Here is a 374,505-nt window from a genome sequence, read left to right on the forward strand (position 1 = left end):
AGGGACCGGATATATCGCCTCGCTCATTCCTCTTTCTCCTCTCCGTCAGGTCTAACGGGCAAACACGCCATCACGCCAGACTTTATCGCACGCCTTAAGCCGGGATCGTGCGCTCGGGCCACACTGCTTTGCGTTCCATCATGCACTACAGTCTGGTATTGTCCCGCAATCGAGACGCTGGACGGTGCCTTGCTGCCGAATTTTTCCCGGCAATCATGCACCACGCCAAAATGGCGAGACAAGGTCTGATCTCGATCAAGGCGCAAGATCCACTATCAATCTAGGGAGCAGCCACCCCCTCACCGGAGTTCCTCTGCCATGTCTCTTTCCGACACCTTCACGCTTGCCACGCGTTCCGGAATCGAACTCGAAGTCCGCCCTGCCACAGAGGCAGACGAGTCCGCATTGGCGGCATTCTTCGACCGCGTGTCGGATGAGGACCGGCGCTTCCGCTTTCTGGCGGCGGCGGAGCACGTCACGCACGAACAGCTCGCACCGCTGGTCCACACCGATCATTTCCGCACCGATTCGTGGCTGGCCTTCAACAAGGCGAGCGGCCAGGTCGTGGCTTCCGGACTGCTGGCCTGTGACGGTCCGCTCGATACATGCGAAGTGGCGATCTCGGTCTGCGGCAACCATCGCGGCAAGGGCGTGGGCTGGAGCATGCTCGATTTCCTGGCCAGGCAGGCCGAAGCGCGTGGCTGCCGCCGCGTGATCTCCATCGAAAGCCGGGCCAATCATGCCGCGATCGAACTGGAACGGGAAAAGGGATTCGTCCCCGAGCCGTTCGAGGGCGACCCGACACTCGTCGTCTTGTCCAAGACTTTCCGCTAAAGGCATTTTCCCCAAGCGCACCAGAAACAGGCCAGGTCGGATGTATCCTCTGGCCGTTGGGGGGACGGCGCCTGCGGATCGTCGACGCTATGGTAACAAGGCCGGCGGCGAATTTGCCATACCGCTCCACGCAGCCATGTTCGAACATATCGCCGGTCACGCCAGCAAGGACTGACCTGCACAAGAAAGGGCGCGCCATTCGGCACGCCCTTTCCTGAAATTCGCGACGCAGCTGGCGTCAGATGTGGATCGCGCGTCCGTAAGCCGCGAGCGTGGCTTCGTGCATCGTTTCCGAGATGGTCGGATGCGGGAACACCGTGTTCATCAATTCGGCTTCGGTCGTCTCGAGCGTCTTGCCGACAACGTAGCCCTGGATCATCTCGGTCACTTCCGCGCCGATCATGTGGGCGCCGAGCAGTTCTCCGGTCTTCGCGTCGAACACCGTCTTCACGAAGCCCTCGGGCTCGCCCAGCGCGATCGCCTTGCCGTTGCCGATGAAGGGGAACATGCCGACCTTCAGTTCGTAACCGGCTTCCTTGGCCTTGGCCTCGGTCAGGCCGACCGACGCGATCTGCGGGTGGCAATAGGTGCAGCCCGGAATGTTGCCGCGGTTGAGCGGGTGCGGGTGCACATCCTTGTTACCCAGTTCCTGCGCGATCGCTTCGGCCGTCGTGACGCCCTCATGGCTCGCCTTGTGCGCCAGCCATGGGCCTTCGACACAGTCCCCGATCGCCCAGACGCCCGGCACGTTGGTACGGCCGTAGCCGTCGACCTTGATGTGAAAGCGCTTGTCGGGCTCGATGTTCAGGTCCTCAAGGCCGATGTTCTCGACGTTCGGGACGATGCCGATGGCGACGATCACGTGGCTGAATTCGACTTCTTCCTCGGAACCACCCTTGGGCGTTATCTTGACCTTCACTCCGTCTTTGCCGGCCTGAATGTCGCCCGTCTTGGCGCCGGTCATGATCTTCATGCCCTGCTTCTTCAGCGCCTTTTCAAGGAAGGCAGAGACATCGGCGTCCTCGACCGGGACAACGCGGTCCATCATCTCGACGACCGTCACGTCGACGCCCATGTCGTTGTAGAAGGTCGCGAACTCGATGCCGATCGCACCCGAGCCGATCACCAGCAGCTTGCTGGGCATTTCCTTGGGCGTCATGGCGTGGCGGTAGGTCCAGATGCGCTCGCCGTCAGCCTTGGCCTTGGGCAGATCGCGAGCGCGGGCACCGACCGCGATGATGATGTGCTTGGCCTCGAGCGTCTCGGTGCCCTTCTCGCCAGTCACTTCGAGCTTGCCCGGCGCAGTGAGCTTGCCGGTGCCCATGTGCACGGTGATCTTGTTCTTCTTCATCAACCCGGTCACGCCGCGGTTGAGCTGATCGGCAACCCCGCGCGAACGCTTCACCACCGCATCAAGATCGGCGGTGATGTTCTCGGCCGCCAGCCCATAGTCCTTGGCGTGTTTCATCTGGTGCATCACCTCGCCCGAGCGCAGCAGCGCCTTGGTCGGGATGCAGCCCCAGTTGAGGCAGATGCCGCCGAGCCGCTCACGCTCGACAATCGCGGTCTTGAGGCCGAGCTGCGCGCAGCGGATCGCCGAAACGTAGCCGCCGGGGCCGGAACCGAGAACGATGACGTCGTAGGAATCTGCCACTGCTTCAAATCTCCTGATCGGTGGTGCCCTGCTCTATGGCTCTGGGCTTGCCACTATCGTCCACCGCAACAAAGGTGAACTGGGCTTGTGTAACTTTGACTGCTTCTTCCTCGTGGCGATGCCGCCGCCAGGCTTCGATGGCGATAGTCATCGAGCTGCGCCCCATGCGGAGCAGTTCGCCATAGACCGAAACCTCATCGCCGACCTTGACCGGCAGATGAAACTGCACACCGTCCATCGCAACCGTCACGGCACGCCCATGCGAGCGCCTTGCGGCGATAAGTCCCGCGCCCATGTCCATCAGGCTCATCAGCCAGCCACCGAAGATATCGCCATAGGCATTGGCGTCGGCGGGCATGGCCGTGATCCGGATGACGGGTTCGCGGACGGCGCCCGTCATGCCACGTTCGTTCCCATGGCATCGGCAATGGCGCAAGGACGATCATTACCGTCCAGCACCACGAATGTGAAATGCCCGCTGGCCACGTCGGTGTGCGCCTCGCTGGCGCGGGCCCGGCCGACACCGCGCGTTGCGATCGTCATCGACGTGCGGCCCGTGCGTTCGATCCGCGCATAGACGTTAAGCTCGTCACCCACCTGCATCGCGCCGGGGAACGCAAAGTCCGTCGCCCCGACGACCACTGCCTTCAGCCCGGTGCGCCGGGTGACGAACGAGGCAGCGCCGAGCGCGAGCTGGCACATCAGCCAGCCCCCGAACACGCCGCCATAGGGATTGAGATCGGTCGGCATGGCCGTCACGCGGATGACCAGTTCGCCGTCCTCTTCCTGCATGATCAGGCAACCATCCCGAGCGGGCTTTCGACGTATTCCTTGAACGCGGCCATCAGGCGCGCGCCGTCGGCGCCATCCACGGCACGGTGATCGAAGCTTCCGGTTGCGGTCATGACAGTGGCTACTCCCAGAGAACCGTCTGGCATAACCCACGGGCGCTTTTCACCTGCCCCAATGGCGAGGATACAAGCCTGCGGCGGATTGATCACGGCGGTGAAGTGCTTGATGCCCATCATGCCCATGTTCGAGATCGAGGCGGTGCCGCCCTGGTATTCGGCGGGCTGCAGCTTGCCTTCCTTGGCTCGCTTGCCCAGGTCCTTGGTGGCCCTGGCGATCTCGGAGAAGGACTTGCCGTTGGCGTCCTGCACGATCGGCGTGATCAGACCGCCCGGGATCGACACCGCAACCGAGACGTCGGCACGTTCGTAGCGGATCAGCTCGGCGCCAGCAAAGGTCACGTTGCACTCGGGCACGTCGATCAGCGCCTTGCCGAGCGCCTTGACCAGCATGTCGTTGACCGAGACCTTGACGCCCTGCTTCTCGAGCGCGGCGTTGAGTTCGCCGCGCATCGCCATCAGCTTGTCGAGGCGGATATCGACCGTCAGATAAATATGCGGCGCTTCCTGCATCGACTGGGTCAGGCGGCGTGCGATCGTCTTGCGCATGCCCGAAAGCTTCTCGACCGTGTGCGGGATGCGGTCGTCGAGCAGTGCGCGGGTTTCGGCAGCCATTTCCACCGAGGCGGGCTTGGCGGCCGCAACGGGTGCCGGAGTGGCATCGTTGGCGGGCGCAGCGGCCTTGGGCTTGGCCGTGCCGGGCTGTGCGCCCTCGACGTCGGCCTTGATGATCCGGCCATGGGGACCCGAGCCGGTCAGGCTGTCGAGATCAACGCCCTTGGCGGCGGCGAGACGCTTGGCAAGCGGAGATGCGATCACGCGATCATCCTTCGAACTGGAGGTTTTCGGAGCAGCCGGGGCGGCAGGCGCCGGCGCAGGTTCGGGGGCCTTGGCTTCGGTCCTTGCAGGCTCGGCCTTCGGCGCCTCGGCTATGGGTGTTTCGACGGCAGCAGGTGCGGCGGGCGAGGCATCCTCGTCCTCGCTGTCCAGGAGTGCGATCACGGTACCGACCTTCACGCCTTCGGAACCTTCGGCCACCATGATCTTGCCGATCGTACCTTCATCGACGGCTTCGAATTCCATGGTTGCCTTGTCCGTCTCGATCTCGGCCATGATGTCGCCCGAGCTGACGGTGTCGCCTTCTTTGACCAGCCATTTTGCCAGTTTCCCTTCTTCCATAGTCGGGGAAAGAGCGGGCATCTTTATTTCGATAGGCATGGAAGCGGTATCGTCCCTTGTGATCCTGGGGAGGGTTCGGCTCGTTTTCTCCTTGGACAAGTTGCGCGCGACGCACAAGCGCCTAGCCACTCCTTTTTCGCATTCGTGATGGCTTGCACCGCAACCTGAATGGCCTGATAAGCCCGCCCCGAGAGGAACATCGATGCGCGTCTATCTGGTGATTGTCGACGAAACCGAGGAAGCAATGGTCGCGCTGCAGTTCGCAACGCGGCGTGCCGCAAAGACCGACGGTATTCTGCACCTGCTGGCACTTGTGCCTCCGCAGGAGTTCAACGCATTCGCAGGCGTTCAGGCCACGATCGAGGAAGAGGCACGCGCGCGGGCCGAAACCATGGTTACAGCGGCCGCCGGAAACCTGCTCTCGCAAGGTGCGAAGATGCCGCTGATCTCGGTGCGGGTGGGCGAGGACATCAAGGTCGTGCGCCAGTACCTGAAGGAACATCCCGAGGTTTCGGCACTTGTGCTTGGCGCGGCCAAGGAAGGCGGGCCCGGGCCGCTGGTCGCGCACTTCACGGGCGCGGGCATGGCGCACATGACCTGCCCGGTATTCGTGGTGCCCGGCGGGCTGGATGCTGCGGCGATCGAAAAGCTGAGCTGAAAACGGAAGCAGCGCGCGCCTTACCCCACCCTTCGACAGGCTCAGGGTGAGCGGTTTTTGTTTTTCCGCCGGTCACACAAAACCCGCTCATGCTGAGCTTGTCGAAGCATGAACAGAAAAGCGCGTCCTACCGCTTCTTGCCGCGCCCCTGATGCCGGATATTGGAAGGCCGTCCGCGCTTGCCGACCAGATGGTTGCCGCGCTTCTTGAGTGCCACGGGCTTTCCTCGCGGCTCTATGCGGCCACCGCCCGCTTCCAGTTCGAATTTCAATGCACCCGTCAGCGGATTGGCTTCCGCCAGACGCAGGCGCAGGATTTGACCGACCGCATAGCTCGTCCCGCTCCGTTCGCCAGAAAGGACCTTCGCCTTTTCATCGTAGCCGAAGCGTTCGTCGCCGAGCGTAGAGATTGGCACCAGACCGTCACCGCCAAGGCCGATGATCGTCGCGAAGAAGCCGAACTTCTGCACGCCCGTGATACGGGTATCGAAAACCTCGCCCACGCGTGATGAGAGCCACGCAGCGACATAGCGGTCGATCGTCTCCCGTTCGGCCTCCATGGCGCGGCGTTCGGCCTGGCTGATGGCCTCGCTGACCTTGCCGAGGTCCTCGCGGTCGCGCTCGGACAGGCCGGATGTGGCAGGGATGTCGCCCTGTGGTTTCGGCTGTTCGAGATGATAGGCATCGACCAGCGCGCGGTGCACGAGCAAGTCGGCATAACGGCGGATCGGTGAAGTGAAGTGGGCGTAGGAACCCAGCGCAAGGCCGAAGTGCCCTTCGTTGCGCGGGCCATAGTAGGCCTGCGTCTGGCTGCGCAGCACCGCTTCCATGATCAGGACCTTCTCGCTCTCGTCGGCGATATCCTTGATCATGCGGTTGAACAGGCCGGGGGTAATGACCTGCCCCATCGCCAGCTTCTTGCCAAAGGTTGCCAGATAGTCCTTGAGCGCCACCAGCTTTTCGCGGCTCGGCGTCTCGTGGACGCGGTAGACGACCGGCGCCACCTTGGCTTCCAGCGCCTTGGCGGCTGCCACGTTGGCAGCGATCATGAAATCCTCGACCACACGGTGCGCGTCGAGCCGTTCACGGATAGCGATTTCAGCGATGCGGCCCTTGTCATCGAGCTTCACCCGTCGCTCGGGCAGTTCCAGTTCCAGCGGATCGCGCTGATGACGTGCGTGCGCGAGGGCTTTCCAGCAAGCCCAGAGGTCCTGCAGGAACGGCTCCGCCTTGCCCTGATCGATGCGAGCCTGCGCGTCCTCGTAGGCGATCACTTCGTGAATGCGCACGATGGCACGGGTAAAGCGCCACTCCTTGACCCTGCCCTCGGCATCGATCCGCAAGTGACAGGCCATGGCAGCCCGGTCCTCGCCCGAACGTAGCGAGCAGACATCCGCCGAAAGCACTTCGGGCAGCATCGGCACGACGCGGTCGGGGAAATAGACCGAGTTACCCCGCCGCCGCGCCTCGCGGTCGATATCACCGCCCGGCCGCACGTAGAACGAGACGTCGGCAATCGCGACGAGGGCTCGGAAGCCCCCTTCCCCGTCCGGCTCGGCCCAGATCGCGTCGTCATGGTCGCGCGCGTCGCTGGGATCGATTGCGACGATCGGCAGGTGCCTCAGGTCCTCGCGCTTGTCCGGGCTGAGCGGCATCTTCGAAACGCGCTGCGCCTCGTCCAGTGTCTCTTCGGTGAAGACATTGGGAATGCCGTGCTTGTGGATAGCGATCAGGCTGAAAGCCTTCGGCGCCAAGGGCTCTCCCAGTACCTCTGTGACTTTCACCGCAGCGCGCGCAGACCGGCCAACGGGCTCGGCCAGCACCAGTTCGCCAGCTTCGGCGCCGCCCAGATCGGAAATCGGCGAGGAATTGCGGATGCGTTTGTCGACTGGCGCCAGCCAGGGCTTGCCCCCGCCGTCGATCTCGACAACGCCGAGCACCTGTTCGGAGCTCAGCGCCAGCTTCTTCATCGGGAACGCGCGCCAGCCCGTCCCGGTCTCCTCAGTGCGCGACAGCACCCGGTCGCCTTTCTTGAGCGCCGAGCCCTTGCCCTTTTCCACCAGACGAATGCGCGGCGGCGGCGTTGCGTCTTCGGGCTGCCAGGTATCGGGCACGGCAATGGCCTCACCCTCGTCGATATCGATCACCCGCAGCACGGTAACCTTGGGCAGCCCGCCCATCTTGTGGAAAGCCGTGCGCTTGCCGTCGATCAGCCCTTCCTCGGCCATATCCTTCAGCAGGGCCTTGAGCTGGATATTCTCCTGCCCTTTCAGCCCGAATTCGCGCGCGATCTCGCGCTTGCCGGCGGGCACCGGCGAGTTCTGGATGAAGTCGAGGACCTGCTTGCGCGTCGGCAAGCCGGGCGCGGGCCGTTTACTGGGAGCCATCCCGCTGCAATGGGGCTTCATGCGCCCGATTGCAATGGCGCCCGCTCAGCGGCGCACAGTCATGGCAGCGCAGCCAGCGGCTCGAAGGCCCCGCCGGGGACGGCTGCGGCCACCGGGCTCTCGCTGCCATCCGCCGCGATGGCGCTGACGCCGAGGATCCAGTCATCACCGCGCAGGCCGTCAAGCTTCGCTCCGGTCTCACTCGTGTGCGCAACAACAGGTTCGGCTTCCCATTCCGTGGCATCGGTCGCACGGCGCCAGACATTGTATGCCACTGCGCCCGGCACCGGCTTCCACGTCACGTCGGTCCAGGTCTTCACCGCTGCGTCGGCCAGTGGCGCAGGCGGCATCGGCGCGCTGGCCAGAGCGGCCAGCGCTGCGACGTTGAGGCGCGTAACCTTGGCGAGATAGGGAAAATCCATCTCGCTCACCGTGTCGCCGTACGTCACACCATCCTGCGTGCGAAGATCCTGATGCTGGTGGTCGTAGTCTTCCACTGCGACGGTAAAGCGCACCGCCGGATAACCCAGTTCAAGAAACGGCAACTGATCCCCGCCGCGCCCCATGCGGTCGGCCCGCCAGATCTGGCGCACCGACAGATCGTCCTGCACGCCGCCTGCCAGTCCCGCGACATAGCGCGAAATGTTGCGCCCGGGGCTGTCGTTCTCACCACCAAAGCGCCGGGCAGCGGCGCGGGTCTTCTCCGTGGCATCGGCCCGCGGTCCTTCGGAGAACACGCGCACATGGGTATCGTCGCAATAGCCATCCGATCCGCACGAGCCACCGACGATATCGTTGTTGAGCACGGCCTTGACCGTCCAGCCCTGCTGCTTCGCATAGTCCGCCAGCAGCTTGCCGCCGAACAGCCCCTGCTCCTCGCCCGAAAGCACAGCATAGACGATGGTGGTGGGGAACTTGCGTTGCGACAGGACGCGTGCAGCTTCGAGCACCAGCGCCGTACCGGAGCCGTCATCGTTGGCACCGGGCGCATCGCTCGTGGCATCCATCACGTCCGTCACCCTGCTGTCGATATGGCCCTGCACAATGACGACTTCGTTAGGCCTCTCGGTACCGCGCTGGATCGCGACGACATCGACGAGCCGCACCGGCTCGGGAATGCGCGCGCCGCTGGTCATGGTCTCGGGGGTGACGACCTCCAGGCAATTTCCGCAGGCCTTCGAACTGGCCCGGAACTGTGCTTCGGCCCAACGCCGGGCAGCGCCGATGCCGCGCTTGGGATCGGTCTGTGAAGACAGTGTGTGGCGGGTGCCGAAACCCACCAGCGTCTCCACATCGGCCTTGAGCCGGGCTTGCGATACCTCACTCTGTTTCTGCGTGTCTGCTGCGGCGGGGGCAGCGGCAACAAGCGAAGCACTTAGGCTCAAAACGATCAGGCTGGTCGGTCTGGACATATCCCGCCTTGTCCAACCAAGACTGCCGGTTGGCAAGGCCCGCGTTGCGCCCTCAGAGATGATCCGGTTCGGGGCCGTAACGGTTATCCCCATCACTCGATGGCCAGACACCGAAGATGATCACGATCAGCAACGGCACCCAGCCCAGCAGTCCCTGCAGCGCATACTTGCTGCGTTGCATCTGTGCCGCCGCCTGCATGGCGGACGGGTCATTCAGCTTCATCGAAGTGATGAAAGACACCATTTCGCCGATCATGCCGATGGTCAGAACGATCGAGAGCAATTGCAGCACGACGGCAAGCGCCGCGATCCATCCGCTGTTGCCCGAGTCATGCAGCCTCCGCGCAAACGCGGCCGCGAGCAGCAGTGTCATCACAATCGACAGAACGACAGACATCCACATTGTCAGCTGTATCAGGCCTGCCATGCGCTCGATCATCTGTTGCTGTATGGCAGCCTGATCGGCGCCGCCGCGGGCCGATTGAAAGACGTCCACCGCCATCGCTCCGCCCGCCACGATCGAGACACCGAATGTGGTCACCAGCTGTATGATCGCAAGGAACAGGACGTAGAACCAGAAGGTCGAACGCGAATCCCGGCCGGAAAAATTCGTCAGGCTGGACAAATTGTGCCGGATTGCCTCGATCATCGCGTTCCCCTTGCTGTGCTGGTATCAGTAAGCCCTTGCGATATATATCCTTTCGACGGCGGGCCGTCCCGTGAAAATACATTCACCGGCGACGGGCTCGGCATCCAGCGGCGTATTGCGGATGGTCAGCTTCAGTGCCTTGAGCTTCTGGACGACGCTTTCCAGCTCATTCCCCGTCGGGCGGACCCATTCGGCTTCGACCCAGCCCGGATAGCGCTTGTCCTCTGCGAAGAAAGCCTCGACTTCGGCGAAGCTGGACACTCGGGTGAGCTGCGCATCGCGCTTGGCCTTTGCTTCCACGAACAGCGCGGACTGGATGTTCTCCAGCTCGGCGCCGGCCATGGCGACGAATTCGTCCTTCGGCATGCCGATGAAATTCGCCTTTGCGGCGTCGTTCCACAGCTTGTCGCGGCGCAGCATGGACACCTGGCCACCGGCCGCATCGCGCCCGCCGATCTCGAGGATCAGCGGCACGCCCTTCTTGACCCACGCCCAGCGCTTTTGCGTGGCCTTGCCCGGACGCTTGTCGAGCAGGACGCGCACGCGCTCACCCAGCGCCGACCGCCCCGCCAGTTCCTTGCGCAGATCCTCGCAGTAGGCGAGCAGTTCCTCGTCCTCCGGCTTTTCGCGCAGCATCGGCAGGATCACGATCTGGTGCGGCGCCACGGCAGGCGGCACGCGGAGACCGTCATCATCGCCATGCGTCATGATCATGCCGCCGACCATGCGGGTCGACGTACCCCACGAAGTCGTGTGGCAATACTGCTGGGTGCCTTCGGCGTCCTGATACTGGATGCCGGCAGCATGCGCGAAGCCAGTGCCGAGGTAGTGCGAGGTACCCGCCTGCAGCGCCTTGCCATCCTGCATCATCGCTTCGATCGAATATGTCGCGACGGCGCCGGGGAAGCGTTCGTTCTCGGGCTTCTCGCCGGTGATGACTGGCATGGCGAGCTCGGTCTCGACGAAATCGCGGTACATCTCGAGCGCGCGCAGCGTTTCCTCTAGCGCATCCTCGCGGTTGGCGTGGGCAGTGTGGCCCTCCTGCCAGAGGAACTCGCTGGTGCGCAGGAACATGCGTGTGCGCATTTCCCAGCGCACGACGTTGGCCCACTGGTTGGTGAGCAGCGGCAGATCACGCCAGGACTGGACCCAGCGCGCCATGGCGGCGCCGATCACGGTTTCCGAGGTCGGGCGCACGATCAGCGGCTCTTCCAGCCGGGCTTCGGGATCGGGGACAAGCCCGCCCTGCCCGTCGCCGATCAGGCGGTGGTGGGTGACGACCGCCATTTCCTTGGCGAAACCCTCGACGTGCTCGGCTTCCTTGGCGAAGTAGGAGAGCGGAATGAATAGCGGGAAGTAGCAGTTCTGGACGCCCGCAGCCTTGATCCGGTCATCCATCAGGCGCTGGATGCGTTCCCAGATGCCGTAGCCCCACGGCTTGATGACCATGCACCCGCGCACGCCGGATTCCTCGGCCATTTCGGCCTCGGAAATGACTTCCTGATACCACTGGGCGAAGTCGTCCTCGCGCTTGATCGTGAGGGCGTGACGGATGGCAGACACGGGTGCTTCTTCCTGACTTGGTGTTGCGTCCGGGAGATCATCCCCCGGCGCGCACCCGCTGGCCTTTATTTGCCCAGCGCGTCAAGCTTCTTCTGCATGGCCGCCATCTGTTCCTTGAGCGAAGCAAGATCACCTGCGTCTTCCGGCGCGGCGGGTTTCGCTTCGGGCTTTTCCGCGCCGGGCATGAACGCGGCCGACGCCGCGCGGAACATGGCCATGTTCTGCTCGGCCAGCTTGGCGAGCGGATTATTGCCAAGGCTGTCCTCGAATGCCTTGGCCAGCTTGCTCTGGTTGGCGCGGAAGTTTTCCATCGAGGCTTCGAGATAGTGCGGAATCAGCGACTGCATCGAATTGCCATACATGCCGATCAGTTCGCGCAGGAAATTCACCGGCAGCATCTGCTCGCCGTTGGTCTCCTCTTCCATGATGATCTGGGTCAGGATGGTGTGCGTGATGTCGGCACCGGACTTGGCATCGAGAACCTTGTAGTCGACGCCTTCGCGGGTCATCTTCGCAAGGTGATCGAGCGTGATGTAGCTCGACGACCGCGTGTTGTAGAGCCGCCGGTTCGCGTACTTCTTGATGATAACAGTGTTGTCGTCGCTCGACGCCGCTTCAGCCATTGCCAATCCCCGTTTTCATTGTGCGGCCACGTTACCATTCAGGGATATCGCGATGCAACAAAAATTGCTGCGCAGCAAAAGACCGAAATGTGCCGTTTCAGCGCGCGAAACGATGTCCCAGCACGGTCAGCAATTCATATTGGGACAACCCGGTCTCGGCTGAGGCTTCCGGCAAGGCGTAATCGGCCGTCACCCAGTCGCCCTCACGCAGTGAGGGAGCCCCGGAAAGGTCAATTACCGTCATGTCCATGCTCACGCGGCCCAGCACCGGCAGCACCTGCCCGTTCGCGTGAAAACGTCCCCTGCCGGACCAGCAACGCAGGTATCCGTCGGCATAGCCGAGTGCGATCGTGCCGACGCGCATAGGTTCGGTCGCGGTAAAAGTGGCATTATAGCCGATGGTCTCGCCGGCCGTGACATCTCGCACTTGCAGAATGGCCGCCTGCGGCTGGACCACCTGCCGGATCACGCCGGCCAACTCCGTGCGCGGCACACCCCCGTAAATTGCAATACCCGGGCGGGTCAGGTCGCCATGATAGTCGCTGCCCAGCGCGATGCCCGCGCTGTTGGCAAGGCTGCCCCGCTGATGCCGAACCGCTGCGCGAGCCTGCCCCCAGCGGTCGCGCTGGACACCATTGGACGCAACGTCCTCTTCTGCCGAAACGAGGTGCGAAAGCAGCACATCCACCTCGAGCGCGGCAACGCTCTCGTCGCCGAGTTCCGTTAGCGGCAGGCCGAGGCGGTTCATTCCGGTATCGACCATGAGATGGCACCGGCCACCCCCGCCCGCGACCCAGCGCCGGGCCTGTTCGAGCGAGTTGATGACCGGCGTTGCTCCACTCGCCACGGCGAAGGCCACGTCGGCATCGGTCAGCGGACCATGCAGGACCGAGATCGAGCCGGGTGCCGCAACATCCAGCAGAGCCTGTGCCTCCGACCAGTGTGCCACGAAGAAGTCGTGGCAGCCGGCCGCGTGCAGGATCGGCACGACCGCGCGGGCGCCAAGGCCATACCCGTCCGCCTTGACTGCCGCCCCTGCCCGCGCATTGCCGGACATCCGGTCCAGCGCCTGCCAGTTCGATCGCAAGGCATCGGGGTCAAGGCCGAGCCTCAGGGCCGGCGCAGGTACGTCAGGAAGCATCTTCACCATAATCACGAGGAGGACCGCCGTGCAGTCCCCAGATCGCCACGATCAGCCCGAATGCCACCACCACCCAGGTGTACCACAGGCCGGCATAGGCATCGCCGGTCCGGGCATTGATATAGCTTGCGATCAGCGGAAGGAAGCCGCCCAGATAACCGGCCCCGATGTGGTAGGGAATGGACATTGAGCTGTAGCGGATCGGTGCCGGGAACATTTCGCACAGCTGGGCCGCGACACCGCCGTAAGTCAGCGCCGAGAGTGCACCCAGCACCAGCAGGATACCCGCGATGCCCAACAGCGCAGGCAGACCCGGCGTCTGCACACTGAAATCGAAACCGTGCGCAGTGAGCGCTGCTTCGATTCCAGCCTTGCGTGCCTTGTCCGCATCCTTCTTGTGCGCAGCATCGTCGGCCAGCCATGCAGGTGCGATGTCCACGGCCCTGCCACCAACGGTCAGCGACAACTGGTCCGCGGCCTGAACGGTGTAGGGCACGCCGCTGGCAGTAAGCGTTTCAAGCAGTTTGCCGCAATCGCTCAACTTGTTGCCGGAGAGGTCCGCGAACGGATCGGTGGCGCAGGCCTGACCGGACACCACGACCGGTGCCGCCCTGGCACTGGCCTGAAGCCCTGGGTTGGCCAGCGTCCCCATGCCCCAGAACAGCGGAAAGATCAGCACCAGCGTCGCTGCCGCACCAATCACCAGTGGCAACTTGCGTCCGATCTTGTCCGACCAGCCACCAACGATCACGTAGAAGCTCATCGAAATCAGCGCGGTGAGGCCGATGACCACTTCGACAACGGTGGCATCGACCCGCATTGGCCCCTTGAGAAACGACAGCGCGGAGAAGAACGCGGTATACCAGATCGTCGTCAGGATGCCGGTCACTCCGAACAACGCGATGAAGATGCGCTTCTTGTTGCCGGGATAGGTGAAGCTCTCGACGAACGGATTGCCGGAAATCTCCCCCTCCTCTCGCATGGCAATGAAGACGGGGCTTTCGGAGAGCTTGAGTCGCATCCACAGCGAGATCGCCAGCAAGGCGAGAGACAGAAGGAACGGCACGCGCCAGCCCCACGCGGCAAGGACGTCATCGCTGAAGGCAGCCTGATTGAGCAGGACCACGATGATCGACAGCACGAAACCGCCGACAACGCTGCCCTGGATGTAGCCGGTGAAATACCCGCGCCGGCTGGGCGGCGAATGCTCGGACACATAGATCGCCGCGCCCCCGTATTCACCGCCAAGCGCGAGGCCCTGCAGGATACGCAGCACGATGACGATGAGCGGCGCCCACAACCCGATCGTGTCCGCCGAAGGAATGAGGCCCACGCCCGCCGTGGAAATGCCCATCAGCGTGACGGTCACGAGGAACGTGTACTTGCGCCCGAGCTTGTCGCCAAAATAGCCGAACAGAATGGCGCCAAGCGGCCTGAATCCGAAACCGACGGCAAAACCGGCCCAGACCAGCAGGATCTGCAATGTCGGACCGACCGAAGGGAAAAAGGCCTTGCCGATGAAAGCGGCCATCGTGCCGTAAATGAAGAAGTCGTACCACTCGAAGATCGTGCCGGCTGAGGATGCGGCAATCACCAGCTTGATGTCGGATGCGCTGGGCTCGGGCCCGTGCGGATGCTGGTGCTGGTCTGCCATGCGTTCTCCCCCGTATCCTACCCCGGAGCTATCGCCTCTATACGTCCGTTTCGCCGCTGGGAAGCACCTGCATTGCCGCGTTCCACGGCAGCATCACCGCACCATGCCGGGCGGGGTAGTCCCGTGCGGCGGCGATAATGGACAGGCCGGGCCAGGCCGGCATGTCCGCTTCGCCCGCCAGCCAGGCAGCGATGGCCCGCCCGGCCGCATGGATGGCCGGCCCGTTTCGTCCCGCAGCCCCCTGCATGAAGATGGCCGCTGCTGCTTGCCCGATAGCGCACGCCTGACTGCGCACGCCCATGCGCGCGATCGTGCCGTCCGCCGCAGTCTCCAGACCGAGTACTACGGTGCTGCCGCAACTCTTGGAACGCGCCTCGGCCCTCAGGGGCAAATCGTCGATCAGGGGAAACCGCGCCAGATCGACAGCCAGCCCCAGCACGTCAGGGGTGTAGAGAACAGCAGTCGACATGCTTCAGTTCCCGCTTTCCGCCGCCATGGCTTCACGGCGGCGCTGGGCGATAAGCTGCACCAGCGCTTCGCTGCTGGCATTGATGAACGGATAGGTCCGCGACTGGGTGATCCAGTCCGGCCGCCCGCCGTGGTCCCACACGGTATCGTAGCCCAGCACCAGAACCGAAAAGCCCAGCACCACGATCACCACCCCCTTCACGGCACCGAATCCGAAACCGAGTACGCGGTCTATCGGTCCCAAAGCCGATGCACGGCTCGCCTTGCCTGCCCATCGCGCGATAACCTTCACGGCTGCGAAGGGGACGAGCAGCAACAGGGCAAAGGCGAGTACACCGGCGCCGGATTCAGTGCCGATGCGCGGGATCAACCAGTAGGTAACCGGGGTATGCAGCATACGGATCGCGAAGATCGCAAAAACCCAGGCGCCCAGCGCCAGGATTTCCTGCACGAAACCGCGAATGAAGCCGGTGATGGCGCCCAGCCCGACGAAGAGCAGAACGGCAATGTCGAAGCCAGTCATAGGCATGCGAAATTATGCGTCCGAAAGAATGCGGTCAACGAGGTTAGGCAACATCGCCAGGCCAGTGAATTTCATGCCTTTCTCCGGGGCCGCGCCCCCCGCAGGGCCGAATCCCCGCGCGAACCCCAGCTTTGCCGATTCGCGCTGTCGGATCGATGAATGGGCGACCGGTCGGATTTCACCGGCCAGCGACACTTCGCCAAACCAGACGGCATCGTTGCCGAGCGGCTTGTCACCAAGTGCGGAGACCAGCGCCGCGGCAACCGCAAGGTCCGCCGCAGGATCGGCCAGCCGGTAACCGCCCGCCACGTTGAGATAAACTTCCGCGCTGGAGAAGTTGAGCCCGCAACGCGCTTCCAGAACGGCGAGGAGCATGGCCATGCGCCCGTTGTCCCAGCCCACGACGGCGCGCCGCGGTGTCGCACCGCTCTGCAGACGAACGATGAGCGCCTGGATCTCGACCAGCACCGGCCGCGTGCCTTCCATCGCCGGGAACACCGCGCTGCCCGCCATCGGCTCCTCGCGCCCCGACAGGAACAGCATCGAGGGATTGCCCACTTCGGCAAGGCCATCGCCTTCCATCGCGAAGACGCCGATCTCGTCCACAGGACCAAAGCGATTCTTGAGGCTGCGCAGGATGCGGTACTGATGGCTGCGCTCCCCCTCGAAGCTCATCACCACATCGACCATGTGCTCCAGCACGCGCGGGCCGGCGATCGTGCCGTCCTTGGTGACGTGGCCCACGAGGATCAGCGTGACGCCGCTCTCCTTGGCGTAGCGGATCAGTTCGAACGCGCAGCCGCGCACCTGGCTCACCGTGCCCGGCGCGCCCTCGATCTGGTCCGAATGCATCGTCTGGATCGAATCGATCACTAGCAGCGTCGGCGGCTCCATCGTGCCGAGCGTCGTCAGAATATCGCGTACGGATGTGGCGGCGGCGAGCTGGATAGGCGCCTTGGACAGCCCGAGCCGTTCGGCACGCAGGCGCACCTGTCCGGCCGCTTCCTCACCACTGACGTAGACGGCCCGCCCGCCATTCGTTGCGATATGGGCAGAGACCTGCAGCAAAAGCGTCGACTTGCCGATTCCCGGATCGCCACCCATCAGGATAGCCGAACCGGGGACGAGTCCTCCGCCCAGTGCCCGGTCGAACTCGGCAAGGCCAGTCGCCCGCCGTTTGGGCATTTCGCCGGGCTGATCGAGCGGCGTGAACTGAATCGGCCTGCCGCCGGACGACAGATCGTGCTTGGCGGAAAACACCGTCTGCGGCGCATCCTCCACCAGCGTGTTCCACTCGCCGCAGTCGGCGCATTGCCCCTGCCAGCGCGTCGCCACGCTCCCGCAGGCCTGGCAGACATATCGGCGTTTCGGTTTGGCCATGAGAGCGGACTAACCAGAACGGAATGAGAACGCAATTGCTTTAATCGGCGCCCTGCTCCAAGCTTGCCGAATGCGGCAGAAAGAACTGCGGATCGCGCTGGTATGTTACGGAGGTGTCAGCCTCGCCGTCTACATGCATGGCGTGACGAAGGAATTGTGGAAAGCGATGCAGGCAAGCCGGGCGCTGTGGTCCGGCGAACCCGATCCGCTGGGAATTGCCGGGGTCTATCTGCGGTTGCTGCGGCGGCTCGAACAGGGCAGCAACCTGCGGCTGCGGGTGATGACCGATATCGTTGCAGGGGCGTCCGCGGGCGGGATCAACTCGGTCTTTCTGGCGCAGGCGATTCATTCAGGACGTTCGCTCGAACCGCTTACCGAGCTCTGGCTGGAAACGGCCGACGTGGATGTACTGCTCGATCCCGAGGCGCGGCCATGGTCCCGCATGGCCAAGTTCTGGGCAAGCCCGATCGTTTCCTATCTCCTCCACCGGCCAGGCAATGCCGTCAGTGCCAGCGTGGCGCCCGAAACGCGCGCCGAAGTGCGGGAAAAGCTGTCACGCCTTATCCGCTCGCGATGGTTCGAACCGCCCTTCAGCGGCATCGGTTTTTCCCGTCTGCTGTGCCGCGCGATGATGGCAATGGAAGACACGCCCGCAGGCCGTCCGCTGCTGCCGGAAAACCATCCGCTCGATCTTTTCGTGACGGCCACGGACTTCAAGGGGCATCTCGAAACACTGCATCTGCATTCGCCCGAACAAGTGCTGGAGAGTGAGCACCGCCTGACAATTGGCTTTCACGCAAAGGCGCCGGGCGAAGGCGGGCACACGCTGGCAGCCATTCCCGAACTCGTGCTGGCCGCACGTTCCACCGCCAGTTTTCCCGGCGCGTTCCCGCCGCTGCAACTGGCGGAAATCGACCAGCTCATGCGCGAAAAGCACGGAGCCTGGCCCGAACGGGAGGCGTTTCTCCATCGTATCATGCCCGCCCACATGCGGCGTGGCGACATCGATTCCGTCTCGCTCATCGACGGGTCAGTGCTCGTCAATGCCCCGTTTGCCGATGCGATGTCCGTTCTGCGCGACCGGCCCGCCGCGAGGGAAGTGGATCGCCGTTTCGTCTATATCGACCCAACCCCCGATCCGGTGGGCGCAGCCGCCCGCAGCGACAAGCGCGCTCCGGGGTTCTTTCCGGTGATTTTCGGGTCGCTGTCATCCATTCCCCGCGAACAGCCGATTCGCGACAACCTCGAGGCGCTTGAACGCGATTCGCGCGAAAAAAGCGCGCTGCGTGATGTGGTCCAGGCGCTTCGTCCTGAAATCGAGGAAGCGGTCGAGAAGCTCTTTGGCTACACCCTGTTTCTCAACCGGCCCACGCCCAAGCGCCTTGCTGCCTGGCGCACCAGGGCGCAGCAGGCCGCGTTCGATCAGGCAGGCTTTGCCTATCACGGCTACGCCCAGATCAAGTACAGCGGCATTGTCGTCACGCTCGGACGTCTCATCTTCGAAGCCGCCCCGGAACTGGGGCTGCCAAATGCGGCCCCGATCCGCGAGCGACTGTTCGCGCATCTGGAAGCCAGCGGCATCGATCGCATGAAGACGCTGCGCGACACCAAGTCGCCCACGATGATTTCCTTCTTTCGCACCCACGACCTTGCCTTCCGGATCCGGCGGCTGCGCCTGCTGGCGCGGCGCGTCACGCAGGAATGGGAAAGCGAGATCGAGGTGACCGAGCAGGATCGCGACGATGCCCGCACCGCGATCTACAAGGCGCTGGCACTCTATATCGACCGCGAGCCCGCGGATGCTCTGGGCGAGGAATTCCCGGCACTGGCCCGCGCCGTCTTCGAGGATCCGCAGCCCGTGCTCGATCATATCGCCAGGCGGCATAACCTGATGGAAACGGACAATCAGGTTGACGAATTGCTGGCAGAAGCGCTGGCGGCGATGCCGCATGCGCTGCGGCGGCGGATGCTGCTCGCCTATCTCGGGTTCCCGTTCTACGACACCGTAACGCTGCCGCTGCTGCGCGGCGAAGGGTTGACGGAATTCGATCCGGTGCAGGTCGACCGAATCTCGCCTGACGACTGCAACGCCATCCGCCATGGCGGCGCGCGAGAGACGCTTCGGGGAACCGAGTTCTACAACTTCGGCGCGTTCTTCAGCCGCGCCTACCGCGAGAACGACTACCTGTGGGGACGGCTGCATGGTGCGGAAAGGCTGATCGACCTGATCGCATCTACGCTCGGCGCGGAACACGCCTTGCCGCAGCGCGACATGCACCAGTTCCGCCGCGAGGCCTTCCTGGCGATCCTCGACGAGGAAAAGGGCCGGCTACAGGCCGACCCCGGCCTGATCGACGGGATCAGGCGCGAGGTCATGGCGCTGTAACGCGCCCCTTTCGCTATTCGGTCAGATCGTTCCAGGCATCCTTGATGCGGTCAAAGAAACCCTTTGACTGCGGGCACTCCTCGCCGGTTTCGGTCTCCTGCAACTCACGCAGCAGTTCCTTCTGGCGCGCGGTGAGCTTGGTCGGCGTTTCCACCGTGATCTCGATGACGAGATCGCCGCGGCCCCTGCCCTGCAGCACCGGCATGCCGGACCCACGCTTGCGAAGCTGCTTGCCCGACTGAATGCCCGCCGGAATGTCGATCGCAATCATCTCGCCATCAATGCCGGGGATCTCGATCGAACCGCCCAGAGCCGCCGTGGTGAACGTGATCGGCACGCGCGTGATCAGTGTCGTGCCGTCGCGCTCGAACACCTTGTGCCGCTTGACGTGCAGGAAGATGTAGAGGTCGCCCGGAGGTGCTCCGAACGGCCCCGCTTCGCCCTTGCCGGACAGACGGATGCGGGTGCCGGAATCGACGCCCGGCGGAACGTCCACCTGCAGCGTCTGCGGCATGTCGACACGGCCTTCGCCGCCGCACGAGCGGCACGGCTTTTCGATCACCTCGCCCCGGCCATGGCAGGTCGGGCAGGTGCGTTCGACCACGAAGAAGCCCTGCTGGGCGCGGACCTTGCCGTGGCCAGCGCACATCTGGCAGGTGCGCTTGCTGGTGCCCGGCTCGGCGCCGGAGCCCGAGCAGGGTTCGCAGGTCTGCGAAACCTCGATAGTGATCTCGGTCTGCTTGCCACGGAACGCCTCTTCGAGGCTGACCTCCATGTCATAGCGCAGGTCGGCGCCTCGACGCTGCTGCTGGCGGCCGCCGCCAGCGCCGCCAAAGGCGCTGCCGAAGATGGATTCGAAAATATCGCCGATGTCGCCGAACTCGGCGCCCATCCCGCCCGCACCGCCACCGCCCATGCCCTGCTGGAACGCGGCATGGCCGTACTGGTCGTAGGCGGCCCGCTTTTGCGGGTCCTTGAGGACGTCATACGCCTCGTTGATCTGCTTGAAGCGCGCCTCGGAATCCGAGCACCCGGGATTCTTGTCCGGGTGGTAGCGCATGGCGAGCTTGCGGTAGGCCGACTTCAGGACCTTGTCGTCGGCGTCGCGCGAAACTTCGAGCAGTTCGTAGTAGTCAATTTCAGTAGCTGACACGGTGTATCCCCCGCAGATAACCTAACCGCCACCGGCGCGGATTGCACCGGTGGCGGTCATGGTTTTCATCAGGACGCTCAGCCCTTGTTTTCGTCGACTTCCGAGAACTCGGCGTCGACCACGTCTTCGTCGCCAGCCGGAGCCTCGGCGCCCGGAGAAGCCGCAGATGCCTGCTCCTTCTCGTAGATCGCCTGGCCCATCTTCATGGCCACCTGGGTCAGTTCCTGTGCCTTGGCATTGATGTCCTCGGCATCGCCGCCTTCGAGCGCGGTCTTGGTCGCAGCAAGTGCGGCCTCGACTTCACCCTTGAGCGAAGCGTCGATCTTGTCGCCGTTCTCGGCCAGCTGCTGCTCGGTCGCGTGGACGAGGCTGTCGGCATTGTTGCGGGCCTCGGCGGCTTCGCGGCGCTTCTTGTCCTCTTCGGCGAACTTCTCTGCATCCTTGACCATCTGGTCGATGTCGGAGTCCGAAAGACCACCCGACGCCTGGATGCGGATCTGCTGTTCCTTGCCGGTGCCCTTGTCCTTGGCGGACACATTGACGATGCCGTTGGCGTCGATGTCGAAGGTGACTTCGATCTGCGGCACGCCGCGGCGCGCCGGCGGGATGCCGACGAGGTCGAACTGGCCGAGGAGCTTGTTGTCCTGTGCCATCTCGCGCTCGCCCTGGAACACGCGGATCGTCACCGCCTGCTGGTTGTCCTCGGCGGTCGAGTAAACCTGGCTCTTCTTGGTCGGGATCGTCGTGTTGCGGTCGATCATCTTGGTCATGATGCCGCCCAGCGTCTCGATGCCCAGCGACAGCGGGGTCACGTCGAGCAGCAGCACGTCCTTGACGTCGCCCTGCAGCACGCCGGCCTGGATCGCAGCACCCATGGCCACGACTTCGTCCGGGTTCACACCGGTGTGCGGTTCCTTGCCGAAGAATTCCTTCACGACTTCGCGAACCTTGGGCATGCGGGTCATGCCGCCGACGAGAACGACTTCGTCGATTTCCGAAGCGGTCACGCCGGCATCGGCCAGCGCCTTCTTGCAAGGGTCGATCGTGCGCTTGATGAGGTCGGCAACCATCTTCTCGAGGTCCGAACGGGTGACCGTCTCGACCAGGTGAAGCGGGGTCGTCGCGCCGCCTTCCATGCGCGCGGTGATGAAGGGCAGGTTGATCTCGGTCGAAGCCGTGCTCGACAGCTCGATCTTCGCCTTCTCGGCCGCTTCCTTCAGGCGCTGCAGAGCGAGCTTGTCAGTCCGCAGGTCCATGTTCTCCTTGGCCTTGAACTTGTCGGCCAGCCATTCGACCAGCTTGGTGTCGAAGTCCTCACCGCCCAGGAAGGTGTCGCCGTTGGTCGACTTCACTTCGAACACGCCGTCGCCGATCTCGAGGATCGAGACGTCGAAGGTGCCGCCGCCAAGGTCGTAGACGGCGATGGTCTTGCCGTCCTGCTTCTCGAGGCCATAGGCCAGCGCGGCCGCCGTCGGCTCGTTGATGATGCGCAGCACTTCAAGACCCGCGATCTGGCCGGCGTCCTTGGTCGCCTGGCGCTGTGCGTCGTTGAAGTAGGCAGGCACGGTGATGACGGCCTGCGTCACGGTCTCGCCAAGATAGCTCTCGGCGGTTTCCTTCATCTTCTGCAGGGTGAAGGCGGAAATCTGCGAGGGGCTGTACTCTTCACCGCCCGCGCTGACCCATGCGTCGCCGTTCTTGCCCTTCACGATGTGATAGGGAACGAGCTCGGTGTCCTTCTTGGTCACCGGGTCGTCGAAGCGGCGGCCGATGAGGCGCTTCACTGCGAAGATAGTATTGTCACCGTTGGTCACGGCCTGGCGCTTCGCGGGCTGGCCGATCAGGCGCTCACCATCCTTGGTGAAAGCGACGATCGACGGCGTCGTGCGCGCGCCTTCCGAATTCTCGATGACCTTGGGCTTGCCGCCGTCCATCACGGACACGCAGCTGTTGGTGGTACCAAGGTCGATGCCGATTACTTTTGCCATTTAACCCCATTCCTCACGTCAGTGGTTGACACCGCGCGGATCACCTCCCCCGAAAGGCAAGGCACTTTGCGCAGCTCGATGACGTTCCAAGTCGTCGGAGGGCGATATAGGAGCGGTTTTTGTTGGAACAAGAGCGGCGGGGTGGCATTAGGTACGCGAATTTTCTCAAGGCTTGAAACCGGGGTATCCTGTCCGTGAAACCGTTCAGCAAGTTCGCTTTTCTTTGCACAGCTGCAGCACTCGCGGCGCTTGCAGGCTGCCAGCAGGCTCCTTCGCCCGCACCAGAAGGAACAACTTCGGAAGTCCCGGGCCCCGATGCCCGCCTCGGCATTGCCGTAAGCGACGGACGCCTGGTCCTGCCAATCGTGGCGGGCCGCCCCGCCGCAGCCTACTTTTCCGTTCGCAATGACGGCGCTGCCAACGCGACGCTCGCCGGTGTCCATGTCGCGGGTGCCGCCAAGGCAGAGATGCACAAGACCGAAGGTGGCACCATGAGCCCTGTCGACTCCGTCGAGATCGCACCGGGAACGACGATCGAATTCGCACCGGGCGGTTACCACGTCATGGCCTTCGAACTGTCGGACAGCCTGAAGCCGGGCAGCACTACGGAACTCACCTTTACGTTCTCCGATGGCGACAAGGTCTCCATGCCCGTGCGTATCGAAAGGATGGGTGACGGCATGCATGATCATGGCGGTTCCGGGATGGAAGGAATGGGTCACTGACGGCACTGCCCGGCGAGCACTCATGCCGGCCGGGCGCCGAACGGCCGCTAACAGCCGGTGAAATGCAGCTTGTCCGGTCGGTATTCGGCAAGGCCATTGACTGCAGCCCGGTCCGCATACGCCGGCGGCGATGGTTTCCCTTTCAGCCTGCAGGCACTGTCATGGCGCCCTGCGGCCATCTGCACTTTCATCCCCGCTCGGAAGGCTATTGCGACGATTTCTCGCAAGGCACAATCGCGATGCAGGGCCTGTTCATTCATGAAATGACGCATGTCTGGCAAACCCAGACCCGGGGGCGCTGGTACCTTCCCCTGATGCGCCATCCCTTCAGCCGCTACAGCTACGCGCTGCAGCCGGGCTGGACGCTGGAACGCTACGGCATCGAACAGCAGGCCGAAATCGTGCGGCATGTCTTTCTGCTGTCGCACGGCATTGCCGTGCCGGGCGCGGAGCCGTTGACGCGATACAAAGGCGTATTGCCGTTTGCCCCCGGCTGACCGAGGCCACTGCCACACTGCATTCCACTCGTCCGGGATTGCCGGGCGTGCAGCGCAACCTTCGCGTCACCCGATTACGTACATCACACATTACCCGGAGGGCGTCGATTTAAGGAACAAACGTTATCATCGCTGCGAAATCCCCCCGTAAGAGGCCTTTGATGGTTATTCGAAAGAAGATTGGCGTCATCACGATACTCGCAGCCGTGGGCCTGCTGGCCACCGTGGCCGTGGGCTTGTGGACCCTGGGCAGATCAATGCAGGATGACGTCGCAAAGGCCACGCGGCAGAATGTCGAATCCGTCTACGGTATCCTCGAGCATTTCCATTCTCTGGAAACAAGCGGAACTCTCTCACGCGATGAAGCCCAAAAGGCGGCTCTCGCGACGATTTCAGCGCTGCGTTACGATGGAGAGAACTATTTCTGGGTCAATGACATGGCCCCGAACATGCTGATGCATCCGCTGAAACCGGCCCTGGACGGCACCGACATCTCGGGACTTACCGACGCCTCCGGTGAACCCATGTTCGTCAAGATGGTCGATGTGGTCAAGAAGGACGGACAAGGCTTCGTCGACTACAATTGGGACAAGCCCTCCGGCGAAAAGGCCGTACCCAAGATCAGCTACGTGAAGGGTTTCGCGCCCTGGGGCTGGATTGTCGGAACAGGCGTCTACGTCGACGATATCCGTTCCGCCATCATTTCCCACGCTGTCACGCTGGCGATTGGCGTATTTCTCCTGCTGTCGGTGGTTGTCTACGTCAGCCACCGCCTGGGCAATTCTATCACCGTACCGGTCGAAACGCTTACCGAGCGCATGCGCGCGCTGGCGGAGGGCGATGTCGACAGCGAAATCCCCGGCCTCGATCGAGCCGACGAGATCGGCAAGATGTCACAGGCACTCGCGGTATTCCGCGACGCAGCCATTGCCAAGGCCGTGGCCGAAGCGAACCAGCAACAGGCCGTCGACAAGGTCGGAGAACATCTCGAACGGCTTTCACGCGGCGACTTGTCGGACCGTCTCGATTCCATGCCTGCCGGCTACGAAGCGCTCCGCACCAATTTCAATGCGGCCCTGGAGGGGCTCGAAACGGCGATGCTGACCGTGCGGGAAAATACGATCAACGTCAGCGACGCCTCGAACGAGATCCGCAACGCCTCGGATGACCTTGCCCGGCGCAGCGAACGTCAGGCGGCATCGCTCGAAGCCATTGCCCGCGCCCTGGTCGAGGTTACAGAAGCCATTCGATCGACCGCGCTTGATGCCCGCGAAGCGAACAATGTCGTGACCGAAGCATCGACCCAGGCCCAGCGTTCGGGCGAGATTGTCCACCGCGCCGTCAGGTCGATGGATGAGATCCGTACCGCCTCGACGAGTGTCCACGACGTGATCGCGGTGATCGACAGCATCTCGTTCCAGACGAACCTGCTGGCTCTCAACGCAGGCGTCGAAGCGGCACGTGCGGGTCCGGCGGGCAAGGGCTTTGCTGTCGTCGCAGAGGAAGTGCGCGCGCTGTCTCTGCGCTCGTCTGAAGCGGCGAAGGAAGTCAACGAGCAGGTGAACGCCCTGGTCGGCCAGGTCACAACCGGGGTCGAGGCCGTGAGCGAAGCCGGTCAGCTGCTCGAACGGATTTCTGCCATGATCTACGAAATCAGCACGATCGTGACAAACATTGCCGGATCTGCCGAACGTCAGGCCACCAGCGTAACCGAAGTCAGCTCGCGCGCAACCGGGCTCGAGGAAATGACGCAACAGAACGCGGCCATGGCCGAAGAAGCCACCGCAGCCTGTTCGAACCTTGCGTCGAATGCTTCGGTTCTGATGTCGGAAGTCAGCCGTTTTCAGGTCAGCGAAAAGCGTCCAGGCCCGGCAGCGCGGAAACTGGCCCGCGTCGCCTGACGCCGCGGGCCTGACATTCCGGAAATGCTTCAGTCCGGCTTTTTCGCGACCGCGACCATGGCGGGGCGAAGGAGCCGGTCCTTGATCATGTAACCGGCCTGCAGTTCCTGCACGACCGTCCCCGGTTCGGCATCGGCCGAGGGCACTTCGAGCATCGCCTGATGCTGGTTCGGATCGAGCGGCAGGCCTGTCGCGGCAATGCGGCTGATCCCGTGCGACGCAAAAACCTTGTCGATTTCACGCGAAGTCGCCTCGATACCGGCAACAAGGCCTTTCAGCTTTTCATCGTCGCGCAGATCTGCGGGAATGGCGGTCAAGGCGCGCGCCAGATTGTCGGCTACCGACAGGATGTCGCGCGCAAAGCCCGTTGCCGCGTAAGCGCGTGTGTCGGCAATGTCCTTTTCCAGGCGGCGCCGCACATTCTGCGTTTCCGCCTTGGCGTAGAGCACATCCTGCTTCGCGACTTCGAGGTCCTCGCGCAGCCTGACGAGCTCTTCGTTTTCGCCCTGCTTGTCCAGCATTTCCTCCGGCACACCCTTGAGTTCATCGGCCGCCGCCGTGTCTTCTGGCGACTGGGTCTTGTCTTCGTTCATTATCTTAAGGTTCCAGCTATCCGATAAGCTTGCCCAGGCTCTGGGCGGTGAAATCCACCATGGGGACGACCCGCGCATAATTCAACCGAGTCGGGCCGATAACCCCCACCACGCCAACCACGCGCCCCTCCCGGTCCCGGTACGGCGATGCGATCACCGAAGAACCGGAAAGTGCGAAAAGGTGGTTTTCAGACCCGATGAAAATGCGCGTCGATTGCGCTTCGCGCGCCATGTCGAGAAGATCGGCAACCGATTGCTTGTTCTCGAGATCGTCGAGCAACGAGCGCACGCGCTCAAGATCGGAAACCGCATTGTCGTCCAGCAGGTTGGCCTGGCCGCGCACGATCAAGACCGGACGCTGCATGGCATCCTCACTCCACACAGCAAGGCCGCGTTCGACCAGATCACGGCTTGCGGAATCAAGGGCCGATTGTCCCGATGCAATCTCGGCCCGCATCAGCCGGGCCGCATCCGACAGCGTCCGGCCGGCGAGCCTCGCGGAAATATAATTGGATGCTTCCTCCAGCGCGCTGGAGGACAGCCCGACCGGCATTTCCAGCACCCGGTTTTCGACCCCACCATCTTCCCCAACCAGCACCGCCAGCGCGCGATCAGGGGTCAACGCCACAAGTTGCAACTGCATCAGTCGCGGCTCCCGCCTCGGCACCATGACGACGCCCGCTCCCGACGACAAATTCGAAAGGAGCGCGCTGGTCGCCTCCAGTGCGGCTTCGATCGGGCCCGGCGCGGCAATGCGACTTTCGATCGCAGCGCGCTCTTCGGCAGTGGGCTCTGCAACCTGCATTATGCCATCAACGAACAGCCGCAATCCGGCGTCGGTCGGCAGGCGCCCGGCGCTGGTGTGCGGTGCGGCGAGCAGGCCAAGTCCCTCCAGATCGGCCAGCACCGAACGGATCGAGGCGGACGACAGGTTTACACTGCCCTGTCCGGCCAGCGCCTTCGAGCCGACCGGCGTTCCGGTGGCGAGATACCCTTCTACCACGAGACGGAAAATCTCGCGGGCCCGGGTGGTCAGTTCGTTGATCGGCTGCGTCGGCATTTCACCTGCAATTTAGGCAATGGGCTTGCAGCCTCAAGCCTTATGCGCAAAGGGGCGGCGCGTAATCCACGATAAGGACATGCCCAATGCGCCCTTCCGGCCGTGCCCCTGATGAAATGCGTCCCATCGAAATCCTCACCGGCTACACCAAGCATGCCGAAGGTTCGGTGCTGATCTCCTTTGGCGATACCCGCGTGCTGGTGACTGCCAGTGTCGAGGAAAAGGTCCCCTCGTTCCTGCGCGGCAAGGGTGAAGGCTGGGTGACGGCGGAATATTCGATGCTGCCCCGCGCCACGCACACCCGCGGATCGCGTGAAGCGGCCAAGGGCAAGCAGTCGGGCCGCACGCAGGAAATCCAGCGCCTCATCGGCCGCTCGCTGCGCGCTGTCGTCGACATGAAGAAGCTCGGCGAACGCCAGATCGTGCTCGATTGCGACGTCATCCAGGCCGACGGCGGCACCCGCACGGCCTCGATCTCGGGCGCATGGGTCGCACTGCGTCTCGCAGTCGACAAGCTGATGGCCGAGGGCAAAATCAAGGAAGACCCGATCGAAGCGCGCGTCGCTGCAATCTCCTGTGGCATCTGCGAAGGCACGCCGGTGCTCGACCTCGACTATATCGAGGACAGTTCGGCCGATGCCGATGCCAACTTCGTGCTGATCGAAGGCGGCAAGATCGCCGAGGCACAGGCCACCGCCGAAGGCGCGACCTATGACGAGGAAGGCCTGCTGCGCCTGCTCCGCCTTGCCCGCATCGGCTGCGACCGCATCTATGCAGCACAGGCCGAAGCCGTCGCCAGCACGCCACGGTAACAAAACGTTACTGCCATTCTCCGGGACGGAAGTGGCAGTAACTTTAATTCACCAAGACGTTCCGGCAGGCTGGCAAGGCCACCATTCGACCCCGTGCAGGACTGTGAGATGACCCGCAAACTCGACAACAAGCGTCTTGTCATTGCCACGCACAACGCGGGCAAGCTCAGGGAAATCTCCGCCCTGCTCGCGCCGTACGGAATCGAATGCCTCTCCGCCGGTCAGCTAGGACTGCCCGAGCCGGAAGAGACCGGCACGACCTTCGTCGAAAACGCACTGATCAAGGCCCATGCCGCCGCGAAGGCCGCGCAGCTTCCCGCGCTAGCCGACGACAGCGGCCTTTCGGTTACGGCTCTGGGCGGCAAGCCCGGCGTCTACACCGCCGACTGGGCCGAACGGCAATGGTTTGAAGGCGATCCCGGCCGCGACTGGTACATGGCGATGGGCAAAGTCGAAGGTCTGCTGTGCGAACAAGGGCCGGATGTCGACCGCTCCTGCTGGTTCTCCTGCGTCCTCGCGATCGCCTGGCCCGAAGGCGACGAGGCGGTCTATGATGGCCGCGTCAACGGCAACTTTTCGTGGCCACCACGCGGGACCATGGGCTTCGGCTACGATCCCGTCTTCGTGCCTGAAGGCCGTGAGGTGACCTTCGCCCAGCTCGATCCCGAGGAAAAGCACCGGATCAGCCACCGCGCCGATGCTTTCGCCAAGCTGGTCGCGGAGCAGTTCGGCGGCTAGACTCACGGCTTATGGCGCGAGCGCTCTACATCCACTGGCCGTTCTGCCTCGCAAAGTGCCCCTATTGCGACTTCAACAGCCATGTCCGCGAGACAGTGGACCATGCCCGCTGGGAACAGGCCCTGCTAGCAGACATGCGGCACGAACGGGCGATGGTACAAGACGAGCCGCTTGAAAGCATTTTCTTCGGCGGCGGCACACCTTCATTGATGCCCCCTGCTCTCGTCGAACGCCTGCTGCGCGAGGCCGAGGACCTCTGGGGCTTTACGCAGGGCATCGAGATCACGCTGGAGGGCAATCCCTCTTCGGTGGAAGCAGCGAACTATGCCGCATTGGCTGCGGCAGGTGTAAACCGCGTTTCGCTCGGCGTGCAGGCGCTCGACGATGAAACGCTGCAGTTCCTTGGCCGCCTCCACAATGCTGCCGAAGCATTGACTGCACTGGACGTTGCACAACAGCATTTCGGCCGCGTCAGCTTCGATCTGATCTATGCCCGCCCGGACCAATCACTGGCCAAATGGCAAGCCGAACTGGCGCGCGCACTGTCATTCGGCACGGGACATTTGTCGCTCTACCAGCTCACGATCGAGCCGGGCACGCGGTTCGAGACGATGGTTCGCAAGGCCGAGTTCGCGCCGCTCGATGAAGACGCCTGCGCCGACATGTTCGCCCTGACTCGCGACATGACAGCTGAGGCCGGGCTTGCCGCCTACGAAGTGAGCAACCATGCCCGCCCCGGAGAGGAGAGCCGCCACAACCTCACCTACTGGCGCTATCAGGATTATTGCGGCATCGGCCCCGGCGCGCATGGGCGGCGTGCAGGACAGGCGACCGTTCGGCATCGCAAGCCGGAGAACTGGCTGCAGGCCATTAGCCAGTCCGGTAACGGAATTAGCGAAACCCGCCCTCTCGGTACGCGCGAACAGGCGAGCGAAGCCATGCTGATGGGCCTGCGTCTGCGCGAAGGTGTCGATCTCGAAGCCACGACCGCGCGTTTCAGCCTTGCATCCACAGAGGTGCTCGATGAAGCGAAAGCCCGGTTCTACGAAAAGCAAGGCCTCGTCTGGCAGACGGGCTCGCGCCTCGGTGTCACCGACGAAGGAATGCCGCTGCTGGACGGCCTGCTCGCGGAACTCGTTCCCGCCTCGCTTGTGGAACCATGACCAAGGCGGACATCCTCGAAGCCTGGGGCAAGCATCTGGCACAGGAGAGCCGCCGCAGCCCGCATACGGTGCGCGCCTATGTCGCAACTGCTGCCCGCCTGCTCGACACTCTGGACGAAACTGATTGGGCCGGACTGGCTCGACTCGAGGCAGCAGACCTGCGGCGCCAGCTTGCGGCGCGGCGGCAGGACGGGATCGGCAATGTCTCCGCCGCGCGCGAGCTGTCAGCGCTCAAGGGGTTCCTTGCCTTTGCCCGCGAACAGGTAGGGATGGCCGATGCCAGACCGCCACGCCTGCGCGGTCCCCGCATCAAGAAGGGCCTGCCGCGCCCGGTCACGCCGGACGAGGCGGTGAACCTTGCTGTTGCCGTGGAAGAGGATGCGGCGGAACCGTGGATCGGTTCGCGTGATCGCGCAGTGCTGCTGCTGCTCTACGGCGCCGGGCTGCGCATTGCCGAAGCGCTTTCGCTGACCGGCGCGTGCGTTCCGCTTGGCGAGACGCTCATGGTCACCGGCAAGGGAGGCAAGCAGCGCGTCGTGCCACTGCTACCCATCATTCGCGATGGCGTGGCGGACTATCTTGCCAAGTGCCCATGGCCCTTCGAACGCGATGCGGCGCTGTTCCGGGGCGCCAAGGGCGGACCGCTTTCGCAAGGCATGGTGCAAAAGGCCATGGCGCGGGCGCGCATTGCGCTGGGCCTGCCGGCCACCGCGACACCGCATGCCATGCGCCACAGCTTCGCCACGCATCTGCTCGGCGCAGGCGCCGATTTGCGCTCGCTGCAGGAACTGCTGGGCCACGCCTCGCTCGGCTCAACCCAGATCTACACCAAGGTGGATGCCGCGACGCTTCTCGACGTCTATCGCAACGCGCATCCACGCGAACGCGAGTGATCCGGGTCAGCCCTCGCTCTCGTCAGATGCAAGCAGGAACTTCCAGATCACGCCGCCCAGTGCGCCGCCAACCAGCGGCGCTATCCAGAACAGCCAGAGCTGGCTGAGAGCGGCGGTTTCCGCAAAGAAGGCAACCCCCGTCGAGCGTGCCGGATTGACTGAAGTATTGGTCACCGGGATCGAGATGAGGTGAATGAGCGTCAACGCCAGACCGATCGCGATCGGCGCAAAACCGGCAGGAACCAGCTTCGACGTCGATCCTAGAATGACGATGAGGAAGCCCGCGGTCAGGATCACTTCGATCAGCAGCGCAGCCTGCATGGAATAACCGCCGGGCGACAAGGCGTCGTACCCGTTCGAAGCGAAACCGCCCGGCGCAAAACCGTCCTTGCCCGAAGCAATGGCATAGAGCGCGACGCCTGCCACCAGCGCGCCAATAACTTGTGCGATCCAGTAGGGCACGAGGTCCTTCCACGAAAACCGGCCGCCAACAGCCAGCCCCAGCGAAACAGCAGGGTTGAAATGGCCGCCCGAAATGCCCCCGACGGCATAGGCCATGGTCAAGACGGTCAGGCCGAAAGCGAGAGCTACACCCGCAAAGCCAATGCCGAGGTCCGGAAACGCAGCGGCAAGCACCGCCGATCCGCAGCCACCGAACACAAGCCAGAACGTGCCGAACAGTTCTGCTGCCAATTTCTTACCCACAGTGCCACTCCCTTCCCGTTGCCATGACACAGCGCTATGCGCCGACAAGCAGCCCCCAAATCGGGACAGTTACCCGTGTACCGCCAATATTTCCCCGCAATGGCGGGAGGAATTACCAGCGGTTCAGACACAATCGGGGTGTATGGTTAACGATGAATTCTTGCACTGTCGACGTCGCAAGTACGGCTAGGCGCGTGGCTTCCACCTCAGCATGCGCCAGATGTAGAACAGGATCGTCAAGATCCCCAAGCCAATGACGGTCCAGCCGATCCAGGCCTCCGCGCGGGCGAAAGTGTGCCCCAGCCATTGGCCGCCGAGAATAAGGCCCGCATTCCAGATGGCCGCTCCCATGGCCGTAAACAGCAGGAAGCGCACGTGCCCCATGTGGGCCAGCCCTGCCGGGATCGAAATCACCGTGCGGAACATCGGGGCAAAGCGCAGGAGAAATACCACCCAGTGGCCATGCCGCTGCAGGAAGCGCCCGGCGATCTGCACATCGTGCCATTCGAGCGTGAGCCAGCGTCCCCACCGATCTACAACAGGGCGCAACCTCTCGTAACCGAGCCGGTCAGCCGCGAGGAACAGGACGTAGTTGCCCAGCGTCGAACCAACCGTTCCCCAAAGGAGGACAGGCCAGAAGCTCATGTGCCCGCGCGCGACGGCGATCCCGGCGACGCCCATGATCACTTCGGAGGGGATCGGCGGGATGATGTTCTCCAGCGCCATCAGGAACACGATGCCCGGATAGCCGCCTTGCGCGATGACTTCGTAGATCCAGTTACCCACCGGACAGTCCCCGGCAGATTACATGGCGGCGTGCCGCGCCTCGATCGCTTCCCAGATCTTCGCACCGGTGTCGGTGCCGTTGAACCGGTCGATCGCCACGATCCCTGTGGGTGAAGTCACGTTGATTTCGGTCAGCCATTTTCCGCCAATCACGTCGATACCGACGAAAACCAGCCCCCGCGCCTTCAGTTCCGGGCCGAGCGCCGCGCAGATCTCTTCTTCGGCTGAAGTGAGCCCGCAAGCCTCCGCCGATCCGCCAACCGCGAGGTTGGAGCGGAACTCGCCCTCGCCCGGCTTGCGATTGATGGCCCCGGCAAACTCGCCGTCCACCAGCACTATGCGCTTGTCGCCCTCGGACACGTCGGGAAGGAAGGGCTGCACCATGAACGGTTCGACCCAGGCGTTCTGGAACATCTCGACCAGCGCGCCGAGATTGCTGCCGTCTGCGGGCACGCGGAACACCGCCTTGCCGCCATTGCCGTGAAGCGGCTTGACCACGAGATCACCCGCCAGCCCCTGCGCCACCATGCGCTGCTGGAACAGCTTCACGTCCTCGATCCGCCGCGCGATGAACGTGGGAGGCATGAACCGGGCATAGTCCAGCACAAAGACCTTCTCGGGCGCATTGCGGACCGAAGCCGGATCGTTGACCACCAGCGTCTGCCCGGCGAGACGCTCGAGCAAATGCGTCGCGGTGATGTAGCCGAGATCAAACGGGGGATCCTGCCGCATCAGGACCACGTCGATATCGGCGACAAGGTCGATAAGCCGGTACTCGCCGCGCGTGAAGTGTGCGCCTTCCACGCGCTGCACCGTTACCGGCGCGCCCCAGCAGGTCAGCTTTCCGCCTGCACCCTCTGAGGTGTCGTAGGCGAGCGTCCGCACGTCATAATGAAAAAGGGTGTGTCCGCGTGCCTGCGCCGCCAGCATCAGCGCGAAGGAAGAGTCCCCCGCGATCTTGATGGTTTCGAGCGGATCCATCTGGACGGCGATGCGTAGGGACATGAAGGGAATTCCTGTTTGGGTGCCAGCGGAGCGCGGCCTAGCCCCTATTGGGGGGCAGCGCGACCCCTTTCAAGCGCCCGGTTGCCAGACATTCACCAGACGGCGAGGCCAGCGTCCCGGCGAGACGAAGATCACATCGATCCGCTGCGTGTCAGCTGGCCTGGCAAAGCGGGGAGCGATGGCCTCGGCCGCTGCTGCCACCCGGCGAAGGCTGGCCGGGCTGACAGCGCGATCCAGTTCTGTTCCTGACGCGCGCCACTTCACCTCAACAAAGCAGACGGTCCTGCCGCGCCGCGCGACAATATCGATCTCACCCCGGGCAGAGCGCACGCGGCGCGCCAGCACGCGCCACCCGCTCAGCCAAAGATAAAATGCTGCCCAGGCCTCCCCTCGCCGCCCGGCCTTTTCTGCACGGGCGCGGTTTCTGTTCACTTCAGTTCCATGGCCCGGGCGTAAAGGTCCTTGCGATCAAGACCGGTGGCTTTGGCAACTTTGGCAGCCGCTTGCGAGGGCTTCGCTTCGGATAGTTCCCGCAGCAGCAGGGCATCCACGTCGATGTCCGCCACGGGCTCATCCGAAGGCGGCGCCACGAGGAGGACGATTTCGCCCTTCGGCGGGTGCGCGGTGTAGTGCGCTGCGAGTTCCTCAGGCGTGCCGCTGCGGCATTCCTCGAACTTCTTGGTGAGTTCACGGGCCACAGCGACTTCCCTTCCGGGCAGAACCGTATCAATCGCCTGCAGTGCCGCATCGAGGCGCGGCGCCGTTTCATAAAACACCAAAGTCGCTGGCACGCCGGCCAGTTCCGAAAGCATGTCTTCCCGGGCCTTGGACTTGTTGGGCAGGAATCCGGCGAACAGGAACCGGTCGTTGGGCAAGCCCGAAAGCGTCATGGCGACCACTGCCGCGTTCGGCCCGGGCACGCTGGTCACGACAATACCGCGTTCCCGTGCTGTCCGAACCAGACGGTATCCCGGATCGGAAATCAGCGGCGTTCCGGCATCGCTGACCAGCGCCACCGGCTGGCTTTCCATCAGTGCTAGCAAGCGTTCGCGGTCGCCCTCCCCGGCATGATCGTCATACCGGATCAGCTTCTTCTTGAGCCCCAGATGGTGCAGCAACTTTCCGGTGACGCGGGTGTCCTCGCAGGCCACGGCATCGACCCCGCGCAACACTTCCACCGCTCGAAACGTTATATCGCCCAGGTTGCCAATCGGGGTGGCGACTATATACAGCCCCGGCGAAAGAGATTGTTCCATCGCGGGACTCATGGCCAAGTACCTTGGGAGCGGCAAGAGATGAATGACAAGAGCCTGAATTCCCGTGTTATTTCTCTGATAAATCGGCGGAATTTTCTCACCGCAAGCGCCATGGCGCTGCTGGCCGGCTGTGCTGTCGTGCCCAAGGCTCCGCCGCCTTCGGGCCCGGCACCGGAACCCACGCCCACGGAAAGCGTGATCCCCACGGACACCGAACACCATCGCATTGCCCTGCTGGTTCCGGTGACCGGCAAGAACGCCGCTGTCGGCCAGTCGATCGCCAACGCCGCGAACATGGCGCTGCTCGACACCGGGGCCAAGAACCTGCGCGTGACGACCTACGATACGGCGGCCAACCCTGCCGACGCTGCCCGGCGCGCGCTGGCTGACGGCAACCACCTGATCCTGGGCCCGCTGCTCGCCGACAACATTCCAGCAGTGGCGGCCGTTGCTCGCCCGGCGAAAGTACCGCTGATTTCCTTCTCGAACGACGAAGCGGCAGCAGGCAAGGACGTCTTCATCATGGGCAATCTGCCGGGCCAGTCGATCGCCCGAACTGTGGACTATGCCCGTTCGCAGGGCATTTCCGCCTTCGCCGCGCTGATCCCTCGTGGCGAATACGGCGACCGGGCGAGCGCCGCCCTGCTCTCCTCCGTGCGTGCCAGCGGCGGCGCGGTGATTGCCATGGAACCCTATGACCGGACCGCAGCCTCGATCAACGCAGCGGCAACCCGGATCAAGGCCAAGAGCGGATACGGCGCGCTGCTCGTTGCCGATGCCGGTGGCCTGTCGGCCCATGCGGCCACCACTTTCCGCGCCGGCGGCGGCAATGCCAATGTCCGCCTTCTCGGAACCGAGCTGTGGGGTGGCGAACGCGAACTGGCCACGTCCGCGGCCTTGAACGGCGCCTGGTTCTCGACCGTTTCAGACCAGCGTTTCGCGCAATTCTCAAAGAGCTACCGTTCGCGGTTCGGCGCACCGCCGTTCCGGATCGCGACACTGGGTTACGATGCGGTTCTGCTAACCTTGCGCGTCTCGCGTGACTGGAAAGTCGGCAAGGGATTCCCGACCGCCGAAATGATGGAAAGCGGAGGTTTCCTTGGGCTGGACGGCCCCTTCCGCTTCACCCGCGACGGGATCGTCGAACGCGCGCTGGAAGTGCGCGAAGTGCAAGGCGGAACGGTCAAGGTGGTCAGCCCGGCACCGGGCAAGTTTGCCAACTGACTACAAGCCGTTCGTTTCGGCGCGCTTGCGGCTGCGGATAAGCACAAGAGCGCGCTTGATCGCGGATTCGCGCGCTGCGTATAGTCGTGCCCATGTCTGACGACCTCTTCGACAAGCTCCCCGCTTCGGGCGGGGATTCCTACGATGGTTCCGCGATCGAAGTGCTGGAGGGGCTGGAGCCCGTCCGGCGGCGTCCCGGCATGTACATCGGCGGCACCGACGAGCGCGCACTGCACCACCTCGCTGCCGAAGTGCTCGACAATGCGATGGACGAAGCGGTCGCTGGCCACGCCAACCGCATCGAGGTGACGCTGGAAGAAGAGCCGGGAACGGCTGGCCGGATCACGATCACAGACAACGGCCGGGGCATTCCTGTCGACGAGCACCCCAAGTATCCCGGCAAGTCGGCACTCGAAGTGATCCTCTCCACGCTGCACTCGGGCGGCAAGTTCTCGGGCAAGGCCTATGCGACCTCGGGCGGTCTGCACGGCGTCGGCATCTCGGTGGTGAACGCGCTGTCGGTGAAGACGCGGGTCGAAGTGGCGCGCAACAAGGAACTCTACGCACAGGAATTTTCGCGTGGGCAAACGCTGGGGCCGATCCAGAAGGTGGGCGCGGCCCCCAACCGGCGCGGCACGGCGGTGACGTTCACGCCCGACACCGAAATCTTTGGCGACCAGAAATTCAAGCCCGCCCGGCTGTTCAAGCTGGTGCGCTCGAAGGCTTACCTGTTCGCCGGCGTCGAGATCCGCTGGAAATGCTCGCCCGCGCTGGCGAGCGAGGATGTGCCGGCCGAAGCGACCTTCCAGTTCCCCGGCGGTCTTGCCGACCACCTTGCCGAACAGATCGGCACCCGCGAATGCGTGACCAGCCAGTTCTTCTCGGGCTCGCAGGACTTTCCGGCCGGCGAGGATGGTTCGGAACAGGGCCGCGTCGAATGGGCGATTGCCTGGCCGCTCTATTCGGACGGTTCGTATTCGTGGTACTGCAACACGATCCCGACCCCCGATGGCGGCACCCACGAACAGGGCCTGCGCGCCGCACTGACCAAGGGCATCCGCGCCTTCGCCGATCTCGTCGGCCAGAAGAAGGCCAAGGACATCACACCTGACGACGTCATCACCGGCTCGGAAGTGATGTTGTCGGTCTTCATCCGCGACCCGCAGTTCCAGAGCCAGACCAAGGACCGGCTCACCAGCCCCGAAGCCGCGCGTCTGGTCGAGAACGCCATTCGTGACCACTTCGACCACTTCCTCACTGACAACCTCGAACGCGGCAAGGCGCTGCTCGGCTCGATCATGGAGCGCATGGACGAGCGCCTGCGCCGCAAGGCCGAACGCGATGTCAAACGCAAGACCGCGACCAATGCAAAGAAGCTGCGCCTGCCCGGCAAGCTCACCGACTGTTCGGGCGAAGGTGACGGCGAGACCGAACTGTTCATCGTCGAAGGCGACAGCGCGGGCGGCTCGGCCAAGCAGGCACGGGATCGCAAGACGCAGGCCATCCTCCCGATCCGCGGCAAGATCCTGAACGTCGCCAGCGCCACGGCTGACAAGATCCGCGCCAACGCCGAAATCGCCGACCTCGGTCTCGCGCTGGGGTGCGGCACGCGCAAGGACTGCAATGCGGACGCGCTGCGCTACGATCGCGTGATCATCATGACCGATGCCGATGTCGACGGCGCACACATCGCGACGCTGCTGATGACGTTCTTCTTTCAGGAAATGCCGGACATCGTGCGGCGCGGCCATCTCTACCTCGCACAGCCGCCGCTCTACCGGCTGACGGCCGGGTCGACCTCGGCCTATGCCCGCGACGATGCCCACCGTGCCGAACTGGAAGCGACCCAGTTCAAGGGCAAGAAAGTCGAAGTCGGCCGCTTCAAGGGGCTCGGCGAGATGAACCCGCAGCAATTGCGCGAGACCACGATGGCGCCAGCATCGCGCTCGCTGATCCGCATCACCTTGCCGCCCGAATACGAAGACCGCGCGGCGGTGAAGGATCTCGTCGACCGGCTGATGGGCCGCAACCCTGAGCACCGTTTCGAGTTCATCCAGAACCGCGCCGGAGAAATCGACCGCGACTTGATTGACGCGTAAAGGCCTCCCAATTCCCGCTCATGTTGAAAGCCCCCCGAACATGACCGATCATCGTCATCAGCAAGTCGATCGCATTCTCGCGATCATGGCACGCCTGCGCGACCCGCAGCATGGCTGCGAATGGGACCGCGCCCAGAATTTCGCAACGATCGCGCCCTACACGATCGAAGAGGCCTACGAAGTGGCAGACGCGATCGAGCGCGAGGACATGGAGTCCCTGCGCGATGAGCTCGGCGACCTGTTGCTGCAGGTGGTGTTCCATTCTCGCATGGCCGAGGAAGCCGGACATTTTGCCTTCGCCGATGTAGCAGCATCGATCTCGGACAAGCTGGAGGCCCGGCATCCGCACATTTTCGGTGACGATTCCTCAGGCGATGCCCAGACCGAACGCTGGGAAAAACTGAAGGCCAGCGAACGGGCTGCCAAGGGCGCCAAGAGCGCAATCGACGGTGTCGCCCAGTCGCTGCCCGCGCTGATGCGCGCGGAAAAACTGCAGAAGCGCGCGGCTCGAGTCGGGTTCGATTGGCCCGATCCCTCAGGCGCTGCCGAAAAGGTGCATGAGGAAATGGCGGAACTTGCCGAAGCGGACGAGGCCAGCAAGCTCGAAGAAGCCGGTGATCTTCTGTTCGCCGCCGTCAACCTCGTGCGACTGAACGGCATCGCACCAGAAGACGCACTGCGCGCCGCCAATACCAAGTTCGAGCGCCGCTTTCGCGCCATGGAAGTTATGGCATCGTTTGACGGCAAGATCTTCGCGGGGCTGCCGCTCGATGATCAGGAAGGCTACTGGCAGGCCGTCAAGGCCTCAGAGCGCAGAGAACCGGCCTAGTTCGCGGTCGGTCAGCCGCACTTTTACCCGCAACTGCGGTCCTTCTGGGCCTTCCCCGGCATCCTCTTCGCTCACCACATCGCCGCGCGCGTGCAGGAATGCCAGACGCTGCCCGTCAGCAGCAGGGATCGCGAAGGTGTAGAGCTTTGAGCCAACCGTCAGCTTCGCACTGACCGCGTCGAGAAGGTCATCGCAACCCATCCCGGTCATGGCCGACAGCGGCACGATCGTCTCGCCTTCTCGGTGGGCTATTGCTTCCCGCAATTCGGCAGCGTGAGCGGGACCAAGCAAGTCCCACTTGTTCCAGACCTCAACAATGGGAATGGCCAGCAAGTCCTCGCCCTCGTCTTCCGCGCCGGTCAGCACGCCAAGTCCGGAAAGCACATCAAGCACCTGCCGTTTCTGGGAATCGGTGTCGGGATTGGCGATATCGCGGACATGGACGATGACATCCGCCGCCGTGACCTCTTCCAGCGTTGCGCGGAAGGCCGCGACAAGCTGGGTCGGAAGATCGGAAATGAAGCCGACGGTATCGGACAGGATCGCCTTTTCGACGCCTGGCATCCGGATCGCGCGCATTGTAGGATCCAGCGTCGCGAAGAGCAGATCCTGCGCCATCACGTCGGCACCCGTCAGCCGGTTGAACAGCGTCGACTTGCCCGCGTTCGTGTACCCGACCAGCGCGACGATCGGCCAGGGCGCCTTCTCGCGCCGCTCGCGGTGGAGCCCCCGTGTGCGCCGGACCTGCTCGAGTTCACGCCGGATCTTGGCCATGCGGTCGCGGATCATGCGGCGGTCCGCCTCGATCTGCGTTTCACCCGGACCGCCGAGGAAGCCGAAACCGCCGCGCTGACGTTCAAGGTGCGTCCAGCTGCGGACCAGACGACCGGCCTGATAATCCAGATGGGCAAGCTCCACCTGCAAGCGGCCTTCGGCCGTTGCCGCACGCTCGCCAAAGATTTCCAGGATCAGCCCGGTCCGGTCGATGACCTTGCGCTTGAGCTTTTCTTCCAGATTGCGCTGCTGGATTGCCGACAGCGAACCATCGACGATGACGAGCTCCGCCTCGTTCAGCTCGCACGCCACACCGATGTTCTGGATCTGGCCTTCGCCAAACAACGTGCCTGCACGCGGTTCACGGATCGGGATAGCCATGGCATCGCCCACGACCAGACCGATGGCCAATGCAAGGCCCTTCGCCTCTTCGAGGCGTGCGCCGGTATCGAGGTCCCCTCTCCCGCGCATTTGCGGATAGACAACGAGGGCACGCGCGCCGCGCGTGACCTCGCCCTTCAACTCTTCGTTCAAATCAGGTCCGTTTCGACTCAGTCTTCGGCTTCTTCATGCGCCTGAAGATCGACCGGAGTCACGGGTTGAATCGTCGAAACCGCATGCTTGTAGGCAAGCTGTACGTAGCCTTCACGCTCGAGCAGCATGCAGAACAGGTCGTAAGCTGCCACGCGGCCCTGCAGCATGACGCCATTGATCAGGAACATCGTGACCTGAACACCGGCATTGCGAATGCTGGAAAGGAACACGTCCTGCAGCAGGCGTGTCTTCTTGCCCGAATCCGAACCATTGGCGAACTGGCGGGCATCGACCGGGGTCGAAGGCATGATCGTCGAGATCGCATGCTTGTAGACCAGCTGAGACTGGCCGTCGCGGCGCAGCAGAATGGAGAAATTGTCGAACCAGGTGACAATACCCTGCAGCTTCACACCCTTGACCAGGAACATGGTCACGGGGGTCTTGTTCTTGCGCAGGAGATTGAGGAACTGATCCTGAAGGTTCTGCCCCTTCGGCGCCGAGTTACCGGCACTTACCGCTTGCGCTTCCGCCGCTGGAGCCGGTTCGGCTGCAGGTTCAGCAGCAGGTTTAGGTCGCGCAGTGAGCGTTCGACCAGCCATGTTATTCTCCTTCTTTTTGGCGGCCGTGATTGCGGTCCGCGATCTGGCCCAGGGACTGTTCCCGGAACCGTTCTCGAATCAAAATCTATCCGTTTGCTGCATTGCAGTAAACACGAGAATTGTCGCGTAGCTGTGACAAGCTTCGTTATAACGCTGTAACATCCGCATAACCGGGGCCGTGCGTGAAGTATTTTCTGCTCGTGTGTCTCAATGCTGAGACAGTCAGGCTGACTCGCCGTCTTCGCCTTCCCGTCGTTCGGACATACCCAAAAGCTTGAGCTTGCGGTGCAAGGCCGAGCGCTCCATGCCAATGAAAGCTGCAGTCTTCGAAATATTCCCAGAAAACCGGCGTATCTGGATGCGCAAATACTCGCGTTCAAAGCTTTCACGTGCTTCCCGCAACGGTGCGCTCATCATCACAGAAATGCCGGTGTCGCCGTCGCCCTGACTGTTGAAAATTTCTGGTGGCAGCATATCGACTTCGATACGGCCGAGTTTCTCGCGCGGCGCCATGATTACCGTTCGCTCTACGACATTGCGCAGCTGGCGCACGTTTCCTGGCCATTCGTACGCCTGCAGCGAGGTCATGGCCTCGGCGCCCACCTGTGGCGGCGACACCCCCTGTTCATTCGCATAACGGGCAAAAAAGTGATCGACGAGCGCCGGAATGTCCTCGCGCCGTTCACGCAGCGCCGGGATCGAGACCGGCACCACGTTCAGACGGTAGAACAGGTCTTCACGGAAGCGGCGCTCCGCGATCTCCTTTTCGAGATCGCGGGAAGTCGACGAGACCACCCGCACATCCACGCGGATCTGGCGGGTGCCGCCCACACGCACGAAGGCCTGATCGGTGAGCACCCGCAGGATGCGCGCCTGCGTGGAGAGCGGCATATCGGACACCTCGTCGAAGTAGAGCGTGCCGCCGTCGGCCATTTCCAGCAGACCGGGGCGAACGAGCGACCCTTCCGCTTCCTCACCGAACAGCTCCTGCTCGAAACGTTCGGGCGTAATTCTCGCGGAATTGACGCTGACAAAGGCATTGCCGGCTCGCGGACTCCAGGCGTGCAACAGCCTTGCCGCCACTTCCTTGCCCGAACCGGCAGGCCCGGTAATCAGCAGGCGGCTGCCGGTGTTCGCAACGCGCTTGAGAGTGGCACGAACCTGATTGATCGCACCGCTCGAGCCAGTGAACTCTTCGCCCGTGCTGAAGTCCTGCTTGAGCTGCGCGTTTTCGCGCCGCAACCGCTCGGTCTCGGTGGCACGGCCAACGAGATGCAGCAGCTTTTCGGCCTCGAACGGCTTTTCGATGAAATCGACGGCCCCGCGGCTGATCGCAGCGACTGCAGTGTCGATATTGCCGTGACCCGAAAAGATGATGACCGGCAGTTCCGGTTCGCGCGCCTTGATCGCATCGAGGACTTCGAGCCCGTCCATCGGGCTTCCGTGCAGCCAAACGTCTAGCAGCACCAGCGACGGCCGCCGCGCATCGATGGCCGCCAGCGCGGCCTCGCTGTCTCCCGCAGTGCGGCATTCGTAGCCCTCGTCGCTCAGGACGCCGGCGACCAGTTCGCGAATGTCGCGTTCGTCGTCAACGATCAGGATTTCGAGGGCCATGGCAGTGTCTTCTCTGTTTGAAGGTCAAAGGATAAATTCATTTCGGTCACGAAATTCCAGTCATTCGGCCGCCTCGGGCTTGCGGCTGTGCGCCAGCGGATCGCGCGCGAAGCGCATTGTTACCGTGGTGCCTGCACCTTGCGACGGCGCGAACGTCATTTCGCCACCGTGCTCCTCGATGATCTTGTTCACGATCGCCAGCCCGAGGCCCGTGCCCTTCTCGCGCGTGGTCACGTAAGGTTCGATGATGCGTTCGCGGTCCTGCGACAGGCCGATACCGTTGTCGGTTATGCGCACGAAGATAGAGTCATCCTGATCGGCGACCTCGACCGAAACGGCGCCGCGGTAGGACTCATCGGCATCCTTCGCTCTCGACTCGATGGCCTCGACTGCATTCTTCAGAACATTTGTCATCGCCTGACCGAACTGGTGACGGTCACAATCTATGGCGGCAATTGCGGGGTCCGCAGTAAAGCTGAATGCGATATCCGGCCGCGCCACTTCCTGCAGGAACAGCGCCTGGCGTGTCAGCGCGACAGGATCTTCGGCCCGGAACACCGGCTTGGGCAGGCGTGCGAAGGACGAGAATTCGTCCACCATTTTCCTCAGATCGCCGACCTGCCGGATGATCGTGCGGGTCAGGTCCTCGAACAGCTCGGGATTGTCCGTAATCTGCTTGCGGTATCGGCGGCTCAGGCGTTCGGTCGCCAACTGGATCGGTGTCAGCGGGTTCTTGATCTCGTGCGCAATGCGCCGCGCCACGTCGGACCACGCTGCCGTACGCTGATCAAGTAGCTGCCGCGTAATGTCCTCGAACGTGATGACATGTCCGGTCGCATCGCGGCTCGCCTTGACGGCCAGTGTCAGCAGTTCCCCGCCCCGGCTGTACTGCACGATGCCATTGGCAGTCCCCTGTTCCACAATCGCGGCAATGGGCGGCGCCAGTTCCGCGATCGTCAGGTTTTCGGGAAGCTCGCCGCTCCGCTCACTGAGCAATCGCTGCGCCGTACTGTTCATCAGCAGGATGCGGCCGTTTTCATCAAGCGAGATGATGCCGGACGTAACTGATTCCAGCACGGCCTCGATGAACAGGCGCCGTTCGTGAAGCTGACGATTGGCACCCAGAAGAGCCTGCGTCTGCTTGTCGATCTGGGCCGTCATGCGGTTGAACGCGCGGTTGAGCAGACCGATCTCGTCGGCTCCCGTCCGTCCCTCGATCCGCAGCGCATAATTGCCCGCACCGACGCGCCTCGCGGCATCGACCAGTTCGTACAGCGGCTTTACCTGCCTGTCTGCAAAGCGCAGGGCCAGCCAGACTGCTGTCCCCACCAACACCAGCGAGGCCACGAACAACGCAATGTTGAAGCGCAATTGCAGCACCCGCGCCCGGTTCGTCAGGACTTCATAGGCCTGAACAATGTTTTCCGCGCTCTGCCCCTGGCTAAGCGACAGCAAATCGTTGCTGCGTGCGACCAGAAGATAGATCCCCGATGATCGTTCGATGGGGGCCGTCGCCACAATGCGATCCGGTCTTGAGGTCACGTCATACGGGACTCCCTTACCCAGATTTTCAAGCGACTTCGAACTTATACGATTGTCTTCAGGTTTCCCTTCGGGATCGACGATGATGGGTGTGCGCTGATTTCCGTCGGAATCGATCTGGATGATGGCCGCCACGCTAAGGTTGCGCCGCAACACCTGATCGGCAAGGAACGCTTGGAACTCCTTGCTGGCCACGGGATACTCGCCAAGCCACGTGCGCGAATCCTCGGCCATTGCCGCGGATTCATAGCCGACATCGCGCAGTGTCTGCTCATAGTAGCCGCGCGCCAGCTTGTTGGCATTCTCCAGCAATCCACGTGAACTGTCGGAAAACCAGAATTCCACGCCCGACTGGAACAGCCACGACGCAAAAACCACAACCAGCAACGTCGGGATGGCGGCGATCAAGGAAAAGATGAACACAAGGCGCACGTGCATGCGCCCCGTTCCGCCGATGTTTTCCGACGCCCGCCGTAGCGCAATGCGTCGCCCGAACAGCACCAGAATAGCCATCGCAGGCACCAACGTGCCCACCAGCAGTGTCGCAGTGAGGTTGGAGGGCAACAGTTCGCCCTTGCCGCCGCTGCTGTTGAGAGCGACCCATGTCGTCGCGGTCATCACCAGAAAGGCAACGACCGAGACCACTTCGACAAACGCAAAGAAATTCGCCCGGCGCGCTGCTACCTGCATACGCCGCCACCATCGCGGCCACCTGCGTTTGTGGGTCAGAATACCGTTCATCGTTGCTATATTACAACAGCGCTGTTGCTGTCTTGCAAGAGGAATTCCACTAAAACTTCATCATGATCGACGAACGAATTCTTCCGGATCCAGCGCCAGCTCGCTCAAGCGCTTACGCAAGGTGTTGCGGTTGATCCCGAGCGCCTGCGCTGCGCGCAACTGATTGCCTCCGGTTTCGCGCAACACTTCCGCAAACAGCGGTCGTTCGAATGCCGCGATGGCATTTTCGTAGATAGTCCCGCTGGCGGGCCGTTCCGCTGAAAGCCAGCGAGTGACCGCCCCCTCGAGGTCGGAGCCTTCGTTCGTCACCGGCACCGGTGCGCCCACAGGCTCCTGCGCCAGAAGCGGAAGCACGCTGTCTGCATCAATCGTGTCCTCGCGGGCGAGCAGCGCCATGCGATAGACGAAGTTTTTGAGTTCGCGCACATTGCCTCGCCAGGGCTGGCGGCTGAGCAGTTCTGCGGCTTCGGTGGTCAACTGCCGGCGGGGCAGCCCCTCATTGGCTGCATGCTGGAGAAAATGCCGGGCCAGAACCTCGATGTCGTCGCTCCGATCGCGCAGCGGCGGCATGTGGATCGGCACGACATTGAGCCGGTAATAGAGGTCCTCGCGGAAACGTCCCGCCGCGATCTCGGGCTCGAGATCCTTGTTGGTGGCCGCGATAATGCGCGTGTCGAGCCGGATTTCCTCGCTGCCGCCGACGCGGCGCACGGTGCCGGACTGCAGCGCGCGCAACAGGCGTGTCTGCGCCTGCATCGGCATGTCGCCGATCTCGTCGAGAAACAGGGTTCCGCCGGCCGCCTGCTCGAACTTGCCGACGTGGCGCGCAACCGCGCCGGTAAACGCGCCTTTCTCGTGGCCGAACAGTTCACTCTCGATCAGTTCCGCGGGGATGGCCGCGGTATTCACCGCGATGAACGGTCCGTTGCGGCGATTTCCAAGCTGATGGATGGCTTCTGCCACCAGTTCCTTGCCGGTTCCCGATTCACCCAGGATCAGGACCGTCAGATCATTGCGCAGGACGCGCGTGATCATCCGGAATACAGATTGCATCGCTGCGCTGCGGCCGACCAACGGCAGCCCATCGCCGAGCGGTTCGTCGCCGCGCAAGCCATTGCCGGTTGTATTGCCTGCAGCCTGCCGGACGGTGCGCGCCAGTTCGTCGATATCAAACGGCTTGGGAAAATATTCGAAAGCACCGGTATCCGTAGCGCGGACCGCCGTATCGAGCGTATTCTGAGCCGAGAGAATAATGATCGGCATGTCCGGATGCAGGGCTCGCGCGCGATCCAGTGTCTCGATGCCATCGCCGTCAGGCAGCATCACGTCGGTCACGAGCGCCTCGAAGCTCCGTTCGCTCAGCAGGCGGTCCCGTTCGGCAATCGTCTGGCAGTGCTCGACGGAGAAGCCTTCATCCTCCAGTGCGGCTGTGATGACGATGGCAATCGACATGTCGTCTTCGACAAGCAGCACGCTCATGAGAACAGCCTCCGTCGGAGGAGCCCCCTGCTCCGCGTTTCCTTCGCCAGCGGCAGGTGGATACGAAAGTGGGTAAGGCCGGCTTCCTCGTCACGCTCGTGCGTGATGCGCCCGTTCATGTCGCGAACCAGCTTGCGCACAAGCGGCAGCCCCAGCCCCTGCCCCGATTTCTTGGTGGTTACGAACGGCTCGAAAATATGTTCCCGCATCGAGTGATCCACACCTGGACCGTTGTCGCTCACGCGAAGTTCGATCGGCAGGCGCACCGGCGCACCGGAATCGGTGCTGTGCAATTGCAGGCCACTCGCGAAACGCGTGCGAATGATCACGCGGGGTTCATCGGCTTCGTGACTGGCCTCGATCGCGTTCGAAAGCAGGTTGATGATCACCTGTACAAGCCCGTCCGGGCTGCCCAGGACTGGCGGCAGCGACGGATCGAATTCTTCCCGCAGCCGGTAACTGGGCAAGGCCGCATGATCGGCGCTGGCCGCCTTGATCACATCGATCGCCCGCCGCGCTGACTCATGGAGATTACAGGGCTCGACCGGAGGTGCGATGCGGCCGCTCAATTTCTGCATCCGCTCGATCAGACTGGCGATGCGATCGACTTCCGAGGTTATCAGGTCCGTCAGCGGCCTGTCCCGCTCGTCTATCTTGCGGGCAAGAAGCTGGGCCGCACCGCGAATGCCCGCCAGCGGGTTCTTGATCTCGTGGGCCATGATTTCGGGCCCGCGCAGCACGGCCGTATCGGCGCCGCCGGAATCATCGCCCAGCGCCTCGGCCGCACTGTTGTCGTGGATCGTCAGCACCTGCCAGCCCGGCGTGTCGGCAACCGGCGCGATGTTGATGTCGATGCGCCTGGCGCCCTTGCGCTTAAGCGAAACGTCCACTTCACGCGCGGAAACCGGCGTTTCATAGTCCTGCAGCCGCTCCAGCAGGCGCTGGTCGGGAAATGTCATGACATCGCCCAACCTGCAACCGGCGAGCCGGCGCAGCGACTGGCCGAAGAACTGCTCGCCCGCCGGATTTACCGAGGCGATGAGGAGACCCGGCTCAAGCAGGATCACAGCATGAGGAAGGCTGGCCAGCAGCCGGTGGGCGTCAGGAAGGGCCGTCCGCGTCGCGATGCTCATGCTGCCCGAAGCTGCCCACCGGCGGACCGGTGCGGAGCGTAGAACTCCGCAAGCGAGCGCAGCACTTCGTTAGCATCGTCGATGAAGTTCACGCGGTTGCGAAACTCTGCCGAGCCTTTCAGGCCCTTGACGTACCAGCCCAGGTGCTTGCGTCCCATTTTCACGCCCGTATCGCTGCCGTAATGCGAAAGCATCGCTTCGTAGTGTTCACGGATGATCTCGTACTGCTCGCCGAAACCGGGATCGGCCATCAACCCACCGCCGCGCCACCAGCGCATGACCTGCGCGAGGACCCAGGGCTTGCCGTAAGCCCCGCGTCCGATCATCAACCCGTCCGCGCCCGACTGCTCGAGAGCCTTGGCGGCGTCCGATATCCCGCAGATGTCGCCATTGACGATGACCGGAATTGAGACCGCGCCCTTCACCTTGCGGACAAAGCCCCAGTCGGCTTCGCCCTTGTACATCTGGTTGCGGGTGCGGCCGTGGACGGTGATCATCTTCGCACCCAGATCCTCCGCGATGCGTGCCAGTTCCGGCGCGTTGAGACTGTCATGGCACCACCCCATGCGCATCTTCACCGTCACCGGCACTTTCACGGCCTTGACCGTCGCCTCGATCAGCCTTGTCGCGAGCGGAATATCGCGCATCAGCGCCGAACCAGCATCGCCATTGACGACCTTGCGCACCGGGCAACCCATGTTGATGTCTATGATCGCCGCGCCGCGATCCTCGACCAGTTTCGCCGCTTCGGCCATCTGATCGGGCTCGCACCCCACAAGCTGCATCGAAACCGGATCCTCGATCTGGTCCCACATCGCCTTCTGGAGCGAGACCCGGGTTTCACGGATCGCCGCGGGGCTTGCGATCATTTCGGTGACGTTGAGCCCCGACCCGAAACCGCGGACCATCCGCCGGAACGGCAAGTCAGAAACGCCCGTCATGGGTGCGAGCACCACCGGACAGTCGATCGTCACCGGACCGACTTGAATGGGCTTTAGCATCGGAGGAGCGGGCAGTTCGGTCATAATCTGTGCAGCGTTGCCTAAAAAACAGGCAGCGCATAGTGGATTGCCCTCGCCCCCGCAAGCGATTACCGGCGGCGATAATGTCGCGTATCGTATCAGCAAACGAGCAAGGCGAGCCCGGCACGGCGCCGGGCGCAGTTGGAACCGCAGCCATTGTCGTGGCCGCAGGCCAGGGACTTCGCGCCGGGCAGCCCGTGCCCAAGCAGTTCGCCCGATGGCGTGGTAAACCGGTGGTCAGACATTCGGTGGAAGCCCTGACTGCTGCCGGGATCGCGCCGGTGGTGATCGTGATTCCCGCCGGCGCCGATGCCGTCGCGCAGGATGCGCTGGAAGGGATCCCGGACCTGCGTTTCGTTACCGGCGGCGAAACACGTCAGGAGTCCGTCCGGTTGGGTCTCGAAGCCCTGACACGCGCTGCACCGGACTTCGTGCTGATCCACGACGCGGCGCGACCGATACTGCCGCGTACCGTGATCGAGCGGCTTCGGGACGCCCTTGCCCGCCACAAGGGCGCCATCCCGGTTCTGCCGGTGGTGGACAGTCTTGCTCACGCAGGTTCCACGGATTCCGGGGACGTCATGGGCACCCCTGCCCGGCGCGAAGACCTGCGCCGGGTGCAGACGCCACAAGCTTTTCACTTTCAGGACATTCTGGCAGCCCATCGCAACTGGCCGGGCCAGTTGACCGCCGGTGATGACGCTCAGGTTGCCCAGTCACGGGGAATGGAAATCGCCATGATCGAAGGGGACGAAGCCCTGCACAAGCTGACATTCGCATCCGATTTTGCGCGCTCGCTGCCCGCTGTCCGCATCGGGACGGGATACGATGTCCACCGGTTGACCGAAGGCGAGGAACTGTGGCTCTGCGGGGTCCGGATCGAGCACACGCACGGCCTCGCAGGTCATAGCGATGCCGACGTCGCCATCCACGCTCTCGTCGACGCAATGCTCGGGGCCATCGGCGCCGGTGATATCGGCCAGCATTTCCCGCCGAGCGATCCGCAATGGAAAGGGGCGGCGTCACACCAGTTCCTGTCCCACGCCGCTGCACTCGTGCGCGAAGCAGGATACGCGCCTGGCAATGCAGACGTCACGATCATATGCGAAAGGCCCAAAATCGGGCCCCATCGCGATGCCATGCGCGCGCGCCTCGCCGAAATTCTCGAAGTTGACAGCGCAGCTATCAGTGTGAAGGCAACAACAACCGAAAAACTGGGTTTTACCGGGCGAGGCGAAGGAATTGCTGCGCAGGCTGCCGTCTGCCTCTGCCGCATCTAGGGTCAGGACCCATTATTCACGCCATCGAGGTTTGAGGCAAAATGGCTCAGCGCAAGGAGAGAAGGCAAAGGAATATGTCAATATTTCAAGACTTCTCGACGCGGCTCTGGGCCATTTTGGTCAAATCCCTGCGGGACGCCCGGATGGCTTCCATCTCGAGCCAAATCGCCCTGGGAAAGGCAATCAGCCTTCCCGGCGGACAATTTGGCCCGATATGTTCGCCATTCGGGCGCCTCGATGGCGTGAATAGTGGGTCCTGACCCTAGGCTCGCAACAGGGAGTTATGCCCATGAAGAGACTTCTTGGTACAATGTTCTGCCTGCTGGCTTGCGCCCCCGTCTCGGCCACCGCCGCTGCGCCGGTCTGCCTGTCGCGCACAGAAGCCACTTCACTGCTTGCCTATGCGCTACCTCAGGCAATCAGCGGGACGGCCAAGCGCTGCGCTCCGGTTTTGCCCGCCAACGCCTTTCTGCGCCGTCATGGCGGGGACCTTGCCGCGCGCTACGCGGCCCAGAAAGCCAAGTACTGGCCCAACGCAAAGCCGGCTTTCCTGAAAGCCCTGGGCCCCGATGCAGCGGGGACGATTGCCAATCTTCCCGATGACACGACCAGGCAGCTTGCGGATACTTTCGTAGAGGGCTTCGTCTCACAGCAGATCGCACTCAAATCCTGCGACAAACTGGACATCGCCATCGATCTGCTGTCTCCCTTGCCGCCAGAAAACACCGCCGGCCTGATCGCGCTGACAATGGAAGTCGCGAGCACCGCCGAGCCGAAAGTGGGCAAGATCGCCCTTTGCAAGGATTGATTGATCAAGGACCGTCATGGCCAAGACATTGTTTTTCCCCGAAGACCTCGTAGCCCTCGCAGAGCGGGTCATTGCCGAGAACAAAGCGGCCGGACGCACCATCGCGCTGGCCGAAAGTTGCACCGGTGGGCTGGTCTGCGCCGCGTTGACCGAGATCCCCGGCTCCTCGGCCGTGCTCGACCGCGGTTTCGTGACTTATTCGAATGAGGCAAAGCAGGAATTGCTGGGTGTCCAGTCCGACATTCTCGAGGCATTCGGCGCCGTCTCGCCAGCAACGGCCTGGGCCATGGCGCAAGGCGCGATCCGGCATAGCAACGCCGATGTCGCGGTGGCGGTCAGCGGAATCGCCGGTCCGGATGGCGGCACCGAGATGAAACCCGTCGGGACAGTCGTTTTTGCGCTGGCCATTCGCGGCGACGATGAAGTGAACGCCGAACAGAAACTGATCGAAGGGGCCAGCAGAGCGGAAATCCGGCATCAGGCAGCGCTTGTCGCGCTGGAGATGCTCCTGCTCCATGGCGGATAAACCACGTATATACAGTATCTTATATCACTAAAGTAACTTTTTGAAACCACATTGTCAGTGTGGTTTCAAAAAGTTACTCAATCCGACAGCGCGCACCACATTAAAGTCGCCTTATGAAACCAATATGAGTTTCATAAGGTGACTAAAGGTCCGGTGATTCTTGCTGAACCCCATAGAGCTCTGTGGCGCGCGTCTCGAAAGCCGCGACCATCTTGCGGAATGCCTTGTCGAAATATTGCCCGGCCAGTTTCTCGAACAACGCGTTCCGGAAAGAAAACCGGACATCGAACTCGACATCGCAGGCCGTGCCGCTGACAGGGTGAAAGGTCCAGACATTGTCGAGGTCACGCATCGGTCCATCGACATAGTGGACACGGATTTCTCGTGGCCGCTGCTTTTCCACGCGTGAAGTAAACTTCTCGCGCAACGCCTTGAAGCCGACGAGCATGTCGGCGATCATTTCATGCTCGCTGTCGGATTTGACCCGGGTAGCCACCACCCAGGGCAGGAACTCCTGATAGCGGCCGACATCGGCAACCAGATCGAACATCTGCTCGGCGCTGTACGGCAGCCGATGGACTTCGTGGATTCCCGGCATGATCAGGACTGTTTCAGCGGTTTGCGGACAAGGCGATGTACACCGGTGGACATCAACACTGTCCCCGCGCCAGCCTGGCTTCGCGCGCCGCGCGCATTTCTGCAAAATCCTCGCCAGCATGATAGCTCGAGCGCGTCAGGGGCGTCGATGCGACCTGCAGGAAGCCCTTAGCCCGGGCAATCGCGCCGTAAGCAGCAAAAGCCTGCGGCGTCACGAATTCCTTGACTTCGGTGTGCTTGGGAGTCGGGCGCAGATACTGGCCCATGGTCAGGAAATCGATGTCGGCGCAGCGCATGTCGTCCATCACCTGATGGACTTCGAGACGCTGTTCTCCCAGCCCCAGCATAATGCCCGACTTGGTGAAAATCGAAGGATCGTGCGCCTTTACTTCCTCGAGAAGGCGGAGTGACGCGTAGTAACGCGCGCCCGGGCGGATCGTCGGATAGAGCCGCGGGACCGTCTCGAGGTTGTGGTTGTAGACGTCCGGGCGTGCGGCAACGATGGCCTCGATCGCCGCGCGCATCTTGCCCCGGAAATCAGGCGTCAGAATCTCGATGGTGGTCTGCGGCGTATTACGGCGCAGTTCCTGAATCACCTTGACGAACTGGCTCGCACCGCCATCCGGAAGATCGTCCCGGTCCACCGAGGTGATGACGATGTGCTCCAGCCCCATCTTGGCCGCGGCTTCGGCAACGTGCGCGGGCTCATCGGCATCGACGCGGCCTGGCATGCCCGTCTTCACGTTGCAAAAGGCGCAGGCGCGCGTGCAGGTATCGCCCAGAATCATCACCGTTGCGTGCTTTTTGGTCCAGCACTCGCCGATGTTGGGGCACGCCGCCTCTTCGCAGACGGTGTTCAGCTTGAGATCGCGCATCAGCTTGCGCGTTTCGCCATAACCCTTGGTGGTGGGCGCCTTTACGCGGATCCAGTCAGGCTTGCGCTGGCGTTCCGGCTTGGCTTCGGGGTTCGGTGCAGTGGAAAGATCGTTCATGAGGCCCAGATAGTCGCATGCTCTCGCCCTTGCCAGTACGAATATCCCGGCTAAGGGATGCCCACAGAGACAACACCCCCAGCACGGAGCCCCTCAATGTCCGAAACCGGAAGCAACGCTCTCGACAATCTTCTCGATGGGTACCGCCGTTTCCGGGATACGGGATGGACCCCGCACCGCGCGCGCTGGGCGCAGCTCCGCGAAGGGCAGCAGCCCGAAGTCATGATCATCGCCTGCTCCGACAGCCGCGTCGATCCCACGCAGATCTTCGACACCGATCCGGGCGAGATGTTCGTCGTACGCAACGTCGCGGCGCTGGTTCCGCCCTTCGAGACTTCGCCTGGCCATCACGGTGTCTCCGCCGCGCTGGAATTTGCCGTTCAGGTACTGAAAGTGAAGGAAATCGTGGTCATGGGGCACGGCATGTGCGGCGGCTGCAAGGCGGCGCTCACGCAGGAGCTTCACGGCACCGAGCCCGGTGAAGGCGGCTTCATCGCCGACTGGATCGCCCTCCTCGACGAGGCCCGCGAGCCTGTTGCGGCCCAATACGGCACCGAAGGCCGCCCCGCCGAGCGCCAGATGGAACAGGCCGCGGTCAAGGTCAGCCTCGACAACCTGATGACGTTCCCGTGCATCCGCAGGAAAGTCCGTGACGGAGACCTGAGCCTGCGCGGCGCCTTCTTCGCGATCTCTGACGGGGTCCTTCACCTGATGGACAATGAAACCGGAGAATTCGGGCCGGTTGCCTGAGGGGCAAGTCCCGCTGTCCATCGCTGGACAGCACTGTCTTCGCAGGACAAACAGAAAGGGCGGCGGGTTATCCCGCCGCCCTTTTCCATGGACGCTGTTGCGCCGTATGCCGTCAGTTTGCGGCAGGCGCAGCCTTGCTCTTCGCGTAAGCGCTCCACATTTTTGCGACAGTGACACGGGGGCCGGTCACCTTGGCGAAATTGGTTTCGGCGTCCGCGTACTTGCCCTGCAATGCCTGAGTCATGCCCAGACGCAGCGCCACCTTGTCTGCATCGACGCCAGGCATGCCGATCGCCTTGGCATAGAGCATTTCGGCCTTGGCGGGCTGATCATAGCTCAGGAAAACATCGGCGGCCCCCACAACAGCGCCAACTTTCGCACCGGCTTTCATCGCATCGGCTTCGACCGACGGCAGCGACGCCTTGTCAGCGCCAACGCGTGACGAAGTGTTCGACTTGTCCGCGGCGATCTCGGTTGCTGTCAGCTTGCCCTTGGCGATACCATCATTGATCACCTTGAGCGCTTCACCCGGATAGGCGCGCGGATCAACGTCCTCCAGATAGGTGAAGTAGTCGCGCTTTTCAGTCATGGAATTCGTGAGGAACTTCAGACGCATAAGGTCAAGGTCCTGTTCACGAGGCAGTGCCGCGATCTGGGCCACCACCGAAATCGCGATATTCCACGCCTCCGGATAATACTGGCCAAGCATCGCCGCATATTCGGTCGACGGGCCAAGCTGCTTGGCGCTGTAGGTCTGCTGCAGCGCGTTGCGCAGCGAGGTTTCGGCCGGGGCCGTGCCATTGGCCTTGGCGGCGGCAATGTCGTCCTGCGCGAGCTGAAGCACGGCACCGGTGTTGCCGCTGCGCTTGTAGGCATCGGCCAGAATCAGGTCGAGCTGGTTGTTCGGGTCCTGATAACCCGCATCCTTGGCAGCCTTGAGGTAGCTGCCTGCGCTCGCCCAGTCCTTGAGCTGGTAGGCCGTAACACCGGCATCAAAGTTCATGGCACCAACCTTGTCAGCCGGGATCTTCCCGCTCTCAATCATCAGGGCATTGCCCTTCTGCTTGAACGCCAGATCCTTTGCCAGAATGCCGTAGTTGCGCATCATCGAGCCGAGTGCGTTCTTGTCGTCGACGGTCGTCGCGGTCGGCACCGCGGCCTCGAAAGCAGCCTTGCCGTCACCACCCAGCGCGGCGTCGATCTGGGCCTTTGCCGCCTCATAATCGGCCGGACCAGCGCCTGCGGGCAGCTTGCCCGTCGCATCAGTCATGGCCTTTTCAATCGGCCCGGCGGCCTTGCGGAATTCTTCCGAGAAATTGGCAGCCGGAGCCGCTTCCTTCTTCTTGGCCATCGCCGGCGGCGCCACGGCCACGGCCAGGCCGCTCGAAAGCGCGAGCGCGAGAGCAAAACGGGAAACCAGGAACTTGCGAGCCATCAAGGCCACTCCTCTCAAAACAGAACCACACCGTGTCCTCAAAAGGACACCTAAAAACTATCGGCGCCGGTACTGCCGCCGAATTGGCGGCTTGGCAACCTCTCGCTCCTGCTAAGGGCGCGCCAGTGAACGCAGATTGAATGCCCGTGGCAGTCCGAGTGGTCGCGTCGGCATCTCTTCGCGCTTACGAGGCTCTTAAGTGTGGAAAACACGGCGATGTTTTCCCCCGGTCGATGCCCCTTGCTGTGGCAATCCCCGATGGCTTGTCCTAGGGCAGTTCATCACCCTTTTTCCGCAACAACAGCGATAGAACCCGCGTGAGCGACGACACCGAAAACACCCTGCCCACCGGCCCCGAAGGCGAATACACACGCGTCGACATCGTCGACGAGATGAAGACGAGCTATCTCGATTACGCGATGAGCGTGATCGTGTCGCGCGCGCTTCCCGACGTGCGCGACGGTCTCAAGCCCGTCCACCGGCGTATTCTCTTCGCCAGCCAGGAAGGCGGCTTCGTCGCCGGGCGTCCTTACCGCAAGTCGGCCAAGATCGTCGGCGACGTCATGGGTAACTACCACCCGCACGGCGACAGCGCGATCTACGATGCGCTTGCGCGCATGACGCAGGACTGGTCGATGCGCCTGCCGCTCATCGACGGCCAGGGCAACTTCGGCTCGATGGACCCCGATCCGCCGGCCTCGATGCGTTACACCGAAGCGCGTCTGGCCCGCGTCGCCAACTCGCTGATGGACGATCTCGACAAGGACACCGTCGATTTCGCCGACAACTACGACGGTTCGCGGCAGGAACCGACGGTTCTTCCCGCCCGCTTCCCGAACCTGCTGGTGAATGGCGCAGGCGGTATCGCCGTCGGCATGGCCACCAACATTCCGCCGCACAACCTCGGCGAAGTGATCGACGGCTGTTTTGCGATGATGGAGAATCCGGGGATCACCTCGGAGGAACTGTTCGAGATCATCCCGGGGCCTGACTTCCCGACCGCTCCGCTGATCCTTGGCTCCAGCGGCTCGCGTGCGGCCTATACGCAGGGCCGCGGCTCGATCGTCCAGCGCTGCCGTCACGCGATCGAGGAAGGACGGGGCGACCGCCGTTCGATCGTGCTGACATCCATGCCTTATCAAGTCGGCAAGTCCGGTCTGGTCGAGAAGATCGCCGAAGCCGCCAAGGACAAGCGGATCGAGGGCGTCTCCGACATCCGCGACGAATCCAACCGCGAAGGCGTGCGTGTGGTCATCGACCTCAAGCGCGATGCCTCGCCCGAAGTCGTGCTCAACCAGCTCTGGCGCAATACCCCCGCGCAGTCGAACTTCCCGGCCAACATGCTGGCGATCCGTGGCGGACGACCGGAAATCCTGTCGCTGCGCGACATCATCCAGTCGTTCATCCAGTTCCGCGAAGAAGTCATCACCCGCCGCACCAAGTTCGAACTGAACAAGGCGCGCGACCGGGCGCACATCTTGCTCGGCCTCGTGGTCGCGGTCTCGAACATGGACGAGGTCGTGGCGATGATCCGCGGATCGTCGAACCCCGCCGATGCCCGTGCCAAATTGCTCGCCAAGGAATGGCCGATCGGCGAAATCGCGCCGTATATCCGGCTGGTCGAGGCTATCGAACCAACTGCGGAAGAGACCGGCGGCACCTATCGCCTGTCCGAGGCCCAGGTGAAGGCGATCCTCGACTTGCGCCTGCACCGCCTGACCGCGCTCGGCCGCGACGAGATCGGCGACGAACTCAAGGAACTGGCGCTCGCGATCGAGGAATACCTCGCCATTCTCGCCGACCGCGTGAAGCTCTACGGCGTCATGCGCGAGGAACTGCAGGCCGTGCGCGACGCCTATGCGACGCCGCGCCGTTCCGAGATCACCGCCGCTTTCGACGGAATCGACGACGAGGACCTGATCGAGCGCGAGGACATGGTGGTGACCGTCACCATGGACGGCTATATCAAGCGCACCGCCCTCTCCACCTTCCGCGCTCAGGCCCGCGGCGGCAAGGGCCGCGCCGGTATGGCGACGAAGGATGAGGATGCCGTGACGACGATGTTCGTCACCTCCACGCACAATCCGGTGCTGTTCTTCTCCACCGCCGGGAAGGTCTATCGCCTCAAGGTCTACAAGCTGCCCGAAGGTGGCCCGACCACGCGAGGCCGCCCGATCGTCAACCTCCTGCCCGCGCTGGACAAGGACGAGACGATCCAGACTGTGCTTGCCCTGCCAGAAGACGAGGCGGAATGGAGCAAGCTCTCGGTCGTGTTCGCCACGGCCAAGGGCAACGTGCGCCGCAACGCGATGGATTCCTTCGCCAACATCCCGTCGAACGGCAAGTTCGCGATGAAGTTCGACGAAGGCTCGGACGACCGTCTGATCGGCGTAGCCCTGCTCGAAGCCAGCGACGATGTGCTGCTGGCAAGCCGTCAGGGCAAGGCCATCCGCTTTGCCGGTGACGATGTGCGCGAATTCACGAGCCGGACCTCGACTGGCGTGCGCGGCATGAACCTCAAGGACGATGACGAAGTCATTTCGCTCTCGATCCTGCACCGTGTCGGCACCACGCCGGAGGAACGCGAAGCCTACCTCAAATTCGCGTCGTGGAAGGGCGAAAAGGAAGGCAAGCCTTCGCTTTCCGTCGAGCGCATGGCAGAGCTGGCCGAACGCGAGCAGTTCATCCTTACCGTCTGCTCCAACGGCTACGGCAAGATGTCCTCCGCCTATGAGTATCGCCGCACCGGCCGAGGCGGTCAGGGTATCACCAATATCGACAACATCGCCCGCAACGGCCCGGTCGTCGCCAGCTTCCCGGCCACGCAGGCGCAGCAGCTAATGCTGGTAACCGATCAGGCCAAACTGATCCGCCTGCCGCTCGCAAGCCTGCGGGTCATCGGGCGCGGCTCGGCAGGCGTGCGCCTGTTCAACGTGTCCGGCGGCGAGCACGTGGTCAGCGCCGTGCGTCTGGACGAGGAATCCGAAGCGGACGAGGCAGAGACCGAAGGCGGCGCGACCGATGCCCCTGCTCCGGAAACGCCGGAAGGCGAAGCGTGAGCCAGACCGAAGCGGTCGCCTACAAGATCCTGACCCGAGAGCAACTCCAGCAGCTGCTCTCCGCAGGCACTTTCGAGGGCGCGCCCATCGACCTGTCCGACGGGTACATCCACATGTCCACCGCCGGACAGGCACAGGAAACGCTGGAAAAACACTTCGCCGGCCAGACCGATTTGCACATCGCCGCTGTCGATTTGATCCTGCTGGGCCATGCAGTGAGATGGGAAGTCTCGCGGGGCGGTGCACTGTTCCCGCATATCTATGCAGACCTGCCGCTATCCGCCATCATCGCGCACGGGCCGGTGGAATTCGATCAGGCCGGAGCCCTGCGCCTGCCCTGAAGCGTCCCTGCGGCCGCCGGGCCCAGCCATTGCGCATCATGTCCTCTGACTCCAGCGATGGAATCGCAGATTGGGAATTCCGGTCTCTCAGGGTAAGGGTGACATGAGGGAGACCGGCGATGATCGAACGCATTATCGACAAGCGCACCCATGACCTTGGCGGCGGTCTTACGGTCGGTCGCGTGCTGCCCTTCCATGCGCGGCGGATGGTCGGCCCTTTCGTGTTCTTCGACCACATGGGACCTGTCGATTTTGCCCCGGGGATCCCGCGCTCGCTTGACGTGCGTCCCCACCCGCATATCGGCCTTTCCACCGTCACCTACCTCTACGACGGTGCGCTGACCCACCGCGACAGTCTGGGGTTCCATCAGGAAATCCGTCCGGGCGAAGTGAACTGGATGGTCGCGGGAAGCGGCATCACACATTCCGAGCGTCTCGAATACGCACGGGCGCACGGCGCCCACATGCACGGCATCCAGGCCTGGGTAGCCTTGCCCGTGGAAGACGAGGAAACCGATCCCGCGTTCTATCATCACGAAGGCACTGACCTGCCGATGTGGGACGAAGGCGGCATTCGCGGCCGTCTCATCGCCGGTGCTGCCGAGGGGATGAAAGCCGCCGTCAAAGTCCATTCCCCGCTGTTCTACATGCACTGGGAAATGCAGGCCGACGCTGCACGAACATTGCCTAGCGAATATAAAGAGCGCGCTGTCTACGTCGCGGCGGGAACTGTGGAAGTGGCCGGCCAGAAACTGGTTGCGGGGCAGATGGCCGTGCTCCAGCCCGGTTTGGCGGTTCCCACGCTGGCGCTTGAAGCGGCCACCGTGATGGCACTCGGAGGAGAACCGATAGGCGAGCGGTTCATGCTATGGAATTTCGTCTCGTCCTCGAAAGACCGGCTCGAGCAGGCCGCAGAAGACTGGCGGCAGCAGCGCATGAAACTGCCCGACGGTGACGATCAGGAATTCATTCCCCTGCCGGACAAGTGAGGGCACTCAGACGGCGGCACGGGCTCGCAGTTCGCCTGTTACGCCGGTCGCGAGCACCAGATTACCCAGATAGAACAGCGGCCAGCCCAGAATTTCACCAACCCCCGGTCCGTTGATGGCGTGCAGCGAAACCAGATTGCCGACACTGCCTGCGACAACGACCAGCGCGCCCAGCCCTGTTCGATAGCGCGGAAAACTGCTCGTCCAGGCGCTGGCCGCGAAACCGCCCAGCGCCGCACCGAAGTAGAGCGGCGCCAATCCGGCCTCGACATGTGGATTGATCGCCAGCTGGCAAATGGCCGGGATCAGGAGCAGCAGGCAGACCGCCAATCCTTTCTGGCTTGGCGTCAGATGTCGGCGCCGGTGCATCAGGAACAGGCCAATGCCGAATGCGAAACCCACGACCATCACAATCCCGGCAAGATCTTCGGCAAGGTCGGAGATGGCCGCTCCCAGGCCCTGAAACGCAAGCATGGCTGCTAGCAACTGCGTATCGTGTCCCTTGTGCCGAAGCGCCGCGTACACAGCGAGCAGAAGCAACGGCGCGGCCTTGAGCACCATCAGGTAAACGCCCGGCAACTGGCTGTCCTGCAGCCAGGCAAAGGCCAGCGCGAAAAGAATGCTAGTCAGCAGCCAGGGACGGCGTTCGATCAAGGCTCGCCGGGGCATGGTTTGCGGAATACCTCTCTGCGTCACGTGCGCTACAGTGCGCAATGCCGTCTGCTATGACAGCACTTGCCCTTTCCCGTCGAGCCGAGACAAGCTAGGCGCGCGGCTATGACTTATGATGTCCACATTATCGGCGGCGGTCTGGCCGGAAGCGAGGCCGCCTGGCAGCTCGGACGGCGCGGTTTCAAGGTCCGCATGTCAGAAATGCGCGGGACCGGCGAGCGTTCGCCCGCGCACCAGACGGACGGACTGGCCGAACTCGTCTGCTCCAATTCGTTCCGTTCCGATGACGATGAAAAGAATGCCGTCGGATTGCTCCACCACGAAATGCGGCGTTGCGATTCGCTGATCATGGGTGCTGCCGCCAAGGCTGAAGTTCCGGCTGGATCGGCGCTTGCAGTGGATCGCGACGTTTTTTCCGTCGAAGTCGAAGCACGGCTGAGCGCGCTGCCGAACGTCGAGATCGTGCGCGAACGGATCGACACATTGCCCGAAAGCGGCCTGACTTTGGTCGCAACTGGCCCCCTCACCGCAGAAGCGCTCGCCAGTTCAATCGGCCGCGCCACCGGCTCGGATTCGCTGGCGTTCTTCGATGCCATCGCGCCGATTGTCTACCGCGAGACAATCGACATGGACGTCTGCTGGATGGCCTCGCGCTGGGACAAGGGCGAGACCAAGGACTACATCAACTGCCCGATGGACAAGCAGCAGTACCTCGCTTTCCATCAGGGGCTGGTTGAAGGCGAGAAAACCGCATTCAAGGAATGGGAAGCGAACACGCCCTATTTCGACGGCTGCATGCCCATCGAGGTCATGGCCGAGCGTGGCGTGGATACGCTGCGTTTCGGGCCGATGAAGCCCGTTGGGCTCGACAACCCGCATTGGGCGACAGCTGAACACCCCAACGGGCGCTGGCCTTATGCGGTGGTGCAGCTTCGGCAGGATAACAAGCTCGGCACGCTGTGGAACATGGTCGGCTTCCAGACCAAGCTGAAGCATGCCGAGCAGGTCCGCCTGTTCCGGACGATTCCGGGGCTCGAAAAGGCGGAATTCGCACGCCTTGGCGGTCTTCACCGCAATACGTTCCTCAATTCCCCGGTGCTTCTCGACCGCCAGCTGCGCCTCAAGACTGCGCCGCACATCCGCTTTGCCGGGCAGATCACCGGCTGCGAAGGCTATGTCGAAAGTTCCGCCGTGGGACTGATGGCAGGCCTGATGACGGCTGCAGAACTCGCAGGCCGCGAATGGCAGGCTCCGCCGCGCACGACCGCTCTGGGCGCCCTGCTCTCGCACATCACCGGCGATGCCGAGGCAGACAGCTATCAGCCGATGAACGTCAACTTCGGGCTGTTTCCCCCGCTGCACGACGTGAAGAAGAAGCAGCGCAAGGAAGCCTATACCGAGCGGGCCAAAGCCGACATCGGCAGCTGGCTTGCAACGCTCACTCCGGCGGCCTGATCAGCAGCTGCATCTGGACTTCGGCTTGGGCGGGGGCGCCGTGCGCGCAAATTCTGCTGGCGTGAGCTGATCGTCGCGATTGACGTCGGCCCGATCAAACTTGTCAACGGTCGTGACCGCCCATTCCTCGAACGACAGCAGGTTGTTCCCGTCCTTGTCCAGCTTGCGGAAAGCGGCGGTGCGCGTGGACAGCATTTCGTTGCGACTGATGCGCCCGTCGCTGTTGCGGTCATAGCGCCCGAAACGGCGTTGTTCGCGCGTCAGATCGGTAGCCTCGGGCGGCTCCGGGCCATTAGCGTCGCCAAGCTCAGCGCTCGGCAAATCCTCGGGATCGAACGAAGGCGCTACTTCCGGCGGCGGCGCAGCCTTTTCCACCTCGGCCCGCCCCTGCCACCAGAACAGGCCGACACCGGCCATAATGAGCGCGGCAAGGCCGCCCAGCAGGAAGCGATTCATCAAGGATCCCCGTTGCAGATGCCAAAATTGGCCCGCACTGCACCGGGATTGAAATTACATATCCTTCATTCGCTCGCCCTCAGAGGCCCAGAAGCCCGAGCCGCAGCGCCTTGAGCATGGCGGCCGGCGAAAGCGCGCCACCTTCCTCGCCCTTTTCCAGACGGCGGCTGGCAAGGCCCTGAAGCACCAGCAGGGGCCGCAGAGCGCGCGACACGCGTGACCGCGCCCCGCCTTTTTCCGAACCCGCCAGCGATGCGGCCGTTTCGCGTTCCTGGGGATTGCCAAGGCGCATCGCGAGATCGGCAAGGCCCCATTGATGCCCAAGACGATAGGCTGCGCGGGATTCGCGTTCGCGGTCCAGGGCATGGGCGAGCGCGGCAAATGCCTCTGCCCGGCCTTGCGCCATGGTTCGCAGCGCTTCGCCAGGCAGGGGGGCGGCACCCGTCAATGCTTCCCAGCCATCGACCAGCGCCGTCAACGCCTTGTGCCTGCCGTTCCAGCTGCGCAATGCTGCGAGGAGAGGTTCGCCCTCAGGCCATTCGTTTTGATCGCGGCCCAGAGATTCCCGCCACCATGACAGCCGCAGTTGCGCCAGCATCGGTTCCCGCGAATGCCGCAACAGACCGGCTAGCCGTGCATCCAGTGCAAACAGCGCCAACGTGGGAAGCCGCGCCGAAGCAGGCGCATAGGCCAGTGCCAGGCGCGAAACGGCCGGCAGCGACTGGATAAGGGCGTCTTCATGCCTCGATGCCGACGAATTCGCAGAAGATGTTTGGTCAGACACAGCGCCTCTCTAGGCAGCCAACGCGGGCACGCAAGCCTGCCCCGGATCGCGTTATGCCGCAGTGTACCAACACGAAAACCGCGATACGTCCGAATTCGTGCCGATTTCATCCGCCCGCAAACGGTGCGGCGGCCGGGAACCATGCCCGCAGCCGCCGTCCGTATCAGCGATAGCAGACTTTCTTCACTGCCGCGATCACGCGCGGAACATCGATGATGGCCGCCTTTTCGAGGTTGGCCGCGTAAGGCAGCGGGACATCCTCATTGCAAACACGCACGACCGGCGCGTCGAGGTCGTCGAAGCCTTCCTCCATGCAGATCGCGATGATTTCCGAGGCAATCGAACAGACCGGGAAGCCTTCCTCGGCCACGACCATGCGGTTGGTCTTGGCAAGGCTTGCAAGCACGGACTCCTTGTCGAGCGGACGCAGCGTGCGCAGGTCGAGCACTTCGGCGTCGATGCCTTCAGCCGCGAGCGTTTCGGCGGCTTCCAGCGCGATGCCGACGCCGATCGAGTAGGACACGATGGTCACGTCCTTGCCCTCGCGCATGATCCGCGCCTTGCCGATCGGCAGCACGTGATCGTCGAGTTCGGGCAGTTCGAAAGTCCGGCCGTAGACCAGTTCGTTTTCGAGGAAGACGACCGGGTCCTCGCAGCGGATCGCCGCCTTGAGCAGGCCCTTTGCGTCCGACGCGTCATACGGTGCAATCACGATCAGGCCGGGCACGTTGGCGTACCAGGGGCCATAGTTCTGCGAGTGCTGCGCACCGACGCGCGACGCCGCGCCGTTAGGGCCGCGGAACACGACCGGACAGCGCATCTGGCCGCCGGACATGTAGTTGGTCTTGGCCGCCGAGTTGATGATGTGGTCAATCGCCTGCATGGCGAAGTTGAACGTCATGAACTCGACCACCGGGCGCAGGCCGCCCATGGCGGCGCCGGTGCCGATACCGGCAAAGCCATATTCGGTGATTGGCGTGTCGATCACGCGCTTGTCGCCGAATTCGTCGAGCAGGCCCTGCGTGACCTTGTAGGCGCCCTGATACTGGGCGACTTCCTCGCCCATCACGAAGACGCGTTCGTCACGGCGCATTTCCTCGGCCATGGCATCGCGCAGCGCTTCGCGCACAGTCGAGGTCTTCATATTGGTGCCGGCGGGAACCTCGGGGTCCTTGCGCGCAGGCGCCGGGGCCAGTGCTTCAGCCTTGGCAACGGGCTGCGGTGCTGCGGGCGCAGGCTCAGCCTTCGGCGCGGGAGCGGCGACGCTGCCGGCATCCTCGCCCTCACCTGCCATTACAGCGATGACCGTACCGACCTTCACGCCTTCGGTGCCTTCAGGCACAAGGATCTTGCCGACCGTGCCTTCATCGACGGCTTCGAATTCCATCGTGGCCTTGTCGGTTTCGATTTCAGCCAGGATATCACCGGAAGCGACTTCGTCGCCTTCCTTGACCAGCCACTTTGCGAGCTTGCCCTCTTCCATCGTCGGCGAGAGCGCGGGCATCTTGAGTTCGATCGCCATCAGTAGCGCTCCACCAGGACGTCAGTGTAGAGTTCGGACATTTCGGGCTCGGGCGAGCTTTCGGCGAAATCCGCCGCTTCGGTCACGGCTGCGCGCACGCGCTTGTCGATGTCCTTGAGGCTCGCCTCGGTCACGCCCAATTCGAGCAGCTCTGCCTTGGCGTGCTCGATCGGATCGCGTTTCTCGCGCACGTCCTGCACTTCCTCGCGGCTGCGGTACTTGGCAGGGTCCGACATCGAGTGGCCGCGATAGCGGTAGGTGCTCAGTTCCATGAGCACCGGCCCATTGCCGCCGCGGACATGCTCGAGAGCGATCTCGGCCGCCTTGCGCACTTCGAGAACGTCCATGCCATCGACCTGCATGCCGGGAATGCGGAACGCGGTGCCGCGGCGGTAGAAATGTGTCTCGGCCGATCCGCGCTTGACCGCAGTGCCCATGGCGTACTGGTTGTTCTCCACCACGAACACGATCGGCAGCTTCCACAGCGAGGCCATGTTGAAGGCTTCGTAGACCTGCCCCTGGTTGGACGCACCGTCACCGAAATAGGCGAGCGTCACGCCGCCATCCTCGTTATACTTGTGCGCAAAGGCGAGACCGGCACCGAGCGGCACCTGTGCCCCCACGATGCCATGGCCGCCATAGAAACGGTGATCGACGCTGAACATGTGCATCGAACCGCCCTTGCCCTTCGAGATACCCGAATGGCGGCCAGTCAATTCAGCCATGATCACTTTGGGGTCGATGCCATAGGCCAGCATGTGGCCGTGATCGCGATAGCCGGTGATGACGGAATCCAGCCCACCCGTGAGCGCGGACTGCAGGCCCACGGCCACGGCTTCCTGCCCGATATAAAGATGGCAGAAACCGCCAATCAACCCAAGGCCATAGAGCTGCCCCGCCTTCTCTTCGAAACGGCGGATCAACAGCATCTGCTCGTAGAAATGCAGCAATTCTTCCTTGCTCGCCTTGTAGCGGCGATCCGCTGCATGGGCTTGCTGAAGGCTGTGGAGGGCGAAATCTTCGCCGTCGGCTACGGCAGGTTCATTGCCGCTTTCAGCGGCGTTCTTGGCTTTGGGCAAAGCGGGCTCCCAATCGTTGGTGCGATCGATTCACCCGCGATATAGGCAAGACCGCCGGAAAGCGGAAGCAGTGTGACAGGAAATTGCTCGCGATGCGGAAAATATTATAGCGCGACGCAAGGCGTCAGTGCAGCAACATCACCATCTCGTCCGACCGTGCGACATTCAAATTGCTGCGCAGCAGTTCGCCCGCCAGATCGGGATCGGCATTCTTCGGATCAAGCAGTTTCACGCGGTTCTTCCAGTGATCGCGTTCCAGCTTCATGGAAGCCAGCTTGGCACGCTGCTGTTCCAGAAGGTGCTGGTTTTCACCCCAGGCGATCAATCCGCTCGGTCCGGCCACGGCATAGAGACCCATCAACAGAAGCATGGCCAGCGCCAGCCCCTGAACGAGCCTCTCTTTAACAATGCCGTGATCTTGCCGCATGGTCCTCATGGAATTGATAGAATCACAAGTGATTCCGCCTTGCAAGCCAAATTCCATAGCGGTTTGCACCACTTTGGCCCACGAACGCACCATTCGTTCCGCCGCATTCGCGAAACGATAGGTGTTGATAACTTTTTGCGACCCGTTGGGCGCCTCAAAGCTTTCCAGGCGGGACGTTCCCGATCGCCTTGTTGAGGGCCACAAAGCGGATGTTCATTTGTGCATCGAGATCGGCCCGTTCGCGCCGAGCCTGCAACTCGGCTCGTTTCGCGTCGATGACCGGCAGATAGTTAAGCGCGCCGGCCTTGTAGCGAGCTTTCACAAGGTCCAGCACATGTGCGGTGTTGGCCTCACGCGCGGACAACATGCGGTCCTGCGCCCGGTCGGCGGTGTAGCCGCTCAGGGCGTCGTCGATTTCCTGCCATGCCTTGAGCACGGTCTTCTGGTATCCTACTGCCGCTTCGCGTGCTTCGAGTTTGCGCAGCTTCACGACGGCGCGGCGGCGCCCACCGTCGAACACCGGCAGATCGAGACTGGGTCCGATGGACCATGTGCGGCTTCCCCAGTCGAACAGGTTCTGGCTGCGGTACGTTTCAAGATTCAAACTGCCGCCCAGACGAATGCTGGGGTAGAGATCCGCCGTTGCAACGCCGATCCCCGCCGTCGCGGCGTGCAGCTGCGCCACCGACGCCCTCACATCGGGTCGCCCGAGTGCAACCTGTGATGGCATGCCCAGCGACAGGTCCGGGAGGGCGTTTGCGGAAGGAGAAGCGCCACCGCGCAGTTCCTCGTTCAATTCCCCGGGATGCTTGCCCAGCAGCAGGGAAAGCCGGTTGATCTGCATCGCTTCGCCCGCCGTCAGCGCCGGCAGCGAGGCCCGCAGGGCGTTGAGCTGGGCACTCTCCTGCTCGAGGCTGCTGTGATCCTCAAGCCCCCCGTTCACGCGCGCGGCAACGATCGACACCCTTTCCTGCAGCAAGGCAATGTCGCCCTCCGCAATCGCGATCTGGCTCTGCGTTTCGCGCAGGCTGAAATAGGCCTGCGCCACTTCGCTGACGATGCTGAGACGGGCGAGATCGAGCAATGCCTCCTGTTGCGAGACCCGCGCACCGGCCTGTTCCACCTGCCGCCGGACCTTACCCCACAAGTCGAGTTCCCAGGCGGCATCGAAGCCCCCCTGATAGAGCGTGAAGGGTTCGGCAAGGAATTTGGCCAGCGCATCGCGATCCGATCCGATCGCGTCGAAGAGGCGCGTCGAAGCACCATATTCACTCAGCCGGTTGCGCACGACGTCCGCCCCGGCATTGACCTGCGGCAGCCCGGCAGCCTTCGTTCCCTGCGCCTGAACCCTTGCCTGTGCGTAGTGCAGCGCGGCCGTTTCGATGTCGGGGCTCGCGGCCAGCGCCTCGCGTTCGAGGTTGTCCAGTACCGGATCACCGAACAGCGTCCACCAGTCGGACGGGATCGTCTCCCCCTGCCCCACCGGCGCGATCAGCGCGGGATCACCGCTGCGCCAGCTCGACCAGTCGGCAGGAGCTGCCGCCTGCGGCGCCTTGAAGTCTGGTCCCACCGTGCATCCTGAAAGAGAGGTTGCAGCCGCGCCAAGGGCAAGGAGCGGAAGGATACGGGCGGATCTCATAGCAAGGTATCCATTTTCATCAGGCCAGACGATTGCGGAACAGCCAGGCCGCGAGCGGCATGGTGACGCTGGCAACCACAAGCATCGGCACGAAATCGAACGCGATGTCGAACAGTCCCGCGCCTTCCAGATAGACACGCCGCACCAGATCGACACCGAAGCGAAGCGGGTTGGCATATGTCAGGATCTGCAGCACTTCGGGCATGTTCCGGATCGGTGTAACGAGCCCGGAAAGCAGCGTCAGCGGCATGAGCAGCATGAACGTGTAGAGCATCGCCTGCTGCATGTTCAGGGCAAGCGCGGATATCGACATGCCAATGCCCACCGAAGCGCCCGTGAACCCGAACAGCCCCAGATAGAGCAGCCACAGAGATCCGTTCATGGGGACCTCGAACCACAAGCGCGCGATCAAGAGCACAAGAGTTGATTGCATCACCCCTACGAGTACCGCCGGTATCGCCTTGCCGGTGAGGATCTGGAGAGGCGTCAACGGCGTCACCAGCAACTGGTCGAACGTCCCCTGCTCTCTCTCCCGCGCGACCGACAGCGCGGCCAGCAGAAGCGTCTGCAACATGGATAGCGTCGCGATCATGGCAGGCAGGATCTGCCAGCGCGAATCGAGGTTTGGATTGAACCATGCCCGCCTGACGACCGTGATCGGAGGTGCACCGGCACGTTTCGCGTTAAAGGCAGTGGCGACTGCGTTCACATAGCCTGCTGCGGCACCGGCCGTGGTGGAATTGCGGCCGTCGAGGATGACCTGCACCGGGGCTTGCCCGCCTTTGGCCAGCCGTGTGGCGAAATCGGAAGGGATGCTCACGGCCATGAGAACCCGTCCGTCGTCGATAACCTCGGCGATTTGCAGGGAATTGGTCAGTGTCGCCTGACGCTTGAAGATGCCGGTACCATCAAGGCGCGTCAGAAATTCCGCCGAGGCGGCACTATGGCTTTGATCGAGCACGGCGTAGGGTACGTTTTTCAGGTCAAACGTCGCGGCATAGCCGAACAGTAGCGATTGGATCAGCGCGGGCCCGACCAGAATCACGCGGTTCGCCGGGTCCTTCACAAGTGCAAGAATCTCCTTCCGGCACAACACGAAGATCTGGGCAAGGCTGGCGATGAGACGGTCCATGGCTCTAGTCCAGTCTCTTGCGAACGGTGCGCCAGGTCAGAGCCAGCAGCAGCAAAGCGTAGCCGAGCATGATCACGCAACCTTTCGCCACCATGGCCCAGTCGGTTCCGGCCAGGAACAGGGTCTTGATCACGCCCATGAAATGGGTGGCCGGCACGATCTGGCTCGCGACCTTCACCGCAAAGGGCACGTTGCGCAGGTCGAACACGAACCCGGACAGCATCATGGCAGGCATAAAACTGGTCAGCAGTGCCATCTGGCTCGCGGCAAACTGATTGCGGGTCACCCCGGAAATGAACAATCCCATCAGCAACGATACGACCAGGTACGCTATCGATGTGATGAGGATGGCCAGCAATGATCCCCTGATCGGCACCTGAAACAGGATGCGGGCGGCTAAAATGCACATGGCCAGATCGAGCAGACCGATGAGCAGGTAGGGCGCAATCTTGGCCAGCACGAGTTCGAGGGGACGCACCGGCGTAACGAACAGGGCCTCCAGCGTGCCGCGTTCCCATTCGCGCGCGATCAGCATGGAGGTCAGGAACGCACCGACCAGCGTCATGATCAGCGCGACCAGCCCGGGCACGAGGTACCAGGTACTGATCCCGGCTTCGTTGAACCAGATCCGCTGCGCCAGCACGATGCTGCCTGTGCTCCCGGCGCCACTCTTTCCCCGGTCCATTCGCCGCAAGGCAACCGTGCCAATGGCGCCATTGATATACGCTTCAAGACTGGTCGCCGTGGTGGAATCTATACCGTTCAGGATCAACTGCACTTGCGCGTTGCCCCTGGCCTGCTGCTCGGCGAAGTCGATCGGTACACGCACGATGGCATCGGCCTTGCCTGCCCGCAGCAGGGCATCTGCCTCGGCCATGCTGGTAACTTCCACCGGCACCAGATAGCGTGATCCGGCGAGCCCTGAGACAGCTTCGCGCGCGGCTGCCGAATTGCTCTCCATCACTACTGCTATGGGTGCGTTCTTGACGTCGAACGAGAGACCGTATCCGAATAGCAGGATCAGCACGACGGGCAGGATCAGGCCCACCAGCAGATTGCTGCGGTCGCGCAGCATCTGGCGGGTCTCCTTGCGAACAAGGGCAATGAGCCGGGTCTTGAACGCGGCGTTGCTCACGCAGCCTCCTGCCCTTCTGCTTCTGCCGCCCGCGCCTTCTCCACAATAGCGATGAAAGCTTCGTTCATGTGGCCCGACACGATGCCGGAACGCTCCCGTACTCCGCGCGGCGTGCCCAGCGCCAGCAGGCGTCCGGCATCCTGAATCGCGATACGGTCGCAGTACTCGGCTTCCTCCATGAAATGGGTGGTCACCACCACCGTCACACCGGACTGCGACAAGGCCGTGATGGTGCGCCAGAAGGCCCGCCGGGCGAGCGGATCGATACCGCTTGTCGGTTCGTCGAGGAAAAGGATTTCAGGCTGGTGCAACAGCCCTGCCGCCATCGCGAGACGCTGTTTGTAGCCCAGCGGCAGATTGCCGGAATGAACATCCGGATCGAGGTCGAACTGGCGGATGATCTCGTTCACCCGGTCACGTCGCTCCTTGCCCCGCAGGCCATAGGCGCCGCCGAAAAAATCGAGGTTCTCGTAAACCGAAAGATTCGAATAGAGCGAGAACTTCTGCGCCACATAGCCGATGCGCGCCCGGGCGGCGGCCCGCGCGTTGCGCAAGTTGACGCCGGCAACCAAAAGCTCGCCACTGGTCGCCGGAAGCAAGCCGCAGAGCATGCGAAAAGTCGTCGTCTTGCCCGCGCCATTCGGCCCCAGCAATCCGAAGATCTCGCCGCGCTTGACTTCGAAACTGGTGTTGGCAACCGCTGTAAAGTCACCGAACCGCCTCACCAGATCACGCACCACGATCACCGGACCGTCGCCGTTACCGTTCGTCGCCACTGCGGGCGCTTGCGAAGCCAGCGGAGGCGGCGAAGACGCGTCACCATGCCCGTCGTCATGTTGATGCAACAGGAGCATGAAGGCGTCTTCGAGTTCCTCTTCGCGCGGCTGGCAGTCGCAATCATGCAGCAGTGCCTTCAACGCGGCTTCGTTACAGCCCGGCTGGCAGATGAAGCGAACCTGCCCGCCGCTGGGTACCGCATCGACTACGAGTTCGGGGGCATCGATCATCCGCGCCTGAAGGTCGCGGGCAGGCACACCATCGTCGGGCGAGACGACATGGGTCAGCCCCCTGGCCCCCGCTTTCAATTCGTCCGGGGTCCCGTCTGCAAGCAGCATTCCCCGGTTCATCACGAACACATGATCGCAGCGTTCAGCCTCATCCATGTAGGCTGTGCTGACGATCACGCTGAGCCCGTCTGACTCGATGAGTTGCTCGATGATCTCCCACAAGTCGCGCCGGGACAGCGGATCGACGCCGACGCTCGGCTCATCGAGCAGGAGCAGGTCGGGCACCCGCACCAGCGTGCAGGCAAGCCCCAGCTTCTGCTTCATGCCGCCCGAAAGCTTCCCGGCCGGACGGTCGGTGAAGTGCGCGAGATCGGTCATCGCCAGCAAACGCGAAAAGCGCTCTACCCGGACATCGGCAGGCACGCCATGCAGGTCGGCATAGAGGTCCAGGTTTTCCTGCACCGAGAGATCTTCGTACAAACCGAAACGCTGCGGCATGTAGCTGATGCGGTTCTGCACTTCCTGCGCATCCTCGGCGAGATCGATGCCAAGAACATGGAGCCGTCCGCCATCTGGCCGGAGCAGCCCGGCCATCATGCGCATCAGCGTCGTTTTCCCCGCTCCGTCAGGCCCCACGACCGCCGCCAGCGTACCGGGCGGAATCGACAGCGAGATACCGTCGATGGCCTGGAACGGCTTGCCATCGGGTCCGTCGAACGTCTTGCTCAACGCCTTGATGACAACGCTGGGCGGCGTGTCATTCACTCCCCGGTTCCGAGCTCGAGCTTGATCGTCACCGGCTGGCCAAGACGCAATGCCCCGTCCTTGTCGTCCACCCTTACGCGCACTTCGTAAACCAGAGCAGTGCGCAGTTCCTCGGTCTCGACCGATTTGGGCGTAAATTCGGCAACGGAGGAAATGTAGCCCACCTTGCCCGGCACCGGCTTGTCGGGGGCACTGTCTGTCGTGACCTGCGCCGCCATGCCCGGCTTGACCTTACCGAGATCCGTTTCGTTGACATAGACGCGAACCCATTTCGGGCTGGTCAGCGCCAGTTCGAACACCGGCCGCTGCGGCGAGGCCATGTCCCCCACCTCGGCAAGGCGCGAACGCACGACCGCATCTTCAGGCGCGTGCAGTTCCCCCTGATCGATCCGGTGCCGGTAAAGCGCGAAAGCCGCCTGCGAGGCCTTGAGCTGCGCCTTTGCGGCTTCGACATCTTCGGTGCGTGGCCCCTTGATCGTCAGTTGCAAGGCCTCGCTGGCCTGATCCGCCTGGGCCTTCGACGCCTTGGCCGCGCTGGCCGCGCGATCGATCTCCTGATCGCTTACGCCCTTGCCACCCGTGTTCGCCGCCACTTCACGCAAGCGGGCGAGATCCGCAGCGGCCCGCGTGGCGTCGGCCTGCGCGGCGGCGAGGCGTTCCCGGGCCTGAGCAATTTCCTCGGGACGCGAACCGTTCTGCATCCGCAGCAGGTTCTGCCGGTCTGCTCCCACTCTGGCTTCTGCCTGCGCGGCTTCCAGCGACAGCGTCTGCGTGTCCAGGACCGCCAGCAGATCGCCGGCCTTCACCCGGTCCCCCTCTTCGGCGTGGACGGCCTCGATGCGACCGCTGCCGTCGAAAGCCAGCGAGACCTGCCGGACATCGACATTGCCCTGCAACACCAGAGTATTGGCATTGGCATCGCCGCGAAATCCCCACCAGAGGAACAGCGCGGCCAGAACCACACCCGCGAGGATGAATGCGGGAATCAGTTTCTTCATCAAGGGTCGTCCCGGTAGCTCGATTGCAGATGGCGGTTACACGCGAGTCCCGCTTCAATCTAAATTGCATTTAAATTGTGAGTAAAGTAGTGTCCAGCCGGAATGGAGATGGATACCGACACACGCCCGCTCAACCGGGCCCGCGTAATGCGAACGCCCCGTCCTGACGGAGACGCCACGCGTGCGCGAATCATCGAGGCTGCCGGTCAGCTTTTCGGCGACAAAGGTTTCGCTGAGACGACAAGCAAGGCCATCGCCGCGAGCGCCGAAGTCGATATCGCCTCGATCAACTACCACTTCGTCAGCCGAGACGGGCTCTATGACGTGGTTTTGGCCGAGGCCCACCGCCGGCTCATAAGTGTCGCCGAACTCGACGCAATCGTGAATGCACCCGAGCCACCGCATGCAAGATTGCGCAAGCTTCTAGAGCTCATCGTCTCGCGCGCCATGGGGGGGCGGAGTTGGAACGCTCATGTTCTGGCACGTGAACTGCTTTCCCCGACATCGCATCTGGACGTCCTGTTTGCGGAGGAAATGCCGCCCAAATTTCAGCTCGTATCCCGGCTCCTGTCCGAGATTACAGGCGTTCCCGCCGGTGACCCCTGTCTGCTGCGCTGTGCCATCAGCGTTGGTGCCCCCAGTGCCGTTCTCTTCGTGGTGGGCCGCATCACCACGCCGCTTTCAGGGCCCATCATCCAATGTCCGCAGGACGTGGTGGTCGACCATCTCTACACCTTCGCGATCGGCGGGCTTGAGGCCATCGCGCGCGAACACGCAAAGTGATCCTGCAAACGCTTGGGCTTTGCGCGTCCGCCTGCTAGGCGCGCGCCCATGCTGACGATCCGAGACATCACCGTGCGCCTTGGAGGCCGCACCATCCTCGATGGCGCGAGCGCGACGCTTCCCCAGGGCGGCAAGACCGGCCTCATCGGGCGCAACGGCGCTGGCAAGTCGACGCTGGTCAAGACGATCATCGGCGAACTGGAACCCGATGGCGGCTCCATCGAAATGCCCAAGCGGGCACGTCTGGGCTATATCGCACAGGAAGCCCCGAGCGGCACGCGCACGCCGTTCGAGGCGGTGCTGGAAGCCGACACCGAACGCACCGCCCTGCTCGCCGAATCCGAAACCTGCACTGATCCCCACCGCCTCGGCGACGTGCATGACCGGCTGATCGCCATTGATGCCTACGCCGCGCCGGCACGCGCTGCGCGCATTCTGGTCGGCCTGGGTTTCGATGAGGCCATGCAGGCCCGCCCGCTCGACAGCTTCTCGGGCGGATGGAAGATGCGCGTGGCGCTGGCAGCCCTGCTGTTCTCGCAGCCCGACGTGCTGCTCCTCGACGAGCCTTCGAACCACCTCGACCTCGAAGCGACGCTGTGGCTCGAAACATTCCTGCAGAGCTATCCGGGCACTCTGCTGATCATCAGCCACGAGCGCGATCTGCTCAACACCGTGGCCGACCACATCCTGCACCTGCAGGGCGGCAGGCTGACGCTTTATCCCGGCAGCTACGACAGCTTCGAGCGCCTGCGTGCGGAACGAGCGGCGCAGGCCGCCGCCGCGCGAGCCAATCAGGAAGCCCAGCGCAAGAAGCTGGCCGACTATGTGGCCCGTAACTCGGCCCGCGCCTCCACTGCCAAGCAGGCGCAGTCGCGTGCCAAGATGCTGGCGAAGATGCAGCCAATCGCGGCGATGAGCGAAGATCCCTCGATGAGCTTCGACTTTCCCAGCCCGGACGAACTGCGCCCGCCGCTGATCACCATGGACCTCGCCGCCGTTGGCTACACGCCGGGCGAGCCGGTGCTGCGGCGGCTCAACCTGCGGATCGATCCGGAAGACCGGATTGCGCTGCTGGGCCGCAACGGCAACGGCAAGACCACCCTCGCGCGCCTGATCGCACGCCAGATGGAGCCGATGGAAGGGCAGCTCAGTTACTCGCCCAAGATCAGGATCGGCTATTTCACGCAGTATCAGGTGGAAGAACTGCCATCGGGCTCGACCCCGCTGGAACTGATGACCCGGGCCATGGCGGACAAGCCGCCGCTGGCCGTACGCGGCCAGCTTGGCCGTTTCGGCTTTTCAGGCGACAGGGCCACCGCCGAGACCCGGACGCTGTCCGGCGGCGAGCGTGCAAGGCTGGCGCTCGCTCTGGTCACGCGCGATGCACCGCACCTGCTGATCCTCGACGAGCCGACCAACCACCTCGATGTCGATGCGCGCGAGGCGCTGGTGCAGGCGCTCAACGCCTTCGAAGGCGCGGTGGTCCTCGTCAGCCACGACCGGCACATGGTCGAGCTGGCGGCAGACCGGCTGGTGCTGGTCGATCAGGGCACCGCGACCAACTACGACGGATCGATGGAGGACTACATCGATTTCGTGCTCGGCCGGAACCAGCCCAAATCCGCCGACAAACCGGGCAAGACCGATGACAAGCCAGCCCGCAAGGGCGGCACACTCGCCCGCGAAGAACTGAAGGCGCTTCGCCGCAAGGTCACCGAGGCGGAAACGCGGATGAGCCGGTTGCAGCAGCAGCTCGCGGCACTCGATGCCGCGCTGCTCGATCCTGCCAGCGCGAAAGGCGATCTCAGGAACCTCGGCATCGGCGAAATCGGCAAGCGCCATACGGCCGTAGCGACGGAGCTGGAAGAAGCCGAAATGGCCTGGCTCGAAGCCAATGAGGCGCTCGAAGAAGTCATGGGCGGCTGATCGCACGGCAAATCTTTCGCGGCTTGACTGCGGATCTGGCATTGTCGCGGCGTCGTCATCATTCGAACCTAGATGCGAGCCATGCCCCTGCCCCACGCCGACAAACGCCTTCTGGCCTCCATTCACGACGTCGGTCCCGGTTCCGAACGGCAGGTCGATCAACTTGCCGGCATCCTTGAAGCACGTCTCGGCGGCCCGCGTTTCGCCATGCTGGTGGTGCCGGACCATTGGGGCCAGCACCCCTTGCGCGAGAACACCGCGTTTCAGACAAGGCTTCGTGCCTGGTCGGATTCCGGCATCGAGATGTTCGTCCATGGCTGGTTCCACAAGGATACCGCCACCCACAGCGGCACGGCCCAGTTCAAGGCGAAGCACATGACCGCCGGCGAAGGCGAATTTCTCGGCCTTGACGAGACCACCGCGTTACAACGGATGCGCGATGGCAAGGCCCTGATCGAGGACGTGATCGGCCGTGAAACTGCAGGCTTCATCGCGCCCGCCTGGCTCTATGGCGACGGCGCGCACGCAGCCCTGAAGGCGCTGGGATTTCCGATGGCCGAAGATCACTGGAAAGTCTGGAATCCGGTTACCGGCGCTGTTCTGGCCAAAGGACCGGTCATCACCTGGGCAAGTCGTTCCGGGGCGCGGACTGCATCCTCACTCGCCTTTGCCGCCCTCGCCCGGCAGGCGCTGCCGTTCTCCCGGACGGTTCGCATCGCCGTGCATCCCGGTGACGTCACCAAATCCTCGCTGCTTGCCAGCATTGGCACGACGCTCGATCGCTTCGCGGCCACTCATCAACCATCGAAATACGCTGACCTTCAATAGCTTGCGTCGATGATGGCATTTTTCTGGCGACACCACGTCAGCCGGATGACAACGATTGCCGCCGTCACAAACACGACATGCACCGTCCATACACGCGCCCCGAATTCAGAAAACTTTCCGTCTGTTAACTGCGGACGGGAATTGGTGGCGGCGTCTGAACAATCATGCAACGACCTCTCAGGATCACAATACCGATCCACAGCCTTGATCCGGGCGGCGTCGAACGCGTCGCGCTCGGTCTTGCAACCGAGTGGGATCGCGCCGGACACCAGGTCACGGTAGTGCTGGGGCGACCAGGCAGCCCGAACCTGTGCAGCGCGCCGGCGCTTGATTACTGGCGCATTCCCACCCGTTTGCCGACGGCCTCCTGGGAAACGCCGTGGATGGTGCATTGCCTTTTCAGTTATCTGCTGAGCCACAAGAGCGATGTCCTGTTCTGCCCGGGAAACACCTACGCCATCGTGGCGGCGGCCATGAAAGTGCTGCTGGGCGAACATGCTCCACCGATGGTCCTCAAGGTCAGCAACGCGCTTGAGCGGCCGGACATGCCCGCTGTCATGCGGCATGGCTACGCTGGCTGGCTGCGCGTCCAGGGGGCGCTGTTCGATCGCCTTGTCAGCCTTTCCGAACCGATGCAGCGGGAGATCTGCAGCACCACGCTTGCTGACCCCCGGCAAGTACCGGTGATTGCCAACCCGGTCGTGACCCGAAAGCGCCTGAAGAACCTTGGCCAGATAGAGAGGGAACCCACCTCGGCCTGGAGCACCAGTTATCTCACGGCCGGACGGCTAGTGCCGCAGAAGAATTTTTCGATGCTCCTGCGTGCTTTTGCCCGTGCCTCCCGCCCGCACGATACGCTGACGATCGCCGGTGAAGGTCCGGAGCGCGCCGCACTCGAACAACTCGCTGCCAAACTCGGCGTCGCCGATCGCGTCCGCTTTCCCGGTCATCTCGCCACTATCGACCCGCTTCTGGCGGAATCCGACACGTTCGTGCTCAGTTCGGACTACGAAGGGCTTCCCGGCGTCATCGTCGAGGCGCTTGCCGCGGGATTGCCGATCCTCGCGACCGATTGCTGCGTGAGTATGGCCTGCCTGCTTGATCAGGGCCGAACCGGCCTGCTCGTGCCACGCGGCGATGAGGAGCAGTTTGCCGACGGCCTCATCCGAATCCGCCAGTTCCAGACCGACCGCAACCGGGCCCGGGCCATCGCCGCGACCTACGAAACCGAAAACGCTGCACACCGCTACCTCGACATGATGTCGGAACTCAGCAGCAGCCACCGCCGCAAGACCAACCATCAGCGCGCACTGGACGTGATGTCCCCGAGTGCAAGCCGCCACCCTTAGCGCTGAACCACAGATCCTTCCGGAGAATTTCGTGTCCGAACCCTCTGCCGCCCTGGCCTCCGAGATGCCGGTCCTCAATGGCGCACCCGCCATCGAGCTGAAGCCTCAGGACCGCGACGACCATCGCGGACGCAACGCCGTCTTCTCGATCCTGCTGTCGCTGGCGGTGATCGTTGCCGTCATCCATGAAATGGGCGGCGTCAACATCCCGCGTCTGGCAGGCATGGTCCCGGCCAGCCCCGCTTTCTGGATCACTTTTACCGCCTACTATATGATCTCGCCTGCGAGCGAATGGTTCATTTTCCGCAAGCTGTGGCAGATCCCTCCGGCCGGCTTCCTCGCACTGCTGCGCAAGAAGGTCTACAACGATCTCCTGCTCGGGTATCTCGGCGAAGCCTACTTCTACACCTGGGCCCGACGCCGTGTTTCGCTCGAAGCCGCCCCGTTCGGAGCGGTGAAGGACGTCGCGATCCTCTCGGCGATCACAGGCAACGCCGTGACCATGGGCCTGCTGTTCGTGGCGTTCCCGATGCTGGGCGCGACACAGCTCGGCCTTGACAGCCGCACCCTGACCCTTTCGCTCGGCGTCATCCTCGCGATCTCGCTGTTCGCCATGGTGTTCCGCCGCCGCGTGTTCTCGCTGGCACGGGGCGAACTGATCATGATCACGCAGGTTCATCTGGCCCGCATCATCCTGTCCGCGGTTCTGCTGGCCATTCTCTGGCATCTGGTGCTGCCGCAGGTCCCGCTGTCGTGGTGGCTCTATCTCTCGACCCTGCGCCTGCTGGTCTCGCGGTTGCCGCTGATGCCGAACAAGGACCTCCTGTTCGCCGGTATCGCTGTGCTCGTGCTGGGCCATGAACATGACATCGGCGTGCTGATGACGCTGATGGCCGGGCTCATCCTCGCCACGCACCTCGTTCTGGGCGGCGCCATCGCCGTCAACGATCTGGCCAATCCGGAGAAACGGGGATGACCACGGCTCTCCTTGCCCTGCCCTTGCTGGCGGCCGCAACGATCCCTTCAACCCCTGATCTCGGCAAGGCCGAGGGGCAGTGCAAGCCCGGCGAAAAGGGGCCTGCGTTTCTGGTTACAGTCGATGGACTCAGGGACCGTCAGGGCAACCTCAAGCTGGAAGTCTATCCCGACAGCGAAGACGACTTCCTGCAGGACGACAACATCCTCATCAGCGAGGGCAAGACCTTCCGGCGCGTGGAAGTGCCGGTGCCGTCCTCGGGCACACCGGAGCTTTGCATTCGCCTGCCGGGGCCCGGCACTTATGCAGTCAGCCTGCTGCATGACAGGAACGAGGATCGCAAGTTCAACTGGACGATCGACGGCATCGGCTTCGCAGGCAACCCGCGGTTGGGCTGGGGCAAACCGAAAGCCCGCAAGGCCACCGCCACCGCGGGACCGGGCCTGACCCGAATAACCATCGTCCTCAATTACCTCCGCGGCCTGGGCGTGGCGCCGCTGGACCGGAGGAAGTGATCCGATGAAGATCGTCGATGTATGCGCCTTCTATTCCCCGCAGGGCGGCGGTGTCCGCACTTACGTTGAACAGAAGCTCAAGACCGGCCCGAAACTCGGCCACGAAATCGTGATCGTCGCGCCGGGCGATGAAGACGCCGTGATCGAGCGTGGCCCCGGCGCCCGCATCGTCTTCATTCGCAGCCCCCGCTTCCCGCTCGACCGCAAATACTGGTATTTCAACGAGCCCGATCGCCTCCACGCCGTGCTGGACGCCGAGGCGCCTGACTTTGTGGAAGCAACTTCCCCCTGGCGTAGTGCAAGCCTCGTCGCCGACTGGAAAGGAAACGCACCGCGCAGCCTGGTCATGCACGCGGATCCGCTTTCGGCCTATGCCTACCGGTGGTTCGGGCAGATCTTCTCGCGCGAGACGATTGACCGGCAGTTCTCGATGTTCTGGGAACACCTTCGCCGCAACAGCCGCATGTTCGACCATGTCGTCTGCGCCAACGGAGACTTGTCCCGGCGGCTGCGCGAAGGCGGCGTCGCCAACACGATCACGATCCCGATGGGCGTCGAATCAGGGTGTTTCTCACCCGGCCACCGCGATCCTGCACTGCGCGCGCACCTTCTCGCTGCCTGCGAAATGCCGGAAAATGCGACACTCTTGCTCGCAGTAGGCCGGCTCGCACCGGAAAAGCGCTGGCCGATGGTGGTCGAAGCCGTAAATGCGGCCAGCAGGGGGTTGCCGATCGGCCTTGTCATGCTCGGGGAAGGACGCGAACAACGCACCATCCTGCGTACCATCGCCGGCAATCCGCACATCCGTCTCCTCGCGCCGGAACGCAGCCGCGAAGTCTTCGCGCGCATTCTCGCCAGTGCCGATGCGCTTGTCCACGGCTGCGAAGCCGAAACGTTCTGCATGGTAGCAGCCGAAGCCCGCGCCAGCGGCGTGCCGGTCATCGTCCCTGATGCCGGAGGCGCTCTCGATCATGCGCAGGACGGTGCCGGACAGGCATATACGGCCTGCGATCCGGTATCGATGGCGCAGGCCATACGCGAAGTCGCTGTCAGCCGCCCGAGGCCCTACGCGCGGGCACGGTCGATGCATGAGCATTTCGAGGATCTGTTCGCCGCTTACGCTGCGACATCGCGCATCGAGCGCCGCGCGGCCTGAACAGCCGTTCTTGCCCTGTCAGCCCCATCCCTGCCACAGCGACCGGGGCGTCTGGGCGCAATCCCGCGACTGTTCCGGAAGCTGATCGAAACCCGGCTTGAAGCCGAGCAGGACATACATCTCGCGCTCCAGATACGGGGCGGCATCACCTGCGCTCATATCGACGCGCGCGCACTCGCCAAGGCCCGGCAACGTCGTCCGGAACAGACCCTTGCGCATGACAATAACACCCCCGGATTGTTCCGCTGAACCCTGAGGCCCGGCTAGTGGTCCCGACGATGGCGATCAAGCCGTGCGGCAGCGTGTCACAAACCCGTCAGACAGGCAACCGCAACCGGAAGGTGCAGAACGCGCGCCGTCTTTGTCCTAAGGCTGACGGGTCGCAACGCCCGAAATTCCGGCTCTAATCGTGGCAGCCAAACAGGCCGCACAGCGGTTGCCGCACGGAAGCATGCATGTCCGAATCAAACCCGTTCCCCCTGCCCGTCCAAGTCGAAGGCATCACTGCGAACTGGATCACGACCGCCCTGCGAACCCGGACCCCCGGAGTCACGATTCGCGCATGCGAGGTTGTGGACACCGTGTTTTCGACCTGCAGCAAGATTCGCCTGCGACTGGATCGGGACGAGGCCGCGGTCGCGGCAGGCATCCCCGAACTGGTCATCGTAAAGGGGGGCTTCGAGGAACACGGGCGGCGCTATCACCAGATGCATGAGCGTGAGGTCCGCGGCTATCGTGACGTGTATCCGCATGTGCCGCTGCCGCACCCTGCCTGCTTTTTCGCCGAGTACGACGAGCAGGAAAAGCAGGGCATCATCATCATGGAGGACCTCGTCGCCAAGGGCGTGGAATTCTGCCATGCCACAAGGCCGCAAACGCACGAACAGGTTGCCCGACGGCTGGGATACCTCGCCCGTTTTCACGCCGCGACCTGGGCGAGCCCGGAACTGGAGCCCGGCGGACGCTGGGCGGACCTGCCGGGCTTCTTCCCGGTCATGCAGCATTTCTTCGACGAGAAGAGTTCGCCAGAAAACTGGGCCCGGTTCATGGCTGCCCCGCGCGGAGTTGCCACCTCCCGCTATTTTCAGAACCGGGACTGGCTGGTCGATTCATGGGAAAGAATGATGGCCTATGCAGCAGGCCTTCCGCATTGCGTGCTGCACGGCGACATTCACCTCGGCAACCTCTACATCGAACAAGACGGCACGCCGGGTTTCCTCGATACGCTGGCGAGCCGCGGCCCCGGCATGCTGGAAGTCGCCTATCACATTTCCGGATCGCTGGACGTCGCTGACCGACCGAAGTGGGAAGGTGCCCTGGTCCGGCATTACCTCGATGAACTGGAACGGGCCGGAGCACCTGCCCCGGACTTTGACGAAGCCATGAAACAATACGCGGTGTTCCTGCTCTACGGCTACTTCATCTGGATCACGACCGAGTCACACTATCAGGCAGAAGCGGTCAACACTGTGAACGCCATGCGTTCGACCATGGCGATGCTCGATCATGATACGGCAGGACGGATCGGCCAGATTTCCGTGCAAGTTCAACTGTAGACATATGTCACCATCTGAACTGACACATGTCCATTCAGCGCGCTCTTCCGCAACCCACCGGAATGACAAGAACGATGTCATTGTCTGTTCCAGCATTGCGGGGCAGCCGCGATTGAGGCCGCCCCAGCCACGTCTAAAGTCGCGGCGCTAACCGGCACAAATAGCCGGAAGGGAGAAAACGGACCGGACCGTCGGGCGTAAGGACGCTGCACGGATATCAGCCCCGCAGAAGGGCTTCGGTCCCCAAAGGGGAGAGAGGGGAACAATGAACAGGAAGATTCCACTGCTCGCGGCCACTGCGCTGGTCTTTGTCGAGCCCTGGACGGTCGCGCAGGCACAGAGTGCCGGAGACGTGGGCGCCCCGGAGATCATCGTTACCGCGCGCAAGCGGCAGGAATCGATCCTCAAGGTGCCGGTCGTCGAAACCGTTCTCGATTCGTCGGTCCTTCAGCAGTCACAGATCACGGACATGCAAGCCGTCACCACCAAGGTTCCCGGCCTGTTCGTGGGCACATCGGTACTGGCCATCGGTTCGCAGATCTCGCTGCGCGGCGTCGGCACCAGCGCGCTCGATGCCGGTATCGACCAGTCCGTCTCGCTCAACATCGATGGCCAGCAGTTCAGCCAGGGCCTGACGTTCAAGAGCGGCCTGTTCGATCTGGCCCAGGCCGAAGTCCTCAAGGGACCACAGGCACTGTTCTTCGGCAAGAACAGCCCCGGCGGCGTGATTGCGCTGACGACCGCCGATCCGGGCAACGAAGTCGAAGTGATCGCCCGCGCCAGCTATGAGTTCGAAGCGCGCGAACCGCGCACCGAACTGATCCTCTCCGGTCCTCTGTCCGACACCCTTGGCGCGCGTCTCGCCGGAACATGGTCGGACCGAAAGGGCTACTTCAAGAATACGGCGGTCGCACTTCCCGGTCTGGGCGGCACGACCCTTGGCGGCCGCAACGGCAGCAACGAGAACTGGATCGTCCGCGGCACCCTCCTCTGGCAACCCAGCACCGATTTCAAGGCGCGGCTGAAGGTCAACGTCACTCGCGACAACAGCGACAGTCCGTCGGCACTGCAAGGCGTGTCCTGCCCTTACGGAACCGGCCCCGGCGCGCTGGGAATCCAGTTCCTCGGCGGCACGCACCCATGCCGGGAAGACAGAGAGGTCGAATACGTCGGCATGGATGCCAACTTCTTCGGCGGCGTGTTCCCGGACGGTTCACCGGCCTTGCGTAACGGCGGGGTTCCCTTCACCGATATCAAGCAGCATTTCGGCGTACTGGAGATGGACTACAACGTCACACCCGATATCGCCCTCACCTCGACCACAACCTACTATCACAACACTACCGACACGATGGCTAACGGCGTCTATTCAGGGGCTGCGGGTCCGACGCTGTTTGCCGACAATCACTTCAAGCGGCGCGATACGACGCAGGAACTGCGCCTTGAATCGGACTTCAAGGACTCGCCGCTCAACTTCCTCGTCGGCGGTTATTACCAGGATGCGCGGATGAAGAACCGCATCTACGTCGGCGGCAATACGGCTCTCGGCCTGCCGGCGACACTGACGGCCGGCACACATGACGTGGACATCAAATCCGCATCGCTTTTCGGACAACTCCGCTGGAAGCCGGTGGAAACGCTGGAGATCGCGGGCGGCGTACGCTGGACCGACGAAACCCGCAAGGATGCCGCAACCACGCTGACCAGCGCGGCAACCAACACCTACACGCCGGTCGATCTGATCACCCCCAAGATCAATTCGAAAAACTGGTCGCCCGAACTGACGGTCACATATACGCCTACAGATAATTTCACCGTGTTTGGTGCCCTCAAGCAGGGTTACAAGTCCGGTTCCTACTCCATCACGACACCGGCCAGTTCCACCAAGGACAACTCGTTTGGGGACGAGAAGGTTCAGGGCGGAGAGATCGGCTTCAAGGCACGGACGGCGGACCGCAGCCTGAACGTCAACACCGCGTTCTACTACTACAAGTTCAAGGGGTTGCAGGTTGGCGTGTCGCAGCCGGCCGACACGAACGGCATTCCTGAATTGCGCACGCTCAATGCCGGTTCATCGCGCACCTATGGTATCGACTTCGACGCAACCTACCGCCCGCCTGAAGTGCCCGGACTGGGGCTCAACCTCTCGGTCAACTGGAACAGGGCCAAGTTCCTGAGCCTGCATGGGGTACCATGCTACGGTGGCCAGACTATTGCGCTGGGATGCACGGAATCCGAAATTCCCGGCTCCAATCCGCAAACTTTCACAGCATCCGATGCCAGCGGCGAGCCGTTGGAGAAGGCCCCCGTGTGGCAGGTCATCGGCGGCTTCGACTACGACACCTCGATTTCGGACAGCATGAATCTGGTGTTCGGCGGTTCGGCGCAGGCCTCGACGAAGTACAAGGCCGTGATCGGAGAACGCGAAGACTACTATCAGCGCGGCTACGCCAAGCTGAATGCCTACATCACTTTGAAGGGCGTAGACGACCGGTGGGAGCTTTCGCTGATCGGCAACAATCTCAACGATGTTCTGCGCGCCGGCTATTGCGCCAATACCGACCTGCAGAACACCACCGTGTTCACGCGCTTTGCGCAGGTTACCGGCCAGGCCACCAACCCGACCGGCAAGACCGACGACGTTGGCTGCGTGGTCGAGCCGGGCCGAAGTGTCTTTATCAAACTTACGCTGCGCCCGCTGGGCATGTTCCAGTAAAAACATAAAGCAGCGCCATTCGGGGAGTTGGCGGGCCGGGCAACCGGCCCGCCCTTTTGTTTCCCCCGCGCGTGGCGGCTTGGAACGAAGCTTGGTGGCGTTCCATGCAACGGCGGTGACCGCCTCACAATGCAGAGGCAAAGATGCCCCATGCTTGAAACCGATGCCCATGTCCCAGCCGATGCCTTGGAAGAAGTGCCCTCGACCGTGCCGGACCTTCTGGCTGCAGCAGTCAGGGACCGGGGAGAGGCCGATGCCATTGCCACCGTCGCAGAGACAATCACCTACAGGGAACTCGATCAGAGGAGTGCACGGCTTGCCCGCGCATTGCTGACCGCAGGCGCTGGCAAAGGGACGCGCATCGCCCTGCTCGCCCCCGATGGCATATTCTGGATCACGGCGTTCCTGGCCAGCCTGCGGATAGGAGCCCTGCTGACCTGTCTGAGCACGCTCGCCAGCCCCAAGGAACTCGGTCATATGCTGCGCAACAGCGACGTGCAGTTTCTGCTCGCGGCGCGCAGGTTCCTCAGCCACGATTATGGCGAGAAGCTGGCGGTGGCTTTTCCCGAATTGGATGCAGCAACGGCCGGGCAGCTTCAGATCACCGCTGCACCGTATCTTCGCCGCATCTGGATGGACGATCCCTCGGGCCTGCCATGGAGCGAGCCTGTCGAAGGGCTGTTGGCACTGGCGGATGGCCACGACGCGCCCTCACCATCGCTGCTGACCGCTGCCGAAGCGCAAGTCCGTCCGGCCGACGAGGCGGTCATCGTCTACACCTCCGGAAGCACCTCGCTGCCCAAGGCGGTGGTGCATTCGCAGTGGAACGTCACGCGCCACCCGCCCGAACTGGCGAAGCTGTTTCTGGTGAAAGCCGGTGACCGCATGCTGCCGATGCTGCCGGCATTCTGGCTGGGCGGAATGGCCATGGCGATGCAGGTCCTGAGTCAGGGTGCGACGCTTGTCTATCCGGCCTCACCCGATCTCGACACGGTGCTCGAAACGATCCAGCGGTGTGGTGTCACGCGGCTCAACGGCTGGGGTGACGGCCTCGTGCGCCTGCGCGCTCTTGCCACAGAACGCGGCATCGATGCGGACGCCATCGTCGGCCTCGGGCCCTTCCGCGATGAAGCCGGAGAACTGATTCCGCCACACCTCCAGTCGAACATGCTGGGAATGAGCGAGACCTTCGCCCCACACAGCGCCGAACCGATCAACGCCCGCTTGCCTGCCGATAAACCGGGTGCATCGGGACGTGCGGTAAATGCCTACGAACGCCGCGTTGTCGATCCCGAAACAGGATTGGAAGTGACTACGGGAGACGTGGGCGAACTTCAACTGCGCGGCGGCGCCCTTATGAACGGCTTCTACGGGAAACGGCGCTGTGAAGTGTTCACACCCGATGGCTATTATCCGACCGGCGACCTCGTGCGGATCGACTCCGATGGCTACCTGACCTTCGTCGCGCGCCGCAACGACATGATCAAGACCCGCGCGGCCAATGTGTCCCGTCTCGAAGTCGAAGCGGCCCTGCGCGAATTGCCCGGCGTCGCCAACTGCGTCGTCACTGGATTGCCCGACGCCGAGTTTGGCCAGATCGTTGCGGCGGCAGTGGTGCCCGCAGAAGGGACGGAACCCGATGCTGATTTGCTGCGCGAAATGCTGCGCGGCACCGTATCCAGCTACAAAGTCCCGCGCCGCATTTTATTCGTGAGCGAGAACGACATTCCGCGCACCACAACCGGCAAGCTCAAGCTGGATCAACTCGCCGGTCTCTTCCCATAGAGTCAGTCCTGTTCGGCGTAGTCCCGCAAGGCGTTGAAGCTTTCGAGATCTGGCTCCAGCTTGATGTCGAAGCTCTTCGTCAGCATACCCATGGTGTGATAGCAGCCGGCGAGGAACACGATCTCCATCATCTGTTCCTGCGAATAACGGCGGGCCAGACGCGCCCATGTGGTATCGCCGATCCTCTGCTCGCTGTAGAGTTCCGCGCACGCTGCCAGCACATCGTGATCATCCTCTGTCAGGACCTCACCCTCGCCACTGATGAACGCACGGATCTCGTCGTCTGACAGGCCGCACTTTCGCGAAATGACGACGTGATGGGTCTTCTCGTAGACGTCGCCGCACAGCTCCAGTACCCGCAGGCAGACGATCTGGCGGTCTCTCGCGGGCAAGACGGTATCGGCGATCAGTTCCTTCAGCCAGGGCACGAACGTGCCGTACATGCGCGGGCTGTTGATCAGCACGCGGCTGAATTCGAGGTAAGTCCATTCGCCCACGAGGGTTTTCTGCTCTTCGCTGAATGCCGCTGGATCGAGCGCGGGTATTCTGGTCATTGGGCTTCTCCCTGATCTGTTATTGCGTGGTCCAGCCACCGTCGACGGCAATGGCCTGACCGTTGAGGAACCGTCCGCCATCGCTGCACAGGAACAGCGCCGTAGCAGCAATTTCCGAAGGCTCGCCCAGGCGCCCCATCGGGCTTGCATCAAGCAGGCTCTGCAGCAGGTCCTGCGGCAGATTCGCGTTCATTTGGGTGTTGATCGTACCCGGACAGATCGCGTTCACCGTGATCCCTTCGCGCGCATATTCCAGCGCGGCGGTCTTGGTCAGGCCCACGACACCGTGCTTCGCGGCGACATAGGCCGCGAATGTCGCCGCACCAACCAGCCCGGCCACCGATGCACAATTCACGATGGCGCCGCCGCCGGTCCGCAACATCGCCGGGATCTGATGGCGCATGCAATGGAAAGTACCGGTGAGATCGACAGCCAGCACACGGTTCCAGTTCTCAAGCGTGCAATCAGCTGTACGATTGCCGTGCTCGCCGTCGATACCCGCCGCATTGAAGGCTGCATCGAGGCGCCCGAATGCGGACAAGGTTGCCGCTACCGCCGCAGCAACCGAGGCGTCATCAGTTACATCGCATGCTACAAACCGGCATGTTCCGACAGCCTCGAGATCTCCTTGAGCCTTCGCACCAGCTACAGGATCGCGATCGACCAGCACAGTCGCATACCCGGCCTTCACGAAAGCCTCCGCCGTTGCCCGACCGATCCCCGATGCTGCACCTGTCACAAAGGCGACCCTGCGCCCTTCGGCTTCACTCATGGTGATATTCTCTCCCCAAACGGTTGTGTCTTAGTCGGCGATGATCGGAAATGTCGCGTCGGGGAACTTGCCATAAGGCGTCATCCCATGCGCATCGGGCACGAAGGCCTCGGGCGGCGCGCCGTTCCAGCGGGCGTCGGCCGGCTGCGGCAGGACCAGATAGGCCCAGCGTGGAACATCGAGATTGTTCTGCCCCGCTCCGTGCACCGTCAAGTGACTGTGCGCGGTAACGTCGCCCAGTTCATAGGTGACCTGCTCGGTCATCGGCAGGTCCTCCAGTTCGGGATAGACCTCGCGGATGTCCTTGCCGTCATAGCTTGTGTAGTTGCCCAGTACGCCCAGCTTGTGCGAACCTTCGATGAAGGACATCGTACCGGCCTCGGGTCCGTAGCCTGCTAGCGGAATCCAGAAGGTCATGCCGCCGGAACGATCCACTGCGAAAGTGATGAAGTCCTGATGGAAGCTGGTGGCGCCATTGCCCTGGTTGCGGGTCTTCTTTGCTGCGGGCAGCTTGGGTGCGAAGAAGTCGTTGAATAGCCGCACAGGCACGTTGGCCTTGCGCGCCATCAGTGCCTTTGCTGCGGCACCGATACCGTGCAGCATGGGACGCACCGCAGGGTCGGCGTAACCGCTGGCTGCCTGCGCATTGAAATAGGGCTGGTCGATCCCGTAGGGCGGATTGCTGTCGCCGTCCTCGCCCATGATGCCCTGTGCCTTGCGCAACAGCGTTGCGATCATTTCGGGCTCGATAAAGCGCTTGAGGAGGACCCAGCCCTTCTCCTGATAATGCGCCACTTCCTCCGGCGTGATCGTGCGGCAGGGCGAAACGGTGACAATGTCCATGGATGCTCCCTCGAATGGCTCAGGCCGCAGCCTGCTCGCGGTCCTAGGCCGCCAGAATCCGCGTCACGACATGGTGCTGGTGGCGCAGCGCCAGTTCGTGATCGTGATAGTGAAACTCCCGGATCTGGCCGGAATCGAGCGCCCGCTGGATGCGTTCGAGCGTCGAGAAATCCTCCATCACCACGTCGCGGAATTCGACCATGGTGTTCTCCTGCCCGAAGCGCTCAGCTGCGGTCCCGGCGGGTTTCACGAACACCCGCTGGCGGTAGAGGCTGCGGTTGGGCCCCAGCGGCCAGACCTGATGTGCGGTGTACATGCCCGCCGAGAGCGTAAAGCTCAGCGTCGGGAAAAACATGATGAGGTCGACCGTCCAGAACGGCGAACGGGTGGCATTGATCCCCGGCGGATAGCCGCGTGCGCCGCCAGCCACGTTCTGCGCGGCAGATGCATGGAAATAGGCCAGCTTCTGCACCGGCTTGGGCTCGGCCTGTACCGAGTAGTGCGAATTGGTGCGGTGGTTGCCGCGAATGCGAACGTCGAGCAGACGGCCCATCGGATTGCCCGATGCCATCATGGTTGGCGCTGCAGAGTTCGGATGCAGCACCGGGATGTGATGGACTTCGGCCGGGCTGTCGTTCACCAGCTTCCAGTTGCAGGCGATCTCGCATTCCCACTGGTAGGACTGGGTGCATTGGCTCCAGGGATAATCCGCCGTGTCGGCGCCCTGCTCGCCCAGCCATTCCTCCAGTGTCTGTGATGGCTCTTCCTCGGGACAGACGAAAATGAAGCCCTGCCACACGCCGCAAGCGATGCGCCTGAGGCCCATCTTCGCCTTGTCGCATCCAAAGAATCCTTCCTCATCGCGGATGCGCTTGAGGTCGCCTTCAAGGTCGAATGACCAGCCATGGAAACGGCAGGTAAACAGGCCTGCGCTATGCCCCTCACTGCGGTGCTCGGCGACGTTGCCGCGATGGGTGCAGACGTTGTGGAAAGCGTTGACCTTCCCGTCCCGCGCCCGGCAGACGAGGATCTCGTAGCCGAACGTCGGGAGGTCCGTGGTGAAGAAATCCCCGGCGCGCGCAATCTGCTCGACCCGGCCGATCATGTACCAGGAGCGGCGCAGGATTGCGTCCATCTCCTTCGCGTAGATGGCAGGCTCGTGATAGATCGCGGTATCGACTGGCCCGGTCCCGATTTCAGGGTAGTGCGCAGTGATGCCGATGTCCGGAACCGGAGGCGTGGCCATCTCGTTCATGCAGGCTCTCCCGCAAAGGCCTGCGCAGCGCTGTCGGAGATCTGGCGCAGGTAGCGCACGCGCTCGACCGGAAACCCATCATAGACGCGGGGATCGCCATACCATTCGACAGCGGGCGCGACTTCGGCCAGCATCAGCATGAGCCGCAGCAGGTTCTCTTCCGGCCCCGCCAATGCGCCGAGTTGATGATGCCGCAGATGCGCCAGCACCGCTTCCCCGCGCGGCAGCATCGCGTCATAGAATTCGCGCAGCGCGGCAATGGGGCTGGCTTGCCGCGTCGCCATGCGTGTGACAGCATCGGGCTGCACCCAATCCGGGACGAAGCGCTCCAGATCCGCGAAGCCCTCGGGCAGCAAAGGCGCCGCCATGCTCATCCCAATGTCCGGATGGGATCGCTGCCGTTCCAGCCTTCAGCAGCGGCGCGGAAGGCACCGAAGACTTGCGCGGCTATGGGATTGGCCGTGATCAGTTCGGTCAGGTAGCCAAGCTGCGCCGTGGTATCGATGTAGCACGTGCGAGCACCCATCATTAGCCCCTCGAACGCCATCTCCGCGCCGTTGGACAGATAGGCCTCACGCTCGTCGGCATAGTTCTCGCAGTAGAGCCCGGTGTGATGAAAACCCGCCTTGCCGAAAGGCACGACGTCGGTCCACACGCCCGGACGATCATCGAGCGGCTGCACCAGTTCGATTTGCGTGGCCCCATACTGGCCGATGGCGGCGCGGTGCGGGGCAATGTCGGACGGCGTACCGCGGTAGACACCGTCCTCGAAATGCACGTCCTCGAACAGAAAGAACGGTCCCGCGCCGGTCGTCTGCACCCAGTGGCCGATCGCGGTCTCCAGATCGGGCACGACCCAGCACAGCTGCATGATATCCTTGTTGCGATCCGAAGGGGCGATCATGCTGCACGTATTCCCTGTTCCGTTCCCGCGATCCGCCGCGCCTCTGGCGGCAGGCGGTCGATCGTGAATGCGCCGTCGCGAATGACGGCCTTGAGCGCCTCCTGCGGCCGGGCCAGCACGGCGGGATCGGTAACCGGATCGCCATCGACCACGATCAGGTCCGCCAGTGCATCCGCTGCGATCACGCCGAGGCTCGTTTCGCCATCGAGCAGCGCCTCCCCGGCGTTCTTCGTGCCCCACGACAGCACCTGCTCCGCGCTGAGGCCCGGAACCGCCGCATAGGTCGCGAACTCGCGTCCGTAGTTGCCGACCTGATGATCGAGGGGATCATCCTCGATCATGTCGCGAAACACGCCTGAGTAATCGTCGCCCACCAGTATCCGAACGCCTGCAGCCTGTGCGGCGGGGAGTGTTTCCAGCACATGCTCGTAGAGCTCCTGCATTCGCGCATCGCCCCAGCCCAGCTGCAGCAGGCACTGGAGATAGACCACGCTCGGCACCCAGAACGTGCCCTTGTCCACCATCGCGGCAATCACCTCGGCATCGACTTCGTCACCGTGATCGATGATGTCGACGCCCAGTTCGATGCACTCCATGATCATCGCCTTGTCGGCGACATGCGCGCGCACCTTGGCACCACGTCCATGCGCTGTCCGGACGATCATCTCGATCTCATCCCGATCCATGTTGCGCGAAACGCGGTTCGGAAATCCGTGCCCCTGGCTGGCGAAAATCTTGATCGTCTGCGCGCCGCGCCGGGTATATTCGCGCACGATCTTGCGCATGTCCTCGGGCCCGTCGAAGAACACGTCGGTGCCGGGCGTCACCTGCTTGCGCCACCAGCGCTTTCTGTCGTTGAGGTCGCCGGTGGTGCCTATGTGCGGACTGCAGGCCCGCAAGCGCGGCCCCTCCACGATGCCCTCGGCAATCGCGATCTTCAGCTGCGCATCGACATCATTACTGCAACTGGCACCGACATATCCGGTGAACCCGCTCTCCAGCAGAACGCGCCCGTTGCGGATCGCCATGGCCATCATCACGCCGGGCGGAAACTCCTTGCCCAGCGGGTCACCGGCCAGCCCCTCCGCCAGCGTGAACTTGTAAAAGTCCGGATGGAAATGGCAGGTTATGAGCCCCGGCATCAGCGTCTTGCCGCCAAGGTCGATCACTTCCGTTCCGGGTGCAGCATTTCCCGCAGCAATCGAGACAATGCGATTGCCTTCGAGCGCGACCGTGTGCGTGCCCGGCAGCATCGACGTGCCGTCGAAAACCCGCGCATTCGTGAATGTGATCGTCATGCCGGGAGCCTATTCCGCCCGCACTGGCGCGGCCATCGCAGCCGGACCGAAACTTAGAACAGCGTCAAGGGCCGTGCCAAACATGGCCCTGCACCTAGGCTTCGCGGCGCCGGAAGGTGAGCGGCAGGCGTTCCAGCGTCTGCGTTGCCAGCGTCGGCAGATACGTCAATTCGCTTTCAGGCACCGCCAGCCTGATGTCCGTGAGCCGCCGGATGAATTCCTGCGCCGCGACCTTTACTTCCATCCGCGCGAGCGCAATGCCGACGCACTTGTGAATGCCCGAGCCAAACGTGAGGTTTGCCCCCACATTGGGCCGGTCGATATCGAGACGCTCCGCATCGGGGAAGCGGTTCTCGTCGTAGTTGGCGGAGGCATACATGACGCAGATCTGCGACATGGCGGGGATCATGGTGCCGCCCACCTCAACATCCTTCATCGCCGTGCGGAACAGGCCATGCACAGGTGGACGCAGCCGCAGCACCTCCTCCACGAACCGGCTCATCACCCGGTCGTCGCCGACTTGCGGATAGAGCTTCTCGGCCAGCCCCTCATGCGTGGCCAGAACGTGAAGCACGTTGGCGATGCCGGCGGCAGTCGTATCGTTGCCTGCAATCAGGAAAGCACGCACCGTCGCCACCAGTTCCGTAAAGGCCAGCTTCGGGTTTTCCTCGTCCGCAAGCTGCGCGGTGACGAGGTCGGAGATCATGTCCTCGCGCGGGTTTTCTTGCCGTTCGCGGATCTCGCCAATGATCGTGTTTTGCAAGTCGCAGATGGTGCGCGCATTGACGATCATCTCCTCGTGCGTCTGCATCCGCCCGATCTGCGCGAGGATCGCGTTGGTCCACCAGGCTATCTTCGCTGTTCCAATCTTCGAGAAGTCGAGCCCGAGTTGTTCGCAGATGAGATGCGCGGTCAACGGTCCGCCAATATCGAGTATGCCGTCGCACTGCCCCTTGTCCGCGACCTGCTCGATCAGGTCCGCGACGATCTGCCGTATGCGGGGCTCAAGATCCTTCACGCGGTGCGCGGTGAACGCCTTCTCGGTCAGCCGCCGCAACCGCGTGTGTGCAGGCGGGTCGATGGCCAGATCGCGGATGAAGCCGCCGCCTTCGCGGTCTATGATGGCCGCCAGTTCCTCGACGTGGCCATTGGCGTAGCGATCCTGATAGCCATGCTCGAGCGAGAAGGTGTCAGAGTCACCCAACACCTGCTTCGCATCATCGTACCGGGTGACGAGAAAGACATCGAGGCCGGGATCGTAATAGACCGGCTTTTCCTCACGCAGCGCGGCGTAGAAGGGAAACGGGTCGTTGCGGATCGCCGGATCGAGCCGGGTTTCGTTCCCCGTGATACGGGCTTCGGCGGTATCAGGCATTCTGGCTCTCCGCTGCGTAGGGGCGGATTTTCCATTCGGAGGTATCGAACGACGCGATCCCCAATGTCTCCGCTTCGTCTTCCGCGACAATGGCATCCCACTGCGCCGCGACGTCCTCGATTGTCAGCCCCGGCATCGATATCCCCCGCGTGCGACCGATAAAGGTGCGTTGCACTGTGCCACCCACGGAATCGATGCACTCGCCATTGGCCTTGCAGTCCTCGTGACACAGCCATGCGAGCGCCGGCGAGGACAGTTCCGGCGGCAGGTTCGCCCGCGAATGCTGCAGCATCGGCGAGTCCTCCTCCAGCATGGCCGCGACCATGCGCGTGAAGGCGCCGGGGCTCATAGCGTTGACCTGAATACCCAGACGTGCGCCTTCCGCCGCCAATGCCCGTGTCAACGACCACAACCCACCCTTGCTCGTGGCATAGGCCGCCTGATCGGCAAATCCGGTCATCGAAAACGAGGTGCTGTTGACGATCCGGCCATACCCTTGCGCCTTCATGTGCGGCCATGCCGCCCGGCAGCAGTAGTAGGCGCCCATCAGGTTGATCGCGACGTGCCGGTCAAAATCATGTGCAGTCATCACGTCAAACGGCGCACCGATCGAGATTGCAGCATTGTTCACGAGGATGTCGATCCGCCCGAAGCCTTCGAGCGCCGTGTCTATGATCGCCTGCCCGCCTGCCTCGCTGGCAACCGATGCCGTGCTGGCTACCGCCCTGCCCCCGGCCTCGCGGATTTCCTGCGCCACTGCCTCGGCATCCGCCCGCCCCGTATAGCCCGGCGTTTCCGGATCATGACCGATATCGTTGACCACGACGCTTGCACCGCGTTCAGCCAGCAACATGGCATGAGCGCGGCCAAGACTGGGATTCCCGCCTGCTCCGGTCACCACCGCAACCCGGCCGTCGAACCGCAGCAAATCACTCATGCGGCCCGCACGCTAATTAGTTCATAAAGATGATCGATCGGCATTCAGGGGCCTCGCAAGGGGATAACTCCCCTCGCGTATCACCCGCCTGCAAACCGCCTCAACCGGGCGAGACGCGCTGCTCCGCCTAATGCAAGAACGTTCGTTTCGCTTGTTCCAGCCTAGACGAAGCGGCTGTCAGGCGCTGAACGCGTCGTGCCCGGAAGGTCCCGGTTGATCCGCAAGTCGCCCCGGCAAATGGCGCCCGCCATGATAGTTTCATAGCCCCCGGAGAGCCGTTCGCTCAACTCGTCGAAATCAAGGTTGCGGTCTGCCCATTCGACACAAGTGGCCCCCAGATAGAGCATGAGTTGCTCGGCGAGCAGCCGGGCACTGATATCATTGCGCACCACGCCGGAGCGCTGCTGCTGCATCAGGAAGCGGTGCATTGTCTTGATCTGCTGTTCGCGGAAATCGTAGAAAATCTGCCGCGCGTCCGAGAAATAGATCAGGCACACATTGCGGCTGAATTCGGGATTGATGCGGATCGATTTCAGTTCCCGGTCAAGCATCGCCGACGGGACTTCCGGATCGAAAGGATCGGGGGTGGCCGTCAGGTTCACATAAATCGAGTATTCGTTGATCGCCTCGGTAATCGCCAGATCGCGCGGGCCAACGAGATTGTAGATCGTCTGGACTGCATGGCCGGACTGTTCGGCGATCCGGCGAACCGTCACGCCGTCGAGTCCATCCTCTTTCAGCAGACGCCGGATCGTGGCGAGAATGGTCGAACGCCGCTGGCGCTGATTATACCCTGGAGTACGCGCCCTGCTCACGCCGGGCGATACAGCACGCCCTACCGGCTGGCATGGGTCGAATATGACAGGTGTGGACTCCGGTGCGCTTGCCGCTGCCGTCGCAATCGGGCTTGCCATGGGCCAGTTCTCTCCTCCTCACCTCACCGCGACATGTTCTTTTGATGTCCGGTTACCCGGAACGCGGTTCGACTTGGGCGAGTTTGTCCCCTTACCCGTTTCCATGCAAGGCTATTAACCGCACAGAACAAGACTCAGGTTCGTTCCAGACAATCGCATTTGCAGCCGCGGCCCGCATATTTAACCCCTCTGTCGAAGCAAAAGTTCAACGCCTCACCAAGACGGAGTTCACAAGCCGATGGGAACGACTGCAACGAAACGCCCGCCGGCAGAGGAGATCGTCCTTTATGAAAAAGACCCTGCGACCAAGATCGCGACGATCACGCTAAACCGTCCGGAAGCGCTGAATGCACCAACAATAGCTGCCCGCCAGCGCTTCGCCGACCTGGTCATGCGGGCCAATGTCGACGACGATGTGAAAGTGCTGATCGTGCGCGGCGTCGGCAACCACCTCGGTAGCGGCGCAGACCTGCCGGAAATGGACGGTATGTGGAGCGAAGACCCGGACTATTCCTGTCTGCCCGAATTCCGCATCGGCGAGAATGAAGGCGTGAACTACCCTCCCAAGGGCTCGTTCCGCTATCTTGCCAACATCACCAACCTCTACGCCAATTCCAACGCGGGCCTGCGCAGCCTGCAGGATTTCAAGAAGATCTCGATCGTCGAGTGCAAGGGCTATTGCTACGGCTGGCACTTCTATCAGTGCGCCGATGCCGACATCATTGTCTCCTCCGATGATGCGCTGTTCGGCCACTCCGCCTTCCGCTACGTTGGCTGGGCAGCCAGGATGTGGCAATGGGCGCTGATGATGGGCCTCAGACCCTTCATGGAGATGGTCTTCACCGGCCGCCCCTTCACCGCGCAGGAGATGAAGGAGCTGCATTTCGTCAACTCCGTCGTCCCGCGCGAAAAGCTGGAGGCCGAAACGATGAAATACGCCCTTGCCTGTGCCCGCAACCGCCCGGTCGACACGGTGGTCATGCAGAAGATGTTCTTCGAGGTCTTCAAGCAGCAGCAGGGCGAATACATGGGCTCGATCATGTCGGGCTGGCTGGAATCGATGCTGCCGATGATGCAGCCCGATGCCGACACCGGGATCGGCGTCGATGCCGAGACTTTCGAGAAAGGCCTCGCCAACGCCGTGAAGGACAACGACCGGCAGTTCCCGCCCGACTGGCGGCTCAGCATGAAGGGCCGCAAGCAGCCCTGACTAAAAGCTGGCCTTACTACAGGCGCGCTTCGAGCCGGAAACGTCCCGGATAGGCGGGTACTGAACTGATGCGCCCGTCGGTCAGGGCCCGTCCCATGGCGAAGTGATATACCGTCTGGAACGTCTCGCCGGTCAGCCCCAGCACACGGTGGATTTCGTCGTCGAGAAAGCAGCCGATCCCTGTTCCGGCGTGCCCCGAGGCTTCCGCTTCCAGGTAGAGCCGTTGTCCAATCAGACCCGCCTGCCAGTGTACCTTGCGATAACGCCACGGGTCCGCGGCAATCGCATCGCCAAAATCGGCAATCATGCTGAAGGTGACGCAGGCATCCGCAGCAATGGGCTGATGGCAGCACAAGGCCCGCACCAGCTTGCGGAAGTCTCCTTTCGCGAGCAGCCGGAGCGCCGGAACACCGGGCAACTCAGGCACTTCCTGCCAAGCGAGATCGCCTTCCATCGCAGCACGAAGGCGGGTTTCGTCCGTCGCATGGGCTGGCAAGGCGTACAGCCCATTTTCCAGCCCCTCCACATTGTGCACGAAGGCCAGCAGATGCAGTTCGCTCTCCCCCAGCACTTGCGAGGCGGAATCGAGTACGCGCGAAAAAGTTCCTAAATTCATTGCATGATCGCGCGCATAGCGCTGGGCGCTGCGACGCTGCAGAATGATCTCGGTCGCGCGGGCGTCCGGCGCATCCGATGCCGGTGCATTGCCGAGCAAGTCGAGGCTCCCGATCCTGCCACGGCTGGCTTCGGCCACGCTGTCGATCGTTGGCCAGCGATACATCGGGTGCGGATCGAGAAGATTGGCGACGCCCGCCCAGCGCGGTTCGCCGACGCATTTCGGGGCAGGTATGTCGCCGCCCGCAGCCTGCTTCGGATCGGCCTCGATGTGGACAAGGACTTCCGGGTCTTCCCGTTCGGCGCGCCCGAATTCGTGCTCGCGGTCCAGCCCGAGCAGCGCGCCAAGCGCGTCCGTCCCGATCCCCGGCACCACGCGCGCTCGCCACCCCAGTAATGAGCAAGCAGCCGCAATCGCGCCAAGAGCATGACCTACATCGAGCTGGCAATACCTGAAGGCGCGCTCGCCATATTTCCAGGCCTCGCGCCAGTGGATCGAACTCAGGCCTATCCAGAGGCCGGGCCGTTCGAGGATCGTTGAGCGCCGCAGTTCCAGCCCGTGCTCAGCCGGCCTGTAGTGATGAACTCCATCCGGGATGCCGCCGATCCCGCGCGCGACGATATAGCCTTCGGTCGGATGGAGGTTTCCGCTGGAAGGGTTACAGCGCAGCGCCCAGCGGTCCGGCCCATATTCCTTGATGGCAGCAAGGCCCAGCGATAATTCCAGCAGCGCACCGACGCTGCGGACGTCAGGGGCTACAGGCGTAACCGGACATTGTCCGGTCAAGGCCGCGAACGGCGTTTCGATCCCGTCCGACACCAGCGGCAGCAACGTCACCGGCGCGCCCGCGAAATGCCGGTAGGGAGATGGCTGGGCGTCCCAGTCGAGTGTTTCCGGCCCAGCGGCATAGCCATCCTGCCGATGCTTGGTCCGGCGATGATAGGCCAGAACTACCTCTGCCCGTTCCCGCAAATTCCCTTCCGCGATATCGAGCATGAGCACTGTACCTTCCTGCAAATCGGACCATTACAATCTTTTTTTGCAAACAAGTTTCATGCCATCGGTCGAAATTGCCCGGTTCTTGCTTGGCATGCTCCGACGCAACAAAGTGCCGGGGAGTAAGCCATGTACGACGTCGCCATAGTCGGAGCAGGCCTGAGCGGGCTTGCGCTGGCCGAATTGCTGGAAGCTCAGGGCCAGTCCGTAGTCGTGCTGGAAGCGCGCGAGCGCCTCGGCGGGCGCATTCTGACGGAGATCGATCCGGAAAGCGGCCTTGCCGTCGATCTCGGACCGACATGGTTCTGGCCCCACCGCCAGCCCTTCGTCGCCGCGCTTGCACAACGCCTTGAAATTCCGTCATTCCCGCAAAGGGATACGGAACAGAACCTGTCGCTGACGGATGTCGACAAAGGGCCGCAGCGGACCTCGGACCTCCCGCTTCACGATGGTGCACATCGCCTGGTCGGAGGCATGGCGCAGCTGACGAAGGCCCTTGCCGCGCGCCTTTCATCTACCGAAATCCGGCTCGGCCACATCGTCCAGGCCCTGTTCAACGAGGGCAATCATGTGCGCCTGACATGGTGCTCCGGCGCGGGCAATGGCGAAGTTCTGGCACAGCGTTGCGTCATGGCCCTGCCGCCGCGGCTTGTCGGGTCCCTGACATTTTCTCCCACATTGGACCGGGCGACCCTGTCGGCTCTGCAACACACGCAGACCTGGATGGCGACATCGGCAAAGACCGGGGTCGCTTGCGCCAGTCCCGTCTGGCGCGAGGCAGGCCTGTCGGGATCCGCTTTCGTGACTCACGAACAGGCCGTGCTCGCCGAGACCTGGGATGCCTGCGACGCTGCGGGCGATCGTGCCGGCATTGGCGGTTTTGTAAGCCTCAGCCCTGCCCTGCGCCGCGATTTCGTCGAAGGCCTGCCGATGCTGATCGCCAGCCAGCTGACCCAGCTATACGGCACCGAACTGGAAACACGAGTGCAGTACTATCAGGACTGGGCCGCCGAGCCGTTCACCTGCAGCACCGCCGATCTCGCTCAGGCGCCAGACGACCATCCTCCTGTCGCCGACAGCGTGCTGCGCGGAGCCTATTGGGCCGAGAAGCTCTACTTCGCCGGCGCCGAGACGGCAGCGCACGATCCCGGCTACCTCGAAGGTGCTCTCGATTCCGCCCATCGAACCGCGCTGGCGATCCGCGAAGCGCACGAACGCGCCGACCTGCTTTCCCGGCCGGTGAACGCCGCGTCCCTGCAAAGCTTCGGTGAATGGATCGCGGACCAGCGTGCGCCAGGGTTCTCGACCTATCGCGCCACCCTGTCGCGCAGCCTGATGCGGCAGGAGCGCGAACAACTCACGCAGCGTGCGCTGCTGGCCGCCGCCGAAGAGGTCTTCGCAAACGCGCTCAAGCAGCTCGGTGAATTGTCCTTCGACGGAGCAGGCGCTTCGGTATCACAAGGCCGGTCAAGCCTGCTTCCCGCCGTGCAAGCCCCGTTCAAGCCCTTCCTCGACGGGCTGATCGCGGAAGTCATGGAATTCAACGCGACGTCCTGCGCGCTTTCCAACTTCCCCGACGAGCACAAGCCGCCACGGGAATACGTGAACGCCATGCTGCGCGATATCGCCGCCGCATGGGTGGAATTCTCGCAGGATGCCAACCTGCTGCTGCTGGGCTGCCATGGCCCGGACGTCAGCGTGGGAGCAGCCTGATGGCCAACATGTGCCTCTACATGGCGCCGGGTTCGTGCTCGACGGCAGCCAACATCCTGCTCGAGGAAGTCGAGGAAGTGTTCGAGGTTGCGGTGATAAACATCCCCGCCGGGGAAAACCGCAAGCCCGAATACCTAGCGATCAATCCGCGCGGGACTATTCCCAGCCTGCGCCTGCGTGACGGCAGTGTGCTGACCGACCTGATCTCGATCGCCGAGTGGCTCGGGCGCAATTGCCGCCGTGGCCGCTACTGGCCCGCCGACCCGGCCCTGCAGGACCGTGCCCGCAAGATCATGCGCCATGTGACGGAAAACGTGCACGGACTGGGCTTTGCGCGGATCTTCGTGCCGGAAGCTTACAGCTGCGATCTCGAGGAAGCAGCGCAGGCCATGGCAGAGGGACGCCGAATCGCCAGCCACGCGCTGAATGAAGCCGCCGCGATGCTCGATGAAGAGGGCTATGCGCTGGGTGCTTTCAGCGTGGCGGACCCGATCCTGTTCTACGTCGAGTTCTGGGCCGACATGACCGACGTGCCGCTGCCGCCGCGCCTGCTCAAGCACTACCAGCTGATGCTGGGACGCGACGCGGTCTACCGCGTGCTGCGCGAGGAAGGTTACGACCCCGGCCGGCTCGGTAAGACCACTGAAAGTGCCTGACGATTTCCCAACCCTCTGGACGGAGGACTACCATGAGTGAACTGTTCGTCATCTGCGAAACCGTGGAAGTGCAGGAAGAGGACGTGCGCAGCTTCGTGCTCGCCCGCACGATCGACGGGAAGATGGAACCCTGGCCCATCATCGTCACCCGCAAGGGAGGCAAATACCTCGCCTACGAAAACGCCTGCCCTCATGACAGCAAGCGCCTCGACACCGGCACGGGCGAGTTCTTCGACGAGGAAGGCAATTTCCTCAAGTGCAGCGCCCATGGCGACCTGTTCGACATCGAGGACGGCAAGTGCTTCATCGGCCCGGCCAAGGGCAAGAGCCTGAAGCCGATCGAACTGATCATCGACGATGGCGACATCTGCATCATCGACGATACGCTGACCGACGAAGACGGCATGCACCTCGAAGAGCCGGACGCGCATCCGGAAGTGATGATCACATCCGACTGAGCGGGACTGCCCGGAGGAGGCTCAGCCCTCCTCCGCGTCCTGCCGGTTGCGCATCCAGTCGGCCAGCTTCTTCATGGACTCCCGGATGTTCTGGCATGCGCCTTCGTCCGCCACGGTCTCTGCTAGCGCGCCGTCCATGCACAACATCCAGGCATCACGCGCGGCATCGCCGATGGGAAAGCCCATGTGCCGCTGGCGCAGGCGCGGATGCCCGCGCTCCGAAGAATAGAGATCGGGACCGCCCAGCCATTCGGTGAGGTAGCGCTTGAGCACGCGCTTCACCGGCTCAAGATCCGGATCATGCATGTCGCGGATGCCGCGCGCTTCGACCAGCGTGTCCATGCGGTGGTAGAAGGATTCGACGAGGCGGTCGATGGTATGCTCCCCGCCGATCCGCTCGAACATGCTCACATTGGCTTCCGTCATCCGGTGGGCGAGTCCTCAAAGTTCATTTCAACAGGGTCCTCGTCGATCATCGTCACAAGCGCACGCGCAAGTGCGCCATCCGCACCGTATTCGTAACGGTGAGACAACTCCACTTCACCATAAACCAGCTTGTCGAAACCGGCCAACCGCTCAGCATCATCGAACCAAGCCCGGATGAAGGTGTTGCGGTTCGCAATCTGCCCTTCGTCGATGGGCCCAACGAGACGGAACGGCAGATCGACACCTGAATAGGTGACGAAATAGCGAAAGGCCTGCGCCTCGGGCGCAGCCTCGGCCAGAGCGTTCATACCGTGATCCTAGCTTACGGCGTCCGCAACGCCGACGGTCTGGATCACCTCGAAGCCCTCGAATTTCGGCGGGCCAATGTAGAGCGGCTTGCGGTCCCCGGCACCGGCATGAGCCTTGCGGAATGCCTCGGAGGTCGTCCACGCCTCGAAGTCGGCCTTGGACTGCCATACGGTGTGCGAAGCGAACAGCGTGTGATCTTCCGCCTCGGGCCCGCGAAGCAGGTGGAATTCGACGAAACCGGGCACTTCATGCAGATGGCTGTCACGGGTCTTCCAGACCGTCTCGAAAGCCTCTTCCTCGCCGCGGATCACCTGAAAACGGTTCATGGCGATAAACATCGGCTGCTCTCCTCTCGATTGGTTATGCGAACGCCGCTGCAGGCCAAGCTGTGCCCGGCAACAGGAGGCGTCAATGATTCTGATATCAGTCCGGCTTGCCCCAGGATACCGTGCCCGGTACCAGCTGCGACTTGATGCCCGCTTTCACAATGTCCTCCAGCGTACGGTACAATGTCGCTTCATGGACGAGCGTGCCTCTGGGTGTCATGACCGCGACATAGCGGGCCACATTGTCCACATCGCACGTGAAGTCCTCGCCGGGGTCGTCGGTACTGCGTAAATTTCCATTCCAATCAACGAAATACCCTTGCGCATCTGCCATCGTTCACTCCCCGGCTGGCGTGTCGGCCCGCAGACCGGCACCCGAGATACAGCAAGGTCCATGCCATCGCGCAGCCCTGCGAGATTGATCTCCATCAAACGTCAATTGGGGATCACACGCTACAGTTTCCTTTTTGCACGGGAACCACCATGAGCGGCCAGCCAGTCGAGTTTTTTCACGAGATGCGCGAAGGTTTCGGCCGCATCCTGGGGCACGAAGCGGCCACTGGCACGGCAGCGGCAATTACCCTGGCCGAAAGCGCCTTTGACTGGTTCGAAGGCAACATTGATGCACAGACAGAAAGCCAGCCGCAGACGGCCTGCACCAAAGGCTGCCCGACCTGTTGCACGCTGCGCGTCACCGCTACCGCGCCAGAAGTGTTCCTGATGGCCCACTATATCCGCATGGTGGAAGCAACGCCCCAAGGCGAGCAGTTGCAGCTGACCCGGCGGATCGTGCTGGCGGAGGAGGCGACGCGCGGCAGGTCGGAGCAGGAAAGGCTGACATCGGGCCGCCCCTGCCCCATGCTGATTGACGGGGCCTGCATTCTGCACCCTGTCCGCACGCTCGCCTGCAGGGGCCATGCCGCCTTTTCCGAGGAACAATGCCGCGCGGCCGCAAGCGGCGAGGACATCGAGGTTGGCGTCTCTGAACCGCACCTGACACTCAGGGCACTGGTACAGAGCGCGCTACAGGCGGCTTTGAGGGACCGTGGCCTGCCATGGGGCCTGTATGAACTCAACCAGGCTCTCGCGCTTACGCTGGCAGAGCCGGACCTGATCGACGAATGGTTCGACGGTACCGACGGCCTCGCTCCGGCGGCTGTCGAAATCGATCTCGGGGCGCTCGGTCAGGCGTTCGACGAGCTGCGAACGATCAACTGAGCGCCTCTCAGAAGCCGATTACTCGATCCCTTCCTGCCAGGCCTTGCTGTTGATGGCGGCCTGAAAACGCGCCTGCGCGTATCGGGGATCAGAGGTAAACTGCGCCTGATTCTCATAGAGCGCAGCCTTGGCCTTTTCCGCCTCGTCCCGCGTCAATGAGATACGACCGGCCACATGCGTTGCCTCGGGCGCGCAGGACCGGATCTGCACCATTCGGGGATGGGTGAGGATGTCGGTGACGTCCATAGACTCCGGCTTGCCATCCAGCGTCACGGCAAGACCTATGACTTCGACCTTCCGGCCGTCCTGTGTCATCTTGATAAACGTGGCCATGGCTAGCTCCTGTCCATGATTGACCTGTGTCGTTGTACCCCCGACATCCTCTCCCGCATCCCATCGGCCAGCAGTGGCTCTTCAAGTGCGGTAACTATCCCGCTCTCTTATTCCGCTGCGGCCTTCTCGGCGTCCTTGATCAACATGCGCAGCCGCTGCACTTTTTCAGGGTTCCACATGTTACTTCCGTAGTAATCCACCAGATACCAGATGTCGTTGTAATCCTGGGCACTCAGCTTTTCGTCCAGTACTTCACTCATCGTTACTTCTCCCTTTTGGTTTTTAAACTTTCATTCTTCGAACCTTGGTGCAGTGTTGCTCAAGCCGGCTGTCGCTGGACCATGTGCATATCCATGCCGCGGAAGATGGAGCAGCGCTGGAACACCTCGAGGCCCGGCGGCACGCCCTTGTGACTACAGTATTTGGCGGTCAGCTTGGCCAGCCCCTTGATGTCGCGGCCACTCGCTTCGGGAAACAGGTCCGCCAGTTGCTCGACGAGGGGATCGGAGACGGCCAGACCGAACTGATCAACCATAACCCGCCAGATCCGCGCGCGGCTCTCCCGGTCCGGCTGGTGATAGCGGATGAGCGCGATGCAGCGCGAGACGATGGCCTCGTCGATGTCGTCCACGCGGTTGGTGGTGAGGAACAGCAACCCGTTGAAGTATTCCAGCACCCGCAGGAACACGCCGACGACCGCGTTCATCGTCATGTCGTCCTCGCGCCGTTTGATGTAGACGTCCGCCTCGTCGATCAGCATCACCGCGCCCCAGCGCTGCGCGCGCGTGAGCACGTCCTTGAGCGAAGCCTCCATCTGCGTGACATTGAGGCCCAGCTGGCCCGAATGGACGCGGTAGAGCGGACGCCGGATGATCTCCGAATAAACCTCCGCCGTCAGCGTCTTGCCCACGCCCGGAGGGCCCGCACAGAGCACCGTGGTGCCGCCCGACTTGCCCTCGACGATATCGTCCATCAGCACGTCCATCTCGGCGGTGAGGATGTCGATCAGGTCAGTCTGCTCGGGCGGCAGCACCAGCTTGCCCTTGAGCGCGGGCTGGTAGGCATAGGGCTCCATGTCGTCGACATGCGCCCAGACGTAGTGGTGCAGGTCGAGATGGAACATCAGCACGAAGGCATGAACCGGCACGTCGATGAACATGTCCGCCGGGATGCCCGAAGCGAGGAGGCGGATTTCCTCCTCGTTGTCATACTGGTTGCTCTTGCCCGCGCGACGCAGGTACGAGGCCAGAATTTCGCCCGGCACGTCCAGCGTCAGCGAACGTTCTGTCAGGATGCCCTCGTCATTGACCAGCCGGGCCTTGCCGCCCGAGGCGGAGAGCACGACCACATCCTTGCGCGTCCAGTCCGTGTCGCGACGCGCGGACGTGGGGTCTTCGGCGTAGAACGCACGGCCCTGCGCGGCGAATTGTTCCCCATAGCGCCCGCGCCATGCGAAATAGCGCTCAGCCGTGGCATCGTAGGCTGCAATCAGATCAGGCGTTTCCTTGAGGAAGCCCTTCCCCACCAGAACCTCACCCAAGGTGCGCTCGTCGATGTCGCCCGCAGTTACGCGGAACACATTGGTGACCAGCGTGCCCTTGGCATTGGCCTTGAGCTCGACGAAGATTTTACCGCTCTCGTCATTGGTGGTCGGGGTGTAGTCCAGCCGGGTGACAACATAGGGCAATGGGCGGCGCGAAATGTCCGCACTGAACAGCCAGCCGCGCAGGCCATCGGTAAGCAGATAGCGTACGAAATCGGTGAGGAAGTCCTCAAGGTCATTGGCGCTGTAGCGTTTGCCGGCATTGCCCAGCACACCGCGCAAGGTGGTGAGCTGCGCCGCCCGCACCTGATATTCCGCCCCAGCGCCGCGATAAAGATCGCCCAAGAACGCGCACTGCGCATCGGAAAGCTGGGCAACCGGAACTTCGGCCTTCTCCCCGAAGCGCAATTGCGCACGCAGCGGCTCAAGTTCAGCGAACGCGGCGATCAGGGCATCAAGGTGCGCGCGTTCTACCGCCAGCTTCATGCCGCGCACCCTTCTGCCAGTTCGGCCACGACCGGCCAGCCCACCTCGCCCTGCGGATCGAGCTGACGCAACGTTTCCAGCATTTCGGCAGCATCGGCGGACCGCCCGTCGCGCAAAGCAATGAAGGCAAGCGCCTTCAGCGTGTAAAGCGCGAAGCGGCCGGGATCGTCGTGGCCAGTCCGCAGTGGAATTCTGGGCAGCCACAACCGCCAGTCCCCGCTCCAGCCCGCCTGCCGTGCAGCCTCCGCCAGCCCGGCCTCGGCCATTGCCTTGGCCTGATCGAGACGGCCCGAATAGGTATGGATCTTGTACAGGCAGAAATACGTGGGCAGCGCGGTGGGATCGAGTGCGAGCGCCTGCCGGAACAGGGCATCGGCCGCCGCCTTGTCCTGCCGGTGCGCCAGCACGCCGGCCTGGAGAAGTTCGTCGACTTCATCGGGCAGGGAACCAAAGTTGATGCCCTCGAATGGTACGTCCGTCTGCATCCGCTGTCTCCTTGCCGAAGGAGAAGCAAGTTTCGCGCCACGCTGAAATCGACGCAAAACTGCGGGATTCCGGGACCCCAAGAAGGATCAAACGCGACAATTCCTGCGAGCAGGTCGCGATTGCGACAAAGCGCTCAACAGATCCGCGGCAATTGCTCGCAAGCGAGGAGATCGAGAGCATAGCTGCCCCCCAGCGTCCGCAGCGCGACACTTCCCACTGCACCCGCTTCCTCGACGGTTCCAATGATGGCCGCGCTGGGATCGAAATCCCTAAGCACCGCAAGAGCCGCAACCGCTGCGTCGGGCGGAACCAGCGCAGCGAAGCGCCCTTCATTGGCAACATAGAGGGGATCGAGCCCGAGTATCTCGCAAGCCCCGCGCACCGGTGGCGAGACGGGGATGTCCGATTGCTCGAGCAACATCGCAACACCCGCCGTCTGTGCGATCTCGAGAAGGGCGGTCGCCAGCCCGCCGCGTGTCAGATCGCGCAGACAATGGAGCGGTATGACTTCCTCGATCAGCCGCAGCACGGGCGACATAACCGGAGCGCAGTCGCTGACGATGGGTGGCTCGAAGCCCAGCCTTTCGCGCGTCGCCATGATGGCCATGCCGTGGCGGCCGATATCGCCGCTCACAATGATCCTGTCGCCGGGGCGCACTTGCGCAGGCGAGACTGGCGCAGGCGTCACAACCGCACCGATGCCCGAGGTATTGATGTAGACCCCATCGCCCTTGCCGTGCTCCACCACCTTCGTGTCGCCCGTCACAAGGCGGACCCCGGCAGCCTGTGCGGCGCTTTGCATCGAGCCCGCAATGCGGCGCAGGTCGCGGATCGGGAAACCTTCCTCGATCACGAACCCGGCACTCAAACAGACAGGTCGCGCGCCGCACATGGCCAGATCGTTGACCGCGCCGTTCACGGCCAGCGAACCGATGTCCCCCCCCGGAAAGAACAGAGGCTGGACCACATAGCTGTCGGTCGTGAAGGCCAGCTGGCCGGAAGGCACATCGACCAGCGCACCGTCATGCGTCAGGTCTTCTGGAGACTGCGCGAAGGCCGGGCGGAAAATATCCTCGATCAGGCGATGGGTCAGAAGCCCCCCGGCGCCATGGGCCAGTTCGATGCACTCGCTGTCGACATCCGGCACCGGGCAACTTGGCGAGAAGGCGAAACCACTGGTCATACCGTGGCCGCCAATGCCGGACGCCGGTAACGGTAGTAGGCCGCGCATGCCCCTTCCGAAGAGACCATCGTCGCGCCCAGCGGATGCTCGGGTGTGCAACCCTTGGCGAAAGCGGGACAGTCGCTTGGCTTGCGCGCACCGCGCAGCACTTCACCGCTGATGCATTCGCTGGCACGCTCGGCGCCTGGAGTAATCATGGGAAAGCGGTGTAGCGCATCGAAGGCGGCAAAGCGCTCCGACAGGCCTAGACCGCTCGCTTCGATACGCCCCATGCCGCGCCAGTCCTGTGCCTGCACGCCGAAGACCCGGCCCACGGCGTCACGTGCCTCCGGATTGCCTTCCGGGCGAACGGAGCGGCTGTACTGGTTCTCAACCTCGCAGCGTCCGTCCTCGAGTTGCCGGATCACCATGTAGAGGCCCTGCAGAAGATCAACCGGCTCGAAACCCGTAACCACGATCGGGATACGATGGCACCGTGCGATCGGTTCGTAGTCCTTGTATCCCGTGATCGTGCAGACGTGACCCGCGGCCAGGAAACCCTGCACGCCATTGGCAGGATCGCTCAGCAGCGCTTCCATTGCCGGCGGCACCAGAACATGGCTGACCAGCAACGAGAAATTGCCAACCCCCATGCCCTGCGCCTGCAACACCGCCATCGCCGTGGCCGGAGCCGTGGTCTCAAAGCCAATGGCGAAAAACACCACCTCGCGCCCGGGGTTGTCCTGCGCGATTTTCACGGCATCGACCGGGGAATAAACCATGCGCACATCCGCGCCTCTGGCTTTGGCCGCCAGCAGGCTGCGATCATTGCCAGGAACGCGCAGCATGTCTCCGAACGAGCAGAAGATCACTTCGGGACGGCTGGCGATCGCAATGGCTGCATCGATCATGCCCGGCGGCGTCACGCAGACGGGGCAGCCGGGGCCGTGTAGCAAGGTGACTCCGTCCGGAAGCATGCGATCGATACCGTGCCGGACGATGGAATGGGTCTGTCCGCCGCAGATTTCCATGATCGTCCAAGGCCGCGTCACGATCTCGGCGACAGCATCCGCATAACGCCGCGCGGTTTCCGGATCGCGGTATTCGTCGAGGTGTTTCACTGACCGCCCTCAAGCCCGATCTCGTCGAGCAAGGCCAGAGTGCGCAAGGCTTCGGCTTCGTCGATCACGGCAATAGCGAAACCGGCGTGAACCAGCACGTAGTCTCCGGCACGGGCTTCCGGAACATAGGCCAGGTTCACGCGCCGCACGACACCGGCAAAGGCCACGCGGCCTTCGCGGGTCAGCGGATCGTCGCCAGCCACCTCAAGAAGCTCCCCGGGAACCGCAAGGCACATCAGCCCGTCACCTCATTCATCCGCCGCGCGGCACAGGCCGCCTGCCCCACCGCCAGCCCGCCATCGTTCGGCGGCACGCGAATGTTACGGTAAACCTCAAAACCTGCCTCCTGCAAACGGGCCATGGCCAGTTCGGTCAATAGAGCGTTCTGGAAGCAGCCCCCGCTCAGGACGACTTGCTGGAAGCCAGTGTGCCAGGCAATCTCAAGAATAGCATCTGCGAGCCAGTGGTGAAAACCGGCTGCGATCTCGCCCGCCGGAATTCCGGCCATACAGGCATCGGCGGCCTCTGCCAGCATGGGCCGCCAGTCGATACACCGCATCTCGCCATCAGATACCACTACGGGGCGGGGTAAGCGATGCACGCCCGCAGCCGACTCCGCCGCAAACTCCACCGCCATCGCCGCCTCGCCGTCGAACGAGGCATGCTGGCAGAGTTTCAGGATAGCTGCGACGGCATCGAACAACCTGCCTGCACTGGACGTTACCGACGCATTGACACCGCGATCGATCATGCTGCGCAGCATCGACCACTCGCCCGGCCCAAAATCGAGAAGCGGTCGTAGCGCGTCGCTGTCCCACAATGCGCTCCCATACACGCCATGAAGGACGCCCAGCGCCGTCCGCCGTGGCTCCTTGACGGCCGCTTCACCACCCGGCAGGCGGAACGGAAGAAAGTGGGCCAAGCGGCGATAGCCACTCCCCTCAACCTCAAGGAATTCCCCCCCCCACACGGTACCGTCAGCACCAAACCCGGTGCCGTCCCAAGCGACCCCGAGAACGGGACCTGAGATCCCGTTCTCGGCCATCGCGGAGAGGATGTGCGCTTGGTGATGTTGCACGGCGCAAACAGCGGCCCCGCCGCTCTCCGCGAGGCGCGTTGTGTGGTAATCCGGATGCGTATCACACGCGGTAACTGCTGCCTCCGCGCCATATAGCTGCTGCATGCGTGCAATCGAATGGACAAACGCCGTGCGCGATTCCACATACGCCAGATCCCCGATGTGGGGCCCTAGCACGATCTCTCCATCCCGCCCCAAAGCAACGGCGTTCTTCATGTGCCCGCCAAGAGCAAGAACGGCTGCGTCCTGCTGCGGATCGGCCAGCACCAATGGCGCCAGTCCGCGAGCACAGCGCAGCACTGTCATGTCCTCCGCGATCCGGCGCATGACCGAGTCATCGGCGGGATTTACGATCGGACGATCGTGCGTCAGGAAAAGGTCGGCAATGCCGGCAAGCCGGGCAAAGGCTTCGGCATCGTCCGCCGCCATGGGTTCCCCGCTGCGGTTCCCACTGGTGGCGACGACGGGAAATCCGAGGGCCTCCAGAAGCAGGCCATGCAGCGGCGTCGCTGGCTGCATCAGGCCGATGTTCGGATTGCCCGGCGCAATGCCCGGCGCCAGTTGCCCGGGACTGTCCCCGCGCGCCCGGAGCAGCACGATGGGAGCCGCTGAGGACATCAGCGCTTCCCGTTCCTGCTCGGAGACATACGCGATTGCCAAGGCTTGATCGATGGAGCCGGCCATGACCGCGAAAGGCTTGGCCAGACGGCGCTTGCGCTCACGCAGGCGCGCCACCGCCGCTTCGTTGCGGGCATCGACGAGAAGCTGGAACCCGCCCAACCCCTTCAGCGCGACGATGCGCCCTTCACTCAACGCAGTGGCAGCACCCTCCAACGCATCACCCCGCGTGGACAGGACGTTTCGCCCTGCATCGCACAAAGCCAGTTGCGGGCCGCAGTCCGGGCAGGCGTTGGTCTCGGCGTGGAACCGGCGCGAGGCGGGATCAGTGTATTCCGCCCGGCACGCCGGACACATCGCAAAATGCCGCATGACCGTCCGAGCCCGGTCATAGGGAATGCCCTCGATGATGCTGTAACGCGGACCGCAATGCGTGCAGGTGGTGAAGGGATAGCGATAGCGCCGGTTCGCCGGATCGAAGACCTCTGCGCGGCATTCCTCGCACATGGCGAGATCGGGCAGGACACAGGCCGACGGCGCGCCATCCGCATCGCTGGACTGGATCGCAAAGCCGCCTTGCCTGACGGGTTCAAGGCTGCACCGGTCCAGCCGCTGGATCCGTGCAGGCGGCCGAATGTCACCGCGCAGGCGAACCTGAAACCGTTCGAGCGCTTCGGCACATCCTTCCACTTCCAGCGTGACCCCGGCACCGGTGTTGCGCACAAAACCCGCGAGCCCTTCTTCCGTCGCCAGCCGGTAAACGAACGGCCGGAAGCCCACACCCTGCACTGCACCCACAACGTCCAGCCTGATCCGCTGGACGGCATGGGCGTCAAGGCATGGAGCAGCCGCCACGCGCCGTCAGTCCTCCGTCTCGGCAACCTCGAGATCGACGCTGCGGATCATCACATGCAAAGCGTCGGGATCAGCCGGATCATCGGAGGTGAGAATGTCCAGCGCCGCGCCCTCGGCCATCGTGCCGCGCGCCTCGTCGTCGAAGTGCTCGCGAAAATGTTCGGGAGAAAACTGGCTCAGCGCACCCAGCCAGACCTGTACGCCCGATATCGATTCTGCACCGGAATCGCGCGCCACTGCTTCGAGATGGCGGACGAGATCGCGGACGATGCCTGTTTCATGCATGGTGTTCTCTCTCCTGCAATCTGGCCACTTCGGCGATGATCTGCCCCGCAACCGGTGCAACAGCGGCGGCAATTGGCGGCGACATCTGCGTGCCGCCGTCAAAGCACAATCCCTCGATGGCGAAAACGATGATCACCGGCGGGGCGAGACCGAGCGTGCGGGCGAGCGCAATGCCCTCGCCCAGACCAAAGGCGTGGCTCGACAAGAACGCCATGTCGCGCGGCAGCTCTTCCTCGGCCAGATCGATGCGATGGATGCGACCCGGCTCGCTTCCGCCCGCCGCGGCATCGACGCAGACCAGCGCGTCGAAACCGTCCCAGTCCTCGATCATCGCCAGCATGTCGCCGCTGCGCGTCATCAGCGTGGCATCGGGCGGCAAGGCGCCCGCGAGAGCCTTTGCGACGGCAGGCCCTGCCCCATCATCCCCCCGGTCGGGATTGCCGATGCACAGGACCAGCACGCGCCGTGCCGCACCCGTCACGAACGGTGCACCGACAGCTTCAGGAAATGCGTCGAGCAGGAAATGCACGGATCGTAGTTGCGGATCGACTGCTCGCACAAGTGCCGGATCACGTCGTCGGGCTCGCTGGCAATCGGTGCAGCGACAGCGGCGAGGTCTTCCTCGATACAGGGTTGATTCTGCGAAGTGGGCGGAACGATGCGCGCCTTGCGGATAGTGCCGTCAGCCTCGAATTCGTAGCGGTGCCAGCAGATGCCGCGCGGGGCCTCGGTGCAGCCGAAGCCAGTGCCCGCGCGCGGTTCGAGCGGGATGGAGGCCGCCTCCGGCACTTCGTAGGCTGCGATCAGACGCAAGGCCTCTTCGCAGGCAAAAACCGTCTCGAGCGCGCGCACGACGATACTGTGGAAGGGATTGCGGCACACCGGCCCCAGCCCTCCTTCTCTCGCCAGCGACTGGATCGATGCGGGCAGCCGGTCATAGTTCAGCGCATAGCGTGCGAGCGGGCCGACCAGATAGGCCCCGCGACGCTTCACCAGCGAATGAAGCGCAGTGGAATGGGCAACATGGCGTTCCTCGAACTCGGTCTCATAGTCCGAAATATCGATGTCGATATCGCGGTTGGAAATGAGTCTGCCTTCGGTGATGGCATATTCGTCGGGATGGCGCATCGCGACGAATTCGTAATCGCGTTCGAGGTCGGGAAAATCGAACGTCGCAACCCATCGCACCAGATCGACGGCCATGTCCCGCGCCGCCTTCAATTCCTCTGCAAGCGGCACAAGTTCAGCCTTCGTAGGCACCTTGTAGAACCCGCCGGGCCGGACATTGACCGGGTGTATTTCCCGCCCGCCCAGCAGCCGCAGAATGGCATTGCCCGCCTTCTTGAGCGCCAAACCCTTGCGCACAATATCGCCATGTTTCTCGGCCATGCGGATCGCGTCGGGATAGCCGAGGAAATCGGGCGCGTGTAGCATGACCACATGCAGCGCATGGCTCTCGATCCATTCGCCGCAATAGAGCAGGCGCCGCAAGGCCCTGAGCTGCCCTTCGACCCTCACGCCGAAGGCATTTTCCACCGCCTGCACCGAACTCATCTGGTACGCCACCGGGCAGATGCCGCAGATGCGCGCAACGATGTCGGGCAGTTCGATGTGCGAGCGGCCTTGCAGGAATGCCTCGTAGAAACGCGGCGGTTCGAAGATGCGCAGGTTGGCACTCGTCACCTGCCCGCCTTCGATATGGAGGTCGAGCGCGCCTTCGCCTTCCACACGGGCGAGGTATTCGACCTTGATCGTCTTAGTCGTCATGGGCCGCGCTCTCCTGGCGGAAGGGTTCGGCCCAGGCATTAAAGCTGCGCAGGGCGCGCTGGATGTCCCGCCCGTCAGCCCCCAGTTCGCGCCATTCGCGGGTCAGGGCTGGCATGTTCGGCGTTTCCATCGGGCCATAGCAGCCATAGCAGCCGCGCCGGTAGGCCGGGCAGATCGCGCCACAGCCCGCATGGGTGACGGGGCCAAGGCACGGCGTGCCCTGCACCATGACGCAGACATTTCCACGCTGCTTGCACTCGATGCAGACACTGTGCGCGGCCACCGCCGGTTTGCGCCCCATGAGATAGGCCGAGACCACCTCGACAAGATGTACCTTGTTGATCGGGCATCCATGGAGTTCGTAGTCGACCGGGATGTGGGCCGAAATCGCCGTCGACGTCGCCAGCGTGTCGATGAACTGCGGCGAGGCATAGACCGCCGCGATGAAGTCCTTCACGTCGGCGAAATTGCGCAGGGCCTGAATACCGCCCGCCGTCGCGCAGGCGCCGATAGTGACGAGGAACTTCGACTGCGCCCGCACCGCCAGAATGCGCTCGGCATCATGCGGTGTCGTTATCGAGCCTTCGACCAGCGAGAGATCGTAAGGCCCCTCCACCACCGCGCTCGAGGCTTCAGGGAAATTGGCAATTTCCACCGCACCGGCCACAGCCAGCAGTTCGTCCTCGCAATCGAGCAGCGAGAGCTGGCACCCGTCGCACGAAGCGAATTTCCACACGGCGAGCTTGGGACGAGGCGCCATGTCAGACCTCCTGCACGGTGAGCAGACCCGCGATCCGGTCGAGCGGCAGGACCGGACCATCCTTGCAGATGAAAGCGGGGCCGAACTGGCAATGGCCGCACAGGCCGATCGCGCACTTCATGTTGCGCTCCATCGACAGGTAGATGCTGGATGCAGGCACGCCCCCCTTTTGAAGGCCAGTCGCGGCAAAACGCATCATCACTTCCGGCCCGCAGACCATGGCGACGACGTTAGCAGGATCAAACGGCGAGCGCGGAATCAGCGTGGTGACGAAGCCGACATTGCCGTGCCAGTCGGTCCCCGCATGATCCACGGTCACTTCCACGTTCACATCCAGCCGCTGCTTCCACTGCTCCAGATCATGCTGGTAGAGAATTTCAGAGGGGCTGCGGCAGCCGACGAGGATTGTCACGCGGCCGAACCGCTCGCGGTGCGCCAGCACTTCCTGAATGGCTGGCCGCAGCGGTGCCAAGCCGAGACCACCTGCCACGATCAGCACGTCACGCCCTTCCGCTTCCGCGACAGGCCAACCCGTGCCGAACGGCCCGCGCACGCCCAACGTCGATCCCGGCTCCAGCCGCGCCAGCGCGCCGCTGACCGCACCGGCATTGCGCACGGTGTGGACAAAGCCCGGGCCCTCGTGCGCGCTCACGCTCATGCTGATCGCAACTTCGCCCACCCCGAAAGCATAGAGCATGTTGAACTGACCGGGCCGAAAATCCGGCCGCTTGCCGGAGACCGGGGCAAGCTCCAGTGTCACAGCGTCGGCCAGTTCGCGCCGGACGCTTTCGACACGGTAGATCTCCGGAACGAACGGATCTTTCAAAACCTCCGTCCCCATCAACGCTGCCCGTAGACGTCGAGGATCTGCAGCCGCGTGGCGTGCAGGCGCTTCACCATGACCGGCAGGAACCGCTTCATCATCTCGTAGCCCAGATGATGGTCTGCCTCGCATTTTCCGCGCAGGCACGTGGCATTCATGCCGATAGCACGAACCGGTTCCATGGCACGCGCATCGAATTCCGCACGGTACGGTGGGATCAGCCACGAGACGCCAACAATTTCGCCTTCGCCGAGCGTCGTGGCTATGATTGGCGCACGCGCTGGCGCCGTGATCTCCAGCGCAACCCTGCCCTGTCGTACGAGGTAGAACCGGTCCGCGGGATCGCCTTCGCGGATGAGGTATTCCCCGGCCTTGAAGTGGTGGTTGCGCGCGCAGCCCGCGATCAGCTTGACGAATGCCGCGGGGAAATCCGCAAAGAAGGCCTGCTGGCCCAGGATCTGCTCCATGGTCTCCATGGTCATCGGCTCCTCCCTTCATCCGGCACCGCGCGGATCGCGGCGACTTCCTCGGTCAGATCGATCCCGACCGGACACCAGGTAACGCAGCGCCCGCATCCCACGCATCCCGAAGTTCCGAACTGGTCGATCCAGTTTGCCAATTTGTGGGTCATCCACTGGCGGTAACGTGCACTGCCGGAGGCCCTGACGCTGCCCCCGTGGATGTAGGAAAAGTCCATCGTGAAACAGGAATCCCATTTGCGCACCCGCTCGGCATTTTGGCCGGTCAAGTCGCTGTGGTCTTCCACTGTCGAACAGAAACAGGTGGGGCAGACCATGGTGCAGTTCGCACAACTCAGGCACCGGGCTGCAACATCGTCCCAGCGCGAATGCTCAGGATTGCTTTGCAGCAGTTCCTTGATGCCGCTGGTATCGAGACTGCGCCCCATCTGGGCCGCAGCCCGTTCAGATACGGTCATGGCAGCCTCGGCTTGTGCTGCCGTTGCCGCGGCATGCGGCACTTGCTCGAGAATACGGCGCCCGGCCTCGCTTCCCGTTTCGACGAGGAACATGGGTTCCCCGGCGTCAATCAATTCGGTGAGTGCCAGATCGAAGCCCTCCGCGGCGCGGGGGCCGGTTTCCATCGACACACAAAAGCAGGTTCCACCCGGCTCCGCGCAATTGACGGCAACGATGAACGCATCAGACCGCCGAGCCGCATAGGCCGCATCGACATAGGCCCCCTCCCCAAAGACCTTGTCCTGCACGGCCATGGCGTGGATTTCGCAGGAGCGCACGCCGACGAAAGCGAACTTGTCCGCAGGCCGTTCGGGCACAGTGACGGACATCGCGCCATCTGCGCCCCTGTGCGCGCTCCACAAAGTCTCTATGGGCGGGAAGAGAAACTTCTTCCAGGAGTGCGGCCCCACGGCATAGCCAAACAAGGCATTGTCCTGACGCCGCTCAAGCGCGTACCGGCCCGGCGCCTGCCTGTCGGTCCAGCCGGACGGCAGGTCAGTCACACCATCGATATCACCATAGACAATCGCATCATCGCGCAGTGTGGGCCCCACAACGCGATAGCCCTCATCGGCAAGCACATCGAAAAGGCACTGCAATCCGGCAGTGTCCGTGACGAACCCGGGAGTCTCTGCCTTGAAGGCCTGCATGAAGACGGTCTCCCGTTGCCGGCTATCGAACCAGGGGCGCGGCGTCAGGCATACCGCCAGAAAGATCCGGAACTATCGTGCCATGCCTGAATGCGTCGAGACTATGATGATAATGTGAAGCTTGGCAACTTCGGCAAACCGCATTCGCGGTGCCGATGCATTGCGGCAGGTCAAAGCGGTATTCTCGGGTTACCGCTACGCCTTGCTCTGTAAATATCGTCATTTCAACGGCCTGCCGGCTGTTCACAAGCGCACGTATTGCAACCCGGTTTGCGGTAATCCCTTGCGCAGTGAGCCTGTCCTGGTGACAATCCGGCGCACTTTTCCGCCGCCGGAAATAAAACGGCCAACCAGGCCATGCATCCAGGGACCTGCCAAAGCGAAATCAGGAGCGGATATGGAACGGAACGAGACGGAAGAATTTTCTCTTCCGCGCGTCGAGGACTATGAACAGTACATCGGCCGTGAAGCGGTCGCCCGCATTCTGGGCAAGGCGAGCAAGCTGCGCGACCTTCATGTTATCAACGTCAATTCCACCTACTACGGTGGCGGTGTTGCCGAACTGCTTTCTTCGCTAACCCTGCTGATGAACGGTGCCGGCATCCGAACCGGGTGGCGCGTACTGCAGGGGCGGCCAGACTTCTTCAACATCACAAAGCGGATGCACAACGCGCTGCAGGGTGACCAGATCAATTTCAATGAACTCAAGCGCGACATCTATGAGGACGTCGTCTTCGAAAACGCAGCGCGCATGCATCTCGATCACGACATCGTCATCATTCATGATCCCCAGCCATTGCCGCTTATCCGGCACTTCCGGAAAAAGGCGCCGTGGGTGTGGCGCTGCCATGTCGACCTGACCCACCCCGATCCGGACCTGTGGGAATACTTGCGCGAATTCGTCGAGGACTACGACGCGGTCGTTCTTTCGCTGCCCGAATATGCGCAGAACATCACCACGCCCCAGCGCTTCATCATGCCGGCCATCAACCCCTTCTCCTCTACCAACAAGGAACTGACCGAGGAAGAGATCGACGAGCGGCTGAGCCACTACGGCATTCCCACCGATCTGCCGCTGGTCGTCCAGATCTCGCGCTTTGACAAGTGGAAGGACCCGCAGGGCGTGATCGACGCGTTCCGGATCGCCCGCAAGGAGGTGGACGCAACGCTCGTCCTGGTGGGCAACATCGCGACGGACGATCCCGAAGGCCAGGAAATCTTTTCGGACATCGTGAAATGTGCCGAAGACCGCATCATCGTGCTGTCCGTGCAGGACTCTGCGCTGGTCAACGCGCTCCAGCGGCGGGCCGCCGTCGTGCTGCAAAAGTCCCTGCGCGAAGGTTTCGGCCTGACCGTGGCCGAAGCCATGTGGAAAGGTACGGTCGTCATCGGCGGCGATGTCGGAGGCATCAAGAAGCAGATCGAAGACGGCGTGAACGGATTTCTCGTCGACAGCGTCGAGGATGCGGCCCAGAAGATGGTCTGTGTCCTGCGCGATCCTGCCCTGCGCGAGAGCATGGGACACGCGGCGCGCGAGACGGTACGCTCGCGGTTCCTGATGACGCGCCTGATGGAAGACTGGCTCGACCTGATCGCATCGTTCGTGCCGAATTTCAGCCTGACAGGATCAGGCGGACACTGACCGGGAGGGAAACCCCAACACCATGAGCCACGCTGCATCCGCCATGGGCCGCCGCTGGTCGTTCTCGATCGGATCGGTCAAAGGCACGGCCGTTCGCATCCACGCGACCTTCCTTCTGCTCCTCGCATGGGTCGGCGTGACCGGATGGCTCGACGCAGGTCCTGCCGCCGCAGTGCATATCGTCACGCTGCTGGTGCTTGTCTTCTTCTGCGTCGTGCTGCACGAATTCGGCCACATCTTCGCAGCCCGCAGATTTGGCGTCAAAACGCCCGAAGTCGTCCTGCTGCCGATCGGCGGCGTGTCCCGGCTCGAACGCATCCCGGACGAGCCTCGCGCTGAATTCGTCATTGCCATTGCAGGGCCGCTCGTCACGCTCGCCATCGCACTGGGCTTGCTGCTGGTACTGGGGCGGATGCCCACGGCTGAGGAAATCGAAAAGGGACAGGGCCTGCAAGGGCTCGTCGCACAGCTCGCCTACGTCAATCTCGCGCTGTTCCTGTTCAACCTGATCCCCGCCTTCCCGATGGACGGCGGCCGCGTGCTGCGCGCAGGGCTTGCCGCCTGGCTGGGACATACGAAGGGCACACGAGTGGCCGCAGGGATCGGTCAGGCTTGCGCGATGTTCCTCGGGATCATGGGCATCATGTCCGGCAACATCATCCTCGTGCTGGTGGCTGTGTTCGTCTATTTTGCAGCCGGTTCGGAAAACGGGATTGTCGCCCTGCGCGACATCACGGCGGGCAAGCCCGCACGCGATTCCATGATCGACAATTTCGTCCGCCTGCATTCGACCGATCCCGTCGCTGCCGCCGCCAGCGCGCTCGTCCACACCGATCAGCGCGATTTTCCAGTCGTCGACCGCAATGGCCACCTTGCCGGTTTCCTCAACCGTGACGGGATCATTCGGGCGCTGGCCAGCACCGGACAGGATATCGCGATCGCCAATGTCATGCTGGAGATACCGCAAGTCTCGCAATGGACGCGCATGGACGACATCGTGCCGATGTTGGCCGGTGGCGCACCGGCCGTGGGCGTGGCGGACGATGATGGCCGGTGCCTCGGCTACATCACCTGGGAGAACCTGATGGAAGAGCTGCTGATCTCGCGCGCCATGCACAGCCGCGCCTCCGCGGCTTCGCTCGGACGGCCACAAGCCGGACATTGATAGTGGTCAAGGCACCGGCAAAGCCCCGGCCATAGGAAAGCACCCGACACAACAACGAGGACGCCCCCCAAATGACCAAGCCCCCCGCTTCCGTCCTGTGGTTCGAAGACATCGGCATTTCCAACGTGCCCATCGTCGGAGGCAAGAATGCCTCGCTCGGCGAAATGGTCCGAGAACTGGGCAGCCAAGGCGTGCGCGTTCCCACCGGCTTTGCGACGACATCGGCCGCCTACCGGCACTTCATCGATGCCAGCGGGATTGCTTCGGACATTCGCGAAGACATTCGCCGTTACAACGAGGGGACGAGCAGCCTTCAGGTCGCAGGCAGCGCGGTGCGCGAACACATTCTCGCGAGCCCCATCCCCGATGCGCTCGCCGCTGAAATCCGCGCAGCCTACGACAAGCTCGCCGAGCGGCTCGGCGTGAAGGACCCCGCTGTCGCCGTGCGCAGCAGCGCGACTGCCGAGGACCTTCCCGACGCCAGCTTTGCAGGTCAGCAGGAGACCTTCCTCAACGTGCGCGGGCACCGCGCGCTGCTCGACGCCTGCCGCCGCTGCTACGCCTCGCTGTTCACCGACCGCGCGATCTCCTACCGCGAGGCCAAGGGCTTCGATCACTTCTCGGTCGCGCTCTCGATCGGCATCCAGCAGATGGTGCGCTCGGACCTCGCCGGATCGGGCGTGATTTTCACGCTCGACACCGAAACGGGTTTCCCTGACGTTGCCGTGATCAGTGCCGCCTGGGGCCTTGGCGAAACGGTCGTGCAGGGCATGGTCGATCCCGACAAGTACATCGTCTTCAAGCCGCTGCTGGGCAAGGAGGGCATAAAGCCGATCATCGAAAAGGAACTGGGCGCCAAGGCGACCAAGATGATCTACGCCGAAGGCGGCAGCAAGCGCACCCGGCTGATGGACACCACGCCCGCCGAACAGCGCAAATATGTGCTGGATGACAGCGACATCGTCGAACTCGGCGAGTGGGCCGCGATCGTCGAGGAGCACTATGGCCGCCCGATGGACATCGAATGGGCCAAGGACGGCGAGACCGGCCTGCTCTATCTCGTCCAGGCGCGCCCCGAAACCGTACAGGCCGGGCGCAGCCGCACCAGCTTCCGCAGCTACCACCTCAAAGAACAGGGCAAGGCCCTGCTGACCGGCGCCGCGGTGGGCAGCGCGATCGCCAGCGGCAAGGCCTGCGTTATCCGCGATGTCGCGGATATCGAGCGCTTCCCGGACGACGCCATCCTAGTCACCGGTAACACCGATCCGGACTGGGTGCCGGTGATGAAGCGCGCTTCGGGCATCGTCACCGATCACGGCGGCAACACCAGCCATGCCGCCATCGTCAGCCGCGAGCTTGGCGTGCCTGCCGTCGTCGGCACCAGCACGGCAACCCGTGACGTCGCGGACGGGCAGAACATCACCCTCTCCTGTGCCAGCGGCGAGACTGGCATGGTCTATGACGGATTGCTCGCGTTCGACAGCGAGGAGATCGATGTCGGCGCCCTGCCCAAAACACGCACGCACGTGATGGTGAACATCGCCGACCCTGCCGCCGCGTTCCAGTGGTGGCGCCTTCCCGCACACGGCGTCGGCCTGGCCCGCATGGAATTCATCATCAACAACCTGATCAAGGTCCACCCGATGGCCCTGCTCCATCCCGAGCGCCTGAGTGCGGAGGACGCAAGGGCAATCGAGGAGCTCACGCAGGGCTATGCGACGCCTGCGGATTACTTCGTCGATCACCTCGCCCGCGGAATCGCCAAGCTGGCGACGCCGTATCATCCCTATCCGGCCATAGTCCGCCTGAGCGACTTCAAGACCAACGAATATGCCCACCTCCTCGGCGGGTCCGCGTTCGAACCGTCGGAGGAAAACCCGATGATCGGCTTCCGCGGCGCCTCGCGCTACTACAACGAGCGCTACCGCGAGGGTTTCGCGCTCGAATGCCGCGCGCTCAAGCAGGTGCGCGAGGAACTGGGCTTCACCAATGTCGTGATCATGGTCCCCTTCTGCCGCACCACGGCAGAGGCCGATCAGGTGCTGGCGGTCATGGCGGAAAACGGTCTCAAGCGCGGCGAGAACGGGCTGCAGATCTACATGATGTGCGAAATCCCGGCCAACGTGATCCTGGCCGAGGAATTCGCAAAACGGTTCGACGGGTTCTCGATCGGCTCGAACGACCTGACCCAGCTCACGCTCGGCATCGACCGCGATTCCGACCTGCTCGCCGATCTGTTCGACGAGCGCAATGACGCTGTCAAACGCATGATCGCACAAGCCATCGCCAAGGCCCACGAAGCGCGCATCAAGATCGGCATCTGCGGCCAGGCGCCCAGCAATTATCCTGAGTTCGCGGCCTTCCTCGTCGATGAGGGGATCGATTCCATCTCGCTCAACCCGGACAGCTTCATTCGCACGGTCAGTTCGATCGCCAATGCCGAAAAGGCCGCGCGGCGGGAGTAGTCCGCCCCCGTCAATCCTTGACGGTCAGGTCGACGTGCACGCGGATGGAATCATGGCGCCAGTATTCCTGATCGTATTCCACCACACGCCCCTGCTTGTCGAGGCTGGTGCGCACGACCAGCAGGCCGGGCGTGCCCGCCTTGACGCCGAGACCATCGGCGACGTCCTTGACCAACGCGCAAGGGCGCATGTCCATCCGGTTACGCACCACCGCAAGGCCGTAGTGGCTCGACAGGATCTGCGTAAGTGATCCGTTGAGCGAATGCTCGCACAAGCCGGGCGCCAGCTTTGGATCGACCGTGATCCGCTCAACCAGCACAGCGCGCCCATCGATCAGGCGGCGGCGCGTCACCACGTAGAGGCGTGATCCGGGCGCGACGCGGAAGATATCCGCGACAGCCGGAGCCGCAGGCACTTCCTCGGTCGAGAGCGTCTCGGTCGACGGCGTGCGCCCCTGCTCGGTCACATAGGTCATGAAACCGGCCCAGCGCGTGGGATCGTACGTCACGGGCGGCGGCGAGACATACCAGCCACTGCGGTCGCGCCGGTAGATCAGCCCCTCGGCCTCGAGCTGGAACAGCGCTTCGCGGATAGTCCCGCGCGCCGCGCCGCTATCGAGCTGCAGCTGCCTTTCGGACGGCAGCCGCCCTCCCGGCGCCAGCTTCCCGCTCTCGATCCCCTCCGCAATGCGGTCCCGCAGGGCCAGGTACTGCGGCACGTGCGCGGCTTCCTTGCCGGTATCGGGAAGCGCGGAAGTGGACGGCATGAATGGTTCCGTTTCGATGGACTGTACCAGCGTCCGACCATGATTATGGGGCAAGGAAGGTCAAGCCCGATGCCGGAAAAGCGCGGGAAAACTCAATAGCTCCCAGGAGCAGGCTGCGGGCCTCAGCAAGCAGGCCGCAGGACGATCCCATCGATTTTCCCAAACTTCCGCTGCCTGAGATGCTCTTGCTGTCGTCGAAATGTAGTCATTCTGGACTATACCAAAACCCGAACAGCAATGTCCGGTGACCGGTAAGGGGACAATACAAATGTATCGCAGCAATCGCAGAAACTTTCTCGGGATGACCGGCGGCGCGGCCATTGCCTCGCTCTATCCGGGGCTCATCGAGAGAGCGCTCGCGATTGCCCCTGCCACGCGCACCGGAACCCTGCAAGACATCGATCACATTGTCGTACACATGCAGGAGAACCGCGCGTTCGATCACTATTTCGGCATGCTTAACGGCGTGCGCGGCCTCGGTGATCCCCGCCCCCTGCGCCTGCCCGGCGGACGCACGGCATGGGCGCAGCCGTCCTCGCAGCATCGCGATGGCTACGTCCTGCCCTACCACGGCGATTCGAAGACCACCCGCTCGTTCAGGGTCGATGGGGCAGGCCAGTCGCATCAGGAGAACATCTGGATATTCAACCGCGGCCGCTACGACCGCTGGGGCCACACAAACGAACTCCACAACCGCATGCTGCACTACACAGCCGGTGACCTGCCGTTCTACTATGCGCTCGCCGATGCCTTCACGGTCTGTGATGCCTACCACTGTTCGACGATGACGCAGACCTACCCCAACCGCCTGCACCTGTTCAGCGGGTGCAACGGCGGTGGCACCGTGGGCGGCGATCCGGAAATGGACAATTACGGCGAGAGCGACACCCCCAGCGCGGACATGCGCGAGGATAAGCCCCTGCGGTCCGATGCCTACCGCTGGACCACTTATGCCGAGCGCCTGCAGCAAGCCGGGGTGAGCTGGAAGGTCTATCAGGAATACGACAACTTCGGCGACAACCTGCTTTCGGTTTTCGCGGCCTTTCGCCCCTGCCCGCCTGAATCCGACCTCTACAAGCGCGGGCGATCCTGGGTCTCCGAGCACAGGCAAGGGCCCGACCGCACACGCTCCGACGGTAAGCAGCTCGTCGCCGCTTTCCGCGACGATGTGGTCCATGGGCGCCTGCCCCAGATCAGCTGGATCGTCACTGCCGCAGACTTGTCCGAACACCCCCAGGCCGAACCGGCCAAGGGCGAGCACGTCACGGTCGGGCTGATTGCCGCGCTGGTCGATCATCCCGAAGTCTTCGCGCGCACCGCCTTTCTACTCGTCTATGACGAAGCGGGCGGCTTTTTCGACCACATGCCGCCGCCGGTGCCCCCGGTCGGTGATTATCGCGGCTACAGCTCGGTTCCGCTGGACGGTGAAACCAAGGTCTGGGGCGCGGATGCCAAGCAGGTCCATGGTCCGCACCCGATCGGCCTCGGCATCCGTACCCCCACCGTGATCGTCTCCCCATGGAGCCGCGGCGGTGCGGTGTGCTCTCAACTCTTCGACCACACCTCTGTGCTGCAGTTCATGGAAGCGCGCTTCGGTGTGCGCGAGCCAAACATCAGCACCTGGCGCCGCTCGGTTTGCGGAGATCTGACATCGGCGTTCGATTTCAGCACGCCGAATGCCGACACCGCAGCCTTCGATTTCCCCTCGACGGCGGATTTCCAGCAGCGCGTTGCACAATCAGCGGCGGGTACCGCGAACGCCATCCCGGACAAGCAGCAGCCCGGCCGCCAGATGGAAGGCCGCCGTCGCCACCGGACACTCCCGTACCGCTTCCGCACCGAAGCCGGGATTACGGATCAGGGCCGTCTGCGCATAGCCCTGCATAACGCCGGCAAAGTGGGCGTCACCTTCACCGTCCACGACAATCACGACAAACTGGAACCCTGGCACTACACCATCGGCGGCGGAGACAGCTTCGCCAGCGAGCAATGGCACGACGACGGACTTGCAGACGCCTGCGACCTGACGCTTGCCGGTCCCAACGGCTACATGCGGCGCTATGCCGGAACGCTCGGCGCCGCCGCCTCGCGCCTGGAAGCCGGATTCGCAGAAGTGGAAGGCGAGCGCGGTGCGCAGCTGACCCTTTTCAACCATGGCGGCGAACCGGCCAATTTCGAGCTGGAGATGGACGCGACTTATGCTGCGGCCAAACCCGCAACCAGCACGGTTCGAGTGGAACCGGGGAAGCACGCCAACATCCCGCTGCCACTCGCCGCCACGCAGGGCTGGTACGACCTGACCGTGACCGCCAAAAACGATCCGGCGTTCCTGCGGCGCTTCGCCGGAAAGGTGGATGACGGCCGCGACGGCCTCACCGACCCCGGGATCGGCATGATGCGCGTCACCGCCTGACTCCGGCGCCCCGAAATCGGCAAAAGCTGCCCAGCGTCACAAAAACGTCGCCATTTTGGTCCATACCAGAGTCCATCAACTACCGGTGACAACCTTGCCCCAATCCTCCTCCCGTTCCGGATCGAGCGGTGCCATGCTCGCGCTCAGCAGCGCTGCGGCGTTCGGTGCCTATTTCGCCATGTACGCGTTCCGCAAACCTTTTGCGGCTGCGACCTTCGCGGATCATGCGGGCTGGCTGAGCGCCACCGACTACAAGACGGCCCTGCTGATTGCGCAAGTGCTGGGCTATGCCCTGTCCAAGCTGATCGGCATCCGCGTGATCGCCGAATTCGGCCGTTCTGGCCGGGCGCTGGCGATTCTGGCGCTGATCGGCACATCGTGGCTGGCGCTGATCGCCTTTGCCCTTGTTGCGGCGCCCTGGAACGTGGCCTGCCTGTTCTTCAACGGGCTGCCTCTGGGCATGATCTGGGGGCTGGTGTTCAGCTATATCGAAGGCCGCCGCGCGTCGGAGGCCATGGGCGCGATACTCTGCGCCAGTTTCATCCTCTCCTCCGGCGTCGTCAAATCGGTGGCCGTGCTGGTCATGGATCAAGGCGTCAGCGAATTCTGGATGCCCGCCGTCACCGGCGCCCTGTTCGTGCCGCTTCTGCTCATTTGCCTCTGGCAGCTTGAACGCCTGCCTCCCCCCGATGCACGGGACGAGGATGAACGGACATCGCGCGTGCCGATGCTCAGCAAGGACCGCGCGCAATTCCTGCGCACGCATGGCGTGGCAATGATCCTGCTCGTTTCCGGCTATGTGCTGCTCACCGCCATCCGCGATTTCCGGGACAACTTCGCCGCCGAACTCTGGACCGCCATGGGCTATGGCGGCACTGCCTCGGTCTTTTCCGAGAGCGAACTGCCCGTGGCGGTCGCCGCGCTGCTGGTACTCGGCGCGCTGATGCTGATCCGCGACAACATGCGCGCGCTGCTGGCGATGCACGGTATCGTCTTTGCAGGCGCCGTGCTGCTCGGCCTGTCGACGCTCGCGTTCCAGATGCACCTGATCGCGCCTCTGCCGTACATGATCCTGACCGGTGCGGGCCTCTATTTCGCCTACACGCCGTTCAACGCCATGCTGTTCGACCGGATGATCGCCGCGATCGGACATGCCGGGAACGCCGGGTTCCTGATCTACATCGCGGACAGCTCGGGCTATGCCGGAAGCGTTGCGCTCCTGCTCTACCGAAGCCTTGGCCGCCCGAACATGAACTGGCTGCCCTTCTACATGGACGTGGCTTACGCGACCTCGATTGCCGTGGCCGTGTGCACGCTGCTCTCGGCGGCCTGGTTCGTCTTCCACGTCAATGTGCATCACGTCAGGACCGCCCGTGCATGATCTGATCATCGTGGGCGCAGGCATTGTCGGCCTCGCCCACGCCTATGCCGCCGCCCGCCGGGGTATGGACGTTCTCGTGATTGACCGCGACGCGCAGGCCAATGGCGCCTCTGTGCGCAACTTCGGTTTCGTTACGGTCACGGGACAGGAACGCGGCAAGGTCTGGCGTCTGGCCCAGCGCAGTGCCGCGATCTGGCGCCAGATCGCGCCCGACGCAGGTATCGCCATCGAGCAGGAGGGGCTGTTCCTCGTCGCCCAGCGGCCCGAAGCCGCCGCCGTGATCGAAGCCTTTTCGCGCACCGAGATGGGCGAAGACTGCACGCTGCTCAGCGCGGCCGAAGCCCGAGCGCACTGCCCTCAGCTTACCGGCGAAGTTTCGGGCGCTCTGCTCAGCCGCGCGGACGTCCGCGTAGAATCGCGCACGGCGATCCCTCTCCTGGCACGCTGGCTGGAGGAGGCGCACGGCGTCCGTTTCCAGCGGGGTGTGGCCGTCAATTCCGTGGCCACCGGCCTTGTCCGCCTGAGCGACGGTTCGTTCGTCAAGGGCGGCGAAATCGTGGTCTGCCCCGGCGACGACTGGGCCAGCCTGTTCCCGCGCGAATATACCACCGCGGGCGTCACGCGCTGCCAGCTCCAGATGTTGCGCCTAACGGCTCCCGGATGGCGACTTCCCGCCCCGGTAATGACCGATCTCAGCATGATCCGTTATCTCGGCTATTCCGCCCTCCCCGAAGCCGAAGCGTTGCGCTTGCGGCTTGAACGGGAATGCGCGGCCGAACTCGGCTATGGCATCCACCTGATCGCGGTGCAGAGCGCGGATGGCACGCTCGTCGTCGGTGACAGCCATGTCTATGCCGCGACACCGCCGCCCTTCACATCCGAAGCGATCGACGCGGCCATGGTCGGCCAGTTCTCGGCCCTGTTCGGTGGTGCCCCGCCCGTGATCGAACGCTGGACCGGCACGTATGCCAGCGGGCCGCAGCACAGTTTCGTCCGCCGCCCGATGCCGGGCGTGCGCCTTGCCGTCGTCACCAGCGGCACCGGAGCCTCCACGGGCTTTGCGCTGGCGGAAGACGTGATTTCGCAACTCTACGAATAAAAGGGGAAAAGACCCATGCATCCCAACCTGAAAGCCGTCGTGTTCGACTGGGCCGGCACCATGATCGACTTCGGCAGCCGTGCGCCGGTGCTCGCGCTGTGCAACCTTTTCGCCGAACAGGGTGTGCCAATCACCGAGGCAGAGGCGCAGGAAGACATGGGCCGCGCCAAGCGCGATCACATCGCCCACATCCTCGCCAAGCCGCGTGTCGCCGCCGCCTGGCAGGAAGCGAAGGGCACCGCACCCACCGATACCGAGGCCGATACCCTGTTCGAAGCGATCGGCCCGGCCATGCGCAAGGCAGCCCGCGACTGCGCGAAGCTGATCCCTGGCGCCGCAGAAGTCGCCCGCGACCTGCGCGCGGCAGGCGTCAAGATCGGCTCCTGCACCGGCTATTCGCGCGACATGATGGCCGACATCCTCCCCATGTCCGCCGAACAGGGTTATGATCCCGACTACTCCGTCTGCGCCGGGGAAACCGCCGAAGGCCGCCCTTCCCCACTCATGGCATGGAAGAACCTCGTCGAACTCGGTGCCTGGCCTGCATCGGCCTGTGTCAAGGTAGACGATACCGTGGTCGGCATTGCCGAGGGACTCGCGGCGGGCATGTGGACAGTGGGCGTAGCCGCCAGCGGCAATTCCGTCGGCCTGTCCGAAGAGGATTTTGCCGCGCTGGACGCGGCCGAACGTGAACGGAAGGTCGAAACGGCCCGTGCCCAGTTGCGCGAGGCCGGTGCCCACGTCGTGATTGACACGGTAGCAGACCTGCCCGACGCTCTGGCGAAACTTGACATCGGCTGATCCGCGCGGTGGCGATTGCCAAGCCGGTGCCCGCAAGCTAGGACGCCCCTCGCAAGCGCCCGTAGCTCAGCAGGATAGAGCATCAGATTCCTAATCTGGGGGCCACAGGTTCGAATCCTGTCGGGCGCACCATTTCCTCGCAAATCATATCCCGCTGTCCGGCAGGGCTTCAGTTTGCCTTGTCCGGCGGAGTGATGGGGAATGGCAGGGGCATGACCGCGATGCCCTCTTCAAGCAGCTCCTGTGCTTCGTCAGCCGTGGCCTGCCCGTGGATCGTCTCAACCTCGCGCTCGCCATAATGCATGGCGCGGGCGTCTTCGGCGAAGGATTCGCCGACATAGCGCGACTCCTTGAGTGCCTCGGCCTGCAATCGGGCAAGCTTGTGCATCAGCTCTACGGCTTGCGGCGGCAAAGGCACATTGGCCATCGGTGCACTCGGCGGAGCTGCCGATGCTTGAACCGCCGGCACGGCTTCCTCTGTCACCTCGCGGCGGGCAGCCTGTGCTTCGGCAAGTTGATTGCCCTTGCGGCCCAGCCGGGGCGCCTGCACGGCCTTGTGCACATCGGTCGAGCCGCAGGCAGGGCATGACAGAAAGCCCCTCTCCTGCTGGCGCGCAAAATCGTCAGAAGACTTGAACCAGCCCTCGAAGCGGTGCGGCCCGCTGCGGCATTCCAGATCGTAGACAATCATGTGGCGCCTATTTGGCGATCATGCGGCGGTTGGCAAGGCTGGGGAGCTGCGCCCGCACTTCAGCGATACGCGCCAGATCGATCTCCGCGTAGCCAAGGCCCGCGGACTCGCCGCCCAAATCGAGCAGCACTTCGCCCCAGGGATCGATCGCCAGCGAATGGCCATAAGTCTCGCGCCCGTCCTCATGCTTCCCGACTTGCGCGGCGCACAGGACATAGGCGCTGGCCTCGACAGCGCGGGCGCGCTGCAGCAGGTGCCAGTGTGCCTTGCCGGTCGGCACGGTGAACGCCGCAGGGATGGCAATGACATCGCATTGCGCCTGCCCAAGTGCTTCGAACAGCGCCGGGAAGCGGACGTCATAGCAAATCGCCAACCCGAGACGGCCGACCGGTGTTTCCACCGTCACCACGGTATCGCCCGCGGCATAGGCATTGGATTCGCGCCATGTTTCACCGGTCGCGAGATCCACGTCGAACATATGGATCTTGTCGTACCGGGCCCGGATCTCGCCCTTGTCATCGATCACGAAGGCGCGGTTGGCCCATTTGCCGTCTTCGCGCGCGATCGCCAGCGATCCCAGATGCACCCAGACCCCTTCGCGTACGGCCGCTTCGCGTACCGCGGCCAGAACCACGTCATCCGCTTCGCTGCAGATCGATTCCTTCGCCCGGTCGCGCTTGCGGTCGAGCAGACCGCTCATTTCCGGCGTGAAGAGCATGGCCGCGCCTTTCGCGCGCGCATCCGCCATGGCCTGGACGATCACGGCGGCATTGGCCGCCGGATCGATGCCCGTGGTCATTTGCAGGATTGCAGCAATCGCCATCGTCTCAGAGCCCCAGAACGGGATCGAGCTGTCCTTGCCGGTCGAGCGCGTTGATATCGTCGAAACCACCATAGGGCTTATCGCCGATCAAAACCTGCGGCACGGTGCGGGCACCCGGCACACGGTCCTGCATTTCGGCCTTCTTCGGGCCACCCATGGTTATGTCGTATTCCTCGTAAGCCACGCCCTTGCGGTCCAGCAGCGCCTTGGCGGCGACGCAGTAGGGGCATCCCCACTTGGTGTAGATTTCGACCTTGGGCTGGCTCATCGGCGGGTTCCTTCCTTACGCGTCTCGCGACCCTTGAAACGGCGGGCCGCTATCATATCTTGGGTAGCGTGTCATGGCCCGCAACGGGGATGGCTCATTCACGGGGCGCCGGTTTTCCGGGCTCCGCCAACACGAAGATTGCTCATTGGAGGATTTTTGTCATGAACCGTATCGATTTTTCGCCCTATCGCCGCACCATGGTCGGGTTCGACCGCCTGTTCGACATGATCGAGAACCAGGGCCGCGCGAATACAGGCGACAAGTACCCACCCTTCAACATCGAACGCCGCGGCCAGGATGCCTACCGCATCACGCTGGCCGTCGCTGGGTTCAAGCCAGCCGACATCGACATTACCGCGCAGGCCAACCTGCTGATCGTCAAGGGCAACAAGCCCGAGGAAGCCTCTGACGGCGAATTCCTCCACGTCGGCATCGCCCAGCGCGGATTCGAGCGCCGCTTCGAACTGGCCGACTACGTGCGCGTCGACGCCGCCGATCTTGCCGACGGCCTGCTGATCATCGATCTCGTGCGCGAAGTACCCGAAGCGATGAAGCCGAAGAAGATCGCGATTGGTGGCAATACGCTAACCGTGATCGATAACAGCGCTGGCGAGGACACGGTCGCAGCCTGACTTCCCTGAAAATCGCAAATTTTCAATTTCTTGAAAAAGGCGGCTCAGATAACCGGGCCGCCTTTTTTGTGTTTCTTACCCTCGCGTAAACCAAATGCCGAGAGGCCTCAGTAAAACCCACTAACCGTTTCATACCAAAGGACATTCGGTATTTCCCCTTATACGACTTAAGTCGCCCCCAACCTGAGCCGGTTACACAAACTCCTGCATTCCGCCCCCCAGGAGTTTGATAAGCTCATGACACGTTTGAAGATCGCCCACCGGCTGGTGCTCGCCTTCAGCCTCTTGCTTGCCATCGTGGCGGGTCTCGGGGTTTTTGCGATCCGCCAGATCGGTGAAGTCAACGCCCTGACCAGCGAACTGACCACCGATTCGCTGCCTGCCGCGCAGGCCCTCGGTGATCTTCACGCCTATGCGTCGCAATACCGGATTCATCAGGACGACACCCTGAAAGCCGCCGGCACGCCCGCGTGGGACCGTCAGAACAAGGTGCTCCGCAATTCCGGGGCCGTCATTGATCAAGTTCTCGAGGACTACGGTTCGCACATCCACAAGAAGGAACAGCTGGCCGCCCTTGATCAGGTCCGCCAGGACTGGAAGGCCTATGTGGCGCAGAACGATACGATCCTGAACATCGCCCAGACAGACACTGCCGCCGCGCGCGACATGTACGAAGGCGAAGGACTCGACGGCTTCTACAACATGGAAGACCATCTGCTCACGCTGGTCGACCTCAACTCCAAGGCCGCCGAAGAATCCGGCAAGCGTGGCGAAACGATCTATGCCAAGGCGCATGAAGTCGTCACTGCCACCGCGCTGGGCGGTCTGGTCGTCGCCGTCGTTCTCCTGATCTTCATGATGCGCTCGGTCGCCCGCCCGGTAAAACTGCTCGACGCCACCGTTCGCCGCCTGATCGACGGCGACACCAGCGTCGTGATCCCCGGTGTCGGACGCAAGGACGAACTGGGCAGTCTCGCCCGCGCACTCGAGCGTTTCCAGGGACTGGCCCGCGCCGACCAGGAACGCGCACACGAAGAGCAGGAACGCGCCCGCGATCTGCAGCGCACGGTCGAAGCCATCGGCAATGGCCTTGCCCAGCTTGCCGAGGGTGATCTGACGAACCGCCTCGCGGAAGCCGGCGAAGGCGCCCTCGCCCGCCTGCCCGTGGACTACAACCTCGCCGTTGCCCGCCTGTCCGAGACGATGCAGCAGCTTGTCGATGGCTGTAACTCGATCCGCGTCGGTACCGACGAAATCGCGGCCGCAACTTCCGACCTTGCCGGCCGCACCGAGCAGCAGGCCAGCTCGCTGGCCGACACCTCGCGCACGCTCAGCGAATTCACCAGCGTCGTTCAGGTCACGGCAGACAATGCCCGCCAGACCAGCACGCGCCTGATCGTGGCCCGCGAAACCGCAACCAAGGTCGAAGGCATTGCTCACGACGCTGTCGACGCCATGCGGGGAATCGAGACGACCTCTCGCGAAATGGCCGCGATCATCAACGTCATCGACGGTATCGCATTCCAGACCAATCTTCTCGCGCTCAACGCCGGCGTCGAGGCGGCACGCGCCGGTGAAGCCGGCAAGGGCTTCGCGGTCGTTGCCACCGAAGTGCGTGCGCTGGCGCAGCGCTCGGCCGATGCTGCCAACGATATCCGCAAGCTGATCGATCGCAGCACCAAGCAGGTCGGCGACGGCGTGTCGCTCGTGGAAAGCAGCGGCGACGCCCTGCGGCAGATTGTCGGCGAAGTCGCGGCCGTTGCGAACCTGGTCGAAGAGATCGCCGGAGCTGCCGAGAAGCAGGCTGAAGGCATTACCGAGATTTCGACCATGGTCGCCGGCATGGACACCTTCACCCAGCAAAACGCCGCGATGGTGGAGGAAAGCTCGGCAGGCAGCCGCAACCTCTCGAACGAAACCCAGCACCTCATGCAGCAGATGGCGGCATTCCGCCTCGGCGACGGTCATGCGGCGCTGTCGTTCACGACCTCGGCCGAACACCGCCTGCCCGCCAACGAAGAGCCGGTGAAGGAAGAGCCTGCACGGCCCATGGCGATGCCCGCTGTCGCAGGTGCCAATGCCCTCGCCCTCGACGACTGGAGCGAATTCTGAAGTTTGAAGTGAGTGCCCCCAGGGCCGACCGGCACAAACCCGGCGTCCCATCGGAAATGGAGACTGAGTGTGAAGACTATCCTGAAAATTTCCGCCGCGCTTTCCGTGCTGGCCCTGAGCGTGAACCCGGCCTTCGCCGATGACTGGCTCAACACCGTGAAGCGCACCGTTGCATCCAAGCAGAGCTATCCGCGCACGGCGCAGATGCGCGGCGAGGAAGGCACTGCCAAGGTGAAGGTCTACATCTCGGCTTCCGGCCAGATCCAGAAGGCCGAACTGGCCGAATCGTCGGGCTCCACTGCACTCGACAAGGAAGCCGTCGCCGTGATGTCGCGCGTCGGCAACCTCCCGGCCCCGCCGGCCGGCACCAGCTCGGTGGTCCTGCCGCTGACCTGGAAGCTCATCTGATTTGCCGCCGGCGCGCTGCGGCGCGCCAGCGGACAGGCCAAGGGCCGGCTCCCCGGGGAGCCGGCCCTTGGTCTTTCAATACCACCAGATGGTCAGACGAGGCGAGCCTGCCGCAGCGAAGCCGCGATGAAACCGGCAAACAGCGGATGCGGATCGAACGGCTTCGATTTGAGTTCCGGGTGGAACTGCACGCCCACGAACCACGGATGATCGGGCCGCTCGACGATCTCCGGCAACAGCCCGTCGGGAGACATGCCCGAGAAGATCAATCCGCCGCTTTCGAGCGCATCGCGATAGGACGCGTTGACTTCGTAACGGTGACGGTGACGCTCGCTGATCGAGGTTGCCCCGTAGATTGCGGAGACGTGGCTGTTGGGCGACAGCTCCGCGGGGTAGGCGCCCAGACGCATGGTTCCGCCCAGGTCCCCGCCCGCAGCACGCTGCTCAAGGCCGTCCTTGCCCATCCATTCGGTGATGATGCCGACGACCGGCTCCTCGGACGGCCCGAACTCCGTGGAGCTGGCCTTCTCGATACCGGCGGCACGGGCGCCCTCGATGCAGGCCATCTGCATGCCGAGGCAAATCCCGAAGAACGGCACGTTGCGTTCGCGCGCGAAGCGCACCGCCGCGATCTTGCCTTCGGTTCCGCGTTCACCGAACCCGCCGGGCACGAGAATCCCGTGCATCGGCTCAAGCGCGGCGGCGATTTCGGAATCTTCCTTCTCGAAGATCTCGGCATCGATCCACTTGACGTTGACCTTGACCCGGTTTGCCATGCCGCCGTGGACCAGCGCCTCGTTCAGCGACTTGTAGGCATCAGGCAGCCCCACGTACTTGCCGACGACGCCGATCGTCACTTCGCCTTCGGGATGCTCGTACCGGTCGGTGATGTCGTCCCAGCGTGCCAGTTCGGGCGCTGCCGAGGTCAGTCCGAAGTGGTGCAGCACTTCGGCGTCTAGACCCTCACGGTGATACTGCTCGGGCACGGCGTAGATGTTGGGCGCGTCGAGCGCCTGGATCACTGCCTGCGGGCGCACGTTGCAGAACAGGGCAATCTTGCGGCGCTCGCTTTCGGGCAGTTCACGGTCGCAGCGGCACAACAGAATGTCGGGCTGGATGCCGAGGCCGGTCAGCTCGCGCACCGAGTGCTGCGTCGGTTTGGTCTTCAGCTCGCCAGCGGCAGCGATGTAGGGCACCAGTGTGACGTGGACGAAGCAGGTCTTTTCGCGCCCAAGTTCATTGCGCATCTGGCGCAGAGCCTCAATGAAGGGCAGGCCCTCGATATCGCCGACCGTACCACCGATTTCGCACAGCACGAAATCGAGATCGTCGGTTTCGGTCTGCGCGAAATCCTTGATTGCATCGGTCACATGCGGGATCACCTGCACCGTCGCGCCCAGATAGTCCCCGCGACGTTCCTTAGCGATGATATCACGGTAGATGCGGCCCGAAGTGATGTTGTCCGCCTGACGTGCCGAGACACCGGTAAAGCGCTCGTAGTGGCCGAGGTCGAGGTCCGTCTCGGCCCCGTCGTCTGTCACGAAGACCTCGCCGTGCTGATACGGGCTCATCGTGCCCGGATCGACGTTCAGGTAGGGATCGAACTTGCGGATGCGGACCTTGAAGCCGCGTGCCTGCAACAGGGCCGCAAGGCTTGCCGCCATGAGACCCTTGCCCAGCGAGGAAACCACGCCGCCGGTGATGAAAATATGCCGCGCCATGGGAGTCGGGCCTTAAATTGCATGGGGGCCCTAGGGCAAGCGCCCAGAGCCTGAATCCACAGGTCAAACACAAGAATTGCCCCTCTGGCAGGGCCAGAAGGCAATCCGGTTACGATAAAACGCGAAAAGGGTTACTGCTTGGCAGCCCCCGAAAGCGGATCGTTGGCAGGTGCCTGCTCAGCCGGAGCCGTCTTGCCCGCCGTTGCCGCACCCTGACCGGCCGAACCCGCAAGCGGATCGGCAGGCTGGGCCGGAGCCGTGTTGCGCTGAAGCGACGTATCGATGTCGCGGCCGGTCGTCTCGTTCACGGCCAGCGCGGCCAGAACGATGCTGAGCGCCACGAACAGCGCCGCCAGAATGCCCGTTGCCCGCGTCATGAAATTGGCCGCGCCGCGCGCCGACATCAGGCCTGACGGATTACCACCGCCAACACCGAGGCCACCGCCTTCCGACTGCTGCATGAGGACTACGGCGACAAGAGCCGCTGCAATCAGTGCCTGGACCACGGTCAGGAAAAGGAACATCTTCGTCTCAGCCTTCTGGCGGGCGCAATGCCCGCATTAATCCGGGGCCAGATAAGCCTTGTGAGCCCCCTGCGCAACCCGGGTATGACACCGGGAGAAACCGCACGGCTCTCTCCCGGCGCTATTCCGTTCAGTCCGCGGCCAGCGATGCCGCTGCACCGACGATGGCAAGGAAGCTCTCGGCTGTCAGGCTGGCGCCTCCCACGAGCGCGCCACCCACTTCAGGCACAGCGAGCAGTTCGTTCGCGTTGTCAGCCTTCACCGAGCCGCCGTAAAGAATGCGCACTTCCGCACCGCCCTCGCCGTAGATGGCAACGAGCTTGTCGCGGATCGACTTGTGCATGGCCGCCACGTCCTCGACAGAAGGCACGCGGCCGGTACCGATCGCCCAGACCGGCTCGTAGGCCACCGAAAGCTTTTCCGGCGCACCGTCGGTCTGCGGGCACGAACCTTCGAGTTGCGCGCCGACGACCGCTTCGGCCCGCCCGGCGTCACGCTCGGATTCGGTTTCGCCAACGCACAGAATCACCCCCAGGCCTGCTGCCAGCGCGGCCTCGGCCTTGGCCTTCACGTCCGCATCGGTCTCGCCGTGGAGCGTGCGGCGTTCGGAATGGCCGACGATGGTGAAATCCGCCCCGGCATCCTTGAGCATGACTGCGGAAATATCACCGGTGAACGCTCCGCTTTCCTGGGCGTGGCAGTCCTGCCCGCCCACGCCGATGATGTCCGCGGCATCGCGAGTCCGGTAGATCAGCGTCGAAGGCGGCGCGACCGCGACCTGCACCTTGGGAAAGCGTGCTGCCGCCCGGTCGATGGCGCGCGCCTCGTTGAGCATCGCCCGCGTGCCGTTCATTTTCCAGTTTCCGACGATGTAAGGCAGTCCAGCCATTTCAAACCTTTATCATTCCGGCGCGAATCCGCCTGTTTCCGCCATCGGGGGGAATCGGGCCCATCGCAGTCGGGGCGCTGCTAAGGCAGGGCCGCCCGCCTGTCAAAACCGATTGCCCACTTTAATGACAGCGGCTGGACAATCACCACTGGGCGAATCAAGGCCCCCTTCAACGGGCTCCAGACTTTCGTGGCATAGCCGCCTGCAGTCCGCTTTCGCGATAGATTGCCCTGTCTTGATTGCGTTGGCGTGCGAGGGGGCATTGCAGGATGCGGCAAGGCCCCCTAAAGCCTGCGCCCGTTTCATGCGAAGACGACAACGCTTCGCCCAGGCAATCGCTGATCGGCACGGTCCATGCTCTCTTTCTTCAGAAACTTCTTCAAATCCAAGATCGGCGCAGCCATTGCGCTGGCGGCGCTGGTTCTCATCGCCATTGCCTTTGCCAGTGGCGATATCGCCGGGCTGCGCAATTCGTCAGGCCTGAGCGACGGCAACGCCGTGGCGACAGTCGGCAGCGAGGATGTCGATGCCCAGCAGCTCACGCAGGGGGCGACCCGTGCGCTCGAACGCGTCAAGCAGCAACAGCCGACAGCGACCATGAAGCTGCTGGTCGCGCAGGGCGGCGTCGAGCAGGTGCTGAGCGATCTCATCGACCGCACCGCGTTCTTCGTTTTCGGCAAGGACCACAAGATCCTCGCCAGTGATCGCCTGATCGACAGCGAAATCACCCAGATCCCGGCCTTCCAGGGCGTGGACGGCAAGTTCGACCAGAACACCTTTCGACAGGCGCTGGCGCAGCAGGGTATTTCCGAAAAGGCGCTGCGGGAAGACATCGCGCACAACCTTACCGCGCAGGTGCTCATGTCTCCGGCCACCACGGGAACGGTGATGCCGGACTATGCCGCAAGGCAGTATGCCGCGCTGCTGACCGAGACCCGCACGGGCGCCGTCGCCGCCCTGCCGTCGCTGGCTTTCGCGCCAGAAAAGGACCCCACGGACCAGCAGCTCGCGGCCTTCTACAAGGACCACACCGACGCCTTCATCCGTCCCGAACGCCGCGTGATCCGCTATGCCAGTTTCGACAAGACCTCGGTCAAGGCACCGGCGGTCCCGACCGATGCGGAGATTGCCGCGCGCTATGACGCGAACAAGGCGATCTACGCAGCGCAGGACCGGCGCAAGATCACCCAGCTGATTGTTCCCACCGAGGCGGCAGCCAAGGCTGTCGTTGCCGAAGTCGAAGGCGGCAAGCCGCTCGAAGCGGCCGCTGGTGAAAAGGGCCTAACCGCGGCCAATCTCGCCTACTTCAGCAAGGAAGACCTCTCGAGCCAGTTCTCCCCGGAGGTATCCGCGTCCGTTTTTGCGGCACCGGTAGGCAAGCTCGCCACCCCGCAGAAAAGCGCGCTGGGCTGGCACGTCATCCGCGTCGATGAAGAAGAGAAAAAGCCTGCCCGTACTCTGGCCGACGTCAAGGCCGAACTGACCCAGCAGATCGTCGAGGAGAAGACGCGCAAGGGCTTCACGGACATGGCGGCCAATATTGAGGACCAGATCGACAACGGCGCCAGCCTGCCCGAAGTCGCGAAGGCCTTTGGCCTAGAGATCAAGACGACCGCGCCCCTCACGGCAGATGGACAGATCTACATGAAACCGGGCGAAATCGTTCCGGGCGACCTCAAGCCGGTGCTCCCCACCGCCTTCACGATGGACCAGGAAGAACCGCAGGTCGCACCTGCCGTTCCCGGCCAGACTTTCGTGGTGTTCGACGTGACAGACATCATGCAGTCGGCCCCCGCCCCGCTGGCCGAGATCAAGAACGACGTGAAGGAAGCCTGGAAGATCGATACCGGTTCGAAGGCTGCCCGTGCTGCCGCAGTCAAGATGCAGGGCGAAATCAGGAAGGGCAAGACGATCGAGCAGGCTCTGGCTGCCGCCGGCAAGCCGCTCCCGCCGGTACAGGACGTCTCCATGTCGCGCCCGACGCTGGCAGCCGCGCTGCAATCGGGCAAGCAGGTGCCACCGCCAGTGTCGCTGCTGTTCCACATGGCGACCGGCACTGTAAAAGTGCAGTCCGCCATGCAGGACCGCGTCTGGTTTGTTGTCCAGCTCAAGACCATCGAACCCGGCAAGGTCGATTCCGACGAGATGATCCGGGGCGCGCGCCGCGAGCTCGGCCAGCAGCTCGGCCAGGCCTACGGCGACGCACTGGCCAAGGCGATCCGCAAGGACGTGGGCGTGACCGAGCATCCCAACGCAATCAAGGCCGTGCGCGACCAGCTCGCCGGCACCGTTCCGGCGAACTGATCCGCAAAAGGCACCAGATGATGCAGCGCGAATCAGACCGTACCGCCGCCCTTGAACGCCTGACGCAGGGCCAGCCAGCGTTACTCTGGCGCAAGCTTGTCGCGGACACGGAAACGCCGGTGGGTGCGGCGCTCAAGCTGTTCGAGGAAGGGCGCGGCGATTTCGTGCTCGAATCGGTCGAGGGCGGCGAGACACGCGGGCGCTATAGCCTGATCGGCCTCGATCCCGATCTGGTGTTCCGCGCAAGTGGTGCCGCCTGCGAGATCAACCGTCAGTGGCAAACCGACCGAAACACGTTCGCTCTCCTGCCCGGCGACAGCCTGTCCGAACTGCGCGCGCTGGTCGAAGTCTGCCGCATCGACGTTCCGGCGGAACTGCCCAAGGCGCTTGCCTGCCTCGTCGGCTATTTCGGCTACGAAACCATCGGTCTTGTCGAGAAGTTGCCGCGCGCGCCGCAAAGCACGCTCGATGTGCCCGACATGCTGTTCGTGCGCCCCTCGCTGATCCTGGTGTTCGACCGGCTGAGCGACGAGCTGTTCTGCGTCGCGCCGCTATGGCCGGACGCGGACACACCCGAACGCTTGGTGGAGGCCGCCGCCGAGCGTATCGACGAGGCCTTGCGCCGCCTCGCTGCGCCGATACCGGCCGCCCCCGTGCAGGCGGACCTGCCCGAGCCGGTCCAGACCCCGATGATGCCCGCCGGCCAGTATGAAGCCATGGTCCTCAAGGCCAAGGAGTTCATCGAGGCGGGTGACATCTTCCAGATCGTGCTGGCCCAGCGCTTCACCTGCGAATTCCCGCTGCCGCCGCTGGCTCTCTATCGCTCGCTGCGTCGCGTGAACCCCTCGCCCTTCCTCTACTTCCTTGATCTGCCCGGCTTCGCACTGGTGGGATCGAGCCCGGAAATCCTCGTGCGCGTGCGCGACGGCGAAGTGACGATCCGCCCGATCGCGGGCACGCGTCCGCGCGGCAAGACACCGGTTGAGGACAAGGCCAACGAAGCAAGCCTGCTCGCCGATCCCAAGGAACGTGCCGAGCACCTCATGCTGCTCGACCTCGGCCGCAATGACGTCGGTCGCGTCGCCGCCAAGGGCACCGTCGAAGTCACCGACAGCTACACGATCGAGCGCTACAGCCACGTGATGCACATCGTCTCGAACGTGATCGGCCAGCTCGACACCGAAAAGCACGATGCGATCGACGCGGTCTTCGCAGGCTTCCCGGCAGGCACCGTCTCAGGCGCCCCCAAGGTCCGCGCCTGCGAGATCATCGCCGAGCTCGAACCCGAAACGCGCGGCGCCTATGCCGGCGGCGTCGGCTATTTCGCGCCCGACGGTTCGGTGGATTCCTGCATCGTCCTGCGCACCGGCGTGCTCAAGGACGGCGTGCTCCACGTGCAGGCAGGCGCAGGTATCGTGGCGGATAGCGATCCGGCCTACGAACAGCGTGAATGCGAAGCCAAGAGCGGCGCGCTGTTCGCGGCAGCCCGCGAAGCTGTGCGCGTTGCCGGGGAACCGAGCTTCGGGCAGTGATACGGGCTGCGGCGGCACTAACCCTTCTCCTTCTTGCGTCCTGCTCATCCGGCGAAAAGCAGGAGGCCGAAGCATCGCCCCCTTCGCCTTGCGAAAGCGCCACGTTCGAAGGCGTGGCCTTCACCCATTGCACTGCCGTGCCGGGGCGCAACACCATCCACACGGTGCTCGGTCCAAAAGATGGCGCGCCCTACCGCAGTCTGTCGCAGCTGGCGGTGAACCGGCCCGACAAGGCCCATGCCGTCGCTTTCGCAATGAACGGCGGCATGTTCGACGATGCCGGGCAGCCGATCGGCTACTACGTCGAGGACGGCGAGCGGCTGATGAAACTCAACACCAATGAGGGGCCGGGCAATTTCCACGTCCTGCCCAACGGCGTGTTCTACGGAAAGGCGGCCGGACTTTGGGCCGTCACGGCCAGCGACCAGTTCGCCGCCAGGGTCACAAATCGCCCGGACTTCGGCACTCAGTCCGGCCCGATGCTGGTGATCGATGGCAAGCTGCACCCGAAGATCCAGCCCGACGGCACTTCGCTCAAGCTGCGCAACGGCGTCGGCGTGGACAAGCAGGGCCTCGCGCACTTCGTGATCTCGGACGAGCCGGTCTCGTTCGGCAAGCTCGCGCGGTACTTCCGCGACACGCTTCACTGCCCCAATGCGCTGTTCCTCGACGGCAGCGTGTCCTCACTGTGGGACCCCGAGCATGGCCGCGTCGATGGCGGGCCGCCGCTCGGCCCCTTGATCGTTGTCGAGAAACCGGCGAAAGGCGGCTCATGATCCTCGTCATCGACAATTACGACAGCTTCACCTGGAACCTGGTCCACTATTTGATGGAACTGGGCGCCGAAGTCGAAGTCGTGCGCAACGATGCCATGTCCGCCGGGCAGGCCATTTCCAGCGGTGCACAGGGTTTCCTGATCTCGCCCGGCCCCTGCACGCCGAACGAAGCCGGGATCAGCCTCGACCTCGTGGGCGCGGCGGCCGATGCCGGAATGCCGCTGCTCGGCGTGTGCCTTGGCCACCAGTCGATCGGGCAGTATTTCGGCGGCAAGGTCGTTCGCGGCGGGCTGATGCACGGCAAGACCAGCCCGGTCACGCATGACAACACCGGCGTGTTCGAGGGCATCCCCTCGCCTTTCATCGCCACCCGCTATCACTCGCTGATCGTCGAGGACATTCCCGAGGCGCTGGTGGTCAACGCGCGCTCGGACGACGGCCACGTCATGGGCTTCCGCCACCAGAGCCTGCCGATCCACGGCGTGCAGTTCCACCCGGAAAGCATCGCCACAGAGCACGGCCACGCCATGCTGGCAAACTTCCTGAAGCTGTGCGGCATCGACGCAAAGCTGCCGCAACGCCTTTCGGCATGAGACGGCTGGCATGAGCGCTTCGATGGCAGAAGCCGAAGACCTGTTCGGCCGGATGCTCGATGGCGGCATGTCGGACGAGGCCATCCGCGCGACCCTCGTCGAAATTGCGGATCGGGGCGAAACCGCGGAGGAAGTCGCAGGTGCGGCAAAGGCCATGCGCGCGCGCATGGTCAAAGCCCCCGGCCTTTCCGCCGCGATCGACGTCTGCGGAACGGGCGGCGACGGCCAGCACAGCCTCAATGTCTCGACGGCCGTGGCCATTGTCGTGGCTGCCTGCGGCGTGCCTGTCGCCAAGCACGGCAACCGGGCCGCTTCCAGCCTTGCCGGCGGTGCCGACACGCTGGAAGCGTTGGGGCTAGATCTTGCCATGGCTAGCGAACGGGCAGCGGAAACGCTGGCGGACATGGGCATCGCCTTCTTCTTCGCCCAGAAGCACCATCCCGCGCTGGGCCGCATCGCCCCGATCCGCAAGGCCTTGGGCCGCCGCACGATCTTCAACCTGCTGGGCCCGCTCGCCAACCCGGCGGGCGTAACCCGCCAGCTCGTCGGCGTGTCGCATCCGGACCTGCTGCCGCTCTACCGCGACGCCATGGAACTGCTGGGCATGGAGCGGGCGATGATCGTTTCCGGCGAAGAAGGTCTGGACGAACTGTCCATCGCCGGACCGAGCCGCATTGCGGCGCTTGGCATTGAAGGCATCTCCACTTCGATCACTCCCGAAGAAGCTGGCCTCTCCCGCCACCCGCTCGATGCCATCAAGGGCGGTGATGCGGCCTATAACGCTGCTGCTCTGCGGCGCCTGCTGCAAGGCGAAACCGGAGCCTATCGCGACGCGGTGCTGCTCAATGCCGCGGCGGCGCTCATCGTGGCCGGAGAGGCACCCTCGTGGAGCGCAGGCGTCGAGGAAGCTGCCGAGGCCATTGACAAGGGCCTCGCCAACGCCCTGCTCAATTGCTGGATCGACGCGACCAAGGCCTGAAGATCGGACACCCTTCGACAAGCTCAGGGTGAGCGGTGATAGGATAAGCTGCCTGGCCCCAACCCGGTCATCCTGAGCTTGTCGAAGGACAACTCTCGACTTGGGGCGCACTCGCGCATAAGGCGCAGGCATGTCCGACAAGCTCACCGAAATCTGTGAAACCAAGCGCGACGAAGTCGAGGAACGCAAGGCCGTTGCCTCGATCAGTACGCTCGATGCCCACGCCGTGCACCAGAGCGCGCCGCGCGGCTTCGAGGCAGCCTTGCGCCGCAAGGCCGCCGATCACTTCGCGCTGATCGCCGAGATCAAGAAGGCCAGTCCGTCCAAGGGCCTGATCCGCCCGGACTTCCGCCCCGCCGAACATGCCAAGGCCTATGAACGCGGCGGTGCAGCGTGCCTGTCGGTGCTGACCGATGCTCCCTATTTCCAGGGGCACGAGGACTACCTCATGGAAGCGCGCGAAGCGGTTTCGCTGCCGGTGATCCGCAAGGACTTCATGGTCGATCCCTGGCAGGTCGCCGAGGCCCGCGCGATCGGGGCCGATGCCATCCTGATCATCGTCGCTGCGCTCGACGATACGCTGATGGCGGAAATCGAGGCCGCCGCGCACGAACGCGGGATGGACTGCCTCGTCGAAGTCCACAACGAAGCCGAGATGGAGCGCGCCGCGCGCCTGACATCGCGTCTGATCGGCGTGAACAACCGTAACCTGAAGACCTTCGTCACCGACATCGGCACGACCGAACGCCTTGCTCCGCTGGCGCCCGAAGGCACCCTGCTAGTAGCCGAAAGCGGCATCAACGCGCACGCGGACCTGCAGCGTCTCTCTCAATGCGGTGCGCGCACCTTCCTCGTCGGCGAAAGCCTGATGCGCCAGAGCGATGTCGAAGCGGCCACGCGCGCCTTGCTGGAGGGCTGACATGGGCAAGTCTCTCACCCACATCGACGCCGAGGGCACCGCCCGCATGGTCGACGTCGGCGCCAAGACTGAAACGCAGCGGCTGGCGGTAGCGTCAGGCCGGATCACCATGACCGCCGACGCGCTTGCTGCCATTCGCGCCGGCAATGCACCCAAGGGCGATGTGCTGGGCACCGCGCGTATCGCCGGGATCATGGCCGCCAAGAAGACCGGCGATCTCATCCCGATGTGCCACCCGCTTGCGATCGACGCGGTGAACGTGGACTTCGCATTCGAGGAAGCCGCGATCCGCGCCACTGCCACCGCCTCGCTAACCGGCAAGACCGGCGTCGAGATGGAAGCGATCACCGCCGTGTCGATGGCGCTCGTCACCATCTACGACATGGCCAAGGCACTGGACAAGGGCATGGTCATTGGCGAAATCCGCCTGATCGAAAAGCGCGGCGGCAAGTCCGGGCACTGGAAGGCCGACTGATGGCCAAGGTTCCGCCGATGCCTCTGGAAGAGGCGCAAAAGCACCTGCTTGCCCTCGCCAGCCCGCTGCCTGTCGAGCATGTCGACATCGAAGGTGCAGTCGGCCGTTATCTCGCCGAACCGCTTCTGGCACGCCGCACCCAGCCTGCCGCCGATCTCTCCGCCATGGACGGCTACGCCGTGACCGGAAAGGACATGGCCGGCCCTTGGGAAATCGTGGGAGAAAGTGCGGCCGGGCACCCCTTTGCCGGTGAAGTCGGCGCCGGGCAGGCCGTGCAGGTCTCGACAGGCGCCCTGCTTCCGGCTGGCGCAGGCGCCGTCATCCTCCAGGAAGACCTCGCGCGGACCGATCACCGGATAGAACTGACCGGCGATGCCCCGGTCCCATCGCACAAGCACATCCGCCGCTGCGGGCTGGACTTCATGCAGGGCAGCGAAGTGATCGCCGCCGGATCGCTGATCGGTCCCGCGGACGCGGCTCTGGCGATTGCCGCCGGCCACAAGCACCTGCCCGTCTGCCGCATGCCACGCGTAGCGGTGATCGACAGCGGTGACGAACTCGCCGCCGATCCCGAAGCATGCGAACCCCACCAGATCCCTGCCAGCAATGGCGCGATGCTGCTGGCCATGGCGCGCAAGCTGCCGGTCGATGCCTGGCGCAGCGGGCCGGTCGCCGACACTCTCGATGCGATAGTCGGCGCATTCGAAGGTGCGAGCCATGCGGACGTCATCGTCACCAGCGGCGGTGCCTCTGTCGGCGAGCACGATCTGGTCCGTCCGGCGCTGGAGGCCTGGGGCGCGTCGCTCGATTTCTGGCGCGTCGCGATCAAGCCGGGCAAGCCGATCCTCGTCGCCCGGCGCGACCGCCCGCTGGGTCCGCAGATCGTTATCGGTCTGCCCGGCAATCCGGTCTCCAGCTTCGTCACTGCCTATCACTTCATGCTGCCGCTGCTGCGCCGGATGCTCGGTGCGCGCTACGCGCTGCCCATGCAGATCGTCACCAAGCTGGGCGCGCCCATCCGTGCGAACGGCGGACGACGGGAATTCGTGCGCGGCGTGTGGAACGGGCAGAACGTCGTGCCGCACATCCTTCAGGATAGCGGCGCCCTTTCCGCATTGGCGGCCAGCAATGTCATGATCGACCGCGAGGCCTTTGCACCGGAAGGCAAGGAGGGAGACGACGTGCGCGTGTTCCTGCTCCAAAATGGCGGTATTGCTTGACGTTACGAATTTCGTTGCTTAATTGTTCCCTCAATGTTCGCAATTAGAACATTTCAGGCGGAACATTTCCGTCGGACGGCAAGCAAGAGGCAGCGACTATGTTGACGCGCAAACAGCACGAATTGCTCCGGTTCATCCAGACCCGGCTTGAGGAAAGCGGCATCTCTCCGAGCTTCGAGGAAATGAAGGAAGCGCTGGACCTCAAATCGAAGTCCGGCGTGCACCGTCTCATTTCCGCGCTGGAAGAGCGCGGCTTCATCCGCCGCCTGCCCAATCGCGCTCGCGCGCTCGAAGTCCTGCGTCAGCCCGAGGATGCGACAACCAAGCCCGCCGCGCCGCGACCCGCGCCTGCCAACAGCAATGAAGCGCCGGCCCCGCGCGCTGCGCCGCAGCCCGCGAACGACGTCGTCGAAATTCCCCTGCACGGCCGCATCGCCGCCGGCGTTCCGATCGAGGCACTGGAAGGCCAGTCGATGCTGCCGGTGCCTGCCGCCCTGCTCGGCTCGGGCGAACACTACGCGCTGGAAGTCTCGGGCGACTCGATGGTCGATGCCGGTATTCTCGATGGCGACTTCGCACTGGTGAAGCGCACCAATACCGCCCGCGACGGCGAAATCGTGGTCGCGCTGGTGCGCGGCGAGGAAGCCACGCTCAAGTACCTGCACCGTGAAGGCGGCATGGTACGGCTTGATCCGGCCAATGCCGCCTATGAGCCGCAGATCTACGGGCCTGACGAAATCGAAGTTCAGGGCAAGCTGGCAGGACTGCTGCGCCGCTATCACTGATCCGGGTTCAGCGCTTCCCGGTTACTACCAGGCAGGCCGCCACCATCCGTGCCGGCCCTGCCCCTCCGCGACAGTTGTAACTTTGCCTGATGTAAGATCGATGGCGAGGCCGCCGGTGCGGCTCAGCAGCGACCGGTCAGCCTTGATCCATGAAGGCCTGCAACTGCGGGGCAGCCAGCGGTCGGCGATCACGATATCGGCCTTGTCGCAGGCTGCCGCGAGCATGCGTTCCGGCACGCTGTCATGCCCGCGCGTCATGAGCAGGTGCCAGGTCCGGTCCGCCCGGCGAACCGGCACCGAACAGAAATCGCGGTTGCACCGGACTTCCGGCCAGCGTTCGATGGGAACCGGATCACCCGCCATCCCGGCAAGTTCCAGAAGATTGTCGCGCACATAGTCGCTGCGGTCGTCGCGAAGAACGAACAGCCGTTCGCCACCCTCGTCCACGAGACCGACGTGACGCCCATCGCCGGTGACGAGCACGTCCGGCGGCGCCATGGTTGCCAGGATCAGTGCCCCCGCAACGGACGGGACAAGCCCCAACAGGCGCACTCGCCCGCTCCACAGACCGAGCCATAACCCGCCGGAAACGAAGAGCAGGAAGGCGCGGGTTCCCATGGCCGGCATCATTGAAACCGCTCCGGGCTGCGCGGCAATCTTGTGTGCCATACCGATCAGCAATTCGATCGCGTGCCCCGCAAGCCACCATACGGGCGTACCCGCTCCGGCAAGGTCCAGTGCCAGCGCCAGCCCGATGAGCGGCATGACCACAAAGGTCGTGAGCGGGATCGCCACGACATTGGCCAGTGCCCCGTAAATCCCGGCACGATGGAAGTGATAGAGCCCGATCGGCATGAGCGCGAGTTCGATCACTGCTCCCGTCAGCAGTACCATGGCCAGATAGCGCAAGGCGCGTGGGGCGAACCCTTCATCGCGTGGGGCAAGGAACCGCCGTACAGGTTCCGCCGTCCCGAGAGCAACGATAGCCAGAACTGCCCCGAAACTCATCTGGAAGCTCGGGCCCACGATCGACTCGGGCCAGAGCAGAAGCACGCAGAACGCCGCGACAGCCAGCATCCGCAGCGATAGCGGTTCGCGCCCCAGCGCGAGTGCCGTCAGCACGAGCAAGGCCCCGATGCAAGAGCGCACGGTCGGCACCTCAGCGCCAGTAAGCAATGTATAGGCGATTCCCGCCAGCGCGCCTGCACCCGCGGCCAGAACCGGCAGGCGCACGCGCAGGGCCAGCCAGGGAAAAAGTGCGAGCAAACGCACTACCAGCATGTAAACTGCGCCAATCACCGCACTGACATGCAACCCGCTGATCGAAAGCAAGTGCGCCAGCCCTGCATCGCGCATGGCCTGCGCATCGTCTTTTTCAATGCCGCCGCGATCCCCTGTCACCAGAGCCGCCGCGATTCCGGCTTCCCCGCCCGCGAGTCGGTCGCGGACGTGACGTGCAAGCCGGCTTCTCACCCCGCTCAAGTGGGCATCACTCCGGCCCGACACGATGACTTTGGGCGTACCAAGCATGGTCCCCGTCCCGGAAAGCCCGGAAAACCAAGCCGTCCGCGCAAAATTATAGCTCCCCGGCAGCATCGGCGGGGCGGGCGGCATCAATCGAGCCTTGAATTGGATGACATTCCCAACATTCGGTCTGGCCGGGGCCCCCGAAACAGCGCCGTCCCGTGGGACATTCACCCGCACCTTGATCGCGCGCACATTGCCGGGTTCTCGCATGGCAACGGTCAGCCTGTCCCGCCTTTGCGCCGGTTGCTCCTCGCGATGGAGCACCCGGCCGGTAAAGGTGCCGAAAACTGGACGGGCAATTGGCGCCTGTCCGACCACCACCGATCGTGTCCAGGCTGTCAGGCACCCGCCGGCCAAGAGCGGAAATACGGTAACAAATACCATAAAAACATGATGATAACGGCCATTTGACCATCGGTAGACAGCAACTGTCCCACCCAGGACAAGCCATGCAGCAGACCACGCAATCCACCAAGCAGGCGATGGCAGCGCAAACCACGCCGCGATTCCCGCGCCGAATGCGACCGCGAGCCATGGCCCGCGGTCGAACCCGGCGGCCGAAAGAAATCTTTCAAATGCGGCCAAACCCCTCGACAAGAGGCGCTTGCTGTTCCATGGCCGATGTTGCAGTGCAGCGCTTCGGACGGCTTCCGGCTGCGGATTTTCAGACAATGCGGCCTGGCTCGCCATGGCCCGATATAGGACAGGAAGGTACAGGTAATGGCAAGCGGTAGTGCATCGGGCGGACCGGCAGGCAAGAAGCCCGTCGTAACGCGCTTTGCCCCCTCGCCCACCGGCTTCCTGCATATCGGCGGCGCCCGCACCGCGCTGTTCAACTGGCTCTATGCCCGCCACCACGGCGGCAAGTATCTGCTTCGCGTCGAGGATACCGACCGCGTGCGCTCTACTGTAGAAGCGATCGACGCGATCTTTGACGGCCTGTCATGGCTCGGCCTCGATGGCGACGAACCGCCGGTATTCCAGTTCGCCCGCTCGAACCGCCATGCGGAAGTGGCTGCTGAGCTGCTGCGCCACGGCCATGCCTACCGCTGTTACCTGACGCCGGAAGAACTCGCCGAGCGCCGCCAGAAGGCACAGGAAGAACGCCGCCCGTTCCGAATCGAGAGCGAATGGCGCGATGCGGAACCGTCGGCCTGGCCAGAAGGCCAGCCCTACGTGGTGCGCATGAAGGCCCCGCGTGAAGGCGAAACCGTGATCGAGGATCTCGTGCAGGGCACCGTCACGGTCCAGAATGCCGAGATCGACGATTTCGTGATCCTGCGCAGCGACGGCACGCCAACCTACATGCTCGCCGTCGTGGTCGATGACAACGACATGGGCGTAACCCATGTGATCCGCGGCGACGATCACCTGAACAACGCGTTCCGCCAGCTGGTGATCATCAAGGGCATGGGCTGGGACATTCCCGAATACGCCCACGTTCCGCTGATCCACGGCGCGGACGGCGCCAAGCTGTCCAAGCGCCACGGCGCGCTGGGCGTCGATGCCTACCGCGACGAGCTGGGCGTGCTGCCAGAGGCCCTGTTCAACTATCTCCTGCGTCTTGGCTGGGGCCATGGCGACGAGGAAATCATCGCCCGCGAGCAGGCAGTCGATTGGTTTGATATCGCGCATGTGGGCAAATCCCCGTCGCGCTTTGATCTCGCCAAGCTCCAGAATCTGAACGGACATTACCTGCGCGAGGCCGACGATGCGCGGCTGGCCGGCCTGATCCAGCCCCGCCTCGCGTGCGATGCGGACGCCGATCTGCTGACCCGCGCGATGCCCGTGCTCAAGGTCCGCGCCAAGGACCTCAACGATCTTGCAGAAGGCGCCGCCTTCCTTTTCGCCAAGCGCCCCCTCGAAATGACCGAGAAGGCGCAAGGGCTCCTGACAGGTGAGGCGCGGGGGCGCCTTGCCGCAGTTCATGAGCGCCTCTCCGCCGTGTCCGGCTGGACACTGGAAGGCCTGGAAGGCAGCCTGAAGGCAATGGCCGAGGAACTGGGACTGGGACTCGGCAAGCTCGCGCAGCCGTTGCGGGCAGCCCTGACGGGTCAGACGACCTCGCCGGGGATTTTTGACGTTTTGGTATTGCTCGGCCGGGAAGAGAGCCTCGCGCGCATTGGCGCGCAGGCGGACGTTCCGGCCGGGTCGCAAGCATAAGGAGAAGAACTGGTGGGTGATCAGGTCAAGCTGGGCGCAGGCGGCGCTGAATACGACTATCCTGTCCTGAAGGGCAGTGTGGGACCGGATGTTGTCGATATCCGCAAGCTTTACGGCCAGACGGGGATGTTCACGTTCGATCCCGGCTTCACGTCGACCGCGAGCTGCGAAAGCGCATTGACCTATATCGACGGTGACGAAGGCGTCCTGCTGCACCGCGGCTATCCCATCGGCCAGCTCGCCGAAAGCTCGTCGTTCATGGAAGTCAGCTACCTGCTGCTGAATGGTGAACTGCCGACCAAGGACGAGTTGGAGAACTTCGAGTTCACCATCAGCCGCCACACCATGGTGCACGAACAGCTGCGCCAGTTCTACCAGGGTTTCCGCCGCGACGCGCACCCGATGGCGATCATGTGCGGCGTGGTCGGCGCCCTCTCGGCGTTCTACCACGATTCAACCGACATCGCCGATCCGGTGCAGCGCAAGATCGCCAGCCACCGCCTGATTGCCAAGATGCCGACGATCGCGGCAATGGCCTACAAGTATTCGGTCGGCCAGCCGTTCCTCTATCCGGACAACAAGCTGTCATACACCGGCAACTTCCTGCGCATGACCTTCGGTGTGCCCGCGGAAGAATATGAAGTGATCCCCGCCGTCGAAAAGGCGATGGACCGCATCTTCATTCTCCACGCCGACCACGAGCAGAATGCGTCGACCTCGACCGTGCGTCTCGCCGGTTCGTCGGGCGCCAACCCCTTCGCGTGCATCGCGGCGGGCATCGCCTGCCTGTGGGGCCCGGCGCATGGCGGCGCGAACGAAGCCGCGCTCAACATGCTCAAGGAAATCGGCACGCCCGACAAGATCCCGCACTACATCGAGCGCGCCAAGGACAAGAACGATCCGTTCCGCCTGATGGGCTTCGGCCACCGCGTCTACAAGAACTACGACCCGCGCGCGACGGTCATGCAGACCACCGTCCGCGAAGTGTTCGAAGCGCTCAAGGTTGACGATCCACTGTTCGAGACCGCGCTGCGCCTCGAGGAGATCGCGCTGAGCGATCCGTACTTCATCGAGAAGAAGCTGTTCCCGAACGTCGACTTCTACTCAGGCATCATCCTCAACGCGATCGGCTTCCCGACCACGATGTTCACCGTGCTTTTCGCCCTTGCCCGCACCGTGGGCTGGGTTGCGCAGTGGAACGAAATGATTTCGGACCCCGGCCAGAAGATCGGCCGTCCGCGCCAGCTCTACACCGGCCCGACGCAGCGCGACTACGTGCCGCTCGCCAATCGCTGATAGCGGCCGGAAGGCAGCCATTCACAAAGAGAAGCCCTCGCGAAAGCGGGGGCTTTTTCTTTTGCAGCAGGACTTTGCCTGCCTATTTTGCAGCGTCCGGAAAATGCGCCTGGACATAGGCTGTGACAGCCCAGATCTGTTTCGAGGAAAGGCTGTCCTTGAAGGCCGGCATCGCTGAACCGAATTGGGCGCCGCCTTCGGCCACTGTCCAGTAGATGAACGGATCCCACTGGCCCATCGGCCTGTCCGCGAGCCATGCCAGGTTGCCCGGCCGCGGCGTCAGGCTTTCGGCAGCCGGTCCGTTGCCCTCGCCCCGTGGCCCATGGCAGTTGGCACAGTTCCCGGCATAGACCCTGGCCCCGCTTTGCAGTGTCTCCTGCGTTTCCGGCAAGGGATTTGTCATGGAGCGGTAAGGTTCGGGAATACCTTTCATCATCGCCGCGCGATGCCGTGGCATGGGCTCAGGGCCCTGCTGCCCCGGCCCCATACCCATTGGCCCCATTCCCATGCCCATCTGCATGAGACGGAGATTCGTGTGGTCATATCCGCGAGATGTCAGGTGCGCCTGTTCTGCATAGGCCATGCCCGCGGCTGCGAGCGCACCGGCGCAAGCAATGCCAACCATTGAAATCCTCATGCCAGTCTCCTGTCAAAACGGCATCAGCGCTCCATTATGTCCTTCTTGCGCTGCAAGTATTCCTCGCGGTCGATCTCGCCTCGCGCATAGCGTTCATCGAGCTGATCAAGGGCTGATCGACGGCCATCATCCTTGCCCCGTCCGGCGCCGATGCATCGCACCAGGCAGAGCGCGATCAGGATGCCAGCGGCGGTCAACAGAAGCCAGAGCACGGCATGGATGAGCACACCAGCGCCCCAATAACCGCCCATCATGTAACCACCGTCATGCATATGCCAGCCATAGCCTTGCTGGGCGCGCAGATGTGCAGGCAATCGGTCAAGCCCCGCGAATGTCGGCATCGGACTCTCCTTGCTGCTATCCTTGAGGCGTCAGCTCACCTTTGGCGCAACTGGCGTCCGCAAGGTATGACGGTGCCGGAACCCCTTGTCCTCACCTATTGCCCGGCACCGGGTACACTTTCGTCTGCCGTGTGCGCTGCTCCGGGGGCCTGCTCGAGTGCACGCTGGACATCGCGTGAGGCCTTTCCGAGTTCGTTGACGATCTGGTCACCGTTTATCCTGAGCCCGCCATTGTCGATGCGCAGGTCGATCGGCTTGCCGTCGATCTGGCCGCTAATTACCGCCTGCCCGTTCTCGAACCGGACATTGCCAATTTCGCCCAGCGGAATCTCGCCGAGATCGGGCAAGTCAAGCGGCTGTACCGGTCCGCCGGAATCGGGGCTTGGCCTGGGCTCTGGCCGTTCGCCCAGCGCCGCCTTCATGAAGTCGGCCCAGATCCGCGCCGGGATGCCACCGCCGTGCACGCCTTTCAGCGGCGAATTGTCGTCGTTGCCGACCCACACGCCGACCACCAGATTGCCTGCATAGCCGACGAACAGGGCGTCGCGATTTTCCTGGCTCGTCCCGGTCTTGCCGTAGTTCGGCGCCTGCAGAATGGCCGCACGGCCGGTGCCCCGGTTGACCGTGGCGCGCAGCAGCTTCTGAATGTCGGCGTGGACTCTCGTGGACAAGCTGTGCTTGCGCCCCAGCAGACCGTCGAACCACCCTTCCCGCTCCGCGGGAAAGGCGGTCGGCTTGACCGGAAAACGGTTTCCCGCAACGCCCGCATATGCCGCCGTCAGTTCCATCAGGTTCATCGTCGCCGTGCCCAGCGCCATGCTGGGATCGCCCTTCGGCAGCGGCGAGGTTACGCCAAGCGAACGCGCCAAGTCGAGTACTGCGGTGTCGCCGACCTTGCTCAGCAATCGCACGGCCGCGACATTGCTGGAGTACGCGAAGGCGTCTTCCAGCGTGATCGCGGGCGAATAGTTCCCACCGGAATTTTCGGGCCGGTAACTGCCGGTGGTGAACGGCGTGTTCTCGATCGTGTCGGCAGGCTTCATGCCTTCGCGCAGCGCCGCGAGATAGACAAAGAGCTTGAAGGTCGAGCCGGGTTGGCGCTGCGCCTGCGTCGCCCGGTTGAACGGGGAAGCGGCGTAGTCCTTGCCCCCCACCATGGCGACAACTTCCCCATTGGGATGCATCGCCACCAACGCGACTTGCGCCTTCCCCAGGCCGGCATGGGCGACCGCCCGGTACGCGGCGGCCTGCAGACGAGCATCGAGTGTCGTCGTGTAGGTCATCTTCGCGTAGCTGTCCGCATCGAGCGCGCGCGCCTGCGACAGTGCCCAGTCGGCAAAGTAGGTCCCGGTGGGCAGATCCGCCCGGTTGCGCACATCGAGACGCGGCGCCCGCACGGCAGCAGCCTGTTGCGCGGTCAGATACCCTGCCTCGACCATCGCGTGCAGCACCACGCGCATGCGTTGTTCCGCACGGTCGTAGTGCTTGCTCGGCGCAAGACTGGACGGGGCTTTCATCAGGCCAGCCAGCATCGCGCTTTGAGCCAGAGAAAGCTTTTCAGGCTGGCGGTGGAAATAATGCAGCGAGGCGGCGCGAAGACCGTAGGTATTGTCACCGAAATAGGCATTCGAGAGATAGCGCTGCAGGATCTCGTCCTTGGTCAGCCAGGCTTCCAGCCAGAATGCGATGAGCATCTCGCGCGCCTTGCGGCCGAGCGTGCGGTCCGCCGAAAGGAAAGTGAACTTGGCCAGCTGCTGCGTGATCGTGCTTCCGCCCTGCGTGCGGCCGGTGGTCATGTTGGTCCACAAGGCCCGTGCCATGCCTCGCGGATCGATGCCCCAGTGGCTGTAGAATCGCCGGTCCTCGATCGCGAGGAATGCCTGCGGCACGTGCTCGGGAAGCTTCGCGATCTCCACCGGTGCTTCGACGATCGCGCCATTACGTGCGATCGGCGTACCATCCGCCGCGAGCAGCGTGATTTGCGGCGGCGAGACCGGTTGCAACGATTTCGACAGCGGCGCGGTGACCGCCAGCCATCCGACAATCAGGAAAAAGACAAGCAGCAGCACGGCGAGGATGCGCACGGCGAACCATCCCCGCGGATGCCCCCGAGTCGGCTGATCTTCGAAGTCCGGTGCAATCTCGTCATGCGATAGCGAGAAATCCTCCCCATCGGTTTCCGGGGTAGGAAGGCTGCGGAGGTCATCCATTGTCAACGCGAGGCCAAATGCTTTTCATGCCCAAATACTTTTCATGCTGCGCATACTTAGGGTCAGGACCCATTATTCACGCCATCGAGGCGCCCGAATGGCGAACATATCGGGCCAAATTGTCCGCCGGGAAGGCTGGTTGCCTTTCCCAGGGCGATTTGGTTCGAGATGGAAGCCGTCCGGGCGTCCCGCAGGGATTTGACCAAAATGGCCCACCGCCGCGTCGAGAAGTCTTGAAATATTGACATATTCCTTTGCCTTCTCTCCTTGCGCTGAGCCATTTTGCCTCAAACCTCGATGGCGTGAATAATGGGTCCTGACCCTAGCATCGGATCTTGCCGGAACGAACCTTTCTTGAACCGGAACGTAAGCGCTGGACATTCTGCCGCAGGTGGCCACAATCTTGCCGCATCCGGCCCGCACCTTCGGAGCCTGCCGGACGGGACGCGACACAACCATGATGTTTTTGAGGATCATTGCCTTCGTCTTCGGCGTTCTCGCCGTGGCCATGGGACTGCTCTGGGTCTGTCAGGGCACAGGCGTGCTGATGTGGCCTGCGGAAAGCTTCATGCTGTCGGACCGCACCTGGGCGACCCGAGGCGCTGTTCTGACGGCTGTAGGTTGCATCCTGCTGTGGCTCGTGGTGCGCAGGAACGGCAACCGCTAGGGCAAGACTTCCGGGTCGGACGGCACGTCCAGCATGAAACGGGCACCTTGCCCCGGCGCACTCTCGACGGTCAGTTCGCCGCCCATGGCCCGGGCAAGGCTGCGCGAGATGTAGAGACCGAGCCCGGTACCCCCGTCGCCGCTGCGGCCAAGACGCTCGTATTTTTCGAAAACCTTGCCTTGCTGCTCCTCGGACAGCCCCGGCCCCTGATCGGCCACGATCACCCGGGCCAGGCCGCCCATCTCCTCGAGCCTGATCCAGATATGCGAGTGCTCGGGCGAATAGCGGATCGCATTGCCGATGAGGTTCAGCAACACCTGCAGCACGCGGCGGAATTCGGCAATGGCGCGCAGCTGGTCGGAATGGTGCGGCGGCTCGATGACGATGTTCTTCTCGCGCGCCCGCACATTGAGGATTCCGGCAGCCTGCCGCGCGACCTCGGACAGGTCGATGCGGTCGGGAGCCGTGCTGAACCCTTCGGATTCGACCACCTCGAGGTCGGCCATGTCTTCGAGCAGTTCCAGCAGCAGCTTGCCTGCGCTTGCGATCTCGCCGGCATATTCCGAATAGGCTTCAGGCAGCGGTCCGGCGAGCCGCGTCCGGATCGTCTCGGCATTGGCGATGATGCGCGAGATCGGCTGCTTGAGCACGGGTGCGATGTCCTGCCCGACCAGACTGCGCCGCGCGGGAACGAGCGGCACCGGCGGTAGGGACGGTGCCACGGCGCCCTCGCCTGCTGTCTCGTCGGACAGCAGCAGCAGTTCGAAACCGGCAGGTTCGAAACCCGGCTGCATGTAGGGAATAAGCGTTGCGCGCCAGGGCCGTTCGGCACCGGGCACGCTGACCCGCGCACCGTCCAGCAGGCGCCAGTGCAACGGCTGCTGGTGCGAAAAGTCCTCCAGCGGTAGGAAGTCGGTCCACGGCTGACCGATGCCGGCTTCCATGACGGCTACCACTTCGGCCAGTTCCGGACTGTCGGAAACAACGGCCAGCACCCGCTGTCCGGCGTCGAGCTGCGCGGACAGCTCGGCCAGATGACGCGCCGTCACCATGCGCCGCCCTTCGGCCGTCGCGCTGTCCTCGACCGGCGCCGGTGCGGCATGCCAGCTGCGCACGCGGATGAGGCAGCCCTCGCCATGGCCAAGCGGCTCGACTTCGACCCAGGCGGTTACGGTTTCCAGACCATCGTGCGCGCAGACCGCCCGCGCCACGCGGAAGCCATAGCGCCGGGCCTTGCGGACCAGTTCAAGCAGTTCGGGAATCGCAATGGTACCGGGCAGTTCTCCGCCGCAGCGCAACTGCAGCCCCGACAGCGGCTCGTCCGCGCACAGCAGCCGATCACTGGCATCGCTTTCCGCGCGGGCGAGAATGGTGCCGTCCTCTACCATCATCGCGAATATCGTCCCGAAGCGAGCAGCGAGGCCGCGAAATCGGCGCCGATACGGTCGAAACCGGGCGGCAGCGTCACATCCGGATGAAGCGCCATAAACTGTCCCTCGACAGCGGACGGCTCGAGCCCCGCCGCACGCAGTGCCAGAGCAAGACGCGCGATTTGCGCCTTGTGCGTGGACAGCACCACGTCATCGCGGGCCTGCCCTGATCGGAGCGAGAGTGCGGTCAGGAACAGCGCCACCCCGCCATCAGCCACCGACAATGCAGCCTGCGCTTCATTGCCCAGCCCCATCATCAGACGGGCGGCCAGCCCCATACGGCTCGCGCCTTCGTCATAGGTCTGGCGAAGGGCCGCTTCCGCCTGCACCGCCCGGTCCGTCATGTCCGGAGTGCGAAAGGCCTGTGCCCGCATGGTCAGCAAGGCAGTGTGAAACAGGTCACCGGGCAGTTCGCGCAAGGGCAGCATCATGCGCCGCTGCGCCTGACACCAGCGCGCCTGCGCGGCCAGAAACGTCATGGCGAGCCCCTGCACCGCCGGATCCGACGATGCGACGAGCGCCTGAAGCAACGGTGACACGACCGGATCGATCGTGAGACGCGTCTGCATCCGTTCGGTCAGGTGCCATTCCAGCGCCAGGGCATGGACGTGCGTAAGCAACGCGGGATTGTCCGTAAGGGCACTGGCGAGTTGCTCCACGTCTGCTGCGATATGCTCCTCATGCCTGCCCTCGCTCAGGGCGCCGAGCAGACCGCCAGCAATATCCGCCATCATGCCACGGACGCGTGCGAGGATTTCGTCGCTGAATACGGAACTGTCCTCCGCCGCGACCAAATGGCGCAGGATCGGCAGCACGGTTTCGGCCATGGCATCGCCCCGCGCGAGTTCATCGCGCAGCACGGCCTCGACGTTTTCACCGCTTGCCGGATGGACAGTCTTGTCGATCATCCCTTCCGTGTACCCCACGTTTGGTTAAATCCCGGTTAGGCTGCAAACGCTTAGTCGTGCTGACGTCCGGCCAGAAGCAGCCCCGCCGCGATCAGGCCCAGCGAGACTACCTGCACGCCGGGCAAAAGCTGGCCGGCTGCCGAGGCCGCACCCAACACCACTCCGAGCAGCAGCCTGTCGCCGATCCATCGCGACGCCGTCCGTTTCACCACTCTGGGAATGAGCCCCAGAAGCATCATCAGCACCGCCGGAACCGACAGCCAGGAGAGCAGGAGTTGCCCGGGAAAGCGCGGTGTATCAGCCAGAATCAGCACCCCGAATACCGTATCGATCACCCACACCAGCACATCGGCGCGAGGAATTGCCGGAGGCAGCAATCCGAGCGCCTGCCGTTCTGCCGCCCGCAGCAAGCGGCTCGCTTCCGCCAGCACCCAGGCCAGCGCGGCGAACAGGAACCCGGCCGGGACCAGCGCGAACCAACCCAGCACGCTGGCGATGGCGAGCAGCACCACCACACCCGCGGACAAGGCATTGCTGGCATTGCCCGCATGGAGCATCGAGGAACCAAAACTGACCACGCCCAGCCGGGCCATCGTGCGACCGGGCGAAGTCGGACCATCGGCGAAACGCACGCGCAGCCATTCGTTCTCCAGCGCGATAGCCTCGCTTTCGGTGCGAACCATGCGCCAGTCGGTCCCGGCGCGCGCGGCCGTGGGCACCTCGCGCATCTGCACGCCCGATTGCAGCGCGATCCGGGTCAGCGCAGACGGGACGTCGCAATCGGCAGGCAGTTCGTGCAGGCGTTCTGCAAGCTGGCCGGGAATCCGCATCAGCCCGGCACTCGCCCGGTTTATGTCGATCCGCTCGAACCCGGCGGCCAGCGCTCCCTCGACGGGCTGCACCAGCACGGCCGGCTTGCGGTCGTCCAGCAGAGGTGCTGCGACGGCAGGCTCCACGAACAGCCCCTCGCTCACGACAATCAGTTCATCGGCTGCCGTCACTTGCCCTGCAAGCTGGCGCGGGCCGATCACGATGGCGAACTGCAGCCCGGCATCCTCGGCCGCGTGCTGCAGCGCGATGATATCCGGTGAGGTCCCCCGCGCCATGCAGATCACGCGCTGGCAATCAAGCGCCAGCACCAGTCCCAACTGATGTCGAGCCAGAGTCGCCCCGGCGACACGAAGGAACGCGCGGGGGGACGGCTGTCCCGCGCCCGCAGGCTCCGTCATCGCCAGCAATGCTATCCGCAAGTCGTTTCTCCAGCCCCGTCAACCCGATTTAGGCGGCCCGGCACCAAGTGCCAAGCGGGGCGGACAAATCAGCCTAAAGAAAACTCGGTGACATAGGCCTTGAGCCGGCGCACCACCGCAGGATCGCCCGGTGCACTTGCGAGCGCTTCCTCGGCCAGGACCAGCAGCGCGGCCGAATGGAAACTCGCGGCCAGACCTTTCAGGCGCATTCCCGCGACATGCCAGTTTCCATCGCAGCGCGAGCGTTCGAGCAGATCCAGCTGTCGCCCCACGCTTTCCACATAGGACGCACGCAGCTCGGCATGCAGAGCGGCATCGCCGCCCGCTGCAGCAGCCAGGGTCTCTTCAAGGGCACCTGCTTCATACGCCATTTCCCCAGGATACTCCTCAAAGCGTTAAACCGGGGTTTATTGCCGCCGCACACGTGGTATCCTGCAACGATGGCCGGGGAAAACAGGATCATCGCGTTCGGCGCGGGAAATGGCGACAGTTCCAACACGGAACAGACCGACACCGAAGCGGCTGTCACGCCTGCCGGCACCGAAGCTGAGCCTCGGGAAAGCTGGGACGAAGCCTGGGTAGCAGACAGCGAAGCCGGACACGAAGCGGCGCCGGAACCGCCGCGCGGCTGGATCGCACCGGTCCTCGCCGGGCTGGCGGTTGCAGGCTGGAGCGCCCTGTTCGCCGCTGCTCTCCTGCCGCAGTTTCAGGCCGGCGTTGCGCTCGCCGACGTGCCCGCCCTTGCCGTGCAATGGTGCGTGCCGGTGCTGCTGATCGGTCTCATCTGGCTTCTGGCGCTGCGCCACAGCGCGCGTGAGGGCAAACGCTTCGGCGATGTCGCGCGCCTGCTCTCCACCGAATCCGCCCTGCTCGAACGGCGACTGACAACGGTGAACCGCGAACTCAGCCTTGCGCGCGAATTCATCGCTGCCCAGTCACGTGACCTCGAAGCGCTCGGCCGGGTCGCAGCGGACCGACTCTCGCAGAATGCCGAGCGGCTGCAGGATCTCGTGCGCGACAACGGCGCGCGTGTTGATTCGATAAGCACCGTCAGCACCGCCGCGCTGGAGAACATGGAAAAGCTGCGCGGCCAGCTGCCGGTGATCGCCAGCTCTGCCAAGGATGTCACCAACAACATCGCCAATGCCGGACGCACCGCCCACGCCCAGCTCGAGGACATGGTGCAGGGCTTCAACCGCCTCAACGAGTTCGGTTCCGCAAGCGAGCGGCAGGTCGCATCGCTGCGGACTCGCATTGCCGATACGCTCGCCGAATTCGAGCGCCAGAGTGAGCAGTTCCAGACTCTCGCCGACGAACGCTTTTCCGCACTCGCCGCACAGGGTGAGCAATTCCGCACCCAGCTCGACAAGCGGGAGATCGAGGCCCTTGCCGCGATCCGCACGCGCGCGGCCGCGCTCGCCGACGAAATCGACGCAACCCGCCTCCAGCTCGATGGCCACGAGGCCGAAAGCCTTACCTCGCTGCGTTCGCGCCTCACCGCTCTACGCGATGAAAGCGAGGTCGTCTCACGCGCGCTGCGCGATTCCGAGGAGCGCGCAGAACAGGCACTCAGGGCCTCGCTCGAGGCCCTGCAGGCAGAGCAAGCCGCTGCAGCCGACAACATTACCGGCATCCAGGCCGGGACCATCGAAACGCTCAAGGCTGCGCTCAAAACACTGCGGGCAGAGCAGTCGGCCGCTGCCGACGCCATTGCCAGTGCCCAGCACGGGACCGTCGAGACACTCAGGGCATCGCTTGAAGCCCTGCAGGCCGAACACTCCGACACTGCGCAAAGCATCAGCAGCCGTCATCGCGAAACCATCAATGCGCTCAAGGTCGCGCTCGCGAACATGCTCGACGAACAATCCGCAGCCGCCAAGAGCATCACCGCGGCCCAGAACACCGCCATCGATTCTCTCGCAGGCCGCCTCGCGACGCTGGTCGCCGAAGCCGAGCGCATGGACGAGGCCCTCAACCAACGCGGCGAGCAGCTCGTAATCGAGGCCGAGGAGCGGCAGGCCCGTCAGGTTGAGCATGAACGGCACGCCATCGCCCGCATCGAACACATGCTCGGCGAACTGGACGGCACGATAGCCGAACGCCTCGAGCGCCATCGACAGCACGCGGCAGCGCTGAGCGAGCGCGCGGAAGCCGTGACAGCCCAACTCGGCCAGTTCGAAAGCCGGCTTGCCGAAATATCCGCGCAGACCGGCGATTCCGAAGTACGACTGACCGGCAGCCTTCAGACCCTTACCGACAGGCTCACCGCAGCTCGCACGACGCTCGCCTCGACCGAAGGCGATGTCGAGAAGCTCACCGAAGACTGCGTGCGCATGCTGGAACTGATCCAGGCCAGCGCCAGGCACACCCATACCGCCCTGCCCGAGGCGCTGGCGATCTCGGAAGACCGCCTGAACCGGCTGGAGAGCGGCGTGGCTGCCTTGCAGACCGTGCTTCGACAGTCCGCTGAGAGCGGCGAAGAGCTTGCGTCGGGTATCGAACATTCCGGCGCGCATCTCGAAAGTCTGGTGTCGAAGCTCGCAGCAGCACAGGATGCGGTCAAACAACAGGGCGAAAATCATGCACAGCAACTTGCCCTGATGCAGGCCACGCTGGCCGAGATCGACAGCGCGACCGACAGCACCGCCGGCAAGGCGCGCGACGAACTCACCGCCGCGATCGGCGCGTTGCGCACTGCCCTGAGCGAAGCGGTCGGGGCGATCGAAAGCGAGAGCGCGACGCGCATCACCACAGTCGCGCGAGACCTCGGCGATGAATGCGGACTGGCCATGGAAAAGGCCATGCGCACGAAAGTTTCGGAAGTCGCGGGCCAGCTTGAGCAGGCCGTGGCCCATGCCGCCGGCGCGACCCGCGAGACGACAATCCAGCTGCGCGATCAACTCGCCAAGATCGACGAACTGACGGGCAATCTCGAAAACCGCATCTCCCACGCTCGCCAGCGTGCCGAAGAGCAGATCGACAACGATTTCTCCCGTCGTGTCGCGCTCATTACGGAATCGCTCAATTCCAACGCAATCGACATTGCCGGCGCGCTCTCAACCGATGTCGCGGACACCGCCTGGGCTTCCTACCTGCGCGGCGATCGCGGCATCTTCACGCGCCGTGCAGTGAACCTGCTCGAAAGCGCGGATGTCCGGGCGATCCAGCAGCTGTTCGAACGCGACCAGACCTTCCGTGAACACGTCAGTCGCTATATTCACGATTTCGAGGCGGTACTGCGTCAGGTACTGTCCACGCGCGACGGCAATGCGCTGGGGGTCACCCTGCTCTCATCCGACATGGGCAAGCTCTACGTGGCGCTGGCCCAGGGGATCGAACGGCTGCGCAGCTAACCTGCCCGATCGGCATGCGCGTAGCGACGTAACCCGGCTGAGCCGGATCGCCGAAGGCCGCGTAGAGCGCATCGATCCGCGCCCGCACCGGGCCGAGACAGTCCTCGACCGCCGCCAGTGACCAGCATGACTTTGCCTGCAACGTCCATCCAGCCTCTGCTGTCATTTCATCGACAGCCATGTCGGATAAATGCCCCAGAAACGTAAGGACAGCGCCACGAGAACGAAGCGAACCGAAACGCGTCAGTACCCGAGATCCTTGACCGGCGGGTCACCGAAGAAATTGAGGTTGTCCAGCGTGATCCACCCGTTCACGTAGTTCTCGTAATACAGAACGAAAATCACTGCCGCGAGCACCGTGGCGCGCAGCGCGATCTTGCCGGGGCGGAAGTTTACGGGGGCACTGTCGGCATGCCCCTGCTCAACCGTTTCGCCGGCCTCGTGCGGTGGGCGCAGGCCGAAGGGCATTACCAGAAACGCGCTCAGTACCCAGAACAGGCCGTAGATCGCCACAATCGAGAACCACTGCATCTGCATCGCGATCAATCCTCCAGCAGCAGGACCTGCACCTGCGGCTTCTTGCCCGACCAGCGCGTGGCGGCGCGGCGGGCGGCAAGCCGGGCCGCCTCGATACGGGCGTCCCTGTCGGCTTTCCGGGCCTTGTGCAACGCTTCGGCGACGTCGCGACGTGCTTCCTCGAGGAACTCGGTGTAGTCCTCATCGAGCGGCAGGCCCATGGCCGCAATCTCGACATGGCCCTTGTGGTCCGCCGCCACCGAAACGACGCCGTTGTAAGCAATGCGCCGGCGCATCACCATGGCCTCGCCATCGGCCGGGCAGATGATGTCGCCATCAAGGACGAGGCGCCCTGCCCGCACTTCACCGAACTTCCCGGGATGGTCGGGCGCGAGACGCACCAGATCTCCATTCTTCTGGAAGACCGCCTTGGGAATGCCGCTGGCACGCCCGAGGCGGGCCTGTTCCTTCATGTGGCGGATCTCGCCATGGACCGGCAACAGGATCTGCGGCCGCAGCCAGCCATAGAGCGCTTTGAGTTCCGGACGCCCGGGATGGCCCGACACGTGGATAAGGCTCTGCCGGTCGGTCACGATCTCGACGCCTGCCTCTGCAAGCCGGTTCTGGATGCGGCCGATCGAGATCTCGTTGCCGGGAATCTGGCGGCTGGAAAACAACACGACATCGCCCTTTTCGAGCTTGATCGGATGGGTACCCTCGGAAATCCGCGCCAGCGCCGCGCGTGGCTCGCCCTGCCCGCCAGTCGCGACGATCAGGACTTCGTCGCGCGGCAGGTCGTTGACCTCTTCGATGTCTACCAGATCCGGCAGTTGCTTAAGGTAACCACACGCCTGTCCAGTGCGGATGATGCGATCGAGCGAGCGGCCCGCGACACATAGCCTGCGCCCCGTCTTGCGCGCGACATCGCCCAGCGTCTGCAGCCGCGCTACGTTCGAGGCGAAGGTCGTGACCAGCACGCGCTTGCCCTTGTGGCGTTTCACTTCTTCCAGCAGGCCCTTGTAAACCTCGCCTTCTGATCCCGAGGCGCTGGGATTGAAGACATTGGTGGAATCGCAGACCAGCGCGAGAACGCCCTCATCACCGATCGCAGTCAGTTCCTCCGCAGTCGCAGGCGTACCGATCTGCGGCTCATCGTCCAGCTTCCAGTCGCCGGTGTGGAAGATGCGCCCATAAGGCGTCTCGATCACAAGCGCATTGCCCTCGGCAATCGAGTGCGCCAGCGGCACGTAGCGGATACCGAAGGGGCCGATCTGGAACTGTTCGAGATCCTCGATCACGATCAGTTCGACGTCGTCGAGAATGCCCGCCTCTTCCAGCTTGGCAGCAACCAGCTTGGCAGTGAACGGCGTGGCATAGAGCGGCACGCCCAGTTCCTCGGCGAAATAGGGCACCGCGCCAATATGGTCCTCGTGCGCGTGGGTAAGCACGATCCCGAGCAGGTTCTCCCGCTCGTTCTCGATGAATTCGAGATCGGCGAAGACAAGATCGACGCCGGGGTATTCGTTCATGCCGAAGGTCATGCCCAGATCGACCATCAGCCACTTGCCCTGACAGCCGTAGAGATTGACGTTCATGCCAATCTCCCCCGAACCGCCGAGGGCGCAAAAAACCAGTTCGTTACCGGGAATCACTTCGATGCTGCCCTTTCGGCAAGAATTGCGAGGCCATCGATGGTGAGATCGGCATCGACCGCGTCAAAAATATCGGTCGCCTCGTCGAACAGGACGGCAAGACCGCCGGTGGCGATGACCTTGGCCGGGCGGCCGATTTCCGCTCGGATACGCGCGATCAGGCCTTCCATCATCGCGACATAGCCCCAGAACACGCCGATCAGCATCTGGTCCTCGGTATTGCGGCCGACGACGCTCTTGCTCTCGGGCACTTCGATGGCGATGCGCGGAAGCTTGGCCGTATTGCCCACCAGCGCGTCGAGCGAGAGGTTGATACCCGGCGCGATGATGCCGCCCTTGTAAGCGCCGTGAAAGTCGATCACGTCGAAGGTCGTTGCCGTGCCGAAGTCGACGACGATCAGGTCTCCACCGTGCTTAGCGTGGGCAGCGATCGCGTTTACCGCGCGGTCCGCACCGAGCGAGCGTGGCTCGTCCACGTCGATGTCGATGGCATAATCCGCCGCACCCTGACCAGCGATCAGCGGCTCGACGTTGAAGTAATGGCGGCAGAGAATGCCCAGATTGTGCAACGCGCGCGGCACTACCGTGGAAATGATGATCTGGTCGATCTGCTTCGCCTCGATCCCACGGATCGAGAGCAGTTGCATCAGCCAGACGGCATACTCGTCGCCGGTGCGGCGCGGGTCGGTGGCGATGCGCCAGCGTCCCCTGATCGTGCGGCCTTCGAGCAGCGCGAAAACGACATTGGTATTGCCGGCATCAATGGCGAGCAGCATGGGCTTTCGTTTTCCTCAATCTGGAGCACTTGCAAGCAGGACATCACCCGCGTGGATCACCCGCTGCGTGCCGTTGTCCAGCTTCAGCAGGAGATTGCCGTCCTGCGAAAGCCCGGCGTAACTGCCTTCAACCGCTTCCTCCCCCGGCGGAAGCACCGTCAAGCGGGTTCCCACGGGATGCGCGGCACTCTGCCAGCGGCGCAGCAGCGGGGCAAGGCCAGCGCTGCGCCAGCGGTGCAGTTCCCGGTCGAACGATGCGGCCAGCGCCTCGGCGAAGGCATCGCGGCCGGGCCCAGGACCATATTCCGAAAGCGAAGTGACGGCACGGCCGGGGATGTCGGGCGCGGCTGCCAGATTGACGCCGATGCCGACGATCACCGTCCCGGCGACCACTTCGAGCAGGATGCCCGCTATCTTGGCGCCGCTCAGCAGCAGGTCATTGGGCCATTTGAGCCAGAGCGCAGCCCCCTGCGGCACGAACGGCAGCAGCGCCTCGTGAACGGCTAGCCCGGTCATCAGCGCAAGCGAGGAAGGCGGTGGATCGCCGGGACCGGGCCGAACCACGGTCGAGCCCATGAAGTTCCCGGCGCCGTCGTTCCAGATGCGGCCGAGGCGCCCCCTGCCCGCAGTCTGGCGTTCCGCGACCAGCCAATCGCCTTCAGGCAGGTATTCCCCACCCGAAAGCCTGGCAGCCAGATCCGCGTTGGTGGAACCGGTCTCTTCGACGGTCCGGATCAAAGCGCCCTGATCAGATCAGAGAGCATGGAACAGAGCGGTCGCGGCCGTGTCAGTCAGCCCGCCGAGCCACTTCGTCAGGAAGAAGCCGAGCGGCGAGATGACCACGCAGGAGATCACGAGGATCAGCTTGTGCCAAATGTCGCTTTCGCCCTTCACCACGTCAGCCGGTTCGTCAAAGTAGATGATCTTGACGACCTTGAGGTAGTAGAACGCGCCTATCACCGAAGCCGCGAAGCCCAGCGCCGCAAGCGCGATCATGCCGCCATCGACAGCCGCCTTGAAGACCAGGAATTTGCCCCAGAAACCGAACAGCGGCGGGATACCGGCAAGGCTGAACATGATCATCGCGAGGCCAAGAGCAAGACCGGGCCGCGTGCGCGACAGGCCGGCGTAGCTCGGGATATGCTCGACGTAGTTGCCGTCTTCGTCCTTCAGCATCAGGATCACCGCAAAGCCGCCGAGCGACATCGCGATGTAGATCGCGAGGTAGAACAGCATGGCCGAGGCACCCTGCGGCGTCGCCACCGCAAGACCGACAAGGATGAAGCCGACGTTGTTGATCGACGAATAGGCCATCAGGCGCTTGATGTTGGTCTGACCGATCGCGCCCAGCGCACCCACCACGATCGAGGCAAGCGCGAGGAACAGCACGATCTGCTGCCAGGCGGCCGCCTGATCGCTGAAGGCATCGAGCAGCACGCGCATCATCAGGCCCATGGCAGCGACCTTGGGCGCAGTGGCGAAGAACATCGTCACCGGCGTCGGCGCGCCTTCATAGACGTCGGGTGTCCACATGTGGAACGGCACCGCGCTTACCTTGAAGGCAAGACCCGCGAGCATGAAGACGATCCCGAACAGCGCGCCGTGCGACAGTCCGCCCGCCAGTGCGGCATTGATGCCGCTGAACGAGGTGGTGCCGGTGAAGCCGTAGGTCAGGCTCATGCCGAACAGCAGGATGCCCGAGGCGAGCGCGCCCAGCACGAAGTACTTGAGGCCCGCTTCCGCCGAACGGCCATCGTTGCGCAGGAACGCAGCCAGCACGTAGGCCGCGAGCGAGTTCATTTCGAGGCCGATGTACAGCGTCAGCAGGTCGCCCGCCGAAACCATGATGCCCATGCCGAGCGCGGCAAACAGCACCAGGATCGGATATTCGGCGCGCATCGCGTTGAAGCGCTCGAAGAAGACCGGTGCGATCACCAGCGAAGCGGCGGCCGAGATGTAGATCAGGACCTTGGCATAGCTGGCGAAGGCATCGGCGTGGAACTGGCCGAAGAAGGCTGAGGCATCCGGCCCCATAGTCGCGCCGCACAGGGCGGGCGACACCATGATCCCGGCGGCGACCAGCGCGGCCACCGTGAGGATCGAGATCAGACGGCTTGCCTTGTCCCCGCCCCAGGCGGCGACGAGAAGCAGGATCAGGCCTGCAATGCTAAGCGTTTCTTCCGGCGCGATAAGGCGCAGCGACTGCGACCAGTCCATCAGTGTGCCCCCTCGTGCGCAGCTTCTTCGTGCACAGGCTTTTCCTTGCCAACAGTGACCTTCGAGTCTCCTTCCGGCGCCGCTGCGGCGATCCGGGCTTCGAGCGCGGCGATGTCGCTGCGCATCGGAGCGATGAAGCTCTCGGGATAGATGCCCATCCACAGCACCGCGAGCGCCAGCGGAACGACCATCAGGTATTCACGGGCATCGAGGTCCAGCATGGCTGCGGCATCGGCGTTCTTCTGGTCACCAAAGGCGACCCGGCGATAGAGATAGAGCATGTAGCCTGCGCCCAGGATGATACCGGTGGCGCAGATCAGCGTGGTCAGGGTCGAGACCTGATAGATGCCCGCAAGGCTCAGGAACTCGCCGACGAAACCGCTGGTGCCCGGAAGGCCGATCGAGGCCATCGTGAAGAGCAGGAAGAACAGCGCGTAACGCGGCATGTTGATCGACAGGCCGCCGTAGCGCGCGATCTCACGGGTGTGCAGGCGGTCGTAGATAATGCCGACGCAAAGGAACAGCGCGCCTGCCACCAGACCGTGGCTCAGCATGACCATCATCGAGCCTTCGAGACCCTGCGTGTTGAAGGCGAACAGACCGATCGTCACGATCGCCATGTGCGCGACCGACGAATAGGCGATCAGCTTCTTCATGTCGTCCTGCACCAGCGCGATCAGAGAAGTGATCACGACGGCCGCCATCGACAGGCCCCAGATCAGCGGCCCGAAATAGGCCGAAGCTTCGGGGAACATCGGCAGCGAAAAACGGATGAAGCCGTAGCCGCCCATCTTCAGCAGCACGCCTGCCAGAATGACCGAACCGGCGGTCGGTGCCTGAACGTGTGCAGCGGGAAGCCAGGTGTGAACCGGCCACATCGGCATCTTCACCGCGAAGCTGGCGAAGAACGCGAGCCACAGCCAAGTCTGGACCTTCGGATCGAAGTCATAGGCCATCAGCGTCGGGACGTCGGTCGTACCGGCGACATGCACCATGTAGAGCATGGCCACGAGCATCAACACCGAGCCGAGCAGCGTGTAGAGGAAGAACTTGTAGGCGGCGTAGATGCGGTCGGCGCCGCCCCAGATGCCGATGATCAGGTACATCGGGATCAGGCCGGCTTCGAAGAACATGTAGAACAGGAAGATATCCTGCGCACAGAACACGCCGATCATGAGCGTTTCCATCAGCAGGAACGCGCCCATGTATTCGCCCACGCGCTTGTCGATCGACTTCCAGCTGGCGCCGATGCAGATCGGCATGAGGAAGACGGTCAGGACAATCAGCAAAAGCGCAATGCCGTCGATGCCGAGCGCATAGGAGAAGCCCGAGAACAGCTCCATGCGTTCGGTGAACTGCCACTGCGCACCGCCAACATCGAAGTTCAGCCAGAGCACCACGCCGAGGACAAAGTCGATCAGCGTCGCCACGAGGGCGAGATTGCGTGCCGCCTTCGCATCAAGGAAGAGACATGCCAGCCCTGCCGCAAGCGGCACCAGCATCATCACGCTGAGGATCGGAAAACCAGTCATCATCTTATCCCGCGATCACCCAGCTGATGGCGCCGACAAGGCCCAGCAGCATGATAAGAGCATAGCTGTACAGATAGCCCGACTGGACCCTCTGCGCGTAAGTCGAACCCTTGGCCACGGCCCAGGCGGCGCCGTCCGGACCGAAGCGGTCGATGACGCCGATGTCGAGCACCTTCCAGAACACCTTGCCGATCCAGAAAGCGGGGACGACGAACATGTAGTGATAGAGTTCGTCGAACATCCACTTGCGGTACACGAAGGTGTAGACCGGCCCCAGCTGCTCGGCGACGGCCGCCGGGAAGCTCGTGTTCTTGATGTAGCCGTACCAGGCGGTCAGCAGGCCGAGCGACATCACGATGAAAGGCATCCACTTCATCAGCTCGGGAATCCCGTGCATCGCGTGGATCAGGTGTTCGTGGAACACCACGGCGCCCTTCCAGAACTCGCCAGTGCCTTCCGACACGAAGGCGTGCTGGAACACGTAGCCTGCGAAAACAGCGCCAAACGACAGCAGCACCAGCGGCAGCAGCATGACCCACGGGCTCTCGTGCGGGTGGTAGCCCGCCGTGCCGTCGCCATGCGCGTCGTGGCCATGGCTGTCGTGCGCGTGGTCGGCATCGCCATCCTCGTCCGACAAGTCCTCATGATGATGGTGCACCGCGTGCTGAATGTGCTCCGAGCCCGCCCAGCGCGGCTTGCCGAAGAAGGTCAGGAACACGAGACGCCACGAGTAGAAGCTGGTCATCAGCGCGGCGAAGATGCCCATCCAGAAGGCGAAGCTGCCCATCGCGGTGCCGCTGGCGTAAGCCGCCTCGAGGATCGAGTCCTTCGAGTGGAAGCCAGCAAAGCCGACGCCGAACACACCCACGCCGGTGATGGCGAGCGTGCCCGCCGTCATCGCCCAGAAGGTGATCGGGATATGCCTCCGCAGGTTGCCGTAGAAGCGCATGTCCTGCTCGTGGTGCATCGCGTGGATGACCGAACCGGCGCAGAGGAACAGCAGCGCCTTGAAGAAGGCGTGCGTGAACAGGTGGAACATGGCCGAACCGAAGGCGCCCACGCCTGCAGCGAAGAACATGTAGCCGAGCTGCGAGCAGGTCGAGTACGCGATCACCCGCTTGATGTCCCACTGCGTGCAGCCGATCGTGGCGGCAAAGAAGCAGGTGGCGGCACCGATGAAGGTGATGAAGGCCATCGCCGTCGGGCTCGTCTCGAACATCGGCGAGAGGCGGCAGACCATGAAGACGCCGGCGGTGACCATCGTCGCAGCGTGGATCAGTGCCGAAACCGGCGTCGGGCCTTCCATCGCGTCGGGAAGCCAGGTGTGCAGGCCGAGCTGTGCCGACTTGCCCATGGCGCCGTCGAACAGCAGCAGGCAGAGCACCGTCATGGTGTCGAAGCGGTAGCCGATGAAACCGATGGTCGAACCGGCCATGCCGGGTGCGGCGGCGAGGATCTCGGGGATCGAGACCGTGCCGAACACCAGGAACGTGCCGAAGATGCCGAGCATGAAGCCAAGGTCACCCACGCGGTTGACCACGAAGGCCTTGATCGCGGCGGCGCTGGCCGATGGCTTGCGGAACCAGAAGCCGATCAGGAGGTACGAGGCAAGGCCCACGCCTTCCCAACCGAAAAACATCTGCACCAGGTTGTCTGCCGTCACCAGCATGAGCATGGCGAAGGTGAACAGCGAGAGGTACGCGAAGAAGCGCGGCTGATCCGGCTCTTCGCTCATGTAGCCCCACGAATAGAGGTGCACGAGCGCCGAGACCGAGGTGACGACAACCAGCATGACCGCGGTCAGCGTGTCGACGCGCAGCGCCCAGTCGAAGGTCAGCGAACCGGAGGCGACCCACTTCAGTACCGGAACGACCGTTGCTTCCGCAGTGCCGTTCAGAAAGCTGATGAAGATCGGCCAGGACAGCCCGCAGGCAATGAACAGCGCGCCGGTCGTGATCGACTTGGCCGCCACATTGCCCAGCTGCTTGTTGCCAAGCCCGGCGATGATCGCTGCCAGGAGCGGCAGGAAGACGATGAGGAGGATAGACAAGGCCTTATCCCTTCATCCGGTTGACGTCGTCGACGGCAATGGTGCCGCGGCCACGGAAGTATATCACGAGGATTGCAAGCCCCACTGCCGCCTCGCCGGCTGCCACCGTCAGCACGAACATCGCGAAGATCTGTCCGGTCAGGTCGTGCAGGAAGGCGCTGAAAGCGACGAGGTTGATGTTCACCGCAAGCAGGATGAGTTCGATCGCCATCAGGATCACGATCACGTTCTTGCGGTTGAGGAAGATGCCGAGGACACCGAGCACGAAGAGGATCGAGCTCACCACGACATAGTGTTCGATGCCGATCACAGCGAAACCCCCTTGCCGACTTCCGGCTTGACGTTGACGGTCGCCTCGTCGGGACGGCGGGCGATCTGCTTGCTGATCTTCTGGCCGCGCGTGTCGCCACGCTGGCGGTGGGTCAGCACGATGGCGCCGATCATGGCAACCAGCAGGATGATGCCCGCCGCTTCGAAGAGGAACAGGTAACGGCTGTAGAGCAGCGCGCCGATGGCCTCGATGTTGCTGGTGCCGAGCGGCTGCGCGGCCGTGCCGTCAGGCGTGCCGAGCTGCAGCGCGCCAGCCTTGTAGGCACCGATGCCGAGAACCATCTCGGCGAGCAGCACCACGGCGATCAGCATGCCGAACGGGAAGTTCTTGACGAACCCGGCCCGCAACTCGGCAAAATCGATGTCCAGCATCATGACGACGAACAGGAACAGCACCGCCACCGCACCGACATAGACGATGACCAGGAGCATCGCGATGAATTCGGCACCGACGAGGATCATCAGGCCCGCGGCGTTGAAGAACGCCAGGATCAGCCACAGCACCGAGTGCACAGGATTGCGCGACAGGATGGTAATGGCGCCCGACCCGATGGTCATCACGGCGAAGAGATAGAAGGCGATAACGTGAATCATGACCCGGTCCGCCCCCTAGCGATACGGCGCATCGGCTTCAAGGTTCGCGGCAATGGCCCGCTCCCACTTGTCCCCGTTCGCCAATAGCTTAGCCTTGTCGTAGAGCAGTTCTTCGCGCGTTTCGGTCGCGTATTCGAAGTTCGGCCCTTCAACGATTGCGTCCACCGGGCAGGCTTCCTGGCAGAAGCCGCAGTAGATGCACTTCGTCATGTCGATGTCGTAGCGCGTAGTGCGGCGCGACCCGTCCTCGCGTGGCGCCGCCTCGATGGTGATCGCCTGTGCCGGGCAGATCGCCTCGCACAGCTTGCAGGCGATGCAGCGTTCCTCACCGTTGGGATAACGGCGCAGGGCGTGCTCACCACGGAAGCGGGGCGAAAGCGGGTTCTTCTCGAACGGGTAGTTGATCGTCGCCTTGGGCTTGAAGAAGTACTTCAAGGTCAGCCAATGCGCCTTCACGAACTCCCAGAGCGTGAAGCTCTTGATGAACTGTGCGGCAGTCATGCGAAGTGTCCGGTAGCCATGAGGTAGCCGCTGACGAGAACAACGAACAGCAGCGAGGTGGGGAGGAAGACCTTCCAGCCCAGACGCATCAGCTGGTCATAGCGGTACCGCGGGACGGTCGCCTTCACCCAGCTGAACACGAAGAAGAAGAACAGCACCTTGAGCAGGAACCAGATGAAGCCCGGCACGAGGTACAGAACGGGGATGTCGAGCGGCGGCAGCCAGCCACCCCAGAACAGGGTCGCGTTCAGCGCACACATCAGCAGCACGTTGGCGTATTCGCCCAGCCAGTAGGCGGCGAAGGCCATCGACGAGTATTCAGTCTGGTACCCGGCGACGAGTTCCGATTCCGCCTCGGTCAGGTCGAACGGCGCGCGCTGCGTCTCGGCCATGCCCGAGATCAGGAACATCACCGCCATCGGGAACAGCAGCGGGTTGAAGCCGAAGCCGTTGAACAGGCCAAGGACGTGGCCGTCCTGCGCCTTGACGATGTCGTTGAGGTTGAAGGTGCCCGCCCACAGGACGACGCAGATCAGGATGAAGCCGATGGAGACTTCATAGCTGATCATCTGCGCCGAGGCGCGCATCGCCGAGAAGAACGGGTATTTGGAGTTCGAAGCCCAGCCCGCCATCACCGTGCCGTAGACACCCAGCGAGCTGATCGCGAGCACGTAGAGCAGGCCAACGTTGATGTCGGCGAGGATCGCGCCCGAGTTGAACGGGATCACCGCCCAGGCCATCAGCGCCACCGTGAAGGTCACGATTGGCGCGAGCAGGAAGATGCCCTTGTTCGCTGCCGAGGGAATGATGGTTTCCTGCAGGAAGACCTTGAGGCCGTCCGCGAAGGACTGCAGCAGGCCAAACGGGCCGACCACGTTCGGGCCGCGGCGCAGCGCCATGGCGGCCCAGATCTTGCGGTCGGCATAGATGATCATCGCCACGCCGAGCAGCAGCGGCAGCGCGATCAGCAGGATGCCGCAGATCGTCGAGACGAACCACGCCCACTCGTAGGACATGCCGAGAGTCTGGAAGAACGAAGTCATTCCGCGGTCTCCGCAATTTCCTCGCCGTGCAGCAGTTCAGCCGAACATTGCTGCATGGTCGCGCTGGCGCGGGCGATGGGGTTGGTCATGTAGAAGTCCTTGACCGGGTAAGCGATCAGGCCGGAGGCGGAACCACCGCCGGCAGGCAGGTCGCTCCCGTAGTCCGCAAGGCCTTCGCTGCCAAGGGCGGGAACTTCGGAAATCATCGCCGAGCGCAATTCCTCGAAGCTGTCGAAGCCGATCGACACGCCGAACGCATCAGCCAGCGCGCGCAGGATGGTCCAGTCCTCGCGGGCATCGCCCGGAGCGAACACAGCCTTGTCGGCCCACTGCACGCGGCCTTCCGTGTTGACGTAAGTGCCTGCCTTCTCGGTGTAGGCCGAGGCCGGCAGGATCACGTCGGCGGCATGGGCACCCTTGTCGCCGTGATGGCCGATATAGACGATCATAGAGCCGGCGAACTTGGTGTAATCCACCTCGTCAGCGCCGAGCGACAGCAGCACCTTCGGCTTGGCCGCGACCACGTCAGCAAGGCCGCCCTTCTGCGCGTAGCCCAGCATCAGACCGCCCATGCGGGCCGCTGCCATATGCAGGACGTTGAAGCCGTTCCACGTGGTGCCGTCTTCCAGCTCGCGCACGATACCGATCTGCTCGCCAACCGAAAGCGCGGCTTCGAGGCCGCCCCGGCCCAGCGCGGCACCGCCGAGGATGATCGCGGGACGCTTGGCGTCGCGGATCGTTTCCCAGACGTGGTCGGGCAGGTTGCCGATGACCGAGAGGTCCTCGCCGAGGAACTCGCCGCCGAAAGTGGTTTCCCACTCGGGTCCGATCAGGAAGACCTTGGCGCCGCGCTTCACGGCCTTGCGCAGGCGGGCGTTCACCAGCGGCGCTTCCCAGCGCACGTGGCTGCCCACGATCAGGATGGCGTCCGCCGTCTCGATGCCGGAAAGCGTGGTGTTGAAGTTCACCGCAGCAAGGCTGGACGTATCGTAGTCCATGCCGGTCTGGCGGCCTTCGAGCAGGCTCGAACCGAGCGCGCCCACCAGCTTCTTCGCGGCGAACATCGTCTCGCAATCGAGCATGTCACCAGCGACGGCGGCAATCGAGTTGCCCGGGTTCAGCGTGGCGATGGCCTGGAAGGCCTCGTTCCAGCTCACCGGAACCAGCTTGCCGTCGCGGCGCAGGTAGGGCTTGTCGAGGCGGCGCTTCACAAGGCCGTCGACCATGTAGCGCGCCTTGTCGCTGATCCACTCCTCGTTCACGTCGTCATTGACGCGCGGCAGCACGCGCAGCACTTCGCGGCCACGGCTGTCGATGCGGATGTTCGCGCCGACGGCATCCGACACGTCGATGCCGAGCGTCTTCTTGAGCTCCCACGGACGGGCCTCGAACGCGTAGGGACGCGACGTCAGCGCGCCGACCGGGCAAAGGTCGATCACATTGGCCGACATCTCGTGCTTCGCGGCCTGCTCCAGATAGGTGGTGATCTGCATCGACTCGCCGCGATAGAGCGCGCCAATCTCGTCCACGCCCGCGATTTCTTCGGAGAAGCGTACGCAGCGGGTGCAGTGGATGCAGCGCGTCATCGTGGTCTTGATGAGCGGGCCCATGTTCTTTTCGGTCACCGCGCGCTTGTGCTCGTGATAACGCGAGCCGCCGCGGCCATAGGCCACCGACTGGTCCTGCAGGTCGCACTCGCCGCCCTGGTCGCAGATCGGGCAATCGAGCGGGTGATTGATGAGGAGGAACTCCATCACCCCTTCCCGCGCCTTCTTGACCATTTCGGAGTCGGTGCGGATTTCCTGGCCTTCAGCGGCCGGAAGCGCGCACGAAGCCTGCGGCTTGGGTGGTCCGGGCTTCACCTCGACGAGGCACATGCGGCAGTTGCCCGCAATCGACAGGCGCTCATGATAGCAGAAGCGCGGGATTTCCTTACCGGCCAGCTCGCAGGCCTGCAGGACGGTCGCGCCTGCCGGGACTTCGAGTTCTACGCCGTCAACGGTTACCTTGGGCATTACTCAGCGGCCTCCGCAACATTGCCAGCCTCAGCGATGCGCCGTTCCAGCTCGGGGCGGAAGTGGCGGATCAGGCCCTGGATCGGCCATGCGGCCGCATCGCCCAGAGCGCAGATGGTGTGGCCTTCGACCTGCTTGGTCACCTGGAACAGCATGTCGATTTCCTCGACCGCCGCGTCGCCGGTGCGCAGGCGTTCCATCACCCGCCACATCCAGCCCGTGCCTTCACGGCAGGGCGTGCACTGGCCGCAGCTCTCGTGCTTGTAGAAATGCGAAAGGCGGGCGATGGCGCGCACGATGTCGGTGGACTTGTCCATCACGATCACGGCGGCGGTGCCGAGACCAGAGCCGACAGCCTTGAGACCGTCGAAGTCCATCGGCGCGTCCCAGATCTGGTCGGCCGGGACGAGCGGAACCGAGGAGCCTCCGGGGATCACGGCGAGGAGGTTTTCCTTGCCGCCGCGGATGCCGCCGCAGTGCTTTTCGATCAGCTCGCTGAAGGGGATGCTCATTTCCTCTTCGACGACGCACGGCTTGTTCACGTGCCCCGAAATCTGGAAGAGCTTGGTGCCCTTGTTATTGTCACGGCCGAAACTGGAGAACCACGAAGCGCCGCGCCGCATGATGGTGGGCGCAACCGCGATCGATTCGACGTTGTTGACCGTGGTCGGGCAGCCGTAGAGGCCCGCACCCGCCGGGAACGGCGGCTTCAGGCGGGGCTGGCCCTTCTTGCCTTCGAGGCTCTCGATCATCGCGGTCTCTTCGCCGCAAATGTAGGCGCCCGCGCCGCGGTGGACGAAGACGTCGAAATCGTAGCCCGAACCGGCCGCGTTCTTGCCCAGCAGGCCCGCCGCATAAGCCTCATCGCGTGCGGCGAAGAGCGTCTCGGCCTCGCGGATGTATTCGCCGCGAATGTAGATGTAGGCCGCGCGCGCACCCATCGCGAAACCGGCGACCAGCGCGCCTTCGAGCAGGATGTGCGGATCGTGACGGATGATCTCGCGGTCCTTGCACGAGCCCGGCTCGGATTCGTCGGCGTTGATCACGAGGAAGCTGGGCTTGGGATTGCCGTTGTGATCGACCGGCGGCTGCTTGGGCATAAACGACCACTTGAGGCCGGTCGGGAAGCCCGCGCCGCCGCGTCCGCGAAGACCCGAGGCCTTGATTTCCTCGATGATCGCGTCGCGGCCCTTGGCGATGATGTCCTTGGTGCCGTCCCAGGCGCCGCGCGCCTGCGCTTCCTTCAGGTTCCACGGCTGATAGCCGTAGACATTGGTGAAGATGCGGTCCTTGTCTGCGAGAGCCATGGCTTACCACTCCCCTCGATAGTCGTGATTTTCGGTGACCATCGCAGTCAGCGTGGTCGGCCCGCCCGAAGGTTCCACCGTGTGGCGGCCCGGTTCCTGCGTGCCGGCCTTGGGAGTCTCACCCTTGGCCAGTGCATCGAGGACTACGTCAAGGCGCTCTGCGGTCAGGTCCTCGTAGTTGTCGTCGTTGATCTGCACCATCGGGGCCGAGGCGCAGTTGCCCATGCACTCGACCTCGGTGAACGACCACAGGCCGTCATCGGTGATGTGCCCGGCCTTCATCCCGCGCGCCTTGCACGCGGCGATGATGTCGTCCGAGCCGCGCAGCATGCACGGCGTGGTGCCGCAGACCTGCACGTGGAACCGGCCGATCGGGGCGATGTTGTACATCGTGTAAAAGGACGCGACCTCGACCACGCGGATGATCGGCATGTCGAGCTGCGTCGCGACAAATTCCATCACCGGGATCGGCAGCCAGCCTTGCGTGTTCTCTTCCGCGCCGACCTGGCGCTGGGCGAGATCGAGCAGCGGCATCACGGCCGAGCGCTGGCGCCCTTCCGGATAGCGCGCGATGATGTCCTTCGCCTTTGCGGCGTTGGCTTCAGTCCAGGCAAAATTGCCCCAACGCGCCCGCAGTTCGGGCGTATCGGGTTCGATATAGCGGTCAGCCATGCTTACCCCTGCGCTTCAGCCATTGATCCTGGCCGAAAAAGAAAATCTCAAATCCGCCGATCGCCGTCGCAAGCATCGCGATCATCGGCGAAGGCATCGATCCGGTGGAGAGCACTCCGAAATAGAGCGCGACGAGGAACAGCCCGGTCATGGCCGCCCACACGCGGATCATCTCGACCGTCGTCAGCCTCACCGGATAAACTCCACGCGGCTGCACTTGCCATCTTCGAAGCTGTAGACGGCAAGAACGTCAAACGGCTCAACGAGATCCGAACCATCGGTCGCCGGACCGCGCGTCACGTGCTCGCGGAAGACGACGTAGTTGTCGGTCACTTCGCGCGAGACGATCTCGGCCTTGTTCTGCGGCCACCTGGCGAAAGCCGTGGCAAGGCCCGAACGCGTGCCTTCCTTGCCTTCGCGCACGACCGCACCGCGATAGTTCGCTTCGCAGGCGTCGTCGGTCATGTACGAGACGTAGAGGTCAGCATCCTGCGCATTGTACGCAGCGATCATGGCCTCTGCTGTGGCCAGATTGCTCACCGGTCGCACTCCCCGAACACCACGTCGATGGCGCCCAGAATGGCAGTCGCGTCCGGCAGCATGTGGCCCTTGGACATGAAGTCCATCGCCTGCAGGTGCGAGAACGCGGTCGGGCGGATCTTGCAACGGTATGGCTTGTTGGAGCCATCCGAGACCAGATAGACACCGAATTCGCCCTTGGGGCTTTCCGTCGCGACATAAACTTCGCCCGCCGGGACGTGGAAGCCTTCGGTGTAGAGCTTGAAGTGATGGATCAGCGATTCCATCGAGCTCTTCATCTCGCCGCGCTTGGGCGGGGAAACCTTGCGGTCGTCAGAGCAAATCGGGCCTTCCGGCATCTCGGCCAGGCACTGCTTCATGATCTTCGCCGACTGGCGCACTTCCTCGACGCGGACCATGAAACGGTCGTAGCAGTCCGAGTTGGTGCCGACCGGGATCTCGAAGTCCATGCGGTCATAGACGTCGTAGGGCTGCTGTTTGCGGATATCCCACGGGATACCGGCAGCGCGGATCATCGGGCCGGAGAAGCCCCAGGCCACCGCGTCTTCCTTCGAAACCAGCGCGATGTCGACATTGCGCTGCTTGAAGATGCGGTTGTCGACGACGAGGCTCATCGCGTCCTCGAACAGGCGCGGCAGGCGCGTGTCGAGCCATTCGCCGATGTCGGCGAGCAGCTTGAGCGGCACGTCCTGATGCACGCCGCCCGGACGGAACCACGCCGAGTGCATGCGGGCGCCCGAGGCGCGCTCGAAGAAGTTGAGGCAGTCTTCGCGGATTTCGAACAGCCACAGGTTCGGGGTCATGGCGCCCACGTCCATGACGTGCGAGCCCATGTTGAGCATGTGGTTACAGATGCGGGTCAGCTCGGCGAAGAGCACGCGCAGGTACTGGGCGCGCAGCGGCACTTCGACGTTGAGCAGCTTTTCGACCGCCAGCACGTAGGAGTGCTCCATGCCCAGCGGCGAGCAGTAGTCCAGGCGGTCGAAATACGGCAGCGCCTGAAGGTAGGTCTTGTGCTCGATCAGTTTTTCGGTGCCGCGATGAAGCAGACCGACGTGCGGATCGATGCGTTCGATCACTTCGCCGTCGAGTTCCATGACCATGCGCAGCACGCCGTGCGCGGCCGGGTGCTGCGGACCGAAGTTGATCGTGTAGTTGTCGACGACGTCGCCCGTGGTGGTGGGCGACTGTTCGAGCTGCATGCTCATACCTTGTCTCCCTCGGCCTTCTCGTCACCTGGCAGGATGTAGTCCGCTCCTTCCCAGGGGCTCATGAAGTCGAACTGGCGCAGATCCTGCGCAAGCTTGACCGGCTCGTAGACCACGCGCTTGTCCTCTTCGGAGTAGCGCAGTTCCTGATAGCCTGTGAGCGGGAAGTCCTTGCGGAACGGATGGCCCTCGAAACCGTAGTCGGTGAGGATGCGGCGCAGGTCCGGATTGCCGGCGAAGATCACGCCGTACATGTCGAACACTTCGCGCTCCAGCCAGCCCGCATTGGGCCACAGCGTGGTGACGGTCGGCACCGGAGTGTTGTCGGCCGCGTTGACCTTCACCAACAGGCGATGGTTCTTCGTGTACGAGAGCAGCATGTAGACGACTTCGAAGCGCTCGGGACGCGAGGGGTAATCGACCCCCGCCATTTCCATCAGCGACTGATACTCGTGCTCGTCACGCAGCAGGCGGAGAGCGTTCTCGATCTCGCCGCGCGCGATGGTGAGGACGACTTCGCCGTGCTCTTCGCGCGACGCGACCAGCATCGAACCGAGCGCGGCCGAAAGCGCGTCGATCACGCCTTCGTTCGAAGCGAACTTCGGGGCGGAATGCAGAACAGCCATCTGGTCTTACCTTTCCACCGTGCCGACGCGGCGAATCTTCCGCTGGAGCTGCATCACGCCGTAAAGCAGCGCTTCGGCAGTGGGCGGGCACCCGGGGACGTAGATGTCGACCGGGACGATACGGTCACAGCCGCGCACGACGCTGTAGCTGTAGTGATAGTAGCCGCCGCCATTGGCGCAGCTGCCCATCGAGATGACGTACTTCGGCTCCGACATCTGGTCATAGACCTTGCGCAGCGCCGGGGCCATCTTGTTGCACAGCGTGCCGGCCACGATCATCACGTCCGACTGGCGCGGGGACGCGCGCGGGGCGGCGCCGAAGCGCTCCATGTCGTAACGCGGCATGTTCACGTGGATCATCTCGACCGCGCAGCAAGCAAGGCCGAAGGTCATCCACCACAGCGAGCCGGTACGGGCCCACTGGAACAGTTCCTCGGTCGAGGTGACGAGGAAGCCCTTGTCGGACACTTCCTGATTGAGGTCGTTGAAGAACGACTGGTCGGGGGGCGTAACCGCGCCGCCCTGGGAGAGCGGCTGTCCGGCAGAATTCACGAGCGTGCTCATTCCCAGTCCAGAGCTCCCTTCTTCCATGCATAGGCAAGGCCAATGGCCAGTTCGCCGAGGAACACCATCATCGTCAGCCAGCCGGCCCAGCCGGTCTCCTTGAGCGAGACGGCCCAGGGGAACAGGAACGCGGCTTCAAGGTCGAAGACGATGAACAGGATCGCCACGAGATAGAAGCGGACGTCGAACTTGCTGCGCGGATCCTCGAACGCGGGAAAGCCGCATTCATATTCGCTGTTTTTCTCGGCATTCGGCTGATGCGTGCCGGTCAGGCGGGCGACGCCCATCGGAAGAAAAACGATCACCCCCGAAAGCGCCAGCGCAATCACCAGGAATATCAGGATCGGCAGGTATTGTGACAGATCAGTCAATGGTTCTGGCCTCATACCGGAATGCGACTGCCGGACTCGTCCCATGCGGAGCACGTCCGGTCGTTGGGCGCGCTCTTAGGACAGGCATATCGGCATCGCAAGGTGTCCGCGTGGATTATTCCGGCCTTATGCGTTGCATTGCAACAAGACTCGGCACGGGAATGAGGGAATCCCGGCATCACAGCGACTGACGCCGCCTCTGCACAGCAATGAAAGCCCGAAAACCCGTCACTGTTGCGCCTGTGCGAGTCGGTCTGGCATTCTGGCCAGGCGTCACCACATAGACGCAGGAAACCTTTACAGATGCGGTCCGGCCCCGGAGTCGAGGCTGCTGTAATGACAAATCCGTTCTGGTATCGGACGGCCACGGTGCCAGAACAATTCGCTGCAGCGGCGACGCCGCTTCAATCATTGCATTTGGTGCATCGCAACATTATCCGGTCGGCAACTGTCTAACATCATAGCTCGAGAGGCACGCACATGGCCCAGATTTCGGCATCTGATCCGATCGTCATTCTTTCTTACGCACGCACGCCCATGGGCGGCCTGCAGGGCGCCTTCGCCGATGTTTCGGCGACTGACCTCGGCGCCACCGCCGTCAAGGCCGCTGTAGAGCGCGCCGGAGTCGCCGGCGAGGACATCGAGCGCATCTACATGGGCTGCGTACTGCCCGCCGGTCTCGGCCAGGCCCCTGCCCGCCAGGCAGCGATCAAGGCCGGTCTTCCCAAGTCGGTGCAGGCGACCACCGTCAACAAGGTCTGCGGCTCGGGCATGCAGACGGTCATCATGGGCGCAGAAGCCCTCGCCGCCGGTTCGCTAGACGTCGTTGTGGCGGGCGGCATGGAATCGATGACCAACGCCCCCTACCTGCTCAAAAAGCATCGTTCAGGCGCGCGCGCTGGTCACGATACCGCTTACGACCACATGTTCCTCGACGGCCTCGAGGATGCCTACGAGGGCGGCTCGATGGGCTCTTTCGCTCAGAAGACGGCCGACGAATACCAGCTCACTCGCGACAACCAGGACGATTACTCCATCGAGTCGCTGCGCCGCGCCGTCGAAGCTATCGACACCGGCGCCTTCAAGGGCGAAGTCGTTCCCGTCACCGTGAAGACCCGCAAGGGCGACGTGGTGGTCGATACCGACGAGCAGCCGGGCAAGGGCAATCCGGACAAGATCCGTGCGCTCAAGGCCGCCTTCGCCAAGGACGGCACCATCACCGCCGCCAGCTCCAGCTCGATCTCGGACGGTGCTGCGGCCATGGTGCTCAGCCGCAAGAGCGTGGCCGAAGCCAAGGGTCTGACCCCGGTGGCCACCGTTGTCGGCGTGTCCGCCCACGCGCAGGAGCCTGCGAAGTTCACCACGGCTCCGGTCGGCGCGATCACCAAGCTGATGGAAAAGACCGGCTGGCAACTTTCGGACGTAGACCTGTTCGAAGTGAACGAGGCTTTCGCCTGCGTCGCGATGTTCGCGATGAAGGACCTCGGCATCCCGCATGACAAGGTCAACATCCACGGCGGCGCCACGGCTCTCGGCCACCCGATCGGCGCCTCGGGCACCCGCATCATTGTTACCCTGATCAATGCCCTGAAGGAAAAGGGCCTGAAGAAGGGTGTTGCCTCGCTTTGCATCGGCGGCGGCGAAGCGACGGCCGTGGCGGTCGAGCTGGTCTGATCGCAAGACCAAAACACAGAACATGAAACCCCCGCCCTCACCGGCGGGGGTTTTCTTTTTCCCGCGCCCTTACCCGGCTCGCGCGACCTTTCGCGTGCATCAATACAATCAAGGTAAACGGTCACGCCCCCGAAGCAGCGGACAAGTCCCATCTGTCACAAAAGTGAAATTTAACCCCCACACACTAGACGCGGAAAGCATTGCCCCAGCCCCCCTTCCAACATGGAGCTTCAATGTTTTCCCGCAGCGTAACCGCCCGTTTGATGGCGCCCCTGTTCCTTTCGTTTTCCCTCCTCTGCCTGCTGACAGGCGTAACCCTTCACCTCGAACGTTCTGTCGCCAACGCCAACGACGCCGCGCTCGATGCGGAATCGCTGGCCTTTGAGCTGGGCGAACTGCGGTCGGTAAGCCGTTCGCTGCAGCGAGACGCATTGAACCTGATCAGCGAGCCCGCCGGGGAAGGGCGCTCCGTGATCATGGGCAAGTTCGACAAGCGCAAGGGCAAGATGGAAGAGGACCTGCGTTCGCTTCAGGAATCGGCCAGCGCCGCCGGCCTCTCGCCCGACTTCTTTACCACCCAGGCTTCCGTCATTGCCGAACTGAGCGGCGTTGTGGAAATGGCCGGCGCAGGTAATGCCGTTGCCGCAACCGACCATTTCCGCAATCGCGTGCGCCCTGCCGAACGGGCTGCTTCAGAAATTGCCGATGCCCGCATCGATGCCCTCAAGGAGGAAATCGTCACGCTGCGCGAATCCGCGACCAGCACGGCAACGGATTTCCGGATCGTCCTGCTTGCCGCAACGGCCATCCTGAGTGCGCTCGGGTTGTGGGCCGGCTTCCTGATCACCCGCAGGAGCGTGGTACTGCCGCTTAACGACCTGCGCGAAAGCATGGGCGTGCTGGCTTCAGGCCGGACCGATGCCGCGATCCCGCATGGTGGACGCGCCGACGAAATCGGCCAGATGAGCCAATCGATGAGCGTCTTCCGCGACCAGCTCGCTGCCGCCGAGCGCTCCAAGGAGGCCCAGACCGCGCTAATCGTCGACAGCATCGGTTCGGCGCTTTCGCGCCTCGCCGATGGCGACCTGGTTTACCGCGTCGAGACCAAGCTCGAGGGGCCTTTTGCCAAGCTCAGGACCGATTTCAACGAGGCCGCCACCTCGCTCCAGACCGCCTTTTCGCAAGTCGCGCAGGTTGCAGGCGGTATCAATGGCGGCGCCAGCGAGATCCGCGCCGCATCGGACGATCTCGCCCAGCGCACCGAGCAACAGGCCGCAAGCCTCGAAGAAACGGCAGCGGCAATGAACCAGATCACCAGTACTGTCGGTACTACGGCCGATCGCGCGGCAAGCGCCAATGCGGTGGTGCGCAGCGTCAGGCAGGAAGCCGAACAGTCAGGCACCATCGTCCGCAACGCCGTCGAGGCGATGAGCGGCATCGAACGCACCTCGAGCGAAATTTCCGAGATCATTTCGGTCATCGACGGCATCGCATTCCAGACCAACCTGCTCGCCCTCAACGCGGGTGTCGAGGCGGCCCGCGCCGGTGACGCCGGCAAGGGTTTTGCCGTCGTGGCATCGGAAGTGCGCGCCCTGGCCCAACGCTCCGCCGAGGCCGCCACCAACGTCAAGAGCCGCATCAGCGCTTCGTCCGTACAGGTCCAGTCAGGCGTCCAGTTCGTCGGCGAGACCGGCGATGCCCTTAAGCGCATCATCGAGAGGATCGGCGAAATCGACAGCATCGTCGCTGAAATCGCGGAATCCGCCCTCGACCAGTCTTCGGGCCTTCAGCAGGTAAACCGCGCCGTGGCCGACATGGACGTGGTAACCCAGCAAAACGCCGCCATGGTCGAGGAAGCCACCGCCGCTGCACGCAGCCTTTCTGCCGAGGCCACGGGGCTCGCCGAGCAGATCGCCCGGTTTCGCACGGACGGAGCAGGCACACCTGTCACCAAGCCCGCGCAGCGTCCGGCCGCCCGCCGTCCAGCGCCCGCCACGCCGGCACGGAACGCGGTGCCCCTGTCGATCGGAAATGCCGCGCTGGCTATCAATCACGACGATTGGTCGGAATTCTGATCCCGTCCGAAACCGTTCCGGCGGGCCTTCACGGCCTGCCGGAACGCCGCAAACCTTCCGGCCAACCGCATTCAGGATCAGGGCTCACCAGCGCCCCAAAGCGAGTCCTCGTGGACGAAACCCTTGTGGCCATCGGTATCGAAGGCGCACCAGCCATCTGTGCACTCACCAAGCAGACCGACCACGCCCGGCTCAACACGCCACAGCATCGGTGACGAATCGCGCCCCTCGGCGTGTAACTCGATCAGCCCATCGCCTCTTACAATAGCGGCGCGCTGGCGCGACAGCAGGAGGTCGCGCATCCAGCCCTTGTCGCCGTCCGGATCCTCAATCTGACGCCAGGGGCCTTCGCGACGGATGATCCTCACCGGCAGGTGCTGGCGGCGGTAGACCCACGCGATCTTGTACGAGTCGCCCGGCCCTACACGCATGTAGGCCTTGTCCGTGTCGATCGAGGCCCAATAGGGCACTTTGTCGTCATCGGCCGCCTGTGCGGGCACCGACAAGGCACAAGGCACCATCGCGCAGACGGCAAACAGCGGCAACATCAGAGACAAGCGCTTCATGGCACAAGCTTTACCGCGCAGCGGAGGGACGCTTCAAGACTTCTTGACCCGGACCCTGTGGACGGCATAGCCGGTAGCCCATGACCGCACCGGCAAGCGAAACTTCCGACCCGACCCGCCCGCACCGTCCACGGGTGATCGTCACCCGCAGGCTTCTGCCAGAAGTCGAAGCGCGCATGACCGAACTGTTCGACGTTTCGCTCAATACGTCCGACACGCCGATGTCGCGCGACGAGCTTGCTGCAGCGATGCAGGACTGTGACGTGCTGGTGCCGACCGTCACCGATTCGATCGACGCGGACCTGATTGCCGGGGCGGGGGAGCGGCTCGGACTGATCGCCAGTTTTGGCGCGGGCACCGAACATATCGACGTGGCCGGCGCACGGGCCCGCAAGATCATGGTCACCAACACGCCCGGCGTCTTTACCGACGACACCGCCGACCTGACGCTGGCACTCATCATCCTCGTCTCGCGCCGCTTCAGCGAGAACGCGAAGATCCTGCGCGAAGGCCGCTGGGCCGGCTGGGGTCCCTCGGTGATGCTCGGCCATTCGCTGATGGGCAAGACGCTGGGCATCGTCGGCATGGGGCGCATCGGGCAGGCCGTTGCCCATCGCGCCAAGGCCTTCGGCATGGAAATCCGCTACCACAACCGGCACCAGCTGCCGGTGGCGCTGGAGAACATGTTCTCTGCCCGCTACGAACCCGATCTTGACCGTCTGACGGCCGATGCGGACATCCTCACCTTGCACTGCCCGGCCGGCCCCGCGACGACGAACCTCTACGATGCCCGCCGCCTGTCCCTGATGAAGCCCGGCGCCTGCATCGTGAACACAGGACGCGGCCAGCTGATCGACGAGGAAGCACTGATTGCTGCGCTGTCCGAGGGGCGCCTCGCGGGCGCCGGTCTCGACGTTTTCGCACGCGAACCGAAGATCGACCCGCGTCTTCTGGAGCTTCCGGGGCTTGTCGCCCTGCCCCATCTGGGCAGCGCCACTTATGAAGGGCGCGGCGCGGCGGGCGAACGAATCATCGCCAATATCCGGTTCTGGGTTGACGGGCACCGGCCGCCCGACATGGTACTGCCAGACCTGTCCTGATCATGCTGATCCTTCCCGATCCGCGTGTCCGAGGATGCCGAGCCTGAAGGCCTCAACATCACTAGCCGCCGCGCGCGCCTGGGAATTCGATTGACAATCACCCCGCAGCGGCGGGAGATCGCGCCATGACAGGCGATCTCCCGCTCTTCGGCCAGGCCATCAGGCGTACCTTCACGGCGAACGGGCGCGCCCGCCGCTCAGAGCTGATCGTGTATGTCGTTGTTTCGCAGCTGCTGTGTGCGGTTCTGGCAGTATTGGCCGGCTTCACCCTCGAGGGCGAGCCACTGGCGTGGCTGCGCTTTGCCATGTTCTCGCTGGCGGTGGCCCCGCTCTTCGCTCTCACCGCACGGCGGCTGCACGATTTCAGGCAGAGCGGCAAGTGGACCGTGCTGCTGTGGCTCGTCGCGGCCCGCAGCATCGGTCTCGACCTCGCCGCCCGTCTTGGCGGATGGGAAACACGCGCACTGATCGAGGCGCCGCTGTCCTATGTCGACTGGCTGCTCTTCCTGCCCTTCGTATGGCTCTACGTGGTGCTGGTGATCGTGCCGGGCAACAAAGGACCCAACCGGTTCGGGCCAGATCAACACGACGAGCCCGAAAACAGAACGGCCGGTCCGGGAAGTCCCGAACCGGCCGCCTGAAATCGGTTGCTGACAACGGCGATCAGTCGCCCGTCAGGATGCGGTCCACCAGTTCCTTCACCGTCGGCGTGAAGCCGTTGGAGTAGAACGGGTCCTGCTTGAAATTGTAGGCCGCGTGGCCCGCGAACATAAGGTTCTCGTCGATCGGACCGCCGTGGGCGATGTCCTGCAGGGTCTTCTGAATGCAGAAGCTGCGCGGATCGGCCAGGCGCCCGGTGGTGTAGTCGTCGTGGTCCTTCCACGACGAGAACCCGCAATGCGACAGGCAGCCCATGCAGTCGGCCTGATCCTGACGGATCTCGTCGCGCTCGGTCGGCGAAACAAAGATGATCGTATCATCCGGCGTGCGCAGGCCATCGGTAAAGCCCTGAGCGGTCCAGGCGCGCGCACGTTCCAGATCCTTGGGCGCGACCCAGAAGTTCTTGCCCTTCACACCGACGTCGAGCCGCACGGTGTGCTCGCCTGCCTCGACCTTGGAATAGGGTATCTGCCGATCGGAACGCGCTTCGAGATTCCGCAGGAACGGGTTGCGAACCGCAGATGAGTAGAAGCCCGTCGGCGAGAAACGGTGCAGCAGCACATCGCCCGGTTCCAGTGTACGCAGATGGTCCTTCCACGCCTGCGGAATCGGACTTTCATGTGTCAGCAGCGGGCGTGTGCCGAACTGGAACGCGATCGTGCCGAGTTCTGCGTTGTCGATCCACTCGTTCCAGTCGCGCAGATACCAGACGCCCCCGGCCATGACGATCGGCACGTCGTCCGAGATGCCTTCCTTGCGCATCACGTCGCGCAGCGCCTTGACGCGCGGATAGGGATCTTCCGGCTTCAGCGGGTCTTCGGCATTGGACAGGCCGTTGTGCCCGCCCGCCAGCCAGGGGTCTTCATAGACCACCGCCGCCATGAGGTCGGACACCTTGTGATAGGCGCGCTTCCACAGCGCGCGGAAAGCACGGCCCGAACTGACGATCGGCAGATAGTTGACGTTGAAGCGCTGCGCGATCTCGGACAGCTTGTAGGGCATGCCCGCGCCGCAGGTCACGCCGGTGACCATGCCCCTGGTCTTTTCGAGCACGCCTTCCAGCACCTGCTGGGCTCCGCCCATTTCCCACAGCACGTTGATATTGATAGCGCCCTTGCCGTTGGCGATGTCGTAGGCGCGGCGCACCTGCTCGACCGCGCCATCAATGGCGTACTTGATCAGTTCCTCGTGGCGCTCCTTGCGGGTCAACGCCTTATAGATCTGGGGAATGATCTTGCCTTCGGCATCGTAGCTGTCGGCATTGACCGCACTGACCGTGCCGATGCCGCCTGCGGCGGCCCACGCGCCGGAGCTCATGTGGTTGGTGGCTGCCACGCCCTTGCCGCCTTCAACCAGCGGCCAGACTTCGCGCCCGCCATAGACAATCGGCTTGAGACCCTTGAAACTCATAACTTCTTTCGTCTTTCCCCTGGCTCTGCGCGTCACCGCCGCCCATTTCCATCAATCCGCCTGCGTGCCCCCCGGCACCCGGCAGGGCACAATCTTTTCCGGCGCCGGCCGTGCACCCACGGCTTCGAACTGGGCATAATAGCCCTGCAGTTCCGGCTTACGAACAAATTCCGTCAAACGAAAGCCCACGGCCGCCATTTCGCAGAAGAGAAGCGCGGGAGGGATACCGTGCGCCCCGGTGCCCCGGTCCCTGTCGACCACGATCACCTTGCCGCCGGAATGCAGCGCCGGGCGCAGATGCCACAGGAAGGCATAGGGCTCCGCAACCTCATGGTACATGTGAACCATGAAAATCCGGTCAAAGCTTCTGGGCGGCAGACTGGGATCGTCCGCCTTGCCGAGCTTGATCGAGACATTGTCCAGCCCGTCGCGCATGACGCGCGCGCCCAGCGCCTCGGTCACCTGCGGATCGATGTCCTCGGCCAGCACCCTGCCCTTCGTCCCGACCCGTTCGGCCAGATGCACGGTGTAGTATCCGCCGCCCGCTCCGATGTCGGCCACGGTCATGCCCGGCGCGACCCGGGCAAGATCCATTACCGCCCGCGCTTCGCCCATGCGGTCGCGATCCGCTTCCGAGCCGAACGCCGCGCCGGTCACTTCCGAAAACGGACGCTCTGCCTTCGGGAACGCGCGTGCGCCGGGCGCCCGACCGTCATCGGCCGTACGTTGCTGACAGGCGCAGAGCGCCAGCGTCAGGGCCGCAAAAGCAAAGGGGCGATGCCGGAACATGCAGCCCCTTAGCGCCTTGCCCACAGATTGGCAAAAAGCCGGACTGCGCATTCCCCCGCACGGGAGGACAACACGTCAGGCGTCAATCGACGTCCTCGACCTCGACCTTCTCGCCGGTCACGCGTTGCGAGAGCGCGGCGGCCATGAACGGATCGAGTTCGCCGTCGAGCACATCGTCCGGCGCGGTCGATACAACGCCGGTACGCAGGTCCTTCACCTGCTGATAGGGCTGCAGCACGTAGGAGCGGATCTGATGGCCCCAGCCGATGTCGCTCTTGCTGGCGTGCTCGGCGCTGGCGGCTTCCTCGCGGCGGCGCATCTCTTCCTCGAACATGCGCGACTTGAGCATGCCCATGGCGATTTCGCGGTTCTTGTGCTGCGAACGGTCGATCTGGCTGGCCACCACAATGCCCGTCGGCTGGTGGGTGATGCGCACGGCCGAGTCGGTCGTGTTGACGTGCTGACCGCCCGCACCCGAGGCGCGGTAGGTATCGATCTTGAGGTCGGCCGGGTTGATGTCGATCTCGAAAGTATCGTCGATCACCGGATAGACCCACACCGACGAGAAGCTGGTGTGGCGACGCGCGGAACTATCGTAAGGGCTAATGCGCACGAGGCGGTGGACGCCGCTCTCGGTCTTGGCCCAGCCATAGGCGTTCTCGCCCTTGATCAGCAGCGTGGCGCTCTTGATGCCCGCCGCTTCACCGGCATGGTATTCTACCAGCTCGACCTTGTAGCCCTTGCGCTCAGCCCAGCGGGTGTACATGCGCTGCAGCATCTCGGCCCAGTCCTGACTCTCGGTGCCGCCTGCACCCGCATGGACTTCAAGGTAGGTGTCGTTGGCATCCGCCTCACCCGAGAGCAGCGCCTGCACCTTGTCGCGGTCAGCCCGTTCGGCGAGAGCGGCCAGCGTTTCGAGACCTTCGTTGATGGCGGCCTCGTCGTCCTCCATCTCGCCCAGTTCGACGAACTCGCAGGCATCGGCCATCTCGGCACTGATCTGGTTCACCGCGCCGATCGAGGCTTCCAGCCGGCGCCGTTCACGCATGACCGCTTCGGCCTCCTTGGGCTTGTCCCACAGCGTGGGATCTTCGACGCGCGCGTTCAGCTCGTCGAAACGGCGCAGGGCGCGGTCCCAGTCGAGCGACTTGCGAACCAGCGCCAGGGCCTTTTCGATGCGGTCAATATGGGCCTGCCCCTCGGCACGCATGACATGAACTCCAGTGAAGCGGCAGCGGCCCTGCCCTGCGCAGCACCCGGAGCGGGTGTACGAAAGGGGGCCGTGCGGAAAGCGACGCCCTTACCCGGCAAGGGCCCCGCAGTTCAAGTGGGGCAATTGAACCGGCACGATTCACGTGCCGGGCACGATCAATGCTTCCTGGCGAGTTTGCGCACCGCCGCCAGCGTGAGCTTCACATGGTCGCGATAGTCCATGGCAGCATGGACCATGGTGATCGTGCCGTCCTGCGCGATCACGTAGCTGGTGCGCTTGGTCATCACGCTGGCCGAGCCCGGCCGCGACAGCGCGACATCGAAGTCCTTGATGATCAAAGGGGAAGCCACGCCGACCGCGAACTTGTTGCGGCATTCCTCGGTGGAGAATTTCTGCAGCGTCGGCAGATCGTCCGCCGACAGACCGATCACGGTTGCCCCCAATGCCGCAAAATCATCGGTCGCTTCAGCGAACGCGTGCGCCTCTGCCGTACAGCCCGAGGTGAAGGCCTTGGGGAAGAAATAGACGACCACCGGGCCACGCCGCAGACTGTGCCGCAGGCTGAAGCGCATGGTCTTGCCCGCCAGCGCCACCGATGTGCGGAACATCGGCGCCTTGTTGCCGACAGGCAATTCCGCCGAAACGGCCGTGGGCAGAGCAAGCGCGGCAAGCGCGGCGATCGAAAACAGCAAGTTGCGCATAATTCGCAACTTGTACCGGCTGGAGCCGATTGTCCAGCCGGTCTGAATAGTTACGTCAGATGTTTACTCGATGTAGCCGAGTACGGTGCCAACTTCGAAAGTCTCACCGGTCGGAGCCACGATCTTGAGCGTGCCGCTCGCCGGAGCCTCGACTTCATTGGTCGATTTATCGGCCTCGAGCGAAAACAGCGGCTGGCCTTCGGTCACCTGATCGCCATCCTTGGCGATCCATTCGGCGATCTGGCCCTCTTGCATCGAAAAGCCGATCTTCGGGAGCAGGATTTCAACAGCCATCTTGTTTCTCGTTCCTTTTTAAACTTAACGGCCTGCCTATCCCGCGCCCCGGATGCAGCAAAGCCCAAATTTTCGCCTGCTGCAAACCTTCGCCTGTACGATCATCCCCCCAGCGCAGCATCTTCCCGCGCGCAATCGGGCACCGGCAAACTGGCGCGGCTCGCCGCGACTTCCGCGCGCGCGGCTGCGAGGTCCGTTTCGAATGCGGGGTCCGCATTGAGCCGTGCCGCGACCGCCGAGGCCACCACACGCCCTTCCTCGATATCGCTCAGCCAGTGGACGTTACAGATCCGCCGGCTGTCGCCGAATGCGCGCCCGCGTGCCACAAGCTGCGCGGCACGGTCAGGCACCACTTCCGCCAGAATCAACCCCATGCCGTAGCCGATCGCACTGTGGCCCGACGGATAGGAGCCATCCTTGCGCAGAACCTCTTCCTGGTCCGGCGTGCAGATAGGCTTGCCGTTTTCCATGAATGGACGCCCGCGCTGGTACTTGTTCTTGGTGGGGTAGGTCGAAAGGCCGAAATCCATCATCGACTTGAGCAGCAGCGCTTGCAGCTTCGGCGTCGTTTCCGGACTGATGCGAAAACCGGCCGCGCAGGAGAAGGTGCCGGTAATCGCGGGAGTAAACAGGTTGGCATCGATCCTGGCCTGTTCCCAGCGGGGTGTTCCCATCAGCGCGAGGCCAGCGCGCGAGGCTTCCTCATCCCGTGCCATGGCAGCAGAACCCGGCGCTGGCGGGGCCGGATTGAGCAGCAGACTGCTGGGCACTGCCTCGCGCGGCAGATAGCTGCCCTTGCGTAGCTGCGCGATCATCGCTTCCTTGTCGGCGCCAGACACAAATTCTGCGCCAGCCGCCGGCACAGACATCGAGGCCGGCGGGGGAGTTGACACCGCAGCCTGCTCACCACCCGCTGCCGCTCCGGCCGTACAGGCCGCAAGCACGAGGCAGCTGCAGACACTGGCCGCAATTCCGATGATCCTCATGTTCCGCTATCCTCTTGATGTGGCTGCTTCAGCGTGTTCCAATCCGGAAGCAGCCACTATCGGGATATGTCCTGAGGCTCAACGCGACGGGTCTACGATATCGCGGTGCCGTCTTCGTGGGCCATCCAGTGGACGAAACGGTGCAGCGGATACATCGCGTCATGCGGATTGCCGATCGTCGATGGCCCCGCTTCGCCCAGATGGACGATACGCTGGGCGCCGCCCGCGGCCAGCCGGTCGCGGTAGTCGGCCATGCGGTCGAAGGGATAGAAGCCCACGGTCTGGGTGGCGACGTTGATCCACTTCACCGCATCGTCGAGACTGTCGACACGCACGACATTGGCGGTCTTGTTGATCGGATGGAAATCGACCGGCTCGTCCGAGCGCACGACCAGACCCTTGCCGTCGGTCTTGCCCCAGACGCCGAACTCGTCGTCCATCATCATCATCATCTCGACCGCTTCGCGCATATCGGGATCGAGCTTGCGCACGTCCCCGCTCTGGGCTGCCCGGCGCGCGATGTGGAACTGCAGCCGGCCGCAGAACCGGTCGACCTCTTCTTGAGGCCCCTCCACGAACTGGAACCGGCTGGCGACGCAGGCTTCCTGGTTGAGCGTCATCACGTCGCCCGCGCACAGGTCGGCGACGCGATCGATCGTTTCATCGTCGGCGAGCGCCTCCTTGCCCACCATCGAGATCGAGGTCTTCGGATCGAACGAGACGAGTTGGAAGCCGGGCATCAGATACTTGATCACATTGTTGATCGCATCGCCGCCGCCCCAGGCCACGATCTTGTCGAAGTACTGCGGCCGGTAGAGCACGCTCTCGGTCGCATCATCGCCGCCGCGCCAGTAGACCGCGCTCATCGACTTCACCACCGGATGCTCGGGGTCGATATCCGCCATGGTGCGCAGCAGCGCCACCATGGTGAAGGGATCGGCGCTGGGCATCTTGAACAAGTTGATCGCCTTGACCAGCGCGCCCTGCGCGATGGACTGCACCGCCACCCCCGGCGAATTGCCGGGCATGACATGGATGAGGCGCGGCGCGAATGCGCGCACGAAGCTCTTTCGCCCGGTGAAGTCCGACTTGGGCACCCACATGTCGAGCGCGCGCGGATCAGGGAAGTTCTGTTCCAGAACCGTCGTCAGCACCCGCTTGTCGAGATAGGCGACGGCGTGGCAGATGGTATTCTCCACCACCGAGCGCGGCAGGATGTGATGCGTGCACATCCGCTCGATGCATTCCTGCATGTAGGGGTTGTCGCTCGCGAGCATCCGCTGGCCGGATTCCACCAGGAAATCCATGATCTCGGTGGTCGGCACGTTGAGCAGCGGCGGCACTTCTGTGCGCGGCGGCACCACCCGGTCGAACGGGACCTTCGGGGTCGCGAAAGTGACGCCAAGGTCCCGCGACTTCTGGATGACATCGCTGCCATGCAGCACTTCGCCGCGTAGGAAGAAGGGAGCCGAAACGGCTGCCTCGGCCGGGTTGATTTCCGTAATCGTGTTCATGACATGCCTCGCACGTAAGCATCGACGGTTCCCGCGCAGCCGATCTTGTCGTCGCCCTCGATGTCCGAGTAGCGGTAGATGTCGTCGCGGATGGATGGGGACTTCGCGCCGCAGGCGCAGGGTTCGTAGTCGATATGAACGTGATCGCCGGAGATCACCCCGCCCCAGCGCCCGTCGAGCGACAGGTCGAAGAAGGCGGCGCGGCCCTCGACCTGCCCTTTGCCCACGCCGTCGAGCAGAGCGTCGCCGGCCTTGTCCAGCGGCAGGATCACGACCCATGGCGGAACGTGGTAGCGCCCGCCTTCCTTGCAGCGCGCGAAGCCGGTGTTGAGCTCCTGCATCCCGTACATCTGGTAGATGTAGTTGGGCTGCAGATTGAAGGTCTCGAACACGAACTCGCGGTAGTCCGCCGGCAGTTGCGCCCGCTTGAGCCCGCCGCCCAGATAGATCGCATTCTCGGGATGGAAGTCCTTGCCCGAATAGCCGCGCTCGCGGACCTTCACGGCGAAGGGATAGAGTGCACCCCACATGCCGGTGATGTAGAGCCGCTCACCGCGCTTGGCGATAATGTCGTCCACCGCGCCTTCCTGCGCCCGGTCCAGCGCCTCCTGCCGGACCTTGGCCTCCTCCTCATAGGCGGCGATCTCTTCCGGACGCGCGGTGCCTTCGGCGATGGCCTTGCGCAGCAGCACCATCTTGGTGAGCGAACCGATCGTGACCGGCGGGAGCCCCGACTGGAAGCGCGGAGCTTCGGGATCAACGAAAGCCCCCATCATCGCCTGACCGTTCGCGACATTGCGCGGCGTGTAGGCCACGGCACTGGCGGGACCTGCGGATGTCCGCATATCGCCCGCCCTGATATCCGAACCCCACTGGACCGCCGTGACCGAATCCTTGCAGATGTGGTCGAAATCGGCCTGCGAGGCGACCAGCATCGCTGCCTTGCCTGTCGTCCCGCTGGAACACGAGACGAAAAGCCCCGCCTTGCCGCAGGCCTCGACCCAGCCGTCGACATCGGTGACGCCAGTCAGGTCCACGCCGTCGGTCGGATAGGGCGACACGGTGCCCAGCCACTTGGTGAGCTTGTCCCACTTGCCTGCGAACAGGAAGTTTTCCGGGTACGACTTGTATGCCGTGTGCGGCAACAGCAGGGGCACCGCGTCAGCCAGCGAAGCAATTTCGGTGATACCGGCTTCCTTGGCCCGGAAAGCGACCACCTTGATGCGGCCGATGCGATCCTGCAGCCGCTCGTTCATCGCCGCGACCTGCGCTTCCTGCACGTCAGCGAAGGCATAGTCATAGCAATCGTCGCGCCCCAGCGCGGACAAAAGGCTATCGACATGCGTGCCTGTGATTGTGTCGTCCATGCTCTCTCCCTTTTCCGTCACTGCGGCACCCATCGCCGGTGCTCGCTGTCTTCATGAACGCGGCACTGGACAGCCCGCCGCGACTCAATTAATGACACCTCATGCGTTTCATTAATCCTCATTGTCTTTCCAACGCAAGCGAAATCGGGTCCAATGGCCGGATGACCGGACACCCCCTGATGGCCGCGCCGGTGCGCGCCGGACGCCCCACGCGCGAACAGGCCCGCGCGCGGCAGGCCGCGCTGCTGGACTGCGCGCTCGAACATTTCCTGGACAAGGGATACGAAGCCGCGACGATCGAGGCGATCGCGGCCGAAATGAACATGACCAAGCGCACCGTCTATGCGCGCTACCCGGAAAAGGCCGCGCTGTTCCGCGCTGCCGTTCGGCGGGGCACCGAACTGCGGGCCCCTGCACAGGATGTTATCGAGGCGACCCGGTCCGGCGACCTCGAAGCAACCCTGATTGCCATCGCCTTGCTGCGAATCCGGCTGGTATCGACGCCCGAAGGCACCAAGCTGCAGCGGTTGATCAGCACCGAATCCTACCGCTTCCCCGAGATCTTCCAGACCGATTACAATATAGCCGTACTGCCCACGGTGCGTTTCCTCGCAGATATCCTCGCGCAGGAGACGGCAAAAGGTGAACTGGCGATCGACGACGCCATGGCGGCCGCAAATGTCTTCCTGTCCATGGTGGTCAGCGGCCCGGTCCGGTTCATCCTGTCCGGACACGAACTCGCCCCCGACGATATCGACCACCGCGTAGGCTTTGCGGTACGCCTGTTTCTGAACGGGGCGCGGCCGCGATAGGCGGCGCCTGACAATACATACCGGACCAAACCAATACGAACCGGCCCGAGGAGAGGAAAAATGCCCCAGACTACCCCCCCGCCCGCGTCAGCGCGGACCGTCGTGATCACCGGCGCCAGCTCGGGCATCGGCAAGGCCAGCGCCGAAGCTTTCGCCCGCATGGGCTGGCACGTGATCGGCACCGGGCGCACGCCCGAGCGCTGCGCCGATGCCGAGGAAGACATCCGTGCCGTTGCGGCGCCGGGCGCGCGCGTCGATTTCCTGCGCGGCGACTTTTCCGAGATGGCCGAAGTGAAACGGGTCGCTGGCGAAATCGCCGGACTGACCGACCAGGTCCATGTGCTCGTCAACAATGCGGGCGGCGTGCGCGACGGCCTCTACCGCACCTCGGAAGGACTGGAAGCGACCTTTGCCGCCAATCACCTCGCCGCGTTCCTGCTCACCCGCGAACTCATGCCGCTGCTGGAGCGCGCCGCGCAGGACAGCCCCGCCGGCACGGTGCGCGTGATCGCGGTTTCCTCAAGCGCCCACATGGCCTGCCCGGCAATGAACTGGGACGATCTCATGATGCTCGATGATTTCGCCGCCAACACCGCCTATTGCCACGCGAAACTGGCCAACCTGCTGTTCACCCGCGAACTCGACCGGCGGCTGGCCGGCAGCGGCATCGCCACGCACGCCATGCACCCCGGCCGCGTCGGCACGAACTTCGCCAGCCATGGCGACGAGGCCATGCAAAGCTACATGGCCGCCAACGCCTGCATCCCGCCCGAGTCCCCCGCCCGGACCATCGTGTGGATGGCCACGGCCCCGGAACTGGGATGCGGCGGTGGCCGCTATTTCCACGATCTCGCCGAAACCGAACCGGCCCCCCAGGCCCGGGACGACGAAGCTGCGGAACGCCTCTGGGCCGAAAGTGAGCGTATTCTCGCCGCTCTCGGCTGAGGGCTTTTCTCTACGATAAGTACCGCCCCCGCAGATGCCGGTAGAAACCGGCTCTGCGCGGGGCGATCAGGTGCGACCCGAGGGATCGTAGAGGGAGTAGAGCAAAGGCCATTCACACTGCGTGGAAGTACCGTTGCTCTGCATGGATGCTGAAATACTCAAATGTACAAACGATTGCAAATAGACTTTGGTCTAGTTTCCCTGCGAACCTGCACCAGTATGGAACCATTAACACACGTTAATATTTGCAAGTACTTAGGCCTGCAACGCAAGGCGCCGCTTTGCTGCAAATTTCCTGCCGGGCGCTTGACCGGCGGGCCGCTGCCGCGCCAAGGGAGCGCACAGCCTGAAAGGACGAGCTCCGATGCCCACCGCTTCCGACCGCCCGCGCCGCAGCGCGCTCTACCTGCCTGCCTCGAATGCCAAGGCCATCGCCAAGGCCCGCACCCTCCCCTGCGACGTGGTGATTCTCGACCTTGAGGACGCTGTCGCGCCCGAACTGAAGGCCGAAGCCCGCGCCGCCGCCGTAGCGGCTGTCGAGGAAGGCGGCTTCGGCCACCGCGAAGTCGCGATCCGCGCCAACGGCATCGACACCGAATGGGGCGCGGACGATCTGGCCGCCATTGCCGGATCAAAGGCCGACGCCGTGCTGGTGCCCAAGGCCGGCAGCGCCCAGGATATCCGGCGCTACGGGGAAGCGCTCGAAAAGGCGCCAGCCGCGATGCAGCTCTGGGCGATGATCGAGACTTGCGAGGCAGTGTTCAACCTGCAGCAGATCGCCGCCATGGCGCCCTCCTCTCGGCTATCGCTGTGGATCATGGGAACCAACGATCTCGCGAAGGAAATGCGTGCGCAGCTCACGCCGTGCCGCACGCCGTTCCTGCCGTTCCTGTCGATGGCGGTGGCCGCCGCGCGGGCGCACGGCGTCGCCATCCTCGACGGCGTGTGCAACGAATTCCGCGATCTCGCCGTGTTCGAGGCGGAGGCGCGGCAGGGCCTGATGTTCGGCTTCGACGGCAAGAGCCTGATCCACCCGGCACAGGTCGATCCCTGCAACGCCGTGTTCAGCCCCGGTGAGGCGGACCTCGCCTGGGCCCATGCCGTGATCGATGCCTTCGAGCAACCGGAAAACCAGGGCAAGGGCGCGATCCGCGTGGATGGCAAGATGACCGAACTGTTGCATCTGGAGCAGGCAAAGCGGCTGGTGGCCGTGACGGCACGGATCGCGGCGGCGGGCTAATTGACACGGGTGGGCGCTGGCCCACCCCGCTGCGACTACCTTCGCCTGCGGCTCAGCAAGTCTCGCGGCCCTCCCGCGTGCGGGAGGGTGTTCTAGCACAATTCAGCTGCGTGGCGCTGCCCCGTCCCGCAGGCGGGAGGGGCTTGGGGGTGGCCTATTCTTCCTCCCCGCCCACACCCTTGGCGATGTCGCCCGTCTCATTTGCCACCACTTTGAGCACCGCGGTCCAGGCATCGACATTCTGCTGAAGCGCCGCCGGATCGACCTTGTCGAGGGTATCATCGGGCGTGTGATGCAGGTCGAAATAGTGCGTGCCGTCCTGCCCGAGATCAATCACGGCAAGCTTCTGCTCGCGAATGATCGGCCCGACATCGGCGCCACCTTCCACCGGCCCTTCATGCGGCACGATCCCCATCGGCCAGAGCGCCGCATTGACCTTGTCTGCCAGCGCCTTGTTGGCGGGCGCGAAGTTGTTCTTCACCTGCCACACACGGTCTGCACCAAAATCGCTTTCCATTGCGAGCGCATGAGGTTCCTTGCCATGAACTTGGACGTAATGCGCGCCGCCTCCGTTGCGCATCCCCATTTCCTCGTTGCCCGACCACAGCACGCGGATTGTGCGCAGAGTCTTGCCGCCTTCCTGAGCAGCCAGTGCAGCAGCGGTGACGATTCCGCAGCCCGAGGCATCATCAATCGCGCCGGTACCCAGATCCCAGGAATCGAGATGGCAGGCGACCAGCACGATCGGCAGTGAGGGATCGCGCCCCGGCAGTTCGGCCACGACGTTGCCCGAAGGCGCATTCGGGAACGGCTTGCCCAGGAGCGTCAGGTCGATCTGCATTGGTGCCGCCTTGCCCGCCGCGACGCGCGCCGCGATGCGCGCGATCATATCCGCATCGGGATTGGACACCGCGCCCGCCGGGATCGGCGTCGTGCCCTTCATCCACATGGTCGAGCCCGTATGCGGATCGCGGTTGCTGTCCGTCCCCGCCGAGCGGATGACGATCCCCGCCGCGCCCTTCCGCGACGCCATGCTCGGTCCGAGGCGACGAACATTGCCGTAAGGGCCATAGCCCGAACCGTCCTGCGCACGGCGCATGGCATGATCCACGAAGGCCACCTTGCCTTTCAACGAACCGTCCGGCGCAGCCTCTAGCGCGGCAAGTGTCGGGAAATAAACCAGCTCCGCCTTGAGCCCGTCCGCCGGCGTAGGCACCGAATAGCCGAGCGCAGTGATGGCCAGCGGTTGCTGGTACGGCGCGGTCAGCCGCGCAAGTTCCGGGCCGCGCTGCCAGGCGCCGGTACGGAACGGCTCGATTTCCACATTGCTGAAGCCAAGCGCCTTGAGCTTGGCCTCACCCCATGCGCGCGCCCGCGCTTCCGCCTCGGACCCGGCGATGCGCGGGCCGATCTCGGTGGTGAGGCCTTCGACGATATCCCAGGCAACGCCGCTGCCCTGCGCGGGCGTGGCGTTTGCGGCGGTGGAGGCGAACAAGACGGTCAGGGCGGCAGCGCCCAACGAACGGGGGAAGAGAGATCTGGTCATTGCCGCCATGTCTATCGGCTTTGCCCCCAAGGACAATCCCCGAAACCAAAGGCTGCTCAATTCCCGGTGCGCAAACCGAAACGATCGTTGGCGATGGCCTCGTCGCCATTGGAGATGACCGCGAACGGCGCCCATGCCGCAGGGTGCGACCAGTCGGGCGCCCACCCCGCCAGCAGCTTGCCGTCCGGCCCCTTACCCGTGCGCACGGCGATCATCGCACGTTGCAATGCCCGCCCGGGCCCGATCTTCGGATTGGCCGAGGCTGTCCTGATAGTGAGTGTCGTCAATTGCGGCGTGACATCGTCGCGCACGGGCCAGTGGCTGGCGAGCACTTCCATCGCGCCGGCCCGAATGAAGGCGCTAGCGAGCTGCGAGAGGCTGTCGCTTCCGCCCGATCCGGTCGCGGTGTTGCACGCCGAAAGAACCACCCAGTCTGCCTGAAGCTTGAGATCGCTGACCTCGCTTGCGGTCAGCAGTCCGTCATCGGCAAGTGTGGCCTTTTCCGGCGGGGTGAGGACCAGCGCGGGTTCTGCGAGCTCATCGCGGTTCTGGCGGGGCAGCAGGCCGTGCGTCGCGAACAGGATCGTCCTTGCCTTCCCCAGCTCGCTGCTCTGCCGCAAGACCGTCTCGTTCGCACGTGCGCCGAGCAGTGCGACTTCTTCAGACGGGTGCAACGCGGCGACAAAGCGGCGATATTCCGCCAGCGTGCCCGGCAGCGGCGCGAGGCGCCTGATGGCGGAAACGTCTGCCAGGGCCCCGCTAAAAAACCGGGCCGAGCGCATCTGGCTCAGGCTCTCCTTTCCGCTGAAGGCGGGATTGGCAACCGAGAACAGGAGATCGTCCGACGTGACCCTCAGCTGGTGAAAGCGGTTGGGCCGGAAACTCGCCAGCGAAGGCGCGGTCGTGAAGGCATAGCGGTCCCCCAGCCAGTGCGCCTTGCGCATGGCCTCGTAATCGGCCCAGTCGTATCCCTTCCGGGGCGGACGGGTCACCAGCAGCGGCAGCGGCAGCGAACCCATCTTGCCGCCAGTGACGACAAAGACATCGTCCCCCAGTTTCATCACCCGCTCGACCGGACGGATCAGCAGGTCGTAAAGGCGGTACGCGGCCTGCTGGTCGAAAGCCATCTGCGCCTTGGCCTCCAGCGGCGAAGGCGGAACCGAGTCCAGCTCCGCCAGTGCTCCGGGCGTGCAACTGTCGGGATCGAGCTGGCAACGCAGGCGGTCGACAAGAGGCGCGATCAAGGCAACACCGCCCCTGATGCGGTGCCAGGCGAAGTTGTGCCCATTGTCGTGGCCGCCTATCGCGAAGACGTGGATGTCTTCCTGCGCGGGCATGATCAGCAGGAAATCCTCCTCGCGATTTTTCGCGAAGGACTGGCGCAGCGCGAGATACCAGGGGTGCAACCCCTCGTCCGTGCCGGAGAGGACGCCTTCCGGATCGAAAATCCCGCCGTCCTTTTCCTGCAGTACCCGCATCCGCGCCTCGATCCGCACGACGTCCGCCTGCATGTCCTGAATTTCGTTCGACGAGTTCTCTGCCGTCAGCAGCAAATACCGGCGCAGCACTTCCGAACGCTGCCGCCCTAGCTCCGCGAGTTCCTGAATGTCCTGCCGGTCGTCGTCGGATTCGGCCTGGCGCAGAGCATTGGCTTCAAGCGCCGCTCCATCGGCATCGCTGGTCCTGAGAAGCTGGGCCAGCTGGAACGCCAATGACGGAAGTTGGGGTATGTCGGGAATGGACGGACGGCGGATGACATCGGGCCAGCCGCGCGCCTCGTAAAGATCACGGTAGAGATTAAGCAGCGCCTCCATGCGCGCCTGCCCGGCATCGCCGAGCGGCAGATCGAAATCCGAATAAATCTCACGGGTAATCGGTTCCCCGGCCAGAGAGCCTTGCGGAAAGCGCCTGGCAAGCGGAATGCCCTCAGCCTCAGCGATACGGGCATCCAACTGGACGACACCGGCATCCATGCCCGCATCGGAATTTCTTGCCGCAGGCGCTCCTTCAGCCGAACGAGTGCGCAGGATCGCCTTGGCGTGATCGATATGGCTGCGTGCCGCAGTGAGGTCTCCCGCCGCAAAGGCCATGCGGGCCAGTTCGCGCTGCGCTTCGGCAGAGTAGTAGAGAAAAACGAATTCGGTCTCGCCCGCGGCCTTCGCCAAATTCTCCCACGCCGTGCGTTCGGCAGTCCTGTCCGCCAGCTTGCTTCGCGAACGGGCGATGAAGGCCAGCCCCATCAGCCTGCCCTCGCGCTCGGCCTGGCCGCTCGCGCCCTGTGAGCCCCGTCCAAGCCATGCCGCAAAACGATCGAGGTCTGCCCCTCCCGGTTCGGGCAGCAATGCGCACAGGCGGCGCAGCAATTCGTCCCGCCGCTCCATCGCCGGACTGGTCAGCAGATCCCGGTTGCGATCCAGCAGGCGCAGCGCGGTGTTGCGGCTGCCTTTGCCGATCAGCGTATCGGCCTCTTCCAGCACCAGCCAGCCGCGCGCGGGATCGTTCTCCTGCCCTTCGGCCTCAAGCAGGCTGGCGGGCAGCGACCGGGCTTGGAAATAGACCATCGCTTCCGGGGAGGACGCGCGATAGGCACACAGCTGCAGTCCTGCCTCCGTCATCGTGTCCGCGCCGGATTGCTCGTAGCCGTCACGCCACGCCGACGGCTTGCAGGTGCCCAGCCCTTCTTCCAGCATCAGCCGATCGGGCTCCTCGGCAAGCGCCGCGACGGAACCGATGCACATCAAAGGAAACAGGCTGGAGAGGACGCAAAGGCGCCGCACGAACCGCGAACAGGTACCCATGATCGAATAGCTAGCCAGCGGTCCGAAACGAGTCCATGCCGGAGTGCCCCGACTTGCTTGCACCTGCGGCACCGGGCCTGTAGAGCGGCGCGCAAATCGTCCCGATACGTCAGATTTCATCCAGAGGAACCCGATGGCCGCGCAATACGCCTATGTCATGAAGGGCATGACCAAGACTTTCCCCGGCGCCCAGAAGCCGGTGCTTTCGAACATCTCGCTGCAGTTCTACCAGGGTGCCAAGATCGGCATCGTCGGCCCGAACGGCGCCGGCAAGTCGACCCTGATGAAGATCATGGCCGGCATCGACACCGATTTCACGGGCGAGGCATGGCCGGGCGAGAACATCACTGTCGGCTACCTGCCGCAGGAACCGCAGCTCGATCCCGACAAGACCGTGCTCGAGAACGTCAAGGACGGCGCGCGCGAAACGGCCGACATGATCGACCGCTTCAACGAGATCTCCATGATCATGGGCGATCCGCCGGAAGACTGCGACTTCGACGCGCTCATGGAGGAAATGGGCACGCTGCAGGACAAGATCGACGCGGTCGATGGCTGGACGCTCGACAACCAGCTTGAAGTCGCCATGGAAGCGCTGCGCTGCCCGCCGGGCGACTGGGCCGTCGAAAGCCTGTCCGGCGGTGAGAAGCGCCGTATCGCCCTCACCCGCCTCCTGATCCAGAAGCCCGACATCCTGCTGCTGGACGAACCGACCAACCACCTCGATGCCGAAAGCGTCGACTGGCTGGAAAACCACCTCAAGGAATACCATGGCGCGGTGCTGATGATCACCCACGACCGCTACTTCCTCGACAACGTGGTAGGCTGGATCCTCGAACTCGACCGCGGAAAGTACTTCCCCTACGAGGGCAACTACTCGACCTACCTCGAGAAGAAAGCCAAGCGCCTCGAGCAGGAAGACCGCGAGGCGACGGGCCGCCAGAAGGCGATCAAGGACGAGCTTGAGTGGATCCGCGCCGGCGTCAAGGGCCGGCAGACCAAGTCCAAGGCGCGTATCAAGAAGTTCGAGGAACTGCAGAACGCGCAGGACCAGCGCACCCCCGGCAAGGCACAGATCGTCATCCAGGTACCCGAGCGCCTGGGCGGCAAGGTCATCGAGGCCAAGGGCATTTCCAAGGCCTTCGGCGACAAGCTGCTGTTCGAGGATCTCTCGTTCATCCTGCCGCCGGGCGGCATCGTCGGCGTCATCGGCCCCAACGGCGCGGGCAAGTCCACGCTGTTCAAGCTGATCACCGGGCAGGATACGCCAGATTCAGGCACGATCGAGATCGGCCAGACCGTGCACCTCGGCTACGTCGACCAGAACCGCGATCACCTCGACGACAAGCACAACGTCTGGGAGGAAATCTCCGACGGCCTCGACTACATGAAGGTCAACGGCCACGACACCTCGACGCGTGCCTATGTCGGCGCCTTCAACTTCAAGGGGCAGGACCAGCAGAAGAACGTCGGCAAGCTGTCGGGCGGTGAACGCAATCGCGTCCACCTCGCCAAGATGCTCAAGCAGGGCGGCAACGTGCTGCTGCTCGACGAACCGACCAACGACCTCGACGTGGAAACGCTGGGCGCGCTGGAAGAAGCCATCGAAAACTTCGCGGGCTGCGCCGTGGTCATCAGCCACGATCGCTTCTTCCTCGACCGTCTGGCGACGCACATCCTCGCGTTCGAAGGCAACAGCCACGTCGAATGGTTCGAAGGCAACTTCGCAGCCTACGAAGAGGACAAGCGCCGTCGCCTGGGCGACGCCGCCGACCGTCCGACCGCGCTGGCCTACAAGAAGCTGACCCGCTAAGGCGCAGCCAGACACGGCAGGGGGAACGCCACGGCATGGCCACGGCAGGCTACGTACACGATACCTATGGCAACTACGTCTCGGGCTCCGAGCGTTCGGCAGCCATCGTGGCGGGCCTGCTTGTCCCCCTGCTCTCGCCCGCCAGCGTGCTCGATGTCGGCTGCGGCACGGGTGGCTGGCTCGACGCCTTCCGCGCTGCGGGTGTCGGAGAAGTGCACGGAGTCGATGGCCCCTGGTCTCCCGCCGACAAGACGCTGCGGGAAGGCGAGTTCACACGCTGGAACTTCGAGGCCGACGGTCTCACCGGCCCCGCGCTACCGCGTGAACGCTACGACCTTGTCACCTCGCTCGAGTTCGTCGAACACATCGACGAAAGCCGGGCTGAAGCTCTTGCGGACTTTCTCGCCAGCCAAGGCGACGTACTGCTGATTTCGGCGGCGATCCCCCTCCAAGGCGGCCAGCACCACGTCAACGAGCGATGGCCGGAATACTGGACCGCGAAGTTTGCCCGACGCGGCTTCCGCCCCTTTGATGCCATGCGCCTCGCGCTCTGGGACAATCCTGAGGTCGCCAGCTGGTACCGCCAGAACATGATCCTCTATTTCCGTGAAGGCTGCATGCCCGAAGCCGTGCGCAGTTGGGGCGAGGAGTTGGCCTTGCAGGCCCTCGACGCACCCCGCGCCATGGTCCACCCGGAACTCTATGCCCGGACTTTCGGGCGCCTCACCTATGCATTGACCAAGCCCCTGTCCTTCGTTCGCATGCTGCTGAACGAAAAGCGCAGAGGAACGCGCGGCAATCCTGATTTCGCGAACCTGACACGCGAACCCTGACCACAAACGGAGGGCTCTGTTCCCTCTGCCAGGAGCCGCGCCAGCGACCGATCCAGGTCCAGCATTCCGGTGAATTTCACAAGCCGCCACTCTCAATCGAAGCGGTTACCCAGTTCATCTTTCCGGCTCTGATTATGAACAAAAGGCAACAGCGCAGTTCAGACTCTGGACATGGCGACGTGTGCATAGATGCAAGCACAACAAAGCCTTTTCTTGAGGGACGTAACGCTAAGGCCGTGCGGCACGTCTGTTTCTGGAGAGATGATATGACTGACCACAAGACAAGAAAGACGAGTCGGCTCTTCACGGCAGCAGCGTGGGGCGCCATGGCATTGTCCGTTGCAAGCCTCGGGATGGCAGACATCGCCAGCGCTGCCGAGCAGCGAACCTATGGCCGCGACAACCGCGACGGCAACAATTCCCCCAGGCCGGACCGACGGGCCGGACAGGATCGCCGGAGCACGCCGCAGCCGACGCGGACCGCTGCCCCGCAACGCGCGCAGCCGGCACAGGCGCCACAGCGCAGCACGTACCAGAACCGCAACAGCCCGCCAAACATGACGGAAGCGCGCCAAGGGGCATTCGAACGCTCCCGCCAGCAGCAAAACGAGCGCGAACAACGCCGTGACGTCGTGCGAGAACAGCGCGATTACCGTGCCGATCAGCGCGACTATCGTACCAACCAGCGTAACGACCGCGCCAAGCCGCAGACTAACCGGCGCGAAGACCGTCGTGATCAGCGCTCCGACTGGCGCAACGGCCAGCGCGATGACAATCGTGACCGGCGTTACGACCGGCGCGACGATCGCCGCGACTACCGGGATGCCCGGCGGTGGGATCGCAATGACTGGCGCCACGACAACCGCTACGACTGGCGCAGCTATCGGGCTCGCAACCGGACGGTCTACCGGATCGGCCGCTACAATGCCCCCTATTACGGGTACCGTTACCGGCGTCTCGGCATCGGGTTCTCGCTTGGCACACTATTCTATGGCAGCCGCTACTGGATCACCGATCCGTGGTATTACCGCCTGCCCGAAGTCTACGGCCCCTACCGCTGGGTGCGCTACTATGACGATGTCCTGCTGGTGAACATCTACACCGGCGAAGTGGTGGACGTCATCTACGACTTTTTCTGGTAGCTCAACTCTTCCGCGTACACGAAGAGCCCTCATCCCTGAACGGTATGAGGGCTCTTTTCATGGGCGGCAGCGTGCCCCCATCAGCGGCGGCGCAGGAAAGGAACCATTCTGGCCATGGTGTCGTCGTGGTCCAGGAAGTGATGCTTGAGAGCGCCGGCGACGTGCAGCGCAAACAGCACGAGCATCACCGTCGCCAGCGCCTCGTGACTTTCGTGGAATATGCCGCCCAGCGCCTTGTCGCCGCCAACCGGCAACGCAGGGATCTCGAACAGCCCGAACCAACTCACCGGATTGCCTCCGCCGGACACCATGCCCCAGCCTGTCAACGGGATGCCCAGCATCAGGAAATAGAACAAGGCGTGCGTGACCCGCGCCAGCGCAACCTCCCAGGCCGAAAGTGCGGAAGAGAACGCAGGGGCCTTGTGAAGGACGCGCCAGAGGATACGGATAACGGTAAGAACCAGGATCGTCAGACCGAAGGCCTTGTGATTGCCCATGATCTGCATCTTCTCGGCCTTGGGCATGTCTTCGGCGACCCAGGCAGCGACGAAATTGAGCGCGATGAGCAAGGCGATCAGCCAGTGCAGAACCACCGCTACGGGAGAGTATTGCTTTGTTTCCATAAAGTTCCATCCGCTTTTGGACTGACAAGCAAACCTGACTTTAGCCTTTTCCGGGCTATGGAAACAGCACCATTGATTGCCACCGAAACTGACGTAGTCTGTTATTCCGATGACAGGCGCTGCCCATCCTGATTTCAGGGCTCTTGCCAGGATCGGCGCTGCCGTGCGCGAGCGCCTGTCTGCTGATCCGTCGGTCCGGCGTTTTCCAGAGGAAAGAATCGAACTCTACGCCGTGGAAAGCTTCCTCGGCGCAGACGAATGCGATCGCCTGATCGGCATGATCGATGCGGTGGCCTGTCCTTCCAGCCTGATCGACGACAAGGACTGGCCCGATTACCGCACCAGTTGCTCCAGCGATATCGACGTCTGGGACGATACCGTGCGCGGAATTGATGCACGGCTTGCCGCCCTTACCGGGTTGCCGGCGACCAGCGGGGAATCCGCCCAAGGGCAGCGCTATCAGTGTGGTCAGTATTTCCAGGAACATTGCGACTGGTTCGACACGTCGGCTGGATACTGGCCCCGCGAAAAGCGCAGCGGAGGTCAGCGTAGCTGGACGGCGATGATCTACCTCAACTCGGTCGACGAAGGCGGCACGACCGATTTCACCCGTATCCGTCTCAGCGTTCCTCCGCTCGCCGGATGTCTCCTGCTCTGGAACAATGCGCAGGCGGATGGCACCCCCAACCCCTGGTCGATGCACGCAGCCCGGCCCGTCGTTCGCGGTGTCAAATATGTCGTCACCAAGTGGTTCCGCGCACGGGCCTGGCGTTAGCCGCGGCTCAGGTCTCTTCCCCGGCCTCGGCGCTGGCTCGCGCTTCGAAATATTCGAAAAGGTGATCGAAGCGCCGGTGCAACCGCAGAATTTCAAGCTGCGTGCGCAAGTTCACTTCATAGTCGTGCCGCGCGGTAATGCGGTCGCGGGCAGCCTGCCGGTTCTGGCTCATCATGATAACGGGCGCCTGGATCGCCGCCAGCATCGACAGGATCAGGTTGAGAAAGATGTAGGGATAGGCATCGAAGGGATGCAGTCCTAAATCCAGAATGCGGCTGTTCACCAGCATCCAGGCCAGCAGCACGACACCGAAGCCCGCGATGAAGCCCCAGGAACCGCCGATCGCGGCCACCCTGTCGGCCAGCCGGTCGCCGAAGCTGGCATGCAATGCCGCCTCTTCCTGCGCATCGGGCCCCATGACCGTGCCCGACGCAATGCGCCGCAGCACGCGCTGCTCTTCTGCATCGACGTCAGCAAACTTGCGGCCGAGCAGATCTTCGCAAAGCTGTTCGGCCGTCCGGGCAGTCCTGGGCATCGCGCCTCACGCTGGTGGAATCAGGCCTCCAGAGCCTGCGCGATCAACTTGCGCGTTTCGGGCACGCCGTAAAGGGCAATGAAGCTGCCCATGCGCGGCCCCTGCGAGGAACCCAGCAAGGTCTCGTAGAGCGCCTTGAACCAGTCGCGCAGGTTCTCGAAGCCATAGGCCTCGTTCTTGCCGATCTCATAGACAACGTTCTGCAATTCTTCAGCAGTCGTTTCCGGCCCGGCCTTGGCCAGTTCCGCGTCGAGCGTTTTCAGCGCCTCGGCCTCGTTGGGCGCAGGCGCACGGCGGACCAGCGTGGGCGCGATGAAATCGCGGTTGGTGGCCAGCGCGGCACGCACCAGTTCACCGAGTTCCGGATGGGCCTCGGGCGTTGCATCGGCCACGTAGTTGCCGAGATACGACCAGACCTGATCCGCGGTGGCATCCGCACCCAGCACGCCGACAAGATTGAGCAGCAGCGAGAACGTCACCGGCAACGTATCACCGGCACCCTCGCCGCCGCCATTGGCGCGCAGCAGGTGCCACACCGGATTGCCGAGCTGCTTGTCGAGCGCCTGCTCGGGCAGATTGCCGCGGAACTGCCAGTATTCGTCGACAGCCTTGGGAATCACGCCCACATGCAGCTGCTTGGCGCTCTTGGGTTCGCGAAACAGGTAGAAACCCAGTGATTCCTCTGTGCCGTAAGTCAGCCACTGGTCGATCGTCAGGCCATTGCCCTTGGACTTCGAGATCTTCTCGCCGTTCTCGTCAAGGAACAGTTCGTAGATCAGACCTTCGGGCTTACGTCCGCTGAGGATCTTCACGATCTTGCCCGACTGGGTGACCGAGTCGGTCAGGTCCTTGCCGCACATCTCGTAATCGACGCCCAGCGCATACCAGCGCATCGCCCAGTCGACCTTCCACTGCAGCTTGGCCTGCCCGCCGAATACAGACTGCTCGACGACCGAGCCGTCCTGATCGGTGAAGCGGATCATGCCGGTCGCCGGATCGAGCACCTCTACCGGAACCTGCAACACCACGCCCGTCGACGGCGAGACCGGCAGCACCGGCGAATACGTCTTGCGACGCTCCTCGCGCAGCGTCGGCAGCATGACGTCGAGGATCGCCTGATTGCACTCGAGCACGCGCGTCAGCGCCGCGTCGAAGGCACCGGAATTGTAGCGATCACTGGCCGAGACGAATTCATATTCGAACCCGAACCGGTCGAGGAATTCGCGCAGCATCGCGTTGTTGTGGTGCGCAAAGCTTTCGTACTTTCCGAACGGGTCCGGAATGCGGGTCAGCGGCTTGCCGAGATTGGCCGCCAGCAGTTCCGCATTGGGAATATTGTCCGGAACCTTGCGCAGACCGTCCATATCGTCGGAGAACGCGACCAGCCGGGTCGGGGCGCCGCCCGTCAGCGCCTCGTAGGCGCGGCGGACCAGCGTGGTGCGCAGCACTTCCTGAAAGGTGCCGATGTGCGGCAGGCCCGAGGGACCGTAACCGGTCTCGAACAGCACGGGCTCGCCACCCGGTTTGCCTTGCGGATACCGCTTGAGCAGCTTCTGGGCCTCCTGGAAAGGCCAGGCCTTGGACACACGGGCGGCTTCGATCAGGGCATCATCGGTCATGGCCGCGCTCTTTGGCGAATTGCGCAGGTTTCGCAAGTGCGAAGCGCATTCAGGAACCACCCGCTGCTCCGGACGTTAAGGGCTAAACGCACCGAAAGGATTGAATACCCGTGAATTATGCCGCCATCCTGAGCCATGAGATTGAGGCGATGGGCAAAGCCTTCGTTCAGGAGCTTCCCTCTCTGGCCATTGCCTTGGCCATTATTGTCCTCACCTGGACCGTTGCCCGCGTCATGGCGCGCACGTCGCGCCGCATCACCTCGCGGGCCCATGTCCGCGATGACCTCAAGCAACTTGTCGAAACACTTGTACGGCTGGTGGTCTGGATTTTCGGCACGCTCATAGCGCTGACGGTGGCCATCCCGAGCTTCACCCCGGCCAGCGTCTTCGCAAGCCTTGGCGTCGGTGCCCTCGCAATCGGCTTCGCATTTCAGGACATCTTCGAGAACTTCCTGGCCGGCGTGCTCATCATGCTGCGCGAAAAGATGAACATCGGTGATGCCATCAAGTGCGGCGGCATCGCCGGCAAGGTCGAGAAGATCACCTTGCGCGAAACCCATGTCCGCCAGCTCTCCGGAGAACTGACTGTGGTTCCCAACTCGATGTTGTTCAAGAACCCCGTCGAAATCCTCACGGACCAGCATCTGCGCCGCAACGAGATTGTTGTCGGCGTGTCCTACGACACTGACCTGCTGGAAGCGCAGAAGGTGATCGAACAGGCTCTGCTCTCGGTCGAAGCGATCGACAAGGACAAGGGCACCGTGGTCTTCGCGCAGGAATTCAATTCCAGCTCTGTGGACTTCCTCGTGCAGTGGTGGTCCGACACGTCAGTGCAGGACCTGCGTCTGACCAAGAGCCAGGTGATCTTCGCCATCAAGGGCGCCCTTGACGGAGCCGGAATCGAAATTCCTTTCCCCAACGTGACCAACACGTTCAAAGAGCCGCTTTCCTTCCTGAGCGCGAAGGCGCTGGAGAAGAAGCGCGCTGCGTGAACGGGGCGCCGGTTTGAAATAGATGCCGTTCATGCGCCGCTATTGCCGCTCTCAGTCACCCACTGCCAATCATAGGCAAGTGGGGCCTCGCGGAACGCGAACCGGTCGATGTGCCGGGCGACCACATCCGTCAGCCTCTCGACATCGTTCCGGTTCGCACCGGTAATGGCAATGGCAATGCCTTCCCCATCGGCGTCCATGGTTGTCACAGCGGTTGGAAAGGTGACCTTCCCGCTGTCACCATCCACTTCGGTCTGCAGCTTGTGGCTCCAGTGCTTGCACAACTGACGCACGTACTTGCCGCCATTTCCGGTCTTCACCCGGGCCGTGATAGTGCTCATGCCTCGATCCTCTCAATCTTGCGGGTCGCCTCGTCGATGGCATCGGCGATCTGCAGGATCAGATCGCGATCGGCGCCTTCGCTCGACAGCCGGTCGAATACCGAGGTCTTGAGCGCCTGCATGGCGCGGCGCACCGGTGCGGGATCGACCTTGTCGCGCTGCTCGGCCAGCGCCGTCAACCTGGCCTTTAGAGCGTCTGCCCTGTCGGCATCGGCCTCGGCCTGCTTGCGCCCCTCTTCGGTCGCTTCGTAAGATTTGCGCGAGCTTTCGCCAGCCATGACTGCGATCAGGCCCGATTCTTCCATGTAGGTCAGCGCCGGATAGACCACCCCCGGGCTTGGGGCATAATCGCCACCGGAAAGGCTCTCGATCTCGCGGATCAGGTCATAGCCATGCCGGGGCCCTTCGACGATCAGAGCCAGCAGAAGGCTCTGGAGTTCGTTCTGATCGAACAGGCGCTTGCGGCGACCGCCGTGCATGCCCCGTCCGCGGCCCCGGCCGCCGCCCGGGCCACCTGGCCCCATGCCCCAGCGTTCGCCGGCAAAGTCATCGCCGAAGCCGCCACGGCCGGGTCCAAACGGGCCACGCGCCATGCCATGCTTGCCGCGCCCGCCGCGCATTCCGTGGAATTCGCCATCCATTCCGGGACGCTCCCTGCGGCCGCCATGACGGCCATGCTTGTGATTGAACATCGTGTTTTTCATTTCGTCTTGTTTCTTCATGATGACGCTAAGATATATCTAGACTGATTTTAGACAAGACTCAAAATTGTATCAGAACGTATTTAGCAGTGGGCGGGTTCTGGGAGCGCCGTTCCCAATCCCCCCGCTCATCCCTAAGACACAGCGATGGCCGCACTCACCCTCACTGCCCTTCACGCCAGTCATGGCGGTTGCTGGCTGCGCGACGGAGATGTGACCCGCACCATTTCCAAAGGCGAAGCGGTGATGGCGGCGGCCGATACGGCGCTGCTGATCCTGAACGCTCCCCTGGTCGCAACCCGACTGGGCTATCCCGATCTTTCGGGGCTCGACGTGCTCGAACTCTACGCGTTCGTTCACCCTGCCCGTTTCGTAGTCCCGACGCCCAAGGGCCTTGCTCACGCGCTGGGCCTCACTGAACCGCAGGGTGACGCGGATGTCGCCCGCCTGCTGCAACAGGCGGCGGAAACCTTGCTCGATACCTGCGAAGCCGCTGACTGGCCCGAACGCGAGGGCGCCTGGACTGCCCTGCAGTCTCTGGTGCGAATGCGCTGGCCCTGGGCCACGCTTCTCACCGGCCGGATCGCCAAGCCGCAGCGGGCCGAACGCTGGTTGTTTTCGCGCCTGCCGGAGTGGGAAGAGAGCGCAGATCAACCGCAGCCCCGTCAGGTCCTGCTGGACGAAGCCGATGTACTCCACCGGCTCGAAGATCTTACAGGCACGGGGGCCGAGCAGCGCCCCGGCCAGCGGGCCTATGCGGCACAGGCTGCCTATGCCTTCACCCCGCGCGAACGCTCAGGCCAGCCGCACCTGCTCTTGGCGCAGGCGGGAACCGGCATTGGCAAGACACTGGGCTATCTCGCCCCGGCCTCGCTCTGGAGCCAGCAGTCCGGCGGCACCGTCTGGGTCTCGACCTACACCAAGGCCTTGCAGCGCCAGTTGCGGCAGGAGAGCCGCCGCGCGTGGCCCGAGCGGCGTGCAGACGGCACCCAGCCCGTAGTCGTCCGCAAGGGCCGCGAAAACTATCTGTGCCTGCTCAATCTGGAAGATGCCCTCCAAGGCGGCTTTGCCGGCCGCGCCGCCATCCTCGCTCAGCTGGTTGCACGCTGGGCCGCCTATTCGCGCGACGGCGACATGATCGGCGGCGATTTGCCCGGCTGGCTCGGCACCCTGTTCCGCCAGCGCGGAATCACGTCGCTCACCGACCGCCGCGGCGAATGCGTCTATGCCGGGTGCCCGCATTACCGGAAGTGCTTCATCGAGCGCGCCACGCGGGCAAGCGCCGGGGCCGATCTGGTGATCGCCAACCACGCCCTCGTCATGGTCAATGCCGCGCGCGGAAGAGACGCTGCCGCGCGCCCGACGCGCATCGTTTTCGACGAAGGCCATCATGTCTTCGATGCGGCCGACTCCACTTTCGCTGCGGCATTGACCGGCGCGGAAACGATCGAACTGCGCCGCTGGGTCATCGGCCCTGAAAAAGCCTCGCGAGGGCGCAGGCGGGGGCTGTCTGCAAGGCTGGCGGATATCGTCAGCTATGACGAGGCAGGCGCCAAGGCCATCACGGCCGCGCGCGCGGCTGCCGAGGCCCTTCCGGGCGATGGCTGGATGCAGCGGCTGGCGGAAGGTGCCCCGTGGGGCCCTCTGGAAGACCTGCTCGCAGCAGTGCGGGCCACTGTCTACGCCCGCGATGAAAGCGGCGGCCAAGAAGCGGGCTATGGCCTCGAAACCGAAGCAGCCGACCTTGACGGGGCCTTCGTCGAGATTTCCCAAGCCGCGCGCGAAGCGCTTGCCGATCTGCGGCAGCCCCTGATGCGCCTCGGCTTGCGGCTGGAAGCCCTGCTCGAGGACCCGCCCGACTGGCTCGACGGTCAGGGCCGCGCACGCCTCGAAGGCGCACGTCATTCATTGACATGGCGCATAGACCTGCTGGCGGCGTGGGAAGCCCTGCTCGCGCGCCTCGGCGGCCCGGTCGATCCGGAATATGTAGACTGGCTGGCGGTCGAGCGATCGGAAGCGCGCGAATTCGACATCGGCATCCATCGCCACTGGCTCGACCCGATGAAGCCTTTCGCGAGTGTCGTGCTGGAACCCGCGCATGGCGTGATCATGACTTCCGCCACGCTGCAGGATGGAGCGGATTGGGACAAGGCCGTGGCCCGTTCCGGCGCAGAGCACATCGGCGTCGTTCCACGCCTGACTGAGCAGGAAAGCCCTTTCGATTATGCCGCCCAAGCCGAAGTCCTGATCGTCACCGACGTGCCGCGAGGGGACATCCCTGCCCTTGCCGCGGCTTACGCCCGGTTGATCGAGGCCTCTCGCGGCGGCGCACTGGGGCTGTTCACGGCAATCCGCCGCCTGCGGGCTGTCTATGGCCGTATTGCCGATCGCCTCGCCAGAGCCGGTCTGCCGCTCTATGCCCAGCACGTCGATCCGATCGACACCGGCACGCTCGTCGACATCTTCCGCGACGATCCCGCTGCCTCGCTGCTTGGCACCGATGCTCTACGCGACGGTGTTGACGTGCCGGGCCACTCGTTGCGGCTGGTGGTGATGGAGCAGGTGCCCTGGCCCCGGCCCTCCATCCTGCACCGGGCCCGGCGATTTGCGGGCGGTGGTTCGGCCTACGACGATTCGATCATTCGTGCGCGCCTTGCACAGGCCTTCGGGCGCCTCATCCGCAGCCGCGACGATCACGGCTATTTCGTCGTTCTTTCCTCGGCATTCCCCTCGCGTCTGCTGAGTGCATTTCCGGCAGGCACGCCTATACGGCGTATTTCGCTGGAGGAGGCTTTACATCGCGTGTCCAGCCATGCTTCAGGAGAAACGGAGCCGGAAGGTCAAAACGCCGGCCGATCGTGACAGTTCGCTGTTGAAGCACCGCACCCGGGAGTTGCCTGCAAAAATGAAGACCCTGGGAATTTTCCGCCACGCCAAATCGGACTGGAACGACGCGCGTTTGCGCGATTTCGACCGTCCGCTGAACAAGCGTGGCCGGAAAGGCGCGGCGGTGATGGGCAAGCACATTCTCGAGCATGGCGTGGGTTGGAAACGGGTCCTCGCATCACCGGCAGTGCGCGTAACCCAGACAATCGAACTCGCAGGAGAGGCCGCAGGCGAAACGCCGCCCATCACCTGGGACCGCCGCATCTACCTCGCCAATTCAGCCGCACTCATGGATGTCCTGCGCGAACAGGAAGGCAATCCCGCTTCGATCATTCTCATCGGCCACAATCCGGGCCTTGAGGACCTGATCTTCGACCTCGTGCCCGACGACGGCAGCAGCCCGTTGCGCGATATCGTAGAAGAGAAATTTCCGACGGCTGCCTACGCGGTCCTCCAGCTCGACATTGATCAGTGGCCGGACATCGAAGAGAATTGCGGGAAACTGGTGCATCTGGTCCGCCCGCGCGATCTGGATCCCACGCTCGGCCCGAATATCGAGGATTAAGCAGGCTCAGGCTGCGGCAAGTGCCTCGGCCAGTTCTCGCCGGATCGTGACGAGCTGATCTCGCATACCGCGAGAACCCGCGTCCGGAACCATGTCGCCAGTCACGGTGGAAACCGCGGGCTTGCCGCTGAGCGCCTTGCAGGCCCCCCGCAGCGTAAAGCCTTCACGGTGCACCAGACGGTCGATCTCGACGATCAACGCCACATCCTGCGGCCGGTAATACCGCCGCCCGCCGCTGCGCTTGATTGGCTGCAAAGCAGGGAACTGTTCTTCCCAGTACCTCAGAACATGCTGGCGAATACCCAGCGCCTGCGCGACCTCTCCGATCGTGCGCAGAGCATCTGCCGCCTTTCCGTCATCGAATACGGGCGTTGCCGGCAATCCGTTCATGGTAACTCCGCCAATCAGCTTCCGGCGATACGATCCTTGAGCATCTGGCTGGCCCGGAACGTCATCACCCGGCGCGGCGTAATCGGAACTTCCACGCCTGTCTTGGGATTGCGGCCCACGCGCTCGCCCTTGTCTCGCAACAGGAACGTGCCAAAGCCCGATATCTTGACGTTCTCGCCATCGCTGAGCGCTGTCGTCATATGCTGGAGTATCGCCTCCACCATCGCAAGTGACTCAGACCTTGAGAGTCCAAGCTTCCTGTGAATGGCCTCGGCGATTTCCGCCCTCGTCAATGTTTCAGTGGAGCGCATGTAGCCCGCTTTCCCCTTCGAGCGCCAACCCCTTGTCGAACGATCATATGAAAAAGCAGGAAAAAAGCAACACTTGGTGCAACATTACAGGCAATGTCACACCGAGAGACCGCGTTACATTCGAATTAGGCTGGCGCCCCATGTAAAACCGCCACCCATGGCTTCCAGCATAACAAGGTCGCCTTCAACAATTCGACCGTCGCGCACGGCCTGATCCAGCGCCAGCGGCACAGATGCAGCCGATGTATTCGCATGCTGACCGACCGTCATGACAACCTTACTGGTGGGCATGTCGAGCTTCTTTGCGGTCGCCTCCAGAATACGGGCATTCGCTTGGTGAGGAACCAGCCAGTCGATATCTGCAGTCGTCAAACCTGCTTCTTCAAGAACTTCTTTAAGAACTTCAGAGAGGTTCACAACAGCATGCCGGAATACTTCCCGGCCCTTCATTCGCAATTTTCCTACCGTCCCGGTTGTCGAAGGCCCACCATCGACAAAGAGCAGCTGGTTGTGTGCACCATCGGCATGGAGACGCGTTGCGAGAACGCCACGCGGCGCATCTCCGGCCTGTTCCTGCGCTTCCAGAACAATCGCGCCAGCGCCATCGCCGAAAAGAACGCAGGTCGTACGATCTTCCCAGTCAAGGATGCGACTGAATGTCTCCGCACCGATCACCAACGCCCGTTTTGCCATGCCCGAACGCAACATCGAATCGGCCACGCCCACAGCGTAGAGGAAACCCGAACATACGGCGGCAACGTCGAACGCGATGCCCCCACGGCAACCAATGTTGTTCTGGACGATCGTGGCAGTCGCGGGAAACGTCTGGTCGGGAGTTGCAGTAGCCAGCACGATCAGGTCGATCGACGACGCATCGATTCCCGCCGCCTCGATCGCGTTTTTCGCAGCTGCCGTAGCAAGGCTGGAAGTTGTCTCGTCATCGTCAGCGATATGGCGGTTACGGATGCCGGTGCGTTCGACGATCCACTCGTCGCTGGTATCGACGCGCTCGGAAAGCTCTGCATTGCTGACGGAACGGCGCGGAAGTGCCGAACCCGTGCCCAGAAGAACCGAACGAATCATCAGGCCCGCTCTTCCTGCGTGCGCGGCATGCGCCAGTTGTCCCCGCCCACGCGGGCAAGGTCGGCCGTAATGCGCTCGGTCACGTTTTCCTCCAGGAGCCGCGCAGTCACTGCAACGGCATTGGCCACTCCCGTGGCGTTCGCACCGCCATGGCTCTTCACGACAATGCCGTTGAGACCCAGGAAGACAGCGCCGTTATGATTATTGGGATCGAGATGGTGCTTGAGCAGCTCGGTCGCCGGACGCGAGATCAGGAAGCCGATCTTGGACCGCAATGAGCTGGAAAAGCTGCGGCGCAAAAGGTCGCCCACGAACCGAGCGGTCCCCTCCACCGCCTTGAGGGCGATGTTGCCGGAGAAACCGTCGGTCACGACGACATCGACATCGCCGCGGCACATCTTGTCTGCCTCGGTAAAACCATCGAAGGAAATCGAAAGATCGCCCGCCGCTTCCTTCAGCGTTGCCGCCGCATCGCGCAGGAGATCGGTGCCCTTGATTTCCTCGGTACCGATATTCAGCAGGCGCACGCGCGGTTGCTCGCGCCCCGTGGCAACGCGGGCATAGGCCGAACCCATGATCGCGAACTGCACGAGATTGCGGCTGTCGCACTCGGTGTTGGCGCCGAGATCAAGCATGATGACGTCGTTATCGCCCAACGTCGGCAGCAGCGCAGCCAGGGCCGGACGATCGATACCGGGCATCGTGCGCAAGGTCAGCTTTGCGATGGCCATGAGCGCGCCGGTATTGCCGGCGCTCACAGCCGCACCGGCATCGCCGCTTTTCACAGCCGCGATCGCACGCCCCATAGACGTCGTCTTGGCGCGGCGAAGGGCCTGGCTAGGCTTGTCCTCGCCGCTGATGACGTCGTCTGTGTGCAGGATTTCGGAGCTTGCCCGCAGGTTCGGGTGCTTTTCGAGAGCGGCCTTGATCCGCGTCTCGTCACCCACCAGCAGGAACTTGAACCGGTCATGCCGACGGCGCGCCAGCGCGGCGCCCTCGATCATGACGCGCACGCCCTCGTCACCGCCCATCGCGTCAACGGCGATACGCGGCAAACTCATGGGCTCTCTCCGAAACTCGAAATTCTAAAGACTTTGGGTCTTAGATTTCGACCGCGACGATTTCACGGCCGTTGTAGTGACCGCAAGCGTTGCAGAGGTTGTGCGGGCGCTTCAGCTCGCCGCAGTTCGGGCACTCGTGGAACGCCTCAACCTTGAGAGCATCATGGCTGCGGCGCATGCCCCGGCGGGACGGGGTCGTTTTTCTCTTAGGGACAGCCATTTCGGCACCTGTTCCTGCAAATAGTTTTCTGTCAAAAACGCCGCCGGTGACCGTTTGCGGACACGGCGGCTTGCGAAGGCGCGCCTATACCCGATTTCACACGAGTTGCAACCCGTTCCTCCCTGCATCATGTACCGCCCCACCAAAGGGGAGATCAATTCCATGATTCTGCAGACGACACTAAGCCTTGCCGCGGCGGCGGCCGTCATGAACGTCTGGCTGGCCTTCCGCGCCGGAAAGCTCCGCTTCAACACCAAGATACTGCACGGCGACGGTGGGCACCCGATGCTGATGCAGCGGATGCGTGCGCAGGCGAATTTCGTCGAGAACACGCCTTTCGTGCTGTTTCTCGTCGCCGCGATCGAGATGACCGGCAAGGGCGGCAGCTGGCTCGCCATCGTCGGCTCAGTTTACCTGCTGGCGCGCATCAGCCATGCGTTCGGCATGGACCGGAACGACGCCAATCCGCTGCGCGCCGTCGGCTTCCTTGTGACGGCCCTCACCCTGCTGGGACTGTCGACAATGGCCGTAATGATCGCACTCGGACGATTCTAACCCGGCAGTCCGCGTTCGAGCGCCGCATCGCTGACGAAAGGATTCGTGCGGCGCTCCTGACCAAAGGTACTGACCGGCCCGTGACCGGGGACAAACGTCACGTCGTCTCCCAGCGGCCAGAGTTTCTGCGTGATCGAATTCACCAGATCCTCAAGATTGCCGCGCGGAAAATCCCAGCGACCAATTCCGCCCTGGAACAAAACGTCGCCGACCATGGCGAACTTGCTCGGCCCGTGATGGAATACGACGTGGCCCGGCGTGTGTCCGGGGCAATGCACGACATCGAGTTCGAGGTCACCGACCGTGACCTTGTCCCCGTCCTCCAGCCAGCGATCCGGCTCAAAGGTGTGCGCTTCCATGTTCCAGCGCGCGCCGTCGTCATCCAGCTGGGATATCCAGAAACGGTCTTCCTCCTGCGGCCCTTCGATCGGAACGCCCAGTTCTTTCGCCAGCACGCCCGCCTGCCCGCAATGATCGAGATGGCCGTGCGTGACGAGAATCTTCTCCAGCGTCACACCGGTCTTTTCGAGCGCCTGCTTCAGCTTGGGCAGATCGCCGCCGGGATCGACGAGCGCGCCGCGCATCGTCTTGGTGCACCACAGGAGCGAGCAGTTTTGCTCGAGAGGCGTGACGGGAATGATGCCGACGCGCATCGGCTGGGAAGTGTCAGTCATGTGCTTCGAAATGGCGGCAGGCTGCGGCGAATGCAACCACCGACAGGGGGAAACACGGTCAAATCCGCCCGCCCTTCCACACCACGCGGCCGACCACCTGCACCTCCCCTGCCCCGCATTCTATCGGCTGGTAAGCGGGATTGTCGCTGAGCAGCACGATCCGTCCGGGCCGGCCTGTATCCATACGCTTGACCAGCACGGTGCCCTCCAGCCGCACGACATGGATGCCATCGCGCAAGGCGCTGCCACTGCAATCGACGAGAATCTCATCCCCGTCACGCAACGTCGGCTCCATCGAATCACCTGAAACGGTAATTGCGGACAGCGAATTCGCCCGCAGCCCCATCGAACGCAACCATCGCCCCGAGAATCGGATTGCATCGAAAGCGCCCTCTTCGTCCAGACGTGCTCCTGGCCCCGCGGATGCCCCGACCATCAGGCGCGGAACATCGATCCATTCCGCGCGCGCCAGATCGTGGTATTTATCCTGCGGCGCTCCAAGCTCCGCCTCATCGACACCGAAGAAGCGCGCCAGTGTGGCGCGGTCGGTCTCCTCCAGTTTGCGCGGACTGCCCTTGTAGAGGAATTGGTGCAGATAACTGCCATTCTTGCCGATCATGCGGGAAAGCGCGGCCAGACTGACCTTTCGCGCCTCGGCCAGCACAATCAGATTCCGGCGGGGATCAGGGCTTTCCATCTTGTAATGGATACGTGAAGGAAATTTCCTAGACAAGTAGGATTTGAGTTGGAACATTTAGAGAACATCAAAACCCGACTCACCGGAAGGACCTGCCCAGATGCTCCTGCGCCAGATCGAGCGCTTCCTGCGCCATACGGACATGCCCTGCACCAAGTTCGGGCGCCTCGCTGCGCACGATCCCCGCTTCGTGTTCGATTTACGCAATGGCCGGATACCGCGCGACACTACGGCTGCGCGGATTGAAGCCTTCATGGCCGGCTATCTCGCGAACACGCAGGAGGGCTGCAATGCACAGTGACGTTATTACCCAACTTCACGCCGGATCGGGCCTGCCAAGACAGCACGGTCCATGGAAACGGTTGGTGAAAGAATTGATTCTGCTGGCCGGACCGCGAGCCGAATTCCTGCATCATGCCGAACGGCCCTGGTCCAGCACCACGTTCTCAGGCTCGCGCCACACCGTCACACTGGTATTCAGCGGCGCAGACGGCATGCAGCAAGGCCAAGCCTACGTGTGCGCCCTGCCCGACCACGAGTTCACCATCTCCGGGCAACTCGTCGCCGATGCCGCGATCACGTCGGTCACGCGCGCGACAACGCCAGCTTCGCGCATGACAGTAGAAGCCGAGTTGCTGCTGCTTGATGACGTCTGACACAGCACCCCCGCGCTGCTCAGCGGGGGTGCTGCCGTTCCCGTTACAAGGCCTTGGACAGATCCTTGATCTCGGTGTTCAGAATCCTGTCGTTCTCGGAATAGTCGACCGGGCAGTCGATCAGGTGGACACCCGGCGTATCGCGGCAATGCGCCAGAAGTTCCTTCAGGTGCTCTGCGCTTTCGACGCGATACCCGTTGGCCCCATAGCTCTCCGCATATTTCACGAAATCGGGGTTTCCATAAGTCAGCCCGAAGTCATCAAAGCCCATGTTGGCCTGCTTCCAGCGGATCATGCCGTATGCGCTGTCGTTGAGAATCAGAACGGTCAGGTTGAGACCGAGGCGAACCGCCGTTTCCATCTCCTGGCTGTTCATCATGAACCCGCCGTCGCCACAGATCGCGATGACCTTGCGGTCCGGATAGACCATCGCGCTGGCCATCGCCGAAGGCAGGCCCGCCCCCATGGTCGCCAACGCGTTGTCGAGCAGCACGGTGTTCGGCTTGCAGGCACAATATCCGCGCGCGAACCAGATCTTGTAGACGCCGTTATCGAGGCAGACGATCGCATCGTCCGGCATGGCATCACGAACCTGCTGCACGAGATGCGGCGGGAAGACCGGGAAGCGCTCGTCCGCGGCCAGCTGGGCGGTATGGTCCAGTTCAGCCTGACGATACCGCAGCATCGCGCTGGAATCCCATGCGGGTGACGGAGTGACCGCCTCCTTGATCTGCCAGATGGCATTGGCGATATCGCCGATCACTTCGATGTGCGGGAAATAGACCGGATCGACTTCCGCCGTCTTGGTCGAGACATGGACGACCACCCGGTCGTCGCGTGAACCGTCGTTGTGCATGAAGAACGGTGGCTTCTCGATCACGTCGTGGCCGATGTTGAAGATGCAGTCCGAATCCTCGATCGCGCGGTGCACGAAGTCACCAGCCGAAAGAGCCGCGCAGCCGAGAAACTTCGGGTGCCGCTCGTCGATCACGCCCTTGCCGAGCTGGGTGGTGACGAAGGGGATTCCGGTCTTCTCGACGAATTCGCCCAGCATCTTGCTGGTCATCTTGCGGTTGGCGCCTGCACCGATCACCAGCAGCGGTCGCTTGGCCTTCTCCAAGGCCTCGACCGCCTGCACGATTGACTTCATGTCGGCCGTGGGGCGGCGAACCGTGGATCGCGGGATCGGGCGCGAGTCGGTGTGCTCGTCCGCCACGTCCTCGGGCAGCTCGATATGCGTGGCGCCGGGCTTTTCCTCCTCGGCGATGCGGAACGCCTCGCGCAGGCGGCTCGGGATATTGTCGGACGAAGCCATCTGATGCGCGTACTTGGTGATCGGCTGCATCATCGAGACGACGTCGAGGATCTGGAAGCGACCCTGCTTGGACTTCTTGATCGGCTTCTGGCCGGTGATCATCAGGATCGGCATACCGCCCAGCGTGGCATAGGCGGCAGCGGTCACCAGATTGGTCGCGCCCGGGCCGAGCGTTGAAAGGCATACGCCGGTCTTGCCGGTATGGCGCCCGTAGGTCGCCGCCATGAAGCCAGCACCCTGCTCGTGACGGGTGAGCACCAGTTTGATTTTCTCCGAACGCGAAAGCGAATCGAGCAAGTCCAGATTCTCTTCACCCGGCACGCCAAAAATGTATTCGACGCCTTCCTGCTCAAGGCACTGGATGAACAAGTCCGATGCCTTGGTCTTATCTGCTTCGGCCATCACCGTTACTCCCCACTTGTCATTGCCTCACGGGTAACAGGTGCTCCGTGATTTCACAGAGGCAAATAGGTGTTTCGGACAAAATACCTTCCTGATGAATTCGCTAGCTGAGGAGTTAACTAATATCCCCGTGCGAGATCGACACGGTGCAGAAGCGGTTCGCCCCGCTGGAAACGCTGAAGATTCTCCAGATAACGGGCAGCCCCGCGCGGAAAAAGGGCATCCTGTGCCCTGCCGGACAGGTGCATGGAGATATGCACGTTATCCCGCGCCCAGAGCGGGTGGTCGCGAGGCAAGGGCTCCGGATCCGTCACATCGAGGAACGCACCGCCAAGATGATGCGAATCGATAGCAGCCAGAAGCGCATCCTGATCCACCACCGTTCCGCGTGCGAAATTCATCAGCACGGCGTCCGGTTTCATCGCTGCCAGTTCGTCAGCACCGAACAGCCCCCTGGTCTCAGGCGTCGAAGGCACGATCAGGATAACCCAGTTGAAACGGCCCAGCGCAGAACGCCATTCCTCACCGCCCAGTTCGCCGACGCCTGGATTGCGGCGGGCCATTGTAACCCGCGACCCCATCGCCAGTAGCATCTGCCTGATCCGCTGCCCGATTTCACCGGCGCCGATGATCAGCACCTCGGCGTCGAGCAGTTCGAGCTTGCCCGGCGGCTCAGCCAGCCATTCATGCCGGTCCTGCGCGCGAACGACCTCTCGCCAGTTCTTGGCCATGCCGAGCATCCCCAGCAGCGCGAACTCGGCAACGCTCTGGGCATGAATACCCGCGCCATTGGTCAACGTCACGCCTCGTTCCCGGAACAGGTCCAGCGGCAGCCAGTCCACGCCAGAGGACATGGCGTTGTACCAGACCAGCTTGTCCATCCTCGCGATGGCCTGTGCGGCCAGCGGCGGCGGGCACATGTCCAGCCAGGCGATCTCCGCGCGAGGAGCGAGGTCGAGCAGTTCTTCAGGCGTCTCGAACCACAGCGGCTCAATGCCGTCCGGGGTTTTGCTCTCTACCAAAGGGCGGGCCAGAGCATTGACAAGAGCAACGGTCATTGCTGCGCACCGTATCGATCTGCCATCGGCGGCGTGTGCAGGCATTGGGCGAAACTGAAGGGGCGAGTGACAAGCGGTGCGACCTGCCCCGCATCCGGATGATGCACGTTCATCATGACCACCTCGCCTTCGGGTAATACCCGCGAGGGCACTGCCGCCAGAAGCGCCTGCCCTTCGTCCAGCCATTCGCGCACAAAACCGCGAACTTCGTCTTCGTCGGCTCCCGGCGGAACCCGCACAGGCTCGGCATCAATTTCCGTCCAGCCGAGAACGAAATCCTCCACGATACCGGACAGATCGCGCGGCTGGTAACGCAAGGCGATCAATATAGCGAGTGCGGCATCAGACGCAAAGTTCACGACCGGCGAGCCAGCCGGCGTGTAGCGTCCGCCAAACTGCCGGGAGCCTCCGCCGTCAAGCGCCACATGGCCCGCCCGGCAGAGACGCCACAGCTTCATCCCAACTTCCATTCCCAGCCGAGCGGATCGCCGTCCATCACCTCGACGCCCTTGGCCGCCAGTTCATCGCGCAAGGCATCGGACGTGGCGAAATCCTTGTCGGCACGAGCCTGCTTGCGGCGCGCCAGCACGTCCTCGATCTCTGCTTCGGTGATCTCCACACCCTTTGGCTTGAGGCGCAAACCGGCGCGCTGGATATCGAACAGGTCCAGACCGAGCACCGAATCCATGGCCTCTACCGCAGCACGCTTGGCGGCGGGATCAACTTTCTTGGCCGCGAGCACGTCTTCCAGCGCAGTCAGGGCAACCGGGGTGTTCAGGTCCTCGCCGATGGCCTTCTCGAATGCGTCCAGCATTGCCGCCAGCTTGGGATGGCGAGCCTCACCCGGCGCCACATCCTTGAGCCGCTCGGCCGCCATGATCATGCGCTTGAGGCGGGTGAGCGCGGCGCCCAGTCCTTCCCAGCTGAATTCCAGTTCGCTCCGGTAGTGCGCCTGCAGGCACATCATGCGGTAGGCGAGCGGGTGGTAGCCCTTGTCGATCAGCAGTTGCAGCCGCAGGAACTCGCCCGAGGACTTGCTCATCTTGCCAGAGCGCTCGACGAGGAAGTTGTTGTGCATCCACACCCGTGCGCCTGAGTTGGCCGGCACGTCGAGGCCGTTGGTGCAGCAGAACGCCTGGTTCTGCGCAATCTCGTTGGGGTGGTGGATCTCGCGGTGGTCGATGCCCCCGGTGTGGATGTCGAACGGGAATCCGAGCAGGTCTCCCGACATCACCGAGCATTCGAGATGCCAGCCCGGCGCGCCCTTGCCCCAAGGGGAGTCCCACTCCATCTGGCGCTTCTCGCCCGGCGGGGTCTTGCGCCAGATGGCGAAGTCTTCTTCGTTTCGCTTGCCTTCGACTGACTCTATGCGCCCTTCGCGCAATCTGGCTCCTGTTGCAGCAACGCTTTCCAATATTCTTAGAGGAGTTTGATCGTCTGCGGGGCTATCAGCCCACGTCCAGATATCGATTAAGTCCTGATACTTTTTCAACGACTTCCTACGATAAAACTCCCTGAGTGTAGTCAGAAAATCGACCGCAAGCTTATGAAACTTGGATTTCAAAACTTCATGGTCATCTTCCGACTGCAGAGATCGCAGCCCGGAACTAATTTTCATTAGCTCCGACATCAGGTCATCCTCTCTTGCCAACCGACCATAGTCCGCGACTGAGGAAACATCGAAGTAGAGGCCGCTGTCCAGTTCGTAGCAGTGCTTGTCCGCGATCGACTTCGCGAACTCGATCATCTGCGGCACGTAATCGGTAGCAATCGACCACTTGGCGGGCTCGCGAATGTTCAGCGCCGCGATGTCCGCCCAGTAAGCCTCGGTATAGTGTTTCGCGATGTCCCAGATGGACTGGTGCTGCTGGCGCGCCATCTTCTCCATCTTGTCCTCACCCGCATCGGCATCGTCGGTGAGGTGGCCGACATCGGTGATGTTGATGACGTGGGTGAGCTTGTAGCCCTTGTGGCTCAGCGTGCGGCCCAGAATGTCGGCGAAGACATAGGCGCGCATGTTGCCGATGTGCGGGTAATTGTAGACCGTCGGCCCGCAGGTATAGACCCGCGCCTCGCCCTCGTGGACGGGCTGAAACGGTTCGAGCTGGCGAGTCAGGCTGTTGAACAGCGTGAGACTGGGTGCATCGGTCATAGGCACGCGGCATTAGGCGGCGCGCGGTTCCAGTCAAGCGGCGTGCGCGAACATCAGGAGGGCCACGCCGACCGTGATGAGCGCGAAGCCCGCCCATTCCCGCGCCGTCAGCCAGCGGCCCGAGACATAACGCGAGACGAGCGCCACCACCGGCATCTCTATCAGGGCAAGCGTGCGCACATTGGCCGCGATGGTCAGCGAGAAGGAAATGAACCAGCCAGCCGAAGCAATCGCCCCCAGCGCGCCCGCAACGACGCTGAGCCGCCATTCGCGCACCGAGCCCCAGAATCCGGACGCATCCTTCACCACGAACCACACCGCCAGCGTCGCCGACTGGATCGCCAGAGACACCACCAGCATGACAAGGCTGCGCATCATGAACGTGCCTTCAGGCACAAGGTCGATCGAGGCCCGGAAGCAGATTGCTGTCAGACCGAACAGCGCGCCGCTGGCCACGCCGACGACCAGCGGCTTCCATTCCGCAAGTTGCGATGCATCGTCGCCCGCCCGCAGCGAGGACATCACGACACCTATCGTCACGATCAGGACCGCGACCCAGCCCAGCCAGGGCAGCCGGTCCCCGATCAGCACGAGGCCCAACAGGGCCACCGTGACCGGCTCGGTCTTGATGTAGGCATAGGCCACACCGAAATCGCGCTTGGCCATGACCACCAGCATCAACGCAGTCGCGACGATCTGGGTCACCGAACCGGCGAACGACCATGCCAGGGCTTCGGGCGGAATAGTCGGGAACGGGGCGGGAACGATCGCCAGATAGATGGCCAGCAGCACAGCTGCGAAAGGCAGGCCATAGACGAAGCGCACCTGCGTCCCGCCGATCGTGCCGATTCTAGCGCTCAGTTTCGACTGGAAGGCGTTACGGAACACCTGCGCCATCGCCGCCGCCAGCGTGAACGGCACCCAAAGAAAGGGTGAAACGCTCACCCCGTCCTCACACCGCTGCTCGTTGCACTATCAGAACCCAAGAAAACGCACCTGTTCGTCGAGCGGCACGCGCTCGCGCTCGAAATTGTTCACTGCCGCATCGGGATCGCGGTACCCGATGGCAATGCCGCAGAACAGCATGGTGTCATCGGACAGGCCGAGATGCGTCTTGATGGTCCGCCCATAGATGCCCATCCATTCCTGTGGGCAGGAATCGAGTCCTTCATCGCGCAGCAACAGCATGATCGTTTGCAGCCACATCCCCACATCGGACCACTGCGGTTCCTTCATCAATTTGGGGAAATGGCTGAGCAGCAGCACCGGCGCCCCGAACGAGGTCAGGTTCTGCCGTGAAAACAGTTCGCGCTGGTCAACGTCCTGACGACCGATCGCCATCGCCCCATACATTTGCGCGCCCAGCGTGCTGAGACGCTGCTTGTACTTGTCCACCTGGCCCGGAGCCGAGAAGTCGTATTCGAGCGGATCGTCGGGCTTGCTCGCCAGCAGAACGTCCTGCAGCGCCTTGAGCGGAGCGCCGGTGAGCACGGTCGCTTCCCACGGCTGGTAGTTGCAGCCTGAAGGCGCCATGCGCGCGGCTTCGAGCACGCGGCGCATGGTTTCGAGATCAACGGTTTGTTCGGTAAAAGCCCGGATCGAGCGGCGGGTGACAACGGCTTCGGCAACGTTCATCGGCAGGTTCCGGCAATTCGAGGGATGGGATTCGCGCCGGGCAATCTGATCATTTTGATGAACAATTCAATACCGAATGGTACAATACCGTTCCGCAGCGCTCATTCTTCCTCGAACAGACCAGCCAATTGCTCGATCATCGTCCCGCCAAGCTGCTCGGCATCCATGATCGTCACCGCCCGCCGGTAATACCGCGTCACATCGTGACCGATGCCGATCGCCACGAGCTGCACCGGGCTCTTGGCTTCGATCCAGTCGATCACCTTGCGGAGATGCGCTTCGAGATAACCGGCCGAATTCACCGACAGCGTCGAATCGTCCACCGGCGCGCCGTCCGAGATGACCATCAGGATACGCCGGTCTTCCGGCCGGGCCAGCATACGGCTGTGCGCCCACAACAAAGCCTCGCCGTCGATGTTCTCTTTCAGCAGCCCTTCGCGCATCATCAGGCCAAGGTTCTTGCGGGCGCGGCGCCATGGCTCGTCGGCCTGCTTGTAGACGATGTGCCGCAAGTCGTTGAGACGGCCGGGATGCTGCGGCTTGCCACTGGCCAGCCAGGTTTCGCGGCTCTGCCCGCCCTTCCAGGCACGCGTCGTGAAGCCGAGGATCTCGACCTTCACGCCGCAGCGCTCCAGCGTGCGCGCCAGCACATCGGCACTTATCGCCGCGATCGAGATCGGCCGCCCGCGCATCGAGCCCGAATTGTCGAGCAGCAGCGTGACGACCGTGTCCTTGAACTCGACGTCGCGCTCGACCTTGTAGGACAGCGACTGGCCAGGTGAGACCACCACGCGGGCAAGCCTTGCAGCATCGAGCAGGCCTTCTTCCTGATCGAAATCCCACGAACGGCTCTGCTGCGCCATGAGGCGGCGCTGCAGCCGGTTCGCCAGCCGGGTGACAATGCCCTGCAACCCCTTGAGCTGGGCATCAAGGTAAGCGCGCAGACGCGTAAGCTCTTCATCGTCGCACAGGTCCGCTGCGCCCACGACTTCGTCGAATGCCTCGGTAAAGACCTTGTAGTCGAACCCTTCGGGAATATTGGTCCAAGGACGGTTCGGACGGACGGGCATCATGCCCTCCTCACCCTCTTCACCTTCCTGGCCCTCTTCCATGTCGTCCGAGGATTCGCCTTCGGATTCGCTTTCGCCTTCGTCCTCGCCCTGCGAGGGTTCGGCGGCCATTTCCGTCGGCTGCTGTTCCTGGCCGGATTCGTCGCCTTCCTGCTCTTCCTCGGTCTCCTCGTCGCCGTCCATGTCGTCCGCCTCGTCGGGCGGCTGCTGAACGTCTTCGGCGCGGGTCAGTTCGAGGTGTTCGAGCATGTCGAGTGCCAGAGACTGGAAGGCCTTCTGGTCTTCCAGCGACGACGCCAGAGCCTCGAAATCGGCGCCGGCCTTGTCCTCGATCCACGCGCGGACCATCTCCACGCCCGCGTGCGCTTCGGCCGGGACGGGCTGGCCCGTGAGCTTCTCGCGCAGGAGCAGCGCCAGTGCGGACTGTACCGGCACCGCATCAGGGGTCTCAGCGCGGGTAATCGGGTCCGACGCCATCCGCGCCATCAGCGACGCATCGAGATTTGCGCGCATGCCGGAATAGGCATTGGCGCCAAGCGCCTCGTACCGGACCATCTCCACTGCATCGTAGCACGCCCGCGCCGATGGTTCGGACGGTGCATGGCGCATATGCAGCTTGTCGTTGTGATGGCGCAGCTTGAGCGCGAAGCTGTCGGAATAGCCGCGTGCCTGCATCGCGGCCCCGCGCGGCAGGCTGCGTCCAGGCATCGGCACGCGGAAGACATTGCCCGAAGAGCTGGGGGCGTCAGCCGTCCAGTTGACTTCGATTTCGCTGTCGTGCGCAATGGCGCGGCTGGCGCCTGCGAGGACGGACTTGAAGCGGTCTGCGGGAGATTCGTCTGACATTGCCGCAGTGCCTAGCGCATCGGTGCGACCGGCTCAAATGGGCGATGTGCGAGGGGGCTTCGACAAGCTCAGTCTGAGCGGATTGAAATGAGGTTGTAACCCCACCTCCGCTCATCCTGAGCCTGTCGAAGGATAATCAGAGAAAAATCAGATCGACTGGCCGGTCTTGGCCCAGTCAGCCAGGAAGCCTTCGATGCCCTTTTCAGTCAGGACATGCTTGAACAGACCCTTGATGACGGCCGGAGGTGCGGTCATCACGTCGGCGCCGATCTTGGCTGCCTGCAGCACGTGAACACCGTGGCGGATCGAGGCGACGAGGATTTCAGTCTCGAAGGCATAGTTGTCGTAGATCAGGCGAATGTCGCTGATCAGGTCCATGCCGTCGAAGCCGTTGTCGTCGTGGCGGCCAACGAAGGGCGACACGAAAGTCGCGCCCGCCTTCGCGGCGAGAAGCGCCTGATTGGCCGAGAAGCACAGCGTGACGTTGACCATGGTGCCGTCCGAAGTCAGCGCCTTGCAGGTCTTCAGGCCATCGATGGTGAGCGGCACCTTGATGCAGACATTGTCGGCGATCTTGCGCAGCACTTCGGCCTCGCGCATCATCCCGGCATGATCGAGCGCGACGACTTCGGCGCTGACCGGGCCATCCACAATGCCACAGATTTCCCTGGTGACTTCCATGAAGTCACGCCCGGACTTGGCGATCAGCGAAGGGTTGGTGGTGACGCCATCGAGCAGGCCGGTCGCGGCCAGGTCCTTGATGTCGTCGATTTCGGCGGTGTCAGCGAAGAATTTCATGATGCGATCCTGAATTGGCGAGTCTGACGCGCCCTATAGGGAAGCGAATCGCGTGCGGCTAGGCTTTGCCATGGCTGCACGCGGCTGATCCCCAGCCCAGACAGCGCGCCGCCTTCACGCGCCGCCATGGCAGTGCCTATATGCGCCAAACATGAAACGCGTCCGACTCCTTGTCTTCAATGCCGCACTGGGCGTGCTGGACTACCACGTGCCGGACGGCGTCGACGTCGAATACGGCTCGGTGGTCATAGCCCCGCTCGGTCCGCGTCAGGTGCTCGGGATCGTCTGGGAAGCGGAGCGGCTGAGCGCGCAGGACGTGCCCGAATCGAAGCTGCGGCCGCTACTGGAAGTGCTGCCGGTGCCTCCACTGCCGCAGCAGTTGCGGCGCCTGATCGAATGGACGGCCGACTATTATTGCGCATCGCTTTCGTCCGTCGCGCGGATGGCGCTCGGCAGCATGGCAGCCCTGCGCGGCGGCGGCACGACGACCGAATACCGCCTGACCGGCGTCGAACCCGCACGCCTCACACCGCAGCGCGCCGCTGCACTCGACGCCCTGCAAGGCGAGCAGGCGTCGATCCGCGAACTGGCCGAACTGGCCAGTGTATCCGAAGGCGTGCTGCGCGGTATGGCCGGGGCCGGGCTTCTGGAGCCCGTGGCGGTCGATCTGGATCGCCCCTACCCGCGTGCCCGGCCGGAATTTGCCGTTCCGCACCTCAGTGAAACCCAGAAAGCTGCCGCGGACACCTTCATAGCTTCCGTCCGCGAACATCAGTTTGCCCCCTTCCTGCTCGACGGAGTGACCGGATCGGGCAAGACCGAATGCTATTTCGAGGCCGTGGCCGAGGCACTGCGGCTGGGACGGCAGGTGCTGGTCCTGCTGCCCGAAATCGCCCTGACCGAGAACTTCCTGCGGCGATTCGAGCAGCGTTTCGGCGTACCGCCGGTGCTGTGGCACTCCTCGCTGAAATCGAGCGAACGGCGGCGGGCCTGGCGGGCGATCGTCAGCGGCGACGCGCAAGTCGTTGTCGGTGCTCGTTCGGCGCTGTTCCTGCCTTACGCCAGCCTTGGCCTCATCGTTGTCGACGAAGCGCACGAGGTATCCTTCAAGCAGGATGACGGCGTGCGCTACAATGCCCGCGATGTCGCTGTGATCCGCGCCAAGTTCGAAAAGATCCCGGTCGTGCTCGCCAGCGCGACGCCAGCGCTCGAATCGATGCAGCTCGCCGAAGCCGGAGTCTACCGGAAGATCGAGCTGCCAGACCGTTTCGGCGGCGCCATGCTGCCCGACATCCGGATAGTCGACTTGCGCCACGAACCGCCCGAGCGCGGCCACTGGATCGCGCCACGGCTGGTCGAGGAAATGAAGGAACGGCTGGCACGCGGCGAACAGTCGCTGCTCTTCCTCAACCGCCGCGGCTATGCCCCGCTGACGCTGTGCCGGCACTGCGGCTACCGCTTCCAGTGCCCGAACTGCACCGCATGGCTGGTCGAACACCGTTTTTCCCAGCGCCTCGCCTGCCATCACTGCGGCCACGAAGTGCCCGTTCCCGATGCCTGCCCGGAATGCGGCACGGCCGATTGCCTCGTTGCCTGCGGCCCCGGTGTTGAACGCATTGCCGACGAAGTGGCAGAAATCCTGCCCGAAGCCCGCACGGCCCTTGTCACCTCGGATACGATGAACACGCCCGAGGCGATCGGAGAATTCGTCGCGAAAGCCGAAGGCGGCGCCATTGACGTGATCATCGGCACCCAGCTCGTCACAAAAGGATACCACTTCCCCGAACTGACGCTGGTGGGCGTGATCGACGCCGATCTTGGCCTCGAAGGTGGAGATTTGCGCGCGGCGGAGCGTACCTACCAGCAGATCGCGCAGGTGGCCGGGCGCGCGGGGCGCGGCGAGAAGCCCGGCGAAGTGCTGATTCAGACCCGGCACCCCGAAGCGGCCGTCATCGCCGCGCTGGCGAACGGCGACCGCGATGCCTTCTACGCTGCCGAAACCGAGTCACGCCGCGACGCGGGCGCACCGCCGTTCGGGCGCTGGGCTGCCATCATCGTCAGTTCCGAAGATCAGGCCGAAGCACTTGCAGCAGCACGCGCCATTGGCGGCACGGCCCCCAACCTGCCTGACATGCTGGTGCTGGGCCCTGCCCCGGCGCCGCTATCGCTGTTGCGCGGGCGCCACCGCTTCCGGCTGCTGATCAACGCCCGGCGATCGGCGGAATTGCAGAAGGCGCTGCGCGACTGGCTGGAGCCGCTACAGTTTCCCAAGGGGGTTCGCGTCAATATCGACGTCGATCCCTACTCGTTCGTCTGACCACCCTCGCGCCGCAGCAACTCGCGTTTAATGTCGAGACCATAGGCGTAGCCGCCCAGCGACCCGTCGGTGCGAATCACGCGATGGCAGGGAATCAGCACGGCGACGTTGTTAGCACCGTTGGCTGAACCCGCCGCGCGCACGGCCCCCGGCTTGCCCACCGCTGCGGCAATCTGCGCGTAGGAGCGGGTTTCGCCGGGCGGGATACGCTGCAACTCCCGCCAGACGGCTTCCTGAAAGGCCGTCCCCTGGACGTCGAGCGGAATCGCTCGGCTATCGCCCGGCTGCTCGACGGCGGAGACCACGTCGGCAAGAAGACTGGCGAATGCCGCCCCGCCTTCCACCAGTTCCGCCTTGGGAAAGCGCTCGGCCAGATCCTCGCGGCCTTCGGCGAACGAGAGACGACACACACCTTTCGCCGTCGCCGCAACCAGCATCGGCCCGAGCGTCGTTGGCACCACGGCCCAATGGATTGTCACTCCGCGCCCACCATCCCGCCACGCGGAAGGTGCCATACCCAATCTCCCTTCACTCGCTTCATAGAAGCGCGACGAGGCAGCGAAACCGGCATCATAGATAGCCTCGGTGACACTCGCGCCCGAACTGAGTGCATCGCCCGCCCGCTGAATACGGCGGGCACGCAGGAATTGCGCGGGCGACAGGCCAACGGCACGCTTGAACAACCGCTGAAAATGGGCGGGACTATAGCCCACTTCTCCAGCCAATTCCGCGAGCGCGGGTGCCTCCTCCGCCTGCTCCAGCATTTCGATCGCGCGCGATATGGCATTCTCGTCTCGCGACACGTCGTTCGGACGGCAGCGCAGGCAGGGCCGCAGGCCTTCGGCTTCGGCCATGTCCGGGCCATCGAAGAAGCGGACATTCTCGCGCCGGGGATGACGGGCCGAACAGGACGGCCGGCAATAGATCCCGGTCGACAGCACGCCCGTGACAAAGCGCCCGTCAAACGAACGGTCGCGCGCCAGTACGGCCTGCCAGGCCCGGTCATCATCGAGAGTCATGGTTGCCATATCTAGCCTCCCGCTCCGTAGCGGTCGATCCGTGCCGCGAAACAGCCATGCGCCGCATTGTGCGCATGGATGCAGGCGATCTGCGAATTATCAAACAAGGCGCGAATACCGTCCTCCACTTCTCCGGGCAGGACCAGCCTGGCATCGCACAGCATCCCGTCCCCGTCGAAACCGCGCAAGGAAAGTGCGCGCCCTTCAAAAACCGGCGGCAGGCAATCCATCCATGGATCCGGTTCCTGCGCATCCTCGCGAACATATATCGCATACGCGGTACGGAACGGATTTGCGACATCATGGCTCACATAGTTGAGCAGAATCAGGCTTTCGCCGGCACGCGCGTCTTCCAGCGTAATGCGGCAGGGAAAGCCCCGGTCGGTGTCCGCCACCACACGCCTGGCACCCGTTTGCGCAAGTTCCTCGGGATTCATCGCGAAATATTGCGTGAAGGCCTCACGCGGCAGCCCCTCAATTCTAAACATGGCAGGCAACTCCTTTTTCGTGTTGCCCTAAGGTATTGCGCATCACCGCGGTGACGGCTTCCCGCCTGTTGCTTTCAAACCGCACCCCCGGCCTTTGTCGTATGGCGTCAAGCACTGCCTTGCATCGCAACAATATCGTCGCTATGCGCGCCCCGTCTGTGGGCCGGGGGGCACGATGCAGCTTCGCGCCCCGAAGTGCCTCAGCCCACCCGATGTAAGGATAGGACACGCGTGGAGAATTCCGGCGGCATAAAAGCCAGCTTGCAAGGGCGCTACGCTTCGGCGCTGTTTGATCTTGCCAGCGAAAACGGCACCGTCTCGGTGGTCGAGAGCGACCTCGAGAAGATTGGTGAAGCCCTCAAGGAGAGTGCGGATTTCAGCGACCTGATTCGCAATCCGCAAATCAGCCGTGATGCAGCCGGCAAGGCGGCGGAAGCCGTGGCCGATGTTCTGGGTGTTTCACCGCTGACAAAGAATTTCATGGGCGTTCTGGCCGGCAACCGCCGCCTCTCCGCCCTGCCCGAAATCATTCGCGCCTTCGCCGCGATCGCCGCCGCCCAGCGCGGTGAAGCGACCGCCGAAGTCACCACGGCTCACGCGCTGACCGACGAACAGGTCGAACAGCTGCGCCAGAAACTGGAAGTGCGCGAAGGCCGCAACGTCAAGATCAAGACGAGCGTTGATCCGGAACTGCTTGGCGGCCTGGTCGTCACCATCGGTTCCAAGCGCATCGACAGCTCGATCCGCACCCGTCTCAATTCTCTCGCCCAGGCGATGAAAGGCTAAGCAATGGATATCCGCGCCGCAGAAATCTCGAAGGTCATCAAGGACCAGATTGCCAACTTCGGCACCGAGGCCCAGGTCTCGGAAGTCGGCTCCGTGCTGTCGGTGGGTGACGGTATTGCCCGCATCCACGGTCTCGACAACTGCCAGGCTGGCGAGATGGTCGAATTCTCGAACGGCGTTCAGGGCATGGCGCTGAACCTCGAAGCCGACAACGTCGGCGTCGTGATCTTCGGCTCGGACGCCGAGATCAAGGAAGGTGACAGCGTCAAGCGCACCGGCACCATCGTGGACGTCCCGACCGGCAAGGGCCTGCTCGGCCGCGTGGTCGACGCTCTCGGCAACCCGATCGACGGCAAGGGCCCGATCATGTTCACCGAGCGCCGCCGCGTCGAAACCAAGGCTCCGGGCATCATTCCCCGCCAGTCGGTGCACGAACCCGTGCAGACCGGCCTGAAGGCGATCGACGCCCTCGTGCCCGTCGGCCGCGGCCAGCGCGAACTGATCATCGGTGACCGCCAGACCGGCAAGACCGCCGTCGCGATCGACACCTTCATCAACCAGAAGGGCCCGAACCAGAGCGACGACGAAGGCAAGAAGCTCTACTGCATCTACGTCGCCGTCGGCCAGAAGCGTTCGACCGTCGCGCAGATCGTGCGCCAGCTCGAAGAAAACGGCGCGATGGAATACTCCATCGTCATCGCCGCGACCGCTTCGGAACCGGCTCCGCTGCAGTACCTCGCGCCCTACACCGGCGCCGCGATGGGTGAGTTCTTCCGCGACAACGGCATGCACGCCGTAATCGTTTACGACGACCTTTCCAAGCAGGCCGTCGCCTACCGCCAGATGTCGCTTCTGCTCCGCCGCCCGCCGGGCCGCGAAGCCTACCCCGGCGACGTCTTCTATCTCCACAGCCGCCTGCTTGAGCGCGCCGCAAAGATGAACAGCGACAACGGCTCGGGCTCACTGACCGCCCTTCCGGTCATCGAAACCCAGGCGGGCGACGTTTCGGCCTACATTCCGACCAACGTGATCTCGATCACCGACGGCCAGATCTTCCTTGAAACCGGCCTGTTCTACCAGGGCATCCGTCCGGCCATCAACGTGGGCCTGTCGGTCAGCCGCGTCGGCGGTTCGGCCCAGACCAAGGCGATGAAGAAGGTCGCCGGCTCGATCAAGCTCGAACTCGCGCAGTACCGCGAAATGGCCGCCTTCGCGCAGTTCGGCTCGGACCTCGACGCTTCGACCCAGAAGCTGCTCAACCGCGGTGCGCGCCTGACCGAGCTGCTCAAGCAGCCGCAGTTCTCGCCGCTGCCGTTCGAAGAGCAGGTCGTCTCGATCTACGCCGGCACCAACGGCTTCCTCGACTCGATCGCGGTCGACAAGGTCACCGAATACGAAGCCGAAATGCTCAGCTTCATGCGTTCGCAGCACGCCGACGTCCTGACGGAAATCCGCACCTCGCAAAAGTTCGAAGGTGAAGTGGCCGACAAGACCAAGGCTGCCCTGCAGGCTTTCGCCAAGCAGTTCGCCTGAGACTGATCTGACATCATCCTCCGGCTCCGGCCGGAGGGGATGAAACCGGAGAGAAACGAGTGGCTTCGCTCAAGGAACTCAAAGGCCGCATCAACTCGGTCAAATCGACCCAGAAGATCACCAAGGCCAAGCAGATGGTCGCCGCGGCAAAGCTGCGCAAGGCGCAGGCGGCTGCTGAATCCGCACGCCCCTATGCCGCGCGTCTCGCCGAGGTGATGGGCTCGCTGGCCAGCAAGATCACGGTTTCGGAAAACAGCCCGAAGCTGCTTGCCGGCACCGGCAGCGATCAGGTTCACCTGCTCGTCGTGGCCAATTCGGACAAGGGTCTGTGCGGCGCTTTCAACTCCAACATCGTCCGCGCCGCGCGCGCCAAGGCGAAGGAACTGGAAGCCCAGGGCAAGACCGTGCTGTTCTACCTCATCGGCCGCAAGGGCCGTGCGGTGATCAAGCGCGAATACCCCAAGCAGATCGTGCACATGTTCGACACCACCGGCGTGCGTGAAGCCGGCTTCAACGAAGCCGAGCAGGTCGCCGACGAACTCGTCGCCATGTACGATCAGGGCAAGTTCGACATCGCCCATCTGTTCTATGCGAAGTTCCGCTCCGCGCTGGTTCAGGAACCGACCAGCCAGCAGATCATCCCCGTCCCTGCCCCTGCGGCAGGCGCCGTCAAGGGCGGTGATGCGGTGACCGAGTACGAGCCGGAGGAGGAAGAAATCCTCGCCGCGCTGTTGCCGCGCTACCTGAAGACCCAGATCTTCGGTGCGCTTCTGGAAAACGCCGCCTCCGAACAGGGTGCGTCGATGACCGCCATGGATAACGCGACGCGCAACGCGGGTGATCTGATCAACAAGCTCACCATCCAGTACAACCGCAGCCGTCAGGCCGCGATCACCACCGAACTCGTCGAAATCATCGCGGGCGCAGAAGCGCTCTAAGACATCGCAGGCAAGGAAACCAAAATGGCCACCGCACCCGTGCTCAACCAGACCACTACCGGCAAGATCAGCCAGGTCATCGGCGCTGTCGTCGACGTGACCTTCGAAGGCGAACTGCCCGCCATCCTCACCGCCCTCGAGACCGAGAACAACGGCCAGAAGCTGGTTCTCGAAGTCGCGCAGCACCTTGGTGAGAACACCGTCCGCACCATCGCCATGGACGGCACCGACGGCCTGACCCGCGGTCAGAGCGTCGCCAACACCGGCTCGCAGATCTCGGTGCCGGTCGGCCCCAAGACCCTCGGCCGCATCATGAACGTCGTCGGCGACGCCATCGACGAGCGCGGCCCGGTCGGCTCGGACATGTACGCTCCGATCCACGCCAAGGCGCCCGAGTTCATCGACCAGTCGACCGAAGCCGCGATCCTCGTGACCGGCATCAAGGTCATCGACCTTCTCGCCCCCTACGCCAAGGGCGGCAAGATCGGCCTGTTCGGCGGCGCCGGCGTGGGCAAGACCGTTCTCATTCAGGAACTGATCAACAACATCGCAAAGGGTCACGGCGGGGTGTCGGTCTTCGCAGGCGTCGGTGAACGTACCCGTGAAGGTAACGACCTCTACCACGAGTTCCTCGACGCCGGCGTTATCGCCAAGGACGCCGAGGGCAACCCGACCTCTGACGGTTCTAAGGTGGCTCTCGTGTTCGGCCAGATGAACGAGCCCCCGGGTGCTCGCGCCCGCGTCGCGCTCTCGGGTCTGACCATGGCCGAGTACTTCCGCGACCAGGAAGGCCAGGACGTTCTGTTCTTCGTCGACAACATCTTCCGCTTCACGCAGGCGGGCGCAGAAGTGTCGGCTCTGCTCGGCCGTATTCCTTCGGCCGTGGGCTATCAGCCGACCCTGTCGACCGACATGGGCGCGCTGCAGGAACGCATCACCTCGACCACAAAGGGCTCGATCACCTCGGTTCAGGCCATCTACGTTCCCGCAGACGACCTTACCGACCCGGCGCCGGCCACCTCGTTCGCTCACCTGGACGCAACGACCACGCTGAACCGCGCCATCTCGGAGCTGGGCATCTACCCGGCCGTCGACCCGCTCGACTCGACCTCGCGCGTTCTTGAGCCTCGCGTCGTCGGTGCCGAGCACTACGAGACCGCCCGCAAGGTCCAGGAGACCCTGCAGAAGTACAAGTCGCTTCAGGACATCATCGCGATCCTGGGCATGGACGAGCTTTCGGAAGAAGATAAGCTCACCGTCGCCCGCGCCCGCAAGATCCAGAAGTTCCTTTCGCAGCCGTTCCACGTGGCTGAAGTCTTCACCGGCATCTCGGGCAAGTTCGTGCAGCTCGAAGACACCGTGAAGTCGTTCAAGGCCGTCGTCGACGGTGAATACGACCACCTGCCGGAAGCGGCCTTCTACATGGTCGGCGGCATCGACGAGGCGGTCGAGAAGGCCAAGAAGCTGGCCGAAGAGGCGTAATCCAGAATGGCTCTGCACTTCGAACTCGTCACGCCGGCGAAGCTCGTTCGGTCCGAGGACGTCCACATGGTGGTCGTCCCCGGCACGGAAGGCGAGTTCGGCGTGCTCGCGGGCCACGCGCCCTTCATGTCGACGATCGCCGACGGCGCGCTGAAGGTCTACAAGACCGAAAACGGTGCTCCGGAAGAGATCAGGATCACCGGCGGCTTTGCCGAAGTCGGTGATGCAGGCCTGACCGTGCTCGCGGAGCATGTCGAAGCCTGATCCGCTTGTGAAAGCGTTTCAATGGGGCGTCGCCGGAAAACCGGCGGCGCCCCATTGCTTTAGGCAGAACGTTCACCCTGGCGGCGGCGTGCGGTGGGCGCGTGGAAATCCGGCGGCTTTGCCGCCACCCATTTGACGAAGCGGCAAATCTCCTCCGACTGCAGCAAGGCCTCCGCGCTTGCCGCCATGCGCGCCAGCTCGGCATTGGAAAACTGTGCGTGGATGGTGCGGTGGCAGATGGGATGCAGTGGCACCGTCTCCCGGCCGCCCCGGCTTCTCGGCACTGGATGATGCCATTCGATCCGCCGCCCCAACGGGCGCGCGCATAGCCAGCATGTGCCTGTTTCCGCCGTCACGGTTACTTGTCCCTTCTTCCGGTTAATACTCCCCAAATCGGCGGATCCGGCGTCGTCATTAGGAAGTTATCAAAGTTTCAACCTTATTAAACTGAACAACTGCAATGGATCACGCCCGGTCCGGGGCCGGGTGCTGAAAAAGGTTGGATTTCTTATGAGTGCATTCGGGCGGCGAAACGGCGTGGGCGGAATGGGCCAGGGAGCCCGTCCGGCATTCGGTGTAGCCAAGCCTCTCAAGGGCGGTGCGCCGGAAAAATCCGCTGTGCCAGGTGGCATGCCCGGTGCTGTGCCCGTGCCGGGTGGCGAACAGTTCCCGCCCCTGCCCGGCGGCGAACCGGGCGGCGGCGCGCCGAAGCACCCCCGCGACGATGCCATGTCGCGCCTGGCCGACCGCGCCAATGCGGTGGCCGATGCCAACTCCGAACAGGGCGGCTTTGAAGCCTCGATCCACAAGATCAAGGAACAGGTGCTGCCCCGCCTGCTCGAACGCGTCGATCCCGAAGCGGCGGCCACTCTCACCAAGGATGAACTGTCGGAAGAATTCCGGCCGATCATCATGGAAGTGCTCGCCGAACTGAAGATCACCTTCAACCGCCGTGAACAGTTCGCGTTGGAAAAGGTGCTGATCGACGAACTGCTGGGCTTCGGCCCGCTGGAAGAACTGCTCGGCGACCCGGACGTGTCCGACATCATGGTCAACGGCCCGAACCAGACCTACATCGAAAAGAAGGGCAAGCTGCAGCTTGCGGGCATCCGCTTCCGTGACGAGCAGCACCTGTTCCAGATCGCCCAGCGCATCGTCAATCAGGTCGGCCGCCGCGTCGACCAGACCACGCCGCTTGCCGACGCCCGCCTCAAGGACGGCAGCCGTGTCAACGTGATCGTCCCGCCGCTGTCGCTGCGCGGCACCGCGATCTCGATTCGTAAGTTTTCCGAGAAGCCGATCACCATCGACATGCTCAAGGACTTCGGTTCGATGAGCGAGAAGATGGCGACCTGCCTCAAGATCGCCGGCGCCTGCCGCATGAACGTGGTTATCTCGGGCGGTACCGGCTCGGGCAAGACGACGATGCTCAACGCCCTGTCGAAGATGATCGACCCGGGCGAGCGCGTGCTGACGATCGAAGACGCGGCCGAACTTCGCCTGCAGCAGCCGCACTGGCTGCCGCTCGAAACGCGCCCGCCGAACCTCGAAGGCCAGGGCGCTATTACCATCGGCGACCTTGTGAAGAACGCCCTGCGTATGCGTCCTGACCGCATCATTCTGGGCGAAATTCGTGGCGCCGAGTGTTTCGACCTTCTGGCCGCCATGAACACCGGCCACGACGGCTCGATGTGCACGCTCCACGCCAACAGCCCACGCGAGTGCCTGGGCCGTATGGAAAACATGATCCTGATGGGCGACATCAAGATCCCGAAGGAAGCCATCAGCCGCCAGATCGCCGAATCGGTGGACCTCATCGTGCAGGTGAAACGCCTTCGCGACGGTTCGCGCCGCACCACCAACATCACCGAAGTGATCGGCATGGAAGGCGACGTCATCGTCACCCAGGAACTGTTCAAGTTCGAGTATCTGGACGAAACCGACGAGGGCAAGATCCTCGGAGAATTCCGTCCTTCGGGCCTGCGCCCCTACACGCTCGAAAAGGCACGTCAGTTCGGCTTCGATCAGGCCTATCTGGAAGCCTGCCTGTGAACGACCGGCCGCGCGGCGTCATGACGCCGCGCGGCTTCAGGCGCAGAGCCTGAGATCAGTCAGCCTGCTTTTCGAACGCCGCCGTGATCGCGATGACCGTTTCATCGCTGACGAGCGGCGCATACTTGCTCACGCCGAACTCGGTGCGCCGGACCATACCGGTTGCATTGAATCCCAGCGTGTAGGTCTTGTTCATCGGGTTGATCGCACCTGCCTTGAACGTGGCCTTGAGCGTTACCGGACGCGTCACGCCGTGCATCGTCAAATTGCCCGTAACGTCCGCCGTACGCGCACCGGTCTTGACCACTTTCGTCGAAACGAAACGCATCGCCGGATATTTCCCGGCATCGAACCAGTCCGCGCTGACCAGTTCCTCGTCCAGCGTCGTATTCGTCGTCGACACGCGCCCGACCGGCACTGAAACATCGAGCTTGGCTGACGCGAGATTCTTCGGATCGAGCGACAGCGTGCCACTGGCACCGGCAAAGGTGCCGAAAAATTCACTGATACCGAAGTGATCGACAGTGAAGCGCACGAGCGTGTGAGAGCTGTCGAGCACATAGTCACCGGCCTGAACGGCTGCAGGGCGGGTATCAGCCTGCTGGGCAAAAAGTGGTACGGACACAACGATGGAAACGGCGGTGAGCGCCGATGCAAGAAGACGGTGCATTCAAGTTTCTCCGAAAGAAGCGCTTGGGAGCAAAACGCTGAACGCCTATTTTCAGAGAGTTCACGTGCTGGCCAGCCGGATAATCTCGTCCTATTTATTCAACTTAATTGTACATTCTGATGGAAGATGGTTCATCACCCGCCCAGCAGAGACTGTCCGCCCAGCCCCAGCAAGAGCACCGCCGCGAGCAGCGACCAGAAAAATATCGGTGTCCATGGCATAAAACCCACGCGATCCATGTCCCGGCGGCGCATGCGGCGGCGATCACCCAGCCATGCCACAAGGGCGACAATAGCCGCTACTACCCCGGCAATCATCATCAACGATGTCGAATCATTCATATCCCGCCCTTGCCTCCACGCGCGGGCAAGTTAAAGCGCCTTTCGTGACTCCCTCCCCCCGTCTCCAGTCGCAAGAAAATCCCTTGCTTGCCATAGGCCTGCGCGTGCTGGCCATGGTCATGCTCTCGACCATGTTCATGCTCGTGAAGCTGGCCGGCGATCATGGTGTTTCGATTCCGGAGCTTCTGTTCTGGCGGCAGGCGATGAGCGTGCCGATGATCTTCGTCTGGCTGCTGGCCACGGGCAATCTCGGCGTGCTCGCAACCCGCCGCATGGGCAGCCACGCGGGGCGTGCGGCAAGCGGAACGGTTGGGCTGTTGTGCAACGTCTCGGCCGCCACGCTTCTGCCGCTGCCGCTTCAGACGACGCTCGGCTTCACCACCCCCTTGTTCGCCGTTCTCATTACGGCGCTGGTTCTGCGCAACAAAGTGGGTGCCTGGCGCTGGACTGCCGTCGTGCTTGGCTTTGCGGGAGTTCTGGTGGTCGCCGATCCGGATGGCAGTTATGTTCCGCCTCTGGGCCTCCTGGCCGGACTTGGTGCCGGGGTAGTGGTGGCGACGGTCAGTTTCCAGATTCGCGACCTTGCCCGTACCGAAGCGCCGATTGCCTGTGTTTTCTGGTTCGCTGCGTATGGCTCGCTGTTTGCGGCCGTCCTGACGCCTCTTTATGCCCGCCAGCACACGCTCGTGGCATGGCTGATCCTCGCTGCGATCGGCTTTTCAGGAACTTTCGCGCAGTTTCTGATCACGGCGTCGCTGCGCCACGGCCAGGTCGCGACGGTTGTGATCATCGACTACACCGCCCTGGTCTGGGCCATGCTTTATGGGTGGCTGATCTGGGACGAACTTCCTCCCCAGCACATCTGGCTGGGCGCCCCTCTGATCATTGCCGCAGGCACCATCATCACCTTGCGCGAGCACTACCTTTCCCGGCACATTTCCCCCACTAGCGCCATGGATTCGAGCGTGATGGAAGAGTTTGCCGAAGATAATCCGGCACCGCAGGCCAAGGGAACCTGATTTCTTCCCGCGTGTTCATCCCGGCAAGCCGCTCGCTTTCGCAGGGCTGGCAAACCAAGGAAGGAACACGCAAATGGTCAGGAACATCCTAATCGCGCTTGCCGCTGGCGCTCTCGTTTTTGGCACTGCCGCCTGCAACACCGTGAAGGGCGCCGGCAAGGACATCAAATCCGTAGGTCAGGCTGGCGACGACGCCATCAACTAAGGCAGCTTCAGGAGAGCGCTGCAGAACCGCATCTGATTGCAGCGTTCTCCCGTCCGCTTCCCATTCAGGCAGCCTTGGCTTATGAGGGAGGGCTTCGAACAAGGAATACCAAAGCGATGCTCAGGAAATTCGTCCTCGTCCTTGCCACTGGCGGCCTCGTACTGGGCTGCGCCGCCTGCAACACCGTGCGCGGTGTCGGCCAGGATCTCGAATCCGCAGCCAACACCGTCGACAAGGCGACGTGACTAAGCCTGCTCGTCTCGCGGCACCGAGCGGCTCCAGATTGAGGCGAGCAGGCTTCCGATAAGAACATGCATGACCGCTGAAATAGCCGCCGGCACAGGTGCCAGCGCGGCCTGCATCGGGCTGGAAAACTGGCGCGCGAAGGCCGGACTGGAAGCCAGGCTCGCCCCCAGACCGCTGTTCTGCATACCCACCTCGACACTGATGGTGCGCGCGGAGGATTCCTTCAGGCGCAGCAAGCGGCTGAGCATGTAGCCGAGGCCGAACCCACAGGCATGCAGCGAGAACACCGCGAGCAGCAGCACGCCGGCATGTAGTTCGATCAGTGGCTTTGACCTGGCAATGATGCCCGACACGATCAGCACCACGAACAGGACCGACACGAAGGGCGAAACCACGGTGACCTTCTGCGTGAACTTCGGCAGATAGCGGTTCATTAGCACGCCTGCGATGACCGGCACCAGCACGACAGCCAGCATTTCGCGAAACAGGTTCCAGCGGTCGATTTCGATGAAAACGCCCGCCAGCCATCCAGTCAGAACCGGAGTCATGGCAATGGCAATCAACGTGGAGGCCATCGTCATGGTGACGGACAGCGCCACGTTTGCGCGGGCCAGATAGCTGATCACGTTAGACGCCGTGCCGCCCGGACAGCATGAAACGAGAATCAGCCCCACGGCCAACCCGGGCTCCAGTCCGAACAGCCAGGCCGATGTGAAACCGGCAAGCGGCATCACAGTAAACTGCAGCACCACGCCCGCCATGACCTGACGCGGCAAGGCCAGCACGCGCCGGAAATCGTCGAAGCTCAGCGTGATGCCCATGCCCAGCATGATGACACCAAGCATCACGCTGATCAGCGGCTGCCCGAACGGCTTGAAGCGCCCATCCGCCAACCAAAGGAACACATCTGGCGAAAACCACGCAAGCCCAACGCCCAGCACCGTCCAGAGCGCAAAAAGTCCGGTAATCCGGTCGAACAGGCGGGTCACATGCAGTCTCCGGAACGATGTTGCACCACCAGCCTACGCGCTCGCAGCCACAAGACCACGCGCTGCACGCAAATCACGCCAACCGCAAAGCCCAGCATGGCATCGGTCACGAGCAAGGCATCGCCGCCGGTACGGCTGCCCGGTGCCGGACTGACCCCGGAAAGAAGGAAACGCCGCAAGACAAAGATCGCGAGGATCATCACCAGCGCCGCTACCGACTGCCGCATCATGACCCGGGCTTCGGCGCCCTCACCTTCGATGTGCAAGCGCATCATCCGAGCGCGCTGCCAGCCCAGCATTGCCCCCACTCCAGTCCCGCCAACGAACAGAAGCCAACCCTTGGCTGTCGGATGCATTCCATAAAGGGCGAAGCTCACCAGCCCGAGAACGACCACTGGAAATATCCAGAGCGTGGCCACGCGCAGCGGCCGCGCGCGGTTCAGCGAGCGGAACCGCCAGAGCATCACCAAGGCGAAAATGGCGAACGGCAGATAGGCCAGCCAATGGCCCGGTTGAAATCCCATGCGGTCCGCTTCCCCTCTCTACGGCGAAGCGGACCTTAGAGAGGTTAGTCCTGCCAGACCAGCACCGGCTTGCGGGCTGCCTGCGTTTCATCGAGGCGGCGGCGCGGCGCGAAGTGCGGAGCCGAATGCAGGCTCTGATCGCCTGCCTTTGCCCGCTCGGCCAGAGAGCGCAGCGAGGCGATGAAGCGGTCAAGGCCCGCTTTGCTCTCGGTCTCGGTCGGTTCGACCAGCATCGCGCCCTTCACCACCAGCGGGAAATAGACCGTCATCGGGTGGAAGCCCTCGTCGATCAGGCCCTTGGCGATGTCGAGAGTGGAGAAGCCCTCGGCGAGGCCGGCGTCGCTGAACAGCGCCTCGTGCATGCACGGGCCGCTCTTGGCGAACGGTGCAGGCAACACGTCCTCGCAGGAACGCAGGACGTAGTTGGCGTTGAGCACCGCATCCTCGGCCACCTGACGCAAGCCATCAGCGCCGTGGCTGAGGATGTAGGTCAGCGCACGGGTAAACATGCCCATCTGGCCATGGAAGGCGACCATGCGGCCGAACGCCTGCGCATGGCCCTCGCCCCTGTTCTCCTCCTCGACGAGGTGGATCGAGCCATCAGCACCGCGCGTGACGAAAGGCAGCGGCGCGAAAGGCGCCAGCGCCTCGGAGAGCACCACCGGCCCCGCACCCGGTCCGCCGCCGCCGTGCGGGGTGGAGAAGGTCTTGTGCAGGTTGATGTGCATGGCATCGACGCCGAGGTCGCCCGGACGCACCTTGCCGACAATCGCGTTGAAATTCGCGCCGTCGCAGTAGACGTAGCCACCTGCCGCGTGGACGGCATCGCCAATCGCCTTCATCTCCGGCTCGAACAGACCGCAGGTATTGGGATTGGTGATCATCACACCAGCCACGTTAGGGCCTAGCTTCGCCTTGAGTGCCTCGACATCGACGCGGCCGTCAGGCGTCGCCGGGATCGACTCTACCTTGAACCCTGCGAACGCGGCCGTTGCCGGATTGGTGCCGTGGGCACTCTCGGGCACCAGCACGACATCGCGCTGCTCACCGCGCGCATCCAGCGCGGCACGGATACACAGCAGCCCGCACAGTTCGCCATGCGCGCCCGCCTTGGGGCTCATCGCCACCGAGGCCATGCCGGTCAGCGTGATCAGCCAGTCGGCAAGCTGCTCGATCACTTCCAGCGCGCCTTCGACGGTCGACTGCGGCTGCATCGGGTGCACGTCGGCGAAACCGGGCAGACGCGCCATCTTCTCGTTGAGGCGCGGGTTGTGCTTCATCGTGCAGGAGCCGAGCGGGAACGGCCCGAGGTCGATCGCATAGTTCTGACGCGAGAGGCGCGTGTAGTGCCGCACGGCTTCCGGCTCAGTCAGGCCGGGCAATGCCGGCGCGCCCTTGCGCAGGAACTTCGCAAGGCCCGCTGCCGGCGCCCGTTCCGGCGCATCGATATCGACGCCAGACTTGTCCGCAGAGCCGAGTTCGAAGATCAGCGCCTCTTCCAGCATCAGGCCATAGTCGCCGCTGGCGGTCTGCATGGCCGGTCCCCCTTCGCCGGTTTCGCCCATGGTGGGCTTCCAGCCCGCTGCATTCACCGCGCTCATGCCGGCACTCCCACCAAAAGGGCTTCCAGTTCGGTTGCGAAGGTCTCGATGTCCTCGCTGGTCGTAGTCTCGGTCGCTGCGACCAGCAGGCCCTTGTGCAATCCGTCCGCGACCGGGAACAGGCGGCCGAGCGAAACGCCGCCCAGCACGCCGCGATCGGCCAGTTCGCGCACAACCTCGCGGGCATCGCGAGACAGGACGAGCGTCACCTCGTTGAAATAGACCTGGTTGAGCAATTCAACGCCTGGAATGCGCGTAAGCCGCTCGACCAAAGCCTGCGCCTTGGCGTGGTTCACGGCTGCCAGCTGCGCCAGTCCCTTACCGCCCAGCAAGGTCAGGTGGATGCTGAACGCCAGCGCGCAAAGACCTGAATTGGTGCAGATGTTGCTCGTCGCCTTCTCGCGGCGGATGTGCTGCTCGCGGGTCGACAGTGTGAGCACGAAGCCCCGCTTGCCCTCGGCATCGACCGTCTGCCCACAGAGGCGTCCCGGCATCTGGCGCACGAACTTCTCGCGGCAGCCGAACAGGCCGAGGTAAGGTCCGCCGAACTGCAGGCCGACGCCCAGCGACTGGCCCTCGCCCACAACGATATCTGCTCCCAGCGCGCCCGGTGCCTCGATCAGGCCGAGCGCCACCGGCTCTGTCACGACCGCGACCAGCAGCGCGCCGGTGGCATGGGCAGCCTCGGCAATCGCGGCTAGGTCCGGAATGCGGCCCAGCACGTCGGGGTACTGGACGACCACGCACGAGGTCTTGTCATCGATCGCGCCAATCACCGCCGCATCGTCGGGCTCCGCCGTCAGGTCCGTGTCGAGCGAAACGATTTCGTCGCCGGTGAACCTCGCCATCGTGCGCACCACTTCACCGTAATGCGGATGCAGCCCGCCCGAGAGCACCGCCTTGCCCTTCCGGGTAACACGCGCCGCCATCAGGATTGCTTCCCAGCACGCGGTCGAACCGTCGTACATCGAGGCATTGGCGATGTCGGTGCCGAACAGCCGGGCGACCTGCGTCTGGAACTCGAACAGAACCTGCAGCGTGCCCTGCGCGATTTCCGGCTGGTACGGTGTGTAAGCTGTCAGGAATTCGCCACGCTGGATCAGGTGGTCGACCGAAGCCGGCACATGATGGCGGTACGCCCCTGCCCCGAGGAAAAACGGCGCCGAACCGGCAGACAGGTTCTTGGCCGCCAGCCTGGTCATATGCCGTTCGACCGCCATTTCGCTGGCGTGCATCGGCAGGTCCGCGATCGGACCATTCAGACGCGCGGCTTCGGGTACGTCGACGAACAGATCATCGACACTGGCGGCACCGATGACGCCGAGCATTTCGGCGCGTTCGGCGGGAGACAGGGGAAGGTAGCGCAAGCGGCGTTACTCCGTGAAGATCAAAGGCTTTCGACGTAAGTCTTGTAAGCGGCCTCATCCATAAGGCTGCCCAGCTCGGAGGCGTCGGACAAGGTGATGCGGAACAGCCAGCCGCCCACTTCGGCGTCGGTGTTCACGAGTTCCGGCTCATCGGCCAGCCCTTCGTTCACTTCGGTGATGGTGCCCGATGCCGGGGTGTAGATGTCCGAGGCAGCCTTCACGGAATCGACCACAGACACGGAATCGCCCTTGGAGACGGTGGCGCCGGTCGCGGGCAAATCGACGAAGGTGATGTCGCCCAGCTGGCCCTGCGCGTAGTCGGTGATGCCGACAGTGCCGAGGTCGCCTTCGACGTCGATCCACTCATGGTCTTCGGTAAAGTAGCGGGTCATGGGTGCTGCTCCTCAGCGGTGATAGCGGTGGGGGACGAACGGCATCGGCACGACCTTCGCGGGAAGGCGCTTGCCGCGCATTTCGATTTCAAGCGCAGCGCCGTCGGCGGTATGGACCGCATCGACATAGGCCATGGCAATGGGCTGCTGCAGCGAGGGCGAGAAGCCGCCAGACGTGACCACACCAACCTGCTGATTGCCCTGCATGACCACCGCGCCCTCGCGTGCAGCCATGCGGCCTTCGAGCGCAAGGCCAATGCGCTTCCGCGCTGTGCCTTCGGCAAAATCGCGCTGGAAACGCGCGGCGCCGGGGAAACCGCCCTCAACGCGGCGACGCTTATTCACGCCAAACGCCAGTCCGGCTTCCATCGCGCCCTGTTCGGGGGTCATGTCGTGGCCATAGAGCGGAAGGCCTGCTTCAAGGCGCAGGCTGTCGCGCGCGCCGAGGCCGATCGGCTTCACTTCGGGCTCACCACAAAGCAGTTCCGTGATCTCAGCGGCAGCCTCGCCGGGAATGGCGATCTCGAAACCATCCTCACCGGTATAACCCGAGCGGCTGATCCACGCATCGACACCGCCCAGCTTGAAGCTCGCGCCCTTCATGAAGGTCAGCGCAGAGAGCGGCGTATCGCCATCAACGTGGCGCTCCAGTGCGGCGAAGGCCTTGGGGCCCTGCAGAGCCAACAGCGCGTTTTCGTCGAGATGATTGAGCGTAACCTCATCCGGCAAAAGTTCGCGCAGGGTGCCGATGTCGTCCCACTTGGTCGCACCGTTGACGACGAGGTAGAACCCGGTGCTCCAGCGCGTGACCATGAGGTCGTCGAGAACGGCGCCCTCTTCATCGAACAGCAGCGAATAGCGCACCGAGCCGGTCTTGAGCGTGGAAAGATCGATCGGCAGCGCAGCTTCCAGCGCAGGCTCCACGCCCTCGCCCGAAACGTAGATCTGGCCCATGTGGCTGACGTCGAACAGCCCGGCGCTCTCGCGCGTCCAGAGGTGCTCCGCCATGATCCCCTCGTACTGGACGGGCATCATGTAGCCGGCGAATTCGACCATGCGGCCGCCCTTCCCCCGATGCCAGGCATCGAGAGGCAGCAGCATCGGCGCGATTTCCTCGCCCTGATCGTCGTCGTTAACTGGATATTCGCTCAAGACATGACTCCGCGACAAACATGGCACACCATTCCGGTGCCCCCTCTGTCACGGAAACCTGAGAGCTTCCCTCACGTTGCCCCGGCGGGACAAATGAAGTTACACCGTCGGCGGCCACGGCATGGCCGTGACACTTTCCAGAGTTTCGCTATAGGCCCTGCGCGGTCCTTTTGCCTGAGAGATTCCGGGGCGGTTGCTCCTTCGGCGCCTCCCCGACCGGTTGCCCGAATCAGCGAGGTCTCTCCCGCGCGTGCCAGCGATGGACAAGCCTTGATGGAGGCGCGCGAGCGAGTCAACGCTTCGCGTGCTGCAGTGCAGAACTAATCCCCGGCCCGGCGAAGGACGCGCATCATCGCATCGTGATCATGCACAAAACGCCCGCGCACCTTTTCCTGCGCCAGAGCCAGAATGACGCGAGCGAGCTTTCGGGCGGAAATCGAGCGGTACCGGCGGTACTTGCCATGCAGGACCGTCCAGTCCGCCAGTGGAGCCAGAATCTGTGCCGCAGCTTCCAACGGCCGGCGCTCATCGCGCGGCCCCCGCAGCAGACCGGGCTGCAGAATATCAAGTCGCCGGAAGTCCAGCCTGGACAGCGCCTGTTCCATCTCACCTTTCACGGAGAGGTAGAAGTTGCGGCTTGCCCGTTCTGCACCGACCGACGAGACGACAATCATATGCTCGATCCCGGCGGCCAGCGCAGCCTCTGCGCAGAATCGGACAAGATCATGGTCGATGGCACGGAATGCCTCCTGACTGCCCGCCTTGTTGATCGTGGTACCCAGCGCGCAGACCATAACGTCCGCCCGGGCCGCCGCGATAAGTTCCGGCCAGTCAATCGGCTCGCCCACCAGCATTTCCATGCGAGCGCCGGGCGGCATCGGCGCCTCGCGCCGGGCGACGGCGACAAGCCGCACATCCTCGCGCCCCACTGCCTCTGACATGAGCGCGTTGCCGACGAGCCCTGTGGCACCGACGAGGCAAATGCGTATCCCCCCGCTTGCCATGCTATTCCCCGGCCTCAGACATTGCTGAGCCCCTCGGGCGTCCTGCCAAAGATCATCTCATGACAGGAAATCGCGAAGCGGTCAGTCATCCCCGCGATGTAGTCCGCGATGTGGCGGCTGCGTTCGGGTTCCTGGCGGGGCAGCGTGTCGATCCAGCTTTCCTCCATTAGCACCGGTTCCTGCGAATAGGCGGAATAGAGTTCGGCCAGCACCGCCCGGGCGCGGCGCGCGGTTTCCAGCTGCTCTGGATGGTAATAGAGCTTGTCGTACATGAAGCGCTTGAAGATGCGCTCCGCCTCGGCCATTTCGGGCGAGAAGGCGACTAGCGGACGGCCCGCCGCGCGAACCTCCTGCGCGCTGCCCACGCTCACGAGGTTCTCTTTCGTCTGCCCAAGCAGATCATTGACCATCACGCCGATCTGGCTGCGGATCAGTTCTGCCAGTTGCCGGTCGCGCGGGACGCCCGGATAGCGGCGTTCCACCTCTGCCCACTGGCTGGCTACGAAAGGATGCGCAAGGAGTTCGTCGAGATCGAGAAAGCCCGCCCGGAGACCATCGTCGATGTCGTGGTTGTCATAAGCGATATCGTCCGACAGCGCGGCGACCTGCGCTTCCAGCGAGGCATGGGTATGAAGCTCCAGCCCATAGGCCGCATCCAGCTCTGCCAGCGCCCAGTTGGGTTGAGCAACCGGCCCGTTGTGCTTGGCCAGTCCTTCGAGCGTTTCCCATGTGAGATTCAGTCCATCGTGCTCGCAATAGGGACTGTCGAGCCGCATCAGCGTACGCAGGCAGTGGGCGTTGTGATCGAATCCACCGGCCTTGTGCAACGCCGCGTCGAGCGCTTCTTCACCCGCATGGCCGAAAGGCGGATGACCGATATCATGTGCCAGCGCGAGCGCTTCGGTCAGGTCTTCGTCGAGCCCCAGGATGCGAGCGATGACGCGCGCGATCTGGGCAACTTCCAGACTGTGCGTCAGGCGCACGCGGTAATGATCGCCATCAGGAGCAACGAAGACCTGCGTCTTGTAGCGAAGGCGGCGGAACGCGATCGAGTGGATGATCCGGTCGCGGTCGCGCTGGTACGCGCTGCGCGGACCGCGGGCGACCGCGTTCTCCATCGCAAATTCACGCCCGCGCGAATGGGCCGGATCAGAGGCGTAGGGGGCCAGGTTCAAGCGTATCTCTTCCCGCGTCGGCGATTGGGAAACCAGGCCCCCCCTAGCGGGCAAGTCCGGTGGAACACAAGGCTGCCGAACTGGCCGTGACGCGGATCACTTTGTTATCATCGATCTTGCGCACGGAACGCATCAGCCCCGCGACGGTGCGCCGCTCCTCCTCGAATGCCGTGAGCTTGTACAATTGCAGGAAGGATAGCCGCCGGACGAGACGATGCCCCATGCAGGCCGAAGCCTTGCCGCTCATGCCCGCCTCTGCAAAGGCCGTGCGAACGCGAAACTCCGCGAACCAGAACGCGCCGAACCAGAGCACTGCGGCAACCCCCGCCAGAAGCAGGAAGGATTTGATCAACCGGAGCATGGGAGCTCAGTCAGTGAGAGACTTGTTGATTTCCTCAACCATCTTCTTGGCGTCGGCGAGGAGCATCATCGTCTGGTCCATGTAGAACACGTCGTTGTCGACGCCCGCATAGCCCTGCCCGCCCATCGAGCGCTTGATGAAGAAGATCGTCTTGGCCTTGTCCACGTCGAACACCGGCATGCCGTAGATCGGCGAGGACTTGTCGGTCTTGGCCGCAGGGTTCACGACATCGTTGGCGCCGATGATGAAGGCGACATCGGTCTGCGCGAACTCGCTGTTGATGTCTTCGAGTTCGAAGACGTCGTCATAAGGCACGCTGGCTTCGGCGAGCAGCACGTTCATGTGCCCCGGCATGCGGCCCGCGACCGGGTGGATCGCAAATTTCACGGTGACGCCGTGCTCCTTGAGCAGGTCGGTCATCTCGCGCAGCGCGTGCTGGGCCTGTGCCACCGCCATGCCGTAGCCGGGAATGATGATGACGTTTTCGGCTTCCTTCATCAGGAACGCCGCATCCTCGGCAGAACCGCGCTTCCACGGGCGCTGCTCCCTAGCCTCGCCGCCGCCCACGCCGCCGGCATCGGCGCCGAAACCACCCGCGATCACCGAGATGAAGCTGCGGTTCATCGCCTTGCACATGATGTAGCTGAGGATCGCGCCCGAGGAACCGACCAGCGCGCCGGTGATGATCATCGCGGTATTGTGCAGAGTGAAGCCCATCGCCGCTGCTGCCCAGCCGGAGTAGGAGTTCAGCATCGAGACGACGACGGGCATGTCGGCACCGCCGATAGGTATGATCAGCAGGAAGCCGATGGCGAAGCTGAGCGCCACGACCACCCAGAACAGATGGTTCTCACCCGGCCCGGCATGAGCAGCGACGGTGAACATCGCCGTCAGCGCGATGATCAGCACCAGCGTGCCGAGATTGATCACATGCCGGGCGGGCAGCAGGATCGGCGAGCCGGACATGTTCCCATTGAGCTTGGCAAAGGCGATGACCGAGCCCGAAAAGGTGATGGCACCGATCGCCGCGCCCAGCGCCATCTCGACACGGCTGACGGTGAGGATATTGCCGTCCGCGCCCAGAATGCCGAAAGCATCCGGATTGAGGAACGCGGCGACCGCAACCAGCACGGCGGCAAGACCCACCAGCGAGTGAAACGCCGCCACAAGCTGCGGCATCGCCGTCATCTGAATGCGGCGGGCAATCACGAAACCAATTCCGCCACCGATCACGATCGCGCCGATGATCTCAGGCAAGCTGGCGATCTCGTGCGTCACCAGCGTCGTCACCACGGCAATCGCCATGCCGAACATACCATAGCGGTTGCCCGCCCGGCTTGTCGCGGGAGACGACAGCCCGCGAAGTGCCAGAATAAAGCAGACACCCGCGACGAGATAGGCCACGGCCACCCAGGGGTTCACAGCATGGGCTTCCATTACTGCTTGCCTCCCTTCGCGCCAGGCTTGTCCTTCTTCTTGTACATCGCCAGCATCCGTTCAGTGACGGCGAAGCCACCGAAGATGTTGACGCTTGCCAAGACCACCGCGCCGAGCCCCAGCCACTTGGCCAGTGGCGAACCGGCCGCCGCGCTGGCAATCAGTGCGCCCACGACAATCACCGAGGAAATCGCGTTGGTCACCGCCATCAACGGCGTATGCAGCGCCGGGGTCACCGACCAGACGACGTAATAGCCGACGAAGCAGGCCATCACGAAGATCGAGAGTATCGAGACGAAATCCATGTTCGCGGCCCTCCTCAGGCCAGAAGGCGCGGATTGACGACCTTGCCGCCCTGCGTCAGCCGCACGGCATCGCCGATCTCTTCATCGAGCACCGGCTTGCCCTGTTCCTTGTCCCAGAAGGCCGAGAGGAAATTGAACAGGTTGCGCGAATAAAGTGCCGAGGCATCGGCCGGCAGGTGTGCCGGGGTGTTCGAGAAACCCATGATCTTCACACCGTGCCGCTCGACGATCTGGTCCGCGACGCTGCCCTCGACATTGCCGCCCTGCGCCACCGCAAGGTCGAAGATCACGCTGCCCGGCTTCATCGTCGCGATCTGCGTGTCGGTGATCAGGCGCGGCGCCGCGCGGCCCGGGATCAGCGCGGTGGTCACGACGATGTCCTGCTTGGCGATATGGCTGGAAACCAGTTCGGCCTGCGCCTTCTGGTATTCCTCGCTCATTTCGGTGGCATAGCCACCCGAGCCCTCGCCCTCGATTCCCGCGACATTCTCGACGAAGATCGGCTTGGCGCCCAACGAGAGGATCTGTTCTTTGGTCGCCGAGCGTACGTCAGTCGCACTGACCTGTGCGCCCAGACGCCGAGCAGTGGCGATCGCCTGCAGGCCCGCGACGCCCACCCCCATGACAAAGCACTTGGCCGCGCTCACGGTACCCGCCGCCGTCATCATCATCGGGAAAGCGCGGCCATAGGTATCGGCTGCAGCGATCACCGCCTTGTAACCGGCAAGGTTGGACTGGCTGGAGAGTACGTCCATGGACTGCGCGCGGGTGATACGCGGCATGAACTCCATCGCCAGCGCTTCCAGCCCCGCAGCCGCATAGGCTTCGATGCGAGCACGCTGGCCAAAGGGATCGAGCGTCGCGACCACCCAGGCGCCCGGCGTCGCCCCACCCAGCAGTGCCGGATCGGGGCCCTGCACGCCCAATACGACCTGCGCCCCCGAAAGCACGGCCTCCATCGGCCCAACCTCGGCCCCGGCGGCGCGATAATCTTCATCAGACAGACTGGCGGCCAGTCCTGCATCGCACTCGACAGCAACCGACGCGCCTAGCGCAATCAGCTTTTTCACCGTCTCCGGCGTGGCAGCCACGCGCGTCTCACCAGGATCGCGCTCCTTGAGGACCGCGATCCGCTGACCTTGCGGTTCCGTCAATTCAGGAAACTCCGGTCAGGACGTGATCAAGCCAATGACAATCGCGACAATCACGACGACAATGCCCGTGCCCCAGGTCGCAGCCTTGATGAAACCGTCATAGGTTGCCTGAGCGGCCTTGATGTCGTTGCCCGAAGTCATGAACTGCATTCCCCTGTGAATTTCACTGACTGATGCTCTAGCCGGGGCTGCGCGCACGCTCAAGTGCGAAGCGGCAACCAACAGGAACAGAAAATGTCGCTTGCAGCATTTCAGGCTTAATTTCGTCTTTACCCAATTGGCCTATGCCAGAGGTCCAACACCGAAAGAGGCGGATGGCAGCGGCAATACAATGGCGGATCTGAATCAACGCCTTCTCATGCTCATCGACGACGAGCCGGCCCAAAGCAGGCTCATCTCTGCATTGGCAGCCCGTGAAGGCTGGCGCACGGTGATCGTGCGCGATGCCGAAACCGCAATTGCCACGCTCGGCACCCGGCAGGGCATGCAGCTTTCAGCGATCATCCTCGACCAGTGGGTGCCCGGCGAAGATGCATGCGACCTGATCGCAGAGCTTAAATCCCGGCGCCCGGCCCTGCCGATCCTGATGCTCACCACCAGCACTTCGCCGCTGCTCGCAGTCGAGGCGATGCGTGCCGGAGCAACCGACTATCTCGTAAAACCGGTGGCGCCGGACCGGCTTATGCACGCGCTGCGCTCTGCCACCACACGCGAAGCGCCGCGCGACGAACTTGCACCGCTGACCGAGAAGATGCCGTCTAATCCCGACTTCGAATCGATGATCGGGGCGGCACCGAACTTCCGCAAGGCGCTTGCCGTCGCCGCGAAGGCCGCGCGCGGACACAGCCCGGTCCTGATCGAAAGCGAAAGCGGCACCGGCAAGGAAATGCTGATCCGGGCCATGCATGCGGCAAGCCCGCGCGCGAAAATGCCGCTCAGGATCGTCAACATCGGCGGCCTTCCTGCCAATTCGATCGAATCGGTCCTGTTCGGCCACGAAAAGGGCGCTTTCCCCGGTGCCTTCGAACGCCAGGTCGGCGCCCTGCAGCATTGCGACGGCGCAACCCTGGCTCTCGACGAGATCGACCGCCTGCCGCTATCGGTTCAGGAACGCCTGCTTGAATCAGTCCGGAAGAGCGACGTTCGCCCGATCGGTGCGCCGTATTCCTTCCGCATCGACGTGCGCCTGATCGCGGCGAGCAACCTGCCCCTGCAGGATCTCGTCGATCAGGGGCATTTCCTGCCCGAACTGCTCGAGGCGATTTCCACGACCAAGATCCTGCTGCCGCCCCTGCGCGAGCGGACCGCAGACATTCCCGCCCTTACCCGCTTCTTCCTCGCCCGCATCGGCGAGCAGCCCGGCCTGCGCGAACTGGGCATTACCGACGGGGCACTCTCGCTGCTGGCCGCTTACGACTGGCCGGGTAACGTGCGCCAACTCCAGGCCGTGCTGTTCCGCGCAGCCGTGTTCTGCGACGGCGATGCCCTGACATCCGAAGACTTCCCCCAGCTCCTGAGCATTCTCGGCACCGGCCCTTCCCACGTCGCAGGCAACCACGTACAGGAAAGTTCAGGCGTCATGCTTTACACGCCCGACGGCAACCTGCGCCCTCTGGAAGAGATCGAAGCCGACGTCATCCGCCTCGCCATTGGTCTCTACCGCGGCAGGATGACCGAAGTGGCCCGGCGCCTCGGCATCGGCCGCTCGACGCTTTACCGGAAGCTGTCCGAACTCGGGATCGACAACGCCGCCTGAGCCCTCCACTCTTCCGCATCAAGGGAGAGAATGGACATGGACATCTGCACGCGGCTCGCCGCCATCGAGGATATCAGGCAGTTGAAGGCCCGATACTGGCGCGGCGTGGACAACGGCGACGCAGCGCTGGTGCGCTCGATCCTCGCCGAAGATTGCGTGCTGGACTATAGGGGCTGCTGCACCGATCCGGTTTCCGGAATCGACCACATGCCCGCGATGAACATTGTGCTGGAAGGCCGGGACACGTGGCCCGACACCGTCGCCCCCATCGGCCCGAAGATCGTCACCGTCCATCAGGGCAATGACCCTGACATTGCCGTCGAAAGCGAAAGCGCCGCCCGTGGCATCTGGTGTTTCACCGACCGGTTCTTCCTGCCGCCCGGCGGCCCGTTCGAGCGGCTCACCGGCTGGGGCCGCTACCACGAGACCTACGAGAACAAGGGCGACGGCTGGAAGCTGAAGACCACCCGGATCGAGAGGCTCCGGGTCGAAGTGGCCTGAACGGCCTGCCAGCCCCGCAAGGTTCCGCCAGAGTCAGGTGACTGTGCCGCGACCGCTTCTGCCTTGCATCACGCCTGGACTTTCGCGGTTGACCGGCAGGACGACTGCCGGAACATTCCCTGCAGACGAAGGCTCCCGCGTCATCGCCCCAGGCAATGCCGGAAGAGCCTTACCAACCCCGGGAGAGAACGTGATGACACCAACCGAAACCGTGCTGGCTTTTCTCGCAGAACTGGAAAACCCCGGCGGCTTTGAGGCCGGCGTGCGAAAGTTCTTCACCCCGTCCACGCGCTATCTGAATGTCGGGATGTCGGATACCACCGGAGTGGATGATACTGTTGCCTTCGTTCGCGGTTTCGAAGCACAGACGGGGATCAGCTACATGCTGGTGGACATGCTCGCGCTTGCCGAGGATGGCACGAAAGTGCTCACCGAGCGGATCGACAAGCTCTATGCCGCGGACGGCACGCTGGTCATGGACCCGCCGGTGATGGGCATCTTCGAAACCGCCGGCGGCAAGATCACTGGCTGGCGGGACTATTTCGACACTCTCAAATCGACAGGCGGACAGACACCTTCATGAACGAATTTTCCGGCAAGACTGCACTTGTCACCGGCGCCGCTTCAGGGATCGGCGCCGCGACAGCCCGATGGCTCGACGAACGCGGCATTGCACGCCTCATTCTCGTCGACTGCGACGGCGCGACGCTCAGCGCCCTGCCATTTCGCGCGCAGACCCGCTGCGTGGCCGGGGATGTCACCGACGAAGCCCTGTGGAGCGAGATCGAGGCGACCGAACCCGTTCTCCATCACGCCGTGCTCAATGCCGGAGTGGCCGACGGGTGCCCGATTGCCTCGCTCGACTTTGCAGAATGGCGGCGCATCCTGTCCGTCAATCTCGACGGCATGTTCCTGTCGCTGCGCGCCGCGCTGCGGCTGATGACGCGCGAGGGCGACTCGACAGGGCGAAGCGCCGTGCTCACCAGTTCCGTTGCCGGACTCAAACCCGTGGCGATGACGGCAGCCTATGGCTCCAGCAAGGCCGCCGTGGCCCACTTGACCCGTATCGCAGCAGCCGAATACGCGCAGCAGGGCATCCGCATCAATGCCGTCGCGCCCGGCCGCGTTGACACGCCGATCTGGACGAAAAACGCCCATTTCCAGGCGATGGTTGAAGAACTGGGCAGCCGCGAGGCGGCGCTGGACAGGCTGGCGGAAGATTCGACACCGCTGGGCCGCTTTGCAACGGCCGATGAAATGGCCGGCCAGATCGGCTTCCTGCTCTCGCAGGCCGCCTGGAACGTGACCGGCACAGTGCTTGTCAGCGACGGTGGTTACAGCCTCTGATCTCTGCGATCAGTGCGCCAGTTGCGTGAAATCGGTGAGCGCCGCATCGCGCAGGCCTCGCCAGACGCGCACGGCCTGCACTGTCTCGGGGACATCATGCACGCGCAGGATTTGCGCACCCGCTTCCATCGCCCTGACCGCCAGCATGATCGAGCCGCCGAGCCGTTGATGCGGCTGCGCCTCGTTCGACAATGCGCCGATCATCCGCTTGCGACTGACGCCCACCAGCAGCGGCTGCCCCAGTGCATGGAACAGCGGCAAGGCGTTCATCAGCGCGAGGTTCTCGGCCACGGTCTTGCCGAAGCCGATACCGGGATCGAGCACGACCTTCTCCCGCGCGATACCTGACGCCACGGCCTCATCGCGCCGCTTCGCCAGCCAGTCGAACACATCGAGCACGACGTCGGCATAGTCGCCGTTCGAATGCAGATCATCCGCCTTGCCGGGCGCGTGCATCAGCACCACCGGCGCACCACTCGAAGCCGCCAGCTCCTGGCTGCGCGGGTCGTAACGCAGGGCAGAAACGTCATTGATGATATGCCCGCCCGCCTGGAGGCTGGCTTCCATCACCGCAGGCCGGCGGGTGTCGATGCTGATCGCGGCACCCATTGCCGCTAGCCGCTCCACCATCGGCACGACCCGCTTGATCTCGTCACCTTCCCAGACCGCTCCCGCGCCGGGACGGGTGGATTCCCCGCCCACGTCGATGATCGCCGCCCCCGCTTCCAGCATGGCCGCGGCATGATCTCCGGCCACCTGCGGATCGTCCAGGAACTGCCCGCCATCGGAAAAGCTGTCCGGCGTCATGTTGAGAATACCCATGACCTGCGGCTGCTCGAGCCGGATCATGCGGGCCCCGCATTGCAGTGGGGCGTGAATCTTACGCAAGTTGTCCCACTGCGAGTCCGCCTGCTCGCGCAGGTCCACCGGAAGCGCTGACAATGCCGCTGGCATGTCGGCCGCCGAAAGTCGTTTGCGCGAGATGATCTTGCCATGCTCGCGAACTATTATCGCGAACCGGCTGGCCCAGACCATAGCACCGCCAAGACGGATCGCCTCGCCGTCCTCGCTTTGCGGACTTTCGGCCAGGGCGATGGGGCGGATGTAGAGCGATCGGGTCATGCTTGCTTTCCCGTTCTCACGCGAGCGCGGCTGGTAGGGAGGTATGCCTTAGGATGGTTCGCAAAAAGGGCAAAGGCGCGAAGAGGATGTCCGCAGGGCAAGGCCCCTGCATCACACTGCGGTGGCTGCATCACTGCAACCTGTCGGCGCCCCCCGACGCCGGTCTCTTCTTCGCGCCTTTGCACACTCCCCCAACTCAACTCCGGGACAATTCAGTCCTTTTCGAGCGCCCGAATCAGGGCTCGGTTGCGAGCAGGTAAAGCTGGCGAATGGCATCGATCGGCTTGATCTCTCCCTTATGTTCCAGGTGCCAGAAGGTCCAGCCGTTGCACGACGGTGCCCCCTGAAGCTTGGCGCCAACGCCGTGGATGGAACCGTTCTCGGCGCCTTCGGCCATCAGTGATCCGTCAGCCCGCACGATGGCAGTGAAGCGGCCTTTCTTGTCCGTGAGCGTGGTGCCCGGCGCGATCCAGCCGGTTTCGATCAGCGTGCCGAACGCCACCTTGGGCGCGGTCCGCTTCGACTGCATGGTCTTGAGCGCGGACTCGTCGAGTTCCAGCGCCATGTCGATGCGCTCGCGTGCGGCATCGCGATAGGCATCCTCGCGCTCGCAGCCGATCCAGTCGCGGCCCAGACGCTTGGCGACCGCACCGGTGGTGCCCGTACCGAAGAACGGGTCGAGCACGACATCGCCCTTGTTGGTGGTAGCCAGCATCACCCGGTAGAGCAGCGCCTCGGGCTTCTGCGTCGGGTGGACCTTGTGGCCGCCCTTCTTGAGCCGCTCCTGCCCGCCGCAGATCGGCAGCACCCAGTCCGAGCGCATCTGCAGCTCGTCGTTCAGCGTCTTCATAGCGCGGTAGTTGAAGGTGTACTTAGACTTCTCGCCCATCGAGGCCCAGATCAGCGTCTCGTGCGCATTGGTGAAGCGGGTGCCCTTGAAGTTGGGCATCGGGTTAGCCTTGCGCCAGACGATGTCGTTGAGGATCCAGAACCCCATGTCCTGCATGATCGCGCCGACGCGGAAAATGTTGTGGTACGATCCGATCACCCAGATCGAGCCTTCCGGCTTGAGCACGCGGCGCGCTTCCTTGAGCCAGTCGCGGGTGAACTGGTCGTAGGCGGCGAAGCTGGAGAACTTGTCCCACTCGTCGGTCACAGCATCTACGTGACTGCCGTCCGGACGCGAGAGATCGCCGCCCAGTTGCAGGTTGTAGGGCGGATCGGCGAAGATCATGTCCACCGAAGCATCGGGAATGGTCCGCATCGCCTCGACGCAGTCGCCCGGAATGATCTTCCCGAGCGGCAACAGCTCCTTCGGTGTCGAAGCTGGCGCACGCGCGCGAATTCGTTCCTTGACGAGTACCTGACCCATTTCTGCTCCGCTGATGATGTTACAAATAGCTGTGGATTGCCCCCATGGTGAGTCTTTGCGGACTCCGCGTCAAGCCGCGACTCGTTAGGAATCCTTGTGATTTCGAGTACAGATCGAGCGGAACAAAACGAATCCGACACAAGATATCGAGTCGCGCCACACCCCGGAGACTCAACATCTTGGGGGCGTGTCCAAAGGGACTCACTACAAAAAATAGTTCTCCCCGGCCTGACGGGGCCGGGCTAATCTGCCGCCTCAACACCTCACGGGAGAATTGCAGTGACGCTCAAGGTTATCGGCGCAGGGCTCGGACGCACTGGAACGATGTCGCTCAAGCTGGCGCTCGATCATCTCGGTTTCGGGCCTTGCTACCACATGTCGGAACTGCTGGCGGGCGCGCGCCGCAACCTGCCGCTGTGGCTCGACGTGGTGGCCGGAAAGCCGGACTGGGACACGATCTTCGAAGGCTACGCCTCCACTACCGACAATCCCGCCTGTAACTTCTGGCGCGAACTGGCCGACCACTTCCCCGAAGCCAAGGTGATCCTGACGACGCGCGATGCGGATTCCTGGTTCAATTCGGTGAGCGAGACGATCTTCAGCCCCGGCCACCTCGCCAGCTTCGCCGCCGAACCCATCAGCACCTTCATTCGCGGCACCGTGACCCGCGACTTCGGCGACCGCATCCACGACCGCGCCTTCATGACCAAATTCTTCCGGCAGCGGGATGCCGAAATCATCGCCGCCCTGCCCGCCGAACGGCTTCTGGTCCTGCCCGTAGGCGCCGGATGGAAGCCGCTGTGCGATTTCCTCGGCGTCCCGGTCCCCGATGCCCCCTACCCCAGGGTCAATACAGAGAAGGAATGGCTGGCGGCCGTCCCGCACGATCCCGAGCACCAGCCCACGCCCGATCAGGCCGAGGCTTTCGGCAAGGCCTTCATCGCAACGATGCGCGATCAGGCCTTTGGGGGTTAGGCTGCTGCGAAAGATGGCCTCAACGGCAGCTTTTCCCAACTTGCATGTAAAATCTTCTACTCCGGAGCTGAGAGTGACGCACGACAACCCTGGCAACGCTAAAGAGTTGCTGCCGCTGAAATAATCGCCGGTGGCGGTTTGCGAAATCGTCCTCGATGCCGTACTTGTTTCATCCGGGCATGGGAGGGTGCGTAGTGAAAGGTCTGGAACTGAATTCCATCGCTTCGGTCGGACTTGTTCTGGGCGGGGCCACAGGGATTGCGGGAACTTTTGCACCGTCCGCTGCATTGCGCGGGCTCCTGTGGGGAATAGACGGCACCAGCCTGACAATCGCAGCTGTGTTGCTGACGCTCAGCTTTCTTCGAGCCGGACACGATCTCGTAGCCGGAGGCTTCCTCGTTTTTGCATTCGGTCAATGCCTGGTCCTGGCGACTGCGGCAATGCCGCTCGACGCAGGCGCACCAATCCTGGGCGCGGGTGCAGCTCTCTGGGCGGCAGGACTGGTATTGGTCAGTTTTCCACGAACATTGCCACTGTTCGTTCGCCTGCTTGGCCTCGCTGCCGCGCTTCTTCTCGGCATTCCTGCGGTCAGGATCCTGCTCGGTGAACCGGTCAACGCTCTGACCCAACCCCTGCCGTTTAACGCATATCCAGTGCTGGTCGCGACGATGCTGGGATGGGTTTGGACATTGTGGAAACGCCCCCCTGCCACCGATTAAGCGAGGTCAGGTCGATGCGAACGTCCGCTCCTTCCGGCATTTCAGCCATTCATCGCGGCGGTAGCGTTTCCCGATAGCAGACCTCCATTCAACACTCGTCGCTAGGCCAGCGGATACCGCACGCCGGTAGCTTCTTCCGACAGCGTCCATAGCCGCGCCGCAGCCTCAGGATCGCGAGCAGCCGCCATCCGTTTGGCGATACCTGAGGGGCCCGACGCCCCACCCATGTGTTGCGGCCCATAGAACTCGCCCGGCACCGCGTCCGGTGCCACCGACGCCTGCAAGGTCGGCCAGGCGCCTTGTGCCGCGCTGTTGAAGATCAGGCCCGCCAGCGGGAAGAATATCCGCGCAAAGCCGCTGTGCCGGTCGAGATCGGTCTTCGCGAAGCCGGGATGGCAGGCCATCGCGCTGACCGGCGATCCCGCCGCCCTGAGCCGCCGGTCCAGCTCGAACAGGTGCAGCAGGTTCATCAGCTTGCTGTCCGAATAGCGCTTGGTGCGGCTGTAGCTCTGGTGCGCGTCGATATCGTCCCAGTCGATCCGGCCACCCTTGTGGGCAAGGCTTGAGGTAATGACCACGCGCGCGCCGGGTGTCCCGGAAAGCTTGGGCAGCAGCAGCCCGGTCAGCGCGAAAGGCGCGAGGTGATTGACGCCGAACTGCAGTTCATGCCCCTGCGCCGTGCGCTGGAGCGGCGGGAACATGACGCCCGCGTTGTTCACCAGCACGTCGAGGCGAGGCTCTTCCGCGATGACCTTGTGCGCGCATTCCTGGACCGATCCGATGTCGGCCTGATCGAGATGGACGAACGAAAGGTTCGCGCCCGGCACCGCCATGCGGATACGCTCGATCGCCTGGCGCGCCTTGTCCTCGCTGCGGCAGGCCATCAGCACCCGCGCGCCATGAGCGGCCAGCACTTTAGACGTTTCAAAGCCGAGCCCGGTGTTGGCCCCGGTGACGAGAAAGCACTTGCCTGCCTGCGAGGTAACCTGCTGTGCCGTGAACCCTTTTGCCATTCTGCCTCCCTCCCCGTTGTGCTGCCTAGAGGCGCATTTCCAGTTGCGCGACCGGCGCGAAGCTGCGCCGGTGGTGCGGCGTCGGTCCGTGTTCGCGCAGCGCCGCCATGTGCTCGGCCGTGCCGTATCCGGCATTGCGCTCCCACCCGTAATGCGGGTGGATTTCAGCCAGTTGACGCATCATCCGGTCGCGATGTTCCTTGGCGATGATCGAAGCCGCCGAAATGCACGGCTCCAGCGCATCGCCGCCGACGATCGCGCGCGCCTTCCAGCGCCAGTCCGCCGTACGCCCGTGGGGCGTGAGATTGCCGTCCACCAGTACTTCGGCCGGTTCACCGCCCAGTTGCCCGCACAGTGACAGCACCGCGCGGGTCATCGCCAGCATCGTCGCCCCGAAAATGTTGAGCCGGTCGATCTCCTCGACATCGACCACGCCCACCGCCCATGTGCAGCGGCGCTTGATCGTTTCTTCCAGAGCGGCCCGGCGCGTCTTCGATAGTTTCTTGGAATCGTCGAGCCCCGCCGGGCGGGGCTTGCACAGCACCACCGCCCCCGCCACAACCGGTCCTGCCAGCGGCCCGCGCCCGGCTTCATCGACACCGATGATGAAGCCTTGCCCGGAATGGGCACCGGTCCCGGTTTCAAGCATTGAGGCAGACATGAAAGCGCGCATCCTCCTTCCATTGGTATCGACTCTGGGCCTGTTCACGGCAAGCTGCAGTCAGGCCGCGACCGGGGAAAACGCGCCCGAAAGCGCAATGCCGTTCCGCGTCGAGCAAGTGGCCGGGTTCGACGAGCCCTGGGCCATGGCCATCGATCCGGCGACCGGCATCGCGCTCGTGACCGAGAAGAAGGGGCACTTGCGGATGCTCCTGCCCGATGGCCGCAATGTCCTCGTGCCCGGCGCTCCCAAAGTCGACTACGGCGGCCAGGGCGGCTTCGGCGACGTGATATTCGCGCCGGAAGCGCATACAAGCGGATCATCGCTCGACGGGCACACCGTCTATCTCAGCTGGGCAGAAGCAGGCAGCGGCGATACGCGCGGCGCGGCTGTCGGACGCGGAACGCTCGCCTGCGCCAGCGAAGCCAGCTGCCGCCTCGAAGGGCTCACGGTGATCTGGCGCCAGCAGCCGAAAGTCACGGGGCGCGGACACTATTCGCACCGCCTCGCCTTCTCACCCGATGGGCAATATCTCTTCATCAGCTCGGGCGAACGGCAGAAGATGCAACCTGCACAGGACCTGACCAACAATCTCGGCACGATCGTCCGCCTGCTGCCGGACGGCACACCGGCGCCCAGCAATCCCTTTGCGGACAAGCCCTCACCCACAAATCAGATCTGGTCCTTCGGCCACCGCAACGTGCTGGGCATCGCGTTCGATCCCGAAGGCCGGTTGTGGGACCTCGAGCATGGCCCGGCGGGCGGCGACGAACTAAATCTGGTGAAGCCGGGCCAGAACTATGGCTGGCCGCTGGTGTCCGACGGCGATCACTACGACGGCAAGCCGATCCCGCGCCACTCCACCCGACCCGACCTTGCCGCTCCGGCGATCAGCTGGAACCCGGTAATCGCGCCGGGCGACTTCATCTTCTACACCGGCAGCCAGTTTCCTGCGTGGACAGGACAGGCCGTGATCGCCTCTTTCGCGGTTCCTGGCCTGGTCCGCGTGCGGATCGATGGCGAAAAAGCCATCGTGGAAGCACGCTATCCGCTCGACAACCGCATTCGTGAGATCGAGCAGGGTCCAGACGGTACGATCTGGCTGCTGGAAGACGGCCCGGCGCCCGGCAGCGGTCATCTTCTCAAACTCACGCCTGCGAATTGAATCGACAAAGGCGCGCGCCGCCCCTATCCGCGCGCGCCATGTCGGAAACCGCCACCATCATCCCGCTCGACAATGTCGATCCCGTTCTGATCGAGCAGCTGCTCGACTGCGCGTTCGAGCCCGAGCGACGCCAGCGCACCGCCTACAAGGTGCGCGAGGGCGTGGACTGGTTGCCCGCGCTGAGCTTTGCCGCGCTCGATGGCGACGAGATGCTCGTCGGCTCGATCCAGTGCTGGCCGGTCGCGCTCAACGACGAGAACGGCCGCGCACATCCGATGATCATGGTCGGCCCGGTCGCGGTCATGCCCGATCGTCAGGGCGAAGGCTTCGGTCAGGCACTGGTCTCGGCCAGCCTGTCGTGCATCGATTCCCGCGCGCCGCTGCCGCAGGTGATGATCGGCGATCCGGAGTACTACGGCCGCTTCTGGGGCTTCACCAATCAATACACCGGCGGCTGGGACCTGCCCGGCCCGTTCGAACAGGCCCGCCTGCTGGTGCGCTGCGAGAACCCGGCGGTCTTGCCTGAAAAGGGCATGCTCGGCCCCTGGTTGGGGTAAAGCGCGCACTGGACCTTGGCGGGCGGCACCCTATCTGGCATCGCGAGACGATGCCTTATGAACCGCCCCCCGAGCTTGCCACGCTTTCGCTGGCAGAAGCTGCCGAACTGGTGGCGGCACGCAAGCTGCCGCCGGTTTCGCAGTGGTCTCCGGAGACCGTGGGCGACAGCGAAATGCGCATCTCGCCAGACGGACGCTGGTTCCATCAGGGCGGCGAGATCAAACGCCCGGCGATGCTACGCGCTTTCGCCTCACTGCTGCTGCGCGACGAGGCCGGGCAACACTGGCTGGTCACGCCCTCGCAGAAGCTGTCGATCGCAGTGGACGATGCGGCGTTCATCGCCATTGACGTCAAGCAGGATGGCGATGCGCTCGTCTTCAAGCTAAATACCGACGACCTCGTAATCGCCGGGCCCGATCATCCCATCCGTGCCGAGGGCGATCCCGATACGCCCGCGCTCTATGTGGGCGTACGCCATGGCACCGAGGCCCGCCTCAACCGCAGCACTTACGCCCAGCTCGTGGAGATCGCGCTGGCAGGCGACGACCTGTCAGTGAGCAGTCAGGGCATGACATTCCCGCTGCAACCGGCATGACGACGCTCTACGATCAGGTCACCCGCCGCTTCGAGGCCGGGCACGCCAAGGCGCCGCCTGCGCTGTGGATCGACCCGCGCACCTACGAAATGCAGGATTTCAAACCCGCTGCCGTGCTGATCGCCATTACCGAACGCGAGCGCCCCGGCATGCTGCTATTGCATCGCCCGTCCACCATGCGCGCACACCCCGGACAGATTGCCTTTCCCGGCGGCCGGATCGATCCCGGCGAAAATCCCGTAGAGGCCGCATTGCGCGAGGCCAACGAGGAACTCGGCATCGATCCCGGCAAAGTTCGCGTCATCGGCACCAGCGATCGCTATCGCACCGGCAGCGGCTACGAGATCACCCCGGTTCTGGGCGTCGTTCCACCCGACCTCACCATCTATCCCAATCCGGCGGAAGTAGCGCAGTGGTTCGAGGCACCGGTCGATTTCGTGCTCGATCCCGCCAATCAGGCAACCCGCACGGTCGACTACGAGGACCGCAAGCACTCCTTCGTCGAGATCACATGGTCGGACGGGCGGCAGGATCACGTTATCTGGGGCGTTACCGGCGCGATCCTGCATAATCTTGCGCATAGACTGGAATGGCATGACTGAGCGCCTCGACGCCCCCTGGATGCACCGTGAAGGCCTCGCCGGACTCAATGCCGCGCTGGGCGAAGGCAATGCGCGCTTCGTCGGCGGCGCAGTGCGCGACACCTTGCTGGACCAGCCGGTCAAGGACATCGACATGGCAACCCTGCTGCGCCCTGAAGAGGTGATCGAACGCCTCAAGGCAGCCGGCATCCGCAACGTGCCCACCGGCATCGAGCACGGCACGGTCACCGCCGTCCTGCCGGAAGGTCCGGTCGAGATTACAACCCTGCGCCACGACGTCAGCACCGACGGCCGCCGGGCCACCGTCGCGTTCGCCAGCGACTGGAAGGAGGACGCGGCGCGGCGCGATTTCACCATCAACGCGCTCTATGCCGATCCCGCTACCGGCGAAATCTTTGATTACTTCGATGGCCTCGGCGATCTCGCAAAGCACCATGTCCGCTTCATCGGCGACGCCCATGAGCGCATTCGTGAGGATCACTTGCGCATCCTGCGCTATTTCCGATTTCAGGCGAGGTTTGGATCGCAACCAGCAGATGTTGAAGCGGAAAGTGCCTGCTCGCAACTCGCCGCCTCACTCAAGGGGCTGTCCCGCGAGCGCGTGGGCATGGAAACCATGAACCTGCTCGGTCTGCCCGATCCGGCACCGACGGTGCAGCGCATGGCCGAACTGGGCGTGCTGGCGGTCATCCTTCCCGAAGCCGATCCGCAAGCGCTCGCTGCGCTGATCGTTCACGAGCGGGCTCAAGGCGCCGCGCCTGAGGCGCTGCGCCGCCTTGCCGCGTTGCTGCCCGCGCAAGTCCCGCTTGCCGAACAGGTCGCCTCGCGCTTCCGCCTGTCCGGTGCACAGAAGAAACGTCTCGCCACGGCAGCAGCCCGCGAAGCACAGCCCGGAGATGCCCGCGCCCTCGCCTACCGCCTTGGCCGTGACAGCGCGCTCGACCGCCTACTGATCGCCGGAGCCGATACTGCTCCGCTGGACGGCTGGGACCTCCCGGTATTCCCGCTCAAGGGCGGGCAGATCGTGGCCCGCGGCGTCGGCGCCGGGCCGGACGTGGCCCGCCTGCTGCGGCAGGTCGAGGATCGCTGGATCGTCGAAGGTTTTCCCGATGAAAGCCGTGTCGAAGCGCTGCTCGACGCGGAGCTGGCAGGCCGCGCCGCGTGAACCTGGGCGAACTCGGCAGCTTCCTTTACGACCAGCCGCTGCTTGCCCTGACCATTGCCGCAATCCTGCTGGCCGTGCTGGCGGGGATGGTCTCGGCGAACCGCCCGCAACTCGGACATGGCCTCCGCAACACCGCCTATCTCGGTCTTGGCGGCGCGGCCCTGCTGACAGTGACGCAAGTGGCCTTGCACAATACCCACTCTGAGGCCGCCTTATGGCTGGATGGCACACGCCCCGCATCCGTCGAAGGCAATGAGACCGTGATATCCCAGCGCGCCGATGGGCATTTCTGGGTCGAGGCGCAGCTCAATGGCACGCCAGTGGAATTCCTTGTCGATACCGGTGCGACATACACCGGGGTATCCGCCGCCACGGCCGAACGCGCGGGACTGATGCCCGAGGAGGGCACTGAAGGCATGGTTCTCGATACCGCCAATGGGCCGATCGTGGCCCGCAAGGCCACCGCCGGTTCACTGCGCTTTGGCGGGATCGATGCCAAGGGGCTCACAGTCGCAATCGCGCCTGACACCGAGAGCGATATCAACGTGATCGGGATGAATTTGCTTTCTCAGCTCGCCAGCTGGCGGGTAGAGGACAACAGGCTGATCCTTCTCCCGCATGGCGATTGCGAGTCAGCCACCCGCAATCTTGGAACGGCTAAAGTGCGTCCATGGGACTGCGCGAAACCCTAGAATACCTGTCATCCCAGCCTCTGCTGGCGCTGGCACTGGGCGGCATATTCGTCAGCGTGTTCGGCGGCATGATGCGGCGCGGCGCGCCCATTCTGGGCGGCTTCCTGCGCGGCGTGGGCAATCTCGGACTGCTGGCCGTGTTCCTGCTCACCATTGCACAGGTCACGCGGTTCACGACCGGCACCGATATCGCCCTGCCCCAGCTCGGAATGCCGAGCCAGAGCGTGGAAGGGCAGGAAACGCGCGTACCGATGCAGCCGGATGGCCATTTCTGGATACGCGCCAGCGTGAACGGCGTGAAGCGGGATTTCCTCGTCGATACAGGCGCGACGCTCACCGCCATTTCTCCCGGCACCGCGAACCGCGCCGAAATACAACGCGGCCCACTCGACCGTTCGGTTCTGATGCACACTGCCAACGGAACCATTCAGGCGCAGGTCGCAACGATCGATAAACTGCGCATGGGCAACATCGTCGCTCGCCAGCTGGACGCGGTGGTTGCGCCGGGCCTCGGCGATGCCAATGTCATCGGGATGAACCTGCTCTCGCGCCTCGCCAGCTGGCGGGTTGAGAACAACACGCTCATTTTGGTGCCCCACCATCCGCAAGCAGCGGAAGAGACCTGACACAAAATTCTTTCCCCCATCAAGGGGGAGGTAAGATTAGAACTTGTTGTCGCGCGGGAAGCCATTCGGCGGCATGCGGCCAGCCGCACCGCGCGCGACTTTCCACATCACCATGTCCTTTTCGGTCCGGGTGCGGCCACTGTCGCCGCCCATGGTCCAGGACAGTCCGTCTTCCAGCTTGAGCGTGGTCACGTCGGACATTCCGCCGTCGCGGTAGCGCTGCAGGGTGACGCCCTGTCCCTTGGCCATGACCGGCAGTTCCTCGAGACTGAAAATCACCAGCTTGCGGTTGTCACCCACCACTGCGACGTGATCGTGCTCGGGCGGAATCTCGCGCACGATCATCAGCTGGACGCCCGGCTTGGTGGACATCACCGCCTTGCCCTTGCGGGTCTCGGCCAGAATTTCGTCGGTCTCGACCGCAAAACCGCGCCCGGCGTTGGAAGCCAGCAGCAGCTGCGTCTTGGGCCTGTGCGGCATGGCGGCGGTGATCTGCGCATCGGAATCGATATCGACCATGGTGCGGATCGGCTCGCCGAAACCGCGTGCACCGGGCAGCTTGTCCGCCCCCAGCGTGTAGAACCGGCCATTGTCGACCGCGATCAGGATCTTGTCAGTGGTCTGCGCGTGGAAGGCGAAAGCCGGGCCGTCGCCTTCCTTGAACTTGAAATCACCGTCCAGGGCCACATGCCCCTTGGCCGCGCGAATCCAGCCCTTGGCCGAAAGGATCACCGTCACCGGTTCCTTCTCGATCATCGCGTCCATCGAGAATTCGATCGTGGGTTTGGCCTGTGCAATGGTGGTCCGGCGACGCCCGAGTTCGGTATCCTCGGCGTAGTCCTTGCGCAGCGTGGTCAGGTCCCGCTTGATGCGCGTACGCTGCCGGGCCGGGCTTTCGAGCAGCTTCTGCAGGTCATCCTGCTCCTTCAGCAGGTCCGCGTGCTCCTGCCGGAGTTCCATTTCCTCCAGCTTGCGCAAGGAGCGCAGCCGCATGTTGAGGATCGCCTCGGCCTGCCGGTCCGTGAGGTTGAACTCCGCCATCATCACCGCCTTGGGCTCATCCTCGGTGCGGATGATCTCGATGATCCGGTCGAGGTTGAGGTAGGCAATGATGTAGCCTTCGAGCAGTTCCAGCCGCGAGGCGATCTTGTCGAGCCGGTGCCGGGTGCGGCGCAGCAGGATGTCGATCTGGCTGTAGGTCCATTCCTGCAGCAGCAGTTTCAACCCCAGCACGCCTGGCGTGCGGTGCGCGTCCAGCACATTGAGGTTGAGGCTGAACCGGCTTTCGAGATCGGTGAGCCGGTAGAGACTTTCCTTCAGGAGTTCCGGGTCGACATTGCGGCTCTTGGGCACGAAGACGATGCGAATCTGCTCGTCGCTTTCGTCGCGCACATCTTCGAGGATCGGCAGTTTCTTGTCGGCGATGAGCTGGGCGATCTGCTCGATCAGCTTGCCCTTGGCCAGCATGTAGGGGATTTCGGACACGACGAGCTGCCACTGGCCGCCGCCGAGCTTCTCGATGCCGGTCTCTTCCCAGTTGCCCGCCGTATCCTTTCCCGTAGAGAAACGCCCGCGCATGCGGAACGCACCCTTGCCGGTCTCATAGGCGTGGCTGATCGCCTCCGGGCTATCGACCACGAGGCCGCCAGTGGCAAAGTCCGGTCCCTTGAACACTTCCATCAGCTGGGCGTGCTCGGCGTGGGGATTGTCGATCAACATCAGCGTCGCATCGATGATCTCGGCGACATTGTGGCTGGGGATCGAAGTCGCCATGCCCACGGCGATGCCCGTCGCGCCATTGGCCAGCAGGTTCGGAAAGAGGCCGGGGAAGATGTCCGGCTCGCTTTCCTCGCCATTGTAGGTCGGAATGAAATCGACCGTGCCTTCGTCCAGCCCGGCCATGAGCTGGATCGCGGTCTTGGTCAGCCGCGCTTCGGTGTAGCGGTAGGCGGCGGCGTTATCGCCGTCGATATTGCCGAAGTTGCCCTGCCCCTGCACCAGCGGATAGCGCAGCGAGAAATCCTGCGCGAGGCGGACCATCGCGTCATAGACAGAGGCATCGCCATGCGGGTGATACTTACCGATGACGTCGCCGACAACGCGCGCGGACTTCTTGTAGGCACTCGCCGGATCGAGCTTGAGCTGTCGCATCGCCCATAGCAAGCGGCGGTGCACCGGCTTCAGACCATCCCTGAGGTCCGGCAGCGAACGCGCTGTAATCGTGGACAGAGCATAGACGAGATAGCGCTCCGACAGGGCAGCGTCGAAAGGCGCATCTACGATTGCGTCGAAAGGATCGGATTCGTCGTCGGTCGTACTCACCATGGCCGAAGAGCCCTAGCAATGGGAACGTCGCGGCGGAAACCCCGGCATTCAGGTTTTCCGCCGTTGTCTTGCAGGTCTATCAGCCGATCTGCATATCGTGCGACATGCCCGGGATACGGACCTCGATCCCGTCGAGCGCATCGGTCAGCTCGATCTGGCACGAAAGGCGGCTAGTGCGCGCAACGCCTGCGGCAAGGTCCAACATGTCCTCTTCCTCCATCGAGGCTGGCGGCAGCTTATCGAACCAGTCGGGCGCGATGATTACATGGCAGGTAGAACAGGCCATCTGCCCCTCGCAAGTGCCCTCCAGCGGCATCCCTGCATTCTGGCCCACTTCCAGCAGACGTGCGCCCGGCTCGGCCTGCGCCGGCACCTTGCTTCCGTCAGCCGTTACAAAAAGCACATTCAGCAATTCAGACTCCCTGCGCCGCCGCAGCGGCATCTATTTTAGCGCAGGCATCCTCCAGTTCCCCGGCGGCAGTATATCGCCCGAATCCCAGACGGATAGAGGCTTTGGCATCCTTGTCGGACAATCCCAGCGCCCGCAGCACATGACTGGGCCGGCCCGACCCGCTGGCACAAGCCGATCCGGCGGAAAAAGCAATGCCGCGCAAGTCCGACATCAGGCGGGCAACATCGAGCCCGGGCAGGCGCAAGTTGAGATTGCCGTGCCAGCGCTGCGAGGCCGATCCGTTGAGCGTCCAGCGTGAAAGGATCGTCCGGGCACGCGTCCACAAGTCCTCGACGAGTGCGGCATCGTCCTCCATGCGCGTCTTGGCCAGTGCGGCCGCCGCACCAAAGCCTGCGCATAGTGCCGGGCTCAAGGTGCCGGAACGCAAGCCCTGCTCCTGCCCGCCGCCATAGATCAGCGGTTTGATCTCCAGCCCGTCACGCACCCACAGCGCGCCGATCCCCTTGGGGCCGTAAAGCTTGTGCCCCGATACCGCGATCATATCGGCATTACTCGGAGGCGCCAGCTTGCCAGCGCCCTGAACTGCGTCGCACAGGAACAGCGCTCCTGCCGCGTGCGCGCGTTCAGCCCAAGCCTCGACCGGCTGGATCGTCCCGATCTCGTTGTTCACCTGCATGACGGCGACAAGGCCAATGCCCGCCTCAATGGGAGTGTCCGGATCGGTCAGCCCTTCGGCATCGACGGGAATTACTTGCGCTCCCGGATCAAGCACCCGCGTCGTATCGAGCACTGCCGCATGTTCGATGGCCGAAACTGCAAAGCGCCGCGCGCCGCTGCCCGCCATGGCGAGATTGATCGCCTCGGTCGCGCCGGAGGTAAAGATCACCCGGCCGCCCGGCGGCAACAACGAGGCCACTTGCACGCGTGCCACCTCCACGGCAGCGGCGGCTGCACGGCCAGGCCGGTGCGGACTGTGCGGATTGGCGAACCCCATGGTCTCGGGTCCGGCAAGCCAGGTCAGCATCTCCTCGCGCGCTTCCGGTGCGAGCGGCGTGGTCGCCTGATAGTCGAGGTAGATCATGCCTGCACCCTGATCCCGGCCACCTGCTTCCAGGCATCGATGAACCGGGCCACGTCCGTTTCGGTCGTTTCCCTGCCGATCGACACGCGGATCACTTCGGCAGGGTGCGGATAGTTCATCGCCTCCAGGACATGGCTGGTCTTGAGCGAGCCTGAGGAACAGGCGCTGCCTGCCGAGACGGCAATGCCCATGGCATCGAACCGGATCAGTTGAACATTGGCCGGTTTGCCCGGCATCCGGTACGCACCGATCGTGGGTGAGCGTTCTGCCTCGGCCGCAACAACCTCGCCCCCGGCCTCTGTCATGATCTGCTCCAGAATGCCACGCAGACGTGTTGCTTCGTTCATCCAGTCTGACCCCGCTTCCAGCGCCTCGGCCATGGCCAGAACGCCGGGCAAGTTCTCTGTGCCCGGCCGGTAGCCGCGTTCCTGCCCGCCGGTGGGATGGAGCAAGTTCCAGTCCCGCACCAGCAAGGCGCCGACGCCGATCGGACCTCCGAACTTGTGCGCCGAAAGCGCGATCAGGTCCGCATCCGGCAGGGGGATCTTGCCCGCCCCTTGTGCGCAATCGGCCAGCAGCACGCCGCCCGCGGCCCTCACTGCCGCGACGATAGCCGCCAGGTTCTGAACAACACCGGTCTCGCTGTTAACCTGCTGCACAGCGACGAGCCCGTTGATGCCCGCGCTTCCCGGGCTCACCCGCCCGCATGGGTCCACGTCCACACGGACCGCATCCCCGGCCAGGCGCAGCACGGAATCGTGTTCAACAGGGGAGACTCCCGAAAGCGGTACCTTCGAACGACCGATGGCAAGCGCCAGCGCCTCGCTCGCGCCCGAGGTGAACACCACCTCGCCATCCCACCCCAACGCTCCTTTCACTCGCGCGCGGGCATCCTCCAGCGCTGCACGGGCAGCGCGTCCCTCCGCGTGCGGGCTCGAAGGATTGGCCCAGACGGCCGCGCCGTGCAGCCACGCTTCGCGCGCTTCAGGGAGCAACGGGGTGGTCGCGGCGTGGTCGAGATAAATCCGTTTGTCTGGCATGGCTTGTAAAGTTGTTTTCAACGCAAAGATTTCTATATAGCGAACCTTCCCTTTTCCACTCCCGTACAGCGCAGGCGAGCCCATTCGCTGCCGCCGTGCGGGAGTTTCAACAGGTCAGGCCAGAAAAAATTATGCCCGCAGTCATTTTCCCCGGTCCCGAAGGTCGCCTCGAAGGCCGGTTCCAGCCCGCCCCGCGCCCGCGCGCACCGGTTGCGATGATTCTCCACCCGCACCCGCAGGCGGGCGGCACGATGAACGACCGCATCACTCAGCACCTCTACAAGACCTTCGTCAACCGCGGGTTCGCAACGCTGCGCTTCAACTTCCGTGGGGTCGGCCGCAGCCAGGGCAGCTTCGACAACGGCATCGGCGAGCTGTCGGACGCAGCCGCCGCGCTCGACTGGGTGCAGTCCATCCACCCGGAAGCCCAGACCACCTGGATCGCCGGCTATTCCTTCGGCGCGCTGATCGGCATGCAGCTTCTGATGCGCCGTCCGGAAATCCGCGGCTTCATCTCGATCGCGCCGCCGGCCAACATGTACGACTTCAGCTTCCTGGCCCCCTGCCCGGCCTCGGGCATCATCGTGCAGGGCACCGCCGATACCGTGGTGACGCCGAATGCCGTTCAGAAGCTGGTCGACAAGCTGCGCACGCAGAAGCACATCACGATCCACCACGACGAGATCCCCCGCGCCAACCACTTCTTCGAGCACGAAACCGAAGACCTGATGCGCTCGGTCGACAACTATCTCGACATGCGCCTCTCGCCGGATTGTCCGATCAAGTAAGCCGCAGCGCTTTTGCAAAGAACAGGCAGGCGCCGGGGATCACTCCGGCGCCTGTTCCTTTTGAGCCTCGCTGGAAAGCGACTTGCCCTCCGGCGTGGGCAGCGTCCAGATCGCGATGTTGATCGCCATGATCACTGCGAGCGCCAGCATCAGCATGGCCTGCTTGCGGTACCCCTGCCTCCGGAACAGCACCAGGCTTCCCAGAACAAGGGCGATAGCGGTCAGCACGAGCAGCGAAAGCGCAATATTCATAGGCCACTGGTAGCCCAGACAAACGCCCCGCGCGAGCCGGTTTGACACCGCTTTTTCCTGCGGCCATCACCCGTAAATGAAAAACACCCCCCGAAACGATACCTTCACCGTGCGCCGCCCGGTTTCCCGGCGCGACACCCTCCACCTGCTTGCTGCCGGGACCGCCGGGATCGCACTGAGCGGCCTGGTCCGGCCGCTGACGGCATCCGCCAGCGCGGAAGCCGCCACAACTGGCGCAGCCGCGCTGGACGCGATTGCCTGGCGCCTGCTGGACCATCAACCCGAACGGGCTACCGGTCTGGGCGTCGACACTGGCGAAAACGCCGGCCTTCGCTACCGTCTCGAAGACCGCTCGCAAGACGGCGTGAATGCGCTTGCAGCAAAGCTGCGCGAAGATCTTGCCAGGATCGAAGCCATCGACACCACTGCGTTCGACTACTCCACCCGGACCAGCTTTGCGGTGGTGAAGAGCGCTTACGCGACGGCGCTGGATGGCTTCGCTCAGCCTTATGGCGATGTCGCCGTCGGCAGCTGGCGCAACACGCCCTATGTGGTGATCCAGAACGTTGGTGCCTACCTCGACACGCCGCGCTTTCTCGATGCCGATCACCCGGTCCACACCGGGCAGGATGCTGACGCCTACATCGCCCGTCTGGGCCAGATGGACGAACAGCTCGATGGCGAGCTCGGCCGGATGCGCAGCGCAGCGGACAAAGGCCTGATCGCCCCGGATTTCCTGTTGGACCGTGCGATCGCACAAATGACCAGCACGATAGCCGATGCCCGCGACGGCGGAGGCGGCATGGTGCAGTCGCTGGTCAAGCGCACGGCGGACATTCCCGGCGACTGGGAGAAACAGGCCCAGCAGGCCGTCGCGGAGGAAATCGTCCCGGCCCTCGAACGCCAGCTCGCCGAACTGCAGCGCCAGCGCGGCCTCGCCACCGGCGATCCCGGCATGCGTGAGCGCCCGCAAGGCGCCGAATTCTATGCCTGGGCCCTGCGCGCCAGCACCACCACGCGCGTCCCGGCAGAAGAAATCCATCAGCTCGGCAAGGACCAGCTCGCCGAGCTGCATGGCCGCATGGACCCGATCCTCAAGAGCCTCGGCTATACGCAGGGCACCGTGGGCCAGCGCATGACGGCGCTGGGCAGCGACAAGCGGTTCATGTTCCCCGAGGGCGATCCCGGCCGCAAGGAAATCCTTGCCTTCATCCAGAAGCGCATCGACTGGATCCGCGCCCAGATGCCGCGCGCATTCCGCCACCTCGTGCAGGGCAACGTCGAAGTCCGCCGCCTGCCCCTGGCCGAAGAACCCGGCGCGCCGACGGCCTATGGCGGCGCGGGATCGAAGGACGGGAAGATTCCCGGCAAGATGTGGATCAACCTGCGCACGACGGACCTGCACCGCAAGTACGACCTGCCCACGCTGGTCCATCACGAATCGATCCCCGGCCACGTCTGGCAGGGCGAGTACGCGAACCGCCTGCCGCTGATCCGCTCGATCCTGGCATTCAATGCCTATTCGGAAGGCTGGGCACTTTACGGCGAACAGCTGGGCGACGAACTCGGCGCCTATGATGATGATCCGGTAGGCCGCTTGGGCTATTTGCAGTCGATTGCTTTCCGCGCCTGCCGCATGGTCGTGGATACCGGGCTGCATTCGCAAGGATGGACCCGCGAGCAGGCCGTCCAGTTCTTCATGGAGAAGAACGGCAACAAGCGAGAGGAAGTGGTCAACGAAGTGGACCGCTACTGCTCATGGCCCGGACAGGCCTGCGGCTACAAGATGGGCCACAACCAGATCAACCGACAGCGCGAACGCGCCATTGCCGCGCTTGGTTCAGCCTACGATCTGCGAGATTTCGATCAGGCGGTCGTCGACGGCGGCAATGTGCCGCTCGATGTGCTGGCCGACAACATCACCGCCTATATCGAGGCTGCCAGGGTCTGAGCACGAACGGGTCCGTCATCCCCGCCCAGACGGCGATGACGGACAATTTTCCGATGGACCGCGATTACGACTTGCCGAAGAACCCCTTGGCCATGTCGGTCAGATCATCGATGGCGCTGCCGTCGCCGTCCCGGTCGAACAGGGCGGTAAGTTTCGACGGATCAGAGGCAAACTGGCTGGCAATCTGGCTGAGCGAACCTTCGCCGCCGATCGCCGCAATGATCTGCTGGATCATGGCAAGATCGAGCCCGGTCTTCTGGGAAGCAAGCTGCGCTGTGTCGCCCGGCTGCTGATGGGCCGCACCCAAGGCCGCAATGGCCTTTTCGGCCATCGCCGGATCGATGCCGAGTTGACTGGCAAGATTACCCACGTCCGCGTGTTCGCTGACCTGGCTCAGGATGCCGTCGAAAAGTCCCATGAGCGGTTCTCCATTGTGATGAACCGCGCCATCATGCCCCTGTTTCGTGACAAAACAAAGGGCCCCGGAACCAAAGTTCCGGAGCCCTTCGTTCATTCGTTGTGACGGCGATCAGGCCGAGACCGAAGCCTTGGGCGCAGCCTCGCGCACACCTTCGTCGACATGGGCTTCGAACTGTTCGAAGTTCTCGATGAAGGCATTGACCAGCGTCCGCGCGGTCTTGTCGTACTCGTCCTGATCAGCCCAGGCGCCGCGGGGATCGAGCAGCTTGGGGTCGACACCAGCCACTTCCACCGGAACCTCGAAACCGAAGTTCGGATCTTCCTTGAACTCGGCGCTGTTGAGGCTGCCGTCGAGCGCGGCATTGAGCAGCGCGCGAGTGGCCTTGATCGGCATGCGGCTGATGCCTTCCATGGTGGCCTTGCCGCCCGACCAGCCAGTGTTGACCAGCCAGCACTTCACACCGCCCTTGGCAATGCGCTCCTTGAGGAGGTTGCCGTAGATGGTGGGGTGGCGCGGCATGAACGGCGCACCGAAGCAGGTGGAGAACGTGGCTTCCGGTTCGGTCACGCCGATCTCGGTGCCCGCGACGCGCGCGGTGTAGCCCGAGAGGAAGTGATACATCGCCTGATCCGGGGTGAGACGCGCGATCGGCGGCAGAACGCCATAGGCATCCGCGGTCAGGAAGATGATGTTCTGCGGAACCGGGCCGAGATTGTGCGCCGAGCAGTTCGGGATGAAGTCGATCGGGTACGACCCGCGGCTGTTCTCGGCCAGCGAGTTGTCGTCGAGGTCGATCTTGCGGGTTTCCGGATCGATCACGACGTTTTCCAGCACCGTGCCGAAACGGCGGGTGGTGGCATAGATTTCCGGCTCGGCCTCTTCCGAAAGTCGGATGACCTTGGCGTAGCAGCCGCCTTCGAAGTTGAACACGGCGGTATCCGACCAGCCATGCTCGTCGTCACCGATCAGCGTGCGCGACGCATCGGCCGAAAGCGTAGTCTTGCCGGTGCCCGACAGGCCGAAGAACACGGCAGTGTCACCATCAGGACCGATGTTGGCAGAGCAGTGCATCGGCATCACGCCCTTGACCGGCAGCAGGTAGTTGAGAATGCCGAAGACCGACTTCTTCATCTCGCCCGCGTAAGCGGTACCGCCGATCAGGATCAGCTTCTCGGTGAAGTTGACCGCGACCACGGTCTCGCTGCGGCAGCCATGGCGCAGCGGGTCGGCGCGGAAGCTCGGCAGGTCGATGATGGTGTATTCGGGTAGGAAGCCTTCGAGTTCTTCCGCCTTGGGACGCACCAGCAGGGTGCGGATGAACATGTTGTGCCACGCGAATTCGTTGATCACGCGGACCTTGACGCGGTGCTCGGGCTGCGAGCCGCCGAACAGGTCGGCGACGTAGAGCTTGTCCTGCTTTGCCACCGCGGCAAGGAAATCTTCCTTCAGCGCTGCGAAATGCTCCGGGGTCATCGGGACATTGGTCTTGCCCCACCATACGGTGTTTTCGGTTTCGGCGTCCTTGACGATGAACTTGTCCTTGGCCGAGCGTCCGGTGTGCTTGCCGGTTGCGACGACGAAAGGACCATCTGCCGAAAGCACCCCTTCCCCGTTGATGATAGCCTGCTCGACCAGCGGCGCGGTACCGAGGTTCGCGAAGATCTGCGCCGAAGTATTGATACCCTGGTTTTCGAGCGGGTAGCTAAGGGAAGCGGTCAATGTCATCTCCTCCAAAAGATCGCACACCAAGTGCCGCCCTGGCGCGCATATCTGCAATTCTCATGCAAGAATCGGGTCGCGCATAGTCGACACGCCCTTTTCCGTCAAATTCACACCAATTAAAACCTTTCACCGCCCAAATTTGAAACAATTGATCCCGGTTTGGCTAAGATTGTCAGCAGGAGCGCAAGGCGCTAGGCACAGGCCTTTGGTTCGCTAAGGGAAACCAGCCAGCATCATGGCCGATGCCCACACGCCCCCTGCCGCCCCTGCCGAGGCAAGCACCCCCGCAGCGCCGCGCCAGCAGACCATCGCCCTGGTCGATGACGACCGCAACATCCTGACCACTGTTTCGATCGGCCTGCAGGCCGAAGGTTTCGCAACGCGCGTCTATACCGATGGTGAGGCGGCACTGAAGGCGTTGCTCGAAAATCCTCCCGACCTGGCCATCTTCGACATCAAGATGCCGCGCATGGACGGGCTGCACCTGCTCAAGGCCCTGCGCGAAAAGTCGAGCCTCCCCGTGATCTTCCTGACGTCCCGGGACGAAGAACCGGACGAAGCCCTGGGCCTCGCCATGGGCGCGGATGACTACATCACCAAACCCTTCAGCCAGCGGCTGCTGGTCGCCCGTATCCGGGCCATCCTGCGCCGCAGCGACCTGGCCCGGACTGCCCCGGAGGACACCAGCCATGCCGATCTGCCCGAGCCAGTCGTGCGCGGCCGCCTCCAGCTCGATCCGGCACGCCATCAGGTGACGTGGGACGGAAAGCCGGTGTCGCTGACGGTAACTGAATTCCTGATCCTCGAAGCCATGGCATTGCGGCCGGGCGTGGTGAAGAGCCGCAACCAGCTGATGGACGCAGCCTACAGTGAGGACGTCTACGTCGACGATCGCACGATCGACAGCCACATCAAGCGCCTGCGCCGCAAGTTCCGGGCCGTCGATCCCGAATTCGGCGCGATCGACACGCTCTATGGCGCCGGTTACGCCTTTACCGATGGCTAGTACACCAAGACCCGCAGCGCCGGGCAAGCCGCCCCCGGGTTTGGCGGCAAGACTCGGCCTGCCCTGGCGCATCTCGCTGACCGCGCGCATTCTGGCGGTCAACATCATTGCCCTGGCGCTGCTGGCCGGCAGCCTGTTCTATATCGACAGCTACCGGCGTGAGCTGCTTGCCGAACGATACCGCCTTGCCAAATCCGAAGCGGACATCACCGCCGCAGCACTGGAAAACGAGACAGTGGAACGCCAGCGGCAGCTGATCACGCGCATCGGATCGGAACAGGACCTGCGGTTGCGGCTGTTCGCCCCGGACGGCACGCTGGCTGCGGACAGCTTCAGGCTGGCACCCCCATCCTACCAGTTGATCGATCCCGCCTCCGAACCATGGTATCAGGACGCCGCGCGCGTACTCGACCGGGGCATGGACTTCCTGCTTGGCGCCCCGGAAATCCCGGCCTACCACGACCCGGCCGACGCCAGTGCCAAAGCCTGGCCGGAAATTGCGGCAGCACTGGCGCTCCGGCAGACCAGTGTCAGTCACAAGGCCGCGCCCGACCAGACGCCGGTGATCATCGCGGCCACGCCCGTCGGCACCACCGGTGGCGCACTGCTCGTGACCCGGAACGCGCGCGACATCACCGAGAACGTGCGCATGGCGCGCCAGACGCTGGCCATCATCGTCGGCGGCGCGCTCGGCGTCTCGATCTTGCTCTCGCTGTTTCTCGCGCGCACCATCGTCGAACCGCTGCGCAAGCTGGTGCGGGCCACGGTGCGCGTGCGGCTCGGCCGTGACCGCAGCGTCGTCATCCCCCGCCTGCCTGACCGCCGCGACGAGATCGGCCTGCTCGCCCGCGCGGTCTCCGACATGAGCGGCGCCCTGCGCCAGCGCATCGACGCGGTCGAGAGCTTCGCCGCCGACGTCGCCCACGAACTCAAGAACCCGCTCACTTCACTGCGCAGCGCGCTGGAAAGCCTCGACCGGGTCGAGGCCCCCGACCTGCGCCGCCAACTGATTGGCGTCGCCAAGGACGACGTGCGGCGGATCGACTTTCTCGTCACCGAAATCGCCGACGCCAGCCGGATCGACGCGCAGCTCAGCCGCACAACGTTCGAGCCGGTCGACATGCTGCGGCTGGTCCAGGCCCTGGTCAGCGAGCGCGGCCAGCGCGGCGTCAACGGCACATGCGCGGTTTCGATCGTGCGTGAAGGGGAATGCGATCTCGTCGTGCCCGGAGACGCCCCGCGCCTCGAGCGCGTGTTGCAGAACCTGCTCGACAACGCGGTGTCGTTCTCGCCCGAAGGCAGCGCCATCGAAGTCGTACTGGCCCGCGCCAATCAGCGAGTGGAGATCGCCATCTCGGATCATGGCCCCGGTATTCCTGAACCCTCGCGTGAGCGCATTTTCGAACGTTTCCATTCGCTGCGGCCTGACAGTGAAGAATTCGGCAAGCACTCCGGGCTGGGTCTCGCCATCGCACGTACCATTGTCGAAGCGCATTTCGGCAAGCTGGTGGCGACCGACCGGACTGATGGCGCACCCGGCGCGCGGTTCGTCCTATCCCTGCCCGGCTGGCAAGACGACGAATGACCACTGCTGCCACCCCCATCGTGCGCCAGGCCGGCTGCGTTGCCATCGGCGGCCGGGGCATCCTGATCGAAGGGGCTCCGGGAACCGGAAAATCGTCCCTGGCGCTGACTCTGGTCGACCGCGGTGCCGAACTGGTGAGCGATGACGGCGTGCTGCTGGTGGCCGAAAACGGCCGCGTGATCGCCCGCCCTCATCCGCGCACCCGCGGACTGATGGAAGTGCGCAACCTTGGCGTTCTGACCTTCCCCTTCCGCAACGAGGCCCCCGTCGCGCTCGCAATCGCGCTCGATCCCGAGGCGCCGCGCTATATCGAGGAGCCTGACACCACCGAAATCGCTGGACTGGCAGTGCCGCTGGTGCGCATCTGGCCTGACGCTCATCCTCCCGCAATCAAGGTGGAACTGGCCTTGCGGCAGTACGGATTGCAATTCTGAAATCGCCCCCTTTCCTTTCGGCTCGCTGCGGCGCAAACAGGTGGCATGGGCGTTAATTCCGGGGAAATCGAGACAAGGTCCGGCAGGCAGCGCGTGCTGCTCGTCACCGGCATGCTGGGCGCAGGCAAGACGACGGCACTGCGCGTTCTCGAAGACCTGGGCTGGGAAATCGTCGACAACTTCCCGATCCGCCTGCTCGACGGCCTGATCGAAAGCGCGCCCGAAACCGGAGAGGAAGCCCGCACCCCGCTGGCCATCGGCTTTGATTCCCGCACCCGCGGCTTCAACCCCGACCGCATCATTGCCCAGGTCAAGGCGCTGGAAGGACGCGACGACATCGAGCTCAGCACCCTGTTCCTCGATTGCTCGAGCGCAGAGCTGGAACGTCGCTACAACGAAACGCGCCGCCGCCACGCACTGGCTTCCGACGCTCCGGTTTCCACTGGCATCCGCGCCGAGCGCGAAGTGCTTGCGCCGCTGCGCCGCTGGGCGGAAATGCTGATCGACACGAGCGGGTACACGTCCAACGACCTGCAACGCGTGATTCGCGAACGATTCGCATCCACGGCAAACGAGGAAATGACTGTCACGGTCTCCAGCTTCGGCTTCTCCCGCGGCATGCCCCCGGTGGCCGATCTGGTCTTCGACATGCGTTTTCTCGACAATCCGCACTGGGACGCGGAACTGCGCCCACAGACGGGTCAGGACCCGGCAGTCGGCAACTACATCCGCAGGGATCCGGCCTTCGAAGAAGCGTTTGCGCGTATCCGAGATCTCCTCCTTCTGCTCCTTCCGCGCTACCAGGCACAGGGTAAGGCCTACGTCCACATTGCCTTCGGGTGTACCGGAGGGAGACACCGTTCCGTGTTTACCGCCGAACAGATTGCAGCAGCCTTGCGTCAAGCAGGATTTTCGCCCACATTGCTGCACCGCAACTTGGGCTCGCGAGCAGCCGATCTTCTGGAAGGGGGTCCGCGGCGTGAAAAATGAAACCAATGCCCGGGTGCGTTTGCAGGAAATTCGGAGCGCACTTCCAGCATGATCGGTATGATCCTGGTTACCCACGGCAATCTCGCCGAGGAATTCGTCCATGCCATGGAGCACGTCGTTGGCGATCAGGCCGATGTCGTGACAGTGTGCATCGGCCCCAACGACGATATGGAACGCCGCCGCAGCGAAATCGCCGAGGCCATCACCAAGGTGGACAGCGGCTCGGGCGTCATAATCCTCACCGACCTTTTCGGCGGAACGCCCTCCAATCTGGCGATCTCGCTAATGCAGGCAGGCAAGGTGGAAGTGATCGCGGGCATCAACCTGCCCATGCTGATCCGTCTCGCCAAGGCGCGCGAATGCATGTCTGTACGCGATGCTGCCAATGCCGCACGCGATGCCGGGCGGAATTACATAACGATAGCAAGCGAATACCTGGGACAGGATGCATGATCGATTGCCGTGAAGCGGTGCTGATCGTCAACAAGCGTGGATTGCACGCGCGGGCCAGCGCCAAGTTCGTGAACCACGTCGCCGAACTGCCCGCCGGCATTCTGGTAACTGTTTCAAAGGAAGGCACTTCCGCTGCCGGAAGCTCGATCCTCGGGCTGATGATGCTGGGCGCGGCCAAGGGCGATACCATCGAGATTGCCTGCAGCGGCGACGGCGCGGAAGGCGCGCTGTCCACGCTGGCGACGCTCGTCAGGGATGGTTTCGGCGAAGAGTAACGTCCCTTGGCAGTCCGCCGCACCATAACCGGCTTCTCCAATCCCATGGTGAAGTTCCTGCGCTCGCTGCGGGAGAAGAAGCACCGCAAGCGCGAAAAGCGTTTTCTCGCCGAGGGCCTGCGGCTGCTGACCGATGCCCGCGAATGCGGCAAGGTGCCCGAGATCCTCGTGATGGCGACCGGACGCGAACCGCACCCGCTGCTCGACGCGCTCGAAGACGCCGTGGACAAGGCCGGCGGCGAAGTGGTGGAGATGGACGTCGATATCCTCGCCAAAGTCACCGGCAAGGACAATCCGCAGGCGGTGGCGGGCGTCTTCGCGGAATTCGATACCCGGCTATCTTCACTCGAGCGCAATGCCTCCCCGATCTGGCTGGTGGCGCAGGCGCTGCGCGATCCGGGCAATCTGGGCACGATGCTGCGCACCGGCGACGCGGTCGGCGCAGGCGGGTTGATCCTGCTCGACGATTGCGCCGACCCCTTCTCGGTCGAGGCGGTTCGCGCCAGCATGGGCGCCATCTTTACCCAGCAACTGGCTGTGGCCCGCTGGGAGGAATTCCTGCCCTGGCTGCGCTCGGGCGCGGGCCAGCTCGTCGCCGCCTCCCTTCGCGATCCCACCGACTACCGGCAGGCGCCTTACGCGGTCCCCTGCTTTCTGATGGTCGGCAACGAGTCACAGGGCCTTCCCGCCGCTTACGAGGACGCTTGCGACCTGCGTGTCACGATCCCCATGCTGGGGCGGGCGGACAGCCTCAATGCCGCCGTGGCAGGCGCCGTACTGGCCTACGAGGCGCTGGCGCACCTGCACAAACGGTGACGGAGTTATTCACCGAACTCTAATATGTTGCATGACATTGTTGGGAGATCATGCAGCGACTCGCTTTCCTCCTTGCCCTGCCGGCCCTTGCCGCCGGATGCTCCGATGGAGGAGACCGCTCGCACCTTGCGCAGACCAGTTGGCGTTTCGAGCGGATTGACGGGCAGCAGCCCATTGCAACCGATGCCCAGATGACTTTCCGGAACGGCCAACTCGGCGTTCAGGTGGGCTGCAACCATCTGGGCGGCCCATGGCGAACCGACCAGAACCGTCTCGTTGCAGGCCCGCTGGATCAGACCGAGATGGTCTGCGCGGCATCCGCCTGGCAGCAGGAACGCGCCGTGGGCGCCCTCCTCGTCGCCACACCGCGTTTTGCAGTGGACGGCGACCGCATGCTCCTGCAATCGAGCGGCCACACCGCCGAGCTGGTGCGGGTCGAGAACGCGAAGGTCCCGGCCAAGGGCGGGTAGGCCCTTTACTCCGCAGCTTCCGCCTGCTCCGCTCCGCCTTCCGGACCGGTGAGAGCCTCGGCACCGTAGCGCGGTGAAGATTCGATGGTGGGCACATCCTCGATCTCGCGCTTGCCGATCTCGATGTGCTTGTCCTTGAGGCGGCGTCCAGAGCTCAGCACGTTGCGCTCGAAGCTACCGACGAACTTGTTGTAGTTGTTCACCGCCGTTTCCAGCCCCGCACCGACGCGCTTCATGTGCTCGGCCGCGACGGCAAGCCGGTCGTAGAGTTCTCCGCCCATCCGACCGATCTCGCGCGCCTCTCGGGCCAGTCCGTCCTGCCGCCAGACCTGCGCCACGGTGCGCGCGATCGCGACCAGATTGGTCGGCGTCGCCAGCAGGACACGGTTGCGGAAGGCGAAGTCCCACAGCTCCGGATCCTGCTCCAGCGCAGCGGCCACGAAGTGCTCGCCGGGCACGAACATCACCACATAGTCGGGCGCATCCTCGAACTGGCTCTGGTAGCTCTTGGCGCCCAGCGTCTGGACGTGATTTCGCATCGAGGCGACGTGCTGGCGCAGTGCCGCGTCGCGGGTCACATCATCCTGCGCCTCGAAGGCTTCCTGATAGGCGTTGAGCGAGACCTTGGCGTCGATCACCAGCTTCTTCTGGCCGGGGATGTTGACGATCGCATCCGGCCGCAAGCGGCCGTCCTCGGTATCGATCGAGTGTTCGGTGACGAAATCGGTATGTTCGGTGAGCCCACACTGCTCCAGCACGTTGCGCAGCTGCTGCTCGCCCCAGCGCCCGCGCGCCTTGGGGGCATTCCGCAGTGAATTGCCGAGCCGCGCAGCTTCCTCGCGCACCTTCTCCTGCCCTTCGCGCATCGACTGGATGAGGCCGGTGAGCTGGCCGAAGGAATCGACGCGCTTGGCTTCCAGCGAGGTCACCTGCTCCTCGTAGCTCTTGAGACGCTCGCCGACCGGCGCCAGCAGGCGGGCGATGCGTTCCGCGTTAGCCTTCTCGCTCTCCTCGAAGCGGGCGCCCGCGCGGCGCAGGAAGGCTTCCTGCGCGCCTTCGAGCACCTTGGCCCCGGCATTCTCGAATTCCTTGCGCAGCGCCTCCTGCGCTTCGATCAGCAGGCGCTTCTGCTCGTCGAAATTGGCCGACTTCTCGCGCAGGGTGGCCAGTTCGGATGCCAGCTCACGCTGTTCGCGCCGCAGGGTATCGACCAGTTGCGCGTGCTCGGCACGGGTGCGTTCCAAAACTTGCGTCAGTTCGCCGCGCGTGCGGTCCAGCGTCGCGCCCTGATCGGTCCGCAGTGTTTCCAACGCCTGCGTTGAGGCGGCACGCACCCGGTCCAGCTCGCCCGCATGATCGCGCCGCGCCTGATCGAGCGCCTCGGCCAGCGCATCAGCGCGGCTGGCGCGTTCGCGCGCCGCTTCCAGATCGGCAAAGGTGCGCAGGTATTTCGCGTCAAGCTCGCGCATCTCGCGATCGCGCACATCGGCATGTTCGCGCACCTCACGCTCGCGGGCCTCTGCCTGCTGGCGCCACTGGGCAGCCGGACGGGAGCCGAAAAACCAGCCCAGGATGAGGCCGATGACGAGCGCGGCGATGGCGGCGACAGCGATTTCCATCCCGGCAGTCTAACCAGAACGTTTCAGGAACGCCAGTCCTCTGGGCGGGTTATCCCCGGCTCACGCTGCCTTGCGCAGCTTGTCCAGCTTCTTGAGCGCCATCTGGCGCTTCAGGCGCGAGAGGTGGTCAATGAAAAGGATGCCTTCGAGGTGATCCATCTCGTGCTGGAGGCAGGTGGCCATCAGGCCATCCATGTCTTCTTCGTGGACATTGCCTTCAATGTCCTGCCAGCGGGCGCGGATGCGCGAGGGGCGTTCCACGTCGGCATAGATCTCGGGCACCGAGAGGCAGCCTTCCTGATAAACCGTGTGCTCTTCGGAAGGATCGAGGATCTCGGGATTGATGAAGATCCGCGGCTCCTTCAGCGTCGGCTGGTGCGTGTGATGATGCCCGCCATGCGCGGTGCACACCTCGGGCTCTGCATCCGGGTCCTCAGGCTGGAGATCGATCACCAGGACGCGCAGCGGCACGCCAACCTGGATCGCTGCCAGGCCGATTCCCGGCGCGTCGTACATCGTCTCGAACATGTCCTCGACGAGCGTCTTCAGATCATCGTCGAACGCTTCGACAGGGGCGGAGATCTGCTTCAGGCGCGGATCGGGAACTTCAAGGATTTCGCGGATAGCCATGACACCCAGATAAGCATCGGGCCGCGCGTGCGCAAGTACGCTCTGAACTGCCGGAAATGCTCCACCTCAGCGCGCCTTGGCGATGCCGAAGCCATGCTGGCGTGCGGCATCCTTGGTCGATTCCTCGGTGCGGTTGAGAGCCTTGGCGATTTCCTTGAGGCCCTTGCCCTTGCCCGCGAGGGTCTGCAGCTTTTGCAGTTCTTCCGGCTTCCAGGGCTGCTTGTGCTTGGCGATCTTCGCGCTCATTCGCCTGCCTCCCACGGCACGTCATCGCCCTGATCGGGCGAGGCCTTGACCGCCGCCTTCTTCGCAGGCGCCTTTTTCGCGGCGGTCTTCGCCGGAGCCTTCTTCTTCGGCGCCGCCTTCTTCTTGCCCTTGGCGGGCCCCTTGGCCGCCTTGGCGTCGATCAGCGCGATCGCCTGCTCGGCAGTGAGGTCCTCGGGCTTCTGATCGCGCGGGAGCGTGGCGTTGGTGGTGCCGTCGGTGACGTAGGGGCCATAGCGTCCGGCCATGACCTTCATCTCGCCTTCGCTGGTGGGGTGATTGCCCAGCACCTTGATCGGCTCGGCCTTGGCCCGCGCACCGCGCCCGCCGCCCTGCGCGGCCTCGGCCAGGATCGAGACCGCCGCGTTCATGCCGGTCTCGAACACGTCCATGGTGGTCTTGAGCTTGCCGTACTTGCCGTCATGCAGCAGGTACGGACCGTAGCGCCCGATGTTGGCCACGATCTCCTGGCCCGTTTCGGGGTGCGTGCCTACCGTGCGTGGCAGGCTGAGCAGCTTGAGCGCCCACTCCAGCGTCAGTTCGTCGATATCCTTGGGGATCGAGGCGCGCTTGGCCTCCTTGCCTTCTCCAAGCTGGATGTAAGGCCCGAACCGGCCGACTCGGCGGGTGATTTCCAGACCGGTCTCGGGATCCTTGCCCAGTGCCTCGTCGTCGGCCTGTTCGCCATTGCCGCCCGGCTGCGCGAACTTGCGAGTGAACTTGCACTCCGGGTAGTTCGAGCAGGCAACGAACGCGCCATATTTGCCACCGCGCAGCGACAGCTTGCCTTCGGCGCACTTGGGGCACTGGCGCGGATCGCTACCGTCGGCCTTGGGCGGGAAGAGGTAGTCAGACAGGAATTCGTCGAGCACCTCGGTCACTTCCGAAGGCTTCTTTTCCATCACTTCGTCGGACTTCGGCTTGAAATCGCGCCAGAAGCTTTCGAGCAGTTCCTTCCATGCCTGACGGCCGCCCGAGACGTCGTCGAGTTCGTCCTCCATGCCCGCCGTGAAGTCATAGGCGACGTAGCGCTCGAAGAAGCGTTCGAGAAACGCCGTGAGAAGACGGCCCGATTCCTCTGCGAAGAAACGGTTTTTCTCGGTACGCACGTAATTGCGGTCCTTCAGGACCTGGATCGTCGCGGCGTAAGTGGACGGGCGGCCGATCCCCAGTTCCTCCAGCCGCTTGACGAGGCTGGCTTCGGAAAAGCGCGGCGGCGGCTGGGTAAAGTGCTGCTCGGCGGTGACGCCCTTCTTGGCCGGCATGTCGCCCGATTTCATGAACGGTAGCAGGCCCCCGTCCTCGTCGTCGGACTTGTTGTCCTGCCCTTCCTCGTAGACGGCGAGGAAGCCGGGAAACTTCACGACCTGCCCGGTGGCGCGCAGCTCGTTGCGGCCGGTGCCGTCGCGCAGCGTGACGGTGGTGCGTTCCAGCGCGGCCGAGGCCATCTGGCTCGCCATCGCGCGCTTGAAGATCAGGTCGTAGAGCTTGGCATCGTCGCCCGAACCATAGCGGTCCTTGGCGAAGTCGGTGGGACGGATGGCCTCGTGTGCCTCCTGCGCGTTCTTGGCCTTGGTTTCGTAGTGGCGCGGCTTTTCGGGCAGGTAGTGCCCCGAATAGCGGTCTGAAATCGCCACGCGGCAGGCCGAGATCGCGCTCGGGTCCATCTGCACGCCGTCGGTACGCATGTAGGTGATGGCGCCTGCCTCGTAGAGGTGCTGCGCCACACGCATCGTCTGGCTGGCCGAGAAGCCGAGCTTGCGCGCGGCCTCCTGCTGCAGGGTCGAAGTGGTGAACGGCGGCTGCGGGTTGCGGCGGTGCGGCTTGGTCTCGACCTGTTCGACCTTGAAGGCGCCCTGCTCCACCGCCGCCTTGGCGCGCATGGCGATGCCTTCTTCGCCCAGGCTCAGGCGGTCGAGCTTCTGGCCCTCGAACGTCACCAGCTTGGCGGTGAAGTCGGTGCCGTCATGCGCCATCTGCGCGGCGACGGACCAGTATTCCTGCGGCGTGAACGCCTCGATCTCGCGCTCGCGGTCGACGATCAGGCGCAGCGCCACCGACTGCACGCGGCCCGCCGACTTGGCGCCCGGCAGCTTGCGCCAGAGCACTGGCGAAAGCGTGAAGCCGAACAGGTAATCGAGCGCGCGGCGGGCGAGATAGGCGTCGATCAGATCCTGATCGAGCTCGCGCGGCGCCTGCATCGCCTTGGTCACGGTGTCCTTGGTGATGGCGTTGAAGGTCACGCGCTGCACATCCTTCGGCAGAGCCCGGCGCTTCTTGAGCAGTTCGAGCACGTGCCACGAAATCGCCTCGCCCTCGCGATCAGGGTCAGTCGCGAGGATCAGGCGGTCGGCCTCCTTGGCGTAATCGGTGATCGCCCGGACCTGCTTCTGCTTGTCGCCATAAAGCTCCCAGTCCATCTCGAAGCCCTCGTCGGGGCGGACCGAGCCGTCCTTAGGCGGCAGGTCACGGACATGGCCGTAGGAGGCGAGGACCTTGTAGTCCTTGCCCAGGTACTTCTCGATGGTCTTGGCCTTGGCGGGAGATTCGACGATGACGAGCTGCATTTCAGACTTTCGTTATGCCCCTGCGCACGCCCTCACGTGTGCGCGTACGCGTATGTGTGTACGCATAGGGTGGGAATCCAAGGGGCGCCCCGTCAAGCACCCCTTGATGGCAGCACTGTGGCGATCGGTCAGGTTTCTTTTCCGAAACCCTCAGGCAGCACGCATTTGCCTGCATCGTAATGCCCCACTTCGCGGATCACTTCGGCCTTGTCGGGCTCGATGCGACGGCCGGAAACCTGGCTGTCGATGATGCGGGTCAGCAGCTTGTCGAGCCGGGTGACGAGGTAGCAGTCGATCGCGGGCGGGGCGTGCGGGTTGCCGATGCCGCTGTCGTCGGTGAGAAAGGCGTAGCGCGACTGGGTAGCGGCTGCCATCGCCCGCATCACGTATTCTGCGAGGTCCGCGACGCCCGAGGCTCCCACCGGCACGATCTGGACGCGCTGCGCCCGCAAGTGCTCGGCTGCGAGCCAGGCAGTGGGAACGTCGCCGTCGTGCGGCGGCGCATCGGCGACCAGAAGCAGTGTCTTGACCGCATCGGGGCGCCATTGCTGGTTTGCGGCGCGGATCAGCGCGTCCTGCATGGATTCGGGATAGTCCCCGCCGCCGCCCGCGTATTGGCGGCCAAGCTGCTCGCGGGCCTCTGCGATGTCTCCCGTGAACCCATAAGTGCGAGTCACGAAGGCATCGCCCTTGTCGCGGTAGAAGGTCATGCCCACACGGATATCGAGATCGGGGTGGCGGGCGTTAAGACTGGCCACGATGGAATCGAGTTCGGCCTGCAGGAACCGCAATTCGTCAGACATCGAGCCAGTGACATCGACCACCAGCCCGAGATCGAGTTTCGTCACTTTGCGCACCGGTGCATCCACGGTGAAGCCGATGCGGCCGGTCCCGGCGCGCCGGGGCACTTCAACCGTCCGCCATGCCTCGTCACCCGCGCGGACACGGACCGTGGAGGACAGGCGATCCATGCCCGGGAAGAACACCACGGTGCCGTCCGCCTGCGTGGTGAACGTGAGGCTGTTGCCGTCAGCGCAGCGCAGTGTCACCGGCACGAACGGCGCCGGACGACCGCGCGTGTCCTTGACCTCGACGGTGATCAGCCGCGCAGTGTCGAGCGCCGGCAGTGCCCGCACCTGCTGGCCGAGATCGGACTTGCGGACATAGTCGGAGTAGAGTTCGGGATTGAGCAGGTCATCATGTTCCCCTGCCGTCAGCAGACCGCTCTGGGGCTGCGGCTGGGGGCGGCGATGCCCCGGCGGAAAGGGCATCGTGACGCTCTCACGGGCCCGTTCAGCCTCTGAGGACGGAGCGCGCATGGCCGTCACTGCAACGTCCGAAGCTTTTCCGGTTGGCACGATAACCGGCGCAGGTGCCGGAGGCGCAGCCACTGCCATGGCAGGAGGGGGCGGAGGTGGAGCCGGCGTGGTGACTGCTGGCACCCCTTCGGCGACTGGGTGCCGTGGGCTTGGCCTGTGGCGCTGCTGCTGGTTCCCTTCCACTTCGGGGCCCAGTTCAGGCAATGGCGCCGGACGGCGGCAGAACCCTTCTTCGCTGGCCCGAGCCGAAGCGTGCACCGGGGTCAGTGCCAGGGGCATCGAACTGCCCGTCAGCGCCATTCCGAGCAATGTGGAAACCGTGGTCCTTGAAATTGTCGCTCCCATTGATCCGCTCCCTTTCAACGCGCCACCGGGAGAAAATCGCGTGCCAAGGCTGAACCGTTGCTGACGTGCGCTAGGCCGTCCCTCAGGCGAGACTGACGCGCCCTGCCGCATGGCGTACTAGCTTTCCCGCGATTTCCAGCTCCAGCAAGGCGAGCTGAACGGCTGCAGCACTAGCGCCGGACTGGCGGATCAGTTCGTCAACAGCGACGGGTGCGCTGGTGAGGAGCCCCGCGATTGCGGCGGGCCTCTCTTCGCGCATGACCTCATGCCCGGCATCGAGCGCCTGCACCGGTTCCGGCGGTGCATACCGGAGCGCGCCATCGAACCCGGAGAGCAATTCCGCCACGTCCTCCGGCGACTGCACCAGCACGGCCCCGTCACGGATGAGCTGATTGCAGCCATGCGAGCGGGCATCGAGCGGTGAGCCGGGGATCGCCATGACTTCACGCCCCATCTCCCCCGCCAGCCTTGCAGTGATGAGCGAACCCGATTTCGGCGCGGCCTCAACCACGACAGTCCCGGCCGCCAGACCGGCGATGATCCGGTTGCGGGTGGGAAAAAGGCGCGCCAGCGGCTCGGTGCCCGGCGGTTGCTCGGCAAGCAGCAGGCCTTCTGCCGCGATACGTTCCTGCAGGCGGCCATGCTCAGGCGGATAGGCGATGTCGATGCCGCTGGCGATCACACCGATGGTCAAACCGCCCTCTCCAGCCCCCAGAGCCCCCTCATGCGCGGCGCCGTCGATGCCGCGGGCAAGACCCGAAACGACCGTGAAGCCCATCTCGGCCAGACCATGGGCGAAATCCCGCGCCAGCTTAACCGCACCCGCCGAGGCATTGCGCGCGCCGACAATGGCCACGCAGGGCCGCAGCGCCAATCCGGCATTGCCCCGCACCGTCAGGACTGGCGGCGCGCCTTCAATCGTTGCGAGAAGCGGAGGGTAGTCCTCTGAATCGTGGAAGAGATAGCGCGCACCAGCCTTGCGCACAGCGGCGATCTCGCCGTGGATGCGCTCCTTCGGCGCAGCGGCATATGGCTTGCCCGCGCGCCCGGCCAGATCCGGCAATGCGTTGATGGCCGTGCAGGCATCGCCGAAACGGGCAAGCAGCTGGGTGTACGTAACCGGCCCGATGTTGGGCGAACGCAGCAGGCGGATTCGGGCGAAAGCTTCGTCCTGAGACAGCCCCACCCCCGCGCTCATGCCTTCTTGCCGCCTCCGATTTTCGGCTCGGTACCGGCGCGGAGGCGCGCGATGTTCTCGCGGTGCTGGAACAGCACGATTGCGGCAATCACCGCCAGCACCAGGGCTACGTCCTGATGGCCCAGGGCCAGTGCGGCGAGCGGCGCGACCACTGCAGCACTCATCCCCGCAACCGAGGAAATGCGCACCACCGCGAGCAGGCCGATCCAGGTGACGGCGTAAGCCAGCCCTACCGGCCAGGCGAGGCCAAACGCCACTCCGGCAGTGGTCGCGACTCCCTTGCCGCCCTTGAACTTCAGCCAGACCGGAAAGCAATGGCCCAGAAACGCGCCGAGCGCGCCGAGCCCTGCCCATTCGGGCCAGAAGTGCGCCGCGATCAGCACGGCCGCGAGCCCCTTGAGCAGGTCCAGCAGCAGCGTGGCGGCAGCCAACCCTTTGCGGCCGGTCCGCAGTACATTCGTCGCGCCGATGTTGCCCGAGCCGATGCTGCGCAGATCACCGGCGCCCGCAAGCCGGGTGATAATGAGCCCGAACGGCACCGATCCAAGCGCATATCCCAGCGCCAAAGGGAGAATCCAATTCATGCGCGCCGCCTTAGCCGCTTGTCGCGCCGAGCAGAACCCGGCTTGCAGTATTGTACGTTGCTCTTTGCACATTCCGGCGGTTAACAGGTGGCAAGGTACAGGACATGACAATGACAACCGAAACGCTCCGCGCTCCGCAACAGGCATCGACGCCCCCCGTCGATCCCGCCGCGCCGATCCTCCTGTTCGATTCCGGAGTCGGTGGGCTGACCGTGCTGGAGGAGGTGCGTAATCAGTTGCCCGATGCAGCGGTGATCTATGCCGCCGACACTGCAGGCCTGCCCTATGGTTCGAAAACGGAAGCCCAGATTGCCGCGCGCGTCGCCGGCCTTCTTGGCCGCATGACAGAGCGCTTCCACCCGCGCCTGGTCTGCATTGCCTGCAACACCGCTTCGACCATCGCGCTCGGCATGGTTCGCGAGGTTCTGGAAGTCCCCATCGTTGGCACGGTCCCCGCGATCAAGCCCGCAGCGGCCATGACAAGGAGTGGTGTGATCGGTCTGCTCGGCACCGAGGCGACAATCCGCCAGGCCTATGTCGACCGGCTTGAGCACGAATTCGCCGCCGACAAGGTCCTGCTGCGCCATGGCGCGCCCAGCCTTGTCGATGCGGCCGAAGCCAAGCTGCGCGGCGAACCTTTCGACCGTGCGGCCATCACGGGCGCAGCCGAAGCCCTGCGCGCGATGCCAGGCGGCAACCGGATCGACACGGTCGTGCTGGCCTGCACGCACTTTCCGTTGCTGGAGGAAGAGCTGTCACAGGCCTTTGGCCCCGGCGTTCGCTTCGTCCATGGCGCACAGGGCATCGCCCGTCAGATCGCCCGCCTCACCGAAGGGCAGCAATGGTCTCGCCAAGTCCCCGACAGGGCGTTACTCACCGGCCGGGACGACATGCCGGACATCTATGGCGAGATGCTGACGCGTTACGGATTGCGGAAGGTCGAACGGTTTTGACGCGCCGACTGAACTATTGGCTGCTTGCCTGCATCGCGATCATCAGTTTTCCCTATTACTGGTATCTGATGGACGACCCGGCATCTGCTGGCGTTGGCCCCAAAGCAGTAACGATGACCGAATTGCGCAAGCTGGCCGATACCTTGGAGGGCCCCCGCCCCGGCCGGGTGCGGAGCGAATTGGTGGGGCACTGCAGGATCATGCGCAACCGCCTCGTTGCAGGCTGGGGGCTAAGGCCCATTCCGATCGCGGTGTGGTCCTATGAACTTACCGTTCCTGGCAAAACGCCTATCGTGATCGATGCTGGTGTGACGCGCGCAACCGCCGAGAGCTACGGCATCGCCGACTATGATTCGGCCGCGCAGAGGCGAGTGGACCGAGTGCGCGCCCGTGCCGCCCACACCGTCGTCCTCAGCGACAGCGCACTGCATACGGGCAACCTGCACCTCGGACAGCAGCACAACACGAATACAGCCCCGTATCCGCTTGCTCCCGGAGTAGTCGTGTTGCCCGCTCCGGGGCTGGGCCCGCACGCGAAGCTGGTCTATGTCCGGCTTCAGAACGGGCGCGAATTCCTGTTCACCGGTCCAGCTGCCAGGGTTAAGGAAAGTCTGAACGCGCTTGTCCCCCCCGCCAGGCTGACTGAACGTGACGACGTGCCCGACGCCGGTACGGAAACCAAGTCCTGGTTGATGACGATCAATGCCCTGCGACGGGCAGCGCCCGATATGACCGTGATCACGGCCCATGAATCGGTTGCTACGCCTCATGTCTCTAAATGGTTTTCCGATCACTCTTAGCGGGACTAGCCGCTGGCATTGGGCCAAACGATCATGTAATGGCCGCCTAGAAGATAAACCGGCAAACCAGAATGGACCGGCCGGACACGGTAATGCAGGACTGGAATTCGTGAACTACGAGCACATCTTCGACCAGGCGATCGAGCGCCTTCACTCGGAAGGCCGCTATCGCGTCTTCATCGATATCCTGCGCAACAAGGGCGCCTATCCTAACGCGCGCTGCTTTGCCGGCCACAACGGGCCCAAGCCGATCACCGTGTGGTGCTCCAACGACTATCTCGCCATGGGCCAGCATCCCAAGGTGATCGAGGCTATGGAAGAGGCGCTGCACGACGTCGGTGCCGGTTCGGGCGGCACCCGCAATATCGGCGGCAACACGCATTACCATATCGAGCTGGAAAGCGAACTGGCCGACCTGCATGGCAAGGAAGGCGCGCTGCTTTTCACCTCGGGCTATGTCTCGAACGACGCCACACTCTCGACGCTCGCCAAGCTGCTACCGGGCTGCGTGATCTTCTCGGACGAACTCAACCACGCCTCGATGATCGCCGGCATCCGCAATTCGGGCTGCGAGAAGAAGGTGTTCCGCCACAACGACCTGGAGCACCTCGAACAGCTTCTGGCCGAAACCGATCCCGCGCTGCCCAAGCTGATCGCTTTCGAATCCGTCTATTCGATGGACGGCGACGTTGCCCCGATTCACGCGATCTGTGACTTGGCGGACAAGTACAACGCCCTCACCTACATCGACGAAGTCCACGCCGTCGGCATGTACGGCCCGCGCGGCGGCGGCATTACCGACCGTGACGAGGCGGCCCACCGCATCGACATCATCGAAGGCACGCTGGGCAAGGCCTTCGGCGTCATGGGCGGCTATATCGCGGCCGACCAGAAGATCATCGACTGCATCCGCTCCTATGCGCCGGGCTTCATCTTCACCACCTCGCTCTCGCCGGTACTGGTGGCAGGCGTGCTCGCCTCGGTAAAGCACCTCAAGAGCTCCACCGAAGAGCGCGAAGGGCAGCAACGCGCCGCCGCGATGCTCAAGCAGAAGTTCCGCGACGCAGGCCTTCCGGTGATGAATTCGACCACGCACATCGTCCCGCTCATGGTCGGCGATCCGGTGATGGCGAAGAAGATCAGCGACATCCTCCTCGCCGAATACGGTGTCTATGTGCAGCCGATCAACTTCCCGACCGTGCCCCGCGGCACCGAGCGGCTGCGCTTCACGCCGGGCCCTGCCCATACTGAAGAGATGATGGACGAGCTCACCAATGCGCTCGTCGAGATCTGGGAGCGCATGGAGATGAAGCTGGCGGCCTGAGGCCACCTTTTCTCCAGCCAAGTTATTCTATCGAAAAGGGTCTCCGGCCAGGTGCCAGAGGCCCTTTTCTTTTGTCTGAGCAAGCACCACGTCGTGCCTGCCGCAGCCACCTCTCCCCCCACTGCTGCGGTCAGACACAAGGACACATTCATGGCCAAGCTGTTCGAACCGGTGACCGTCGGCGGTCTTACCCTGCCCAACCGCATCGTCATTGCCCCGATGTGCCAGTATTCCGCCGAAGACGGGCGGATGACCAGCTGGCACGCGATCCACCTCGGCCAGCTTGCCCTGTCCGGTGCGGGCGTGTTGACGATCGAGGCGACCGCCGTGACGCCGGAAGGGCGCATCAGCTATGCCGACGTCGGCCTGTGGGACGACGGCACCGAAGCCGCCATGAGCAAGGTTCTGGACGAAGTGCGGCGCTGGTCGCCGATGCCGGTTGCAATCCAGCTGGCTCACGCCGGACGCAAGGCCAGCACGGCCAAGCCCTGGGACGGCGGCGGCCAGATCGCGCCGAACGAACCAAACGGATGGCAGACGGTGTCGGCCTCTGCCATTCCGTTCCAACCTGACGAAAACGCGCCTGAAGCGCTGGACAAGGCCGGAATGGCGCGCATCCGTGATGCCTTCGCCGAGGCCGCACGGCGTTCAGCGCGGCTCGGCATCGATGCCATCCAGATCCATGCGGCACACGGATACCTGCTCCACCAGTTCCTCTCGCCGCTCTCCAACCACCGGACGGACGAATATGGCGGCAGTCTGGAAAACCGCATGCGCTTCCCACTCGAAGTGTTTGACGCCGTGCGCGAGGCGTTTCCCGCCGACAGACCGGTAACGGTGCGCGTCTCGGGCACCGACTGGGTCGACGGCGGCTGGGACATCGGACAGACCATTGCCTTCTCGAAGGCGCTTGAAGCGCGCGGAGCCGACGCGATGCACATCTCCAGCGGTGGCCTGCATCCGGCCCAGCAGATCCCTGTCGGCCCCAGCTACCAGGTCCCGCTCGCGCGCAAGGTGAAGGAAGCGGTATCGATCCCGGTCGTGGCCGTGGGGCTGATCACCGAGCCCGAACAGGCCGAAGCGATCGTCGCGACGGGCGACGCCGACATGGTCGCCCTCGCCCGCACCGTGCTCTACGACCCGCGCTGGCCCTGGCGCGCCGCGGCGGCACTAGACGCACAAGTGCGCGTGGCACCGCAATTCCTGCGCAGCCAGCCACACCGGCTGAAAGACCTGTTTATCCCTGCCTGAAACTGAGACCAGACATGAAAAAGCCCGCCGAAAGTGTTTCCGGCGGGCTTTTTTTCTATCCCGTAATGCCGGCTCAGCGCAGTGAGACAACGTTGTCCGAGACGCGCGGGTCCGGGCGGCCCGTGTAGAGGCTCGCCATTGGCTCGTCAGTCACGATGACAACCTCAGCCCCGCCGAAGCCGTTGAACGCAGTCTTCATGGCCGCGCCGTAGGCACCCAGCATGCCCACCTCGATCCAGTCGCCCGCCTTGATCTCTGCGGGCAGCATGAAGGGTCCCTCCATGAAGTCGGCATCATCACAGGTCGGGCCGTAGAACGAGAAGGCCTGCAAGTCAGCCACGTCGATCGCCGCGTTGTCGTTGGTTTCCTCGCGCGCAATGTGGCGCGCCGGGAACCGCCATGCCACGTGCGCCGCGTCGTAGAGCGCGCCGTAAGCACCGTCGTTGATGTAGAGCTCGTCGCCGCGGCGCTTTTCCACCATGACGATCAGCGAGCTGTACTCGGCCGACAGCGCGCGGCCGGGTTCGCACCACAGCTCTGCGTTGTAGGCGATCGGCAGCGCTTCGAAGTGGCGGTGGATAATCGCGAAGTAATCTTCGAGCGGCGGCGGTTCCATGCCCGGATAGCAGGAGGGAAAGCCCCCTCCCACGTCGATCATGTCGATGACGACGCCCGCATCGGCAATCGCCGCACGCGCGCGCTCGAGCGCCTGCACATAGGCAAACGGCGTCATCGCCTGCGAGCCGACGTGGAAGCACACGCCCAGCCAGTCCGCCACCTGACGGGTCGACTGCAGCAGCGCGCCTGCGTCAGCCAGATCGATGCCGAACTTCGATGCGAGGCTCAGCTCCGAATATTCGGACGAGACGCGCAGACGGACACAGAGGCGCAGGTCCTTCGCCGGGTTGCCCTCGGCGTCGGTGGTGGCTGCCACGATCTTGTCGACCTCTTCCTGGGTGTCCAGGCTGAAGGTGCGCACGCCGTGCTGAAAATAGGCCTCGCGGATCGCACTCGCGGTCTTGACCGGGTGCATGAAGCAAAGTGTCGCCTGCGGCAGCGTCGCACGCACCATGCGCACCTCGGCAATCGAGGCGACATCATAGTGGGTGATGCCGTTGTCCCACAGGATCTGGATCAGATCGGGCGACGGGTTCGCCTTCACCGCATAGAGCGACTTGCCCGGAAACTTCGTCGCGAAGAACTGGGCAGCGCGCGCAGCGGCGTGCGGGCGATTGAGGATAACCGGTTCGTCGGGCGCGATGGTGCGCGCTACAGCCGATGCGTCAGGATACTGGTGCAACTCAAGGGACCCCCAATAGGCCTAGTGGCCAAGACAACACAGAGACGAAGCTGCCTTGCGGTTTGGAAGTCCCCATGGGGCAGCGAGGGGGCGGATATAGGACAGCGATCATGAATCGCAAGTGAAAAACTTGGCGCTTCACAAAAATGTCACAGAAGTGACCTTTTGCATCCCATTCCGCCCCTCTCTGAGCGGCTTGGCCCTTTGTTTTCAAGGCGTTGCCATTGCGACACCGAGGAGCTCCGTTCTCAGCGGGGCACGGTGAAATCAATAGGGTCAACGCAGAGAGTAACCGCAGGTTGCGAATGATTCGCGCAAAGAGGGATTGACCGGGCCCGATGAGCGACAGACCGAGGCTCCGCTCGTTTCGCGTCAGCTCAGACGGTCGCGGAAGTCCTCGTAGGAGAACCTGCGGATGCATTCGAGCGAGTCGGTTTCCGAATCCCACAGCCAGATCGAAGGTAGCGGCACGCCGTTGAACGTGGTCGTCTTCACCATCGAATAGTGTGCCTGATCGAGGAACGCGAAGCGCGTGCCCGGCTGGATGGGCTCGGGAAAGCGGTAATCGCCGATCACGTCGCCCGCGAGGCAGGAAGGCCCGCCGAGGCGCACGGCACCGCCCTGCCCCTCGTCCACCATGCGGTCGTCCTCGATCGGCAGTTCGCCCAGCATGGCCGGGCGGTAGGGCGCCTCGATCACGTCGGGCATGTGGCAGGTGGCGGAAATGTCGACTACCGCCACCGGCATCCCGTTCCAGCCTGTGTCGAGCACGGTGCCCACCAGAATACCTGCATCGAGCGCCACGGCCTCGCCAGGTTCGATGTAGACCTGCGCGCCGGTGTCCTCGGACATGTCGGAAAGGAACTCGACCAGTTCATCGCGCTGGTAGTCGGCGCGGGTCACATGGTGGCCACCGCCCACGTTGATCCACTTGAGGTGGCCGAAATAGGGCTCGAGGTAGTCGAACACCTTGTCCCAGGTGCGCTGGAGCGGCTCGAAGTCCTGCTCGCACAGGTTGTGGAAGTGGATGCCATCGACCATCGCCACGTGCTCGTCGGTGAGCTGGTCGACCGGGAAGCCGAGGCGCGAATGCGGCGCCGAGGGATCGTATTTGGGCACTTCGCCTTCGGGATGCATTGGATTGATGCGCAGCCCGATGTCGAAATCCTCACCACGCGCGCGGGCCGCCTCGATGATCGCCCAGCAACGCTCGATCTGCTGCGGGGAGTTGAAGATCACGTGGTCCGAGAGGCGCAGGATCTCGTCGAGTTCGTCGGGCTTGTAGGCCGCGCAGTAGGTCGCGATCTCACCGTCGTAGAACTCGCTCGCCAGCCGCGCTTCCCAAAGGCCCGAGGTGCACACGCCATCGAGATACTCGCCCACGATCGGCGCGGTCGACCACATCGAGAACGCCTTGAGCGCGGCCAGCACCTTGGCGCCCGAGCGCTCGCCGATGTCCTGCAGGATCTGCAGGTTGCTGCGCAGCTTCGCGGCATCGACCACGAAAGCGGGGCTGTCGACACGCGACAGGTCGAAGTGGGCGAAAGCGCCCGGATCGCCGGCTCTGGTTTCCATGGCTCTTTATCCTCAGTTCAGCCAGTTCGCGACCAGCGACGCGAACCTGACGGGATCTTTCTCGGGCAGCATATGGTCGGCACGCTCCACCTGTTTGAGACGCCCGAACCTGAGCGCCCGCACAGCACCGCGCGAAGGCACTTCGAACATGGCACGCGTGTTTTCCCCAAACCCTACCGTGACCGGACAAGCGATGCGGCCGAGATCGGATGCGGAAATCTTCACAGGAGGCTCTCCCTGCCCCATCATCAACGGAAATACTCTTGCACTGTCGGCGTAGTGCGCGCGGCGTTGCGGATCCACCGACGCGCTGAACCCGGCACCGCCCGCGTTGTCTATGATGAGATCGATCACCGCTTCAACGCCGCCTTTTTCCATCATGGTGAAGACGGGTACAAAGGCTTCCTCGCAATCGGCGGCGAACCTCGCCAGAGCCTCCTCATCCTCCACATAAGTGGCAAGGCTCGGTTCGTAGAGCGTCAGCGATGCGAACAATTCCGGCCGTTCGATCGCCGCCAGCAGAACCGGATGGCACCCGAAAGACCAGGCAACCACGTCCACCGGCGGGCCCATCATCGCCTCGACATACCCGACGACATCGTCGCAATGCCGCCGGGTGCCGAAATCCCCGCCGTCGCCCGGCCACTCCGCCCGACCAAAATAGCTCAGCGTGATCGCACGGGCATCAATCCCGGCGGGCAGTGCATCGATAACCGGAGCCCAGGTCCTCGCGTCGCCCGGCGCGCCGTGCACGAAGAGGACCTGACGTTCCATCAGAACGGCAGCGGTTCGCTCAGTTCCTCGACCGTCCACGGCAGACCCTGCGTGTTGAGCATGTCCATGAACGGATCGGGGTCCATCTGCTCCATGTTGAACACGCCCTCACCACTCCAGGTGCCGGTGAGCACCATGGCCGCGCCGATCATCGCCGGAACGCCGGTGGTGTAGCTCACCGCCTGGTTGCCGGTTTCCTCGTAGCAGGCCTCGTGGTCGCAGATGTTCTTGATGTAGAACGTCTTCTCGCCAGACCCGTCGAGCGCTTCGCCGGTCGCGATGTCACCAATGTTGGTCTTGCCCTTGGTCGTCGCGCCAAGCGAGGCGGGCTCTGGCAGCACGGCTTTCAGGAACTGCAGCGGGATGATCTCGACGCCGTTGTACATCACCGGATCGATGCGGGTCATGCCCACGTTCTGCAGCACGGTCAGGTGCTGGATATAGGCATCGCCGAAGGTCATCCAGAAGCGCGCACGTTCCATTTCGGGGATGAACTTCGCTAGGCTTTCCAGTTCCTCGTGGTACATCATGTACATGTTCTTGGGGCCCACGCCCTCGAAGTCGAACGAGACCTTGTTGCTCATCGCCGGGGTCTCGACGAACGCGCCGTTCTCCCAGTGGCGCGCAGGCGCGGTCACTTCGCGGATGTTGATTTCCGGATTGAAGTTCGTCGCGAAGGGCTGGCCGTGATCGCCGCCGTTGCAATCGAGGATGTCGAGCTTGCGGATGGTCTTCAGCTTGTGCTTCTTGAGCCACATCGCGAAGACGCTGGTCACGCCCGGATCGAAACCCGAACCGAGCAGCGCCATGAGGCCCGCGTCCTTGAAGCGCTCCTGATAGGCCCACTGCCAGTGATATTCGAACTTGGCCACATCCTTGGGCTCGTAGTTCGCAGTGTCCATATAGTGCGTGCCGGTCGCCAGGCACGCATCCATGATCGCAAGGTCCTGATAAGGCAGCGCCAGATTGACGACGAGCTTCGGCCCGATCTTGCGGATCAGCTCGGAAGTGGCCGCCACGTCGTCGGCATCGATGGCATAGGTGCTCACGGTCACGCCGGTGCGCGCCTTCACCGATTCGGCGATCGCGTCGCACTTGGAAACCGTGCGGCTGGCGAGATGGATATCGCTGAAGATATCCGGATTCATGGCCATCTTGTGGACCGCGACCGAGCCGACGCCGCCTGCGCCGATCACCAGAACCTTGCTCACCAAACCATCTCCTTCAGGAGCCAAAAGACAAAGACGCGCATATAAGGTGCCTGTGTGACAACTCAACTGGGCTCAAGGCGGCAGTGGATTGTCATAAACCGACATCGGCGCGTCATCACCCGGTCATGCCGCAGAAGCAAGGGCAGGAAACTGTTCCATGTACGGGGGCGAACCATGGCCAAGACTGCATCCAAGACCGCCGGCGAGACTACCGGCACCAAGCTCATCGAAGGCGCCGTCATCCGCCACGAAAGCCCGCGCAGCGCCCGCCTGCTCGACAAGGCCTTTGCGCTCGCGTTCAAGGGCCTCGTCTATGCGCAGATCTGGGAAGACCCGGTCGCGGACATGGAAGCGCTGCAGATCGGGCCGGACAACCGGATCATCACGATCGCCAGCGGCGGCTGCAATGCCCTCTCCTATCTCACTGCCGATCCCGCCGCGATCACCGTGGTCGATCTCAACACCGCGCATATCGCGCTCAACGACCTGAAGCACACCGCGATCCGGCACCTGACCGACTATGCCGACGTGCGCCGCTTCATCGCCGAGGCCGACCACCCCGAAAACCTCGTAACCTACCGCGAACGCCTCGCACCGCATCTCGACGAGGAAACCCGCCGCTACTGGGAAGGCCGCGATCTTGTCGGCCGCCGCCGCATCAAGGCCTTTACCAAGGGCGTCTACCGCCATGGCCTGCTGGGCCATTTCATCGGTATCGCGCACAAGCTGGCGAAGCTCTACAAGATCGACCCGGCCGAAATCCTGGGCGCAGGTTCGCTGGAGGATCAGCGCCGCGTGTTCGACGAACGCTTCGCCCCGATCTTCGAGCGCAAGCTGGTGCGCTGGCTGACCAACCACCCCGCCTCGCTGTTCGGCCTCGGCATTCCCCCCGCCCAGTACGATGCGCTGGCTGGCGAACAACGCATGGCTGACGTGCTGCGCGCGCGCCTGGAAAAGCTCGCCTGCCACTTCCCGGTCAACGACAACTACTTCGCCTGGCAGGCCTTCGGCCGTGGCTACGGCAAAAGCGAGGAAGCTCCACTGCCGCCCTACCTGCAGGCCGCCAACCTGCCGCAGGTGCGCGAACGGCTCGACCGGCTCGATCTGCGCCACGCCAACTTCACCCACGTCCTGCGCGATAGCGATGCCGGTTCGTTCGACCGCTACATCCTGCTCGACGCGCAGGACTGGATGACCGACGAGCAGCTTACCGAGCTGTGGACCGAAATCACCCGCACCGCCCGTCCCGGCGCCCGCGTGCTGTTCCGCACCGCCGCCGAGCCCTCGCTGCTTCCGGGCCGCGTGCCCGACGCGATCCTCGGCCACTGGGACTACCGCACCGCAGAGTCCGAGACGGCGACTTTGGCCGACCGCTCGTCGATCTACGGCGGTGTCCACCTCTACGTGCTGAAGGACTGACCCGATGGCGACGCGGCCGCACACGCCCGACCATGCCGTGCTGATGGACAAGGTCTATCGCGGCCAGCGCCACATCTACGACCTGACCCGCAAGTACTACCTGTTCGGCCGCGACCGGCTGATCCGCGAACTCGACGCGCAGCCCGGCATGGCCGTGCTCGAACTGGGCTGCGGCACCGGGCGCAATCTGGAACTGATCCGCAAGGCCTGGCCGGGCACGCGCTGCCATGGGCTCGATATCTCTTCGGAGATGCTCAAGAATGCGCGCAAGCGGCTCGGCAGCGACGGACGGCTCGCCCTTGGCGACGCGACCAACTTCGACGCCCCTGCCCTGTTCGGCCGCGAAGGGTTCGACCGGGTGGTGCTATCCTATGCGCTTTCGATGATTCCGGACTGGCAGGGCGCACTCACCCGTGGCGCCGCCGCGCTGGCGCCCGGCGGCTCGCTGCATATCGTGGATTTCGGCGACTGTGCGGGGCTGCCCGGTTTTCTGCGCAGGCTCCTCTATGGCTGGCTTGCCCGCTTTCACGTCTCGCCCCGGCAGGATCTGCCCGAAGTGGCCGAACGGCTGGCTCACGCTCATGGATTGCGCCTCGAAGTCGAGCGCGGCCCTGTCGGCTATTATCAGTTGGTGCGCCTGACCCGCTGACAGGTTCGCTGTTGCAGACCGTTAGCTGCTGTGGTCTTCACCCGGTCCGATAGAACAGAACACCGGAGAAGACCTTATGGCCAAGACGCTCGACGACCTGATCGCCGAATCCGAGATAAAAGACGTCCATATCCGCTTCTGCCGCGCCAACGACCGGATGGACCAGGCGCTGATGCGCAGCTGCTTCCATCCCGATGCGGTGATCCAGCTGCACGAGACGCTCGATGTCGACGCTTTTGTGGCGCTCGGGCAGACCATCCTCAGCCAGTACACCGCGACCTGGCACAATACCGGCAACCAGCTCGTCGAAGTCGATGGCGATACCGCCTGGGCCGAGCACTACACCACGTCTTCACACCGCATATCGGCGGACGCGAAAGGGCCCGAGCGCGATTTCATTGCGCAGGGCCGTTATGTGGACCACATGGAGAAGCGCGGCGGCGAATGGCGGATCGCCCGGCGCACCATGGTGCTCGATTTCCTGCGCACCGAACCGCTCGCCCCCGGAGAGACCGGCCTCGGCAGCACGGGCGGCAAGCGCGACCGTAGCGATCCGTCCTATACCTTGCGGCTGCGGGACTGAACCTTCAGACGTCTATTCCGCAGTCGTCGGGTCGATCACGCTGCGGACTTCCTGAATGTTGTTTGCCGGGAACCCTGCGGTTTCCGCATGCTGGCGGATCAGATCCTCGCTTGGCGCCCGGTAGATGCAGTAGATCTTGTCATCGGTGACGTAGCTGTGCACCCACTGGATCTCCGGCCCCAGATCCCGCAGGACGCTGCATGATGTCTGTGAAGCGCCCTTCAGGTCCGCCGGCCCGAGCGAACCCACGCCGGGCATTTCCCGTTCAATCACGAATTGAGGCATCGCCCATTCTCCCCTGACGAAACACCGGCAAAATACGCCTGTTTGCAGGCAGTGTCGAGCAGATGGCTGGCAGCGTCCTCGCACTCCGGCTAAGAGCCTGAGGCATGATCCAGACCCGCGAACCGACCGCTGAAGGGGTAGCCTTTGCCGCCCGCAAGATTGCGGAAATCCTGCGCCCCACGCCGCTCCTGCCGTTGGAGATCGACGGCCAGACAATCTGGTGCAAAGCCGAGTGCCTGCAGCCCATCGGCGCGTTCAAGATCCGTGGCGGCTGGCACCGCCTGACCGCGCTTTCGGGCGAGGAACGCGAACGCGGAGTCGTCGGCGTATCGAGCGGCAATCATGCGCAGGGCGTGGCGTGGGCTGCACGCAAGCTTGGCATTGCAGCCACCATCGTGATGCCCGTCGATGCACCCGCCGTAAAACTGGCAAATACCCGCGCACTCGGCGCCGAAGTCGCGCTTTACGACCGGCCCGGCGGCGAGGACCGCGACGAAGTGGCCGAACGGGTCTGCGCCGGGCGCGGTGCCACGCTCGTCCACGCCTATGCCGATCCCTGGGTGATCGAGGGACAGGGCAGCGCCGGCATCGAGATTGCGGCCCAGATGAACGGTCAGCCCGATCTCATCGTCACTCCCTGCGGCGGAGGCGGCCTGACGGCGGGCCTCGCGTTGTCCTGCCCGGATGCCGCGATCGTGCCCGTCGAGCCCGAAGGCTGGGACGATGTCTGCCGCAGCCTCGCCAGCGGCACCATCCAGAAAGTCACCGCCGATGCGCCGCCTACCGCGTGCGATGCGCTGCAGACGCCCGCAACCCGGCCCATTAATTTCGCGATCCTGCGCGAGCGCTGCCCTTTCGGGCTTGTGGCTTCGCCGGCCGAAGTGCGCGCGGCGCAGCGCCTTGCCTTCGAGAAGTTGCGGCTGGTGGTCGAACCGGGCGGTGCGGCGGCACTGGCCGCAGTTCTGGCAGGCAAGGTGGAACTGGCCCCCCGCACCGCCGTGATGCTGACCGGCGGCAATACCGACGCGGCGGCTTTCGCCGCCGTTTTGACCGGCAGCAATTGACAACCGCGCCCATGGGGCCGACGCTAAGACCCTGATCTGGAGGGGAATGACAATGGTTGGAATGGCTATCCTGCAACCCGTGGTCGCTTTGGCCGCATGGACCATGGTCATGTGGTTCTGGCTCTACGGCACCCGCATCCCCGCCCTCAGCGCGGCCAAGATTGACCCGGAAGAACTGGTCAATGACCCGAGCCTGACGCTCGACAATGTCCTGCCTCCGCAGGTCCAGTGGAAAGCCCACAATTACAATCACCTGCACGAAGCCCCTACGGTGTTTTATGCAGTGGCCATCGTGCTCGCCATCATCGGTCAGGGTGACGGTCTGAACGCGCAGGCCGGCTGGGCCTACGTGATCCTGCGCGTGATCCACTCGATCATCCAGGCCACCGTCAACAAGGTGAACCTGCGCTTTGGCGTGTTTGCCCTGTCCAGCTTCTGCCTCATGTTTCTCGTGGCCCGGGCAGCGCTGGCTATGTTCTGAAGCCGACACTGGAACAGTGCGCCGTTCCGCGTTATCCTGCTCCCATAAAACAGAACGTGGGAGCAAGGATGTGGACAAGATCCCTACCGAGCGTGGCCGCAAACCATTGAAACTCGTGTTCATCGGTGTGGAAATGTTTTTCGTGCTGCTCACCATGGCGGCGTTCGCCAATCAGGTCTTCAATGCCGGCTGGGGGCTGGGCTGGTCCACCTTTTTCGTAAGTTTCATCATCAGCGTCTGGGGCGCAGTCGCTTACCCCCTCTGCGGACAGTGCTTCAGGTGGACCAAGGTTTCCTCCTGACAGCGCCCCCAAGGGCCTGCTAGAAGGCACACATGGATTTCGACGACCAGTTGCGCCGCTATTTCGGCACCGACGACCCCGCCTTGATCGCGCCTGCCGCGCTGGAGGCGGGCGTCGAGCGGATGCGCGTCGATTTCGGCATGGAAAAGGACAAGGGGCGCAAGTTCGCGCTGTGGTGCCTGTTGTACCTGTTCGGGGGGGCGCCCGATCTGGACATCGCCTTCGACAACGAAGACGACCGCAACGCCGCGCGCGATTTCATGGACATGATGGACAACGCGGGCGGCTGAGCCGCCAGTCTGCCACAACATCGGAACCTGCCAACAGACAAACCATGAAAGCCGCCAGTCTTTCGACCGACGGCTCTTCTATGCTCAGGCACCTACCGGATTAGCAGCTATCCGGATGATGCTCCCCAATGGCGGACCGCCACCGGGCAGGCGTCATTTTCGACTTCACTTTCAACTTGGCCGTAGGCGAGGCGTGCTCATCGCCGTGGCTACGATCGAATGGCCGGTAGTGTTGTCCTGGGGGGGATTTTTCCAGCGCTTTGGTCGGTGCGGCATAGGCATTGCCAGCGAACACCAGCGACAGAGCTAATGCAGCATAGGGAAGTGACTTCATGGCTCGACCCTCCTTCAGCCCGCTCCAAAAAGGTGCAGCAGGCAAAGGATGAATACCGCCTTTAAGAAAATTAAATCTAATTTGTTTTTTCAATCAAATTCGAAATTTAATTTGAACATTTGGAACAGTTTATGTTTTTTTAAAAATGAAATGTACACGTTAATGATTAATATTTACCCAATATTAGAATAATTATTATACAACAAAAGCAACAGAAAAGTAAAAACTCACCGCCACTGCACTGCACAAAAGCTTGATGTTGCAGCTGCGAACCACCTCTTCCGCCCCCGAACACGATAAACTAACGCGATCGGCGGGCACTCCCGGGCATATGACAGCACCCGCAACCCTTGAGCCAACTGCTGTAAAATCGCAGTTCACCATTTCCGGCCGCCGAGAAGTGCAATCGTAGCGGTGATACGTGCTGTCAGATGGCTTGAAGGCGCCAAACAGCCCCATTTCCTGATGGCAACGGCCCGCATTTGCACCACCGATCAGCGGGCACCACATGTCGCAATAACGATCAAAGCGAATCGATCGCCAGCACTTCGATAGCATCTTCCCGGCCGTTGAACGGCAGCAGCTCCCCCTCTTCCGCACCCATCAGCGCGCGGGCGAGAGGGGCGGAGAAGGCGATCAGCCCGGCTGCCGGATCGGCTTCGTCATCGCCGACCAGACCGAGCACACGCTCCTTGCCGTTGAGCAGGAACGTGACCCGGGTGCCAAAGGCAATTACGCTTCCATCAGGCTCGGGCTGGACTTCGGCGGTGACCTGACGGGTCTGCCAATAGCGCAAGTCGCGCTTGGCGGCATTCAGGACGGGTTCCTCCAGCGGCTCGGCCAGTCGCACCTCCAGTTCCACCACTTTCGCGTCAATCAACGCCTTGCCGCGCGCGGTCACGAGGTTCGGGCCGGGCGGGATCGGAATTTCGAACTTGGGTTCGAGGTGCTCGTCGTCGCCCTCGCGGCGAAAGGCTACACTCACCCTTCCCTCACGAACAGGCTGGCGAGTTCGACGTGGGTAGACCAGCGAAACTGGCCGACAGGCCGCAGTTCGACGAGGCGGAAACCTTCCTCCACCAGCCGCGCTGCATCGCGCGACCAGCTCGACGGATTGCAGGAGACATAGACCACGCGGTTCACGTCAGACTGCGCGATGCACTCCACCTGTTCGCGCGCGCCGGCTCGGGGCGGATCGAGGACGACGGCGGCGAACTTGCTCAGTTCATCGGGCTGGAGCGGGTTGCGGAACAGGTCGCGGTGCTGCGCGAAGACCTGCAGTTGCGCGCGGTCTGCGGCGGATTTGCAGGCCATATGCACATCGCGCGCGGCTTCGGCGGCGAGCACCTTCGTTTCCGGCCCGGCCAACGCGAAAGCGAAGGTGCCAAGACCGGAAAACAGGTCTGCGACCGTGGACACGCCCTCCAGCCATTCGCGTGCGGCGCCCACGAGCGCCTCTTCGCCGTCCAGCGTTGCCTGCAGGAAAGTGCCCGGCGGGAACGGCACTGAAACCGCTCCCAGCTTCACTGTAACCGGCTCCGGCTCCCACACAGTCTCGAAGCCATAGCCGCCATCCATGGTAAGGCGTGCAAGACCGTATTCCTGTGCGAAGCCCAGCATCGCCTCAGTGGCGGCAAGACCTTCGGCAGTGAGCCCCTTCAACCCCAGGTCGACGCCCTGCTCGACCAGAGTCAGCTCGAGATCGGCGGCCATGCGCGGCTGCTGGTGCTTGCCGGGCTTGCCTTTCCCGCCCTTCTTCGCGGGTGCCGCCTTGCCCATGGTAATGAGCAGCTTGCGCAGCGGCGCCAGGAGCGCGGTCAATTCCGGCGCGAGCACCGGACATTCCTCCAGCTCGACCAGCCGGTGCGACTTTGCCTCGCGAAAACCGATCACGATACGCCCGCCCGAGCTTTCGGCGCGCAAGCTGGCGCGGCGGCGCGTGCCCGGCGGCGAAAGGTGCGGCGGCGCGATGTGCTCGGCACCCAATTCCTGCGAGGCCGAGGCATTGCTCACCCGCGCCTCGACGAAGGCCGCAAGGCTCTCCTCGTCGAGCTGCTGCAACTGGCACCCGCCGCAGCGGCCGAAATGGCGGCACGCAGGCTCGACATGGTGCGGCCCCCATTCAAGCGTGCCGTCACCGTGCAGGATATCACCCGGGGCCGCGCCCCAGGCAAAGCGGCCGGACGCCGTGACGCCATCGCCCTTGGACGCGATGCGCAGGATTTCTTCGGATTCGTCGGTCATGGTCCCCCAGCGCCTAGCAGGACGCGGCGGGCCTGCAAGTCCTGCCGGTCAGAGGCAGGCCGCCAGCGCCTCGGGCACTTTCGCGGCCAGTTGCCCCGCCGTGAACGCCGGACCGCAAAGCCGTGCCGCCTCGCCATGCAGCCAAACTCCCTCGCAAGCCGCCTCGTATGCAGGCACTCGGGCAGCCACCCGGCTGGCAATCACCCCCGCGAGCACGTCGCCCGTCCCGGCCGTGGAAAGCCACGAGGTGGCGCGCGGGACGCAGGCAAGACGGCCATCGGGCGCGGCGATCACAGTGTCCGGTCCCTTGGCGACGATAACCATGCCGCTAGCGCGCGCCAGAGCCAGAGCGCGGTCCGGCCGCGAGCCTGCGCCATCGAGTTCAAAACTCCGTTCCAGCGCGACCAGTTCGCCTTCATGCGGCGTGGCGACCGTGGGCGCAGCCCGTTCGACCAGCGCGTGCGGCGCCAGCAGCACCAGCGCATCGGCATCGACCACCGCCGCCACCGGATCAGCCAGCGCGATAGCCAGCCGCTCGCGCGCTTCGCCGTCGCGGCCAAGGCCTGGCCCAACAAGCACTGCGCTATTACGGTCGTCGGTCAGCACTTCGGAAAGCGCCCCTGTCTCGACGACAATGTCGGTAGGGACATTGCGCTTGCTCTCGGCAAAGAGCTTCACATAGCCCGCCCCTGCCCCTTGCGCGGCGATGGCCGCCAGCAGGGCCGCGCCGGGCATACCTCCACCAACAACGGCCAGCAGACCGCGCCGGTACTTGTGCGCATCGACGGCAGGGGCAGAAACTTGCGGAGCCCCCGAAACCTGCGCCGCACCTTCGACCGGCGTCACGCCGATCGGCACCAGCCGCAATGTTCCCATCTTCGCGGCGGAAGGCATCAGGAAATGCGCAAACTTCCACGCCCCCAGTGCCACGGTCAGATCGTATCGCGGCAGGCCCTCGTTCAGGAGCATCCCGCTGTCCGACTGCACGCCGCTGGGCAGATCGACTGCCACCAGATGCCTGTGATGCGCGGCCAGCCGGGTGAGCAGTGCAAAGTGATCGTCCGAGAGCGGCCGGGTGAGGCCGCTGCCGAACAGGCAGTCCACCAGCACATCACCATGCGCCCCGGCATCCGGCCCGAGCACCTGGCCGCCGAACAGCGCGCGCGCGTTCCTTGCCGCATCCGTCCTCGATTCCGTGGCCGCAACCACCTCGACATGCCCCCCACGCTCGCGGATCGCTTCGGCAATCACATACCCGTCACCGCCATTGTTGCCGGGGCCGCACAGTACCGTGACCTTGCGGTGCGCGGACATGCGCCATACCCAGTCCGCCGCGCCGCGCCCGGCGATCTGCATCAGCGTGTCGACGCTTGAACCCGTATCGATCAGTGCCTGCTCGGCCTCGCGCATCTGCGCGACGGTAAGGATCTGGGCGAGATGGGGAAACTCAGTGTGCGGCATCGGCTTTCATCGTGACGGGAAAGAGGTAGCGGTCCGCTCCTACCGTAACGTCAAGCTTGCCGTCCACCAGCTTCGTCTGCGCCTGTTCGGCGCCATCGGTGACGGAAAGGCCAGTTCCGTCGGTCATTACGTCGAAACGCCGGAACGCGCCGTCCGGGTGATGGACGATCAAGGTGAGCTTGCCGTCCTTCTCCGACCGTTCGACCGAACAGACCCGGCCCAGCTTCTCGGCCCCGCCTAGGGCGCAGTCGATGCGCTCGTCCCCGGCCGCGACCGGCGGCGCTTCACCGCCGGAGGAGCAGGCGGCGACGAGCAACGTAAATGTTGCGCCGAGATGCCTCGACAAGCTCAGCATGAGCGGGCTTGCTCCCGTTTGAACAGCCGCTCGTTCTGATCCTGTCGAAGGACAGCCGCAGGGCACGACCTTACCCGCGCTTCAGCTGGCTCACGTCGCGCACCGCGCCCTTGGCAGCGCTGGTGGTCATCGCGGCATAGGCCTGCAGCGCGGCAGAGATCTTGCGCTGGCGCGGATGCACCGGAGACCATGCGTCGGCCCCGCGTGCCTCCTGCACGGCACGGCGGGCAGCCAGTTCCTCGTCGGAAACCATCAGGTTGATCGTACGGTTCGGGATGTCGATCTCGATCGTATCGCCGTTCTCGACAAGACCGATCTCCCCGCCCTCGGCCGCTTCGGGTGAGGCGTGGCCGATCGAAAGGCCCGAAGTGCCTCCCGAAAAACGCCCGTCGGTCAGTAGCGCGCAGGCCTTACCAAGGCCCTTCGACTTCAGGTAGCTGGTGGGATAGAGCATTTCCTGCATGCCCGGCCCGCCGCGCGGCCCTTCGTAACGGATCACGACAACATCACCAGCCTCGACCTGCCCGCCGAGGATGCCCGCGACCGCTGCATCCTGGCTTTCATAGACCCGCGCCTTGCCGGTGAACTTCAGGATACTGTCATCGACGCCCGCCGTTTTCACGATGCAACCATCGCGCGCGATGTTGCCGAACAGCACGGCAAGGCCACCGTCCTGACTGAAGGCGTGTTCCTTGCTACGGATCACGCCATGTTCACGGTCGAGATCGAGCTCATCCCAGCGGCGCGACTGGCTGAAGGCGGTCTGCGTCGGCACGCCGCCCGGCGCGGCCTTGAAGAACTCCTGCACCGATGCGTCGTTAGTGCGGCTGATGTCCCAGCGGTTTAACGCATCGCCCAGCGTCTTGCTGTGAACGGTCGGCAGGTTAGTGTGGAGCAGGCCTGCACGGTCGAGCTGGCCGAGGATCGCCATGATGCCGCCAGCCCGGTGGACGTCTTCCATGTGCACGTCAGCCTTGGCGGGCGCGACCTTCGAGAGGCACGGCACCTTGCGGCTGAGGCGGTCGATGTCCTGCATCGTGAAGTCCACGCCTGCTTCAGCGGCCGCTGCAAGGAGATGCAGCACTGTGTTGGTGGAGCCGCCCATGGCGATGTCGAGGCTCATGGCGTTCTCGAACGCCTCGAAGCTGGCGACATTGCGCGGCAGGACGCTTTCGTCGTCCTGCTCGTAGTAGCGCTGGCACAGGTCGACCGCGAGACGGCCCGCTTCGCGAAACAGGCGTTCGCGATCGGCATGGGTAGCAAGAGTGGAGCCGTTGCCGGGCAGCGACAGGCCCAGTGCCTCGGTAAGGCAGTTCATCGAGTTGGCGGTGAACATGCCCGAGCATGAACCGCAGGTCGGGCAGGCGGATCGCTCGATCGCCTTCACTTCCTCGTCGGTATAGCTTTCGTCCGCTGCGGCCACCATTGCATCGACCAGATCGAGCGCGTGCTCCTTGCCTTTGAGGATCACCTTGCCCGCTTCCATCGGCCCGCCCGAGACAAAGACGACAGGAATGTTGATGCGCAGCGCCGCCATCAGCATCCCGGGCGTGATCTTGTCGCAGTTGGAGATGCAGACCATGGCGTCGGCGCAATGCGCGTTGACCATGTATTCGACGCTATCGGCGATCAGTTCGCGGCTGGGCAGCGAATAGAGCATGCCGTCGTGGCCCATGGCGATGCCGTCATCGACCGCGATGGTGTTGAATTCCTTGGCGACACCGCCCGCCGCCTCGATCTCGCGCGCGACCAGCTGGCCCAGGTCCTTGAGGTGGACGTGGCCCGGCACGAACTGCGTGAACGAGTTCACCACGGCAATGATCGGCTTGCCGAAATCGCTGTCCTTCATCCCGGTCGCGCGCCACAGGCCACGGGCACCAGCCATGTTGCGGCCGTGGGTGGAAGTGCGGGAACGATAGGCGGGCATGTAACGGACTCCGGAAAAAAGTGCACTGTGGCGCAGGATAGGCAGACCGCGCCCCTACGCCAAACGTGCGCTTATCCGAAGCAGAAAATGTCTCGCAGAACCCAATGAGTTTCCAAATGATGCGCGATCGGCCTTCGCCGCAAGTTCCGTTAGGCGAAGAACAGGCTGGTGTCCTGCGGAATGTCCGCCACCCCCTGCAGCTCTGCGATCAGCACTCCGTCGTAATAGACGGCGACATCCGTGCCGGTGTCAGCAAAGGTCACGAGACTTGCATCCCCGTTCTTGATCTCGAGATGGTCCTCGCCCAGCGTGAAGTCGGTTACGATGTCCGAGCCCAACCCCAGGTATTCGGGGCCGACGTTGAACTGGAAGGTATCGGCACCCTCCCCTCCCGTGAGGACATCATTGCCCCGGTCGCCATCGGTCAGGTCGTCACCGGCATCACCCCAGATCCTGTCATCATCCTCGCCGCCCAGCAGCGTGTCATTCCCGCAGCCGCCATGGATCTGGTCGTCGCCGCCATTGGCCAGCACGAAATCATCGCCATTGCCGGCAAAGACCACATCGTCGCCGCCATTGGCGACGATGAAGTCATCACCCCCGCCACCGGTGAGGACATTGGCGGTATCGTCGCCAACGATGATCTGGCCCGCCTCCGCAGAATCCCCTCCACAGCCGCAATCACCGCCGGGGCTTTCGCCCCCGCGCCCTTTCCAACTACCTGCCTCGCGGTCGACACCGCTGCCATTACGCCAGCCATCCGTTGGTCCGCCTGAACCGAACCAGCCCCAGCCATGGTCGTTGGAGTGCCAGAAGTCCCGTACGATCCCGCCCATAATCCATCCTCGTACCGGCATACGCCGCAATATTCATGCAAGGATGTTGAACGGTGCGAAACAATTCAAGTCCCAATCACTTTCAATATGGCTCAACATCGCACAGTCACCTCTTCCGATTTTTAATGAAGTCCACCCAGATATTTCCGTTTCAAACGCTATTGTACGCAGAAACCTGCCCTGCTCTCCTAACAAAAGAAATCCGGTCTTCGCCCATCATTGCACCATTACGGAGATGATGAAACGGCCGGACACACGGCAGTGCAGTTGTGCACATGGGGCTATCGCCCTGTTTTTGCCTGCGGTTCTCGATCTGCTAGACTTGCCGCATGAAAAGTCCCGATTCCCTCACCCTCGAACCCGAGGAGCAGGAATGGCTGGAACAGGCGCGAACCTGGATAAAGGGTCATTTCGCCAGTACTCCGGACGAGGCCTATGCATCGATCGAGGGCAAGCTCGCCGTCATCCGCGCGAATCTCGCCCATGGCTGGGTCGGCCCCGAAGATACCTGGAAACTGCAGGCGCTCGGCATCGCGATGGGCGATGCGCTGGCACAGGACCTGATGCTGGACTGGGTCACCGTCGATGATGAATATGGTCGACAGCCCGCCCTGCACTGGCCGGGAACCAGCATCCTGTGCTTTCCCGTGACAATGATCTCGCAGCGCATCGAGGAAGGAGAAGGCCTCGATATCGACACGATGTACGAAACCACGCGCGAGAAACTGAACAAGCTCGCCTTCTCGGGCGACGTTGAATAGACCTCAGCCTTCGAGCACGACCGCTACTTCGTTGCAGATGCGCGTCAGGCGCTCGGCCCATTCGGCCTGCCCGGCGGCATCGGCGATCAGGTCCTACCGCACCTCAATGTAGAGATAGGGCCGCCCCTCGCTTTCCACGTGGCGCTCGATCGCCGCGTTATAGACCTTGCCCGAATAGGGAAGCTGGTCGCCGACGATCAGCCCCTCGGCCTCCAGCAGCGGCTGGGCGGCAAGGGCACCACGGTCGTCTTCGTCGTAAAGCAATCCGCAATGCCAGGGGCGCTTTTCATCCGGCTTGCAGGCTAGGCACGGCGTGAAGCTGTGCAGGATCAGCGTGAGCGCGGGCGGCGTGCCTTCGAGCAGTTCGGTAAGCTTCTCGTGGAACGGCCGGTGGAAGCGCGCGAGCCGCGCCTCGCGGTCGATGCCGAGATTGCCGGGGATGGCGTGCCCATCGCTGGCCTCGGGGATCGCCGCCGGGTCCTGTTCTGTGCGGTTGGTGTCGCAGACAAGGCGGCTGACATTGCCGAGCAACGCCGCCGTTCCCTGCTGTGCCGCCATGCGCTCGGCGATGCCCGCCACGCCAATGTCGATGGCGATGTGCTCGTCCATCAGTTCGGGCGCGATGCCGAGGCCAATGTCATCGGGCACCCGATTGGAGGCATGGTCGGCGACAACAAGGATACCGCCAAAACGCGGGGTACCGACGATACGATAGGCTTCGGACGTGGCGGGGGCGTGCATCTGCGTAACTATCGCAGCTTTCCGCTCATTTGCCACCAGTCCGGTTGCACTTCCGCAATTTTATCTGCAGCCGCCTCCAGTCCGGCCTCGCTGTCGTAAAGCGCAAAGCACGTGGCGCCCGATCCGGACATTCGGGCAAGGAACGGCCCGGTCTCGCGCAGGGCTGCCAGAACATCGGCGATCACAGGACAGATCGCTACTGCAGGCGCTTCGAGATCATTGCGCCCCTGCAACGCGATCTCGCGCAAGGTGCCCGTGGGCATCGGCCCGCGATCAATCTGGTCCCAGGCCTTGAACACCGGCCCGGTCGGTACCGGCTGGCGCGGGTTCACCAGCAGAACGGGGCATCCCGCGAGGTCATTCTCGGCCACTTCGGCCAGATCAGTGCCCGTACCAGTGCCGACACACGGCCGCGACAGGACGCAGGCGGGCACATCGGCCCCTAGCGTCGCGGCGCAGGCGTGCCAGTCATCGGGCAGACCATATGCAGCCTCGACCATGCGAAACACCGCCCCGGCATCCGCCGATCCGCCGCCCAGCCCGGCCGCCACCGGCAGGTGCTTTTCGAGCGTGACCGACCAGCCCTTGCCATGCGGCAGAGCGGAGAGCGCCTGGCCCACAATGTTATTGAAGGGGTCATCGATCCTGGCGGCGAATTCGCCGTGGGTATTCAGGCTGTCAGCTTCAGCGGGCGCAGCAGAGAGCCGGTCGCCATCATCAACGAAGGCAAACAGCGTTTCCAGCTCGTGATAGCCATCCTCGCGCCGCCTGCGGACATGCAGCGCGAGGTTGATCTTGGCGTAGGCGGTTTCGGACAGAGTCATCACGCCCTCCCTGAAACGGGAAAAGCGCCGGGGCAACCCCGGCGCTTTCCTGTTTTCCGCAATGATCTGGCGATCACATATTCGGATAGTTCGGGCCGCCGCCGCCTTCGGGCGTGACCCATTCGATGTTCTGGGTCGGGTCCTTGATGTCGCAGGTCTTGCAGTGGACGCAGTTCTGGGCGTTGATCTGCAGGCGCGTGCCGCTGCCATCGGGATCGACGAACTCGTAGACGCCAGCCGGGCAGTAGCGCGCCTCGGGGCCTGCATAGATGGGCAGGTTGATCTCGGTCGGAACCGTCGGGTCCTTCAGCCGCAGGTGGCAAGGCTGCTCTTCCTCGTGATTGGTGAACGAGTAGGACACGCTGGTCAGGCGGTCGAAGCTGATCACGCCGTCGGGCTTGGGATAGTCGATCGGCTTGTAGAGGTCGGCGCGCTGCAGGCACGAGGCATCGGTGTGATGCTTCATCGGCTTGACGAGGCCGAAGCCGAACAGGGTACGCAGCCACATGTCCGTGCCCGCGAGGATCGTGCCCAGCTCGCCGCCCCACTTGGCCACCATCGGCTCGGCGTTCTGCACGAGCTTCAGTTCCTTGGCGATCCAGCTGTCGCGAACGGCATCGTCGTATTCCTGCAGGGTGTCCTGCTCGCGACCAGCCTTGACCGCCGCGGCAATCGCCTCGGCAGCCAGCATGCCGCTCTTCATCGCGGTATGGCTGCCCTTGATGCGCGGCACGTTGACGAAGCCGGCCGAGCAGCCCGCCAGCACGCCGCCCGGGAACGCCAGCTGCGGCACCGACTGCCAGCCGCCCTCGTTGATGACGCGCGCGCCATAGGCCACGCGCTTGCCACCCTCGAGGATCGCCTTGATTTCCGGGTGGGTCTTCCAGCGCTGGAATTCCTCAAAGGGATAGACGTAGGGGTTCTTGTAATCGAGCGCGGTAACGAAGCCGATCGAGACCTGGTTGTTGGCCTGGTGGTAGAGGAAGCCGCCGCCCCAGCTGTCGCTCTCGCTCATCGGCCAGCCCTGCGTGTGGATGACGCGGCCGGGCACGTGCTTGTCGGGATCGATGTCCCACAGTTCCTTGATGCCAAGGCCGTAGATCTGCGGTTCGCAGTTCGCCTCGAGATCGTACTCGGCCTTCAGGCGCTTGGTCAGGTGGCCGCGCGCGCCTTCGCAGAACACGGTGTACTTACCCAGCAGGTTCATGCCCGGCTGGAAGTCGTCCTTGGGATTGCCCTCGCGGTCAACGCCCATGTCGCCGGTCTGCACGCCAATGACCGCGCCATTATCGTCATAGAGGATCTCGGCCGCCGGGAAGCCGGGGAAGATCTCGACTTCCAGCGCCTCGGCCTGCTCGGCCAGCCAGCGGCACAGGTTGCCCAGCGAGCCCGTGTAATTGCCGTGGTTCGACATGAAGCCGGGCTGGATCGCGTGGGGGATCGAGAACTTGCCCTTCTTCGTCATGTGCCAGTGCCAGTTGTCGGTCACCGGCGTCTCCGCCATCGGGCAGTCCATGTCACGCCATTCGGGCAGCAGTTCGTCGAGCGCCTTGGGATCGAAGGTCGCGCCCGACAGGATGTGCGCGCCAACTTCCGAGCCCTTTTCGAGCACGACGACCGAAAGTTCAGGGTCCATCTGCTTCAGTCGGATCGCCGTGGAAAGCCCGGCGGGCCCACCGCCGACGATGACGACGTCAAAAGGCATCTCTTCGCGTTCAATCATGGGTATCCCCTGAAACCTGCTCGTGCGATCGTTTAGCCGACCGATTAATTTCCGCTCGTGCCTTGATTGCTTGCACGCGGCAGGTCAAGACCCGCTCTGATGGATCACCCGGCAAATCCCGATTTTCTGGCCGATATCACAGGTGCGCTTCACTGGTGGCGTGAGGCCGGTGTCGATTGCGATTTCCTGGACGAGCCCAGCGAGTGGCTGGCCGTGCCCGACGACGAAGCGGGCGGCGAGCGCCGGGGTGCGCCAGAACGCCGCCCTCCCCGGACACCTGTCGAAGCGGCGGCAGAGGCCCCGCCGCGCCTTGATCCAGCCGCACTGCCGCCGGACCTCGCCGCTTTCGCGCCCTGGTGGCTGAGTGAGCCGCTGCTGGACGGCGGCGCCACGGCTGGCCGTATCGCACCTCAGGGCGATGCGAGCGCCAAACTGATGGTCGTGGTCGAGGAACCGGAACCCGAGGATCGCGAAACATTGCTGACCGGACCGCAGGGCAAACTGCTCGATGCTGTGCTCTCCGCGTTCGGCACCCGGCGCGAGGATGTTTACCTCGCCAGCGTACTTCCACGCCACACGCCTGCTCCGGACTGGACCGCCATGCAACAGCTTGGCCTCGGGCAGGTACTCGCACACCACATCGCACTGGCCGCACCGGAACGGCTGCTGATCTTCGGTGGCAGCATTCTGCCGCTAATCGGCCACAAATCACCGCAACGCCCTGCCGTTTTACGAAATTTTCAACAAGAAGAACAAGCGATACCAATGCTCGCTGCATGGGGCCTGCCTGCGCTGATGCGACAACCGCGCGCCAAACCGGTCCTGTGGAGAGCCTGGCTCGAGTGGACTGCCGCCTGAACGCATGGCGGTCACCGGGGCGGAAAAACGGGCAGATGCATCGCACTATGCGGGGACATATTTTGAAGATGAAACGCGTTGACATGAAACGCAGGGCAGCATTGTTCACCGGGCTCGGCATGGCGGCCGCAGCTGCCGTCATGGCGGCGCCCGCCTTCGCCAACAGCGCTGCGGTGGACTATTTCCGCACCCGGGCAGACCGCACCGCGGTGCCCTCGCTGCTGAGCCAGGACGACCGCGCCTATTACAGGCAGATCTTCGACGCGATCGATTCCAAGGATTGGCAGACGGTCCAGAGGATGCTGGCGGACCGGCCCGACGGCCCGCTGCATCAGCAGGCCCGCGCCGAATACTATCTTGCGGCCGGTTCCCCCAAGATCGAGTTGCCCGAACTGCAGGCGTGGCTCGCGCAGGGCACCGAACTGCCCGGCGCCGATCAGATCAGCCGCCTTGCCCTGAAGCGCGGCGCCGGCACGGTGCCGAGCCTGCCCAGCGAACAGAACTTTGCCCGTCTGCCCTCGATGCCCAAGCGCGTGCGCCCCGGCTCGATCAATGATGGCACGATGCCGGGCTCAATCTCCGCAGGCATTATCGAGCGTATCAAGAACGACGATCCGATCGGTGCGCGCATCCTGCTGGACGGGATCGACGCAAGCCTCAGCAACGAGGCGCGGGCCGAATGGCGCCAGCGCGTTGCCTGGAGCTTCTATATCGAGAACCAGGATTCTTCAGCCTACGAGATGGCACAGCTCGCCGCGCTGGGCAGCGGCGCCTGGGTCGGCGAGGCATGGTGGACCGCCGGGCTCGCGGCCTGGCGTCTCGGCGACTACGACGGTGCCGCAGACGCTTTCGGCCGATGCGTCCGTGCGTCATCCAACAGCGAACTGACGAGTGCCGCGCAATACTGGCAGAGCCGCGCCTTCATCCGCGCCCGCCGTCCCGACAAGGCCGAAGAAGTGCTGCGCGCCGCCGCCACCCGCGACGAGACACTCTACGGCATGCTCGCTGCCGAACAGCTCGGCATGGCCCTGCCCGAACAGCATTCCGAGGCCGACTTCACCCAGACCGACTGGCAGCGCCTGCGCACCAGCACCAATGTGCGCGCCGCAGTGGAACTGGCCGAAATCGGCGAGGATGGCCTGGCCGACGAAGTGCTGCGCCACCAGGCGCGCATCGGCGATGCCTCGCAGTACGCACCGCTGACCCGTCTGGCCCGCGATCTCGGGCTACCCTCCACCCAGCTGTGGATGGCCTACAATGCGCCCTACGGCGGCAAGCCCGAACCGGCGACACGCTTCCCTACGCCGAAATGGACCCCGGTGGGCGGCTGGAAAGTCGATCCGGCGCTTGTCTATGCTCATACGCTGCAGGAATCCCTGTTCCAGACCAGTGTCGTCAGCCCCGCTGGCGCGCGCGGACTGATGCAGATCATGCCGGCTGCCGCAAAGGATCACGCCGCGGACCTGGGCGTTACCGGTTCCGCCGGCGATCTCAACAAGCCCGAAGTCAACCTTGCCTTCGGCCAGCAGCACCTGCTGGCGCTGAACGGCGCAGCCGGCACGCAAGGGCTGCTACTGAAGGTCATGGCGGCTTACAATGCCGGACCTGTTCCCATCACGCGCTGGAATACGGACGTGAAGGACCAGGGCGATCCGCTGCTCTGGATGGAATCGCTGCCTTATTGGGAAACCCGCGGCTACGTGAATATTGTCCTGCGCAATTACTGGATGTACGAGCGGCAGGCCGGTGGCCCTTCGGAAAGCCGGATGGAACTGGCACAGGACATGTGGCCGACCTTCCCCGGTCTTTCCGGTTCGCAAGGCGTTCGCATGGCAGCGAACGGAGCGATATTGCGTGGCCATTGACACGGACCGGACTTTCAAGCCCATCAACATTGCCCTTCTGACCGTTTCCGACACCCGGGGCCCCGAGGACGACACCTCGGGCGACATCCTCGCCCAGCGCATCAAGGACGCAGGGCACAAGCTGGTCGCCCGCGCGATCGAGAAGGACGATGCCGCGCGCATCGCCAACCGCTTCAACAACTGGATCGACGACAAGGGCATCGACGCCGTGATCTCCACCGGCGGCACCGGCCTGACCGGCCGCGACGTCACCCCCGAAGCGCTCGACCGGGTGAAGGAAAAGGACATCCCCGGCTTCGGCGAACTGTTCCGCTGGCTCTCCTACAAGACCATCGGCACCTCGACCGTACAGAGCCGCGCCATGGCGGTGGTCTCGCGCGGGACCTACATCTTCGCCCTGCCCGGTTCCAACGGCGCAGTGAAGGACGGCTGGGACGGCATCCTCGCCGAACAGCTCGACAGCCGCAACCGGCCCTGCAATTTCGTGGAACTGATGCCGCGTTTGCGGGAAGTCTGAGCCTGGCGAGCGGGGCGATGGCAGCTTTGCGTCTCCATTTGCAGGCATCGAAGTTTGGACTGAACTTTCTTAAAAGCCGTCATTCACAGCTAATCCTCTCGTCGCGCGGGACGTCCTTGTGCCCGCCTGCCTCGCTGCGTTAACCCGTTGGGAAAGGAGACCCATATCGTGCTCAAGCGCCTGCTTATCCTCTCAATTCCTCTCCTCGCCGGCGCCTGCGCAACCGATCGCCATGCGAACACGCTCTCCGAAAGCGCAGTCGAGGGCAGAGCCTTTGCGCAAGCAAACTGCACCGGTTGTCATGCGCTCGATGACGGGGTCTCGCCCAACCCGGACGCTCCGAGCCTTCGCCATGCAGTCCGCCGCTTGCCGGCATGGATGGTGGAAGGTTCGTTCGAGCGTGGCGTTCAGATCGGTCATACGACCAAGATGCCGGTCTTCGTATTCAAGGAACACGATATCGCCAATTTGCTCGCTTATTTCGAGACGCTCAAAGACAAGGAATGAAGCGTGGCAAATTCCGCCATGAGCGGACCTTCATTCAGGCGTCAACGCACCCATCAGCCCGCCTGCTGACCTTTCTGTGAGTTGCTCCGCGCCCTGTGCCGCCTACTCCTTCCCCCATAACAAAAGGATGGGAGAACAGGCGCCGTGGCATCTCTTGCGAGCACATTGCCCGATAACGTTCCGGCCGGCCGCGTGGTCGACTTCGATGTTTTCGCGCCCCCCGGAGGCGAGAGCGACTATTTCGCGGCATGGGCAACTTTGCGTGGCGGCGATGGGCTCGTCTGGACCACCTCCAACGGCGGCCACTGGATCGCCACCAAAGGCGAGCTGACCCGCCAGATCTGGAACGATGCGGAGACCTTCTCCAGCGAGGCACTGGCGGTCACGCCGGGACTTGGCGAGGCCATGCGCTTCATTCCGCTCCAGCAGGACGCCCCGGAGCACAAGCCGTTCCGCGCCGCGATCATGAAGGGCTTCGGCAACAACCACGTCATGGCCATGGAGCCCGTGATCCGGAAGGTCACGCGCGAACTGATCGCGGACCTGCGCGCGCACGGCGGCTGCGAGTTCATGCAGGAATTCGCCGAGATCGTGCCGATCCATGTCTTCCTCAGCCTGATCGGCGTTCCCACCGAAGACCGCGCCCGACTGCGGCCGCTCGGCCAGCAGCTGACCCGGCCCGACGGCTCGATGACGGTCGAGCAGCTGCGCGATGCGGCCGACGACTACCTGCGCCCCTATATCGAGGAACGCCTCGCCACGCCGGGACCGGACCTGTTCAGCCGCATTCTGGCGATCCCGATCGACGGCCGCCCCTGGACCTTCGAGGAAGCCCAGCGCATGTGCCGCAACCTGCTGTTCGGCGGGCTCGATACGGTCGTCTCGATGTTCGGGAACATCGCGCTGCACCTTGCGCGCCATCCGTCCGATCAGGCCCTGCTGCGCGAACGCCCTGATCTGATCCCGCAGGCCGCTGACGAACTTATGCGCCGCTATCCCATGGTCTCGGTCACGCGGAACGTGGTGCAAGACATCCAACTCGACGGCGTCACCCTCAGGACCGGCGACCTCGTCTACATCAACAGCTCGATCCACAATCTCGACCCGGCCTGCTTCGACGATCCGCTCACCGTGGATTTCGAGCGCAATCTGGCGCCTGTCCGTCACACCACCATGGGCGTGGGGCCGCACCGCTGCGTCGGCGCGGGGCTGGCTCGGCTCGAGGCGATCCTGTTTCTCGAGGAATGGCTTGCCGCCATCCCGCCTTTCCGCGTCAGCGAAGGTACCCAGCCGGTCTACCGCGCGGGCAACGTCGGCGCGATCACCGACCTGCGGCTCGCGTGGGATTGATATCTCAGGAGAACAGCGAAAGGCCCGCCGCGTCCTCCGCCGGGAGGGCGATCCGGAACACGTCGCGCAGCGTCCGGGCATAGTCCGCCGGGCCCTCGATGACGCAGCGGTCCGTCCCGCGCGCGTGGTGCACGGTCAGTTCGCGGTCCACCATCGAGGCGAAGCCGTCTGTCCGCGGGATACTGGCGACATGCAGCGAGGTGAACCGCGTGCCGGGCCGCGTCGCGGTCCAGTGATTGGCCTGTTCGAGATCGTCCGGCGCCACTTCGAACAAGTCGAAGGTGTACTGCGGCTGCCAGTCCGCATGCGGCGCGGCGCGACCATCGGTGGCGGCAGGCGGCCCGGCGCGTTCGAGCAGCCATTGCCCACCCGTGGTTCCTTCATCTCCGATCCGGCGCAGGCGGTGGCGCGCACCGTCCGCGGTCTGCGCCTCGGCGCCGTCCGCCAGTGGCAGCGGCGGCACATTGCTGCCCCCGAAACCGGCGTCCGCCAGCGTGGGCGCCCCTTCCACTTCTGCTAGCAGGCAGACGTGCGTGCGCGGCGGTATCACGCCTTCGGGCAGGCCCAGCCGCACGCGCGCCAGCAACGGCCGGTTTGGCAGGCCCAGCGCCGTCAGCGCATCGGCATAGAGCCGGTTCTGCTCGAAACAGTACCCGCCCCGCCCCTTTGCCACGAGCTTATCGAACACGCTTTCGCTGTCGATCCGGATGCCGCGCCCCAGCGGAATGTCGAGGTTCTCGAACCCGATCGCCATGCGGTGAGCCGATTGCAGTGCGGCAAGCCCTCCGGCGTCGCAAGCGGGACGGGCATCGAGGCCGATGCGGGCAAGATAGCGGTTCAGATCCATGCCTGCGGGCTTAGGCTCGGAAGCTCCGTGTGGGCAAGTCTGTGGACAACATGTTCAATGCCTGTGGGTACACTGTGCGCGATATGGGCAAAGGCAAACGGCGGCCTCCCGAAGGAGACCGCCGCCCTGCACACCCTTTCGGGACTTCGTTACCCGCCGAAGCGCAATTTCAGGCGAACGCCATACATGCGGGGCTCGTTGACGATCTGCGATTCCAGACCAAACGAGTTGAAGCCATTGACCACGTTGACCGGGAACTTCTCGTTGGTGACGTTGGTCATGAAGAACGCCGCGTCGATCGGGCTGCCGAAGATCGAATCCCAGTTGGCATTGAGATTGAGCAGCTTCGTCGACGGCATCAGCCCCGGATTACGCGGCGGCATGACATCGGCGAACACAATCCAGTCGGTGGACGTCGTGCCGGCCGGCGGGTTGGTATAGTTGTTCCAGGCAATGTCGTCCGCGCGCGAGGCATATTGCTTGGCGGTATAAACGAATGTGGCGCCTACCGAGAGCTTGCCCGCAGATTCCGGAACCGGCAGGTTCAGCGTACCGGTCAACGTCAGGCGATGCTTGGGCGACAGGCTGAGCGGGCCACCGACAACTGCGGTGGGAACCACACGCGACCATGAGCTGGCACCCGGCACCCATGGCACAAGGTCGTCGGCGGGAATGCCCGAAAGCTCCTGCAGCTTGGTGTTGAGATAAGTGTATCCGGCATCCAGCTTGAGGATGTCGGCCACCGTCACAGACGCATCCACCTCGATACCCCAGATCCGCGACTTGCCTGCGTTGATGATAGCAGTGCCGCCCAGCAGCGGTGCACCCTGCTTGGCCACCAGCGTCGCCTGTATCTGCTGGTCACGGAAGTCATTGTAGAAGCCGGTAAGGTTGAAATAGCCCTTCAACGCACCACTGTACCACGAGGTCTTGGTGCCCAGTTCATAGGTATCGACCTTCTCCGGCCCCCACGCATTGAAGGGGATATAAGTCGGGTTCACGCCACCAGCGCGGTATCCCCGCGTCCACTTGGCGAAGAGCAGGATGTCAGTGGTAGGCTTGTACTCGAGATCAATCGTCCAGGTCGGCTTGTCCGACTTGGCAGTGTCCTTCGCGTAGCACTGCTTGAAATCCATCGGCGCTATCGGCTTCTTCTGGCCGGTGTTCACACCATTGACGATCAGCCCGTTGATGAGCGGGTTGTTGCAATACCACGAGGGTACGAAGGGCGTTTCGAAGAAGATGCCGGTGCCGTCGTATTCGTAGCTCTGCTTGTCCCAGGTGTAGCGGGCACCGGCAGTCAGCGCGAGCTGATCGGTGAAGTTGTATGTGCCCTGCGCATAAATCGCACGGCTGCTGTATGAGCGCTTCTGCCAGGGCGCCGAGATGCTCGAAGACGTCGGGCTGATGCCAAAGCACTGGTACTGATAGGGATCGACGCAGTTCAGCAGGAACGGCGTGAACTGCACGTTGTACCCCATCGGGTTTGCCTGCTCGAAATAGCCACCTGCCTGCCAGGTCAGCTTGCCATCGGACGTGCGGCCTTGGAGCTGCAGTTCCTCGGTGATTGTCTCTTCATCGGCGTTCTTGAAATTCGGGAAATTGCCGAGATGGATCAGATTGATGAACGGGTTGATCGTGCCGTAGGGGCTGACGCCGTCCGGAATGTAGTAGTATTCGCCTTCAAGCGTCTGGCGGGCCACTTCCTGGAACTGGCCGTAGCTGACGATGTTCTTGACCGTCAGATTATCGCTCGCCTGCCACGTCGTGGTGTTGATGATCTGCCAGGTGGTGAACTTGTTGCGGGCGTAGGCATCGGTGTTGGACACATCCCACCAGCCGCCGCCAACCGACGCCTCGCCCGCGATCTGGCGGGCGGCGAAGCTGCCGAAGCCGGACTTGGGATTGTAGGCGATTACCTTGGGCACCGTGCCGTTGGTGTCGGACTTTGTGTAAGTCGCGACGGTATAATTCTCCAGGTCGGGCGTCAGCTCGGCCAGCACGCTGAGGCGCGCGGCGATGTAGTCGGTATTGTTGAACCGGCTGGGCCCGATGTCGGTGAGGTTGTGGATGTAGCCGTCGCGCTTCATGCGGTCGACACCGAGCCGCACCTTGAAGGTATCCGCCAGCGGGACGTTCAGCACGGCCTGCACGCGGCGCATGTCGTAGTTCCCGTAGGAACCCTCGACATAGCCTTCGAGCAGGTCCGTCGGCTTGTTTGGCACCAACAGCACCGCGCCGCCCGTGGTGTTGCGGCCGAACAGGGTGCCTTGCGGTCCTTTCAGGACCTGCACGTTCTGCAGGTCGAACATGCTGCCCACGCCCGCGCCCTCGCCCGAAGTGGTCGCCCCTCCCGCGCGCGGGGCCACGGTGTCGGCAAAGTACACACCCACCGACGGCACCGTGCCCAGATCCTGCACGAAGCCACGGATCGAGAAAGAGGCCTTTTCCGGACCGAACTTGGAGTTCACCGACAGCGAGGGCGTATAAGTCGCCAGATCGGCCGAATTGACGATGTTCCGCTTGGAAATGTCTGCCTGGCTATAGACCGAGATCGAGATCGGCACGTCCTGCAGCCGCTCCTCGGTGCGGCGCGCGGTGACGATGATGGTGTTGGAATCGAACGCCTCCTCGCCGGAATCCTGTGCCATCGCCGGTGTCGAAAGCACGGCGCTCATCGCCGTTGCACTCAGAATCGCAAACCTGCTGGTCAGTCCCTTCATCTGTTCCTCCCATTGCGGCGGACGCAGGAATCCTCCGGTCCGCGCTCTACCCATTCGACACATGCAGGAGGTTTGCAAAACGCCCGGTACAGCGATGCCCGTTTACGGGTCGGCCACGGTGCGGCTGTCATCCTCCCTCGGGTGCCTTTGCGGCACCTCGTTCATGTGACGGGAGGACTCTGCTCCCGAAACTGCACAGATGTCAACGCAGAGACCGTTTTCCGGATCACATCCCGAACTGCGGTCGCAGCGATTTCACCACGTCTCAAAGTTCAATATTGTTGTTTATTATTGTTTATTATTATTTATTTAAATAAACATCAACGACCGCCCGCAGGCGTTGTGATCCACCATGTCGCACTGCCGCTCCTGCGATGTCATTTCTAGACAATCGTCTTGTCCGCGTGAAGCGACGGAAACGCCGTTGTCCCCTCACCCCCCGATGAAATCGAGGATCAGCGGCACCAGCTTCGGCCAGGAGCGGAACAGCGTGTGCCCCTCGGTTCCGGCCATGGTCTGACCCGAACGGTAGTTCCACTCGTTGTCCTCCCAAGGCGGATCGAGCATCAGCGAATGCGGCACCAGCCGGTGCACCCATTCCGACGTCGCGCGGGTATGCGAAAGGTCGCTCCTGCCACTGCGGAACACCAGCGTGGGCATCGTCAGGCGGGCGAAGTCGCGCGGCGTCATGCCGGGGACTGGCGTGATCGGTGAGGGAACGTAAGCCGCCGCCCACTTCTGCATGATGCCGATGAACCGGCCGGGATCGTAATTGCGAATGTATTCGCGCGCCTGTTCGCTCTTGGCGAAATTCTCGGCCCAGCTGGTTGACTTCATGACCGCTTCCATGCCGCCGGTGCTGGCCAGCGTGCCTGCCTCGCCGCAATAATAGGAGGCAAGCTGCATCAGGCCGATGGGATCGCCGGAAATCCACCAGAGCGCCAGATGCGAACAGATATCCGGGTCACGCGCCGCCGCCAGCAGCGACACGCGGCTGCCGCCCGATCCGCCCGCGATCACGGTGGGACCCAGGTCGAGCGCGCGGATGAGCCCGGTGAGCGCCTCGGCCTGCATTTCCGATTCGCTGTCGCCCAGCAGGCAGGCATCCGACAGGCCGCAGTTCGGGCGGTCATAGATCAGCACCCGCTTTCCCGCCTTGACGAACGCCTCAGCCATTTCGCGCAGCCCCGGCACGTCCATGGTGAAGCGCCCGCCCGGCGTCAGCGCGATGGCCGGATCGCCTTCCTTGCCCATCAGTTCGTAGGCAACACCGGTTTCGCCGCCCGTAATACCGATCTGGATCTTTGGCACATCATTCTCCCATGTCTTTGGCGCCATGGTTCCCTGCCTTCCCTTCCCGCGCAAGTCCCTAGTTTGGAACGGGACGGGCACCGCCCCCGCGATTGCCGCCAGCCAGCGCGCACGCTAGGCTTGCCTCTCGCTTCGTTGCGGGGTCCCGTCTGCACGAACGGTGGAGACAGCCATGCCCGCGATGATGGAGCCCTTGCACACGCTTGCCGAAGCGATCGGTGTTGCCCGCACATGGTGGGATGTCGATGGCAAGGAACAGACCGTTTCCGATGCCTCGCTGGCTGCGATTGCCACTGCGCTGGGCTATCCGGCTGGCAGTGCCGGTCAGATCGCGCAGAGCCTCGCGCAAGTGGAAGCGGAGCATCGCCATCCGCCGGTGATGATCGTGACCGAAGCGGGCCAGCCCACCCCCCTGCCCGCCAGCCTCGCCCATGCGCAGCTGACGCGCGAAGATGGCGAAACAATCGCCTTGCCGTTGGAGGGCTGGACGCTGCCGCCTGTCAGCGAGCCCGGATACTACCGCCTCCTGCTGGCAGGGCATGACCTGACGCTGGCCGTCGCCCCGAAAAGCTGCCCCGCCGTGTCAGACTTCGCCCCCGGCAAGCTGTGGGGCCCGGCGGTTCAGATCCCGGCCCTGCGCGGCACCAACGCCCACCCCTTCGGCAATTTCGGCGAACTCGACGAAGCGGTACGGCTTTTTTCCGCACGCGGGGCCGACGTCGTGGCGATCAACCCGGTCCACGCGCTGTTTCCCGGCAACGGGCATGGCTTCTCGCCCTACTCGCCTTCCAGCCGCCTCTATCTGAACAGCGCGATGGGCGCGCCCGAACTGCTCGGCCTGCCGCCGCTGCCTGCGCGTGAAGGCGGCGATCTGATCGACTGGGAAGGCGCGCTGCCCCGCCGCATGGCCGACTTGCGCGCGCTGTTCGACAGCCTCGACGAGGCCACCCGCGCCCGCATCGCAAGGGACAATGCCCCGCATGGCCATGGCCTGCGGCATCAGGCGCTGTTCGATGCGCTGGACGTCCATTTCCGCGCGCAAGGCGCCGACGGCTGGCAGCAGTGGCCCAAGGCCTATCACGATCCGGATGGCCCGGCCGCGATGGCCTTCGCCGCCGAACATGCAGAAGAGGTGGAATTCCACCTCTTCACCCAGTGGCTCGCGCGCGAGAGCCTGGCCAAAGTGCAGGCCGATGCCCGCACGGACGGCATGGCGATCGGCCTGCTGGCAGACCTGGCCGTGGGCGTTCACACCGGCGGCGCCGACAGCTGGCAGATGCGCCACGCGATGCTGCAGGGCCTCACGATCGGCGCCCCGCCCGATCCGCTGGGGCCGCTCGGGCAGAACTGGATGCTCACCGGCTTCTCGCCGCAGGGCTTGAAGCGCAGCGGCTATGCCCCGTGGATCCAGACGATCCGCGCCGCGCTGAGCGTGGCGGGGGGGCTGCGGATCGACCACGCCTTTGGTCTCTCGCGCCTGTGGGTGGTGCCTGCGGGCGGGGAATCGAGCGCGGGCGCCTACCTCTCCTATCCCTTCCTCGACCTGATCCGCCTCGTCGCGCTCGAAGCGCACCGGGCCAATGCCCTGATCGTCGCCGAGGATCTTGGCACCATGCCCCACGGCTTTGCCGGGCCCATCGCCGAAAAGAAGATGCTGGGAATGCGCGTGCTGTGGTTCGAGCGCGCCGCCGACGAGGGCTTCATCGGCGGGCAGGACTACGCGCCCGATAGCGTCGCGATGACCGGCACCCACGATACCGCCACAGTCGCGGGCTGGTGGACCGGGCGCGACATCGCATGGGACGAAAAGCTGGACCGCCTGCCCGAAGGCTCCAGCCGCGAACAGGCAGAGGACCGGCGCGAGTGGGACCGGGGCCTGCTCTGGGCCACCCTCACGCACAACGCGATCCCGCGCCCGGAGCCGGATCACCCCGAGCCGGTCGCCACGGCCGCGCTGCGCCACATCGGCCACTCGGCCTCGCAGCTCGCCATCGCGCCGCTGGAGGACATCCTTGCCGAACGCGAGCAGCCCAACCTGCCCGGCACTGTCACCGAGCATCCCAACTGGCGACGCCGGTTGACAGCGCCGTTGGAGCAGTTGCTCGACTCCCCCGCGAACGCAGCCCGGATCGAAGCGCTGGACGAGGCGCGGAAGGAATAGGCGTCAAACGCCCTGGCATGTTTCCGGCATCAGATAACTGCGATCCAGTTCGTCCAGCCGGTTGACGCCCACCATGGCCATGGCGACGTCGATCTCGTCCGCCAGCAGGTCGATGGCGTGGCGCGCTCCCGCTTGCCCGCCCGCCGCGCACCCATAAAGCGTGGCGCGCCCGATGAGCACCGCTTTCGCGCCAATTGCCAGCGCCTTCACCACATCCGCGCCGCGCCGCACGCCGCTGTCGAACAGCACGGTCGCGCGGCCTTGCACGGCATCGACGATGTCCGCCAGCACGTCGATCGCGGGCGGCGAGGAATCGAAATTTCGCCCGCCATGATTGGACACGGCGATGCCATCCACCCCGTGGTCGAGCGCGATACGGGCATCCTCGGCGCTGAGCACGCCCTTAATGACAAGCTTGCCCTTCCAGCGGCGCCTCAGTTCGTCAACGTCCTGCCACGATACCGAAGCCGAATTGGCGACACGGCTGACGGTGCCGGTAAGCTTGCCGCCGACTTCAGGCGGATAGTTCGCGAACTGCGGCAGCCCGCCGTGCAGGTAGTACCGCGCGATGACGGAAGCGAACCACGCAGGCCGCTTCACGAAGTCGGAGACCAGCGTCCTGTTGATCCGGACCGGATTGCCCATCCCGGCGCGCTTGTTGAATTCGCGCAGCGGCCACATCGGCGTATCGACCGTGAGCACCAGAACTTCAGCGCCGTTCTCGGCAGCGGCATCGACCACGCGCCAGGACAGGTCGCGACGCTCCCACAGGTACATCTGCATCCAGTGCCCGGAAGTGGCGCACTGGGCGATGTCCGCGAAGCTGGTCGTGGAACTGGTGGTCTGGGTGAACGGAATGCCGGTCGAAGCCGCGGCAGAGGCAATCGCGCGCTCGCCACGATACCACAGCAGGTCGGACACCCCGGTCGGCGCGATCACCAGCGGCAGCGGCTGCTTGCGCCCGAACAGCTCGATTTCGCTCGAACGCTGCGAGACATCGCGCAAGGTACGCGGCAGCAGCTGCAGGGCCTGCAGCGCCGCCACGTTGCGGTTGATCAGCAGGTCATCCTCGGTCCCGCGCTCGATGAATTCCCAGATCGCGCGCGGCAGGCGGCGGCGCGCCAGATCCCGCATCTGCGCGATGTTATGCGCGCGCCGCGAAATGTCCGTCATGCTCAGAGACCCAGGTTCTCACGGAAGGTCGTGCCTTCGTATTCGGTGCGGTAAATGCCGCGCTTCTGAAGGATCGGCACGACCTGATCGACAAAGTCCTCGATCGAGCTGGGCATCACGTTGGGCGTCATGTTGTAGCCATGGCAGCCGGTCTCGCGCCAGATGTGCTCGAGCTGGTCCGCCACCTGCTCGGGTGTACCGACAAGCTGCGGCATCCCGACCGCGAGCCCCCACTTGATCGCCACTTCGCGCAAGGTGAAGGGCCGGTCGCCCAGCACCGAAGTGAACGCCTTCATCAGCCCCTGCGAGGCATTGGTGGCCTGCTCCTGCATCGGCTTGTCGAGATCGATACCGCTGAAATCGACGCCCATCGTGCCCGAAAGGCGCGCCAGGCAAGCTTCGAGCGGCATGCGTTCGATCAGCTCGTCGAGCTGCCTCTTCGCCTCTTCCTCGGTGCCGCCGAGGATCGGCTGCACGCCGAAAACGACGCCCGGCGCCTTGCGGCCAATCTCGGCGGCGGCGTCCCTGAGCTGGCCCATGTAGCGCTTCATGCCGGGCAGGTTGGGCTGGATCGAGAACACCACGTCGCCATGCTCGATCCCGAACTTGAGACCGCGCCCGGAGGTGCCCGCCTGAAACAGAACGGGGCGCCCTTGCGCACTCGGCAGCACCGGACCGACCGTCTCGCAGTTGAAGAATTCGCCGTGATAATCGACAAACTTCACCTTCGAGGGATCGGCATAGACCCCGCTCTCGCGGTCGGCGAGGATCGCACCCTCCCCGATCGAATCCCAAAGCGCGTAGCAGATCGCCATGAACTCGTCGGCCGCGTCATAGCGGCGGTCGTGTTCCATGACTTCCTTGTATCCGATCGCGCGGTGTTCGCCGCGCAAGTGGCCGGTCACGATGTTCCAGCCAACACGCCCGCCGGAGAGATAGTCCACGGTCGATAGCTGGCGCACGATCGACCACGGCTTGTACGAGGTTGTCGACATCGTCGCGGCAAGGCCAAGGTGCGTGGTCGAGGCCGCCAGCGCGGAGAGCAGCACCACCGGATCATGGCTGGGCCAGCACACGCCGTACTTCACCGCATCCTCGTGGCTGTCGCGGTAACGGTCGAACACGCCGGGCGTATCGGCAAAGAACAGCCCGTCGAACATGCCGCGCTCGAGCGTCTTCGCCAGATCCTGCCACTTCTTGAGGTCGGCCATGGCATCGAGCCGGTTGTCCCCCGGCGCAGCCCAGCTCAGCACTGTGTGGTTGATCGGCGAATGGATCTGGAAGCTGATAAGATGGATGTGCTTGCTCATGGCTCTGGCCTGTTCCTGCGGTTCCTCTCGTTGAGAGGCGTGATGGAACCTTGGACCGTGATGAGCAAGGGCTTTTTGCACGTATCGTATACATTACAGTCTGAATATCGACTATTTTCGTCATTTTCCTAGCGAAAATGGAACAATGGATATCCAATACATCGTACAGGCGACATTCCCGCGTCGCATGTCCTGATCTCGTTCCGCAAAACAGGCACCCATCGCCTGGCTCTATGACTTCGGCAACGTCTGGCCACGTCAACTCTCCCCATCGCGGAAAGGCAGTCACGGCACAGCTTCCAGGAATGCCGGCATCGAATCCAGCCATTCAAAGATTGCGTCTGTCATTTCATCGAGTGCCAATTGGCTGTCGTCCGACAAATAGTACAGCCTGCGCCTCTTGTCGGCGGCCGATTGATGAAAGTATATCAACCCCAACTCTTTCAGCTTGGCAACACTCGCATTGAATTTTGCTGAAGAAGCCTCAATAAGTTCATGAAATCTCCCATTTGCGATCCCCGGACTGGCGTAGATATACACCAGAACCTGAAAATCGCACGTAAACCGCCGCAACCTGAGAGATTCATATATATTTCTGCTGTAGCCAAGCATGATCTTGCTTTTGTCATCAGGGGAATGCGCCGTCACAGGCCCGAATTTTCTATATGCATCCCATTGCGCATTGAACGCCAGAAGCGCTTCGTCCGACAGCCTATAGAACTTGCTCCGCAGATCGTCCGGATTCGCTTCCGCGCGCAGCACGTTTCTGCTTTCGAGAGATCTCAGTATCTTGAACAACGTCGCATTCGATCCGCTGAAGGAACGTTGCATCTCAAGCGGCGTGATCCGAACGGCATCAAACAGGAACGACGCGACCTCGTACTCGGGCACAAGGACTTTTATGCCCAACCGGGACTCCACCCGACGGATAATTTCCCTGTATTTTCCCGCCGTCATCTTTCTCTCTTATCGAGGCGATGATGCGAGCTTGGACCTTAGTGAAATCGACTGCAAGCGAGATCGCACCGTCCCGATAGATGCAGAATTTAGAGCTATATTATGGGCTGTTTTTCACGGGATCTGCGTGACAAGCATGGTCCTGCGACCCGAAGGACGGCATTCCCGTCTTGCCCCTGACACCCTCGCTTAGGCGGGGGTGTCTTTTACCGGCGCTTTCTCCCTCGCTAGCTCGCCCCTTCCGTGCGTATGTGCAGGACATGCCCGCAATGCTTGCAGTGTATCGCATCAGGATCGTGCAGGAACAGCCCGCAATCAGGGCATTCGTATTCCCGCTTCGGCGGCCGGAACAACACCTGGATCAGCCGCACAAACAGCGAGACGCCGAATATCATGATCAGGACCGAGAGCAGCCGCCCGCTCGGGCCTGACAGGGTCACGTCACCAAAGCCGGTCGTGGTCAGCGTCGTGACCGTGAAATAGAGCGCATCGGCATAGTCGTTGATGTCTGGGTTCGCGCCATGCTGGGTCTCGAACACCAGCGCGGTGGTCACGAAAATGAAGAGCGCCAGGTTGATGCCCGCGAAAACGGTCGCCTCGTTGCGCCGGAAATAGACGAAGTCCGTCCGCAGCTGCCGCAGCAGGTGATACGAGCGCAGCAGCCGGAACGTGCGCACCACGCGCAGGAAAGCGAAGCCCTCCCCGGCGATGGGCGCCAGCAGGGACAGGATCACGATCAGGTCGGCCAGCCCCCAGAATCCGAAGGCGGTGCGTAGCCGGTTCCGGCTGACCACAATCCGCGCGGCGAAATCGAAGACAACGAATATGCCCAGCGCGAAGTCGACGATCTCGATCGTCTTCGATCCCGCGAAGAACGACGAGACGATGACATAGAGGACCATCGCCGTGTCGAACACCAGCAGGAAGTAGCCATAACCGCGGGTTGTGGCGCCATCGTCATCGTAGAGCCGCGAAAGACTGCTGCGTATGCTCACCCGGGCCGCCCCTTCCATTTCCCGCGCCAGTGTTCCCGCAATTGCGGAAAATGTCTAACCGCAAGAATGAAAGGCCGGGCATTGACGCGGGTCAACGGCCCGTTTCGATCACGTGTCGAGGCGGCGGCTCTTCTGCCCGTCGATCGCTGTCGCCACAGTGCCGAGCACGGTCGAGCGGCGCAGTTGGCGCGGCGCATTGCCATGGTCCGGCACCGAGCGGTGCTGTGTAGCGCGATTATCCCACATCGCGACATCGCCCGGCCGCCAGGTCCAGCGAACCGTGTTTTCCGGCTCGGTAACATAGGACTGGAGCACCTCGAAGATCTTGGCCGAATCCGAATTATTGAGCCCCACGAACCGCTTCACCCAGGACCCGAGGATCAGCGAGCGTTCGCCGGTTTCGGGATGAACCTGCACCACCGGATGCTCGGTTCGCACGACATGCTGCCTGCCACCGGCACCGTAATCCCGCATCCGCGCCTTGTAGGTGGCCGTGAAAGTCCCGTCGAAATCGAAGTCGGTGGAATGGATCGCCCAGAGGCTCTCGGCCAGGGGCTTCAGCGGCTCGGGCAGACGGCGATAGGCATTGGCCGCATTGGCCCACATCGTGTCTCCTCCCACCGGCGGCAGCTCCATCGCGCGCAGGACGGCAAAGGCCGCCGGGTCCGGCAGAAACGTCATGTCCGTGTGCCAGATCGACGCGGCAAAAGCCTCCGAAGCCCCGAGGTCGAGGAGCGCTTCCGATTGCCCGGCTGCCCTGGCCATAGGGTGTTTCTGCAAGTCGCCGAACAGAGCGGAGAAGGCCTCCTGCGCGGCATCGTCGAGATGATGCTGGTCACGGAAGAAGATCACCTTGTGTTCCAGCAGGATGGCCCTGATCCGCGCGACAGTCTCCGCATCGAGATCGCCTGAAAGCCGCACCCCGCGCACTTCCGCGCCGATCGCACCGGTAACCGGCAACACTTCGATATCCCGCTCCCCGGCCTGCGCGCCCTGCGGCATGGTCATTGTATCAGCCATCGTGTTCTCTCCCGTCGTCCATAGTCTTCGTGCGATCAGGCCCCCGGCGCGCGAAGCGCAGCGGAGGCCATGCGAACGGCATCCTCGAACAGTTCCCGATCGGTTTCCGGACCGGCGCCGTGGCTTTTGCCCGCCGCCTCCAGCACGCTCATCACCAGAGCGGTGGTGGCAATCATCCGCTCGCTGAAACGCTTCTGCGCGCCGGCCGGCATAAGGTTCCGGATCGTACGTCCGAGTTCCAGCGTCACCGGAACATCGAGACCGGCCCCCATCCAGACCCAGCCCCACCGCGATCGGCCAAGGTTCAGCAGGAAGGCCGCATAGCTGCGCCTGCCCTGCGCATTGCGCTGCTCGAACAAAGGCTGCCAGAGCACGCGCAGCGTATCTTCCAAGGAAAGACCCCTGCCCTGCATGGGCCCGGCCAGTTCGCCGCGCCGTTTCTCAAACTCCGGAAGGCGATGGCGCAGGATCGCCTCGATCAGCGCTTCCTTGTCGCCGAAATGATAGGCCACGACAGCGGTGTTCTTTGCCCCGGCAGCCGCTCCGATCTGGCGCAGGGAAACCATGTCGATACCCTGTTCCGCGAAAAGGCTTTCCGCGGCTTCGATGATCGCAAGGCAGGTGGCGTCACGCCGGGGATCGGCCCGCTTGGGACGCCCCCGCCCTTGCCGTCCCACATTCGCATCGGACATGTCTGCCGGCATCGTCCTCTCCTGCATGCCGCGCCGCGCGCGGGCACCCTTCATCCTCTACGGGATGCAGGAGTACCTCCCGGTATTTTTTAAATCAATCGTTTTAAATATTATCGGGAGGGTAAGCCCATGGGCACGTCCGGTCAGGTGATCACGTCAGGCGCGGTGCATCCGGTATGCTGCACGATCCCGGCAATCGCTTCGGCAGCGGCTATCTGGGGGCTGAGCATATCGCCCGTCTCGGCGTCGAGATCGCCGTCCGGCCCCGTGTAATTCTCCAGATACACCCGCAGCGTCGCACCTTGCGTGCCGGTGCCGGACAGGCGGAAAACAACACGGCTGCCGCCTTCGAACAGCACGCGAATGCCCTGATTGGCACTGACCGAGCCATCGACCGGATCGGTGTAGGAAAAGCTGTCCGCCACGGCGACCGTCAGCGAGCTGAAGCTCTGACCCGGCAACGTAGCGAGCTGGTCCTTGAGCCCTGCCATCAGGGCATTGGCCCCCTCGGTCGCGATGCCCTCGTAGTCATGCCGCGCATAGTAGTTGCGGCCGAACTTCGCCCAGTGCTCACGTGCCAGCGCATCGACGCTCACCTTGCGTGCCGCGAGGATGTTGAGCCAGAGCAGCACTGCCCAGAGCCCGTCCTTCTCGCGCACGTGATCCGAGCCCGTGCCCGCGCTTTCCTCACCGCAGATAGTCGCCATGCCTGCGTCGAGCAGGTTGCCGAAGAACTTCCAGCCAGTGGGCGTCTCGAAGCACGGCACGCCCAGCGCCTCGGCCACGCGGTCGGCCGCCGCGCTGGTCGGCATCGAGCGGGCAATCCCGGTAAGGCGGCCCTTGTAGGCAGGCGCGCATTCGATGTTGGCCGCCAGCATCGCCAGCGAGTCCGACGGTGTGATGAAGCGCCCGCGCCCGATGATCAGGTTGCGGTCGCCATCGCCGTCCGAGGCCGCGCCGAGATCGGGAGCCCCCTCGCCCATCATCAGGTCGTAGAGCTCTTTCGCATGGATCAGGTTCGGGTCCGGATGATGCCCGCCAAAGTCCTCCAGCGGGGTGCCGTTGACCACGGTCCCCCTGCCGAAGCCCAGCCGCTTCTCGAGGATCTCGGTGGCGTATGGCCCGGTCACCGCGCTCATCGCATCGAAGCGCATGGTGAAGCCGTCCTTCACCGCGGCGCGGATCGCGGGAAAATCGAACAGCTCTTCCATCAGGTCCGCATAGTCGGCGACCGGGTCGATCACCGATACGGTCATGCCGCCCACTTCCACGTCCCCGAGCTTGTCGAGATCGATGTCTCCGGCCTCGACCGTCAGCCAGATGTCGATTTCCTTCGTGCGCGCAAGGATGGCGCCAGTCACACTTTCTGGCGCTGGGCCGCCGTTGGCGATATTGTACTTGATGCCGAAGTCCTCGTCCGGCCCGCCGGGGTTGTGGCTGGCCGAGAGGATCAGGCCGCCGCTCGCCTTGTACTTGCGGATCACGTGGCTTGCCGCCGGAGTGGAGAGGATGCCGCCCTGGCCCACCAGCACCTTGCCGTATCCGTTGGCTGCCGCCATTCGGATCGCCTGCTGGATCACGGTACGGTTGTGAAATCGCCCGTCACCGCCGATAACCAGAACCGCACCAAGATCTGGTGAAACCACGTCGAAAACGGACTGGATAAAGTTCTCGGCATAGTTCGGCTGCTGGAACACCTTCACTTTCTTGCGAAGGCCCGAAGTACCGGGAGCCTGTCCTTCGAAGGGCTGGGTGGGAACCGAAACGATCTGGCTCAAGCGATGATCTCCAATACTGCCTCGAAACGCGCCTAGAGTGCGTTTCGGACAGTTTCGTGTCGCACCGCCTATGTCAAATATTCGATTGTGCAGATGCGAAAAATCGGCGCTGCGACGCAATCACATGAGACCCATGGAGCGCATGCTGGCAATGGCGTTGCCGGCCACGATACAATGATCGTCGAGCCCGACCTCAAGCGCCTCCACCACCGCGCGCATGCGCGCCGTCGCCGCAACGTCTGCGTCACTGGGCAACGCGCTGCCCGAAGGATGGTTATGGGCCACCACCAGCCGCCGTGCGTCGAGGTCGAAAGCCCGGCGAACCGTGCGGCGCAAGGGGATCACCACCTCGCCGCGTTGGCCGCTGCTGTAGAAGTCCTCGGCGATGAACAACCCCTCTCCCGTGAAATAGAGGATCATTACGCATTCCTCGCGCCGCAAGCCGAGCCGCCGCACGAGGTAATGGCGGAATTCCGGCGTACGGGTATCGACCGCTTCGCCCACAAGCGCCTCGCGCGCAGCAGCTTCGGCGAGGTGGCGGGCCGCGACAATCGCCGCGCCGACAGCCCAGCCTCCCTCTCCGCAACTCTCACACCCACGTCCACCGACCTCCGCCAGCGCTTTGTCAAGCGCAACCGCCGAAGCCGACCAGATCGTCCGCAGCGATCCGAAATGCCGGATCAAACGGCGCGCGATAGCTTTGGATTCACCACCTGCGTAGGGGAAAAGGAGTTCCGCCAGGACGGATAGCTGCCCAGCTTCTTCTGCCGCGACATGTGAAATGCCAGCCCCAGACCGAGCGCCGTGAGCTGAATGTACGAAGGGCTGACCGCCATCATGTCGTAGGCCATCCGGTTGATCTCGGTAAGCGAGAACCTGTAGACGTGCGCCGACATGGCTATGATCTGCGCGCTCCCTATCCACAGCGTGTAGACCCGGTTCGCCTGCAGCGCGACCGGAAAGAAGATCGCGAAGAAAGTGCAGTCGATGGCGAGGTGCCCAAGATCGAGGTGGTGCCAGAAAACCGACCCGTGCGCGAACCAGTGATAGAAAGGATGGGCCAGCGCCTCCGCTGCGAAGCTGCCCGCCAGTATGCGCTCCGGCGCGCCACCCCAGCGCAGCGCGGCAAGAAACACGATGAAGACATAAGCGTGCTGCAACTCGCTCTTCCAGGCCCATAACCACTCAAGCATGGACAGCTCCATGCCGGAGTGGCTGCGCGACGGAATGACGGCAAATCAGGCCTGCAGGCGCACCGGCTCGACAGCAGCGGAGGCGGAATTCGGGCAATCGCCGGAATCGCCCACCGCCTTCACTTCCTGCCCCGTCCTGAGCAGTTCGCGGTGAACACGGATCATGTCGTTCTGGCTTTCGATCAGCGAGCGCTGGCTGCGAGCAAGACGCATCAGCGCGTTTTGACCGGCAAAGGTCTGGACACCTTCCGCACTGCGGGCGAGCAGCATCGCTTCCATCAGCCGCGCCGAGGCGAGCAAAGCAGTGTCGAGCGAAAGTTCGGCTTCGGGAAGCTGGCGCGAGATACGGGCCGTGGCGGCGGAAATCGTGATCGGCATGGTTACCCTCCAACTGCCGCACCGGCCCGTTCGATGCGTCTGAAAAACTCATGTCAGGAGATCCGCCCGTGCCGGTCAGAACAGTCTGCTCAGCGCTTCCGCAACACCGAGGCCGACCATGGCGATGACGAGCATCCCCACGGCAATCGCGACCATGGCGGCGGTGCGGCTGAGCCCGGCATGGGCACCGTCGAGCACCTCCGGGACGACCCGGCCCACGCGTTCGTTCTGCCAGGGCGGCGTCAGCGTGAAAGTCACCGCGTCGGCCAGGGCGAGCTTGTCGGCAAAGGCGTCCTGAGAAGCACCTTGCGCAACAGCCGCCGCAGCCGGAACCTGAGGAATGTTATCTGGTAGCAGCTTACAGGTTTCGTCCAGATCCTGCTGATACTGGCGGTAGGCCCGCGCAAGCTCCGCCCGTGGCGGCCCGCCGGTACGGCTGCGCACTCCCTCGATCCGCTGGTTCACCGCACTTTCGGAGATGCCCAGCTCCCACGCGATTTCCTTGCTGGTACGGTTTTCTGCCACGAACCGCAGCACTTCATGCTGCTTGGCGGTCAGCCGGGCAAAAGCGCGCAGGAGAGCCGCAACCCGGCCATCCTTCTCGCAGTCAGCCCCCTGCCCGTCACCGGACATGAACAATCTGCGATTCATGATGCGCTCTCATGATATCGTTCCGTGCCGCCAGCCCATACAGCCCCGATAGCCCATGTTCCCGCGCGGAGCACCCCCCACGCTGCAAAAATGTTGGAGCAACTTGATCCGCTATCGAGCAATTTCCAACAGGCTGTTGCAATCACAGCCATTACATCCTCGAGCAAAAGCCCCAAAAATCAGCCGAATCTACCCTGCTCTGGAAACCGGCAGCACACAAACGGTCGCGCGCGCAGATCACGTACCACCCAGGTTGCCTATGCCCTCGGAAGATACCTGAACACCAGTGGCGGTCACCCTCACGCCCTGCCGGTCCTCGGTCAGGTTTTCGGCGCGACACGAAGGCCGCGCGGGGCCTTCCAGCGAGTAAGGCCCAAGCGCGGTGAGAAACGTGCGCAGGAAGATTGCGACACCGAACATCTCGCCGCACTCCTCCACAACCATGTGCAGGGCCATCGTCCAGGTCTGGTAGATCGCATCGTTGTAGTTGGAAGCCTCGTATAGCTCAGCCTCCCAAAGCTCCATCCCCACGGCCGATCCCAGATAGATGACCCCGGCCACCACGAACCGGACCTGCAGGCTGCGCTTCAGATTCCACCAGAATGGCAGCAGGATCAAAATGGCTGTGGCGGCGATGAAGATGTACGGAACAACCCAGATGAAAGTGAACACGCCGCTGCCGCTGATCGGCAGTTCACTGACCCAGTCGTGGATTGCCGCATTTTCGTCCAGGGCCATGAAGCTGAATCCGGCCGCGAGGATTCCCCACCCGCGCCTTTCCAACGCATTCCCGCTTGAAGCGTAGAGCAGACCAGCCACACCGCCGCAGGCCAGCAGGCCCAGAGATGAAAAGGAGTTGGGCAGATTCCCTTCCCCCGCAATGTCGAACATTGCCGGCAGGTACAGCAACCGGTTATGGCCCTGCAGTCCCAGAGCGAAAAGCCCCAGGTAGGTCAGCGCGAAAAACGCGATCACCGCACAATGCCACGCAAAAAGAACCGAAGGCCTGGGAAGTGATATTTTCATGAGCGTACCGTTCCTGTCCCCGTGTGATAAGGCCTTGACCGCCCATCAAAGCTGACAGCGATCTGACAGTAGTATCACCAGGCAAGTTACGTTCAACAAATATGGATGCCGGGAAGTCCGGAAACGGGACAGGGAAACAGCACAGAAAGATGCAGCAAAGACGCAAGGCCATGCCGCAGTGCCCGGTTCTATCCCGAGACGAATAGAATCACGAACTGCACGGGCAAAGCAGAAAGGATTACGGCGTCGGTGGCGAGACACTTGCCCGTTTAACACTGGCAGGAGCGATCCAGGCCTTGTCCGGCACAGACCATGACACGCCCATCGGATGGGCGGGACTACTCCTCACCCATCCGCAGCGCGGCAATGAACGCCTCCTGCGGGATGCTCACGTTGCCGTATTCGCGCATCCGCGCCTTGCCCTTCTTCTGCTTTTCGAGGAGCTTTTTCTTGCGGGTGATGTCGCCGCCATAGCACTTCGCGGTCACGTCCTTGCGCAGGGCGGCTATGGTTTCGCGGGCGATGACCTTGCCGCCGATCGCGGCCTGGATCGGGATCTTGAACAGGTGGCGCGGGATCAGGTCCTTGAGGCGCTCGCACATGCCGCGCCCGCGTTCCTCCGCCACCGAGCGGTGGACGATCATGGAGAGCGCGTCGACCGGCTCGTTGTTGACGAGGATGTTCATCTTCACGAGGTCGCCGGGGCGCAGGCCGATCTGTTCGTAGTCGAAGCTGGCGTAGCCGCGGCTGATCGATTTCAGGCGGTCGTAGAAGTCGAACACCACTTCGTTGAGCGGCAGTTCGTATGTCACTTGCGCGCGGCCGCCGACGTAGGTGAGGTCCTGCTGGATGCCGCGGCGGTCCTGGCAGAGTTTCAGGATCGCGCCGAGGTATTCATCGGGCGTGTAGATCACCGCCTTGATCCACGGCTCCTCGATCTCCTCGATCCGGTTGGGATCGGGGTAGTCGGCCGGGTTGTGCAGTTCGATGGTCGCCGCTTCCTCGCTCTTCGATTTGGAGAGCTGGATGCGGTAAACGACCGAGGGCGCGGTGGTGATGAGGTCGAGATCGTATTCGCGGCTGAGGCGTTCCTGAATGATTTCCAGGTGCAGCAGGCCGAGGAAGCCGCAGCGGAAGCCGAAGCCGAGCGCGGCGCTGGTTTCCATCTCGTAGGTGAAGCTGGCATCGTTGAGGCGCAGCTTGCCGATCGAATCGCGCAGCTTCTCGAAGTCCGCCGCGTCCACCGGGAACAGGCCGCAGAACACCACCGACTGCACTTCCTTGTAGCCGGGCAGCGCCTGCGTCGCGCCCTGCTTCACGGTGGTGATGGTGTCGCCGACCTTGGCCTGCTCCACTTCCTTGATCTGCGCGGTGATGAAGCCGATTTCGCCGGGGCCGAGTTCGGGCAGGTCGATGCGCTTGGGGGTGAAACAGCCGACCCGGTCGATCAGGTGCTCGGTGCCGCCCTGCATGAACTTCACCGAGAGGCCCTTCTTGATCGCGCCGTCCATGACGCGCACGAGGATGACGACGCCTAGGTAGGGGTCGTACCAGCTGTCGACCAGCAGCGCCTTTAATGGCGCGTTGCGGTCGCCCTTGGGCGCGGGGATGCGCTGGACGACGGATTCGAGCACTTCCTCAATGCCGATGCCCGACTTGGCGCTGGCAAGCACGGCGTCGCTGGCGTCGATGCCGATGATGTCCTCGATCTCGGCCTTGACCTTTTCCGGTTCGGCAGCGGGCAGGTCGATCTTGTTGATGACGGGGACGATCTCGTGGTCGTGCTCGATCGACTGGTAGACGTTGGCGAGCGTCTGCGCTTCCACGCCCTGCGCGGCATCGACGACGAGCAGCGCGCCCTCGCAGGCAGCGAGGCTGCGGCTGACCTCGTAGGCGAAGTCGACGTGGCCGGGCGTGTCCATGAGATTCAGCTCATAGGTCACGCCGTCCTTGGCGGTGTAGTTGAGGCGCACCGTCTGCGCCTTGATGGTGATCCCGCGTTCTTTCTCGATGTCCATGTTATCAAGGACTTGCGCGGACATCTCGCGCTCGGTGAGGCCGCCGGTGAACTGAATCAAGCGGTCGGCGAGCGTCGATTTGCCGTGGTCGATGTGGGCAATGATCGAAAAATTACGGATCTGGGCGAGGTCTGTCATGAAAGCGCCGTTAGCAGCGCTTTTCGCCTCTGTCAGCCAGCCCTTTTCATCGAGTCCGGTGCTGTCCCCGGTTGCTCCCTGCGTTCCCGCTTCGGACGGGGCGGCGTGAACAGCACGCTGCCATTGCCATCAAGCTCCATCGGCTGGGCGAACTGAACGCCCATGCGGTCCGCGTCGCCCCAGCGCGCAATGGCCATCATCAGGTAGCCTTCAGCCAGATGCACGCCGAACTCCGTACCGGGAGGCACGTTCCACAGCCCTTCGATCAACGCGCCTGTCTGCGAGATATTGCGGATGGTGCCGTTGTACACGTGCTGCCCATGCTGCAGCACGACCTTGCGCAGCATCCTCTGGCGTGGGGCCCGCGCCGAACGTGGGCCCTGTGCCTCTGCGGCAAGGCCCTGCGCCAGTCGCTGCGCTGCGGCTTCCGAAGTGAGCGCCCTCTCGTAGATATGGCCCTGCACGTGGCTGCAGCCCAGCAAACGCACGAGATCCAGCTCGTCGAGCGTCTCCACGCCTTCCGCCGTGGTCTCCATGCCAAGCGCTTCGGCGAGGCTGACGATCGAGGAAATGATCGCGCCATTGCGGCTCCCCTCGACAGTGGCACCGCGCACGAAGCTCTGGTCGATCTTGATCTTGTCGAAGGGCGCCTTCTTCAGATAGCCGAGCGACGAATAGCCGGTGCCAAAGTCGTCCAGCGCCAGCCGCACGCCAATCCCCTTGAGCGCAGCGAACATGGTTTCGGTCGATCTGTCATCACCCAGGAAAACGCTTTCGGTGATTTCGAGTTCGAGACGGGAAGGCACGATCCCGGCTGCTGCAATGGCACTGGTAACGATCGCCGGCAGCGACGGGTTGGCGAATTGCAGCGGCGAGACGTTCACGGCGACGCGCACGTTTTCAGGCCAGGTCGCAAGATCGCTGCAGGCGGTGCGCAGCGCCCACTCGCCGATCTGCGAGACAAGGCCGGTTTCCTCGGCAATCGGGACGAACTTGGCCGGCGACATGTAGCCGTGCCGGGGATGATTCCAGCGCAGCAGCGCCTCGAAACCGGTGATGTTCTCGGTAATGGTGCGCACTTGCGGCTGATAGTGCAGCTCGAGTGCGCCATTGGCGATGGCGTCGCGCAGATCCTCTTCAAGCTGCTGGCGTTCCTTGGCATCGGAATGCAGATCGTCGTCGTAGAAGTGATGGCGCCCGCGCCCCCCGCCCTTTGCCGCATAAAGGGCGAGGTCGGCATTGCGGATCAGTTCCTCCGCGCTGGTTCCGTCATCGGGACAGACAGATATCCCCAACGAGGCGCCGATGACGACACGCGCGCCATCGATCGAATAGGGGTGCGAAAGATTTTCAATGATCCGCCGCGCAAGATGGGCAAGCCCTTCGCGCTGGTGGTAACCGGGCAGGATCACCTGGAATTCATCGCCACCCAGACGGCCAACGCGCCCCATGTCGGCCACGGTGCTGGTCAACCGCTGCGCGACCTGCTTCAGCAAGGCGTCGCCAGCCGGATGGCCCATCGTGTCGTTGACTTGCTTGAAACGGTCCAGATCAAGCAGGAAGACTGCGCAAGCACGGCTGTCCACCCGGGGCGCCGTAAGGACCTTTTCCAGCCATTCAGCCATCTGGTAGCGGTTGGCAAGCTGGGTCAGCGAATCGAACCGTGCCAGCTGCGTCACATGCTGCTGGGATTTGCGAGTTTCCGTGAGATCCGTGCCGGACCCGCGAAACCCCATGAAGTTGTTGAACTGGTCCATGACCGGACGGCCGGAAATCGACCACCAGCGCTCCTCGTTCTCTCCCGTTGCAGCGCGGACCGACAATTCGCGAAAGGACGAACGGGTCGACAGATGGAACGGCAAGGTCCGTTCACTCTCCTGCGCCTGTGTCTCGAGTGCGAACAGGCCGGTAAAGGGCTTGCCTTCAAGGGCGCTCGGCTCCTTGCCCAGCAACTGGGCAATTCGCGGCGAAACATAGGTGACATGACCGCGGCGATCGGTTTCCCAGAACCACCCTTGCCCCGTCTCCTCGTATTCGTTGAGCAACTCCTCCGCGCGGCGCTGTTCACGCTCTCGCTGTGCACGCGAACTCGCTTCATCAAGCGCTTTCCGGGATTGGCGAATAACCAGATACAACCCGAAACAGCTCCCCATGCCGAACATCAGCATCGACGTCATCGAGCCGTCAAACACAGCCACACCGCTCCAGGCGGCCAAGGTCGCGGCGATGATCGACGTCAGCCGCCCTTCGAGCAGCGCGGCCGCGATCAGCATCACGATCACGAATGCGCCGATAGTCAGGTTCCATGCGAGCGGGCCCTGCTCAGCGGTCCACCGTGCGACAGCGTAACCGAACAGGGCCATTGGCGAGGCAACAGCCACCAACATCAGCGGATAACGCCGCCAGTTGCGGTGATCGAGCCGCCCTTCCAGCCACGCAAACATCGTCGCGGAGGCAGAAATCATGATGCCACCTGACATAGAGGCCGCAACCACGGGCATCGGGAGGGTCCGGGACAGCACGCTCAGCAACAGCGTCACGCCAAGCAGCGCAGGTCCCATGAGCCACCAGCGGCTGGGGACGAAGAAATGCAGGGGATCGCTGGCCTGGCCAGACAGCAGGCGCGCGACATTTGCGCCTTCCTGATCACCATGCAGCGCGACTTCGGGAACTGCAGGCACACGGTCGCCGCGCGCAAAAGCGCGGGCTGTTCGGGCACCGGATTGTGCCGTTTCCGTTGATAGTCGAAGCCCTCGTCTGGCCATCCCTCCGTAATGCCCGAAATGGCATTTCGAAACGGTTAAACAACAGGTCAGGAGCAGAGGACAATCAGCACCTTGGCAACATTAGCAGGAACCTCACCTCCGCTGCTATTTTACTTGCCCAGCCCCCTCAGCCATGCTTGCTTGCGGTGAAGAAAACTGCACACGGTGCATTCTGGCGGGAGACAGGCAAGTGCGGCATATTGCAATCGTCGGATCGGGACCTGCGGGATACTACACGGCTGAGGCTGCACTCAAGCAATGGGGCGATTCCGTAAGGGTCGACATCTTCGATACCCTGCCCGTGCCGTTCGGCCTGATCCGCACCGGCGTCGCACCCGATCACCAATCCATCAAGGGCGTTTCCCGGCGATACGAAACCACTGCGCTCACTGACAACGTGCGGTTCGTGGGGAACGTCATGATCGGACGGGACCTCTCGATTGACGAGTTGCAGGACCTTTACGATGCCGTCGTTCTCGCCACCGGCGCCCCGAACGACCGCAAGCTGGGGCTTCCGGGCGAGGATTTGCCCAATGTCTTCGGTTCGGCCTCATTCGTAGGCTGGTACAACGGCCATCCGCATTTCGCCGGCCTCGACCCCGCGCTGAGCCACGATACCGCCGTTGTCATCGGCAATGGCAATGTCGCGCTCGACGTGGCGCGCATCCTCGCCAAGTCGCAGGAGGAATTCGCAGGGTCGGACATCGTCTCACACGCGCTAAGCGCACTCGACACCTCGCAGGTGCGCCGCATCGTGATCCTCGGACGGCGCGGGCCGCACCAGATCGCCATGACGCCCAAGGAACTGGGCGAACTCGCACACCTGTCCCGCGCCTGCCCGCGCGTCGATACTGCCGACCTGCCCGCCGAAACGGAAGACGCAGCACTCGATCCCGGCCAGCGCAAGTCGGTCACCCACTTGCGTGCCTTTGCGGCAGCAGGCCCCTGCGCCGACCGGGATGTGGTGATCGAATTCGACTTCTTCGCTGCGCCCAAAGCGATCATCGGCTGCGAGCGCGTCGAGGCCGTGGAAGTCGAGCGCACCCGGCTCGAAGACGGGAAGGCCGTCGGCACGGGTGAAACCTACAGCATCCCTGCCGGGCTTGTGATCGCCTGCATCGGCTATCAGACCTCGAAAATTCCGGACGTGCCCTTCGACGAACGCGGCGGCCGCTTTGCCAACGACGAGGGCCGCATCCGCCCCGGGCTCTATTGTGTCGGCTGGGCCCGCCGTGGCCCCACGGGCACAATCGGCACCAACAGGCCCGACGGCTTCGCTATCGTCGAAAAGATCGCGGAAGACATCGGCGACGGCAGCGGCAAGGCGGGCCGGCCGGGCTTCGACGCATTGGCGGACGAGCGCGGCATCCAGATCATCAAGTTCACCGACTGGCAGAAGATCGACGAAGCCGAAATCGCCAACGCCCGTGACGGCGCCCCTCGCGAGAAGTTCGTCGCCGTCGAGCGCATGATAGAGGCGGCCGGCAGAACCTAGAGTCAGGACCTGGTCCGCCTGACGCTTCAGAAGATCCTCCGCAGCGACAGCTTGACGGTGCGGCCCATCGGATCAAGGTAGTCGGGCTGATAGGCATAGGGTGTGGCCCCCATGCCGTCGGTCACGCGCTGGCGCTGGTCGAACAGGTTCTCGACCGAGAAGCTCACGCGCGTGCCTCTGGCCCAACCCTTGCCCCGGAACCGGTTCTGCAGGTTCGCGAAGAGACGCAGATCCAACGTGAACAGCGACGAGAAATGCAAGTCGCCGCTGGACGCGGTATCGCCGGTCACGTCCGTGCCGCTCTTCCAGGTTCCGTCGAAACGCAGGCCGACGCCATTGTCGATCACGCCCAGCTTGGCCTGAATCTGGTGCTGCGGCGAAGTGCTGCCGGTCAGCGTGCCGCCATGAAGCAGGTCGATGGTTCCGCTATCGGCCGTCAATTGCACCTCATCGCGCAGGAGCCAGGTGTGGTAGAGTGACAGCAGCAACCGCGCCCCGTTGTCGCTGCCACCGAAAAAGCCGCGTCCACCGGGGCCACGCGGACCGCCAGGCCCTCCCGGTCCGCCAAAACCGCCCGGCGGGGGCCCCATGCCATCGGGTGGCGGGCCCATTCCGTCCGGCGGTGGACCGAAACCATCAGGCGGCGGGCCGAAGCCGCGATCGGGATGCTCTTCTTCGCGCGAGCCGGTGACAGTGATCTCCGATCCGAGTTGGCCGGGACCGCCCTCCGCGCCCTGCCCCTGCTGATCCGGCGCACTGGCGGGGCCGCCCTCATTAGGCTGCTGCCCCGGTTGCCACTGGCGAGCGCCCTCGCCACCCTGTCCGCCAGCTGCGTCTTCGCGCCGTGGCGGGCGCGGCGGACGCTTGGGCTTGCGCAGGACGGCCGAGAAGTTAAAGCCCCAGCGTACCTGCTCGGTATGCTGGCGATAGACATTGACCGAACGGGTATCGACGTCCGTCAGCTCCCCGGAGGCATCGCGCACGTACCGGTCCGGATAGGCGTCCTCGAGATCCGCGGTCACGCCGCCCAGGCTCATGATCGCATTCCGGTTGCGGCTGTCGGCGTATGTAGCGCTGAAATTGAGCTTGGGCTCGCTCAGCAGCGTCGCGTTCAGGCCCAGCTTGAAGACATGCCGGTCATCCGCCTTGAGATCGGGATTGCCCCCCGATGTGCGGGTGACCAGTACCGAGTTGCCTGAAACATAGTCATAGACCCGTACTTTGGTGGTGGTGAGCACGGGCGAGCCAAGCTGCGAAACCGTGGGCGCGCTGCGATCCTCGTTGACGGCGGCAATGATCGTGACGCCGGAGACCGGCGCCCAGTTGAGACCATAGCCGAACGTCGCCAGCGAGCCATAATCCGACACCTGTGTGATGCCGCCATTGAAGTTGGCGCTGAGCGTGCCGACCGAGCCCTGCACGCCCTTTTTGCTGCTGGTGAGCGGCACATCGAAACTGAGCTGCGCGCTGCCGTTCGTGCGCTCCGCATCGCTATCGCTGGCCGTGCCGTTCCGCATCGAACTGGACGTCTGCGAGGTGAAATCGCCGCCGAGTTTCACACTCACGCCCACATCGCCGGCCGGCATTGCGAACAGCTTGCCGTTCAGGAGCATACTGGCGCTCGCGGTATCGGTGTTCGATTTCGCGCGGTTGGTCAGAATGGACCCGAGCAGGTCCGACGGAAGCACGCCATAAGGATCGACCGCCGTGTCCCCCGCATCGAGCGCATCCTGTATCGCGGCAAGATCATAGCCGGTGCCGGTATGCGTATCGGTTTGCGAATGCTCGTAGCTGCCGATCACCGAAACCCGCCAACGCGTGGACAGCTCGACATTGACCGTGCCGCCTGCAGAGACTGAACCTGTCTCGGATTTCTGCACCAGCGCCCGGTCCGAGAGATAGCGCGTGATCTCCGTCTCCGTCCCGTCCCCGTAGGGATTGTCCGCCGGGATCGTCAGCGCGCCGGTCGCAAGACCATCGAGTGCACGGCTCGTGTCATAGCTGCCGCGCAGATTGAACGAGGCATTCGCCGTGCTGGAAAGTTCATGCGCCAGACTGGCGTTGAGTTCATAGGAGCGCGTCGAATCCTGCAAGGTGCGATAGGCCCGGTCATCTGCGAGCCCGGCGGCTTCGGTCACGCCGCTGTCCGCATCAGGTTCAATATCGCGGTCGCTTTCCAGAATCGCCGCCTGCGTCTTGACCCGCCCGAGCAGGTTGAGCCGGTCGTTGTCGTGAATGCGCGTGTAGGTAAAGGCGCCCTGCCCCTGGCCACCGCCGCCTTCGGCCGACATGCCCGCGTCCAGATTGATCACTTTCGACTGGAACCGGCGCTTGAGGATGATGTTCACCACCTTCTTCTGCGCGTCGTACCCGTATTTCAGCGCTACTTCCTCGGGCAGGATATCGACCCGCAGCACCGATTCCACCGGCAGGTCGCCCACTTCGTTGACGCCCGAAACGCGCTTGCCGTTGACCAGCACCACCGGCCCGCTGCTGGAATCACGGCCTTCGATACTGGTGGTCTGGTCGGCGATCTCGTCGAGCAGGTCACTGATCGAATCGACACCGTAGGATTCGATTTCGGCCCGGCCGAGCTGGTTCTCCGGCGGGATATCCCCGATCACCGCGCCGGGAACGGCTTGTCCGGTAACGACGATCTCGTCCTGATAGCCCGCGTCATTGCTGGATGCGGCCGCGCTTCTGGATGTGGACGTCTTCGCCGAGGACGCCTGTTGAGCCATTGCCCCGACGGGCAAGGCCAGAGACGTCGAGGCCAGAAACAGGCAGAGCGGGCGACGGCGCGAGCGTGCGGAGAGCGGGTTCCTCATAACCCGATCTGCTAATGTTTCGCGACAGCAATAAATATCCGCGAATGGTAAGAAATTGTATTGAGTGCGTCAGCGCTGCGACCGTGTCACGCCGCAGCGTCAGCAACATCACCCAAGTGACGAAAAAGGCCGGAAACATGTACGTTCCCGGCCCCTTTTCCATATTGCGATGGTGTGGCGGTTACACCCGCATCGGCATCAGCACGTAGAGCGCCGGGCTCTTCTCGTCCTGACGGATCAGCGTCGGTGCACCGGCATCGGCGAGATGGAGTTCCACTGAATCGCCGTCAATCTGGCCGAGAATGTCCTTGAGATAGTTGGCGTTGAAACCGATCTCGAAGCCATCCGAGGAATAATCGGCAGGCACTTCTTCCGCCGCCGTACCATTGTCCGGCGACGTCACCGAAAGCGTCACGCGATCCTGGTCGAGCGCCATCTTCACCGCACGGGTCTTTTCGGTGGCGATCGTCGCAACGCGGTCGACGCCTTCGAAGAAGCTGCGCGGATCGATCTTGAGCAGCTTGTCATTCCCGGTCGGGATCACGCGGGTGTAATCGGGGAACGTGCCGTCGATCAGCTTGCTGGTCAGCACCACACCGTGCTCGCCGCCCAACGTGAAGCGGATCTTGCTCGCCGACAGGTCCACCAGCACATTGGTGTCGAGCGCCTCTTCGAGCAGCTTGCGCAGTTCGGCCACGCATTTGCGCGGCACGATCACGTCGGGCATGCCATCGGCGCCGTCCGGACGCTTGATGGTGAAGCGCGCAAGGCGGTGGCCATCGGTGGCGGCGGCCTTCAGGTCATCTTCGGTGACGTGCAGGAAGATACCGTTGAGGTAGTAGCGCGTTTCCTCGGTCGAGATCGCAAAGCGGGTGCGGTCGATCATCTGCGCCAGCGTGGCGGCCGGAATCTCGAAGCTGGTGGGCAGTTCACCCTCTGCGATGACCGGGAAATCGTCGCGCGGCAGCGTCGGCAGCGTGAAGCGGCTGCGTCCGGCCTTCACGATCATGCGATTCTCCGCCGCATCAAGGCTCACCTGGCTGCCTTCGGGCAGCTTGCGCGCGATGTCGAACAGCAGGTGGGCCGATACAGTGATCGCCCCCGGCTGATCCACCGAGACCGCGCCCAGTGTTTCGATAACCTGCAGGTCGAGATCGGTCGCCATGATCTTCACGGCACCGCCAGCGGACGCCTCGATCAGGACGTTGGAAAGGATCGGAATGGTGTTGCGGCGCTCTACCACGGACTGCACGTGGGACAGACAGCGCAGGAGCGTGGAACGTTCGATCGTGGCCTTCATAACAGCCTCAGGTCCCCCTTGGTAGGCCTTGGGGACACAGATGTTCCCCGAATTCAGGACAGATATCTCTAACGCGACCATGGCTCGCGGCAAGCACGTTATACCTGCAAATCCGCGAATCTGGGGATAAATTCGGGGTTTATTGCGTTATTCCAACGGTGCCTGTGCCCTTGCGGGACAAAGACGCGGGACAAACAGGCCATTAATGCGGGAGGTGAAAGACTTGGTTCGCAATCTTCACATCGAACGGCAGGATGAACAGGGCAAGCCTGATGCCATCACACTGGAAGAATGGGCCGAAGCCGTCGATCACATCGAGGGGGTGCGCATGGCAAAAGGCGATGCGGAAGTGGCCAACCCCCTGACCAAGGAAATTGTCGTCCTGCCCAATCGCGGCGGCGACGCGGAAGTGTTCCGCGAAGACTGCCACCGGTGGCTGCGCGCACTGTTCTGGACGCCCGATGGCGCGGTGCGCTTTGCCGAGCCGGGAATGGCGGGGGATCCGATTGTTCCCCTGGCCTGCCAGCTGGCAGACGAACTGCACGCCCGCGTCTGTGACGACAGGGGCGAGGCGATCACCCCTGCCTGATGGCCTCAGACCATCACCATGCCGCCATTGACGTGGATCGTCTGGCCCGTGATGTAGCCCGCTTCCTTGCTGGCGAGGAACACAGTGGCGGCGGCGATGTCTTCGCCCTCGCCCATGCGGCCCGCCGGGATCCTGGCATTGAGGGCTTCCTTCTGCGCATCGGGCAGAACGTCTGTCATGGCGGTGCGGATGAAGCCGGGCGCGATGCAGTTCACCGTCACGTTGCGGGTCGCCAGTTCCTGCGCAAGGCTCTTCGACATCGCGGTGATGCCACCCTTGGCCGCACAATAGTTCGCCTGCCCCGGATTGCCGGTTGTGCCGACGATCGAGGTGATATTGATAATGCGGCCAAAGCGCGCCTTCATCATCAGCTTGGCCACGGCGCGCATCAGGCGGAACGTGGATTCGAGGTTCACGCGGATCACCGCGTCCCATTCCTCATCCCTCATGCGCATCGTGAGGTTGTCGCGCGTGATGCCGGCGTTGTTCACGAGGATGTCGATCTTGCCGAGCGATTCCAGCGCGGCCGGCACGAGCTTCTCCACCTGATCGGAGTCAGACAGATTGCAGGCAATGGCCACGTGATCGACTTCCTGCAGGTGCTGCGGCGTGTGCTCGTCAAGCTCGTCGCGAAAAGCGCGAAGCTTGTCCGCGTTCGAGCCGGACACCACCAGCCGCGCGCCCCGTGCCGCCAGCCCGCGCGCAATCGACGAACCGATCCCGCCCGAGGCGCCGGTTACCACAGCAGTCATTCCGTGAAGGTCGAACATCATCACATTCCCCAAAACATCAACAACTAGGTCTTAGACCGGATCAGAGCGACTTCGCCAGCGCCTCGATGTCTTCCATCGAAATGGCGGAGGCAACCTCCACTTCGCCCGCCGAACGCTTGATCATCGGACCGACGACCTTGCCGCCCAGTTCGACGAAGCTCTCCACGCCCGCAGCGTGCATCGCGATCGCACTTTCGCGCCAGCGCACGCGGCCCGTGACCTGCTCGACCAGCAGCCGCTGCACTTCGGCCGGATCGGTGACAACACTGGCGGTGACGTTGGCGAAGAGCGCGACGCGCAGAGTACCCGGACGCGTCTTGTCTAGCGCTTCGGCCATGGCATCAGCCGCGGGCTGCATCAGCGGGCAGTGGAACGGCGCGGAAACAGGCAGCAGGATACCGCGCTTGATGCCATGGTCCTTCACAAGCGCAATGGCGCGCTCGATAGCTTCCTTGTGGCCGGACAGCACGACCTGCGTCGGATCGTTGTCGTTGGCGACGGTGCAGACCTGCCCTTCGGCAGCGGCTTCGGCCAGAGCCGTAGCCTTCTCGATATCGGCACCGAGCAGCGCGGCCATGGCGCCCACGCCAACCGGCACAGCCGCCTGCATCGACTGGCCGCGCAACTTGAGCAGGCGCGCGGTGTCGGCGAGGCTGAAGGCCCCCGCAGCGCAAAGCGCAGTATATTCGCCGAGCGAGTGGCCGGCGACGAAGTCCGCCTTGTCAGCCAGCGCGATGCCGCCTTCCTTTTCAAGCACGCGCAGCACGGCGATGGCATTGGCCATGATCGCCGGCTGGGCATTTTCGGTAAGTGTCAGCTGGTCCTCGGGACCATCGGTCATCAGCTTGAAAAGATTCTGGCCGAGAGCCTCATCGACTTCCTCGAAAACCTCGCGCGCAACGGCGCTGGCGGCGGCGAGATCGGCGCCCATGCCAACCTTCTGGCTGCCCTGACCCGGAAATACAAAAGCACGCATCTTATGTCCTCCATCCTCGCGGCGCTGGCGACCCGAATGCCAAGAGAAAATCTATCCTGACGAGGAAAGCGGCAGCGCTTATTCCCCGCGCCGTAGAAGAGCAAGCCCCCGGCGCGTTCTCGTCAACCGAACGTTATCGTACGCAGCACGCCCTCCGACATGTCCCCGGCGCTCGCACGCACCAGTTCATAGAACCCCGTCAGCGCGGGCAGCGGCTCGTAGAGTTCGAGCATGTGGCCGTATTTTTCGACGGTATCGACAAATACATAGCGGAAGCCGTCGGTCATCGTAGCATCAAGCGCAATGGCATGGCCCTGCGTGCGCCATGCTTCTGCCGCCATGGCAACGTCGTCCACGAACAGGGCGACGTGGTGCAGTCCGGTTCGTCCTGATCCTTCCGGATAAAGGTCATGGAAGGCGGAAGGCCCGGGATTGTTCTGTTGGCAGAACTCGATCATCACCTCTCCCCACTGGCCATAGGCACTTGAATGATCGAGATGCCCCTCCGTGCCGCGATACAGCGCGCGCTTCAGGGGAATGTTGTCGGCCACGTAGTAGGGGCCCGAACCAAAGGCCTGCGCGTGGGCGCGCGCCGCTTCCCGGATATCGGGCACGAAATAGGCGATCTGGCGGATCGGAAGGTCCGGCATCCTCTCACTCCCTCTGTCTTTTGCAGGAGCGAGTGTTGCGCCCCTGCCTAGCCGAAGGGAACTATCCTATTGGCTGCATCATGACCGATGTCAGCTGCTCCAAAGAACGGGATTGCATGGCGCTCACACCAATAGCGGACGATGTCGTCCGCGCCGCTGCCGAATGGCCGGTCGTTCTCCGGAACGTCGCTCACGCGGCCGAGCCGCAATCCGGCAATGCCGCCAAGGTGCGCCGTCGCGTGGAAGAACAGCCGGTCGATCGCATAGAGATGCTCGGATACTTCCTCCACCATTACCACATGCCCCGCTAGTCCCGGCATCAGCCGCGTGCCGCACAGCATCGCCAGCGTCATGAGGTTGAACGCCACCACCGGATGCTTTTCCCCGGCCAGCGAAGGCTCAAGGCCCGAGCGATCGCCAGTCAGATAGGCCAGCGACCGCCGCACGGCCTGCTCTCCGCCTGCGCGCCGCACATCGTTGAGCAATGGGCCATGAACCGGCTTTCCGATCCGCTCCCGGTATAGCGCGCCCAGCAGATAGCCCGAATCCGAATAGCCGAGAAACGTCTTGCCCTGTGCTGTATGATCGAAGCGCTCCAATGCCGCCTCGGCAATCCGGCAGGCGCCATAGCCACCGCGCGCGAACCACACGGCATCGACGTCCGGGTCGTTGGCGCATTCGACCAGAGCTTCCAGCCGCACCGCGTCACTGCCGGCAAAGTGCCCTTCGGCGGCGAAACACTGATCGTGGATCACCAGATCAACCCCGGGGAACTCGGCAAGTGCCAGAGCCTTCACGCACTCGGCATCCTCACGGGTGATGGGCGCCGATGGCGCGCAGACGGCGATCCGGGTCATGTCCTTCCCCTACCCTCATTCGCGTTCCCCATGAAAGCGGGGTGGCTGCTTATCCACGACAGGCGGACGGGCGCCTACCCCCTTTCGCCGGATGGCAGTTGTCTTGGCGGCAAAGGCCGCATACCGAAGCGGTCATGACCGACGCGCCTGCCCTCACCACCCATCCCTGGTTCTTCTGCGGCATCGGTGGTTCGGGCATGTTGCCTCTCGCGCTGATCCTCAAAGGACAAGGTGCCGAAGTCGCCGGATCAGACCGCAGCCGCGATCAGGGCCGTACGCCCGAAAAGTTCACCTGGCTGGAAAGCCTCGGTTTCAAGCTGTTCCCGCAGGACGGCAGCGGCATGGTCTCGGCGGACCAGACGCTCGTCGCCTCGGCCGCAGTCGAGGATACCGTGCCGGAAGTCGTGCGCGCGAGTGAACTCGGCTGCGCGCGGATGAGCCGGGCCGAACTGCTCGCCACGCTATTCAACGCCGCCCCTTTCGGGATCGCCATCGGCGGCACCTCGGGCAAGTCCACGGTCACCGGCATGACCGGCTGGATCATGACGCAGGCCGGGCGTGACCCCACGATCATGAACGGCGCGGTGATGAAGAATTTCCGCACGCCGGACGCCCCCTTCGCCAGTGCACGCGTGGGGAAAGGTCAGGTCTTTGTCTCCGAAGTCGATGAAAGCGACGGGTCCATCGCCCTCTACCAGCCCAGCGTCGCCGTGCTTGGCAATGTCAGCCTGGATCACAAGAGCCTCGAAGAACTGCGCCAGCTCTTCGGAGACTTCCTTGCGCGTGCGGACAAGGCCGTCGTAAATCTGGACGACGCGGAATCCGCCGCGCTTGCCGCTCGTGCCCGGTCCCTGGTGACTTTTGGCATCACTTCGGCAGATGCCCAGATCGGGGCCACGGACATCGTGGAACAGGCCACCGCCCTCACGGCCACCGTACTGGACCGGCGCGACGGCAGCACCCATCCGCTCACTCTCCAGGTGCCGGGACGCCATAATCTCTACAATGCCTTGGCCGCGATCACGGCTGCCAATGCCGCAGGCGTGCCTGTGACCGAGGCCATAGCGGCGCTGGGCAGCTTCACAGGTCTCGCCCGCCGTTTCGACATCGTCGGCACCACCGCAAGCGGGATCACCGTGATCGACGACTTCGGCCACAACCCGGACAAGGTCTCGGCCACGCTGGCGACGCTCAAGGCCCACCCCGGCCGCGTCATCGCCTTCTTCCAGCCGCATGGCTACGGCCCGCTGCGCCAGATGGGCGCGGAACTGGCGCAGGTCCTCGCCAGCAAGCTGGGACCGGAGGACGTCACCATCCTGTGCGATCCCGCCTATTTCGGCGGCACCGTCGACCGCAGCGAGGGAAGCGAGCGCATCGTACGGCTGATCCGCGAGGCCGGAGGCCGTGCCGAATACATCCCCACGCGCGAAGAATGCGGCGACTGGATTGCAAATAATGCAAGAACTGGAGACCGTGTCGTCGTGATGGGTGCGCGAGACGACACCCTGAGCACTTTCGCGGAGGGGGTGCTTACACGACTGAAAGATGCCCTTTAGGGCGCGTTAACCGATCCGCGTCTTGTCCGCACCGGATCCGACGTCCAGTCGACTTGAAAACTGGCCCGAAAAGGCCTGATCGGTGCCGTGTTTAAATAACACAACCGATTGTTTTTGCGTACTTCACCCCGCCTTCCTGACAGCCGCACGCGGGAAAAGTACCTAACCGCATGCATACCCAAAATAGGGGATGAAATCTGTACCGGCGAGTGGCCTTCAATCATCAGGAACTCGCATGTCCAATCCCGCCCCCCGCAAAGACATAGCCGCCAAACTCCGTGCATTTTCTCTGAATTCTGACGATTTCGCACGCTTTGCCGGTATTGGACGATCGATCGAACGGCTGGGACCCAAGATACTCGACAAGTTCTATGCGAGCGTCGATTCCGACCCTGTGCGGCGAAAATTCTTCCCTTCAAGGAAAGTAATGGACAGCGCCCGCGCACGCCAGATGAAGCACTGGCGGGAGCTGTTTTCGGGAAAAGTGGATCAGGAATACGTGGAACGTGCCGAACGTATCGGTCAGATCCACGCACAAATCGGTCTGGAACCTGATTTCTACGTGGGCGGCTACGCAACTATTCTGGCCGATCTGATCGAAGCCGATTTGACCCAGTCGATCGGCGGCGTTCTGGGCCGGGCGAAAGCACGCAAGATCGGCACGCTCATCAAGATGGCGCTGCTCGACATGGAATTGGCGACCTCGTCGTACATCAAGGTACAGGAAAATTACCGCATAGCGGTTCTGGACAGTCTTTCGGCAGCGCTTGGCAAGGTCTCGCAGGGCGACCTCAGCGTAAAAATCGAAAATCTTCCTGAAGAGTTCAAACAGATAGAGATCGATTTCGCGACCATGTGCGATTCGATAGCCAGAGCCATGGGCAGCGTGCAGGACGCCTCCGATCAGATCCACACCGGCTCATCCGAAATCCGCGCTGCAAGCGATGATCTCTCGCGCCGCACAGAGAGCCAGGCGGCGACGCTTGGGGAATCGGCGGCCGCACTCAACCAGCTCACCTCGGGTGTCCAGGCTGCGGCTCAGGGCGCCAGCGAAGTCAATCGCTCCGTAGGCCAGGCCGAGGCCGAGGCCCGTGAAGGCGGCAAGGTGGTCGAAGACGCGGTGCAGGCAATGGACGGCATCCAGAAATCCTCTCAGGAGATCGGTGCTTTCGTCAACGTGATCGACTCCATCGCCTTCCAGACCAACCTTCTGGCGCTGAACGCCGGTGTCGAAGCGGCCCGTGCGGGTGACGCGGGCAAGGGCTTTGCCGTTGTCGCCACCGAAGTGCGCGCACTGGCCCAGCGCTCCGCCGAAGCGGCACAGAGCATCAAGAACCTGATCAGCGACTCCGAAAAGCAGGTGGAACGCGGCGTCAATCTCGTTGGCCGTACCGGCGACGTCTTCCGCCGCATTGTAGAAAAGGTCAGCAGCATAACCAGTCTGGCCTCGCAGATCTCCGAACAGGCCCATCAACAGGCCGGGCAACTTGGCCAGGTCAATTCGGCAGTGGGCGAGATGGACACCATGACGCAGCAAAACGCCGCCATGGTCGAGGAAGCCACGGCCGCAGCCCGCAATCTGGCCGTACAGGCGGAAGATCTGGCCGGTCTCGTGAAGATGTTCAAGCTTGGCGCCATCCAGACCCATGCAGCGGCTTCCGCCCGGAAACCGGCTCCCGCGCGCAGACAAGCCAAGGCACCGCTGCGAGCGGTAGCTGGCGGCGCGATCATCACCGCTGGCGCCCCCGAGGGCGACTGGTCGGAATTCTGATGGCCAGCGGCCAGCAGATGCCAGTGCTCAGTGCGGCTTGCCGCGCAGGGCACCGGCTGTGTGCGCCAGGACAGCGATGACGGCGCCCAGCACCAGCCCCACCAGCGCCGAAGCCGTCGCATAGCCCAGCCAGCCCAGCAACGGCCCTGCAGCCGCGGCCAACGCATGTTCGATTTCATGGGCCATGTGCGCGGGCTGCGGAAGCCCCAGTTCCTCAAGCCCGTGCAGGATGATCCCGCCGCCGACCCAGAGCATGGCCAGCGTTCCAACGCTGCCCAGAACCTGAAGCACCACCGGCATCGCCCGCAGCAACAGACGGCCGGTAGCCTGCGACACGGCACCGGACTTGCGCGCCAGATGCAGGCCGACATCGTCCATTTTCACGATCAGGGCCACGGCGCCATAGACGCCCACGGTAATCAGCACGCCCACCACCGCCAGCGCTACGGCCCGCGTCAACAGCGTGGCATCCTCCACTTGCGACAGTGCGATGGCCATGATTTCCGCGGACAGGATCAGGTCCGTGCGGATCGCACCGGATACGCGGGCGCTTTCGAAGGCCGTGGCATCCTCGATCGGATCTTCCAGCGTTTCACCGTGCTTTTCGCCGCCCAGCTTCTCCAGCACCTTTTCCGCCCCCTCGAACGAGAGGTAGCAGCCGCCCAGCATCAGGATCGGAATGATCGCCACCGGCAGCAATGCGCTTAGCAACAGCGCCAGCGGCAACAGGATGAACAGTTTGTTGCGCAGGCTGCCCTTGGTGATCTTCCAGATCATCGGCAGTTCGCGATCCGGGGTGAAGCCAGTGACATAGCCGGGTGTCACCGCGGCATCGTCGATCACCACCCCTGCCGCCTTGCTGCCGGCCTTGGCCACTCCGGCCCCGACATCGTCGAGCGAGGCCGATGCCGCACGGGCAATAACCGAGATGTCATCCAGAAGAGCAACCAGGCCGGAGGGCATAAAACGATGATTCCCCGTTCATGAAACTTATCAAAAAAGGGAATGTCGGCGATTTTTTTTGACAATCAAGCCAAACCGCAGGAAACCATAGAAATAACAGACATTTTCGGCGCCTTGCAGATGACCGGAATGCGACAAAATCACGCAAATCGCGCACAATCCCTTAAAAGCCCGCCGTCCCCCACCGTTCTCCTCAATGTCCGAAGGGTGCCCCGCAACGGCGCTCACAAGCGACTGAAAACTGGGGAATTAAGCATGTCTGTTATTAACACCAATATCAGCGCCATCCGCGCTTCGAACGCTTCAATAGTCGCCAGCAAGATGCTGGGCACTTCAATGGAACGCCTGTCCACCGGCAAGCGCATCAACAGCTCGAAAGATGATGCCGCCGGCCTCGCGATCGCTACCTCGATGACCTCGCTCATCAAGGGCATGAACCAGGGCATCCGCAACGCCAACGACGGTATCTCGCTGGCCCAGACCGCTGACGGCGCTCTGTCGGAAGTCACCAACATGCTGCAGCGTGTCCGCGAACTGGCCGTGCAGTCGTCCTCCGGCACCTACCAGGACACCGATCGCACCGCGATGCAGTCGGAAGTCTCGGCCCTGACCGAGCAGATCAGCGACGTTCTTTCGCAGACCACCTTCAACGGCAACACGCTGTTCTCGACCGCTGCAGGCACCGACGTCAGCTTCAACATCCAGACCGGCGCCAACTCGGGTGAAACCGTCACGCTCACCTCGACCGCGATCGACGGCACCAACATCAGCTCGGCGGCTCTGGACGTTTCGACCTCGACGGCTGCCTCGACCACGATCGACAATGTCGACGCCGCTCTCGACGAGGTCAACTCCACCCGCGCTTCGCTCGGTGCTGGCCAGAACCGCCTCGAATCGGCGATCACCAACCTCACCAGCAACGTGACGAACCTCTCGGACGCCCGTTCGCGGATCGAGGATGCCGACTACTCGCTGGAAACGACGGCGATGGCCAAGGCCCAAATTCTCTCGCAGGCTTCGACCGCGATGCTCTCGCAGGCCAACCAGAGCCAGCAGAACGTCCTGAGCCTGCTCAAGTAATCCCCAGCGAGACCCAACCAGGTCCCGAAAGCACCCGGCGGGCAGCAATGCCCGCCGGGTCAACTGGTGTCCGGGCCTTGCGACAAAGCGGCCCGTCAGAACTCGACGTCGAGTTCCTCCATTTCTTCCGGCTCGGCTTTGGCCGCTGCGATCCATTCCTTCATCGGCGCCCAGTCCGCGATGGTGTGGCAATAGGTTTCGCAAGGCGGGGAAAGCGCGACCGCATAGCTTATGAAGCGCGTCGTCACCGGCGCATACATCGCATCGGCCACTGTGGGCTTTTCGCCAAACAGGAACGGCCCGCCGTAAGTCTCGAGGCAATCGGACCAGATCGTCTCGATCCGTTCGATATCGGGCCGCGCGCCCGAGAAGACCGGGAATTTCTCGTGCTTCACTTTCAGGTTCATCGGCAGGGCCGAGCGCAAGTTGGTGAAGCCGGAGTGGATCTCCCCTGAAATCGACCGGCAATGCGCCCGCGCGATCGGATCCGCCGGCAGCATATGGGAATCGGGGAACAGTTCGTTGAGAAACTCCGCGATCGCCAGCGTATCCCACACACTGGCCCCCTTGTAGTTCAGCCGGGGAACCAGCACCGATGGCGAGAGCAGCAACAGTTCGGCCCGGTTGGCAGCATCATTGGGAACCTGCCGTTCGGCAACATCAAGACCAGCGAGTTTGCACAGCAGCCATCCGCGCAGCGACCATGCCGAATACGTCTTGCTGGAAATCGTGAGCGTTGCCCCGATCGCGGCCTTATCGGTCATCGGCTTTGCCTCCGGCATCTTGGTTTTGCTTGCATCAGCCTATGACGCAGTGCAGCATAAATCCAGAGATGATTGCAGGCCGGTTCGCGATTCCCCGCATTCCACCCGCATCAAAGGAATGTTGGACATGCTCTATCAGGCGTATCAGGCCTATTGCGACATGATGGCGCCAGCCCGTCTGGCGGCACGTGCCGCAACGGGCTTTCGGGACCGCTTCATGGATGGCGCAGAAACCATGCCCTTCGCCCGGCGTCTCTTCGCGTTGGCAGAAGTTGTCGACAAGTCCAGGATTACACACAAGCGCCCGCCTTACGCGATCACTGAAGTGCTCAGCGGCAACGCGATGGTCGAAGTCCACGAGGAAGTCGCCCTCGACCTGCCATTCGGAAACCTGCTGCATTTCGCCAAGCCGGAAGTCACCACGCCGCAGCCGAAAATCCTGGTGGTCGCGCCTCTCTCGGGCCATTTTGCCACCTTGCTGCGCAACACCGTCGATACGCTGTTGCGCGATCATGACGTCTATATCACCGACTGGAAGAACGCGCGCGACGTGCCCGTTTCGTCCGGACCTTTCGGCTTCGAGGATTACGTCGACTACATCATCCGTTTCCTGCAGGAAATCGGAGATCCGGAAGCCGGGCGCGGTGCACATCTACTGGCCGTCTGCCAGCCCTGCGTTCCGGCACTGGCAGCTGTTGCCGTGATGGCGCAGGACGATGATCCCTGCCAGCCGCGCACAATGACGCTGATGGGCGGCCCGATCGACACCCGTGAATCGCCCACCGTCGTCAATGAACTGGCCACCGGCAATTCCTACGAGTGGTTCGAGAACAACCTGATCCAGACCGTGCCCTGGCGCTACAAGGGAGCAGGCCGCAAGGTCTATCCGGGGTTCATTCAGCTCATGGCTTTCATGTCGATGAACACGGGCCGCCACACCAGCCAGTTCCGCAAGCTCTATCAGCATATCGCCGATGTCGAACAAGCCGAGGCCGACAAGATCATCGACTTTTACGACGAATATCTCGCCGTGCTGGACCTTACCGCCGAATTCTATCTCGAGACGATCGACAAGGTGTTCCAGCGCGCCTTGCTGGCAAAGGGCGAATTGCAGCACCGCGACCGCACGGTGGACTGCAGCGCCATCCGCAAGACCGCGCTGCTCACGGTCGAGGGTGAACGCGACGACATCTGCGCGGTGGGCCAGACGGCGGCGGCTCACCTGCTCTGCTCCAGCCTGCGCCCGCACCTGAAGCGCCATCACCTGCAGCCCGGCGTCGGGCACTACGGCGTATTCTCGGGCTCGAAATGGGAAAAGCAGGTCTATCCGCAGGTCCGCAATCTGGTGCTGGCGATGCACTGACGGAGGGCAACGCGCTCCCGTTTTCTTGACGCAAGTCGATGACAATCAGGGCGAAGGACGATACGGGGCGTGCGAATGCACCTGATTCGATCCTTCCTGCAGCGGCATTTTCACGTCGCTGCCGTGATCCTGGCGCTTGCGCTGGCGATGAAGGCGTTCGTGCCCGCCGGATACATGATCGGCTCGACGGCGGCCAAGTCCTTCACGGTGGAGATCTGTGACGGTCAGGGCGCCCCGGTGCTGTCCAAGCTGACGATACCCGGCAAGAGCAGCGGCGTTGCAGACGAGCACACCAAGGCTGCCAAGGACTGTCCCTTCACCGCACTGTCCATGCACGCGCTGGGAGGTGCGGACGACGCGCTCCTGATCGCTGCGCTGGCCTTCATCCTGGCCCTGGGCTTCGCGGCCGCCCCGCAACTGCGGCTGGCCCGCATCGGCTTCCTGACGCCGCCGCTCAGAGGGCCGCCGGCACTTTCCTGAAACCCGTCCGCTGGCCTGCAACCGCAAGGCCACGGGCGTGCTGACGCGCTTTGCCTGATCCGCGCTGCCCACGCGCGGATACGGGCCGCGCCGTACTCCCATGCGATTTCAGGAATAGACAATGTACACGCACACCTGCGCCCTGCGCGCTGCCCTTCTGGTCACCAGCACCCTTTTCACCGCCTGCCTTTTCACCAGTGGCGCCTACGCTCAGGACACTGGCACCGCGCTTCCGACCGTCGATGTCGAAACCTCCGGTGAAGTCACGGCAGGCAACCCGCTCGCCGCCACCTCCCTCTCGACCGACGAACTCAAGGCGAGCAACCCGGCCTCCACCGACACCGCCAAGGTTCTGACCTCCGTTCCGGGCGTCAGTGTCAATTCGGGCGGCGGGTTCTCCTCGATGCCCACGATCCGCGGGTTGTCGGAACAGCGCATCAAGATTCTGGTGGACGGCCAGCCGATCGACGCGGCCTGCCCCAACGACATGAACTCGCCGCTGTCCTATACGATGCCGCAGACGCTCTCTTCGGTCTCGGTGATCCCGGGCGTCGCACCGGTCAGCATGGGCGGCGACAACATCGGCGGCGTCATTGCGGTTTCCGGCCCCGAACCGCGCTTTTCCACCGACGGCAGCCTGCTGCTGACAGGCGATGCCTCGGCCTTCTACCGCTCGAACGGTGACGGCTTCGGCGGCGCCGTCACGCTGACGGCGGCCGGTACCAATCTCTCCGCCACCTACACCGGCTCCTACACCCAGTCGGACAACTACAAGGGCGGCAACAGTCTCGGCACGGTGCGCTCCACCGAATATGCCAAGACCGACCACGCCCTCGCGCTTGCCTGGCAGAACGCGGGTGGCCTGTGGGAGATCAAGGGCGGCTATCACTTCAGCCCCTACGAAGGCTTCGCGAACCAGTGGATGGACATGACCTCCAACACGAGCTGGTTCGTGCAGGGCCGCTACCGGGGGGTGTTCAACTGGGGCAATGTCGATCTCTCCGCCAGCTACCGCGACACCGACCACGAGATGAACTTCCTCGCCGACAAGCTTCCCGGCGACATGCCGATGAACACGCAGGTCCACACCTTCACCAGCGCCGCGAAGTTCGAACTGCCGCTGTCGAAACGTGACACCGTGAAGCTCGGCCTCGAATACCACCACCAGTGGCTGAATGACTACTGGCCACCGGTCGCAGGCTCGATGATGATGGGTCCGAACACCTTCGTGAACATCAATCAGGCCCACCGCAACCGAATCGGCGCCTATGCCGAATGGCAGGCGCAGTGGTCGGACACGCTCTCGAGTGTAGTGGGCGTACGCTACGACCGCGTGGAGATGAACACGGGCGATGTGCAGCCCTATGGTACCTCGATGATGCAGATGGCCGACGCCATGGCAGCCAATGCCTTCAACGCCATCGACCGCAACCGCAACGACAACAACTGGAACGGTTCCGCGATCGTCACCTGGGCGCCGGCGGATACCGTTTCGATCGAACTCGGCTATGCTCACAAGACCCGCTCGCCCAACATCTACGAGCGCTACACCTGGGGCCGCGGCTCGATGGCGAGCCGCATGATCGGCTGGTTCGGCGACGGAAACGGCTACGTCGGCAACGTCAATCTCAAGCCCGAACGCGCCGACACCGTAAGTGCCACGCTTTCGGTAGCCCCGGCCCCCGGCCTGTCTTTCAAGGTCTCGCCCTACTATACCCACGTCGACGACTACATCGACGCGGTCTATGTGCAGGACCTGCTCACCCCGATGGGCATGCCCACCGATTTCGTTCAACTGCAGTTCGCCAATCTCGATGCCGAGTTCTACGGCGTCGATGTCTCGGGCGAAGCGGTGCTGGCCGGCACGCGTGAGAACGGCACGCTGGTCCGGGCCTCGCTGGCCTGGGTTCATGGCGAGAACCTGACCGGGCAGCTGCCGCTCTACCACCAGATGCCGCTCAACGCGAAGCTGGGCGTGACGTACCACGCGGGCGCGCTGGAACTGGGCGGCGAATTGGAATGGGTGGACCGCAAGGACCGCGTCGATTCCCGCCGCAACGAGCCGGAAACGGCCTCCTACGCTCTCGTCAACCTGAGCGCGGCCTACACGCTCGCCGGATGGCGCCTGAGCGTTGAGGCGGAGAACCTGTTCGACAAGGGCTACTACCTGCCGCTCGGCGGGGTTTCGCTGGGCGACTACAAGGCGACCGGCGTTCTGCGCCCGGTGCCGGGCATGGGCCGCTCGATCAATCTCGGCCTGAGCACGAAGTTCTGACCCCATGCGCATGCCCCCTGCCTTCCCCAAAGACAGGGCCCCCGGCCGCTACACCCCCGGCTGGGGAACAGGCATGCGCCAGAGCGCCGCGCTGGCGGGCAGTTTGTTGCTGAACCTTCTGCTGCTCGCCGGCGTGGTCGCCGCCATGCGCGGACCGGACCTCCTTGCCCCCGGTGTCCGGTCCGCGCTGGTAACCATCGCCATTACGGCTCAACCGAAAGAGGCCTCGTCGCCACTGGCGCCTCCCGAACCGGCGACCGTTCGCCAGACCGCCGCCCCCACCCCGCCCGCCGCCGAAGAACACCCCGCGCCGGTCCTGTTGGTAGAGCCCGGCCCGGCCCCGGTTCTTGTCCCGGCGGCCAAGGCCCCGGCATCCGCCGCCGAACCGCAACCGGCCGCGACGGCACTGCCGCCCGCACTGCGCCCGGCCCCACTGTTACCGGCCGAAGATGCATCCGCCCGTATCGATGCCTACCGCCAGCAGCTGTGGCAGCGCATCCTTGCCGCCCGCCCGCGCGCGGCAAGCGGCACTGGCACAGTCACAATCCGCTTCCGCATAGACCGCAGCGGCGCACTGGTCTCGGCGCAAGTCATCGGGCCGAGCGGCCAGTTCCTGCTCGACCGCATGGCCCTGCAGGCCGTACGCCGCGCCGCGCCCTTCCCCGCCCCGCCCGCCGCGATGGGCGAGGCAGAGCTGACCTTCACCGTGCCGGTGGCCTTCCACCGCTAGGGACAAACTGTCCCGCCGAAAGTTCTCGTGCCAGCCCTGATCGCAGCCGTCATTTGCCGGGAGCGGACAACCGGCTGCGGGTGCATCGGCAAAGACTGATAATCAGGTGATGGCGGAAGATGGATCCACCATTACTATCCCTCCCGGCCTTCTTCCGGGTCATGTGATGGAGCGAGGACCGCAGGCTGAAACCTGGATCGTCGGCTGAAAGAAAGGGGCCGGAGATAGACTCCAACCCCTTTCCGCTGCTTCCTCGGTGGGAGGAACACTACATGCCAGAGCCCGGACCATAGGTAATCTCGACCCGGCGGTTCTGGAGTTCGCGAACGCCGTCAGCCGTCGGCACGCGCTGATTTTCCTCGCCAAAGCCCTGGGCGGAGATCGCCGAACCCGGGATGCCATGCGATGTCAGGTAGCCTTGGACCGCTTCGTTGCGGCGCTCGGAAAGACCCATGTTGTAAGTCTTGGCACCTGACGAGTCCGTGTAGCCTGCCAACATGATCGGTACATTGTCACAACTGCCGTACGCGGTGATCGCGCTGTCGAGAACCGTGGCGGCCTCCGGTGCGATGTCCGACTTATCCCAATCGAAGAACACGACGTAGGGCCCCTTGTTGCAAACCACTTCCGGCGCAGGAGGCGGCGGAGGCGGCGGAGGGGGCGGCGGCGGCGGGGGTGGAGGCGGTAGCGGCTCGGCCTTGGAACCAAAGTTGAACCCAAGCGTCGCCATCAACGAGTGCGAGGACCAGTCGGTCTTGTAAGACGCATCGTAGCTCTTGATCGTGTACTTCGGCATGTTGAAATACCGGTACTTCACGCCCAGATCGACGGTGTCGCTCAGAGGGAAGCGAAGGCCTGCCAGTATCTGCCAGGCAAAGTCCCATTTATCGCCATTGATCAGCGTGGCAGCGCCCGACGTGCCTTCCACCCTTATAAGATGGTCGACCCGGGCGATGCCCGCACCGCCACCGGCAAAAATCTGGATGCCATCGTCCTTGCCGAAATCGAGCAACCCGTTGCCCATAAAGCTCAGCGCCGAGGCATGTCCTCCAAGGTTATCACTGCCGTAGATAGCGACCAGGGCATCAGACGCCCCCAGTTCCTTGTTGCCAAGATCCCGGAAACTTCCTTCCGCCTCAATGCGGAACCCTCCGAAGTCATAGCCCAAGACACCGCCGACGTCGTAGCCGGTGTCCGTCTTGACCCGCGCGCTTCCGATATCGTCCGCGTAGACATCATGGAATTTGAAATCATCGGAGACAACGACGCCGCCATCGATTTCGATATAGACGCTGTCATCTTTAGCCCAGGCGCTGGTTGCCAGGATAGAAGAAGACATGGCCATCAAGAGCGTGATTTTCTTCACGTTGTACCCCTGCCTGTTTGAAGTTCAGGCATGATTCCCATGAGCGGTCACCTGAATCAATCAATCGATTCCTTACTTTCCAAGATGAAAGTACCTAGACACCCCGGACAAAGGGCAAGGATTTTAGGAGGATTACCCGTAAGCCCAATCGAGACTGTCTCAAAACACAAGGAGACAGAAATACAAAATGGCACCAATTGTGATCAACCAAAGTGCATTCCAAAACCTGGAAATGCCCTTGCATCGCAAAAATGAGCATTCAGATGAAGGCTCTCATCGTCGATCCGGTTGAGGATGCTACGGTCGCTTCCCAGCCCTGAGGCTGCGGCAGCGGCCCAGTCACGCGAATATGCGCTCCATGCCCCAACGACGGAGCAGGCTATCGTGGCCGTTGGTCTGATCGGAACGCTTGATGATCTCGAGTGTCAAATCCCCGCGCTGGTGAGGGTTTTCCTGAGCTCGCCTGTGCAACCACTTGGGGCAGGCTAGGGGCGGAACCTGTTACTCGCACCATCGAGGCGTCCGAATGGCGAACATGTCGGACCAAACCGCCCGCTCGCCACACCCCGAAACCGTTTTCCTACACCCCCTCGCGCAGAGTATGCCTTCCGCATGCATCGAACACATTCCCTACCCCCGCTTCGCCGGTTCGACCATGGCCTTTGCTGCGATGGACTGATGTGCAGCGGCAAGGTGCCGGTCGGCACGCAAGGTGACGCATGCGCCGCAAGGTGACAGGTTTTCTCTCTGGACCGTGTCACCCGTGTCAACCTGTCACCTTGCGGGACGCGCCCATACGCCGCCCAAACCGCTTGCATTTCCTGCCTGATCCGCTAAGGGCCGCCTTCCCCTGTTCGGGGAAACCTGAAGAAAGCCGGAGGGGCCCCGCAATCCCGCGGACAAGCCAGCGATCGGTTAGATGAATGAAAGGAAGCTGCCGTGGCTCTTTATGAGCACGTGTTCCTGGCACGCCAGGACCTTAGCCAGTCGCAGGTTGATGCGCTGGCCGCCGCCGCCACCGAGATCGTCGAGAGCAACGAAGGCAAGGTCCTCAAGACCGAGACCTGGGGCCTCAAGAACCTCGCGTACAAGATCAAGCGCAACCGCAAGGCTCACTTCGTGATGCTGAACATCGAGTGCCCGGGCGACACCGTCGCCGAGCTCGAGCGTCAGACCCAGATCAACGAAGACGTCATCCGCTACATGACCATCAAGGTCGAGGAACACGAAGGTGGTCCGTCGGTGATGATGCGCAAGAACGACCGCGACAACCGTCGCCGCCGCGAACGCGAGGGGAACTGATCCATGGCACGTGCATTCTTCCGCCGCCGCAAGTCCTGCCCGTTCTCGGGCAAGAACGCGCCGAAGATCGATTACAAGGACGTTCGTCTGCTCCAGGGCTTCATGTCCGAGCGTGGCAAGATCGTCCCCAGCCGCATCACTGCGGTTTCCGCCAAGAAGCAGCGTGAGCTGGGCCAGGCCATCAAGCGCGCCCGGCACATCGGCCTGCTGCCCTTCATCGTCAAGTAAGGGAGGCTAGCCCCATGGACATCATCCTCCTCGAACGCGTCGAAAAGCTCGGTGCCATCGGCGACGTCGTTTCCGTCAAGGACGGCTACGCACGCAACTACCTGCTGCCGAACAAGAAGGCGCTGCGCGCCAACGACGCCAACAAGAAGGTCTTCGAAGCCAACCGCGCGAAGATCGAAGCCGACAACGCCGAAAAGCGCTCGTCTGCTCAGGCTCACTCGGGCAACGTCGAAGGCAAGCAGGTCGTCCTGATCCGCGCTTCGTCGAACTCGGGCCAGCTCTACGGTTCGGTTTCGGTGCGTGACATCGTCGAAGCTCTCAACGAACAGGGCGCCGAAGTCGCCAAGCAGATGATCGTGCTCGAACGCCCGATCAAGACGCTCGGCATCTTCGACGTGCGCGTCAACCTGCACCCCGAAGTCTCGGTCACCGTGCAGGTCAACGTCGCCCGCTCGCCGGACGAAGCCGAACTGCAGTCGCAGGGCGTGGACGTCATGGCCGCGATGTTCGAACAGGACACCTCGGGCTTCACCGAAGCCTACGATCCGAACGCCGAACCCGGCGAAATCGTGATCGAGGAAGAGGCTCCGGCCGAGGGCGAAGAGCAGGCCTGAGCCTGACCTTTCGCACCGCGCGATCATGAAAGGCCCTCGCACTTACCGGTGCGGGGGCTTTTCATGTATGGCTCCCCATCACCGCAGGAGACCCCAGTGCCCGTTGTGCTCACCGCTTCCGGCTTTGCCGCATCGCCGGAGCTTCGCGCCGGACTGACACAGCTCAACAACGACCATGCGGTCGAACTGTCCTGGGCCGATGAAGAGCGTCTCGGAACAATGATCGGCGAAGCCTTCCTGGCAGCGCATGAGGGCATGGAAGACGCCCTGCTGATCGCCTTCGACCAGAACGCGGACTACGACAGCCCGAACTTCCTGTGGTTCCGCGAACGCCATGCCCGCTTCGTCTATGTCGACCGCATCGTCACATCTGCAACAGCTCGCGGAAATGGCCTGGGTCGTGCGCTTTACGCCATGCTGTTCGAGGCTGCTCGCGCAGCCGGCTACGACCGCATTGTCTGCGAGGTCAATTCAGACCCGCCCAACCCCGCTTCAGATGCCTTCCACGCCGCACTGGGCTTCGTGAAGGTCGGAGAAGCCCTTCTCGCCAACGGCAAGACGGTGACGTACCTCTCCTGCCCGCTGGCCTGACAGCAGCGGCCGGCAACGTCACACGACCGCAGCACGCCGCTCCTATTGCACCGCAACACGATTTGCGCGATAGACGGTCATGCAAATGATGAAAGAAACGCTCGCGGAATTGGTCCGCGTATATGATGCCGCCGTTGCCTGCCTGAAGGCCGACATGATCGCCTTCATCGAGAACGGCACCCTCCCCCCACCCGAACGCCGCACAGAGCGGCGGTGGACTTATCCGGAACTGCGCGTGACTTATCGCGGGCAGGAAAAGGCCGCCCGCGCCTCACGCGCCTTTGGCCGCCTCGAAGCCGCTGGCTCCTATTGCACCACGGTCACCCGGCCGACGCTGTTCGCCGAGTATCTCGCCGAACAGCTCTCGCTGCTCGAAGCAGAGTACGAAGTGGAATTCGAAGTCAGCCGCTCCGCGCAGGAAATTCCGTTCCCCTATGTCCTCGACGGCGTCGCCATCGGCACAGTCAAGCCGCAGGACCTGGCACAGCACTTTCCCAGCACCGAGCTCGCCATGATCGGCGACGAGATCGCCGACGGCATTCACGTCTTCGAAGAGGACGATCCGTTGCCGCTGGCCCTCTTTGACGGGCTTCGCACCGACTTCAGCCTGGCCCGCCTAGCGCACTATACCGGCACCAGCCCCGAGCACTGCCAGCGCTTCGTCCTGTTCACGAACTATCACCGCTATGTCGATGAATTCGTGGACTGGGCCGGCAAGCAGGTCGGTTCCGATGGCTACGTGGCCTTGTCAGGCGCAGGTGGGCTCTATCTCGACGCGCCGGTCGACAATGCCCGCGCGCGGCTGTCCGATACTGCATGGCGCCGCCACCAGATGCCCGCCTATCACCTGATCAAGGAAGACCGCTCGGGTATCACCCTCGTCAATATCGGTGTCGGCCCCTCCAACGCCAAGACCATCACCGACCACCTCGCAGTGCTGCGCCCCGAGGCCTGGCTGATGATCGGCCACTGCGGGGGCCTGCGCGAAAGCCAGCGTATCGGCGACTACGTGCTCGCCCATGCCTATCTGCGCGATGACCATGTGCTCGACCCTGTCCTGCCGCCGGAAATTCCCCTGCCAGCCATCGCCGAGGTGCAGCAGGCCCTCGCAGAAGCGGCCGAGCGGGTCAGCGGCGGCGGCGTGAACCTCAAGAAACGGATGCGCACCGGCACGATCGTCACCACCGACGACCGCAACTGGGAACTGCGCTATACCGCCTCGGCCAGGCGCTTCAGCCTCAGCCGGGCGATCGGCATCGACATGGAGAGCGCCACCATCAGCGCGCAGGGCTACCGGTTCCGTGTGCCCTACGGTACCCTGCTCTGCGTCTCCGACAAACCTCTGCATGGCGAGCTCAAGCTGCCGGGGCAGGCCAATCGCTTCTATGAGGAGGCCATCGCCAGCCACCTCAAAATCGGCCTGATCACCTGCGACCTGCTGCGCGAACAAGGGGACCGATTGCACTCGCGCAAGCTGCGCGCATTCAACGAACCGCCGTTCCGGTAATCTCCGGCGCGGCCCGGCATTCTGAGAAGAAATCGCAGGACAAGGAGAATTGGTGAAATCCATTGTCCAGCGGTCCTGAAGTGTGCTTTCACGCATCCATGGGAAAAGGCAATGTTATTTCCGGGCATCCGGCGGGGAGCGCTCTTCCGGCAATTCTGATGGTCTTGGCACTGGTTTCCTGTGGCGCTGCAGACATTCCGGATGATCCGTCAAATTCGGCGACAGTCGTTCCCGAGGCGACTGCGGAACCGGTTATTGCTCCAGCCGGGGAATGGAGCACTGAAGAAGTCGACCGGTTGCTGCACTGGGTGAAAGCTGCACCGCAGGATGCCCTTCCATCGCCCAGTTCGCGCGACCTGGATACAGCCATAGCAAGTGGCGATCACAGTGCCATCGATGGCGCCGCGACCGCGCTGGCCCTCAAGCTTGGCCGTATGCATCTGCTCGGTGTAGCCAACACAGCGCAGCGTACAGGCTGGCATATCACCGATAGTGACAGCGCGATCGATCTTCAGGCCCGCCTCGAAAAGGCTATCGGCTCGGACGACATAGACGGCTTTATCGAAAACCTGCGCCCCTCCAGCCCGGATTATGCCGCACTGCGCGACGCCTATGCCGCCGAAACCGACAAGGACCGGCGCGCGACAATCGCCCGTAACATGGAACGCTGGCGCTGGATGCCGCAATCGCTGGGCCAATCCTATGTGCTCGTCAACACAGCCACGTTTGAGGCCCGCCTTTGGCGCAACGGCAAACAGGCGGGAACCTGGCGCGTGATCGTTGGCAAGCGCTCGACACCCAGCCCGGTCTTTTCGGCGAGGATCACCGGCGTAACCCTGAACCCCTGGTGGAACATCCCGGCCAGTATTGTCCGCGAAAAGCACGGCAACTTCCCCGCCCGACTCGGCTACGTGAGAACGGCCAATGGATTCGCCCAGAAGCCAGGCCCGAACAATGCGCTCGGACAGATGAAGCTGGTCATGCCCAATCCCTTCAGCGTGTACATGCACGACACGCCAAGCAAGAGCCTGTTCGCCCGGGATATCAGGGCCTTTAGCCACGGCTGCATTCGCGTGGGCGAGGCCCTGAATTTCGCCACCACGTTGCTGAACGGCGAAAAGACGCCCTCAGAAGTGGATGCGATCGTGGCGGGCGGCCAGACCACTACGATCAGCCTGCCGTCTTCGCTGCCAGTCTACATCACCTACTTCACCGCAGGTCTGCTGGGTGACGGAAGTTTCGTAATTCAACCGGACATCTATAGCCGCGACAAGAACCTTCCCGACCTTGCCCGGGCCTCGGAAACGGAGTGCTCAGCCTCCGGATAATCCGGCAAGCCAATGTGCATCGAGACACCGGTTCAGGCGTGCAGGAAATCTACGATCGCCCGGCCCATTTCCTTGAATGTGACCGATGACATGTGGTTGCCTGGAATCTCGGCATAGTGGCCATCGGGCAAGGCAGCGGCGAGATCGGGAGCCGAACCGTTGTCCTGATCATCCACGCCGCAAACGCACAGGGCTGGCATCGTCACCCCGCCGATCGCCTCAGGCGGCGTATCGTCTACCGAGCCGAGCAGGAGCCGTGCAGCCACACGGTCGACTTTCATCGTCTTCATGAAAGCTTGAGCCACGAACGCCTTATCCCCGCGCTCGATTGTACCGAAACGATCGATAGCATCCACAAAGTGCGCTGACCGGCGCGCCCAGCCCGCCAGCCCCGAGAGACCCATACCGCCGAGAATGAGTTTACGTGGAGACAGCCCCGCCAGAACGCCACGCACTGATGTCCGAGCCCCAAGCGAGAATCCGCCCAGATCGAAATCGGTGAGGCCAAGCTCCGACACAAGCAACGTCAGATCCTCGACCAGCACATCTTCCGGGTAGAGATCCGGATCATGCGGCGCCTCGCTTTCACCATGCGCGCGAAGGTCCGGCATGATCACTTCG

General features: G+C 63.5%; 360 protein-coding genes, 1 tRNA gene, 4 pseudogenes and 2 riboswitches. Of the genes and pseudogenes, 143 read left to right on the forward strand and 222 right to left on the reverse strand.

Annotation, left to right across the window (positions count from 1 at the left end; all coding sequences use genetic code 11):
* Positions 1-318: 318 nt before the first annotated feature.
* Positions 319-834, forward strand: a complete 516-nt coding sequence (locus MTR64_RS03970) for a GNAT family N-acetyltransferase (protein ID WP_243991108.1) — start codon at positions 319-321, stop codon at positions 832-834.
* 238 nt (positions 835-1,072) lie between these two features.
* Here MTR64_RS03970 and lpdA read toward each other — a convergent pair whose 3' ends face one another.
* Genes lpdA through MTR64_RS03990 form a run of 4 tightly spaced genes read right to left on the reverse strand, consistent with a single transcriptional unit; the run spans position 1,073 to position 4,614 of the window.
* A complete protein-coding gene (gene lpdA, locus MTR64_RS03975; protein ID WP_243991109.1) occupies positions 1,073-2,488 on the reverse strand; it encodes a dihydrolipoyl dehydrogenase in 1,416 nt (471 codons plus the stop codon).
* Between the two features lie 4 nt (positions 2,489-2,492).
* Complete coding sequence (locus tag MTR64_RS03980; RefSeq protein WP_243991110.1) at positions 2,493-2,888, reverse strand: acyl-CoA thioesterase; 396 nt, start codon at positions 2,886-2,888, stop codon at positions 2,493-2,495.
* Positions 2,885-3,280, reverse strand: coding sequence for an acyl-CoA thioesterase (locus tag MTR64_RS03985; RefSeq protein ID WP_243991111.1), 396 nt, complete (start codon positions 3,278-3,280; stop codon positions 2,885-2,887). Before MTR64_RS03985 ends, MTR64_RS03980 begins: the two co-directional genes overlap by 4 nt.
* Positions 3,281-3,282: 2 nt before the next feature.
* A complete protein-coding gene (locus tag MTR64_RS03990) occupies positions 3,283-4,614 on the reverse strand; it encodes a pyruvate dehydrogenase complex dihydrolipoamide acetyltransferase (protein WP_243991112.1) in 1,332 nt (443 codons plus the stop codon).
* 163 nt (positions 4,615-4,777) lie between these two features.
* Between MTR64_RS03990 and MTR64_RS03995 the strand changes: the two genes are divergently transcribed.
* Positions 4,778-5,233 carry a universal stress protein gene (locus MTR64_RS03995; RefSeq protein ID WP_243991113.1) on the forward strand — a complete coding sequence of 152 codons (456 nt, stop codon included), beginning with the start codon at positions 4,778-4,780 and terminating at the stop codon, positions 5,231-5,233.
* A 127-nt stretch (positions 5,234-5,360) separates the two neighbouring features.
* On the opposite strand, the gene rnr is transcribed toward MTR64_RS03995, so the two are convergent.
* The 10 genes from rnr to radA form a co-directional block, all read right to left on the reverse strand.
* On the reverse strand, positions 5,361-7,619 hold the full coding sequence (gene rnr, locus MTR64_RS04000) for a ribonuclease R (protein ID WP_243991114.1): 2,259 nt from the start codon (positions 7,617-7,619) through the stop codon (positions 5,361-5,363).
* Positions 7,620-7,678: 59 nt separating this feature from the next.
* A complete protein-coding gene (locus MTR64_RS04005; RefSeq protein ID WP_243991115.1) occupies positions 7,679-9,031 on the reverse strand; it encodes a M28 family peptidase in 1,353 nt (450 codons plus the stop codon).
* A 52-nt stretch (positions 9,032-9,083) separates the two neighbouring features.
* Positions 9,084-9,680, reverse strand: a complete 597-nt coding sequence (locus MTR64_RS04010; RefSeq protein WP_243991116.1) for a DUF805 domain-containing protein — start codon at positions 9,678-9,680, stop codon at positions 9,084-9,086.
* 24 nt (positions 9,681-9,704) lie between these two features.
* The gene (gene proS, locus MTR64_RS04015) at positions 9,705-11,243 is read right to left on the reverse strand and encodes a proline--tRNA ligase (protein ID WP_243991117.1); all 1,539 of its coding nucleotides are present in this window, start codon (positions 11,241-11,243) and stop codon (positions 9,705-9,707) included.
* A gap of 65 nt (positions 11,244-11,308) precedes the next feature.
* Positions 11,309-11,866 carry a polyhydroxyalkanoate synthesis repressor PhaR gene (gene phaR, locus MTR64_RS04020; RefSeq protein WP_243991118.1) on the reverse strand — a complete coding sequence of 186 codons (558 nt, stop codon included), beginning with the start codon at positions 11,864-11,866 and terminating at the stop codon, positions 11,309-11,311.
* A gap of 97 nt (positions 11,867-11,963) precedes the next feature.
* Entirely contained in the window at positions 11,964-13,007 is a 1,044-nt protein-coding gene (alr, locus tag MTR64_RS04025) for an alanine racemase (protein ID WP_243991690.1), read from the reverse strand.
* The gene (locus MTR64_RS04030; RefSeq protein ID WP_243991119.1) at positions 12,997-14,661 is read right to left on the reverse strand and encodes an MFS transporter; all 1,665 of its coding nucleotides are present in this window, start codon (positions 14,659-14,661) and stop codon (positions 12,997-12,999) included. Before MTR64_RS04030 ends, alr begins: the two co-directional genes overlap by 11 nt.
* A 37-nt stretch (positions 14,662-14,698) precedes the next feature.
* Positions 14,699-15,130 carry an iron-sulfur cluster assembly scaffold protein gene (locus MTR64_RS04035; RefSeq protein ID WP_243991120.1) on the reverse strand — a complete coding sequence of 144 codons (432 nt, stop codon included), beginning with the start codon at positions 15,128-15,130 and terminating at the stop codon, positions 14,699-14,701.
* A 3-nt stretch (positions 15,131-15,133) separates the two neighbouring features.
* Positions 15,134-15,652 carry a CvpA family protein gene (locus MTR64_RS04040; RefSeq protein WP_243991691.1) on the reverse strand — a complete coding sequence of 173 codons (519 nt, stop codon included), beginning with the start codon at positions 15,650-15,652 and terminating at the stop codon, positions 15,134-15,136.
* A 12-nt stretch (positions 15,653-15,664) separates the two neighbouring features.
* On the reverse strand, positions 15,665-17,032 hold the full coding sequence (gene radA, locus MTR64_RS04045; RefSeq protein ID WP_243991121.1) for a DNA repair protein RadA: 1,368 nt from the start codon (positions 17,030-17,032) through the stop codon (positions 15,665-15,667).
* A gap of 70 nt (positions 17,033-17,102) precedes the next feature.
* On the opposite strand from radA, the gene MTR64_RS04050 reads away from it, so the two are divergent.
* The gene (locus MTR64_RS04050; RefSeq protein ID WP_243991122.1) at positions 17,103-19,418 is read left to right on the forward strand and encodes a patatin-like protein; all 2,316 of its coding nucleotides are present in this window, start codon (positions 17,103-17,105) and stop codon (positions 19,416-19,418) included.
* A 13-nt stretch (positions 19,419-19,431) separates the two neighbouring features.
* Here MTR64_RS04050 and dnaJ read toward each other — a convergent pair whose 3' ends face one another.
* Positions 19,432-20,571, reverse strand: coding sequence for a molecular chaperone DnaJ (gene dnaJ / locus MTR64_RS04055; RefSeq protein ID WP_243991123.1), 1,140 nt, complete (start codon positions 20,569-20,571; stop codon positions 19,432-19,434).
* Positions 20,572-20,648: 77 nt separating this feature from the next.
* The gene (gene dnaK, locus MTR64_RS04060; RefSeq protein WP_243991124.1) at positions 20,649-22,559 is read right to left on the reverse strand and encodes a molecular chaperone DnaK; all 1,911 of its coding nucleotides are present in this window, start codon (positions 22,557-22,559) and stop codon (positions 20,649-20,651) included.
* Positions 22,560-22,924: 365 nt separating this feature from the next.
* On the opposite strand from dnaK, the gene MTR64_RS04065 reads away from it, so the two are divergent.
* From MTR64_RS04065 to MTR64_RS04075, 3 genes are all read left to right on the forward strand, one after another.
* Positions 22,925-23,284 (forward strand): copper chaperone PCu(A)C, encoded by a 360-nt coding sequence (locus MTR64_RS04065; RefSeq protein ID WP_243991125.1) that lies wholly within the window; start codon positions 22,925-22,927, stop codon positions 23,282-23,284.
* A gap of 239 nt (positions 23,285-23,523) precedes the next feature.
* Positions 23,524-23,781 (forward strand): hypothetical protein, encoded by a 258-nt coding sequence (locus tag MTR64_RS21545; protein ID WP_419144912.1) that lies wholly within the window; start codon positions 23,524-23,526, stop codon positions 23,779-23,781.
* A 161-nt stretch (positions 23,782-23,942) separates the two neighbouring features.
* Entirely contained in the window at positions 23,943-25,682 is a 1,740-nt protein-coding gene (locus MTR64_RS04075; protein WP_243991127.1) for a cache domain-containing protein, read from the forward strand.
* 29 nt (positions 25,683-25,711) lie between these two features.
* On the opposite strand, the gene grpE is transcribed toward MTR64_RS04075, so the two are convergent.
* Together grpE and hrcA are read right to left on the reverse strand one after the other, a co-directional pair.
* Positions 25,712-26,275 carry a nucleotide exchange factor GrpE gene (gene grpE / locus MTR64_RS04080; protein WP_243991128.1) on the reverse strand — a complete coding sequence of 188 codons (564 nt, stop codon included), beginning with the start codon at positions 26,273-26,275 and terminating at the stop codon, positions 25,712-25,714.
* A 16-nt stretch (positions 26,276-26,291) separates the two neighbouring features.
* Complete coding sequence (gene hrcA / locus MTR64_RS04085) at positions 26,292-27,335, reverse strand: heat-inducible transcriptional repressor HrcA (protein WP_243991129.1); 1,044 nt, start codon at positions 27,333-27,335, stop codon at positions 26,292-26,294.
* A gap of 86 nt (positions 27,336-27,421) precedes the next feature.
* Between hrcA and rph the strand changes: the two genes are divergently transcribed.
* From rph to MTR64_RS04105, 4 genes are all read left to right on the forward strand, one after another.
* The gene (rph, locus tag MTR64_RS04090; RefSeq protein WP_243991130.1) at positions 27,422-28,147 is read left to right on the forward strand and encodes a ribonuclease PH; all 726 of its coding nucleotides are present in this window, start codon (positions 27,422-27,424) and stop codon (positions 28,145-28,147) included.
* 108 nt (positions 28,148-28,255) lie between these two features.
* The gene (gene rdgB, locus MTR64_RS04095) at positions 28,256-28,885 is read left to right on the forward strand and encodes an RdgB/HAM1 family non-canonical purine NTP pyrophosphatase (protein WP_243991131.1); all 630 of its coding nucleotides are present in this window, start codon (positions 28,256-28,258) and stop codon (positions 28,883-28,885) included.
* Between the two features lie 11 nt (positions 28,886-28,896).
* Positions 28,897-30,048, forward strand: coding sequence for a radical SAM family heme chaperone HemW (gene hemW, locus MTR64_RS04100; RefSeq protein ID WP_243991132.1), 1,152 nt, complete (start codon positions 28,897-28,899; stop codon positions 30,046-30,048).
* Entirely contained in the window at positions 30,045-30,941 is an 897-nt protein-coding gene (locus MTR64_RS04105) for a tyrosine recombinase XerC (RefSeq protein WP_243991133.1), read from the forward strand. Before hemW ends, MTR64_RS04105 begins: the two co-directional genes overlap by 4 nt.
* Before the next feature lie 6 nt (positions 30,942-30,947).
* Here the strand turns inward: MTR64_RS04105 and aqpZ are convergent, their stop codons facing one another.
* From aqpZ to rsmI, 5 genes are all read right to left on the reverse strand, one after another.
* On the reverse strand, positions 30,948-31,646 hold the full coding sequence (gene aqpZ / locus MTR64_RS04110) for an aquaporin Z (RefSeq protein ID WP_243991134.1): 699 nt from the start codon (positions 31,644-31,646) through the stop codon (positions 30,948-30,950).
* 186 nt (positions 31,647-31,832) lie between these two features.
* Positions 31,833-32,432, reverse strand: a complete 600-nt coding sequence (locus MTR64_RS04115; protein WP_243991135.1) for a DedA family protein — start codon at positions 32,430-32,432, stop codon at positions 31,833-31,835.
* An 18-nt stretch (positions 32,433-32,450) separates the two neighbouring features.
* The gene (gshB, locus tag MTR64_RS04120; protein WP_243991136.1) at positions 32,451-33,437 is read right to left on the reverse strand and encodes a glutathione synthase; all 987 of its coding nucleotides are present in this window, start codon (positions 33,435-33,437) and stop codon (positions 32,451-32,453) included.
* A gap of 69 nt (positions 33,438-33,506) precedes the next feature.
* Positions 33,507-33,869, reverse strand: a complete 363-nt coding sequence (locus MTR64_RS04125; protein WP_243991137.1) for a YraN family protein — start codon at positions 33,867-33,869, stop codon at positions 33,507-33,509.
* Positions 33,866-34,693 carry a 16S rRNA (cytidine(1402)-2'-O)-methyltransferase gene (rsmI, locus tag MTR64_RS04130; protein WP_243991138.1) on the reverse strand — a complete coding sequence of 276 codons (828 nt, stop codon included), beginning with the start codon at positions 34,691-34,693 and terminating at the stop codon, positions 33,866-33,868. The genes MTR64_RS04125 and rsmI overlap by 4 nt, the downstream gene beginning before the upstream one ends.
* A gap of 111 nt (positions 34,694-34,804) precedes the next feature.
* On the opposite strand from rsmI, the gene MTR64_RS04135 reads away from it, so the two are divergent.
* From MTR64_RS04135 to mazG, 3 genes are all read left to right on the forward strand, one after another.
* A complete protein-coding gene (locus MTR64_RS04135) occupies positions 34,805-35,917 on the forward strand; it encodes a penicillin-binding protein activator (protein ID WP_243991139.1) in 1,113 nt (370 codons plus the stop codon).
* Positions 35,918-36,009: 92 nt separating this feature from the next.
* Entirely contained in the window at positions 36,010-38,016 is a 2,007-nt protein-coding gene (gene parE, locus MTR64_RS04140; RefSeq protein ID WP_243991140.1) for a DNA topoisomerase IV subunit B, read from the forward strand.
* A 40-nt stretch (positions 38,017-38,056) separates the two neighbouring features.
* A complete protein-coding gene (gene mazG / locus MTR64_RS04145; protein ID WP_243991141.1) occupies positions 38,057-38,845 on the forward strand; it encodes a nucleoside triphosphate pyrophosphohydrolase in 789 nt (262 codons plus the stop codon).
* Here mazG and hflX read toward each other — a convergent pair.
* From hflX to dusB, 7 genes are all read right to left on the reverse strand, one after another.
* On the reverse strand, positions 38,822-40,153 hold the full coding sequence (gene hflX, locus MTR64_RS04150) for a GTPase HflX (protein WP_243991142.1): 1,332 nt from the start codon (positions 40,151-40,153) through the stop codon (positions 38,822-38,824). The genes mazG and hflX overlap by 24 nt on opposite strands.
* A 17-nt stretch (positions 40,154-40,170) precedes the next feature.
* Positions 40,171-40,752, reverse strand: a complete 582-nt coding sequence (gene hfq, locus MTR64_RS04155) for an RNA chaperone Hfq (RefSeq protein ID WP_243991143.1) — start codon at positions 40,750-40,752, stop codon at positions 40,171-40,173.
* A gap of 222 nt (positions 40,753-40,974) precedes the next feature.
* A complete protein-coding gene (locus MTR64_RS04160; protein ID WP_243991144.1) occupies positions 40,975-42,366 on the reverse strand; it encodes a sigma-54-dependent transcriptional regulator in 1,392 nt (463 codons plus the stop codon).
* A gap of 60 nt (positions 42,367-42,426) precedes the next feature.
* Positions 42,427-44,598, reverse strand: coding sequence for an ATP-binding protein (locus tag MTR64_RS04165; protein WP_243991692.1), 2,172 nt, complete (start codon positions 44,596-44,598; stop codon positions 42,427-42,429).
* A gap of 111 nt (positions 44,599-44,709) precedes the next feature.
* Positions 44,710-46,128, reverse strand: a complete 1,419-nt coding sequence (locus MTR64_RS04170; protein WP_243991145.1) for a sigma-54-dependent transcriptional regulator — start codon at positions 46,126-46,128, stop codon at positions 44,710-44,712.
* Positions 46,125-47,261, reverse strand: coding sequence for a two-component system sensor histidine kinase NtrB (locus MTR64_RS04175; protein ID WP_243991146.1), 1,137 nt, complete (start codon positions 47,259-47,261; stop codon positions 46,125-46,127). Before MTR64_RS04175 ends, MTR64_RS04170 begins: the two co-directional genes overlap by 4 nt.
* The gene (dusB, locus tag MTR64_RS04180) at positions 47,258-48,286 is read right to left on the reverse strand and encodes a tRNA dihydrouridine synthase DusB (protein ID WP_243991147.1); all 1,029 of its coding nucleotides are present in this window, start codon (positions 48,284-48,286) and stop codon (positions 47,258-47,260) included. Before dusB ends, MTR64_RS04175 begins: the two co-directional genes overlap by 4 nt.
* 80 nt (positions 48,287-48,366) lie before the next feature.
* On the opposite strand from dusB, the gene MTR64_RS04185 reads away from it, so the two are divergent.
* The 3 genes from MTR64_RS04185 (at position 48,367) to MTR64_RS04195 (ending at position 50,897) form a co-directional block, all read left to right on the forward strand.
* A complete protein-coding gene (locus MTR64_RS04185) occupies positions 48,367-49,563 on the forward strand; it encodes a bifunctional 2-C-methyl-D-erythritol 4-phosphate cytidylyltransferase/2-C-methyl-D-erythritol 2,4-cyclodiphosphate synthase (RefSeq protein ID WP_243991148.1) in 1,197 nt (398 codons plus the stop codon).
* A 289-nt stretch (positions 49,564-49,852) separates the two neighbouring features.
* Positions 49,853-50,371 carry a hypothetical protein gene (locus tag MTR64_RS04190; RefSeq protein ID WP_243991149.1) on the forward strand — a complete coding sequence of 173 codons (519 nt, stop codon included), beginning with the start codon at positions 49,853-49,855 and terminating at the stop codon, positions 50,369-50,371.
* A gap of 16 nt (positions 50,372-50,387) precedes the next feature.
* Positions 50,388-50,897 carry a CinA family protein gene (locus tag MTR64_RS04195; protein WP_243991150.1) on the forward strand — a complete coding sequence of 170 codons (510 nt, stop codon included), beginning with the start codon at positions 50,388-50,390 and terminating at the stop codon, positions 50,895-50,897.
* A 142-nt stretch (positions 50,898-51,039) separates the two neighbouring features.
* Here the strand turns inward: MTR64_RS04195 and MTR64_RS04200 are convergent, their stop codons facing one another.
* Both MTR64_RS04200 and lipA read right to left on the reverse strand, forming a co-directional pair.
* Positions 51,040-51,495, reverse strand: coding sequence for a type II toxin-antitoxin system RatA family toxin (locus MTR64_RS04200; RefSeq protein WP_243991151.1), 456 nt, complete (start codon positions 51,493-51,495; stop codon positions 51,040-51,042).
* Between the two features lie 52 nt (positions 51,496-51,547).
* The gene (gene lipA / locus MTR64_RS04205; RefSeq protein WP_243991152.1) at positions 51,548-52,486 is read right to left on the reverse strand and encodes a lipoyl synthase; all 939 of its coding nucleotides are present in this window, start codon (positions 52,484-52,486) and stop codon (positions 51,548-51,550) included.
* Positions 52,487-52,582: 96 nt separating this feature from the next.
* On the opposite strand from lipA, the gene MTR64_RS04210 reads away from it, so the two are divergent.
* Positions 52,583-53,236, forward strand: a complete 654-nt coding sequence (locus MTR64_RS04210) for a carbonic anhydrase (RefSeq protein ID WP_243991153.1) — start codon at positions 52,583-52,585, stop codon at positions 53,234-53,236.
* Positions 53,237-53,348: 112 nt separating this feature from the next.
* Here MTR64_RS04210 and MTR64_RS04215 read toward each other — a convergent pair whose 3' ends face one another.
* The gene (locus MTR64_RS04215) at positions 53,349-54,671 is read right to left on the reverse strand and encodes a hypothetical protein (RefSeq protein ID WP_243991154.1); all 1,323 of its coding nucleotides are present in this window, start codon (positions 54,669-54,671) and stop codon (positions 53,349-53,351) included.
* 392 nt (positions 54,672-55,063) lie between these two features.
* Between MTR64_RS04215 and gyrA the strand changes: the two genes are divergently transcribed.
* The 3 genes from gyrA (at position 55,064) to MTR64_RS04230 (ending at position 59,060) form a co-directional block, all read left to right on the forward strand.
* A complete protein-coding gene (gene gyrA / locus MTR64_RS04220; RefSeq protein ID WP_419144916.1) occupies positions 55,064-57,730 on the forward strand; it encodes a DNA gyrase subunit A in 2,667 nt (888 codons plus the stop codon).
* Positions 57,727-58,071, forward strand: coding sequence for a DUF952 domain-containing protein (locus MTR64_RS04225; RefSeq protein WP_243991156.1), 345 nt, complete (start codon positions 57,727-57,729; stop codon positions 58,069-58,071). The genes gyrA and MTR64_RS04225 overlap by 4 nt, the downstream gene beginning before the upstream one ends.
* 119 nt (positions 58,072-58,190) lie before the next feature.
* A complete protein-coding gene (locus tag MTR64_RS04230) occupies positions 58,191-59,060 on the forward strand; it encodes a pirin family protein (RefSeq protein ID WP_243991157.1) in 870 nt (289 codons plus the stop codon).
* Positions 59,061-59,066: 6 nt separating this feature from the next.
* Here the strand turns inward: MTR64_RS04230 and MTR64_RS04235 are convergent, their stop codons facing one another.
* Complete coding sequence (locus MTR64_RS04235) at positions 59,067-59,756, reverse strand: hypothetical protein (protein ID WP_243991158.1); 690 nt, start codon at positions 59,754-59,756, stop codon at positions 59,067-59,069.
* Positions 59,757-59,837: 81 nt separating this feature from the next.
* On the opposite strand from MTR64_RS04235, the gene trmFO reads away from it, so the two are divergent.
* Complete coding sequence (gene trmFO, locus MTR64_RS04240) at positions 59,838-61,187, forward strand: methylenetetrahydrofolate--tRNA-(uracil(54)-C(5))-methyltransferase (FADH(2)-oxidizing) TrmFO (RefSeq protein ID WP_243991159.1); 1,350 nt, start codon at positions 59,838-59,840, stop codon at positions 61,185-61,187.
* Here the strand turns inward: trmFO and MTR64_RS04245 are convergent, their stop codons facing one another.
* From MTR64_RS04245 to MTR64_RS04290, 10 genes are all read right to left on the reverse strand, one after another.
* Positions 61,188-61,643, reverse strand: coding sequence for a hypothetical protein (locus MTR64_RS04245; RefSeq protein WP_243991160.1), 456 nt, complete (start codon positions 61,641-61,643; stop codon positions 61,188-61,190).
* A gap of 79 nt (positions 61,644-61,722) precedes the next feature.
* A complete protein-coding gene (locus MTR64_RS04250) occupies positions 61,723-62,427 on the reverse strand; it encodes a hypothetical protein (RefSeq protein WP_243991161.1) in 705 nt (234 codons plus the stop codon).
* 163 nt (positions 62,428-62,590) lie between these two features.
* On the reverse strand, positions 62,591-63,949 hold the full coding sequence (locus MTR64_RS04255; protein WP_243991162.1) for a pyruvate dehydrogenase complex E1 component subunit beta: 1,359 nt from the start codon (positions 63,947-63,949) through the stop codon (positions 62,591-62,593).
* Positions 63,949-65,028, reverse strand: coding sequence for a pyruvate dehydrogenase (acetyl-transferring) E1 component subunit alpha (pdhA, locus tag MTR64_RS04260; protein ID WP_243991163.1), 1,080 nt, complete (start codon positions 65,026-65,028; stop codon positions 63,949-63,951). Before pdhA ends, MTR64_RS04255 begins: the two co-directional genes overlap by 1 nt.
* Positions 65,029-65,152: 124 nt before the next feature.
* The gene (locus MTR64_RS04265; RefSeq protein WP_327194245.1) at positions 65,153-65,548 is read right to left on the reverse strand and encodes a septum formation initiator; all 396 of its coding nucleotides are present in this window, start codon (positions 65,546-65,548) and stop codon (positions 65,153-65,155) included.
* 61 nt (positions 65,549-65,609) lie between these two features.
* The gene (locus MTR64_RS04270) at positions 65,610-67,094 is read right to left on the reverse strand and encodes an efflux transporter outer membrane subunit (protein WP_268740720.1); all 1,485 of its coding nucleotides are present in this window, start codon (positions 67,092-67,094) and stop codon (positions 65,610-65,612) included.
* Between the two features lie 19 nt (positions 67,095-67,113).
* Positions 67,114-68,226: an ABC transporter permease gene (locus tag MTR64_RS04275; RefSeq protein WP_243991165.1), complete on the reverse strand. Its 1,113-nt coding sequence runs from the start codon at positions 68,224-68,226 to the stop codon at positions 67,114-67,116.
* Between the two features lie 4 nt (positions 68,227-68,230).
* A complete protein-coding gene (locus MTR64_RS04280) occupies positions 68,231-69,361 on the reverse strand; it encodes an ABC transporter permease (RefSeq protein ID WP_243991166.1) in 1,131 nt (376 codons plus the stop codon).
* Positions 69,358-71,133 carry an ATP-binding cassette domain-containing protein gene (locus tag MTR64_RS04285; RefSeq protein WP_243991167.1) on the reverse strand — a complete coding sequence of 592 codons (1,776 nt, stop codon included), beginning with the start codon at positions 71,131-71,133 and terminating at the stop codon, positions 69,358-69,360. Before MTR64_RS04285 ends, MTR64_RS04280 begins: the two co-directional genes overlap by 4 nt.
* Positions 71,130-72,131: an efflux RND transporter periplasmic adaptor subunit gene (locus tag MTR64_RS04290; RefSeq protein WP_243991168.1), complete on the reverse strand. Its 1,002-nt coding sequence runs from the start codon at positions 72,129-72,131 to the stop codon at positions 71,130-71,132. Before MTR64_RS04290 ends, MTR64_RS04285 begins: the two co-directional genes overlap by 4 nt.
* A 102-nt stretch (positions 72,132-72,233) precedes the next feature.
* Between MTR64_RS04290 and MTR64_RS04295 the strand changes: the two genes are divergently transcribed.
* From MTR64_RS04295 to MTR64_RS04325, 7 genes are all read left to right on the forward strand, one after another.
* On the forward strand, positions 72,234-72,914 hold the full coding sequence (locus tag MTR64_RS04295; RefSeq protein WP_243991169.1) for a TetR/AcrR family transcriptional regulator: 681 nt from the start codon (positions 72,234-72,236) through the stop codon (positions 72,912-72,914).
* Positions 72,915-72,962: 48 nt separating this feature from the next.
* On the forward strand, positions 72,963-74,840 hold the full coding sequence (locus MTR64_RS04300) for an ABC-F family ATP-binding cassette domain-containing protein (protein ID WP_243991170.1): 1,878 nt from the start codon (positions 72,963-72,965) through the stop codon (positions 74,838-74,840).
* 72 nt (positions 74,841-74,912) lie between these two features.
* Positions 74,913-75,668 (forward strand): DUF2334 domain-containing protein, encoded by a 756-nt coding sequence (locus MTR64_RS04305; RefSeq protein ID WP_243991171.1) that lies wholly within the window; start codon positions 74,913-74,915, stop codon positions 75,666-75,668.
* A 164-nt stretch (positions 75,669-75,832) separates the two neighbouring features.
* Positions 75,833-77,017 carry a glycosyltransferase gene (locus MTR64_RS04310; protein ID WP_243991172.1) on the forward strand — a complete coding sequence of 395 codons (1,185 nt, stop codon included), beginning with the start codon at positions 75,833-75,835 and terminating at the stop codon, positions 77,015-77,017.
* A 31-nt stretch (positions 77,018-77,048) separates the two neighbouring features.
* A complete protein-coding gene (locus MTR64_RS04315) occupies positions 77,049-77,993 on the forward strand; it encodes a hypothetical protein (RefSeq protein WP_243991173.1) in 945 nt (314 codons plus the stop codon).
* The gene (locus MTR64_RS04320; RefSeq protein ID WP_243991174.1) at positions 77,990-78,508 is read left to right on the forward strand and encodes a DUF2141 domain-containing protein; all 519 of its coding nucleotides are present in this window, start codon (positions 77,990-77,992) and stop codon (positions 78,506-78,508) included. Before MTR64_RS04315 ends, MTR64_RS04320 begins: the two co-directional genes overlap by 4 nt.
* Before the next feature lie 4 nt (positions 78,509-78,512).
* Positions 78,513-79,664 (forward strand): glycosyltransferase, encoded by a 1,152-nt coding sequence (locus tag MTR64_RS04325; protein WP_243991175.1) that lies wholly within the window; start codon positions 78,513-78,515, stop codon positions 79,662-79,664.
* A gap of 18 nt (positions 79,665-79,682) precedes the next feature.
* On the opposite strand, the gene MTR64_RS04330 is transcribed toward MTR64_RS04325, so the two are convergent.
* Positions 79,683-79,883: a hypothetical protein gene (locus MTR64_RS04330; protein WP_243991176.1), complete on the reverse strand. Its 201-nt coding sequence runs from the start codon at positions 79,881-79,883 to the stop codon at positions 79,683-79,685.
* A 236-nt stretch (positions 79,884-80,119) separates the two neighbouring features.
* Between MTR64_RS04330 and MTR64_RS04335 the strand changes: the two genes are divergently transcribed.
* The 3 genes from MTR64_RS04335 to MTR64_RS04345 all read left to right on the forward strand — a co-directional run bounded on the left by MTR64_RS04335 (position 80,120) and on the right by MTR64_RS04345 (position 85,721).
* On the forward strand, positions 80,120-81,220 hold the full coding sequence (locus MTR64_RS04335) for an ecdysteroid 22-kinase family protein (RefSeq protein ID WP_243991177.1): 1,101 nt from the start codon (positions 80,120-80,122) through the stop codon (positions 81,218-81,220).
* A 265-nt stretch (positions 81,221-81,485) separates the two neighbouring features.
* A complete protein-coding gene (locus tag MTR64_RS04340; protein WP_243991178.1) occupies positions 81,486-83,936 on the forward strand; it encodes a TonB-dependent receptor in 2,451 nt (816 codons plus the stop codon).
* A gap of 150 nt (positions 83,937-84,086) precedes the next feature.
* Entirely contained in the window at positions 84,087-85,721 is a 1,635-nt protein-coding gene (locus MTR64_RS04345) for a class I adenylate-forming enzyme family protein (RefSeq protein WP_243991179.1), read from the forward strand.
* Between the two features lie 2 nt (positions 85,722-85,723).
* Here MTR64_RS04345 and MTR64_RS04350 read toward each other — a convergent pair whose 3' ends face one another.
* The 10 genes from MTR64_RS04350 to MTR64_RS04395 all read right to left on the reverse strand — a co-directional run bounded on the left by MTR64_RS04350 (position 85,724) and on the right by MTR64_RS04395 (position 94,573).
* A complete protein-coding gene (locus MTR64_RS04350; protein WP_243991180.1) occupies positions 85,724-86,275 on the reverse strand; it encodes a carboxymuconolactone decarboxylase family protein in 552 nt (183 codons plus the stop codon).
* Positions 86,276-86,294: 19 nt separating this feature from the next.
* Positions 86,295-87,047 (reverse strand): SDR family oxidoreductase, encoded by a 753-nt coding sequence (locus MTR64_RS04355; RefSeq protein ID WP_243991181.1) that lies wholly within the window; start codon positions 87,045-87,047, stop codon positions 86,295-86,297.
* A gap of 30 nt (positions 87,048-87,077) precedes the next feature.
* A complete protein-coding gene (locus MTR64_RS04360; protein WP_243991182.1) occupies positions 87,078-87,890 on the reverse strand; it encodes a phytanoyl-CoA dioxygenase family protein in 813 nt (270 codons plus the stop codon).
* A 43-nt stretch (positions 87,891-87,933) separates the two neighbouring features.
* The gene (locus MTR64_RS04365; RefSeq protein ID WP_243991183.1) at positions 87,934-89,145 is read right to left on the reverse strand and encodes an aromatic ring-hydroxylating oxygenase subunit alpha; all 1,212 of its coding nucleotides are present in this window, start codon (positions 89,143-89,145) and stop codon (positions 87,934-87,936) included.
* On the reverse strand, positions 89,142-89,513 hold the full coding sequence (locus MTR64_RS04370) for a hypothetical protein (RefSeq protein ID WP_243991184.1): 372 nt from the start codon (positions 89,511-89,513) through the stop codon (positions 89,142-89,144). Before MTR64_RS04370 ends, MTR64_RS04365 begins: the two co-directional genes overlap by 4 nt.
* Before the next feature lie 2 nt (positions 89,514-89,515).
* Complete coding sequence (locus MTR64_RS04375) at positions 89,516-90,049, reverse strand: VOC family protein (protein ID WP_243991185.1); 534 nt, start codon at positions 90,047-90,049, stop codon at positions 89,516-89,518.
* Complete coding sequence (locus tag MTR64_RS04380) at positions 90,046-91,347, reverse strand: amidohydrolase family protein (RefSeq protein ID WP_243991186.1); 1,302 nt, start codon at positions 91,345-91,347, stop codon at positions 90,046-90,048. Before MTR64_RS04380 ends, MTR64_RS04375 begins: the two co-directional genes overlap by 4 nt.
* A gap of 94 nt (positions 91,348-91,441) precedes the next feature.
* Positions 91,442-92,722 (reverse strand): cytochrome P450, encoded by a 1,281-nt coding sequence (locus MTR64_RS04385; protein ID WP_243991187.1) that lies wholly within the window; start codon positions 92,720-92,722, stop codon positions 91,442-91,444.
* Positions 92,715-93,659, reverse strand: coding sequence for an SDR family NAD(P)-dependent oxidoreductase (locus MTR64_RS04390; protein ID WP_243991188.1), 945 nt, complete (start codon positions 93,657-93,659; stop codon positions 92,715-92,717). Before MTR64_RS04390 ends, MTR64_RS04385 begins: the two co-directional genes overlap by 8 nt.
* A 161-nt stretch (positions 93,660-93,820) precedes the next feature.
* Positions 93,821-94,573, reverse strand: coding sequence for a TetR/AcrR family transcriptional regulator (locus MTR64_RS04395; protein ID WP_243991189.1), 753 nt, complete (start codon positions 94,571-94,573; stop codon positions 93,821-93,823).
* Between the two features lie 238 nt (positions 94,574-94,811).
* On the opposite strand from MTR64_RS04395, the gene MTR64_RS04400 reads away from it, so the two are divergent.
* Positions 94,812-95,783, forward strand: a complete 972-nt coding sequence (locus tag MTR64_RS04400; RefSeq protein WP_243991190.1) for an enoyl-CoA hydratase/isomerase family protein — start codon at positions 94,812-94,814, stop codon at positions 95,781-95,783.
* 16 nt (positions 95,784-95,799) lie between these two features.
* Here the strand turns inward: MTR64_RS04400 and MTR64_RS04405 are convergent, their stop codons facing one another.
* Complete coding sequence (locus MTR64_RS04405; protein WP_243991191.1) at positions 95,800-97,395, reverse strand: nitroreductase family protein; 1,596 nt, start codon at positions 97,393-97,395, stop codon at positions 95,800-95,802.
* A gap of 129 nt (positions 97,396-97,524) precedes the next feature.
* On the opposite strand from MTR64_RS04405, the gene MTR64_RS04410 reads away from it, so the two are divergent.
* Genes MTR64_RS04410 through MTR64_RS04420 form a run of 3 tightly spaced genes read left to right on the forward strand, consistent with a single transcriptional unit; the run spans position 97,525 to position 100,222 of the window.
* The gene (locus MTR64_RS04410) at positions 97,525-99,108 is read left to right on the forward strand and encodes a flavin monoamine oxidase family protein (RefSeq protein WP_243991192.1); all 1,584 of its coding nucleotides are present in this window, start codon (positions 97,525-97,527) and stop codon (positions 99,106-99,108) included.
* On the forward strand, positions 99,108-99,764 hold the full coding sequence (locus tag MTR64_RS04415; protein WP_243991193.1) for a glutathione S-transferase family protein: 657 nt from the start codon (positions 99,108-99,110) through the stop codon (positions 99,762-99,764). Before MTR64_RS04410 ends, MTR64_RS04415 begins: the two co-directional genes overlap by 1 nt.
* 32 nt (positions 99,765-99,796) lie before the next feature.
* Positions 99,797-100,222, forward strand: coding sequence for a Rieske (2Fe-2S) protein (locus tag MTR64_RS04420; protein WP_243991194.1), 426 nt, complete (start codon positions 99,797-99,799; stop codon positions 100,220-100,222).
* 21 nt (positions 100,223-100,243) lie between these two features.
* On the opposite strand, the gene MTR64_RS04425 is transcribed toward MTR64_RS04420, so the two are convergent.
* The 4 genes from MTR64_RS04425 to MTR64_RS04440 form a co-directional block, all read right to left on the reverse strand.
* Positions 100,244-100,648, reverse strand: a complete 405-nt coding sequence (locus MTR64_RS04425) for a group II truncated hemoglobin (protein WP_243991195.1) — start codon at positions 100,646-100,648, stop codon at positions 100,244-100,246.
* Positions 100,645-100,956 (reverse strand): DUF6156 family protein, encoded by a 312-nt coding sequence (locus MTR64_RS04430; protein WP_243991196.1) that lies wholly within the window; start codon positions 100,954-100,956, stop codon positions 100,645-100,647. The genes MTR64_RS04425 and MTR64_RS04430 overlap by 4 nt, the downstream gene beginning before the upstream one ends.
* A 9-nt stretch (positions 100,957-100,965) precedes the next feature.
* Complete coding sequence (locus MTR64_RS04435; RefSeq protein ID WP_243991197.1) at positions 100,966-101,295, reverse strand: antibiotic biosynthesis monooxygenase family protein; 330 nt, start codon at positions 101,293-101,295, stop codon at positions 100,966-100,968.
* A gap of 85 nt (positions 101,296-101,380) precedes the next feature.
* Positions 101,381-101,617, reverse strand: coding sequence for a hypothetical protein (locus tag MTR64_RS04440; RefSeq protein ID WP_243991198.1), 237 nt, complete (start codon positions 101,615-101,617; stop codon positions 101,381-101,383).
* Positions 101,618-101,766: 149 nt separating this feature from the next.
* Between MTR64_RS04440 and MTR64_RS04445 the strand changes: the two genes are divergently transcribed.
* The gene (locus MTR64_RS04445; RefSeq protein ID WP_243991199.1) at positions 101,767-102,501 is read left to right on the forward strand and encodes a hypothetical protein; all 735 of its coding nucleotides are present in this window, start codon (positions 101,767-101,769) and stop codon (positions 102,499-102,501) included.
* A gap of 18 nt (positions 102,502-102,519) precedes the next feature.
* On the opposite strand, the gene MTR64_RS04450 is transcribed toward MTR64_RS04445, so the two are convergent.
* The 15 genes from MTR64_RS04450 to MTR64_RS04520 form a co-directional block, all read right to left on the reverse strand.
* On the reverse strand, positions 102,520-102,834 hold the full coding sequence (locus tag MTR64_RS04450; protein ID WP_243991200.1) for a hypothetical protein: 315 nt from the start codon (positions 102,832-102,834) through the stop codon (positions 102,520-102,522).
* Positions 102,835-102,941: 107 nt separating this feature from the next.
* The gene (locus MTR64_RS04455; protein WP_243991201.1) at positions 102,942-103,094 is read right to left on the reverse strand and encodes a hypothetical protein; all 153 of its coding nucleotides are present in this window, start codon (positions 103,092-103,094) and stop codon (positions 102,942-102,944) included.
* Between the two features lie 59 nt (positions 103,095-103,153).
* Positions 103,154-104,863 carry an AAA family ATPase gene (locus MTR64_RS04460; protein WP_243991202.1) on the reverse strand — a complete coding sequence of 570 codons (1,710 nt, stop codon included), beginning with the start codon at positions 104,861-104,863 and terminating at the stop codon, positions 103,154-103,156.
* Positions 104,860-105,348 (reverse strand): hypothetical protein, encoded by a 489-nt coding sequence (locus MTR64_RS04465; RefSeq protein WP_243991203.1) that lies wholly within the window; start codon positions 105,346-105,348, stop codon positions 104,860-104,862. The genes MTR64_RS04460 and MTR64_RS04465 overlap by 4 nt, the downstream gene beginning before the upstream one ends.
* A 134-nt stretch (positions 105,349-105,482) precedes the next feature.
* Entirely contained in the window at positions 105,483-106,532 is a 1,050-nt protein-coding gene (hypE, locus tag MTR64_RS04470) for a hydrogenase expression/formation protein HypE (RefSeq protein WP_243991204.1), read from the reverse strand.
* Positions 106,529-107,632 carry a hydrogenase formation protein HypD gene (gene hypD, locus MTR64_RS04475; RefSeq protein ID WP_243991205.1) on the reverse strand — a complete coding sequence of 368 codons (1,104 nt, stop codon included), beginning with the start codon at positions 107,630-107,632 and terminating at the stop codon, positions 106,529-106,531. The genes hypE and hypD overlap by 4 nt, the downstream gene beginning before the upstream one ends.
* Positions 107,629-107,868 (reverse strand): HypC/HybG/HupF family hydrogenase formation chaperone, encoded by a 240-nt coding sequence (locus MTR64_RS04480; RefSeq protein WP_243991206.1) that lies wholly within the window; start codon positions 107,866-107,868, stop codon positions 107,629-107,631. The genes hypD and MTR64_RS04480 overlap by 4 nt, the downstream gene beginning before the upstream one ends.
* Positions 107,868-110,183, reverse strand: a complete 2,316-nt coding sequence (hypF, locus tag MTR64_RS04485) for a carbamoyltransferase HypF (RefSeq protein ID WP_243991207.1) — start codon at positions 110,181-110,183, stop codon at positions 107,868-107,870. Before hypF ends, MTR64_RS04480 begins: the two co-directional genes overlap by 1 nt.
* 6 nt (positions 110,184-110,189) lie before the next feature.
* Positions 110,190-110,468 (reverse strand): hydrogenase maturation nickel metallochaperone HypA, encoded by a 279-nt coding sequence (locus MTR64_RS04490; protein WP_243991208.1) that lies wholly within the window; start codon positions 110,466-110,468, stop codon positions 110,190-110,192.
* Positions 110,461-110,949, reverse strand: coding sequence for a hydrogenase maturation protease (locus MTR64_RS04495; protein WP_243991209.1), 489 nt, complete (start codon positions 110,947-110,949; stop codon positions 110,461-110,463). The genes MTR64_RS04490 and MTR64_RS04495 overlap by 8 nt, the downstream gene beginning before the upstream one ends.
* Complete coding sequence (locus MTR64_RS04500) at positions 110,946-112,235, reverse strand: Ni/Fe hydrogenase subunit alpha (RefSeq protein ID WP_243991210.1); 1,290 nt, start codon at positions 112,233-112,235, stop codon at positions 110,946-110,948. Before MTR64_RS04500 ends, MTR64_RS04495 begins: the two co-directional genes overlap by 4 nt.
* Complete coding sequence (locus MTR64_RS04505; RefSeq protein ID WP_243991211.1) at positions 112,225-112,995, reverse strand: hypothetical protein; 771 nt, start codon at positions 112,993-112,995, stop codon at positions 112,225-112,227. The genes MTR64_RS04500 and MTR64_RS04505 overlap by 11 nt, the downstream gene beginning before the upstream one ends.
* A 1-nt stretch (position 112,996) precedes the next feature.
* On the reverse strand, positions 112,997-113,821 hold the full coding sequence (locus tag MTR64_RS04510; RefSeq protein WP_243991212.1) for an FAD/NAD(P)-binding protein: 825 nt from the start codon (positions 113,819-113,821) through the stop codon (positions 112,997-112,999).
* 14 nt (positions 113,822-113,835) lie between these two features.
* On the reverse strand, positions 113,836-114,300 hold the full coding sequence (locus MTR64_RS04515; RefSeq protein WP_243991213.1) for a cyclic nucleotide-binding domain-containing protein: 465 nt from the start codon (positions 114,298-114,300) through the stop codon (positions 113,836-113,838).
* Positions 114,297-115,445: a 4Fe-4S dicluster domain-containing protein gene (locus MTR64_RS04520; RefSeq protein ID WP_243991214.1), complete on the reverse strand. Its 1,149-nt coding sequence runs from the start codon at positions 115,443-115,445 to the stop codon at positions 114,297-114,299. The genes MTR64_RS04515 and MTR64_RS04520 overlap by 4 nt, the downstream gene beginning before the upstream one ends.
* Positions 115,446-115,842: 397 nt before the next feature.
* Between MTR64_RS04520 and MTR64_RS04525 the strand changes: the two genes are divergently transcribed.
* From MTR64_RS04525 to ppsA, 3 genes are all read left to right on the forward strand, one after another.
* The gene (locus MTR64_RS04525) at positions 115,843-117,087 is read left to right on the forward strand and encodes a glycosyltransferase (protein ID WP_243991215.1); all 1,245 of its coding nucleotides are present in this window, start codon (positions 115,843-115,845) and stop codon (positions 117,085-117,087) included.
* A gap of 22 nt (positions 117,088-117,109) precedes the next feature.
* Positions 117,110-118,252, forward strand: a complete 1,143-nt coding sequence (locus MTR64_RS04530) for a site-2 protease family protein (RefSeq protein WP_243991216.1) — start codon at positions 117,110-117,112, stop codon at positions 118,250-118,252.
* A 71-nt stretch (positions 118,253-118,323) separates the two neighbouring features.
* Positions 118,324-120,717 (forward strand): phosphoenolpyruvate synthase, encoded by a 2,394-nt coding sequence (ppsA, locus tag MTR64_RS04535; RefSeq protein ID WP_243991217.1) that lies wholly within the window; start codon positions 118,324-118,326, stop codon positions 120,715-120,717.
* Positions 120,718-120,727: 10 nt separating this feature from the next.
* On the opposite strand, the gene MTR64_RS04540 is transcribed toward ppsA, so the two are convergent.
* Positions 120,728-121,483, reverse strand: coding sequence for a UTRA domain-containing protein (locus tag MTR64_RS04540; protein WP_243991218.1), 756 nt, complete (start codon positions 121,481-121,483; stop codon positions 120,728-120,730).
* Between the two features lie 268 nt (positions 121,484-121,751).
* Here MTR64_RS04540 and MTR64_RS04545 point away from each other — a divergent pair, with 268 nt between their 5' ends.
* The 5 genes from MTR64_RS04545 (at position 121,752) to MTR64_RS04565 (ending at position 127,309) form a co-directional block, all read left to right on the forward strand.
* Positions 121,752-123,896, forward strand: coding sequence for a phosphocholine-specific phospholipase C (locus MTR64_RS04545; RefSeq protein WP_268740721.1), 2,145 nt, complete (start codon positions 121,752-121,754; stop codon positions 123,894-123,896).
* Between the two features lie 133 nt (positions 123,897-124,029).
* Complete coding sequence (locus tag MTR64_RS04550; protein ID WP_243991220.1) at positions 124,030-125,277, forward strand: DUF5690 family protein; 1,248 nt, start codon at positions 124,030-124,032, stop codon at positions 125,275-125,277.
* A complete protein-coding gene (locus MTR64_RS04555) occupies positions 125,270-126,376 on the forward strand; it encodes a TIGR03364 family FAD-dependent oxidoreductase (RefSeq protein WP_243991221.1) in 1,107 nt (368 codons plus the stop codon). Before MTR64_RS04550 ends, MTR64_RS04555 begins: the two co-directional genes overlap by 8 nt.
* Before the next feature lie 15 nt (positions 126,377-126,391).
* Positions 126,392-127,177, forward strand: coding sequence for a phosphonoacetaldehyde hydrolase (gene phnX / locus MTR64_RS04560; protein WP_243991222.1), 786 nt, complete (start codon positions 126,392-126,394; stop codon positions 127,175-127,177).
* A gap of 55 nt (positions 127,178-127,232) precedes the next feature.
* Positions 127,233-127,309 (forward strand) — tRNA-Arg (locus MTR64_RS04565).
* A 37-nt stretch (positions 127,310-127,346) separates the two neighbouring features.
* Here the strand turns inward: MTR64_RS04565 and MTR64_RS04570 are convergent.
* The 3 genes from MTR64_RS04570 to grxC are packed head-to-tail and all read right to left on the reverse strand — an operon-like array spanning position 127,347 to position 128,959.
* Positions 127,347-127,868 carry a DUF1178 family protein gene (locus MTR64_RS04570; protein WP_243991223.1) on the reverse strand — a complete coding sequence of 174 codons (522 nt, stop codon included), beginning with the start codon at positions 127,866-127,868 and terminating at the stop codon, positions 127,347-127,349.
* A 7-nt stretch (positions 127,869-127,875) separates the two neighbouring features.
* A complete protein-coding gene (locus MTR64_RS04575) occupies positions 127,876-128,691 on the reverse strand; it encodes a carbon-nitrogen hydrolase family protein (protein ID WP_243991224.1) in 816 nt (271 codons plus the stop codon).
* A 4-nt stretch (positions 128,692-128,695) separates the two neighbouring features.
* Positions 128,696-128,959 (reverse strand): glutaredoxin 3, encoded by a 264-nt coding sequence (gene grxC, locus MTR64_RS04580; RefSeq protein ID WP_243991225.1) that lies wholly within the window; start codon positions 128,957-128,959, stop codon positions 128,696-128,698.
* Positions 128,960-129,120: 161 nt separating this feature from the next.
* On the opposite strand from grxC, the gene MTR64_RS04585 reads away from it, so the two are divergent.
* The 3 genes from MTR64_RS04585 to MTR64_RS04595 all read left to right on the forward strand — a co-directional run bounded on the left by MTR64_RS04585 (position 129,121) and on the right by MTR64_RS04595 (position 132,111).
* Positions 129,121-129,591, forward strand: coding sequence for an Hsp20 family protein (locus MTR64_RS04585; protein WP_243991226.1), 471 nt, complete (start codon positions 129,121-129,123; stop codon positions 129,589-129,591).
* Positions 129,592-129,828: 237 nt separating this feature from the next.
* Complete coding sequence (locus tag MTR64_RS04590) at positions 129,829-131,703, forward strand: methyl-accepting chemotaxis protein (RefSeq protein WP_243991227.1); 1,875 nt, start codon at positions 129,829-129,831, stop codon at positions 131,701-131,703.
* Positions 131,704-131,772: 69 nt separating this feature from the next.
* Complete coding sequence (locus tag MTR64_RS04595; protein ID WP_243991228.1) at positions 131,773-132,111, forward strand: energy transducer TonB family protein; 339 nt, start codon at positions 131,773-131,775, stop codon at positions 132,109-132,111.
* Positions 132,112-132,203: 92 nt separating this feature from the next.
* Here MTR64_RS04595 and MTR64_RS04600 read toward each other — a convergent pair whose 3' ends face one another.
* From MTR64_RS04600 to tpiA, 3 genes are all read right to left on the reverse strand, one after another.
* Positions 132,204-133,832 carry a CTP synthase gene (locus tag MTR64_RS04600; protein ID WP_243991229.1) on the reverse strand — a complete coding sequence of 543 codons (1,629 nt, stop codon included), beginning with the start codon at positions 133,830-133,832 and terminating at the stop codon, positions 132,204-132,206.
* Between the two features lie 131 nt (positions 133,833-133,963).
* Positions 133,964-134,356 (reverse strand): preprotein translocase subunit SecG, encoded by a 393-nt coding sequence (secG, locus tag MTR64_RS04605; protein WP_243991230.1) that lies wholly within the window; start codon positions 134,354-134,356, stop codon positions 133,964-133,966.
* Between the two features lie 130 nt (positions 134,357-134,486).
* Entirely contained in the window at positions 134,487-135,245 is a 759-nt protein-coding gene (gene tpiA, locus MTR64_RS04610) for a triose-phosphate isomerase (RefSeq protein ID WP_243991231.1), read from the reverse strand.
* A 354-nt stretch (positions 135,246-135,599) separates the two neighbouring features.
* On the opposite strand from tpiA, the gene MTR64_RS04615 reads away from it, so the two are divergent.
* From MTR64_RS04615 to lexA, 9 genes are all read left to right on the forward strand, one after another.
* A complete protein-coding gene (locus MTR64_RS04615; protein ID WP_243991232.1) occupies positions 135,600-137,549 on the forward strand; it encodes a SurA N-terminal domain-containing protein in 1,950 nt (649 codons plus the stop codon).
* A 20-nt stretch (positions 137,550-137,569) separates the two neighbouring features.
* The gene (locus MTR64_RS04620) at positions 137,570-139,081 is read left to right on the forward strand and encodes an anthranilate synthase component I family protein (RefSeq protein WP_243991233.1); all 1,512 of its coding nucleotides are present in this window, start codon (positions 137,570-137,572) and stop codon (positions 139,079-139,081) included.
* A gap of 113 nt (positions 139,082-139,194) precedes the next feature.
* Complete coding sequence (locus MTR64_RS04625; RefSeq protein WP_419144913.1) at positions 139,195-139,857, forward strand: phosphodiester glycosidase family protein; 663 nt, start codon at positions 139,195-139,197, stop codon at positions 139,855-139,857.
* The gene (locus MTR64_RS04630) at positions 139,854-140,450 is read left to right on the forward strand and encodes an anthranilate synthase component II (protein ID WP_243991235.1); all 597 of its coding nucleotides are present in this window, start codon (positions 139,854-139,856) and stop codon (positions 140,448-140,450) included. Before MTR64_RS04625 ends, MTR64_RS04630 begins: the two co-directional genes overlap by 4 nt.
* 10 nt (positions 140,451-140,460) lie before the next feature.
* Positions 140,461-141,429, forward strand: a complete 969-nt coding sequence (trpD, locus tag MTR64_RS04635) for an anthranilate phosphoribosyltransferase (RefSeq protein ID WP_243991236.1) — start codon at positions 140,461-140,463, stop codon at positions 141,427-141,429.
* Positions 141,430-141,559: 130 nt separating this feature from the next.
* Positions 141,560-142,348: an indole-3-glycerol phosphate synthase TrpC gene (gene trpC / locus MTR64_RS04640; RefSeq protein ID WP_243991237.1), complete on the forward strand. Its 789-nt coding sequence runs from the start codon at positions 141,560-141,562 to the stop codon at positions 142,346-142,348.
* Position 142,349: 1 nt separating this feature from the next.
* Positions 142,350-142,823: a cyclic pyranopterin monophosphate synthase MoaC gene (gene moaC, locus MTR64_RS04645; protein ID WP_243991238.1), complete on the forward strand. Its 474-nt coding sequence runs from the start codon at positions 142,350-142,352 to the stop codon at positions 142,821-142,823.
* Positions 142,823-144,043, forward strand: coding sequence for a molybdopterin molybdotransferase MoeA (locus tag MTR64_RS04650; RefSeq protein ID WP_243991239.1), 1,221 nt, complete (start codon positions 142,823-142,825; stop codon positions 144,041-144,043). Before moaC ends, MTR64_RS04650 begins: the two co-directional genes overlap by 1 nt.
* Positions 144,044-144,141: 98 nt before the next feature.
* The gene (gene lexA, locus MTR64_RS04655) at positions 144,142-144,828 is read left to right on the forward strand and encodes a transcriptional repressor LexA (protein WP_243991240.1); all 687 of its coding nucleotides are present in this window, start codon (positions 144,142-144,144) and stop codon (positions 144,826-144,828) included.
* A 24-nt stretch (positions 144,829-144,852) separates the two neighbouring features.
* On the opposite strand, the gene MTR64_RS21445 is transcribed toward lexA, so the two are convergent.
* A complete protein-coding gene (locus tag MTR64_RS21445) occupies positions 144,853-146,229 on the reverse strand; it encodes a ComEC/Rec2 family competence protein (RefSeq protein WP_243991696.1) in 1,377 nt (458 codons plus the stop codon).
* Between the two features lie 150 nt (positions 146,230-146,379).
* Positions 146,380-147,162: pseudogene (locus tag MTR64_RS21450) on the reverse strand (DUF4131 domain-containing protein); the annotation flags it as partial.
* Here MTR64_RS21450 and gltX point away from each other — a divergent pair.
* Complete coding sequence (gltX, locus tag MTR64_RS04670) at positions 147,076-148,518, forward strand: glutamate--tRNA ligase (protein ID WP_243991241.1); 1,443 nt, start codon at positions 147,076-147,078, stop codon at positions 148,516-148,518. The pseudogene MTR64_RS21450 and the gene gltX sit on opposite strands and share 87 nt — an antisense overlap.
* A 12-nt stretch (positions 148,519-148,530) precedes the next feature.
* Positions 148,531-149,814: a citrate synthase gene (locus MTR64_RS04675; RefSeq protein WP_243991242.1), complete on the forward strand. Its 1,284-nt coding sequence runs from the start codon at positions 148,531-148,533 to the stop codon at positions 149,812-149,814.
* Between the two features lie 82 nt (positions 149,815-149,896).
* On the opposite strand, the gene MTR64_RS04680 is transcribed toward MTR64_RS04675, so the two are convergent.
* The 3 genes from MTR64_RS04680 to MTR64_RS04690 all read right to left on the reverse strand — a co-directional run bounded on the left by MTR64_RS04680 (position 149,897) and on the right by MTR64_RS04690 (position 153,002).
* A complete protein-coding gene (locus tag MTR64_RS04680; RefSeq protein ID WP_243991243.1) occupies positions 149,897-150,451 on the reverse strand; it encodes a c-type cytochrome in 555 nt (184 codons plus the stop codon).
* Positions 150,452-150,474: 23 nt separating this feature from the next.
* Positions 150,475-150,792, reverse strand: a complete 318-nt coding sequence (locus MTR64_RS04685) for an SHOCT domain-containing protein (RefSeq protein WP_243991244.1) — start codon at positions 150,790-150,792, stop codon at positions 150,475-150,477.
* Between the two features lie 95 nt (positions 150,793-150,887).
* Positions 150,888-153,002, reverse strand: a complete 2,115-nt coding sequence (locus MTR64_RS04690; protein ID WP_243991245.1) for a transglycosylase domain-containing protein — start codon at positions 153,000-153,002, stop codon at positions 150,888-150,890.
* A gap of 457 nt (positions 153,003-153,459) precedes the next feature.
* On the opposite strand from MTR64_RS04690, the gene MTR64_RS04695 reads away from it, so the two are divergent.
* Positions 153,460-153,669 (forward strand): hypothetical protein, encoded by a 210-nt coding sequence (locus tag MTR64_RS04695; protein ID WP_243991246.1) that lies wholly within the window; start codon positions 153,460-153,462, stop codon positions 153,667-153,669.
* Here the strand turns inward: MTR64_RS04695 and MTR64_RS04700 are convergent.
* The 4 genes from MTR64_RS04700 to MTR64_RS04715 form a co-directional block, all read right to left on the reverse strand.
* Complete coding sequence (locus tag MTR64_RS04700; protein ID WP_243991698.1) at positions 153,666-155,057, reverse strand: sensor histidine kinase; 1,392 nt, start codon at positions 155,055-155,057, stop codon at positions 153,666-153,668. The genes MTR64_RS04695 and MTR64_RS04700 overlap by 4 nt on opposite strands.
* The gene (locus MTR64_RS04705) at positions 155,057-156,007 is read right to left on the reverse strand and encodes a hypothetical protein (RefSeq protein ID WP_243991247.1); all 951 of its coding nucleotides are present in this window, start codon (positions 156,005-156,007) and stop codon (positions 155,057-155,059) included. The genes MTR64_RS04700 and MTR64_RS04705 overlap by 1 nt, the downstream gene beginning before the upstream one ends.
* A gap of 50 nt (positions 156,008-156,057) precedes the next feature.
* On the reverse strand, positions 156,058-157,236 hold the full coding sequence (locus MTR64_RS04710) for a hypothetical protein (protein ID WP_243991248.1): 1,179 nt from the start codon (positions 157,234-157,236) through the stop codon (positions 156,058-156,060).
* Between the two features lie 89 nt (positions 157,237-157,325).
* Positions 157,326-157,628, reverse strand: coding sequence for an Hpt domain-containing protein (locus MTR64_RS04715; RefSeq protein WP_243991249.1), 303 nt, complete (start codon positions 157,626-157,628; stop codon positions 157,326-157,328).
* A 69-nt stretch (positions 157,629-157,697) separates the two neighbouring features.
* On the opposite strand from MTR64_RS04715, the gene MTR64_RS04720 reads away from it, so the two are divergent.
* Positions 157,698-160,610, forward strand: a complete 2,913-nt coding sequence (locus tag MTR64_RS04720; RefSeq protein ID WP_243991250.1) for an ATPase — start codon at positions 157,698-157,700, stop codon at positions 160,608-160,610.
* A 243-nt stretch (positions 160,611-160,853) separates the two neighbouring features.
* Here MTR64_RS04720 and MTR64_RS04725 read toward each other — a convergent pair whose 3' ends face one another.
* The 20 genes and pseudogenes from MTR64_RS04725 to MTR64_RS04820 form a co-directional block, all read right to left on the reverse strand.
* Positions 160,854-161,141 (reverse strand): DUF1467 family protein, encoded by a 288-nt coding sequence (locus MTR64_RS04725; protein WP_243991700.1) that lies wholly within the window; start codon positions 161,139-161,141, stop codon positions 160,854-160,856.
* An 11-nt stretch (positions 161,142-161,152) separates the two neighbouring features.
* Complete coding sequence (locus MTR64_RS04730) at positions 161,153-162,778, reverse strand: ribonuclease J (RefSeq protein ID WP_243991251.1); 1,626 nt, start codon at positions 162,776-162,778, stop codon at positions 161,153-161,155.
* On the reverse strand, positions 162,775-163,554 hold the full coding sequence (locus MTR64_RS04735; RefSeq protein ID WP_243991252.1) for a type III pantothenate kinase: 780 nt from the start codon (positions 163,552-163,554) through the stop codon (positions 162,775-162,777). The genes MTR64_RS04730 and MTR64_RS04735 overlap by 4 nt, the downstream gene beginning before the upstream one ends.
* Positions 163,555-163,569: 15 nt before the next feature.
* Positions 163,570-164,292: a biotin--[acetyl-CoA-carboxylase] ligase gene (locus tag MTR64_RS04740; RefSeq protein WP_243991253.1), complete on the reverse strand. Its 723-nt coding sequence runs from the start codon at positions 164,290-164,292 to the stop codon at positions 163,570-163,572.
* A 15-nt stretch (positions 164,293-164,307) separates the two neighbouring features.
* A complete protein-coding gene (nuoN, locus tag MTR64_RS04745; protein WP_243991254.1) occupies positions 164,308-165,771 on the reverse strand; it encodes an NADH-quinone oxidoreductase subunit NuoN in 1,464 nt (487 codons plus the stop codon).
* Positions 165,771-167,303 carry an NADH-quinone oxidoreductase subunit M gene (locus MTR64_RS04750; RefSeq protein ID WP_243991702.1) on the reverse strand — a complete coding sequence of 511 codons (1,533 nt, stop codon included), beginning with the start codon at positions 167,301-167,303 and terminating at the stop codon, positions 165,771-165,773. Before MTR64_RS04750 ends, nuoN begins: the two co-directional genes overlap by 1 nt.
* A 4-nt stretch (positions 167,304-167,307) precedes the next feature.
* Entirely contained in the window at positions 167,308-169,353 is a 2,046-nt protein-coding gene (nuoL, locus tag MTR64_RS04755) for an NADH-quinone oxidoreductase subunit L (RefSeq protein ID WP_243991255.1), read from the reverse strand.
* A gap of 4 nt (positions 169,354-169,357) precedes the next feature.
* On the reverse strand, positions 169,358-169,663 hold the full coding sequence (gene nuoK, locus MTR64_RS04760; RefSeq protein ID WP_243918437.1) for an NADH-quinone oxidoreductase subunit NuoK: 306 nt from the start codon (positions 169,661-169,663) through the stop codon (positions 169,358-169,360).
* A complete protein-coding gene (locus MTR64_RS04765) occupies positions 169,660-170,277 on the reverse strand; it encodes an NADH-quinone oxidoreductase subunit J (protein WP_243991256.1) in 618 nt (205 codons plus the stop codon). The genes nuoK and MTR64_RS04765 overlap by 4 nt, the downstream gene beginning before the upstream one ends.
* Before the next feature lie 15 nt (positions 170,278-170,292).
* Positions 170,293-170,778 (reverse strand): NADH-quinone oxidoreductase subunit NuoI, encoded by a 486-nt coding sequence (gene nuoI / locus MTR64_RS04770; protein WP_243991257.1) that lies wholly within the window; start codon positions 170,776-170,778, stop codon positions 170,293-170,295.
* Entirely contained in the window at positions 170,775-171,821 is a 1,047-nt protein-coding gene (gene nuoH, locus MTR64_RS04775; protein WP_243991258.1) for an NADH-quinone oxidoreductase subunit NuoH, read from the reverse strand. Before nuoH ends, nuoI begins: the two co-directional genes overlap by 4 nt.
* Positions 171,818-173,836: an NADH-quinone oxidoreductase subunit NuoG gene (nuoG, locus tag MTR64_RS04780; protein ID WP_243991259.1), complete on the reverse strand. Its 2,019-nt coding sequence runs from the start codon at positions 173,834-173,836 to the stop codon at positions 171,818-171,820. Before nuoG ends, nuoH begins: the two co-directional genes overlap by 4 nt.
* Positions 173,836-175,143, reverse strand: a complete 1,308-nt coding sequence (nuoF, locus tag MTR64_RS04785; protein ID WP_243991260.1) for an NADH-quinone oxidoreductase subunit NuoF — start codon at positions 175,141-175,143, stop codon at positions 173,836-173,838. The genes nuoG and nuoF overlap by 1 nt, the downstream gene beginning before the upstream one ends.
* A gap of 3 nt (positions 175,144-175,146) precedes the next feature.
* Positions 175,147-175,815: a complex I 24 kDa subunit family protein gene (locus MTR64_RS04790; protein WP_243991261.1), complete on the reverse strand. Its 669-nt coding sequence runs from the start codon at positions 175,813-175,815 to the stop codon at positions 175,147-175,149.
* Positions 175,808-176,008, reverse strand: coding sequence for a hypothetical protein (locus tag MTR64_RS04795; RefSeq protein WP_243991262.1), 201 nt, complete (start codon positions 176,006-176,008; stop codon positions 175,808-175,810). The genes MTR64_RS04790 and MTR64_RS04795 overlap by 8 nt, the downstream gene beginning before the upstream one ends.
* Positions 176,005-176,355 carry a nuclear transport factor 2 family protein gene (locus tag MTR64_RS04800; protein ID WP_243991263.1) on the reverse strand — a complete coding sequence of 117 codons (351 nt, stop codon included), beginning with the start codon at positions 176,353-176,355 and terminating at the stop codon, positions 176,005-176,007. Before MTR64_RS04800 ends, MTR64_RS04795 begins: the two co-directional genes overlap by 4 nt.
* The gene (locus tag MTR64_RS04805) at positions 176,352-177,563 is read right to left on the reverse strand and encodes an NADH-quinone oxidoreductase subunit D (protein ID WP_243991264.1); all 1,212 of its coding nucleotides are present in this window, start codon (positions 177,561-177,563) and stop codon (positions 176,352-176,354) included. Before MTR64_RS04805 ends, MTR64_RS04800 begins: the two co-directional genes overlap by 4 nt.
* Before the next feature lie 14 nt (positions 177,564-177,577).
* Positions 177,578-178,189 (reverse strand): annotated as a pseudogene (locus tag MTR64_RS04810) (NADH-quinone oxidoreductase subunit C); the annotation flags it as partial.
* A 6-nt stretch (positions 178,190-178,195) separates the two neighbouring features.
* Entirely contained in the window at positions 178,196-178,753 is a 558-nt protein-coding gene (locus MTR64_RS04815) for a NuoB/complex I 20 kDa subunit family protein (protein WP_243991266.1), read from the reverse strand.
* Positions 178,750-179,124, reverse strand: coding sequence for an NADH-quinone oxidoreductase subunit A (locus MTR64_RS04820; protein WP_243991267.1), 375 nt, complete (start codon positions 179,122-179,124; stop codon positions 178,750-178,752). The genes MTR64_RS04815 and MTR64_RS04820 overlap by 4 nt, the downstream gene beginning before the upstream one ends.
* Positions 179,125-179,604: 480 nt before the next feature.
* Here MTR64_RS04820 and MTR64_RS04825 point away from each other — a divergent pair, with 480 nt between their 5' ends.
* Positions 179,605-180,798, forward strand: coding sequence for an acetyl-CoA C-acyltransferase (locus MTR64_RS04825; protein ID WP_243991268.1), 1,194 nt, complete (start codon positions 179,605-179,607; stop codon positions 180,796-180,798).
* Positions 180,799-181,031: 233 nt separating this feature from the next.
* Positions 181,032-182,873, forward strand: coding sequence for a methyl-accepting chemotaxis protein (locus MTR64_RS04830; RefSeq protein ID WP_243991269.1), 1,842 nt, complete (start codon positions 181,032-181,034; stop codon positions 182,871-182,873).
* Between the two features lie 77 nt (positions 182,874-182,950).
* Here the strand turns inward: MTR64_RS04830 and MTR64_RS04835 are convergent, their stop codons facing one another.
* Positions 182,951-183,439, reverse strand: a complete 489-nt coding sequence (locus MTR64_RS04835; protein WP_243991270.1) for an SH3 domain-containing protein — start codon at positions 183,437-183,439, stop codon at positions 182,951-182,953.
* Positions 183,440-183,519: 80 nt separating this feature from the next.
* Here MTR64_RS04835 and MTR64_RS04840 point away from each other — a divergent pair, with 80 nt between their 5' ends.
* Both MTR64_RS04840 and MTR64_RS04845 read left to right on the forward strand, forming a co-directional pair.
* On the forward strand, positions 183,520-184,539 hold the full coding sequence (locus tag MTR64_RS04840) for a 2-hydroxyacid dehydrogenase (RefSeq protein WP_243991271.1): 1,020 nt from the start codon (positions 183,520-183,522) through the stop codon (positions 184,537-184,539).
* A 125-nt stretch (positions 184,540-184,664) separates the two neighbouring features.
* Entirely contained in the window at positions 184,665-185,180 is a 516-nt protein-coding gene (locus MTR64_RS04845) for a DUF805 domain-containing protein (RefSeq protein WP_243991272.1), read from the forward strand.
* 22 nt (positions 185,181-185,202) lie between these two features.
* Here MTR64_RS04845 and MTR64_RS04850 read toward each other — a convergent pair whose 3' ends face one another.
* The 8 genes from MTR64_RS04850 to MTR64_RS04885 all read right to left on the reverse strand — a co-directional run bounded on the left by MTR64_RS04850 (position 185,203) and on the right by MTR64_RS04885 (position 193,473).
* Positions 185,203-186,609 carry an NAD(P)H-dependent flavin oxidoreductase gene (locus MTR64_RS04850; RefSeq protein ID WP_243991273.1) on the reverse strand — a complete coding sequence of 469 codons (1,407 nt, stop codon included), beginning with the start codon at positions 186,607-186,609 and terminating at the stop codon, positions 185,203-185,205.
* 51 nt (positions 186,610-186,660) lie between these two features.
* A complete protein-coding gene (locus MTR64_RS04855; protein ID WP_243991274.1) occupies positions 186,661-187,398 on the reverse strand; it encodes a class I SAM-dependent methyltransferase in 738 nt (245 codons plus the stop codon).
* 82 nt (positions 187,399-187,480) lie between these two features.
* Entirely contained in the window at positions 187,481-188,608 is a 1,128-nt protein-coding gene (prfB, locus tag MTR64_RS04860) for a peptide chain release factor 2 (RefSeq protein WP_243991275.1), read from the reverse strand.
* Positions 188,609-188,766: 158 nt separating this feature from the next.
* Positions 188,767-189,312: a peroxiredoxin gene (locus MTR64_RS04865; RefSeq protein ID WP_243991276.1), complete on the reverse strand. Its 546-nt coding sequence runs from the start codon at positions 189,310-189,312 to the stop codon at positions 188,767-188,769.
* A 63-nt stretch (positions 189,313-189,375) separates the two neighbouring features.
* Positions 189,376-189,606 (reverse strand): biotin/lipoyl-containing protein, encoded by a 231-nt coding sequence (locus MTR64_RS04870; protein WP_243991277.1) that lies wholly within the window; start codon positions 189,604-189,606, stop codon positions 189,376-189,378.
* Between the two features lie 101 nt (positions 189,607-189,707).
* The gene (locus MTR64_RS04875; RefSeq protein WP_243991278.1) at positions 189,708-190,592 is read right to left on the reverse strand and encodes an acid phosphatase; all 885 of its coding nucleotides are present in this window, start codon (positions 190,590-190,592) and stop codon (positions 189,708-189,710) included.
* 92 nt (positions 190,593-190,684) lie between these two features.
* Positions 190,685-192,106: an acyl-CoA reductase gene (locus tag MTR64_RS04880; protein WP_243991279.1), complete on the reverse strand. Its 1,422-nt coding sequence runs from the start codon at positions 192,104-192,106 to the stop codon at positions 190,685-190,687.
* A complete protein-coding gene (locus MTR64_RS04885) occupies positions 192,103-193,473 on the reverse strand; it encodes a hypothetical protein (RefSeq protein WP_243991280.1) in 1,371 nt (456 codons plus the stop codon). The genes MTR64_RS04880 and MTR64_RS04885 overlap by 4 nt, the downstream gene beginning before the upstream one ends.
* Before the next feature lie 161 nt (positions 193,474-193,634).
* Between MTR64_RS04885 and MTR64_RS04890 the strand changes: the two genes are divergently transcribed.
* From MTR64_RS04890 to MTR64_RS04900, 3 genes are all read left to right on the forward strand, one after another.
* A complete protein-coding gene (locus MTR64_RS04890) occupies positions 193,635-194,285 on the forward strand; it encodes a TetR/AcrR family transcriptional regulator C-terminal domain-containing protein (protein WP_243991281.1) in 651 nt (216 codons plus the stop codon).
* 60 nt (positions 194,286-194,345) lie between these two features.
* A complete protein-coding gene (locus MTR64_RS04895) occupies positions 194,346-195,230 on the forward strand; it encodes an SDR family NAD(P)-dependent oxidoreductase (protein ID WP_243991282.1) in 885 nt (294 codons plus the stop codon).
* A 364-nt stretch (positions 195,231-195,594) separates the two neighbouring features.
* The gene (locus MTR64_RS04900) at positions 195,595-196,470 is read left to right on the forward strand and encodes an HpcH/HpaI aldolase/citrate lyase family protein (protein ID WP_243991283.1); all 876 of its coding nucleotides are present in this window, start codon (positions 195,595-195,597) and stop codon (positions 196,468-196,470) included.
* Positions 196,471-196,624: 154 nt separating this feature from the next.
* On the opposite strand, the gene MTR64_RS04905 is transcribed toward MTR64_RS04900, so the two are convergent.
* Both MTR64_RS04905 and MTR64_RS04910 read right to left on the reverse strand, forming a co-directional pair.
* Positions 196,625-198,016 (reverse strand): M28 family peptidase, encoded by a 1,392-nt coding sequence (locus MTR64_RS04905; protein WP_243991284.1) that lies wholly within the window; start codon positions 198,014-198,016, stop codon positions 196,625-196,627.
* Positions 198,017-198,072: 56 nt separating this feature from the next.
* The gene (locus MTR64_RS04910) at positions 198,073-200,754 is read right to left on the reverse strand and encodes a CHAT domain-containing protein (RefSeq protein WP_243991285.1); all 2,682 of its coding nucleotides are present in this window, start codon (positions 200,752-200,754) and stop codon (positions 198,073-198,075) included.
* A gap of 193 nt (positions 200,755-200,947) precedes the next feature.
* Here MTR64_RS04910 and ettA point away from each other — a divergent pair, with 193 nt between their 5' ends.
* From ettA to MTR64_RS04925, 3 genes are all read left to right on the forward strand, one after another.
* Entirely contained in the window at positions 200,948-202,627 is a 1,680-nt protein-coding gene (ettA, locus tag MTR64_RS04915) for an energy-dependent translational throttle protein EttA (RefSeq protein WP_243991286.1), read from the forward strand.
* A 35-nt stretch (positions 202,628-202,662) separates the two neighbouring features.
* A complete protein-coding gene (locus MTR64_RS04920; RefSeq protein WP_243991287.1) occupies positions 202,663-203,460 on the forward strand; it encodes a class I SAM-dependent methyltransferase in 798 nt (265 codons plus the stop codon).
* 266 nt (positions 203,461-203,726) lie between these two features.
* Entirely contained in the window at positions 203,727-204,602 is an 876-nt protein-coding gene (locus tag MTR64_RS04925) for an RcnB family protein (protein ID WP_243991288.1), read from the forward strand.
* 80 nt (positions 204,603-204,682) lie between these two features.
* Here the strand turns inward: MTR64_RS04925 and MTR64_RS04930 are convergent, their stop codons facing one another.
* On the reverse strand, positions 204,683-205,225 hold the full coding sequence (locus MTR64_RS04930; protein WP_243991289.1) for a cytochrome b: 543 nt from the start codon (positions 205,223-205,225) through the stop codon (positions 204,683-204,685).
* Between the two features lie 109 nt (positions 205,226-205,334).
* Between MTR64_RS04930 and MTR64_RS04935 the strand changes: the two genes are divergently transcribed.
* Complete coding sequence (locus tag MTR64_RS04935; RefSeq protein WP_243991290.1) at positions 205,335-206,000, forward strand: 2OG-Fe(II) oxygenase; 666 nt, start codon at positions 205,335-205,337, stop codon at positions 205,998-206,000.
* A gap of 7 nt (positions 206,001-206,007) precedes the next feature.
* Here the strand turns inward: MTR64_RS04935 and MTR64_RS04940 are convergent, their stop codons facing one another.
* Both MTR64_RS04940 and MTR64_RS04945 read right to left on the reverse strand, forming a co-directional pair.
* Positions 206,008-206,535, reverse strand: a complete 528-nt coding sequence (locus MTR64_RS04940) for a DUF1003 domain-containing protein (RefSeq protein WP_243991291.1) — start codon at positions 206,533-206,535, stop codon at positions 206,008-206,010.
* Positions 206,536-206,555: 20 nt separating this feature from the next.
* Positions 206,556-208,154, reverse strand: coding sequence for a lysine--tRNA ligase (locus MTR64_RS04945; RefSeq protein ID WP_243991292.1), 1,599 nt, complete (start codon positions 208,152-208,154; stop codon positions 206,556-206,558).
* 110 nt (positions 208,155-208,264) lie between these two features.
* Here MTR64_RS04945 and MTR64_RS04950 point away from each other — a divergent pair, with 110 nt between their 5' ends.
* Positions 208,265-209,146: a mechanosensitive ion channel family protein gene (locus tag MTR64_RS04950; RefSeq protein ID WP_327194246.1), complete on the forward strand. Its 882-nt coding sequence runs from the start codon at positions 208,265-208,267 to the stop codon at positions 209,144-209,146.
* A gap of 29 nt (positions 209,147-209,175) precedes the next feature.
* Here the strand turns inward: MTR64_RS04950 and MTR64_RS04955 are convergent, their stop codons facing one another.
* Positions 209,176-209,487, reverse strand: a complete 312-nt coding sequence (locus MTR64_RS04955) for a DUF2218 domain-containing protein (protein WP_243991293.1) — start codon at positions 209,485-209,487, stop codon at positions 209,176-209,178.
* Positions 209,484-210,209 (reverse strand): PadR family transcriptional regulator, encoded by a 726-nt coding sequence (locus MTR64_RS04960; protein WP_327194247.1) that lies wholly within the window; start codon positions 210,207-210,209, stop codon positions 209,484-209,486. Before MTR64_RS04960 ends, MTR64_RS04955 begins: the two co-directional genes overlap by 4 nt.
* 126 nt (positions 210,210-210,335) lie before the next feature.
* Between MTR64_RS04960 and MTR64_RS04965 the strand changes: the two genes are divergently transcribed.
* Complete coding sequence (locus MTR64_RS04965; protein WP_243991295.1) at positions 210,336-213,050, forward strand: ATP-dependent DNA helicase; 2,715 nt, start codon at positions 210,336-210,338, stop codon at positions 213,048-213,050.
* Between the two features lie 43 nt (positions 213,051-213,093).
* On the forward strand, positions 213,094-213,639 hold the full coding sequence (locus MTR64_RS04970) for a SixA phosphatase family protein (protein WP_243991297.1): 546 nt from the start codon (positions 213,094-213,096) through the stop codon (positions 213,637-213,639).
* A 6-nt stretch (positions 213,640-213,645) separates the two neighbouring features.
* Here MTR64_RS04970 and MTR64_RS04975 read toward each other — a convergent pair whose 3' ends face one another.
* The 5 genes from MTR64_RS04975 to rpmF form a co-directional block, all read right to left on the reverse strand.
* Positions 213,646-214,029, reverse strand: coding sequence for a MerR family transcriptional regulator (locus MTR64_RS04975; RefSeq protein WP_243991299.1), 384 nt, complete (start codon positions 214,027-214,029; stop codon positions 213,646-213,648).
* Positions 214,030-214,043: 14 nt separating this feature from the next.
* Entirely contained in the window at positions 214,044-214,340 is a 297-nt protein-coding gene (locus MTR64_RS04980; protein ID WP_243991301.1) for an integration host factor subunit alpha, read from the reverse strand.
* Positions 214,341-214,454: 114 nt separating this feature from the next.
* Complete coding sequence (locus tag MTR64_RS04985; protein ID WP_268740724.1) at positions 214,455-215,423, reverse strand: beta-ketoacyl-ACP synthase III; 969 nt, start codon at positions 215,421-215,423, stop codon at positions 214,455-214,457.
* Complete coding sequence (gene plsX / locus MTR64_RS04990; RefSeq protein WP_243991310.1) at positions 215,423-216,484, reverse strand: phosphate acyltransferase PlsX; 1,062 nt, start codon at positions 216,482-216,484, stop codon at positions 215,423-215,425. The genes MTR64_RS04985 and plsX overlap by 1 nt, the downstream gene beginning before the upstream one ends.
* A gap of 40 nt (positions 216,485-216,524) precedes the next feature.
* A complete protein-coding gene (rpmF, locus tag MTR64_RS04995) occupies positions 216,525-216,704 on the reverse strand; it encodes a 50S ribosomal protein L32 (protein WP_013833797.1) in 180 nt (59 codons plus the stop codon).
* 162 nt (positions 216,705-216,866) lie between these two features.
* Between rpmF and MTR64_RS05000 the strand changes: the two genes are divergently transcribed.
* Complete coding sequence (locus tag MTR64_RS05000) at positions 216,867-217,259, forward strand: MAPEG family protein (protein ID WP_243991312.1); 393 nt, start codon at positions 216,867-216,869, stop codon at positions 217,257-217,259.
* Here MTR64_RS05000 and MTR64_RS05005 read toward each other — a convergent pair.
* Both MTR64_RS05005 and MTR64_RS05010 read right to left on the reverse strand, forming a co-directional pair.
* Positions 217,256-217,933, reverse strand: a complete 678-nt coding sequence (locus tag MTR64_RS05005) for an MBL fold metallo-hydrolase (protein WP_327194248.1) — start codon at positions 217,931-217,933, stop codon at positions 217,256-217,258. The genes MTR64_RS05000 and MTR64_RS05005 overlap by 4 nt on opposite strands.
* Before the next feature lie 58 nt (positions 217,934-217,991).
* Positions 217,992-218,630: a S24 family peptidase gene (locus MTR64_RS05010; RefSeq protein WP_243991314.1), complete on the reverse strand. Its 639-nt coding sequence runs from the start codon at positions 218,628-218,630 to the stop codon at positions 217,992-217,994.
* 100 nt (positions 218,631-218,730) lie between these two features.
* On the opposite strand from MTR64_RS05010, the gene MTR64_RS05015 reads away from it, so the two are divergent.
* Entirely contained in the window at positions 218,731-218,931 is a 201-nt protein-coding gene (locus MTR64_RS05015; protein ID WP_243991316.1) for a hypothetical protein, read from the forward strand.
* A gap of 64 nt (positions 218,932-218,995) precedes the next feature.
* The gene (locus MTR64_RS05020) at positions 218,996-219,286 is read left to right on the forward strand and encodes a hypothetical protein (protein WP_243991317.1); all 291 of its coding nucleotides are present in this window, start codon (positions 218,996-218,998) and stop codon (positions 219,284-219,286) included.
* Between the two features lie 43 nt (positions 219,287-219,329).
* On the opposite strand, the gene MTR64_RS05025 is transcribed toward MTR64_RS05020, so the two are convergent.
* The 8 genes from MTR64_RS05025 to fsa all read right to left on the reverse strand — a co-directional run bounded on the left by MTR64_RS05025 (position 219,330) and on the right by fsa (position 228,562).
* Positions 219,330-221,003 carry an acetolactate synthase large subunit gene (locus MTR64_RS05025; protein ID WP_243991326.1) on the reverse strand — a complete coding sequence of 558 codons (1,674 nt, stop codon included), beginning with the start codon at positions 221,001-221,003 and terminating at the stop codon, positions 219,330-219,332.
* Between the two features lie 119 nt (positions 221,004-221,122).
* The gene (locus MTR64_RS05030) at positions 221,123-222,061 is read right to left on the reverse strand and encodes a D-2-hydroxyacid dehydrogenase (protein ID WP_243991329.1); all 939 of its coding nucleotides are present in this window, start codon (positions 222,059-222,061) and stop codon (positions 221,123-221,125) included.
* Positions 222,058-222,519 carry an RES family NAD+ phosphorylase gene (locus MTR64_RS05035; protein WP_243991331.1) on the reverse strand — a complete coding sequence of 154 codons (462 nt, stop codon included), beginning with the start codon at positions 222,517-222,519 and terminating at the stop codon, positions 222,058-222,060. Before MTR64_RS05035 ends, MTR64_RS05030 begins: the two co-directional genes overlap by 4 nt.
* Entirely contained in the window at positions 222,516-224,213 is a 1,698-nt protein-coding gene (locus tag MTR64_RS05040; protein WP_243991333.1) for a cysteine--tRNA ligase, read from the reverse strand. Before MTR64_RS05040 ends, MTR64_RS05035 begins: the two co-directional genes overlap by 4 nt.
* Positions 224,214-224,246: 33 nt before the next feature.
* Entirely contained in the window at positions 224,247-225,158 is a 912-nt protein-coding gene (locus MTR64_RS05045; protein ID WP_243991334.1) for a DMT family transporter, read from the reverse strand.
* Between the two features lie 30 nt (positions 225,159-225,188).
* Positions 225,189-225,848, reverse strand: coding sequence for a nitroreductase (locus tag MTR64_RS05050; RefSeq protein WP_243991336.1), 660 nt, complete (start codon positions 225,846-225,848; stop codon positions 225,189-225,191).
* Between the two features lie 101 nt (positions 225,849-225,949).
* A complete protein-coding gene (gene cobT / locus MTR64_RS05055) occupies positions 225,950-227,764 on the reverse strand; it encodes a cobaltochelatase subunit CobT (RefSeq protein ID WP_243991346.1) in 1,815 nt (604 codons plus the stop codon).
* 147 nt (positions 227,765-227,911) lie between these two features.
* The gene (gene fsa / locus MTR64_RS05060; protein WP_243991348.1) at positions 227,912-228,562 is read right to left on the reverse strand and encodes a fructose-6-phosphate aldolase; all 651 of its coding nucleotides are present in this window, start codon (positions 228,560-228,562) and stop codon (positions 227,912-227,914) included.
* A 151-nt stretch (positions 228,563-228,713) separates the two neighbouring features.
* Here fsa and MTR64_RS05065 point away from each other — a divergent pair, with 151 nt between their 5' ends.
* Positions 228,714-230,879 carry a primosomal protein N' gene (locus MTR64_RS05065; RefSeq protein ID WP_243991350.1) on the forward strand — a complete coding sequence of 722 codons (2,166 nt, stop codon included), beginning with the start codon at positions 228,714-228,716 and terminating at the stop codon, positions 230,877-230,879.
* Here the strand turns inward: MTR64_RS05065 and ada are convergent.
* A complete protein-coding gene (gene ada / locus MTR64_RS05070; RefSeq protein WP_243991352.1) occupies positions 230,864-231,907 on the reverse strand; it encodes a bifunctional DNA-binding transcriptional regulator/O6-methylguanine-DNA methyltransferase Ada in 1,044 nt (347 codons plus the stop codon). The two genes, MTR64_RS05065 and ada, sit on opposite strands and share 16 nt — an antisense overlap.
* Positions 231,908-231,909: 2 nt before the next feature.
* Complete coding sequence (locus MTR64_RS05075; protein ID WP_243991354.1) at positions 231,910-232,386, reverse strand: DUF1203 domain-containing protein; 477 nt, start codon at positions 232,384-232,386, stop codon at positions 231,910-231,912.
* A gap of 231 nt (positions 232,387-232,617) precedes the next feature.
* On the opposite strand from MTR64_RS05075, the gene MTR64_RS05080 reads away from it, so the two are divergent.
* From MTR64_RS05080 to MTR64_RS05100, 5 genes are read left to right on the forward strand one after another with little or no spacing between them, the layout of a single operon-like run.
* A complete protein-coding gene (locus tag MTR64_RS05080) occupies positions 232,618-233,172 on the forward strand; it encodes a F0F1 ATP synthase subunit delta (protein WP_243991356.1) in 555 nt (184 codons plus the stop codon).
* Positions 233,173-233,175: 3 nt separating this feature from the next.
* Complete coding sequence (gene atpA, locus MTR64_RS05085) at positions 233,176-234,705, forward strand: F0F1 ATP synthase subunit alpha (RefSeq protein ID WP_243991358.1); 1,530 nt, start codon at positions 233,176-233,178, stop codon at positions 234,703-234,705.
* Positions 234,706-234,764: 59 nt separating this feature from the next.
* Entirely contained in the window at positions 234,765-235,643 is an 879-nt protein-coding gene (locus MTR64_RS05090) for a F0F1 ATP synthase subunit gamma (protein ID WP_243991360.1), read from the forward strand.
* Positions 235,644-235,667: 24 nt separating this feature from the next.
* Entirely contained in the window at positions 235,668-237,125 is a 1,458-nt protein-coding gene (gene atpD, locus MTR64_RS05095) for a F0F1 ATP synthase subunit beta (RefSeq protein WP_243991362.1), read from the forward strand.
* A 6-nt stretch (positions 237,126-237,131) separates the two neighbouring features.
* The gene (locus MTR64_RS05100) at positions 237,132-237,389 is read left to right on the forward strand and encodes an ATP synthase F1 subunit epsilon (protein ID WP_067735364.1); all 258 of its coding nucleotides are present in this window, start codon (positions 237,132-237,134) and stop codon (positions 237,387-237,389) included.
* Between the two features lie 59 nt (positions 237,390-237,448).
* Here MTR64_RS05100 and MTR64_RS05105 read toward each other — a convergent pair whose 3' ends face one another.
* Positions 237,449-237,745, reverse strand: coding sequence for an HNH endonuclease (locus tag MTR64_RS05105; protein ID WP_243991364.1), 297 nt, complete (start codon positions 237,743-237,745; stop codon positions 237,449-237,451).
* Positions 237,746-237,899: 154 nt separating this feature from the next.
* Between MTR64_RS05105 and MTR64_RS05110 the strand changes: the two genes are divergently transcribed.
* Positions 237,900-239,441, forward strand: a complete 1,542-nt coding sequence (locus MTR64_RS05110; protein ID WP_243991366.1) for a CpaF family protein — start codon at positions 237,900-237,902, stop codon at positions 239,439-239,441.
* A 55-nt stretch (positions 239,442-239,496) separates the two neighbouring features.
* Here MTR64_RS05110 and MTR64_RS05115 read toward each other — a convergent pair whose 3' ends face one another.
* Positions 239,497-240,111 (reverse strand): YceI family protein, encoded by a 615-nt coding sequence (locus tag MTR64_RS05115; protein ID WP_243991368.1) that lies wholly within the window; start codon positions 240,109-240,111, stop codon positions 239,497-239,499.
* A 134-nt stretch (positions 240,112-240,245) separates the two neighbouring features.
* Positions 240,246-240,452, reverse strand: a complete 207-nt coding sequence (locus tag MTR64_RS05120) for a hypothetical protein (RefSeq protein ID WP_243991369.1) — start codon at positions 240,450-240,452, stop codon at positions 240,246-240,248.
* A 44-nt stretch (positions 240,453-240,496) separates the two neighbouring features.
* Here MTR64_RS05120 and MTR64_RS05125 point away from each other — a divergent pair, with 44 nt between their 5' ends.
* The 3 genes from MTR64_RS05125 to MTR64_RS21300 all read left to right on the forward strand — a co-directional run bounded on the left by MTR64_RS05125 (position 240,497) and on the right by MTR64_RS21300 (position 241,921).
* A complete protein-coding gene (locus MTR64_RS05125) occupies positions 240,497-241,471 on the forward strand; it encodes a DMT family transporter (protein WP_243991371.1) in 975 nt (324 codons plus the stop codon).
* Positions 241,472-241,544: 73 nt separating this feature from the next.
* Positions 241,545-241,676, forward strand: coding sequence for an entericidin A/B family lipoprotein (locus tag MTR64_RS05130; protein WP_243991373.1), 132 nt, complete (start codon positions 241,545-241,547; stop codon positions 241,674-241,676).
* A 116-nt stretch (positions 241,677-241,792) separates the two neighbouring features.
* The gene (locus MTR64_RS21300; RefSeq protein ID WP_268740727.1) at positions 241,793-241,921 is read left to right on the forward strand and encodes a hypothetical protein; all 129 of its coding nucleotides are present in this window, start codon (positions 241,793-241,795) and stop codon (positions 241,919-241,921) included.
* On the opposite strand, the gene MTR64_RS05135 is transcribed toward MTR64_RS21300, so the two are convergent.
* The 13 genes from MTR64_RS05135 to MTR64_RS05195 all read right to left on the reverse strand — a co-directional run bounded on the left by MTR64_RS05135 (position 241,922) and on the right by MTR64_RS05195 (position 253,524).
* Positions 241,922-242,911 (reverse strand): bile acid:sodium symporter family protein, encoded by a 990-nt coding sequence (locus MTR64_RS05135; RefSeq protein ID WP_243991374.1) that lies wholly within the window; start codon positions 242,909-242,911, stop codon positions 241,922-241,924.
* Entirely contained in the window at positions 242,908-243,435 is a 528-nt protein-coding gene (locus MTR64_RS05140; RefSeq protein ID WP_243991376.1) for a CcdC protein domain-containing protein, read from the reverse strand. Before MTR64_RS05140 ends, MTR64_RS05135 begins: the two co-directional genes overlap by 4 nt.
* 44 nt (positions 243,436-243,479) lie before the next feature.
* The gene (gcvPB, locus tag MTR64_RS05145) at positions 243,480-245,036 is read right to left on the reverse strand and encodes an aminomethyl-transferring glycine dehydrogenase subunit GcvPB (RefSeq protein WP_243991378.1); all 1,557 of its coding nucleotides are present in this window, start codon (positions 245,034-245,036) and stop codon (positions 243,480-243,482) included.
* Positions 245,033-246,403: an aminomethyl-transferring glycine dehydrogenase subunit GcvPA gene (gene gcvPA / locus MTR64_RS05150; RefSeq protein WP_243991380.1), complete on the reverse strand. Its 1,371-nt coding sequence runs from the start codon at positions 246,401-246,403 to the stop codon at positions 245,033-245,035. Before gcvPA ends, gcvPB begins: the two co-directional genes overlap by 4 nt.
* A gap of 20 nt (positions 246,404-246,423) precedes the next feature.
* A complete protein-coding gene (gene gcvH / locus MTR64_RS05155) occupies positions 246,424-246,795 on the reverse strand; it encodes a glycine cleavage system protein GcvH (RefSeq protein ID WP_243991382.1) in 372 nt (123 codons plus the stop codon).
* A 12-nt stretch (positions 246,796-246,807) separates the two neighbouring features.
* Complete coding sequence (gene gcvT, locus MTR64_RS05160) at positions 246,808-247,947, reverse strand: glycine cleavage system aminomethyltransferase GcvT (protein ID WP_243991383.1); 1,140 nt, start codon at positions 247,945-247,947, stop codon at positions 246,808-246,810.
* Between the two features lie 35 nt (positions 247,948-247,982).
* Positions 247,983-248,098, reverse strand: a riboswitch (glycine riboswitch).
* A 1-nt stretch (position 248,099) separates the two neighbouring features.
* A riboswitch (glycine riboswitch) is annotated at positions 248,100-248,204 on the reverse strand.
* A 63-nt stretch (positions 248,205-248,267) separates the two neighbouring features.
* Entirely contained in the window at positions 248,268-248,888 is a 621-nt protein-coding gene (locus MTR64_RS05165) for an NAD(P)H-binding protein (RefSeq protein ID WP_419144914.1), read from the reverse strand.
* Positions 248,889-248,965: 77 nt separating this feature from the next.
* Positions 248,966-250,126 carry a deoxyguanosinetriphosphate triphosphohydrolase gene (locus MTR64_RS05170; RefSeq protein ID WP_243991387.1) on the reverse strand — a complete coding sequence of 387 codons (1,161 nt, stop codon included), beginning with the start codon at positions 250,124-250,126 and terminating at the stop codon, positions 248,966-248,968.
* Positions 250,127-250,169: 43 nt separating this feature from the next.
* On the reverse strand, positions 250,170-250,487 hold the full coding sequence (locus MTR64_RS05175; RefSeq protein ID WP_243991388.1) for a hypothetical protein: 318 nt from the start codon (positions 250,485-250,487) through the stop codon (positions 250,170-250,172).
* A gap of 6 nt (positions 250,488-250,493) precedes the next feature.
* Complete coding sequence (locus MTR64_RS05180) at positions 250,494-251,924, reverse strand: NAD(P)(+) transhydrogenase (Re/Si-specific) subunit beta (RefSeq protein WP_243991390.1); 1,431 nt, start codon at positions 251,922-251,924, stop codon at positions 250,494-250,496.
* On the reverse strand, positions 251,924-252,229 hold the full coding sequence (locus tag MTR64_RS05185; RefSeq protein ID WP_243991392.1) for an NAD(P) transhydrogenase subunit alpha: 306 nt from the start codon (positions 252,227-252,229) through the stop codon (positions 251,924-251,926). The genes MTR64_RS05180 and MTR64_RS05185 overlap by 1 nt, the downstream gene beginning before the upstream one ends.
* A 14-nt stretch (positions 252,230-252,243) precedes the next feature.
* Positions 252,244-253,383: an NAD(P) transhydrogenase subunit alpha gene (locus MTR64_RS05190; RefSeq protein ID WP_243991394.1), complete on the reverse strand. Its 1,140-nt coding sequence runs from the start codon at positions 253,381-253,383 to the stop codon at positions 252,244-252,246.
* A gap of 15 nt (positions 253,384-253,398) precedes the next feature.
* Positions 253,399-253,524 (reverse strand): aa3-type cytochrome c oxidase subunit IV, encoded by a 126-nt coding sequence (locus tag MTR64_RS05195; protein ID WP_243991395.1) that lies wholly within the window; start codon positions 253,522-253,524, stop codon positions 253,399-253,401.
* A 190-nt stretch (positions 253,525-253,714) separates the two neighbouring features.
* On the opposite strand from MTR64_RS05195, the gene MTR64_RS05200 reads away from it, so the two are divergent.
* The 4 genes from MTR64_RS05200 to MTR64_RS05215 all read left to right on the forward strand — a co-directional run bounded on the left by MTR64_RS05200 (position 253,715) and on the right by MTR64_RS05215 (position 256,987).
* Positions 253,715-255,139 (forward strand): sigma-54-dependent transcriptional regulator, encoded by a 1,425-nt coding sequence (locus MTR64_RS05200; protein WP_243991397.1) that lies wholly within the window; start codon positions 253,715-253,717, stop codon positions 255,137-255,139.
* Positions 255,140-255,175: 36 nt separating this feature from the next.
* Complete coding sequence (locus MTR64_RS05205; RefSeq protein WP_243991399.1) at positions 255,176-255,640, forward strand: nuclear transport factor 2 family protein; 465 nt, start codon at positions 255,176-255,178, stop codon at positions 255,638-255,640.
* 193 nt (positions 255,641-255,833) lie between these two features.
* Positions 255,834-256,223: a limonene-1,2-epoxide hydrolase family protein gene (locus tag MTR64_RS05210; protein ID WP_243991401.1), complete on the forward strand. Its 390-nt coding sequence runs from the start codon at positions 255,834-255,836 to the stop codon at positions 256,221-256,223.
* Positions 256,220-256,987, forward strand: coding sequence for an SDR family NAD(P)-dependent oxidoreductase (locus MTR64_RS05215; protein ID WP_243991403.1), 768 nt, complete (start codon positions 256,220-256,222; stop codon positions 256,985-256,987). The genes MTR64_RS05210 and MTR64_RS05215 overlap by 4 nt, the downstream gene beginning before the upstream one ends.
* Positions 256,988-256,996: 9 nt before the next feature.
* On the opposite strand, the gene folP is transcribed toward MTR64_RS05215, so the two are convergent.
* Both folP and MTR64_RS05225 read right to left on the reverse strand, forming a co-directional pair.
* Entirely contained in the window at positions 256,997-258,109 is a 1,113-nt protein-coding gene (gene folP / locus MTR64_RS05220; RefSeq protein ID WP_243991404.1) for a dihydropteroate synthase, read from the reverse strand.
* Positions 258,110-258,344: 235 nt separating this feature from the next.
* Positions 258,345-259,481, reverse strand: a complete 1,137-nt coding sequence (locus MTR64_RS05225) for a site-specific DNA-methyltransferase (protein ID WP_327194249.1) — start codon at positions 259,479-259,481, stop codon at positions 258,345-258,347.
* A gap of 279 nt (positions 259,482-259,760) precedes the next feature.
* Here MTR64_RS05225 and MTR64_RS05230 point away from each other — a divergent pair, with 279 nt between their 5' ends.
* Together MTR64_RS05230 and MTR64_RS05235 are read left to right on the forward strand one after the other, a co-directional pair.
* The gene (locus MTR64_RS05230) at positions 259,761-260,456 is read left to right on the forward strand and encodes a sulfotransferase family protein (RefSeq protein WP_243991406.1); all 696 of its coding nucleotides are present in this window, start codon (positions 259,761-259,763) and stop codon (positions 260,454-260,456) included.
* Between the two features lie 194 nt (positions 260,457-260,650).
* Positions 260,651-261,175 carry a hypothetical protein gene (locus tag MTR64_RS05235; RefSeq protein ID WP_243991408.1) on the forward strand — a complete coding sequence of 175 codons (525 nt, stop codon included), beginning with the start codon at positions 260,651-260,653 and terminating at the stop codon, positions 261,173-261,175.
* A gap of 101 nt (positions 261,176-261,276) precedes the next feature.
* On the opposite strand, the gene MTR64_RS05240 is transcribed toward MTR64_RS05235, so the two are convergent.
* Both MTR64_RS05240 and MTR64_RS05245 read right to left on the reverse strand, forming a co-directional pair.
* Positions 261,277-262,188 carry an oxidoreductase gene (locus MTR64_RS05240; RefSeq protein WP_243991410.1) on the reverse strand — a complete coding sequence of 304 codons (912 nt, stop codon included), beginning with the start codon at positions 262,186-262,188 and terminating at the stop codon, positions 261,277-261,279.
* Between the two features lie 25 nt (positions 262,189-262,213).
* The gene (locus tag MTR64_RS05245; RefSeq protein WP_243991412.1) at positions 262,214-262,849 is read right to left on the reverse strand and encodes a ribonuclease HII; all 636 of its coding nucleotides are present in this window, start codon (positions 262,847-262,849) and stop codon (positions 262,214-262,216) included.
* On the opposite strand from MTR64_RS05245, the gene MTR64_RS05250 reads away from it, so the two are divergent.
* From MTR64_RS05250 to MTR64_RS05280, 7 genes are read left to right on the forward strand one after another with little or no spacing between them, the layout of a single operon-like run.
* A complete protein-coding gene (locus MTR64_RS05250) occupies positions 262,848-264,014 on the forward strand; it encodes a PQQ-dependent sugar dehydrogenase (RefSeq protein WP_243991414.1) in 1,167 nt (388 codons plus the stop codon). The two genes, MTR64_RS05245 and MTR64_RS05250, sit on opposite strands and share 2 nt — an antisense overlap.
* 38 nt (positions 264,015-264,052) lie before the next feature.
* Positions 264,053-264,571, forward strand: coding sequence for a GNAT family N-acetyltransferase (locus MTR64_RS05255; protein WP_243991416.1), 519 nt, complete (start codon positions 264,053-264,055; stop codon positions 264,569-264,571).
* 50 nt (positions 264,572-264,621) lie between these two features.
* Positions 264,622-265,167, forward strand: coding sequence for a DUF1285 domain-containing protein (locus MTR64_RS05260; RefSeq protein WP_243991418.1), 546 nt, complete (start codon positions 264,622-264,624; stop codon positions 265,165-265,167).
* Entirely contained in the window at positions 265,164-265,769 is a 606-nt protein-coding gene (locus tag MTR64_RS05265) for a CoA pyrophosphatase (RefSeq protein ID WP_243991420.1), read from the forward strand. Before MTR64_RS05260 ends, MTR64_RS05265 begins: the two co-directional genes overlap by 4 nt.
* Positions 265,762-266,934, forward strand: a complete 1,173-nt coding sequence (locus MTR64_RS05270; RefSeq protein ID WP_243991422.1) for a CCA tRNA nucleotidyltransferase — start codon at positions 265,762-265,764, stop codon at positions 266,932-266,934. Before MTR64_RS05265 ends, MTR64_RS05270 begins: the two co-directional genes overlap by 8 nt.
* On the forward strand, positions 266,931-267,626 hold the full coding sequence (locus MTR64_RS05275) for a retropepsin-like aspartic protease family protein (RefSeq protein WP_243991424.1): 696 nt from the start codon (positions 266,931-266,933) through the stop codon (positions 267,624-267,626). Before MTR64_RS05270 ends, MTR64_RS05275 begins: the two co-directional genes overlap by 4 nt.
* Positions 267,605-268,252 carry a retropepsin-like aspartic protease family protein gene (locus tag MTR64_RS05280; protein WP_243991426.1) on the forward strand — a complete coding sequence of 216 codons (648 nt, stop codon included), beginning with the start codon at positions 267,605-267,607 and terminating at the stop codon, positions 268,250-268,252. Before MTR64_RS05275 ends, MTR64_RS05280 begins: the two co-directional genes overlap by 22 nt.
* Positions 268,253-268,288: 36 nt before the next feature.
* On the opposite strand, the gene parC is transcribed toward MTR64_RS05280, so the two are convergent.
* The 4 genes from parC to MTR64_RS05300 all read right to left on the reverse strand — a co-directional run bounded on the left by parC (position 268,289) and on the right by MTR64_RS05300 (position 273,110).
* Complete coding sequence (gene parC, locus MTR64_RS05285) at positions 268,289-270,577, reverse strand: DNA topoisomerase IV subunit A (RefSeq protein ID WP_243991436.1); 2,289 nt, start codon at positions 270,575-270,577, stop codon at positions 268,289-268,291.
* A 79-nt stretch (positions 270,578-270,656) separates the two neighbouring features.
* Positions 270,657-270,989, reverse strand: a complete 333-nt coding sequence (locus MTR64_RS05290; protein ID WP_243991437.1) for a 2Fe-2S iron-sulfur cluster-binding protein — start codon at positions 270,987-270,989, stop codon at positions 270,657-270,659.
* A gap of 1 nt (position 270,990) precedes the next feature.
* A complete protein-coding gene (locus MTR64_RS05295; protein WP_243991438.1) occupies positions 270,991-272,070 on the reverse strand; it encodes a cysteine desulfurase family protein in 1,080 nt (359 codons plus the stop codon).
* The gene (locus MTR64_RS05300) at positions 272,067-273,110 is read right to left on the reverse strand and encodes a cysteine desulfurase family protein (protein ID WP_243991439.1); all 1,044 of its coding nucleotides are present in this window, start codon (positions 273,108-273,110) and stop codon (positions 272,067-272,069) included. The genes MTR64_RS05295 and MTR64_RS05300 overlap by 4 nt, the downstream gene beginning before the upstream one ends.
* A gap of 131 nt (positions 273,111-273,241) precedes the next feature.
* Here MTR64_RS05300 and MTR64_RS05305 point away from each other — a divergent pair, with 131 nt between their 5' ends.
* Positions 273,242-273,898: an alpha/beta hydrolase gene (locus MTR64_RS05305; protein ID WP_243991440.1), complete on the forward strand. Its 657-nt coding sequence runs from the start codon at positions 273,242-273,244 to the stop codon at positions 273,896-273,898.
* A gap of 39 nt (positions 273,899-273,937) precedes the next feature.
* Here the strand turns inward: MTR64_RS05305 and MTR64_RS05310 are convergent, their stop codons facing one another.
* Positions 273,938-274,150, reverse strand: coding sequence for a hypothetical protein (locus MTR64_RS05310; protein WP_243991441.1), 213 nt, complete (start codon positions 274,148-274,150; stop codon positions 273,938-273,940).
* Positions 274,151-274,226: 76 nt separating this feature from the next.
* Between MTR64_RS05310 and MTR64_RS05315 the strand changes: the two genes are divergently transcribed.
* Entirely contained in the window at positions 274,227-276,101 is a 1,875-nt protein-coding gene (locus MTR64_RS05315; RefSeq protein WP_243991442.1) for a DUF885 domain-containing protein, read from the forward strand.
* Between the two features lie 64 nt (positions 276,102-276,165).
* On the opposite strand, the gene MTR64_RS05320 is transcribed toward MTR64_RS05315, so the two are convergent.
* Together MTR64_RS05320 and MTR64_RS05325 are read right to left on the reverse strand one after the other, a co-directional pair.
* Complete coding sequence (locus MTR64_RS05320) at positions 276,166-276,519, reverse strand: hypothetical protein (protein WP_243991443.1); 354 nt, start codon at positions 276,517-276,519, stop codon at positions 276,166-276,168.
* Positions 276,520-276,630: 111 nt separating this feature from the next.
* Positions 276,631-278,247: a phosphoenolpyruvate carboxykinase gene (locus tag MTR64_RS05325; RefSeq protein WP_243991712.1), complete on the reverse strand. Its 1,617-nt coding sequence runs from the start codon at positions 278,245-278,247 to the stop codon at positions 276,631-276,633.
* Positions 278,248-278,479: 232 nt separating this feature from the next.
* On the opposite strand from MTR64_RS05325, the gene MTR64_RS05330 reads away from it, so the two are divergent.
* The 8 genes from MTR64_RS05330 to MTR64_RS05365 are packed head-to-tail and all read left to right on the forward strand — an operon-like array spanning position 278,480 to position 284,273.
* The gene (locus tag MTR64_RS05330; RefSeq protein WP_243991445.1) at positions 278,480-279,250 is read left to right on the forward strand and encodes a response regulator transcription factor; all 771 of its coding nucleotides are present in this window, start codon (positions 278,480-278,482) and stop codon (positions 279,248-279,250) included.
* Positions 279,243-280,835, forward strand: coding sequence for a sensor histidine kinase (locus tag MTR64_RS05335; protein ID WP_243991447.1), 1,593 nt, complete (start codon positions 279,243-279,245; stop codon positions 280,833-280,835). Before MTR64_RS05330 ends, MTR64_RS05335 begins: the two co-directional genes overlap by 8 nt.
* On the forward strand, positions 280,832-281,269 hold the full coding sequence (locus MTR64_RS05340; RefSeq protein WP_243991449.1) for an HPr kinase/phosphorylase: 438 nt from the start codon (positions 280,832-280,834) through the stop codon (positions 281,267-281,269). The genes MTR64_RS05335 and MTR64_RS05340 overlap by 4 nt, the downstream gene beginning before the upstream one ends.
* A gap of 45 nt (positions 281,270-281,314) precedes the next feature.
* A complete protein-coding gene (gene rapZ / locus MTR64_RS05345; protein WP_243991451.1) occupies positions 281,315-282,259 on the forward strand; it encodes an RNase adapter RapZ in 945 nt (314 codons plus the stop codon).
* Positions 282,260-282,307: 48 nt separating this feature from the next.
* A complete protein-coding gene (locus MTR64_RS05350; protein WP_243991453.1) occupies positions 282,308-282,712 on the forward strand; it encodes a PTS sugar transporter subunit IIA in 405 nt (134 codons plus the stop codon).
* Positions 282,709-282,987 carry an HPr family phosphocarrier protein gene (locus MTR64_RS05355; protein ID WP_243991455.1) on the forward strand — a complete coding sequence of 93 codons (279 nt, stop codon included), beginning with the start codon at positions 282,709-282,711 and terminating at the stop codon, positions 282,985-282,987. Before MTR64_RS05350 ends, MTR64_RS05355 begins: the two co-directional genes overlap by 4 nt.
* 6 nt (positions 282,988-282,993) lie before the next feature.
* Positions 282,994-283,803, forward strand: coding sequence for a TrmH family RNA methyltransferase (locus MTR64_RS05360; protein WP_243991457.1), 810 nt, complete (start codon positions 282,994-282,996; stop codon positions 283,801-283,803).
* Between the two features lie 50 nt (positions 283,804-283,853).
* Positions 283,854-284,273 (forward strand): META domain-containing protein, encoded by a 420-nt coding sequence (locus tag MTR64_RS05365; protein WP_243991459.1) that lies wholly within the window; start codon positions 283,854-283,856, stop codon positions 284,271-284,273.
* A gap of 5 nt (positions 284,274-284,278) precedes the next feature.
* On the opposite strand, the gene rmuC is transcribed toward MTR64_RS05365, so the two are convergent.
* The 7 genes from rmuC to plsY all read right to left on the reverse strand — a co-directional run bounded on the left by rmuC (position 284,279) and on the right by plsY (position 292,799).
* A complete protein-coding gene (gene rmuC, locus MTR64_RS05370; protein ID WP_243991468.1) occupies positions 284,279-285,892 on the reverse strand; it encodes a DNA recombination protein RmuC in 1,614 nt (537 codons plus the stop codon).
* Between the two features lie 60 nt (positions 285,893-285,952).
* The gene (gene def / locus MTR64_RS05375) at positions 285,953-286,522 is read right to left on the reverse strand and encodes a peptide deformylase (RefSeq protein ID WP_243991475.1); all 570 of its coding nucleotides are present in this window, start codon (positions 286,520-286,522) and stop codon (positions 285,953-285,955) included.
* 66 nt (positions 286,523-286,588) lie between these two features.
* On the reverse strand, positions 286,589-286,768 hold the full coding sequence (locus MTR64_RS05380) for a hypothetical protein (protein WP_243991477.1): 180 nt from the start codon (positions 286,766-286,768) through the stop codon (positions 286,589-286,591).
* Entirely contained in the window at positions 286,765-289,353 is a 2,589-nt protein-coding gene (topA, locus tag MTR64_RS05385; protein WP_243991484.1) for a type I DNA topoisomerase, read from the reverse strand. The genes MTR64_RS05380 and topA overlap by 4 nt, the downstream gene beginning before the upstream one ends.
* 128 nt (positions 289,354-289,481) lie before the next feature.
* The gene (locus tag MTR64_RS05390; protein WP_243991487.1) at positions 289,482-291,017 is read right to left on the reverse strand and encodes a vWA domain-containing protein; all 1,536 of its coding nucleotides are present in this window, start codon (positions 291,015-291,017) and stop codon (positions 289,482-289,484) included.
* An 82-nt stretch (positions 291,018-291,099) separates the two neighbouring features.
* Positions 291,100-292,215 (reverse strand): DNA-processing protein DprA, encoded by a 1,116-nt coding sequence (gene dprA / locus MTR64_RS05395; protein WP_243991493.1) that lies wholly within the window; start codon positions 292,213-292,215, stop codon positions 291,100-291,102.
* Complete coding sequence (gene plsY, locus MTR64_RS05400) at positions 292,212-292,799, reverse strand: glycerol-3-phosphate 1-O-acyltransferase PlsY (RefSeq protein ID WP_243991503.1); 588 nt, start codon at positions 292,797-292,799, stop codon at positions 292,212-292,214. Before plsY ends, dprA begins: the two co-directional genes overlap by 4 nt.
* A 110-nt stretch (positions 292,800-292,909) precedes the next feature.
* Between plsY and murI the strand changes: the two genes are divergently transcribed.
* The 4 genes from murI to MTR64_RS05420 all read left to right on the forward strand — a co-directional run bounded on the left by murI (position 292,910) and on the right by MTR64_RS05420 (position 297,127).
* Positions 292,910-293,752, forward strand: a complete 843-nt coding sequence (gene murI / locus MTR64_RS05405; RefSeq protein WP_243991508.1) for a glutamate racemase — start codon at positions 292,910-292,912, stop codon at positions 293,750-293,752.
* Positions 293,749-294,552, forward strand: a complete 804-nt coding sequence (locus tag MTR64_RS05410) for a hypothetical protein (protein ID WP_243991510.1) — start codon at positions 293,749-293,751, stop codon at positions 294,550-294,552. Before murI ends, MTR64_RS05410 begins: the two co-directional genes overlap by 4 nt.
* A gap of 109 nt (positions 294,553-294,661) precedes the next feature.
* Complete coding sequence (gene hemA, locus MTR64_RS05415; RefSeq protein WP_243991515.1) at positions 294,662-295,876, forward strand: 5-aminolevulinate synthase; 1,215 nt, start codon at positions 294,662-294,664, stop codon at positions 295,874-295,876.
* Between the two features lie 150 nt (positions 295,877-296,026).
* Complete coding sequence (locus tag MTR64_RS05420; RefSeq protein WP_243991517.1) at positions 296,027-297,127, forward strand: NADH:flavin oxidoreductase/NADH oxidase; 1,101 nt, start codon at positions 296,027-296,029, stop codon at positions 297,125-297,127.
* Between the two features lie 73 nt (positions 297,128-297,200).
* Here MTR64_RS05420 and MTR64_RS05425 read toward each other — a convergent pair whose 3' ends face one another.
* From MTR64_RS05425 to MTR64_RS05440, 4 genes are all read right to left on the reverse strand, one after another.
* Positions 297,201-298,427 (reverse strand): type III PLP-dependent enzyme, encoded by a 1,227-nt coding sequence (locus MTR64_RS05425; RefSeq protein WP_243991519.1) that lies wholly within the window; start codon positions 298,425-298,427, stop codon positions 297,201-297,203.
* Between the two features lie 372 nt (positions 298,428-298,799).
* Positions 298,800-300,002 carry a carboxynorspermidine decarboxylase gene (locus MTR64_RS05430; protein ID WP_243991521.1) on the reverse strand — a complete coding sequence of 401 codons (1,203 nt, stop codon included), beginning with the start codon at positions 300,000-300,002 and terminating at the stop codon, positions 298,800-298,802.
* Positions 300,003-300,014: 12 nt separating this feature from the next.
* Positions 300,015-300,776, reverse strand: a complete 762-nt coding sequence (locus MTR64_RS05435; protein WP_243991523.1) for an alpha/beta fold hydrolase — start codon at positions 300,774-300,776, stop codon at positions 300,015-300,017.
* Positions 300,776-301,987, reverse strand: coding sequence for a saccharopine dehydrogenase family protein (locus MTR64_RS05440; RefSeq protein WP_243991524.1), 1,212 nt, complete (start codon positions 301,985-301,987; stop codon positions 300,776-300,778). Before MTR64_RS05440 ends, MTR64_RS05435 begins: the two co-directional genes overlap by 1 nt.
* Positions 301,988-302,161: 174 nt before the next feature.
* On the opposite strand from MTR64_RS05440, the gene MTR64_RS05445 reads away from it, so the two are divergent.
* The 3 genes from MTR64_RS05445 (at position 302,162) to MTR64_RS05455 (ending at position 304,638) form a co-directional block, all read left to right on the forward strand.
* Positions 302,162-303,406: a DUF3419 family protein gene (locus MTR64_RS05445; RefSeq protein ID WP_243991526.1), complete on the forward strand. Its 1,245-nt coding sequence runs from the start codon at positions 302,162-302,164 to the stop codon at positions 303,404-303,406.
* 4 nt (positions 303,407-303,410) lie between these two features.
* The gene (locus MTR64_RS05450) at positions 303,411-304,055 is read left to right on the forward strand and encodes a class I SAM-dependent methyltransferase (protein ID WP_243991528.1); all 645 of its coding nucleotides are present in this window, start codon (positions 303,411-303,413) and stop codon (positions 304,053-304,055) included.
* A gap of 76 nt (positions 304,056-304,131) precedes the next feature.
* On the forward strand, positions 304,132-304,638 hold the full coding sequence (locus MTR64_RS05455; RefSeq protein WP_243991530.1) for a nuclear transport factor 2 family protein: 507 nt from the start codon (positions 304,132-304,134) through the stop codon (positions 304,636-304,638).
* A gap of 12 nt (positions 304,639-304,650) precedes the next feature.
* Here the strand turns inward: MTR64_RS05455 and MTR64_RS05460 are convergent, their stop codons facing one another.
* Positions 304,651-304,923 carry a DUF4242 domain-containing protein gene (locus MTR64_RS05460; protein ID WP_243991532.1) on the reverse strand — a complete coding sequence of 91 codons (273 nt, stop codon included), beginning with the start codon at positions 304,921-304,923 and terminating at the stop codon, positions 304,651-304,653.
* 104 nt (positions 304,924-305,027) lie between these two features.
* Here MTR64_RS05460 and MTR64_RS05465 point away from each other — a divergent pair, with 104 nt between their 5' ends.
* The 4 genes from MTR64_RS05465 to MTR64_RS05480 all read left to right on the forward strand — a co-directional run bounded on the left by MTR64_RS05465 (position 305,028) and on the right by MTR64_RS05480 (position 307,059).
* Positions 305,028-305,987 carry a threonine ammonia-lyase gene (locus MTR64_RS05465; protein ID WP_243991533.1) on the forward strand — a complete coding sequence of 320 codons (960 nt, stop codon included), beginning with the start codon at positions 305,028-305,030 and terminating at the stop codon, positions 305,985-305,987.
* A 52-nt stretch (positions 305,988-306,039) separates the two neighbouring features.
* Positions 306,040-306,468: an MAPEG family protein gene (locus tag MTR64_RS05470; RefSeq protein WP_243991535.1), complete on the forward strand. Its 429-nt coding sequence runs from the start codon at positions 306,040-306,042 to the stop codon at positions 306,466-306,468.
* 70 nt (positions 306,469-306,538) lie between these two features.
* Positions 306,539-306,769 (forward strand): hypothetical protein, encoded by a 231-nt coding sequence (locus MTR64_RS05475; protein WP_243991537.1) that lies wholly within the window; start codon positions 306,539-306,541, stop codon positions 306,767-306,769.
* Between the two features lie 32 nt (positions 306,770-306,801).
* Complete coding sequence (locus MTR64_RS05480) at positions 306,802-307,059, forward strand: hypothetical protein (RefSeq protein WP_243991539.1); 258 nt, start codon at positions 306,802-306,804, stop codon at positions 307,057-307,059.
* 100 nt (positions 307,060-307,159) lie between these two features.
* On the opposite strand, the gene MTR64_RS05485 is transcribed toward MTR64_RS05480, so the two are convergent.
* From MTR64_RS05485 to MTR64_RS05515, 7 genes are all read right to left on the reverse strand, one after another.
* Positions 307,160-307,393, reverse strand: a complete 234-nt coding sequence (locus MTR64_RS05485) for a hypothetical protein (RefSeq protein WP_243991541.1) — start codon at positions 307,391-307,393, stop codon at positions 307,160-307,162.
* 523 nt (positions 307,394-307,916) lie between these two features.
* Entirely contained in the window at positions 307,917-308,378 is a 462-nt protein-coding gene (locus MTR64_RS05490) for a GreA/GreB family elongation factor (protein WP_243991550.1), read from the reverse strand.
* Positions 308,375-309,637, reverse strand: a complete 1,263-nt coding sequence (locus MTR64_RS05495) for a class I SAM-dependent RNA methyltransferase (protein WP_243991552.1) — start codon at positions 309,635-309,637, stop codon at positions 308,375-308,377. Before MTR64_RS05495 ends, MTR64_RS05490 begins: the two co-directional genes overlap by 4 nt.
* Positions 309,638-309,685: 48 nt before the next feature.
* A complete protein-coding gene (locus MTR64_RS05500) occupies positions 309,686-311,098 on the reverse strand; it encodes an NAD(P)H-hydrate epimerase (protein ID WP_243991554.1) in 1,413 nt (470 codons plus the stop codon).
* Positions 311,085-311,453 carry a hypothetical protein gene (locus tag MTR64_RS05505; RefSeq protein WP_243991556.1) on the reverse strand — a complete coding sequence of 123 codons (369 nt, stop codon included), beginning with the start codon at positions 311,451-311,453 and terminating at the stop codon, positions 311,085-311,087. The genes MTR64_RS05500 and MTR64_RS05505 overlap by 14 nt, the downstream gene beginning before the upstream one ends.
* Before the next feature lie 70 nt (positions 311,454-311,523).
* On the reverse strand, positions 311,524-313,380 hold the full coding sequence (gene ilvD, locus MTR64_RS05510) for a dihydroxy-acid dehydratase (protein ID WP_243991564.1): 1,857 nt from the start codon (positions 313,378-313,380) through the stop codon (positions 311,524-311,526).
* 149 nt (positions 313,381-313,529) lie between these two features.
* Positions 313,530-314,216: a calcium-binding protein gene (locus MTR64_RS05515; protein WP_243991566.1), complete on the reverse strand. Its 687-nt coding sequence runs from the start codon at positions 314,214-314,216 to the stop codon at positions 313,530-313,532.
* 329 nt (positions 314,217-314,545) lie between these two features.
* On the opposite strand from MTR64_RS05515, the gene MTR64_RS05520 reads away from it, so the two are divergent.
* Positions 314,546-314,977 carry a DUF3806 domain-containing protein gene (locus MTR64_RS05520; protein WP_243991568.1) on the forward strand — a complete coding sequence of 144 codons (432 nt, stop codon included), beginning with the start codon at positions 314,546-314,548 and terminating at the stop codon, positions 314,975-314,977.
* Positions 314,978-314,980: 3 nt separating this feature from the next.
* On the opposite strand, the pseudogene MTR64_RS05525 reads toward MTR64_RS05520, so the two are convergent.
* The 3 genes and pseudogenes from MTR64_RS05525 to MTR64_RS05535 all read right to left on the reverse strand — a co-directional run bounded on the left by MTR64_RS05525 (position 314,981) and on the right by MTR64_RS05535 (position 318,265).
* Positions 314,981-315,718 (reverse strand): annotated as a pseudogene (locus tag MTR64_RS05525) (N-formylglutamate amidohydrolase).
* 8 nt (positions 315,719-315,726) lie between these two features.
* Positions 315,727-316,542: a 4-(cytidine 5'-diphospho)-2-C-methyl-D-erythritol kinase gene (locus MTR64_RS05530; protein ID WP_243991570.1), complete on the reverse strand. Its 816-nt coding sequence runs from the start codon at positions 316,540-316,542 to the stop codon at positions 315,727-315,729.
* A 73-nt stretch (positions 316,543-316,615) separates the two neighbouring features.
* The gene (locus MTR64_RS05535) at positions 316,616-318,265 is read right to left on the reverse strand and encodes an electron transfer flavoprotein-ubiquinone oxidoreductase (RefSeq protein WP_243991571.1); all 1,650 of its coding nucleotides are present in this window, start codon (positions 318,263-318,265) and stop codon (positions 316,616-316,618) included.
* 99 nt (positions 318,266-318,364) lie between these two features.
* Between MTR64_RS05535 and MTR64_RS05540 the strand changes: the two genes are divergently transcribed.
* From MTR64_RS05540 to MTR64_RS05560, 5 genes are all read left to right on the forward strand, one after another.
* Entirely contained in the window at positions 318,365-319,123 is a 759-nt protein-coding gene (locus tag MTR64_RS05540; RefSeq protein WP_243991573.1) for a uracil-DNA glycosylase family protein, read from the forward strand.
* Between the two features lie 83 nt (positions 319,124-319,206).
* Positions 319,207-320,988 (forward strand): transglycosylase SLT domain-containing protein, encoded by a 1,782-nt coding sequence (locus MTR64_RS05545; protein WP_419144915.1) that lies wholly within the window; start codon positions 319,207-319,209, stop codon positions 320,986-320,988.
* Positions 320,978-321,505 carry a molybdenum cofactor biosynthesis protein B gene (moaB, locus tag MTR64_RS05550; protein WP_243991581.1) on the forward strand — a complete coding sequence of 176 codons (528 nt, stop codon included), beginning with the start codon at positions 320,978-320,980 and terminating at the stop codon, positions 321,503-321,505. The genes MTR64_RS05545 and moaB overlap by 11 nt, the downstream gene beginning before the upstream one ends.
* A 168-nt stretch (positions 321,506-321,673) precedes the next feature.
* Positions 321,674-322,012: a c-type cytochrome gene (locus tag MTR64_RS05555; protein WP_243991583.1), complete on the forward strand. Its 339-nt coding sequence runs from the start codon at positions 321,674-321,676 to the stop codon at positions 322,010-322,012.
* Between the two features lie 144 nt (positions 322,013-322,156).
* Positions 322,157-323,362: a cytochrome P450 gene (locus tag MTR64_RS05560; RefSeq protein ID WP_243991585.1), complete on the forward strand. Its 1,206-nt coding sequence runs from the start codon at positions 322,157-322,159 to the stop codon at positions 323,360-323,362.
* Positions 323,363-323,366: 4 nt separating this feature from the next.
* Here MTR64_RS05560 and MTR64_RS05565 read toward each other — a convergent pair whose 3' ends face one another.
* The 3 genes from MTR64_RS05565 to MTR64_RS05575 all read right to left on the reverse strand — a co-directional run bounded on the left by MTR64_RS05565 (position 323,367) and on the right by MTR64_RS05575 (position 328,243).
* A complete protein-coding gene (locus MTR64_RS05565; RefSeq protein ID WP_243991586.1) occupies positions 323,367-324,209 on the reverse strand; it encodes an arylamine N-acetyltransferase family protein in 843 nt (280 codons plus the stop codon).
* Between the two features lie 149 nt (positions 324,210-324,358).
* The gene (locus MTR64_RS05570) at positions 324,359-326,932 is read right to left on the reverse strand and encodes a TonB-dependent receptor (protein WP_243991596.1); all 2,574 of its coding nucleotides are present in this window, start codon (positions 326,930-326,932) and stop codon (positions 324,359-324,361) included.
* A 432-nt stretch (positions 326,933-327,364) separates the two neighbouring features.
* Positions 327,365-328,243 (reverse strand): alpha/beta fold hydrolase, encoded by an 879-nt coding sequence (locus MTR64_RS05575; RefSeq protein ID WP_243991598.1) that lies wholly within the window; start codon positions 328,241-328,243, stop codon positions 327,365-327,367.
* Positions 328,244-328,415: 172 nt separating this feature from the next.
* Here MTR64_RS05575 and malQ point away from each other — a divergent pair, with 172 nt between their 5' ends.
* A complete protein-coding gene (gene malQ, locus MTR64_RS05580) occupies positions 328,416-330,404 on the forward strand; it encodes a 4-alpha-glucanotransferase (RefSeq protein WP_243991608.1) in 1,989 nt (662 codons plus the stop codon).
* 3 nt (positions 330,405-330,407) lie between these two features.
* On the opposite strand, the gene MTR64_RS05585 is transcribed toward malQ, so the two are convergent.
* From MTR64_RS05585 to MTR64_RS05650, 14 genes are all read right to left on the reverse strand, one after another.
* On the reverse strand, positions 330,408-331,577 hold the full coding sequence (locus MTR64_RS05585) for an alpha-hydroxy acid oxidase (protein WP_243991610.1): 1,170 nt from the start codon (positions 331,575-331,577) through the stop codon (positions 330,408-330,410).
* Positions 331,578-331,579: 2 nt separating this feature from the next.
* A complete protein-coding gene (locus tag MTR64_RS05590) occupies positions 331,580-332,887 on the reverse strand; it encodes an NtaA/DmoA family FMN-dependent monooxygenase (RefSeq protein WP_243991618.1) in 1,308 nt (435 codons plus the stop codon).
* Positions 332,888-333,172: 285 nt separating this feature from the next.
* Entirely contained in the window at positions 333,173-333,844 is a 672-nt protein-coding gene (locus MTR64_RS05595) for a hypothetical protein (protein WP_243991620.1), read from the reverse strand.
* 227 nt (positions 333,845-334,071) lie between these two features.
* Positions 334,072-334,839: an ion channel gene (locus MTR64_RS05600; RefSeq protein ID WP_243991621.1), complete on the reverse strand. Its 768-nt coding sequence runs from the start codon at positions 334,837-334,839 to the stop codon at positions 334,072-334,074.
* Positions 334,840-334,947: 108 nt separating this feature from the next.
* Positions 334,948-335,859 carry a TauD/TfdA family dioxygenase gene (locus MTR64_RS05605; protein ID WP_327194250.1) on the reverse strand — a complete coding sequence of 304 codons (912 nt, stop codon included), beginning with the start codon at positions 335,857-335,859 and terminating at the stop codon, positions 334,948-334,950.
* Between the two features lie 35 nt (positions 335,860-335,894).
* Complete coding sequence (locus MTR64_RS05610) at positions 335,895-336,563, reverse strand: TetR/AcrR family transcriptional regulator (RefSeq protein ID WP_243991623.1); 669 nt, start codon at positions 336,561-336,563, stop codon at positions 335,895-335,897.
* A 131-nt stretch (positions 336,564-336,694) separates the two neighbouring features.
* On the reverse strand, positions 336,695-338,329 hold the full coding sequence (locus MTR64_RS05615; RefSeq protein ID WP_243991625.1) for an alpha-D-glucose phosphate-specific phosphoglucomutase: 1,635 nt from the start codon (positions 338,327-338,329) through the stop codon (positions 336,695-336,697).
* Positions 338,330-338,449: 120 nt separating this feature from the next.
* The gene (locus MTR64_RS05620; RefSeq protein ID WP_243991627.1) at positions 338,450-339,013 is read right to left on the reverse strand and encodes a JAB domain-containing protein; all 564 of its coding nucleotides are present in this window, start codon (positions 339,011-339,013) and stop codon (positions 338,450-338,452) included.
* On the reverse strand, positions 339,010-339,534 hold the full coding sequence (locus tag MTR64_RS05625) for a hypothetical protein (RefSeq protein WP_243991629.1): 525 nt from the start codon (positions 339,532-339,534) through the stop codon (positions 339,010-339,012). The genes MTR64_RS05620 and MTR64_RS05625 overlap by 4 nt, the downstream gene beginning before the upstream one ends.
* Before the next feature lie 33 nt (positions 339,535-339,567).
* Positions 339,568-339,900: a hypothetical protein gene (locus MTR64_RS05630; RefSeq protein WP_243991631.1), complete on the reverse strand. Its 333-nt coding sequence runs from the start codon at positions 339,898-339,900 to the stop codon at positions 339,568-339,570.
* Positions 339,901-339,975: 75 nt separating this feature from the next.
* Positions 339,976-340,551 (reverse strand): helix-turn-helix domain-containing protein, encoded by a 576-nt coding sequence (locus MTR64_RS05635; RefSeq protein WP_243991633.1) that lies wholly within the window; start codon positions 340,549-340,551, stop codon positions 339,976-339,978.
* A 237-nt stretch (positions 340,552-340,788) separates the two neighbouring features.
* Positions 340,789-341,526: a hypothetical protein gene (locus tag MTR64_RS05640; RefSeq protein ID WP_243991635.1), complete on the reverse strand. Its 738-nt coding sequence runs from the start codon at positions 341,524-341,526 to the stop codon at positions 340,789-340,791.
* A gap of 389 nt (positions 341,527-341,915) precedes the next feature.
* Complete coding sequence (gene lepA / locus MTR64_RS05645; RefSeq protein ID WP_243991644.1) at positions 341,916-343,733, reverse strand: translation elongation factor 4; 1,818 nt, start codon at positions 343,731-343,733, stop codon at positions 341,916-341,918.
* A gap of 32 nt (positions 343,734-343,765) precedes the next feature.
* Positions 343,766-346,498, reverse strand: a complete 2,733-nt coding sequence (locus tag MTR64_RS05650; RefSeq protein ID WP_243991645.1) for an EAL domain-containing protein — start codon at positions 346,496-346,498, stop codon at positions 343,766-343,768.
* A 190-nt stretch (positions 346,499-346,688) separates the two neighbouring features.
* Between MTR64_RS05650 and MTR64_RS05655 the strand changes: the two genes are divergently transcribed.
* The gene (locus MTR64_RS05655) at positions 346,689-347,993 is read left to right on the forward strand and encodes an FAD-dependent oxidoreductase (protein ID WP_243991646.1); all 1,305 of its coding nucleotides are present in this window, start codon (positions 346,689-346,691) and stop codon (positions 347,991-347,993) included.
* 26 nt (positions 347,994-348,019) lie between these two features.
* On the opposite strand, the gene MTR64_RS05660 is transcribed toward MTR64_RS05655, so the two are convergent.
* Genes MTR64_RS05660 through dnaN form a run of 3 tightly spaced genes read right to left on the reverse strand, consistent with a single transcriptional unit; the run spans position 348,020 to position 352,121 of the window.
* Positions 348,020-350,734, reverse strand: a complete 2,715-nt coding sequence (locus MTR64_RS05660; RefSeq protein WP_243991647.1) for a TonB-dependent receptor — start codon at positions 350,732-350,734, stop codon at positions 348,020-348,022.
* Positions 350,670-350,984 (reverse strand): hypothetical protein, encoded by a 315-nt coding sequence (locus MTR64_RS05665; RefSeq protein ID WP_243991648.1) that lies wholly within the window; start codon positions 350,982-350,984, stop codon positions 350,670-350,672. The genes MTR64_RS05660 and MTR64_RS05665 overlap by 65 nt, the downstream gene beginning before the upstream one ends.
* Positions 350,985-351,002: 18 nt before the next feature.
* Positions 351,003-352,121: a DNA polymerase III subunit beta gene (gene dnaN / locus MTR64_RS05670; RefSeq protein ID WP_243991654.1), complete on the reverse strand. Its 1,119-nt coding sequence runs from the start codon at positions 352,119-352,121 to the stop codon at positions 351,003-351,005.
* A gap of 214 nt (positions 352,122-352,335) precedes the next feature.
* Here dnaN and MTR64_RS05675 point away from each other — a divergent pair, with 214 nt between their 5' ends.
* Positions 352,336-352,710 carry a hypothetical protein gene (locus MTR64_RS05675; protein ID WP_419144917.1) on the forward strand — a complete coding sequence of 125 codons (375 nt, stop codon included), beginning with the start codon at positions 352,336-352,338 and terminating at the stop codon, positions 352,708-352,710.
* Positions 352,711-352,715: 5 nt separating this feature from the next.
* Here the strand turns inward: MTR64_RS05675 and fabG are convergent, their stop codons facing one another.
* The 4 genes from fabG to MTR64_RS05695 all read right to left on the reverse strand — a co-directional run bounded on the left by fabG (position 352,716) and on the right by MTR64_RS05695 (position 355,966).
* On the reverse strand, positions 352,716-353,480 hold the full coding sequence (fabG, locus tag MTR64_RS05680; RefSeq protein WP_243991733.1) for a 3-oxoacyl-[acyl-carrier-protein] reductase: 765 nt from the start codon (positions 353,478-353,480) through the stop codon (positions 352,716-352,718).
* 43 nt (positions 353,481-353,523) lie between these two features.
* On the reverse strand, positions 353,524-354,459 hold the full coding sequence (gene fabD / locus MTR64_RS05685) for an ACP S-malonyltransferase (protein ID WP_243991659.1): 936 nt from the start codon (positions 354,457-354,459) through the stop codon (positions 353,524-353,526).
* Between the two features lie 122 nt (positions 354,460-354,581).
* The gene (locus MTR64_RS05690; protein ID WP_243991660.1) at positions 354,582-355,109 is read right to left on the reverse strand and encodes a VOC family protein; all 528 of its coding nucleotides are present in this window, start codon (positions 355,107-355,109) and stop codon (positions 354,582-354,584) included.
* Between the two features lie 47 nt (positions 355,110-355,156).
* Complete coding sequence (locus MTR64_RS05695) at positions 355,157-355,966, reverse strand: LD-carboxypeptidase (protein WP_243991662.1); 810 nt, start codon at positions 355,964-355,966, stop codon at positions 355,157-355,159.
* Positions 355,967-356,100: 134 nt separating this feature from the next.
* Between MTR64_RS05695 and MTR64_RS05700 the strand changes: the two genes are divergently transcribed.
* Positions 356,101-357,522 (forward strand): UDP-N-acetylmuramate--L-alanine ligase, encoded by a 1,422-nt coding sequence (locus tag MTR64_RS05700; protein WP_243991664.1) that lies wholly within the window; start codon positions 356,101-356,103, stop codon positions 357,520-357,522.
* A gap of 235 nt (positions 357,523-357,757) precedes the next feature.
* On the forward strand, positions 357,758-359,293 hold the full coding sequence (locus MTR64_RS05705) for a globin-coupled sensor protein (RefSeq protein WP_243991665.1): 1,536 nt from the start codon (positions 357,758-357,760) through the stop codon (positions 359,291-359,293).
* Between the two features lie 27 nt (positions 359,294-359,320).
* Here the strand turns inward: MTR64_RS05705 and MTR64_RS05710 are convergent, their stop codons facing one another.
* Positions 359,321-360,256, reverse strand: coding sequence for a DUF808 domain-containing protein (locus tag MTR64_RS05710; protein WP_243991666.1), 936 nt, complete (start codon positions 360,254-360,256; stop codon positions 359,321-359,323).
* A 255-nt stretch (positions 360,257-360,511) separates the two neighbouring features.
* Here MTR64_RS05710 and MTR64_RS05715 point away from each other — a divergent pair, with 255 nt between their 5' ends.
* On the forward strand, positions 360,512-361,336 hold the full coding sequence (locus MTR64_RS05715) for a flagellin (protein ID WP_243991667.1): 825 nt from the start codon (positions 360,512-360,514) through the stop codon (positions 361,334-361,336).
* A 95-nt stretch (positions 361,337-361,431) separates the two neighbouring features.
* Here the strand turns inward: MTR64_RS05715 and MTR64_RS05720 are convergent, their stop codons facing one another.
* The gene (locus tag MTR64_RS05720) at positions 361,432-362,100 is read right to left on the reverse strand and encodes a glutathione S-transferase (protein WP_243991668.1); all 669 of its coding nucleotides are present in this window, start codon (positions 362,098-362,100) and stop codon (positions 361,432-361,434) included.
* Between the two features lie 127 nt (positions 362,101-362,227).
* On the opposite strand from MTR64_RS05720, the gene MTR64_RS05725 reads away from it, so the two are divergent.
* From MTR64_RS05725 to MTR64_RS21305, 4 genes are all read left to right on the forward strand, one after another.
* Positions 362,228-363,463: a polyhydroxyalkanoate depolymerase gene (locus MTR64_RS05725; protein ID WP_243991669.1), complete on the forward strand. Its 1,236-nt coding sequence runs from the start codon at positions 362,228-362,230 to the stop codon at positions 363,461-363,463.
* 75 nt (positions 363,464-363,538) lie between these two features.
* Positions 363,539-363,943: a DUF2946 family protein gene (locus MTR64_RS05730; protein WP_243991670.1), complete on the forward strand. Its 405-nt coding sequence runs from the start codon at positions 363,539-363,541 to the stop codon at positions 363,941-363,943.
* A 121-nt stretch (positions 363,944-364,064) separates the two neighbouring features.
* On the forward strand, positions 364,065-366,218 hold the full coding sequence (locus MTR64_RS05735) for a TonB-dependent receptor plug domain-containing protein (protein ID WP_243991678.1): 2,154 nt from the start codon (positions 364,065-364,067) through the stop codon (positions 366,216-366,218).
* A gap of 4 nt (positions 366,219-366,222) precedes the next feature.
* Entirely contained in the window at positions 366,223-366,948 is a 726-nt protein-coding gene (locus tag MTR64_RS21305) for an energy transducer TonB family protein (protein ID WP_268740729.1), read from the forward strand.
* A gap of 268 nt (positions 366,949-367,216) precedes the next feature.
* Here the strand turns inward: MTR64_RS21305 and MTR64_RS05745 are convergent, their stop codons facing one another.
* Together MTR64_RS05745 and MTR64_RS05750 are read right to left on the reverse strand one after the other, a co-directional pair.
* Positions 367,217-368,314, reverse strand: a complete 1,098-nt coding sequence (locus tag MTR64_RS05745; protein WP_243991680.1) for an OmpA family protein — start codon at positions 368,312-368,314, stop codon at positions 367,217-367,219.
* A gap of 342 nt (positions 368,315-368,656) precedes the next feature.
* Positions 368,657-368,749 (reverse strand): annotated as a pseudogene (locus MTR64_RS05750) (IS5/IS1182 family transposase); the annotation flags it as partial.
* Between the two features lie 504 nt (positions 368,750-369,253).
* Between MTR64_RS05750 and rpsF the strand changes: the two are divergent.
* From rpsF to MTR64_RS05780, 6 genes are all read left to right on the forward strand, one after another.
* A complete protein-coding gene (rpsF, locus tag MTR64_RS05755) occupies positions 369,254-369,616 on the forward strand; it encodes a 30S ribosomal protein S6 (protein ID WP_243991682.1) in 363 nt (120 codons plus the stop codon).
* Between the two features lie 3 nt (positions 369,617-369,619).
* The gene (gene rpsR, locus MTR64_RS05760) at positions 369,620-369,844 is read left to right on the forward strand and encodes a 30S ribosomal protein S18 (RefSeq protein WP_007686754.1); all 225 of its coding nucleotides are present in this window, start codon (positions 369,620-369,622) and stop codon (positions 369,842-369,844) included.
* 14 nt (positions 369,845-369,858) lie between these two features.
* The gene (rplI, locus tag MTR64_RS05765; RefSeq protein ID WP_243991684.1) at positions 369,859-370,458 is read left to right on the forward strand and encodes a 50S ribosomal protein L9; all 600 of its coding nucleotides are present in this window, start codon (positions 369,859-369,861) and stop codon (positions 370,456-370,458) included.
* A gap of 96 nt (positions 370,459-370,554) precedes the next feature.
* Entirely contained in the window at positions 370,555-371,049 is a 495-nt protein-coding gene (locus MTR64_RS05770) for a GNAT family N-acetyltransferase (protein WP_243991686.1), read from the forward strand.
* A 79-nt stretch (positions 371,050-371,128) separates the two neighbouring features.
* Positions 371,129-372,556, forward strand: a complete 1,428-nt coding sequence (locus MTR64_RS05775) for an AMP nucleosidase (protein ID WP_243991687.1) — start codon at positions 371,129-371,131, stop codon at positions 372,554-372,556.
* 98 nt (positions 372,557-372,654) lie between these two features.
* Positions 372,655-373,884: a L,D-transpeptidase family protein gene (locus MTR64_RS05780; protein WP_243991688.1), complete on the forward strand. Its 1,230-nt coding sequence runs from the start codon at positions 372,655-372,657 to the stop codon at positions 373,882-373,884.
* A gap of 32 nt (positions 373,885-373,916) precedes the next feature.
* Here MTR64_RS05780 and MTR64_RS05785 read toward each other — a convergent pair.
* Positions 373,917-374,505: alpha/beta fold hydrolase (locus MTR64_RS05785; RefSeq protein ID WP_243991689.1), on the reverse strand; the 589-nt coding region annotated here is incomplete at its 5' end.

This window comes from Novosphingobium album (ex Hu et al. 2023) (assembly GCF_022832385.1).
Taxonomy (GTDB): Bacteria; Pseudomonadota; Alphaproteobacteria; order Sphingomonadales; family Sphingomonadaceae; genus Novosphingobium; species Novosphingobium album.

Coding starts and splice junctions, on each gene's coding strand:
- MTR64_RS04135 (WP_243991139.1), top strand. CDS start 34,805: ATGGCGCTGCTGGCCGGCTGTGCTGTCGTGCCCAAGGCTCCGCCGCCT.
- nuoG (WP_243991259.1), bottom strand. CDS start 173,836: ATGCCCAAGGTAACCGTTGACGGCGTAGAACTCGAAGTCCCGGCAGGC.
- MTR64_RS05365 (WP_243991459.1), top strand. CDS start 283,854: ATGCAGCGACTCGCTTTCCTCCTTGCCCTGCCGGCCCTTGCCGCCGGA.
- MTR64_RS04945 (WP_243991292.1), bottom strand. CDS start 208,154: ATGACCGATGATGCCCTGATCGAAGCCGCCCGTGTGTCCAAGGCCTGG.
- MTR64_RS05240 (WP_243991410.1), bottom strand. CDS start 262,188: ATGGCAAAAGGGTTCACGGCACAGCAGGTTACCTCGCAGGCAGGCAAG.
- MTR64_RS05340 (WP_243991449.1), top strand. CDS start 280,832: ATGACCACTGCTGCCACCCCCATCGTGCGCCAGGCCGGCTGCGTTGCC.
- MTR64_RS05175 (WP_243991388.1), bottom strand. CDS start 250,487: ATGCTCCGGTTGATCAAATCCTTCCTGCTTCTGGCGGGGGTTGCCGCA.
- hrcA (WP_243991129.1), bottom strand. CDS start 27,335: ATGCCGACGCAGCCGATCAACGAACTGACCACCCGGGCCCGCGAGATT.
- MTR64_RS05200 (WP_243991397.1), top strand. CDS start 253,715: ATGGCGGATCTGAATCAACGCCTTCTCATGCTCATCGACGACGAGCCG.
- MTR64_RS04720 (WP_243991250.1), top strand. CDS start 157,698: ATGGCCGGGGAAAACAGGATCATCGCGTTCGGCGCGGGAAATGGCGAC.
- MTR64_RS04305 (WP_243991171.1), top strand. CDS start 74,913: ATGCGAGCCATGCCCCTGCCCCACGCCGACAAACGCCTTCTGGCCTCC.
- gshB (WP_243991136.1), bottom strand. CDS start 33,437: ATGTCCCTACGCATCGCCGTCCAGATGGATCCGCTCGAAACCATCAAG.
- MTR64_RS05495 (WP_243991552.1), bottom strand. CDS start 309,637: ATGACCGACGAATCCGAAGAAATCCTGCGCATCGCGTCCAAGGGCGAT.
- MTR64_RS05305 (WP_243991440.1), top strand. CDS start 273,242: ATGCCCGCAGTCATTTTCCCCGGTCCCGAAGGTCGCCTCGAAGGCCGG.
- MTR64_RS04700 (WP_243991698.1), bottom strand. CDS start 155,057: ATGGTAGAGGACGGCACCATTCTCGCCCGCGCGGAAAGCGATGCCAGT.
- MTR64_RS04165 (WP_243991692.1), bottom strand. CDS start 44,598: ATGCAGGTAGCAGCGCGCCGGGCGAATTTCTTTGCGTTTGTCGAAGTG.
- MTR64_RS04320 (WP_243991174.1), top strand. CDS start 77,990: ATGACCACGGCTCTCCTTGCCCTGCCCTTGCTGGCGGCCGCAACGATC.
- MTR64_RS04815 (WP_243991266.1), bottom strand. CDS start 178,753: ATGAGCACGCTCGTGAATTCTGCCGGACAGCCGCTCTCCCAGGGCGGC.
- MTR64_RS04350 (WP_243991180.1), bottom strand. CDS start 86,275: ATGACCAGAATACCCGCGCTCGATCCAGCGGCATTCAGCGAAGAGCAG.
- MTR64_RS04420 (WP_243991194.1), top strand. CDS start 99,797: ATGAGTGAACTGTTCGTCATCTGCGAAACCGTGGAAGTGCAGGAAGAG.
- MTR64_RS04825 (WP_243991268.1), top strand. CDS start 179,605: ATGGCCCAGATTTCGGCATCTGATCCGATCGTCATTCTTTCTTACGCA.
- MTR64_RS05720 (WP_243991668.1), bottom strand. CDS start 362,100: ATGACCGATAAGGCCGCGATCGGGGCAACGCTCACGATTTCCAGCAAG.
- MTR64_RS04435 (WP_243991197.1), bottom strand. CDS start 101,295: ATGTTTATCGCCATGAACCGTTTTCAGGTGATCCGCGGCGAGGAAGAG.
- MTR64_RS05050 (WP_243991336.1), bottom strand. CDS start 225,848: ATGAACGTTGCCGAAGCCGTTGTCACCCGCCGCTCGATCCGGGCTTTT.
- MTR64_RS05215 (WP_243991403.1), top strand. CDS start 256,220: ATGAACGAATTTTCCGGCAAGACTGCACTTGTCACCGGCGCCGCTTCA.
- gcvPB (WP_243991378.1), bottom strand. CDS start 245,036: ATGAGCGCGGTGAATGCAGCGGGCTGGAAGCCCACCATGGGCGAAACC.
- MTR64_RS04425 (WP_243991195.1), bottom strand. CDS start 100,648: ATGACGGAAGCCAATGTGAGCATGTTCGAGCGGATCGGCGGGGAGCAT.
- MTR64_RS05300 (WP_243991439.1), bottom strand. CDS start 273,110: ATGCCAGACAAACGGATTTATCTCGACCACGCCGCGACCACCCCGTTG.
- MTR64_RS05210 (WP_243991401.1), top strand. CDS start 255,834: ATGACACCAACCGAAACCGTGCTGGCTTTTCTCGCAGAACTGGAAAAC.
- nuoH (WP_243991258.1), bottom strand. CDS start 171,821: ATGACTTCGTTCTTCCAGACTCTCGGCATGTCCTACGAGTGGGCGTGG.
- MTR64_RS04415 (WP_243991193.1), top strand. CDS start 99,108: ATGGCCAACATGTGCCTCTACATGGCGCCGGGTTCGTGCTCGACGGCA.
- MTR64_RS04960 (WP_327194247.1), bottom strand. CDS start 210,209: ATGAAGAAACAAGACGAAATGAAAAACACGATGTTCAATCACAAGCAT.
- MTR64_RS04695 (WP_243991246.1), top strand. CDS start 153,460: ATGATGTTTTTGAGGATCATTGCCTTCGTCTTCGGCGTTCTCGCCGTG.
- MTR64_RS05700 (WP_243991664.1), top strand. CDS start 356,101: ATGACCGACGCGCCTGCCCTCACCACCCATCCCTGGTTCTTCTGCGGC.
- grxC (WP_243991225.1), bottom strand. CDS start 128,959: ATGAGCCAGCCCAAGGTCGAAATCTACACCAAGTGGGGATGCCCCTAC.
- MTR64_RS04600 (WP_243991229.1), bottom strand. CDS start 133,832: ATGGCGCGGCATATTTTCATCACCGGCGGCGTGGTTTCCTCGCTGGGC.
- MTR64_RS04980 (WP_243991301.1), bottom strand. CDS start 214,340: ATGCGCTCCACTGAAACATTGACGAGGGCGGAAATCGCCGAGGCCATT.
- MTR64_RS05310 (WP_243991441.1), bottom strand. CDS start 274,150: ATGAATATTGCGCTTTCGCTGCTCGTGCTGACCGCTATCGCCCTTGTT.
- MTR64_RS05520 (WP_243991568.1), top strand. CDS start 314,546: ATGAAAAGTCCCGATTCCCTCACCCTCGAACCCGAGGAGCAGGAATGG.
- MTR64_RS05320 (WP_243991443.1), bottom strand. CDS start 276,519: ATGGGACTTTTCGACGGCATCCTGAGCCAGGTCAGCGAACACGCGGAC.
- MTR64_RS04270 (WP_268740720.1), bottom strand. CDS start 67,094: ATGAGATCCGCCCGTATCCTTCCGCTCCTTGCCCTTGGCGCGGCTGCA.
- MTR64_RS04965 (WP_243991295.1), top strand. CDS start 210,336: ATGGCCGCACTCACCCTCACTGCCCTTCACGCCAGTCATGGCGGTTGC.
- MTR64_RS04880 (WP_243991279.1), bottom strand. CDS start 192,106: ATGAACACGATTACGGAAATCAACCCGGCCGAGGCAGCCGTTTCGGCT.
- MTR64_RS04545 (WP_268740721.1), top strand. CDS start 121,752: ATGTATCGCAGCAATCGCAGAAACTTTCTCGGGATGACCGGCGGCGCG.
- MTR64_RS05380 (WP_243991477.1), bottom strand. CDS start 286,768: ATGAGCGCGAAGATCGCCAAGCACAAGCAGCCCTGGAAGCCGGAAGAA.
- MTR64_RS04940 (WP_243991291.1), bottom strand. CDS start 206,535: ATGCCCAGGACTGCCCGGACGGCCGAACAGCTTTGCGAAGATCTGCTC.
- MTR64_RS05165 (WP_419144914.1), bottom strand. CDS start 248,888: ATGTCAGAGGCAGTGGGGCGCGAGGATGTGCGGCTTGTCGCCGTCGCC.
- MTR64_RS05265 (WP_243991420.1), top strand. CDS start 265,164: ATGACGACGCTCTACGATCAGGTCACCCGCCGCTTCGAGGCCGGGCAC.
- MTR64_RS04050 (WP_243991122.1), top strand. CDS start 17,103: ATGCGGCAGAAAGAACTGCGGATCGCGCTGGTATGTTACGGAGGTGTC.
- MTR64_RS04540 (WP_243991218.1), bottom strand. CDS start 121,483: ATGCCGTCCACTTCCGCGCTTCCCGATACCGGCAAGGAAGCCGCGCAC.
- MTR64_RS05540 (WP_243991573.1), top strand. CDS start 318,365: ATGGATCACCCGGCAAATCCCGATTTTCTGGCCGATATCACAGGTGCG.
- fabG (WP_243991733.1), bottom strand. CDS start 353,480: ATGTTCGACCTTCACGGAATGACTGCTGTGGTAACCGGCGCCTCGGGC.
- MTR64_RS05350 (WP_243991453.1), top strand. CDS start 282,308: ATGATCGGTATGATCCTGGTTACCCACGGCAATCTCGCCGAGGAATTC.
- MTR64_RS05695 (WP_243991662.1), bottom strand. CDS start 355,966: ATGACCCGGATCGCCGTCTGCGCGCCATCGGCGCCCATCACCCGTGAG.
- MTR64_RS05595 (WP_243991620.1), bottom strand. CDS start 333,844: ATGACGGCGGGAAAATACAGGGAAATTATCCGTCGGGTGGAGTCCCGG.
- MTR64_RS05015 (WP_243991316.1), top strand. CDS start 218,731: ATGCTCCTGCGCCAGATCGAGCGCTTCCTGCGCCATACGGACATGCCC.
- MTR64_RS04930 (WP_243991289.1), bottom strand. CDS start 205,225: ATGGAAACAAAGCAATACTCTCCCGTAGCGGTGGTTCTGCACTGGCTG.
- MTR64_RS04290 (WP_243991168.1), bottom strand. CDS start 72,131: ATGAAGAAACTGATTCCCGCATTCATCCTCGCGGGTGTGGTTCTGGCC.
- MTR64_RS04010 (WP_243991116.1), bottom strand. CDS start 9,680: ATGATCGAGGCAATCCGGCACAATTTGTCCAGCCTGACGAATTTTTCC.
- MTR64_RS05355 (WP_243991455.1), top strand. CDS start 282,709: ATGATCGATTGCCGTGAAGCGGTGCTGATCGTCAACAAGCGTGGATTG.
- MTR64_RS05430 (WP_243991521.1), bottom strand. CDS start 300,002: ATGGAAACCAGAGCCGGCGATCCGGGCGCTTTCGCCCACTTCGACCTG.
- MTR64_RS04710 (WP_243991248.1), bottom strand. CDS start 157,236: ATGACGGAGCCTGCGGGCGCGGGACAGCCGTCCCCCCGCGCGTTCCTT.
- MTR64_RS05005 (WP_327194248.1), bottom strand. CDS start 217,933: ATGACTGACACTTCCCAGCCGATGCGCGTCGGCATCATTCCCGTCACG.
- MTR64_RS04525 (WP_243991215.1), top strand. CDS start 115,843: ATGGAACGGAACGAGACGGAAGAATTTTCTCTTCCGCGCGTCGAGGAC.
- MTR64_RS04400 (WP_243991190.1), top strand. CDS start 94,812: ATGGGAACGACTGCAACGAAACGCCCGCCGGCAGAGGAGATCGTCCTT.
- MTR64_RS04190 (WP_243991149.1), top strand. CDS start 49,853: ATGAAGAGACTTCTTGGTACAATGTTCTGCCTGCTGGCTTGCGCCCCC.
- MTR64_RS05630 (WP_243991631.1), bottom strand. CDS start 339,900: ATGCCGATCACGATTTCCGCCGCCACGGCCCGTATCTCGCGCCAGCTT.
- MTR64_RS04310 (WP_243991172.1), top strand. CDS start 75,833: ATGCAACGACCTCTCAGGATCACAATACCGATCCACAGCCTTGATCCG.
- mazG (WP_243991141.1), top strand. CDS start 38,057: ATGACCGATCATCGTCATCAGCAAGTCGATCGCATTCTCGCGATCATG.
- MTR64_RS03995 (WP_243991113.1), top strand. CDS start 4,778: ATGCGCGTCTATCTGGTGATTGTCGACGAAACCGAGGAAGCAATGGTC.
- MTR64_RS05270 (WP_243991422.1), top strand. CDS start 265,762: ATGACTGAGCGCCTCGACGCCCCCTGGATGCACCGTGAAGGCCTCGCC.
- tpiA (WP_243991231.1), bottom strand. CDS start 135,245: ATGGCTGGACTGCCTTACATCGTCGGAAACTGGAAAATGAACGGCACG.
- MTR64_RS05515 (WP_243991566.1), bottom strand. CDS start 314,216: ATGGGCGGGATCGTACGGGACTTCTGGCACTCCAACGACCATGGCTGG.
- MTR64_RS04105 (WP_243991133.1), top strand. CDS start 30,045: ATGACCAAGGCGGACATCCTCGAAGCCTGGGGCAAGCATCTGGCACAG.
- MTR64_RS05035 (WP_243991331.1), bottom strand. CDS start 222,519: ATGAAGCTGTGGCGTCTCTGCCGGGCGGGCCATGTGGCGCTTGACGGC.
- MTR64_RS21305 (WP_268740729.1), top strand. CDS start 366,223: ATGCGCATGCCCCCTGCCTTCCCCAAAGACAGGGCCCCCGGCCGCTAC.
- MTR64_RS04345 (WP_243991179.1), top strand. CDS start 84,087: ATGCTTGAAACCGATGCCCATGTCCCAGCCGATGCCTTGGAAGAAGTG.
- MTR64_RS04360 (WP_243991182.1), bottom strand. CDS start 87,890: ATGGACATTGTCACCGTTTCGCCCTGCCGCACGATCACGCCGGAGGAA.
- MTR64_RS05445 (WP_243991526.1), top strand. CDS start 302,162: ATGGCCAAGACTGCATCCAAGACCGCCGGCGAGACTACCGGCACCAAG.
- trpC (WP_243991237.1), top strand. CDS start 141,560: ATGTCCGACAAGCTCACCGAAATCTGTGAAACCAAGCGCGACGAAGTC.
- MTR64_RS05715 (WP_243991667.1), top strand. CDS start 360,512: ATGTCTGTTATTAACACCAATATCAGCGCCATCCGCGCTTCGAACGCT.
- MTR64_RS04395 (WP_243991189.1), bottom strand. CDS start 94,573: ATGGCAAGCCCGATTGCGACGGCAGCGGCAAGCGCACCGGAGTCCACA.
- gyrA (WP_419144916.1), top strand. CDS start 55,064: ATGAAGACGAGCTATCTCGATTACGCGATGAGCGTGATCGTGTCGCGC.
- MTR64_RS04735 (WP_243991252.1), bottom strand. CDS start 163,554: ATGCTGCTCGCCATTGATGCCGGCAATACCAATGTCGTTTTCGCGCTG.
- MTR64_RS05485 (WP_243991541.1), bottom strand. CDS start 307,393: ATGAAGTCACTTCCCTATGCTGCATTAGCTCTGTCGCTGGTGTTCGCT.
- MTR64_RS04465 (WP_243991203.1), bottom strand. CDS start 105,348: ATGCAGACGGACGTACCATTCGAGGGCATCAACTTTGGTTCCCTGCCC.
- MTR64_RS04210 (WP_243991153.1), top strand. CDS start 52,583: ATGTCCGAAACCGGAAGCAACGCTCTCGACAATCTTCTCGATGGGTAC.
- MTR64_RS05465 (WP_243991533.1), top strand. CDS start 305,028: ATGATCCAGACCCGCGAACCGACCGCTGAAGGGGTAGCCTTTGCCGCC.
- MTR64_RS05665 (WP_243991648.1), bottom strand. CDS start 350,984: ATGGAAAAGGGGCCGGGAACGTACATGTTTCCGGCCTTTTTCGTCACT.
- MTR64_RS05480 (WP_243991539.1), top strand. CDS start 306,802: ATGGATTTCGACGACCAGTTGCGCCGCTATTTCGGCACCGACGACCCC.
- MTR64_RS04365 (WP_243991183.1), bottom strand. CDS start 89,145: ATGAACGAGATGGCCACGCCTCCGGTTCCGGACATCGGCATCACTGCG.
- MTR64_RS05505 (WP_243991556.1), bottom strand. CDS start 311,453: ATGCTGAGCTTGTCGAGGCATCTCGGCGCAACATTTACGTTGCTCGTC.
- MTR64_RS04215 (WP_243991154.1), bottom strand. CDS start 54,671: ATGGCTCGCAAGTTCCTGGTTTCCCGTTTTGCTCTCGCGCTCGCGCTT.
- MTR64_RS05065 (WP_243991350.1), top strand. CDS start 228,714: ATGAAACGCGTCCGACTCCTTGTCTTCAATGCCGCACTGGGCGTGCTG.
- phnX (WP_243991222.1), top strand. CDS start 126,392: ATGCATCCCAACCTGAAAGCCGTCGTGTTCGACTGGGCCGGCACCATG.
- MTR64_RS04275 (WP_243991165.1), bottom strand. CDS start 68,226: ATGGACCGTCTCATCGCCAGCCTTGCCCAGATCTTCGTGTTGTGCCGG.
- MTR64_RS04430 (WP_243991196.1), bottom strand. CDS start 100,956: ATGAACGCTCTGGCCGAGGCTGCGCCCGAGGCGCAGGCCTTTCGCTAT.
- MTR64_RS05325 (WP_243991712.1), bottom strand. CDS start 278,247: ATGACATTGACCGCTTCCCTTAGCTACCCGCTCGAAAACCAGGGTATC.
- MTR64_RS04925 (WP_243991288.1), top strand. CDS start 203,727: ATGACTGACCACAAGACAAGAAAGACGAGTCGGCTCTTCACGGCAGCA.
- MTR64_RS04265 (WP_327194245.1), bottom strand. CDS start 65,548: ATGGTGCGTTCGTGGGCCAAAGTGGTGCAAACCGCTATGGAATTTGGC.
- MTR64_RS05530 (WP_243991570.1), bottom strand. CDS start 316,542: ATGACTCTGTCCGAAACCGCCTACGCCAAGATCAACCTCGCGCTGCAT.
- MTR64_RS05730 (WP_243991670.1), top strand. CDS start 363,539: ATGCACCTGATTCGATCCTTCCTGCAGCGGCATTTTCACGTCGCTGCC.
- MTR64_RS05025 (WP_243991326.1), bottom strand. CDS start 221,003: ATGGCCGAAGCAGATAAGACCAAGGCATCGGACTTGTTCATCCAGTGC.
- MTR64_RS04835 (WP_243991270.1), bottom strand. CDS start 183,439: ATGAAGCGCTTGTCTCTGATGTTGCCGCTGTTTGCCGTCTGCGCGATG.
- MTR64_RS04890 (WP_243991281.1), top strand. CDS start 193,635: ATGACCGGACACCCCCTGATGGCCGCGCCGGTGCGCGCCGGACGCCCC.
- MTR64_RS05295 (WP_243991438.1), bottom strand. CDS start 272,070: ATGATCTACCTCGACTATCAGGCGACCACGCCGCTCGCACCGGAAGCG.
- MTR64_RS04370 (WP_243991184.1), bottom strand. CDS start 89,513: ATGGCGGCGCCTTTGCTGCCCGAGGGCTTCGCGGATCTGGAGCGCTTC.
- MTR64_RS04855 (WP_243991274.1), bottom strand. CDS start 187,398: ATGTTCCGGCATCGCCCCTTTGCTTTTGCGGCCCTGACGCTGGCGCTC.
- rnr (WP_243991114.1), bottom strand. CDS start 7,619: ATGGCTCCCAGTAAACGGCCCGCGCCCGGCTTGCCGACGCGCAAGCAG.
- MTR64_RS05255 (WP_243991416.1), top strand. CDS start 264,053: ATGTCGGAAACCGCCACCATCATCCCGCTCGACAATGTCGATCCCGTT.
- MTR64_RS21300 (WP_268740727.1), top strand. CDS start 241,793: ATGCTCAGGAAATTCGTCCTCGTCCTTGCCACTGGCGGCCTCGTACTG.
- MTR64_RS04575 (WP_243991224.1), bottom strand. CDS start 128,691: ATGGCGATTGCTGCAATCCTGCAAATGACCACGGGCATCGATCCGGCG.
- gcvH (WP_243991382.1), bottom strand. CDS start 246,795: ATGACCCGCTACTTTACCGAAGACCATGAGTGGATCGACGTCGAAGGC.
- MTR64_RS04715 (WP_243991249.1), bottom strand. CDS start 157,628: ATGGCGTATGAAGCAGGTGCCCTTGAAGAGACCCTGGCTGCTGCAGCG.
- MTR64_RS04355 (WP_243991181.1), bottom strand. CDS start 87,047: ATGAGTGAAGCCGAAGGGCGCAGGGTCGCCTTTGTGACAGGTGCAGCA.
- MTR64_RS05635 (WP_243991633.1), bottom strand. CDS start 340,551: ATGAATCGCAGATTGTTCATGTCCGGTGACGGGCAGGGGGCTGACTGC.
- MTR64_RS04870 (WP_243991277.1), bottom strand. CDS start 189,606: ATGGCTGTTGAAATCCTGCTCCCGAAGATCGGCTTTTCGATGCAAGAG.
- MTR64_RS04910 (WP_243991285.1), bottom strand. CDS start 200,754: ATGTGCATCGGTTCCGTCGCGGCGCTTGCCGAGGAGCCCGATCGGCTG.
- MTR64_RS05390 (WP_243991487.1), bottom strand. CDS start 291,017: ATGGGAGCGACAATTTCAAGGACCACGGTTTCCACATTGCTCGGAATG.
- MTR64_RS04975 (WP_243991299.1), bottom strand. CDS start 214,029: ATGAACGGATTGCCGGCAACGCCCGTATTCGATGACGGAAAGGCGGCA.
- MTR64_RS04200 (WP_243991151.1), bottom strand. CDS start 51,495: ATGCCGGGAATCCACGAAGTCCATCGGCTGCCGTACAGCGCCGAGCAG.
- parE (WP_243991140.1), top strand. CDS start 36,010: ATGTCTGACGACCTCTTCGACAAGCTCCCCGCTTCGGGCGGGGATTCC.
- MTR64_RS05570 (WP_243991596.1), bottom strand. CDS start 326,932: ATGAAGGGACTGACCAGCAGGTTTGCGATTCTGAGTGCAACGGCGATG.
- MTR64_RS04680 (WP_243991243.1), bottom strand. CDS start 150,451: ATGAGGATTTCAATGGTTGGCATTGCTTGCGCCGGTGCGCTCGCAGCC.
- MTR64_RS05120 (WP_243991369.1), bottom strand. CDS start 240,452: ATGAATGATTCGACATCGTTGATGATGATTGCCGGGGTAGTAGCGGCT.
- trpD (WP_243991236.1), top strand. CDS start 140,461: ATGAGCGCTTCGATGGCAGAAGCCGAAGACCTGTTCGGCCGGATGCTC.
- MTR64_RS04850 (WP_243991273.1), bottom strand. CDS start 186,609: ATGAGTTTCAAGGGTCTCAAGCCGATTGTCTATGGCGGGCGCGAAGTC.
- MTR64_RS04380 (WP_243991186.1), bottom strand. CDS start 91,347: ATGACGATCACATTCACGAATGCGCGGGTTTTCGACGGCACGTCGATG.
- MTR64_RS03985 (WP_243991111.1), bottom strand. CDS start 3,280: ATGCAGGAAGAGGACGGCGAACTGGTCATCCGCGTGACGGCCATGCCG.
- hemW (WP_243991132.1), top strand. CDS start 28,897: ATGGCGCGAGCGCTCTACATCCACTGGCCGTTCTGCCTCGCAAAGTGC.
- MTR64_RS05710 (WP_243991666.1), bottom strand. CDS start 360,256: ATGCCCTCCGGCCTGGTTGCTCTTCTGGATGACATCTCGGTTATTGCC.
- dnaK (WP_243991124.1), bottom strand. CDS start 22,559: ATGGCAAAAGTAATCGGCATCGACCTTGGTACCACCAACAGCTGCGTG.
- def (WP_243991475.1), bottom strand. CDS start 286,522: ATGGCTATCCGCGAAATCCTTGAAGTTCCCGATCCGCGCCTGAAGCAG.
- MTR64_RS05705 (WP_243991665.1), top strand. CDS start 357,758: ATGTCCAATCCCGCCCCCCGCAAAGACATAGCCGCCAAACTCCGTGCA.
- MTR64_RS05330 (WP_243991445.1), top strand. CDS start 278,480: ATGGCCGATGCCCACACGCCCCCTGCCGCCCCTGCCGAGGCAAGCACC.
- MTR64_RS04935 (WP_243991290.1), top strand. CDS start 205,335: ATGACAGGCGCTGCCCATCCTGATTTCAGGGCTCTTGCCAGGATCGGC.
- MTR64_RS04030 (WP_243991119.1), bottom strand. CDS start 14,661: ATGGCAGACCAGCACCAGCATCCGCACGGGCCCGAGCCCAGCGCATCC.
- MTR64_RS05775 (WP_243991687.1), top strand. CDS start 371,129: ATGCAAATGATGAAAGAAACGCTCGCGGAATTGGTCCGCGTATATGAT.
- moaC (WP_243991238.1), top strand. CDS start 142,350: ATGGGCAAGTCTCTCACCCACATCGACGCCGAGGGCACCGCCCGCATG.
- MTR64_RS04765 (WP_243991256.1), bottom strand. CDS start 170,277: ATGATTCACGTTATCGCCTTCTATCTCTTCGCCGTGATGACCATCGGG.
- MTR64_RS04725 (WP_243991700.1), bottom strand. CDS start 161,141: ATGCAGTGGTTCTCGATTGTGGCGATCTACGGCCTGTTCTGGGTACTG.
- MTR64_RS05625 (WP_243991629.1), bottom strand. CDS start 339,534: ATGGAGCTGTCCATGCTTGAGTGGTTATGGGCCTGGAAGAGCGAGTTG.
- rplI (WP_243991684.1), top strand. CDS start 369,859: ATGGACATCATCCTCCTCGAACGCGTCGAAAAGCTCGGTGCCATCGGC.
- MTR64_RS04245 (WP_243991160.1), bottom strand. CDS start 61,643: ATGAATCGCTTCCTGCTGGGCGGCCTTGCCGCGCTCATTATGGCCGGT.
- MTR64_RS04840 (WP_243991271.1), top strand. CDS start 183,520: ATGACCGCACCGGCAAGCGAAACTTCCGACCCGACCCGCCCGCACCGT.
- MTR64_RS04330 (WP_243991176.1), bottom strand. CDS start 79,883: ATGCGCAAGGGTCTGTTCCGGACGACGTTGCCGGGCCTTGGCGAGTGC.
- MTR64_RS03980 (WP_243991110.1), bottom strand. CDS start 2,888: ATGACGGGCGCCGTCCGCGAACCCGTCATCCGGATCACGGCCATGCCC.
- cobT (WP_243991346.1), bottom strand. CDS start 227,764: ATGTCAGACGAATCTCCCGCAGACCGCTTCAAGTCCGTCCTCGCAGGC.
- gltX (WP_243991241.1), top strand. CDS start 147,076: ATGGCAAGCGGTAGTGCATCGGGCGGACCGGCAGGCAAGAAGCCCGTC.
- MTR64_RS05030 (WP_243991329.1), bottom strand. CDS start 222,061: ATGACCGTTGCTCTTGTCAATGCTCTGGCCCGCCCTTTGGTAGAGAGC.
- MTR64_RS05435 (WP_243991523.1), bottom strand. CDS start 300,776: ATGGAACGTCAGGTCCTCTTCGTGCACGGCGCGCCGGGCGACGCGAGG.
- MTR64_RS04340 (WP_243991178.1), top strand. CDS start 81,486: ATGAACAGGAAGATTCCACTGCTCGCGGCCACTGCGCTGGTCTTTGTC.
- lexA (WP_243991240.1), top strand. CDS start 144,142: ATGTTGACGCGCAAACAGCACGAATTGCTCCGGTTCATCCAGACCCGG.
- MTR64_RS05335 (WP_243991447.1), top strand. CDS start 279,243: ATGGCTAGTACACCAAGACCCGCAGCGCCGGGCAAGCCGCCCCCGGGT.
- MTR64_RS05075 (WP_243991354.1), bottom strand. CDS start 232,386: ATGTTTAGAATTGAGGGGCTGCCGCGTGAGGCCTTCACGCAATATTTC.
- MTR64_RS04885 (WP_243991280.1), bottom strand. CDS start 193,473: ATGGACGACACAATCACAGGCACGCATGTCGATAGCCTTTTGTCCGCG.
- ppsA (WP_243991217.1), top strand. CDS start 118,324: ATGACCAAGCCCCCCGCTTCCGTCCTGTGGTTCGAAGACATCGGCATT.
- MTR64_RS21545 (WP_419144912.1), top strand. CDS start 23,524: ATGCAGGGCCTGTTCATTCATGAAATGACGCATGTCTGGCAAACCCAG.
- dusB (WP_243991147.1), bottom strand. CDS start 48,286: ATGACCGAACTGCCCGCTCCTCCGATGCTAAAGCCCATTCAAGTCGGT.
- MTR64_RS05130 (WP_243991373.1), top strand. CDS start 241,545: ATGGTCAGGAACATCCTAATCGCGCTTGCCGCTGGCGCTCTCGTTTTT.
- MTR64_RS04845 (WP_243991272.1), top strand. CDS start 184,665: ATGACAGGCGATCTCCCGCTCTTCGGCCAGGCCATCAGGCGTACCTTC.
- parC (WP_243991436.1), bottom strand. CDS start 270,577: ATGGTGAGTACGACCGACGACGAATCCGATCCTTTCGACGCAATCGTA.
- MTR64_RS05460 (WP_243991532.1), bottom strand. CDS start 304,923: ATGCCTCAATTCGTGATTGAACGGGAAATGCCCGGCGTGGGTTCGCTC.
- fsa (WP_243991348.1), bottom strand. CDS start 228,562: ATGAAATTCTTCGCTGACACCGCCGAAATCGACGACATCAAGGACCTG.
- MTR64_RS04335 (WP_243991177.1), top strand. CDS start 80,120: ATGTCCGAATCAAACCCGTTCCCCCTGCCCGTCCAAGTCGAAGGCATC.
- MTR64_RS05610 (WP_243991623.1), bottom strand. CDS start 336,563: ATGCCGGCAGACATGTCCGATGCGAATGTGGGACGGCAAGGGCGGGGG.
- MTR64_RS05205 (WP_243991399.1), top strand. CDS start 255,176: ATGGACATCTGCACGCGGCTCGCCGCCATCGAGGATATCAGGCAGTTG.
- MTR64_RS04875 (WP_243991278.1), bottom strand. CDS start 190,592: ATGAGGATCATCGGAATTGCGGCCAGTGTCTGCAGCTGCCTCGTGCTT.
- MTR64_RS05280 (WP_243991426.1), top strand. CDS start 267,605: ATGGGACTGCGCGAAACCCTAGAATACCTGTCATCCCAGCCTCTGCTG.
- MTR64_RS04830 (WP_243991269.1), top strand. CDS start 181,032: ATGTTTTCCCGCAGCGTAACCGCCCGTTTGATGGCGCCCCTGTTCCTT.
- MTR64_RS04295 (WP_243991169.1), top strand. CDS start 72,234: ATGGAGATGGATACCGACACACGCCCGCTCAACCGGGCCCGCGTAATG.
- MTR64_RS05585 (WP_243991610.1), bottom strand. CDS start 331,577: ATGACGGACATTTCGCGGCGCGCGCATAACATCGCGCAGATGCGGGAT.
- MTR64_RS05180 (WP_243991390.1), bottom strand. CDS start 251,924: ATGGAAGCCCATGCTGTGAACCCCTGGGTGGCCGTGGCCTATCTCGTC.
- MTR64_RS05110 (WP_243991366.1), top strand. CDS start 237,900: ATGAGTGCATTCGGGCGGCGAAACGGCGTGGGCGGAATGGGCCAGGGA.
- rapZ (WP_243991451.1), top strand. CDS start 281,315: ATGGGCGTTAATTCCGGGGAAATCGAGACAAGGTCCGGCAGGCAGCGC.
- MTR64_RS04985 (WP_268740724.1), bottom strand. CDS start 215,423: ATGATTCGTTCGGTTCTTCTGGGCACGGGTTCGGCACTTCCGCGCCGT.
- MTR64_RS04170 (WP_243991145.1), bottom strand. CDS start 46,128: ATGAGCGTGCTGCTTGTCGAAGACGACATGTCGATTGCCATCGTCATC.
- radA (WP_243991121.1), bottom strand. CDS start 17,032: ATGGCCAAACCGAAACGCCGATATGTCTGCCAGGCCTGCGGGAGCGTG.
- atpD (WP_243991362.1), top strand. CDS start 235,668: ATGGCCACCGCACCCGTGCTCAACCAGACCACTACCGGCAAGATCAGC.
- MTR64_RS04805 (WP_243991264.1), bottom strand. CDS start 177,563: ATGAGCATGCAGCTCGAACAGTCGCCCACCACCACGGGCGACGTCGTC.
- MTR64_RS05690 (WP_243991660.1), bottom strand. CDS start 355,109: ATGCCGGACCTTCCGATCCGCCAGATCGCCTATTTCGTGCCCGATATC.
- MTR64_RS04230 (WP_243991157.1), top strand. CDS start 58,191: ATGATCGAACGCATTATCGACAAGCGCACCCATGACCTTGGCGGCGGT.
- MTR64_RS04460 (WP_243991202.1), bottom strand. CDS start 104,863: ATGAAGCTGGCGGTAGAACGCGCGCACCTTGATGCCCTGATCGCCGCG.
- MTR64_RS05545 (WP_419144915.1), top strand. CDS start 319,207: ATGAAACGCAGGGCAGCATTGTTCACCGGGCTCGGCATGGCGGCCGCA.
- prfB (WP_243991275.1), bottom strand. CDS start 188,608: ATGCGTGCCGAGGGGCAGGCCCATATTGACCGCATCGAAAAGGCCCTG.
- MTR64_RS04490 (WP_243991208.1), bottom strand. CDS start 110,468: ATGCATGAAACAGGCATCGTCCGCGATCTCGTCCGCCATCTCGAAGCA.
- MTR64_RS05000 (WP_243991312.1), top strand. CDS start 216,867: ATGATTCTGCAGACGACACTAAGCCTTGCCGCGGCGGCGGCCGTCATG.
- MTR64_RS04035 (WP_243991120.1), bottom strand. CDS start 15,130: ATGTCGACTGCTGTTCTCTACACCCCTGACGTGCTGGGGCTGGCTGTC.
- nuoI (WP_243991257.1), bottom strand. CDS start 170,778: ATGACTGCCGCACAGTTCATCAAGAGCTTCACGCTCTGGGAGTTCGTG.
- MTR64_RS04455 (WP_243991201.1), bottom strand. CDS start 103,094: ATGAGTGAAGTACTGGACGAAAAGCTGAGTGCCCAGGATTACAACGAC.
- nuoN (WP_243991254.1), bottom strand. CDS start 165,771: ATGGACTGGTCGCAGTCGCTGCGCCTTATCGCGCCGGAAGAAACGCTT.
- hypE (WP_243991204.1), bottom strand. CDS start 106,532: ATGACCAGTGGTTTCGCCTTCTCGCCAAGTTGCCCGGTGCCGGATGTC.
- MTR64_RS04195 (WP_243991150.1), top strand. CDS start 50,388: ATGGCCAAGACATTGTTTTTCCCCGAAGACCTCGTAGCCCTCGCAGAG.
- folP (WP_243991404.1), bottom strand. CDS start 258,109: ATGACCCGATCGCTCTACATCCGCCCCATCGCCCTGGCCGAAAGTCCG.
- MTR64_RS04900 (WP_243991283.1), top strand. CDS start 195,595: ATGCCCACCGCTTCCGACCGCCCGCGCCGCAGCGCGCTCTACCTGCCT.
- MTR64_RS04480 (WP_243991206.1), bottom strand. CDS start 107,868: ATGTGCCTTGCGGTTCCCGGGGAGCTTCTTGAGGTGGCTGGCGACGAT.
- MTR64_RS05650 (WP_243991645.1), bottom strand. CDS start 346,498: ATGGCCAGACGAGGGCTTCGACTATCAACGGAAACGGCACAATCCGGT.
- MTR64_RS05660 (WP_243991647.1), bottom strand. CDS start 350,734: ATGGCTCAACAGGCGTCCTCGGCGAAGACGTCCACATCCAGAAGCGCG.
- MTR64_RS04895 (WP_243991282.1), top strand. CDS start 194,346: ATGCCCCAGACTACCCCCCCGCCCGCGTCAGCGCGGACCGTCGTGATC.
- MTR64_RS05250 (WP_243991414.1), top strand. CDS start 262,848: ATGAAAGCGCGCATCCTCCTTCCATTGGTATCGACTCTGGGCCTGTTC.
- hfq (WP_243991143.1), bottom strand. CDS start 40,752: ATGGCTGGTCGAACGCTCACTGCGCGACCTAAACCTGCTGCTGAACCT.
- atpA (WP_243991358.1), top strand. CDS start 233,176: ATGGATATCCGCGCCGCAGAAATCTCGAAGGTCATCAAGGACCAGATT.
- MTR64_RS04175 (WP_243991146.1), bottom strand. CDS start 47,261: ATGAGCATCGCGACGCGGACGGCCCTTCCTGACGCCCACCGGCTGCTG.
- MTR64_RS05725 (WP_243991669.1), top strand. CDS start 362,228: ATGCTCTATCAGGCGTATCAGGCCTATTGCGACATGATGGCGCCAGCC.
- MTR64_RS04375 (WP_243991185.1), bottom strand. CDS start 90,049: ATGATCGCCCCTTCGGATCGCAACAAGGATATCATGCAGCTGTGCTGG.
- MTR64_RS05245 (WP_243991412.1), bottom strand. CDS start 262,849: ATGTCTGCCTCAATGCTTGAAACCGGGACCGGTGCCCATTCCGGGCAA.
- trmFO (WP_243991159.1), top strand. CDS start 59,838: ATGACTTATGATGTCCACATTATCGGCGGCGGTCTGGCCGGAAGCGAG.
- MTR64_RS04515 (WP_243991213.1), bottom strand. CDS start 114,300: ATGACCATGGAGACCATGGAGCAGATCCTGGGCCAGCAGGCCTTCTTT.
- rsmI (WP_243991138.1), bottom strand. CDS start 34,693: ATGGAACAATCTCTTTCGCCGGGGCTGTATATAGTCGCCACCCCGATT.
- MTR64_RS04410 (WP_243991192.1), top strand. CDS start 97,525: ATGTACGACGTCGCCATAGTCGGAGCAGGCCTGAGCGGGCTTGCGCTG.
- ada (WP_243991352.1), bottom strand. CDS start 231,907: ATGGCAACCATGACTCTCGATGATGACCGGGCCTGGCAGGCCGTACTG.
- MTR64_RS05590 (WP_243991618.1), bottom strand. CDS start 332,887: ATGAGCAAGCACATCCATCTTATCAGCTTCCAGATCCATTCGCCGATC.
- ilvD (WP_243991564.1), bottom strand. CDS start 313,380: ATGCCCGCCTATCGTTCCCGCACTTCCACCCACGGCCGCAACATGGCT.
- MTR64_RS04630 (WP_243991235.1), top strand. CDS start 139,854: ATGATCCTCGTCATCGACAATTACGACAGCTTCACCTGGAACCTGGTC.
- MTR64_RS04385 (WP_243991187.1), bottom strand. CDS start 92,722: ATGCCTGATACCGCCGAAGCCCGTATCACGGGGAACGAAACCCGGCTC.
- MTR64_RS04405 (WP_243991191.1), bottom strand. CDS start 97,395: ATGCTCGATATCGCGGAAGGGAATTTGCGGGAACGGGCAGAGGTAGTT.
- MTR64_RS05040 (WP_243991333.1), bottom strand. CDS start 224,213: ATGACCGATGCACCCAGTCTCACGCTGTTCAACAGCCTGACTCGCCAG.
- malQ (WP_243991608.1), top strand. CDS start 328,416: ATGCCCGCGATGATGGAGCCCTTGCACACGCTTGCCGAAGCGATCGGT.
- MTR64_RS04690 (WP_243991245.1), bottom strand. CDS start 153,002: ATGGATGACCTCCGCAGCCTTCCTACCCCGGAAACCGATGGGGAGGAT.
- MTR64_RS04970 (WP_243991297.1), top strand. CDS start 213,094: ATGAAGACCCTGGGAATTTTCCGCCACGCCAAATCGGACTGGAACGAC.
- MTR64_RS05500 (WP_243991554.1), bottom strand. CDS start 311,098: ATGCCGCACACTGAGTTTCCCCATCTCGCCCAGATCCTTACCGTCGCG.
- plsY (WP_243991503.1), bottom strand. CDS start 292,799: ATGAATTGGATTCTCCCTTTGGCGCTGGGATATGCGCTTGGATCGGTG.
- MTR64_RS04905 (WP_243991284.1), bottom strand. CDS start 198,016: ATGACCAGATCTCTCTTCCCCCGTTCGTTGGGCGCTGCCGCCCTGACC.
- MTR64_RS04520 (WP_243991214.1), bottom strand. CDS start 115,445: ATGCAGGCCTTCAAGGCAGAGACTCCCGGGTTCGTCACGGACACTGCC.
- MTR64_RS04390 (WP_243991188.1), bottom strand. CDS start 93,659: ATGAGTGATTTGCTGCGGTTCGACGGCCGGGTTGCGGTGGTGACCGGA.
- MTR64_RS05780 (WP_243991688.1), top strand. CDS start 372,655: ATGGGAAAAGGCAATGTTATTTCCGGGCATCCGGCGGGGAGCGCTCTT.
- dnaN (WP_243991654.1), bottom strand. CDS start 352,121: ATGAAGGCCACGATCGAACGTTCCACGCTCCTGCGCTGTCTGTCCCAC.
- MTR64_RS04955 (WP_243991293.1), bottom strand. CDS start 209,487: ATGAGCACTATCACGGCCCGGGTGAAGACCGGAAATGGCGGCAAGTAC.
- MTR64_RS05195 (WP_243991395.1), bottom strand. CDS start 253,524: ATGACTTCGGGCAACGACATCAAGGCCGCTCAGGCAACCTATGACGGT.
- MTR64_RS04615 (WP_243991232.1), top strand. CDS start 135,600: ATGCTCTCTTTCTTCAGAAACTTCTTCAAATCCAAGATCGGCGCAGCC.
- MTR64_RS05420 (WP_243991517.1), top strand. CDS start 296,027: ATGGCCAAGCTGTTCGAACCGGTGACCGTCGGCGGTCTTACCCTGCCC.
- lepA (WP_243991644.1), bottom strand. CDS start 343,733: ATGACAGACCTCGCCCAGATCCGTAATTTTTCGATCATTGCCCACATC.
- fabD (WP_243991659.1), bottom strand. CDS start 354,459: ATGCGTGCTTTTGTATTTCCGGGTCAGGGCAGCCAGAAGGTTGGCATG.
- MTR64_RS05225 (WP_327194249.1), bottom strand. CDS start 259,481: ATGGGTCAGGTACTCGTCAAGGAACGAATTCGCGCGCGTGCGCCAGCT.
- MTR64_RS04255 (WP_243991162.1), bottom strand. CDS start 63,949: ATGGCGATCGAACTCAAGATGCCCGCGCTCTCGCCGACGATGGAAGAG.
- MTR64_RS04505 (WP_243991211.1), bottom strand. CDS start 112,995: ATGGCGCCTCGTCCCAAGCTCGCCGTGTGGAAATTCGCTTCGTGCGAC.
- MTR64_RS04750 (WP_243991702.1), bottom strand. CDS start 167,303: ATGACTGGTTTTCCGATCCTCAGCGTGATGATGCTGGTGCCGCTTGCG.
- MTR64_RS04650 (WP_243991239.1), top strand. CDS start 142,823: ATGGCCAAGGTTCCGCCGATGCCTCTGGAAGAGGCGCAAAAGCACCTG.
- MTR64_RS04790 (WP_243991261.1), bottom strand. CDS start 175,815: ATGGCTGACCGCTATATCGAACCCGATACGCCCGAACTGCGGGCGCGT.
- MTR64_RS04445 (WP_243991199.1), top strand. CDS start 101,767: ATGAGCGGCCAGCCAGTCGAGTTTTTTCACGAGATGCGCGAAGGTTTC.
- MTR64_RS04005 (WP_243991115.1), bottom strand. CDS start 9,031: ATGTCCAGACCGACCAGCCTGATCGTTTTGAGCCTAAGTGCTTCGCTT.
- MTR64_RS04075 (WP_243991127.1), top strand. CDS start 23,943: ATGGTTATTCGAAAGAAGATTGGCGTCATCACGATACTCGCAGCCGTG.
- MTR64_RS04590 (WP_243991227.1), top strand. CDS start 129,829: ATGACACGTTTGAAGATCGCCCACCGGCTGGTGCTCGCCTTCAGCCTC.
- MTR64_RS04450 (WP_243991200.1), bottom strand. CDS start 102,834: ATGGCCACGTTTATCAAGATGACACAGGACGGCCGGAAGGTCGAAGTC.
- secG (WP_243991230.1), bottom strand. CDS start 134,356: ATGTTCCTTTTCCTGACCGTGGTCCAGGCACTGATTGCAGCGGCTCTT.
- MTR64_RS04705 (WP_243991247.1), bottom strand. CDS start 156,007: ATGATCGACAAGACTGTCCATCCGGCAAGCGGTGAAAACGTCGAGGCC.
- MTR64_RS03990 (WP_243991112.1), bottom strand. CDS start 4,614: ATGCCTATCGAAATAAAGATGCCCGCTCTTTCCCCGACTATGGAAGAA.
- rpmF (WP_013833797.1), bottom strand. CDS start 216,704: ATGGCTGTCCCTAAGAGAAAAACGACCCCGTCCCGCCGGGGCATGCGC.
- MTR64_RS04040 (WP_243991691.1), bottom strand. CDS start 15,652: ATGACTGGCTTCGACATTGCCGTTCTGCTCTTCGTCGGGCTGGGCGCC.
- MTR64_RS05450 (WP_243991528.1), top strand. CDS start 303,411: ATGGCGACGCGGCCGCACACGCCCGACCATGCCGTGCTGATGGACAAG.
- MTR64_RS05535 (WP_243991571.1), bottom strand. CDS start 318,265: ATGATTGAACGCGAAGAGATGCCTTTTGACGTCGTCATCGTCGGCGGT.
- MTR64_RS04585 (WP_243991226.1), top strand. CDS start 129,121: ATGAACCGTATCGATTTTTCGCCCTATCGCCGCACCATGGTCGGGTTC.
- murI (WP_243991508.1), top strand. CDS start 292,910: ATGACAACCGAAACGCTCCGCGCTCCGCAACAGGCATCGACGCCCCCC.
- phaR (WP_243991118.1), bottom strand. CDS start 11,866: ATGGCTGAAGCGGCGTCGAGCGACGACAACACTGTTATCATCAAGAAG.
- grpE (WP_243991128.1), bottom strand. CDS start 26,275: ATGAACGAAGACAAGACCCAGTCGCCAGAAGACACGGCGGCGGCCGAT.
- MTR64_RS04620 (WP_243991233.1), top strand. CDS start 137,570: ATGCAGCGCGAATCAGACCGTACCGCCGCCCTTGAACGCCTGACGCAG.
- nuoF (WP_243991260.1), bottom strand. CDS start 175,143: ATGGCTCTCGCAGACAAGGACCGCATCTTCACCAATGTCTACGGCTAT.
- MTR64_RS04185 (WP_243991148.1), top strand. CDS start 48,367: ATGTCGCGTATCGTATCAGCAAACGAGCAAGGCGAGCCCGGCACGGCG.
- MTR64_RS04300 (WP_243991170.1), top strand. CDS start 72,963: ATGCTGACGATCCGAGACATCACCGTGCGCCTTGGAGGCCGCACCATC.
- topA (WP_243991484.1), bottom strand. CDS start 289,353: ATGCAGCTCGTCATCGTCGAATCTCCCGCCAAGGCCAAGACCATCGAG.
- MTR64_RS04570 (WP_243991223.1), bottom strand. CDS start 127,868: ATGATTGTCTACGATCTGGAATGCCGCAGCGGGCCGCACCGCTTCGAG.
- MTR64_RS04440 (WP_243991198.1), bottom strand. CDS start 101,617: ATGGCAGATGCGCAAGGGTATTTCGTTGATTGGAATGGAAATTTACGC.
- MTR64_RS05140 (WP_243991376.1), bottom strand. CDS start 243,435: ATGGGATTTCAACCGGGCCATTGGCTGGCCTATCTGCCGTTCGCCATT.
- MTR64_RS03970 (WP_243991108.1), top strand. CDS start 319: ATGTCTCTTTCCGACACCTTCACGCTTGCCACGCGTTCCGGAATCGAA.
- MTR64_RS05010 (WP_243991314.1), bottom strand. CDS start 218,630: ATGGAAAGCCCTGATCCCCGCCGGAATCTGATTGTGCTGGCCGAGGCG.
- MTR64_RS04920 (WP_243991287.1), top strand. CDS start 202,663: ATGGCCACGGCAGGCTACGTACACGATACCTATGGCAACTACGTCTCG.
- MTR64_RS05605 (WP_327194250.1), bottom strand. CDS start 335,859: ATGGCTGATACAATGACCATGCCGCAGGGCGCGCAGGCCGGGGAGCGG.
- plsX (WP_243991310.1), bottom strand. CDS start 216,484: ATGAGTTTGCCGCGTATCGCCGTTGACGCGATGGGCGGTGACGAGGGC.
- alr (WP_243991690.1), bottom strand. CDS start 13,007: ATGCTTCCTGACGTACCTGCGCCGGCCCTGAGGCTCGGCCTTGACCCC.
- MTR64_RS05100 (WP_067735364.1), top strand. CDS start 237,132: ATGGCTCTGCACTTCGAACTCGTCACGCCGGCGAAGCTCGTTCGGTCC.
- MTR64_RS05315 (WP_243991442.1), top strand. CDS start 274,227: ATGAAAAACACCCCCCGAAACGATACCTTCACCGTGCGCCGCCCGGTT.
- MTR64_RS04500 (WP_243991210.1), bottom strand. CDS start 112,235: ATGACGACTAAGACGATCAAGGTCGAATACCTCGCCCGTGTGGAAGGC.
- MTR64_RS04550 (WP_243991220.1), top strand. CDS start 124,030: ATGCTCGCGCTCAGCAGCGCTGCGGCGTTCGGTGCCTATTTCGCCATG.
- dprA (WP_243991493.1), bottom strand. CDS start 292,215: ATGAGCGCGGGGGTGGGGCTGTCTCAGGACGAAGCTTTCGCCCGAATC.
- MTR64_RS04325 (WP_243991175.1), top strand. CDS start 78,513: ATGAAGATCGTCGATGTATGCGCCTTCTATTCCCCGCAGGGCGGCGGT.
- MTR64_RS04685 (WP_243991244.1), bottom strand. CDS start 150,792: ATGCCGACATTCGCGGGGCTTGACCGATTGCCTGCACATCTGCGCGCC.
- rpsR (WP_007686754.1), top strand. CDS start 369,620: ATGGCACGTGCATTCTTCCGCCGCCGCAAGTCCTGCCCGTTCTCGGGC.
- MTR64_RS05260 (WP_243991418.1), top strand. CDS start 264,622: ATGCCTTATGAACCGCCCCCCGAGCTTGCCACGCTTTCGCTGGCAGAA.
- MTR64_RS05455 (WP_243991530.1), top strand. CDS start 304,132: ATGGCCAAGACGCTCGACGACCTGATCGCCGAATCCGAGATAAAAGAC.
- ettA (WP_243991286.1), top strand. CDS start 200,948: ATGGCCGCGCAATACGCCTATGTCATGAAGGGCATGACCAAGACTTTC.
- rdgB (WP_243991131.1), top strand. CDS start 28,256: ATGACCCGCAAACTCGACAACAAGCGTCTTGTCATTGCCACGCACAAC.
- MTR64_RS05735 (WP_243991678.1), top strand. CDS start 364,065: ATGTACACGCACACCTGCGCCCTGCGCGCTGCCCTTCTGGTCACCAGC.
- MTR64_RS05565 (WP_243991586.1), bottom strand. CDS start 324,209: ATGGATCTGAACCGCTATCTTGCCCGCATCGGCCTCGATGCCCGTCCC.
- MTR64_RS05185 (WP_243991392.1), bottom strand. CDS start 252,229: ATGGATTTCGTCTCGATACTCTCGATCTTCGTGATGGCCTGCTTCGTC.
- rph (WP_243991130.1), top strand. CDS start 27,422: ATGCGCCCTTCCGGCCGTGCCCCTGATGAAATGCGTCCCATCGAAATC.
- MTR64_RS04160 (WP_243991144.1), bottom strand. CDS start 42,366: ATGGCCCTCGAAATCCTGATCGTTGACGACGAACGCGACATTCGCGAA.
- MTR64_RS04865 (WP_243991276.1), bottom strand. CDS start 189,312: ATGCGCAACTTGCTGTTTTCGATCGCCGCGCTTGCCGCGCTTGCTCTG.
- MTR64_RS05470 (WP_243991535.1), top strand. CDS start 306,040: ATGGTTGGAATGGCTATCCTGCAACCCGTGGTCGCTTTGGCCGCATGG.
- rmuC (WP_243991468.1), bottom strand. CDS start 285,892: ATGGAAATCGCTGTCGCCGCCATCGCCGCGCTCGTCATCGGCCTCATC.
- MTR64_RS05115 (WP_243991368.1), bottom strand. CDS start 240,111: ATGCACCGTCTTCTTGCATCGGCGCTCACCGCCGTTTCCATCGTTGTG.
- lipA (WP_243991152.1), bottom strand. CDS start 52,486: ATGAACGATCTTTCCACTGCACCGAACCCCGAAGCCAAGCCGGAACGC.
- MTR64_RS04530 (WP_243991216.1), top strand. CDS start 117,110: ATGAGCCACGCTGCATCCGCCATGGGCCGCCGCTGGTCGTTCTCGATC.